This window comes from Pseudoalteromonas sp. NZS11 (assembly GCF_015864765.1).
In the GTDB taxonomy this organism is placed as follows: Bacteria; Pseudomonadota; Gammaproteobacteria; order Enterobacterales; family Alteromonadaceae; genus Pseudoalteromonas; species Pseudoalteromonas arctica.
The window spans coordinates 1-461,373 of record NZ_JADYWP010000001.1 but is presented as its reverse complement, the minus strand read 5'-3'; the positions used below and the strand labels follow the sequence as shown (position 1 = coordinate 461,373).

Genomic DNA, 461,373 nt, shown 5'->3' with positions numbered 1-461,373 from the left:
TTAGGTAAAATAATAACTACCATGAGCGAAGCCACTCGCCTTGAACAAAGTATTCAAAGCAACGAACCCGAGCCATTTGATTTACAAAAAGTAATAAATGGTTGCATGCAAGGCTATCAGCTTACTTACCCAAACCAGTTATTTACGCTTGATGTATGCCAAAACAAATTACCTATGCAAGGTGCACCGGAGTTTATAGCTCAGCTGCTTGATAAACTTATTAATAACGCGCTGGAGTTTAGTGAAGCCAATACGGCTATTAATGTAGGCCTTAAGCAGAGCGAAAATAAAGCAATATTAACAGTGAGTAATACAGGCCCCGCGTTACCCGAAGGATTAACTGAGCATATTTTTGACTCTATGGTGTCGGTACGTAGCCAGCAAATGCAGCAACAGCCACATTTGGGGTTAGGTCTTTATATTGTAAGGCTGGTGTGCGACTACCATAAAGGCAGTGTAACAGCGCAAAATAACGAGCAAGGTGATGGTGTCGTATTTACTGTAACGCTGCCGTTAGTTACTGGCTAAGGCTGTATTTTTACCATTATATTTATAGCTACAGTCTTATATGCAAATAGTAAGTACACAATAAATTAAATTCAGCTGTATATTTTCAGTTAAAAATAGTTACTTTAATTTACCTTAACTCCATATAAATTAACAAATAAACACCTCTTATCCCTCAAAACCTGCCGGTTACAATTTAGTACAACTTCAAATGTAACTATTCACTTTTAATTCAGTCGAATGACCATACCCTACATCATATTAAAGTATTAAATTGAAGGAATACTCATGAAACCATCACTAGAGCGTGAAGAACTAGACTTTATTTTTGACTTATACAGGCCATCTAAAAAACCGGAGTCTGAAAATGTAAAACCTAAAAGTACAAACTACAAAGAGCTAAGAAAGCACGACGCGACTAAAAACCAAGGCGTATCGCACTACTTAGTCTAATTTTATTGCGCTTGGGATTTCTCATGTTTTAAAAATGCTTTAATGCAGTTTATTTCTGCAAGTTTTACTTCTTCGCCTATTTCAGGGCCTTTTTTGCCATTTTTAAGTGCATTTTGCACTACCAGTTTCTTATCCATTTTTTGCAGTTCAGTATGAATTGCTCGCAGCTTAGCTGCTTGCGGGTATGGCTTATCTACCAGTGTTTCACCACGCCCTTGTGCATCGCATTGGCATGCTTGGGTAAACGCTATAAAACGTTCTGGGTGTACCAACGCATTTAAGTTAGTCACTATTAGCTTGTGAATAGTTTGCGGCCTTAATTGATCAACCGTGTGGCAAAGGGTATGATTATCACTGGTGAGTACACCAACATCGCGAAAACGATTAGGCACTTTTAAGCGCTCACAAAACGCCTCAATAACTGCAACACCTTCGCGTTCGTGGCCACGTAAATTTCCGTACTTTTTAAAACTAAGCGCTTTTCCAAAATCATGGGTTAGTGCAGCAAAACGTGCTTCCAAGTTAAAATTTAAATCGGCAGCACGCCTAAGTACCAGCATAGTATGTACAAATACATCCCCTTCAGGATGATGGTTTGCTGGTTGCGGTACATTAACCATGCGCTCAAGCTCTGGAAAAACACCTAAGCCTTGCAGTGCTTCAAAATAAAGCTCAGGGTACTTTTCATCCAGTGCTTTTTCGGTTTCAAGCCACACGCGCTCTGGTACTAAATGATTTAGCTCACCTTTATTTTTAAGCTCGCGCATTAGTGCATACGTACTTGGGTGAATACGCCAATCACTGCCATAGCGCGCTAAAAAACGGGCAATACGCAGTACTCGAACAGGGTCTTCTACAAATGCCTCAGTGGTGTGGCGCAGTGTTTTATTTTGTAAGTCAGTTTGGCCATTAAACGGGTCAATAATATTACCGTGTTCATCAAGCGCCATTGAATTTATGGTTAAATCACGCCTTGCTAAATCTTCTTCTAGCGTTACAGTTGGGCTGGCATCAACCACAAAGCCTGTATAGCCCTTGCCGCTTTTACGCTCTGTGCGCCCGAGTGCATATTCTTCTTTTGTTTTTGGGTGTAAGTAAACCGGAAAATCGCTACCTATTGGTACAAAACCTAGCGACTGCATTGTGTCTGGCGTTTCGCCAATTACTACATAATCGTTATCTTTTGATTTTATATTTAGCAGCTTGTCGCGAACTGCCCCACCAACGAGGTAAACTTGTTTTAAGTTACTTTTCACTTTATTCCCATAAACATTAATAAAATTGTTTGATGTTAATCATAACATTAATTAAAAAATTCTGCGGTGTTTGCCAAGCTCAAGTAAGCTCATTACAATGGCGCATTATTTTCAGCTATAGCCTCACAATTAATGAGAAACCATTCATCAAAAAAAGAACTTATGTTACTACCCATTTTATTAGTGGTTATTTTAATGTGTGTGGCGGGTCACTTTTTACTACAAGCAAATTTTCAAGACAGTGATGTGGTTGAATACATGTTAGCAGCACTGCCGTTTGCTATGTTTGGATTGGTTATTGTGGCGTTTAAAATGGCGGCTAAAAGCGAAAAGGATGAACAAAACGAGCAGGACTCTTAACCCTGCTTTTTGGCTGATTTAAAGTACGTGGTAGCCAAACCAGTCTGGCTTTATCGGCTGCGATATACCGCTGGGCGTGAGTTTAATGCTTAGCTGGCTATCGAGTAAATCAATGGCAAAGCAATCGTCTACGTCATGTAAATCATCTTTATGAATATAGCTAAGGCCTGCAAGTAAATCGTTTTTAGCACGCTCTTTAGCTTCATGGCTACTACTTGCAACATACAACGCAAAGTCGTGTTGCTCAGCCATAGAATCACTTCTGTAAGCGCCTAAATTTACAAAATAGAGTTGTTTATTTTGCTCCACATAGCTATCGACTACTTCTACTTTAAAGCCATCAATATGATTAATTGCCATGTAACTATCCACGTGAACACTACTTCTGTCGCCTACCCACTGGCTTTTTAACTTTGAGTAGGTTTGCTCTATATTCTCCCCAACTACAAAACGAATATCATGCATTTCAATGTGGCAACCTCGAATCCGGCCACCTAAATAAACCATAAATAACTGCATGCTTTTCCTTAACCTAAATTATCAACATCAATATTATGCTTTTTAATCAACTTATAAAAATCTGAGCGGTTACGTTTAGCAAGCTTAGCGCCTTCGGCTACGTTACCACCTGCCATTTTTAAAGTGTTAATTACATAGTCGCGCTCAAACTCTTTTTTAGCGTCGTTTAGTGATAATGGTTCTACATTTGTTTCGTTACTATTTAGCGCTGCTAACACTAAGTGCTCTGAAATAACATCGCTTGGCGTTAATGCTACAACCTGCTCTACTACGTTTTGTAGTTGGCGGATATTACCTGGCCAGTCGTAACGCACAAGCGCATGCATAGCATCGCTTGCAAAGTGTTTTTCAGTTTGCTTCATGCGCTTAGCAATGCTTGCACTAAAATGCTGTGCTAATAAGCTTATATCTTCGCGACGCTCACACAGTGGCGGTAATTTTAAATTAACTACGTTTAAGCGATAGTATAAATCTTCTCTAAATTGCTGGCTTAAAATAGCCTCAGGAAGATTTTTATGTGTAGCCGACACTATGCGTACATCAATTGCTATTTCTTCTTGAAAACCCACCGGGCGAATTGTTTTTTCTTGTAATACGCGCAGTAACTTAACTTGTAGGTTAAGTGGCATGTCGCCTATTTCATCTAAAAATAACGTGCCGCCCTCAGCTTGTTGAAACAACCCTTGGTGATCTTTAATTGCGCCTGTAAAAGAGCCTTTTTTATGACCAAATAATTCGGACTCTAAAAGCTCACCCGGTACAGCCCCGCAGTTAATGGCAACAAAAGGTCCGTTACTTACATGGCTATGTTGATGAATCGCCTGTGCGAGTAGCTCTTTACCTGTACCACTAGCCCCCGAAATCAATACATTTACTTGTGTTGGCCCAAGTAGTTTTACTTGCTCGAGCAAGTGAAGCATTGTGCCGCTACGCGTAACTATATTACTTTTTGGTGCGGCTTCATCAGCGTTAACACCGTGAATTTCTATCGCTTTAGCAAGGCTGTCAAATAGCTCATCTTTATCTACAGGTTTAGTTATAAATGCAAAAATGCCCTGCTTAGTTGCCTCTACTGCATCAGGAATTGAACCGTGTGCTGTCATCATAATGACAGGTAATGCAGGATAGCGGCTTTGCAACTGACGATGCAGTGCCATGCCATCCATTTCATCCATACGCAAGTCGGTTATTACGGCGTCAAACACTTGGCCTTTAAGTATTTGTAGTGCGGTTAAGCCGCTTTCACAGGTCGTTACTTCGTATCCTTTTGATTCGATACGAATAGCGAGCAGTTTTAATAAGCTAGCGTCGTCGTCAACGAGTAATACTTTTGCACCTTGCACTTTAGTTGCTGCCATAGTTACTGCTCCTTAGTTTCTTCTCGTAGTAAAAGCTGCTGCTCAATTGTTGCTAACGATGAGAGGGTTTCTTGCATTTTATTATTAAGTGCTTGCTGCTCTTTTTTAGCATTTATTTGCATAGTCACTTGCTGCTTTTGAAGCCATAAATATTGCTTTATATCATCTGGCCAAAAGTAAGCAAGATCGAGTTTTAGCAACTTAGTCATTACCGTATTTGGATCATCATTTATGTTTAAGCACATAAATTTAAAAAAACGTTTAAGGTCGTTTTCACCTGTAAAAATATCTTTTTTTGGCACCAATTTAAATCCGCCACACTGATTAGCGTGCCATGCAATAACTTGCTCTGCAGGCGGATAGCTAGGTTCTATTTTTGGTCTGGGTTTTGGACTAGGTTTACTGTTTTTGTCGTTCGTTATTTTGGTATCGACCACAGGTGCAGGTGTAATTGACACACGCTCTTCTTGCCCATTATTAATTTCACAACCTGATATAACCATGCTGCTACTGAGCACACATAAAATAGCGATTAAACGCAAGCGCATGTTAATTAACTCCTAGATTTTTTGTTATGGGAATTTTAATTGAAAACCGGCAACCATGCGGCTCGTTATGCTCAACAGTAAGTGTACCTCTTAGCTGTTCAACAGATTCTTTCACAATAGTTAAGCCAAGCCCACTGCCTTGCAGCGTAACATTTTTACTGTGTTTACCTTGATAAAATGCGCTGAAAATTTGAGTTTTTTCTTGCTCTTTAATACCGCACCCTTTATCAAGTACAGCAATGCAAAGTTGGTTTTGCTCAAGCGCTAAATTAATAGTAACGCTTTGCTTATCTTGTGAAAATTTTAAGCCATTTGAAATAAGCTGAATTAAAATCATCTCAATAAGCTCACTAGGTAATGCAAGCTGTTTATTAGGTAAGTTATTTTGCCATTGCAGAGCTTGCTGACGCGCACTTAAGCGATGTTCAAAATGGCTATTAATTTTATTAATAAGATAGCTAAACTCAACTTCGCTTAGGCTGTCTTTACTGGTGCGAATCGCATTATAACTCAGCAGGCTGTCAATCATTGTACGAAGGCGCACCATAGATTGGCTAATAAGCTCAAGCACTGCTTTTTGCTCAGCAGTAATTGGGCCTACTATTTCATCAGTTAGTAAATCAGTGCCTTCGACCATTGAAGCAAGCGGCGTTTTTAGCTCATGGGTAACATGGCGTAAAAAGGTATCTTTTTGCTGCTCAAGCATATGAAGTTGCTCTTGCACCCATTGGAGTTTTTCTCCTAGCTCAACTAGCTCAGCGGAGCCTTTCACAGATATTTTTTGCTGCCAATGTCCCTGCCCTAGCTTATCAATAACCGTAGTTAACCCTTTTAGTCGCCCACTTATACGCCATAAAAAACCACCACCAACAATTAAAGTAAGCGGAATGAGTGCCACCAGCCAGTTTATAAATGAAGTTTGTAGGCTTGTAAGCTCATTTTGGTTATTGGTAATTTGCGCTTCGTTTTTATCACGTAACCATAAAGTAAGCTCAGCAACTAAATCGCTCACTGGCACAAATAGCTCCGCTTGCTGTTGTTTTTGCTCAACAAGCTCTACATGCGCTGTTTGTAAGGTGACATATAAGCGTTGCCATTGGTGGGTGTAATCTTTATCCGTGTTTACAAATTTAAGTTCATCAATACTTTGCAGGGATGATTGCCATTTATCGACAATGAGCTTATCTAACGATTCGCTTTTTAATACCCAGTTTTGCCTAGTGGCGCGCTCAAGGCTGTTGAGTTCTTGTTTTAGAGTATTAAACGATTTGGTAACTTGGTAGTTGTTACTCACGATACTTTGAGTCACTGCTAATTGCTTGTTAAGCGCATTTAAAAATACAATCACCACTATAGAAAGCGGGAGTAACGAAAGCAGCATACTCATTGCAAATTGCCCAATTAAATTAGGCCGCCAGTTAAGCATTGCATGGTATTTTTTAGCTATGGTTGCTGGCATTTCGTTTAGTCCTTTTAAGTTAAGCGTTCTATTATTAAGTGCTTACCTTATACACTAGCTGAACCAGCAATTATATTTAATACGATTAACAGCCAGCGCTACAAAAACAATGTGTCGCCAAATAGAGACAACGTAAACCATTGATTTTTAAACCCTACCTTTAATCTCACTACATAGTGTTGCAAAAGGCACACAAAAATTACAATAAACCCCGTAAAAACTTCTCACCCCCTTTAAGTTGAAAATATAAATACTTGAAAATTAACAATAATTATTTTTGGCATCATTTTTGTAGTAGGAGTAATAACTTTAATCAATAAGGAAATAATTATGAACAAACGCATTTTAGTAATTTCATCATTACTGGCTTTAGGCTTTTTAGGCGCTAACGCACACGCAATGGACGTTCACGCGACTTTTAACGAGCTTGATAAAGACAGTAACGGCACATTAAGTGAAGCCGAAGCAGGTGAAGATGCCGTTCTACACGAAAATTTTTTACAAATTGATACTAATCAAGATGGGCAATTGTCGCTAGATGAATTCAAAAAATTTATTCAATAAACTCATTTAATAAGGAACGTGATTATGAAACAACTTATAGCCGCTTTTTCATTAATGTTTTTAGCAATTAGTGCCACCGTAATTGCATCGCCAACAAACGTGCGCTTTGCCCATTTAGATAAAGATATGGATGGACAAATATCAATTGTAGAAGCAAAGGAAGACAAAGAAGTAATGAGACAATTTGCCGACTTAGATGAAGACGGTGATGAAAAAGTCTCAAAAAAAGAATTTGAAAGCTTTAAGCCTTAATGAGTAATTACTGATTAAGCTTTACTTAAGCTTGTTACAAGTAAACTGAATTTAAAAGCATTTGCCATAATCCCTGAGGGAGTGTGTAAAAGGATTTAATGTTGGGAGTTAAATTACGGCAAGTGCTTTTTTCCTTTTTACTTTATTTTAGCCACGAACTTTTAATACATCTTTTGGAAGGAAGACCATGAAGATACTTTCCCTTGTTATAAGCATTTTAATGCTATTAAGTTTTGATGCCGCGGCACTTGATGTAAAGCAACGCTTTGATCACCTAGATAGCGACAAAAGTGGCTATTTAACACACGACGAACTTGATCCCCAACCACAACTTTTAAACACCTTTGTAAAATGGGACAAAAACCAAGATAACCAAATTTCGCTAGTCGAATTTAAAAGTTATCTAACTAACAACCTTTACTAAGTGATTTGTATGAAAAGTATTAGCTATATAACGCTGCTGGCGTTTAGTATTTTTAGCACATTTAGTTTTGCCGCAAGTAATGACATTGCAAAGCAATTTAAAAAGCTAGATAGGAATAAAGACGGTTTTTTATCACGTTCAGAAACCGCTATAGACCCGGCTTTATGGTCACGGTTTTCAAGCTACGATAGTGACAAAGACGGTAAATTAGCATTAAATGAATATGGCTTATATGCAAGTAAGTAGTTTTATAGCTAGGTAAAAAACACCTAGCTTATTATATTTATATCTATTAATTACGTTCAGGCTTTATTTTTAGAACAATGCGCCAAATACTCTGCATCAGTAGGTTTTGGGCTCACCATAAAATCCATTTTGAGATAAGTTAGAACAGGTTGATTACTCGTATTTTCAGTTGTCGCTTTCCAGCGCCATAAACCCACAGCAGCTGCCGCATTATTATCAAACACGCCCTCTGGGTAAGACGAGATAACCTTATACCCTTGTGCTTTACCTTGTGAATTAATTAACGTAGCAAGCTCAACACAACCTGAAATACTTTTCTTCGCAGCTTCTATCGGATATCGCGGCTCTACTCTTTTAATAACATCCCAGTATTCACCTGCCTTACTTCGCAGTTCAGGACTCGATAAATCAATAAAACTCAGCATTTCATCGCTTACTTGTTTATCAGACGTTGAGCTACAGGCTGTTAGCATCATGCTCAAGGGGAGTAATAAATAGAGGGCTTTCATAGCGTTTCCTTATGCTTTATTGATTATTTTACATACTAAATAATCACATCAATTACCTATTTTGTAAACAGTTAATATAGAGAAAAGCCTTAAAATGAGGTCTATCAATTCATTGGTATTATAAAATCAAGTTTGTTAATGTAAGTAAATTAACAATAAAAATTAAGTAACTATGCCACTCAAAAAAATAATCAAACCACTCATACTAGCCAGCCTTTGCGCTAGTTCTAGTTACACTCTCGCACAAACAAAAGTAATTTATAACGCCAATGGTTATACCCCTTTATACAAAGGTGAAGTACAGCAGTTTTCTACCCTCGTTATTAAAAATGGCAAGGTAGTTAAGCTCGGTAGCGAAACACTTAAAGATAGCTACCCAGATGCCAAGCTAATTGACGCGCACGGTAATACCTTATTACCTGGCTTAATTGATGCTCATGGGCACGTTATTGGCCTTGGCGACAATTTATCGCAACTTGACGTACGCGGCGCAACATCGGTTGATGAAGTAACAAATAAACTAAAAGTATTTGCCGATAACAAACAAGGTTGGATTATTGGGCGAGGTTGGAACCAAGAGCTTTGGGCTGATACACGCTTTCCTACGGCTAAAGATTTAGACAAAGTAGTGAGCGATCGACCTGTGGTTCTTTCGAGGGTTGATAGTCACGCCATTTGGGTTAATTCAAAAGCGCTCGAACTTGCTGGGATTAATGCCCAAACAAAAGCCCCTGAAGGCGGTGAAATAATTAAAGACGAATTTGGCAATCCTACAGGTATTTTTGTAGATAAAGCAGAATCGCTAATTACCCAGCATATGCCAGCCCCTTCAAAGCAAGATATAAGTGACTCACTAGATGCAGCAGGTAAGCATTTATTAAGTTTAGGCATTACCTCTACTCACGATGCAGGTATTGATAAAGCCACATGGGAGGTTTACAAAGAGCGCGGCGACCTTGGTAATTTACCGCTACGTATTGTGGCAATGTTAAGTGGTGCAAGCCCTGATTTAGGCGCAATGTTAAAGGCAGGCCGATACCACGACAAAAATGACTTTATGGAAATTCGCAGTGTTAAAGTTTACGCCGATGGCGCACTTGGCTCTCGCGGAGCTGCTCTGATTGAAGAATACGCAGACAGACCTGGTCACCATGGTTTAATGCTTGAAACACAAGAAAAACTCGAAGCACTCTTTACACAAAGCTTTAAAAGCGGCTTTAGCGCAAATACCCACGCAATTGGCGATAAAGCAAATAAAGTAGTACTTGATGCTTATCAAAATGTGTTTAAAAAAACGGGCGGTATATTACTACGTAACCGAATAGAGCACGCACAAATTGTAACGCCTGAGGATATCCCTCGCTTTAAAGCGTTAAAAATAATCCCTTCAATGCAGCCAGTACATGCCACATCTGATATGCATATGGCAGAGCAACGCTTAACTGAAAAACAATTAAGCGGTGCCTATGCTTGGCAAACATTTTTAAAGCAAGGATCGGTTGTTGCAGCAGGCTCTGATTACCCGGTAGAGCTTGCAAATCCATTTGATGGTTTGTATTCAGCCATTACACGCATGGATCATAACAAACTACCTGAAAACGGCTGGCGCGCAAGTGAAGTACTAAGCCGCGAAGATGCATTACGTGCATTTACTCTCGGTGGCGCTTATTCAGCTCATCAAGAATTTAAGGTGGGTAGTTTAGAAAAAGGTAAATGGGCCGACTTTATTTTACTTGATAAAGACTACTTTAAAGTACCTGTTGACGAGATATACAAAACAAACGTACTGCAAACATGGGTAGCAGGAATAAAACGGTACGAAAAAACCAAAACAGAAAATACTATCGATAAATAAATAAAAAGGGTTAACGCAAGTTAACCCTTTTTATTTGTGTAATAAAACATGTTTAGCTAAACATGTTTTTCACATCTTTTAGCATATCGTTGTATTCATCACTTGTGAATAATTGCATAGACGGTATTACACCTTTATCTATGTACGTTTGCAGCGCTGCTGACTTATCAGAAACCTGTAATGTTCCCTCTAAAATAGCGCCTACTCGAATAAAGTCTACGTAACTAACTTTATCAGGTTTGTAACTTGGATCTGCCCAGCTTAGAGCTACATCAACAAACTCTTTAGGAAATTCCCACGCTTGCATAATCGACGAGCCAATTTTCCCACTCAGCTTTTGAATTGCGTGCGCTAAAAAGCTTGGGTTGGCAAACACTTCAGGGTGGCGCTCAGCTTCTGTTAAAATTGGTAATACACCAATATTATAAACAAGCGCAGCTAATGTAATTGAATCACGATTTAATGAAGTGTGTTTATTGTTTTTTAAGTAAAACTCCATGAGTGTTATTGAATGGCTAGCAACGGTTAATGTTTTTTGCCAAGCCTTGCCCATGTAGCCTTTAATTAGCTCATTGTTTGATACAAATAATTGCTCCATAGCCATAGCCGTTGCAATATTTTTAATTTGGCGCAACCCAATGCGAGTCACTGCTTGTTGTAAATTAGATACTTTTACAGAACGTCCCATAATCGCACTATTAGCTACTTTTATCATACGAGCTGAAAGCGCTGGGTCTTGTGAGATTACATCTGACATTTGCATTAAATTCACATCAGGGTTATCTGCAGCTTGGCGAACCTTAATCGCTACTTCAGGTAGCGTTGGTAAAACCAACGTATCGTTATTTATTCTATCGACTAGAATCGTTAATAAAGCGTTTTCTGTAGACATAAAGCTGCCGTCCTTTTGTGTTCAGCCTGTAAAGTAACTGCAAACTCAGGCAGTTAATTTTCGTATTAGTAATATAATTAGTATTGTCTAACTTACCGATAAAGTTAAGAAAATTATAGAAGTTTATTTTTATTTATAATGCTTTATCGCTCATGCTTGCCTTACAACGCCAAATACTTGCTATTTACTATTTAGTTTTGCTTTAATGCACTCACAATAAGGAAGCGTTTGTACATACTTAATATTTTAACTAAAGCAGTACAAATTATTAAACTTACTTTTTAACAGGCAATATAATGATCTTAAATAAAATTAGCCAAGCAATTATGCTCTCTGGTGTTGTTTTTCTTAGCGCATGTTCTGAACAAGCGCCGTCTTCTACCGACAACACAGCCACAGAGCTTGCTCAAAAAAGCAGTGCACAATCAGGCCCTGAGCTTATTAATGCAAATAACCAACGTTTAGATATTTACACCGACTTTAGCTTACAAAGTGATTTATCGCACTTAAGCGATAACCAACGAGCAATGGTTGCAAAGCTTATTGATGCTTCAAAAATAATGGACGAGTTATTTTGGAAACAATCTTTTGGCGAAAATAAAGACGCTTTTTTAGCAAAACTAAACGACGACAAAGTACGTAAATTTGCCGATATTAACTACGGTCCATGGGATCGTTTAAATGGCGATGAAGCGTTTTTATCCAGCTATAAAGAAAAACCTCTTGGCGCACAGTTTTACCCTGCCGATATAACCAAAGAAGAGTTAAACAATGCAGATGTTGAGGACAAAACAGGCCTTTACTCTGTAATTAAGCGTGATGAGCAAGGTAAGCTTTACAGCGTGCCATATTCAAAAGAATACGCTAATGAGCTTGCAAAAGCCGCTGACCTTTTACGTCAAGCTAGTAAACTTGCTGACGATAAAGAGTTTGCTAACTATCTAAACTTGCGTGCTGATGCCCTACAAAAAGATGACTTCCAAGTATCTGACTTTGCTTGGATGGATATGAAAAACAACCCAGTAGATGTGGTTATTGGTCCAATTGAGACTTATGAAGATCAATTATTTGGTTACCGCGCAGCTTATGAATCTTACGTACTTATTAAAGATTTAAAATGGAGCGAACGCTTAGCTAAGTTTGCCGCATTTTTACCTGAGCTTCAAAAAGGCTTACCCGTTGATGCTAAGTACAAACAAGAAGTACCAGGCTCTGACGCCGACCTAAATGCATATGATGTTGTTTACTACGCTGGGCATTCAAACGCGGGGAGTAAAACAATTGCAATTAACTTACCAAACGATGAGCAAGTACAGCTAGAAAAAGGAACTCGTCGCCTGCAACTTAAAAATGCGATGCGTGCTAAATTTGATAAAATTTTAGTACCAATTTCAAAGCAGTTAATTGTACCTGAGCAGCGTAAACACATTACTTTTGATGCATTTTTTGCCAATACGATGTTCCATGAAGTCGCTCACGGTTTAGGTATTAAAAATACAATCACAGGTAAAGGTACTGTTCGTCAATCATTACAAGAACACGCAAGTGCGCTTGAAGAAGGTAAAGCCGACATTTTAGGCCTGTACATGATTGAGCAATTACTTAAAAAGGGCGAAATTACAGAAGGAACTATTGAAGATTATTACACGACCTTCATGGCGGGTATATTCCGCTCAGTTCGTTTTGGAGCATCAAGTGCGCATGGTAAAGCAAATATGATTCGCTTTAACTTTTTTGCTCAAGAAGGCGCTTTTTCTAAAAATGAAGAAGGCCTGTACCGCGTTAATATGGAAAAAATGAGCATTGCAATGGCCAAGCTTTCTCGCTTAATTTTAACCTTACAAGGTGATGGCGATTACGAAAAAGTAGATCAACTAATTGCAACGCATGGAGATATAAAAGAAGAACTTGCTGAAGACTTAGAAAAACTAAGTAAAGCAAATATCCCTGTAGATGTAACGTTTAAACAGGGTAAAGAAGTACTAGGGCTTAAGTAGTTTTAGTTAAACTTAGCTAAACCCTAAAAAAGCGTTGCAGCTTAAAACTGCAGCGCTTTTTTTAACGCTGCAATTTGTACATCTGTATACGGCACAGCTGGATACTTACCCCAAATTGGCGCAGGCCAAGCAGCATCAGTAGTAAAGCGTGCAATATGGTGAATATGTAATTGCGGCACCATATTACCCAAAGCCGCTATATTTAACTTATCAGGGCTAAACACATCCATTAATAATTTACTTAGCTTGGCTGACTCTTTTAAATACACAATTTGATCATCCTCAGATAAATCAATTATCTCTTTTAAGTTAGCCTGCCTAGGCACTAATACAAACCACGGATATTGGCTGTCGTTCAATAAAAGTACTTTACATAGTGGCCAATCGGCAAGCTCTATACAGTCACGTTTAAGTTCTGGCGCTAGTTTAAATTCAGGGTTAGTCATTGTTATTTCCTACTTTGTCTTTAATAATCGCCACTTTATAGCATTTAGTTGCAGTTGCACACGCTTGGCTTTACCATCAAAGCAATATTTATAATAAGCTAAGGCAACCTTGTGCTAAAAAAAATAAAACACCTCTCACTAGCCCTTCCATTAATGGTTGGCGCTATTAGTGTTCAAGCAAAACCTTTATCGTTGGAGCGTATTTTTGACGATCCGAGCCTTTCAGGTAAATCACCTGTACAACTTAAATTTTCGCCTGACGGCAGCCGTGTAACTTATTTACAAGGCAAAAGCGATGACTACAACCGCTACGATTTATGGGAATACAATCTAAAAGATAACACCAACCGTGTGCTAGTTGATTCGGCAAAGTTATTTTCAGGCCCAGAAAACCTATCTGATGAAGAAAAAGCACGCCGCGAACGCCAACGTATTTTTGGTAAAGGCATATTAGAATACAAATGGTCTAAAGACGGTAAAGCACTTTTATTCCCACTTAACGGCGACCTTTACTATTACGATTTAGCCTCTGCTAAAAGTAAAAAACTAACCGACACTGAAACATTTGAAACCGATGCACGCTTTTCACCTAAAGGTAACTACGTATCGTTTATTCGAGAGCAAAACCTATTCGCTTTAGAGCTTGAATCAGGTAAAGAGATTCAGCTTAGTAAAGATGGCGGCGGCGTAATTAAAAACGGCATGGCCGAATTTGTAGCTCAAGAAGAAATGAGCCGCATGACGGGTTACTGGTGGTCAGGTGATGAAACTAAAATTGCCTATACCCGCGTTGACGAAACCCCAGTAAAAGAAGCTATCCGTAACGAAATTTACGCTGATGAAGTTAAATTATTTAACCAGCGCTACCCGTTTACAGGTACCGATAACGTAAAAATTCAACTCGGTGTGGTTAAGCTAAATGACCAAAAAGTAGATTGGATTGATTTAGGTAAAGATGAAGACATTTATATCGCGCGTGCTAAGTGGCTAAAAGACGGCAATACACTGTCTTACCAATGGCAAAATCGCTCGCAACATAAATTAGAGCTTCGTTTTTATAACAGCGAAACTAAAGTCCAAAAAGTAGCATTAACCGAAAACAGCGAAACGTGGATTAACTTACATTTTGATCTTGAGTTTTTAAAAGACAAAAAACATTTTGTATGGGCATCTGAGCGCGACGGTTTTAAACACTTATATCTGTATCGCACAAACGGTCAACTTGTTCGTCAAATCACCTCTGGTGATTGGGCTGTTGATAGCTTAAAAGGTATTGATGAGAAAAAAGGCATTGTTTACTTTGCCGGTCGAAAAGATACACCGCTTGAAAGCCATTTATACAGCGCGCCTTTATTTAAAAAAGGCGATGCCAAACGAATCACCGAAAAAGGTCAGTACCATAATGTTGTGCTAGCAAAAGACAGCAAAACCTTTATCGATAATAGCTCGTCTGATAATAAACCAAACTCAGCAGCGCTTCGTAAAATAAACGGCGAATTTATTACATGGCTTGAAGAAAATAAGCTAGATAGTAGCCACCCGCTTACTCCTTATTTAAGCGACTTAACAAAACCAGAATACGGCACAATTAAAGCCGATGATGGCCAAGTTATGCATTACCGTTTATTTAAGCCTAGCAACATTACTGATGGCAAAAAGCACCCTGTTATTGTTAACGTATACGGCGGCCCGCATGCTCAACGAGTGACGAATAGCTGGCGCAGTAAAAACTTGTACTTTCAGTACATGGCGCAACAAGGTTACGTAATTTTTCAACTAGATAACCGTGGTTCGTACAACCGTGGTAAAAAGTTTGAAGATGCTATTTATAAAAACCTAGGCGTGGTTGAAGTTGCCGATCAAATTAAAGGCGTAGAGTTTTTACGTACACTTGATTACGTAGACCCACAACGCATCGGTGTTTATGGCCACAGCTACGGCGGCTACATGGCACTTATGACTATGTTTAAAGCAGGCGATTACTTTCAAGCCGGCGTATCGGGTGCTCCTGTAACCGATTGGGCTCTATACGATACGCATTACACAGAGCGTTATTTAGGTCACCCTGATACGAATGCTAAAGGGTATGAAGACAGCGCAGTATTTCCATATGCTGATGGCTTAAAAGGCCCATTAATGATTTACCATGGAATGGCTGACGACAACGTGCTGTTTACTCATTCAACTAAATTGTTTAAACAACTGCAAGATAACGAAAAACAGTTTGAAATGATGACCTACCCAGGCTCTAAGCACAGCCTACGTGGTAAACAAGTGCAAACACACTTACATCAAACAATTACAAACTTCTTTAATCGCCATTTTGATGTTAAATAAGCAAGTAAAGTAATAACAGACTAAAGGCTGATTGATAAATCAGCTTTTTTTTTGCATTAATGGGCGTTAAGCCTAGATTAAACTCTTTTTTTAGCTACGCTTATTCTATGCGCTAAAGCGCACACTTTTTGAGGATAAATGTATGCCTAGTCTACGTAGTTTTAGTATATCCCAGCGTTTTTCATTGTTAATAGCCATAGTTGTATTTGGACTAATAATACTTAGTATATCGAGCCTGACTCATCAATATAGTTCGCTAAAAAACGAGCAGTACCTTAAAACACAAAATGTAGTAGAAACTGCGTACAGTATAATCGAGCACTTTTATGATCTTGAGCAAAATAATACTCTCACTCAACAACAAGCTCAATCGCAAGCACTTAATGCAATAAGAGCTCTGCGCTACGACAAAACCAATTACTTTTGGATTAACAATTACCAGCCAAAAATGGTTATGCATCCTATAAAACCTGCGCTTGAAGGAAAAGATTTAACCAATAATAAAGACCCTGACGGCAAAGCATTGTTTGTTGATATGGTTAATATAGTTAAACGCTCTGGCGAGGGATTTATTCCTTATAAATGGCCAAAACCAGGTAAAGAAAAACCGGTTGAAAAAATCGCATTTGTTAAAGGTTTTAATCAATGGCAATGGATTATTGGCTCAGGTGTTTATCTTGATTCAATTGACGAAGCATTTAGCGAGCAACGTAATCTAATAGTCGTCAGTGCAACAATTATGATTATTGCTGTTATTTTACTTAGTTACTTTATAGGCAAGAGCATTTTAATACCAACTCGTTTAGCAGCCGATATGATGAAAGATATTTCACAAGGTGAAGGCGATTTAACTCGTACATTAAATGAATCCGGTAACGATGAAATATCTGAACTATCACACTCATTTAATTTATTTGTTTTAAAAATGCGAGAGTCTCTTGTTCATGTATCACAAAGTGCAAACGATGTAAGCGAGCATGCGCATACAGTTGATGATTCAAGTAGAACAAGCCACTCGTTTATTGAGCTTCAAAACGACAGCTCAACCCAAGTTGCAGCTGCCATGGAGCAAATGACTCACCAAATACATGATGTAAGCCGTAACGCCGAAGCCGCAGAGCAAGCAGCTAAGGATGCAGCACAAAACGCATCAACGGGTAAAAATGTGGTTGCGCAAACAATTACAGCAATAGAAACACTCTCAAGCAACATAGAAACAGTCAGCCGTGTAACAGAAGATTTAGCCAACGAGAGCCATAATATAGGCTCTGTACTTGATGTAATAAGAAGCATATCGGAGCAAACAAACTTACTGGCATTAAACGCTGCCATTGAGGCTGCTCGCGCAGGAGAGCATGGCCGAGGATTTGCTGTTGTTGCAGATGAAGTAAGAACACTAGCCAGTCGTACAGGGCAAAGTACCGACGAAATTCAAACCATGATCACTAAACTTCAAGAAGGTGCAAAAGCAGCAGTAGAAGCTGTTAAATCAAGCCAAGCACTTTCAGTTTCTACCGTAGATCAGGCGTCATCGGCCAATACTTCACTTAATGAAATAGAACGACTTGTTTCAATTATTACCGAAATGAACAGCCAGATAGCACGCGCCACAGAGCAACAAACTCAAGCTGCCGACGAGGTTAATTTGCGTATTAATGAGCTATCTCAATCAACTGAGCAATCATTAAATAATACTAAACAGCTTACCGATGCCAGTGATAATCTTAAACAAAGTAGCCTAGAGCTTTCGAGCGTAGTTAATCGTTTTAAATTAGATTAATAGCCCATACCGTTATCATAAAATGCAAAAGCCCTGAATTAACAGGGCTTTTTTATTGCATGTAGGTTTTTAGCTTACAAACAGTAACGTGCAAACAAGCTCGTTACTGATGCAGCCGTTGGCTTGCCATGCTGCCAATCACCGCCTTCAACACCGCTTCCAGCAATGTCCATATGCACATAAGGCAAAGGTTGTGCAGAGTCGTTACCGTGCTTATCAAGCCCACCAACAATAGCCATAAACGCCATAGGGAACTGATGCCCACGCGCAGTAACAGCAGATGCTGCGTTATTACTCGAGAGTACATCGTCAGCTAGCGTGCGTGGTTTAATAAAGTCGTAATCTTCACGGCGAGAACGCGATACTTCTGCGCCATCGGCCCACAAATCTCCAAGGTCAGCTATTTGACGTGAAACACCAGCGCTACGAGCTGGACCATTTTCAACATACGCACCGTAAGGACCCATTGCACGTGCCGCGTGACCCGTTAATGTAGCTACAGTAAATAACGTTGGGTTTATTTCGCCTTTAGCTAAATCTTTCATTTCGCTAAGCAGGTCGCCCATTGCTAAGCGCCCTTCTGCATCGGTATTACCAATACGTACACGGATACCTTCGCGGCTAGTAATAATTTCATCTGGCACAAAACAATCCGAGCCAATAGAGTTACGAACAACGGCTAAGTACGATACCACTTTAACGTCTTTAGGCTGATAATCCGCAACGGCTTTCATAAAGCCCGCAACAGAAGCAGCGCCGCCTTTATCACGGCTCATGCCTGCCATATGGCCACCTACTTTTAAATCTGCACCGCCTGTATCGTATACAAGACCCTTACCTACAAACATAAGTGTGCGAGTAATTTCGCCCTCTGGTACATATTCAAGCTTAACAACACGTGGGTGATGGCGCTCAACTGCATACGATGCACGAGCAACAGTGCTTAGCATTGGATAGTTTTTATCAATAGCTGCAATATCATCAATTACGTCAACTGCAATGCTTGAGCCTTTAAATAAATCAACGCAGTAATCAGCAAAACGTGGTGGAGCCATACGCTCAGGTTCAGTGCCACATAAGTCACGCGCGGCATATTGGCCTGCAGCAATCGCATTAACAGCTTTAATTGTTTGCTCGCTTGCGCCAACTAAACCAATTTGAGTAATAGGTTCAATACTTTCACCGTGATATTCACGCGCTTCTAATGGCTGCCATAAGGCTTGGCAAGCGCCTAAATAAGCAACTTCTAAAGCATGCTGATAACGGCTATCGCCATTTAAATTTGGTAAAAATAATACAGGATTAACACTACCCGACGCTTTTGCTTCGTTAATCGCTAATTTAGCAGCATCAAAATAACGGCGTACATCGTCGTAATCTCTATTTAACGGACCCGTTGGCGCAAGTACAACGCGTTTGTTTTCAATCACTAATAAAGTAACTTGTTTACCAATACGAGAATCAACTTTTGCTTGGTCTAAAATAGCATTACGTAATGAGTTATTTGGTAATAGAGAAAAGTCATCACTAATAATAATAAGCGCATCATGAGATGTGCATTCAAGGCTTGCACTAACCGCTTGAGGGTATGCCATAAATAAAGTCCTGTTAGAAAACATAAGCCCCTATTATCGTCGATTTAAATATTGAAGACCAGCAAGGTGCGATGAGCTAATTATACAAGTTGCCAATAAATGGCAACTTGGGGTTACAGGCTTTACAGCTTAATCGAGAATACTAAGTTGAAAGTTTTGTTCTGGCTCGCTTTTAATGCCAACGCCTATGCCAAGTAATCTTACAGGTTGTTGTAGCCCTCGTTGATAAGCCTTAGTAAGGAGTTGAATAAATATTTCTGTGTTTAGCTCGTGGTATGCCTGATCGGCTGAGGTTACTACAAAATTTGCAAACTTCACTTTAACACTCAGCTTATTAATACGGTTTTGTAATTGCTGTTTATTAAGTCTTAAAACTAATTCGTCTAACAATTTTGGCAGCTCATCTAAGCACTCTTGCAAACTTGTTTTATTGTATTCGTAGGTATGCTCAACACTCAGCGACTTTCTGATGCGATCTGTTGATACTTTACCAACATATTCACCTGCACATTTTTGATAAAGCGACACACCAAAATTACCCACATGTTGCTGCATCCAGTTAACGCCTTTTTCACGTACATCCTTGCCGGTATATAAGCCTTTTAAATTTAGCTTTTCGAGCGTTACTTTACCCACCCCCGGAATTTTCCCCAGCGGTAATTGCGCTAAAAAGTCATCGACCTCATGAGGCAAAACGACAAATTGACCATTCGGTTTTTTTTCGTCGCTGGCTATTTTGGCAATAAATTTAATCGGTGCAATACCTGCTGATGCAGTGAGCCCTGTGGCATTGTAAATATCGGCTCTTATTTGCTGTGCAATAAGTGTGGCACTGCCTTTACAAGCAGTGCTGTCTGTTACATCTAGGTAGGCTTCGTCTAAAGAAAGAGGCTCAACTAAGTCTGTGTAGCGGCTAAATACTTCACGTATTTGATTTGAAGCTTCTTTGTATACAGCCATGCGCCCAGGGACAATAACTAAATCGGGGCATAATTGTTTAGCATGATAGTTCGACATAGCCGATCGTACGCCATATTCTCTAGCTATGTAGTTAGCGGTTGAGAGCACGCCTCGTCGGCTATTGCCTCCAATAGCAAGCGGTACACATGCAAGTTTTGGATTATCTCGCATTTCTACTGCTGCATAAAAGCAATCCATGTCTATGTGAATAAACTTCTTCATCACCACAACAATAACTGGTTATTTATACAGTCATTATTATAGAATCAAATGTGATAAGCAAGCCTAGGGCCTGTTTATCTTTCGAGGTTAAATTTGCAGCAGACTGTTTGGTATTTAGGCAAGGCAGAGCCTATGTAGTGTGGTTATTCCCCATAAATAGGCGATAACGTAGCACAAATGCCAAACATACGCTGCCCGAAGGGTTCTGCCTAGGGGCAATTTACTCTTTGTTGCTCGGTTTTTACTTATTCTTACATGGATGTAAGTCAGTAGAATAACGCAGGAGCAGTTATCGAGCCCACTAGGTCACAAACCTCGCGCCGCGATTAAATAGCCCCTAGATTGAACAAATTTTAATCCTGAAAGGTCAACAGGCCCTAGTTAGCGATTAAAAAAAGCGCTTATTACCTTCTTGCTCTTTATAACCGCGCAACCAAAACATAACCTCGAAAAAAAACCCCGCTAACATTAAAATAATAGCGCCTGATTCGTTACCCATTGCGTAACAGGTAAAAGAGGCTATAAAAACCAAACAAGCTAAGGACCAATTAATTATATTCTGCATATTTTTACCTTTGTGTGTTTTTGTGTTTGTCTGTGTAATTTAACTGTAGACCTAAAATTAAACAGGTACAATCATCTTATAAAAAAACATGCTATTAATTACCTTGAGCTCACAACTCCATATTGATAATCTAAATACTTTAAAATTAAGGGCCAATAAATAATGCAAACGTTTAAAGATCAGCACCCTATCCATACCGACATCACCGTAGCGTGGGCTGATATGGATGCACTACAACACGTAAATAATGTAGTGTATTTACGTTACTTTGAAATAGCCCGAATCGACTTCTTAAATAAAATAAATCTGTTCGATACAATAAGCCCTAATGGCGTGGGCCCGGTAATAAGCGAAAATAACATTCGTTATAAACGCCCAGTTACATTCCCAGATACGCTTACAGTCGGTGTTACTATTTCTGATATAAAAACAGACCGATTTGTTATGAATTACACCGTATTTAGTCACGCACAAAACGCTATAACAACAACAGGCACTTCAAAAGTGGTTATGTTTGATTTTGAAACAGGCCAAAAAGCCCTCATTGCAGAGCCTCTTTTATCGGCGTTAGTTAGCTACTCTCAAGACGAGCAATAAGGAATTCTCATGCAATACAGCCCACTTGGCAGCAGTGGTATTAACGTTTCAAGAGTATGTTTAGGCAGTATGACTTGGGGTAAACAAAATACTCAAAGCGATGCTGATGAACAAATAGCCTACGCGTTAGAGCAAGGCGTAAACTTTATTGATACAGCCGAAATGTATGCAGTACCGCCCTCTCCAGAGACCTATGGTAAAACTGAGGAAATTATTGGCAATTGGCTATCGCGTAATCAGCAAAAGCGCAGCGATGTGGTACTTGCTACAAAAATTGCAGGCAATGGATTATCGTGGGTACGTGATGGTGGCAATATTACGCGCCAAACAGTAATAGAAGCCGTAGACGATTCACTTAAGCGCCTTAAAACCGACTACATTGATTTATATCAGCTGCATTGGCCAAACCGCTCTACCCCGCACTTTGGCAGACAATGGCCCGGCACTCTTAAATTTTCCGACGTAAATACACAAGAGCAGCAAGCTAGTATGCTTGATATTCTAGAGGGCCTTAATGAATGTGTTAAAGCAGGTAAAATTAAGCACTGCGGTTTATCAGACGATACGCCATGGGGTATAAGCCAGTTTTTAAGCTTGGCCAAAGAGCATAACTTACCGCGCATGGTATCTATTCAAAATGAGTTTAGCTTAGCGCACGCTAAAGACTGGCCGTATTTAATAGAACAATGTGTACACGAAGATATTGCCTACTTACCGTGGTCGCCCTTAGCAGCCGGTTTATTAACGGGTAAATACCTAAACGGTGCTCGCCCAGAAGGCTCTCGTTGGACCTTCATGCAGCGCAACGGTATTTTTAGAGATACACCAAATGCAGAGCAAGCCACTAAGCAGTATGTTGAGCTGGCTCATGCAAACAATATTACTCCAGCACAACTAGCACTCGCATGGTGTAACCAAGTAGATGGCGTAACCTCTTCAATTATTGGTGCAACAAGCATAGCCCAATTGAAAGAAGATATTGATGCATTTAACATCACGTTAAGCGACGAAATTCTTAGTGAGATTAACACTATATTTAAAAACTATCCTATGCCTTATTAAGCATGTACCAGTTAAAAGCAGCCTTGAACAAGGCTGCTTTTAACTAAAATATTTGACCCTACTACAACCAACACTATACTTTAATTAAGTTTTCTTAATTCAACGAACACTTATCAATGCTGAGAAACGGATACTATGCATTTTGCCTATTAATTGTATTTAACGCGCATGCCGTTGAGAAAAAAGTACAGCCTCTAGAAGAAATTGTTTGGCTGCAAAGTTACACGCCCCCTTTTCATATAGCTAAAAGCGAAAGTGCACCACAAGGCGGTATTTGCGACAACCTAACCGAGCAACTCATTAGAACCATAACAGATGTAAAACATACCCGCTTAATTGTCCCTCAGCAGCGTATAAATAAATATTTAAGTGAAGGAAAAAACGTATGCTTCCCGTGTGTTATTTATAAAAAACATAATAACCAACTACTTAACTACTCAAATCCAACAACGGTATATCCCCCATTTTCAATTATCACGACTAAAGAGCTAAAGCCCAAATTAGAAGAAAAGCACGGCTCGCCCATTCACCTTATTAATTTATTAACCGACCCGCAATACGTATACGGGCAAGCTGCTGCACGTAAATTTACAACTAAAATTAATACAATTATTGAAAATACAAAACGAGATAAAGAGTCATCGTTAAGTTGGAGTAGCGAAAATGAAAGTCAGGCTGTTATAGCACGCTTGAGTCATGGCTTTTTAGACTACTCAATTGATTACCCGTTTATGGCCGATTACTTTAATAAACAAGGGGAGTATACGAATATAGAAAGTGTACCAATAGAAGAAAATGACATTCAATTTATACGAGGAGCAATAGGTTGTGCGGCTAACGCACCTAATAATTTTGCACAGCAAGCGCTTAAAAAAATTAACCGCGCGCTAAAAAATAATGTACTACAATCGCCTGAGTATCAACAAAGTCAGCATAATTGGCTTAAAACTACCTTTGCCGACTTTGATAAACACTACCAACAGCAAGTTATTAATTTTTACTTACTTGCCACTGATGCTCAAGCAAGCACTGTTCATTAGCATAAAGCGCAACAGCAAAAATACTTTTAGCTGTTACCTCACCTACGCCCGACGGTGTGCCTGTCATTACTACGTCACCATCTTCTAAGCTCATAAATTCACTAATTTCTTGTAAAATTGAGTCCGGGTTATGCAGCATAAAATGAGTATCGCCTTGCTGAACTACTTTATTATTAATTTTAAGTTCAAAGCTAAAGTGCTTCATTACATCAGTTAGCGCTACAAAATCAGTTAAAATTACAGAGCCGTCGAACGCTTTAGCGCGCTCCCATGGAAGTCCTTTATTTTTTAATTTACTTTGCACAGTACGCTTAGTTAAATCAAGGCCGAGTCCAACCCCTACAAATTTTTTATTTTTAACTACAAAACATAGCTCGGTTTCATAATGCAGTGTATCGCCGTTATGAGCCGCAAATAACGTATTTGTAATCGCGCTATTTGGTTTGTTAAATAAAACCATTTGATCTGGTGTTTCGTTGTTTAGCTCTGCAATATGTGCGGTATAGTTTCGACCAACACAGACTACTTTTGATGGTGTTAATTCTTCAGATACTAACTTTATTGAATACATATAAATAATGTCTCAGTTATTAGCTAATAAGCGTTTCAAGTAAGCTCAAATTAATAGGTTTAAGTAAAACTCGATCAATATTTAAATCTTTTATTTCTTTAGGATCTGGCTCTGCCCCACTTACAATTACTAAACGTAATTCAGGGTATCGTTCGTTAATCTGCTTGCCTAAGTCTATACCACGTCCGTCGGGTAAATGCATGTCTAACAATACCTTATTAAATTGCTGGTCGTGATTAAGTATTTGCAAACATTGTGCGCAGCTAGACGCAATGACGGTTTCAACGCCTAGACTTTCTAAAAGTAGCTGCGTAATTTGCGCTGCATCGTGATCGTCCTCAACAAGTAAAAAGCGCTGCTTTTTCTCGGTTAAGCCATTGCTACAATTTATATCTTTAGCTTGCGGTGCATGCTCTGGCGCTACCAAATAATCTTGCAAACTTTGGTATAAAGCCGCGCTATCAACAGGTTTTGGTATTACATCGTTAAAGCCTAGTGCAGCAAGCTCCTCATGTATGCCTTTCATAGTAGCGGCAGTGAGCGCGATTATTGGGCCTTTGTAACCCATTTTTCTAAGCTCTATGGTAGCTTCCTTGCCGCCCATTACAGGCATATGAATATCAATAAAAATAATATCGTAAGGCGCTTTATACGCATCTGCAATACGCACTTTTTCAAGCGCTTGTTGGCCATGTTCGGCATAATCGACGCGCGCACCACAAGTACTGATCATATGACCAACTAGCATGCGTAAATCACGTAAATCATCAACTACTAATACTCGCCCATGCACTTTGCATGGAGCCGATTTACTTTGTAGTTGCGGCGCACTACTAAAATTAAGTACCTGTCGTTCTACTTCGCTAATATCACCTGGGTAAACCGAAATAGTAAACGTAGAGCCTTTGCCAATTTCAGAATGCAAACTAATATCACCGTGCATACGTGCTAACAATTCAGCACATATTGCCAAGCCTAAGCCTGCGCCACCTACAGAGCGTGATTCTACATCAGCTATTTGTTCAAATGGCTTAAATATCAGTTCTTGTTTTTCAGGGGCAATGCCCATGCCTGAGTCTTTAATGCTAAAAAACAGCATTTCGGTATCATCAACCCATTGCGTCCACGCATTAACAACAATTTCGCCTTTATCGGTAAATTTAACTGCATTGTTTATTAGGTTTATTAAAATTTGGCGAACTCTTGTTGCATCCAGTCGTGCAACCAAAGGCAATGGCTGATGAGATTCAAAGCGCAGCGTAAGGCCCTTATCAAGCACCGATACGCGCATTAGCGTGTATACATCGGCAAGCATGCTATCAAGGTTAACTTCGCTTAGGGTCAGCTCCAGTTTATCGGCGGCTATTTTAGATAAGTCGAGCACATCGTTTAACAGGCTCAATAAATGTTTACCGTTTCGATAAATAACACCTAGTTCATTTTCTGCTTGCTGACTGAAGTCGCTCTGCATTAACAGTTCGGTGTAACCTAAAATAGACGATAGAGGAGTACGTAATTCGTGGCTTAAATGAGCTAAAAAGCGGTCTTTTGAGCGATTTTCGGCTTCGGCTTTTAAACGCTCTACTCGCTCACCTTCAACATCTTTACGAGCAAGTGCATAGCGAATAGCGCGCGCAAAGCGGCTCGAACTCATTTCTGTTTTTATTAAATAATCTACTGCACCGGCATCAAGCGCCGCCGAGTCTAACTCGTCGTTTGACTGCCCGGTAAGCATAATAATTGGGCCGCTAAAGCCATTAGCAATGGCTTCTTTTAGTACATCTAAACCATTAGATGCACCCAAGCGGTAATCAAGCAGGCAAATGTCGTGCTCATTTTTGCTAAGCGTTGCAATTGCCTGCTCTGGGGAACTTATCCATTGAATGTTAAACGTGTGTGAATCCAATTGGTCCAGATAGTCGCAGGTGAGTATGTAATCATCTTCATCATCTTCTACAAGCAGCAACTGAGTCACTTTATCTAACATACAATCTCCATTAATCGTTAAATGTTGTCGGTAGCTCTACAAACTCTACCCAGTATTTTCCTAGCGTTTTCATCAAATCAACTAAACCATCAAACGTCACAGGCTTTGTAATATAAGATGCAGCACCTAAGTTATACCCTTTAACCATGTCTTCTTCTTGCTTAGACGTAGTTAAAATAACAACCGGAATTCCCTTTAAGTTAGGGTTCCCTTTTATAGCTTCAAGCGCTTCACGACCATCCATTCTTGGCATGTTTAAATCAAGTAATATCAATCCTGGTCGTGGCGACACTGTTTTGTCTTCAAACTTACCTTTACGTTCTAAATATTCAAGTAACTCAACGCCATCTTCAACAAAATGAAGCTCGTTAAGTACACGGCTTTCGGCAAGGGCATCTTGTGTTAACAAACGATCATCTTCATCATCGTCTGCCATTAAAATAGTAATAGGTTTTACTTTTGAATAGGGCATTTAAGCCTCTCCTTGCAATGTGAAAAGCGCAGCTTCCACAGGTAGTTTTATAATGAAGGTTGCACCTTCACCGTCTTTACTTTTTGCTGTAATTGTTCCGCCGTGGCGCTCCACAATACGCCTACATACAGAAAGGCCAATACCTGTGCCTTTATATTGTGAGCGACCGTGCAAACGTTGAAACGGTACAAATATTTTATCGGCATAGTCCTGTGAAAAACCAATACCGTTATCTTCTATAGTAATAACTTGAAAGCTCAAATTGGTATTATGATCCTCACTAAAAATATCTTTATCTTGATAACTAATTTTTATATGTGGACTTACACCTGGGCGCCTAAATTTAACAGCGTTCGACAACAAGTTTAAAAACAGCTGCTGCATTTGGCTTTTATCAGCCTGAATAACCGGTAAGTCTTCTACATCAATTTGTGCATCTGACTCTTTTATCGCAATTTCTAAATCACTTAATATATCGGTTACTACTTCGTTTAAATTTGTATCATCGAAGTCTTTACCGCGTGTTGTAATACGCGAGAACTCTAATAGGTCATTAATTAAGTTAGACATGCGTTGCGCTGCATTTTTCATGCGGCCAATGTAATCAATCCCTTTTTCACCCAGCTCATCTTTAAACATTGTTTCTAGGCGGTCACTAAAGGCTTGAATTTTTCTAAGCGGTTCTTGTAAATCATGGCTCGCTACAAAAGCAAATTCTTCAAGCTCTCGGTTACTTCGGCTCAGTTCGTCAGAATACAACGTTAATTCTTGCGTACGCTCAGACACTTTAGTTGCTAAAGTCTCGTTTTGTTTCTCAAGCTCAAAATGATACTTAGCTGCATTTCTTAAATTAAGACGTGTCATTACAAACATACCAATAATAAGTAATAAGCTTGTGATTGCTGTAATAGCAAACGTGATTTTAGCTTCATTCTTAATTTGCGCTAACTTTGAAAAATGGCTCACTTTAAAGAGTAATTCACGGTCTTGAATTTCATTAACATACTCTCTAATTTGCTTATAAAGCTCCCGACCTTTATGTGTATTTAACACATAAATTGCACGTCGCTCTTTGTCATCTAAAGCAAGATTAACCGTTTGTTTTAGCTCTTTAATTTTGCTATCAACTAGTACTAACAACTGAGCAATACGCTCAGCTTGGCCGTCAATCTCAGAGTGTAGTGACTTAACATGATCTGTTTGCGCTTCAATTTGTCCAATAGCATCGTAATAAGGCGTTAAATAATCAGTCTCTTCTGTTAATAAATAACCGCGCTGACCCGACTCAGCCTGAACTACTGATAAATGCAGTTGCTCAATTGCTGTTGTCAGCATATTAGTATTGTCTAAACTCTTTTGGGTTTGCGTTAAACCTTGAATCGTATTCAATGCTAAAACTGCGTTACCTACAATAATACTTAACACAACAACTATAAAAGCTGCCCAAGTAACATTCGCTTTACCTTGCTGTTTTTGCTTGCTCATTTAGCTTCCCGAATTAGAGTTTGTACAACACTTACTATTTATTGAGAGTCAGTTATTTTTTGTAAACTTTCACTACACTGTTGGCAATTGTTAATAATTTTATCAAGTGCATCTAGCGCTTTTTCTTTTGGCATATCGTTTTCAAGTACCAACTTAATAAGCTCTGCATTCATCGATATACGATTAAGCGGCGCTCTTGCATCGTGTACTAATTTGTTTAGTTGCTCTGTTTGGTTATCGGATGTCATGCCCTTCCTCAAATCTATTTATATTCGCCAATACCGCCATATGCATTAAGGCGGTTATAAAGTGTTTTGGTGCTAATACCCAGCATTTGTGCAGCAAGCGTTTTATTACCTTGCACCTTATCAAGCGTTGCATGAATAAGTTCTTTTTCAACTTCTTCAATGGTTTGTCCTGCTGATACTGGCTTTTCGGCCGCTTGGTTATTAACGCGCGAAAAAGGCGACTCTAAGCTATCAGGTAGAGTAATGTCGCTGGTTTGCGGATCGCTCATAATAAATGCACGGTGTATAGCGTGGCGAAGCTCTCGCACATTACCGGGCCATTCATAGCTTTGCAGTTCTTTGAGCTGCGTTGGCGTCCAACTAAATGGGGTACCGTTTTCATCATTAAGTTGATCTAAAAATGCTTTAGCTAATAAAGGAATATCTTCTTTTCTATCGCGAAGTGGCGGTATATCAATAGGAAAAACAGCCAACCTAAAGTAAATATCTTCACGAATAATATTATTTTGCGCTAAATCAGTAAGCGAGCGGTTAGTGGCTGAAATAACACGACAATTGGTTGGTATTTCTCTGTTACCACCTACGCGTGTTACTTTTTTAGTTTCAAGCACTCGCAGTAAATTTGGCTGCATATCAATTGGCATTTCGGTTACTTCATCTAAAAACAAAGTACCGTTATTTGATTGCTCAAACACACCTTCTTTACGTGCTATTGCGCCTGTAAATGCGCCTTTTTCGTGGCCAAATAACTCACTACCAATTAACTCTTTTGAAAGTGCGCCACAGTTGCTAGCAACTAATGGGCCTTCGCACTGGCTTGCGTTATGAATAGCTTGAGCCACTACTTCTTTACCTGCACCACTTTCACCCATAAGCATCACGTTAGCGTTTGTTTTAGCTACGCGTTCAATCATGTTGTATAGTTTTTGCATTGGCTCAGACTCACCAATTAACCCACCAAAGTGACGTGTAATACCGCTCGACTTGGCTTTTTTAACTGTTTTTTTAGGGCCATTTAAAACGAGTTCTAAATCTTCGCGTTGTAATGGTTTTAATAAATGCCCTACATTTGGCTCACACATTTCAGCTAAAATGCCTTTAACTGAAGGATGACCCGATATAAGTGTAATTTTTGGGGATTGCCCAATCGTTTTTAAATGATCAAGTAAGTGCAAACCGCTACCATCAGGTAACATAAAATCAAGTAGCACATGGTCAAAGGTATTATTTTCAAACCATTGATGTGCTTCTTTTAAACTGGTGGCGGTACTTATATTGTGGCCGAGGAATTCGACTATGTGGCAAACAACGTCACTAAATTCAACGTCATCGTCTACTAAAAGTATGTCTAACATGATAAATCCCTATGCTTTTTTTCTTATTCTACGCATCCTAAATATTAATTTAAAGGCACGCCTAGAATCTAATTACTTAAATAGCTAATTAATCCAATGCTATTTATTTTAACAACCTTATATTTACGTATGCTTAAAAAAATCGATCATAAAATATAAAAATAATTAAAATCGTTTCTATTTATAGAATGGTAGCAACTGTTATTATCAAAAACCTAAAAAAGGAGACGAAATGCAGCAATTAAAAACCTTAATTCATTCAGGTATTAATATTGACCACGGTAGTCAGTTTACGCGCTTAACAGCTCGCGCCATTGTTATTAAAAATAATAAAATACTTTTAATGTATACAAGCCGCTATGAAGATTACAGCTTACCTGGTGGTGGAGTAGATGAAGGCGAAAGTATTGAACAAGGCTTAATTCGCGAACTAAGCGAAGAAACCGGTGCACAACAAATAAGTGTAGTTAAGGCCTTTGGACTCTATGAAGAGTATCGCCCTTGGTATAAAGAAGACTTTGATATTATTCATATCAAATCGTATTGCTTTGTATGTAATATTGCCGACGAGTTTGGCAAAGCACAGTTAGAGCATTATGAGCAGCAAAATGGCATGACTGCTAAATGGGTTGATATTAACGATGCAATTGCTCATAACGAGCGCACACTTGCTAACAGTGAAAAACAAGGACTCTCCATTTTACGAGAAACCTACCTATTAAAGCGCATTGCTAAAGAACTTCTATAAGTTGAATAAGCATGAGCAGTCAATCTTGTAAATTTTGCATCAATCAGAACTTTTTACTGCTTTGGGTAATATATTCATAGTAGTAAAAAGTTATTAGCAGAATAGAAAACCAAAAATAGACATTACATTTCAATAGCTTGAATTAATTAGTGCTGTTTTTTTGATATTGGCTTTCGTTTTGCACTATCACCATTACATAATTTGTAAGGAGATAGAAATGAGTAACACAGTTAAAACGATTAATCCGGCAACTGAGCAAACCATTGAAACCTACACGCTACTTTCTCAAAAAGAAGCAGAACAGGTAATCGAAAAATCTCACGAAACATATTTAAAATGGCGCTTAACGTCGTTCACTGAACGTGCGAGATATCTTAATAAGTTAGCCTCACTTTTCGAAGAGCAAAAAGAATCTATCGCAAAACTCATGACCGAAGAAATGGGTAAAGTATACGAGCAAGGCTTTCAAGAAGTTGAACTATGTGCAGGAATTTGTCGTTACACAGCCGAACAAGGCCCACAAGTACTTGCTGACGAAGAACGTGATATGGACGGCGGCCGTGCAATTATCAGCTACCAACCAACAGGTGTACTGTTAGGTATTCAACCGTGGAACTTCCCGCTTTATCAGGTAATTCGCTACAGTGCTGCCAACATAATGGCGGGTAACACAACCGTATTAAAGCATGCTGGTAACGTATTTGGCATGGCTGAAAAAATTGAAGAGCTATTTAAACAAGCTGGTTTCCCAGAGTACTGTTTCAGCAACTTACTCATCGACGGTAAAACCGCCAGCTCACTCATTGCGCACAAAGCAATTAGCGGCGTAACCTTTACGGGTAGCGATGCCACAGGTAAAAAAGTAGCTGAAGAAGCGGGTAAACACGCTAAAAAGACAGTGTTAGAGCTTGGTAGTAATGACGCTTACTTAGTACTCGATGACGCAGATTTAGAGCTTGCAGTTAAAACCTGTGTAACAGGTCGCATGATCAATAACGGCGAAACGTGTGTTTCAGCTAAACGTTATGTTGTTGTTGAGTCACTTTACGATGACTTTAAAGCACAAATTAAAGAGCAGTTTGAAGCCATGAAAATGGGCGACCCAATGGCAGATGACACAGACTTAGGTCCAATGGCCCGTGAAGATTTACGCGACGGTATTCACGACCAAGTAATGGAATCAGTTAAAGCAGGTGCAAACATAGTAACGGGTGGCGAAATACCATCGCAAACGGGCTATTACTACCCACCTACTCTACTAGATAACCTATCACCTGGTATGCCGGCCTACGACGACGAATTATTTGGCCCTGTCGCTTCGCTTATTAAAGCCAAAGATAACGACGATGCTATGCGCATCGCCAACGATTCTCGCTACGGTTTAGGCGGTGGTATTTTCTCAAAAGACGAGAAAAAAGCCATTGAGCTTGCTAAAAAGTACTTCGACACCGGCATGATCAACATTAACGGCTACGGTTTAGCACAACCTAACTTACCATTTGGTGGTGTTAAAGGCAGTGGCTACGGCAGAGAACACGGCGGTTTTGGTATGCGCGAATTTGTTAATGTTAAAAGCATTATGATCGCCAGCTAATTTAGCTTTAAATACTAATACATTAGAAAACCTAAAAGTGGGTAACCGCTTTTAGGTTTTTTTAACTTTAAAATTAGATTATAGAAGAGCTTAGTCTCTACTAATTTCAAACCACAAAGCAACTACACAGTAATAACTGTAAATGAGCAGTTTGCTTTTTAATCATTATCAACATAAAAGAATAATATAATAAATTCAGAGGCACTAATTGCAGCTAGCTGCATTATCAGCAAAAACATAATACCTATTCCAGCTTGAGGGTCAGGTTCAATGCCAAAAATGAGAACTGGCGCTAAAATAATAGCAAATAATGCAGCTATGATTCTAATAAGAAAAAGCCGTTTATTTCGGTAGTTATTAGCATTCGCTAAAAAAAATAGAAGCAAATAAGGCAACAGCATAAACGCAAAGCCAATCTCAGTTGGCATCCAGTACTTAATAGCAACTGCAACTAAAGACATAACAGCAAGCGCCTTAACTGGGTAGTACATTTTTTTATAATTCACATGCTTTCCTTTGCACGCAGTGCTTTATTAGCACCAAATAAAATATCGCCGAACAATATAAAAACTTTAACTATGCAATGCAATCTATTTCACTAAACTTAACCTGACAGGCAACAATGAGTGATAAGCGGTCATTGAGATGGTAGTCACTAATTTAGTAAGAATAAGAGGAAACTTTCCTCTTTTTTACATGTTCATATAGGCTACAGAAAGTATAATATTTATATCTGGCAATAGTTTACACTATTTGCTATTAATATAAGTACATAAAAAAAAGGACGTTTTCGCGCTAAAATAGGAAAAGTGTCCTCTGATAAAAGTGTTATACATTTAGAAGGAGGTGTAGTGATCCGTGCTCTTAAAATTTTAATTTTTGGACTATTTAGTGGACCAATTCTAGCCGAATTAATCGGTTTCATATCCCCTTTTGTCATGTTACGAAATGAAGAATTAGGTTATCAATTCCAAGATTCAGCTTATTACATCGGAGCATTTTCAAGTGTGTTTTTTTCAGTAGCATTGCTGTTCGCAGCTTTTAACACGTCAAAGATTTCCTATAAAATTGGGAGCTCTGTTATAGCTTTACTTTACATAATTTCCTCGTGTTATGTTTTTCTCGACAGTGAGAGCCGAATGGAAACGATAATCTATAACTTAAATTATTTGTGTAGTGTGACTAGTTTAACTTTAGGGGCCTTTATCGCCTTACACTGTTTTAAAAACACAACTCACTCTGTATATAAACATGCATAACAACTCAATAAATTCGCTCACTACGTGCCTGCGCCCGTTATTGAAAAGTTATACGCTAGGAGTTTAAATGGAACTTAACCAGGTTACTTTACCAGTAAAAGATATGGATGTTGCTGTTAACTTTTATCTAAAACTCGGCTTCACTCAAATTGTCGATACGCCCCATTACACAAGGTTTTCTTGCCCAGATGGGAATTCTACTTTTTCCTTATCACTCGAATCCAGTGAATTTGAAAACAGTTCTGTGATTTACTTCGAGCATGAAAAACTTGATGAACTGTGTGCTGAGTTGACCAAAGAAGGTTTTCAGTTTGAACAACAGCCGACAGAGCAACGGTACTTGTGGAAAGAAGCAATACTTAAAGATCCGTCTGGTAATAAAATCAAACTTTACTGGGCAGGTGAAAACCGCTTAAATCCTCCTTGGAAAGTTGAGAAACGCGTATAACAAGTGACTAAGGTTATGAGCATCCGCTCTTGGCACTTTCTAGTCACTCGACAACATAAACGTGGTAGTCGTGTTGTTGCTAGCCAATTCATTATTTTTTCGGATGGCGTGGCTTCGCCACTTATCCGACCTACACTGCCTAATAGCTATAACTTTTTCTCAAACCTCGGCACTTTTCGCTTATCTGCTTTACTCATTGCGAGCTCTTGGATTTCTTCTTGCTTATGCGCTGCCGATTTAGTTTCTAATGACTGCTGATTAGCATTTTCGTAAGAAAGCTCAGTAAGGAGTGCAAAGTGATCAGAGCCATACTTAGCTAAGCGCTTAATACGCTTTACTTTAAATCCTTCGCTGTGAAATAAGTGATCGAGCGGCCAACGCATAAAAAAGTAGCCTGCATGAAAGGTGTTATAAAAACCACGGCCTTTTCGAGGGTCTAAAAAGCCACTTATTTGCATAAATAAACGGGTGCTGCGCGACCATGCAACATCGTTTAAATCTCCGGCAACTATGGTAGGTCGTGTAGGGTTTTTAAGTGCTTTAGCCACCATTATTAGCTCTGAGTCGCGCGGACGTGATGAGTCTTCTTCGGTCGGGCTTGGTGGTGCGGGGTGAATAAAGTGCCCTTGCATTTGCAGGCCTTCATCGTTTTCAAACAAAATATGAATTGAGGGAATATCTTCTTCTATAAGCTCACATATTTGTGCATCGAGTATTTTAAACTTGCTGTATAAGTGCATGCCATAACGATTGTCTTTAGGGCATTCTATGTAATACGGGTAATTTTTTTTAATGACTGATAATTTATTTTCCCACCAGCTATCGCTCTCAAGCGTAATAAGTAGGTCGGGTTGATGCTCATCAACAAGGCTAATTAACTGCTCACTTTTATGGTTCGACATAAGTACATTTGCCGACATAATTCGTATGCTATGGTCGATGTGCTTAGGTGCGCTTTGCACTTCTTTTTTAGCAAGCCACGTATACGGGTAAATCCATTTACCTTGTAAAATCATTATAAGTAATGAGGTTAAGGCTATAAACACGTAACCTATTTCGCTACTTTGCCATAATAAAAACAACGAAGTAACGGCTACAAAACTGGCAATATAAAATACCTGTAAGCGCACAAAATCGCAGCTACGCACTAAGTAATGCTGGCTGTACGACATAGGTAATAAGGTAACCAGTAAAAAAAAGCCAATAATTATAGCCAGCGCAATGAGCATTTTAATATCCTTATAACGTTAATTTAGCGACTTAAAATTGAAAGTATTTCTCGGGTATCGTGCACCATATGAATAACTGTACGGTCTATTTCAATACTCACTGTACCATTATCTCTAGAGCGTTCAATTACTCTACCTCGTTTGTATAAATCGCGCTCTAAAAAGTCGCCTCGGTGATAGCTTCTACTTAGCCCAGGTGGCGTCCAACCTGCGCGAATTAACTGCTTAGCCTCTTTTTTAGAAAGGTAGTCATTGTCATTATGCTTATGTGAATGATGCTTTTTATGGCCGTGTTTATGACCATGTTTATCTTTATGCGGTTTTGCGTCTGCGCTTATTGAACATAAAGCCAATGCTATTAGTGTTGTGTATGTTAGTGCTCTCATAAATAATCTCTAGCGTAATTAATAGCTAAAGGTTAACAAACACGGCTGAACATCATATGAAACAACTTACACTTATTTAACGCTGTTTATATTGTGTTTTACAGTGGCTTCGCATAATAGCGGGATCGCGTAATTTTAAATGTTTTGTTTTACGACCAGCGTGGCGCTTACGCCACACTTTAAAACTGCCTTTTGAAACATTGTCTCGCATAAAAACCACCAGCTGCGGATACTTTAATCCGTATAGCTGCTCTATAGCCTCGTAGGGGGTTCTATCTTCCCACGCCATTTCGATAATGCGTGACTGCTGCTCTGCGTTAAACATGGTATATCTCACAAAATTTAACTTATACGCTAGGTAAAAATACTTAGATCAATGCAATTAAGCTCAGTAACTGTATAATTGGCGTTCAAGTTATGTACTTTAAAAGATATCGAATTTATATTTATGCGCGCAATATTTCTGTTTTTAGCTTTAACTTTTCCTTCGTTATTACTTGCAGCGCCAAGTAAAACCCTGCGGTGCGTAACAACCCACTACCCGCCTTTTACTATATTTGATGAGAAAAGCGATACGTTCACGGGTTTAGATATTGAATATTTAACGTTTATTGAGCGTAATTTAAATCTTAAAATTGATGTTGTGCACTTGCCATGGGCGCGCGTTAAAAAAGAAATGGCGCTGGGTTATTACGACTGCTATTTCTCTTTGGCCAATACAGAGGAACGTGCAAAGTATTTAGATTTTACAAGCGTGCCCTTGCACACTACTAAGTATGGCTTATTTACTTTAAACAAAGATAAGCTACTCACAAACCATTTATCAAATACCCCAATAGCGATGCTGCGCGGCGTTGCTTTGCCTGAGGTTATTGCTAAAAAGTATAACCTTGATGAGAATAATCTACTTCGTTCACTTTCAACTAAAGACACTTTTGAGCTACTAGAAAAAAAACGTGTTGAATACGCAATAACTAACTATCAAGCGGGTTTGTGGTACTCAAAAGAATATAAAAATATATACGCTAGGCAGTTCAATGAGTTTACGCTTCCTACTTACATTGCTTTTAAGCGTGGCGTAATTGATACAAAATTAGTTGATGAGCAAATAAAACGTTTTAAAGCACAAACTCAATAATTAACACTGCACACGTTAAGAGATAACCAATGTTTACAAAACTACCAAAGTGGGTTGAATATGGCGCGTTTACGCTCGCATTTATAGCGGGCGTAGTAAACGCTGTAGGCTTATTAGGATTTGAGCACCAGGCTATTTCGCATGTATCTGGCTCTGTTACTTTACTTGGTATTAAAGTAATAACTAACCCCAGCACTGCCTTATTGCTACTTTCAATAATTATTAGCTTTATGTTGGGTTCGGCACTGTCGGGATTTTTACTCTCTGGTGGCTCATTAAAACTTGGTCGTCATTACGACACTTTGCTTTTTATTGAAGGATTGCTACTACTTGCGAGTGCTTATTTACTCAAAAACACATTCGTTTACGGCATTGTTTTAACGTCTGCTGCGTGTGGGTTACAAAATGCGCTAGCCACTAATTACAGTGGTGCTGTTATTCGTACGACACATTTAACCGGTATTTTTACTGACCTTGGTTTAATGCTAGGTAAAGCGCTTAAAGGTGAGCAATTTGATACCCGTAAAGGCGTTATGTTTTTACTCATTATTGCAGGCTTTTTACTAGGCGGTATAACCGGCTTCGTTTTATTTAAGCATTACTTAGTGCTGGCTTTGGTGTTTCCTGCTGTGGCTTGTTTTGTTTTATCAATTACGTATCGGGTTTATAGGTTACGTACGCTTTAACGCAACAAGTTTAAATGCATATTAAAACCGCATATTATAGAGGCAATGCAATATAGATTACTTTCAAGGAATGTATGAAACCTTATTTTTTGCCGCTGATATTACCCTTTAGCCACGCTGCGTTTGCCGATAATCAAAACAACGATGCAATAGAAACCATAACAACTACGGCATCACGTATTGAAGCGCTATCCACCCCACTGCCTTTATCAATAAGCACACTAACGCAAGCGCAGCTAAATAGCATAGCGCCTACCCATATTGAAGAAGCTCTGCAACGTGTAGCGGGTGCTAATATTCAACGCGGAAATGGCCAAGAGTATTTACCCGCGCTTCGCTCACAAGTGCTTTCGGGCGCAGGCGCTTGTGGTGGCATATTGACTTTGGAGGATGGCATACCACTTAGAGCCGCTGGGTTTTGTAATATAAACGAGCTATTTGAGGCGCACAGCGAAATGGCGCAGCGCATTGAAGTGCTAAAAGGCCCTGGCTCTGCACTTTATGGCTCAAATGCTGTGCATGGTGTTATTAATGTAATAACGCCCGACACCACACAAGGCGGTGGCTTAGTTGGTTTAGATTATGGCTCGTACGGTTATACTCGCTACAAATTACGTGCAGGACAAGATTACGGCAACAGCGGCATAGGCATTAACGCAAGTGTTACCGACGATAGCGGTTACCGCGACGACGAAAGCGTAGAGCAACAAAAAGTAAATATTCGCCATCGCTATTCAAATAATAATTTATTACTTACCTCAGGCCTTACTTATACAAATCTTGATCAGCAAACTGCGGGATTTATTACGGGCTTTGAAAGCTATAAAAACGAAGACCTCTCGCAAAAAAACTTTGACCCAGACGCATTTAGAAAAGCACGTGCATTTAGAGCATGGAGCAATGCAACATGGCAATTAAATAACGATGATGTGCTCTCTACTACGTTATATTTTCGCGACCAAAGCATGGACTTTTTTAAGCACTTTTTACCCGGCACACCGCTTGAAAAAAACAGCCAAACCGGCTTTGGTGTGCAATCGCTTTATCAACATAATTTACAACGTAATGTAAAAGTAAACCTAGGGCTTGATGGCGAATACACGCAAGCCGACTTTACTCAAAGCCAAAACGAGCCCACTCAAGGTTCTGCATTTTTAGTTGCTACAGTACCCCAAGGTAAGCATTACGATTACGATGTAAACGCCACGCTTTATGCCCCTTTTGCATCACTTGATTGGCAATTAAATAAGTGGTTACTTACCGCAGGTGTGCGCTACGAGCATATGCAGTACGACTACACCAATAATATGCTAGCAGGTAGAACAAAAGACGATGGCACAGAATGCGGCTTTGGTGGCTGCCGATACAGCCGCCCTGAAAGTGGAAAAAATAGTTTTAGTAATCTATCGCCAAAGCTTGGGGTTAGTTATCAGTACAATACAAATAACATGCTTTATGCAAACTTTTCTCGCGGTTACAGAGCGCCACAAGCGGCTGAGCTATACCAATTACAACGCGAGCAAACTACTGCAAATTTAAGCGCCGAAATAGCGAATAACGCAGAGCTGGGTATTAAAGGGATTTACGAAAAACTACGTTATGGCGTGTCGGTTTACGCTATGAGTAAACACAATACGATTTACCGCGATAGTGACTTTTTTACGGTAAATAATGGCAGCTCTCGCCATCGTGGTATTGAGCTTGAACTTGACTACCAGCTAACGCAGTCGCTTGCGCTTAACTTTGCAGGCACTCACGCAAAGCATACTTACACTAACAACCAAATACTTAACGGTTTAAATATAAACGGCAACGACATAGATACCGCGCCGCGTAATATTGCTAATCTCGATTTAACATGGCAGGCATTAAACAACGCGCAATTTGCTTTGCAGTGGCATCGCGTTGGTAACTACTACACCGACCCAGAAAACTTAAATAAATACCAAGGGCATGATGTTTTAAGCCTGCGCGCTCAGTGGCAAGTTACTAATAACCTTGAAGTGCTTGCCCGCATTATTAATTTAACTAATGAGGCTTATGCGGAGCGGGCCGATTACACCAGTTTTACCGGCGACAGGTACTTTCCTGGCAAACCACGTAACGCGATGCTTTCGGCAACTTACACGTGGTAATGCTTATTTAAGGGCTAAACTTATTTAAGAGCTAAGCTAATTTAACTGATTTAAGTCGCTCATGTATTTCATGGGCGACTTTTTCATCACCTTTTTAAACATAGTAATAAACGCACTAACCGACTCATACCCTAATAACTCCGACACCTGCTGCACACTTTGCTTATCAGAAAGCGCTTTTAAGGCTGTAATTATATGCAATTGCGTACGCCATTTTCCAAATGTCATACCGGTTTCTTTTTTTATTAACCGCGCTAATGTGCGCTCAGTTAATGCAAACTGCTTAGCCCATTGTGGTAGTGTTTTTCGGTTATTTGGCATATTTATAAGCTGATCGCTCATGGTTTGAATTACCTCATTTTTAGATAATACAAAATCCAGTGGTTGTACGGGCATTTCAATAAGTTGATCAAATAACACCTGCGCTAAACGTGCTGTTTTACTATTTAAAGTATAGTGCTGATTATGCCCAGCCAACTCACACATTAGCTCTTTAACCAGCGGCGTAATAGCTAACGTACAGGTATTTAGCGGCATACCGTTTTTACTACTATCAATAAATAAATGACAAAGCTGCGCGTTATCAGACGCCCTATTACTATGCACCTTTTGTGCTGGGATCCAAATTGCACTGTGCGTAGGCACCATCCACATTTTGGCTGACACTTCACACGTTACATAACCATGCAGCGCTAAAATTAATTGCCCTTTAGGATGGGTATGTAGTGGTATTTCGTGACTTGCATGGGCGTGCTCTATTTTGGCTATTATGGGCTGCGCCATAGTTTCAAAATTTTTAATGTCGTCCCAACCAATTGCATCAAACATAGTTTTGTCTGTTTTTAGTTATTTAATGTCATTATCTCTAAATTATAGTTTTTGCTAAGCCTTTATACTAGCGCCCATTAAGTATTAGCTTTAATGGTCTTTCCTTTTGTTAAATAACACACCTAAATCACGCTTTGCTGGCATATTACTTGTGCTTGGCATATTACTTATTGCCGCAAATTTACGTGCAACATTTACAGGTATTGCACCTGTGCTTGAACAAATTATTAATCACTTTGGGCTTAGCGCATCGCAAGCTGGGTTTTTAACAACATTGCCACTCATTGCCTTTGCGGTTGTATCGCCAATGGCCGCAACTCTTGCTAAAAAGCAGGGGCTAGAGCGCACCTTGTTTGTGGCTTTGTTATTTATACTTGCAGGGGTTGCAGCGCGGGTAATAAATACCTCAGCCATGCTTTTTGTAGGCACCGCTATTATTGGTGTAGGTATTGCCATCGCAAACGTATTATTACCAAGTTTAATTAAGCGCGACTTTCCTGCAAAGGTTGCGTTAATGACCTCAGCCTACGTGCTTACTATGGGCGTGGTATCGGGTGGGTTTTCCACTTTGGTATTTCCGCTTAGTCAGTTAAACGGATTAGGATGGCAACTTGCGCTGGGCTCATCAGCTCTTATTACTCTGGCGAGTATTATTGTATGGATGTCACAATTAAGTAAGCACACAAAACCCGCGAGTATTGCTCAACACGCTGACACGTCAAAAAGTGTATGGCGCTATTTACTAGCATGGCAAATTACCCTACTGCTGGGTTTAAACTCATTCTTAAATTATATAATTATCACGTGGTTACCTAGCATATTAATCGAAACAGGCCAAAGTGCCACGCAAGCAGGTGCTTATCATGGTGCTTTTCAAATAGCGACTGCATTACCGGGTTTAATATTAATTCCGTTACTTGCCAAATTAAAAGATCAAAGCGCGCTTAGCTTTATTTTGGCCATGCTGAGTGCACTCAGTGCATTGGGGCTGCTTTACATGCCTAACTATGCCTTTGTGTGGACCTTAATGCTGGGTTTTTGCTCTGGTGCATGTTTTATACTGGGGTTGTCGTTTATTAGTTTACGAACTGACGATTCGCAACAAGCAGCGTCGCTTTCAGGTATGTCGCAAAGCGTAGGTTATTTACTCGCGGCTATTGGTCCTATGCTAGCTGGTGCATTACACACGACTACGGGAAGTTGGAGTGCGCCATTATGGCTGTGCGCTATTGCCGGAGTACTGTGTGCATTATGTGGTTTAGGCAGTGGTAAAAACACCACTTTAGCTAAATCAGTTAACTAGTTGCTGTAACCACGAAAATAAACCAGACGAAGTTTTGTTGCTCGTGTGTTTTTGCTCATAGCGTTTATTAGTTGCTTCGCGCTGTTCACGGCGCTCTTGCGCTAAATTAGCTTTTGCAGCAAAACGCAAGCGCTGCTCTTGAGTAAGCTCATCATTAAAACTAATGGCTGTTTTTTTAACTGCTCGGCTGCTTTTGGGTGAACTACACATAATATTTCCTCTGTTATGTAACTACTCAAATAGACAGCCTTTTTGTATAAAAAATTTCAAAAGCAGTATTACTTTTTAGAAGTAATACTGCTGAGTATCAACTAAACAGCACCAATACATTCAACTTCTACCAAAGAATCAAGGGCTAACGCCTTAACTGCAAAAGCACTACGTGCAGGATACGGCGCACTAAAATACTGGGTGTAAATGGCATTAAATGCTTTAAAGTCGTTAATATTGGTAAGCATAACGGTGCACTTTACAATATTGCTCATACTGTAGTTATGTTGCTCTAAAGTGCGTTTAATATTTTCAAGTGTTTGTTTAGTTTCACCTTCAAAACCGCCTTTAGCCAACTTACCTGTTACAGGGTTAATCCCTATTTGCCCCGACATATAAAGCGTATTACCGGCTTTTACTATTTGCGAAAATGGTAAGTTAGGATTAGCTTTGCCTACATTTAAAAAGTCGATATTACTCGAAGCTGCAAATGCACTGCCGGTAATTAATGTGCTTGCTAAAAAAGCGGTTTTTATCAGTGAGTTCATCATCTGGCTTACCTTATTTTTGTGGTGTGGTTTCAAATGAAGGCACTTGATGTAATTCGTTAAGCCAATTAAGCGTCGATTTAGACCAAATTTGTGCTGTTGGCGTAAATTGATCACGCTGATCAACCGCACCAATACGCAAACCATATACACGGTCAGCTTTAGCTTCGTTAGTTGCATAAAGTGTTGTACCACATGTGCCACAAAAACCTTGCGCACGCTTGTTACCGCTTTGCGCTGTTTTAACAAACTCTTTTGGCTCACCTTGGGTAAACACGACCGAGTTTGGCTCTGCAATTATAACGGCTCTAAATGGGCCGCTCGACATGCGTTGGCAATCGCTACAATGGCAAACAAGTGCATTGTTATTTTGAGACTTTGCTTGGTATTTAATTTCACCACAGTAACAGCTTCCAGTAATTTCCATTATTTAAATCCTTAATGCTTATGAAGATTGAATCGAGATATAAGACCGGCAATATCGATTCATTATTTTTAAAATATAAAAAATTGCTCGCCGGTTTGTTTGTATGTTCGGTTAGATTTTTAATTCTTTAGAGTGATTTTTTCAAAGTTGAGCAAGTGCTACAAACATGATCCGATGTTTTAAATAAAACAGCAATACCACGTTAAGCTAATAGCGTAACGTGGTGCGTCTAAATTATTTTTATACCAATTCGCTTAATTAAGTTGTCTATTTTGAGGTAAGAAAACCGTGTCGATAACAAGGCAAAAATTTCGTTATTTAGTTGTTCTATATGAGAAATTTTTAACGAAGTTAACGTGCGGTTTAATCCCTCAAATTGATTATGTATTATTGCGAGTTGGTATTAATGCGCGTTTAAATAATCAACGGCTAATAGACTAAGCGCCTTAGTACCTACTTTAAACGATGATTCGTCGGCATAAAAATAAGGGGAGTGATTACTAGCCACTGTATTTAAATCTTGCTCACTGGGTGTACCGCCTAAAAATACAAATACACTCGGCACTTCTAATGCGTAAAACGAAAAGTCTTCTGCGCCGGTTATTTTCCCCATTTCAACTACGTTATCATTACCCGCTGCTTTTTTAAGACTAGGTAACATTTGCGCGGTTAGCTCTGGGTTATTAATCGTTACCGGATAACCTTCGTGAATGTGTACCTCTGCAGTAGCACCTGACGATTTAGCAATGTGCGTGGCTGTGGTTTTTATTTTTTCAAATATTTGTGCACGATTATCCATATCAAAGTTACGAATTGTACCCACCATTTCTACTTCTTCAGGAATAATATTATTGCGTACGCCTCCCGCTATTTTTCCAAACGAGACAATAGCGGGCTCTTTGGTAATGTTAATTTGGCGACTAACAATATGATTAACGCCAGTTACTATTTGCGCGGCAGCAGCAATAGGGTCAACCCCAGTCCACGGTGCAGAGCCGTGTGCCTGCTTGCCATGTACAATTATTTCAAATCGGTCTGCACTGGCCATTGCAGGGCCACTTCTATAACCAATTTTACCGCTGTGCAAACTAGATGTTATATGTAACCCAAAAGCAGCTTCTGGTTTGTATTGTTTAAATATGCCTTCTTTAAGCATTAGCTCAGCGCCACCCTCTTCCCCCTCTGGTGCGCCTTCTTCTGCAGGCTGAAATACAAACATAATATTACCGTGTAGCTCATCTTTCATGTTTGCAAGCACTTGTGCAGCGCCCATAAGCATGGCCACGTGCGTGTCGTGCCCACAAGCATGCATTATGCCTACATCTACACCACGGTAATTAGTGGTTTTAGTTGACTTAAAATCAACATCGGCTTTTTCAGTAACTGGCAGCGCGTCCATATCTGCACGTAGCATTACTGTTGGACCAGGCTTTGCGCCTTTTAATAACCCCACAACGCCTGTATAAGCAATCCCCGTTTGTACCTCCATACCCAGCGACTTTAAGTGCTTAGCTACGATACCTGCTGTGCGGGTTTCGCGATTACCAAGCTCAGGGTTTTGATGAAAATCACGTCGCCAATCAATAACCTGTTGCTCTATCTTTTTAACTTGCTGATCAATGTTTGCATTGGCATTGAGCGCACTAAGGGCAGCAAAGCCCAGCGCTATTGAAATTAGTGATTTTTTCATCCTGTTTGTCCTTATTATATTTATTGGTTTTATAATATTGATGAGCACGAGCCCTTATGTATTATTGAGAACATAATTAGTTCGCTCTATAACCACTATTACTGAAGGCTCTACAATAATCAATCCCATTTAAGCTAGATGCCCAACTATAGGGGGCCACTTCACTTTTCACTGGTTTTATCTATTTTTAGTTTGAAGATTTAGCGCTAATTAAGCCTACCATTTTTGTTTTTATTGATTTAAAAATGGCATTGAATAGTCAACCAACGCACGTAAAGTGAGTTTTAATAAGCGCGGTGGTGGATAGAAGAAGTTAACGAGTAATAGGCTTGGTACATAATTGCTATTCAAACTATAAAATAAGAATAGCAATGTAGAACCTCCCCTTATGTTGGGGGTAATTATTTAAATGCGTTAGCATTTTTTATGCTGTCAAAATCGTTAAAGCGCACGTTGTGTTGCGCCATTACTTTAAGTATTTTTTCACTTAGCATTTGGCGTAAATAAAACGGCTGATTTGGCACAAAATGGTGGATAGTATGCGTTTTACCAAAGTTAAAGCAAAACAAGTTAAACGGCACAAATAAACGACTCGTTAGTACATGAGTTTGTTCAAGCATATTATTAACGCCGCCATAGTAATGCATGCTTGAGGTAACAAAATTAAGCGAGCTTGAGCGAATAATATTAGGCACAATGAGCACAACCATTAAAAATTCAAACACATTCATTGTACTTAACAACCAGCTAGGTGAATTTAGCGAAAGTGGTATAAATAAATCAACGATATGAAATAAAATAACGCTATATAAAACAGCAAAATACGCAGTAGTTACCGGAAATCCCGCATTAAAAACACTCGAAAAACTAAAGCCATTAATTTCTTTTCTAAAACGTTTAGTAGAAATAACTAACCCTAATAACCCATCTACAATAACTAGCGCACGTAAAAATGGATTTTTAATACCGTTACCCACCAAGCGTTCTTCTAGGTCTTGTTGTGTGCCTGAGGTTTTGTGATGGTGTAAATGCATTTTACGTCGGTACCATGGGCTAATAGTATTTGGCCGCATTAACCATACTGTTAGCATCATAAAATTATGCATGAACGGCTGATTACTAAAGTATTGTTTATGTATGAGGTCGTGCTCTAACTCATGGGAAATAGACGCTGCAATAGCCGCAAGTACTATACATACCCAAGCAGGTATGATGGCTAAATAATATAAAACACCAACACCAATTAATGCGCTAAGCGATAGCAATAAAATAATTAACCCTAAGGTATTTTGATGTGCAAGTAATGGGTACTTTTGACGAAGTGATGCTTCCTCTGCCTTAATTGCTTTCACAATCGATTGAATGTTCTGTTTGGCACTTAATTGAGTCATATATAATGTCTTAAAAACCTTGTTGTACAAATAATACCTGAATTAAGCGCAACATCGGGATAAAGCAGGAATATTTATTGTAGTACGATTAACTATTACCAATAGTTCAATTGCTTATTTATTCAATCGCATAACAAGTTTAATAGCACTCATAACCCAAAATATTCGCTTTATATATCAGCCCAAAAAGACTTAAAAAATTTACCTGTGGAGTATCCTTGCTATAAACGATTAATTATCAACCAGTTGTTTATGTAAATAAAAGAAAAGGCTTGCCGCCCCCTCTTTTGTTTGTATAATGCGGATACAGAATAAGAGGTATATAAGTATCCTTTTTATTTTAAGTGGTTTTTCTTTATCTTTTTATGCTTAAAAGATTAAAGAAAAATTATGCCAGCGTGATGAAATTGGTAGACATGGGGGATTCAAAATCCCCTTCCGAAAGGAGTGCCGGTTCGAGTCCGGCCGCTGGTACCACTTTTTGAACCTCAGCTAATTATTGGCTGAGGTTTTTTTATGCCTAAAATTTAACTAGTAATTTATACCAATTCGCTTAATTAAGTGAGCTATTTTGAGGTAAGAAAACGGTTTCGATAACAAGATAAAACCTAGATGAGTTGAAGCAAAAGCTACAAACCTTTCATTAAAGCCGTCAACGTAATTAGGAAGGTACATAAATCTAATAAGCACGCTAGTTATGCGTCTTGCTCTTGATTTGTTATATCCCCAATTCGACTACTTAACTCTTCGTCACTAACATCTTCTTTGTGTGTACCAATGATCCATATATGACCAAATGGGTCTTGTAGTGTGCCGGTCCTATCACCATAAAACTGGTCATGTAAGGGTCTTATTAGTGTTGCACCTAGATCAATTGCTTTTTTAAATACGGTATCAACATCTTCAACATAAAGCATAAGGCTTAGCGCAGTACCACCGAGTTCTTTTGGGCTTTTTAAATGCTCTTCAGAACCATTATCTGAAAGCATAATATGCGAATCACCAATTATTATTTCTGCATGGGCTATTCCACCATCAGGTAAAGGCATTTGCATTACGTGCTCAGCACTAAATGCATCACAATAAAAATCTATCGCTTTTTGTGCATCGTTCATAATTAAATAAGGTGTAACTGAATGAAACCCTTTTGGTATTGCTGAGACTGCCATAATACTCTCCTTTACTTACACGGTGATTTTTAATATTTAATTAACTAAATATGTGTTTAATTGCCCCCTAAATTTAAGCTTAGCTCATACAAAAAATTGCGTTACTTTTCGAGGTTTAAACGCTTATGCCAAGCAGCAATACTTTCATCAGGGTACTCTTCAAATTGCTTGTCACCTTCATTAATGGGCGCATTTACCCAATTTGCTTTACTACCAAGCATTAAATGAGTGCGCTCTGGTGGTATGGGTAACTCACTATCTATTGCACCTGCAAAGGGGTGAATTTGCTCAGGCCAACGTACATCGTATAACCACAAGTTAGCGCTACAATGCTTACAAAAATGACGCTCTGCGGGGCTGATTTTATCGCCTATTTTTGCATGATAAATAGTTATGTGTTCACGCCCTGTGACTTCAAGCGTGTTGTATTGCGCATTCAAGTTAATAACAAACCCACCGCTCCCTGCGGTTTTACGACAAATAGAGCAGTAACATAAATTGTAAGGATAAGGGTGTTTTGAGTTGACCGTAAATACCACTTTGCCACAGTGACAAGCGCCATTAAGCTTCATAATAAATCCAATTTTATTGCTGGCTTGAATTAATACCTTAGCTAGGTGAGCTTAAAAAAACCACAACAATTCATGCTGTGGTTTTTTTAATTATTGGCTTACTATCGTTTCCAATATCTTAAATTACGCAATATATTTATAAATTTATCGGCTGAATGTGCCTCTAAATCTATCCAACCATCATCTACTTTTCCATCAAGGCCTGCCGCTTTAAATAAAGGCTTAGCCTCATTTGTGTAGCCTATGTATTTCATATGTGCGTACGCATCACTTACAAAGTCTTTAGCTTCTGCTATGGCAGCTAGTTTTTCGGCTCCCTCTTCAGTGGTGAGTACAAGTACCGCATCATATAAAACCGATGGACCACCATTAATAACCTGGTCTGCTTTAAAGTGCTTACCTTTACTGCATTTAGCACCGCCGACTTGTGGGGCAATAATTTCAAAGTTTGCGCCTTCACTTTCAAGTGAATTAGTAACCGATTCAAAAATTTCTGCATCAAACCCGTCACTCACTAAAATTCCTAATTTGCGTCCTTTAAATGTATTTGGCGCATTTTTTAAAATACTTAACGCATCAGACACAGGTAAGTCTTTACGTGTTGGCATAGCAGCTTCTGCTGGATCTGGCATTTCTTGCAAGCCAAGTCCTTCGGCCACTTTATTTGCAAGGGTTTCGTCAATATTTAACAAGTGCGATACCAACCGTTCTCGTATTGGTAAATGTTCAACTTTAGAAAGCTCAAACACGTACGCAGATTGAATATGCGCCTGCTCTACCTCTGTTTGACTTAAATAAAATTGACGAGCTTGACTGTAATGATCGCTGAATGTTTCTGAGCGATAACGCAGTTTATCACCACCACTTACTTCAGGCTCGCTTGAGCTCTTAAAGCCATGTACTGGGCATTCGCGCGGGTTGTTTTCGTCGCCGCTCCATGAGTTTGGCTCGTAATTAACACGCCCTTTTGGATTGTGCATTGCCATGTGGCCATCTTGCTGAAAATGACGCATTGGGCATTTAGGCGCATTCACCGGAATATGCGTAAAGTTAGGACCACCTAAACGCTTAGTTTGAGTATCTAAGTATGAAAAGTTACGACCTTGCAGTAGCGGGTCGGGAGTAAAATCGAGCCCTGGTACAATGTTTTGAGTACAAAATGCAACTTGCTCTGTTTCTGCAAAAAAGTTGTCGACAACACGGTCAAGCACCATACGGCCAACAATTTGTACTGGTACTTGTTCCTCTGGTATAAGCTTGGTGGCATCAAAAATATCAAATTCAAATTCATCAGCAAACTGCTGATCAAACACTTGCACACCTAACTCCCATTCAGGGAAGTCGCCGTTACCAATTGATTCCCACATGTCTCTGCGATGAAAATCAGGATCGGCGCCGTTAAGCTTAAGTGCTTCGTTCCATACTACCGATTGCATACCGCCTTTTGGTTTCCAATGAAATTTAACGAATTTTTCATCGCCTTTGGCATTAATAAATTTAAAGGTATGAACGCCAAAACCTTCCATAAAGCGTAAAGAGCGCGGAATAGCTCTATCAGACATTGCCCACATAACCATATGCATTGACTCAGGCGACAAGCTTACAAAATCCCAAAAGTTATCGTGCGCGGTTTGCGCTTGCGGAAAACCTCGGTCAGGCTCTGCTTTAGCTGAATGAACTAAGTCTGGAAACTTCATTGCATCCTGAATAAAAAATACCGGTATATTGTTACCCACTAAATCCCAGTTTCCCTCTTGGGTATAAAACTTAACCGCAAAACCGCGTACATCACGGGCTAAATCTGGCGATCCTTTATTACCTGCAACCGTAGAGAAACGAGTAAACACTGGCGTTTTTTCACCTTTTCGCTGAAAAATATCTGCACAGGTTAAATCTTCAAGCGTGTCGTAAGTTTCAAAATATCCGTGTGCACCATAGCCTCTAGCGTGCACTACACGCTCAGGAATGCGCTCGTGATCAAAGTGAAAGATCTTCTCGCGCATTATGTGATCTTCTAATAATCCTGGGCCACGCTTTCCAGCACGTAATGAATTTTGATCGTCACTTACAGGGCAGCCCTGCGCGGTGGTCATGGTAGGGTGTTCATCCGACGCTTTTTGATGCAATTCACCGCCATGCCCTTTATTACCTGCGTATTTAAATGATTCAGCCATGTTTAGTCCTTCATACAGTTTGATTTAATGGGTCAATAGTTTTTATGAGCTTAAAAGCTAAAAGCGACTATGCAAATGCAAAATAAAGACCAGCCATCCAACCTAGTAAAAAAGGGCTGTACAGATAACAATGTAGTATTTGAAGTGGTTTATAAAAGAAAAGGTTACACAGGTATGTAACTTTTTCACACAAAAAAAGAGCACTTAAAAGTGCTCTTAGGTTTATGCATTTTTAAATTTAATTAATCTTTATTCTCGTTAACTAAAATAACTTTACGATGTGGGAAAGGTATTTCAATGTTGTTTTCATCAAGTGCTTTTTTAATTAACTCTGGCACCGTGTAAAGAATATCGAAGTAATGCTCGCCCTTACAAAAAGGTCTTACTAAAAAGTCTACTGAGCTGTTGTTAAGAGTTTCTACTTCAACAAAAGGAGCTGGATCTTTTAGTATGTGTGGGTGCGCTGCAAGTACGGCATCTATAACTTTACGTACAGCCGTTGTATCTTCACCGTAAGCAACACCAAAATGCATATCCACACCACGAATTGGATGATGTGAATGGTTTATAATTTGCGCGCCCCAAATTTGACTATTTGGAATAATAACCTGTTGGTTATCGAACGTTTGTAAAATAGTAGTAAACATATCTACTTCTGTTACTTTACCAAAACGCCCTGCTGCCTCAATAAAGTCATTCACTTTATAAGGTCTGAAAACAAGCAACATAACGCCCGCTGCAAGGTTCGACATTGCACCTTGTAACGCCAAGCCTATAGCAAGCCCCGCAGCACCTAGCAAAGCAATAATAGAGGCTGTTTGTACACCAAAGCGATTTAACACAGCAATAATAACGAACGCTAATATGATGTAGCGAGCCATGCTGCCTAAAAAGCGAAAAAGCGTGTCATCAAGATGAGTGTATTTATGACACAAGCCAATAATTAAATTGCGTACTTTGCCTGCCAGCCATAAGCCCGCAAGTAAAATTGCAATCGCCAGTAATATGTTGGTTGCCCACGTAATTGCAGCGGGTAAATATTGATTAATATCAATGTTGTTTATTATGTCTTCCATTGTTTTTCCTGTTTTAAAAACTTTTAACTGACTTCAATCCATACTAAGCGCAATAGTTTAACAAAAAATTAACTAAAGTACGACTATAGGAGTAATTTAAAACATAAAGAAAGAGCGTTCCCTTAAAACATGTCATCGCTCACGTAAATCTTTCAACACATAATTTTGCTTTACCCCTTGGTTTATAGCTTAAATAATTAAACTTTAACTAGTTCATAAATAAAGTTAATGCCCAATATAAATCTCAGTTAACTCTTTTAATTTTCTAATTATTGCTGGCACTCATCTATAAATTTACCGATAATCTCACCTAAGCGCGCATATATTGGCGAGACAACACAATTGGATGAAATTAAAACAAAGGATTATTATGAAAAAGTACTCAATTTTACTTACAGCGGCAGCACTTATTGTACTTGCTGGTTGTTCAACATCTGTTGCAGTAAGAGACTTTGAACAAAACCCTATTCCGCAAACATCAACAATTACCAACAGTGAAGCTGACGTAGAAAAAGGTATTCTAAAAGCATGTATTCAGCTTGGGTGGAAGTGTACGCCTATGAGTGAAGGTAAAATAAAAGGTGTACTGGATATTCGCACACACCAATTAACAATCGATATTGCGTATGACAAAACGGCATACTCAATCAACTATAAAGACTCAATTAACTTAAACTACAACGGCAAAAAAATTCACCGTCAGTATGTTAATTGGGTAACAAACCTTATACGCCATATAGACGCTGAAATGATTTAGCAGCGCGTTAATCTGCTTTAAACATTATAAAAAGCACTAAATATGAATAATAAAAATGGAGAAGCTACCTATAGCTTCTCCATTTTTTAGTTGAGTTTTAAACAGTAATAATTACGTCAAAAATATTACTAACGTTCAACTAGCTAAAAGGCAAAAAAGCACCAAACCTAACACTATTAGTAAAAGTACTCTCCCGTATTTTCACTCTATGATGAATGAGTGATTTTTTACTTATCCCCCTTCGTAAAAACATATTTTATATCTTGCTATAACGCAGCTTCGCTCATATAGTCAGCAAATTATCACACCTTTATTTTGAACACCTTTGTTTATGAAATCTTCTGCTCCTGCTAGTGATTTTGGTACCTTATTAGGTTACGCACCTGGTAATGTTGCTGTGTATTCATCTGATTATGATACGGCTGACGAAAGTATTTATCCTAATCGTAGCGCCTTTCGTAGTTACCTTGATGGCATTTACATGGGCTATAAATGGCAATGCGTTGAGTTTGCACGTCGATGGATGTATCTCAACCATAGTTATATTTTTGATGATATTGCTATGGCTTACGATATTTTTGAGCTGCGTTCTGTGCGCGATGTAAATAGTCAAAACAGACTGCCACTAAACGCGTTTAAAAACGGTGCTAAACATCATCCTCAGGTAGGTAGCTTACTTATTTGGGAAGAAGGCGGCGAGTTTGAAGAAACAGGCCATGTTGCTGTCGTTGTTGAAGTATATGAAGATAAAATACGCCTTGCTGAGCAAAATGTAGGACACCAAATATGGCCAAAAGATCAAAGCTGGTGTCGTGAACTAAAAGCAAAAGTAACTAAAGATGGCGACTATTGGATTGAGTGCTCTTACAGCGACGCCACTATTTTAGGCTGGATGACACAAACTGATGAAACAGAATATGCTGAGCCAACGTCAGAGCTAAACACCGACTTATTTATTATAGAAGCCCATAAAGCAGTAGATACAGGCCAAGCAAACAAGTCATGGTTAAATATTGCGAATGACGATGAAGCTGCCTACGTAGAAATGATGCAAGGCCATAAACTTACATCAGTAGCTGAGGATCAACATAATTACTTTGCGATATCTCAAACGGCGCAGCAAAGCATTGAGCATGCTACAAATGAGCTACATGGCTTATTTATGCATGCAACCGACTATGTACTGCAGCACCCTGAGTTATTAAAAAAGTTCAATTTACCCGATGTTGTGCTTAATAAAATTCGCCAATCGTGGGATAACCGCTTAAACCAATTAATTACCAGTCGGTTTGACTTTGCTCTAACCACAGCAGGTTTAAAAGTTTACGAATACAATTGCGATTCGGCATCGTGTTATATGGAAAGCGGTAAGGTTCAGGGTAAATGGGCAAAACACTTTGGTGTTAAAACAGGTGTAGATGCAGGCCAAAATTTATTTAAAGATCTCGTAAAAGCATGGCGTAAAAGTGAAGTAAAAGGTCTTGTTCATATTCTGCAAGATGATGAACCAGAAGAGCATTACCACGCATTATTTATGAAAGAAGCCATTGAAGCCGCGGGCTTTGAGTGTAAGTTAGTAATTGGCTTAAGCACACTTCGCTGGAATGAATCAGGCAACATAGTAGATGAAGACGGCTCACAGCTGAGCTATGTGTGGAAAACCTGGTCGTGGGAAACCGCACTTGATCAAATTCGTGAAGAATGTGAAGCCGACCAATCATTAGGTGATAACTTTGAACCACAATTCAAAATTGGTGAAACGCCACGCTTAGTCGATGTATTACTGCGTAAAAATGTCATGGTGTTTGAACCGCTGTGGACATTAATTCCTAGTAACAAAGCTATTTTGCCAATACTGTGGAGCTTATTCCCTAATCATAAATATTTACTTAATACCGCGTTTGATCTTAACGACGAGTTATTACAAACCGGATATGTAGTTAAACCAATAGTAGGTCGATGTGGCGCTAATATTCAACTTGTTGATGAACAGCAGCAAGTTATAGAAAAAACAATGGGGCACTTTGCAGAGCAAGACCAAATATACCAACAACTATTTGCACTGCCTAAAGTAGATGACTATTTTGTACAAATATGTAGTTTTACAGCCGCCGGAAAATACTCTGGTGGTGGCGTACGTGTTGATAAAAGCATGATCATAAACGGCCATAGCGATTGTATGGCACTGCGTATTAAATAAATAATACTAAGCCCGCAATTTTGCTGCGGGCTTAAGTTTGTGTAGACCCCCTTCCCTCTTTTAAGTTTTATAGCTATCTCAAGCGAGTTACTCCTGATAGAGTAAATTTATTAAACACCACAAACTAAGGTATTTCATGGCGAATCAATTTAATGTACTTGGCACACGTTTAAAACTATGTTGCGGTAATGGTGGCTACACACGTGAAGGATTTTGTTATGTACCAGAATCAGATCTTGGCAATCACAGTGTGTGTGCAATTATGACTGACGAGTTTTTACAATTTTCAAAATCACAAGGTAACGACTTAATAAGCCCAAACCCTCTTTACGATTTTGAAGGTTTAAAAGCCGGTGATAAATGGTGCTTGTGTGCAGTAAGATGGCTTCATGCTATTTCAGCAAACGTTGCGCCACCAGTGGTACTTGAAGCCACAAATAAAAAATCATTAGAAATAGTGCCGCTCGATGTTTTAAAAGCGCACGAATATATAGCCAAAGTTTAAATACACTTAAGCGTTATTAAATTAAAGTCTGCAGATTTTACAAATGTATGCAGGCTTTTCAAAAATTCAATCACCCCTCCAGCCTCTAAAATCTTAAATAAAAACATAACCTCATGTTTTTAAATCACTTTTAAAAACAATCAACTTACGGCATAACAGTTGCTTCATTAAGTTTAAGTCATGCTCATAACGCAACATATTATATGAGCAACACATTACTTAATGTAGGAGAAATTATGAGTAACAATAACGAATCAAACAAAACAACTAAATTTACCGCGCCAGGTATGAGTGACGAATCAGCTCAAAAAACAATAGCTACGCTAGATAACCGCATGGTTGCATTGATAGATTTACAGCTTACTTTAAAGCATATTCACTGGAACGTAGTGGGACCTAACTTTATTGGCGTACACGAAATGATAGACCCACAAGTAGACATTGTGCGCGAAATGACAGATACAATTGCAGAGCGAATTGCGACTCTTGGTGGAGTGCCCGTTGGTACGCCTAAATCAATTGTAGATCGTCGTACATGGAACGAATACTCAGTAGGTAAAGGGTTAGTAACCGAGCATTTAGCCGCACTTGATAAAGTATACAACGGCGTTAATGGCGATCACCGTAAAGCAATTGAGACTCTTTCTGAATTGGATCCGGTGTCTGAAGATATGATCACCAGCCAACTAGCTGACCTAGAGCAATTTCAGTGGTTTATTAGAGCCCATTTAGAATCATCTACAGGCGAGTTAAAAAGCTAATATATTTAATCTAAGAAAGCCCAGCATTAATATGCTGGGCTTTTTTTTGCGCAAAAATCACTCTATTTATAATCATATATAGATATGTATCAGTAAGCTCTAATACAAATTCATATAAAAACAATAGAAAATTGGTATTACCAAAACAAATAACCAAAATAAAATTGAATGATTTTATACTCCTTACTATTTCGCAAATTTATAAGCCATAGCCAACCTTTAATGAACATCTCATTATTTTAACATCACTTAAAAAACAAACTAAATACGTATAAAAGTACGGCATAAAATTTAAAAACAGCACTAAAAAGTGTATTTAATAGTACAAATAATATAAAAAAACGCCTTTGGTAAACATACTTCAATAAAATTCACTCAAAATATAAAAAATAAAAATACACCATAAGCCATTAAATTTATTAAATATAAGCAAAATAAAAGAACACTTTGTAATACACCTTGTGAATTTTTGGTAAACAAAGGTTGTAATAAAAGCTGAATTGGACTAATTTCAACCATACCACCTGTATGACACGCTACAGGGAAACAGCAGTTAAATTGGTTAACCAAACCAAGTAACAACACACACAATGACGTAAGTCGTACCCAAACGGGAGAGATACATGAAACTCAATCAAATTACTTCAACATTAATTAATAAACATAAAAGAAGTAGCTCTACAACAATCAGTGCAGCAGCCCTTTTATTAATGGCTTCTTCTACTATTGCAGCGCAAGAGGCTCCGGCAGCTTCAGAAACGGCAGCTGCAGATATTGAAGTTATTGAAGTAAAAGGCATGCTAGGTAGTATGAAAGCCGCCGCTATGCTTAAGCGTACTGACGGACGTATTGTAGATGCGATTGTTGCTGAAGACATTGGTAAGTTACCTGATAATAATATTGCAGAAGCACTGCAACGTATTACTGGTGTATCTATTAATACCGATTTTGGTGTGGGTGACAGTGTTTCGATTCGTGGCTTACCTCAAAACCGTGTTGAATTAAACGGTCGCTCTACTATTGGCGACTCTCGTGACGGTATTAGCTTACAAGATTACCCATCAAGTTTCTTAAAAACAGTAGAAGTAGTTAAGTCTCCTACTGCCGATATGATTGAAGGTGCATTAGGCGGAACAGTTAGCTTAAAAACAGTTCGCCCATTAGAGTTAGATAAACTAACTGGTGCAGTTTCATTAGATGGTGAATATGCAGATAAAACAGAAAAAGTAGCACCTATTTTTAGTGGTTCACTTGGTAACAACTGGGACTTTGACGAAATGGGTACCTTTGGTGCCATTGCTATGTTTTCGTATCAAGATCGTGAAATTCGTCAAGATGAAACGTCTAGCCGTGTTAAACCTCAAGACATTGATATTAATGGCCAAGAAGGTAATACACCAAGTGGCAACGCTATCGTACGAGACGAGCACAGTGTTGAACAATATGTAGAACAACGTAAACGTACTGCTGTAAATTTATCACTTCAGTGGGCACCGCAATCTGGTAATGGCATGGTGTATCTTGATTTAAGTGGCACTAAACGCTCTGGTGAGCAAAGTGGTAACTCTATATTAGGTGTTGCGGGTTCGTTATCAACAGATGCAAATACAACTCAAGATGCTAACGGCGTAAATAATTACACGCTAACAAACGAATTTGGTATCCCTAAAACATACAGTGACTTTCGTGAAACTGACTCGTTTTCAAATGCACTTGGTGCAGAGTGGAACCTTACTGACAGTATAAAAATCTCTGGTGAAATTGCAGTAGCATCATCAGAAAGCGTAAGACCTGATTCTGAATTTACACTTCGCCCAATCGAAAAATCAACATTTGAAGCAAGTGGCGGAACTCAGCTAACAAATCATTTATATGATGGTGCATTTTCTCAAGACGGTAATAAATTACCAAGCATCATTCATTCAGATCCAAATGCATTTACTGACCCACAAAACTTAGCACTCCGTACGTTTAAAAGTGAAGATAGAAGAACAGATAATGACGAAACAGCTATTCGTTTTGATGTTGAAATGTTTGAGCCACTCAGCAGCTTGAGCTGGGTGTCTAAAGTAAAAGCAGGTGTACGTGTTACTAACCGTGATTACGAATACGAGCAATACAAAGTAGAAATTAAAGACATTTACAAAAATGCATTTAACGACTCAGATGGTTCATTAGCTACTTTATGGGTTGATGACTACAACGCTGCTTTTTCAAATAGCTTCACAACAGTTAGCCACGACAACTCTTTTGACCAATTAGGTCATTCGGGGCAAAACGACCTACTAACGTTTTTAAGCTACAACGGTTTATCTAACCCAGCAAATACTTATGCTCAACTTCAGCAGTTACTTGCAGGCACAAACCTAGCGTCAACAGGCAGTCTTTCAGATAACCAAGAGTTCCAAGAAAGCGCATACCGTAACGTAGTTGAAGATACAGCTGCCGTATATATATCAGCGTACTTAGACTTTGATAACATTACTGCGATTGTGGGTGGTCGTTATGTGACTACAGATTTAGAATCAAGCGTATTTCTTAATGGCGAAAAAGTAACTGGCGACAATGACTACAGCGACTTTTTACCAAGCTTAAACGTTACGTATAACTACTCAGACGAAACATTATTCCGCTTTGCTGCTGCAAAAGTTATGCGCCGCGCTGACTTTAGCGAGCTAAGCCCTGCATTTGACGTTAATAACGACATTACAGGTGCAACGCAAGGCTCTATTGATTTAGAACCATACCGTGCAACGCAATACGACTTATCTGTAGAGCATTACTTTGATGAAGGTAACGTACTATCTTTCGCAGTATTTTATAAAGATGTTGAGTCTTTCTTAAGTAACGAAAGTAGCTGTGTAGCAGCATCAAGCACTTCAACAGGTCAAAACGTAACTCAGTGGAACCAAGTATGTCAGCTTGACGTTGCAGGTGTATCTCAAGACAACCTAGTTTACTCAGATGCGACTGACTACCCTGTAGATATAGATGGCTTTAACCATGTTGCAGGCTTGCGTGACGCAGGACTAACGGGTATTGATACAGTTAAAAATGTAAACGGTGAAAACGGCTCAGTACAAGGTTTTGAAGTTGGTTACCAACAGTTCTTCACAAGCTTACCTGGTGCATTTTCTGGCTTAGGTGTTAATGCAAACTACACGTATGCAGACAGCGAACAACCAAACGGCAACCCATTATTAGATATTTCTAAAAATACGTACAACTTACAAGTATTTTGGGAATACGAAGGGTTCTCTACTCGTATCGCTTATAACTACCGTGACAGTTTCTTAGATACAGAAAACGAGAAACGCGTAGAAAATATTAACTCAGACGGCAGCATTTCAGCAGAAGGCACTGTTTACGGTAATAACTACCGTGACGACAGAGGCCAGTTAGATTTCTCTGCAAGCTGGGATATTAACGAAAACGTGACCTTAGTAGGTAATGCGACCAACTTAACGGGTGAGCCTTCAATCTACCTATCTGAACTAGGTGGTGCTTGGAAGTACACTGAAGCGGATCGCCGTTACAGCTTTGGTATTCGCGCTAAATTTTAATTTTCCCTAAAAACTAAAGCCTGCTTTTATGCAGGCTTTTTTACGTCTATAAAAAAGTAGCTTTATATTACGTAAAAAACACACCCACCTAGCTATACTTATTTGAACATTAAATTTACTATCAAAGCGTTACTACTATTAACAGGAAAAGTTGAAGTGCTGTCGCGTTTATATAATTTTATGCCGGGTTTAGATACATTGCTGCACTACGAGCGACAATGGTTTGCTGATGATGTAAGAGCGGCGCTATCGGTAGCTGCGGTAGCTTTACCTGTTGCCATTGCTTACGCACAACTAACCGGTGTTAACGCCGCCGTCGGTTTATATTCTTGCATACTGCCAATGATGCTATATGCGCTTTTTGGCACTTCTAAGCAATTAATAGTCGGCCCTGATGCCGCCACCTGCGCCGTTATTGCAGCAGTAGTAACACCTCTTGCTGCAGGTGACAGCTTTAAGCATTGGCAACTTGTTGTCACAATGACCGCTATGACCGGCTTTTGGTGCTTTATAGCCAGTAAATTTAAGTTAGGTGTATTAGCCGACTTTTTATCTAAACCTATTTTAATGGGCTTACTAAACGGCGTGGCTATCACTATTATTGTGGGTCAATTTTCTAAAGTATTCGGTTTTACCTTTGACGAACGCTACCTACTTGAACGCCTAGGAGGTGTACCCACATACCTAGCGCAAACACATGTTCCCACCTTACTAATGGCTTTGTTTACACTGGCGGTTTACTTTGTCATGAAGCGCATAAGACCCACGTGGCCTGCATCTATGTTTGCCATTGCATTTGGTGCGCTTTTGGTATGGATTTTTGATTTAAAACAACTTGATATAAAAACCATTGGTACCGTAACTGGCGGGCTTCCCGTTTTTAATACCCCTGTTTTTGATTTAGGGATTATTCGTGAGCTAGTGGTACCCGCACTTAACTTAGCCATCGTGAGTTTTGTTAGTATGATGCTAACTGCGCGCAGCTTTGCCGCTAAAAATGGCTACGACATAGACGCCGATAAAGAATTTAGAGCGCTAGGTATTGCCAATATAGCGTCAGCTCTTTCGCAAGGTTTTGCAGTCAGTGGCGCCGACTCACGCACCGCTGTTAACGATGCAACGGGTGGTAAAACGCAGTTAGTATCAATAATAGCAGCGGCCATTATTGCGGTCATAGCCGTATTTTTAACAGCGCCACTTGAATTTATTCCAAGCGCAGCGCTAGGTGTTGTACTTATTATTGCCTCTGTTCATTTACTCGATTTAAAAGCTGTTTGGCAACTAAAACGAAAAGACAAACAGGCATTTTATCTCGCCTCAGCCACCTTACTTGCGGTGTTATTTATTGGCGTTATACCAGGGATCACACTTGCTGTATTACTGGGGTTATTTCAGTTTATTCGCACTGTAATGCGCCCAACCGACAATATACTCGGCGTAGATGTTAACGGTGTAGTAAGAAGTTTAGACGCCACAGATAAAGCAAAAGCAGTGCAAGGCGTGTTTATCTATCGCTTTAATTCACCTTTAACTTACTTTAATGCCAGCTACTTTAAACGCAGATTACTTGAGCAATACGCAAGGCAAAAAGACGACACCCACTGTGTAATAATTGACGCTGTGCCCTGCTTTACTCACTTAGATTTAAGCGTAATGGCAATGCTTGCCGATCTAGATGTTATATTTAAAAAGCGCGATATAAGGCTTGAACTTGCAGGTAGAAAACGCCAACTACTTTCGTGGTTTGAAATTGCAGGAATGAAGTCGGGAAAAGAAGGTATATATATTCACTCAGACCTATATATCGCCCTAAAAAGAAATAGCGTAAGCCAGCACACAGAGGAAGTTAATTTATTCGTGGCAGATGAAAATAAAGAGGTGCTAACACAGCCATGAAATACTAAACAGCAGATCAGCTAGCTGATCTGCTGTTTAGTATTAAGTACTTTTTATACTTTAGGGTAATTTGAAGGGAAAAACGCTTTTTTAGCGTCTTCATCAAACTCTTTTTTAAAGGCTACATCAGTACCAATTACGCGTGCACGTGCAACCGCTGGGCGGCTATCAATGCTTTCAAACCAACGCTTAAGATTTGGATACGGTGCTAAGCCCTCTTCACCTAATACAACCGGTGCTTTATCAATCCAGCCCCATGCAGATACATCAGCAATGGTATACGTATCACCCACAATAAAGTCACGACCTTCAAGGTGAGTATCAAGTACTTCGTAATGCCGCTGCGCTTCACGTAAATAGCGATTAACCGCGTAATCAAGCCCTTCTGGCGCCATGTGTCTAAAGTGTACACTTTGCCCTGAATACGGACCTAAACCAGATGCGATAAACATTAACCATGACAGCATTTCAGCGCGGTCATCGCCCTTGCCTTCTAGCTTTCCATATTTTTCAGAAAGGTACATTAAAATAGCATTCGAATCGAACACACGAGTTTCACCATCAACAATTGCTGGCGCCTTAGCGTTTGGATTAATTGCTTTAAATTCAGGTGTATGTTGCTCACCTTTTAAAGTATCAAGAGGAACAAGTTCAAACGGTAAGCCTGTTTCTTCTAAAAAGAGTGCAACCTTCATTGGGTTAGGAGTATGGTGAAAATAAAATTTAATCATGTAAAGTTCCTCAATAATTGAGACATGATTAAAGCACAACTTGAGCGGGTGTTCAAATTAAGTTTTAACTAAGTAAAATATACAGTTAAAACGTGATTTAATTGTAAGCATTTCGTGATACTTCATTAGTGAATATCACTTATGCCAAGGAAAATATCAGCCTTTTCGAGCCATCACATGCTTTTAGAAATTTATAATTCACAAGGTTGCAGAATTTGCCCACCAGCAGAGCTGCTGAGTTTCAAAATTTACAGATGATGTAAAACTATAGACTGGTTTAATCCCTATTAATTCCGATGTTAATTACTGAGAGTGTTCAGTATGGAAAGATCCTTTTTACTTTCGCTGGTTTTATAAAAAACACTTCAAAAAAATAATAAGAGAGTAACAAAATACAGAATCTATTTATTAGCCTGATTTAAATGTTAAAGTTGTCATTATCACTAAATTACTCTTATAGTGAATCTATATAAATATTGAGCAATACTATGATAAAAGCACAAATACCAGTAGACGAAGAATCTAGATTAAAAGCCCTGTATGAGTATGAAATATTAGATACTGAAGCCGAAAAAGTATTTGATGATTTAACTCAACTTGCTTCTGATATTTGTGAAGCCCCCATATCACTTATAAGCTTAGTTGATCCACAAAGGCAGTGGTTTAAATCAAAGTATGGTATCGATGTAGACTCCACCGAAAGAGATATCGCATTTTGCTCTCATACAATACTGCAAGACCAAGTATTTGAAATACAAAACGCTCTACTTGATGAACGTTTTTATGATAACCCTCTAGTAACCAGCGATCCAAACATTCGGTTTTATGCGGGCACACCGCTAGTTACACCTAGTGGCAGCACAATTGGTACATTATGTGTTATCAGCGACCAGCCAAAAAAGCTAACTCAAACACAAATTAACGCACTGAAAATACTTGGCAAAGAAGTTATCGCACAACTTGAGCTCAGGTTAAACAACAGAAAGCTGGCCACTGCATTAAAACAACAACAAATACATAATAAAAATCTTGAAGAACTAAAAAAAGAAGCTGATACAGCTAACACTCTAAAAGGTCGATTTTTAGCAAATATGTCACACGAGCTAAGAACTCCGCTGCACGGCATTTTAAATTTAGCTGAGTTTGGACTGGCAGAGACTTCAAATATAGAAAAAGATAACGCCTTAAAAAGTATTTTAAGCTCCGCGAATATACTATCAAATATTGTAAATGACATTTTAGACTTTTCAAAAATTGAAGCGGGTAAATTAAATATTGAGAATATTAACTTTAACCTGAGCGAAGTCATTAACAATGTAATTAATCCACTAATGAAACAAGCCACAGATAAAGGAATAAAATTTATTCCATCTATAGATAAAAATATCGCTACAACCTTAAAAGGCGATCCTGTCAGAATTTCACAAATTTTAAATAACTTATGCTCAAATGCGATTAAATTTACACAACAAGGCCAGGTAGAGTTTAAAGTCACTGTAAAAGAGAACTCCTTAAACACGCAAAATATTGTATTTGAAATAATCGATACAGGTATTGGTATTAGTAAAGCTGCACAGCAAAATTTATTTAAAGAGTTTCATCAGGCTGATTCGTCTACATCTAGAAAGTACGGGGGCACGGGCCTTGGCCTCTCCATTTGCACCAAGCTAAGTGATTTAATGAATGGCAAAATCAACTTCACGAGTAAAGAAGATAAAGGTTCTGTATTTACTTACCAACAAAGCTTTGAAACATCAGAACTCGATGAATTATTAAAACCAAATAAAGAAATAACCGATTTACAAGGGTGTACTATTTTGGTTGCCGAAGACAATAAAGTAAATCAAGTTGTCGTAAGTAAAATGCTACAAGCCCATAATGCGAAAGTAATATTTACCGAAAATGGCAAAGAATGCGTTGATTACTTTTTTGCCAACCATGTTGATTTGATTTTTATGGACATTCAAATGCCAGTGATGGATGGAGTGCAAGCCACTAAAATAATTAGAGCGCAACAAACAGGTAAAACAACGCCAATTATTGCCATGACAGCCAACACCATGAAACAAGATATTGAACACTATTTAGATATTGGTATGGATGGCTATTTAACGAAGCCATTTAATAAAGAGCATTTAAATAGCTTGCTCAATGTCTATAATCCAAAAAACTCAAATCTCAAAAATTTAGCAGTTAAAGTTAGTAACCCAAACATTACGAGTGAACGTAAGCTAAAACAGATATGCAATGAGCTAAAAAAGTTAATTCCAAATGCCGACAGAGTCAGTCTCTGGTTATTTAATCACGACTATACTGCCATTAATAGCTTAATTTGCCTTGATGAAAAAAATGAAATAGTAAGTAATGCAGTTTTAAAAGCTGAAGACTTTCCTGCATACTTTGACTATATTTTAGATCATAAAGTATTAGACGCATCAGATGCGAGAAACCACGAAATCACTAAAAACTTCACCAAAGTTTATTTTGAACCATCAAACATTTACTCCTTGCTTGATTACATCTACTTTATTGATAACAAGCCACTAGGTGTTATTTGTTGTGAAAGTGTTGGCTCAAAAATTTCATGGAGCCATGCAGATAAACTGTCACTAATTAAAGTAGCTGATGTAACAACCTTGTTTTTATCCAAGCGGCTGAAATCATAGTAGCTACTTAATATATATAAAATGGGAGGAGTGCCTAATTACTTAAACTATTTAACTAAGCGGCATATGCCACCAAGGTTATGCGCGTTTATTGATTTAACAAAAAGTTTGAATGTATATGGGTAACTAAAGCGAAGCGTTGAGTTTACTTTTTAGCTGTGCAATATTAACTGGCTATAAACTAAAAATAATACTTATAAATTAAAGTAAATAACCGCTTAAATGAAGCACAGGGATCGCTAAGCCTATCTACAGGTTTGGTATAAAAACTAAAAAGGATGAATATGATTAAGCCATTTTACGCTAGCTGTTTGTTAGCCCTCTCGCTATTAACACCCTGCCTTGTAAAAGCAAATCCGACAGCCTCGCAATATCAGGAAATTCTTAACGATAACCTTACTGAAAACGAGCCTGGGGTATCGGTAATTATAAGTAAAAATGGCAAAGTACTTTTTAAAGGAACGCGCGGGCTTGCCAACCTTGAGCATAACATTCCACTTAATGAGCAAAGCGTTTTGCGTTTAGGTTCTATTTCAAAACAATTTACTGCAGCTGCAATTATGATGTTGCAAGAGCAAGGTAAGCTAGCGGTTACCGATGATATTCATAAGTATGTTGCAAGCTTTCCAACAGAGGGCAACCTCGTCACAATCGAAAACTTATTAACCCACACCTCAGGCATCGCCAACTACACAGATGACGACGATCTCTTTGATAAAGAAATACAAGTCCCCACCAGCGTTGACGATGCACTAGCGCGATTTGCCAAACACCCAATGGTGTTTAAACCCGGCGAAGCGATGGCTTATTCAAATACCGGTTATTCACTGCTTGGTAAAATAATTGAAGTAGCAAGTGGCCAGTCTTACAAAGACTTTATTGAACAACACATATTTAAAAAGCTAAAAATGAACCAGAGTAGTTATGAAGGGCAAGAACTTGTTACCCATCGCGCATCTGGCTATGAGCAAACAGAGCAAGGATTTATCAACACCAGCTACATTAATATGGATTGGCCATATGCCGCAGGTGCGCTTATATCTACTCCAACCGACTTAAACATTTGGTTTAGTGCGTTATCGTCTGGCAAGCTTATTAGTAAAGCAGGTTATGAGAAGATGGTAAGCCCTTTTAAACTCAACGACGGCAGCTTTTCATCCTATGGTTACGGATTAATTATTAAGCCCTTGAATGAATACACCGTAATTAAACACACTGGCGGAATAAATGGCTTTTTAGCACATGCACGCTATATTCCAGAGCAAAAGCTATATGTTGCAGTACTGGCTAATTCAAACCACATAAACCCTATTTTTATCAACGAAAAATTCACAGCCAGAGCACTAGGTATTGCACTACCCGAGTTTAAAAAAGCAGAGGTAACAGAGCAGCAATTAGCGCCCGTATTGGGTGATTACCGTATTGATGAAAACACCTTACGCAGCCTAATTTTTGAAAATGACGTTTTGTATTCAAAGCGCACTGGTGGCGATAAAACAAAACTTATTACCATGTCTAAAAATAGCTTTTACTACCCTAATTCAAACAATTACTTAGTAATAGAAAAAAACAGCCAAGGCCAATTAGTAATGAAGTATTTTAGTGGATTATCAACAACGCCTACTGAGGCGATTAAGATTTAGCTTTATAAGCCTCCCAAAAAACAATGCCCGCAGCTTTCTCTACTTATAAGCTCGGGTATTTTTATTTTGAATCCTCGTTAACGCAACAATAAATTATAAAATTAGTATGTGATGTGTAAAAGGTAATAAATATGTTACTTTTTATATGCTAATTTTATACTTAACCTCTTTAAAATAATTTACAAACCGAAAATAAGGAATAAGCATGCTTTTTCACCCTCACGGTAAATCCTATATTTTCGCCCCTTTGCTCATTATTTTGCTATCTGCCTGTACTTCAAACCCAGCTTTAATGCCTACACCCAATTTATATGTAAGTACGCCTTATTCAGAAGCCCAAGTACCTAAAAACCTACATACTACAAGTATGGAATTACTCTATGTTACAGACCGAGCAGTTTCTGAAAAAGAGGGGGTTATGTATAACGCAAGTCGCTCGCCATCAATTGCGTACGGTGTAGCAAAAATAAATTTTGGCGATAAATCTTTGCAGTGGAGTGAGCTATTAAAGCAAAGTAGCCTTAAAAATCGCTCCGGAAATTTGACTTACGTAATGGAAAAAGCGGATGAATTAGGTCGCTTCCCTTTATCGCCTTATAAATTTAGACGCGTAAAAAACAAACTCCAAATTGACGAAGATATTTTAGAACGCAAAATTTTTCACGAAACCCAATTAAACAAAAATATTAATCAGCGTTTAAAAAACAGTAATAATAAAGATGTTATTTTGTTTGTGCATGGCTTTAATAATACCTTTAACGAATCGGTATTTACTCTTGCTGGTATTTGGCATTTTTTAAACCGACAAGGCGTACCTATTGTTTACTCTTGGCCTGCTGCCGCCACAGGATTAACCGGCTATTTTGAAGATAAAGAGTCTGGTCAATTTACTATTTTTCATTTAAAAGAAACCTTACGACTACTTTTTAAAAATCCTGAAATAGAAAATATTCATATTATTGCGCATAGCCGTGGCACAGATGTAGTAACCACAACACTTAGAGAACTTATAATTGAAAACAGAGCCAGTGGCGGAAATCCCCGAGAAGACCTGCGTATTGAAAACTTAATTTTAGCTGCTCCCGATCTTGATTTTGGTATTATTAAGCAAAGGCTAATGGCTGAGCAATTTGGGCCTGCATTTGGAAAAATTACCATTTACACCTCTCAAGAAGATAGCGCATTGGGTATTTCACAGTGGCTAACAAACAGCTTGAGCTTTGGTCGGTTAAACACCAAAGATGTAAACATAAACGAGCAAGACATATTCACTTCTGTAGGTAACGTAAGCCTAATTAAAGTACCTAAATCTGGCAGCCTAATAGGCCATGACTACTTTCATAGTGATCCGGCGGTCAGCTCAGATCTTATTAATTTGATATTACATAAAGCATCGCCAGGCTCTAAAAAACGACCTTTGCAAAAGCTCGAAAACAACTTTTGGTCGCTCGATTCAAATTACTTAATTAAAAGCGAATAGTAGTTAGCACACAAAAAATAAAGTTTACTGCTGACTCAATAACCACTCCTTTGGCGCTTGCCCTGTTTTTTTTCTAAATACACGGGCGAGTGCAGAGCCATTTTCGTACCCAACCTGATTAGCTACTAAATCCATATTTTGATTTTTTAAAATAAGCTTTTTAGCAACCGACAAACGCCAATCAGCCAAATAGTCAGCCGGTGTTTGCTCAATTACTCGCTTAAAGGTATCGGCAAATTTAGAACGCGACATAGCACATTCCTCAGCCATAGCGCTAAGTGACCAGCTTTGCTCTGGGGTTTGGTGTATTTTTATTAATACCTTAGCCAACTGAGGATGGGCAAGCCCTGCCATCATCCCGGTTTTAATTGTGCCCTCTTTCAATACCTTGCGCAAAACACTAATTAAAAATACATCGCATAAGCGATCTATAATTAAATGCTTACCGCTGGCGTCTTTAAATGCCTCATCAAAAATCCAAAAAGCGCTCTGCGCTAATAATCCATCACCCGTTAATTCGTAATTTAAGCAAAAAGGCAGCGCCTGCAATAAAGGGCTATGCCCGCCGCTTTGATAGCTAATTTGTGCACACACTAAATCAGCACCGTCACCCTTATCCGAAAATAAACAGTGCCCTGTAGAGTGAGGAAAAAAAATAACCGAAGGCGTAGATAAAACTACTTCAAAACCACTATTACTGCGCACTTTTAACGTACCTGAGCGTAATAAATGTAAATGCCCAACACCTTGATCGTCACTAAAGTCACTCGTACCGCACATATTCCCACTAAAAAACACATTGGCATTAAGTGAAAAGTGACTCAGTACACTCGAAAGTACGTCCATAAGCGCCTCTTTGGATTATTGGTATGAAAATATAGACTAATAGACGCATATTAACCAAGTAATAACGATAAAGTACAGTTGAGTTTTAAACAAACAAACCTATTCAATTTTTCTTTGGAGATACACATGAAATTTTCGACACTCACTAAATCAGCTTTTTTTGCAGCATCTGTACTTGCCAGTTCACTAAGCTTTGCAGCAGACATAGACGCAAATGCCGACGTTAACGACATTGCAATTAGTGGTTACGATACCGTTGCTTACTTTACCCAAAACAAGGCGGTAACAGGCAGTTCTGAATATACTGCAACGCATAAAAATGCCATTTATAAGTTCAGCTCAGCTAAGCACCGCGACTTATTTAGAGCGAATCCAGAAAAGTACGCACCACAATTTGGTGGCTTTTGTGCGTTTGGTGTATCAATGGAGAAAAAGTTTGACGTAGATCCAGAGGCTTTCAAAATTGTTGAAAACAAACTTTATTTAAATCTTGATAAATCGGTTCAAAAACAATGGCTAAAAGACGTACCTGGCTTTATTACTTCAGCCGATTCAAACTGGTTTGACATAAAAGACAAAACAGCTAAAGAGCTTTAATAAATAGGGCTTAGCTCAAATATAATATTATGAGGTTGTTTTAGCTTACACCAGCAACCTCAAATTTAATGCGTTTAAGAATTAGTAAAAGAGAGTTTTATGTTGAAATCGTTGTTAGTTATTATAAGTGTTACCTTTTTATCGTTCAGTGCGCTTGCAGATAAAATCTCTGACAAAGTAGCAATAAAAGCCGCAGTAGATGATTACTTTCAAGGTCAAGGGGAGGCAAGTAAAGAACGTTTATTTCGCGCATTTGCAGCAGAGCACGCAACAATGGTGGGTGTAGTAAAAAACGACAACGGTAAAAAAGTTATTAAGTCGTATAAAGATATGACCAGTGTGCTTAACCAATGGGCATCAAATAAAAACCCAGCGGGTGGAAACCTCGATGGTGAAATTATTAGTATGAACACAGTTGACGATCGTTTAGCTGTTGTTTTATTTCGCTCTACTAACCGCTTTTACGATGCACTAACATTAGCTAAACTAGATAATGAATGGAAAATAGTCGCTAAAGCTTACATTTTGCAATAACTGTTAAGCCAGTAATCGCTGTTATAAATTTTAGTTTATTTATTTGACCATTAACGTGGCTCAAATATTACTTTGACTTATTTAACATCGCTTTTAAATCAGCAAATGGAGAATGGGTTGCAGCCTCAACTTTGCGATCTGTAGTCGACCCGCCATACATAATATGCTCGTGGTATTTATTGTGCTCATTATCGTGGCAATAAATACACAATAACTCCCAGTTACTGCCGTCTTCAGGATTATTACTGTGATTATGATCAACATGGTGCACCGTTAACTCACGTAAATTTGAGTATTCAAACTCACGAGCACAACGCCCGCATACCCAAGGGTATAATCTTAAGGCTTTTATTCTATAACCTTCCTCTTGCTTAACATAAGCCTGAGGTACATCGTTATTCTTACTCATAATATTCCTGGTAAATTCACTATTTCGGTGATCAATACTAAAAAAACTTAATTACTGACAAATCACCAAAAGAAGTATCTATATGCCGGCCTGTTTGCTCCCATGCACGTAGTACAACCATAAGTTTTTTATTGTCTGAAGTCCAAGACATTCCACCGCCGTATGCTTCAACTTTTTCACCGCCAGAATCTTTTAACCCCAGCCCAGGGTCTGTATTTCGAATATTTCCCTTACCTACTTTGTATTCAGCAAATACGTGAACATTATGCGGTAACGAAAATGATAAAAGCGAGCCAATACTCGCCCCATACGAATTAGAAATTAACTTAGTGACCTGTGGTGAAGATGAATTTAAAAAATCAGCTTGAAACACAATATTATCTTTATTCTCAAGAGATACATGCTTGAAAGACCAAGCACCAACAACACTTAACGACAAATCAAATTTGCTGCTTAGCTTTGGCCTATTAAGAAAAAAATGCTCAAACAAAGACTCTTTATTATTGAAGGTATAGAAGTTGTGTTGGCCAGATAGCTCAAACTTGGTTGAACGTGTATTTTGCGAGAAAATTTGATCCGTTTGATTGCCGCTTAAATTGCTAGCCGTGCTTTGCAGCCCTTCAAGCGTTTGATAGTTAAATGTGATTTTAGAATTTTTAAATTTTCTATAAGAAAGCAGTATATCTTGTGTTTTTGTTTCAACATCATCTTCGAAAATATCGGCTGAATAACCAATTTCAATGTCGTTAATATCAAAAAACACACCCACACGTTGATTGTTTATGGGCTCTAACGAAAACAGTGTTTTTTGATTACTCCCAGCCAAATCGTCGTATATTAACGCGTGACTAGTGTTAGGGTTTGAAATAGTGGTTCGTACCGACTTTAAGTCAAAGTCGAAAGCCAATACAGCACCAGATTGAAATGCCGCTAAAACAGCAAAGCTCACAATAACCAAGTAATTGCGATTCATTAAAAACACTCAAAAATTAATTTGTATTAGAGTAGCGTTTTTTTCACCTTAAATTATCACAAAAGGTTAACAATTGATGAAAACTTTAAATAATGCGCTTTATGTCATTTTTTGGGGTGCTTTCAAGGTCAAACTCACTTACATGCTTAATTAGCTCCGGGAAGAACGCTAAAAACACGGCTTCTAATTCATCGTAATTCCGTGCTATGTCATCAGCCGCGCCCGCAAAAGTGTTAGTAAAGCGAATACGCTTGGCAATATTATCAAGTGCTAGCCCTATTCCATCTATGGTTTCGTATTCTTTAAACCAATCGTTTTTAGTTATACTTGTTACAACATGCTGCATGCGCGGCGGCATAACAGGTATGCGATTATTCAAAAGCTGATAGCTGGTGTACTTAAAATCACTTAAAGGTTGCTTGCTAAATCGCTGCCAATGCACAATTAAAAAATGATCAAACACCACATCAATAGCCACACCAGCAAAACGTTTACGCTCAGGTGAAAAGTACTGTTTAGCGTGTTTAACTGCGCGGTGGGAGTCGGTAAATTTATCGACTAAATAGTGGTTATCGAGCCCGTTTTTAACCGTATTTGGTAAGTACTCTACATGCCTTTTACCACCAAAGTCGCCCAATAAGTTCCCAAAGTGAGAATCGGCTGTGGGCTGCGCTAAATAAAGATGAGCTAAATAATTCAAAGTGTTCTCGGGCTTGGCTAATACAAACAAATAATAACGTAAATTTAAACTAAACTCACATTCGTGTTTAAAGCAGTACTTATGGTTTTGCTTACCAATTTTACTCAAACATACTGCAAAGTATTGTATAAACAGCGCAAATATAAAACGAGTATATAAAAAGCCGCTATATCAGCTATGGCGGCTTTTTAATGCTTTAGCCTTGTTGTTAGTTTGATCAAAACTAGTTACTCGACTTAACCCAATTTCCATTGTCATTTTTACTGTAGCTATTTTTAACCGCAGACCAAGCAACTTTATGCGCTGTGGTTTCGCGGTCGTCGTCGTTTTTTCTATCGCTTGGGTCCTCGTAGGTTTCCCATGCACTATTAAACGCCTCTTGATATATGTCTTGAGCATGTTTAGGTAAGTTACTTTTTACCGACTCAGGTAATTCATCACGGTTTTTATATGGCATAACTTTCTCCTTATATTTACTCAATTACGCCACAAGCAACACGGCTACCACCGCCACCTAATGGCTTTGGCTCATCTGCATAGTTATCACTTCCTTCGTGGATCATCACTGCATGTTGTTTAAGTTTTTCAAGCGTGAGCCTTGGCGCTAAAACAGGCGATTTAGCTTGGCCACTTTCATTTACATACAACGCCGGTAAATCGCCTAAATGGCCGTTAGCCCAAGGAGCATCATGATGCTCGCTAGCTTTTGGATCGAAATGCCCACCAGCGGCACCACCTGGCACTACCTTATCGCCTTTTTTCTTGGGTTCACAACTAGCAAATTGATGAACATGAAAGCCGTGTTGCCCCGGCGTTAAACCTTTTAAGTTTGGTGAAAAAACAACGCCATGATCATTTTCTGTTAGTGTAATAGTGCCTAGTAATTGCCCCTGGCCCGACTTAGTAACTTGGTGCATTTCAACGTTTACATTAGCCAGTGCACTATTTTGTAGTAACACGCTGGTAAATAATATTGCAAAAGCAGGTTTTAAAACGCGGTTTAAACTTCTTTTAGTTTTTGAATCAAACTGCAAACAATTCATCATCATCTCCTGGTTTAGTATCAAATTAATAAAACAATATCGCTAAATTAAGCGACTATTAAATAAGTAGTTTCAATGTCTATACCAGTCCTATGTTCAAACATACATTTATGTATTTTTTAGTCGCAATTTATTGATTAAAATAACTTTAACTAAATAGCCATTTAATTAATGAGCTAACTTTTACTCAAAGATTAAGTAAAAACCGAGGCATATTTACAAAGCTCGTGAGAAAAGATTACCAACGTCCCTACCAAAAAAGACAATCCAAGTGAAAAAGACGATATTAAAGAGGCCCTTATTACTTAGGCGGTAGTCTCGAGTGTTGGTTGAATGGCCGTACGTTATAAAATAAAGAAGCGCCAATCTAAATAAGTCTTTTACAGAGACTCTTCACGCATTATATTTATAAGGGGTATTTATTAATCAAAGCATGTTTTAAAAAAATCCGCTTATATATGGGTCCCCTTAATGACAAAAAATTAAGTTATTCAGTTGTTTTATATCAGAGTTTTTAACGCAGTTAGCGTCAGATTTAATCCTTAAAATTAATTAAGTATTATTGCTCAGCACTAAAAAGCGAGCACAAAAAAAGGTGAAACCAAGTTTCACCTTTTTAATTAATTAGCTAGCGTTACGCTGTAGATACGTTACTTGCGCCTGCATTGTTAAGTATTTCTTCAATAGCGTTTTTGTTGTCACTATCGTACTTAATACCAATTAATATAGAGCCTTTTTCAATGGCATCTTCATAATACTTAATTTCGTGCTCGGGGATAAACGCACCAATTGCGGCACCTAAAGTACCACCTACTGCAGCGCCTGCACCACCAGCAGCAAATGCAGCGACTAATGGTCCGGCAACTAATAAGCCTGTACCACCTGTTGCTACAGTCCCTACGGCAGTGAAACCACCAATAATTGCAGCAAGAATACCACCCGAAGCCGCGCCAATAAGGCCGCCTTCAGAAGCTTTAGTACCTTCGTCTACAGCAAAATCTTCCTTTGCATATGAGTCGTTGGCTACAATACTAATATCAGCTTCATTAATACCTAAAGCTTCTAATCTATAAATTGCGAGTGTTGCTTGTGATGCACTTTCGAATAACCCAGTAATAACGGTACTCATAATAACTCCTTTATTTATTTAAGAAAATACACTTACTACCAAGCAAAACTCAAACCAAGTAAATTATCATTTAAAATCAATAATATAAAACAAAACCCCGTGCTAACACTCTTATTATTAGAGTAAAAATTGCCAAATTTTGTAAAAAACTCCTACCCACATAAACAAACTTACTAACAAGCGATATGCAGTTTTAATATAAATATATTTACAAAAGAAAAATTTATTACTCAGACCATGTAATTTCAGCTAATTGATTGGTCGCTGTTTGGTGAATAATCAGCCCATTATTCCCCATGCGCATATGCCTAATTAAGCCTGAGTAAACTCCTTCTTTACTCGGAATTTGCCAGCTCTGCATGGTTTCGGTATTAAGGTCGAACCTTACTAAGGTTTCAGGACGCTTGGCTGACTCGTTAAACCAAATGGCTTTATCGGCATATTCAATTGCATACGGGTGGCTGTTTTCACCACTGGGATTATCCCACTGAGTGATCTTCTTGGTTTTTGGGTTATAGCGGCCAAGTTTACCCATGCCAGAGTTCACATAAAAAACCATATCATCAGGCGTAATGGCAAGTCGCCTGGCATGCGTTTTAGCGCCAGGGAGTTTAATTTCGCTAAGCTCCATGGAGTTCTTATCAACTTTAATCAAACAGTTACTACCATTACACGAAACCCATGGCGTGCCGTTTGAATCAAGCTTAATACCATATGGCCGTGAGCCTTTAGTGGGTAAAGTAGCGAGTTTAATATCGCCAGTTGTAGGGTCTAGCTTGCCAATCATATTACTGTGCTGGAGGGTAAACCAAAATATACCGGCTTTATCAAATACACCGGTATGCGGGTCGCGGGCGTTTTTATCGGGCATTTTATACACTTTAAATTTTTCGGTTTTTAAATCTAAATATCCAACCGTGCCATTTTTATTACCTAAAAACCAAGGAGTTTGATTTTTATCAAGCGAAACACTGTGCGCATAGGTACCACTTGGCAGTGTGTACTCTTTCATATCGCCGGTTTTAGGGTCTAACCTGCCTAAAATATTACCCCACTGGCCAACCCACCAAATGAGACCGTTTTTACCTTGTACCGGATCGCGAGCGCGCTGCCCAAGCGTAGGCACTTGCCAGTACTTAAAGCTAAGCTTTAAATCGCCAGTAACAACCTTAGATTCGCGCTTGGTATTAACAGGATAATGATCAGCTAAGTAAGCGCTTATATCTTTACTAAGCGCAGTACCCTCGCCCGTATCAACCATATAGCTTATTAATGTTTGCCAGTCCTGCTGGCTATAACCCGCGCTGCGCTCAAGGTTAGTTAAACTATGGCAACTAGCACAAAGCTGCTCAACTAGCGGCCCTTGCTCGTTACTAAGCACAGTTACCGGTGCAGCCAAAGTGCCCGACACTGCCATTACCGCAACGTATTTATTAAATAAAAATCGATTTTTACTCATAACGCCCTCCCTTGTTTTTTAATATTAAAGCATAGGGCGGAGGTGTTTACTATATGTACAGACAAGCCGACTAGAAGGTAAGTTAATTTGCTGAGTAAATGCCTCAAAAATAGACCTAAGCACAGTGGCACAGGCTTTACGTTAGTTACTTAGCTGATGCTTAAATGTGATTTAAACGATTAAATTACACAAAGAGAATAATAGCCGCTTAAAAAACCTGATTTAAAGTCTTCAGAGTCTATCGGTATGTAAATTGCTGGTACTACTGTTCTTACTTAAAGAGTTACATATTGATAACTCACGCTACAACTAAATAATCGAGGGTAATATGAGTAATAAACAGCTAATTACGACGATAGGTATAGGTCTGGCCGCTGCATCAGCAGGTATGTTAACAAGGAAAACTTTACAAAAATCATGGGAAAAGGTTACCAACGAACCAGCCCCAAAAGATAGACCAAGCGAAGAAACAGATCTCAAAGAGGCCGTTACATGGGCAGTAGTCTCAGGTATTGGTGCGGGTGTTGCAAGAATGGCCGTACGTTATGTACTAGACAAGCGCCGGTCAAAATAAACAGACCCAATTGATACCTCTTATAAGTATTAAGCGCGTACTGCGATGAGGTTCTAAAAGCGGCTTGCGACAACCACTCCCTAGTTGTTGCAAGCAACTTGGCAAAACCCTAGGGCGCCTTCCGACATCCCCTCCAGATTTTAAGCTGATACACTCTATTAAACATTAACTCCCTTTCAAAGTTGTTGCCTGCCTACAAGCTTGCGTATAATGGCCGCATTCCGGCTGCATTTTTTAGCCGCTAACTTGGATTTTATTAATGAAAAAACTCTCTGCAGTGCAAATAAAACAGCAAGCACTTGTGCTTAATACAGCTGAAAAATTAGAAGAACAAGGCCGCGCTGAGCTCCCAGGTATGCTGCAATGCTGGTTTGATGTGGAATATCACTTATTTCCAAGTTCACTACTGCTGTGCTTTCAGTTTGAAAACGAGCAAGCTTTAGCAGCCGCAGAGCCAGATTTATTAAAGTGGCAAAAACGCTTAAGTGGCGCAATGCTTAAAAAAGGCGTTATTTTAAAAGATATGCGTAAACATTTAGTGTTTACCTTAAAAGGGCCTGACGAATAAAGCGAAGGTGTTCAAAGGTTACTTCGGGCTAACGCCCACTTGGCTAGCACTATATAGAAAACCGTTGTATTGCTACAACGGTTTTTAATTTTCATTAGAACCGAAAGTAGAATCCATAGAGGTCAAATTAATCTTGGATTTTTTATCAGCAGGTGATAGAAATTGATCATTAAGAAGTACGAATGCACTTCAATACTAAAACGAAGGCTTGTTTGCTCTATGCAATAAAAAATGCTTAAAATCGTCATCACTAAAAAAAGTGTTTTCACGCCCTCTTCTACGATTCACACATGATAAAACGCATTCTCATACTCTATTCGCAGCGGTCTAAACATATTAATTAACTCAATGAGCAATAAACTATAAACTTAGAGCATTGATATAAAGTTAAAATTAGACTCTTTTGTTTTATTTACAGCTAACTAAACATAGCTGGCTAATCAACAAGCTCCCGTATACCTTTATTATAGTAGCCACCGTTTTGTTTTCGATACTCATTAGGAATGTCACCCACAATACTTTTAAACACACGATTAAAAGTCGCAAGAGAAGAAAAGCCACTCTCAAGTGCTATGCTTAAAATACTCCACTCTTTGGTCTGATCGTTTATTAATAACTTTTTTGCATACTTAACGCGGTATTGGTTAATAAATAAATTAAAGTTAGCTGCTTTATAGTGATAGCGGATTGCTCGGCTAACTTTGTACTCAGGCACCATTAGCGCTTGTGCAAAATCTGAAATTTTGAGGCTGGCTTTTAAGTAAAGCTGCTGCTCATTGATAAGCTTTGTAATGCCAACTATCAATTCAGACTCTACATCTTGATTGCAGTTTTCATTTAGATTAAATGTGTCATTGTTAATAGTGCCAATATCATCTTTTTGCTTAAGCGCTTGGTTATTTATTACTTTTGCTTGAAGCAGCATAACTCCCTGCATTGCAAATACGATTAAAAGTGCAGATGAAGTTATGATAATGGGGTTATACAGCTCAATTTCAGCCGCACTAAAGATAAACTTAGGAAAAATACTTGCATTAAACACAGCTAAAACCCAAGCGCTCCCAAAGATGACTGATTGCATTTTTTGTGACTGTGTTTTTTTACTATAACCTCTAAACGCCTCCCAAAAAGAAAGCGCAAGGATACTTGATGAAAGCAATATGGTGACCTCATTCACCCCTTGCTTTAAGCGCCACATTATATCACTGGTAGGTAAAGGCTGAGGATCAAGGCTCACTAAGTAGTGCCATGTTTGATTAAACATGATCAAGCCGGCAATGGTTGCAGCAAAAGCCACATGCCTGCGGGAAATTGGCGAATGCTCACGAAATAACGTCCTTGCAATCAGCCATGAAACATTACATGTTGCGCAAGTGAACAACCCGATTAGATATTGATACGCGCCAATACTTTGCGCACTGAGCTTTTGTGCTGCCACCATACAAAGGGAGCCACAAAATATCACAAATAAATAATGAACCAGCTGCTTATCTTTTTTCAGCGCATTTAAAAACATTAACCCCATACAAACAAAAAGAAGAAGATAATAAGGGGAATAATTTTGCATAATAGCGTGCTCTTAAAATGACGTTTTAACCAACAACGTGGCCTGAATTACATGGTACAAATTAACATGCATGTTGGCAAAAAAACTTTGTTAGTGAATGTGTCTATACCGCCCTAGCTAATTACAAAAAATTATCAATATATCGTTGCTCAAATTCCGAATTTGAGAAGCAATCACCATGAAAGTCTTTATATTTGGGCTACTGAAAAGATTTTCTGGAAAAGTACATGTTAATGCAAATAATAAAAAAAACGCCCAATGAGCTACTTGAGATGAGTAAAAAAATGTGGTTCACATGCCTGTTGATGGCACAAATCTGCTTTGTTATTTACCTCTCCTTGGGATACGGGCTTACGGGGGTCACTACGGGAATATCTGGCTGGAGTCGTCTAAATAGCACCGCCTATGTTGCCAGCGATCCCACCGGTAATTCAATGTACGCTCTGCATGTGTTACTCGCCATCGTGATGATAATTGGCGGTAGCTTACAGCTAATACCCGCAATAAGAGCAAAGTATACTAAGTTTCACCGCTATAATGGCCGCGTGTTCGTAATGTTAGCCTGTACCATCTCTTTAGCAGGTATGTACCTTATGATAGCCAGAGGAACCGTTGGCAACACCTTGATGCATGCGTTGACTATGTTTGGTGGTTGCGTGGTTATTTTAGCGAGTATATTAGCCGTACAAGCGGCCAGAAAGCGGAATATCACTAAACATAAAATTTGGGCTATACGTTTATACCTTGCAGCAAACGGCGTTTTATTTTTTAGGCTGATGATTTTTGCCTGGTTTTTAATATTCGGCTCACTAGGAATTGATACTGTAACGTTTACAGGTCCAACCGTGTTAACTATTAGCGTATGTTCTTATATTATGCCGCTGCTTACAGCTGAGTTAGTAAGGTATGCAGTTATAACGTCTAATAGAGTAATAATAATCGCCACCGCTGCTTCAATGATGTTGATATCCATTGTATTTCTAGTCGGCTTATTTGGTGTAGTGTTTGCAAGTTGGTACCCAGCGATAGTTGGCTAACATACTCAATAATCATTGAAGAAGAAGAGAGAACGATATAGGTGGACAAATACAGTGTAAAAAAACAGTTAAAAAACGTCATCACTTAAAAAGTGTATTTTTTATTCTATTCATAGCGGTCTAGACATAGTAATTAACTCAATGAGCAATAAACTATAAATCTAGACCCTTAATATATTAAGCCAAATTTGCCTCCCCTTGGTTTTTAACAAACAACAAAAGCAAATATCAGTCGATTCAACGTTAATTGGTTGCCCTAAGTTAGCAATAGTAGGATAGTAAATTACACATAAAACAATAGCTTTATCTTAGGAGTATTATGATCAAAGTATTATTAGCGACCAGCTTAATTGCCTCTTCATTCGCTGCTTTAAGTAATCCTTTAACTGTTGAAGAACAGCGTATCAACAAAGCCCAATCAGCAATGCCAAGTGTTTTAAATGCATTTACCCCACAAGTATCAAGTTTTGAGCAACAATTTAAAGAGTTAAACGACTTTAAAAGTGCAAAAATTTTAGTACAAAGCTTTAGCTTTGAACTATGGGAAAACGCAAAACAACGCATAGCAAAAACCAGTAACTACGACGACCGAGAGCTCTACTGGGCACGCCTGCTTTCAAGCAAAGTAATACGCACAACTTCACCTAAATTTTCAATTACGCAGGCTCAACTAAATACTTTATTAACCATACTTGAAGAAGGCAGCAGAGGACGTACCGACCTTGCTTTTTCATCAGGCAGCACTAAAAAAATATTACTAACGGGCTTTGACCCATTTTTACTCGATAGAAACATAAACCAAAGTAACCCCTCAGGTGTTGCAGCGTTATTACTCGACGGCCAAGTTATTAATTACAACGGTATCAGCGCAGAAATAAACACCGTTATGGTGCCTGTACGCTACGAAGACTTCGATCAAGGCATAATAGAATCGCTACTTGCCCCCTACTACGCACTTAATAATGTAGACATGGTAGTAACGGTAAGTATGGGCAGAACAGAATTTGATTTAGAGCACTTTCCGGGTAAACGCCGCAGTGTAACCGCCCCCGATAATGCCAATATTGTGTATGGCGGCACGCAAACAAGCCCAGTGATACCAAAGCTTAATGGCCGACCACTCCCGGGCAACGAGTTTGTAAAATTTAGCTTGCCAGTAAATTACATGCAACAAGCTAAAGGCCCTTATAAGGTTATCGACAATCATGAAGTCACCACGCTTGAAAAAACCTATAAAGCGGGTTCGTACGGCGAGCTTAAAAATAGTATTGCGGTTAATGGCGGCGGCGGTGGTTACCTATCTAACGAAATATCGTACCGGAGTATTCGCCTGCGCGATGCGCTTAATTCAAGTATACCTACAGGACATATTCATACCCCACGTATACAACAATTCGAACCTGAAACAGAAGCTAAAATAGTAAAACAAATAAAGGCAATTATAGAGCAAAGCTTAGTCGCGCTATAGTTTATAACAACTAGTTTAAGCGCATAATAAAGGGCAATAATATTGCCCTTTATTTTCTCTCGCCCTCTCCCACGGTTAATCACATGGTAAACGCATTATTAAACTCTATTCGCAGTGCTCTAGACAGAGTAATTAACTCAACGAGCAACAAACTAAAAACCTAGGCACTTGATGTGTAGTCAAAATTTAGTGCCTTTGGTTCCACTAGAAAGTCGACTTTCTGCACAAATATTACGGGGCTTTGGGGAACTGCATGAAGGCTAAATCCTTTTATCATGCTATAGAAATAATTAACCCCTCGCAGGGCGCTGAGCTTACGGGTAGCGGGAGGGGTGTTGTTAAGCGTAACTATAGAGCTTAAAAGTATAATTTCAAGATATTTATAGTTTGACTGATATTGGCGCTAAACGATGACTGAGATTTAAGCTACGTTGTATATTGATATCAATCGATGTAATTACTAGGTACGTAGTCATATTTAAATTGAGTCTAAATAATAAGAACTATTCTTAATAAACAAGTGTTTAAAATTCAAAGAACTTACATTTTTCTTTATTATTTTCCTGAAACTGATAATCTTATTTGATAAATATTTATAAATAAAAATAATAGGTTGGATAATTGAATAATCGACTAAAAGAATATTACTCAAGACTAGATAATAAACTTTCTATCAGTGAGCATAAAGGTCGAATTCACTTTAATGTAAAAGAAAAGTTATGTATATATGGAAAAGAGCAGAGAGATTACACTCTCAACTTAATGCGCAACCTAAGCGGTTGGGCAATCAAAGAAAATAAGCCCGTCCATCTAAATTTAAAAGATTGTTCTGATATAACAGCATCGGCTCTAGTTTTGTTATTTGGAGAAGTTACTCGAATTAAAATCCACTTTGAAAATGATATGATGGTTACTGTTGCGTTACCTTCAGATGCTTATTTATTGGATATACTAAACCAAATAGGCTGGACTAAAGCGATTAATTTAGATTATAGAAACCTTATATCACTTTTTGAGAATGATGATACATTCCAAACGCTCAGCGACCCAAATAAAGCAATGATATCAATAGCCTGCCGACTTAAGAATTGCGGCGTAGTACTAAACTCACCAGAAGCAAAAGTATTCTCTAAAGGTGTTAATGAAGCGATGTTAAATGTCATTCATCATGCTTATAATAATGAAGAAAAACCTTTAGAAGGAATTGGCAGAAGATGGTGGCAGGCCTGTTACGTTACCGAAAGTGGATCTATGGTTTTTATTATCTGTGATTTTGGGCAAGGAATTTTAAGCTCTTTACCGAAAGACAATTTATCTGAAAGGTATGAAGATCACCTTGCAAGAGCTATGGCGATAGGAGTAACGTCTACAGATGATAAAGATCGAGGTAAAGGTTCTGGTGATATAGTACAGGCAGCAGAAATAAGGAAAGATTCAACTTTATTTGTTGCGAGTAATAACGGTATATATGGTAGGATTGCTGATAGTAAGATTGAAAAAGACGAATCAATAATTCCTATGTTAGGTACCGTAGTAGAGTGGGAAATAAGCTATGAGTGAGGGTATTATGGAATACAAAATAAACTTAGCGAAAGACTTCTCAGAGTTTCCATTTGGTCGCTATAAAGATACTGACGGTGAGTTTACTGGTGAAGCATTTAGAGAAGATCACCTTAGACCAATCTTAATTAAGATTAAGAGTGAGGATACCCTTTTAATTGATTTAGCTGACGTAGCTATAGGAATAGGCTCCTCTTTTTTAAATGAAAGCTTTGCCGGCGCAGTCAAAAAAGGTTACATAGACAAAGAGAGTTTCTTAAAAATATTAAAAATAAAATGTGATGATGATCTATATGAAAAAGAAATAAAAGAGTACATTATAGATGCGACCATGAACAAAAATGCAAGAAGCTAATAGTTCTATTGATATTGCGGCCCTTTTATTTAGTGGAATTATTTCTTTTTCTATAGCTGCATACGGGTGGTACCTATTAAATAAAAGGGCAAATAAAACAGCACTAAGAAGTGAAACTTTTACTCTTATATCAAGCGTAAGAGATATACTTACGGATATTGAAGAACTAGCTGAAAATCAGTTGGAAAATTATACTGGCGTAGATCCAAGTAAAAAAAGTCTAGTTTACTCTCAAATTTTAGAATCAAAATTTTTAGCAAAATTTCAATTATTACAATCTAGATTAGAGTATTTAGAGTCAAAGCTGGTTAAAGTCCCTGACAGTTTCAAAATATCTTTGAGGCAGGCAATGACTCTAGAAAAAATAGACAGCCCTATGAAATTTAGCAGAGTCTTATCTAAATCCCAAGAATTGCAGCAAGAAATACATCACGCTTTCGATTGTAGTTACAATGAGAAGCCTGGATTATTCGTTAAAAATGAGGCTAGGTTGTTATTTTTAAGTTTCGCTCTCCTGCTAATTCCTATGGTACCTATGATTGTAAAGTTACTAGAAATATATGGATAGGAGCTAAAATAGTCAAATATTGACTTCATATATCAAGCCTTCTCAAATTTGTAATTTGCTCTGTTCAGCTGTAACTATTAACTTATTTAGCCTACATACTACTTGAGATTATGCTGAATAATGCTTTACTTTAAAAATATATAAACTCAGACCTTGCACTTTTTCTACCCTGATTTTAATAAATAACTCAGCTTGTCTGACCAAGCCAACTCATCTGTAAGCCGTAAATCTATAGATTCTGATTAGCGAGGAAAGCCTTAAAAGGAAGTTCATGGGACAGGTCTTATTTCTTGCCAAGACCAAGTACGAACCTCAAGTTTAATCGCCTTCCCCGTCATTACGCCCTGAAAATAAGCAATTGATGAGTGATGTCGCGCATGGATGCGCGATAAGGCGAAACTAGGCCATGGATGGCCTATCTTCGCCGTTTACGTTCACATCAATTAATTATTTGAAGGATTAAGCGTGATGCTCGGGTGGCGCTGAGAGTGTCCAGAGAGGGACCAGCGGCAGCCCCTCTTTGGCTGCCGTCGCCAGCGCGACAAAACCTTGAATAAGGTTTCTAATATTTAAAAAGCGCGAAAGGCATTCACATTATCGGTGACGATAACCTCAGACACCTATTCAAATACTTATTCGGGCTGCCGCCCGCGCGTCAGCAAGCTAAACGCCTACAATAAATAACACATACTCTCGGCTTTTAAGCGAGTAAGTATATTTGCGATTTGTTGGGTTTCGTTGCACTCTACCCAACCTATGCAATTTGTGTTGTAAGGCGAAAATTAAGTGCTTTCATCACTTTAAAAATCGTTTCCCAACGTGGCTTGGTTTTACCATTAACTGCTTTATATAAGCTTTCACGATTTAAGCCCGTTGCTTTAGCAATATCACTCACGCCATGTTTTTTAACTAATAAGCCAAGTGCTTCAATAAAGGTATTTGGATCATCATCAGCTAAACACTCTTCTAAAAATGTATTAATTTCTTGCTGTGTTTCCATATAGTCAAACGGGTTAAAATCTGATGTTTGTAGCGCCATAATAATTACTCCAATTCACTTAAAAGGGCTTTTGCTTTGGTAATGTCTTTACCTTGTGTGCCTTTGTGTCCACCATTGAGTAGTAAAATAACTTCACCGCCTCTAGTTATGTAATAAACACGATAGCCTTTCCCTACGAAAATTCGCATTTCAGATACGCCACCACCAACAGATTCACTATCGCCAAAGTTACCGTTTATGGCGCGTGTAATATGTTTAGCTATAGCCATAAAAGCTTGACGATCTTTGAGCTTTTTAAGCCATTTATCGAACTCGTCGGTTTTCTTAATACGATATTTCATAAAACAATTGTAGCCCAAAGGCTACATGCGTGCAATTTTATTTAAGGGATACCGAATTTTGATTTAACAATCAACGCGTCAGCAAGCTAAACGCCTACAACTAATGACACATACTATTAGCTTTTAAGCGAGTAAGTATATTTGTGATTCGTTGGGTTTCGTTTCACTCTTCCCAACCTACGTTCATATGATTAATGGCGAATCACCACACACAAAAAAGCCGTTGCATTGCTGCAACGGCTTTTTTAATTTTGATAAATTCCCAAACTATAATGGGACTTACTTACCATGGAATTTTTTCAAAAATTAATCGCGATAAGTCTCTACCGCTGGGCATGAACATACTAAGTTACGGTCGCCGTATACGTCATCAATACGTGTAACGGTTGGCCAGAACTTGTTTTTAGCCACTGCAGGCACTGGGAATGCAGCGTAAAAACGGTCGTATGCGCGGTCCCATTCGTTACCTAACACGTCGCCTTGTGTATGCGGTGCAAACACTAGCGGGTTGTTTTCGATTGACCATTCGCCAGAGATTACTTTTTCAATTTCGCCTTTAATTGACACCATTGCTTCGATAAAGCGGTCAATCTCACCTTTTGATTCAGACTCAGTTGGCTCAATCATTAATGTGCCAGCAACTGGGAACGACATAGTTGGTGAATGGAAGCCGTAATCTTGCAAGCGCTTAGCTACGTCCATTTCAGTAATGCCTGATAGCTCTTTAAGCGGGCGTAAGTCAACAATACATTCGTGAGCAACACGGTTGTTACGACCACGGTATAAAATTGGGAAGTGTTTGCTTAGCTCATGCGTTAAGTAGTTAGCATTAACAATTGCCATTTCTGTGGCTTGTTTTAAGCCCTCGCTGCCCATCATGGTGATGTAAGCCCATGAAATAGGTAAAATAGCGGCTGAGCCGTAAGGCGCTGCCGATACTGCACCATTACCGATGTTAGTACCTGGTACGTTAATTACGCTGTGGTTTGGCATAAACGGCGCAAGGTGCGATTTAACACCAATTGGGCCAACACCTGGACCACCGCCACCATGTGGAATACAAAACGTTTTATGCAAGTTTAAGTGCGATACGTCTGAGCCAATAAAGCCTGGGCTTGTTACGCCAACTTGCGCGTTCATGTTTGCGCCGTCCATGTAAACTTGGCCGCCGTGCTCATGAATAATGTCACAAATTTCGCGAATCGTTTCTTCGTATACGCCGTGCGTAGATGGGTATGTGATCATGATACACGATAAGCTTTCAGACACTTCTTCAGCTTTCGCTTTTAAATCGGCCATGTCTACGTTACCGTTTTTGTCGCAGTTAACTACCACAATTTTCATGCTCGCCATTTGCGCTGATGCAGGGTTAGTACCGTGCGCAGAGCTTGGGATTAAACATACATTGCGGTGTGCATCCCCGCGTGACTCGTGATATTTACGAATCGCGATTAAGCCTGCATATTCACCTTGTGCACCAGAGTTTGGCTGAAGTGATACTGCATCGTAACCGGTAATGTTTACTAGCCAGTCGTGTAACTCGCCAATCATTATTTGGTAACCCTCTGCTTGATCCAGCGGGCAGAATGGGTGAAGGTTTGCAAACTCAGGCCACGTAATTGGGATCATCTCAGCAGTCGCGTTTAGTTTCATGGTACATGAGCCTAACGAGATCATTGAGTGATTAAGCGATAAGTCTTTGCTTTCTAGTCGCTTGATGTAGCGAAGCATGTCTGTTTCGCTGTGGTAGCTGTTAAAGTTTGGATGCGTTAGTACTTCGTCATCACGTACTAAACTTGCAGGAATTGACTCGCTGCCATTTGCTTCAACGTCGGCTGCAATAGCGTCAACACTTAGGCCATGGCCTTCGCCTAAAATAATATCGAATAACTCAGCGATATCTGCACGTGTTGTTGTTTCTGATACCGAAATTGAATACTCGCCTTCGTGGTTTGTTGCAAAGTTTACGCCTTTTGCAATTGCACGTGCTATTACGTCGTCTTTACTGTCATCTGCAATTGTTAGCGTATCAAACCAAGTGCTGTGCTTAAGTGCGATGCCTTTAGCTTTTAGGCCACTTGCTAAAATATCAGCAAAGCGATGTATACGCTGCGCGATAGTTTTTAAGCCTTGTGGGCCGTGGTACACCGCGTAAAACGCTGCCATGTTGGCAAGTAATACTTGCGCTGTACAAATGTTTGAGTTGGCTTTATCGCGGCGAATGTGTTGTTCGCGCGTTTGCATTGCCATACGTAGTGCGTCGTTACCTAAACGGTCTTTAGATACACCAATAATACGACCTGGTAATGAACGTTTGTATGCGTCACGTGTTGCAAAAAATGCAGCATGTGGGCCGCCGTAACCCATAGGTACGCCAAAACGCTGAGCTGAACCAAGAACTACGTCTGCGCCTAATTTACCCGGTGCCTTTAATAGTAATAAACTCATTATGTCGGCAGCAACACAGGCAATGGCCTTTTTGCTTTGTACGCCAGCAATTAGGTCAGTTATATCTACCACTTCGCCTGATGTAGTTGGGTATTGGAACAATGCGCCAAAAATGTCGTGATTTACGGCATCTTCTGCTTTACCTACAATTATTTCAAAACCAAACTGCTCGGCACGCGTTGTTACTACGTCGATTGTTTGTGTGTGTACGTCGTCGGCAATAAAAAAGGCATTGGCTTTTTTAGCTTTTGATACGCGTTTTGCAAGGCCCATAGCCTCTGCAGCGGCTGTTGATTCGTCAAGTAGTGATGCACTTGCTAAATCAAGACCAGTTAAATCTAGGGTCATAGTTTGGAAGTTTAATAATGATTCTAAACGCCCTTGAGCAATCTCTGGCTGATACGGTGTGTACGCTGTATACCAACCTGGATTTTCTAGTACGTTACGTAAAATTACGTGCGGTACGTTAGTTGGGTGGTAGCCTTGGCCAATGTACGATTTGAAAACTTTATTTTTGCTGGCTACTGATTTTAGGTAGCTTAGTGTTTCAACTTCAGTACGGCTTTCGCCAACTGTTAGCGGTTGTTCTAGACGAATGCTAGCCGGTACAGTTTGGTCAATGAGCTCTTGCACACTCGATACTTCTAAAGCACTTAGCATATCGCTTACTTGTGCTGGGCTTGGCCCAATATGGCGGCGAATAAAATCTTGCTTTTGCTCTAGTTCTTCAAGAGATTTGGCGTTTGACATGAATCCAGATTCCTATGATCCTAAATGCTAATGGGTAACTAGCATTAATTAAAATATTTGACGATTTAACAGCCCACTCAGTATGGGGTTGTGCGCTGTAAAATCATAAAAGCCCCATTTTTATACATTAAACGGGGCTTTTAGTTATCTTCAAAAAATGATTATTCTTCGTCGATAGTGTGCGAGTAACCTTCAGCGTCTAATAAGTTGTCTAGCTCAGACTCGTCAGATGCTTTAATACGGAATAACCAACCGTCGCCGTAAGCGTCGTTGTTTACTGTTTCAGGTGAGTCTTCAAGCTCTTCGTTAATAGCAACAATTTCGCCACTGATAGGTGCGTAAATGTCTGATGCTGCTTTAACTGACTCTGCTACTGCACAGTCTTCGCCAGCGTCTACTTCGTCGCCAACTTCTGGTAATTCAACAAATACCATGTCGCCAAGAAGTTCTTGTGCATGCTCAGAAATACCAACAGTAAATGTACCGTCGCCCTCGTTACGAACCCACTCGTGTGAAGGTGCGTATTTTAACTCGCTAGGAATGTTGCTCATTTTATTTGTCCTTTGGTTTATATTGGGAGGATACCAATCACAATAATTATTGTGATTGGTATAACCAAATTATTTAAATTATTGATTTACCGTTACGTACAAAGCTAGGCTTTACTACTTTAACGTTTACTAATTTTTTACGCATTTCTACTTGAGCTGTATCCCCTGTTGAACGTGGTACACGTGCAAGGGCTACACTAAAACCAAGTGTTGGTGAAAAAGTACCTGATGTAATAATACCTATCCCACCGTCAACAATTACTTTAGAACCGCTTCGCAAAACGCCTTTTTCTTCAAACACTAAGCCAACTAGTTTGTCAGTGCTTTTTTCTGCGCGTTGCTTAACAAGTACGTCACGACCAATAAAGTCGCGATCCTCTGGTTCCCATGCAATGGTCCATGCCATGTTAGCTGCAAGTGGTGATACGCTTTCGTCCATATCTAGGCCGTAAAGGTTCATACCTGCTTCTAAACGTAGCGTGTCGCGTGCACCTAAACCAGCAGGCTTAACACCTGCGTCTAGCAGTTGTTGCCATAAATCGGCTGCTTGGTCGTTCGGTACTACTATTTCGTAACCGTCTTCGCCAGTATAACCCGTTGTGGCAATAAATAAATCACCTACTTGAACACCAAAAAACGGCTTCATACCTTCAACAGCTGCTTGTTGCTCAGCATTTAAAAGAGTGGCTGTTTTTGCTTTAGCGTTAGGGCCTTGTACTGCAATCATTGCAAACTCAGGGCGCTCTGTAACCGTTACGTCAAAGTCGCTCGATACGTTAGCTAAATGCGCTAGGTCTTTTTCGCGCGTTGCTGAGTTAACAACTAGGCGGTAAAAGGTTTCGCTAAAGAAATAAATAATTAAGTCGTCTATTACACCGCCTTGCTCGTTAAGCATGCCTGTGTAAAGCGCTTTACCTGGTACGGTTAATTTTGCAACGTCGTTAGCTACTAGCTTACGTAAAAATGCTTGTGCTTGAGGCCCTTCAATATCAACAATAGTCATGTGTGATACGTCAAACATACCTGCGTCGGTACGCACGCTATTGTGTTCTTCTATTTGTGAGCCGTAGTTGATTGGCATTTCCCAGCCATGAAAATCAACCATTTTAGCGCCCGCTTCTAGGTGCTTAGCATGTAGTACAGTTTTAGAAGTCATAACATTCCTTCACGTTTAAATTAACCCTGTTTAGGGCGTGGCTTAAATAGACTTTAATTGCTTAATCGCAATTAAAAACAGGTAAACATTGTTATGTTCACCTGTTGTTTGTATTCGTTATGCGGCTTCACTATGCATAAGTGCAAAACCTTGCGCTTGCATGTAGCTTTGCCATTTTTGTAATTCTTGTTGTTTAGCGACTAATACAAAGTGTTGTTCGTCGTTTTTATCAATGGCGGTAATAAATACATCACCACTTTGCGCACCGTAGCATAGTTGCGCATTTGATAAGCGCAAACCTGGTGTTAATTTAAAAGCATTAACTAGAGTATCAAACGCATTGTCGCCACTTAAAATAAAGCTTGCTAGGTCGGTGCGTACTACATAATCAATATCAAAACGTAGTTGTTGCTCGTTTATAAGTGCTTGTAGTTGAAGGCTTGCGTTGTGTGGCAGTACGAATCTAAAGGCGGTTTCGCTAAAGTAATAAACAGCAAAGCTGTAGTCAGAATTATAGTCGCCATCAAGCGTGCCTTTTAAGCCTAAACCGCTGGCGTTAAGCATTGTTAAATCAAGGCCTAAAATGGTACTTAAAAATACACTGGTTTCGGTGCCGCTAAAATCCATTACAACGTGATTGTTGTTAGTTTGCAAAGCGTTAGTAACCGCACTACTTGCGTTGCTGTGGCGGGCAAACATTATTGGGTTAAAAGTCATAACAAATACCTGTGTATTTTCGATTATAAAAGTATATTGCCCACGCCTACCAACAACAAATTGTAATTTTTTATCAATTGATAAATAATACTTATATATATAGCTATATAAATTGTAATTTTAAATATGAAAAACATATCAACCGATGCTTTACGTACTTTTGTAATGGTAGTTGAAATAGGTGGTTTTGCTAAAGCCGGCGATTTACTTGGCCTGTCGCAACCAGCTGTTAGTTTGCAAATAAAGCGCCTAGAAGACGTGCTTGGCTATAAACTATTTAAAAAACAAGGACAGCGCCAAGTATTAAACCAGTACGGCGAGCTATTATTGCCTATGGCAAAACAAATGATGCAACACAACGATGCTATTTTGCAGCAGTTCACATCAGAAAATATCGCGGGTAAAGTGCGCTTGGGTATTCCGAGCGAGTTTGCAGCGCGTATTTTACCCTCAATTATTGGCGACTTTGTGGCGCTCTACCCTGAGGTATCGTTAGAGGTTAAATCGCGTTTAAGTAAACATTTACTTTCGGCCTCAAGGCAAGATCAGTTCGATTTAGTACTTGCGCTCAATGAGCGACTTAACTCTGATAAGTTTCCTATTTTTATGCAAGACGAACTGGTGTGGGTGGGCGACCTGTCACTTGCGCAAAACGACGTGGTTACGCTAGTTACCGCACCAGAGGGGTGTATTTATCGTCGCCGTGCAATTGATGCATTAAAAAGTGCGGGCATAAAATACCGAATTGTATATAGCAACGCCGATTTAACCGGCCTTATTGCTGCATTAAAAGAAGGCTTAGGTATTACCGTACTTGCTAAAAGCACAGTACCGAGTGAGCTTAACTATCAAGTTCAAACCAAACATTTACCCACTCTTGGTAATATTGGTATTAGTTTAATTAAAAGTTCGGGTGAATCTGATCATGCAGTAGATAAACTCGCGGAGTTTATAGCGCTACGTTTAGGTTATAGCTAATCAAAACTTTATAACGAGTAAAGCAATTACAAACTAATACAAAAGAAATAATTTAGTTAACAAAGTTGCATAAGTAGGTGCTTTTAGTTCTATTAAACTGAATAATTAAATACTTAATAACATTGATTCGTATTCGTTAACGTGTTCAAATTACGCCAATTAAGATAATTGACATGATTAGGAACACAATGAACCCTAAGTTTTTAGTATCTACCCTTGCAACTGCGGTTGCTTTGTCTTTTAGTGCTACTGCAATAGCAAAAGACACCAGCAATAAAGAACAACGCTTTGAACAAATTACCGTTATTGGCTCAGAACAAGCAATTAACGATATTCCTGGTTCGGCTACGTTTATTTCTGATGAAGAACTTCAAAAATTCAAATTTACTGATATTTCTCGCGTTTTAGCGTCTGTTCCGGGCGTTTACGTGCAAGAAGAAGACGGCTACGGCCTTCGTCCTAATATTGGTATGCGCGGCACAGGTACTGGTCGTAACGATAAAATATCAGTAATGGAAGACGGTGTATTAGTTGCACCAGCACCATATTCAGCACCTTCTGCTTACTACTTCCCTACTACGGGTCGTATGGAGTCTATTGAAGTATTAAAAGGCGCGGCATCAGTTAAGTATGGCCCGCGTACTACGGGCGGTGTTTTAAACTTACTTTCGCGCAGCTTACCTACTGAGCCAAATAGCTCAAAGGGTATGGTAGATGCTGCCCTTGGTGGTGATGGTTACTACAAAGGTCACGCTTACTTCGGTAAAGAAAAAAACAACACAGCAGGCTTAATTGAAGTATTTACTTACGGCGCAGACGGCTTTAAAGAGCTGCCAGTAGGTAATGATAACACCGGCTTTGAAAAAACAGATTTACTATTAAAGTTTGGCCATACGTTTGGTCAAAACGATGCGCATAATCTTGAGCTAAAAATTAAGTACTCTGACGAAACATCAGACGAAACATACATGGGCTTGACTGACGAAGACTATCAAGAAAGTCCTTACCGTCGTTATGCTGCATCGCAAAACGATGAAATGAATACTCGCCATAACGCATACCAACTTAACTACGCGTACCGTTTTGGTGATGGCTATGAATTTTTAGCTACGGCTTACTTAAACGATTTTCATCGTAACTGGTATAAAGCCAGCAAAGTAAGCGAAAGCTACCTTGAGCAATACAGTGAATTTGAAGCAAACCCGACAAGCGAAGGTATTGAAGGTATTGGTATTAAAGCTAATAACCGCGATTACCAAGCTAAAGGTATTCAGTCTGAATTACATATTCCTGCAGGCGATCACTATGTGACTGTTGGCGTACGTTACCACGAAGACGAAATGGATCGTTTTCAATGGGAAGACACATATACACTTAATCAAGACCTAAGCTTAACGCTTACAGAGCAAGGCGTTCCGGGCTCTGACAGCAACCGTGTAGATAGCGCAGAAGCAAGTACATTGTTTATTCAAGACGAGTGGACAATTGATGCATTAGTAGTAAGTGCAGGCCTTCGCTATGAAGACATTACTATTACGCGTGAAGAGTGGTCTAAATCAGATCCAACACGCAGCAACGGTTTAACTAAAGATGTGTCGAACGACACTGAAATTTTAGTGCCGTCACTAGGTGCTACTTACACGCTTAACGAAAACGTAACGCTACTTGCGGGCATTCAAAAAGGTTATGCACCAGCAGCACCTGGTAATGCTGACCAAGAAGAAGAAGAAAGTGTAAACATTGAGTTTGGCTCTCGCTTTAATATGGATGGCTTTAGCGGTGAAGTAATTGCGTTTTACTCAGACTACAGCAACATGCACGGTAACTGTACTGCAGCGGTTGGTTGTAGCGACGACAACATTGGCGACCAATACAACTACGGTGAAGTAGAAGTAGCGGGCTTTGAATTTAGTGCAGCACGTACGTTTGCAACTGATACAGCTATGTTCCCAGTTAAATTAACGTATACCTACACAGACTCTGAGTTTAAAAACGATTTTGATTCAGAAATTTGGGGCACGGTAGAAAAAGGTGATGCAATGCCTTACGTACCAGAAAACCAAGTAGCGTTATCGTTAGGTGCTGAGTTTTCTGCGTTTGTAGTTAACAGCCAAATACGTTACGTATCTGATGCGCATGCTAACTTAACGCAGTCGGGCTTAAACGCAATTGATAGCCGCGTAGTATGGGATTTAGCTGCTAAATACTTAATCGATGAGAATCAAAAAGTATACCTAAGCGTTGATAACTTGTTTGATAAAACATACGTTGCTAACCGTTCAAACGGTGGCATTCAACCAGGTAAGCCGCGTACAGTACAGATGGGCTACACTTATAGCTTTTAAGCTTAAAGCTGGTTAAACGGTTCACTAACAGCGTTAATAATTTTTTATGTAAGAACACTACACATCTAAATGATTGCCTTGTTATTAAACCGTTTACCTGCGCTTTGTATAGGATAAATGGTTCACTAACAGCGTTAATAATTTTTTATGTAAAAGCACTACACATCTAAATTATTGCCTTGTTATTAAACCATTTACCTGCGCTTTGTATAGGATAAATGGTTCACTAACAGCGTTAATAATTTTTTATGTAAGAACACTACACATCTAAATTATTGCCTTGTTATTAAACCGTTTACCTGCGCTTTGTATAGGAGAAATGGTTCACTAGCTGCGTTAAAAATAACTCATATAAGAACAACTATATTTCGTTATTTTTGCCTTGCTATAGGGTTATTTTCCTATCGCTATGATAGAGCATCAATTCAGTACAATTGGTGCAAAGTTAAAAGCGTAAGTTACAGATACAAAAAAGCCGAGATTGAATTTCAATCTCGGCTTTTTAATACATAAAACTTATCGTTTTATATATTAGTTATTTGCGTTACGTTGGCGTAATACTTCAAACAAACAAATACCGGTGGCTACCGATACGTTTAAGCTTGAAACAGTACCCGCCATTGGGATTTTAACGAGCATATCGCAATGCTCACGCGTTAAGCGTCGCATGCCCTCGCCTTCTGCGCCCATAACAATAGCCATTGGGCCTGTTAAGCTTGCATCAAATACGTGGTTATCAGTTTCACCAGCAGTACCTACAACCCATACGCCTGCATCTTTAATTTCGCGAAGCGTACGTGCAAGGTTAGTCACTTGAATAAGCGGTACTGTTTCGGCTGCGCCACAAGCAACTTTACGTGCTGTGCCGTTAAGCTTGGCAGAGCGATCTTTAGGTACAATTATAGCGTGAACACCTGCAGCGTCTGCACTACGTAGACATGCGCCTAAGTTATGCGGATCGGTAATACCATCAAGTACAAGTAAAAACGGTGTGTCTTCACGAGCGATTATTGCATCAAGATCTTTTTCGTTAAACGTTGGCGCTGCTTTTACGTTGGCAATAATACCTTGATGCTGCTCACCCTTTGATTTGCTATCAAGGGCTTTACGCTGCATAAACTGTACTGAAATACCAAACTTACGTGCTTCATCAATAATCGGAGTTGAGCGTTTGTCGTCACGACCTTTAAGGGCGTAAATTTCTACAAAGCGCTCTGGCTCGCTTTCTAAAATTGCTTCAACAGAGTGAAAGCCAAAAATTAATTCATTACTCACGTATTATCTGCTCCTGGGCTAGTACTTTTACGGGCATTTTTGCCAGCTCTTTTAGGCTTTTTAACTGCCTTCTTCTTCGGCTTTTTCTTTACGGCAGTGTCTGCTGCTTTTTTATCTGCGGGTTTAGTTGCAGACTTATTTGCAGGCTTGCCTTTATCTTTATTTGCTGGCTTTTTTTTACCTTTTGGTTTGTCATCACTGTGCGACTTTTTACCCGGTACTTTGCCTGCTTTTAATTGCGAACGCACACTTGCTGGCGCATGCTCAGATTTACCTGAACCTTTTTTTGGCGCACGACGACGTGAGTATCTGTCTTGTGCAACATCGCCTTTAAGCGTTAAGTTGATACGGCGATCGTCTAAACTAACCGACGCAACTTTTACTGTTACTTTATCGCCAAGGCGATAAACTTTGTGAGAGTGCTCACCTATTAGGGTGTGTTTTGCTGCATCATGCGCAAAAAACTCGTCGCCTAAATTAGTAACGTGAACAAGCCCATCAATTTGTAAATCGTCTAAACGAATAAACAAACCAAAGTTAGTGACCGATGAAATAACACCGTTAAATTCAGTGCCTACATGATCTTGCATAAACTCACATTTAAGCCAATCGGCTACTTCGCGAGTTGCATCGTCAGCGCGGCGCTCTGTGGTAGAACACTGCTCACCTAGTTGATCAACTTCGTCGTCGGTATAAGCGTATTCGCCAGACGTTTGCTGACCTTGTGCTTTTATAACTGCTTTAATAGCACGATGTACTACTAAATCTGGGTAACGACGTATTGGCGATGTAAAGTGCGCGTAAGCCGATAACGCTAAACCAAAGTGACCAATGTTATCTGGCTGATATACAGCTTGTTTCATTGAACGCAGTAGCATAGTTTGAATAAGTTCGGCTTCTGGGCGGTCACCTAGTCGCGCTAATACTTGAGTTATTTCTTTTGGCGTTGGCTCGTCGCTTAATGTGCTTTGAATACCTAACTCGCCTAAAAACTTAGTAAAGTTACCTAGCTTTTCGCTGTCTGGTTCGTCATGCACACGATAAAGAGCGCTTGCTTCGTGCTTTTCAAGAATTTTAGCCGCCGATACGTTGGCTAAAATCATACATTCTTCAATTAGTTTGTGCGCATCGTTACGAATAACAGGCACTATTGATTCTATTTTACGCTGAGCGTTAAATACAAAACGTGTTTCTAGGGTTTCAAACTCAATGGCACCACGGTCTTGGCGTGCTGCTTTAAGTGCCATATACATTTGCTGTAAGTCAGTTAAATGTGGCACTACGGCTGAGTATTCTTCGCGTAGTTTTTCGTCGTTTTGTAAAATGGCATTTACTTTGGTGTAAGTTAAACGTGCATGCGAGTTCATTATCGCTTCGTAAAACTTATAGCCCGAAAGTTTACCCGAGCTCGATACGGTCATTTCGGCAACCATACATAAGCGATCTACTTTTGGATTAAGCGAACATAATCCGTTAGAAAGCACTTTTGGTAGCATCGGAATTACTTGCTCAGGAAAATACACTGAGTTACCACGCAAAATTGCTTCTTTGTTAAGCGGCGTGTTCATTCCTACGTAATGCGATACATCGGCAATGGCAACCCATAAGCGCCAGCCACCCGATTTTTTAGGTTCACAGTATACGGCGTCATCAAAGTCGCGAGCGTCTTCGCCATCAATAGTTACAAGTGGTAAGTCACGTAAATCTACGCGGCCTTGTTTGTCAGCGTCTTCAACAAACTCACCTAGGTGAGCAACTTGTGCTTCAACTTCTTCTGGCCATACATGTGGAATATCGTGATTGCGCAGTGCGACTTCGATTTCCATACCTGGGGCTAAATGCTCACCAAGTACATCAATAATTTTACCTACCGCGTTCATGTTACGGCTTGGATTTTGAGTAATTTTAACCTGCACCATTTGGTTATGGCGGGCACCGTTTTCGTTGCCTGGTAAAATCATTATATCTTGCGTTATGCGCGGGTCTTCAGCTACCACAACGGCAACACCATGCTCTACAAAGTAACGGCCAACAATTGGCGCGCGCTCGTTAGTAAGCACTTTTATAATACGTGCATCGCATTTTGAGCCAGAGCCACGTTTAGTGCCTTTAGCTAGTACAATGTCGCCATGTAACACCATATTCATTTGGTGCTTAGCAATAAACCAATCTTTACTCTCGCCTTCAACTTCTAAAAAGCCAAAACCGTCTCTGTGGCCTATTACTTTGCCTTTGGTTAAACCGGCTTCGTCAATTAGGGCATAGCATTTAAATTTATTAAAATACAGCTGTCCGTCACGCTCCATAGCGCGAAGGCGGCGTTTAAATGCTATTTGGCGTTCGTCATCGTTTACTGCTAGTTCTTCACATAATTGCGCGTAGTTAGCAGGTTTTGAACGCTCTTGAAGGTGAGTAAGTATAAACTCACGACTAGGGACTGGGTTTTCGTACTTTTCTTGTTCTCGACTGAGATTTGGATCTTGGTTTGACATTCACTATCTTGTTAGTTGGTTATGTAGGTATTTTAACCCATATAGTTATAATGAGACAGGTAAAAGCGATTAAACTTTTAAGAAAGCACTTTTACCTTGCTGTTTATCTTGCTGTATAGTTTAAAAATCTAGCGCAATGGGGCTTAACGACCCCTTAACTGCAAAGTGTTTTCATCTAGTAGCAATACTAAGACTTATACTATTTTTTTTGTAGATTTTTCCAGAGCAGTTTGCTTATATTATCAATAAAGCTTGGGTCTTCTTCTTTCATTGTAAGCAAAATTTGCTTATTCATTTGTGATTTATTTTGAGCGTAAATCCAGCGGTTTTTATTAAACTGCTGGGCAAACTCAAGTACACCTGCTTGTAGTTCATCGTTATTTGCAAACACAGCTTCAACCACTTTATTGTCTAGCAACTGCTGTGCACCAACACGCTCTCCTGACATAGCTAAACGATTAAAGAATGTTTGCGAAATAGCTTTATTAATTATAGGAAACATCGACGGTACAAACGGCACCATTACATCCACTTCAGGAAAACAAAAGAAGCCTTTATCTGACTTCATAAATCTAAAATCGCACGCACACGCAAGCACCGAACCATTGCCATAGGTATGCCCGTTTAACGCAGCAATAATAGGCATAGGAAAAGTAACTATGCGCTTAAACAAGTCACTTATTTGAATCATAAAGTCAGAAATAGCTGCTGGTAAAATACTTGGATTGGACATCCATTGAAGGTCGATGCCCAATGACCAGTTTTTGTCACTCGCAGACGTTAAAATAACTGACTTAATGTTTTGATCTGCTTCAATATGGTCAAGATGTAAATTAAACTCAGCCAAAAATGCTGGGTTGTGACGGTTTTCAGCGGTATTCATAGTGAGTATTGCAGTACTATTTTTAGTTATTAGTTCTATTAAATTTGCCATTAAACCCTCTTTTAACGCTTTTTAAGCTAATTTTAAGCTAATTTTAAGCTAATTTTAAGCTAATTTTAAGCGCTGTTCGTTACTTTTATAAGTAATACTTTGCTTATAATTTATAAACCCACTATTTAAAGCCATCCTTTTTGTTTAGCTATACGTGCAGCATCTATACGGTTAGTGGCGTTTAACTTAGCAATAGCGTCTGATAAATAATTACGTGTAGTACCTTCGCTTATAAATAACTGCTTGGCTATGTCGCTTGTTTTAAGGCCGTCGCTTGCAAGTTTAAGCGCTTTTCGCTCTTTATCGGTAAGCGGGTCGGAGTCGTCTAGTGCATTAATAGCAAGCTCTGGGTCAATTACTTTTTGCCCCTGCATTACTTTTTTAAGCGCATTTATTAGCTCTTCACTGGGTGCTTCTTTTAAAATAAAACCTTTAACACCTGCCGTAAGCGCTCGCCTAATATAACCCGCACGAGAAAATGTGGTCATAATAACCATTTTTATAGCGGGGAACTTAGCGGCTATTTTTTCACTCAGCTCTATACCATTCATGGTTGGCATTTCTATATCGGTTAAAATTATATCGGGATGTAAATCACTATCAAGCGCCTCAATTGCATTAAGTGCATCTTGCCCATTACTTGCTTGCCCAATAATCTCAATATTAAAATCGAGTCCTAACAATGCTGCTACTGCGTCGCGCACAAGCGCTTGATCTTCCACTAAATACACTCTGATCATTGTAAATCCTTAGCTGAAATTGGTAGCATTACATTTAAAGTAAAAATATCGCCACAGGTAAATGTTGCACTGCCATTGAGTTGCTCTGCTCGCTCTTTAATACCATTTAGGCCATTGCCCGAATTTAATGTGGAGCACGGTGCACGATCAATAACGGTGATGAGTAGTTGCAGCGCTGTTTGTTCTATATTTATTTCGCAATTTTTTGTGCTGCTATGGCGTAGCAAGTTGGTAACGGCTTCTTTAATTATAAGGCCGGCGATGCCCTCTACTTTAGCGGGTAGAGTATTTAAAACCACATTAAATGAAACGTTAAAGTCTTGTTCTATTAATCTTTGTTTTAACTGTGCTACTTGGCTAACAAGGTTAAGCTGTTTTAAATCACTAACGGCGCTTCTTACATCACTAAGTAACTGCCTTGCCAGATCGGCCACTTGTGCAATTTCGTTATTTGCTTGAGCGTAACGCTCACCTTGGTTTAATTTATTTGCAAGCTCAGCTTTTAAAGCAATTGATGACAGTGAATGGCCTAAAATATCATGCAAGTCGCGGGCTATCCGTTCACGCTCAGCAATTGCTGCTAATTGCTCTAATTGGTTAGCGCTTTCTTGCTCACGTTTTTTGTACAGGCTCTCTCTTTTAGCTGCAATACCGTAACTAAATAAGGCTGCACATAAAATCAAAGCAACGGCTAAAAAGTATTGAACCTTCCCTATATCACCAATATATGCGCTTAATAAAACCGTAGATATAATCGCGAGTGCAGCATAAATTCTTTGATGGTAACTGTATGCATAGCCTGCTACGTAGGCTGCAAAGCCAAATAAAGTAGGAGTACCTGTGGTGTAAAAAGTGGCGCAAAAACAAATTAATAGCATGGCTACAAACAACTTGGTCACCCCTGCACTTTTGCAGTTTATTGCTTTTACATATAAAAGAATAAAAGCAACATAAAAGGCTAAAGACATCGTTATTTGGTTAGCAGTAAAGCTCGCAAAATTAATTATTAGTGGGAGTAAATAAAAGCCTGTAAAAATTAAATGCCCATATTTCCAAAAACCTTTATCACTTTGTTGAGAAAAGGAGTTAAGCGAGCTCATACTAATACCTCAGGCATATTATTTTTACTTATAGGACTATTTTTATTAATAAATATAAATAACATAAAAATGCATGCCAGCATAAAGCAATCTGCGTACGTAATCGTAAAACTTAACGCCTCTAGCACTTCATTAATAGTTAAGCTGATTAAAATTAAAGAATTCATAATTATCCCCTGTTGAGTAAGGTAACTATGCCAGCGTACAAAAATAATAAGAGTGTGAAGTGTCATCAACTTTTATGACATTTGTCATGCGATAAAAAAATTCATCTTAAGAATTTTTAAGCAATGTTAATATGTTCAAAAAGTACAACAAGGAAACTAAATGCAATCTCAGCAGCAAAGTTTAATTTATTTGCACATAGCGGTATTACTTTTTGGCGGAACCGCTCTATTTGCCAAGCTTCTTGGTTTAAATGCTTTAGATATTACCGTTTACAGAACAGCAATTGCAGGAATGGCTATTTTAGCCATGCTGTATTTTCAAAAAAAACAAATTAAACTAAACAAGCCTAAAGACTACCTTATTGCATTATTTTTAGGTGTTGCGGTGGGTATTCACTGGGTTACCTATTTTGCTGGTATGCAAATGGCCGGTATAACTATTGGAATGCTGGCATTTTTTAGCTATCCCGTAATGACGGTGTTTTTAGAACCCTTATTTAATAAAAGCAGGCCAAAAGCAAAAGATATAATAAGTGCAGCGGTGGTTGTTTTAGGTATTTACTTATTAGTACCAAGTGCAAACTTAGGCGACGATGTAACCTTAGGTGTAATAACAGGTGTTATATCGGCATTGTTTTTTTCAATCAGAAACATTACCCATAAGCGCTACTTTAGCCAATATGGTGGCCCGCAAACTATGTTTTATCAAACCTTAGTGGCAAGCATTATGCTGTGCGCATTTATAGAAGTGCCGGTATATGAGGTTAGTAATCACGACCTAATTTTAATTGCCATAGCAGGTGTTATTTTTACGGCTACACCTCATTCATTATTTGCAGCAAGTTTAAAGCATTTATCAGCGGCAACTGCGGGGTTAATTTCTTGCTTACAACCACTTTATGGCACCATACTGGCTATAGTAATTATTCATGAACGTCCTACTGTTATGACGTTAGTTGGTGGAGCACTTATTGTTAGTGCCGCTTGTTTTGAAACGTGGTCAATCACTAAAAAGGCTCGACAATGAAAGTATTTGCACACCGTGGTGCCAGTGGGGATTTTCCTGAAAACACCAAAAGCGCTATTTTAGAAGCGTTAAAAGTAGGTGTTGATGGTATTGAAGTAGATATTCAAAGTTCCATCGATGATTACATGTTAATACACGACTCATGGCTCGATAGAACCACCAGCGGTAAAGGTAGGGTGAGTAACTTTACGGCACATGAACTCTCTAAACTTGATGCTGGAAATGGTGAAAAAATTCCCACTCTTCAGCAGTTGTTTGATTGGAATAATAATAAATCTTTATTAAATATTGAGCTTAAACATACGTTTGAACTAGAAAGGTTTGTGTCTCAACTAGAACAAAACATTGAAGTTAACAAAATATCGAAAGCGAATATTTTAGTATCATCGTTTGATCATCATCAACTACAGTGGCTTAAAAGCAAGCTACCATGGCTTAAAATAGGCGCCCTTACTTCTTCTATTCCAATTAACTATGCAAAGTTTGCAAGTGATTTAAATGCTTATAGCGTACATGCAGATAAAACCTTTATAAATAAGGCTTTTGCCGATGATGCAAAAAAAAGAGGCTTAAAGATTTATGCTTATACGGTCGATAGAGAACAAGATATAGCGCTAATGCTTGAGTATGGCATAGACGGAATTTTTACAAATTACCCAGCGCGAACCAAAGCTTACTTGTTATCGTTACAAAAAAGCTAACTTACACCTCCCTAACTAAAATAAGAATCGTAGGGCTTAAGCATAATGAGTAGTTTTATGAAAATTTATAACTATATAGAGCAAACATTCTTTTTTACGTTAACGCGTAAAATAATCGGTAATTTAAGTTTTGTATTATTATTCCAAGCAATTACGTTATTTTGGCTGCATCAGAGTTTAAGCGAACAACAGCAAAGTACAGGGCTATTTTGGCTGCTTACGCTTGTTATTATATCTGGTTTTATTTTTACTCTTTTTTATATGCGTTTTTTAATTGTTCGCCCTGTTACCGCTATGCGCGATACTTTGATAAAAATAAACCAACAAGATGCAAATTTAGCAGCAAAACTTCCTCACTTTTCGTATGACGAATTTAAAGATTTAAGTACACAATATAATATATTTACTGCCCATTTAAGTGAGTTACTCAGCACAACATATAACAGTGCTCAAGCTAGTGCACACAGTAATATACAAGTCACTGAATCGATGAAAAATACTGAGCAATCAAGTGAGCAACAAATACAGTTAAGCCACAGTATTATTAATGCCAGTATGCAAATAACCCAAAGCTTACAAAACATAGTAAATAATACAGATAGCGTGCATAACGTTAATAATGAACACCTTAACTTTGTAAAACTATCTGCATCAGAGCTCGCTGCTTTAGTAAAGCAGGTTAAACTTATTACTAATATGCTAGGTAGCTTTTCAAATACAATTGCGGGACTGAAAGAGAACAGTGAAAACATTCGTAGTATTTTAAAAATGGTTGAAGAGTTTTCTGATCAAACTAATTTGTTAGCCCTTAACGCCGCAATAGAAGCAGCTAGAGCGGGTGAAGCTGGCAGAGGGTTTGCCGTAGTTGCAGACGAAGTACGCACACTTTCAATAAAGGTAAGTGGCGCAACTAGGCAAATAAGCGACTTTATTACTCAAATGAATGAGCTAGTAAATGAAACAAATAAAGAGTCAGAGCAATTAATGACTCACTCCAATAATGCACAAAGCTCAATTAGTGCAACCTGTGAGGGTTTTACAAAAATGCTTAGTGAGTTTGAGCACAACCAACAGCAACTCCAACAAATAGCCAGTGCTGTACATATGCTTGAGGGCACTCAAACTAATACTCACCAATCGGTAGAGCAAATAGTAGCTTTAGGTGAGCAAGCTAAACAGCAAATAGATACGGCATTAGCCGATAGCGAGCAATCTCAACAGTTAAGCTTACAGACCCAACAACAGTTAAAGCGCTTCGTGCGCTAAGAAGCGTTTTCGGGCTCAGAGAAATATGGTAAATTACGCAGCTATTAATTTAAGTGTGTGAAGTGTGTGAGCAACCCTACCCCAGACTATGAAAAATTAGCCCTACAAATAAAAACCTGGGGGCAAGAGCTTGGTTTTAGCGAAGTAGGTATTACTGATATTGACCTATCTAAGCACGAAGCCCAATTGCAACGCTGGCTTGATGCTGGCTACCACGGCTCGATGGATTATATGGCTGCTCACGGTATGAAACGCGCTCGCCCTGCTGAATTAGTACCTGGTACACAGCGTGTTATATCCGTAAAAATGAATTATCTCCCTCCCGATGCTGGCTTTGCAAAAACCTTAAAAAATAAAGAAAAAGCATACATAAGTCGTTATGCACTGGGTCGTGATTACCATAAATTAATGCGTAATCGTTTAAAAAAACTTGGCCAAAAAATAGAGCAAGAAATTGGCGAATATGGCTTTAGGCCCTTTGTAGATTCAGCCCCGGTACTTGAGCGTCAACTTGCCGAAAAAGCCGGTTTAGGGTGGCGTGGTAAGCATTCGTTATTAATTAATCAAGAAGCAGGATCGTGGTTTTTTTTAGGCGAGCTATTTATTGATTTACCCCTACCAATAGATGCAGAGAATACGTTTGAAGGCTGCGGTAAATGTGTTGCTTGTATTACTCTTTGCCCAACAGGTGCAATTGTAGAGCCTTACGTCGTTGATGCACGTAAATGCATATCGTACTTAACGATAGAACACCAAGGACCCATACCCGAACAATACCGAACTTTATTAGGCAACCGTATATATGGTTGTGATGATTGCCAGTTGGTATGCCCTTGGAATCGTTATGGACAAATAACGGATGAAAATGACTTTCATCCTCGTACTCAATTAAAAAATAAAGATTTACTTGAGCTATTTGCTTGGGATGAGCCTACATTTTTAAAAAATACCGAAGGCAGCCCTATTCGCCGCATAGGTCACGAACGTTGGTTACGTAATATAGCGGTCGGTTTAGGTAATGCAGAGTTTAGCCCGGCTATTATTCATGCCTTACAAGATAAAAGCCAAATATGCAGCGAGCTTGTTTTAGAACATATTGAATGGGCGCTTGCTCAACAAAACGATAAACAACGATTACAAATTCGTAAAACGGCTAGGTTAATCAGAATCGTAGAAAAAGGCTTACCCAGAGATGCATAATGCAGTTGGAGTAAGCCTTAAAGTAACATTATTTGATTAAGTATATTTAGCTCTTTAAAAGCAATGACAGGTCTTGCTCAATTTCAGCAAAAGCTGCTTTTACCTGTTTAACAGACTCCTCTCTGGCCACTGAGTTTTGGATAGTTTCATCTACTTTTTTATAAATAAACACTTCCTGATCTTCATCTAATCCCATTGATGGGATACGTTCTTCGAGCTCTTCTTGTAACTGTTTAAACACTTTTTCGTTGTTTTGACGGTTGTCATTCAATAAGCTAATTAAGCCATGAAACTTACTGTGAACTGTACTTGCTACGGCATTAAGTTTTGCTTGTTGTGATTCAAGCATTTTCTTAGTCATGATGGCGCGTAGCTGCTGCTCGGTAACACTGACAATAAAACATACGTGGTCGCGTATACGCCCGTGCTTATCTGGATCGTGATCAGGCATATTTAAAATAAGTAAGCTAATCAATTCATAGTTAACTAAAATTCGATGCGAAAATTCATGTAAACGCCCTTTGTTTTTAAGCATTTCAAATAGCTCCACCACAATAGGTGAACACACGCCACTTAATGCAAAGTGACTAATTTCATCGTTCTCTCTAAACTCAACATTACTTTGCAAATCAAAAGATTGTAGGCAATCTATAAGCGCTTTACCTAGCTCTTGAGGGTCATTAATAAAGCCTATGTTTTCAACGTAGTTAACTATCTGCCCCATTTCACTGCTGTTAGCCATGGCATTAAATGCAGTTGATGTAGCATCTTCAACTTGCTTTTCAAGGCTTTGTTTTTCAACAAGTACTTGGTTTAAATTTTTAAGCTTTGACTTAAGTTCATCATGGCCAAAGGGTTTTACAATATAGTCTTCTGCACCAACCGAGTAGCCTTCCATGCGCTCTTCAACTGTGCCACGAGCAGACACAAACATAACAATAATGTGTGCTGTATTTGGGTTTGCTTTAAGTGCCTTACATACTTCATAGCCGTTCATTTGCGGCATACTTACGTCGAGCAATATAACCTGAGGCATATAGCCTTCAACCATGTTTAAACACTCAGGACCACTTGTTGCTACTTGTAATTCAAAATCAAGCTCCTCTAAAATTTCCTCAATAATTTCAAGGTTAAAGGGTTCGTCATCAACGGCAAGTATTTTAGTTAAGGCCATAATTTATCATCCATTCAAATTCTCAAAAAAGTTACTTGGTATGCTAACTAGCAATTAATTACTGTGTTGTATTAATTGATCTTCAGCCAAATGATCATCTAGATTTATTTCTAATGGCACCTGTATAGATATAGTTGCACCACCATTTTCGTTGTTACGTGCAGTGATCTCACCTTGATGTAAAGACACAAACTCTCTACACAATGCAAGGCCCAATCCGGTACCACCGGCACCGCTATTTGTTTTGCTGCTTTGTACAAACTTAGTAAAAATATGTTCCAGCTCATCTTCTGGTATACCGACCCCATTATCGGTAACCTCTATAGTAGCAAGCTTATTATCTGACTCTAAATTTACCCGTATTTTACTTTTGGGTTCGCTAAATTTAAGTGCATTACCTAATACGTTTCGAAGTAACTGATTTATTTGCTCTTCATCACATTGCGCAATTACAGGTAATGGCTGCGCGGTAAATACAACCTCAATTTCTTTTTCCATTGCCGTACCAGATACATCATCAATACTTGTTTTTATAATGTTCGCTAAATTATATGGACGAGGATTAAATGGAAACTTACCCACATCTAGCTTAGATAGGTCGAGTAAATTATTTAGTAACGACAGTAAACGCTCACCACTACTCTCTATTCGCGATAGGTATTTAATGAGTTTCTCTTTTGCAAAATCTCCAGTTTCTAGTTTGCTTAAACCAAAACGTGAAAAGCTTAAAATAGAGTGCATAGGTGTTCGAAGTTCATGCGACATGTTTGCTAAAAACTCTGATTTACTTAAGTTTGCAGCCTCAGCGACGTTTTTAGCGTGCTCGAGTTGTGAAGTACGCGCTCTTACTTGCTCTTCAAGGAGATCTTTTGCTTCAAGTAGTAAATCTTCTTTTTGCTTGAGGTGAGTTACATTTTTAAATATTACGGCAAGTGCTATTTCACCATGGTGATCTATCTCATTAAAAGATCCCACTAACGGTATATAGCCCCCTGCAGTTTTAGATAAACGTAAGTCGCAGCTAAATTGGCGATTACTATTTAATGTCGAAATTTTATTTTTAATACCTAACGTTGAATCATCATCTAAAAAGCTAAATACTGATTTACCTTCTAGTTCGTTAAACGGTAAGTTAAATAGTTTTAAACAAGCATCATTAGCTTCTATCACTCTACCGCATTTCTCAAACAACATAATTGCATCAGGCGTATGCTTATAAATAACCTGAAGTAGGCTGTCTTTTTCAATCAGGGCATCAACCGTATCTTGTAGCCTTTCGACAAGTTCTGCGTTATGGCGTTTTAATAACTCTGTTTGCCACAGTTTATGTATTGATTGTAATAATGAGCTGTCGTTCAATGGCTTAATAAGTACGTCTTCTACACCTTGACGAATAGCTTCAATCATTGAAACTTGATCGGGACGTGAGGTAAATAATAAGCAACGGCAATGTGGTTGCATTATTTTTAAGTTTGAAAAAATTTCTAAACCGGTTCCGTCATCTAAAACAAAATCACTTATTAGTATATCGATTTGCTTTTCTTTCGTAATTTCTAAAGCTTCTGCAGAGGTGGTTGCTGTATGGGTCTCGATATGAGCACCGATCAAGCTGTTTTTCATTTTTTCGAGACGATCAGGAACATGATCGACGAGTAAAATAGCGGGTAATTGCAAAATATGATTGGAGCCTAATTCTAGTAAGCTCTCTAAAAGAGAAGTAATTTCTTTATTAGAAAAAAACGGGTAGATCACGGTTGCGTCAGGCGCAACATGATTTAGCTCACTAAACGCAGTTAGTTGCTCACCACTTTGTGCTTTTGGAGCAAGCAGCATAAAACGCTCTTGCGCTACTTGGCTAACAAGCGGTTTTATAGAATCAACAGGCACACCATGGGCAACAACAACTAAGTCGTAGTCGCCTATATTGGTATACATGTCTAGCATGCTGAAATGAATTAATTCGACTTCACATCCTATTAATTCTAAAAGCACTTTCACACGCATTGCGATGACACTGCTACTATCAACAATTAATATTTTTCGAATCATCAAGCTACACTTCAAATTAATAAACTTAATATGTTAATAGCGTAGACTATTTTTATTTAATTGGCATAAACCCTTCGTCTTACTTTGTAAAAAAATATTACAACATTATGAAAAATAATTTATTCCAGATGTTTTCCAAAAATAGTAAGGCTATACGCCTTATCATCCATTATGGCAACGCTTGGCAACTCACCCCATATTGCAAAATCAAAATGCTTAAACAATTTAACACTCGGTAAGTTATGACTAAAAATAAAGCCGAGTAATACTTTAATATTTAATTGCTTAGCTTGTGTTTGAGCAAATATCATTAGCTTTTTACCAAGCCCTTTACCTTGCGCTTTACTGGTAATGTAAATGCTCATTTCTACTGTGCCGTCGTAAGCTGGGCGCCCATAAAACGATTTATAACTTACCCAAGCAAGTACTTGGTTATTTTCGCAGTAAACGTAAATAGGCCTTTTATCGTTGTGGCTATTAAACCAGTCACGCTTTTCGTCAACGCTCACTTCTTGCGTATCTGCAGTTACCATTCGCCCTGCAATAGTTTCGTTGTAAATGGCTACAATTTCATTAAGATCATTAATAGTTGCTAAACGGATTGTCATAGGTCATTAGAGGGTTGATCAATTTGTTCCATATTAGCGTATGATTATCCAATCAAACAATCGTAAAGTTTAGGTAATGTAATGCTTAAAATAATTATAATAGGTTTAACGGCTTTACTTATTAATGCTCCCCTTCAAGCTCAAACACCATCAATCATAAATAAAACCTCTACACAGGACTGCCAAGATTTTACCAATGTAGATATACGAAAGCTTCGCTCAAAAGAATCTATTAACTTGTGCCAATTTAAAAATAAACCTTTGTTAATAGTAAACACGGCAAGTAATTGTGGTTTTACATATCAATTTAAAGGCCTTGAAGCGCTATATCAACAATACAAAGAGCAAGGTTTAGTCGTATTAGGGTTCCCCTCTGATGACTTTTTTCAAGAAGAAGACAATGAAAAAGAAACAGCGAAAGTATGCTTTGTAAATTATGGTGTAACTTTTCCCATGTTTGCCACCAGCAAAGTTCGTGGTAGCGAAGCAAATCCAATTTTTAAATATTTGAATGAGCAAACTAGCTCTCCAAATTGGAACTTTTATAAATACTTAGTGTCTGCTGATCGTAAAACAGTTTTACGGTTTAACAGCAAAGTGGCACCTAATTCAGAGCAAATGATTACTGCAATTGAAACTGCGTTTTCTGATAAATAAGTTTATACTGGTACAATTAGTTGAAACTAACTAGAATGACATTTCAATTCGGTTAAAAAAACACCACACTATACTCGGGAGATTTTATGACAGTAGCAAGCGCACGACATATACTTGTAGACAGTGAAGCACAATGCTTAGACTTAAAAACAAAAATTGAGCAAGGCGAAGACTTTGCTGAACTAGCAAAAGCACATTCTAATTGTCCTTCAGGTCAGGATGGCGGTGCTCTTGGTGAGTTTGGCCCTGGGATGATGGTTCCAGAGTTTGATAAAGTTGTGTTTTCTGCGCCAATTAATCAAGTACAAGGCCCTGTGCAAACTCAATTTGGTTATCATTTACTTGAAGTTACTAGCCGTTCAGAATAAATTTAACTGTACTGTAAGTAACATTTGATAAAAGCCGCTTATGCGGCTTTTTTATGGAGTAATTATGCAATTAATTGGTTCTGTACCTTCACCTTACGTGCGCCGCATTAGAATTTGGGCACAACAAAACAGCTGCAAACTAGAGCTTGTAAGTCTCGATATATTTTCTGAGCAAGATCGCCCTACTATGGCTAGTAAAAATCCAGCTCGAAAAATCCCAATCCTGGTAGATGGCGACTTAACACTTAGTGACTCTAATTCTATATTGCGTTATTTACTTGAAAAAACAGGTCAGCCAAAACTAACGTGGCCTCAAGAGCACTTACTTACGACTATAAATGCTTGTAACGATTCGTTAGTAGAAATGGTGTTATGTAAACGTTCTGGATTTGACACCAAAAGCGATAAATTATTTTTTAATCTGCAAAACGAACGTATTGAACAAACATTAAGCTTTTTAAATACCCATTTAAGCGATGAAGAATTTAAAAGCTGTGAATACCTCAACATCAGTTTATACTGCCTGCTTGATTGGATTTGCTTTCGCGAATTAGCTGACTTTAGTCAGCATTCAGCGCTTGTTGCTTTTCATAAGCAATATGACGAGCGCCAAGCAGCAATAGACACCAATCCTCGTCACTAATTTAAAAGGGTAAACACATGAGCGATATCGAAATTGAATCACAACTAGTTAACTTCGTAGAAAAAGTACGTGTTAGCGAAGTAATTTGGGCACTTGGTGCAGAAGATAATGGCTTTGTAGTGTGCGATTCTAACCAATTTGACGAAACTGACGTACTACTGCTTTGGGAAAGTGAAGCAGCAGCTAAAGCACAGTGTAAAGAAGAGTGGAAAGATTACAGCCCAGTAGAAATCAACCTTGATGAATTTTTAGATGCATGGGTTGAAGACTTAAATGAAGATAACGCACTTGTTGGTATCAATTGGAATGACGACCAAGTATGTGCAGAAATTGAACCTACAGGTTTAGCTCGCGCATTGAGTGAATAATACTTTATACGCTTTACTCTAAAAGCGGATAAAACCCGACTAGCATCTACTGCTAGTTGGGTATAAAATAAAACACATCATTATTTTCAAGGTATTACGTTGAAAACCCATCTTGGTCGCCGGCCCTTTTCAGCCATGGAACTGCACACTCTTTATAATGGATATATATACGGTGATTTTAAAGTTGCACGAGAGCAACCAAAACACTGGCATTTTTGGCTCCCTTTAATTGCATATTATAGTGGTGCTTATAGCGATGAGATTGGTTATTTAACGCTTGACGATCTGTCCCTTGAAAAAAACGTCTTATGCTTTAATTTTCATACCCACGGTAAAATAAAACCTCGCTTAGTTCCTGTACATCAAGCACTTATAAATGCTGGATTTAATGAATATATAACGTTCATCAAATCGCAAAACCAACACCGATTAATGTTCGACTTACCCGCTAAAACTGGCAGGTACAGTGAAAAAGTCCGCATTTGGTTTTCAGGCGAAGGTGAGCGAGCCGGTTATCTGCAAAAATGTGATATACCAAACGTAGATCAACTCGGTATGAAAACAGCAATAAGCAGTCTTCGTCTTAACTTTGAGCAACAAGTGCGTATATACGCCCTACAAGCTAACTCTAAAGACGCTTTTAATTACTTGATGGGTTTTAACGAGTATCCACACGATGTGTTTAGCGATACCCACTTATTAAATACCGTTGTCCAACAAATACGTATTATTAACTCACACCTGCATTGGCAGCGTTTTATAACACGCGAAAGCCACTGACAAACTTTGTTACTATTTCCCCTTAAAGTCACCGTTATAATCAATTACTCTATTTAAAAAAACTGTTAGGATATCTAACCCCCTAATTATATGAGCATAAAAAAGCCTATTTAGGGTAGTTTCTAACAACAACAATCTAGGGATCACTATGTTTCTTAAAAGCCTCTTAACAGTGAGCGTTGCTTTAGCAATGGGTGCTGCAAACGCTAACGAATTCGTTATTGAAAAACTCGCAAAACCAAGTTCACAACAGGTGTCGTTAACACTCGACCCGAGCCAAGATACATTCACAGGGATGACTGAGATTGCCCTAGAAGTACTAAAACCAACAAAATACATTGAGTTAAATGGCGTAGCTTACGCTGTTAAAATGGCGCAACTGCTTGGTGATGAAAACTGTGATTTAAACAATGAAATGCTTAAAACAGGTAAAGTAAAATTTAGCTGTGATGAGCAAATTCAACCAGGTAAATACACACTTAAAGTTGATTTTTCAGCGCCATATAACCGTCAAAGTGTTGGTTTATACAAAACATTAGACCAAGGCACTCCTTACTTATTTACTCAATTTGAAATGAGTGATGCACGCCGTGCATTTCCTGTTTTTGACGAGCCAAGTTACAAAATTCCATTTCAGTTAACGATTACTGCGCCTACATCACAAAAAGTATATTCAAATACGCCAGAGTTAAAAACAACAGTTAATGGCGATATGACCACACACTTTTTTGATAAAACACCGCCAATCCCTTCATACCTAGTAGCGATGGCTGTTGGCCCGTTTGAAGAATTAGAAATTAAAGGCATGCCAATTCCTGGTCGTGTAATTACCCCTCAAGGTAAAATTCACTTAGCCCAATACGCAAAAGAAAATATGCCAAAAGTACTGGGCGCACTTGAAGCGTATTTTGGTATCCCTTACGTTTACAAAAAATTAGACTCAGTAGCGGTACCAGAGTTTCCATTTGGCGCAATGGAAAACTCAGGCTTAGTGACCTACAGAGAAGATATTTTATTGGTTGATTTAGCTGCCGCAACACGCAGTAAAAAACAACGTAATGTATCAATTATTGCTCACGAACTTGCTCACCAATGGTATGGTAACTTAGTAACCATGAAATGGTGGAACGACTTATGGTTAAACGAAGCGTTTGCTAGCTGGATGGCTGCAAAAATTACTAAGCAGCTTAACCCTGAGTTTGAATCGCATCTAGACTTGCCACAAAACAACGTGATGGCACTTGATGCACGTTTAAGCACTAAGCCTATTCGTAAGCCAATTAAAACCGAAGCCGACATTATGGACGGTTTAGGTCTAGCTTACAGTAAAGGCAGCTCAGTACTTGCTATGGTTGAAAACTGGATTGGCGAAGATGCATTCCAAAAAGGTATTCAAAGCTACTTAAAAGAGTTTTCATATAAAAATGCTGAAGCGGCCGACTTATGGGAAGCACTTGGTAAAGCATCAAATAAAGACGTAGCGAGTGTTTTAAAATCGTTTATTGAACAGTCTTCTTTCCCACTAGTTAAAGTAACTCAACAAGGTAGCAAAGTAACTATTTCACAAAGCCGCTTTGTAAATGCAGGCGTTGATGCGCCAGAGCAGTTATGGAATGTACCGGTTGCAATTAAATATGGTGCTGGCGATAAAGTAAAAACAGCAAATGTATTACTTAATAAACAAAGCCAAACGCTAGACTTAGACTTTGAGCCAGAATGGATTTATCCTGACCAAGGTGCACTAGGCTACTACCGCTGGGTAATGGATGACGCACAATTTAGCGCACTTGTTAAAAAGGCGCCAAGCGTACTGAGTGACCGTGAGCGCTTAGCGTTGTTATCGGCTACTGATGCACTACTTGACGCTGGTGTTATATCTGCTGCTAAGTTAATGCAAACACTTGAAGTGTTCGTAAGCGATAGCCACCCTCGCGTAGCAAATACCGCACTAGGTTATTTAGTATCGCAACAACGTACCTTTAAAGACGATAGCAATAAAGACCTATGGCCTGAATTTATTCGTAATGCAGTAACGCCTGCAGCTAAAAAATATGGTTTAGAAGCTAAAGCGGGAGAAGACGGAGCTATTGCACAACTTCGTGCGGCCGTTGTATCACGCTTAGGTTTTGATGGTGAAGATCAAAACGTAATCAGTAAAGCGAAAGAACAAACACAAGTTTATTTAAATGATCCACAAAAAGTAGACCCTTACTTAGCCGGTACGTACTTAACTCTTGCTGCTTTTCATGGTGACAAAGCGCTGCTTGATCAATTCATGACAACGTTTAAAACAACGAAAGATCCACAAGTACGCACTAACATGCTTGCTGCAATGGGCTTTTTTGGTAAACCTGAATTACAAAAAGCGGTATTAGCTTATAGCTTAACGGATGAAGTAACTGCCTCTGACATGCGTACTATTTTGTCAGGTCAAAGTTATACAGATGAGCGCCAAGCGTTATTTATTGACTGGGTTTACAGTAACTACGATAAAGTAACAGCAAGCTTACCGCCTTTCTTTATTCCTAACTTACCGTACTTTACAACGGCGAGTTGTAATGCAGAAAGCTTAGCTAAAACAAAGACCTTTTTTAACGAAAAAGTAGCTGATGTAGCCGGTTACGCTCGTACATTAAGTAAGCTTGAAGAAAGCACAAACGATTGTATCGCGCTTAAAACACGTGAACTAGAATCGGTTAATAGCTTCTTAAAAAGTAAGTAACCCTTAGGTTTATTAAGCTATAAAAACACAAAAGCCGCTGAATATAAATTCAGCGGCTTTTTACGTTTATGTTTTACTAGTTACCAATAATCATCGTTAGCTTGACTATAAAGTCTTTTGCTGCTTGCTCAGAGTTTATTTTAAATGCCACACCGTAGTGAATAGGCTGAGCACTTTTAAAAATACGTGTAGGAAAGCGTGTCATCTCGCTGCTATGAAAGTAGCCTTGCGCACGAGTTACGCCATCAATATCACTAAAGTCATCGCTAAACACCTCAAATGCTGGGCGAATTACTATTTTACCCTTGCCGCTTTCGCTGTGGGTATAAAATGCTTCTTTAGAGTTTACTAACATGTACTCTGCAATATTTTTAATCTTAAAATTACTTCTACACTGTAATTTAATGAGCTGTTCTGTCAGCTCGTCTGCACTATAAGCCACGTGTAATCCCTATTAGTTAATTTGCGTATTAGATTAACGCATACACACAATAAAATCTGAATTTATTTGTCTGCTTTACTGCGTTATATCACATACAAAAGCGAGTTTTTCATTGTTGTAACTCATTCTTGTTATATTTGTTTCGCAGTAGGTGCTTAAATTAAGCCATTGCGATACTTCATTACTTCCATCAAGTTTACGCTGATAAACGCGGTTTTTAATAGCATAAGCGATAGTTGCATCATCTTTCAAAATAAAATCTTGAACTTGAGCAGGTAACCTTAGTAGGTCTTCAACTTGTTTATCTTGTGGATTAAAACTCGCTAAAATATGTTGCTCGTTTTTAGTGTAACTAAATAAAAATGCAGCCGTAGAGTTGTTATAAATAAGCGTTCGGCCAATATTACTGGCAGCTATTTTCCCCTTCGCTTGTGCAACAGAAGTATATTGAAGAGTATGAGGCTTTCCTAAAATAAACATCACTAAATCATTTTGAACACCCCATGCATGGTACCCAACAGGTTCAATCCAATCAAAAATACGACTTGGCGCATCTTCGCTTTTGAGTGGGTATTGCCACAGTTTTTGCTTACCATCTGCCTCTACAACAATCGCTGATACTGCATCACCACTTGGCATAACCGTTGGTGAATATTCGCTTACGGGAGAGTTACTGATATTAATAACTTTTTTTGATGTTAAATCGTAATAAGCAATATCGGTTTGGCTTTGCTCACCTGCAATCACCTCATGAGTAAAGTATAAACCTGTACTTGTTAAGTGCGGTTGGTTGTTATAACTGTTTTTATCACTCACTATACTAACTTGCACCCCATAAGGCGTATTTAAATCAGCAAGTAATACTTGGCTTTTTGGCATGCTAGCCTGCGCCATAATTGGGCTAATCGCTGCTATAGAAAATATCCCAAGTAATGGTTTAATAAGTTTCATGCTTTCTCTCGTTTTAATTTTAAGCACCTCATGATAACGTTATTTGCTGATGACGTCACTTGAGCTAAGTCAGTCAACTCTTAAGATACCCAAACGGCTTAAAATAATGTTAAGTTTAGTCTGGTTATAAAACCTGGTCCTAAAAAAGAGAATTAACATGTCAGCTAAAAATCCTATTATTGCGATTACGGGTTCGTCTGGTGCGGGTACAACCACCACAACCAATGCAATTAAACATATTTTCCGTAGCCTTAATATTGAAGCGGCTTTTATCGAAGGAGATAGCTTTCATCGTTACACTCGCCCTGAAATGGATAAAAAAGTACGTGAAGCACAACAAGAAAATAAACACATTAGTTACTTTGGCCGAGAAGCAAATGACTTTGGTGCTTTAGAAGCGTTGTTTGAAAACTATAGTGAAACAGGCCAAGGTAAGTTACGCCGATACTTACACACCTTTGATGAAGCCGTCCCATACAATCAATTACCGGGTACATTTACTCCTTGGCAAGACCTTGATAGCAATACTGATATTTTGTTTTATGAAGGGTTACACGGTGGTGTAGTTGATCAAGATGTAGACGTGGCAAAGCATGTCGATTTATTAATAGGCATGGTTCCAATTATTAACCTTGAGTGGATTCAAAAATTAATACGCGATACATCCGAACGAGGCCATTCTCGCGAAGCGGTTATGGGCTCTATTGTGCGCAGTATGGATGACTATATAAATCATATTACCCCGCAGTTTTCTCGTACCCATATTAATTTTCAGCGGGTGCCTACTGTTGATACCTCAAATCCATTTAGCGCCAAAGATATTCCATCACTCGATGAAAGCTTTGTAGTTATTCGCTTTAGGGGTATTGATGATGTTGATTTTCCTTATTATTTACGCATGATCGAAGGCAGTTTTATGTCTCGTATTAATACGCTTGTAGTACCAGGCGGCAAAATGGGCTTGGCTATGGAGCTTGTGCTTACCCCATTAATTAAAGATATTATTTTGAAAAAGCGTGCACTGGAAAACCTAGCACCACTCGATTTACCTATTTGATTACCGACTCTTTTTTGTTAAAGCTAACTCACGTACACTGCTGATTTTGCTCAAGGTGAGATCAGCATGTCACAACAATTAAAAATTATTGTCGGTTCTAAAAATCCTGTAAAAATAAATGCCGCTAAACATATTTTTACTATGTATTTTCCAGAATGTATCATTGACTGTGAAGGTGTGAATGCTCCCTCAGGCGTGGCCGATCAGCCTATTGGCGAAGACGAAACACGTATTGGCGCGCAAAACCGTGTTAATTATTGCAAAAAGCACCACCAAGCTCACTATTACGTTGCAATGGAAGGCGGTGCAGAGCAATTTAGCTATGGTGCAGCAACCTTTGCTTTCGTTGTTATTGATAATGCCTTAGATCAAGTTGTAGGGCGTAGCAGCAACCTTCCTCTACCCCAAGTACTTTATAATGCATTACTTAAAGGTGAAGAACTTGGCGATGTAATGGACAAAGCATTTAATACCACCAACGTTAAACAAAAAGGTGGCGCTATTGGTCTACTTACCAACAATCATGCCACGCGCGAAAGTACCTATACACAAGCACTCACTTTAGCTATGGCACCTTTTTTACACCCTGAGCTATACGGCCAAACAAATTAATTTAGGAAGTTTAATGAAGTACAACTATGTATTGTTTGATGCAGACGAAACCTTATTTAGGTTTGATATTTTAGCGGGCATGACTCGCATGTTTAAAGCTTACAACGTAGATTTTAGCCAAGACGATTATATTCATTATCAAAAAACCAATAAGCAGCTGTGGGTTGATTATCAAAATGGCACTATTAGCGCAGATTACTTACAAGTAACACGCTTTAATGAGTGGGCTTCAAAACTTAATGTGCCAGCAAAAGAGCTAAACGATGCTTTTTTAGATTCTATGGCGCAAATTTGCGAGCCATTACCTGGTGCTATTGAGCTTTTAAATAAACTTAAGCCAAATGCTAGATTAGGTATTATTACTAACGGATTTGCCCGCTTACAAACCGTACGCCTTGAGCATACTGGCTTAAAAGATATGTTTGAATGGTTAGTTATATCTGAACTTGTAGGTATAGCAAAACCGAATAAAGCGATTTTCGAGCACACATTTGAGCTAATGGGTAACCCAGATAAAAGCGAGATACTTATGGTGGGTGATACTGCTGCAAGTGACATACTTGGCGGCAACAATGCAGGTATTGATACTTGCTGGTTACAGCACCCTGGTGAGCAATTAGCCGACGGAATAAAGCCAACCTATACCGTAGCTAGTTTAAATCAGTTACAAGCTCTTTTGGAGTTATAATAAAGTATAGAGCTATTAAATTTCACGCAAAAAAATGACGCTAATTAGCGTCATTTTTTATAACTGTTTTTCGAGCTGCTCTTTTACTGCTTTTAGGCTGGAGCTAACTCAAGACCGGGTGCAGGCATCGTCACAGGCGTTTCAAATGTTGCCCACTCCCATGCTGACTCTGTAGCCATAATTTTACGAAGTAATTTATTATTTAAATCATGACCCGATTTAAATGCAGTTACTTTACCTAAAAGGTTATGGCCTGTCATAAACATGTCACCAACACAGTCTAATATCTTGTGCTTAACAAACTCGTCGCTATAACGTAAACCGTTAGGATTTAAAACTTTGAACTCATCAAGTACCACAGCACTATCCATGCTACCACCTAGCGCTAGGTTGTTTGCATGCATGTATTCAATATCTTTCATAAATCCAAAAGTACGCGCACGGCTAATTTCTTCAATAAAGCTTTGCGTTGTTATATCCAACCCAATACGTTGGCGACTTTCATTGATAGCTGGGTGGTTAAATGCAATCTCAAAGTCGATATGAAAACCATCATATGGTTCAACTTCAGCCCACTTATCACCTTCTTCAATGCGTACTTTTTCTTTAATACGGATAAAGCGTTTAGCAACGTTTTGCTCTTCAATTCCGCCTTTTTGTAACAGATATATGAATGGTAATGCACTACCATCCATAATCGGCACTTCTGAGCTATCTAATTCTACAATTAGATTATCAATTCCCATTGCAGCAACGGCTGCAATAAGATGCTCAGTAGTCGATAAGCGAACACCATCTTTGTTAATTAAACAGGTACACAACTGCGTATCACCAACGGCTTCAGGTGTTGTTTCAAAATCAACAACCGGATCAAGGTCGACACGACGAAATACAATCCCAGTATTTGCGCTCGCAGGTCGGAGAGTTATTGTGACCTTCTCACCTTTATGAAGTCCAATTCCTATGGCTTTGACTACTTCTGCAATCGTACGCTGTTTAATCATAGGTATGCTCACTTTTAAATCAGTTACAGTTATATGGCGGATTTTAACATAAATCCTTTTGCCTTTCAATATTTGTACATATTTCAAACAAAAGTATTATCAAATGTTAATCAGCCTGCTTACGTAAAAAAGCGGGGATATCAAAATAATCACCACCTTCTGATTTATCCGCTTTTTTACTGTTTTGTGCTGAAGAGCTTGATGCACTGCTTGAACTAGTTGTAGGCGCTTTTTCTTTGCTTTGCGTTTGCGCTTTAGCAGTGTTTTCTTCAGTGTTTGTATCTTGGCTTGCAAAGCTTGGTACGTACATACTGCTCGTTTGGTTTGATGTGCTTGCAACATCAGAACCTGATGCTTTTTTAAAGCCGTTATCAACAATACCAAACTGTGGACGACGATCGCCGCCTAACCCAGTTGCAACAACCGTTACACGTAGCTCATCAGTCATTTCAGGGTCGATTACCGCACCAACAACAACCGTTGCGTTTTCTGACGCAAGTGCTTTAACGTGATTACCAACAATTTCAAATTCTTCAATCGCAATGTCCATACCTGCGGTGATATTAACTAAGATACCTTTAGCACCTGTTAAATCAACGTCTTCTAGTAGTGGGCTTGAGATAGCCGCTTCTGCTGCTTCTTGTGCACGATCAGGGCCTGACGCAGACGCCGTTCCCATCATTGCAGTACCCATTGCAGACATTACAGTTCTAACATCGGCGAAATCCACGTTAATTAAACCAGAACGTGTAATTAGCTCTGCTATACCTTGTACCGCACCAAATAATACGTCATTAGCTTTAGCGAAGGCATCTAGAAGTGTAGTCCCTTTTCCCAAAACTTTAAGCAATTTATTGTTCGGAATTGTAATAAGTGAATCTACAATTTCTGACAATTCGTTAATGCCTTGTTCAGCGGCTGCTGCACGTTTTTTACCTTCAAAATCAAAAGGACGTGTTACAACTGCAACGGTTAAAATACCGAGTTCTTTAGCAATTTTAGCAACTACCGGTGCTGCACCAGTACCTGTACCGCCGCCCATACCGGCTGCAATAAATACCATATCGGCGCCTTCAAGGCTGGCACGAATTGTATCTGCATCTTCTTCAGCCGACTTACGGCCTACTTCAGGGTTTGCGCCCGCACCCAACCCAGAGGTTATTTGCGTGCCTAGCTGAACTGTAATATCGGCAGCAGAGTTACGTAATGCTTGCGCATCCGTATTAGCGGCTATAAAACGCACGCCTTCTATTTGTTGTTTAACCATGTGCTCAACAGCGTTACCGCCACCACCGCCCACGCCGATTACTTTTATTACAGCTTCTTCGCTGTGTTGTTCCATTATATCAAACATGTTTACTCTCCGACTTGAGTCTTAAAACTCGCCTTGGAACCATTTAGTAATGCGGTTCCACCAATTATTGTTATCCTCTGCTTTCGACTTTTGTGCATTCATCGATTGCATGGTACGCCCGTATTGTAACAAACCAACAGCGGTTGCGTACGAAGGATCATCTACATAGTCTGTCAAACCAACCATCCCGATTGGCTTGCCTATTCTTACTGGCATTTGGAAGATGTCTTCTGCCACTTCCATCGCGCCAGTCATTTTAGCAGTTCCGCCTGTAATAACGAGACCTGCCGCAATTTGGTCTTCTAAGCCTGAACGACGAATTTCTTCCATCGCAAGCTCAAATAATTCTCTAAAACGAGGCTCTACCACCTCAGATAATGTATGGCGCGACATTAACCTTGCTGGTCGTCCGCCTACACTTGGTACTTCAATTGTGTCTTCGCTACTTGCCATTTGGCTACTAGCACATGCGTATTGTACTTTGAGTGACTCGGCATGTGATATAGGTGTGCGAAATATTTTTGCAATATCACCAGTAACTTGGTTACCCGCCACTGGAATAACCGCAGAGTGACGAAGTGCGCCATTAATATAAATGGTGATATCCATAGTGCCGCCACCAATATCAAGTACTGCAACACCTAGCTCTTTTTCGTCATCTGTTAGTACAGAATAACATGACGCTAATGCAGTAAAGATAAGTTGATCGACTTCAAGACCACAGCGCTCTACGCATTTCTCGATATTTTTTGCCATATCGTTTGAGCACGTAATAATGTGTGCACGCGCTTCCATACGAACACCACTCATACCAAGTGGGTTTTTAATGCCCTCTTGCATGTCGATACTGTATTCTTGCGGCAATGCATGCAGCATTTTACGTTCTGCCGAAATAGGCACAGAACGCGCAATATGAATTACATTTTCAATGTCTTCGTCAGTGACTTCGGTATTATTAATTGCCACCACGCCACTTTCATTTTGACACTGTATATGTTTGCCAGAAATACCCAAATACACAGAGCTAATACGACAATCAGCCATTAACTCGGCTTCGTCTATTGCTCGGCGAATAGACTCAGACACTAAGTTTAAATCGTTAACGCCGCCTTTATCCATACCATGAGATACTTGGCTGCCCACACCAACAATGCTGAGCTTGTTATCTGCGGTGATTTCACCTACCGTGGCAACCACTTTCGAGGTGCCAACGTCTAACCCTATTACTAGGTTTCTTTCTGCTGACTTAGTCATGCCTTACTCTTATTTTGTAATTGTTCTTCTTGCACTGGCTTAAAGCTGACTGCAAGGCCGGTATCATACCGTAAATCTATTGTATCTACTTGTGCATCTGCACGTTGTTCCATTCGTGGATAAACGTCTATAAAACGTTGTACACGCTTGGCTTTATCTTTACGTCCTAAATTTAAACGTATTCCGTTATCTAACCATAGTTGCCACGAAAAGCGCTCCGACAATGCCAAACTTGTTAACGTTAAGCCGTTAACTTTTAGCATTTCATCAAATTGCTTAAAAGCAATCCACGCTTCTTCTTCGCTGCCTTCTGGGCCGTATAACTGCGGTAAGTCATCATCTAACTTATCGCTGCTGGCTTGAAATGCCTGACCACTTTGGTTGAGCAATAAGTCGCTATTCCAATGTGCTACTACTTCATGTTCAACAACATATACTTGTATAGTATCAGGCCATTGTTTACGCACCGAAGCGGTAGCAACCCAGGGTAAGTCTTGAACTAGCTGCTGCACATGCTTAACATCAAGTTCAAAAAAACTACTTAAATCGGCTTTTTTAATCGCTTTTATAATTGCCGTTTCATCTGTGTATTTAGGCTGCCCTTGCACTGTAAGGTGCTTAATTTGAGCATCTTTGTTTTCAACTAACCAATCCGATACACCTGTCGTAATTTGCACTAAGCCAATTACAACTATCAGAAAAAAGCTCACACCAAAAATCAAAGACCAATTAAGTTTCAGTTTGATTTCCTGAGCTTTTTCTAAAAGGGGATGCATATTAAAGCGTTTGCTCTAAAATGCGAACAACTAATTGTTCAAAAGTTGCCCCATTCGCTTTTGCTGCCATTGGCACTAACGACTTTTCAGTCATGCCAGGTACTGTATTTACTTCAAGCAGGTAAAAGTTACCTTGCTCGTCTTGCATCGCATCAACACGGCCCCAACCACTTGCGCCCACTAAATCAAATGCATCTAGCGATATAGCTTGTAAGTACTTAGTATCTTGCTCTGATAAATCTGCAGGGCAATGATACTGCGTTGTATTTGATTGATACTTAGCTTGGTAATCGTAAAAACCATTTGGCGTAGTCATTTCGATGACTGGTTGTACTTCATCGCCAAGCACTGTAACTGTGAATTCACGTCCCGTGATCCACTGCTCTACAAGCACTTGATTATCAAACTTAAATGCATTAGCTAGTGCGTCTTCAAGTTCTTGTGCTGTACTTGCTTGCGCCATACCTATGCTTGAGCCTTCGTGCGATGGCTTAACCATTACCTTTTTAAACTCACCCATAATAGCTGCAGCATCAAAGCCTTTTTTAGCGTCAACTACGGTATAAGGTGCAGTGCTTAAACCCGCTGATTTAAATAAGTGCTTACAACGTACTTTATCCATAGCAAGTGCTGAACCCAGTACATTACTGCCCGTGTAAGGCAGGTTCATAAATTCAAGCGCACCTTGTACAGTTCCGTCTTCGCCACCACGACCATGCAAAGCAATAAAAACGCGCTCTACATTTAATTCTTTTAACTCCCACAAAGAACGACTTTGCGGGTCAAATGCAATTGCATCAATGCCACTATTTTGCAGCGCATTTAAAACAGCCTGACCCGATCGTAAAGACACTTCACGTTCTGCTGAGTTACCACCTAGCAGTACCGCTACTTTACCAAATTGTGTGTTTACCTGAGTCATACTTCACCTTGCTTAAGTTTTTCTATCGACATACCCGTCGCAGCTAATGTTTTAACTAACTGACCTATATTACCAGCGCCTTGGGTTAATACTAAATCATTATTTTGTAAATTTGCGGCCAAAACACCAGCAAGCTCTGCGTTTGTTGCTACATGCAGCGGCTCTTTGCCACGTTGACGAAGGCTACGACATAAGCTTTTGCTATCTGCGCCTACAATAGGGTCTTCACCAGCGCTATACACATCAAGTAATAATAACTGATCAACATCAGCGAGTACTTTTACAAAGTCTTCGTATAAGTCGCGTGTACGAGAAAACCTATGTGGCTGATATACCATTACCAAACGCTTATCAGGCCAACCTTCACGTACGGCTGCAATTGTTGCTGCAACTTCTGAAGGGTGATGCCCGTAATCGTCAACTAACATCACATTGCCACGCTCGTTTTCAAATTCACCATAGTGTTGAAAACGACGACCAATACCTTCAAACTTCTGCAGCGCTTCTAAAATTGCATGATTCGCAATGTTTTGATCTTTTGCCACAGCAATCGCAGCGGTTGCATTAAGTGCGTTGTGTCTACCTGGCATATTCAACGTGGCAGTTAAACACTCACCTTGCTTGTTAGTTACTGTAAATGTGCATGTATTAGCTGATTGACTAAAGTCGCTCATGCGGTAATCAGCATCCTTCGATTCACCATACGTGATAACTGGGCGACCAAAACGCGGGATAAGTTCAGCAGCAACTTCAGAATCAATACATACAACAGCTAAACCATAAAACGGCAAGTTATGGATGAAATCTACGTACGTGTCTTTCATTTTTTCAAGACTGCCGCCATAAGTATCCATGTGATCTTCTTCAATATTTGTGATCACCGATACCATTGGCTGTAAGTGTAAAAACGACGCGTCGCTTTCATCAGCTTCTGCAATTAAAAAATCACTTTTGCCTACTTTTGCGTTACTACCTGCGCTATTTAACAAGCCACCAATAATAAAGGTTGGATCAAGCCCTGCTTGTCCATAAATACTCGCAATTAAGCTTGTTGTCGTTGTTTTACCATGCGTACCCGCAATTGCTATGCCGTGACGAAAACGCATTAATTCAGCCAACATTTCTGCGCGGCGAACAACCGGAACTCTTGCGGCTTTGGCTGCAATAATTTCAGGGTTTGTTTCATCAATCGCACTTGAAACAACGACTACATTGGCATCTTTTACGTTATTTTCATGATGGCCAATAAATACTTCTGCACCGGCTTTAATTAAACGATCTGTCATAGCGCTGTGGGCAATGTCAGAACCTGTAATACGGTAGCCTTCAAAAGCGAGTACTTCAGCAATACCGCCCATACCTGCTCCACCAATACCAATAAAGTGGATGGTTTCTATTCGGCGCATTGCGGGGCGTGTGTGTTTTTCTTGTACTGACGTTTCTTTCACTTATTTTCTCTTATTTGTTACTTGCTCACAGTGCGTTGCTACGCTTGCTGTGGCATCTAAAATGGCTTGTTTTTTTGCATTTGTAGCCATTTCAGTAATTAATGAAGGTTGGGCTAAATATGGGCTTAATAGTTCAACAATTGATTGTTTATTAAACTGCCCTTGTGGCATTAATAATGCGCCATTAGCCATCACTAAATATTGTGCGTTCGCTGTTTGATGGTCATCCACAGCATGTGGAAACGGAACAAAAACGGCCATTTTACCTGCCGCTGCAATTTCGCTAACAGTTAACGCACCAGCACGGCAAACAACAATGTCGGCCCAGCTATACGCTGCGTCCATATCATCAATAAATTCAGCTATTTTTGCATTACTGCCTGTAAAAGCATGCATTTTATAAGCGGCTTCTACGGTAGTTAAATGACCCTTACCTGTTTGATGCCATACACTTATTGGAGCTGTATTATTTAGTACTTTAAATGCTTCTGGTAATGTTTGATTAAGCACTTGCGCGCCAAGCGAGCCGCCCACTACTAAAATATTAATAGGGCTTGATACATCGCGTTTGGCTATATTCATAACGCTTTGGCGAACTGGGTTACCTACTAGCTCGGCTTGACCCTGTGCAAAAGCACTTGGAAATGCAGCTAATACTCGTGTAGCCACCTTAGCTAGCAGTTTATTGCTCATACCCGCTACAGCGTTTTGCTCGTGAATAACCAGCGGGATACCTAAACTTTTTGCGGCAATTCCTGTTGGCCCCGTAACATAACCGCCCATTGCAAGTACTACATCAGGACGCTGTTCTTTCAATACCTTACGCGCCTGCAATACTGCATTAATTACCATGAATGGGGCTTTAATAAGACGCTTTAATCCGTTACCACGAACACCTTTAACGTTAATAAAGTCAATATCTATATTGTGCTTAGGTACAACGCTCGCTTCCATTCGATCTGGTGTGCCGATCCAGCTAACTTGCCAGCCCTGCTGTTTTAAATAATCGGCTACTGCAATACCGGGAAAAATGTGTCCGCCAGTTCCACCAGCCACTACTACTAATTTTTTACTCATCGCTTACCTCCGCGTGAGGTGGCTTGTTTGGTTGCCATTTTGGTTTCAAAATCTACGCGTAATAAAATACCCGTGGCAATCGTCATAATTAATAAGCTTGAGCCGCCATAAGAAATAAACGGCAGGGTTAAACCCTTCGTCGGTAAAATACCCGCACTCGCACCTACATTCACCATGGTTTGAAATGCAAACCAAATACCAATGGCAAATGAAAAGTAGCCTTCATATTCCTTGCCGCACTTAAGCGCTTGTTGGCCTATTAATAAGGCTCTAAATACTAAAGTAGCTAATACCGTTAAAATACTTACAACGCCTATTAAGCCAAGTTCTTCACCTATAACGGCAAAAATAAAATCGTTATGTGCTTCAGGTAAATATTGTAGCTTTTGTACACTGTTACCTAAGCCTTGGCCAAACCAACCACCCTGGCTATATGCCATTAGCGATTGCACCAACTGATAACCCTTGCCAAAAGGATCATCCCAAGGGTCTAAAAAGCCAACAACACGTGCCATACGATATGGTTCAACAATAATAAGTAATACAACCAGACCAACGCCCGTTAAAATAAGTACAAAAAACTGCCATAACTTAGCACCAGCTAAAAACAATAAACCAACCGTTGTTACAAACATAACAACCACTGTACCTAAATCTGGCTGCAGCAGAATAAGCAGTGCATACACTGCAAATACAGCAATTGGCTTTGCAAAGCCTTTAATATTTTCTTGTACTTCTTCGCGTTTTCTTACCAAATAACCCGCAATATAACTAAAAAAGTACAACTTAGCGGCCTCAGCCACCTGAAAACCAACAGGTCCAATAGGTATCCATCGTTTAGCGCCGTTTACTTCACGCCCAATAATCAATACCGCTATTAATAGCACCATACCTAGTATTAATAGATAAGGGTTTGATCGTTTCCACCACTCCATTGGCACACAAACACTTATCCAAAAAAGCACAAAAGCCATTGCCAAAAACATGCTGTGGCGAATGGTAATATGGTACGGGTCATCAAATAACCGCTCTGCGGTGGGCATTGATGCGCTGGTCACCATGATAAAACCAACACCAATGAGCATTATTACGCAGTACAATAGCGGTACATCGTATAACTGCGCCGAAGGCTTAGGTGTTAATGCGTCTCTTATATCGGCAAAAGCAATCATAACGCCTCTGCCATTACACACTGAACAAAGTCATCACCGCGTTGCATATAGTTGTTATACATATCAATGCTGGCACATGCGGGTGCTAATAAAACAATATTGCCTGTACTACTAAGTACTTTGGCCAAAGTAACGGCTTCTTCCATATTGTTAGTTAAATAACTCTTATTGGTAATCGCAGCTAAGTCACATGCATCTTTACCAAAACAAATTAATGCTTTTACATGCTGTTCTATGTAAGGTTTAAGCGCATTTAAATCAGCGCCTTTGGCATCGCCACCAGCAATAACAATCAGATTTTCACCGTCACTAGCTAAACTATCTATTGCAGCTATAGTTGCTCCAACATTGGTAGCCTTTGAATCGTTAAAATACTTTACATCGTTAAGCTCAGCTACAAATTGGCAGCGATGAGCCAACCCATTAAATTGACCGAATGCATTTTTATATTGCTCTTTACTTACTTCAAACGGACTTAAGAGCGCCATTACTGCAAGCGTATTAAAATAATTGTGCTTACCCACTACCGCAAGCGTATCAACAGGTAAAAAGGCATCGCCTTTAACCATAAAGTGAGTTTCGCCATTGTGCTGGGCTAAATGGTAATCACCTTGTTGAGCACCAAAGCTAATTAAAGGGGTTGTACCGCGCTCAACTGGATGTGTTTGACTATCGTCTGCATTGACAACAATAAGCTCTGCAAAATTATAAATACTTAGCTTTGAGTCTATATAAGCTTGGTAACTGTCGTAGCGGTCAAGGTGATCTTCTGACACATTTAATACCGTTGCACTTACTGGTTTTAAACTCGTTGTGGTATCTAACTGAAAACTCGATAACTCAAGTACATACACATCAAAATCATCATTGAGTAAATCAAGTACCGCTGTGCCAATATTCCCACCCAAAGCAACTTTATAGCCGGCTTCTTTTAACACTTCATAAGCGAACGTAACCACGGTTGACTTACCGTTAGAGCCCGTCACTGCAACGACTGGTTTTGTATTAATGCGTGCAAATAACTCAACGTCACCAATCACTTCAACACCTGCGTTAATTGCATCTGCAACAGCTGGTATTTTTAAGCTAAGCCCGGGACTTATAATAATCATATCGCTTGAACAAAGCTCTACGTCATCCAAATTACCGAAGTGGGTATCTAGAGTTGCCGCGTGCTCTTTTAACCAATCAATCCCCGGCGGGGTTACTCGGCTATCAACGACCTTTGGTGTTAGGCCATGAGATAATAGAAAACGCACAATGCCCAGACCGGTTACACCGAGTCCGAGCACTGTTATTTGTTTGTTTTTTATCTCGTTTAAATACTGCATTTATCGAATCTTTAAAGTAGCTAAGCCAGCAAGCACTAGCACAACAGAAATAATCCAAAAGCGCACAATAACGCGAGGCTCTGGCCAACCTTTTAATTCATAATGATGATGAATCGGCGCCATTCTAAAAATGCGTTGTCCGCGTAATTTATACGACCCCACTTGTAATATTACCGATAGCGCTTCCATTACAAATACACCGCCCATAATAATAAGCAGTAACTCTTGGCGTACTAAAACAGCAATAATACCTAATGCGCCACCAAGTGCTAATGAGCCAACATCGCCCATAAATACTTGTGCTGGGTAAGTGTTAAACCATAAAAAGCCAAGCCCTGCGCCCACAATGGCAGTACATACAACCACAAGCTCACTCGCCAGCGGTAAATGTGGAATATGTAAGTAAGCCGAAAAGTTAATATTACCTGTTAAGTAAGCAATAATTGCCAGTGCTGAAGCCACTAAAATAATTGGCACAATCGCCAAGCCATCTAAACCATCGGTCAGGTTTACCGCGTTTGATGTACCTACTATGGCAAAATACGTAAGCACGATATAAAACAAACCTAATTGCGGTAACACGTCTTTAAAAAATGGAACAACAAGTGATGTTTCAGATGCTTGTGCACTGGTAAAGTACAAAGCAGTAGCTACAACTAATGCAATGACCGACTGCCAAAAGTACTTCCACTTAGCAATTAAACCTTTTGGATCTTTACGGATAACTTTACGGTAATCATCAACAAAGCCAACAATACCTAAAGAGCCAATTACAAACAGTGTTGCCCATACGTATTTATTTGATAAATCGGCCCAAAGTAGCGTGCTGGTAAAAATAGCCGCTAAAATAAGTAAGCCACCCATAGTCGGTGTACCCGACTTAGACAAATGCGATTGCGGACCGTCGTCTCGAACTGTTTGGCCTATTTGCATACGTTGCAAACCACGAATTAACTTAGGTCCTAAATAAAGAGACATAATTAGCGCAGTTAAAATACCTAAAATGGCACGTAGCGTTAAATACGAAAAAACATGAAAACCACTAAAATACTGTGTTAAATACTCTGCCAGCCAAACTAACATTATGATACTCCATTGATGGCTTGTTGCTGGCCATTAACTAAATCGGTTACTAATAATTCCATGCGAGAACTGCGCGATCCTTTCACTACTATTGTTGTTTTAGTATTCACTTTATTAATACTTTCTTGAATTTTTTGCTGCATCTGTTCGCGGCTCGAAAAGTGGCGATTAGGTAGTTCAAACACATCACTTGCGTATTTACTTAATACACCTAATGTAAATAACTCATCAATCCCTTGCTCAAGTGCATACTCGCCAACTTCTTGATGGTACTTACGTGCATCTTCACCAAGCTCACCCATGTCTCCGAGTGCTAAAATGCGGTGACCTTGCATATCACTTAACAAGTCAATCGCAGCCTTTACCGACTTAACATTGGCATTATAGGTATCATCAACCACGGTAAGTAAATCAGACACTTCAATTAAATTAACGCGCCCTTTTACATCACCCATTGTGGCAAGTGCATTGGCTATTTCTTCAAGAGTTACATCAAACTCGCTAGTTAATGCGGCTGCAATAAGCGCGTTCCCAATGTTATGTTTACCAGGCAATGCTAAAGTAACAGGTACTTGCTTGTTTTTAGTGCAAAGCGTAAAGCTTGCACGCGCATTGGCATCAAGCGTGATGTTCTCTGCCCAAATATCTAGTTTTTCAGTTGTAGAAAAACGTTTAACATTACGCCCTTCAAGCTTATCTAACCAATATTGGCTAAATTCACTATCGCAGTTAACAATCGCAACGCCATCATCTTTAAGGCCATCAAAAATCTCACCTTTAGCTTTTGCGACGCCCATTAAACTACCAAAACCTTCTAAGTGGGCCGCTGCAACATTACATACAACGGCTACATCTGGTTTTGTCATTGCAGTGGTGTAAGCAATTTCACCTAAGTGATTTGCACCTAGTTCAATTACTGCAAAGCGGTGCTGTGGCTCTAAGCGCAGTAACGTAAGTGGTACGCCAATATCATTATTAAAATTACCTTTAGTAGCTAATACATCACCATGGACCGACAAAATAGCGGCGCACATTTCTTTTACGGTGGTTTTGCCTACACTTCCTGTAATTGCAATTGTTTTAGGCGCCACTTGCGCCATAACAGCGGTGCCAATTGCACCTAGTGCAATACGTGTATCGCTTACTATAAATTGTGGAATATCTACATCAACTTTGTGCTGAACAATAACGCCAATAGCTCCTTTTTGTTTAGCCTCAGCTATAAATTTATGCCCATCAAAATTTGGCCCTTTCAGTGCTAAAAACACTTCGCCATCGCACACTGTACGAGTATCAGTATTTATATTAAGCACGTGTTGATTATCACCTTGATAATCGGTTGTTAGCACATTAGCTAACCAATCAAAATCCATTGGGATCATTGTGTTATCCCTCTTACTGCTTTTTTTAGTTGTTCTTGTACATATCGGCGATCGCAAAAGTCGATTCGCTTATCGCCTATAATTTGATAATCTTCGTGGCCTTTACCTGCAATCAAAATAACCTCATCAGCTGTAGCGTTTTCTATAGCAAAACGAATTGCAGTTGCTCTATCGGCCTCTAAATGTGCATTTTGAGGATGGGTTAAACCGCCAGCTACATCTGCAATAATGTCATCAGGGTTTTCTGAGCGAGGGTTATCACTGGTAATAATAACTTTATTAGCGTTTTGCTCTGCAGCTTGCGCCATCAATGCACGCTTTCCTTTGTCTCTGTCACCACCGCAACCAAATACACAACTTACACCACCTGGCACATGCAGCTGCAATGCTTGTAATGCAAGTGCAAGTGCATCGGGTGTATGTGCGTAATCAACAACACACGTCGGCATGCCTGCTTGGCTAAATGCTTGCATTCGCCCTGCTACTGGCTGTAACTGTGCACAACCTGAAACTAATTGCTCAAGCGGATAACCAAGCCCTAGTAATGTAGCGATCGCGGCCGTTAAGTTATATAAATTAAATTCGCCAAACAAAGGCGATTTAATTGAAATATCACCCCAACTAGTCGATAACTGCGCCGAAATACCTTCACTTGAATATTTAACATTAGAAAAATAAACGTACTGAGCATTCTTAGGAGCTAAGTTTTTGCGGCCATAACAAATTAAGTTATTAAAATCATACTTTTCAAGCCATTGCTCAGCTTGAAAGTCATCTTGATTAAGCACTACAACTTGCGGTTCAAAATCACGGAAAAGCATTAGTTTCGCATCACCGTAACTTGCCATATCACCATGGTAATCTAAGTGATCGCGCGAAAGATTAGTAAACACAGCCGCTTTAAACGCGCATTTAGCAACACGCTGCTGCACTAATCCATGAGATGACACTTCCATGGCTACCAGCTTTTTATGCTGCGAATTTAAATCGCTCAAAATATGCTGTAAATCAACCGTTGAAGGTGTGGTATTAATCAGTGGAATTAAGTTATCAGGATGGCCATAACCTAAAGTGCCTATAATAGCCGACTCAGTACTGCAAAATTGTGCTAAGTGGGCAATCATTGCTGTGGTAGTCGATTTACCGTTTGTACCTGTCACACCAATTAAATCAAGAGCCTGACTTGGCTGGCTATAAAAGCGACTTGCTAATTCTGGAAGCTTTTTATCAAGCTCCGAAACTAAATATAGCGGCTCAAAACTTGTTTCAAATTCACATAATCTGTCAGCAATAATAGCTGTTGCGCCATTTTCAATTGCTTTATTAATAAATTGACCGCCATCAAGTGCATGGCCTTTAATAGCAACAAATACATCACCTGGCGTTACTTCACGGCTATCAAGGCGTAAATGTTTTACCAGTTGCGAGGGCGCATCTATTTCGATGTATTTTAAAATATCCTTTAAATCACGCATCGTTATCTTTACCTTGTACGTACGCAACCTCTTCCTTGTCAGGCGCTACGTTTAATATTCTTAATGCGTTAGAGATGATTTCTGCAAATGCAGGGCCAGCGGTGGCACCTCCATAGTACACATCACCACCTGGTTCATTAATCATAACTACCACGGCTAAACGAGGATTACTTGCCGGTGCTACACCTGCAAAGTAACCTACATATTCATCACCATAACCACCTGCTACGGCTTTTTTAGATGTACCTGTTTTACCAGCAGCACGATACCCATCAACTTTTATGTTGCGAGCAGTACCGTCTTTTTCAAATACACTTTCCATCATGTGGACTACGGCTTCTACGTCTTTTTGTTTAAAAATACGTTCGCCTTCAGGTATATTATCTTGCTTTAAAATAGTCAGAGGTCGGTTAACTCCACCAGCGCCTAACATGGTATAAAAGCGCGCCATTTGCGCAGTACTTACCGAAATTGCATAACCAAATGATAAAGTGGCAATTTCAAAGTCAGACCAACGACGATTTGGATAAAACAAACCGCTGCTTTCACCGACCATGCCTGTTCCAGTGTCACTGCCAAACCCTACTTTTTGGTATAAGCCAACAAGGTAATCTTTAGGCACTAACTGAGTAACCTTCGCAACTCCCATGTTTGAGGAGTACTTTAGTATTTCGCGCAGTGTTAGTTCGCCGTGATTACGAGTATCTCTAACTAAACTACCACCTAAACGCATCCAACCTGGGTAGGTATCAATCGTGTCATCTGCCTGAATGGCGCCGTAGTCTAGCCCAGCCAAAATGGCTAGAGGCTTAACAGTTGAGCCTGGTTCAAACAAATCTGTAATTGCGCGGTTACGACGTTTATGAGGTGCAGCATCGCTTAAGTTATTTGGATTAAATGAAGGGCTATTTACCATTGCCAGTACTTCACCGGTTTTAACATCAACTACCATAGCTGAGCCCGATGTGGCTTTATAAGTCAGTACAGCTGATTTTACGGCCTTGTACGCAATGGCTTGAATTCGTTGATCAATACTTAGTTCTATACTTTCTGGCTCTACACGTTCACGTTCGTCAAGTACTTCTACCTCACGCCCTTGTGCGTCTTTACGAATGGTACGGCGGCCTTCCTCGCCCGTTAAAGCGTTTTCGTATAGCTTTTCAATGCCTTCAATGCCTTTGCCATCGATATTGGTAAAACCAATTACATGCGCGGTAACTTCACCTGCAGGGTAGTAGCGTTTAGATTCATCTAGTAAATGGATACCAGGGAGGCGTAAATCACCAATATAATTTGCTACAGCAGGAGTAACTTGGCGCTTTAAATACACAAAGCGACGCGAAGGATCGTTTAAAAGTCGAGAATTAATCTTTTTAGGATCAATACGCAGCACATCTGCAAGCTCGCGCCAGCGTAAATCGTTTTTATAATAAAGTGCAGTACGCTTATCAAGCTCAACAGTGTTTTCAGTTAAAGATAAGTGATCTTCGCCGCTTTTACGGGCTTGTTTGATTACTTTAGATACAAGCGATTTATGTAATGCTTTAGGATCAGCATATACGCTTACCACAGGCACACTTACCGCTAATTCTTTACCATTGCGGTCAAAAATCATTCCGCGTTGCACATGCAGTTTTTCAACACGCACCGTGCGTTTATCACTTTCTGAACGTGCTTTATCGGGTTCTATCACTTGTAAATAAGCAGCGCGAGATACGAGTGTTACAAACACCATAAACACAACTGTACACACCAGCATAAAGCGCCATGTGATTAAATTAGTGACTGGTTTTTTGCCTCTATTTCTCATTGTACTATTATTACCTGCTCATCTTGACTCGTAGGTCGTTTCATTTTTAATTGTGATATAGCAACTTCTTCAATGCGTGCATGTTGCGAATAAAATTCTTCTTCAACAAGTAAGTAGCGCCACTCTAAATCGAGTTCATCACGTTCTTGTAATAATTGATCTTGCTTTATAAGTTGCCCACGAGCTAAATGTGTTGTTTGCACAACAGCTAAACTAGAAGCGAATATCACAACCAACAAGGCCGAGGTTAGCTTGTTAGCACCTAGGCCTTTTAATATTTCAAAGAATAAATTGGGTTGACGATAGCTCGCTTTTTTACTCATCCCAACCTCTGTGCAATCCTAAGTACAGAACTACGAGAACGTGGATTACGTTCTACTTCAACAGTACTTGGCTTAATAGCCTTACCCACTGCTTTTAACGTCAGGTTTTTATTTATTTGTGCATCAGTTAAAGGCAGACCTCTGGGTAACACTTCTCCCCTACTCTGTTTTCTAATAAACTGTTTTACAATACGATCCTCTAGTGAGTGAAACGAAATCACCACTAAACGTCCGCCTGGCTTTAGCACTTTAACTGCAGACTGTAGCGCTGTTTGAATCTCTTCAAGCTCGCTATTGATATAAATACGAATCGCCTGAAAAGTACGTGTTGCAGGGTGCTTAAACTTATCTTTTACAGGTACTGCTTCATCAACAAGGTCAGCAAGTTGCTTGGTTGTTGTGATTGGCGTGTGCTCACGAACTTCGAGTACTTTGTGTGCAATGCGTTTACCAAACTTTTCTTCGCCCAGTTTTTTAATTACGTGGGTAATATCATCTAACTCGGCTTCTGCTAACCACTGTGCAGCACTGCGACCTGTTGTTGGGTCCATACGCATATCAAGTGGCCCATCTTTCATAAAACTAAAACCACGCGCAGCGTCATCCAGTTGTGGCGACGAGACACCAATGTCTAATAAAATGCCATCCACTTTACCAATTAGATCGTTCTGCTCTGCTACTTCGTATAAATTTGAAAAACGAGTATGTGCAATCGCAAAACGTGGATCATCAGCAAATTTTTCGGCTGATTGTATCGCTTGTGGATCTTGGTCAATTGCTTGCAGGCGACCTTCATCACCTAGGCGTGCTAAAATTTGTCCAGAGTGGCCGCCACGTCCAAACGTACCATCCATGTATATACCGTCTGGCTTAATTGCGAGGGCATCGATGGTTTCGTCCATTAATACGGATACGTGTTCAAATTGCGCTGTCATTAGCTATTATTTGCCTTTTTTTGTGCTGTTAGAGTGTAAAATTATCTAAATCTTGGTTAGGTTCAAAATCGCCAAGCCTTTCAAGCTCAGTATCTTGCTGCATTTGCTCGTGCCAACGCGCCTCATCCCAAATTTCAAATTTATTCATCAAACCAACTAGCATGATTTTTTTGCCAAGTGATGCATGAGCCCTCAGTGACGGCGCAAGCAAAATTCGACCATTTTTATCAAGTTGATATTCTGTAGCATTCCCGAGCAACATACGCTGCATTCGACGGGCTCGTGGGTTCATATTGGAGATTTTAGCTAAACGGCTTTCTATTTCTAGCCACTCAGCCAGCGGATACAACCATAAACACGGCTCATTTAATGCGACGGTACAAATAACCGTTCCCTGATCTTCAGACAATAGAGATTCTCGGTACTTAGTCGGTACCGCAAAACGCCCCTTATCATCCAAACTCAGTGAGCTCGCGCCACGAAACATAAAAAACCTACTTTAAAATTGTTTTATTCAACTTTTGTTTATTTTTATCCAGTGTGATCCACTAAAAACCACTTTTTACCACAGTGCTCCAGTTTAGGGCTTGACAAGCCATTTTGTCAAGTAAGCTGACCAGCTTTAGTAAGTCCCAAAGCTAGAAAAAATAAGGGCTCAAGCGAAGCGTTTGAATTACGTGGGAAAAAGTGGGATTGTGATGAAAAAAATATCTATTCTGTTTTTTATAACTTTCTGTTTACACGCTTTGCTTACTGAATAACCAATGAATATTTACAACTTTTTAAGCATTTTTACTCCCTTTGTAAAATTTACCTAACCGTGTAGTAATAGTTACTGTTTGCTTTAAATTACCAAATACAAAAAGTTATATACAAACAACAAAAACCAATAAACTCAACAACTTAAAATAAATAACAGTTTTGGTTTAATCATTGCATCATCTAAATCACTATTTAAATTTTTAACTTATTAAGGATTGATTATGGCTACTGCAACAAATACGAAACCAAACACAACTTCAGATGTTAAGCCTGACGTTAAACTAACAAATACTGAATCACCTCTTACAGAGAAAGCAACATCAGCGGCGCACGATGCTGTAGATGCACTTTCTAGCAAAGCAGCAACAGCTGAAAGCAGTGTGCGTAAAGGAGCTTCTAGCTCAGCAGATGCATTAAGCGAAAAACAACTTATTGCACGTGAAAAATTAAGTGAATGTACAGCTAAAACCCGTGCATTTGCTTCTGAAAATCCATTAGCAACCGCGGGTATTGCTTTTGCTGCGGGTATGCTGATTACATCACTATTTCGTCGTAAGTAATCAGTGATGAATAACCCACAAACAAGCGCAGCCAAGGATGGTGAAGCGCAAAACCAAACTACTGAGCAGCAGAGCCAAAAGGACGATTGGCAAGATCATATTGCAAAGCTTTTAGAGTACTCTAAGCAGCTCAAGGACGATTACCAAACTCAAGGAAAGATCACCCATCAGCTTGCTAAAGCTGAATGGCGGTTATCGCTTAGATCGCTTGCATTGATCACTATATTTTTAGGCTGTTTTGCCAGTGGTTTGGTTTTGTTGTGGGCAGGATTTCTAGGTGCTGTTGGATACGGTGTATACGATGTTTTTGGGTCAGTATGGCTGAGTATTGCAACAGCTGCTTTGCTGCAAGTTGCTTGTTTAGCATGGCTTTGGAAAAATACGGTTTACCTAAGCAATAAAATTGGCTTTAGTAAAACGCTCAAAAGCTTAAAACAACTGTTTAACTTATAAGGAAATTATCATGTTAGTTAACTACTTAATCAAAGCACCTAATGAAAACGTTGATGCTCTTAGTAAGCAAATGGACACGCGCAGTGAGTTAAAACGCCAACATCATGCAGCGTTTCAATATAGACTTAAGCGTTTTGCCGCAACTAAAGTGGGACTAACAAGTGCCTTTTTAGCCGGTGCAGCTGTACAAGCGGGGAAAGGCGAAACCAGCTTGGTAAGAAAATACGGCTGGCTTGTTAGGCTGTTTGCTTAAACGCTAAACATTTCTACCGTGATCAGATAAGTAATCAATACTTGGACCACTTGGCACAACTTGTGTTGGGTTGATCATTGTATGGCTAAAATAGTAATGACGTTTAATATGATAAAAATCAACTGTCTTCGCTACTCCCTTAACCTGATATAGCTCTCTGAGGTATCCGCTCAGTGCAGGATAGCTTTCAATTGTGCGTAAATTACATTTAAAGTGACCAACGTACACACTATCAAACCGAATGAGAGTGGTGAATAATCGCCAATCTGCCTCTGTGAGGTTATCCCCTGTTAAATAACGCTGCTTGCTCAGTATCCCCTCTACTGTATCGAGTGCTTTAAATACATCATTAAATGCCTCTTCATACGCATCCTGAGTTGTAGCAAAGCCCGTACGATAAACACCATTATTTATACTTGGATAAATCAACGCGTTTAATTCATCAATTTTTGGTTGCAGTGCCTCAGGATAGTAATCATCTTTATTACCTGTTAATTCATTAAATGCACTATTGAACATACGTATAATATCGGCAGACTCATTACTGACAATTTTATTTAACTTTTTATCCCACAATACAGGTACGGTGACTCGCCCGGAATACTTAGGATTATTTTTTGTATACACTTGATGTAAGTAGTTACTATTAAATAAAGCATCACCAGTACTGTGGTTTTGCGTATCAAAAGCCCAACCACTATCAAGCATATCAGGGCTAACAACCGACACCGTAATTAAATCTTGTAACCCTTTTAACGCTCTAAATATAAGCGTTCGATGCGCCCAAGGACACGCAAGTGACACATATAAATGATACCTGTTCGCTTGTGCTTTAAAACCGGCCTCGCCCGTTATTCCAGCGCTACCATCAACAGTTACCCAGTGACGTAACTGCGCAGTTTCGCGTTCAAACTTACCGTTACTTGAATCGGTGTCGTACCATTTATCTTGCCATTGACCGTTAACTAATAATCCCATAAAACTCTCCTAAAAATACCGTTATATTTTGCCAAACTCACCGTTTTGATAATCACGCACTGCTTGCTGTATTTCTGCTTGCGTCGTCATTACAAACGGCCCCATATGAGCAATCGGTTGAATAAGTGGATCGCCTACTAAAACCAAAACACCAGCGCCGTGCTCAGAGCTAATATTAATATCACTGCCTGGTTCTAAAATAAGTAACTTGCCCGCTGGTATTGTTTGATTGTCGCTCATTATTAGTGAGCCGCTATGGATATAAAGCATTACTTTTTGTTGGCTAATAGGTTCTAAATTCATGCTTTTACCAGCAGGTAATGTAATATCAGCAAGCGCCGCATTAGCCGCTAAACTTTGCAGAGAGCTTGTAAGCGTTTCACTTTCGAACTGCCACGATCCCGCAAGTGCTTTTAACGTCACACCTTGCGTATTTGTAAAACTCGGAGCTGGGTTTTTAGTAGTATCTTGATAACGTGAATCACGCATTTTTTCTGCGCTTGGCATGTTGATCCAAATTTGAAAGCCATGCAGTCCATCTACAGCATCCGCGAGTGGCATTTCACTGTGCATGACGCCGCGCCCTGTACTCATCCATTGCACATCACCTGCTTTAATTGCTTCTCTGTTACCCATTTGGTCACGATGTTCAAAGCCACCTTTTAGAATATAAGTAAACGTTTCAATACCTCGGTGCGGATGCTCAGGAAAGCCTCCCATATAATCTTTTTTGTCGTCTGACTTAAGTTCATCAATCATTAAAAATGGATCTAAATATTTACCATCAAACCCTGGTATGCGGCTAATGCTTACGCCGTCGCCATCTTGAGTTGCATAAGCTGTAAGTATTTTTGATATTTTCATTTTTTAATTCACTCTAAAGAATAAGTTTATGAGGCTATTAAATCATTCATTAAACAAAACAACTATGTCTTTAAATCGACCTTAACATTCCAAAAAATAGAACTATAATGATTCATTGGTTACATTTTCAACCTTATAATTACTATGGTTATTTGGAGTGAATTTGGCTACAATTGTTATTGCAAAATACAAAACTAAGGAATGGTTATTTTTACTTATTCTCTCAAACATCAGCTTTATCGTTTACTTATATTGCTAAGTATTCCGGGCACCGCTGTAATTATTTTTACACTGCTGCTTGAACGCGATCACTCTATTGAGCAAAGCGAAAAAAAAGTAGAAAATATTGCTAAGCAATTAATTTTACAGCAAAAGCACTTAGTTGATGATATTGACCGTTTAGCGCGTTATTTGGCTAAAGAGGAAAGTAAGAAAGAAAATCTAGCAACGACCTGCCCTAATTATTTTAATCAATTTAGATCTATTTACGCACATGTTGCCAATATCGGGATTATAGATCCAAATGGCATTGTTATATGTACAACAAGCGGGTTAGCCAAAACAATTAATATTGCCGATCGGGCGTATTTCCAAAACGCCTTAAAAAGTAACCAATTGTCGGTAGGTTATTTTCAGCACGACCGAAGTCTGCAAAAAAACACTCTTAATTTTGCGTTACCTATTATTAATAAAAAAAATGTAATTCAGGGCGTTGTAGTTATCGTTGTTGCGCTTGACTGGTGGAACAATGCTTTTAATGACATTGAACTTCCGCCAGGCTCTATTGCTGCAATTGCTGATTCTAACGGAAAAATTTTAGCGCGTTATCCACCTACAACGGCCGCGCTTGGCGATAATATTGCACAGACTTTATTAGCAACTGATTCTTCGATTGATAATGAGGCATCAACAAAAATAAAGTCTATTGAAGGTGAAGCCCGAATGCTTCATCACTCTGTTATTTACAGCGATCCGAGTAATAACAGCTTAAATATACATATCGCACTTCCTGTCACACATGCTTTAGAGCAAATAAATAATAATTTTTTTATAGCGATTGGTGTGTTTATTTTATCGCTGCTGATACTGTCTTTAATTGCACGTAAACTACTTAAAACCAGCATTATTGACCCAATTAATAATCTAACAAATGCAACAAACGTATTGGCTAAGGGCGAAATGCCGTCACAAAAAATACAACCCAATAATCCAGAGCTAAATACTCTCTATCAGCGTTTTAAATCAATGGCGCAAACTCGGTTAACAGCTGAGGCTAATTTAAAAAACAAGCATGATGAGCTTACTAGCTTGCTTAATACTCTGCCCGATAGTTACGTTAGAATTAACATCCATGGCGATATTCTCAACATAACAGGACAGTTTAAGCCTCAAGTAAATCCTAACAGCACTGTAGTACCTCATTTATCATCAATTCTTTCACACAGCAATGTTCAGCTTTTGTTATCGCAGTTATCTAAACTTGATGTTTCGAGCAATTTAGAATTCACACTCGAAAAATCAGATCCTAAACGCAGCTTTGAAGCAAGTATTAGCGCAATGCAAAGTAAAAATGAATACGTTGTTGTGCTACGAGATATAACACAACGAAAAGTAAATGAAGAAGCACTCCACCTTGCCTCACTAGTGTATAACAACAGTAGTGAAGGCATGGCAATCACCGATCCAACGGGCATTATATTTGATGTAAATCCTGCGTTTTGTAAAACGACTTTATATAGTAAAGAAGAAGTTATTGGCCGGTCCTCTTCAATTCTTTCATCAGGAAAACATGATAAGAATTTTTACAATAAAATGTGGTCTGAATTACAGCAAACAGGCCGCTGGCAAGGCGAGGTTATTAACCGTAAAAAGAACGGGCAGCTTTACTCTGAGTGGCTCACTATCGATACTATTTATGACACAAACAACGCACCTATTCGTCGTATCGCGATATTCACAGACCTCACAGAAAAAAAACAAGCTGATGAAACCATTTGGCGACAAGCTCATTTTGATCACCTAACTGACTTACCAAATCGTTTAGAGTTAAAGGAGCGATTAAATCAACGATTTTCAAATGTTGTTACTCCAGATAATCAATTGGTTGTCATGCTTTTAGATATTGATCACTTTAAAGATATTAATGACACATTAGGCCATCACTATGGCGATAACTTATTAAAACTCGTATCTCAGCGTATAGTCCAGTCGGCAAAAAACGCTGAGTTTGTGGCACGAATTGGGGGAGATGAGTTTGTTATTGTATTTAGTCTCATTAAAAGTACCCGCCATATTAATCAAATTGCGAGTAATATTTTACTTAGTCTATCGTCAGCTTTGCATCTTGAAAACGAAGAGTTATTTATTAGTGCAAGCATAGGCATTGCTTGCGCTCCTAATGATGGTGAAAATACTGAACAGCTTTTAAAGGCAGCCGATCAGGCTATGTATAAAGCAAAAAGTAATGGTCGTAACTGTTTTGAGTTTTTCTCTGCTGACATGCGCGAATATGCACACGCGCGCATGGTGCTATTAAAAGACTTACGAAGTGCCATAGAACTTGAACAGTTTGAGTTATTTTATCAGCCCATAGTTGCTTTAAATGATTTACATATTCATAAAGCTGAAGGGCTTATTCGTTGGCAACATCCCGAAAAAGGCCTAATTAGCCCTATCGCATTTATCCCACTTGCTGAAGAAACCAGGCAAATAAATGCAATTGGTCAATTTGTATTTGCCCAAGCTTTGCAAACACTTAACGATATAAAAACACTAACCGATGATACTTTTCAAATAAGTGTAAACGTATCGCCAGTGCAATTATCCACGCCAGAGAGTGGCATAGATGAATGGTACGATATGCTAAAAGCAGCAAAACTGCCTGCTTCGTCAATTGTCGCAGAAATAACTGAAGGCTTAATGGTTAACCCTGAAGCACTTACGCAAAGACGCCTAAAAGAAATAGTAAAATCAGGAATGCAGCTTGCTCTTGATGATTTTGGTACCGGGTATTCGTCGCTCGCTTACTTACAAGAAATGGACACCGACTATTTAAAAATAGATAAACGTTTTGTTGATAATATTCAAATAGGCAGCCAAGAACTTGCATTGTGTGAAGCCATCATTGTTATGGCGCATCAGTTGGGCTTAAAAGTAATCGCCGAAGGAATTGAAACTAAATTACAAATGCAGCTACTACTTGAAGCAGGATGCGATTACGGTCAAGGTTATTTATTTTCAAGACCTTTAAATAAAAGCAGTTTTATGGCACTTCTAGCTGATAAAAAAGTAGCTTTGTTAAAATAAATAGACAAAAAATCACTGTTACGCAATAAATAATGCGTCTGCGCGGTCAAGTTAAGCAATCAGATATAAAGTAGTAACAGGATTTAAAAATGGCAAAAGCAACATTAGAGCAATGGCGAATGTTTAAAGCGGTTGTGGATCATGGCGGGTTTGCAGGCGCAAGCGCAGCTGTACATAAAAGTCAGTCAACCGTACACCATGCTGTGCAAAAACTTGAAGCCGCCTTGCAAATTAAGTTGCTTGAAGTAAAAGGCCGTAAAGCATTTTTAACCGATAGCGGTAAGCTGATTTTACGCAGAGCCGAGTTTTTAATTGAGGAAGCGACTAAAATAGAATCGGTAGCAAGTACACTAAGCGAAGGCGTGGAAAGCACATTAAAAATAGCTGTTGATGAGGTTTTTCCACACGCTATTTTATATCAAGCACTTGCTAAAACGAGTGAGCTTTACCCTCTTTTAAAAATTGATTTAGTAGAAAGCGTGCTAACAGGTGCAAACGAATTATTACATAACTCAGTGGTTGATTTAGCTATTTCGTCAATTCCTATCTATGGAATTAGTTGCAGTACGTTATGCGATATAGAGTTTATAGCGGTTGCGCATAAAGACCATGTATTACACCAACATACTGAACAACTCAACTTTCGTGATTTAAAGCTACATAGACAAATAGTAGTTCGCGATTCAGCAACCCACACCAGTCACAATGAAGGCTGGCTAGGTGCAGATATGCGCTGGACAGTAAGCCACTTACGTAACTCTATTGATATGGTTAGTCAAAATTTAGGTTACGCTTGGCTGCCAAAAACACAAATTGCACACTTAATTGAAGATCAAACCCTCATTGCACTTAATTTAGACCAAGGTACAACCCGCACTCTTAATTTATATTTAATGTGCAACGACAACGATAGGCTTGGTCCTGCAGCACAAGAGTTTAAAGAGCAAATTACTGCACTTACTAATTTAGCTAATTAATAGCTATTCATTTTTTACATCGAGGTGATCTGCTACATAGGCGCCTCGCTGCCCACGCTCTTTAGCCGGCCCTACAGTGCTATCTTTACCTGTTTGCTGCTCAGTAGCTGCATTAATTACAGCACCTAATGTGATTATATAAGCGCTGATATACAACCACATCAGCATGATCACTACACCACCTAGTGAGCCATACGTTTCATTGTAACTAGAAAAACGCGACACATAAAATGAAAAACCTATAGATGCTAAAATCCAAAGCACGGTAGCAATAGACGACCCCATTGTGATCCAACGCCATTTAGCAGGTTTACGATGTGGGGCATAACGATATAAAAGTACCAATGCAAAATTAAAGGTAAAAGCCAATAATGGCCAAGAAATGAGTTTAATTAATAAATCTATACTTTCTTTTAGTCCCACTAAATTAAGTACAATAGGTAAAATACCAATAATTAATAGCGCAAAAATTGCGACTACAATCGCTCCTACCGAAAATAAAAAGCGCACTAGTTGAGCCTGAAAAAATGAGCGTTTTTCATACTCACGATAACTAATATTACATGCAGTAATAAGTGCTTGGCTGCCCTTTGAGCTACTCCAAATAGTAAGTATGAGCGTACCAATTGCACTTAAGCTCAAGCTTGCACTTGATGTTTTAGCTAGGCTAGAAACCTGAGACAAAATCAGTTCGCTGGTGCTTGGTGGAAGCAAAGTAACTATTTTACTTAAGTGCTCACTAATATCTGTTGGGGATGAAAAGTACGCATACACCGATACCATCGCCGCAATGGCTGGAAAAATAGCAAGTAACGCATAAAATGCCACACCGGCTGCCACTATAGATAAGTTATCTTCACTCATTTGCTTAAAAATACGTTTAACAATATCCCACCAACCTATAAAAGGGATATGTGCAGGCTGCTCTGCTTGCTGTCCTCGTTTAGCTTCTTTCATTCTAAACCTCAATATTTGTATTACGTTACTACAGCAAAATATTTGCCAAGTTATAAGCGTTTGGTACCAAACTTGCTAATATTTATCTATATATGACTCTAACACGGAAGATAAGCCATGCTCGGTACCCTAAAAAGCAGTGTAGCGCTAAATAATACAACACCAATAACTGAAGTGATCAAAGTTGATACACTTTCGTGGAACTTCTTTTATGAGCAAGGCGTGCAATTACTTCACGTAACAGCGCAAATATTACCCACTATTTTACTCGGTATAATGCTTTTAGTACTCAGTTACTTAATTTCAGGACCACTTTCTAGATTACTAATCAAACCCATTGACTATATGACTGACAGCAAGCTTGTTCACCTAGTTATAAGGCGCAGCATAAGCACCCTAATAATTTTATTTGGGGTATATTTATTTTTACGTTTAGCAGGGCTTACTCAGTTTGCTGTTGCTATTATGAGTGGGACTGGGTTAATAGGTTTAATACTCGGCTTTGCTTTTAGAGACATAGCAGAGAACTTTATTGCCAGTTTATTACTGAGCGTACAAAGACCTTTTAAAATTGACGATGTAATTGAAGTGGATGGCCGATTAGGTATTGTTAAAAAAGTAACAGCAAGAGCAACCACACTTGTTGATTACGATGGCAATCATATTCAAATACCCAATGCGACTGTATATAAAAATACCATTAAAAACCTAACTGCCAATCCAAAAATGCGCGGAAAAGTAGAAATTGGTATTGGCTACGATAACGATATACGCAGCGCACAAACCCTCGCCCTCGATATTGCCAATCAACAAAATGCGGTACTTAGCGACCCACCCGCGCAGGTTTTAATAAAAAACTTAGGCTCATCTACTATTAACTTCGTTTTGTATTTTTGGGTTAATAGCGAGCAGCACAGCCCATTAAAAGTAGCCTCCCAGCTTATGCGCGAATTAGTCAATGAGTTCACAAAACAAAACATCAGCATGCCTGATGACGCACGAGAGAGAATTATACTCACCGACCCTAATGAAAATGCTTCTAGCTTAGAGGAAAAACAACCATCGCAAATACAAAGCGAAAAAAGTGAAACTGTTGAGCAAACTAAAACGCTTGATGATGTAAGTAGTGATACCGACGAAATACGTGAACAAGCAGAGCAATCTCGCGATCCAGAACAAGGGAAAAATATTATTTAATAATACTTAAATTTTATTAACTAAAATTTAAACACAAAAAAGCCCGCAGTGTTAACTGCGGGCTTTTTATTGAATGAGTGAGTCAGCCGTATAAGCCGGGTTTTGTCCTTTCCGAAGAAAGTGATAATCATTCGTCTAGGCCATAAATCGCTCTATGGCTCAAGCAACCTACCCGGTTCCAACGTGGGCCACGCCATAAGGAACCCTATTTGGTCTTGCTCCGAGTGGAGTTTACCTTGCAACCGACTATTACTAGCGGCCCGGTGCGCTCTTACCGCACCCTTTCACCCTTACCAATCGAGATTGGCGGTCTCCTCTCTGCTGCACTTGTCGTGGGCTCACGCCCCCCAGCCGTTAGCTGGCACTCTGCCCTATGGAGCCCGGACTTTCCTCCCCCTGATCATTTTCGTCACAGGCAGCGATCATCTTGGCTGACTCGGCGCGCAGTATACATGAGGCTAATACCAAGCGCAGTAAAATTTACTCTTTTTCTTCAATAATTGTTTTGTATAAAGCGTTTTTCTTCATACCAAAGTATTCAGCAACCACACCACAGGCCTTTTTCATTGGCATTTCACTCTCAAGAAGTGCCAGCATTTTGCGCGCTTCAGGCGGAACATCGTCTATTTGCTTTGGTTTGCCCGGAAGCATAAGCACTATTTCGCCGCGCTGCTTGGTAGGATCATCAGTTAAAAACTGTTTAAGCTCACTTACACTACCATTAAAAAATGTTTCAAAGGTTTTGGTTAGCTCTTTAGCAAACACAACTTGCTGCTCATCACCAAGGGCTAGTGCTAAATCATCAAGGCTTGCCATAATACGGTGCGTACTTTCGTACATTATGCTGGTAATGCCTGAGTTAACAGCTTCGGTAAAAAAGTCTTGGCGAGCTTTGCTTTTAGCTGGCGTAAAACCAATAAACTGAAAACGGTCGGTTGGTAAACCTGAACAACACACGGCTGTAATTGCAGCACATGCACCTGGAACAGGTGTAACATGGGCGCCTTGTTCGCGGCATAGATTTACAACAGCGTAGCCTGGGTCACTAATTAGCGGTGTACCAGCATCAGATACTAAAGCAATATTTAAACCTTGATTAAGTTGATCAATAATTTGTTGTGCTTTTTGCTTTTCGTTGTGGTCGTGTAATGCAAACGTTTTTGCCTTAATACCAAAGTGGCTAAGTAGCTTGCCGGTATGGCGAGTGTCTTCAGCAGCTATTAAGTCAACTTGCGATAATGTCGCAATGGCACGGTGACTTAAGTCGTCATAATTGCCAATTGGGGTGGCAACAATGTAAAGAGTGCCAATTTTCTGTGAATTCTCCTCATTTAACATTGAGGTCTCCTGCGTCAGTCAGTAATATAAGCAAATCGCGTTAACGTATTGGGAAATCATTGTGCGACTTAAACTAGTTAGTCTATTAATTATATTGTCAGGGTTATCGGCGTGTAGCACAACCGAAAAACCAACTAAAAACAGCGATAACGTAAGTAACCGCACTAATGCACTGCAAAATCAGGCAACCAGTGCGCAATCTATCTATCAATTGGCGCAAAACCGCCAAGGTGCCGATAAAATACAGTTATTGTATAGCGCCCGTGATGCAGCAATTAGTGAGCAAAACTGGCCTTTATTAGAGATAATTGGGAATGAGCTTGAATTAACCGCAAGTGTTGATCAAATCCAGAACCGTCTTTATATTGCATTTGCACAAAAACAACAGAATAAAAATGATCAAGCTTTGGTTATTTTACAGTCGCTAGACGGACAACTGACTCAACCTGAGCATTTTGCTTGGCATCAGTTTTTAACGGCCAGCATTTACGCATCGCAAAATTTTCCTAAAAAAGCTGCACCCTACTTTTTTAGAGCCTCTGAAACAGCAACAAAAAATAATATAGAAATCCCTCAACTTAATCAAAATTTGTGGGATAACTTAAAACAACTCTCTTCTTATGCACTTGAACGTTTTAACCGTGGTTCGGTCATTCAGCAAGGGTGGGCTAACCTAGCGTTATATCATCAAGTATATGCAAGTAGTGGCGTAGAGTTAGATCAAGCGATCAACAATTGGCGCAGACGCTATATTGGGCATCCGGCTTTTACTGTATTACCTGAACAAGATGAAATGCTTACTGAACTTGCTCCTATCAATATAGAGCGCTTAGTTGTGCTGTTTCCACAATCGGGCCCTAACGAACGTTTAGGTGATGCCCTTAAAGCTGGCGTATTAGCTGCACTTGATACGCAAAATATCAACGACACTATTTTTATTGATGAAAACCTAAGTACAGAAGAAATTGCAGCGCAACTTGAAGAAATAAAGCCTGACTTTGTAATTGGTCCTCTACTTAAAGCAAATATTGATAAACTTGCCAATGCACAAACTCTTATTGATACTCCGGTACTGCATTTAAACACCTTTGATGGTGAGCGAATTTCGCTTCAGCATTATTACTTTGCACTAAACCCTGAGCACGAAGTACAACAAGCCTTAGAACACTTTTTAACTAAGGGCTATCAAAAACCTATGTTACTTGCACCAAATAACGCAAATGGCCAACGCTTGGTTGATTACTTTAACTTACAGTGGCAACGCTATAGCGAAACCAAGCCGCAAATAGGTTTTTATAACGATAAAAAAGATATGCCTAATACAATTACCAGCTTGTTAGAAGTTGATAAATCAAAAGAGCGCATAAAAACGATTAAAGCACTATTTAAACAGGAAGTAGAAAACGAAACCCGTTCGCGTAGTGATATAGACGTTATTTATATTTTGGGTGATGCAATAGAAACACGCTTAATTAAACCCTACCTCGATGTAAACGTAAGTACATTTGCAGATCGTATTCCACTTTATGCCAGCTCTAAAAGTCATAGTAAACAAATTGACAGTACTGACAAAGGCGACTTAGACGGCCTATACTTCACTGAATTGCCGTGGATGCTCGATTCGCAAATTAAACAACATAACTTACGCCAGCAGTATGATTCGTTATGGCCAGAGCAAGTAGATATTAGCCAACGCTTATTTGCAATGGCGTACGATGCTGTATCAATATTACATGACATCAGGCAGTTAAGCGTAATGCCAGGCAATCAATATAGTGGTTTAAGCGGTAAGTTATCTGTTAATACCAGCGGCCATATAGAACGCACGCTCGACTGGGCTCAATATACAAACCGTCGCATTAAGCCTGTGCAATTAGAAACACAACGCCCTGTACCATTGTTTATGCAATCAGCGGGTGACATACAAACTATCAATTAAACTTAATTAAGGGGGCGGCATGTCGTGGTTTAAAGAGCTGTGGCACAATAGTCGCGAAAAAGGCCAGTATTATGAGCTTGAAGCGCAAAAATACTTAGTTACTCAAGGGCTAACACCCATAGAACGTAATTATTACTGCCCCTTTGGTGAGCTTGATGTCATTATGAAAGAAGGCGATACCCTTGTATTCGTTGAGGTTAAGTTTCGCAAAAATAATGCTCGTGGCGGTGCCAACTATGCGCTTAGTCCACAAAAACAAGCTCGATTAAAACGTAGTATTTATCATTACTTAGCAGCTAAAAATTTAACTAACCAAGCTCTAAGAATTGATTATGTAGCCATTACAGGAGAAGCATCTCCTAATATTAATTGGCTTAAAAATGTATTTTAAACGCAAATACAAAGATAAATTATTGGTAGGCTATGCAAGACACAATTAAAGAAATTTTTACAGAAAGCATTCAAGTTCAAATCGCTGCTGGTGAAGTACTACCTAGTGCGCTTGAGTCAGCTGCATTTACTATTGCACAAAGTCTGATCAACGGAAATAAACTCATTTGCTGCGGTACTGCAAATTGCCACATGCTCGCTCAGCATATGGCGGGTGTATTGGTTAATCATTATGAAACCGAACGTCCCTGCTTACCTGCAATTGCTCTATCGCAAGAAAACGTTAATCTTGGGCAAAGTACTCAAGTAGACGATCACGATACATTTGCTCGCCAAGTCCGCGCTTTTGCCCAGCAAGGTGATTTATTGCTCGTACTGGCTATAAACGGTAACGAAAAACATGTTATTTCTGCCGTTGAAGCTGCACTAACTAAAGATATGAAGGTCATAGTTATGGTTGGTGATGATGGTGGCGAGTTGGTAGGCCTACTTGGACCTAACGATGTTGAAATTAGATCGCCATCTAAACGCCCTAGCCGCATTATCGAATCTCATTTAGTTAACTTACATTGTTTAAGCGAACTTGTTGATTTAACGCTTTTTCCTCAGGATGAAAATTATGTTTAAACGCTCTCTTATTGTTTTAGGTACTGTTGTATTACTGCAAGGCTGCGCAGCCGCTGTTGTTGCAGGTACAGCCAGTGCAGTAACTGCAGCGAACGACCGCCGTACTATTGGCTCTCAAATTGACGATAACAATATTGAAATAAAAGCCAGTATTGCACTTAGCGAAGTAGAACGTCTTGAAAAGTTTGCCAATATAAGCGCTGTAAGCGTTAACGGTATTGTTTTACTTGTTGGCCAAGTATCTAACGAAGAAATGAGAAACGAAGCGCAGCGCACCATTGAGGGCGTTTCAGGTATTCGTAAAATACATAACCAAATTCGTATTGGCTCAAATACTGGCATCACTACACAAACTCACGACTCTTGGCTAACTTCTAAAGTAAAAGCCCAGCTACTAACAGCAAAAGACATTAGCAGTAATAACATTAAAGTAGTGACAGAAAATGCTGAAGTTTTTTTAATGGGCTTAGTATCTGACTCTGAGTCAACTCAAGCTGTAAATATTGCCCGCAATGTTTCTGGCGTAGAGCGTGTAATTAAAGTATTTGAATACTTGTAAACACAAAATACAGACATAAAAAAACCGCTTATTCAGCGGTTTTTTTTGGCATTTACTTATTATTTAATAACGCGTAAATGAGAGCCTTTTTTCTTCTCAGGCTTTTCTGGTGGTGTTTCATCAATAAACTCAGCTGATGAATCAACACTTTCAAGCTCTGGCACAAAATCGTCTTCGTCCTCTAAAAACTCATCTGCGGTAAAGACTGTTCCTTCGCCATTTTCACGCGCGTATATTGCAAGCACAGCACCTAGAGGTACATACACTTGCATTGGCTGACCACCAAAGCGCGCACTGAAGCTAAGTTGGGTTAAGTCTAACGAAAACTGTGTGACCGCTGATGGACTTATGTTTAAAACAATTTGTCCGTCTTGAACAAATTGTGTTGGCACTTGTACATTTGCAAATCCAGCGTCTACCACTAAATGCGGTGTACACTCGTTATCGACTATCCAATCAAAAAAAGCACGTAATAAATAAGGACGATTAGGCGTCATTATAAACGGATCTCACGCTCAGCTTCAGTTAAAGAGGCTTGGAATGACTCACGTTCAAATAAACGGATCATGTACTCTTTAAGCTCTTTAGAACCTGCACCATTAAGCTCAATACCAAACTCTGGTAAACGCCATAATAGTGGAGCTAAATAACAGTCTACTAAGCTAAACTCTTCACTCATAAAGTAAGGTGCTTCGCTAAAAATAGGTGCTACAGCAAGCAATGCTTCTGTTAGCTCTTTACGAGCTTGAGCAGCGTCTGACGTGTTGTTACTGATTTTGTCAGCTAGGCTGTACCAATCAGTATCAATACGATGCATCATTAAGCGGCTACGACCACGCATTACCGGGTAAACAGGCATTAGTGGAGGATGAGGAAAACGTTCATCAAGGTATTCCATGATGATGTTTGCCTGGTATAAACCAAGCTCACGGTCAATCAGTGTTGGCACTGTACCGTAAGGGTTAATTTCGTGAAGTGCTTCTGGCAAGTTATCTTTTTCAGCCAAATGAATATCTACACTTACACCTTTTTCCGCAAGTACAATACGTACTTGGTGGCTATACATACAGTTAGCACCAGAAAAAAGGGTCATTACAGGGCGCTTATTGGCAGCTACGGCCATGCCTATACCTCCATTAAATAACTAAAACAGCAAAAGGGGCTTAAGCCCCTATTGCAAAATTACCTTTAAAAATGTTCAACCTAATGAACATCTCTCCAGTATTCTTTCTTAAGCATAAATGCCAAGATAAACAGGATAATTAAAAATCCTATTACCTTAATACCTAGCGCTTCCGATTCAAGACGTGAAGGTTCACCCACGTACTCAAGGAAGTTTGTTAAATCACGAGCCGCTTGGTCGTATTCATCTATGCTTAATTCGCCCGTACCATCTGTTTCAGTAGCAATAACTTTAGTCACAGTGTGACCATGCTCTTGTACTTCTTTAGTGATAGGTGTTGGTAAACCTTGTAGTTCTTGAAGAACGTGAGGCATACCTACCGATGGAAAAACAATGTTGTTAACCCCAAACGGACGAGATTCATCTTTATAAAACGATTTTAAGTACGTGTAAATATAATCTGGTGATTTTACACGAGCAATTAGAGTTAAATCCGGCGGAGCCGCACCAAACCATTTTGCTGCATCGTCTTTTGTAATCGCGTTAGTAATATGACTACCTACTTTAGAGCCGTCAAAAATCAACTGCTCTAAACCAACCTCTGTTGGGATACCGATATCACGAAAAGTACGTTCATAACGTTGATACTGCATTTGGTGACAACCAAGACAGTAGTTCATGAACAACTTTGCACCGCGTTGTAAAGATGGTTGATCAGTAAGGTCGTTGTTCGCTTCCATTAAAGGAACCGATGGACCCGCTGCCATAACCATGTTCGGCAACAAGTTTACTGATAAAGCAAATAAACCAATAATAAGCTTCTTCATCATTTCGTTAACCTCTCTGGCAATGGCTTAGTTTTTTCGTTCTTACTGTATACAAACAACAGTACGAAGAACATAAAGTAAGTCACAGTACAGATTTGAGAAATAATCGTTTTCATATCAGTTTGTGGAGTTGCACCCACCCAACCTAGAAGAACGAAAGTTACAACAAAACCTGCAATGTTCCATTTATGGAAACCACAACGGTAACGAACCGATTTAACTCTACCACGGTCTACCCAAGGTAGTAACGCAAGTACCACAATCGATGCACCCATCGCCGCAACACCGATTAACTTATCAGGGATTGCACGTAAGATTGCATAGAATGGCGTAAAGTACCAAACCGGGAAAATATGCTCAGGTGTTTTAAGTGGGTTAGCTGCCTCGAAGTTTGGACCTTCTAAAAAGAAGCCATTCATCGCTGGCATAAAGAAAACAACCCAACAGAACAATATTAAGAAACCAACCACACCCACAATATCTTTAACTGTGTAGTAAGGGTGGAACGGTATCGCATCAACAATATCTTTCTTGTCAGTGTAATACTCATGAAATTTAAATTTAGGCTTATCTTCTTCAGCTACTGAGCCTTTCTTACGTTTAATCTCAATACCTTCAGGGTTATTTGAACCCACTTCGTGTAGAGCAACAATGTGTAAGAAAACTAAGATTACAATAACCAGTGGTAGTGCAATTACATGTAATGCAAAGAAGCGGTTAAGCGTTGCACCTGATATTACATAGTCACCACGGATCCAAAGTGTTAAGTCATCACCAATAACCGGAATAGCCCCGAATAAGGAGATGATTACCTGTGCACCCCAGAACGACATTTGCCCCCATGGTAATAAATACCCCATGAATGCTTCAGCCATTAGCGCTAAGAAAATAAACATACCAAATAACCACAGTAACTCACGTGGTTTTTGATAAGAACCGTAGATCATGCCACGGAACATATGCATATATACAACGATGAAAAACGCTGATGCACCGGTTGAGTGCAAGTAACGTAATAACCAGCCATATTCTACATCACGCATGATGTATTCTACTGAAGCGAATGCGCCTTCAGAAGACGGAACAAAGTTCATCGTTAACCAAATACCTGTTAGGATTTGGTTTACTAGTACCAACATGGCTAATGAGCCAAAAAAGTACCAGAAGTTAAAGTTTTTAGGTGCTGGATACTGTGCAATATGCATGTTCCAAACACGTGTCATTGGGATACGGTCGTCTATCCAACCAATAATCTTACCAAACATTAGGCTGCCCCTTTTTCTTCGCCCACTAAAATAGTGGTCTCATCAAGAAAAGTATAAGGTGGTATCTCTAAGTTTAATGGAGCAGGTACCGATTGAAATACACGGCCAGCCATATCAAATTTAGAACCATGACATGGGCAATAGAAGCCATCATCGGTTCCTTCAACTTTCTCACTAAAGTTACCTTGGAAAAAGCCAGGTGAACACCCTAAATGCGTACAAATACCTACAGCCAGAAAGATTTCTGGACGTAATGAACGGTAATCATTTGTTGATGATTCTAATTGTTGTGGCTCTTGCGAATGCGGATCACGAAGTTGACCTTCATGTTCTTTCATTTGCTCAAGCATTTTTGGGGTCCGTGATACAACCCATACAGGTTTACCACGCCACTCGACACGTATTAATTGTCCCGGTTCAAGTTTGCTGATATCTACTTCTACAGGCGCACCCGCAGATTTAGCTCGCTCACTTGGATTCCAAGACGCAATAAAAGGAACAGCAGCCCCAGCCGCACCAACACCACCTACAACAGAGGTAGCTATGGTTAAAAAGCGACGTCGGCCATTGTCTACAGGCGCATTGCTCATCCACTTATCTCCACTATGATTCTCAACACTTGCTATATTGAGAACATCAGTTACAGCAGGTTAATTATTCGAATTTTTAAAATAGAAGCGATCATAATTAAAACCCTTGATTAAAACAAGGTTATTCAAAGCCCTATGCTCGAATAAAACTAACTTGATCAAAATTTGATTAAGTAGGTTCGAGAATAAAGCCGAACGACTATAATAACGCTTCTGTAAAAACAATATACTGACCAAGATCAACACCACTAAGAGGAAACAGTAAAAACTGTACATAGTGCGGTTAAACTCACTCATTTTACTTCAATGCCAATTGTAGCAAAAAATTCCACCAATTAACTGATGGATTTAAACTAATTACGATAATTATTTAACTTTTTTGCAGCTATCTGAGTGTTTTTTAACTTTCGTTTGATTAATACGCAGTTATTAATCAATTTGATCATCATTAATTGCTGCAATCACCCAGTATCACCGTCGATATAAATAACTTTATATTAAGTTGCAAATGTAAACATTTTGATTTGAAAACAAAAAACCCAGCATAAGCTGGGTTTTTGAATTCTTGATAACGTATAGATTAACGTTTTGAGAACTGTGGACGCTTACGCGCTTTCTTAAGACCCACTTTCTTACGTTCAACTTTACGTGCATCACGTGTAACAAAACCTGCTTTACGAAGTTGTGAACGTAATGATTCGTCAAACTCCATAAGTGCACGAGTGATACCATGACGGATAGCACCAGCTTGACCAGTTGTACCACCACCAGAAACGGTGATGTAAAGGTCAAATTTTTCAGTCATATCAACTAGCTCAAGAGCTTGATGAACAACCATGCGTGCTGTTTCGCGACCAAAATACTCTTCTAGAGAGCGTTTGTTGATTACGATGTTACCAGTGCCTGGGCGTAAGAATACGCGAGCACTTGAACTTTTACGACGACCTGTACCGTAGTATTGATTTGCCATGATGGTGCTCCTTAAATGTCTAGAACCTGAGGCTGTTGTGCAGCATGGTTGTGCTCAGTACCTGTGTAAACTTTAAGTTTACGGTACATAGCGCGGCCTAAAGGACCACGTGGCAACATGCCCTTAACAGCCTTCTCGATGATCATTTCAGGCTTTGCAGCTTGAAGTTTATCAAAAGTAGTAGACTTAAGACCACCTGGAAAACCAGAGTGTGAATAGTACACTTTGTTTTTGAATTTGTTACCAGTTACAGTAACTTTTTCAGCGTTGATAACGATGATATAATCACCAGTATCTACGTGCGGTGTATATTCAACTTTATGCTTACCGCGTAGGCGGTGAGCGATTTCAGTAGCGATGCGACCTAAAGTTTTACCTTCAGCGTCAACTACGTACCAGTCACGTTTTACTGTTTCTGGTTTAGCAACAAACGTTTTCATTTATAAAAATCCAATGTTTTTCAATTAAAACCACAAGTAGTTAATATTAACTACTGCTCTAAGTTTGCTATAACCCCTTCGAGTTTTAGACTTTTGCGCCGCTCACAAGTGGCTAGACTATATGAGGGCATAGAACGCAACGTGGCAGACGCGGGAGTATACCAGCACTTAAAACACATTGCTACTCGCCGGTTGTTTTTTCCACAAGAAATTTTAGAAATAAGAAGTACTATATATGCACCTCTTACTTTTAATGGCTAACCTATTACACTTTTACCTACTAATTTAAACCAAATGCTCTCTAGCTAAATACTCTAGAGACTGCATTTCTTGCAAACGGCTTATACAGCGCTTAAATTCAAAGTTTAAATTACCTTGGGTATAAAGTTCGGTAATAGGTTTTTCAGCCGATATAATTAAAGTTACATGGCGCTCGTAAAATTCATCCACTAAAGCAATAAAGCGTCTAGCGGCATCATCATTAGTTTGCCCAAGCTGTTTTACGTTAGAAATAATCACCGTATTATATAAGCGACTAATCTCCATGTAATCAACCTGACTACGCGCTGTTTCGCATAATTCACTAAACTCAAACATCACCACGCATTTAGCTACTTTTCGCGTTTTGATTAAACGACCTTCTATCTCTATCGGCTCATCTAATTGTCCAGGCTCTGACGATAGCTTATCGAAGTATTCAAATAAGTTTTTATCCGCTTCTTTATCTAACGGACTATGAAAAATTTCGGCTTGCTCTAAAGTGCGTAACCGGTAATCAATACCTGAGTCTACATTAACTATTTCTGTATTGAGCTTAACCAGTTCTATAGCAGGGACAAAGCGGGCACGCTGCAAGCCATTTCTGTAAAGCTCATCAGGCACTATATTAGATGTAGCAACAAGTACTATACCCCGTGCAAATAGCGCTTCCATTAAGCCACCTAGCAACATAGCATCGGTAATGTCTTGAACAAAAAACTCATCAAAACAAATTATGTCTGTTTCAGCTTTGAAAGTGTCAGCTATTTTTTCTAATGGATTAGCCGTATTGTTTAGTTTTTTAAGCTCATTATGCACTCGGTGCATAAATCGATGAAAGTGCACGCGCATTTTACGTGTGCCCGGTAGTGATTCGTAAAAAGTGTCAACTAAATAAGTTTTACCACGCCCTACTCCACCCCAAAAGTACAAACCTTTTATAGGCGCAGGTTCATTTTTACTAAATAACTTAGCAAAAAAACCTTTTTGTTTTGGCTTTGCCTGAGTTAGGTCATCGTATAGACGTTGTAAATGGCGCACAGCATTTTCTTGTGCTGCGTCGTGTACAAAGTCATCTCGCTTTAAGTCTTGTTGGTATGTTTGCCAAGGAGTCATATCTATTTACAGTTAAAACACAGTTTAATTTGCAAAGCATATTAACACGCATCATAACTCGGGGTATATTACACTTAGTATGATTTATAATTGAATCGGCATTCGTTAGTTATTTTCCCAAAGGGGTAGTTTTTATGGGCACAGTTATGTGGGTAGGTTTAATTGTTATTGCTGCTGTTGTAGCATTTTTTATTGGCGCATTTGTTACTAAAAAACAATTCAAACAAGATGAATTAAAAGAGCAGGCAGAGCAAGCTGAAAATGCGTTAGAGCAGTATCGTCAAGATGTAGCTGATCATTTAGCGAATACTGGCAAGCTCGTAAATAAAATGAAAGAAAACTATGATCAACTGCTTAGTCACGTTGAAGAAACAAACCAACTTCTTCTAGAAGATAGAAATAAAGCACCAGCAGAACCTTATTTTTCTAAAGAAACAACAGAACAACTACAAGCGTCTTTAAAAGAACGTCGTTCAGATCGTTCTTCAGCCGCAGCGCAACCAGCTGATTATGTATCGGGTGAATCTGGTTTATTTGCTGGTCAAAATAAAGTTTCAGAACATTCTAAAGTATCTTGATGAACTTTTTTTAGACCCCATAGTCTTTAGATATAACAGCTTTGTTGTTTTATCTTAATAAACCAAAAAGGGCTGCTTTTAAAGTAGCCCTTTTTGTTTTTGCTTTATCTTAAGTGGAGTTACCCCTGACTATGAAAATGAAATTATCACTTATCAGCGCAGCTATTTTATCTACAAGCTTATTAATGAGCCCTGTAGCGTCTTATGCAAAAATGCCAATTGCAGTAAATGGTCAACAACTACCCACTCTTGCCCCCATGCTAGAGAAAATATCTCCTGGTGTTGTAAGTATCCAAGTTTCAGGCTCTAAAGAAGTACGCCGCCGCGCAGATCCTCTCGAATATTTTTTTGGACAGCAACAGCCTCGCAGTCAAAAACGCCAATTTAGTGGATTAGGTTCTGGGGTCATTATTGATGCTGATGAGGGCTATGTAGTGACTAATAACCACGTAATCCAAGACGCCGAAAAAATGGTAGTTACTCTCGAAGATGGCCGTGAATTTGAAGCAACTAAAATTGGTACTGACACAGAATCAGACATCGCTCTTTTACAAATAGACGCTGATGACTTAACCGAAATCAAACTCGCTAACTCAGATAATTTACGAGTGGGCGACTTTGCGGTTGCTATTGGTAACCCATTTGGCCTTAGCCACACAGTTACATCAGGTATTGTTAGTGCCCTTGGTCGAAGTGGTTTAAACATTGAGGGCTACGAAGATTTCATTCAAACCGACGCAGCTATTAACCAGGGTAATTCTGGCGGTGCCTTAGTTAACCTCAATGGTGAGTTGATTGGTATTAATACCGCTATTTTAGGTGCTTCTGGCGGCAACGTGGGTATTGGTTTTGCGATTCCATCTAATATGATGAAAAATCTAGTCGATCAAATTATTGAACATGGTGAAGTACGTCGAGGCTCGTTAGGCATTTCTGGTCGTCCACTTGATGCTGGACTTGCAAAAGCACAGCAACTTGATGTCAAACAAGGTGCTTATGTAATGCAAGTAATGGACGACACTGCCGCCAGTAAGGCTGGAATTGAAGCTGGTGACGTTATTGTTAGCATAAACGGTGGCGACATTAGCGGCTTCCATGAACTACGCAGCAAAATTGCTACGCTAGGTGAAGGCCGTGAGATAAAACTAGGCATTTACCGCGATGGTAAAATTAAAACAGTGAAAGTAACTCTTGATGGTGCATCAGGTGTTACAGCGACCGGTGAAGAGCTGCATCCTGCATTCCAAGGCGCGACACTTGAAAATGTACAAAAAAACAGTAATAAAGGTGTTGAGGTTACTTCTGTAGATCCTCGCTCACCGTCTGCCCGTGTTGGCCTTGAAGAAGGCGATATTATTATGCAAGTGAATCGTCAACGAGTTGAAACGATTCGCGACATGAATAAAATCATCGACAGTACAAAAGGTAATATAGTACTTGGCGTGCAACGTGGTCGTGAGTCTATATTTATTTTAATTCAGTAATAAATAGCACTATTAATGTAATAAAAATAACAGTGGCACTTGCCGCTGTTATTTTTTTTATGTCATCATAAAGAGATTGCTCACTTACATAATAAGAAAATCGTGCTGAAACTAATAAAATTTATTCTTCCCCCTTTATTTGCAGGCCTAAGTATTGCTTTTTTAGTGGTTTTTTTCAGCCCTAATATGCGAGCGGCCTTACTGCCAAATGTTCCCCTACCAAGCGCAATGAGTTCGAGTCACTTGAGTTTTTCTGATGCAGTTAAACGAGCAGCGCCTTCTGTGGTTACTATTTTTTCAGAAAGTATTTCCAAAGAACCTCGTTATAAAAGAAAAAACACGGTACAAGAGCTAGGCTCTGGCGTCATCATGTCGCAAGACGGTTATATTCTTACCAACTACCATGTTGTTAATAATGCAGATCAAATTATGGTTATTCTAACCGATGGCAGACGCTTTTTTGATGTACAGCTAATTGGTTTTGATACTATTACTGATCTAGCCTTACTTAAAATAAACGCAGATCACCTCCCGGTAATTCCTGTAAATGATAGCTATGTATCCAGTGTAGGCGATGTTGTACTTGCCATAGGTAACCCGCTTAATTTAGGCCAAACAATCACGCAAGGCATTATTAGCGCAACGGGTAAGCAAAAAATTACAGACAGTCCGTACAATAACTTATTGCAAATGGATGCGGCTATTAATGTGGGCAACTCTGGCGGCGCATTAGTTAACTCCAATGGTGATTTAGTCGGCATTACTTCTGCGCAGTTTAAAACGCGTGAGAACTTGAATATTCAAGGAATATTCTTTGCGGTTCCTTACTCACTTGCTAAAAAAGTAATGGGTAAGCTCATTCGTCATGGTCGCGTTGTGCGCGGCTATTTAGGCTTTGAAGGCACAGCAGTAGATAGTACCGGCAAGGAAGTAAACGACAGCCTAACCCCAGTTACTGGCATGCGTATTACTAATTTAGACCCTTTGGGACCAGCATGGCAAGCGGGTATTGAAGAGCAAGATATTGTTATTAAAATTGCAGGGCTTTCGGTAGCAAATCCACAAAAAGTGCTGGAAAAAATAGGTAATACAGAACCAGGTAAAGAAATAGAATTTGAGCTTTACCGGAATGGTAAAATAGAAAAAATCATGGTGGTGGTAGCTGAGCTTGAAACAAAGCTTTAATAAAAAATAATACCAACTTTCATAAATCGTCAATAAAAAGGTCGGATAGCAATTTGCGTATCCGACCTTTTTAAAATAGCTTAGCTAGTTAAATATCTACTTAACTACTTCGACGTTTAATATTTGCACCCAACGCACTTAGCTTATCTTCAATGCGCTGATAGCCTCTATCAACGTGATAAATACGGTCAACAACCGTTTCACCCTGTGCCACTATACCCGTTAAGATTAAGCTAGCTGAAGCGCGTAGGTCGGTTGCCATCACTTGCGCGCCCGTTAGGCTCTCAGTCTCACCACAAATTGCGGTATGCCCTTCTAAACGAATATTAGCGCCCATACGCTGCAACTCAGGTACATGCATAAAACGGTTTTCAAAAATCGTTTCTGTAATAGTCGCACTACCATTCGCTACTACATTTAATGCTGTAAACTGAGCTTGCATATCCGTAGGGAAACCTGGGTGTGGAGCTGTTTTAATATTTACGGCTCTCAGTTCTCGGCCGCGCATATCAAGATAAATACTGTCGTTATGTACTTCTAAGTGTGCATTTGTTGCACGTAGCTTTTCAATCACAGGCTCAAGAGAATGAAAGTCAGTGTTTTTACAAAGTACTTCACCGCCTGCCATTGCTGCAGCGACTAAAAATGTACCTGTTTCTATTCTATCGGGTAAAATGCTGTGCTCACATCCTGCTAAACGCTCAACGCCTTCAACTTCAATGCGGCTAGTGCCTGCACCCGTAATTTTAGCGCCCATAGCAATTAAGCAGTTAGCTAAATCAATTATTTCGGGCTCACGTGCAGCATTATCAAGTATGGTTTTACCATCAGCGAGGGCAGCTGCCATCAATAGGTTTTCGGTAGCGCCTACGCTTACCATTTCCATAAAGATTTCAGCGCCTTTTAAGCGACCGTTTACCTTGGCATTAATATAACCATTTTCAACGTTTATTTGTGCGCCCATGCGCTCCAAACCCTGAATATGAATATCAACAGGGCGAGCACCAATAGCACACCCACCAGGTAAAGACACTTGAGCTTCACCAAAACGTGCAACTAAAGGGCCTAATGCAAGTACAGAGGCACGCATTTGCTTAACTAAGTCGTATGGCGCTAATGTTTTATTAACCGTTGCGCCGTCAATCACTAGCGTATCGCCGTGCCAATTAACATCAGCGCCTAGAGTTTTTAATAAGGCTTCTGTGGTCACTATATCGCGAAGGCGCGGTACATTAGTAAATGTACTTTTTCCATCAGCTAATAATGAAGCAAACAAAATAGGAAGTGCGGCATTTTTAGCGCCAGAAATAGTCACTTCACCAGCAAGTGAAGTACCACCTTGAATTACAAATTGATCCATTAAGAGGCCCTATTTATTGCGGTAAAATAAATTTTTGTTCACGCTTCCACTCTACAGGAGTAAATGCACGAATAGATACTGCGTGAATTGTGCCATCTGAAATTGTATTCATTAATGGGCCATAAACTAGCTGCTGCTTTTTAACTCGGCTTAAACCGTCAAAGCATTCACCTACTGCAACAACTTCATAATGACTACCATTGGCTTTTACATGTACTTCAGCTAATTGAAGTTCTTCGCGTAATAATGTTTCGACTTGGCTAGTTTCCATAACTCTCACTCAAATAGGGTTGTAACCTGACCCAATTGCATTAAATTTTGCAATTGCTCAGGTAGGTTTTGCAATTCAAGGCGAATGCCTTGCTGCTTTAATTCTGCAAAAGAGTGAATTAACCAAGCTAAGCCCGCTGTGTCAACCCTAGATACACCACTTAGGTCGAAATAGATGATTTTATGCTTGGTTAATAGCTTGTTGTTCAGAAGCTGTTCATCGCCAATTGAATTTCGAGTAAGCTCACCGTTTACTCGAAAATGTTGTCCATCAACTTGGCTTATTGCCAATTTAGTCATTCGAGTTACTGCCTCTAAACTGAACTGGTAGCTGACTCTTTTGCTCTAAAAGGTTACTTACATTATCAATACCTTGCTGACGCAAAATACCTTGTAGCTCACTTTGTTTTGCGTCTAGTAAACTAATACCTTCAGCAATCATATCGTACGCGCGCCATTCACCGTCACGGTCTTCGCGTACTTTAAAATCGATTCTGATATCAGGTTTACCATCTTCAATAATTTTAGTTTTAACGACAACGACATCTTTGCCTTTAAATGCTTGTTCTGCACCAAACTCAACTTTTTGGTTTGTATATTGAGTGAATACACCTGCATAAGTAGCAACTAAATACTCTCTAAAAACACCAATAAAGCGTTGAATTTCTTTAATTGCTTTGGCTTTTTCAGCTTCGTCGGTAATTGCACGTACTTTAGATACTTCACTACCTAGTACGCGAAGTGCTGCATATTTGTAGTCGATATAAGGCATTAATTCTTCTTCAACGATTACGCGAAGATGCTCTTGATTTTTAACAATTAATGGCTGATCTTTTTTAATACGTGCAAATGTATTATCGGCAACTTGGCGTACCATTTTATTTGGATCAACCAATTTAACATCTGCTGCACTTACGCTTTGAGTTAGCGTCATTGTGCCAATTGCTACAATAGCTAAAAACTTTTTCAACATAATAATTACTCACTACCTTGGTTGAATAAAAACTGCCCGATTAATTCTTCAAGTACAATGGCAGACTTAGTATCAGTAATTGAATCGCCATCACCTAGTGCTTTACTTTCCACACCAAACAAATCGTCAATTGCTTCATCTTGCTTGTTCTCAGTCACTGTTTCGCCTAAACAACGTTGCTTAGCCGAATCTGGAGAAATTACAGGGTGAATACCTAAGTACTGCTCGCCTAAAATACCCGAGGTTAAAATAGAGATTGAACTCGTGTCTGAAAAACGACATAAGTACTGTGCATCAATAGTCATATTAACGACTGGTAAAAATTCTTGTGGGTGAACATAAATTGATTCAACACGACCAATTACAACACCACCTACTTTTACCGGTGCACGCGCTTTTAACGAGCCAATGTTTTCAAACTTGGCATTAAGCGTATATGTTTCGCCAGAGCCACTAATACCTGAATTGGCAACTTTAAGTGCGAGCATCGCAAAAGCTAAAATGCCAAGCGCTACAAAAAAACCAACTAAAATTTCTAATTTCCGTGAATTCATTATCTATACCCTATTAGCTGGTAAACATTACCGCTGTCAAAATAAAGTCAAAACCTAAAACTGCTAATGACGAATGAACAACCGTTTCGGTGGTTGCTTTGCTGATCCCTTCTGAGGTCGGCACACAGTCATATCCTTTATAAAGCGCAATCCAGGTCACCACTATGGCAAATACAAAACTCTTAATAATACCGTTTAGTATGTCTTGCTGAAACGACACTTGTGATTGCATGATTGACCAAAAACTACCTGTATCAACCCCCAGCCAATCTACACCCACTAAATGAGCGCCTATGATTGCTACGGCTGAAAATATCAATGCAAGCAATGGCATGCTTATAAAACCCGCCCAAAAGCGCGGTGCAATAATACGTTTTAGCGGATCGATTGCCATCATTTCAAGTGATGAAAGTTGCTCTGTTGCTTTCATTAAGCCAATTTCAGCAGTCAATGCGCTACCTGCGCGTCCTGCAAACAGTAATGCAGTAACAACCGGGCCCAGTTCTCGCAATAAACTCAGTGCCACTAACGGCCCTAAACTATCCTCAGCGCCATAACCAACTAATACGGTGTAACCTTGTAGAGCCAACACCATGCCGATAAACAAACCCGACACCATAATAATCAGTAACGATTGCGAACCCACCATATAAAGTTGGCGAACAAGTAACGGTGTGCCTTTTTTAAAATTAGGAACATGCGCAAGCGCACTAAACAGCATATAAGCCGAACGGCCAAGAGCCGCAAAACGTCCTAGCGTTTTATGCCCTAGCTTTTGAAATAAATCCAACATTATGCTTTTTCTCCAAGCAGTTCATCTGCATAAGCTTGAGCCGGAAAATGAAATGGTACTGGACCATCCGACAAGCCTTTTAAAAACTGTTGAACTAAAGGAGATTCATGATTGCGCATTTCATCAGGAGTACCACAACCAATTACACCTTGATCGGCGATAATTATAACGTGATCGGCAATACTCATTACTTCTGTCACATCGTGTGTCACAATTAAAGACGATAAACTCAATACTTCGTTAAGCGACTTAATTAGCTTAACCAATACGCCCATCGAAATAGGGTCTTGTCCTGCAAATGGTTCATCGTACATGATTAGCTCTGGATCAAGTGCTATAGCGCGCGCAAGTGCAGCACGTCTTGCCATACCGCCCGATAACTCAGAGGGCATTAAATCTTTAGCGCCACGTAGCCCAACCGCTTGCAATTTCATTAATACAACTAATCGAATAAGGTCTTCACTTAGCTTTGTGTGCTCTCTTATAGGAAACGCAATATTGTCAAATACCGACATATCAGTAAACAGCGCACCACTTTGAAAAAGCATGCTCATTTTAGTACGTGCTTCGTATAACTCTTTACGAGACATTTTAGGAATGCTGCCACCTTCAAATAAAATATCACCTGAATCTGGTTTAAGCTGACCACCAATTAAACGCAACATAGTGGTTTTGCCAATTCCGCTTGGCCCCATGATCGCAGTAATTTTACCTTTAGGAACGCTAAAACTCATATTTTTATATATAGTTCTATTGCCTCTCGAAAAGCTAACATCCTTGACTTCTACTATTGATTGCGACAAGTCGCTCTCCATAAAAATGTTCACTAGTGCACCTATTTTAAAGCTTTTTTGTCAAAGATGGAAAAAACAATTCGTAAGATTTTGTAATACATCCATGAAAAGGATTATAAGACTCGCTTAAAACAGCTTAACCCCGGCTTAAATTTTTAAATTAGCACTTCAAAAGCAGTACCATCATATAGTTGACCTTACTCTTTTATTTATACTTTCATCTTGGCTTTTGTTACTATTCGCGCCATCTGTATTTTGTATAACTGGCTTAACACAATGGTTACCTCGTTTGTTATTTTAATTCTTGGTTTTGCAGCTCTTGTTTGGAGTGCAGACAGGTTTGTTTATGGCGCTGCGGCTCTTGCTAAAAACTTTGGTGTACCTACACTTATTGTTGGTTTAACCGTGGTAGCTATGGGCTCTTCAGCACCTGAAATGATGGTTTCAGCCTCTGCCGCTCTAGCTAACAAAACCGACACAGCGGTTGGCAATGCTGTTGGCTCTAATATTACAAACATTTTACTTGTGTTAGGTATCACTGCTCTATTTCGCCCTCTTTCAGTTTCATCAAGTACATTAAAACGTGAAATGCCATTAGTGATGCTCGTATCTTTAGCTACTTGGTATGTGTTCTCAGATAACTACTTTTCATTTAATGAAGGTGTTGCACTTTTGGTTGGCTTTATCGTATTCATCGGTGGGTTAATTATTGTATCTATGCGTGCAAAAAACCAAGATGACCCATTTGTCTCAGAAGCCTGCGAGGATGTACCAAACGATGTACCTACGAAAAAAGCGGTATTTTGGTTAGTTGTCGGCATGATACTCCTACCTGTTAGCTCTCATTTTTTAATAGGTTCGGCTGTCGATATTGCTAAATACTTCGGCTTAAGCGACTTAGTCATTGGCTTAACAATTATTGCCATCGGTACTAGTTTGCCTGAACTTGCCGCTTCGGTTGCAGGTGTACTTAAAAATGAAGATGATTTAGCACTAGGTAATATTGTTGGCTCAAACATATTTAATATTCTAGCGGTATTACCACTTGCCGGTATTATTAACCCTTCAGCCATTGACCCATCATTAGTAAGCCGAGACGTATTAATTATGATTGGTGCAACACTTGCTCTTATTATTATGTCATTGAACTTTAGAGGCACCCAACGTATCAATAGAGTAGAAGGCGGCTTATTGCTAATAGCGTTTTTGGGTTACCAAGGGTATATTTTTAGTCAAGTAGGATAAATGATGGCAACGCTAAATTTTATTGAACAAGGCCTTCGCGTTTTAGATGTTGAACGCCAAGCACTTGGTGATATTGCACAATATGTAGATGAAAATTTTCATAACGCGTGCCAATTAATGTACGACTGCGAAGGCCGTATTATTGTCATTGGTATGGGTAAATCAGGTCATATTGGCAATAAAATAGCGGCAACCCTTGCAAGCACTGGCAGTCCAGCATTTTTTGTTCACCCTGGTGAAGCAAGTCATGGTGATTTAGGTATGATCACTAAAAATGACGTGGTTATGCTTATTTCTAATTCAGGGGAGACCAGCGAAGTTTTAAATATCATTCCGGTTTTAAAACGACTTGGTGCCAAAATGATATCGATGACTGGCAATACGCAATCAACCATGGCGACCCTTGCTAATGTACATGTGTGTATTAAAGTAGAAAAAGAAGCCTGTTCATTGGGTCTAGCTCCTACATCAAGTACCACTGCAACGCTTGCGATGGGCGATGCCATGGCAGTTGCATTATTAGAAGCTCGCGGGTTTACAGCTGATGACTTCGCGCTATCTCACCCAGGTGGTAGTTTAGGCAAGCGCTTATTACTTACTTTAAAAGATGTTATGCACAGCGGCGCAAATACACCTATTATTAGCGTTTCACAAACAGTTAAAGACGCCCTCATTGAAATGTCAGCTAAAGGTTTAGGTATGACAGCCATTGTTGATGAAAATCAGCAGCTCGTGGGATTATTTACCGATGGCGATTTACGTCGTATTTTAGAGCAAAGAATTGATATTCATACAACACAAATAGATGTTGTTATGACTAAGTCATGTACTACGGCTACACAAGATATTTTAGCCGCTGAAGCGCTTAATATTATGGAACACAAACGTATAAATGGCTTAATCGTCGTCAATGAGAAAAACCAACCTATTGGCGCATTAAACATGCAAGACCTATTAAAAGCAGGAGTGTTATAAATGCAATTTGAAGAACTCTATCAACCGCTGAGCGATGATGCAAAAGCACGCGCTAAAAAAGTAAAGCTACTTATATGCGATATTGATGGTGTATTTTCTGATGGCCGTATTTATCTTGGTAATCAAGGTGAAGAGCTAAAAGCATTTAATACAAAAGATGGTTTTGGCATTAAAGCGCTTATAAACAGTGGCTTTGAAGTGGCTGTAATTACTGGTCGTCATTCACAAATAGTGCAACAACGTATGAGCAGCTTAACCGTACAGCATATTTATCAAGGCCAAGAAAATAAGCTCATTGCCTATCAAGAATTAAAAGACAAACTCAACCTTAGCGATGAACAAATTGCTTATATCGGTGATGATGGTCCTGACATGCCCGTTATGGAATTAGTCGGCTTTACTGTTGCAGTAAATGATGCCCATCCACTTATTAAACGTTTATCACACTATGTAACGCAAATGCCTGGCGGCTTTGGTGCAGTAAGAGAGCTCACCGACTTACTTATGCTTGAAAATGGTAAAGCATTGACTACACAAGGCACTAGTTCATGAATGCAGCGCGCATAATATTAAGCGTTTTATTCATTAGCTGTATGGTTTGGCTTTGGTACCCTTATTTTACACAAACAAATATTGTGCCTCAGACTGAGCCTGAAGTTATTGCCAAGCCTGATTACATAGCCATTGAACTCAAACAAACAGCCTATGACGAACAAGGTAAAATTAGCCACAAAGTAACTGCGGCTAAAATGGAGCTATATCAACAATTAGGTTTTACGTTTTTTGAAAAACCTATTTTTACTTTATATAACGAAAAGCAAACGTGGCAAATAAATGCAGACGAAGCAACATTATACGAAGACAAACAATTAATTTTAGAAGGCAATGTGGTTGCCAAAAACTTAACCGATAACGCCATGATAGACAAAATCAATGCTGATAATATTCAGGTAGATATAAAACTATTAACAATGCGTTCGGAGCAACCCGTTATCATCACCGGACCCAATTTAAAAATCACTGGTAAAGGCCTAGAAGCCGACTTAAAAACCGAAGTGATAAAACTAATTAACCATACGCGAACCATATATTATGACCAATAAAATATTAAAATCACTTATTATTCCTACACTTATACTAGCGTTTAATAGTAGTGCTGCAGAGCAAAACACGCAACCGACTGCAAATCAAATTTCAATAAGCGCCGATAAGCAAGAAGGTCAATTAAAAGCTAATGTCGGGATTTTTGAGAAAAACGTTGAAATTATTCATGGTAACCGCCGTATCACAGCCGACCGCTTAGAAGTACATAAACGCGATGAACTTGGTGATAATAAACAATTATTAATTGCTACAGGTAGCCCTGCGCACTTTGAAGAAAAGCAATCAGATGGCACGACTATGAGCGCCAGTGCTGACGAAGTACGTTATGATGTATCTAAGCGTTTTTTAACGCTTGTTGGTAATGCACAAGTATCGCAAGCGGGACAAAAAATAAATGCTAAAAGCATTACCTACGATATAGAGCAGCAGCTAATCAGTGCCGAAAAAGATGAAAACTCAACTGACCGCGTTCACACAATTTTAGTACCAATCGAGACTAAAAAAAGTAAAAAAAGCGACAAAGGTCAACCATGAGCACATTAAAAGCAGAGCTATTAGCAAAGAGCTATAAAGGCCGTGAAGTTGTAAAAAACGTCGGTCTTGAAGTCAAAGCTGGCAGTATTGTTGGCTTACTTGGCCCTAACGGCGCAGGTAAAACTACCACGTTTTATATGATAGTAGGACTTGTACCTAGCGACAAAGGTAAAATATCGATAGACGATAACGATATTACTCTTTTACCTATGCATAGTCGTGCTAGATTAGGCATTGGCTACTTACCGCAAGAGTCTTCAATATTCAGAAAGCTGACTGTTTATCAAAACTTAATGGCCATTTTAGAAACGCGCAAAGAGTTAAATAAACAAGCTAGAGAAGACACTCTCGATAAATTATTAGATGAATTTAGCATACAACACATTCGTGATAGCCAAGGTATGGCATTGTCGGGTGGCGAACGTCGTCGTGTTGAAATAGCACGTGCGCTGGCAGCAGATCCTAAATTTATATTACTGGATGAACCATTTGCAGGTGTTGACCCGATTTCGGTATTAGATATAAAGAAAATAATAGAACATCTTAAAAATCGTGGGATTGGTGTATTAATTACCGATCATAACGTAAGAGAAACCCTTGATGTTTGTGAAAAAGCCTACATTGTTTCTCATGGGGAGCTGATTGCATCAGGTACTCCAGAACACGTATTAAATGATAAAACAGTACGCGATGTTTACTTAGGCGAGCAATTTAGGCTGTAACATTTACGCCATGTCTTTAAGCATCTGCTAGTATTAATTATAACAACATAAAAGGATTGTTAGAGATACATGAGGCAATCACTACAGCTGCGCATGGGCCAGCAACTTACAATGACTCCACAGTTGCAACAAGCTATTCGTTTGTTGCAACTCAGTACATTGGATCTCCAGCAAGAAATACAAGAAGCTCTCGACAGCAACCCGCTATTAGAGGTTGAAGAAGCAGACTATTCCGAAGACGCTGCAGGTAAAAACGAGCAAAAAGCAGATACAGATGACATAACTGTTAGCGCATCTGCCGATGATGCTCCAAGCGAATATGAACAAGATAGTGGTGAAGCACTTGCAAAAGACACGCTAAGTGACGACATGGCTATGGATGTTAGTTGGGATGAGTACATGAGTGCCGCCCCAGCAGCATCATCGGGTCCGATGCCTGAAGACGAATCAATATACCAAGGTGCCTCTACTGAAACGCTCCATGAGTATTTAATGTGGCAGTTACAACTAACGCCATTTAGCCCTACAGACGAAGCTATTGCTATTGCTATTGTAGAAGCCGTCGATGATTCAGGTATTTTAACACTAAGCTGCGAAGAGATTTTAGAAAGCTTTAATCAAGAAAACGAAGATGATAACGAAGTCGAACTTGATGAAATTGAAGCTGTATTAAAACGCATCCAACTGTTTGATCCTGTTGGTATTGCTGCACGTAGTTTACAAGAGTGTTTGTGTATTCAGCTTAACCAGTTTGATAAAGAAACACCTTACATTAATGAAACAAAAATGATTTTAACCGAGCATATTGATTTATTAGCTGCTCGTGACTATCGTACATTAATGAAGAAAACTAAGCTCAAAGAAGAAGAGCTTAAAGAAGTAATGACATTAATACATACTCTTAGCCCTAAACCTGCAGATACTATTGTAAGAGAAGAATCTGAGTATGTTATTCCTGATGTGTCAGTTAAAAAAATTAAAGGCCGCTGGGTTGTTGAGTTAAACCCAGATAGCATGCCTAAAATTCGTGTTAATAGCCAATACGCGGCAATGTCTCGCACTGTAAAATCCAGTGGTGACAGCCAGTTTATTCGCTCGCATTTACAAGAAGCTAAATGGTTTATTAAAAGCTTAGAAAGTAGAAACGACACGCTATTAAAAGTAACAAATTGTATTGTTAAGCAACAACAAGGCTTTTTTGAACACGGTCCTGAAGCCATGAAACCAATGGTTTTAAATGATGTTGCTGAAATGGTAGAAATGCACGAATCAACAATTTCGCGCGTAACAACCCAAAAGTATATGCACACACCCCGTGGTATATTTGAGCTTAAATATTTTTTCTCAAGCCATGTAAGCACCGAAAACGGTGGTGAATGTTCATCTACAGCAATCCGTGCGCTTATCCGAAAATTAATCGCAGCAGAAAACTCAGCAAAACCATTGAGTGATAGCAAAATAGCGGATATATTGGCTGAGCAAGGAATTAAAGTAGCGAGACGTACAATCGCAAAATACCGCGAATCTCTGGCTATTCCACCGTCAAATCAACGTAAAAGTTTGATTTAAGACGCAAAAAAAGAGGGTAATGCTTATGCAACTAAACTTAACTGGTCGTCACGTAGAATTAACCGATTCACTAAGAGACTATATTAATACCAAATTTGCGAAGCTAGAAAGACACTCTGATCATATTAATAATGTTCATGTCATTCTCGATGTAGAAAAATTAAATCAAAAAGCAGAAGCCACCATACACGTAAGCGGTGCTGAATTATTTGCCTCTACAGAACATCAAGATATGTATGCCGCCATTGACTCGTTGATCGACAAGCTCGATCGACAAGTAATTAAACACAAAGAGAAGCTTGCTCGACACTAATATGATGAAATTAAGCTCACTTATATGCCAGGACTGCAGCAAAGCTGCGGTCCTTTTTAATAGCAAAAAAAGAATTTTAGAGTTCATTAGCGAACTTGCTCACGACAAACTTCCGTATTTACCGCAACAAGATATTCTTAATGCTTTAATGAGCAGAGAAAAATTGGGTAGTACAGGTATAGGGCGTGGCATTGCCATTCCTCATGGAAGAATGAGCGGTGCAGAAGAGCCTTTGGCTTTAGTACTCGTTAGCGAAACTCCAATAAATTTTGATGCAATCGATAATCGCCCTGTTGATATTTTCGTCGCACTCATCGTACCAGATGGCGATAACCAGCAGCACTTAAAGACTCTAGCAACCATTGCTGATAAACTAAACAACAAAGATTTTTGTAAACAGTTACGCAGTGCAAAATCAGATGCTGAGCTTTACCAAGTTATTGTCAATCAATCATAGTTTTATAAAGGGTGTTAAATGGAGTTAATTATCATAAGCGGCCGTTCTGGTTCTGGAAAGTCGGTTGCTTTACGCGTTGTAGAAGATTTAGGTTATTATTGCGTAGATAATATTCCAGTTAACTTGCTTCCTTCATTAGTTCGCAGTGTGTCTGATAGCTATGATAAAATTGCTGTTAGCATTGATGTGCGTAACATCCCTAAACAACAAGATGAATTTAACGATATTCTTGAATACTTGCCTGGCTTTGCAAAACCTACGTTATTTTATTTAGATAGCGACGATCAAACATTGATCAAACGTTTTTCTGAAACTCGTAGATTACACCCACTATCAATTGACTCGTTGCCTCTTGATTTAGCCATCAAAAAAGAAAAAGAATTACTTGATGTATTAATCACCCGCGCCGACTTTATGATAGATACAACTGATTTAAGCGTTCATCAACTTGCTGAATCTATTCGTGAAAAGATTTTAGGTAAAAAAGATAAGCAACTGATTGTCACGTTTGAATCGTTTGGTTTTAAATACGGTATACCAAAAGAAGCAGATTACGTATTTGATGCACGCTTTTTACCCAATCCACATTGGGAACCTGAATTAAAACCTTTAAATGGGTTAGATCAACCTGTTAAAGATTATTTGGCCAATCACAGCATAGTGCAAAAATTCACATGGCAAATTCAAACATTTGTACAAACATGGTTACCGCACTTAGAGCGAAATAACCGCAGTTATTTAACCATTGCCATTGGGTGTACAGGCGGACAACATCGCTCTGTATATTTAGCGCAAACTATCGGTGAAAGTTTTGCAATGACACATCCCAATGTGAAAATTCGCCATCGCGAACAAGAAAAATAATATAGCTGAATAATCACCTGTTCAGCTTAGGTAGAGTAAGTTATGCATTGTGAAGACACTTTTTTAATAAAAAACAAATTAGGATTGCACGCTAGAGCAGCCACCGTGCTTGCCCAATTGGCAGTGCAGTTTGATGCGACAATTACATTATTTCAAGATGACAAAGAAGCTGCAGGCGATAGCGTACTTGCATTAATGTTACTTGAAAGTAGCCAAGGCAAAGAAGTAAAAGTTGTATGTAAAGGCCCCGATTCTGAGCAAGCTTTACATGCTGTTGGAGAATTAATAGCACAACGTTTTAATGAACAAGAATAAACAGTTATAAAAATAATGCTCGCATTACTAATGCCCCAACTAAAACAGATATATAAAATAAATACGGTTAGTGACGCCAGTTAACTCACCTCTCCCCATAAAGTAATATAAAAATTTATAAAGGACGCCAATGCCTGAAGCTTTTGAACAAGATTACCCACTACAGCAACTAAAACAGGTGACTAAGTCACTCAATAGTGGTCAATTTGTTCAAGTTAGGCGCATGCTCGCAAAAACAGCTCCTTGTGATACCGCATTATTATTAGAATCATCACCACATAAAATTCGCCGACTCCTTTGGCAGTTGGTTGATCCTGATGTGCAAGGTGATGTTCTTGAAGAACTATCAGAAGATGTTCGTTTAGGCATTATTGCCCAAATGGAACCTAAGCACATTGCAGCCGCAACCGAAGATATGGGCCACGATGATTTAGGTGAAGTATTACGTAGTCTGCCAGACACCGTTTATAAAGACGTTGTTAGCGCGATGGACATTCAAGACCGTGAACGTGCAACACAAGCACTTTCGTATCAAGAGCGTTCTGCTGGCGCGCTAATGAACACCGATACGGTGACCATTCGCCCTGACGTTACGCTTGATGTTGTACTTAGGTATATTAGGCTACGTGGCGAGTTACCTGAAGGTACCGATGACTTGTACGTTGTTGATAAGCATAACTGCTTTATAGGCGCTTTATCGCTGAGTACATTATTAACTAACCCGCCAGAAAAAATTGTTCGCGATTTAATGGATGAAGATTGTGAATCCATTCCAATCTCTATGGATGAAAGTGAAGTCGCGCAATTATTTGAACGTCATAATTGGATATCGGCCCCCGTAGTTGATGATAACGATCAGCTCCTTGGTCGTGTCACTATCGATGACATCGTTGACGTAATCCGCGAAGATGCTGAGCATAGTTTATTGGGCTTAGCCGGCCTTGATGATGAAGAAGATACCTTTGCGCCAGTACTAAAAAGCTCTAAAAAACGCTCAGTTTGGTTAGGTGTCAACTTACTAACTGCACTTGCAGCTGCTTTTGTAGCTAGCTTTTTTGAAGGCACTTTAGATGTTTTACCTATTTTAGCTGTACTTAACGGTATTGTCCCTTCTATGGGCGGTGTTGCAGGTAGCCAATCATTAACGCTTGTTATTCGTGGTATTGCGGTAGGTCATATAAATCAAACAAACCAACGTTTCTTGATGATGAAAGAGCTTGCTATTGGCGCGTTAAACGGGGTTTTATGGTCGTTGTTAATAGCAGGTGTTATTGCCCTATGGCAGTGGGACTTTATGCTTGGTGGCGTACTCGCCTTCGCTATGTTTATGAACTTAGTGGTGGCAGGTGTTGCTGGTGCGAGTATCCCTATTATTCTTAAAAGAATGAATATAGACCCAGCACTTGCAGGGAGTGTAGTGCTAACCACGGTGACAGATATTGTGGGTATATTCGCCTTTTTAGGTACTGCTACTTGGTTGCTGGTTTAAATTAGAAACTTTTGCAAATAACTAAAGTAAAAAACACTTAGGGTAAAGCTGCAGCTATGACAACGGATACCAAAAATAAAAAAGACACACCTAAAAAAACGCCAAAACAAAAAGGGCTATCAATATTAAAAAGTGTATTGATATATGGCTCTATATTTTTCGTAATTTATAACGCTGTTAATTGGTGGAGGCAACCGGTCATGCCTGCAAATCCTCAATTACAATTAATAGACTATAAAGGGCAAAACATTGATTTATCAGCAATGAGCCAAGATAAACCAACGCTTGTGTACTTTTGGGGAACTTGGTGCCCTATTTGTAGTATTACCTCCCCTGCCATAAACGAACTCGCAAACGAGAATAACTACCCTGTCGTGAGCATCGCAATAAAATCAGGTTCGGATCAAAAACTACATGATTATCTAAATGATCACGGCTACAATTTTGCCACTGTCAACGATCAACACGGTGAGATATTTGCCGACTGGCAAGGACAAGTCACGCCATCCTATATAATCTTAAAAGATAATAAAATGAAGCAAGGGCTAACAGGTATTCAACCGTTATGGTCACTTAAATTACGTTTATGGTTATCATCAACGTTTTAAAAAACCAACTAGAAGTATATTGGCTCTAAATACGCCAATCTTAAGGGGAGTTTCTGAAAGTTCGCTCTTTATTACCTACAATAATATAGCTAATAAAGAGCAAGGTTTACTTAATTTACGTACTAACGAGGCTTAAAAATCCTTAGCGTAATTAAACTAATTACGCTAGATATTAGTAGATTAGATTACTAACGTGTACTTTGACGATTACCGCCTACTTTTGGTTTAGTGTTTGCTTTTTTAAATTGGCTAAAACCGGTATGTCGCGTTAGTGCCGGACGTCCGCCTTTACTGCGACCTTTACCTGCTTTTTCATCACGCCCTTCTTCAGGCACTAAACAGTTAGGCCCTTTACCAATTAAATTAGCTTTACCCATTTTACGCAGTGCTTCGCGTATCATCGGCCAACCTGCTGCATCATGGTAGCGTAAAATTGCTTTATGTAATCTACGTTGGCGAGCACCTTTAGGTACTGGAACAACTTCTGTATTGTTTTTTATATTACGTAAAGAGTTCATCTCTGTATGGTAAATAGTCGTTGCATTAGCCATCGGTGACGGGTAAAAATTTTGTACCTGATCAAGCTTAAAGTCGTTTGATTTAAGCCATAAAGCCATGTTTACCATGTCTTCGTCTTTTGTACCTGGATGAGCTGATATAAAGTAAGGAATTAAATACTGCTTTTTACCTGCTTCTTTAGAGTACTTATCAAATAATTCTTTAAATTGATCATACGCGCCCATACCTGGTTTCATCATTTTTGATAATGGACCATCTTCTGTATGCTCCGGCGCTATTTTTAAGTAGCCGCCCACATGATGCGTTACTAATTCTTTAACGTAACGAGGGTCGCGTACAGCTAGGTCATAACGTACACCAGAAGCAATCAAAACCTTTTTAATACCCTTAACTTCACGTGCTTTTTTATATAAGTCTATTGTTGGCGTATGGTCGGTATCCATGTGCTTACAAATCTCAGGGTACACACATGATAAGCGTCTGCAGGTACTTTCTGCTTTTTTACTAGTACAACGCAGTTTATACATATTTGCCGTTGGGCCACCTAAATCAGAAATCACACCAGTAAAGCCAGGTACTTTATCTCTAATCTGTTCAATTTCTTCAATAATAGATTCTTGCGAACGGCTTTGAATAATACGCCCTTCATGCTCCGTAATTGAGCAAAACGAACAACCACCAAAACAACCGCGCATAATATTTACCGATGTTTTTATCATGTCGTAAGCAGGAATTTTAGAGTCGCCGTAACTTGGGTGAGGAATTCGCTGATACGGTAAACCAAACACAGCGTCCATTTCATGTGTTTCTAATGGGTATGCAGGCGGGTTTACCCAAATAGAGCGTTCGCCGTGTCGCTGAAACAGCGCTCTTGCACAACCAGGGTTTGTTTCTTGATGTAAAATACGCGAAGCGTGGGCGTATAGAGGTTTGTTAACACTTACTTGCTCATAAGCAGGTAACTTAACGTAAGTTTTTTCCCACGGTTTAGGTCGCGCAGGCTGAACCATGATTGGTTTTGCAGCTTCCGCCTTTAAATCAATACCCGCTTGTTTAAATTCAGATTTGCTACATCCAACATCATCAGCGCCGTATGGATTTGGAATGGGATCAATTTTACCAATTTTATCTATAGCGGTAGAGTCACTACCACGCCAACCTGGTAAAGGTTCTTTTCTAATAACAGCCGTGCCGCGAATATCTTGAATAGTATCCATTGTTTCGCCTGCGGCAATACGATGCGCAACTTCAACTAACGGACGCTCTGCGTTACCGTAAATTAAAATATCAGCTTTAGCATCAAACAAAATACTACGACGTACTTTTTCTTGCCAATAGTCGTAATGAGCAATACGACGAAGACTCGCTTCAATACCACCAATAACAATTGGTATTCCTTTGTATGCTTCACGACATTTTTGCGAGTAAATCATTACGGCGCGATCGGGACGTTTACCACCTACGTTATCTGGCGTGTAAGCATCATCGTGGCGCATACGCTTTTCAGCTGTATAGCGATTGATCATCGAATCCATGTTGCCAGCTGTTACACCAAAAAATAAATTCGGTCTGCCTAGCTCCATAAATGCATCTTTAGAGTCCCACGCGGGCTGGGCAATAATACCCACTCTAAAGCCTTGCGCTTCAAGTACACGGCCAATTACCGCCATACCAAAGCTAGGATGATCAACATACGCGTCACCACTAATTATTATTATGTCGCAGCTATCCCAGCCAAGTGCATCCATTTCTTCACGTGTAGTTGGTAAAAATGGCGCGGTGCCATAACATTCAGCCCAATATTTAGGGTATGAAAATAAGGCGCGCTTAGCTTTGAGTGTGCTCATAATTGTGGCCGTAGAATAACAAAAGGCGCGAATTATACCCTACTAAATTGTTTATATATACAAAGTAGTCAAAGCATATCGCACCTTAAATTCTAAATCGTTCATTAGCTTAAATAATAAATTAATCTTTTTTAGCGTTTATTTATAAATTCTATTAATTCATTCTCAGGCATGGGTTTAGCATACATAAACCCTTGTACCTCATCACACCCTAAATTCTTTAAGAACTGGGCTTGCGCTTGTGTTTCGACCCCTTCAGCAATCGTTTTTAAACCCAACTTAGCGCCAAGTGATATAACTAAAGCAGCAATAGCACCTGTATCATCGTTTGGTAAACCCTTTATAAATGCGCGGTCTATCTTTAATCTATCCAGTGGTAAACTTTGAATATAGCTCAGCGACGAAAAACCAGTGCCAAAGTCATCAATAGCAACTTCCAATCCTAGTTCTTTAAGCTCTCTTAGAGTATTAATAACAGTTTCTAGCTCATCCATTACTACGCTCTCGGTAACTTCTAATTCTATGTTCTTGGGCTTAACACCATATTTTAACAATGTATTTTTAACAGTTTGTGCATAACCTTTTACTTTAAACTGCGGAACAGACACATTAACCGCAATACAAATTTCTGTACCCATATTTTCTAGGCGCTTTTGCTGTTGGCAAGCTTGCTCTAATACCCACTGCCCTATATCGACAATTAAGCCAGCATCCTCTGCAAGTGGTACAAATACAGCTGGTGATATATACACGCCATCACCTGTCGGCCAGCGTAATAATGCTTCACACCCAATTAGCGATAAATCATCTAGTGCAAGTTGGGGTTGATACCATACCTCTAACTTATTCCGAGCAAAGTCATGACGTAGCTGCCTAATAATACCTAAACGCCAAGCCATTTTATCTTGCATATCAATACTGTAATAAACGCCTTCTTTATGCTTTGCTTTTTTAGCTTGATTAAGTGCGATATAAGCAACTTTCAGTGTATCAATACCACTACTTTGAAAGTCTTGTTGTTGGCATAAGCCGACTCTAAAGTCGATAGGCAGTAAATGTTCTTCTGCGTAAAATGGAATACCTAGTTGCTCATTCAATTTTTTTAAGTCAAATTCGTCTTGGCGAATAATAAACCCAAAAACATCAGCGCCAATACGTGAAAGTAATTTAGCTGATTGGTAATTTTCTTTTAGCCTTTGAACAATACCAATTAATACTTTATTACCGACCTCTTGCCCTAAGCCATTATTAATATCTGCAAAGTTAACTACATCAAGTAATACAAATACATAATCATTCACGTGGGGCTTTTGATAATGCACTACCCGTTCAATAAAGTTAGTACGATTTGAAATACCAGTAAGCACATCTTTATAAGCTGCATCTCTTAACTTTACAAATAGCCTTATGTTATCAAGTGCTACACTTACATTAGTTAAGAAAATTTCAGCAAATTGAAGCTGTGCTTGTAAGGGAGTGTGTTCGCACTCTATATATAAAGCCGCTTTTCGATGTTTGCTTTTCAATATAAATGTTGAACTTGAATCTATATGTTGGTGCTTTGACAAAGCAAAACATGACTCAACTTGTTCAAATACTCTGCTATCAACATTAATTAATTTTTCACCAAAATAGCCTTCGTAATGCCCACAACCACCTAATACTTGAATAAAGTCATCGCCATCCAACTTGCTACAAACAAGCCCTCTAGGTGCGCACTTTAAAATAACACTCATATGCTTGATGACTTCTTTGCATAATTGCTTAATATCAGTAAGTCCTAAAATAGACTTTGATGCTGAAACAATCGTGTTCATCGCATCACTTTGATATTCAAGCTGGCATACCTGCTCGTATGAGCGAATAGCCGTTATAAGCGAAGTTAATAACTTAGAGCGAGTAAGCTCTGTTTTCGTTTTATAATCATTTATGTCGTATTCTCGTATTACTTTTTCTTCTGGTGTATTGCCTGCTTGCCCTGTTCTTAAAATAATTCTTACATGTTGATTATTTAATTCGTCACGCACTCTTTTTACAACCTGCAAACCGGCATCGTCAGTTTCCATAACAACATCTAAAAAAATAACCGAAATATTTTTATTTTTAGCTAACACTTCTATTGCTTCTGCACCCGAATAAGCATCGTGAAATCGCAAACCAGCCCCTAAAAACTCAACTCCAGACAAAGCTAATTTTGTTACAGAATGAATCTCAGGTTCGTCATCAACAATTAAAATATCCCAAAACTTAGTCTGCTCAACAACAGCATCGTCTTCAAAATCTTGTTCAAAAAATAAAAAATCGTTTTGATCTGACGACATTCGCTCTCCTAAGTAGCAATCTATAAATTATTTTTGGTTTATAATCTAATTCATACTATAGTCGATTAATAAAAAGTTGTTGTATTTCAACTTGAAAAACTAATAAAAGGTGTGCTTATTAAACCATTAAAAATATTAATCAAATGCGTGCTGTTATTACTATTGGTATTGGCACTGGTAGGGCTAATACTGCCCCAAAGTTATAGTGTAAATAAAACAATCGAAATTAATGCCAATCTTAAAGTAATAAAGCCGCTTATCACCGACTTTAGCCAATGGCAAAAATGGTCTCCATGGGAAAAAGTAGACCCCAGCATACGTTTTACTTTGGGCGAACCCAGTTCTGGCCTAGGAGCTCATCAGTCTTGGAAAGGAAAATGGGGGTATGGTGAAATGATCATAACTTCGGTAAGCCAAAATAAAGTCAGCTTCAACATACTTTTAAATGCTGAACATATTATCAGAGGCACTTTTAACCTTAGCGAGCAAAACGGTATAGTTACGTTAATATGTAATATTAAAGGTCAAACAACGGCTCCTTTAATATCTGGTTACACTGCAATTTTAAGCGAGTACGTACTCAGTAATACAGTTTCACTGGGGTTAAATAACCTTCAAACTGTTGCACAGCTTAGTGATCCACAAAGGATAATGCACAGTCATGACAGTCAAAACAGCACAGGCGAGAATTAATCTAGCCAACATCATTGAATCCTTACTTGGTTACCCTATAACAAAAGTAGGAAGTAACGGTGTACTACCTACTAACGAGCAGAGTTACGATATTAAGGGCCAAATTAAGCCGCTTTATCATATCAATAGTGAAAACTCTGTTTTAGCTCGCGCTCAAAAACGCCAAGATTTATTACTTATTAAACAACAACAAAATATAGAATCAATTTTAGCAATGGCTATGGGATTTTGCCCTGATGTAGCAAGTAGTAAACAGCCCGATGTTGACTGGGTAGAACACTTTATAGCTCTGTGTGAAGATACTTCTAATTCGTCAATGCAAATTTTATGGGCAAAAATTTTAACGGGAGAAACCCTTAATCCTGGTACGTTTTCAATTAAAAGCCTACAAACTTTAAAACATATGACACAGCGAGAAGCAGACTCTTTGCAAAAATGTGTGTCGCTCTCAGGCTATAACGAAAAAGACGACAGCCACTTTATATTACTCGGCTTTTACAAAAAACCGTCCTTGTTTGATTTGCTACGAAAAGGCAATAAAGTATCTCTAAATTTAGGAAAAACGGGTATTAGCTTTCCTGATATTTTAACGCTCATGGATCTTAATTTACTGTATAGAAAAGAAATTGAATCTGCAGTGCTTAAAGCGGGGCAAGAGCTTACCCTTTCATTTTTATCGCAAAAAGTAACGTTAAAGGCAAAGAGTAGTGATTTGGTATTAAGCTATTACAAATTTACGCAAACAGGTGATGAGCTTTCTAAACTCATTAATTTCCCTGTCAATAAGGTCTATAAGCAGTTGATTAATAATGCGCTAGAGGGAGAGTTTGATTTAGCGTGGCACGCAATAAAATAAAATGCCACGCTTTGTTTAATTAGAAAATACTAATTAAAAATGAACCTGAATACCCGCAAATGGGCCAGATGCATCAATATCAGTAGTAATATCATCTACATCATCAAGTTCTAATACCATAGAGCGGTAACCGGCTTTAACAGCAACATCTACTGCTAGGTTATCAATAAGTTCCCACGCTACGCCTACTTGGTAATCTTGTACTTTGCTATCGTCAATAGCCAAAAAGCTACCTTCAAAAAATACACTTAAACCAGTAAATGGTAAGCCAGCTTCGGCACGGCCGTATGCAAGAGGAACAAAACCGGAGAAGTCTTTGGTTTCGGTAAAGTTAGTACCACCATTTTGGGTAGTGCCACTTACAACAATATCACCGTCAAACTGTTTAGCATTTAAACCTAGATCTATTGAAATTAAGTCATTATCAAAAATTTCATAATAAAAAATATAATCAATATGCGTTAAATCACTTACCGTATTTACAGTAGAACCAACAACATAATCAGAACCATTGAAGCTAAATGTATCTGTAAGCAGCGCTGAACCATTTAGCTCAAGCTCTGTATACTTTAATTTAATATTTGGAACTAGTGGCACTGGGTGCTCAAGCGCCGCGTAGTAACTTACAAAAGTCTCATCTTCAAAATCAAAATCTTGAGATGCATTATTTTTGTAAGAAAATTGGCCATCGTTATCTGACTTCCATCCATCAACACCTACATATAAACCTAATAGGGTGTCAGCTTGCGCCGCTGGTGCTAAACATGCCATTGAAAGGGCTGCTGCTAAACAATACTTTTTCATTTTTTATCCTTGAGCTAGTAGTTCGCTAAGTTCGATTAAAGCCGCATTGGCTCTAGAAATATAATTTGCCATAACTAAAGAGTGGTTAGCAACATAGCCAAAACCATTCCCGTTTAAAATAAGTGGGCTCCATACTGTTTCTTGAGTTGCCTCAAGTTCACGTATGATTTGTTGTAAACTTACACGTGCATTTTTCTTTTCAAGTACATCATTAAAGTCATACTCTATCGCTTGTAAAAAGTGTAGTAACGCCCAAGTAGCACCGCGCGACTCGTAAAACACGTCGTCAATTTCTAACCACGGCGTTCTTACTTGTTGCTGCAGTGGAGCAAGAGTTGCTTGTTTATTAGATGAATTACCTGCTAAATCGGTATTCACTTTTTCTTGGCCTACACTGGCGCTTAAACGCTGACTTAAACTACCTAAACGTTTTTCAGCTTCTTTAAGCCAACTACGTAAGTTATCTGCTCGTGCGTAAAATTGGCTATCGCGCTCATGCTCGTTAGCAATTTGGCCTCGATATACCATTAAGTAGTCAATACCTTTTTGGTACTCACCTTCAGCACTTGGCCATGCCCATGCTTCAGAGCTTATATTAAACTGTGGCTGCGCCTTTTTAAGTGCTTCATGTTCAGTAGACTGTGATTGTGAACGACTAAAATCTTTTCGCATAGAAAGCGATAAATCACGTACCATTTCTAGCGCACCATATTCCCACGCTGGCATATCATCCATAATAATACTTGGCGGTATTACATCATTTGATAAGTAGCCACCCGGTTTATCGAGTAAGGTATTGGCTACTGTAATCAATGTAGAAGTAGTTACATAACCCGTTACTATTTTTTCATTACGAAGCTGTGCTTGCTCTTTCGCGTTTGCAACAACGTCAAAACGTGAAGGTTCAGTGCTCCAATAAACAGCAATTGCGTAAAAAATGATAAGCAGTAAAACAACTATTCCTGCTATTTTTCCTTTATGTTGCGACATGTGTACTCCTAATGGTGAGCGTGTTGAGTAGAAGGTTTCGACTGTTTAGCTTGCGCTTCAAGCGACACGACTTGAGCATTAGTAAATAAGCGATTACCGTCACTAAAATATAGCGTGAGTTTACGTTCTTGCCCTACTTTTAATGGCTCTTGTGGTTCAAATACCATTAAATGATAACCGCCAGGTTGAAAACTGACACTTTCATGCGCTTTAATTTCAACCGATTTAACTTGTTGCATTTTCATCATGCCGTCTACATGTGAGTGCTCGTGTATTTCAACACGGCCCAAGCCATCAAGCGTTGCCTTAGTTAAAGTTGCTGCTGTTCCGCCGTGATTAGTAAGCGTTAAGTAACCTACAGTTGAAGTACTGCCAGGTAAAAACTCTCTAACTTGCGCGTTAGCTACTTCGAGTACAGCCACATCAGAAGCATGTTCGTGTCCTGAGTGCGCCGCCAACGATGACGAAAAAAAACTAAATAGTAATGCAGAAGCCATCGAAAAACATAGTTTCGTCATCATTCTTATCCTTATGAAAACTTTAAATTACAGGCTAAATTTAACATAGTTAACCTATAATAGTCAGTCAAATTAAGGATTAAGAGGCTACTTTTTTGTTATCGGCAACAAGCCAACACAACACTGCAACAAATAGTAACGGCCATGCAATCATTATAGATCCAAATAAAAGCGCTAAAACAGTCCCTGCTAACGCCACTACACCCGCACCTACTAATCCCATAGTAATTAAAGCCACTACCGCAACTACAGTAACAATTGCGGCCAAAGCGCCTACAAGCTCTAGCCCTGCCCAGCTAATATCAGCAATCCATAACGGCAACTGCCAAGAGTCGACATGCACAAACGCTATTAAATCAGTAAACAGTAATAAATAGATAATTACACATACTGCCAAAGCTTTCATAGTAATTCTCCCTATACCAACCGGCTTATATACGGGGTCTATTTAACGATAAGAAAATTGCGCTACAACTAGGAAAAATTTTTATATCTAGTTGTTATACATATAAATTTTAATAACGTTATAGAGTGACTTAATTCGTTAAATTGTTCAAATATTTATGCCTGTTGGTATTAATACTCTTTATTTTCAAGGCAGCAATGCGCAATAAAATAACCAAGAGCAACTGCAAACGGAAAGCTTAAAAATAATAAAATAGTTACTAAGCGCGTTGCCCACACCGGAAAATCTAATCGATGCGCCAAACCACTACATACACCTGATATTTTTTTATTTAACGTATCTTTATACCAACCACGTTGGCGATTAAAGCTATTCATAATCTTCTCCTTAAGCAGTCTGTTTTAAATCAGTTTTTAAACTTGTTTTCAACTGAGCTAGCTCAGCATCTATTTTTTCATTTTTAACTAAGGCTTCAATTTGTGCAGCAGTCGTATTTGCAGAGTCGGTTAACTCATACGCTTCTATTTGCGCTTCAATACTTTCTACACGTTGCTCAACTTGCTCAAACCGAGATAATGCATTAGCTACTTTGTCGCTTTGTAACGTTGTACTTATCTTTTTTCTTGCAGCTGCTACATCATGGCGTTTAACTAATTGTGCTTGCTTCGTTTTAGCTTCTAATATTTTTTGCTGCAGGCGCCCACAATCAACTTTAATTTTTGCGATAGACTCTTGCAAAGTTTCTAACTGAGTTTGCTTATTTTCAATGCTTTCACTAACACGTTGCTTTTCAAGTAAAGCAGATTTAGCAAGGTTATCACTGCCTTTTTCAACCGCATGTTCAGCCTTGACTTGCCAAGCTGCTAATTCTGTTTTTTTAGTATCAATTTGACGATTAATTATTTTTTCTTCACACAATAAAGCAGCAGCTGTACTACGACACTCATTCAACGCATCTTGCATGTCGGTAAGCATTAGGTTTAAAAGTTTTTCAGGGTCTTCTGCTTTATCAAGCATAGCCACAATGTTTGATTGAATAACTTCATTTACGCGGTTAAATATTCCCATGGTATTCTCCTGTTGATTTTTAATTAATTTCAACAAGGAGATTCCAAGAGTTGTGCCAAGTTCATCAAAACAAAAATAAAACATTTAAAATCATAGTGATAAACAACAAGCATTCTAGTTTTTAGTGACTTCCAGCTGAACAACATAGAGTGTAATTGGCCAATAAATTATGATTTTGACTAATTTTTAGGATCAAAAAAACCACTCGAAAGTGGCTTAAGTTTAGAATTTTAAAAGCTTAGCTTTATTCTGGTACAAAGCTTAATGCTTTATCCATTACCGATAAATCAGCTTGCTTACCATGACCACTTTCAGAGAGGTGGCGTCTAAAACCGCGTGCACCAGGCTGCCCCTGAAAAATACCGAGCATGTGACGTGCAATATGCCAAAAATTAGCACCCAAACGCATTTCTTCTTCAATGTAGCTGTACATTGAGCGCACTACGTCGTGGCGTGATTGTGTGTTTGCAGCATCACCATAAATTTTCTCATCAACGTCATTGAGCATAAATGGGTTACTGTAAGCTTCACGCCCAATCATTACACCATCGATATGTTGTAGATGTTCTAGGCTCTGCTCAATTGTTTTAACGCCGCCATTTAGGCTTAAGTCTAGCTGCGGATAATCTTTTTTAAGTTGATAAACACGTGGGTAATCAAGCGGTGGGACTTCACGATTTTCTTTCGGGCTTAAACCATTGAGCCATGCTTTACGAGCATGAATAATAAAATCATCACACCCTACTTTATGAGACGCTTCAATAAGCGCACATAAAAACTCATACGAATCTTGCTCATCAATACCAATACGCGTTTTAACAGTTACAGGAATACTTACTTCGTTTTTCATTGCTGCAACACAGTCCGCAACTAATTGAGGCTCAGCCATTAAGCATGCGCCAAATCGACCATTTTGAACTCTGTCTGACGGGCAACCTACATTTAAATTTATTTCGTCATAACCACGCTCACCTGCGAGCTTTGCACATTGCGCAAGCGCTTTAGGATCAGAGCCACCAAGTTGCAGTGCAACTGGGCCTTCGTGTTTATTAAAATGTAAGTAGTCGCCTCGACCAAATAAAATAGCCCCTGTGGTTATCATTTCAGTATAAAGCACAGTATGTTTAGTCATTTTGCGATGAAAAGTACGACAATGGCGATCAGTCCAATCGAGCATTGGTGCCACAGAAAAGCGTCTATCCAAAGTACATTTATTCAAAGCAAACCTCAGGGTATTAAAGTTATTAAGCACAGCTTAAAAGGCGCTGCATTTTACACAAAAGCCTGGCAGGCATCAATGTTAAGAGAATACCTGCAAGCCAAAATAATGGGCTATGCCATTTAAAATATTGGTAACCGCAACCGAGCTTAAAATAAGCCCCATAATTCTACTTATTATACTTGCACCACTATCACCAATTAATTTATGTACATGCGTTGCAAGCAGTAACAAAACCAGTACAACCGCTAATACAGCAAGCATCATTGAAGACGTTAGTAACTGCTCAACCCATGTATATTCTTCGTTGCGAGTCATTAATACGGCGCCTAACATAGCGCCAGGGCTCGCAATAGATGGAATCGCTAACGGAAAAATAGCGGTTTCAGTACTATCGCGTACACTTTTAATTTCGGCTTCAGGTTTACTTTCACCAAATATCATTGAAAGCGCAAAAATAAGTAATATGATTCCGCCGGCTATTTGAAAAGCCGAAAGTGGGATTTCAATTGCGTTAAGTAATTGCTCACCTGCGAGAACAAAAAATAAGAGCACTAATGCAGATACACCTACCGCTTTAAATATAACTTTACGTTTAAATTTCTCATCATCACCACGTGTGACTGCAATAAATACAGGGACAGTGCCAATGGGGTCAATAACCGCAAAAAAGAAAATAAATATAGCCAATAGTTCGTGCATTACTGGGTTTCCTAGGTAAAAAGCGCTTAATAAAAACGCTGCAACTACAACACAGTATGTTAGTATACCACGGTAGCATAAGGATAAGAGTAATGATGAATATAGAATCACTCGTAAGTAAAGCAAAACAAGTTTGTGACAACCGTGGTGCGCGTTTTACGCCTATCCGCGAGAAAGTATTTCGTCTATTAGCCAGTGCACAAGGTGGTGTTGGTGCATACGATTTGCTTGAGCAATTAAAAGTAACTGAAACAGGTGCTAAACCTGCAACTATTTATCGTGCATTAGACTTTTTAGCTGAACTAGGTTTTATTCATAAAATTGAAAGCACAAATGCATTTATGCTGTGCCATCATTTTGATCATATTCATCCTGTACAGTTATTAATTTGCGATACCTGTGGATTTGTTAAAGAGTTGCACTCAACCGTTATCTCTCATGAGTTAAATAATTTAGCCGCTGAAGGTGGCTTCGTTGTTTCTGGACAAACAATAGAAGCACATGGCAAATGTGAGTCTTGTAGAGCATCATAATCCCCCAAAATTATCCTTAGTGGCTATACTAATACTATATAGCCATTTATTAGCCCCAATTTAAGAGTACCCACTATGAATGTAGAGTTCATCAATCCGTTTTTATCATCTTTAATTAATGTTTTGAGCACTATGGCTCAAACTCAATTAAAACCGGGTAAACCTCGCATTAAAACTGATGAGATTGCCTGTGGTGATGTATCAGGTTTGATTGGTATGGTTGGCCCGCAAACGCGAGGATCATTTTCAATTACGTTTGATGAAGGGCTAGCATTAACCATTATGGAACGTATGCTTGGCGAAAGGCCAGATACTATAGATGAAGAAGTAACTGACATGGTTGGCGAGATAACCAACATGGTAACCGGCGGTGCTAAAAACTTACTAGGCGAAAAAGGCTTCGACTTTGATATGGCAACGCCTATTGTGGTGTCGGGTAAGGGTCATACAATTACTCATAAAAGCCAAGGTAAAAAGATTATCATGCCATTTAGCTGTGACGCTGGTAATGCAAACATTGAAGTTAGCTTCGATAAACTATGAGTTGGCAGCAAAAGCAAATTACATTAAAACCTCGCCCGCGAGGTTTTCATATAATTGATGACGAAATATTGTCTCAACTTCCTGAACTGGCAAATTACAAAATAGGCTTGTTACATTTATTTATTCAGCATACCTCAGCAAGTCTTACCATAAACGAGAATGCAGACCCCACTGTTCGTATGGACATGGAAAGCCATTTCAATAAATTTGTTCCTGAACGTCAACCTTATTATCGTCACGATTATGAAGGTGATGACGACATGCCCGCACATATTAAAACCAGTACGTTAGGCTGTGAGTTAAGTATTCCTATTTCAAATGGTTATTTAGCGTTAGGTACATGGCAAGGTGTTTACTTGGGGGAGCATCGTGACTCTGGTGGCTCAAGGCGAATTATAACGACTATTCAAGGGGAGCTGTTTTAACACAAGCTTCAGGTTTCAAAGTATTAGCTCTTCTGTACCTCACTCATACCTCATAACTTCAAAGTACGACACCTTTCTTGTAGGCACGAAGCGATAGCTTCTAACAACCAAAACTTCAATGCAGAATATTACACATAGAATAAAGTAGATGAGAGATATTTTAAATTATGATTTTTAATACAGAAAATTTTGAAAGGATATAAAATGATTGGAGCGGTACACGAGGCTCGAACTCGTGACCTCGACCTTGGCAAGGTCGCGCTCTACCAACTGAGCTAGTACCGCATTTTAATTATGGATATAAAACGACCACAATAAAAACAACTCAAACACACTAACCCCGCGTGGGTTATCGTCTTGAGCGGGGCAGGATTCTACAATAATCCGATGTGTTTGCAAGTGTTTTTTACAAATTAAAGAAATTTTCTCTATAGACTTTTAATTCCATAATCGAATCTTTAATATCATCCAGAGCAAGGTGTGAGCCTTTTTTGTTCACTTTTGCAAGAACTTCTGGTTTCCAGCGACGTGCTAATTCTTTAATAGTACTTACGTCAAGATTTCGGTAATGGAAAAAATCTTCAAGCTCGCGCATATATTTATTCATAAAGCGGCGATCTTGCCCAATTGAATTACCACACATTGGTGATACACCCGCAGGCACCCACTGTTTTAAAAAATCTAAAGTTTGTGCAACGGCATACTCTTCATCGAAAGTACTTGCTTTACAGCGCGCTGTTAAACCTGACTTTCCATGCTGAGTAGTACACCACTCGTCCATAACATTTAGTAATTCATCACTTTGATGAATAGCGATAGTTGGCCCTTCGGCTAATATATTCAAGTCTGCGTCAGTGACAACCGTCGCAATTTCGAGTATTTTATCGGTCTCTGGTTCGAGCCCTGTCATTTCAAGATCGAGCCAAATTAAATTTGATTTATTAATAGTCATAATTACCTAAGCGGTGCTTTCCTTTAGATCCAACGCATTTCGATATATCATATTAGCATCAACCGTCGAGCTAAAGCTTTTTTTAGGAAAAGCGACATTTAACTAAGGTTATAGGCCTCCAGTGGCAAAACAAAAAAAATTAAGTAAAGGCCAATCGCGTCAGATCAAGGCCAATCACCAAAAGCGCATTAATAGCGCAGACTCAAGACCGGCTAAAAAAGGGGCGCAAGAATGGCAAACCGATAACTTAGGTCAGGTCGAGAGCGCAATTGTGATCAGTCGTTTTGGCCAACACGCCGATGTCGAAACTGAAAATGGCGATGTACTTCGCTGTAATATACGCCGTACTGTGTCTAATTTAGTATGTGGTGATGAAGTATTATTTCGCCGTGCCAAAGTAAGTGAAGGTGATTTAGCCGGTGTAATTGAAGCCACGCAAGAGCGTCGCTCGCAACTTACCCGCCCTGATTTTTACGACGGTGTTAAAGTTATTGCAGCCAACATTGACCAAATACTCATGGTATCGGCGGTATTACCCGAATTTACACCCAGTATTATCGACCGTTATTTAATAGCCTGTGAAGATATGGGCATTGAGCCAATTTTAGTGCTCAATAAAACCGATTTAATTGACGAAGCAGGCCTTAACGAAATACAAAAAGTTCTCGATATCTATCGTAAACTTGATTACCAAGTACTCCTTGTTAGTAATATATCAGGCGATGGTATCGATAAATTAAAAGAAGTACTTGTTGATAAAAATAATATTTTTGTTGGCCAAAGTGGTGTGGGTAAATCAACCCTCGTTAATACTGTATTGCCTAACGCTGAAATATTAACTAAAGAAGTATCTGAAAACAGCGGCTTAGGCCAGCACACAACAACTGTTTCACGCCTTCACCATTTACCAAGTGGCGGTAACCTAATCGACTCGCCAGGTATTCGTGAGTTTGGTTTGTGGCATTTAGATGTTGAGCGTGTAACGTGGTGTTTTAAAGAATTTAGAGAATTTATAGGCGGATGCCGCTTTAGAGACTGTAAACATTTAAACGACCCGGGTTGCATCGTTAAAGAAGCAGTAGCCGATGGAAGAATTTCTCAATTGCGCTTTGACAGCTACCACCGAATTTTAGAAACAATGGCCGATGGCCGTGCAGGCGCCCGTGCGCCTCGCGTATAATTTAGGAAAAATACTGTGAGTTTAGACAAATTTAAAATCGCAATGCAGTACGCAATGCCAAAACATTTTATTTCACGCGTAGTCGGCAAATTAGCTGCTGCAAAAGCGGGTGCTTTAACAACGACTTTAATTAAACTATTTATTAAGCAATATAAAGTAGATATGAGCGAAGCCCAATACCCAGATCCGGCTCATTATAAAAGCTTTAATGAATTTTTTACTCGCCCTTTAAAAGACGGCATGCGCCCAATGGTAGAAGATAGCAATATCATCATTCATCCAGTGGATGGCGCAATCAGCCAGCTAGGCGATATTGTTGACGGACAGCTAATACAAGCTAAAGGTCACGATTACAGCTTACAAGCGCTACTAGGCGGCTCACAAGATGACACAACACCATTTTTAGGCGGTAAGTTTGCCACTATTTATTTAGCGCCTAAAGATTACCACCGTATTCATATGCCAGTTGATGGCACACTAAGCAAAATGATTTACGTGCCAGGTGATTTATTTTCAGTAAACCCACTTACAGCTCAAAACGTGCCTAACTTGTTTGCACGTAACGAACGTGTAGTAGCAATTTTTGAAACTGAGATTGGTCCGCTTGCTATGGTACTTGTTGGTGCAACAATTGTAGCCAGTATAGAAACTATTTGGGCAGGTACTGTCACGCCACCAGCAGGTAGCGATGTATTTAGTTGGAAATACCCAACCACTGGCGATAACGCTATCACGCTTAAAAAGGGTGAAGAGATGGGTCGCTTTAAATTAGGCTCTACTGTGGTACTAGCATGGGGAGCTGATAAAGCTGAAATACTGGATGACCAACTACCAGAAGTGGTTACTCGCTTAGGTACTGCGTTTGCAAAAATTAACGATTAAAATAAATCGTTAATTAGAAATAAAAAAACCGCGTTTATTTAAACGCGGTTTTTTTATTTTTGTAGGCGTAAAGCCTGCTTACGCGTAAAGCGCCGCTTTTAATATTTATAACTGATACTTTACTTACTTATTGGCTTCTCTAAAGCGCAGCGCCCTCTAAACCTCTTTGTGAATAAATCACTTAAAATCTTATTGCACTAAGAGAAGCAAAAGAGATGTAAATGAGAAGACATCTGGCATAGAAATTACGAGCTTTGCTCGTCACGCCAGCAAGCTGTGCATCTACAAGTTTGGTGTAAGAATTTTGATGTACTGTAGGCGTGAAGCTTGCTCACGCGAAAAGCGCAGCTTTTAATTCTTTAACGCCACATGTAATAACAGGCACAAGCCCCTCAAAAACCTATTTACCACACTCTTTACACTCTGAATCTTTAATCACTTTAAAGTGCTGCTGCTTTAAAGTAAGCGCATCAAACGTTATAAATACACATCCCTCTGCATGCCCCATTAATAAGTTGAGCGTAAGTTGCGCCTGCATAGAGCCTATTACACCAAGTAGCGGGCTAATCACTCCTGCGTTACTGCAATTGATAACTGGTGTAGCTTCGCTTTGTGGAAAAACACAGCCATAACATGGGCTATCACTTTGCCTAAAATCAAAGCCCATTAACTGCCCTTTGGTTGCCAATGCAGCACCAGAAATTAACGGTGTTTTATTAGCAATACAATAACGATTAACGCAATAGCGAGTGCTAAAGTTATCAGAGCAATCAAGTACGATGTCAGCACCTTTTAGCATGTTAACTGCATTATTCTCATCTAACTTTTGGCAATGCGTTACTATGTCTATTTGATTATTCAGACTCGCTAATACTTTACCCGCTGCAGCGACCTTGTTTTGCCCTAAGTGGTTTATTTTATAAAGCACTTGGCGCTGTAAGTTTGAAAGCTCAACTTCGTCATCGTCAATTAAAATAAGCGTTCCAATGCCCGCCGCAGCTAAATACAAAAGTGCTGGGCTACCTAAACCACCAGCCCCCACTACTGCAACCGTTGAGGATTTAAGTGCTAACTGCCCTTCAAGCCCAACTTCTTCAAGCAACAAATGGCGGCTATAACGAAGGGTTTCTTTTTCGCTTAGCTCATTCACGTTTACCAGCCTTGTTAGTATTGCCCTTGTTAATATTAATTTGCACTGCTTATGGCTACTTGCAGAGCACTTATAGCCTCTACGTAATTATCAGCCTCGGTAATCGCACGCACTACGGCAACACTGCCTACGCCGGTTTCCGCTACCTGCTTTGCACGGCTTAAATCAATACCGCCTATTGCCACTGTTGGATAGCTTTGCATAAGCGGTACAAATTTGATCAGCTTTTCAAGACCTTGTATCTGCCCTGTCATATCTTTTGTTGTGGTTGGGTAAATAGCACCAAATGCCATGTAACTAGGGCGATAATTATGCGCACGCAGCATTTCATAAAAGCCATGAGTAGAAAGCCCAAGCCTTAGCCCAGCGTCTTTAATAGCGGCTAAATTAGCAATGTCTAAATCCTCTTGCCCTAAATGCACACCATACGCACCATGTTTAATAGCTAGCTGCCAGTAATCGTTTATAAATACCTGTGCGTTGTATTGCTTGCCCAGCTCAACAGCTTGCTTAATGAGCTCACCAAGCTCGTCTTGCGTTTTATTTTTAACGCGTAACTGCGCTGTTTTAATGCCTTGTTGTAGACACTTTTCTAACCAATCGGTGCTATCAACAACCGCATATAAGCCCAGCGATTTACTTTCACAAGGTGCAAAATCAGCAGCCATATTAAAATCAAGCGGCACATCAAAATCTAGTTCATCGCCCAGCCAGCTACCTGGCTCAATTACTTGTGGGTAGTCAGCTAAATTAGTGGGAAACGAGGTCTGAGCAACCGGTCCAATCCCCTCGCCGTATCGAACAGACTGTTTTAGCCCTTGGTTTATATATGCCTTAGCTAAAATAAAGGCATCTTTTAATGGGTAGTCTTTAGCTAAACATGCAGCAATTACCGAAGCCATGCTACACCCGGTGCCGTGGTTATGCGGTGTTTGTATTTTTTGATTGCCTAACCAGTATTCTTCACCATTTTGCGTATTACTATCAATACAATAATCAATGCAGTAGCCACTTGGGTAATCCCAATGTCCGCCTTTAATAACAACGGCTTTTGCGCCCCAGCTTAACAGCTTATTAGCCGCTTCTTTTATTGCAGCCGGGCCAATTAAATACACACCGGTTAATAACTGTGTTTCGTGTGTATTTGGAGTTATTACATCCACCAGCGGCAGTAAACATTCTTTTATTGCGCTTACCGTGTCTTCTTCTGTTAGTAAGTCACCGCTTGAGGCAATAGCGACAGGGTCATATACAATAACGGGAGGCACAGGCCATTTAGCTTTATAATGACTTATATGTTCGCTGATCAACTGAATTTGCTGCACATTGGCTAACATGCCAATTTTTATCACTTTGGCTTTCATGTCTTTTTCAAGCGCTAGTAACTGCGATTCAATAATATCGGTAGACACTGCATTAATAGCCTCTACGCCTAAACTATTTTGTGCAGTAAGCGCCGTAATTGCCGTGCAGCCATGTACACCAAAACTTTGCATTGCTTTTATATCAGCTTGAATACCGGCACCGCCGCCAGAATCAGAACCGGCAATTGTCCATACTACGTTATTCATATTCTTTCCTTCACTGCTGATGCCAAAATGGCATACCCATTGTTGGGGTTGATGGGGATGCAACGTCTTTTTCCGGCATCGCTTTTGCTTTGTATGCAAAGCGCCCCGCTTCTACTGCGGCTTTAAATGCGCGGCTCATAGTAATTGGGCAACCCGCCCCTGCAATGGCTGAATTTAATAATACCGCATCATACCCCATTTCGAGTGCTTGGCAGGCATGCGATGGCAAACCTAAACCGGCATCTACTATTAATGTGGTATCGGGTAAGCGCTCTCGAATAGTTTTTAAATTATAGCTATTTAACAATCCCTTACCGGTGCCTATTGGTGCCCCCCATGGCATAAGCACCTCACACCCTAGCTCATTTAAACGCTGGCAAAGTACTAAGTCATCGGTGCAATAAGGCAATACTTTAAAGCCATCATCAATCAATATTTTTGTGGCTTCAAGTAACGCAAAAGGGTCTGGTTGTAAATTGTAATCATCGCCAATCAGTTCTAACTTTATCCAATCGGTAGAAAATACCTCTCGGCACATTTTTGCAAGCGTTATCGCTTCTTTAACACTGTGGCACCCTGCGGTATTAGGGAGTATTTTCAAACCGGTATTTTTTATTAACTGCCAAAAATCATCACCCGCTGCTGCACTTTGTTGGCGCCTAAGCGATACGGTTACAATTTCAGCCCCAGAGGCGACTATTGATTGGGTCATAATATCGGGCGACGGATAAAGTGCAGAGCCTATTAATAAACGACTCTTTATTTGCTCTCCATAAATAGTTAAACAGTCTTTAGTTTGCATGAGCTTTATCCGCCTTGAATGGGTGACAGCAACTCAACACTGTCGCCTTCATTAAGTACATAGTTACTGTGCCGACTTTGTGGAATAAATTCGCCATTAACAGCCACAGCAAAAGGCGCGACTGCACCAAAACTTTGAAGTACCTCAACGAGTGCTTTGCTATTAACATTAAGTGGCTCACCATTAATTGTAATGTTCATTTTTTCTCACTCTATTCGTGAAACTGCTTGCGCCACTAATGCCGGCGCCAACATATAACCATGTCGATACAAGCCGTTAATACTAATTACATTACCAACTTGTGATACTTCTGGGCGGTTATCGCTAAATGCAGGACGTAATCCGGTTTGAATATTAAGTAGTCGTGCTTCGGCAAACCCGCTGTGTACGGTATAAGCCGCTGAAAGTAACTCAAGAGTTGAGCGCACTGTTGCGGCGCCATTGTCTTGTGACTCAATTTCAGTCGCACCAATTACATATTCACTGTTAGGTTTAGGCGCTATATAAATTGGATAACGCGGGTGCATTAAACGCACTGGCCTGATTAAACTTACCTCTGGTGCGTATAACCTTGCTACTTCGCCGCGCACACCCCTGAGCGGTTTATCATCTTGGGTATTTTTAGCGCCAAGCCCACGGCAATCAATAATATAATCGAATGGTCGATTATTTATTTTATTGTCGCTAATGGTTACGCGCTGATTAAATACAAATTTTACTTTGCGTTTGTTGAGCTGTGCAAAGCTGGCTTTATAAAATGCTTGGTTATCAATTTGCCCCTCGCAGGGTAAAAATAAGCCTTGATTAAAGCGCCCTGCAAGTTCAGGTTCAAGCATTGTAATTTGTTGAGCATTTATATGCTCGGCAGTGTGATCAGCTAGCGGTTTTATACGCTGTGCAAAGCTTTGTAAATCGCCTTTGTCCTGCTGATGCGCAATGACCAAAGTGCCTTGCTGCTGAAAAAAAACCTCACTTTCAAGTTCTGCAATAATGCTGGGCCAGCGCTTCATTGAATCAAGACCCATTAAAGCTAAATCAGCCTCGCACAATACCGACTCTGCAAGCGGGGCAAGCATTGCTGCTGCCACTTTACCTGCGCTATTTGGGGTTTGCTCATCGTCTGCTTCAAACACAGTTACATGATGCAACTTACTTAGCGTAAGCGCAGCTAACCTGCCCGCTAAACCAAACCCAACCACCGCAATGTTATAAGACATGAAAACCTCCAAAGCAGTTATTAGTAGGTGCGAATTCACTCGCACTTCTTCAACTTTTAAAGAAGCGAGGTATAAGACCTCACCTACGTCTGCATCTAACTTTTAGCGATAATTACTTTATACCGCTTTATGGTAAATCTCTGAGCCTGTTTGCTTAAACTGGTCAGATTTAGCTTTCATTTCGGCTTCTACATCAACCATTTTTATTTCAATAGCGTCGCCTGCGTTATTAGGATCAATACCGCGTGTTTCTAAATCTTTAGCGTAATCGCGTACTTCTTGGCTAATTTTCATAGAGCAAAATTTAGGACCACACATAGAGCAAAAGTGAGCCACTTTGCCTGATTCTTGCGGCAGGGTTTCGTCGTGATACTCGCGAGCTCGGTCTGGATCTAAACCAATATTAAATTGGTCATGCCATCTAAACTCAAAACGTGCTTTTGATAAGGCGTTATCGCGCTCTTGCGCGCCTGGGTGCCCTTTTGCTAAATCAGCGGCATGCGCTGCAATTTTGTAGGTAATTAAGCCTTCTTTAACATCTTCTTTATTTGGCAGACCTAAATGCTCTTTAGGTGTTACATAGCAAAGCATTGCACAGCCGTACCATGCTATTTGAGCCGCCCCAATACCCGAGGTAATATGGTCGTACCCTGGTGCAATATCGGTCGTTAACGGGCCTAAAGTATAAAATGGCGCTTCGTCGCAGTGCTTTAATTGCTCATCCATATTGGCTTTAATCATGTGCATTGGCACATGTCCTGGACCTTCAATAAATACCTGCACGTCGTGCTTCCACGCAATTTTAGTCAGTTCACCTAATGTGCGCAGCTCACTAAACTGTGCTTCATCGTTGGCATCAGCAATCGAACCAGGTCGAAGTCCATCACCGAGTGAAAAACACACATCGTATTGTTTTAAAATTTCGCAAATATCTTCAAAGTGCGTGTATAAAAAGTTTTCTTTATGATGCGCTAAACACCACTTAGCCATAATTGAGCCACCACGCGACACAATACCGGTTACACGTTTAGCCGTCATTGGTACATAGCGAAGTAATACACCGGCATGAATAGTAAAGTAATCAACACCCTGCTCGGCTTGTTCAATAAGCGTATCGCGGAAAATCTCCCACGTTAAATCCTCAGCCACACCATTTACTTTTTCAAGCGCTTGATAAATCGGTACTGTGCCAATAGGTACAGGCGAGTTACGTACAACCCATTCACGCGTTTCGTGAATGTAACGTCCCGTTGATAAGTCCATCACGGTGTCTGCGCCCCAGCGGGTAGACCACACCATTTTTTCTACTTCTTCTTCAATAGATGAGCTTACTGATGAGTTACCAATGTTGGCGTTAACTTTTACTAAAAAGTTACGGCCTACAATCATAGGTTCTGTTTCTGGATGGTTTATATTATTTGGTAAAATAGCGCGACCACGGGCTATTTCATCGCGTACAAATTCTGGGGTAATAAATTCAGGAATACTCGCGCCAAACGACTCGCCTTTATGCTGCGCGGCAAGTAATTCTTTACGAATTTCTGCACGTCCCATATTTTCGCGAACGGCTACGTATTCCATTTCAGGAGTAATAATCCCTTGGCGTGCGTAGTGCATTTGCGTTACGTTTTTGCCCGCGATACCACGGCGAATTTTTGGAAGGTGATCAAAGCGAATATGATCCAGCCCTTCATCCGCCATACGTTGCTGCGAAAATTGCGACGTTACTGATTCTAAAACTTCGGTGTCGCCACGGCTTTCAATCCATTGTTCACGAAATTTTGGTAAGCCTTTGCGCACGTCTAGTTCAAAATTAGGATCGGTATACGGGCCCGACGTATCGTAAACACGTAGCGGATCGTTTGACTCATAAACAGGGTTTTCATCTGTGCCACCAATAAACGTATCACTTAACGTAATTTCACGCATACCAACACGCACACCAGGTTGAGTACCTTCAACGTATACTTTATGAGAATTTGGAAACGGTTGACCCGTTAAGTTATAAATATATTCAGACGCGGCAGCACGAGTTTCTCGGCGTGACGCTTTATTTGTAGTATTTGACATGACTTGCCTCATTGCTTAAGGGTTGTCTTGTCAGATATTCCGAGGAATAGAGAAAGATCGTAAAGTAGCGTACATGCTACTTTGCAGCCTAAAATAAACAAAATCACTTTATTGTGCGCATAAAAAAAGACGCACAAGCGTCCCATTTTAGGCAGCTTGTTCCCTACGCAGGTATTAACCTGATCAGGTTCACGGATCCCGCTTTCGCGATCTCAGCCAAAAACTAATTACTTAGCTTTGGCACTCCGACAAGTATTGATATATAAATTCTGTTCGTTAATTTGAAGGTGTTATCCATCAAATCTGCGCTGAGTGTACGTCAGTTAAAAACTGCCCGCAAGGGGCTGTTTTTCAAAAACTTAAAATTATTTAGGGATAAACACAAATGTTTGCTCGCCTTGCATGACTAATTGCTGGCCTTGCATTTTAAGCTCGGCACCTTGCTTTAAGGCTTGTAATAACTGCTGCTCAAACTCATCAAGGTCTTCGCCGCACGACTTGCGCGTCATTCCTAATTTACTTACGGTAAGGTTACTTTCTTCAAGCGAGCCTTCACCAAAAAATTTGTTACAGCCAGCAAAACCGTTTACTTGCAGTGCTTCAATAAAGCTCATTGATGCATTAAACGAAGGTGGAATTGCTAAACCATCAACACGTGATAATTGCCATTGGGTGTATTTAAGCTGCTCACTGGTAACCGTCCCTGTTGATGCGCAACCAACACATAAACCGACTATAAGCATCGGTATTGCTGCTAATTTCATGCTACTACTAACTAATTGTCTAATTAATGTAATTGTAACAATATTTATGCCCTTTATCCGTTAAAAATGCATGTTTTAAATGTAAATTTTTGTTCTATGATAGTTCAAAATTTATGCGATTAAGTACTAAGTTGTAGTTTTAAATGCGTTATCTATTTGCTCAGGTAAAAACGGTCTACCTTTTTCATTAACAGACGTTCCTATAACCAGTGCATTGAGCATTACTTTTTCATCGCTTTTACGTATAACCGTTTGCTTAAACGCAAATTTTAAACGACTAATACGCTGCGGCTCCACAGCCACATAAAATTCATCACCTGGTAATAGTGAATGTTTATAGTCCATTTCGCTGCGCATCACGACTAGGTTAATTTTATCTTTCGCTAATTGAGCAAAATCAATACCGTGTGCGTACAAAAATTCATGGCGAGCATGCTCTAAATAATTAAAATAAACACTGTTATTTACGATACCTTGTAAGTCACATTCGTAATCACGTACTTTGAAGTCAACTTTAAAGGTCATATTAGTAATCCTGATTATTTAACGTATAATTGCCGCGTTTATAGCACATGTGTTTAAATAATTGCTACCATACGAGTCCCTAAAATGGAGTTAAGTAACCCAATGAACTTACGTTTGTCTTTAATTACTGCCGCACTTTTACCGCTGCTTGGTGCACCAATTGCAGCTAACGCTGATGATAGCGACCTAGAAAGAATTGTTGTAACCGGCGATTTTCAGCGCGAAAGCATTCAAACTTTAAGCGCGAGTGCGAGCTTATTCAGCGAAGATGAAATTAATCAACGTGGTGCAAGTTACTTAGACGAAATGTTAGGCAGTACCGCCAATGTAAATTTTGCATCTGGTGCGTCGCGCGGTCGTTATATTCAAATTCGTGGCGTGGGACTTCGTTCACAATTTGTAGATCCTATTAATCCATCTGTAGGCTTAGTAATTGATGGTATTAACTATTCTGGCCTTGGTGGCAGCTCATTATTATTTGATATAGACCAAGTAGAAATTTACCGTGGTCCACAAGGTACACGCTTTGGCGCAGACGGTATGGCCGGTATGATCCAAATGGGTTCAGCTAAAGCCACGAGCGATCCAAGTTTAAAATTACAAGTAGGTGCTGGCACATACAACACCCGCGAAGCAGGCATTGCAGCAAGCACAGGCTTAACAGATGACACTAGCGCACGCGTTAGCTACTTTCGCAGAAAGTCAGACGGTTACGTAGATAACTTGTACTTAAATGACGAAACACAAAATCAAGACGAACAAGTAGCCCGCTTTAAAATAAACAGTCAGCTTACAAAGCATTTAAATACTGAATTAAACCTTCACTATATTGACATAAACAATGGTTACGATGCGTTTACGCTTGATAACAGCCGCAATAGTGTTGCCGATGAACCAGGCCAAGATAATCAAGAAAGCTACGCTATAGGTGTCAAGAATACTTACACGGGTTTTGACGCTTTTGATGTAAATCTAAACCTGTCGGCTATTGATACCGAATTACTTTACAGCTTTGACGAAGACTGGGTATGTAACGATACAAGTGAGCCAAAGTTATGTGCTGCTGGCTTACATCCAGATGGATACAGCTCAACTGATTTATACAGCCGCGATCGCGACGATCAGTCTGTAGATTTACAGTTTAATTCTAAAACGGGTAACTGGGTTGCGGGTATTTATTACCAAAACCGTGACGTTGATTTAGAGCGCCAATACACATGGTTAGCAAGCCCGTTTTCTTCAACTTACGAAACGAGTAACGTTGCAGTATATGGTCAAGTAGCGACTCCAATTGGCCCTAAAACAACATTAATTACAGGTTTACGTGTAGAGCAATACCAAGGCGACTACACCGATAGCAATGGCTTTATACAAGACACCGACGACGTAATGGTTGGCGGTAAAATAGCACTTGAATATCAAGTGATTGATCGCACTATGATCTACACCAGCATTACGCGTGGCTACAAAGCTGGCGGTATTAACTCAGAAGCGCTTGCTAAAGCCAAAGATGAAGGCTTAAACCTAAGCGCTGATTTTTTCCAGCAACACACCAGTTTCGACCCTGAATATTTATGGAGTGGCGAATTTGGTGTTAAAGGCTCATCGCTTGATGACAAATTTACGCTTCGCTTAGCTGCATTTTACATGCACCGCGACGATATTCAGTTAAAAGCATGGCAAGTAGAAGGTCAGCAATTTACCGGTTATGTTGATAACGCAAGTTCTGGTAGCAACTACGGATTAGAAGTTGAAGGTAGTTACCAACTAACTGATAATCTATTTTTAACGGGTAGTGCTGGTTACTTAAACACTGAAATAGATGACTTTGTAACGCAGTCTGGCTTAAACCAAGACGGTCGTGAGCAAGCTCAGTCACCTAAATACCAGTATGCGTTTACTGCTCGCTATAACTTTACAAGTGAGCTTTACGGTATGATTGGTGTTGAAGGTAAGGACGACTACTACTTCTCAGATAGTCATAACTCACAGGCACCAAGCAGCAACTTAGTTAACTTAAGCTTTGGCTACGAAGCTGACATGTGGGCAGTTCGCGCATGGGCTCGTAACGTGTTTGACGAAACAGTCCCTACACGTGGCTTTGAGTTTGGTAACGATCCACAAGATGGTTACGCAACGCATACCTACACACAATTAGGTGAGCCTCGCGTAGCAGGTGTTACGTTTACGCTTAATCTGTAAAGCACAGCCGTTGGCTTTCAAATGAAAGCTACAGCAAGCAAATAAAAACACCGCGTTTAATTTAAACGCGGTGTTTTTATTTGTAGGTGAGGTTTTATACCTCGCTTTTTATAAAGTTAAATTACATGAGCGCGAAATAAATTCGCACCTACAGGCTAAGCATTACGCTCTTTGCACATCAAACGCTATTACGTCTTTAATTTTTTCTTTATTTGTTGCGAGCATTACAAGCCTATCAATCCCCAAAGCCACCCCTGCGCACTGTGGTAATCCATGCTCCAGCGCTTTAATTAAACGCGTATCCATTGGCACTTGGTTTAAACCGTTTTCAGCGCGATATGCGTTATCTTCATTAAAACGTTTAGCTTGCTCGCTGGCATTTGTGAGTTCGTTAAAGCCGTTAGCCAATTCCATATTTTTGTAATAAAGCTCAAAGCGCCCTGCTACGCGTGCATCATGTTCACAAATTTGTGCAAGTGCCGCTTGAGAAGCTGGAAAATGATAAACAAAACACGGTTTTTCTTGTCCTATTGTTGGCTCCACTTTCATACAAAATAATAATTGCAGTAAGGTATCTTTATGCGTTTCATTTTGGGCTATATCAGCAAACCCCTGCTTACACGCTAGTTGCTTTAATTGCTCTATGCTTGCTGTTAACGGATCAAGGCCGAGTGCTTGTTCAAACGCTTGCTGATAGGTAAGTCTAGTTGCAGGCTCGACACCTAAAACAAGTTGCATTAGCTCATCCATTTCATCCATAAGTGCAAATTCATCAAAGCCTGGGCGATACCATTCCAGCATAGTAAATTCAGGATTATGATGGCTACCCGCTTCTTCATTTCTAAATGCCTTACAAAGCTGAAAAATAGCGCCTGAGCCTGCTGCTAACAAGCGTTTCATAGCAAACTCTGGAGATGTTTGTAAAAATAGAGGAAGCCCACCAGCATGCCCTGGACCTACAAATTTGGTATTAAAACTAGCTAAGTGCACATCGGTTACACTAGCAGCACTTAAGCTTGGCGTTTCTACTTCTAAAACATCACGTACATAAAAAAATTCACGGATGCTACGTAATATCGATGCGCGTTGTTTTAGTGTTTCAATGCTTGCGCTTGGGGCCCAAAGATCTGCTGACATATTTTCTCCAAAAAAAATCCCAGCGTAAGCTGGGATTTTATAAACAATGTTAAAGCTTACTTAACACGGCTTACGTATTCACCGTTACGAGTGTCTACTTTAATTACTTCGCCAATTTGTACGAATAATGGAACTCGTACCACAGCGCCTGTGCTAAGCGTTGCTGGTTTACCACCAGTACCCGCTGTATCGCCTTTAAGGCCTGGATCTGTTTCAGTGATCTCAAGCTCAACAAAGTTAGGTGGTGTAACAGCAATAGGGCTGCCGTTCCATAATGTAATTGTGCATAAATCATTTTCAACTAACCATTTTACTGAATCGCCTAGTGCTTTTTCGTCAGCAGCAATTTGCTCAAATGTTTCGTTGTTCATGAAATGCCAAAATTCGCCGTCTGTGTATAGATACGCTAAATCAGTATCCATTACATCAGCACCTTCAACTGATTCACCCGATTTAAAGGTTTTTTCAAGCACCTTACCAGAGATAAGTTTACGGATACGAACACGGTTAAACGCCTGACCTTTACCAGGTTTTACCATTTCATTTTCTAAGATACTGCAAGGCTCGCCGTCCATCATAATTTTTAGGCCGCCCTTGAACTCGTTGGTGCTATAATTCGCCATCGTTTCCTCTATTTATATTTTTTCGAGTAATCTACATGCCAATGATACAAAGAAATGAAGCAAATTTGCATAAAAACTGGCAAAAAGAATTAGCAAATGTAGTTACCTGCCCAAAAACCTTGCTTGAAATGGTCGGTTTATCGAGCCAAGTCCATGAAAACGACCTAAAAGCCCGTAGTTTATTTCCGGTACGCGTGCCTATCCCTTTTATAAAAAAAATACGCAAAGGCGATCCAAACGATCCTCTTTTGCTACAAGTTATGCCACGCCATCAAGAATTTTTGACTAAATCGGGTTTTAATAAAGATCCCCTACTTGAGCAAGATAACGACCAACCAGGCCTTTTACATAAGTATAAATCACGTGTTTTGGTGATGTTTAAAACCGGCTGTGCTGTCAATTGTCGTTACTGCTTTAGAAGGCATTTTCCGTATCAAGAAAACCAACTCAATAAAAAAAGTCTGCTAGAAACACTGAGCTATATAAAATCAGATAGCAATATAAACGAAGTGATTTTAAGTGGTGGCGATCCACTGATGGCCAAAGACGATGCAATAAGCTGGTTTTTGGATGAGCTTGAGCAATTACCACAAATAAAACGAATGCGAATTCATAGCCGCTTGCCAGTAGTTATACCGGCGCGAGTTACCGATGAGTTATGTGAGAGATTAGCAAAATCGTCATTAAAAATTATTTTTATTAATCACATAAACCACGCAAACGAAATAGACGCTGATTTTAAAGCTGCTATGCAAAAGCTTAAACAAGCAAACGTAACGCTTCTAAACCAAGCTGTAATTTTAAAAGATGTGAACGATACGGTTGATGCGCAAATAAATTTAAGCGAAGCGTTATTTGACGCAGACGTATTGCCGTATTATTTGTATTTGCTAGATAAAGTTGAAGGGGCGAGCCACTTTGATATTAATGAAGCGCAAGCAATTGAAATAATGGCAGAGCTATTAAAAGCTCTGCCTGGATTTTTAGTGCCTAAATTAGTAAGAGAAATCGGTGGTCAAAAAAGCAAAACACCTATCGATCTTAAGCTAATTTAAACGTATATATTTACGTTGTTACCCAATGATGCAGTTACCGATTTAGCCGGTGTTTGCGCACTTGACGATTGTGCAGCACCTTCAATAAGTGCAAGAGCCGCCGCGCCATCTGCTAATTGCTGCTTTTTAGATAAAGCAGCGCTGTAAAGCTCACTGCCTTGGCCTGAGCCAGAAACAGCGGGTAAACTTGTGCCTGATATATTCATATAACAAACCTGACTTTTAAATGTAATCCAAGTATTATGTCGGCAATGCAGTGCAAAGCTTTAGGAAAACCATGGATTCTATTATTGAACAACTCAATGCCAACTTAAAAATTGTTTACCGTCAGGCACTTGATGCTGACAAAAAACTCGACGAGCTTCAACAGCAAGGTCACGGTAAGTTTAAAGCCTTATTTACTGCCGATTCTGGCTTTAGCTTTGAAGCTAAACGTTTTAAGCCTTACGTACTCGACGTAGCCGCTGATGTTGAAAGCTTATCTAACGATGGTTTTGAAGAAGAAAAACTGAAAACAACCGTTATTAAGTTACAACAAATACTCACGTTGTTAGCTACTTTTAAGTAAAGCTTAAAAATAAAAATGCCGCTATTTAGCGGCATTTTTATTTTCAGTTAATCTAAACTTGGTAATATTTGTTCACCAAACCACTCTGTTAATAAGCGTTTTTCGTAATAAAATGATTCGTCGCGGCCCATTTTAATTTTATCCATAAAGCCCATATCTTTAAGCTCCACATCAGTATCTTTACTTAGCACTGTACCGTCGTTATCGGTTAACGAATAATTTAACTTAATGCGTGGAAAGTAAATTGGTTTTACTACACGAATTTCGTCCATACCGCCATAACGCACATCACCTGCTAAATCTAAATCTGTAAACTCTACGTTTAATTTATAGTCTTTTGGCAATTGCTCGGCTAGTTTAGCCATATGCTTTTCGAAGCTTGCTGCCACACTTTTGTGATATGAGCTCTTTGTTTGGTTTGACGCTCGCACATCACGATAATCATTAAAGTCATGCCATTTAACAACAGACTCACCAGCATGGGCAAGCGCAGGTAATGCGATACACATTGTTGTTGCTATTTTTTTAACTAAATTCATATCTTTCTCCAAAGAGGTAGACCAATCACAAAAGTGTAGATTGGAGTAAACCTAGCATTAGCTATTACTAGGCTCATTTTAGCACTTGTTTATTAACTATAACTTAATCTTACGTATAAAGTGTTACTTGTACTGAGTAAAATGTAATCAAAAGTACTTAATTTACCGTTATTAAAAAAAGATGTTATTTAAACTATAGAAATTACAGATAAAGCATGTAAATCACCTCTATTTATGGTGAAATTAACTCAATTGATAAAAGGTACCCACGGAGCTTTCATGACTATTTTAGTAACCGGTGGCGCTGGCTATATTGGCTCGCACACTGTTTTAGAACTTTTACAGCAAGGTAACGATGTTGTTGTTATTGATAATTTAAGTAACTCATCACAAGAATCACTTGCGCGCGTAAAGAATATTACAGGCAAAGAGGCCACTTTTTACCAAGGCGATATTCTCGATAAACCCTTTTTAGATTCTGTATTTGCAAAACATACGGTTGATAGTGTTATACATTTTGCGGGCTTAAAATCAGTAGGCGAGTCGGTAGCAAAGCCCATTGAGTACTATCAAAACAATGTACAAGGTACGCTTACGCTTGTTGATGCAATGCGCGACGCAGGTGTATTTAAATTAGTATTTAGCTCGTCAGCAACGGTATACGGCGACCCTGCAAGCTTACCAATTAAAGAAGACTTCCCTGTAGGCGGTACTACTAACCCATACGGCACATCTAAGCTGATGGTTGAGATGATGCTACAAGATATCGCTAAATCAGATGAGCGCTTTGCGTTTGCTATTTTGCGTTACTTTAACCCAGTAGGTGCACATGAGTCGGGCTTAATTGGTGAAGACCCTAATGGTATTCCAAATAACCTTTTACCGTTTATCGCACAAGTAGCGGTAGGTAAATTAAAGCAGCTCGCTGTATTTGGTGATGACTACGACACAGTTGATGGCACAGGTGTACGCGACTATATACACGTTGTAGATTTAGCTATTGGTCACTTAAAAGCCCTTGATAAAATTGCCAGCAGTACGGGTGCATTAGTTTATAACCTAGGTACTGGTAACGGGTATTCTGTACTACAAATGGTTAATGCATTTATCAAAGCAAGCGATCAGGCTGTGCCATATCAGGTTTCACCTCGCCGCCCTGGTGATATTGCAGCGTGTTATGCCGCACCAGAAAAAGCACTTAATGAACTTGGCTGGGAAGCAGTACGCGGTATAGACGAAATGATGCAAGATACGTGGCGTTGGCAGTCAAATAACCCAAATGGTTATAAAGGTTAATTAAAACAAGCTTCGCCCTTAAAATAAGTGCGCGGTATCGAGCCGCGCATACCGAGTATCTTAAACACCGAATTCAATTTGTGGCTGCGTCGTAGGAGTCGAGCTTGCTCACGCGAAAAGCGCAGCTTTTAATATTCAAACTGATTGTTACCTACTTTTGGCTCTCTAAAGCGCAGCGCCCTCTTAACCTCTTTGTGAATAAATCACTTAAAATCTTATTTCACAAAGAGAAGTAAAAGAGGAGTAAATGAGAAAAGACCAAAGCATATAAATTACGAGCTTCGCTCGTCACGCTAGCAAGCTGGGCGTCTACAAGTAATTTAACCACAGCGTTAAATTTTGGCTGTAGGCGTGAAGCTTGCTCACGCGAAAAGCGCAGTTTTTAATTATTTAAAACTGATTGTTACCTACTTTTGACTTTTCTAAAGCGCAGCGACCTCTTAACCTCTTTGTGAATAAATCACTTAAAATCTTATTTCACAAAGAGAAGTAAAAGAGGAGTAAATGAGAAGAGACCAAAGCATATAAATTACGAGCTTCGCTCGTCACGCCAGCGAGCTGGCTGTCTACAAGTAATTTAACCACAGCGTTAAATTTTGACTGTAGGCGTTTAGCTTGCTCACGCGAAAAGCGCAGCTTTTAATTACTTATATCTAACATCTAATATCTAATATCTAACAACAAATATTTGTTATGTCTGCGCCCACTGTCTTAGCAAGTTATGATAAACCCCCGTCAACTGAATAATCTCTGGGCTATCTTCTACTTTGCTGCGCAAACTTTGAATCGACATATCTAAATCAAATAACAAACCACGTTTTTCGTCGCTGTTTACCATGCTCTGCAGCCAAAAAAATGAGGCTAATCTGCGCCCACTCGTTACTGGCATTACACGATGTAAACTCGTTGAAGGGTACAACACCATACTGCCTGCTGGCAGCTTTACGCTATGTGAGCCATAAGTGTCTTCAATAACAAGTTCACCGCCCTCATAGTCTTCGGGGTCATTAATAAATAACGTCATTGATACATCTGTACGGATTTTTACTGGCGTACCCGTAACTTGTCTAATCGCGTTATCTACATGCACACCAAACGATTGTCCACCTTGATAACAATTAAAAAGCGGAGGAAAAATTTTTGCGGGGAGCGCTGCCGACATAAACAAATTACTACGAGCAAGTGCTGCCATAATAATGTCGCCAAGCTCTTGGCATTCAGGGCTATTTTCAGGTAGCTGTAAGTTATTTTTTGCTTTGGTTGATTGATGCCCTGCGGTAATACTACCATCGGCCCACTGGGCTTTAAGCAAAACCTCATGACAATAAGCCACTTCTTCTTTCGTTAGTAGCTCTGGAATTTTAACTAGCATGTGCGCCCTCTCACATTTTCATCAAATAATTAAGGGCAGAGTTAACTCTGCCCTTTTATGCCGTACTTATTTTACTCTTAGAAAGAGTAGCTCGCTGTTAAGCTAAACTTACGACCATCACCTGGTACAAAGTGTCCACCACCTAACTGGTCAACGTAATCTTTATCACCTAAGTTTTCACCATTAAACTGTAGGCTCAAATCTTTTGATATGTCATACGCAACCATCAGGTCAAAAATAGTATAACCTGGCGCACGAGAGCGTGTTGACGTAGTCCCGTTGTAACGCTCACCTACATATTGCGCACCTAAACCAAACGATAATTTATCCGACATATCATATGTAGTCCAAACACTTGCGCTATTTTTAGGTGTACGTGCAAGCTCGTTACCAATTTGAGTTGCGTCGTCGCCTAATGCTTTAGTTACTTCGCTATCTTGGTAAGTGTATGAAGCAATTACAGTCCACTCTTTAGTAATTAAGCCTGTTGCTGAAAGCTCTAAACCTTGTACGCGCTGTTCACCACCGAGTATTTCATCACTTGAGCTATCTGCAAATGGGTCATCAGTACGGGCATTGGTTTTTTCAGTACGGAAAAGTGCAGCATTAGTTTGCAGGCGACCATCCATTAGGCTCCATTTAGTTCCTAATTCATAACTGCGGCTTTCTTCTGCGTCTAAATCAGCTGCATTTGAACGCGTAGATACCGTTAGCCCTTCAGCCGATGGGTTAAATGAATTACCTGCGCCTAAATATACACTGCCATTTTCTGTAGGTTTATAAACTACAGCTGCATTCCAGCTAAATAAATCGTCACTTGTAGAAATTAAAGCGCTTGGGTCATTGTAATCGTTATGGTAATCCGTAGTGAAGCTATCAAAGCGAATTCCGCCCGTAACTTCCCATTGCTTGTTAAGCGTTACTGTATCAAATGCATAAATAGCTTGGTTTTTAGCTTTAGCTTCAATGCTTGTACCGTCACGGCCGTACACACCCGTAAATGCAATTGTTGCGTCAGGGTTGTATAAGTCGTTACGTATTTCATCTTCAATTAGGTTGTCTGGAGTTGTAGCGACTAATGCGTGACGTGTAAACGTTTCGTTTGCAAGTTCAACACCCACTACAACATCATGAGTAAAGCCAGCAAACTCATAGTTACCAATTAAATCAACTTGAAGTGCAGCAAGTGAATTTTCTGTATCACGTGTTTTTTCATCTGCAAAGGTAATGTCAGTATCTGTTGTAACCGAGAAATAACGCGGTGCAGTTGTTACTGATTCACGCTTAACTTTACCTAAACGACCTTGCACACGTAATGTAGTATTTTGAGAAAAATCATACTCATAACGAGCTGTTGTTGAGTAGGCTTCAATATCTTCGTAATCACGATAAATATTACCGTAAAAGTTATCAAAGTCGACAGGAGATGGTGAGCGCGCACTATCTGCAAGTTCAGCTACTGGCGTATCACTGTAAACCCAAGGAATACCGTAATCTGGTAAATTATCTTGGCGTTGATACTCTAGGTTTAAATCAAAACGGCTGTTTGTACCAAGCCCTGTTGCAAATGCAAACGCAACAGCATTTGTTTCGTTTTCAATATGGTCACGACCTGCAACATCACCTTTATCAGTAAGAAGGTTTATACGTAGTGCGCTTGTATCGTTTACTTGAATGTTAGTATCAAAACGACCACGGTAATCGCTTTCTGTGCCTAAACGTAGCGAAACGTCGTTAAAGTTGTCTAACTTCGCCTTTTTACTTTCTAAATTAACACTACCACCTGTTGCGCCACGACCAGAAACAGCTGAACCTGGGCCTTTTGCAACTTCAACGGCTTCAATGTTGTAAATATCGCGTGTGTAACCTGCAACATCACGAATACCATCTACAAAAATATCATTTGTAGCACTAAAACCACGAATCGACATGCTGTCGCCAGTAGGTGAACCACCCTCACCTGCTGCTAAAGAAATACCTGAAACATTACGCAAAGCATCACGTAAGCTATCTACGTTTCTATCTTTCATTACCGCTTGGTTAATTACCGTTACAGTTTTAGCTGTATCAAGTAGCGGTTGAGTGTATTTATGCGACGTTGATTTTTCAACAACATAGCTAGACTCAGTTTTAGTTTCTGCTTTAGTTACCGATAGTTCTTGGACATCCTGTGCACTTGCCCAAGTTGAAAGCGTTGCCGTAACAACCGCTGCAATTGGCTTTATGTAGGCATTCCCTTTATTCGATGGCTTACTCATGGTTACTCCGTAGTTTTTATTAAGCACTTAACTATTGTTAATTTAAGGTACATATTTAATTTCGGCGAAATCCTACCACTCAAACAACGCAATGTAAACGATAACTGTTATCAATTGCATTGTTATGTGAATTCCTATATTGTATACACACTCAAAAATTAACAGTAATTACGTCCCTGTAATTGCTTGTCGTAACTTTCAGGATTGTTGTTAAGTAATGCGAAGCTTAATTAAACCAATTAGCGTAGTTATCGCGCTTTGTAGCACCATGGCAGTAAAAGCCGACACTGTTAGTGAGCTAGAACAACTCGTTAATAAATGGCTACAAATAGAAAATCAAAACACAGAATTAAATACTCATTGGCTTGAACAAAAAAGCAGTATGGAGCAAACCTTAACGCTTCTAAATGCTGAGCAGCAGCAACTTAGCGAGCTTAATCAGCGTAGAAAAAAAAGCACCAGTGAGCTTGCCCAAAAACGCGAACAACTTGTAACTCAGCAATCAGAACTTGAAAATGATCAACAGCAATTAAATGATCAACTAGCACGTATTTCTCAGCAATTACTTTCATTACAAGTGCAACTCCCCCCGCCACTTTTAAGTAGTTGGAAAAACACTGGTGATTTAAGCGACTCACAGCTCAGTACAACTGACAAATTACAAACAGCGCTAAAAATGCTGACTCTACTTAATGATTTTCAACAACGTATTTCAATTCACGAAATGGCTATTAAGCATCCTGACGGGCAAGAAGTGTGGGTAAAGCAGCTTTATTTAGGTGCAGCACAAGCATGGTTTGTAAGCGAAGATTTAAGTTACGTAGGTATTGGTTTTCCAAGTGACTTAGGTTGGCAGTGGGAATTTGACCCAAGCATTAATGCAGAACAAGTTGCACTGGGTATTGCTGTACAGCAAAAAAAGCGCGCTGCTGATTGGGTAACACTCCCAATATTAAGTTATGTAAATAAAAACCAGCAAGGGGCTAAATAATGGCTACTAACAGCATAATTGCAGCATTTAGCGTCACAGTGTTACTTTTTAGTGCAAATATTTCTTTTGCAGCTAGCAGTGATGATGCTAAACAAAGTATTTTAAGTGATATTAAAACAGCGCAACGTACTCTAAATAAAACTCAAAATAGTATTTCAAAAGAGCAAGCTACCCTTGCAAAGCAAATATTTACTAAACAGCAATCGCTCAGTAAATTGCGCGCGCAAGCAGCGATTAATCGCCGCCTAGCTGACGAAAACACATTAAGCCTCGATCAGTTACAAACCCGATTAGACACTTGGCAACAGCAGCAGCAATATCAATTAAACTTACTTAGCCGTTTTGTGCGCCAAAATACCAGCAATAGTGCTAGCAGTAACGAGTCGACTAATAATCAAAACGAGTTATTAAACCGCGTTATATCGCAAATTAATAATCAAGAACAGGCACTTTATCCACAGTTTAAAAAGCAATCGGTTGTGCTAAGTAATGGCGAATTAAGCCAAGCTAATACCCTTCAAGTCGGGCCTGTTGCATGGTTTAGTACGCAAACACCTAAACTTATGGGTTTATTAAATTTGGATGATGAATCTAATGCATTAAAAGTAGCGTTAGTACAATCTACAAGTGACGACAACCCACTCGATAATACTTTAAAGCAAAACGGTGTAGGCTCAACATTACTTACTTTTGATCCTAGTTTAACGCACTTAGTGACTAGCCAAGCCCAACAAGAAAGTCCGCTTGAACACCTAGAAAAAGGCGGTTTATGGGCTATCCCTATTATTTTATTTGCCTGCTTTGCACTTACCATTGCGCTATTAAAAGCCGCACAGCTACTACGTTTAAGTAAAATTAAAATGCACTCTCAAATGCAATTACAGCAATTTTTTAAAGCTGAAAATAGCAGTGAATTTGCAGGCATGCAGCAGCAGTTATTTAACTTAACGCTGCAAAGCGAAAAAGGCCAAGTACGAGACGATCAATTATTTAATCAGTTAATTCATGATAAGCATAAACTCGATAACTTTATTGGCGCTATTGCCGTTACGGCTGCAGTAGCCCCATTACTCGGGTTATTAGGCACTGTTAGCGGCATGATCGAAACATTTAAAATGATGACCTTGTTTGGCTCAGGTGACCCAGAAGTTGTATCGGGCGGTATCGCACAAGCACTTATAACAACCGAATTGGGTTTAGTCGTTGCCATCCCTGCATTGGTATTAAATGCATTGCTATCACGTAAAGCAAAAGCGTACTACAGCCAGCTCGAAGGCTTTGCATTACAGCTAAGTCAACTAGAAAAAGGAGAAACCAATGTTTGAAAAAATCGTTAGTAACCCTATTTGCTGGTGTATTCTTTTACTCGCTTTATTTGTATACCAGCTGATTTTTCATGACTTACTGCACCTTAAACAATACCAAGCGCAGCGCAAAGGCTACTGGCAAGAGGTAAGCTCTATTTTAACTGCCGCTCTTCCGCTACTTGGTTTATTAGGTACCATTGTTGGTTTACTTGATACATTTAAAGTAATGGCGCTGGGCCATAACGAGTTAATGAGTGACGCCATTGGTGATGCATTACTAACAACTCAATTGGGCCTTGTGTGCGCTATTCCTGCGTGGTTAATGCAAGCTTACTTAGCGTATTCGCAGCGTAATCCTAAATTACATACGTTAAGTAAGCAGTTAGGGTAACACTATGCAATCACGTTTAAAGCACAAGCTAGAGCAAGAAGCGGGGCAACATATCGATATGTCGCCGCTACTTGATGTAGTATTTATATTGCTAATATTTTTTATTGTTACAACCGTATTTGTACGCGAAAGCGGTGTTGAGGTTGATAAACCACAAGCCGTATCGGCCAGTCGACTTGAGCAGCAAGTTATATTTTTAGCAATAACCGACAACCAACAAGTATTTTTTGATGGCAGCCAAATTGGTGTTGCTGGTGTACGTAGTAGTGTCGAGCAAATGTTAAAACAGCAACAACGCCCTGTGGTTATTCAAGCTGATAAAACAGTACCTACAGAGTTACTTGTTCAAGTAATTGACGAAGCAAAGCTGGCAGGTGCGGCGAAAGTTAACTTAGCTACGAAGCAATAATATGCACACGATTAACACGCTTCAAAAAACAAAAAATAATCGCCATCCACTTTTTGCATTTGGCCTTAGCCTCATTGTACTTAGTGCTGCATTACTACTTTTATGGCTTGGACAACTTGCCGAACACCATATACAAGACAAAGTGGTTGTACGTGAGATTGCCATGGTGGCACTGCCACCTCCCCCTCCTCCATCTATATCGCAACAGCAAACAAGTGAGCCAATGCAAAGCTTAGCGGTAGAAGGTGCAGGCGCGTCTATTCAAGCCGTAAAAATTAAGATCAACAGCAATTTAAGTATTGTAAAACCCGATACACCTAGCGTAAAAGTAAGCGCGCCACAATGGCAATCAATGAGTGTAAATTGGGATGCATTTAGCTTAAATCAACTCGATGGTCTCCCAACTTTGCTTACTCCCGTCAAGGCCGTTTTACCAAAAAGCTTAACCCGCCGAGGTGTTGATGTATTTACTGTAAAACTCGATGTATTTATTGATGAAAGTGGCAAGGTAAGTTTAATTGAGGTAGTACAAAATCCTTACCCTGAACTAAAACCAGCTATCGACAAAATTATTAAACAAAGCCGCTTTAGTGCACCTAAAAAAGAAGGTGAAACCGTACGCGCTCGCTTTATTTGGCCAATCGAATTTAAACCTTAAGCCTATTAAAATGAAAAACATGAATATATTTAAAACGCTAAAACCATTAACTTCCGCACTGTTGACGACTGTAATGTGTTCATTACCTTTAGTAAGTGCAAGTAGCGTACATGCAAGCGCTGCCAGTGATACTAATGCGCCACTAAAAGTAACGTTATCGCCTAGCGATCCAACATGGCAGTTGGCTATAAATAATAAATTACTAGGCCCTACAGAGGTCCTTATTGAGCCGACCGAGCGCGGTTTTGCTCGCCAAGTGCAACCACTGTTACAAGCAGGTAATTACAGTGAAGTCGCTGCGCTATTTAAAGGCCGTGATATAAGCCAAGATAGCACTGCTTTAAACTTGTTACGTGCACAAGTTTTGCTTTCAACAAAAGACTTTAATAACGCTGAACAAGCTTACTTAGCGTGTTTAAAAGCTTCACCTGATTTAGTAAAAGCACACCAAGGTTTGAGCCTTTTATACATGCAACAAGCAAAGTATGACAAAGCACAAACACACTTAGTACGCACTATTGAACTTGGTCAGGCTGATGCACAAAGTTATGCGCAACTTGCTTATATACACGTGCAGCACAGCCAACCTTGGAGCGCAGTAGCGGCGTACCGCCAAGCGCTTATGCTAGCGCCAGAAACAAGCCAATATCAACAAGGGCTATTGTTTGCGTTAATTGAATCGGGTGATTTAAGCCAGGCAAGTGCATTACTAAAAGAATTACTTAATAAAAGCCCTGCTAAAGCTGAACTTTGGCTGCAACGTGCACAAATAGCGTTACAACTTGATCAAAAAAAGCAAGCGCTTGCTGCTATTGAAGTGGCCTTAAAACTCAACCCTAAAGATACCAGCAACCAGCTTTTAGCAGCTCAGTTGCACTTAAGTGAAGGTAGCAGTGAGCGCGCTGTTAGTTTATTAAAGCAAGGTTTAAAACACGCCACTAAAGAGCAGCAAGTTGAGGTTATTAATACCACGATGCAAACTTTAGGCTGGCTTGTGTCTCAACAAAAATGGGATTTAGCTAAAGATCTAATAGGCAGCGCAAAAAGATTAACTAAGCAACTACCCCGTGATGAACAAGCCCAGTTTTCTGTATACAGCGCACAAATTGCTATGCAACAAGGTAATACTAAACGTGCTCTTAAAAGCTTAAATAACGCACTTAAAATAAACCCGAATTTAGGTGATGCCCTACTTAGTTTAGCGAGTATATATCGCAGTAAAAGCCAACTTACCCAAGCAAAACTTATGTACGTTCGTGCACAAGCCCTACCTGATTACCAACTATCGGCGTGGCTTGGATTATCGCAAATAGCGATTGATTCTAAAGACTACCCGAGCGCGCTAAAGCATCTTAGAAAAGCATTACAAGCTAACCCACAACGCCAAGACTTAATTACTAATATTCGCGCCCTTGAGAATATAGTGCGCCAAGAGGGGTAAGTTTAACACCGTGGTTAAACTTTCTTGTAGACACACAGATTGCTGGCGTGATGGCAAAGCTCATAATTTCTATGCTTTAATGTCTTCTCATTTACTCCTCTTTGTGCAATAAGATCTTAAGTGATTTACTCACAAAGAGGTTTAGAGGGCGCTGCGCTTTAGAGAAGTAATAATACATAATTACTATTGTTTTATGTCTTCTCATTTACTCCTCTTTTACTTCTCTTTGTGCAATAAGATTTTAAGTTATTTATTCACAATGAAGCTAAAAGGGAGCTAAAAGGGAGCTGCGCTTTAGAGAAGTAAAAATACATAATTACTATTGTTTTAATGTCTTCTCATTTACTCCTCTTTTGCTTCTCTTTGTGCAATAAGATCTTAAGTGATTTATTCACAAAGAGGTTTAGAGGGCGCTTCGCTTTAGAGAAGTAAAAATACATAATTTCTATGTTTTAATGTCTTCTCATTTACTCCTCTTTTGCTTCTCTTTGTGCAGTAGGGTTTTAAGTGATTTATTCGCAAGGATTTTAAGAGGCATTGCATTTTAATAAGGCAATGAATAGCTATCAGCGCTTCTCACGTGAGCAAGCTCGTTTACAATATATATAAAGCGTTACCAATTTTGCATTTCGACTATGCGTGATTGTGTGCGTGCATATTCAAAGCTCAACTTTTTACCTTTATATAAATGTTCAATGTCGGTTTGCGCATTTATTACCAGCAATTTATGGCAATCGTAAAACTCATCTACTAAGGCAATAAAGCGCCGTGCTTCGTCGTCAAAGGTATGCTCATCAAGTGTTTGTTTTTCGCGTTGGTAGCTATCTTCTATACCATGAACTATAACTTTACCCGTTGCTTTAACACCCATTTGCGGCACGTTCGATACATATAACACATCAAATTGCGTTGCTAAAAACATATAGTCGTTAGCACTGCGTGGGCCTGAACATAGCGCCATAAAATCAATCATCAAGGCATTATCCGCTCTTAATAAATAAGGTAAATTGCGCCCATGCACACTAACTGTATTGCTGCATGTTACAGCCGGGTACGAAGCTAAAAACTTACTTTCAAAATCGTGATTTGATAAATTAATAAAATAGTGACGACTGTTTTTACCATATCTAAAACGGTGATCGTCCTCCCCCGCCACGTTAATTATATGGCAATGACTATTAATTAAATCGATAGTAGGTAAAAATCGCACCCGTTGCAGGCCGTTGTAATAAAGCTGCTCTGGCTTTGCGTTCGATGTGGCCACCAGCACGACACCTTGTTCAAACAACGCATTGAACAATCTCGCCATAATCATAGCATCGCCAATGTCGCTCACAAAAAACTCGTCAAAACACAATACACGAATACTTTTAGCCCACTGTTTTGCAATTAGAATGAGTGGATTTTTTTGACCTTGTAGCTGCGAAAGTTGGGCATGCACTTGTGCTATAAAATGATGAAAATGCAGTCGCTGCTTTTGTTCAATAGGTAGGTTTTTATAAAATAAATCCATTAACATGGATTTACCACGCCCTACGGGTCCGTATAAATAAACACCTTTTATTAAAGTCGCTTTTTGCCACCATGATGTGTGAGCTTGAAGTTGCTCGCTTAGCGTATTTAAAGCTTCCACTGCATTTTGCTGCGCAGCATCAAAACACAGTTCACCCGTGTCTATTTTTGCTTGGTAAAGGCTTAAAATTTGTGTGCTGTGCACTGTCATGGTATTTCACTATCGGCTATAATCGCGCCCATTGTAGCCGACTAAAAATGTGAACCAAAATGAAATTCCCTTGCCGCTTAGATAAATTTATTAGCCACTTAGCTGAAATACCGCGTACCCAAGCTCGCGCGAGTATTAAGCGAAAAGAAGTAAGCGTTAATGGCGAAGTAATCACATCACATAATTTTCAGCTAGCCCAGCAAGATGAAGTACAGTACCAAGATACACCTTTGGTATTTTTAGGTAAGCGCTATTACATGCTAAATAAACCTGTTGGCTATGTATGTGCTAACAGTGACGAGCTACATAAAACCGTTTTTGACTTACTTGATGAGCCAAATATGAGCGACTTTCACGTAGCAGGTCGCCTTGATATAGATACCACAGGGTTAGTTATTATTACTAATGATGGCGATTGGTCACATAAAATTACGTCACCTAAAAGCAATAAATTTAAAACCTACCTCGTCGAAACCCAAGAGCCTATTACCGATGAAGCACTTGAGCAATTACGAACAGGTGTCATGCTGCATAACGAAAAAGAGTTAACCCGCCCCGCTATAGCTGAGAGACTAGCTAATTACGGACTGCGTTTATCAATAAGTGAAGGTAAGTATCATCAAGTTAAGCGTATGCTTTACGCGGTAGACAACAAAGTAGTTGAGCTACATCGCGAGCAGATTGCGGGAATTACCCTAGATGAAAACTTGGCTAGCGGTGAATATCGACTATTAACAACGCAAGAAATTAAGTTATAAAAGTGCTTTAAAGGAGCTAAAGCTTGGATTATTAGTTAAAACAATATAGCCAAACTTTTACTTGAGCCTGTTGGCCTGCTCTACTAAAATAGCGACCTTCAAAATTACTAAGGTCGGCCGTGTTAGTTAATTACAATCCCCCTATGAATCCGTATTTAACGATACTTTTTCAGGATGACGACTTACTGATAGTTAATAAACCAAGTGAGTTATTAACTGTCCCAGGTAAAGATCCTAAACATGCCGACAGCTTAATTAATCGTGTTAATCGTGTTTTTCCAACAGCAAGAATAGTGCACCGCTTAGATATGGCGACTTCTGGCATACTGTGCCTTGCCATGAATAAAGCAGCGCACAGACATTTAAGTATGCAGTTTCAAGAGCGCGAAACAGCTAAACGTTACATAGCACGTGTATACGGACACCTTGAGGCTGAAACAGGATCAGTAGATTTACCCCTTATTTGTGATTGGCCTAATCGCCCTAAACAAATGGTTGATCACGACAGAGGTAAACCTTCGCTTACGCATTTTAAAATACTTGAGCGTGAAGAAAATGCAACCCGTGTAGAGCTAACTCCCATCACTGGTCGCTCGCATCAACTACGTGTGCATATGTTAAGCCTTGGTCATCCTATTTTAGGTGATAGACTTTACGCCCACAAAGAGGCACTTGCTGCCGCTCCTCGCTTACAATTACATGCACAAATGCTGCAATTAAAGCACCCTGTAACTGAGCAAGTACTTACTTTTGAAGCCGAATTAGAGTTTTAACAGGTTAAAATTCACTAGCTAATTCGCTCTATACATTAAACTTTTAGATAACCTTGCCGATACCTAACTAATTGTCATTAGTTAGGTGCGTTATGCTATTTCTACGGTTTTTAAAAGGGGCTTTTTATATACAGCTCAGCTGTGCCCTACTTTTAGCTAACCCCATCAGCGCAGCTGAACATATTGCTCCACCTAGCCTATCAAGTATTGAAAATAGCGACATTGAGCGACTACTTCCAAGCGATGAAATAAAGCCTATATTGGCGGGTGAAACAGAATTTTTAAGCCTTTACAGCGAGTATATGAGTAGTAATTTTAGAGGTATCGTAATACTTATACCCGATTGGCACTCTTCACCTACCAATAATTCAGGTATGAGCTACTTACGTAAAGAGCTTAATTATTTAGGCTACAGCACCTACGCAATGACAGTACCCAACATTGATTGGCAAGCAAGTAAAATGGCCGAAGCAACGCCTAATGAAGCAGATACAACGCCTAGTAAAGCCGAGGAACCTGCATCACCCGACACCACAACAAACGCACAACCGCAGCCTGCAAAAATAAAAGAAGCACCTCATTACGTAAATGCAATTGAAAAAGTAACTGACGACATACTTGATAACTATAAAATAAATCTCATTTCTCGCTTTAATGCGCTGTATCAAACCGCTATGGAAGATTCGAGTAATATAGTGGTTATAGCACAAGGCACGAGTGCGGGTGTGTTGTTGGAGTACTATGCAGATTTCCCGGACGAGAGAGTTGAGGCATTTATCAGTTTAAGTAGTTACTTACCTAATACCAAGCGTAACGAAAGCTTGAGCCAAACAGCATCACTTGTTACACCCGCCTTACTTGATATTTACTATGCAAATGACAGCACAGACATTTTAATGAGCCTTAAAAATCGTCAGCGCTGGGTTGACCGAAATGCAAAATTTGATTACCGCCAACGCCAGTTGTTTGGCCTGCGCGATCAACCCGATCAACACGCACGCCTAACAAAAGAAATAGACGGCTTTTTACGCCGACTTTTTTAAATACTCATAAGCAGCTTGAATATCTTGGCTCTTTTTAACAGCCAGTTCCATCATGTGTTTTGGTAGGCCTTGCGACACTAACTTATCAGGGTGGTGTTGCGACATAAGTTTACGGTACGCTACTTTTATATCACGCTGCGTTGCATCGCTACTTAAGCCTAATAACGCCAATGCTTGCGCACGGTTCATATTATTATTTGGCGGTACATGGTGGCCAGAACCTTCACGGTAACTACTACTTTGACCTTGGTTTTGTTGCTGCTGATTAAAGCGCTGTTGTTGCTCTCTAAAGTTAAACTCTGCTTGGTAGCGCTTTAATACAAATGCAAAGTGTGTTTTAGAAATGCCTAGCTGTTTACTTACTTCTGCTAATAATTGCTTTTCTTGTTCGGCTAATATCCCGTCAGAAAACGCCATTTGAATTTGTATTTCTAAAAATAACTGTATTAGATCGTTTCGTTTAGCAAAGCGTTCTTTAAAATCGTGTACTGTTTCTTTAAGTGAAAAGTCGCTCTCTTTACCTGACTGAAATGCATGCTGTGCTTCGCGGCGTTCTTCGCCTTTTAAGCCCATTTCATCCATAAACAAGTTAGCCGCTTTTATATGTACTTCGCTGACTCGACCGTTCGACTTGGCAATGTGTCCCATGACAGCAAAGCAGCTTGAAAAGAATAAAGCTTGGCGCTCGTGAACATCGTCACCACTAAATAAGCTAGAAAAGCCGCCTGCTTTATCAAAGTTATTTTTTAAGCTTTTATCAAATAAATGACCTAGGTATAAACCTAAAATGGCACCAAATATTTTGCCAAACATAAAGCCAAAACAAAAACCGAGAATTTTTCCCCACATCTATAATACTGCCTTCTTAAAAATTGAGTTATTACGCCTCAAGGCGCGTGTTTAATTGGTTTAAACGCTCTGGTGTACCAATGTCATCCCACTGCCCTATATAGAGCTCAGTAGAGACTAAATGTTCATTTAGCTTTTCACGTAAAATAGGCCCTAAAGGGCGAATACCTTGCGTTAATCCTTTAAAAAAATCAGCCTGATACCGCCCAATCCCCGAAAATGTATATTTTTGACTCTCGGCCGATAAATGGCTCAATGCAAAGTCGCCATCTGGATTGTGTGGCGGGTTTTCTATAAGCACTATGTGCGCCTCACCGGGTTGTAAATGAAGCTGCATTAGCGCACTTACATCGTAGTCGGTGTATACATCGCCATTTACTACAATGAACGATTCACCCAACAACGGTAACGCTTCAATAATACCGCCAGCCGTTTCAAGACCACCTTCAACTTCTTGGCTGTAAAGTATATTTACACCAAATTGGTTGCCATCTTTAAAGTAGTCTTTTATTTTATCACCTTGCCACGCAAGGTTTATTACAATATTGGTAATGCCGGCAGCTTTAAGATTATTTATATGGTGCTCAATAAGTGGTTTTTCTGCCACTTTTAACATTGGCTTTGGCATATTTTGCGTAAGCGGCATCATACGCTGTCCGCGCCCTGCAGCTAAAATCATCGCTTTCATGAGCGCTCCTTTGCCAACTTTTCAGTCACTTTTGGCACTATGGTATTTTTTGTCCACTCACTCAATGCTTTAAGCTCTGGGTAATTTGCTGCTACTTCAATAATGTAATCAAGTGTCGGTAAAATATTATCTAAATAACCTGTTTTACCATCGCGTAAATACAATCGACAAAATATACCCGCAGCCTTTAAGTGGCGCTGTAATCCGGTTAAATCAAACCAATATTTAAACTCATCAAATGAAGTGTTAGCCAGTAAATTTTGAGCCGTAAATTCTTGATAAGCAAAATCAAGCAAGCTTGTTAACTCTTGTTGAGGCAGTTTAAAATAGCAATCGCGCAGTAGCGATACTAAATCGTAGCAAAGCGGCCCGCGTACAGCATCTTGATAATCTATAATTGCCCACTGGCCGTTACTGTTCATAATATTACGGCTATGGTAATCGCGATGAACGGTAACAGTGGGTTGCTCAAGCATGGCCTTTATTAATAGCTCTGAACTTGTTTGCCACATTACGTTTTGCTCTGCGCTTAGTGGCTCATTAATAAAGTCATTCACTAACCACTGGCTAAATATATCAAGTTCTAGTGTTATAAAATCTTCGTTATACGCTTGCATAGCAGGAGCTGCGGGCGTTTTAGCCCATTGAGCACTTAAACTAATTAGTGCTTGATAGTGCTCGGTGCGGTTTGCATCGTCAAGCATGTCAGCTAGGTGCGTACTCCCTAAATCACTCAGAACAAAAAAGCCTTGTTTCTCATCACTTGCAATAATAGTGGGAAGTAAAAAACCTTGTTCAACAAACACCTGATTTAGCGAGATGTAAGGTTCGTTATTCACTTTTTTTGGATCTGAGTCCATCACTATTAAATGCTTATTATCGTGATTTAAACGGTAATAACGGCGAAAGCTAGCATCACCCGTGATCGCGTTTAAAGTATGCGACTTGGCATTAAGCTGTGTGTTTATAAATTGTTGTAAATTCTCAAAGCGTGTCATTTTATAAGATATCTATTTTTCACTAAGTTAATTAGGTCAATTACTGTAATTGCCATTATTTTCCTTTATTATGTGTATATTATATTAAACACACAGTATTAAGGTCGATAAATGAGCAAAACCTGGGGCATATTGATGCTAAGCGTAGTTAGCGCACCATCGCTTGCCGAAACTGAACTGGCACACAACCTTTGTGGCATTTCAATGCAAACCAGAGCTTGGCAACCACTTGAAGGCCTTAACCTTGGTGAAGTTGATATTCAAGCTGATGATGTTGAGCTACTTGGCACTCAAAGCGCTGAATTTACCGGCAATGTTGATATTAACACCCTTAAGATGAGTTTGTCCGCACAAACTGCGTTGATAGACAAACAGCGTGGTTTATTAAATGCAACGGGGCCAATTACTTATCAAGATTACGTAAGTAAAGTAAACAGCACCGGATTAAATGCCGATTTAAATAATTCAGAAGTCAGTTTGTTAGGCGCCGACTACAGCCTAACCGAACAACAAGGTAAAGGCGGCGCTGAAAAGCTCACTGTTAATCAGTCTGGCCTATTACTCATGAATGCAAGCTTTACTACTTGCCCAAGTGACACCCCAGTATGGGAAATTGAAGCTGACGAAATAAACCTTTCACGCGAAGAAGGCTGGGGCGAAACATATAACGCCGTATTACGTATTCTCGATACACCGGTTTTATATTTACCTTATTTTACATTTCCGCTGGATGAGCGCCGTAAATCGGGGTTACTTACCCCGACTATTTCAAGCTCTGACAAATACGGTCTTGAAACAATTACGCCGTATTATTTAAATATTGCACCTAATTTTGATGCCACTATTACGCCTCGTTATATGTCTAACAAAGGGCTGCAATTACAAACCGAATTTAGATACCTAACAGAGCAACATGAAGGCTTAGTAGGGATTGAGTATTTAGATAGTGATGATTCTGAGCCAGACTTGAATGAACGCTACATGTTTCATTGGCAACAGCAAAGCTACCTAGGTGAAAACTGGCGTGCAAACGTTGATGTAACCAATGTAAGCGATGATAACTACATCACCGATTTAAGCTCAAATTACGCAAGTAAAACCGATACTCAGTTATATCGTACTGGTTCACTTACTCATTTGGGTGATACATGGCGCACCGATATTAAAGTACAAAACTTTGAAGTACTGGGCGATCACTTAGAGTCATACACTGCTATACCGCAAGTTAATTTTACGCAAACTGCCCCTTGGCGTTTTGATAATTTTGACTTTAGTGTGTCGGGCGAGATTAGCCATTTTACTAATGATTCATCAGAAGTGGCCATAGACAACGCAACACGTGTACACGTAGAGCCAAAAGCACGCTACAACTACGCAACGCATGCGTGGTCATTTTTATCTGAAGTGAGCTTGTTACAAACTAATTATAAGCAAAGCGGAAACTTAACAGGCACGCAATACAGCGATACCGTATCGCGTACTATTCCTAAAGTACGTTTGTATTCTCAGCTTAATTTTGAGCGCGACGCATCTTACTTTTTTGAAGATGCTATACAAACACTAGAGCCGCAAATTCAATATTTATATACACCTAATAAAGACCAGTCAGACATTGGCTTGTTTGATACAACCAAGCTACAAGACGATTATTATGGTTTATTTAGAGACGTGCGCTTTTCGGGTGTTGACCGCATAGCAGCAGCGAATCAGTTTACTTTAGGTGCTACAACGCGCCTATTTGATAAAAAACAAGAAGAAGTATTTAATTTTAGTGCCGGCCAAATATTTTATTTAAGTGATGACGCCAAGCCAACAGAGCAAGGCTTAAACTCAGACACTAATTATAATGCACTATTTGCAGCTCAAACCATGTTACATTGGCACCGCCGTTGGTACCTCGCTGGAGGTATTCAATACGATACAGATGGCAAGCAAATGGTACAGTCAAATGTAACACTTGATTATAAAGGTGATAATAATCAGCTAGTACAATTGAACCATCGCTATGCAAATGATGTCTCAGGAAATACAATCGAGCAAGCAGGTGTATTTACAAGTATTCCTATTAGCGACGAATGGCAATTTATTGCAAGCTATCATCGAGATCTTGAAAACAACAGAAGTATCGAAGTATTGAGCGGATTACAGTATGAATCATGCTGTTGGGCTATCCAAATTACTGGCCATCGCCAAATTGAAACAGATTTAAATCAATCAATAGGCCAAGAACAAGCAACTTTTGATTCAGGTATTAGTTTGAATTTTGTATTAAAAGGACTTGGCAGTAAAAGCCGTTATGATGCACAAAAATTATTACAACAAGGTATTTTTGGCTATCGTAGACCGTATTTTCTTAGTAACTAGTATCACAACAGTACTATCAGCAAGAGTAGTAAAAAGAATATGAATTTAAAAAAATTATTAACATCAGCAGTTTTAAGTGCCAGCCTTTGTCAAAGTGCAATGGCCGCACCAGTAGAAATAGATAAAGTTATTGGCGTTGTAAACCAAGGCGTAATTTTAAAAAGCGAAGTAGACACCATTATTAATCGTGTTAAAAAGCAAGCCGAAGAACAAAACCAGCAATTACCAAAAGATGAAACTCTTCGTGTACAAGCTGTTGAGCGTTTAGTAAATCAAGCCCTTATGATACAAATGGCTGAACGTATGGGGTTACAAATCTCAGACAGCCAACTTGATCAAACTCTTGCAAGCATGGCACAAGAGCAAGGCGGTACAATTGCCGATTTACGCCGTACTATTGAAGGTTCGGGCGAAAGCTTTCAAGCTTACCGTGAAGAAATTCGTAAAGAAATAACAACGCAGCAAGTAACACGTGCAAGCGTCGATCGCCGTATTTATATTAGCGAACAAGAAGTTGATAACCTTTTAAAAATTATGGAAACCCAAGGTCAAAGTGCTGAAGAGTACGACATTGGTCATATTTTAATAGATATCCCTAACGATGCGAACGCTGACGAAATTGCTGGCGCAAAAACACGCGCAGATAAAGTTATTGAGCTATTAAACGATGGCCAAGAATTTAAGCGTATTGCTATTTCATCATCAAGCGGCTCTAAAGCACTTGAAGGTGGACAGCTTGGTTACATGGGTATTAACGAAATGCCATCGCTTTTTGCTGAAGCAGTAAAAAGCCAAAAGAAAGGCGCTATTGTTGGCCCTCTTCGCTCTGGTGCTGGTTTTCATATCATTAAAGTACAAGATGTTCGTGGCCTACAAGTTGTAGAAACAACAGAAGTGCGCTCACGCCATATACTTATTAAACCTTCAATTATTTTAAGTGAAGAAAAAGCACGCTCTATGCTTGCTGGCTTTGCAAAAGACTTACGCGCAGGAACTGCTGACTTTGGAAAGTTAGCTAAAGAGTACTCAGAAGATCCAGGCTCTGCACTTAAAGGTGGCGAGTACGATTGGACAGATCCAACTACCTACGTACCTGCGTTTAAAGATACATTGCTTTCTCTTAAGCAAGACGAAATAAGCGAACCGTTTAGAACACAGTTTGGTTGGCATATTGTGCAGTTACTTGGTAAACGTGTAGCTGATAAAACTGAGCTAGCTAAACGTAACCGTGCTCACGGTATGTTGTTTAACCGTAAATTTAAGGAAGAAAGTTTTAACTGGCAGCAAGAAATGCGCGAGCAAGCTCACGTTGAAATTTTCCCTATAGACCAATAAATATGACCTTAAGAATTGCTATTACGCCGGGTGAACCCGCCGGTATTGGCCCAGATTTGCTACTCACGCTTGCTCAGCAAGCGTGGGATGTTCAACTTATAGCGATTGCCGATGGCAAACTATTAAAAGAGCGTGCAAAACATTTAGGCTTAACAATAAACTTAATTAAATTTGATGATAATGCCCCCGCCATCGCAGCACCTGCTGGCAGCTTGTATATTCATCAGGTTGATTTAGGGGTTGATGTAGAACTTGGCGTACTAAACGACGGTAACGGACAATACGTGTTAGATACCTTGCGCATAGCAAGTGAAAAAAACATGGATGGCACCTTCGATGCAGTTGTTACAGGCCCGGTTCACAAAGGCATAATTAACAAAGCAGGTATTTCGTTTAGTGGGCACACTGAGTACTTTGCGCAGCAATCAAATACTGCTGATGTAGTTATGATGCTTGCAACAGAGGGCTTACGCGTTGCACTTGTAACCACGCATATTCCACTAGCGTATGTATCGCGTGCAATTACACCTGAGCGTTTAACTAAAGTAGCGGGTATTTTAAATCACGACTTACAAACTAAGTTTGGTATAGAAAAACCACGTATTTTAGTGTGTGGCTTAAATCCGCATGCCGGTGAAGATGGTCATTTAGGTCGTGAAGAAATAGAAACAATCACGCCAACGCTTGAGATACTTAGAAGCGAAGGTATGAATTTAATTGGCCCACTACCGGCCGATACCTTATTTCAAGATAAATACCTATCTGAAGCAGATGCAGTGCTTGCTATGTATCACGATCAGGGATTACCTGTGCTAAAATACAAAGGATTTGGTAAATCGGTAAATATTACCCTTGGCTTACCATTTATCCGCACATCAGTTGACCACGGTACTGCACTCGATTTAGCAGGGACTGGTACAGCTGACGTTGGCAGTTTTGAATTAGCGATCCGCGAAGCAATTAAGCTCGCCCAAGAAAAAGCACAAAATCAATGACCGATAAAGTACATTTAGGACACCGCGCTCGTAAGCGTTTTGGGCAAAACTTTTTATTTGATGAATCTATTATCGATAAAATAGTCTCTGCGATCGATCCTAAACCAGAAGACAACCTAGTAGAAATTGGCCCTGGCCTTGGCGCAATCACTGAGCCAGTAGCCGAATTAAGCGGCCATTTAACGGTTGTTGAATTAGATAAAGATTTAGCGCAACGATTAATTGAACACCCATTTTTGGGTCCTAAATTAACCGTTAACCAAGGCGATGCAATGACGTTTGACTTTGCAAGCTTGGTTCGCGATGACAAAAAATTAAAAGTGTTTGGTAATCTACCTTACAATATTTCGACACCGTTATTGTTTCATCTTTTTGAATTTTCAGATCATATTGAGCACATGCACTTTATGCTTCAAAAAGAAGTAGTAAAACGCATGGTAGCAGGCCCAGGTAGTAAAACATTTGGCCGTTTAAGCGTAATGACTCAATACTACTGTAACGCAATGCCGGTTGTTGAAGTACCACCTGAATGCTTTAAACCAGCGCCAAAAGTTGACTCTGCGGTTATACGTTTAATACCTAAAAAGCCAGAGCAACGTACAGCAAAAAGCGTTAAAATATTAAACACTGTGTGTTTAGAAGCCTTTAATCAACGCCGTAAAACACTGCGTAACAGTTTAGGTAATTTACTAACTGCAGAAGAGCTTACTAGCATTGGCATTGATATAACGCTGCGTGCTGAGCGCTTATCTTTACAACAATTTATTGATATAGCTAACTGGATTTATGACAACAAGCAGTAATATTGGATCGCCTGTAAAGGTGTCTGTAGAAACATTTTACGTAGAAGGTCAATCTCAACCTGAGCTTGAAAAATACGTATTTGCTTACTCAGTAACGATTAAAAACCATAGTTTATGTAGTGCAAAATTACTGAGCCGCTATTGGTTAATTACCGATGCAAATGGCAAAGAAGTAGTAGTAGAAGGTGAAGGCGTTGTTGGCGAAATGCCAGACATTGGCCCAGGCGAAAGCTATAAATACACCAGCGGTGCAATTTTAGATACACCTGTAGGCACAATGCAAGGCCATTACACGTTACGCAACGAGTTTGGCTCTGAGTTTCAGGCGCCTATTAATGTGTTTCGTTTGGCTTGTCCTAACATTTTGCATTAAGTAGTAACCACTGATGGCAGATTATGCGATAGGTGATTTACAAGGGTGTTTTAGTGAATTTAACACCCTTTTGCAACGGGTTGATTTTAACCCAAGCAAAGATCACCTTTATTTAGTTGGCGACATAGTTGCCCGCGGGCCAGAATCCCTAGCCTGCTTAGACTATATTTACCAACATCAAAATAGCATGACCATCACTTTAGGCAATCACGACCTTCACATGGTTGCCTGCTACTTTCTTAACAAACCTACCAACCCAAAAGATAAACTAAACCCAATATTTGAAAGCCCAAAATTAGCGCATTACATCGCTTTTTTACAAACCCAACCATTGGCCTTAGAGCTTATAAAACATAACTGCTTTATATCTCATGCCGGATTAAACCCCGACTGGTCTATTGACTATGCTCTAAAGCACGCGCAATTTGCACAAAGCTGTTATCAATCAAACAATGCTAAAGCATTTTTTGAACACATGTATCAGCCTCACCCTATTGAGTGGTCAAGCAATCTTGATGACTTTGAAAAATTTAGATACATAGTTAACTACTTTACCCGTATGCGCTTTTTAACAAGTGATAACAAACTCGAGCTTAATGCAAAGGGTGCAATAACCGATAGTCAAACACTAACCCCTTGGTTTAACCATCCTAATATAGCTAAAACTAAACACGATATTATTTTTGGCCACTGGGCCGCGCTTGAAGGTAGAACAGGTAATCCACGGGTTCACGCCTTAGATACAGGCTGTGTATGGGGTAACACCATGACCCTAATGGAGCTAAGTACTAAAAAAGTAATTGTCGAAAAATCCCACCTTTCGTCTAAATAAACTGAAAAAAAACAATACATCTGTTAGATTTATCAATTAATAGTTAAAATTAGTTAAAGTAATTGATTTTAATTACTTAACTTATTGGTACAAACGCCGATAAGTCTTAATTGAAGTACTTTTGAGTGGAAATCTTATGAACCTGACAGTAAGCCAACGTATTTGGGGTGGTTTTATATTTATCACACTATTATTATTAATAATTGGTGGTAACTCCTTAATAAAAATTGCAAATATTGACCGTTCTACTCAAAAAGTGAACCAACTATCACTTCCAGCGCTAAATAAAAGCTCAGAACTACAAGCCGAATTTATTTTAATGAGTAAAGCCGCTCAAGCGAGTTTTTACACTACTTCTGCAAATGAACTAGCCCCCATTAAAAAACAAGTTCTTGAGCAAAAGCAATTATTCAACACTCTTCATCGCGAACTTCAAGACGTAGTAAAAAATGATGCAACGCTTAATCAAAGTAGCCAAAATGTAGAAAAAACCTACTTAAGCTTTTTAAGCACAGTTGAAAGCTTGTTAGAAGATAAAAGCAAACAGCTAGCATTAAACAAAGCATTAAAAGCACAATTAGAAAATATAGAGCTAAGTGCAGAAGATGCCAATTCTGTTGTACTCGATATTATTGACATTGATGGCTTTGAGCAAAACCACTCTCGTGCTTATCAAGCTGCAAACAATTTAGAAAATAACTTTATGTCAGTGGTAAGTAATAGCACTGATATGCTAACCGTTAAAACGCTTAATACTCTCGATATTGTTAAAAACGAGCAAACCTATTACCTAGAAGAAGTAACGCGTACCATTGCCTTAATTAAACCGGCTATTGAGCAAACTCACAGCGATTTATACTCAAGCTTAAAAGAAAATGTTGATACTTTAGAAAATAATATAAAAGGTAGTAGTGGTTTAGCTGCAAACAAAAAACGATTAATTGACTCTATTACACTAACAGAATCTGAGCTTGCCCAGTCAGAGCAAGCCACCAAAATGGCACTTAACCAAATTGATGAGTTAGTTAATCAAGCAAGTGACGTTGCCTTTAAATTACAGCAAGGCGTACGCAGCGACGTAGACTCAGCAAACTTATGGACGTGGGTTGGTATGATTATAGCCACTCTTTTAGCTGTAGCGATTGCTATTATTACTGTTAGCCGTATTACTAAACCACTTGCTGAAGTTAACCGAATTTTAGATATTGTTGCCAGTGGCGACATGACACAACGTTTAGACGACAGCGCTAAAGACGAATTTGGCGAACTATCTAAAAGTTGTAACACCTTAATTGATAACTTACGCAGCTTAATTAAAGGTATTATTTCACGCTCGACTCAGCTTGCAGCAGCATCAGAGCAAACATCTGCAATTACAGCCGAATCAAGCCAAGCAATTCGTAACCAACAAGCACAAGTTGAACAAGCCGCCACTGCAACAACCGAAATGAGCAGTACATCGCAAACGGTTAGCAACAGCGCTCAACAAGCACTTAGCGAAATTAAAAATGCTGATAAAGAAGCTGAGCGCGTTAAAGGTATTTCGAATAACAATAAAGCCACGATTGAGCAATTAGCACGTGAAGTAGACGACGCCTCACAAGTAATTAATAAACTACACCAAGATAGCGCATCAATTGGCAGCATTTTAGATGTAATACGCGGAATAGCGGATCAAACTAACCTACTTGCACTAAATGCCGCAATTGAAGCGGCACGTGCTGGTGAATATGGCCGAGGCTTTGCTGTTGTAGCAGACGAAGTACGCTCTCTAGCAAGTAAAACTCAAGAGTCGACCCAAGAGATACAATCAATGATTGAGTCTCTTCAAACAGGCGCAGAAGCTGCCGTAACAGCAATGAGTAAAGGTAAGCAACGTGCGGTATCGTGTGTTGAGCAAACCGACCTAGCAAGTAGCGCACTTGATTCAATTACATTTGCGGTTTCGCAAGCTCACGACGTAAGTGAAGAAATTTCGACCGCCGCACTTGAGCAACAACAAGTAGCACAAGAAATTAGCGAACGCCTTGAGTCGATTGTAGCCATCGCAGAGCAAACAGCCGAAGGCGCAAACCAAACCAACATTTCAAGTTCAGAAGTAGCAAAACTTGCCGAAGAGCTTCGCTTGTCGGTAGACGAATTTAAAGTTTAGGTTTACTAAAACGATTAAAAAACCCCGATGGTACTATGTACCATCGGGGTTTTTATTTATCAGGACTTTAAAAGTGAGATGTAAAACCTCACCAGAAGGCGCCGTTCTTACTCACGTAAAAAACGCAGTTTTTAATATTTATATTACCTACTTTTGGCTTATCTAAAGCGCAGCGCCCTCTTAACCTTTTTGTGAATAAATTACTTAAAACCTTATTGCACAAAGAGAAGCAAAAGAGGAGTAAATGAGAAGACATTAAAACAATAGTAATTATGTATTTTTACTTCTCTAAAGCGCAGCGCCCTCTTAGCCTCTTTGTGAATAAATCACTTAAAATCTTATTGCACAAAGAGAAGCAAAAGAGGAGTAAATGAGAAAACATAAAACAATAGTAATTATGTATTTTTACTTCTCTAAAGCGCAGCGCCCTCTTAGCCTCTTTGTGAATAAATTACTTAAAACCTTATTGCACAAAGAGAAGCAAAAGAGGAGTAAATGAGAAGAGACTAAAGCACAGAAATTACGAGCTTTGCTCGCCTACAAGTAAATTTAACCACGGCGTCAAACTTTACCGGTAGGCGTAAAGCTTGCTCACGCGAAAAGCGCAGCTTTTAATATTTATACTTAATAGACTACCTACTTTTGGCTTCTCTAAAGCGCAGCGCCCTCTTAACCTCTTTGTGAATAAATTACTTAAAACCTTATTGCACAAAGAGAAGCAAAAGAGGAGTAAATGAGAAGAGACTAAAGCACAGAAATTACAAGCTTTGCTCGCCTACAAGTAAATTTACCCACGGCGTCAAACTTTACCGGTAACCGCCGAGCTTGCTCACGCGAAAAGCGAAGCTTTTAATATTTATACTTAATAGCTTACCTACTTTTGCCTACACTAAAGCGTAGCGCCCTCTTGACCTCTTTGTGAATAAATAACTTATAAATCTATTTTTTGTAGGTATAACTTATTAAATGCGTTCCCGCCTGCTTTATAGCAAAACACTACATGCAAAAACGCGCTCGAATTTAACGCAGCGTCTATCACCTGCGAATGATAGCTTACTCCTATATATCCCCACTAATATATCGCTTTTTTCTTCCTTACTTAGGCGTTTATTGCTAACCTCGCGTTAACGTTTTTACTTAAACAAATTTTTGCTAACGGAATAATTATGCTCAAAAAAATATCACTGTTTATCGGGATGGCAGTCAGTGCAAATGCTGTTGCTAAAGGTGGCGTATCACCTTATTTACCTTTAAATCAAGCCCCAGAACTTGAGCACCAAGTACAACGACTTTTAGCCGTAAGTAAAAACACACATATTATGAGCAAGCCTTATAAAGCTCACGATATTTATAGAGTGCTGCAAACGGTTAGGCATACTTACCCAGAACTATATCAAACACTTTCGTACCAACTTAGCCCTTATATTCAAAGTGATGCGGGTACATTTGCAAAAGTAACACTTGCTGCTGGTACAAAAGATAAAACACTGCCTAACCAACGCGGCCAAACCACTAAAACCAACTTAATTGTTGAGGGTGGCGCTTACGCTAACTTCGGGCGTTACTTTGGTGTAAGTGTTGCAGGTATTGCCAACGAAGACGAAATATTACCTACACAAAGTTTTTTTTATCTTGGTAATAAATACGCGCAGTTAGATGTAGGTTATCGTGAGCATTGGTACTCACCTTTTAACGACAGTGCCATGCTATTAAGCACACAAGCTAAAACAACGCCTTCTATAACGCTTAGTAATGTAGAGCCAATAACCAGCTTTAATATTCGTTACGATATGTTTATTAGTAAAATGACAGAGCAAAGCGGAATTTTAAAAGAAGGTAAGCAAACAGGTGTGGCAAGAGTTTATGAACCAGGTAAGCCATATTTATTTGGCTTACATACTAGTTTTGCAGCAACCGATAATTTAACAATAGGCTTAAGCCGCTTAATGCAGCTTGGTGGCGGTCCGCGAAGCGTTACTTTAAAAGACTTTACAGAAGGTTTTTTTAGCCCTGGAAGTAAAGATAACGTAGGAAGAGAAGATGCTGATGAGTTTGGTGAGAACTTTGAGCTTGGCGATCAATTAGGCTCAATTACTTTTGCCTATAACAATAGTATTTATGCGCTACCGTTCGAGTTTTATGGTGAAGTTGCACTTGAAGATACATTAGGTGGCTCTCGCAATAATGCATATAGCTTTGGTGTTTACTTACCGTTTATTGCTAACAACCACAGCTTACGGTTTGAACACAGTAATTGGCAAAAACTTTGGTATGCCAATGGTATTTATTTAGATGGCAACCGTAATTCAGGTAATGTAATTGGCCACTGGGCAGGTGATGAACACGACTACACCGACTACACTCCGGCTAAATCGATGAGCGTAAACTGGCATTGGCAATTAAGTAAAATAGAAAACTTAAATACCACTATTCGTATGCTTAAAAATAAAAACGAAGGCTATAAAACAAGTTACGAACTGCAAACAGCGTACACACGCAAGTTGAGTAAACCAATAATGGGTGCTAAAAGTTGGGGAGCTGAGCTATATCAAGGAAAGGATGTATACGGGGAAACATTTGCTAGGTTAGGTGTATTTGCTAATTTTTAATACCCTGTAGGTGGGAATTTACTTCGCGCTCATCAAATTTAACTTTATCAAAAGCGAGGTATAAAACCTCACCTACAATATATACTCTGTAGGTGCGAATTTACTTCGCGCTCATGTAATTTAACGTTACCAAAGCGAGGTTAAAACCTCACCTACAACATATGCACACCCTGTAGGTGCGAATTTACTTCGCGCTCATCTAACTTAACTTTATTAAAAGCCAATAAAAAAACACTGCCTCAAATTGAAAACAGTGTTTTTAAATGACTTACAAATTGTAACCTTTATTTATAAAAGTCTTTATACCACTTAATAAGCTCACTTACGCCTTGCTTAACACCAACCTGCGCTTTATAGCCTGTTGCATTAAATAAGTCTGTAGTATCAGCATAAGTTTTATAAACATCGCCGGCTTGCATTTCACGGAAGTTCTTTTTAGCTTCAGTGCCTAGTTCAGCTTCAATAGCTTCAATAAACTTCATTAGGTTTATTGGGCTACCGTGACCAATATTATAAACTGCATACGGAGCAGAACTAGAAGCAGGCGAACCTGTTTCAACTCTCCAGTCTGGGTTTGCAATAGGTATAACATCAGCGGCACGAACAACACCTTCGACTATGTCATCTATGTAAGTAAAGTCACGCCACATATCGCCATTGTTGTTTATATCAATAGTGTCGCCGGCAAGTATTTTTTTAGTAAAAATATATGGTGCCATATCTGGGCGACCCCATGGGCCATAAACAGTAAAAAAGCGTAAGCCTGTTGTAGGTAAGCTATATAAATGAGAATAGCTATGCGCCATTAGCTCATTCGCTTTTTTAGTTGCTGCATAAAACGACACTGGGTGATCAACACTGTCGGTTGTTTCAAACGGGGTTTTTTCGTTTAAACCATATACAGAGCTAGATGAAGCATAAACCAAGTGTTTTACTTTATTATTACGACACCCTTCAAGCACGTTTAAGTGCCCTACTAAATTAGAGTCTGCATAAGCATCAGGGTTTTCTATTGAATACCTAACTCCAGCTTGCGCTGCTAAATGTATTACTTTATCAAACTGCTGTGTTTTAAATAACTCGCTCATTGCTGGGCGTTCACTTATATCAAGCTTAATAAATGTAAACGCTTCATGGCTTTCAAACTGCGCTAAACGAGCTAGTTTTAAATTTACATCGTAATAGTCATTAAGGTTATCAATGCCGACTACTACATGGCCAGCCGCTAACAATTTTTGGCATGTTGCCGCGCCAATAAAACCAGCAGCACCCGTTACTAAATATTTCATAATTTCCTAATCTTTAAGCTGATAAAGTTGAAAGTTGAAAGTTGAAAGTTGAAAGTTGAAAGTTGAAAGTTGAAGACTAAAAGCCTAATCCCAAGTTTCAATAGTTTTCATTAAGGCCGATATCATTTTTGATAACTGCCTAGACTCTTCTATCCAAGCCCGTACTTTTACCTCAATGCCTTTAACTTTTAAAGCTATGCTTATTTGCTAACGCGCCAGCAAGCAAGGCGCCTACAACAATAACATCGTAATTATACGGCTGAGTCGTAGGCGTAAAGTTTGCGCACGCACGAAAAAAGCCTAAACGCGCCAGCAAGCAAGGCGTCTACAACAATAACATCGCAATTATACGGCTGAGTCGTAGGCGTGAAGCTTGCTCACGCACGAAAAAAAGCCTAAACGCGCCAGCAAGCAAGGCGCCTACAACAATAACATCGCAATTATACGGCTGAGTCGTAGGCGTGAAGCTTGCTCACGCACGAAAAAAGCCTAAACGCGCCAGCAAGCAAGGCGCCTACAACAATAACATCGCAATTATACGGCTGAGTCGTAGGCGTGAAGCTTGCTCACGCACAAAAAACACTAATTTCAACTATAAGTCTTTAACCTTTAGTCTTTAGTCTTTAACTTTTGTTTGTTAATCGCTACCAAACAAATCACGAGTATAAACTTTATCAGCAATATCGCTAAGCTCTTCAACCATGCGGTTAGACACAACAACGTCAGATATTTGCTTAAACTCGTTTAAGTCTTTAATTACACGTGAGTGATAAAACTCATTTTCTTCAAGTACTGGTTCGTAAACTACAACCTCAATACCTTTGGCTTTAATACGCTTCATAATGCCTTGGATGGCAGAGGCTCTAAAGTTATCAGACCCAGTTTTCATTACTAAACGATACACACCAACTACTTTAGGGCTGCGTTTAATTATTGAGTCTGCAATAAAGTCTTTACGCGTAGTATTAGCATCCACAATTGCACCAATAATATTGTTTGGTACATTTGCATAGTTTGCACGCAGCTGCTTTGTATCTTTTGGCAAACAGTAACCACCGTAACCAAACGATGGATTGTTGTAATGATCACCAATGCGAGGGTCTAAACTAACGCCCTGTATAATTTGCTTACTGTTTAAGCCATGTGCTTCAGCGTAGCTATCAAGCTCATTAAAATAAGCGACGCGCATTGCTAAGTAAGTATTTGAGAATAACTTAATAGCTTCGGCTTCAGTTGAGTCGGTAAACAATACTTCAATATCTTCTTTTATAGCGCCTTGCTTAAGTAAGTTAGCAAACACACTTGCACGCTCACTTTGCTCACCAACTACAATACGCGATGGGTATAAGTTATCGTGTAGCGCTTTACCTTCACGTAAAAACTCTGGCGAAAATATTAAGTTACTAATGCCGAGCTTTTCTTTTATACCTTGCGTAAAGCCAACGGGTACCGTCGATTTAATGACCATAGCTGCATTTGGGTTATGCGCTATCGCATCTTTAATTACAGCCTCTACAGAGTTTGTATTAAAGTAATTGTTTTCAACATCGTAATCAGTTGGTGTAGCAATAATTACAAAGTCTGCATTTTTATAGGCTGCTACTTTGTCGGTAGTTGCTGTAAAATTTAAGTCACTACGTGTTAAAAACTCACTAATTTCGGTATCAACAATCGGTGATTTCTTATCATTCAACAGTGCAATTTTCTGTTCGTCTATATCTAATGCAACCACTTCATTGTGTTGTGCTAGCAACATAGCGTTAGAAAGGCCTACATAGCCTGTACCTACTACGGCAATTTTCATATTAATCCTTTAAGATTAGTTAATAAGTAATAAAATGATTCTATCAGAGTTATAAATTAGGCTCTAGCTAAAAGGCTCTAGCTAAAATGTAACATCGAATGATACTACTCAACGGTCTCAGAGCTTTACCTAAGCTGCGCTTTTAAAGTGCATTAACTTTTTAATTTATTTGTGAGTAAATCACCTAAGATTTTTTGCTTAATTGTAAAATAAAAGTGGATGAATATCCTGATGAGCGCGTTCTTTGTAGGTGCGAATTCACTTCGCGCTTAGCTAACTTTATCAAAAACGAGGTATGAAACCTCGCCTACAATATATTCACCCTGTCCAAATTTACATCGCGCCCAAGTAATTTTACTTACTCGCTGAATATTGTTTTTCTGGTAGGTCTAACTTACGTCTGAAAAAGTTTATAATTTTACAGTAGTTAATCAGTACAACTAAATAAGCTGCAAAAATAACTATAAAACTATAAAACATTAAAAATTCTGGTATTACAAAAATCTCACCAATTATACCTATACTTGCAAATAAAGATGCAATTGAACATATTAAAATAAGTGTTTGTGTAGGCGAGCAACCTAAGCGTTGGCATATATGGTGTAAATGTTCACGGTCTGGCTTAAACGGAGATTTACCTTGTTTAACACGGCGTATCATAATTGCAGCCATATCCATTAATGGTAATGCAATTAACCACAATGCAGTTACTGGGCGTATCATAGGGTTCCCTGGAGTTTGGCTTGCGCCAATTAATAGCCAAATAACAGTAAAGCCAATCATCATACTTCCTGCATCACCCATAAATACTTTACGCTCACGACCTATAAGGCCCAGGTTCATAACAATATAAGGGATCATACATACAACCAATAACAAGCATAAATAACTTAAGCTTTGCTCATTAGCCATACTCAATAAAATACCAATCGCACCAAATGTAACTACCGAAAGGCCACCTAAAAGACCATCTATGCCATCAACCATATTAAAAGCATTAATACAGCCTATAACGGCTAATACGGTAATTAGCCCACCTACATAGCCATAGCCCAAGCTAATGTCACCAAACCCTAATATATCGCCAAGTGAAACCAACTCTGCTTGGGCAAAATAAATCATTGCTATAGATATAAGAGTTTGTATCAGCATGCGTATTTTTACGCTCAAGTCATACCTGTCATCTAATGCCCCAACAATGGTCAAGCCGGCAATGCAACACATAAACAAATTAGCGTGGTTAATCATACCAGGGTGTGAATATATGTATTGCACTATAGTAATACATATAGCGACTCCTCCAACTAAAGGTATATTACCTGTATGTACTTTACGGCCAGAAGGTTTATCAACTAAACCAACTTGTCGCGCCACTTTACGCATAAAAAACAACACCGCAAAAGCGATAAAAAAAGTAAATAGTAAATCAATGACCATTAAAGCCTCTATAATTTAGAGTCTGCTAATATAATTAAATTCAATTAACAAACCAAATAAGTACTAGTAAATATGAATTGGTATAAGTAAAAATCACCTAGCATTTTTATAAGCATACGCCATAATTTTTAGCGGCATAAGGTGGAATAAGAGTCTAGAAATAATTAGCAATGAGTTTTTTAAATTCACTCTTTTTAACTTGAACATGTATTTTATTCTAATAGAGAACTCGCTTAAGCCTTTGTTGAAACCATTACGCCGAGATATCGTACTTTCATTTAATCTGTAATCTAATAAAACTTCGTTAATATTGTAAAACTGATATCCTTGAACCAATAAAATAAACCAAAGAGCCATATCCTCTGTTAGCGCGGTATCAACAGGGTATCTTATACCACCTTTAAAAACTTCAACTCTGAACATAACCGTTGGATGTATAAGGGGACATCTTGTAACACTAAAATCGATGAGTTCATTATGCTCTTGCGGTAAATGTTTTGCTTCTAAAGCAAATGAAGCCCCGAATTCACGACACGAAGTTCCACAAACAGATATTTCAGGCTTACTTTCTAAAAGAGATACTTGTTTATCTACTCTAGAAAGATATGAAATATCATCAGAGTCCATTCTAGCAATATACTTAATTAGCTTATCTTCAAGTACTTGAGTTATTAAATCGTTTAATGTGCATGCTAGTCCTCGGTTTTTATCAAAAAATGTTATTTTTAACTTTTCGTTATTACAATCAATTGATAAAATAAATTCCCTTAAATCATCAGGTATAGGTCCGTCAATACCTAAAAATAAACATATATTTTTATATGATTGAAAAATAATACTATCTATCGCCTCTTTTACTAAGAGGGTGTTATCATTTTTATAGACTGTCATTAAAACAGCAACCTTCGGGGTATTCATTACTTATTTTCCTCTAAGGACATTAGAGCCCTTCGCTTTAATAATAAAACACAACAGCAATAAACGCCTAAAGATAGAAAAAAGAATTCTATTGATGAGGTTAAATTCATTGCAAACCCAGATAAAAAAAAGCAAGCACAAAATACTAAACTAAATAACTGGGTGCTAAAAATCTTCTTGGATGCACCTAGTGCATATAAACCATAATGATATATTTGTGAAATATTGAACAATAAAAACACTCCCCCCGCTAAAACAAATATATGCAGATCAGTGGCACTAACTTTATCGGGGAAAACAATCATACTCGCATAAAATGAAGGAACAAAAAGTAACGCGCAAAAGAAACTAATACCCCCCCCTGTTCTTAAAAAACCAGTAAAAACAGCCCTAAAATTCCCTTTAGAACTTTTAATTAAAATAGGGGCTTTAAAAACAAAAAACACAGAATCTAGCAGGCTATTTACAGCAAAAAATATACTCATTAATAAAACATAAGTAGCAGCAGTTTTTATCTCTAACAATCCTCCAGCTAAGGAGCGATCAAATGTAAATATCGCTTTAGAACACAACGCAGATAAAACTAAGGGATATGAAAACTTAATGGCCTTTTTAACCCAAACATAATCCATACAATACAATCGGTATACAACATAAAATATATTAAAGCGGAAAGTTGAGATTAATATTGCAGTTAAATTAGATACAAACCAAAGAAGCAGCACCTGATGAATACCTAAGTCACTTGATAGGTAGTTAAAGGTGAAAACAGCCGCAAGAAACACGACTGACTTGATAAAATATAAAAATGCAGAAAAAATAGGTCGACTTTTAAAAACCCACATCCTGTAACACTCATTAAAATAATGTTCTGTAATTAATACACCGCCAAGTAAAAACAAACTCTCGCCAATAAAAAAAGGCACGATCTCATTAAACAAAGCGATTATAGAAATAAGTAAAAAAACAAAAAAATAAACAAAAAAATAAAAGCTATATTGCTTAGACACAATTTTCAATAACGAATATTTATTACTAGAAAGGGCTACCTCACGATTAGCATAATTATATATATCTAAACCAACAATATATTGCAAATAAGCTATGGTAACAGTAATAATACCATAACTTATAAATTCTTCTGGGGATAAAACATTTGCAAAATAGAATAAGATGAAAAGTTTCGAAGATAAAGCTGTCATTCTTAATGACATTGAAAATAATTTTAATAGCATAGTTATAATCGACTAATTAAACAGGCTAACTCTCGTGCAGAATAAGCAATATAATAATCATCCTCATGAGACGCATTATACTTTTCCAAAAGCCTCTTAATTATTTCATCCGTATTTTCATTATCACCAGCAAGATATATAAACTTCTTTTTATTTTCAGCACAAACATAAGCCAATGTACTATCGTGCATGACAGGCCATAAAACCTCTAGTGGCGACAAACCTTTACAAGTTAAAATATTATCTAATGAGATTTCATAGTCAAAACGATCTCTTGGGTGCATTTGCAACAATGCATTAACGTTCCCAAGTTGCTTTATGCAATCAATAATTTTGTATGATATATGTTCATTAACCGTTGTAAAAAAACAAACAGAATCGGTATAATTTTCTGAAGGCTTTTTAATTAAAGGAACCGGCCCTACAATAAGAGTCCCACAAAAACCAACATTTATAATTTTTCTCTTCCAAAAATCCCCCCAACATAATAAAGGTGATTTAAAAAATTCTTTCGGTATCTTCGCATAGTCAGGATGCAAATCATGTATTACACCATGCTGAATTTCAATACTATTAGAACGAAGCTGTACCCTTTCTATTTTTGGAACAACGCAATTGCTAAAATAAACAACCTTTCCTTTAAGAAAAAATGATAATATTTTATTAAAATAAAAATCACCAACAGCTGCTTTGATACTGCCATTATGCACATTTAAATCTAAACCATTTAAATTTAACTGCCTTTGTAAATCTTTAAAAGAACGATAAAATAAAACGCAAGATAAAAGTCTAAAGAGGTACCTAAAAGCCTCGATTATAAATACATTCCCAGGTACACCATGCCCATCCTCCCTCAAGAATATTACTGTTTTCTTACTTACAAAAGGCTCAGAATTCAAAAGTGATAATAAATCATTTCTAGCCGCTAAAAAAATTACAACCTCAGCTTTAGAAAACCGGAGAAGCAAAAGCCTAAAAAAATAAGTTATATCATTCCAACTTAATTTAAATTGTGCTTTATATTGAGATGTTGGTAATCTATTGTGATTAAACCTGAAATAAGACCATACAGATGTACCTTTAATATTAATCCCCCAGTAATCAGGAAGAAATTGCTTTTGCATACAAACTCACCATTTTCTTATTGGAAAAACTACTTTTAAATAATGATAAACTTCTAGAAGCAAAAGTTTCCCTTACTTGTATGTTGCTTAACTCTGTAATAACAACGCATAACTCATTAATTAATGAGTCATCATCAAATGTCGATAGTAGTACTCCGTTGTCGTTAGCAGCGGTTAAATGACATCCACCCACGTCAGTTACAACAGGTACACAACCAGAACGTAAACCTTCTATTAAAGCTACAGGCAGCCCCTCTTCTGTACTAATACTTAAAATCAGATCTCCATATTTATAATTATTATAGGGTGCATCGGTGTTTCCGTGCAGAATAATTACTTGCTCTAAGTTAAGCTCTAAAATCCGTCTTTTTAACTTATTGTAGTCAGGGCCATGACCAAAGATATTCAATTTAACACTATTTTCTGAAATAAAATTGACGGGTAACTTTGCTATCGCTTCAACTAGTAAATACTGCCTTTTACGCGAGCATAAAGAGCCGGTAATATGCAGGTTTAAATTATCAATATTGCTCTGCTTGGGCGCTAACTCTGGTATACCATTAAGTATTAATTGTGTTTCGACCCCATACTTGTTTTGTAATTGAATACGGTTTTCTTCTGATAATACAACTACAGACTTAACCTTTGAGAGAGCGAACAAAAAGTCAGACTCTATATTTTTCAGGAAGTTAGTTTTTCTCATTTTAGGAAAAACATCTACCATAAAGCTAATTGGATCATTACTTCCATGTATAACAAAGATAATTTTATCCATTGAGTATCCTTGCTTTAGCAAGGTTATTAAACTCCAGATATCATGCACTATTAAATTTTTATCACCAGTACCCTGGCTAATAAATGACTTAACAAGCTTATCAGCCCGAGCTAAATGAAAAAGCTTGAAGTAGATTACAGCCATAAATGATGATTTATCCGCCTGTCTCCATAACCACATTCTTACTGACGACAGCACCAATATACATTTACTTTTTAAATTATATCCCAGAGAGGGGCTGTTGCTTTTTGGACCAACAGGCTTACTTGTGAATTGTTGATCCAAAGAATAAATAGAATGAGTCATTGCAAAACTAGACCATTGCCCTTTATCTAAAGATTTAACAACCGATGAAACACCTGTAGAGGCATTGATATATCCAGTATAAAAACTAATTACTTCAGCCATTTTTACCCCATTTATAACTGATTAATAACAAATATAATGTTGCTACGCTTATCAAAATAACCAGTATATTTATATAGTGAGGAAAGTACTCACCTCTTGCTGACCACAACATATGCTTTGCTAAGAAAAAACCAAGTAAAGCATAGATATAACTATAATTTTTTTTTGTATCTATTAATTTTGCTAAATACCCCAAAGCCATAGTACCTATAGAAATACCAAATAGTCCAAACTGGTAAAGCTGTGCGTAAATAGAAGAACCATAGCTTTTTCCTTCACTTAAGCATGACGCACAACTCAGGTAAGTAACTCTGGAGCCAATATTTGCTACCTCTTTATCTACAAAGCCTTGAACAGAGCTTCTAAGTGGATTTAAGGTATCTAGTAGGGGAGGAAGGTTAGATCCATAAACAAAAGTAGGATTATCGATAGCAATTTTAAGACCAATTATAGTGCCAAATTGGCCAATAAAATAATCAAAAACTGAAAACGAAAATATATCAAAGCTTTCACCTTCTCTATAAAACAGCATAGCAGCCATCAGATAAACAGATATAAGTGCAAAAACTGCTAAATAAAATATAAGTTTTATTCTTTTTAGCATATTTTCATTTAAAACCATTTTTGAATCTAAGTTTATTAAAAATAGAACTTGGATTATTCCTGTAAGAATCCATACTCTTTGACCAGCTAAGCCATGAATTATAGCCTCAGCTATAATAAGCCATAAAATGACATTTTTTGTTTTTAGGGACTCTGAGAGAAGGTATGCAATAGGTGCTAATATTATAAATACGTAAGCAAAAATAGCTTCTACTATAGAGGAAGAAAAGCCTTTACTATATATGGCTTCAAACCCATGTTCAGAAACAAATTGGAGTAACTCGTACCTTCGATAGATCAAAACTAAAAATGATAACAGTAAGATTGGAAGAACAATATTCATATATCGTGTTTTTCTTATGTGACTTTCTCCACTAACTGGTGAAGGTAACATATACCCAAAAAGAAAAGAGGTAATAGCAATACCTATGAGTAAACCAATTGTCTTTATGTGCGAGACACTTAATATCTCTGGACTAAACTTATAGCTGACCCACTCACCTTCAAATAAAAAAGATATATATATTAAGGGTATGAAAAAAACAAAAAAGTTCCCAATTAAAAATAGAGACTTTAGAGAGATAACATTCTGATATTTAACAAATGATAGATAAATAATAAAGATACCTAGAGCTAGATAGAAAAAGCCTAAGTACCTTACATTTAATTCAAAAACAATCTGAGTTACAGCAAGTAAAACTGTGATTATAAAAGCAACATAAAAATCCACTAAGGAGTTTTTGTCAATTAAAGCTTTCATCAGACCTCTTATCTAAAAAGTTCATCGATAATAGGAGTACCTTTAAAAACAGCTTTTTTAGCCTGCTTACCTATTACGTCATGTAGATACTTAGGCGCTAGTCCATAACCTGGTCTTATACTTCTTACATTATCATGTGTAAACATCTCACCTTCAGCAATATCTTTTACTACATACAGTGAGCGCCTAAATATCATATTCCCCTTTTCACTTTCTTTACGTTCATAATTGACTTTACCCGTGGCTGCCCATGCAATTTTACTGTCATGACACAATTGCTTTAATTCAGGCTCTTCTAGTGAAAAACTATCATCTGGTCCGCCACCATCTCTATTAAGCGTAACGTGCTTTTCTATTAAACATGCACCCAATGCGACTGAAGTAACCGCTGTTGTATTATCTATTGTATGGTCTGATAACCCTGTTAATACATCAAAACGTTCAGCCATATCCGGTATTGTTGCGAGGTTATAATCTTCTGACGGGGCTGGGTAGCCACTTACACAATGCAAAACAACAAGCTCTTTACACCCTGCATTTCTTGCTGTTTCGACTGCTTCACGAATTTCTTCTTCGTTAGCCATACCTGTCGATATAATCATTGGCTTACCTGTTTTAGCAACGTACTCTATTAATGGTAAGTCAATGGCTTCAAATGATGCTATTTTATAGGCAGGCGCCCCAAGCTCTTCTAATAAATCAACGGCAGTTGAATCAAAAGGGGAGCTAAAAATAGTGATACCTAGCTCTTTTGCCTTTGCAAACAATGGCTTGTGCCATTCCCATGGCATATGTGCCTCTGTGTACAAATCATACAGAGTTCTGCCATCCCATAGTCCACCATTAATTTTAAAATCGGGTTTATCTGAGTCTATTGTTAACGTATCTTGTGTGTAGGTTTGTAATTTAATTGCATCTGCACCACATCGCTTTGCCATTTCTAATATTTCAAATGCGCGATTTATATCGCCGTTATGGTTAGCTGATAACTCAGCAATAATATAGGGAGGAAAGTCTGGTCCAATTTTTCTATCTTCAATTGTAATAAATTTATTCATTTTAGTACTTCTCTACTTTAATTTTATATTTGCAACCATTTATATAGAAATAAGCAGGAAAACGTTCAGGATCGCATACCCTAAGCTGATTAAACTGCTCTTTTAATGATTGATTAATGTTCAGTTCACTATCTTCTGGCGTCCGCTTTCGCAGATAGTTAGATGCGATCTCATCTTGCGCTTGAGGCTTCACACTATTTATATTCTCACACGCCCAAGATAGTAAAAGTAATTCAGCATCAAACAGCTTTTTATTTATTTCATCATAAAGCTCTGTGCCATCTAACTGAATATCAATTTTTTTCCATATTCGACCTGTATCTACTTTATCTTCAGCTTCTAAAAGTGAAAGTACTATTTTACTTTCACCATTAATAACAGCCCAGATATGTGGACTCCAGCCTCGGTTTTTAGGTAAGTCACTCGCATGTAATACAAGGGTATGATCAAATAGTTCTCTATGGCGTGTTTTTACGATTTCTGTGCAAGAAACTAAGAATAGAATGTCGCCGCGTGCACTAACTTCATTTATTGATGTAAACAAATCAATGGTATATTTTTTACTGTTTACTTCTTTCCACATTTCTAAACATTTAAAAACTGGGTGATTTTTATCAGAACAAATGAGTGTAACTCTTAACATATCCCCATAACCTCTTCTATTTTATTCACTGCTCGTTCACACCCTCTACCATCGCACAATGCAAAGCTATTATTGCTATAAGTTTGCCAATCTGTAATAAGCCGATTCAATGCTAACGGTAATTCGCTATCTATGTCGTTCAAGTTTATTAATATAGCCGCATGCGCTTTTTCAAGCTCCGTTGCAATCATATTTTGGTTCTGTGCAATCGGCACTAAAATTGATGGTATACCTAAGCAAGCCCTTTCCCAAGAAGTTGAACCAGGCGCACCAATGGCAATACTAAATTTGCTCATCAACTCTGCCATGTCATCTACAAATTCAATATGCTTAACCCACGATGCATGAATTGCCGCAAACTCTTTTACTTGGCTGTAATTTGGTGAACGCTGACTTAGTAAAACAGTAGTGGGTATTTTTTTTGTTTCTTTTGAAAGTGCTTTTAATACTTTTAAGGAGGAGTTAGGCATATCTATTCCACCCATGGTGATTAAAATCTCATGCTCTTGCGGGATTTGTTTTTTCAAATACTTACGTATTTCAGAAAAGCCAGGCTTTAATAAGGCGTAGTCCGTTCCGCTTAATACTGTACATGGATGTGTACTTTTATATTCACTAGGCTGCCTGTTAAGTGTTTGATCAAGTAAAATGGTTGCACTATGATCCCTTACTAAATCATCAATCACCATTAGCGCACAATCTAATTTACTTTTAACCTGCTCATGCCAAAACTTATTAATACCGTAATGATCTACAATAACTAAATCGGCACTTCCAACTTTACTGATAAAATCCTGACTATCTTGGTGCTCACTTACTTGTAGCCATGCTGAGTAATCAGCAGTATTAGTTGGTGTTCGCCAAGTTTTTGGTTTAACTAAATCAATTAGTTTGAATCCCTTATTATGAATAAAAGCATTGAGGTTTGACACCTGCTCACGAGTAGCAAATATAACATTATGGCCCGCAAGCTTAAGCGCTTGCGCCAATACTAAGCAGCGCATAACATGCCCACTACCAATATGCTGTGAGGCATCAACTCTTACAACGACTTTCACGATAGTGCCTTATATAGTGCTTCGGCTAACTCCCAATCCTCTTGGGTATCAATATCTTGTACACGTTTACGCGGCAGTAAAATAGCTTTTGATTGTGGTGAAAAAAAAGCTTTTCGTTGTAAAAAAGCAGTTTTAGTACCCCAATAAAACTGTCCGGCATCATGATATGCTTCTTCTAGGTCTTGCGAACGAGTATTTAAATGTTCTGGCTGAAACATTTCAACACATTGTGCACCATTAAGCTTTAAGGCTCTTTGAATTGGAAAAGGAAAACTTGTTGCACTGAAGGCGTAATCTATATTATTCGATGTCAGCTCTACAAATCCGCGCTGGATAAACTCAGGTATTAAAAAAGGAGCGGTTGCATATATACAACATACATTTTCAACGCCCCATTCCTGTAACTCGGTATACTCAACAGCATGCTTTATTACATCAAGCGTGGTTGCATAATCATCCGCAATATTAGCAGGGCGCATAAATGGTACTTCTGCCCCATATTGTATTGCAGTATCAGCTATTTCAGCATCATCTGTAGAGACAATTACTTTATCAAAACAATTACTTTTTAAAGCTGCTTCAATGGAATAAGCAATCATTGGCTTACCGTGAAACTCTTTAATATTTTTTCGAGGTATGCGTTTACTTCCACCACGTGCAGGGATGATTGCTATATTCATGATTAGGCTTCTAATATTAGTGTTAGTTTACTGATAACTTCATCTTGCTGCTCATGGGTCATACCATGAAACATCGGCAATGAAATAGCATTACTGTAATAACTCTCTGCATTTGGAAAGTCACCTTTTTTAAAGCCCATTTTTTGGTAATAAGGCTGTAAGTGAACAGGAATATAATGCAGGTTAACACCAATACCGTTTTCTCTTAGCTCGTCAAACACTTCTTTATGCGTTTTGCTAATTTCATTTAGGTTTAAACGAATAACATATAAATGTAAGCCAGAATAAGTTTTAGGTAACTGATAAGGCAGTACAATCGGTAAACTGGCTAGTTTTTCATAATAACGCATAGCTAATTCATGACGTGCAGAAACAAACTCACTTAAGCGACTCATTTGCGACACACCCAGTGCAGCTTGCAGCTCTGTCATGCGGTAGTTAAAACCTAAATCCACTTGCTCATAATACCAACCACCATGGGATACATTTTCCATTAATGCTTCGTCACGTGTTATTCCATGGCTACGGTAAAGTGCCATTTTGTCTGCAAGTGCTTTGCTATTAGTTAATGCCGCACCACCTTCTGCAGTGGTAACAATTTTAACAGGGTGAAAGCTAAACACGGTAATATCACTGTATTCACATGAGCCAATTGGTTGTTCTAAGTAACGCCCGCCTATTGCATGTGAAGCATCTTCAATGACTTTAAAGCCATATTCTACTGATAACGCATGGATTGCTTTCATGTCACATGGCTGACCACACAAATGCACTGCAACTAAAACTTTAGGCAAAGCGCCTTCTTTTTTAGCATGGATCAGCTTTTCTTTTAATGCTTTAGGGCAAAGGTTATAAGTTGCGGGGTCTATATCAACAAAATCTACTGATGCGCCACAATACAAACCACAATTAGCTGAGGCTACAAACGTGATAGGTGTTGTCCATAATGTATCACCTGCCCCTAGCCCAAGCGCCAAACAAGCAACATGCAAAGCTGACGTTGCACTATTAACGGCAAGTGCGTGATCCGCACCTGTCGCTTTCATAAGTGCATTTTCAAAAGCGGGGACTTGTGGCCCCTGCGTCAAAAAATCCGACTTTAGAACATTAACCACTGCATCAATATCTGCTTGAGTTATATCTTGCTTTCCATACGGTATCATTTTGTTAGCCTTGCACTTCAAATGATGGATCTACATGGTCAATAATAAGTTTACGCAAACCCTCTACTGTTTCCCATTCAGTATTTGTTCCTGAGTTGTATTTAAAACCGAACGGTACTTTTTCAGCTTTATGGTGAGCAAGGTATTCTTCCTCGCTGTATGTATACGATACAGATGGTAAAATTGCGTAGTAAGGACCCAAATCAATCGTATTTAAAGAGTCAGTATCTGTAATCATTTCTTCATGTAGTTTTTCACCTGGGCGAATACCTACATCACGCGTTTCGCATTCAGGTGCTACGGCTTCTGCGATGTCTAAAATTTTGTATGACGGGATTTTAGGGATAAATATCTCACCACCTAAATGGTTGCCTAAGGCAAACATAACTAAATTAACGCCATCCTGAAGCGATATATTAAAACGCGTCATTTCATTGTGTGTGATTGGTAAAACACCTTCTTTTCGTTTTTCTAAAAAGAAAGGAATAACAGAGCCGCGAGAGCCCATTACATTACCATAACGAACAACGCTAAATTTAATATCTTTAGAGCCGCGAATATTGTTAGCAGCAGCAAATAATTTATCTGATGCTAATTTAGTTGCACCGTATAAGTTAATTGGTGCACATGCTTTGTCTGTCGATAGAGCAACAACATCTTTTACACCACATGCTAATGCAGCATGAATAACATTTTCAGCACCATCTATGTTTGTACGAATACATTCTGTTGGATTGTATTCAGCGGTATCAACCTGCTTAATAGCTGCTGCGTGAATAATTACATCAACACCTTCACAGGCTTGCGTTAAACGTTCTTTGTCGCGAACATCACCAATAAAAAAACGTAATTGCGGGTAATCGTATGCTGGGTATTTTTGTTTTATTACAGATTGCTTTAATTCGTCACGCGAATAGATGATTATTTTTTTTACATCTGGGTAGCGCGCTAAAATAGTTTCTATAAATTTCTTACCGAATGATCCAGTGCCACCCGTGATTAAAACTGTTTTATTGTTTAACATATTATTTCCATAAAAATTTAAATTAATCTAAGTATATTGGATTTACTTGTCCGATTTATACTCATAATTGTAATAGCCGTAATACCCATACGCATTACTCGCTTTTTTAACAACACCGTTAAATACCACGCCTTTTACATCTATACCATTTTGCTCAAAACGGTTACGTGTGAGTTCTATTTCACGTACATGGTTTTGGCCAAAACGTGCCACTAGCAAAGTAGTGCCTGTATGCGTACTTACTATTGCGGGGTCAGTTACTGCAAGTATTGGAGGGGTATCGATAATTATAATGTCGTAAGCTGCACTTACTTCTTCAACTAATTTGCTAAAGTTGCTATGCATTAATAGTTCTGAAGGGTTTGGCGGTATTTGCCCACGCGTAATAACACTTAAGCCTTCAACCTTGGTTGGTTTAGTAACTTGCTCTAGGTTTAAACGGCCAGATAAGTAATCACTTAAGCCATCGTCCCATTTTAAACCAAACTGGGTTTGTAAGTAGCCTTTACGCATATCGGCATCAATAATAAGTACTTTTTTACCGCTTTGCGCAAGTACTGAGGCTAAGTTAACCGATATAAACGATTTACCCACACTTGGGCTTGGGCCCGATATAGCAATAATATTATTTTTAGCTTCCATCATCGCAAAGTGCAGGCTCGTACGTAAGCTACGTAGCGCCTCAATTGCTAGGTCGGCTGGGTTGTCGAGCGCTAATATACTTTTAGGCTTGTTCGTTTTATTTTTGCGGGCTCTCTCGGCAAAGCCACTTAGTTTATCTTGATAATCTGAGTGCGGTACACTTGCGTATACAGGTAAGCCTAGTGCTTCAATTTCAGCTGGGTCTTCAACGCCTTTGTGCATTACCTTTTGTATAAGCACAATTGCCACAGCTAACATACCGCCGAGCAATGTTGCCATTGCCACTATTAATGCTTTTTTAGGTTTAACTGGCTTGCTGGTATTTACCTCGGCGTAGTCAATAATACGTACGTTACCTACGGTGCCTGCGCGCACTATATCTAGCTCTTGTGTTTTGCTAAGCAGTAACGTGTAAATTTGGTTACTTACTTCAACATCGCGCTTTAAGCGTAGTAGCTCTTGTTGAGTTTCTGGCAGGTTACCTACCTCACCAACAAGCTCTTGCTTTTGGCTTTCAACCGCTTCTATTTGTTCCAATATACCTTGATATGAAGGGTGATCTTTTTTAAACTTACGGCCAATGTCTAAGCGTTTTAGGTTTAGCTCTTGTAACTTAGTTTCAAGTTTAACAACTTGTTCAAGCACGCCTTGGGTCTCAAGGGTTATATTTATTGATTGGCGTTTAATTTGATAGTCGTTAAAGCGTTGCTCTGCGTACTCAAGCTGTTTTTTAATTTCAGGTAATTGTACTTCTAAAAACTCAAGCGACTTTTGCGCCTCTGCGCTGTTGCGCTCAACATTGCGACGTACATAAATAGCTGCTACTTTATCAAGCACTTTTTCAGCGTAGTTAGGTTTAGTACTCTGTAAGCTTAAGTTAATTATGCCTGAGTCTTTACCTTTTTCGCTTGCACCAATTGCAGTTTGCAGGTCTAAAATAGTATTTAAGCGATCTTTACGGGTAATTGTAAACTCTGTACCAGGGCGTGCATTTAAAGTACGTATGGTTAAGTTAAATTTACCATTTGTAAGTTCTTCGCCCACTTTACCCGATAATATTTGCTCGCCGTCACCATTTAAAAGTGCAAGGCTATTATTAGCTTGCGCAACTAGAGTAAATGTTTTATTAACAGCAGTACGTGGTACGTCAAACCTAAATACATTAATGCTCTCGCCACCCCATGCGAAGCTACTAGCACCAAAGCTTGGCTCAGCTAAGTCGCCATCTTCCATTGGGCTAAAAGTACGATAAGCTCGGCTACCTATAAAGGGGAATAGTTTAGGCTCTGCTATTACATCAAGCTTTAAAGTGTCTACAGCCTCGCCTATTATACTACGCGACTTTAATAGCTCTATTTCGGTTATTGCAGCCGATGTACTTTCGAACATGCCTGCCATATCATCAAAACCAGGGACTGATGCGCCGCCGTCTTCAACTTGTATCATGGCTGTTGCTTGGTAAACAGGGGTACTTAATACTGCATAAATAACACCTACAAACATAAACAGTGCGGTTACCGCTACTATAAAATATTTGCGATCGAGCAATGCGCCTAATAACGCCATTAAATCAATTTCTTGCGTTGGTTGTGTGTTATTAGTGTTTTTATTATTAGCGTTACTAGCGCTGTTATTCGGCTGGGTATTCATTAAATTAGCCATTCCTTATAAATACTTTTGCCAAGCGCTACACGCGCTGTCGATTAATGTATAAACGTGCTCAAAAGCCTCTTGGCTTTGGCGGTATGGGTCTGGTATTTCGGCGTTATTAATCCACTTACCGAGTAAAAACGTTTTACCTCGCGCCTCTGGATAGCGAGCATGTACGTCGTTCAAATGGCGTTCTTCCATTACGAGTATTACGCTGTTTTGCGCTACTAAACTTGATGTAAGCTGCTGGCCTTGGTGATCATCCATATTAACGCCATGTACGAGCGCTATTTGTTTTGCTTTTGCATCTGCTGGCTTGCCTTCAAGTGCTGTTAAACCAGCAGACGATACTTTAATATTTTTACCTTCAAGCTTTTGCTTTAAAACATACTCACCTGTTGGGCTGCGGCAAATGTTACCTGCACATACAACTAAAACTGAATCAAACATTTTCAAAAACCCTTAGTTTGATGAAATATCGTCTAGGCTATCAACCGATGCTACCGACGGTAATAATAAGCTTATTACACGGTTCCAACGGGCAAGTGGTGCCGATGTTACATATACAATGTCGCGCGGTTGTAGTTCAAACTGCTCAGCTAATACCATTGCCGCTATATTTTTAGCGTGTAATTGGTATACGTTTGCAATAACACCGGTTTGCTCTAGGTCACTTTTACGCAGTACAAATACGCCGTTAGCGTCTGCTGTTGCTTCGTTTAAGCCGCCCGAGTCGCTTAGCGCTTCGGCCAAGTTTAAACCATAACGGTTAAGCGTTACTGAACCTGCTTTTTTAACATCGCCTAATACAAATATTTTTTGTGCATCGTTACGATTTACATGCACTATGTCGCCATGTTGCAATAAACGATTTTGCGAAATGTCACCATGGGCATAAAAATCATCAAGTTTAATAACTTCTGTTTTGTCGCCACGGGTAAATGTTACTGTGCGCCAATCGGCTGCATCAGTTAAGCCGCCGGCTTGGTTTAGCGCATCAATAAGGGTAAGTGGAATTTCGGTTACTGGGTATACACCAGGTTGCTTTACTTCACCGGTAACGTAGGTTTTTTGGCTTCTAAAGCCAACTACTTTTACGTCTACTTGAGGGTCTTCTATCACTCGGCTTAGGCGTTTTACAAGCTCGTTACGTACTTGGCTTATTGTTTTACCTGCTGCGGGTATATTTGGTGCGTAGGCGTAAGTAATGGTGCCGTCTCGTTGCACTCTAAAACCGTCAAACTCTGCGGTACGTTGTACTGCTGCCGGTATTGTTAGCTCTGGGTGATCCCATACGCCTATGGTTAGTACGTCGCCAACACCTAGTTTGTATTCGTAGTTACTTACGTTTAAACCATCGGTGCTTGAAATTGGTTTAGCTGCTATACGCGCTTGGTTTTGTTTATTTATTAGTAGCGAGTCGATTATTTGAATGTTTACTTTTTCGAGATCTTGTTCGAGGTTTTGTGTTTGCTCGCCTGAGTCTATACCTTCAAAGTGGCTGCCTGGTACTATTGTACAGCCGGTCATGCTTAGTATTGCGAGTATTGATGCGAGTGATTTACAGCTTAACGCCATTGTAGAATCCCAAAATTATTTAAATATTGCACTTACTCACCAACCTTGGTGAGCACTTGTATTTTAGCCGACTAATTAAAGCATGTGCACTATTGTGAAGCAATAGTCTTTGCTTTGTAAAAGCTTTGTTACTAAGTTTTTAATTAGCACTGAAATTATATCAGTATTTTCATAAGGTCTTTATGAATAAATTTAATTGATAGCCGTTTTCAGTAAAACACTTAACGCATTAATCACCAATCGTACAAAGAGGAGTAAATGAGAAGCCATTTAAACAAGTACTTTATGGCTGCTTACTTCTCTAAAGCTCAGTGCCCTCGACATCTTCAGATTAACCACTTAAAGCTTTATTGCACAAAGAGAAGCGAATGAGGAGTAAATGAGAAGCCATTTAAACAAGTACTTTATGGCTGTTTACTTCTCTAAAGCGCAGCGCCCTCTTGGCCTCTTTGTGAATAGACCTTATTACGAGCTTTGCTCGTCACGCCAGCAAGCTGCGCGTCTACAAGTGAATTAACCACGGTGTTAAACTTTGCCGCTGGGCTTTCACACGAATAGCACTCTTAGCTTATTTTTGAATAAACTCATTGATAATTGCACAAAGAGAAGCGAATGAGGAGTAAATGAGAAGCCACTTAAACAAGTGCTTATGGCTGTTTACTTCTCTAAAGCGCAGCGCCCTCTTAACCTCTTTGTGAATAAATCACTTAAAGCCTTATTGCACAAAGAGAAGCGAATGAGGAGTAAATGAGAAGCCATTTAAACAAGTGCTTTATGGCTGCTTACTTCTCTAAAGCGCAGCGCCCTCGACCTATTCAGATTAACCACTTAAAGCTTTATTGCACAAAGAGAAGCGAATGAGGAGTAAATGAGAAGCCATTTAAACAAGTGCTTTAGGCTGTTTACTTCTCTAAAGCGCAGCGCCCTCGACCTATTCAGATTAACCACTTAAAGCTTTATTGCACAAAGAGAAGCGAATGAGGAGTAAATGAGAAGACATTTAAACAAGTACTTTAGGCTGCTTACTTCTTTAAAGCGCAGTGTGCTCTTAACCCTTTTGTGAATAAACCCTATTACGAGCTTTGCTCGTCACGCCAGCAAGCTGCGCGTCTACAAGTGAACTTAACCGCGTAGCTTTAAGTGCTTTAGGCACGCTTCCGCCCTTAGGTTACAGTTCCTAGTTACTGATATAAAACTATTTTTTCGCGGCATAAAGCCGCTGCTACGTTTTAATTCACGCAGTGTAAAACCGCTGCTACGTTTTAATTCACGCGGTGTAAAACCGCTGCTACGTTTTAATTCACGTGGTATAAAGCCGCTGCTACGTTTTTAGTTATTATTGCTTAATATCTTTATTATCTACACTTACTTCAATTTTTTGATTAAGTAAGTTAATTAGTAAAATACTGCGCAAGTCGCCGTCTGGCTCTTTGTATATTGCTTGTATATTACTGAATGAATCGTTGTTAACACTTACTACATCACCTGTTTTTGGTATTTGTGATTCAGTAGTGTGTGAACGTTCATTTTTTAGCTGGTCAATTATGTGCTTAGAAACCAACTGATAATTTGCTCCATAAGAAACAAAACCGCCTATTCCACGGGTGTTTTTTACAGCAGAAAAGTTACCATTTTTTGATTCAAGGCATACAAATAAATAATTAGGGAATAAAGCAGTGTGTTTGACGGTCCGACGACCTTTAACCAACCTTTCGGTAGTTAATTTGGGGTAAAACGCTTCAATCCCTTGATTTTGCAAGTTAGTTTTCGCTCGCTCTTCTTGCTTAGGTTTGCATACGACTAAATACCAACATTCCATAGTAGCCCTTAATACATAACTAAATTGCAAAAAATACAATTCCAAACTAAACAACGGCGGCATTATAGCCAACATAGAGTGCCTATGTAAATACGCCTTAGTGGTTAATAGCCACTCACTTTGATAAATATTGTTATTGAGTTTAAAGGGAGTAAAGGCCTTAACGCTAGTTTAGTACCTATAAAGCTATGTTTAGATTGGGCTAAACAAAAGTTTAGCCGCGAAAATTTATTAAAAACTTTAATTAATATTTTTTTAATAAATATACAAGTAAGAGCGCGAAGTAAATTCACACCTACCGGTTGGTACATGTTTGTAGGTGAGGTTTTATACCTCGCTTGTTGTTAGTAGTTAAAATATGAGCGCGAAGTAAATTCGTCCCTACCGGTTAGTACATGTTTGTAGGTGAGGTTTTATACCTCGCTTGTTGTTAGGAGTTAAAGTATGAGCGCGAAGTAAATTCGCACCTACAGGTTGGTACATATTTGTAGGTGAGGTTTTATACCTCGCTTGTTGTTAGGAGTTAAAACATGAGCGCGAAGTAAATTCGCACCTACAGGTTGGCGCATGTTGTAGGTAAGGTAATTAATTTAGCTCAAGCGTTAGAACCTTGAATAATTATGGCTTTACTTCTACCTTAAAATTCAATGTAACAAATTGATGACAAGGAAGCACAATGCAAATACTTCACCACGGAGCGGTTAATGGCGTTACTGGTTCGTGCCACGAGTTGGTAGTTAACAAGCAAACAAGTGTGCTTATTGATTGCGGGTTATTTCAAGGCGAAGACTCTAAAGCCGACCTTTCAATTGAGTTTAATATTACCCATGTTACTGCGCTTATTGTTACCCATTGCCATATTGACCATGTTGGTAGAATTCCTTACTTATTAGCAGCGGGTTTTAAGGGCCCTATTTTTACAAGTATTGCATCAGCCAGTTTATTACCTTTGGTAATTGAAGATGCTTTAAAAGTAGGTGTAACCCGCGACCCTAAAATTATAGCTGCCTGCTTAAGCTTATTAAATAAGCGCATAGTAGCTGTTGATTATAAAACGTGGTTTGAACTACCTTGCAAAGGGCTCAATAAAGCTAAGGCGAGATTTCAGCGTGCTGGGCATATATTGGGCTCTGCCTACGTTGAAATTGATATTACAAATAGTGATAACAACAAACATCGCGTTGTATTTTCAGGAGACTTAGGTGCGCCATACACCCCGTTACTCCCTTCGCCTAAAGCGCCTTATAAAGCCGACACCCTAGTTATTGAATCAACCTACGGTGATAAAAATCACCAAGGCCGTAAAGAGCGTACAAAAACGCTAAAAAGCATTATTGAACGCGCCGTAGCCGACAACGGCGTTGTTTTAGTACCGGCTTTTAGTATTGGCCGCACACAAGAGCTGCTATATGAGCTTGAGCAACTCATACATAGCTCATCTAAAAAGTCTAAGTGGCGAGACATTCACGTAATACTCGACTCCCCTATGGCAGCCAATTTTACTGAGCAATACAAAAAGTTTAAGCACCTATGGGATAGCGAAGCCAAACGCAAAGTTGCAAACGGTAGGCACCCGCTCGATTTTAAAAACCTAACTACGGTTGATTCACACAAAGAGCACATGGCTGTTATTAACTATTTAAGTTCGCGGCAAACACCAGCCATAATATTAGCAGCAAGCGGTATGTGCACTGGTGGCCGAATAGTTAATTATCTTGAGCGATTTTTAAATGACAAAACCACTGATGTATTGTTTGTAGGTTACCAAGGTAATAAAACGTTAGGTCGCGAAATTCAAAAATATGGCCCACGTAATGGGTATGTTTTTATAAATGATGCTCGCATAACTATAAACGCAAAAGTACATACAATTAATGGTTATAGTGCCCATGCCGATCAAAACGGATTAATTAAGTTTGTAACGGGTATGCATAAAAAGCCAAGCCTGATAAAAATTGTGCATGGCGATGATGATGCAAAAAACGCGTTAGCCGCAAAGTACAAAGAGGTTTTAGGTAATGATGTTGAAGTTGAGATAGGTAGATCGTAGGCGTGAAGCTTGCTCGCGCAATTTGATAAATACATAAAAGCTGCGCTTTTAGTGCGCCAGCAAGCAAGGCGCCTACATGATCACCATACACCGAGGATAAAAATCCACGTAGGCGTGAAGCTTGCTCACGCAATTTGATAAATACATAAAAGCTGCGCTTTTAGTGCGCCAGCAAGCAAGGCGCCTACATGGTCACTACACCGAGGGTAAAAACCCACGTAGGCGTGAAGCTTGCTCACGCAATTTAATACATACGTAAAAGCTGCGCTTTTAGTGCGCCAGCAAGCAAGGCGCCTACATGGTTACATACATCGAGGGTAAAAATCCTCGTAGGCGTGAAGCTTGCTCACGCTGTTTGATAAATACGTAAAAGCTGCGCTTTTAGTGCGCCAGCAAGCAAGGCGCCTACATGGTCACATACACCGAAGGTAAAAATTCACGTAGGCGTGAAGCTTGCTCACGCAAATTAATAAATACGTAAAACGGTACTTTAAAAGCGCCAGCAAGCAAGGCGCATACATGCTCACCATACACCAAGGATAAAAATACACGTAGGCGTGAAGCTTGCTCACGCAATTTAATTTATTCAAATGGAAATTAATTATATGGCTAACACACATAAACGTTTAAAAGGACGCTGCACTTCGGTAAACGCTTATTACTCTATTACAATTTGTTGTGATTTTCGTAAGCCATTATTTGCTAACTTTTTATGTGCTCGGCTAATTGCGAGTGAACTCATTAAATTTTCAAGAAACAATTCACTTAATACTATCTGCTACGTAATCATGCCTGATCATATACATTGGATTTTACAGTTAAATAGTAGCCTTGACCTCTCAAACCTAGTTAGGAATTTTAAAAACATTACAACTTATAGACTTAATAAACATAGCGGTACACACGGAAAGATATGGCAATCAAATTACTATGACCACAAAATAAGAAATGATGAAGATTTAATAGGTCAAGCGAGGTATATAGTGGCAAACCCTTTACGTGCGGGCTTAGTGGACAACATAAGGAAATACCCATATTGGGATTGTGTTTACTTGTAAAAACGGTGGCTTTAAAGCGCCAGCAAGCAAGGCGCCTACATGGTCACATACACCAAGGGTAAAAATCCACACAGGCGTGAAGCTTGCTCACGCAAATTAATAAATACGTAAAAGCTGCGCTTTTAGTGCGCCAGCAAGCAAGGCGCCTACATGGCCACATACGCCGAGGGTAAAAATCCACGTAGGCGTGAAGCTTGCTCACGCTATTTGATAAATACGTAAAAGCTGCGCTTTTAGTGCGCCAGCAAGCAAGGCGCCTACATGATCACATACACCGAGGATAATAATCCACGTAGGCGTGAAGCTTGCTCACGCAAATTAATAAATGCGTAAAAGCGGTGATTTTAGTGCGCCAGCAAGCAAGGCGCCTACATGGTTACATACACCGAGGATAATAATCCACGTAGGCGTGAAGCTTGCTCACGCAAATTAATAAATGCGTAAAAGCGGTGATTTTAGTGCGCCAGCAAGCAAGGCGCCTACATGATCACATACACCGAGGATAATAATCCACGTAGGCGTGAAGCTTGCTCACGCAAATTAATAAATGCGTAAAAGCGGTGATTTTAGTGCGCCAGCAAGCAAGGCGCCTACATGATCACATACACCGAGGGTAAAAATTCACGTAGGCGTGAAGCTTGCTCACGCAATTTGATAAACATGTAAAAGCTGCGCTTTTAGTGCGCCAGCAAGCAAGGCGCCTACATGGTCACTACACCGAAGGGGAAAATACACGTAGGCGTGAAGCTTGCTCACGCAAATTAATAAATGCGTAAAAGCGGTGATTTTAGTGCGCCAGCAAGCAAGGCGCCTACATGGACGCATACACCAAGGATAAAATCCACGTAGGCGTGAAGCTTGCTCACGCAATTTAATAAATACGTAAAAGCTGCGCTTTTAGTGCGCCAGCAAGCAAGGCGCCTACATGATCACATACACCGAGGGTAAAAATTCACGTAGGCGTGAAGCTTGCTCACGCAATTTGATAAATACATAAAAGCTGCGCTTTTAAAGCGCCAGCAAGCAAGGCGCCTACATGGTCACATACACCGAGGATAAAAATCCACGAAGGCGTGAAGCTGGCTCACGCTATTTGATAAATACGTAAAAGCTGCGCTTTTAGTGCACCAGCAAGCAAGGCGCCTGCATGGTCACATACACCAAGGGTAAAAATACACGTAGGTACGTCATTCCCTACAAAAAGCAAACTATTGCAATCTATTCGCTTTAGGAGCCACTTACGTTTGGTAAAATTGTAACGTTAGTCTGCTTATTAAATTTTTGCTTCCAATTCAAATCACAAATGCCATCAGTGGGTGAAAAAGCGGTAGGTGCTGTTAAAAATAACCTACGTATTTCTTGATGATCAGACTCGTCACAAGCAATTTTAAGTTTATCTAAAAATGGATCGAGCTCAGACCAAGGCATTTTAACTTCTTGTGCACTTAGGATTCTTGGGTGGTCTGTTCCAATAACGTTATCTCCGATGAGTAGCTCTTCAAAGAGTTTTTCACCTGGGCGTAATCCTGTGCACTTAATTTCTATATCGCCATTTGGGCGTTTTGCATGTTTAACTTCAAGCCCTGATAGGTGAACCATTTTAGTCGCTAAATCTTTAATTTTAACAGGCTCTCCCATATCAAGTACAAACACGTCACTACCCACTCCCATTGCACCCGCTTGAATAACCAACTGGGCAGCTTCTGGTATTGTCATAAAGTAACGCGTTATATCTTGATGAGTAAGTGTTATTGGGCCGCCTGCTTTAATTTGTTTTCTGAACAGAGGCACAACAGAACCAGACGATCCTAAAACATTACCGAATCTGACCATAGTAAAGCGTGTTGTGTCTTGGATTTCAGATAGCCCTTGCAGTACTAATTCAGCCATGCGCTTAGTTGTGCCCATTATATTTGTTGGGCGTACTGCTTTGTCAGTGGAAACCAATACAAACGTTTCTACATTTGTATAAATTGCAGCGGTTGCTACATTGTAGGTGCCATAAACATTGTTACGCACGCCTTCAACTACATTATGCTCAACTAAAGGTACATGTTTATATGCGGCAGCATGATAGACAGTTTGAATATTGAAGGTAGAAAATGTAGATTCAACAAGTTTTTTATTTTGAATTGAACCTAATATTGGTAGTACTTCTATATTTAAATTATTGGTATCACAGTACTCCGACAACTCTTTTTCTATAGCATATAAAGCAAACTCAGACAGCTCAAATAACACTATTTTAGTCGGGCTGTTCTTAATTATTTGTCTACAAAGTTCTGAACCTATAGAGCCGCCAGCGCCGGTTACCATTACAGCTTTGTTGGCTATATTTGCCGACATTAAATCTTGTCGTGGTTGGACTGAATCGCGGCCCAACAGATCTTCTATTTCAACATCTTTGATTTCATCAAGATTCGTTGTCCCTGCAACAATATCGGCCATGCCAGGAACTGTCATAACTTGTAGTTTAAACTTTTCTATTGCGTTAAGGACTTCTTTTCGACGACTTCGAGATGTACTTGGTAGTGCCAACAATATTTTATTTGCACATTTTTGCTTTGCAATTTCAGCAATTTGCGACGGTGCATGCACGCAAATACCTTGGATTAACGATAAATGCTTTTTAGGGTCGTCGTCTATAAAAGCGACGGGTGAATATTCTGGCCCATTTGCTAAGGCAGTGGCTAATTGACGACCAGCAGAACCTGCCCCATATATAATTACACCTTCTTTACGGCGCATAGTTATTTGACCAACTACAGCTCGTACCGTTAGCCTTGCACCACCAACAAATAAAATACAAAAGCTGGCATAAATAAACGGTACTGTTCTTGGTACTGGCGCACTTAGAAAGAAGGATAAAATAGTTAAATAAACAGTTGAAAGTAAAACACCGGCAATAATTGCCCACATCGCTTGTGTGTTCATATAACGCAATACAGCTCTATAAAGCCCAAGTTTTACAAAGCTAAATAAACTTAGCGGCAATACGGCTGATAATAAAATCCAAGTATGTGTGTTTTTTAAAACTGCTGTGCTGTCTAGCCTTAGTAAAAAAGCAAGCCAAAAAGCCACTATTATAAATACGCTATCGATGAGGAGAGAAATAATTCTTTTTTGAGGACGAGGCAAATTAACTAAAAATTTTAAAGGCACAATACATTTCCCTGAAGCTAGCAGTGATACTACTATTCTATTGATTACAATTTTACTACAAGATGAACAACCATTGCACTTAATAGTTAAAGACTATATGTAAATATTTATATAGTCTTTATGTATTTGGTTGTTTTTTGTAAGTAAACGTTATCGTTAGGTATATGTTTTTATTTTAAAGAAGCTAAAACAAGCACTTCGTTGATTATTTGAGCTGTTTTACCTATTTCGCTTTCAGTCAAAGTTGGATGCACTAAAAACATAATTGACGTTTCTCCTAACTGTACGGCATTAGGTAAGCGTTTTTTAGGTCTCCATGGGGTATCGTCAAATGCTTTTTCAAGATAAACCTCTGAACAACTGCCTTGAAAACACGGTACACCACGTTCCACAATTTCGTTTACTATACGATCTCGATTCCAATCATTAGCCAAATATTCGGGATTTATAAACATGTAATGTTTATATTGAGCATGTTCGATGTGTTTTGGTACGTTAACTAATCTTACGCAATCAAAGCTATCTGCGGCATTATCGAGCAATGCACCATAAGCTTGACGTTTTGCGGTCCATTTAGCCATACGCTTTAGCTGAATACGCCCTATAGCAGCTTGCATTTCGGTCATACGCCAATTTGTGCCAAAACTTTCATGCAGCCATCTAAAACCTGGTGGGTGCTCTCTATTATAAATAGCATCAAAGCTTTTCCCGTGGTCTTTATAGCTCCACATGGCTGTCCATAGCTCTTTTGAGTTAGTTGTTACCATTCCGCCTTCGCCACCAGTAGTCATTACTTTATCTTGGCAAAAACTCCATGCACCAATGTGACCAATACTTCCAACAGAACGACCTTTATATTTAGCACCATGGGCTTGTGCACAGTCTTCAATTACATAAAATCCATGTTCTTTACTGAGCGCCATTATTTCATCCATTTCAGCTGGCATACCCGCTAAATGAACAACAATAACTGCTTTAGTTTTTGGCGTTAATACTGCTTTTATAGATTCGGCGGTTATAGCTTGGCTATTTAGATCAACATCCGCAAATACAGGGGCCGCACCAGATGTAACAATACTTGAAGCAGATGCTAAAAAAGTACGCGGAGTAGTTATTACTTCATCACCAGCGCCTATATTTAATGCTTTTAAAGCAAGATCAAGTGCTAATGTGCCATTACCTAGCGCTATGGCATATTCACTATCAGCCCAGCTTGCAAATTCTTTTTCAAATTCACGGCCTTCAGTGCCGGTCCAATAATTTACTTTGTTAGATAAAATAACACGGCTAACTGCATCGGCTTCTTCTTGTGTAAAGCTAGGCCATGGGGAAAATGGGGTATTTAACATGCAATTCCTATAAAATTTAAAAAAGGCTTAACTATTATCTGAAACTTTAGTGCAAGGAGAGCCATAAGCAATTACACCAGATGGTATATCTTTGACAACTAAACTACCTGCACCAATTAATGTATTGTCGCCAATATTAATAAGTTGTTTTACTTTACTTCCAATACCTACCCAGCTACTTCGTCCGACGCAAACTCCGCCAGCTAATGCTGTACCTGGACAAATATGCGTAAAGTCATCTATTTTGCAATCATGCTCAATTATAGCTGAAGTATTAATTATACATCCACGGCCTATTACTGCAAAAGCGTTAATAACAGCATTAGCAGCTATGACAGACCCTAAATCTATTTGAGCATATTTACTTATAACCGCACTTGGGTGTATTAGGATGGGAAGTGTATAGCCATTTTTGGCTAGCGTTTTTATTTTTACTTCTCGAGTATTATTGTGACCTATAGCAACAGCAACATTTATGTTGGTGCTAGGTACATTAAGTAAATCTGAAAATGTACCTATAACAGGCCAATGCTCTATATTTTTTTTATTAGGATAGGCATCGTCATAAAAGCTAACACTAAAACCTAGTTGCTCAGCAATATCAGCTATTATTTTACCGTGGCCGCTAGCCCCTAAAATAGCCAACGTTTTTACAGCTGGCTTAGTCATTGTTAGAGCCTTTAAAAGGCTCAATAGTTACGTGCCCATCAGCACTGATGCCCTCTCTTATAAAAACTTTTTTTACTGTTAACAGTAATATTTTCATATCGAGTAAAAAGCTTTGATTTTCTACATACCATACATCCAGCTTAAACTTTTCATCCCAGCCAATCGCATTACGCCCGTTAACTTGTGCCCAACCTGTTATACCAGGTCTTACATTATGGCGTTTAGCTTGTTCTGAGTTATACAGCGGTAAATATTGTACTAATAGTGGCCGAGGCCCAACTAAGCTCATATCGCCTTTAAGAACATTAAACAAACCAGGTAGCTCGTCTAAACTAGTTGAGCGTAAAAAAGCGCCAAACTTAGTCATTCTTTCGTTATCTGGGAGCAAGTTACCGTGCTTATCTTTGGCATCGAGCATGCTTCTAAACTTCATCATTTTAAATACTTTTCCGTGTAAACCAGGGCGGTTTTGCGTAAATAAAATAGGTGAACCTAATTTAGTACGGATTAATATCGCTACAATAACAATAATGGGTAACAACATAGCAAAGGCACTCAGTGCCACTATAAAATCAAATAAACGTTTCATGGTTTAACCAACTGTAAATAAAAGTTTTCTAGCTTTTTTAGATAAGTATTTCTTTCGAATCTTTCTACAATTCTTGTTCTTGCATTACAAGACATCAAACTAAGTGAAGATGCCGTGGCATTAGTAGCATTTTGCATTGCTTTAGCTAAACTATCTTCATTTTTAGGTTTCACTAACCACCCATTAAAATTAGGAGTTATTATCTCATTACAACCATTAATATCTGTTGCTATAACAGGTAATGACATAGCACCGGCTTGTAAAACAACATTAGGAAACCCTTCTCGATAACTCGAAAGAACCACTACATCGCTGGCTATTAATGCTGGACGTATATCTGGCTGAAACCCTAACATATGAATTCTTGGATGGTTTTCAATTATAGTCATAATATCAGGCTGTATAGGTGCTGTATGATCAATATCACCAACCAGTAGTAAGTGATTTTTTTCTGTTTGCAATATAAAAGCATTAACTAGCTCTTTTATTCCTTTATCTATATTTAAGCGCCCTACAAATGTAAAAATAAAATGCTCAGTGGGAATAGATAATTCACTTTTTAGGTTAGTACTAATACCATCGTTATTTTTGTTAAAATACCCAACATCAATGCCTGCTATGTTGCCATTACCAATTAAGTTTAGCTGTTTGGATGTAATTTTATAACTTAATAGATCGCGTTTAACACCTTCTCCCTCTGGTACTATATGAGTAGCTGATTTACAAATAAGTCTATCTATAAAAATTAATAAGCTTTTTTTAAAACCCGTTTGAGTAGGGAAAATAAGACCCGTAAACGTATGTATTTTAATTGGTACAAAACATAGTCTTGCAGCTAGCATGGCGATCAATCCAGCTTTTGGGGTATACGAATGCACTATATCTGGTTTGTGAATTAGAAATAATTTGATCATAAAAAATAGTGAAATAATATCTCTAAATACATTTATACCTCGGCTCATTAGCACTGGATATACTGAAACACCTTCATTTTTAGCTACTCGCTCTAAAGCCGGTGCAGGAGAGCTTACAATAGATACATCAAATGTATTATTTAAAAATTTAGGCTGATTTTTTAAAATAGTGTCTAGAGTTTCAGGTACAGTCGTGACTATAAATAATGTCTTTTTGTTCATAAGGCTTAAGAGTTCCAGATCTCATTATATTTACTTACCATGGTTTCTATCTTGAAGTTATTTTCTATTCGCTCTCGCGCTTTAAGCTGCCTTGCTTCCCATGCATCTTTTGAATGGGCTTTCATATTTATAGCTTCAACTATTTTACTTGCTAAATCTTGAGAATTTTGCGGTTTAGCCACCCATCCAGTATCACCAACAATATGTGCAGCATCACCTACATCTGTGGTAACGCATGGAGTACCACACGCCATAGCCTCATTTAATACATTCGGGAACGCTTCACTCGAACTTGACAGAAGGTGTATATCAAGCCCATTCATTACTTTTGGTATATCACTTCTTTTTCCTGCCAAAATAACATTATCGAGTACGTTATTTTGTTGTACCCATCCCATTAGTTGCTGGTTACTGTCACACATATCTAGACCAACTAATAAACATGAAAAATTAATTTTCTGCTGCTTTACTAAACCTAAAGCTTTTATTAAATTTTCGTGATCTTTAAACGGATGGAAACGACTTACCATGCCTATAAAAACAGTGTTACTTGAAATACTAAACTCTTTTTTAATTTGTTCTTTAGCATTATTATCGGCTTTAAAATCGTTAAGGTCATAACCATTATAAACCACGTTAAGTTTTGCTTCACAATAGCCAATCCCTTTATTAGCTTCTGCAGCTTTATCAGCACAACAAATAATTTTTTTAGGAATGATGTAACTTAAATAGCCACATAATTTCGCAACCAGTATGGTGGACTTTTTAGCAGCACCTGGTGTTAAATTAGACTGATGCAATCCCCATGTTATATTTTTTATACCCGCACAACGAGCCACTAGGCCACCAAGAAGGTCTGCATGATACATCCATGTTTGTACTGCATCAGGCTTAATGCTTTTAATCAGTTTATATAGCTTTAATAGGCCGCTGAATGTAAAGCGTCCTAATGGCATATCCAATGAATACGCAGTAACACCTTGTTGCTGCAATAACGGACCATATTTAGATAAGCCCATTAATGAAATAACTGTATGGCTATTTTTTGAATCGGTTGTGCATAAGCGATATAAAACAGCTTCAGCACCACCGTCAGCTAACCCTGTAATAATGTGCACAACCTTCATGTATCTGTCCTATTTGTTTTTTTATATAACCAACTATCATAATGCATATAAGCCAGCATCATCCATATACCAGGTATATAATAATGATCCATGCCTATATATTGAAAAAATAAAGAAAAGAAAGCTATAAAGTAAACAGGTTTAATCAATGCAGCCTTTATATGGTAGAAGTAAAATAATAAGAAAAATAAAACCCCAAGTAAGCCCGCCTCTATGTATAGCTGCATATAGAGATTAAATAGTCCCGTCTCAGAATAGTTATAATAAAAAGTAGGCCCCAAGCCAATCAAAGGACTATTACCCACATATTTTATACTCTCTAGCAACGCTGTTAGCCTCACACTATCCGACGATCCAGAACCTGATAGCATATTAAATAATTTAGAAAACAATGGGAATTTTGTTAATAAACCAAATAAAGAAGCAGGAATAATAATCAGTAACAATAAATTTATTTTGTAAATGGCACGTCGGTTAATACAAGATTTATAGAGATTATACACTAAAACTGCTGCAGCAATACCAAAAGCAGCTGAAGTAGAAAAAGTCCAAAATAAAATATACACCACGAGTAATCTAGCCCTTAAACCAATATCCCAAATAAATACAGAACAAGAAACCACAAAAAGAGCTAAGTGACTTGGCTCATTAAATAATGATCGCATACGAGGAAATAGCCCACCATAAACCCCAACGTTTCCTCCATGGTTTAAAAAATTTTCATATTCACTAAAGCCATAAATAAAAAACATTAGTATCTCTACAGTACCAACAAGTGCAATTACAGCCAAACCAAAGTATATAATCTTTTGTATGCAAGCTTTTCCTAAAAAATTTAAGGCTAAATAAAAACAAAAGTAATAAAAAAAGAAAGTTATCATATAGAAAATAATATGATTAAACCCTCTTCCATCCAAATTAGTAAAGTTATATATATAAGAAGTCATATAAATAATAAGAAAAACAGCAAAAGCTAAAAATGGGTAAATCGATATGGTTAACCTTCGCTCTGTTCTCCTTAAAATAATAAAGTATAAAAACAAAAATATAGAGCCAAAGAAGAATGACCATGTAATTCCAGGTACCGGAAACTGAGGAACATCATAAAAAGGGATTGAACTGATAAAAAGCACAGCAGCAAAACTAACCAATGATTTTTTTTTCATTTATGCAACCAAAATAAAATTGTGTGAAATTTATTATCAGATAAAAAACGAACTTAAATTTCAAGCCATTTTTTTATAATACAGTTAGTTGAATAAACTTTTGAGGTTATGTGGACATCATAAGGTTTCATTTCAACTTGCAATAATAAATCAATTTTTTCAATCAATGATGTACTACTCATATAATCTGCTATGAAGCCGTTGCAGCCACTTTTAATTATCTCACTAGGGCCACTCTTACAATTTACAGCAACAACAGGAGTACCTAGTGTGATGGATTCAATTAAAACATTCGGAAAGCCTTCGTAAAGAGATGTTAAAATAGTTGCCTTTGCATATAAATAATAAGGTATCACATTGCCTTGAAAACCTTCAAAGTCGATCCTTTCAGAAACATTCAAACTGATAGCTAGACTCTTAAGTGAGGGTTCTAAACTCCCTTGACCAATTATTTTAAGACGTAAACCCGGGTATTTATAAGCAACTCCAGCAAAAGCTTCAATAGCATAATGAAATGCTTTTTGCTTTTCTAAACGACCGACGCAAAGTAAATAATTTTGCTTTTCTACTTTAGTAAAATCAACATTTCGAGCATAGTTCTCAATCGTTTTGTTTACAGGATTATATATAACACTCGTTTTATTCTTTAATTCTGGAAATACTGATAATAAATCAGTTCTCATGCCTTCACACTGATTAACAATATGGTCAGATTTCTTATAAATTCTCATTAATAAAAAAGAAAAAACAGAAGTTCGAAAGCTTTTTTCAACATTTTTTGAATTTTCAGAAAGTGAGTTTATATTCCTACTTATAATTTTTACATTAACTCTCATAAAAAGCTTAATAAGTAACAATATAAGACTAAGTTCATAATTAAAAACAACTACTTTAGTTGGTTTATGTGTTTTTAAATAATTATATATAGGTAAAGTAGAACTGCGAGCATTTGGTAAATCTAATACAACTAAGTTGACTTTTTTACTTAATCGAGCGAGATAAGCAGCATCTTTCAATGTAAGTATTACAAGTGTTACATCACAACCTGCTTCAGCTAAACCACTTGCGACAGTAACACACACACCCTCAGCACCACCACCTGCGAGTGATGATATAAAGAAAGTAATTTTTTTATTTTTCATTCAAGTATTTACTCTTATTCTTCCACATTGACAGTAAATATAATCGATATATTAATACACAAGAAAACTCAGAGTACTTCCCTTTACTGTCAACAGTTTTCCTCAGCCTATGGATTATTTTTTCTACTTCATCACGCTCCCACAAAGAGCAATCGTAAATTTCTTTCGTAACTAAGTCCCAGTTATTCAATACAATAGAGATTGTATCGTATGACCACCCCATTTTTCCAATTTCATCGGAGTCGAGGTTCATTCGCTCTTTTAAAATATCTCTTAAAATCATTTTGTTTTTAAAGGTTTTTCTATCAAACAGATGATTTTCAGTTACTTTTGAAAAATATTTAGCAACACGTTTCGTTGCAAAAGGAAGGACTATATTTGCGTTTAAATAAGTAGAAAAATTAAACAACTTCCTCATCATTTTTTCGCTAATTACACGCGTAGAGTAAATATCAGATTTAAAATAAAATAAATCCCATTTCCTTCTTTTTTTAGATTCTGCGCTCCAGTACGGATAAACAGAAATACCCTCTGGATATATTTTATTACTATCTTTCAAAGAAAATCCAGATGAGCCAAACCACTCAGAAGGTGTTCGTAGTGGAACATTTAAATGACTTTCAGATTCAATAAAATTTCTTAAAAAAGAAAACTTAGATGTAAACTGCAAAATATTAATAAATAACCCATCTTTTGGCGATGGAGGACTTATCATATGACTATCATTACCATCTCCAAAGATAATATTTGCGTTCACTAACTCTGGAATTTGCATGCTATACAATGGATAAGCTAAGCAAAGATTATCTACACATGGGAACGGAGATTCTTTAAAGTATTTTTTAATAAATACTAAGTGCTCTTCTTTTAGTTCATCTATTTCGTGTAATACTTGATGCGAAAATCCTAGCTGCTTTGCTATTTTCTCACTAATGATACTCTCGTCTAAATTCCCTTTAGAGCGATGAGTCACAAGCGTTATATTGTCTTTTATACCAGCTTCAGATAAGGCTAAAACAATACTATTACTATCTTTCCCTGCACTATGGAATAAGTATGTTTTTTTATTGGGATCAATTCTTTTAACTGTTTCTTCGACCAATAAGTTTAATATATCTTCATGCTTAGGTTCAGATATTGCCTCTTTACCCTCCCTTTTATCACTCATAAATGGGAAGTTATGCTCAAATTTCATTACAATTTCATTGTTGTTGGTTTGTACTTTTACAGAGTCGCCAATACCAAGAATAAATATGTTTTCATAGGCCGTTAAAGGTGGAGGAACAACTCCACTTTGCAATAAAAAAGAAAGCCCTTCATTCGATACTTTTAATGGCTTCTCAACTCTTTCATCATTAAGTAGCTGAGTAATTAATTCAGAATATAAAAGTACTTTTTTATCTTTAGATAGATATATATAGAGAGGGAATTCACCTGCCAAATCAGAATCTAACTTTATAGCAGGTTCATTAAGAGTATATTTTTTTATCATTTAGTTAGCTCTTTTATAATCGATAATACATTGATTTAGTTTGGTTTAAAGTCTTCAAATTGAGTTAACTTAGGATGCCTTTTATTAAAACGCATACTAACTCTGTCTAATATTCTTGAAAATTCATAAATCCAGCGGTTATATTTTAATTTTTTAGCCGGCATAGTTATATATTTCAATTCATCCATTGATTTTTGACAAGACTCATTAGTAAAACTATCAATGCACTCTAAATGACTAGATATTAGGGTTTTTCTTTGCTGAGTATTCATATTGATATAATCTTCAATAATTGTCTCAACCGATATCATTTCTAAATCCAATCCCTTTAGGTTGTATTCATATTGGTTAACATCGCTAAAATAACCATATGTTTCAGCTTCTATAACATTTTCAACGCCTACAATACTTGGCAAACCTAATGCTGCAGCTTGGATTATAGCAGTACCACTACCTATGAATAAATTATAATTACTCACTGTTTCATCAAACTTTAGATAGTCTAATGTCCCTTTTAAATGAATAGATTCACTCAATCCAGCCTTATTTATTTCATCAGCTATTTGTGCTTTTAAAGGGCCATCACCATAAATGTCAAATTGAACATTAAACCCTTTCGTTTTTAAATTTTTTAAGACCTTAATCATATAAAAATTATATGTTTTAAAATCAACTAGTCGCCCTATTGCTACGATTTTTATTGGTAGGTTTACTTCACCTGAAACTTTAATATCTTTTTTATCGATAACACCTAGTCTAAAAGTATTTGCATCAGTCAATTTTTTACGCTTATGTTTTATATATAATTGGCGATTGCCTTCCGAGAAAAAAAGTAGCGATTTTTCGGGTAAAAAATCAAATATAAATTTGCGATTAACTTTTTCATGCCAAGCAACATTATCACCGCCCCACAAAAACTTTATGTAATGATAAAAACCAACCGTAACAATTATATTTTTATTTAGCATATTTGATAAGCGATATCCCACTAGTGCATGCATTCCATCGCTTGCATGTATCTGATCGACATTTTCTAAAATGCGCTCTAATGCTCTTTTTTTAACGGGCACGAGTAGAGGTAATCTGCGTGTGAATTTTCCTAAATTTAAAAATATATCATCAGGAAATAGTACGTTTGCATACTTTTTCATTTCGTTTAATAATTCAGGGTTACTTTCGTGTGGTAATGACAAAAGAAGAATGGTTGTATGCAACCCTAACCTGTGACGCTCTTTAGCCATTCGCATAAAAAACGTTTCAATACCACCTACTGGTAAAGCACCATAAATAAATAACATTCAAACCCTTTTCATTAGATAGTTTTTTAAATAAAAATATGTTTCTGCTAATCTTTTAGAAAATAGAACGCAGCTCAAAATTAGTAGGAAAACCCAAATCCACATTAGCGCCGGTTCATTTGCTTTTGTAATGACCATAATGCATGTAGCAGCGACATAACCAATCATCAATACATAAATTTTAACTCTTGGTATGGCCTTCCATATATGGGCACTAGATTCTGTCTTTACTGTAAAAAAAATAAAAAATGCAAAGATTGAAGCTAATGCAGCTCCAGAAGCCCCATAATGAGGTATTAGTAGATAATTTAGAATTGCATTAACTGCAAATGCTATAAAAGACGCTAACATAGAAAAGTTAGTTCTGCGGGTTATACCAATCCCTACTCCTGTCACCTCGCTTAATAAGTAAAATAAAGGCATAGCTACGCACGCTACTATTAAATATTCTATAGCGGAGTATTCCTGAGGTAAAAATATAGGAATAATGAAAGATAATAAACCAAATAAAGACCAAATCAGCACAACAAATAACACCATATTTTCTATAACACACTCGATTTTACTTTTCTCAGAGCCCTCTTTGACCCAACGATAAAGAAGGGGGTGCCATATGCTAGAAAAAATAGATGTAACAACCGATACAACTCCAGCAAGAGCTGCTGCCAATGAATAAATACCGAGTTCTTCGAAGCCTGACAAACTTCTAAGGAAGAACCTATCCATTGTACTCACCCCCCAGTAAGCAATGCCCCCAGCGACCAGCGGTAAGCTAAATGTTAGCATTCCCTTTAATAATACGGTGTCAATTCGCTTCGTAAAAGCTGCAATCCAAGATTTTCGGGTTAGCCAAGCAAATATAATTAATGAAAACGATATCGCTAACGTATTCATCAACATAAGCGTATAAAATTCAGCTTTTAAGCCAAAAAGCATTATTAAGCTTATTAATATAAGTAAAAATAACTTAGGAGCAATCTGCGTTATAGAAAATGCTAAACCACGTTCTTGCATACGAATTACGTGTGCTAAGAAGTTAATAAAAAAACTAGCTAACAATCCCACAAATAACAAAACCGTTAACGAATTTGAATTTATCCCGAATAATAATTTAGAAATAGAGTAAGGCTGTAATAAGGCTATCAATGCAACAATAGTAATTAAGACTAAACCGGGAAGAATACTTAATTTTAATAAAGCTTCCTTATCAGTCTTTTCATGATATTCACGAACATAAGCTTGATGCATTGATAAACTAAATAAGGATACAGCTAACCCTAAAACCACTTGCAGCATAGTCAAACGGCCGACATCTTCAACTGTAAAAAACCAAGCGACAAACGGCAGGGTTATAAACCCAAGAAGTGCTGCACCAATTGGGCCTAAAGCAAATTGTAAAATTATTTTAGCTTTCAAGGAAGAAATCCAAAGACGCTTTTATTACCTTGTCTTGATTTTCTGTAGTCATTCCATAATACAGCGGCAAACGTACTAGCCTTGAACTCTCTTGCGTTGTATAAATATCTTTGCCTGAAAACTCGCCAAACTGTTTTCCTGCAGGGCTTGAGTGCAGTGGGATATAATGAAAAGGTGTCGTAACATCCTGCGTTTTCATATAACTAATAAATTCATTTCGCTCTTCATTTGAGCTCAATTTTATATAAAACATATGCGCGTTATGCGTTAATGAATCCGGAATATGAGGTAGCTGTTCAGCCTTTAGTTTTAGGCTCAGTTTATTGTAATAACGTTCCCATATTGATAAACGGAAATTATTTATCGTGTCTGCTGCTTCAAGTTGAGCATATAAATATGCAGCTTGTAACTCGCTTGGTAAAAAGCTCGAGCCTATGTCTTGCCATGTGTATTTATCGACAATACCATGTAGGAATTGGCTACGGTTTGTTCCTTTCTCACGTATAATCTCAGCTCGTTCAACTAGCTTAGGGTCATTAATTAAAATAGCCCCACCTTCACCACCCGATGAGTAGTTTTTAGTTTCATGAAAGCTATAACAACCTATATGACCAAGAGTTCCTAGTGCTTTACCTTTATAGGTAGACATTACGCCTTGTGCTGCATCTTCTACTACCCACAAGTCATGTTTTTCTGCGATAGCGAGTATTGTATCCATTTCACAAGCTACACCTGCGTAATGTACTGGCACTATTGCTTTTGTTTTAGCCGTAATAGCAGCTTCAATGAGTGTTTCATCAATATTCATTGTGTCCGGACGAGCGTCAACAAATATAATTTTTGCACCACGTAATACAAACGCATTCGCTGTAGATACAAATGTGTATGAGGGCATTATAACTTCATCACCAGGCTGAATATCAATCAGAATAGCGGCTAGCTCTAACGATGCTGTACATGAGGGAGTTAGTAATGCTTTTGTTGTGTTGAAGCTGTCTTCAAACCATTTTTCGCATTTTTTAGAGAAGTAACCATCGCCGCATAACTTGTCTGATGCAATCGCTTGCTCGATATACGCTAATTCTGTACCTACTTTAGGAGGAATATTAAAAGGAACCATTGCTATCTCTTAAAAATTCAATTTCTAGTTCAAGTAAATTTTTCTTTCTTTCTTTTACACGCTTTGCTGGATTTCCAACGTAAATCCCCCAAGGCTCAGTAGTTTTGTTAACTAGAGACATGGCACCTACAGAGCAGCCCTCTGTAAGCTTTACTCCTGGAAAAACAATTGATCCAGCACCGACAATTACATGCTTAGCTAAATGCACATGTTTTTTCGTCTCTTTTTTATATTTAGTCGGTATTGTAGGGTTTGTTAAAGTTCGACCAGAGTAATCATCCGACTGACTGAATACTTGTACTTGATAAGCTAAACCTGAAAAGTCATCCATTTGAATACCTTTCTCACCGCCAGCAACTAGACAAAATGGTGCTATATGGACATATTGACCTATTTTTACGTTACCTGAAATAACACAAAAATCATCAATTCGGCTGTTATTACCAATCTCAATTTGATCTGGATTATATATTGCAGCTTTGTCGCTAATTTTGACATTCTTACCAAGCGCTTTAAAGCCAACACTTTGTAATTCAATATCTGTTAAATATGCCATTTTATAATTACCCTATGAATAAGCCGCCATTTACAGGAATATTCGCACCTGTAATGTATGAGCAACAATCACTCGCAAGAAATGAAGCTACATTAGCAATTTCTTTTGGCTCAGCCAGTCGTCCTAGTGGAATGTTGTCTTTTATGCCTTGCAATATATCAACTCTAATATTCTTCATCATTTCGGTGTTTGTATAACCCGGAGATATTGTATTAACTAAAATATTACTTCTAGCGCCTTCTTGCGCTAATGCCATTGTAAATCCATGGACACCAGCCTTCGAAGATGAATAATTTACTTGACCTGCCTGACCCTTTTGACCATTAACAGATGAAATGTTAATTATTTTTCCACCGCCGTTCTCTTTCATTATTTTATATATTGGTTGTGTAATATAAAATAATGAATTTAGATTAGTATCGATTACACTTTTCCAACTTTCCAATGACATTTTATGAAAAAAACTATCACTTGTAATACCCGCATTATTTACAAGTAAATGAACTGAACCTTCAAGCTCACTAATTTTAGCAATCATCTCTTCAACAGCTAATAAACTTGTGACGTCGCACTTAAATAAGCGACAATCATTTGATAGAGAATTTACCCAAGAATCATTTGCTTCTTGATTATCAGCCCTTGATATACCAACAATAAAAAAACCATCCTGACTTAGCTTCTGGGATATAGCTAAGCCAATACCTCTTGTAGCACCAGTTACTACGGCTATTTTTTTCATAACTAACTCACTTTATAATTTCAGCTGGCAATACTTTTTAAATACTGCCCGTAACTATTTTTTTCTAGTGGCTTAGCTAGTCTTAAAACTTCTTGCTTTGTTAACCAGCCATAATTTAATGCAATTTCTTCTAAGCAAGCTATTTTATACCCTTGTCGCTTTTCAATAGTCTCTACAAATTGAGCCGCTTCAAGTAAGCTTTCATGCGTGCCAGTATCAAGCCAAGCAAAGCCGCGACCAAGTATTTCAACATTAAGCTTATTTTGCTTTAAATAAATTTCATTTAAGCACGTTATCTCTAGCTCACCTCTATGCGAGGGCTTAACTTGTTTTGCTATTTCTACAACAGAATTATCGTAAAAATATAAACCGGTTACTGCTAAATCAGACTTTGGTTTAGCTGGCTTTTCTTCAATGGAAATAGCCTTTTGGTTCTCATCAAATTCAACAACACCAAAACGTTCCGGATCTTTTACTTGATAGCCAAATACAGTCGCCCCTAGTCCGTTCTTAGCATTCTCAACCGCATGCTTTAACTTAGGTGAAAACCCTTGCCCATAAAAAATATTATCGCCTAGCAATAAACAAACGTCGTCAGAGCCAATAAACTCTTCACCTAAAATAAACGCTTGAGCCAAGCCATCTGGGCTTGGTTGTATCGTGTAACTAAGCTCAACGCCAAAGCGTGAACCATCACCTAATAATCGTTTAAATGATTCTTGATCTTCAGGTGTAGTAATAATTAAGATTTCACGTATTCCCGCTAACATCAACACAGAAAGCGGGTAGTAAATCATTGGCTTATCATAAATTGGGAGTAACTGCTTGGATACACCCATAGTAATAGGATAAAGGCGTGTACCGGAGCCTCCGGCAAGGATAATTCCTTTCATGCTAATTTCCTTTAGCTGTCATATTTATTTCGCCCAGTCGCTCACGCTGATATGAACCATCTTGTACGTTTTGACACCACGTTTGATTATCTAAATACCACTGAATCGTTTTACGTAGACCTGTTTCAAAGGTTTCGACCGGTGTCCAGTTTAGCTCTGCACTCATTTTTGATGAATCAATAGCATAACGTCTATCGTGACCAGGGCGATCTGCCACGTACGTTATCTGTTCTGAGTACGGGGAGTCCTTAGGCACTAAAGTATCTAGAATACTGCAAATACTTTTAACAACTTCAATGTTTTGCTTTTCGTTATGGCCACCAATATTATATGTTTCACCAATTTTACCTTCAGTTACTACCTTATATAAAGCTCGAGCATGATCCTCAACGAATAACCAATCTCTAATCTGATCACCTTTTCCATAAATCGGTAGTTTTTTACCTTCAAGGGCATTAAGTATTACTAATGGTATTAATTTTTCAGGGAAATGATATGGCCCATAGTTATTTGAGCAATTGGTTACAACTGTAGGAAAGCCATACGTACGTAGCCATGCACGAACTAAGTGATCACTAGATGCCTTACTTGCTGAATAAGGACTGCTTGGTGCATAAGATGTTTGTTCAGTAAACAGAGGTAGCGCTTTACCCAACGCATTACCCGCTTGCTCATCTGGGTGAGGTAAATCACCATACACTTCATCAGTAGATATATGATGAAACCTAAAAGCTAGCTTTGCGCTATCTTCGAGTGAATTCCAGTACTCGCGAGCAGCTTCTAATAAAGTGTAAGTTCCTACAATATTGGTTTGGATGAATTCAGCGGGGCCTGTAATTGAGCGATCAACATGGCTCTCTGCAGCTAAATGCATTACAGCATCTGGCTTGTGCTTGGCAAACACACGGTCTAGGGCTACACGGTCACAAATATCAACTTGCTCAAATGCATAACGCTCATTACTATCAACTGATCTTAGTGACTCTAAATTACCTGCATAAGTCAGCTTATCGAGATTGATAACCAAATCTTGAGTATTATCTATTATATGTCGGATAACGGCAGAGCCAATAAACCCTGCACCACCTGTTATTAGTATTTTCATTATTATATTTCCAGCATCACCTAAAATAAACTATGTACAAATTATATTTACTTCATTGAACTAATATACTTGTTATTGAATTTTATTTTCTTTCTGCCCTAGGAAAGCTCTAGATAAAACAAACATCATACTCAAGATACCACCTAAAAAAATAGCTATGACACAAATTAGTGCACGCTTAGGGCCATTCTTTTCTTCTGGTACTAATGCTGGATCAATAGTTTTGAATATATACTCATCACGGACGTTAGCAAACATAATGGTCTTTGTTTGCTCTTCAATTAATTTATATAATACGATACGTATATCAGCTATCTTTATTTGATTTAACTGTTTAGTTAAAAATTCGGTGCTTTTATTAGCCTCAATAACGTCTCGCTGCTTCATACTTTTATTTATATCATGTATTAACCAGGTGACCCATTGCTGCGCGACTACAGGGGATTGATGCTCAACGGCTAGAGTTATCATGCCCGTTTCTGAATCAACATCTACTGAGATGAGCTTACTTAATACTTTATAAGCCTCTTGCATTGAAGGCTCTGATTTTTTAGGTGCTTTTACGGCTCGCAGCCAATTTTTATTTTGTGGGTTATAAATCTCGGTGTTGTAGCTTAAAGTGTTTGTAACTAAATTCCATGATTTAACAGCCATCAGATCAGGCAAAATATTATGCTTTTGAATAAACTCGCTGGTAAATTTTCGTGACTTTAGGACTTCAAGCGCCATTTGAGTTTTATCAACACCTCCACCTGCCCCTAAACTAACACCGGCTAAACTTGCCAAGCCTCCAAACTGACCCGCCAATGCCCCTAAGCCACCTTGTTGCTCTTGCTCTGCAGGAGCAAGCAATGCTTCAGATTTATAAATATTAGGCTGATTCATGGCGTAAAAAACTGACGATACAGCAAATAACGCAGTGATCGCGATAATAAACCATTTACCTTGCCAAATTGCTGAAAATAATTCTCGTAGGTCAATTTCGTCATCAGCGACTATTTTCTTATTGATTTGTTTTGGGCTATTTAAATTATTTTCCATGTAAATCTCATGCTCATTCTACGCGGCATAAAGCCCCGCCTTCTTAAATACATGCGAGGCATAAAACCCCGCCTAATTGTAAATATTTGCTTAAATACATGCGCGGCATTAAGCCGCTCATGATTATTAAATGCCGCTTATTGCTGCGAATGCCACACCTAATTGATACAGTATTTGTGTTGCTGTGCTCCAAAGAGTTAGCTTATCCATATGGCCAGCGTCCATTGGTATAACTATTGTATCGCCTGGTTCTAACTGCTCAGAACTATTAGAGGCAAACCACCCTCCCGTATTCGGTATTTTTACCGAGCCATTGGCTTTTATAATGTAAATACGGTCCTCGTCAGCGCGCTCTTTTAAACCACCGCTTAAGTTAATGTATTCGTCAACGCTTACACCTTGCCTATACAAATGCGAGGTAGAGTAGTTAACTTCGCCTATTACACTAATCGAATCGCGTTTACTTGGCACATAAAGTGTGTCGCCATTTTGCAGTACTAAATTTTGTTGATTATTGACTATTTGTGGAAGGTCGATAACCAAGCGCCCTAAAGCCTCAACGCTTGCTAAATCATTAAGTAACTTATCCATTTCTTCATATGAGAGTGAATTACTACTCACTGAACTTTCAAAGCTTTTTGAAGCTATATCACGGCGAAGCTCTGTAGATAAACGTGCTAACTGCCTTTCCTCTTGTTCTTTAATCGACGTACGGGTAAATACAGCTGCTTTTTGCTCTGCAAATTTTGAAAAGCCACCCGCACGTTCTAGCAATTCAGTAAGCGTTTCTCCTCGGCGTATGGTGTAAGTGCCCGGAAATTTAAGCTCGCCTTTTAATTCTACTTTTACATTTTCTTGCCAATTTGGAATAGCGAATACGTTTATGCTGTCTTTACTTTGTAATGTAATATTACTTTGAAGGTCGCCTTTCATGGCGCTTTCAAGATCAAATCGTAAATGTTCGATCTTAGAACCATCACTCGCTACTATTCGCGTAATTTCAGCTTGTTTTATGTATGCAGACTCCAGCAAGCCACCTGCTGCTGTTATTAAATCACTTACCTCACCGCCAATCATTAGTGGATAAATACCAGGGAAAGTAACGTTTCCGCTAATCTCAACTAATTGCATTGCTTGCTGCACTGATGCTTGCTGCTTAAATTTAGCAATAATTGGCGCTAATAAATTATGGCGGCTAAATAACGCGTAATCTTCAGGTTTGAGTTCTTGGCCTTCTTCTTCTTTTGCTTTGCGCTTAGAAATTTCAGCAATAGTGAGTATTTTATTGTCTTCAAGAACAAGTTCTTCGTCTTCTTGATTAACGCCAATGTATTTTTCGAACTCTTTTTGTTCAAACTTATGCCATTGCTCTGCTTTTTGTTGCTGTTCTTGTTGCTCTTGACTAAGGGCCATATTTGCTAGAGTTGATTGCTCTAATTCTTTTTCTTCAAAACGGCTAAATACAACTATCTTGTCATTAGCTTGAAGTTGTAAGTTATTCTCAGGGTTTTTAATAATCGCTTGAGCAACGTCGAATTGGTGTGCTTCTATATCGCCGTTTATATTTATTTCGCGGATTACGAGTCCGTAGCTTAAATCGGCTTGCGGTAGTAAGTCACCACGTACTGATTTAAGTACATCTGAAATGCGCTTGCCTTGGTGCCACTGATAATTACCTGGGCGCGCTACTGCACCAATTAAGCTAACTGAATTTTGATATTGCGAGCTAACTGAATTAAAGCGAATACGGTCGCCATCTTGTGGAATATAGTTAATTTGCGATTTTGAAAAATCTACCGAGAGTACTTCTTTACGATCGAAGTTAAAGCGCTCTACAATTGCGCTTTTGGCATATGCATTTGGTTTAAGGCCTCCGGCCATTGCTAATAACTGCTTAGCAGATTCACCTTTTTTAAGTTCAAATATAGCTGGTCGCTTTACTGCCCCTTCAACTCTTACTTGAGCGCCAACTGATGGAATAAATACAGCATCGCCCGGCTTTAATACGATATCGTTACTGCTATCGCCATTAATAAGTAAGTCGTAAAGGTCAAAGTTTGCAACGACCTTGCCTGCGCGTTTAACTTGAATATTACGAAGAGAGGCAATGTCAGACACACCACCACTTACAAATAATGCGTGCGAAACAGTTGTTAATGAAGAAACACTGTAGCTACCCGGCTTGTAAGCCTCACCTAGCACTAAAATACGCATGCTACGAAGTTGACCAAGCGATACAAAAGCTTTTACGCCAATAACTTCTTGCTCTACTTTTACTTTTATTAGCTCTTTAATTTCAGCAAAGGTTAAACCTGCAACTTCTACAGGGCTCAGGTCAGGAATACTAATACGCCCTTCACGATCAACTATGACTTCAAAACTTTCGCTTTCTTTTCCGTAAAAGTTAATTTTTAACTGATCACCAGGGCCTACAATGTATGTATCGGGTACTGCGGCATTTTCGCTTGGCATAAATGTAGTGGGTTCACCTGCAAACAATTCATAACCATATGGTTTTAATTCGTCTGCTTTTGGTTTGAAGCGCTCTTCATCTGTTAGCTTTTCTTTTTCTGGCTCTGCGCGCTCACCAATACTGTTTTGTTGCTCTGTATTATTTTGATTATTAGATTGGTTTGTACCGGTGATTGTTGAAACATCAACACCATACTGTTTTGCTAGGGCTTCTTGCTGAGCTTTTGGCAGCTTTTTAAATTGCTCAATTTGAGATGCTGTTGGCGTAAAAGCCAAAGTACTAAAACTACAAAGTAGAATAAAAGCACTAATAAATTGTGTAAAAACTTTCACGAGTAGGTATATCCCTAGGTCTACAACCAAAATTGGTGGCCATAATACATTAATTTTGAGCAAATAAAAAAGGGACTTTCGTCCCTTTTGTCACTTTAGTGTCATTAACTTAGTTACATTGGTTAAAAACTGTAAACCAACGTGAATGACGTTTCAGTATCTGTACTTTCTTTATCATCAGCAACGTCTGAGTTGTTGGTAACATTAAAAGCTACTTTCATTTGTAGCGAGCCGTTTATTTTTGCAAGCAATGCAGTTTCTGAACGAGTTTTAGTGTTTGTATCACCGTACTCCACAGCAACTAATTGGGTAAAACGGGCACTTTCAGAAATTTGCCAGTTGTAATCTAACTTACCTAAGGCAATTACTTCGCCTTCAAACTCGCCAGCAAGAGAGTTACCGTTATCATCTATTTCAGTGCTGTCATCTGGGTATTCAAAATATTTATAACCAGGACCAACTTCGGCGCTTAACCACATTGTCTTTTCGTTTAATAAACGTAGACCGTAACCAGCAGAAATTACCGACTCACTTCTATATGCTCCAAAATAATCTGAAACGTGTGAACCATAAATGAATAAATGAGAATGATCTTCATTTAATTTGTAATTGCCTTGAGCAGAAATTGAGTACTTTTCGTTAGTGCGCTGCTTATTTTTGTCGCCATCAGCATCTTCAACTTCATCTTCTTTGTAGATGCCGTCTAGCTTGTATTCGTTGTTCCAGTTTTCAAGGTTGTGTTGTACCTTGATACCACCTTTTAGTGTGGTTGTTTCGGTATTACCACTAGTGATAATAGCACCAAGTTCACTGGTAACTTCCCACGTTTTTTGATCTGCGTCTGCAGCGAATGCATTTGTTGCAGCAGAAGCTGCAACTAAAACTGATAAAAGCTTTAATTTCATTAAAAAATAACCTTTGTATAAATGTATATCTATTTTATTAAAGCATTACTTGTTAGAGCAAGCTAAACAGCTAAGTAATAATGTAAAAAATTTCATGCAGCAAATACTGCATGAAATTTTATTTCTAATAGCCGCTTTATCACTACAACAATTAAAGATAACTTTAATTAAATAACTATTTAAAATTAATCTTGCTTGTGTAAATGAACATCCATTTGTGGAAATGGGATTGCAATATTTGCATCATCTAATGCAATTTTAATATTTTCCATTAATGACCAGTAAGTAGGCCAGTAATCAGCAGCGTTAACCCAAGGGCGAACAACAAAGTTTACGCTAGAATCACCTAGCTCAGATACAGCTACTGTATAAGCTGGGTCTTTAAGTATGCGTGTTTCTGCATCTAATACAGATTTTAATACTTCTTTTGCTTGACGTAAATCAGCATCGTAACTAACACCAATAACTAAATCGATACGGCGAGTAGACTCACGCGAGAAGTTAGTAATAGCGCCTGACATTATTTGAGAGTTTGGTACGATGATTACTTTATTATCTGGAGTACGAAGTTCAGTTGAAAATATTTCGATTTTCTTAACAGTACCCATTTTATTACCGGCTTCAACAAAGTCACCAGACTTGAATGGGCGAAGTAAAATAATAAGTACGCCTGATGCGAAGTTAGATAATGAACCTTGTAATGCTAAGCCAACAGCTAAGCCTGCAGCACCTAAAATAGCAATGAACGAAGTTGTTTCAATACCAATTTGCGAAAGTGCCATTAAAATAGTAACAGCAAATACAAGTGTGTACACAATGCTTGAAACAAACGACCCTACAGCTTTATCTACTTTCTTTTTAGCAAAACCTTTTTCAGTTAAGTTAGAACAAAACTTAGCGATACGACTACCAAGTAAAAAGATAACAAGCGCAACAACAGCTTGTATACCGTAGTGTAAGATTAGGCCTGAGTTATCGTTAAGCCAATTAAGTACTGAATCCATATTTACTCCAAATGTTTTTTATTAAGCGTTTTCCGAGCATTATTATACATTAATTTACAATTTATTCTCATAGAATAATGAATTAATACTATTAAATTCGCCTGTATTCGATTTTTCGCGAAGGTTATGCGACAAATATGTTACCTAATCCCCGTAAATACTAGCTGTCCAACACTGATTAAATTTGTTTATTTAAATTATTTTAATTTATTTCACATTTAGACTTCACAACATTTATTATTTTATGTATTATGCGCGCCACACCAAACAAGGTGTGTGTAGTGGCGGTTGTAGCTCAGTTGGTAGAGCCCCGGATTGTGATTCCGGTTGTCGCGGGTTCAAGCCCCGTCAATCGCCCCACTTTTTCTCCTAGTAATACCCTTATTTATATTTTAATAATTCCCCTAAATTATCTTTTTATATCCTATACAGCATACCTAATCTTCGTTATCCAAAATTAATTAATATATTAAGCTAAATTAGTTTATCAGCAACCTCTCCCTTTTTAATTAGTTTAACTTGAAGATTTATTAAGCAAGTATTTAGCCTGCAATTAAATAACATTTATTTAACTAATGTGATTACATTGGCTGTACTTAAGTACAAAAAGTGCTAGATTTCTAGTACTAATACCAACCTGCATAAATATTTGAGCAACTTAACAAATTAAATTGCACTAAAACGTTGTTAAAAATTTTTTATTTATAACAACAAGATACAAAAATTTTCGCCTAGTTTTAGCGTGATTTTCTTAACGTTAAATAGACCTCACATATAAGCAGATTGGTATAACATCACTTTATTACAAAACATCAAACTTCCTATGGGATATAAAATTAAGCATGATTAAACAGCTTTTAAGAAATTTACTATGTAGTTATTTGGCCTTAATAAGTTTTAGCTCATTGGCTCAAAGCAATGATGAATATGATAATCTATTGATTGAACTGCAAAAATTAGTTTCTGAAAAAAAATATACTCAGGCTTATCAAATAAGTAATAGTGAATACCAGTACCTAGGTGAACCCGTATACGATTTTTTACTAGGGATCTCTGCCCTTAAAACAGGACATCCGGCGCCAGCTGTATTTGCCTTTGAACGTGTGGTTGAAAACAACCCTAGATGGTATGAAGCTCGCTTGTACTTAGTTCGTGCTTATTTAACCGTTAATAATTTACCTGCTGCCGATACCCAAGCTTTAATACTGATTAACTCACCTAATACACCTAATAACATAAAGTCTTCAGCACAGTCGTTACTTGATGCAACCACACTTAAAAAACAAGAAGCTAGGCGTTCTTATAAGCAAAATATTGAGCTTGCCCTTGGCGTTGATGGCAACGTAAATGCGGGTACGGCAGAAGATACAATTATAATTCCTAACCTTGGTGAATTTTTATTATCGCCAGAAAGTAAAAGTACGCAAGACAACTATGCGCGACTAAATTATAGAGGAAAGTACTCTCACCCTATAGATCAAAAAAGTTTAATCACTTTGAGTGTTAATACTGGGTGGTACAAGTTTGCAGAACTCAGCCAATACGATCGTATAAACGCGCACATTAATGCTGCTTATCAATATAAACAAAATGACATAAGTTGGTTTGCACAAGTATCGACGACTCCATTACTGCTTGATGGCGATCTTTATCGTACTGAATCAGCTTTAACAGCAGGTGCTAATTATAAGTTGAATAAACAAGTTAATTTATTTAGCTCTGCGACTGCTGGTGTTTTGAATAATAGGTTTGATGAAAAGCTCGATAATTCGTTTTATGCATTAAATGCAGGAGCTAGCTATGCAACTAAGCAATGGTTTCAAAGTTTAAGCGTTAACGCCAAAAACGAAAAAGCCGATATTACTCAAGGCGAATTTAATAGCCGAAATATTACTAGCTTGTACTACCAAGTGAACACTCAGTTGGCTCAACATTGGCAGTTGTTATCTCTTGCTGGATACCAATGGATTAATTATAAAGATGATCACCCTTTATTTTTACAAGAACGTGCCGATAACCTTCTTATGTTCTCAACTTCTGTTCGCTACTTAGTTAATCGCGATTTAGCCATACAGTTGGCTGCCAACTATCAAGATAAATCCAGTAATATTTCTTTATTCGAATATGACCGTTTAGATATCAATTTAAGCGCTTCTTACTCATTTTAATTTAAGGTATTTATGAAACATTTACTCCCTGTAATTACCACTTTACTTTGTGTAAGTTTTTATACACAAGCAAATGATCCTGCTGGTAAAACTATTTTAGCGCGAGGCTCTGTACTAGCGGTTGATGGAAGCTCTGAACAACAACGGCAGTTGCAGCGCAGAGATACCGTTTTTGGTGTAGATCGCATTACGACCGGAGAGAAAAGCAAAGCGCAATTTTCAATGTCGGATGGTGGTTTAATCGCTTTAAAAGAAAATTCAGAACTAAATATTGCTAACTACGAATTTGATGATAATACCCAACAAGGTTCTGCTTCTATTGAGTTACTTAAAGGTGGTTTACGCTCTATTTCGGGTGTGATTAAAAAAAATGGCGGCTCTTATAATGTAAAAACCCCCGTTGGCTCTATTGGTATACGGGGAACACATTTTGAAGTTCAGCTCGTTGAAGGCAATGTGTTTTTAGCTGTATGGGATGGCGCAATAGATTTAACTTTAGAAAATAATAGCGTGGTTTCTTTGGGTGATAACGAGGCATTTTCGTTTGCACAAATTACAGCCTCTGGTGAAGTATTAAAAACGACGCGTGCGGCACGTGTGTTTGATCAAAATATAGTAACGATCGACCCTAAAGATGACAACGAAGAAGAGACTGAACAAGCATCTGTAACTGAAGTTGAAGTAAATGCTTTTGAAGCAGATACAGATACTATGGATATATATTCTGAACAACAATTTCAAACAGTTAGCAGCGCATCTTTAGTCGATCAAATAGCTCAGCGCCAAGGTGTATTTAACTATGAAGCATCAAGCTTTAATGTAAATTCGAGTGTGGGTGCTGTTACTGACTTTGCTATGACTATGGCTGTTGATTTTGATAATGGCACGGTACCTGATGGCGAAATTAGTTTTAATGACGCGGGCGGAAATTGGTATGCGGCTTACAGCGGTTTAATAAATTTAAGCGAACTTGACTTAGCCGTTACATTTGCATCCCATGGCAACAATAAAGCCGAGGGCGATGTTGATGCAATATTTTTGAATGACTTAGACAATATTACTGGCAACTTTAATCTTAACGAAATAAATAATCCTGATGTAAATGCTAGCGGTTCTTTTAAATTAGAACCATAAACACATTGGATACAAAGCTTTTATTATGGAGTATTTAAAATGACAGCAAAAAATATATTTTTGCTTGGTTCTATGGTGTTTTTGTTAAGTGCCTGTGGAGGCTCAGAAGAAAGCCCTGCTCAAGAGACAATACAATCACCTACGGCTGAAGTAGTACCGCCAACGGTGACTAGCTATATAAATTTAGCTGGTGTTATAGCGAGCAATCAAACCAAAAATACAAAAGCTTTAGGTGCTGTCACTTCAAGTAGAGGTGTTGTTGGATCAAGCATAGCTAATACACGCGCTAATATTGTTTTTTCACAAACAAACGAAACTGTGCAAGGCAACGTTTCTTTTTTACTTGAAGCTTCGGATACTGATGGTATTGCTGAAGTTAATTTAGTACTCCCTAGTGTCAATAAAAGCATACCACTGTGTTCTTCTGATTGTGGTTTTGACTACGAAAAATCAATTATAGGCCTCAGCCCTGCATTTTATGGCGTAACTCCAGGAGAGATACGCCTAGAAATATGGATAACTGACACTTTAAATAATCAAGTCCTTGCTGATGCAATTACTTTTAACTGGCAACCATATCAAATTGAAGGTGTTACAGCTCAGCGAGACGAAGATAATATTAATCTTTCGTGGCAAGCTAACCCCGAACTTAATCGTTATAACGTTTATATTGCAACTCAAGCTGGAGTTTCATCTACTAATATTAATGAATTAGAAAACGGGCAACAATTTTTAAGTATTCAAGATACTGCATTAAGCATTACCGAGTCACTTACAGATAAAAGTTATCAAGTACTTATTACCGGTATTGATGGCAGTGGTGAAAGTGGCTTTGCTAATATAATAAACATAGCACCAGTGGGTGGAGAGCTTGCATTTGCACCAGAAGCTAATACCGATCAATTTCAGATAAATGAAGATCAAACCCTGCAAGGCAACGTTCTAACAAATGATACGAATCAATACAGTGGCGATTTACGTGTAAATGCAGATGCATTAATTCTACCGCAGCATGGCACCATTAATATAAATGAAAATGGGGATTTTACTTATATCCCTATTGCAAACTTTAATGGTGAAGATGCCTTTAGCTATCAAGTTGCTAACGAGCTAGGTATGACAGATACCGCAGTTGTAGAGATAACCATTTTAGCTGTTAACGACGCCCCTATTGCGCTTGATAATACTTATAACATTACAAACAATGGAACCTTAGTTGTCCTATCGCCTGGCTTACTTATTAACGATAGCGATATTGATTTAGATAACTTAACTGTTGATACAACGCCTGTTAGCGAACCGACAAGAGGACAATTAACCCTTTTTGATAATGGTAGCTTTGAATACCAAGGCGAGCAGAACATGCAAGGCCAAGACAGCTTTCAGTATAGAGTTATTGATGCACAAGGTGCTCAGGCTATTGCAAATGTAACTATTGTAAGCTCAAACACTAACGTAGCCCCTGTAACAAAAAATGATAGCTATAGTTTAAGCGAAGATGAAACACTTGTGGTTACAGCAACCAATGGTGTGCTTAGTAACGATACTGACCCAAATAATGACAGTTTTTCAGTTGATGAAACATTTATTGTGGCACCAACACATGGCCAACTATTATTAGCAATTGATGGCAGCTTTAGTTATGTGCCGGATGCTAATTTTAATGGTGTTGATCAATTTCGATATCAAGCTATAGACTCATTAGGTGCAACCTCTACAGCCACAGTAACTTTAATAATAAACAGCGAACCCGATAGCCCTGTCGCACAAAATGATGCCTATCAATTTAGTAAAAATAAACTATTTGAAGTAACAGTACAAAATGGCTTATTAATTAACGATTTTAATATTGAGGCTGGCGATTTATCAGTTAACACCACGGCAATCAATGCAACTCAAAATGGCGAGCTTACATTAAAAGTTGATGGCTCATTTACCTACCAACCAGACTTAGGTTTTATTGGTGTAGATAGCTTTACCTATTCAATTTCAAATGAGCAAGGCTTAACTGCAACAGCTCAAGTAACCTTAAGTGAAAGCGGCGTTAATACTTTTCCAGAAGCCAATAACGATCAATTTACGTTAGACGAAGACAGCTCTGCATCTTTATTAGACGTGCTAGCTAACGACACTGATGCAGATGGCGATACGATTAGTATTTCGAACATAGAAAATATTGCTGGAGAAGCGACTATTGTCGCCGGAAAAATACAGTTTACTCCACCAGCAAACTTTTCAGGTGAGATAGTACTAACTTACACCATTACGGATGGTTATAGCACTGGTAATGAAGGCATAAACGACAGAACAGCAAGTGTGACGATTACCGTTACACCCGTTAATGATGCCCCTACTGCAAATGCTGATTCAGCAACGATGAACGAAGATGCTCCTGCGTTATTAGTTAACGTACTAGCTAACGACTCCGACATTGATGGCGATACTCTTACAATAACAGCTGCTACTGCAGATATAGGTTCTGCATCTGTTGTTGATAATAAAATCCAATACACGCCTGCTGCTAATACAAATGGAACAGCAATTATTAACTACACAATAAGTGATGGGAACGGCGGTACTGCAACTACAAACTTATCAATAATTATTACTCCCGTAAACGATACTCCTATTGCAAACGCAGACTCAGCGACAGTAGATGAAGATGCAGCGCCAATACTAATAAACGTATTGGCAAATGACTCTGACGTGGATGGTGATAGCCTCACTATCAGTGCTGCCTCGGCAAATACTGGTTCAGTCGCAGTGGTTGGCAACCAAATTCAATATACACCGGCAGCCGACGACAACGGCGTAGCAACAGTTACTTATACTGTAAGCGATAGCAGCGGTGGTGCCAGTACAACAACGTTAACTATCACTATTACCTCCGTAAACGATGATCCAATAGCAAACGCCGATTCGGCTACCATGGCTGAAGATGCAGCGCCAATGCTGATAAACGTATTGGCCAATGACTCTGATGTAGATGGCGATAGCCTCACTATCAGTGCTGCCTCGGCAGATACTGGTTCGGTCTCAGTGGTTGGCAATCAAATTCAATATACACCGGCGGCCGACAGCAATGGCTTAGCAATAGTTACTTATACCGTTAGTGATAATAATGGCGGAACAGATAATACCACGGTCACTATTACTATAACTGCAGTGAACGATACACCTGTTGCCAATAACGATACTGCTACTATGGCTGAAGATGCAGCGCCAATACTGATAAACGTATTAGCCAATGACTCAGATGAAGACGGCGACAGCCTGGTGATAAGTGCAGCATCAGCTGATATTGGCTCAGCCTCAGTAGTTGGCAATCAAATTCAATACACACCTGCAGCTGATAGCAATGGCTTAGCAACAGTTACTTATACCGTTAGTGATAATAATAGTGGAACAAATACTGCCACGGTCGCTATTACGATAACTGCCGTGAATGATGTACCTGTTGCCAATAACGATACCGCTACTATGGCTGAAAATGCAGCGCCAATACTGATAAACGTATTAGAAAATGACTCAGATGTAGATGGCGACAGCCTGGCGATCAGTGCAGCATCAGCCGATATTGGCTCAGTCTCAGTAGTTGGTAATCAAATTCAATACACACCGGCAGCCGATAGCAACGGCTTAGCAACAGTTACTTATACTGTTAGTGATAATAATGGTGGAACGAATACTGCCACGCTCGCTATTACGATAACTGCCGTGAATGATGCACCTGTTGCCAATAATGATACCGCAACCATGGCTGAAGATGCAGCACCAATACTGATAAACGTATTAGCAAATGATACTGACTCTGATGGAGACAGCTTGGTGATCTCTTCAGCCTCAGCTGATATTGGCTCGGTCTCAGTAGTTGGCAATCAAATTCAATATACGCCTGAAGCCAATACCAATGGACTTGCCACGGTAACTTATACGATTAGTGATAATAATGGCGGAACCAATACAGCCACAGTGGCCATTACCGTAACTGGTGTTAACGATGCACCTGTAGCATTGGTTCAAAGTTTTAGTATTAGTGAAAATGCTACAGATGGCGACATCATAGGGACTGTTAGCGCGTCAGATATTGAGAACCAGACCTTAACTTATAGTTTAACTGGCGGTGACACTGCTTCATTTGAAATTAATAGTAGCTCTGGTGTTTTATCAACCGTAGGTGAAAGCCCATTTGATTTTGAAACAACTAATCAATATATCTTAAATGTCACTATAACTGATGATGGCACACCTAATGAAAGTTCAAACGTTAACATAACCGTTAATATTACTGATGAAGTTGAACTCCTTATTCCAACTGAAGATGTGACATTTGGCCGCCCAATTACAGGTGAGCTTGATCTTTCAAACATTTTTTCTGGTGGTGAGTTTAAAGACAGTATTGAGCTTAATGGCAAACTATATTTTGTTGGTTTTACCAACAATGCTGATAAAGACCTTCTTATTGTCTCTTACTCAAACAATGGTGATATGAATACTACCTTTAATAACACCGGCACTAAAATACTCGATTTAGATCAAGACGAAGAAGCCACCGCTATTATTTCTGACGGTACAGATCTTTTCATTGCCTATTCTAGTTTTGATGGCACCCATAATGAAGCTTGTATACTTAAAATGGATCTCGCTGGAACGTTAAGCACTGGTTCGGATGATGATGATGATGATGATGACGACGACGGTGAAAGTGGCGCAGGTGTTCAGTGTACAACGCTTAATAGTACTACCGTTATTAATGACCTTGAAATTGATGGCGATAAATTACTGGCTGTGGGCAAACACTTTGATGGCACTCAAAACGATAGTTTATGGATACATTATAAAAAATCAGATCTAGATTTTGAGAACTCTACTCCAGCTATTGTCGATGTTAGCGGCGCTAATCGAGATGATGAAGGCTTTGCAATTAAGAACTTTGATGATTCCGATTACTTAGTGGTTGGGAGTGTTACCAATGCAGAGGGAACAAAAGACTCTTTACTTCGTTATTTAAAATCTGATGGCGATAATGACAATAACTTTAATGGTGGCGCAGCACTAACAATTGATATATCTGATAATGATAAAGACGACGAACTTTTTGCTGTAGGTGGAGTTGTTGATTCTGAATTTACTGCCTTTGCAGGTGGATATGTAACAAGAACCAGCGGTGAAAAAGAAGCGGTAGTATTAGCTATTAATAAAGATGGGGAGCTAATCACCACCTTTGGCAATGCTGGTATTGCAATTTATGATATTGATAATGATAGTGGAAATGGTGATGGCGGCGCTAAAATTTCCGGTATTAAACACGAGCCTATTAACAATGATATTAGTTTTTCGGGGACGACTGGCGTATCAGCCTCAGAAAAATTATTTTCAGCACGGATTAATAATCAAGGTACTTTAGATGGCGCCTATGGCACCTCCGGCATTAATATAATTAATGGTATAAGTGGTAAGCAATTTGCCAATACTTTAGCTATCGACTCTAATGACACTATTTGGGTAGCAGGTGTTAACGATGACTCAAATACAAAACCGTTTATTGCAGCAATTGACGATAAAGCCACATTATTTAGTAACTTTGAAACCAATGGTTACTTTACCTTTACTAATTCAGTAGATGCAACTAACGATGAATCAATGCACGTTTTACAGCTTAGTAATGGCCCTGATGCTGGTAAATATATTCTTGCATCAACTGCTAAATCGGGCTCAACTACTAAGTTAGTATTAACACGCTTTACGAATGAGGGTGATATCGATACTAGCTTTAGCGAAAGTGGCCATAAAGAAATTGCCATAGATTTAAGTAACTCACGCATCGCTTTAACCGAGCAAGGCGACGGTAAATTAGTTATTACAGGATCTAAAAATAGTGAAAATGGTGAAGCGGGTTTTGTAGCTAAAGTTGATCAGTCTGGTAATTTAGACACATCATTTGCAACAGACGGGGTATACACAACCTCTGTCAGTGGCGCAGAATTGGTAAACCTGACAGGTATTGCACTTGATAATAGCGGTAACATTATTACTGTTGGGTCAATCGTAATAAGCGGCACTCCTAGCCCAATCGTTATAATGTTGACACCAGAAGGTACCCTTGAGCCTAACTTTGGCACTGGCGGAAGTATCATAGGCTCAGCTTTTGAGTACTATAACCGTGTACATACCGACAATGCAGATATTTTCATTGGTGGTAAGGCAGTATTAAGTGGCACTTCAAAGCTAATTGCATTGAAGCTAAGCTCAAACGGTACCGAGGTCTTTAAGTATGTAGGTGAAGAAACCACAGATACCGACAACAAATTAGTACAAATTTTAGCTGACACAACGGGTAAGTTATATTTGATAGCAAACCTTATTGATTCGCCAAATAAAGCCAATGTTATTAGGTTGCTCGTTACGGGTGCGCTTGATACTAACTTTGCCGTAAATGGTGTCGGTGAATATACTTTGGCGTCAAGCGGTAACACTGAGCTAAGTGGTGCAGCGCTCGATAGTAGCAATCAACTTATTTTAGCCGGCATGGCTAACAATAAAGGAATGTTAGCGCGTATTTTAACTAACGGTACTTTAGATAATACGTTTGGAGCCAGTGGTGCCGGATTTTATGAAGCAAGCCAATGTACCAGTACACATGTATTTACTTCAATCATCTTACAAAATGACACCCAAGTTGTTGTAAGTAGCACCTGTAATGACACTAACTCTAACAATGTTAGTATTTCTAAATTCAATTTTTTAGAAGATGGAGCTTAGCCTTAAATTATGAAAGTTGAATTTTTTGGTGTTAGAGGCTCAATGGCTTCAGCAGGAAGTAATACACACATTTTTGGAGGAAATACCTCATGTGTGTACATCGAACAAAATAATGGCAAAGATCTTATTTTAGACTCTGGTACCGGTATTGTAGAACTCGGTACACGTTTACTAGAAACACAAAGTCCTATCAATATTTTGCTAACGCATAACCATTGGGACCATATTCAAGGGTTTCCTTTTTTTAAACCTATTTACCAACCCAACCGCGATATAACTATTACTGTGGGTAACGTTGATGATAAAAAAAGCCAAGATGCCATATTAAAGCAAATGAGTGGTTCGTACTTTCCGGTGTGTTATCAAGATTTACCTGCCAGCATTACGCTTAATACTGATTTATCGTCTCAAAAGCAATTTACACTTAATGGTTTTTTGGTTTCGACTGCTCCACTAAATCACCCTGGTGGTGGTACTGCTTATTGTATTAAAGCAGATGAAAAAAAGGTGGCTTACGTTACCGACAATGAGCTAAATCCGCCAGAAAAAGCAAACACAAGTATTAGCGAATGGGTCAATTTTATTGAAGGCGCTGATTTACTAATTCATGATGCTCAATTTATAGATGCAGACTTGCCTCTTAAACATGGTTGGGGGCATAGCACCATAGATCAGGTTGCTGAGCTTGCGATAAAAGCGAGTATTAAAAATGTGGTTATTATTAGCCACGATCCATCAAGAACCGATGAACAGTTATTAGCTATAGAAAAATATTTACACACGCAGTACGCTCAACAGGTAAAAATAGAGTGCGGCCGAGAAGGACGAGTTTTTGATTTTTAGTCTATCAAGGAGCGTTACTCATTAGTTCCTTAAAACCAATTACTTCAAAGCACTTTTTCATTGGCGCTGTTATTACATTATTAATTGCATCAATAGAGCTATTTTCAACTGGGTCGCTCGCAAAGTTAGTGAACCGCGTAGAAGGTATAATATACGACTCTCGGTTGTTACTAACACTTTCAGAGACGCCTAGGCGTATTGATGAAACCGTTGTAATAATTGATATCGACGAAAGGAGCATGCAAGAACAAGGACGCTTTCCTTGGAGTCGCTCAAAATTAGCTGACCTTGTTACAAAGCTTACTGATGCAGGTGTTATTGTTATTGCATTCGATATATTTTTTTCTGAACAGGAAGAAAACCCTGTTACAAAAATTATGTCTGAAATTCCTGATTTATCAAAAAAGTACACCATCCCCTTTGCTGAAATTACTAAACAAGTCGATGCAGACACAAAACTAGCAAGCGCATTATCTAAAAATGATACTGTTCTTGGTTTTTTATTAATTGATGAACAACTCACTAATCAAAACCTGCCAGCTAAAAGCAGTGTTGTGTGGGCAAATGCGGATCATACTAATTCACAGATAAACCAGTTTCCTGGTGCTATTGTAAATATTCCTCAGTTACAAAATGCGACAACGGGTACCGGTTTTATTAATGCACATAGCGATGAAGATGGTTTTATACGTAAAGCAGCTCTTGTAAATCGAGTTGGCAATAAGCTCTACCCTTCTTTAGCACTTGAAGTTGCTCGACTTTATACCCTTGCTGAAAACATAGAAACTCGTTCCAATATATTAGATGGTATAACGTTATTCGAAGGCATAAAGTTTCAAGATAAGTGGATTCAAACTGATGAATATGGGCAAATATTAATTCCTTACAAAGGGCGTGCACATAGCTTCCCTTATTATTCGGCTACCGATATTTTGACCAAAAAAATTGGTTTAGAGGAATTAGAAGGCACTGTAGCCTTTATTGGCACATCGGCAATTGGACTCGCTGATTTAAGATCAACACCTGTTGGTTTACAGTATCCCGGTGTTGAGGTACATGCCAATATATTTGAAGGGTTAATGCACCCAGAGCTACTTCCCTCTAAACCTAATTGGTCACTGGGAGCAAGCTTACTCATCATTGCATTAACGGGTAGCGTACTGTCGTTTTTTAGCCACGGTAAGAGCGCACGTTTTATTATTATTTTGTCTCTTACAGTCACAAGTGTCGTTATATTTTTAAACGTTTATTTATGGTCAGTGCAAAAAATTAGTTTACCTTTATTAATGCCTCTTTTACTTATCATTATATTAGCGGGTTATTACATCATTGTTGGTTCTATCGCTGAAATGAAGCATAGCCGAAAAATAAAATCTATGTTTGACCAATATATGCCTCCTGAGCGTATAAACCAGATGATACTACAGGGTAAAAGTTTATCTCAAAAAAGTGAGCGAAAAAATATGACGGTGTTGTTTGCCGACATTCGTAGTTTCACTTCAGTATCAGAAAGTATGTCGCCCCATCAGTTAAGTGAATATTTAAACGAATATCTTACGGCTATTACCAAAATCATATTTGATCATAACGGAACTATTGATAAGTACGTAGGCGATATGGTGATGGCATTTTGGAATGCTCCACTAAAAGATGAAAACCACGCTCGCCATGGTGTTGAAGCCGCTATGGGTATGATAAACGGGTTAACGCAAATAAATCAGTTATTTGCAGAAAACAATCAGCCTGCAATAAAAATTGGTATCGGTTTAAGTACTGGCGATATGAATGTAGGTGATATGGGTTCGGTTTACCGTAAAGCCTATACAGTTCTTGGTGATACTGTTAATTTAGGTGCTAGAGTAGAAAGCTTGACCAAATTTTATGGCGTAGCTATTCTTGTTACAGAAGAAACGATGAAGGAATGCCCTCATATTTCATTTCGTTTAATAGATAAAGTGCAAGTTGTCGGAAAAATAACGGCTGTACTGTTGTTTGAGCCTATAAACTTTACAGATAAGCTCGATGAAGAACAGTTAAATGAAGTTAAAAAATCACAGCAGGCCATGACGCTTTTTTATAGTAAAAACTGGCCACAAGCGCTTAGCTTATTTAAAGAACTACACAGCACGACCGTATTTAGCTCTGACGTTTATACCATTTTTATCGAACGTATTAAGGGCACTGATTTGCAAACACTCGCTAAGGATTGGAATGGTGCCTTCAAACATACTAAAAAGTAGTAAACATATGCGACAGCACATTATAGATAAAACAAATCTTCAGCATTTTATCGATATTAGTATTAGGCTAACAACAGAAAAAAACTCGTCTAAGTTACTTGATGAAATACTGCAAGTTGTGATGTCGATAGCAAATTCTGATGCTGGCAGCATTTACTCTATTACCCCAAACAAACAACTCAAGTTTGAAACGGTAATAAATAAGTCATTAAATCTTTATTTAGGTGGCACTTTAGGGAGCCCTGTAGATTTTCCTAATATAGATCTTTTTATTGATGGCAAACCAAACGAAACCGCTATTGTTGCCCACTCTGCAAATTCTGGCGAAGTGATTAACATTCCTGACGTGTATGATGCCCTGCCCTTTGATATGAGCGCAGCTCGCAAAATGGACGCACGCACGGGTTATCGTTCTGAGTCCATGCTAACAATTCCTTTAAAAGATCATGAAGATGACATTATTGGTGTAATCCAGCTTATAAATGTAAAAGATGCGCAAAATAAAAACATTCCTTTTAGTGAAGAGCTTGTCACTCTAATTCGATCTTTTGCCTCTTTAGGCGCTATTTCACTAACTAACTCGACACTAATTAAGGGAATGGAAGATCTTTTTTCGACCTTTGCTGAAACAATTGCGATGGCAATAGATGAAAAATCTCCTCATACCGGTGGCCATTGTAAACGAGTGCCAGCACTCACGTTAATGCTAGCTGATGCCGTACATGATATAAATAAAGGCCCTTTGGCTTCATTTTCGATGAGTGAGGCCGACCGGCATGAACTTGATATAGCAGGCTGGTTACATGACTGTGGGAAAATCGCGACTCCCGATCACATTATGGAAAAGTCGACAAAACTAGAAACTATTTTTGATCGAATAAAATATGTAGATGCTAAATTTGAAATAATTAGCCGAGATTTAAAAATAGCGTATCAGCAAAAAATCATCTGTGCGATGAAGCTGCAAAAACCTATCGAGGTTCAACAATTTGAACGCCTACTTGATACCGAGCTTAAACAGTTGGCATTAGACCGTGCATTATTACAGCGTGTGAATGTAGGGGGCGAGTTTTTAGGTGATGCAGAATTTGAGCACATTGAACGCATTGCAAACAAATACCAACTCGTTATAAATGATATTAATACACCATTGCTCTCAGCTGATGAAGTTGAAAACTTAACAATACGAAGAGGCACGTTAACCGAAGCCGAACGTGAAGTAATGAAACGTCATATGGATGTAACTAAAAATATTTTAGATGCCCTGCCGTTCCCTAAACACTTAAGCAATGTGACTGAATATGCTTTAGGTCATCATGAAAAACTTGACGGTACTGGTTACCCAAGAGGTTTAACCAAAGAGCAAATGTCGGTGCCTGCAAGGTTAATGGCTATTACGGATATTTTTGAAGCGCTATCTGCAGTAGACAGGCCCTACAAAAAAGCAAAACCGGTCAGTGAGTGTTTATTTATTTTAGGGTCAATGGTTGCTAAAAACCATCTTGATGCTGACATTTTTGCTATTTTTATTGAGTCGCAAGTCTATAAAAATTATATCAATGAATATGCTAACCCAGAGCAGCTAGATGAGGTAGATTTTGATAACTTACCCGGTTACACACCTATAAGTTAGCACCTATAAAGCCATGCCTTTATTCAAAATACGCTTATTACAGCCTATACCTATCCAAACAAAAAAATGCCACCTTACGGTGGCATTTACACACGGGGTTATTTCTACTTATAGAAATCCTTTTACTTTTTATTTGTTTTTTTATGTTGTTTTATTAACAAAAAATATGTTCCCAAAGGTAGCATTTAGCGCTTTGGGTAGCAACAGTAAAAGGTAAAGTTCATATATCTGCCATATTAACGTCATAAAAAAGCGCGAAGTAAATTCGCGCTCGTATACTTAACTGCCGTTATATTTTAATACACACGTATTTTTCTTCTAGGTACTCATCCAGCCCTTGATGCCCACCTTCTCGGCCCAAACCAGATTGTTTAACGCCACCGAAAGGCGCTACTGGGTTTGATATAACACCTTCATTTACACCTACCATACCAAATTCAAGCCCTTCACTAATTCGGTAAATTTGCTTAATATTTTGGCTATAAAAATAGGCTGCTAGACCAAATGGTACATCGTTAGCAAGTGCAAGCACTTCACTTTCTTCATCAAAAGGAATAACCGTTAATACTGGACCAAATACTTCTTCGTGGTAAATATCCATGTCAGTAGTTACGTTGTTTACTATTAATGGGTTTTGAAAGCTGCCACCTAAGTCACTATTATCGCCAATCAACGTAGCACCTTTATCGAGTGCGTCTTGTACTAACTGTTGTACTTTCTCTTTGGCTTTAGGGTAAATAAGCGGACCAATATCAACATCGTCTTCAAAACCATTTGCCACTTTTAATGCTGCAACCTTAGGCGTGATTTTTGACAGTACTTTGTCGAGAATATTACGCTGTATAAAGATACGGTTTGCAGCAACACATGCCTGCCCACTATTTCTAAATTTAGCCGCCATTAGCCCTTCTACAGCTTCATCTAAATCTGCATTATCAAAAATGATAAAAGGCGCATTGCCGCCAAGCTCCATCGAGGTGCGTTTAATTGTGTCTGCACATTGAGATAGCAACTGCTTACCTACACCGGTAGAGCCGGTAAATGTAAACTTACGCACGATTTCTGAGTCAGTCAGCATTTTACCTACTGTTTTGGCATCTTGTGAAACCAGTACATTAAATGCACCTTTAACAAAACCAGCTTGATCGGCCAAATAAGCAAGTGCGATAGCACATAGTGGCGTATGTTCAGAAGGTTTAAGTATAAAGCTACAGCCCGCAGCGTAAGCTGGAGCTACTTTACGAGTAACCATAGCAACAGGGAAGTTCCATGGCGTAATACCAGCAACAACACCTACAGGCTGCTTAAAGCTAGTTAAACGATGCGAGTTATCTGTTGGCGGAATTACATCTCCGTAACTACGTTTGGCTTCTTCTGCAAACCATTTGATAAAACCTGCACCGTAGTTAATTTCGCCAAGGGATTCTTTGAGCGGCTTGCCTTGCTCTTTGGTCATTAACTCTGCAAGTGTTTGTTTGTGTTTTATAACTAGCTCATACCAGCGCATTAACGTTTCGCTTCGCTCGGTCGCATTCGTAGTTTTTAACTTAACAAAAGCCCCTTGAGCTGCAGTTATTGCGCTATTTACACCCTGCTCGTCAATATCGCTTACATCAACAATACTTTTTTCGGTCGCGGGATCGTTAACGCTAAAGCGCGTATCAGTTTTATAAAACTCGCCGTTAATAAATGAGTCAGAAAAAATAAGATTACTCAAAATACACCTCCGAAATAGATTTTAGGGATTGGGTTGAACTCGTAGCAGCGGGTTTACCCCGCGTTTATATAATCTGAAAAATACGTGATCATTTTGATGTTCAAGTTTGAGATTAGAAAAATTTAACTTAAAACGTTTGAGATTTAAAACGCGACATAAAGTCGCTGCTACGTGTTTATAAATGCTTTCTTGAAACAAAAAAGCCGCTGTATCAAACAGCGGCTTTTAATATATACATCGTTAAAAACTAGTGCTCTTCATTAACGATATTGAGATTGTACTTAGGTATTTCAACCACTAAGTCTTCATCTCTTATAATTGCTTGGCAACCAAGGCGTGACTCAGGCTCTAAGCCCCATGCTTTATCTAGCATGTCATCTTCTAGCTCATCACTCTCTTGTAGTGAATCAAATCCTTCACGAATCACTAAATGACACGTAGTACATGCACACGACTTTTCGCAGGCATGTGCAATGCTAATGCCATTTTTAAGTGCAGCGTCGAGTACCGTTTGGCCTGTAGGAGCTTCAATTGCAGCGCCGTCAGGACATAATTCAGGATGTGGAAGAAAAACAATTTGTGGCATTCTAATCTCTCTTAAATGTTGTCTACTGACTGCCCTGTAAGGGCCTTTTTAATTGATGCATCCATTCTACGCGATGCAAAGTCGCTACTCGCATTATCGACTTTTTCGATAGCTGCTTTTATTTCGCCAGGCTCTTGTGCATTTTCGCGCACTTTTACCAGTTCTGCAATTTCAGCGCGTAAGTTAGCAAGTTGCATATCGTCAAGTAATGCAGCATCGGCTGCAAGTGATGCATTAAGCGCTTCTATTACACGCAGAGCTTCTACTTGTTGCTCTTTAAGCATACGTGCTTGCATGTCGCCTTTAGCGTTGCTCATTGACTCTTTTAGCATGTCAGCTACTTGGTCGTCAGATAAACCAAACGAAGGCTTAACCTGAATCTCAGCTTGTACACCTGTTGATTTTTCCATAGCTGAAACACTTAATAGGCCATCAGCATCAACTTTAAAGGTTACACGAATATGCGCAGCGCCTGCCGCCATTGGTGGAATACCTTTTAAGCTAAACTTAGCAAGCGAACGACAATCATCAACAAGCTCACGCTCGCCTTGCAGCACATGTAATGACATAGCTGTTTGGCCGTCTTTAAACGTTGTAAATTCTTGCGCGCGTGCTACCGGAATCGTCGTATTGCGCGGAATGATTTTTTCAACCAAACCACCCATAGTTTCAAGACCTAACGATAACGGTAATACATCAAGCAATAACATGTCAGAATCGGGCTTATTGCCAATTAACACGTCAGCTTGAAGCGCAGCACCTAAAGCGACAACACGATCTGGGTCGATTGAAGTTAGCGGCTCTTTATCAAAAAAGCTTTGTACTTGGCTACGTACCAGTGGCATACGGGTTGAACCGCCTACCATAATAACTTGCAGTACTTCGTCGTTTTCTATGCCAGCATCTTTTACAGCACGACGACACGAACGCAGTGTTTTTTTAACGAGAGGCATAGCCATTTCGTCAAACGTTTCGCGTGTTACTTCTACTGTGTATTTTTGATCGTCAAACTCAAGACCCACGTTTACTTTAGCGTATTGGCTTAATGCTTCTTTACAGGCTTTTGCTTTATTGATGAATAAACGTAAAACTGAAGGTGACAACGCTGACACACCAGTTTGCTGCTTAAAGTAATCAACAAGTAGTGAGTCAAAGTCATCGCCGCCGAGGCTTGAGTCGCCGCCAGTTGCCATTACTTCAAACACACCTTGGTGTAATCTAAGTACTGATATATCAAATGTACCACCGCCTAAATCATAAACAGCAATAATACCTTCTTGACCTGAATCTAAACCATAAGCAACCGCTGCTGCTGTTGGCTCATTTAATAAACGTAGTACGTTAATACCAGCAAGTTCTGCGGCATCTTTAGTACTTTGGCGCTGTGCGTCATCAAAGTACGCTGGTACTGTGATTACAGCCCCTAAAATTTCTTGGTTGCCAAAACTTTGCTCAGCTCGTGCTTTTAATGCAGCTAAAATATGGCTTGATGCTTTAATTGGACTGATTTTACCTGCCGCAGTTTCTATTGCTAACGCACCATTGTGCTCACAGAACTCATACGGTAGTTGCCCATAACTTTTCTCTATTTCAGCCTGAGTTTTACCTAAAAAACGCTTAACCGAAATAAGTGTATTAGCAGGGTCTTGCGTTGCTGCTTGTGCAGCCTCTGCGCCAACAGTAATACCGCCTGCTTGATAACGAACAACCGACGGTAACATAGCCGCGCCAAGATCATCAGTTAACGTGCGGGCTTCGCCACTTTGTACTGTTGCAACTAATGAGTTAGTTGTACCAAGATCAATACCAATAGCTAGTTTATGTTCGTGTGGTGCCGCGCTCTGCCCCGGCTCAGCAATTTGCAATAATGCCATAATGCTCTTTAAACTCGTGTTGCTCGCTTTGCAGCAAGTAATTAATCGTCAAATAAACTGTCTTCAATACGCTCTAGTTCGTCACGTAACTTATAAACAAACTTCAGTTTACGAATATTATCTGCGGCAAGTTGATATTGCTGCTCATCGTTACTTGCTAGTTGCTCGGCAAGCTGTGCACTGTACTGCGTGTTTAGTTGCTTAATTTGTTTTTCAAAATTTGCAATGGCGGTATCAGGATCGCGCGACGATGTTAGCTCTTCAAGCTCTTCGCGAAGTTCCATTTGCTGCATTAAAAACATTGGATCTTGCAAGGTTTGCTGCTCTGCACGAATATCAACGCCTAGCTCGCTCAGCATATATTCAGCACGTTTTACTGGGTGCTTTAATGTTTGTAGCGCATCGTTAATTTCGGCGGCGCTTTGCACTGCCATTAACTTATCGCGGCTGCTCGCATTCGCGTGGCGATCTGGATGTACAGTACGCTGTAATTCCAAGTAGTGCTTGTTAACCGTTGCTAAATCAATATTGTAATCAACGGGGACTGCAAATAATTCAAAGTAACGCATAACTTCAACCAATAATATTCAGAAATAACAAAGCCCTACATTAACTGGCAGGGCTTATTTATACTACAAAGATATTTTAAGCTTAAACGGTAAAGCTTTCGCCACAACCACACTCATCTGCTTGATTAGGGTTTCTAAATTTAAACCCTTCATTTAAGCCTTCTTTAGTGTAGTCGAGCTCTGTGCCATCGATGTAAACTAAGCTTTTAGCGTCAACAATTAATGTTACACCTTTAGCCGCAAAAGTTTCATCGTCTTCGTTTAAATCGTCAACAAACTCAAGTACATAAGCAAGACCTGAACAGCCCGTCGTTTTAATGCCAACGCGCAGGCCTAAACCTTTACCGCGGTTTGCTAAAAATGATTGTACGCGGTTTGCTGCCGCATCTGTCAATGTCACTGCCATGAGTTTCTCTTCTTACTTCGCTTGTTTGCTTTTGTAGTCTGCAATTGCTGCTTGAATTGCGTCTTCGGCTAAAATTGAACAGTGAATTTTCACTGGTGGTAATTCAAGCTCTGCACTGATATCAGTGTTTTTAATTGTCGCTGCTTCGTCTAGCGTTTTGCCTTTAACCCACTCTGTTACAAGTGAAGATGAAGCAATTGCGCTACCACAACCGTAGGTTTTGAATTTTGCATCTTCAATAACGCCTTCGGCAGATACTTTAATTTGCAATTTCATTACGTCACCACATGCTGGTGCGCCTACCATACCCGTTGCCACTGACGGATCATTCTTATCTAGAGTACCTACGTTACGTGGGTTTTCTACGTGGTCGATTACTTTATCACTATAAGCCATTATTCTATCCTCATTACCTGCTAGGGTATGTGCTCACACTATTAGTGGTGAGCCCATTCAACTGAATCTAAATCAATACCTTCTTGATGCATCTCCCAAAGTGGAGACATCTCACGTAGGCGACCGATAGAGTTTTTCATTAATTCGACGGTGTAATCAATCTCTTCTTCGGTAGTAAAGCGACCAATACTAAAACGAATTGAGCTATGTGCTAATTCGTCGTTACGGCCAAGTGCACGTAATACATAAGAAGGCTCTAAGCTTGCAGATGTACAGGCTGAACCTGACGATACTGCAATGTCTTTTACTGCCATAAGTAACGACTCACCTTCAACAAAGTTAAAGCTGATGTTTACAATGCCAGGTACTGATTGGTCTTGCGTGCCGTTAAAGTATACTTCGTCCATATCAGCCATAATGCCGTCGATTAAACGATTACGTAAGGCGCTGATGTGTGCGTGATCTTTTTCGAAATCTTGCTTAGCAATTTTAAACGCAGTACCCATACCCACTAATTGGTGAGTAGCTAGTGTACCAGAGCGCATACCGCGTTCATGTCCGCCACCATGCATTTGCGCTTCAAGGCGAGCACGTGGTTTACGACGAACGTAAAGTGCGCCAACACCTTTAGGGCCATACACTTTATGTGCAGAGAACGACATAAAATCAACTTTAAGCTGTTGCACGTCGATTAATACTTTACCCGCGCTTTGCGCTGCATCTACGTGGAACATAATTTTACGTTCGCGACACATTTCGCCAATAGTCGCGATATCTTGAATTACACCTAGCTCGTTATTAACGTGCATGATGCTTACAAGTACTGTGTCGTCACGCATTGTGTCGGCAAGTTTTTGTAAATCAAGTAGGCCGTTTTCTTCAACGTCCATGTAAGTTACTTCAAAACCTTGGCGCTCAAGCTCACGACATGTGTCGATTACTGCTTTATGCTCAGTTTTAGCGGTAATAACGTGCTTACCTTTTTTCTTGTAAAACTGTGCTGCACCTTTAATAGCAAGGTTATTTGATTCTGTTGCACCCGATGTGAAAACAATTTCACGTGGGTCTGCATTAATTAAATCAGCAATATCTGTACGTGCTTGGTCAACAGCTTCTTCTGCTTGCCAACCAAAACGGTGTGAGCGTGACGCAGGATTACCAAACTTACCGTCCATTGTCAGGCATTGCATCATTTCTTTAGCAACACGTTCGTCAACAGGCGTGGTCGCTGCGTAATCTAAATAAATCGGTAACTTCATTTCTCTCTCCGCTGCAGGTCAACCTTAAAGTTGACAGCTTACTTGAATGTTTTCCAACTGCTTAATTGCATTATTAATACTGTTATCTTGGCGCGATGCTATTTCTTTCACATCTGATTTTTCCACCAATTCAGCAAGGGTAATATTATTCAAAAATTCTTCTATGCGTGCGCTTAGGTCTGACCACAAATTATGTGTTAAACAACGCATACCACTCTGACAGCCGGTATCGGCACCTTGGCAACGTGTTGCATCGACCGATTCGTCTACGGCGCTAATAATATCGCCAACAGAGATAACGCTCGCTTCACGCCCTAGTAAATAACCACCACCAGGTCCACGAACAGAACTTACTAGGCCATTTTTACGTAAACGAGCAAATAATTGTTCAAGGTAAGACAAAGAAATTTCTTGTCTTTGTGAAATATCAGCAAGGGCTACAGGACCTACACCTGTGTGTAGTGCAACATCCAGCATAGCTGTAACGGCATATCTGCCTTTTGATGTTAACTTCATAACGCCCCCTGCACAAAAGAGTGCAAATTTTAATTACCAGAGTAAATTAGTCAAGTATTATCACTTGATAAAAATTTGATTTAGAAACTCTTACTTTTAAATTGTAGAGTTAACAAATTTTCAATACTTGACCTCTTTGGTCAAGTATTACAGCCATTGTAATTACCTGAGTAATTTAGTCAAGTATTAGCGCGTTAATTAGTCTAGGTCTTTTATAACTAATAGCTATACCTAAGTTACTTAGGGATAGCCTTATTAATTGAGGTGAGAATACCGCGTAAAATATTCATTTCAGCATCTTCAGGGTGAGCTCGGTTAAACAAACGGCGTAATTTAGTCATAACTAAACCAGGGTGTTGCTTGATGATAAAACCTGTTTTAAACAACGTGTCTTCAAGGTGATCATAAAACAGCTCAGTTTGCTTTGAGCTTGGGTAAACTGCATCGTCTTCTTCAACCTTTTTAGGTTGTTGATTTAAAAATGCCATGCGAGTTTCGTAGCTAAGTGTTTGTACGGCCATAGCTAAATTAAGCGAGCTGTACTCTGGATTAGCAGGAATACATACATGGTAATTACAAAGCTGTAATTCTTCATTAGTTAAACCACTGTTTTCACGACCAAATACTAGCGCTACAGGACCATTTACGGCTTCAGCAACGAGCTTTTCACCACATTCACGTGGTTCAACCATTGGCCACGAAAGCGTACGAGAACGCGCACTTGTGCCAATCGTTAATGTACAGTCAGCGATAGCTTCTTCAACGGTACCTACAATAACTGCATTGCCTAAAACATCAGTTGCGCCTGCAGCTAATGCACTTGCTTGGCTGTCTATTTCGCAAGCAGGATCAACTAAATAAAGTTTTGATAAACCCATGGTTTTCATGGCGCGAGCCGCCGAACCAATATTGCCCGAATGTGACGTGTTAACTAAAACAATGCGAATATCATCTAAGATCATTACTGTGCTACTTTGCTATGCCAAAAAATTGCGCAAATTCTAACATGAAAATGTAATAAGATCCTAGATTCAAAAGGCTAGATCCTATGATCAAACCCAATATAACGATTCTTACATGGGTAAATTCTAGGGATATAACGTCGATTTGTTTTGATGCTTAAACCATTGCCGCCTTTACATAGACATCAAAACGGTTCTTTTTGGTTTTGATCTGCATACTTGGGGTTTTTTCGTTTAAGAATGGAGCGTAATCGGGGCGTTTTACAACAACACGCTTACTGGCAAGTGGGTAGGCAAAATCAAGTAGGTCGTCAGCGTCGTTGTCTGCACCCACAAGCTCTTGGAATACGCGCATTTCTTTTTTAACTAATGCTGATTTTTCGCGATGCGGGAACATGGGATCTAGATAAACAACATCAGGCATGCTTTCGCATTGAGAGAGCAAAGTATGGCTTGAGCCAAATATTAGGCTCATGTTTTCTTTCATCCACAAACCAATTTCAATATCGCTATAGGCTCGCTTTAAACCATCGTATAAAAGTGCAGCTACAACCGGGTGACGTTCATGTAATATAACTTTGCACCCTAGCGAGGCAAGTACAAAACCATCTCGCCCTAAACCAGCGGTAGCATCAAGTACAACAGGCGTTGCGCCTTTATTTAAACCCACCGCTTTGGCAATTGCTTGCCCTTTACCACCGCCAAACTTACGCCTATGGGCGGCAGCACCGGTTACAAAATCAACGTTAATTGCACCTAGTTTAGGCTCGTCGGTTTTAAATAGACTTAACCCTTTATCATCGTAATGTAAGCTAAAGCCACTGCAATTTTGCGCCCATTGGGCTAAACCAAAGCGTGTTTCTAATTCATTTAAATAAGGGCGTAACTCTTTAAAAGCACACTGAATAACCACAATAAACTCCGACGATAAAATACGCCTGTAGTATATCAACCGCTTTACTTTAAAGCACTAAAATAGCTCTATATCACTATGATGATTCGTATTGACCTTTGCGGCTTCCGCTTTAGTACGTAAATTAGATATAAGTTCATTGCGGCTTTCGGCAACTTGTTTAAGCTGATATTTGATAAAGGCTAAATCACTATTAGCCGATACAAATAACTGCATTGTTTGATCCAATTGAGATATATATAAAGTGAGATCCGCAGGATTTGCTTGTGTTTGTTGTAGCTTAATAGCGCAGTCAAGTTCATGTAGCTGCTCTATAAACTCTTTAGTACTTTTGTTTTGCTCTACATTTTGAGTAGTTAACTGCTTAACAATATCTTGAAGGGCTGTACTTATTTGAGCTGCCTGCTCATAACTGCTTTCGCTTCTTTCCATGGTAACAACCTTCTCGTTGGTTACTTCTAATATATGCGGGAACAGATCTTTGTAGCGCCCATACAAAGCATCGTTATCAACTGGCATATTTTTTATCAAAAGGGACACTTTGGGATAATTAATGATAGTGCTGCTACCAATATCAACAAATCGTTGAGCATTTCGATGTTGCTCAAGCAGCTCTTGTTCTAACGGGCAAACACCACTTTGCTGGCTGTAAAAAATACCTTTTCCTTGATACCAAAACACAACCACAACATCTAAATTTAAAGGAGCAAAAAAGGTAAAAAAGTATTCACTCAACGATTGAAAATTATTAGCGTGATAACTTTGTCCAACGTAGCGCATTATACGCCCCATATCACCCGACTCTGTCATTGCTATTTCTGCTGTTTTATTCGCTTTTGCTATATCCAATTTAAGTTTTGCGCATTTTTGCCTATATTCGTAAAGTACCTTTATTCGCGCTATTAACTCTTCTGCATTAAAAGGTTTTGTAATGTAATCGGATGCGCCGACGCTATAACCTTTTACCCGATCGCTTAGCTCTATTTTAGATGAGAGAAACATAACGGGAATATCTTGAGTATTTTGACTTTGCTTTATTGTTTTACATACGTCATAACCTGACATACCTGGCATTTCAATATCGAGTAAAATAATATCTGGGTTGTATTTATTGGTTAGCCTTAATCCTTCATCGCCATCTTTTGCATGAATTATTTTACAAAACCCTGCTAAAGACTCTTCAATTATATGATGAACATACTTGTCGTCATCAATTGCCAATACCAACTTTGCCATGCCTTAGTCCATTTTATTAGGTGTGCTAAAAGCATAGTACGGTAGGATGAAATTACTAAAAATTATTAGATAATAATTTTAAAATAATAAAAAAGCGCCATTAAGGCGCTTTAATTTGGTTTGTGTTAAATATTAATTTTTAAACAGCAATACCGCTATGGCGTAGTAACGCGTCGACATTTGGCTCACGACCACGGAACTTTTTAAATAATTCCATTGGCTCTTCACTGCCGCCTTTTTCTAAAATATTTTGCATGAAGGCTTGCCCTGTTTCAGCGTTAAAAATACCTTCTTCTTCAAATTTAGAAAATGCATCAGCAGAAAGTACTTCAGCCCATTTATACGAGTAGTAACCTGCACTATAACCACCGGCAAAAATATGGCTAAAACCATTTTGAAAACGGTTAAACTCAGGCGGTTTAACGATTGATGTGCGGCTACGCACATCGTTTAGTACTGCTTGAATTTGGCATTGCTCACCCGCTTTGTAATCGTTATGGATTTTAAAATCGAATAACGAAAACTCAATTTGACGTAGCATTTGTACGCCTGAGTTATAGTTTTTAGCAGCAAGTAACTTATCAAGTAACTCTTTAGGTAACGGCTCACCCGTTTCATAATGACCTGAAATAAAGCTCAGGGCCTCTTCGTCATAACACCAGTTTTCTAAAAACTGACTAGGAAGCTCTACCGCATCCCACGCTACACCATTAATGCCAGCCACTGGCGCGGCATCAACCTGTGTAAGCATGTGGTGAATACCATGACCAAACTCATGAAATAAAGTAGTTACTTCGTCATGAGTAAACAGCGCAGGTTTATCGCCAACCGCCTTATTAAAGTTACACACTAAATAAGCCACTGGAGTTTGTAGTTCGCCGTTAGCACGTACTTTACGACCCATACAGTCGTCCATCCACGCGCCGCCACGTTTGTGGTCACGTGCATATAAATCGAGATAAAAACGTCCGCGTAGAGTATTGCTACTATCTACAATTTCAAAAAAGCGTACATCTTTGTGATAAGTATCAAAGTCAGTAACTTCTTTTACGCTAATACCAAATAGGCGATTAACGGTTTCGAATAAGCCGCTAAGCACTTTATTTGCTGGGAAGTAAGGACGTAGTACTTCGTCTGAAATTGCATACTTTTCTTGCTTAAGCTTTTCGCTGTAGTAACCAAAATCCCATGCTTCTAATTCAGAAATACCGTGTTTTTGCTCAGCATACGCTTTTAGCTCGGCCACTTCTTGCTCTGCTTGTGGTTTTGATTTAGCTGCTAGGTCTTCTAAAAATGAGAATACTTGTTCTGGTGTTTCGGCCATTTTAGTTGCCAGTGACTTTTCAGCGTAGCTGTTAAACCCTAGTAACTGTGCAAGTTCATGGCGAAGCGCAAGCTCCTCGCTCATAATATCAGAGTTATCAAACTCACCGGCGTTAGGGCCTTGATCTGATGCGCGCGTAGAAAACGCAGTGTAGGTTTCTCTGCGTAATTCGCGGTTATCTGCGTAAGCCATTATTGGTAAGTATGATGGAAAATCGAGTGTAAATAACCAACCCTCTAATTCTTTACTTTTTGCTGTATCAGCTGCAAGTGCTAAAGCAGATTCTGGCAAGCCTGCTAAGTCACTCTCATCAGTAATATGTTTGTGCCAAGCAAGTGTGGCATCCATTACGTTGTTACCAAATTTTGAGGCAAGCTCTGATAAACGCGCGCTAATTTCGCCGTAGCGTGTTTGCTGCTCTGCCGCCAGAGCAATACCCGATAATTTAAAATCACGCAGCGCATTAGTAATTGTTTTTTGCTGTGCTGTCGTCAGCGTTTTAAATTCGTCGCTGTTATAAAGCGTATTATACGCGTTGTATAAACCTTGGTGCTGACCCACAAATGTTGAATATTCAGATATTAACGGTAAGCACTGCTCGTAAGCTTCGCGTAATTCGTCGTTATTCATTACTGAATTTAAATGCGATACAGGGGAGAACATGCGCGATAATTTATCGTCGGCTTCTTCAAGGGGTAATACTAAGTCATCCCACGTGTACGAGCCTTTAGCTAACACGTCATCAATGGCTTTACGACAAAGCTCGATACCGTCTTTTAGTGCTGGTACTACGTACTCAGGCTTTATTTTTGAAAATGGTGGTAAGCCTTCAAGGCCAATTAATGGGTTGCTCATAAATACTCTCTTTGCGTTAATGCATTACATTTTAAATTGGGTCTAAAAGTAAAAAAACAACTCAACTGCTTTTAAGTTGTGTAATTTTAATAGGGTTGCTCCAGAGCAAAACACAAATAACCTATTAGTGAATCAGCCACTTTATAACGCTCTAACACCGTATCAACTAGGTTATTACTGCATATTTGCTTTTGAGTAAGTGGGCTAATGGCTATAAAGTCTTTTCGTTTGAGCTCATCTATTAAGGGGTGCTCTTTTTCAAAACCTCTTGGTGGGCGTTTTAGCGATTCTCCTGACATTTCAAATATAGATTTAAATTGCTCATCATAAATTGCTTTTTTATAGCTATTTGGGTTTTCATCTATGCAGGTTCTAATTGCGTTAAGCGCCTTTGATTCTGGTCGCCAAATACCAGCACCTACAAAACATTCGTCATTTGCTAAGTGGAAGTAAAAACCCGGGGCGTGTACGTCTTTTCCCATAAAATGGCGAAATTGAATTCCTACATTAATTTTATATGGGGTTTTATCTTTGCTAAAACGCGCGTCTTTATGGATTCTCATTAAACTACCGCCCACTTTTTTATCTGATGCGACAAAATGGCTAGAAACTTCAGCAAGTGGTGTTTGCATTTGCCTAATGAAATCTAAAGCGGGCTCTCTTACGTATTCCTCATACTGTGATTTATGGTCGTTAAACCAGTCTCTATTATTGTTTTGATCAAGCTGGGCAAGAAATTCGAATGTTTTTTTACTAAACATAGGTCACCTAAACACTCTTTATTTTTAAAACTTAATGTTATGCTAATGCGCATAAAACTCAACGCCTAAGGACATAAAATGACACAACACTTTGATTATATTGCAATCGGTGGTGGCAGTGGTGGTATTGCCTCTGCAAATAGAGCGGCAATGCGTGGCGCTAAAGTAGCACTTATAGAAGCAAAACACATGGGCGGCACGTGTGTAAACGTAGGCTGCGTACCTAAAAAAGTAATGTGGCACGGTGCTCAGGTTGCCGAAGCAATTAATTTATATGCCCCAGATTACGGCTTTAATGTTGAAGTTAAAGGCTTTGATTGGAGCAAGTTAGTAGAAAGCCGCGAAGCCTACATAGGCCGAATTCATAAAGGTTACGACAGTGGCCTTGCTAGCAATGGCGTTACTGTAATTAAAGGCTTTGCTAAATTTGTAGATAATAAAACAGTTGAAGTAAACGGCGAGCACTACACAGCCGATCATATATTAATTGCAGTAGGCGGCCGCCCAAGCATTCCGCACATTGAAGGTGCTGAACACGGTATTGATTCAAATGGCTTTTTTGAATTAAAAGAGCAACCTAAACGCGTTGCAGTAATAGGCGCAGGCTACATAGCCGTTGAGCTTGCTGGTGTATTACATGGTTTAGGTACTGAGACACATTTATTTGTACGTAAGCATGCACCACTTCGTAGTTTTGACCCATATATTGTAGATACGCTTGTTGAAGTAATGGCTGCCGAAGGCCCTACTCTTCATACAGAATCTGTACCAAATAAATTGGTAAAAGAAGATGATGGCTCTGTAACACTGCATTTAGATAACGGCAAAACTCATAACGTTGATCAAGTTATTTGGGCCATTGGCCGCGAGCCAACAACCAATGCTATTAACGTTGCAGCAGCGGGCGTAGAAGTAAACAGCAGTGGTTTTGTAAAAGTTGATGAGTATCAAAATACCACAGCTAAAAATGTATACGCGGTTGGCGATATAATCGAAAATGGTATTGAACTTACACCGGTAGCAGTAAAAGCAGGCCGTACTTTATCTGAGCGTTTATTTAATAAAGAACTACCAGATGATTTAAAAATGGATTACAGCCTAGTTCCTACTGTTGTATTTAGTCATCCACCGATTGGTACTATTGGTTTAACTGAGCAAGAAGCTATTTCTCAGTACGGCGAAGAAAACGTTAAAATTTACCAATCTGGTTTTACGGCTATGTACACAGCGGTAACTAAACATCGCCAGCCTTGTAAAATGAAACTTGTATGTGCCGGCCCAGACGAAAAAGTAGTTGGCCTACATGGTATTGGTTTTGCGATTGATGAAATGATTCAAGGTTTTGCCGTTGCCATGAAAATGGGCGCAACTAAAGCTGATTTTGATGCCGTTGTTGCGATTCACCCGACAGGCTCGGAAGAATTTGTAACGATGCGCTAGGCGCTAAACTCTAAGTTCTCAATTATAAAAAGCCCTTACTAAGTAAATAGTAAGGGCTTTTTAATGCTTGTTATATTTTGCACAACAAACCACTTAAAACGTCACATTAAAAACATCCATTCAACATTAAATGAATATCTAAGCTATTATTTTAACAGTAAAAATATTAGACCGATAAAAATATTAAAAGTTTAAATTTTGTTTTGGCTTTAAGGCATTTTTACAATTAGAATCTCGCGCATTTATAGTTTCTCTTGGTTTTTTATGTTTTTACTACGGTCATTTATTTACTTACTGTGTCTAGCGGGTGTTGCTCATTTAATTCAACTTGAAGGCTTTGAATTAAAACAGTATGCACTTTACAGTGAAGAAACTCTTACTGAACATATGCAAGATGTTTTAACTTTTTTAAGCTGTATTTTGTTTTTCTATGCTTCGCGAATTAACTTTCAACTCAAAATACCGGCAGTATTACTTGCTGCGTTATCGGCAATGATGTTTGTAAGAGAGTTTGATACCTACCTCGACTTATACTTTTTTGATGGCGCTTGGCAAAGTATCGTCTATTCAATTTTAGCTGGCGTGTTTGTTTATTTAATAACAAACAGAGGAAGTATTTTTAACTCTTTAAAAGCCTATAGCCTCACTCCTAGTTATGGAATTTGCTTATCAGGCATGGTTACTTTACTCGCATTTTCGCGAATGATGGGCAAAGGCGCATTTTGGCATTCAGTAATGGGCGATGACTACGTACGTGCAGTAAAAAACATTGTTGAAGAGGGTATAGAAACGCTTGGCTATACTCTAATCTTTATTTCAGCCATTGAGCTTGTACTCATATGCCGAAAAAGAATGGCTAAAAATCACAGACATTGCACTGATGAAGTAACTCAATAGCGTTTCTCCATTTTTATTGGTTACTTTTTTTGCACTAAATTTGCTAATTGGTTTAATAAATCAATATACTGAGCCTGTTTTTATCAACTCGCGTTTAATTGGATATTATGACTAAAGATATATTGCTGCATCCGTTTCTTCTTTCAATTGTAATGATCACAATTGCATTTGTACTAAAAGTACTTGTTGATAAGCTGGCTAAAAATCGCGCAGAAAAAAAAGAAAAAGATATTCGTTACATCGCACACAATATTAAGCATTTTATTAATTTTGTAATGATGATATCGCTGCTATTTGTGTGGTCTACCGAAATTCAAAACTTTGCACTTTCTATTGCTGCTTTTGCTGTAGCGATTGTGCTTGCAACGCGTGAGTTTATTCAGTGTGTAATAGGCTTTTTTTACCTCGTAACAACCCGCCCGTTTAGAGTCGGTGATTGGATACAAGTTGGTGATTACTTTGGTGAAGTAGCTGAAACGGATTGGATAAAAACAACCATGCATGAAATTGATATACATACTTATCAATTTTCGAGAAAGACCATATACATACCAAATAATAAGCTGATTACCAGCTCTATTAAAAACTTAAACTTTGTAAAACGCTTTGTTACACATCATTTTATTATTGTCCGAAGAGAGAGCTTTAATCCGTACCCTATTCACGACACATTAACTGAGCAAGCTAAGCTGTATTGCGAAGAGTTTCAAGAAGTAGCAAGCCGTTATAATTCGATGATTGAGCGCAAACTTGATGCAAAAATATCTGGCCCGGAGCCAGTAATTCACTTTGGTACAACTGATTTAGGTGAATTTAAAGCAAGCTTTACCTTGTTTTGTCCTACAGAAAAAGCGCTTGAAATAGAGCACAAATTAACAGAGTGCTTTTTTGCATTATGGTATAAAGAGGCTGAAAAAAATAAAGAGGATGAAGGAGAAGCATAAACCTCGCCTACACAAAGTAAAAATACAAATCGTAGGTGCGAATTTATTTCGCGCTCTATTTCTAAGTCTGTATTTAAAAAGCGAGGTGTAAAACCTCACCTACCCAAAGTAAGAATGCAAATCGTAGGTGCGAATTTATTTCGCGCTCTATTACGTGAGCGTATATTTAAAAAGCGAGGTGTAAAACCTCACCTACAATAAACATCAAGCATATAGCGAATTTACTTCGCGCATAGAGCCCAGCTTAAACGTAAAAAGCGAAGTGTAAAACCTCACCTACAATAAACATCAAGCACGTAGGTGCGAATTCACTTCGCGCTTGAGTAATACTTAAGCTGTACCACCGACTGTTAACTGATCAATTTTAAGGCTTGGTTGGCCTACGCCTACCGGTACGCTTTGACCATCTTTACCACAAACACCAACACCTTTATCAAGCGCTAAGTCGTTACCAACCATAGATATTTGCTGCATTACTTCTGGGCCATTACCAATAAGCGTTGCGCCTTTAATTGGTTGGGTAATTTTACCATTTTCGATTAAATACGCTTCTGATGCGCTAAATACAAACTTACCTGAGGTTATATCAACTTGTCCGCCGCCAAAGTTAGGCGCGAATACCCCTTTTTTAACTGAGCTGATAATATCGGCTTGGCTGTGCTCACCACCTAACATGTAGGTGTTAGTCATGCGAGGCATTGGTAAATGCGCATAAGACTCACGACGTGCGTTACCAGTAGGATTTACACCCATTAAACGCGCGTTTAGCTTATCTTGCATATAGCCTTTTAAAATACCGTTTTCGATGAGTACGTTGTAAGCGGCTGGTGTGCCTTCATCATCCACATTAAGTGACCCACGGCGATCGGCCATGGTGCCATCATCAACAACAGTACACAGCTCAGATGCTACTTTTTGGCCCACTTTACCACTAAACGCAGACGCGCCTTTGCGGTTAAAGTCGCCTTCAAGTCCATGCCCTACTGCTTCGTGTAAAAGCACGCCAGGCCAACCATTACCAAGTACAACTTCCATCGTGCCTGCAGGTGCATCAATAGCTTCAAGATTTACTTTAGCTTGGCGTACAGCTTCTTCAGCAAATTCCATCCAACGTGGTTTACCATCAACAAGTTCTTTAAAGTAACCATAATCTAAACGTGCACCACCACCTGCGCCACCGCGTTCACGGCGACCATTTTTTTCAAGCAGCACTGAGCAGTTTAAACGAATAAGCGGGCGAATATCGGTGGCAAACGTACCGTCACTTGCTGCGATTAATACTTCTTCGTAAACCGCCGACATTGAACTAATTACTTGCTCTGCATCGGGTGCTAGTTCACGAATATAGTTTTCAAGTTCGCGTAATAAACTCACCTTGTCGGTATCGCTCATACTCGAAATTGGCTGATGCGGTGCAAACTGCTCTTTAGCTTTAACATCACTAAATACTTTAATCGCTCTATCTTCGCCAGCATCTGCGATGCTACGAGCCGCTGTAGCCGCTTTATTAAGTGCTTCAAGATTTATTGCATCAGAGTAAGAAAAACCTGTTTTTTCGCCGCTTACAGCACGTACACCAACTCCACGTTCAACGTTATAAGAGCCTTCTTTAACTAAGCCATCTTCAAGCACCCATGATTCGTGGTGGCTAGATTGAAAATATAAATCGGCGTAATCCACTTTATGCTGATGTATGTAAGCGAGCGTTTTTTCGAGCTCTTCTCTATTTAGCTGGCTGTCGTGTAGTAAATGCTGTTCAACCGAATTCATAATAAATGCTCTCTAAATCGTTGATGAGAATGCACGGGCATATCTCGTCTAATTTTTTGTAACTGGTCTAAATCTGCGTTGCAGCTTATAAAACCGGTGCCTGTTGGCAATTCACTCAGGATACTTCCCCAAGGTGAAATAATAATACTGTGGCCATATGTTTGTCGGCCATTTTCATGTGTACCGTACTGAGCTGCTGCAACTACATAACATTGTGTTTCTATTGCGCGAGCTGCTAATAATGGCTGCCAATGCGCTTGTCCTGTGACGACTGTAAATGCACTGGGTACTAAAATAATATCGGCGCCTTGGCGTACTAGTTCGTTGAATAAGCCACTAAAGCGCAGATCATAACATACTGTTAAGCCTATTTTACCAAAGGGAGAATCAACAACAACCACATCGCTACCTGCTTGGGTAAAATCTGACTCTCGATAGCTACCTGTTTGATCATCTACGTTTACATCAAATAAATGTATTTTGTTATACGTTGCAACCAGCTCGCCTTGATTATTATATAAGTGCGATGCTGCATAATATTTATGTTCGTTAAATGGCTCAGGCATTGTCCCTGCATTTAACCAAATATTATGGTGTTGGCACAATTCACTAAGTTGTAGTTTGTATCGCTCAACTTGCTTAGCAACACGTAACGTGTCGTTGCCGCTTTTACTAAACACTAAAAAAGCCTCAGGCAAACAAACAAGTAATGGCCTCGTTGTTGGGAGGGTTTTAAGTGCGCGCTTTAAGCTTGCTATGTTGTCATCAGGGTTTAGCCCTGAACACATTTGTAGGGCAACTATTGTGGGTGTGCTTATGCTTGCTGTTTTGTTCATTGCGTTACTGTTACTTGAGCATCTTTAAGTTTTAAATCGACTGATGCTTGTGGCTGATTTTGCGCAGCTTGAGGAAGCGTAACTTCACGACTTTTTCTGTCGAGTTCTTGAACAATAGGATCGTTCATTTTACCCGTTACTTTAAAGTTGATCTCTGAGATGACGCGCGCAGAATGAATAACTTTATCAATTGCTAAGGCAGCAAGCCCTGTTACTGGGTTTACCATCCATGCAACTATAACCGGAATACTCGAGGTTACCTGCGGCGCTACAGCAAGATCATAATCTATATCAAGCGTGTTTAAATTTGCATAACCTTTAATGGTTAAATCGGCGGGTACGCCGTCCATTTTGGTATCTTTAGTGTAAGCAATACCGTTTTCTAACTGCATAGTGCCTTGCATGCTGTTATAAAAAAAGCCCTTTGAAAATACATCTCTAAAATCAAGTTTCAGCTTGCGTACTAATGAATCAAGGCTCAGTAACGAAAATACGCGTGCCCCGCCATCGCTAACTTCAGTTAAGTGACCTTCTCCTAAATCCCAAGCTATCTCGCCACTTAAACTTTTCACATCAAAATCATAAGGTGCTGCTTGCCAAGTAAGATCATAATTTAGATCGGCTTTTGAATCTTTAATCGCGGAGGTTATATCAAACTCACCAAACAGTGCGCCTATGTCATCACTTTTAAGCTCGCCACTTAGCGTTGTTAATCCATTTTGCCACTGCCCTTTAGTGCGCAGTACATGATCGCCTTTATCGACTACAAGTTCTGATATTGATAAACGCTCTCCATCACCTAATAATGACGCACTCACTTTATCAAGTTGGTAGCGGTCAATTTTGCAATCACTACATTCAAACTCAATAGCAGGTATTTTAGTAAGCCAGCTCAAGTCTTTCTCAGGAAGTACATCTGTTATTTCAAGTGCTTGCTCATTGTGCGGTGCAAAATTAAGCCTTAAGTAATCGGCATTAATTCGTATGGGCTGGCTAGGCTGTGATGTAGGAATAAAAACCCCAGCTCTAAGTTCTTTAGCATTTAGCTTTAGGTATAAATCGTCTTTTGATGGTGCTAAACGCATTTCAAAATCATTAAAAATGATGTTACTCGCATCAAGTAAACCTATATTTGCGACCACCTCATTAAGCGGTGGCATAATCCCTTTTGATTCTTGATCTGGGTTTGCTTTACCCGCTTTAATTATTTGATCAATCAGATCAAACCAAGGCACTAATTCACTCTGTTCTAGATTTATATTTACGCTTAAATCTTTTTGGTTTAATCCTAAATCTTGTTTTCCGAGCACAAAATGGACATTGCTAAACTGTGATTTACCATTTTCTAAAATAGCATTAAAGTAAAACTGTTGATTAGCGTTTGCTGTAATGAGATTAGAAATGTCATCACCTTGTACTATTGCATCAAGCGCCCACACTTGTTCACTATTTTTATTATAAGGTGCAGGTAGATTACTTGTTAAACCAAGTAGTTCTGAGTTTACCTGTGCACGGTAATTAAAACCTTGTTCTTCAAAATTAAGTACTAAGCCAATATCAACATCACTTTGCCCGCTTAAATAATTTTTTAATATACCTTGTCCACTATCTATTAGTGTATCGGCGTCAATTTTGGCGTTTATATCTATGTTTGCTTGGTAATTTTTTGCATCACTTTTACTGCTGTAATTAATAGTTAGCGGCATGCCCAACCATTTCGCAGTCGCATTTTTAAGTGTGATATTGTCGTTTTTAAAATTAAGTTCGCCAGTTAAGTTTTTAAACTCAATACCTGGTGTTGCTATAAATACTGGCAAGTCATTTAAATTAACCTTGCCGCTAACACTGGCTCCACCTTTAAATTTTGAGCCTACTAAAAGCTCAATACTGGCATCGGCTTCGCCTTTGCCCTGCACAACTTTAAAAATTTCAGCAAGAGGTTTGGCAATAGGTGTCGCTGCAAAAAAATCATGTAACTTTTCCATTTGTGCTTTTTTATCAATTTGCACAATAAGTTCATCAGCATGCATTAAATCTGCAATGCTTACCTGTACACTATTACCAATATCTAAATTAACCAACTTACCTTGCTGGCTATATATGTCCATACGCTCATTATCAAAATGTAGCTGTACATCGGCATTGGTGACCAAAGGCCAATCAGGATCAAACTCATAGGTTGCGTTGTCTATTTTCGCTAATACACCAAACTGGCCACTACCATCGGTGAATGGAAAACCAGATAAAGGACCTGCAAATAAGACTTGTGCTTTAGATACTTCTCCGCCTTTAATTGCCCCATTTAAATAGCTAACGAGCTCAGGGCTCATTGCTTTTAATGGGAAGTAATGACCTGCAATTTTGGCATCTGGGGCGAAGGCTTCAGCGTAAAGATCTAATCGAGGATCATCTGTTAGACTAATTTGTAATTCTGCAGCAACAGTAACTTCATCATTATCAAACCATATATTGTCACTACTTATATGCCATCCATCATCTCGCTTAGCTAAATCTAGCTCTACATTTAGCTGATTATAATTTATGTCGTTACTAAAGCTTTCACCTGTAACTAATGTGCCATTTTCACCAAATAAATTTATTCGACCACTACTTTGATTAAGTAAACCATTTACTCTAAGTCCTTGTGCTGCAGGTACCGACCTTAATTCTTGCCAGCCAATATTGTCAGCCTCAAACCATAATTGCCATTGCTGTGCATTAGAGAAATTTAAATAAGCTTGATCTATTTGCCCACTAGGTTGGCGCTCTAAAAATGGTTCAAGTGCATTAAAATTACTTAGCCCTGCTAGGTTACTCAGTAATTCAAAATCAACTTGATGGAGCCACACTTCATTTTTTGGCCCTAGTTGAGCTTCAAACTCTAAACTTGGCCATGCTTTATCGTTACTATTAAATGTTAAACCTGTGCTTTTTAAGTGCCAGCTATTTTGATCTGGGTATAAGTGAAAGCCACCTTCACTCAAACTAACTTGTTGGCTTTGCTCTTCTCGCTGCCAACGCACAAAGCTTGGTAGCCACTGCATTTTTATATCGCTTACAAAACCTTTATCTAGTTTTAGCCACGCTTGTAAATTAATATCGCTATGCAGTTGTTGCTTTTGCGTATTTATATATTGCGCTAACCAGTTAGATACATCGACTTTGTTAGCCTGCACATAAATGTCGCCCGCAACTTGCTCTAGGGTATCGCCAGTAAGTGCTATGCGCGCATCAAAATCACCGACCGAAATACCCGGCAATGCTAAGCTCCCACTACCAAGATGCTGCTCATCTTCATTTTGCCAAACAATATTTTTGAGGAGTAACTTACGCTCTTTACCGTCTTCTAGAACAAAGTTAATACTGGAATTTTCTATTGCAAAATGACCCGTTTTACCCAAAAACAGTTCTTCAATTAGCTCTTTTTGCTCAAAAGAGACTTCGTCGTTGTCACCGGTTTTAAATAAGTTGGTAATATTTACACTGGTATGAAAACCATTAATAACAAAATAATTAGATCTAAGTTGCAGCGCTTTTAAGCTTTCCCATAAGTTTAGCTCTAAGCTGGTTTTAGCAATGGTGAGTGATATTGGTGCAGTTTCGTTATCTTTAAACGATAAATTCTCTAATACTAATGCAGGACCACTGCCCTGCCAACTTGCTGATATTTCACCTATAGATAAGCTTATTTCAAACTTTTCGTGTAAATAGCTTTCTATATTCCCTTTGTATTCGTTTGCATACGGGAGGGTATATTTTAAAATTGAAACAATAACGGCCAGTAATACCAAAATTATGGCGCAAGTCTGCCATAACTTTCTAAAACAAAAAAAACAGACCGCTTTTGCTTTCATTACATCATTACCACATCAAACTGTTCTTGGCTGTATAAGCTCTCTGTTTGAATATTGACTTGCTTACCAATAAATAGTTCAAGCTCGGCAAGGTTATGGTACTCATCGTTTAGTAAGGCTTCGCTCACAGCAGGCGCTGCGTACACCATAAACTTATCGGCAGCGTATGCTCGGTTAACACGCACTATTTCACGTAGTATTTCGTAGCAAACCGTTTCAACTGTTTTTTGTGAACCACGACCAGAACACGCAGGACATACATCACATAAAATATGCTCTAAGCTTTCGCGTGTACGTTTACGCGTCATTTCAACAAGCCCAAGTGCTGAAAGCCCATTGATATTTGTTTTAGTGCGATCTTTTGCAAGTGCTGATTCAAGTGAATGTAATACTCGGCGCTTATGATCCTCACTTACCATATCGATAAAGTCGATAATGATAATACCGCCTAAATTACGCAGCCTAAGCTGGCGAGCAATTGCAGAGGTTGCTTCTACGTTGGTATTAAAAATTGTTTCTTCTAAATTACGATGTCCCACAAATGCACCAGTATTAACATCAACAGTCGTCATTGCTTCTGTTTGGTCAATAATTATATAACCACCAGATTTTAGTGTGACTTTACGATGTAGTGCTTTTTGAATTTCGTTTTCAACGTCAAACAAATCAAATATAGGTCGCTCACCTGGATAGTATTCGAGTACTTGAGACAGTTGTGGAACAAATTCTTCAGTAAATAACTTTAGCTCTTCATGAGTAAGTTTAGAGTCAACGCGAATGCGTTCCATATCTTCGCCTACATAGTCACGTAGGGTTCTAAAGGCAAGCGTTAAATCTTCGTGAAGGATGCTGGCCTTACTGGTTTTTTTGCGACGAGCTGTAATTTTTTCCCACAGTTTTCTTAAAAAACCGGCATCGTGTCGTAATTCTGCTTCGCTAGCGCCTTCGGCTGCTGTACGTACAATAAAGCTGCCATTTTCATCGCCATATTCTGCGACTATTTTTTTAAGGCGTGAGCGCTCTTCTTCAGTTTCAATACGCTGACTAACCCCTACATGGGTCGCATCTGGCATAAACACTAAATAGCGAGAAGGAATAGTTATATCAGTGGTGAGTCTTGCACCTTTAGTGCCTAGCGGATCTTTTACCACTTGCACCATAATGTATTGGCCTTGACGAACTAACTCTCTAATATCTTGTACTTTTTTTATTGGTACGTCGTCTACGCCTTCAACAATAGAGGCACTATTTACAATATCGGATGCATGCAAAAATGCCGCTTTTTCAAGGCCGATATCAACAAAAGCAGCCTGCATACCCGGAAGTACACGGCTTATTTTTCCTAGGTAAATATTGCCTACAATACCTAGATTACCAATTCGCTCTAGCTGTATTTCTTGCAGTACACCGTTTTCTATTAGGGCAACACGGCTTTCGCTCGGTGTGACATTGATCAGTAATTCTGTACTCATGTTACCTTCTTAAGAATGTTTTTAATAATTGTTCGGTTTCATATAAAGGTAAGCCTACAACAGAAAAATAGCTACCCGCAATGTGAGTTACAAAGCGACCACCTAAACCTTGGATACCGTAGCCACCGGCTTTATCTTGTGGCTCATTAGAATCCCAGTAGGTATTTATTTCTTCATCAGTTAAAGTTTTAAAGGTGACATCTGTGCTTACAACACAGCTAAGCACATCATTTTGCGTCGCAAATGCTACTGCGGTAAGTACTTGATGTGTGTTACCTGATAAACGTTTTAATGTGTGTATAAAATCGTTTTTATCACGAGGTTTACCCAGTGATTCATTATCGATAACAACCACGGTATCACTACCAAGTACAGGGCGATCAGTATATCCAAGCTCTACACCGCTTTGGGCTTTCAAGCGAGCTAAACGCTCAACAAGTGCTCTAGGTTGCTCGTTTGGAAGTGGGCTTTCATCTGCATCAACACTAAATTGTGTAAATTCGACACCTAATTGGCTTAATAACTCTTTACGACGGGGAGAGGCTGATGCCAAATATACTGCGGTAGTCATTACCTGATCCTAAAATGTCTGCGATATTTACGAAGTAGTAAAAACACCCAAAACCAACTAACCATTCCGGTTGCTACTGGCCATAAATACTGTGGATTAAAGTAAACCCCTAACAAAAAGTGATTTAGCCAAAACTGCATTAAATGATACAGCGTTAAAAACAAACCAATTAATAAGCTTTGTTGCCAAAGCGAAAAGTTACGAATTTTTTGAAAGTTGCTCGCGGTTACAAATATACATATTGAAAATGTAAGCGAGTTCACACCTAGCGGTGAGCCAGATGCTAAATCTATTAATAAACCAACAACCCAAGCAGTACCAATATTTAAACGATGCGGTACTGCCAACGACCAATACATAAGTACAAGTAAAACCCAGTCAGGTCTAAATGGTTCAAACGAAAAAGGGAGCGGCATTAATGCCATTATTAACGCAAAAAAGATGCTTAGCGCAATTAACAATGAATAACGGTTAATCATCGCTGATTTGCTCCTGTTGATTACGCCATAAAATAACCAGCAAACGAATCCGATCTAATTGCGCAATAGGTTCTGCAAAAACTTGTGCAAACGGGCGGCCTTCATCACGATTTATTTCGGTTACTACAGCCACCGGGTATCCCTCTGGGAATGTGCCACCTAATCCTGATGTAACAAGTACATCGCCAATTCGCACATCTAAGCTGTGCGGAACGTGAGAGAGCTTAACGACGTTAATTTTACCTATGCCCTCAACAACCGTTCGTACATCGTTACGCAGTATACGCACAGGTGTGGCATGCGTAGTGTCGGTCATGAGTAATACGCGTGACGTAGTTGACCCTACTTTAGTTAATTGCCCTACTACACCCATCTCATCAATTACGGCTTGGCTTTCACTAAGTCCATCGGTGGTACCACGATTTATAACAACTTGATGGCTATACGGATTTGAATGCACAGAAAGTACTTGAGCAATAATTTTACGATTTGATTGTTTTGCAGATGAGCCTAATAAGGCGCGTAGTTTTTGATTTTCTCTGGCTAGAAATTGATACTGCTGAAGTTGCTCGCTTTGTAGCATTTGCTTTTTTTTCAGCGCTTCGTTTTCAGTAAGAAGTTGCTCTCGCGTATGCAGGCTTTTAGCACTTAAGCTAAATAATTCGTAGGGTAAATTAGCAACATAAATTAGTGGGCTAACTAAGGTATTGAGGCTGGTACGAACAACGGTACCACCTTGCGTATATCTGTCTCCAACAATGAGTGCGATACTCAAAAGCACTGCGACAAAAAGTCGCAGTTGCAAAGAGACTGTGCGTCCAAACATTAATTTCATTAGTCGTAACTAAAAACGTCACCACCATGAACATCGATCATTTCAAGTGCTTTACCACCACCACGTGCAACACATGTAAGTGGATCATCAGCAACAACAACCGGAATACCCGTTTCTTCCATTAATAAACGGTCTAAATCTTTTAACAATGCGCCACCGCCAGTAAGTACCATACCGTGCGCAGAAATATCTGATGCCAGCTCTGGTGGTGATTGCTCAAGCGCAACCATTACTGCACTCACAATACCCATTAATGGCTCTTGTAGAGCTTCTAGGATTTCGTGTGAGTTAAGTGTGAATGAACGCGGAACACCTTCAGCAAGGTTACGACCGCGCACTTCAATTTCGATTGGCTCATCAGTTTTAAACGCAGAACCAATTTGATGCTTAATATTTTCAGCTGTCGCTTCACCAATTAAGCTACCAAAGTTACGGCGTACATAATTAATGATAGCTTCGTCAAACTTATCACCACCAATACGAACAGATGATGAGTAAACAACGCCGTTAAGTGAAATAATAGCAACTTCAGTTGTACCACCACCAATATCAACAACCATAGAACCGGTTGCTTCTGATACTGGTAAGCCTGCGCCAATAGCTGCTGCCATTGGTTCTTCAATTAAGTAAACTTCACGAGCACCTGCACCCATTGCAGATTCACGTATTGCACGTTTTTCTACTTGAGTAGCACCACACGGTACACAAATTAGTACACGCGGACTTGGACGCATAAAGTTATTGTTATGCACTTGTTTAATGAAGTGTTGTAACATTTTTTCTGTTACAAAAAAGTCAGCAATAACACCGTCTTTCATTGGACGAATCGCTTTTATATTACCCGGTGTACGACCTAACATAAGCTTTGCTTCTGTACCTACAGATGCAACACTTTTAGGTCCACCAGCACGCTCTTGGCGGATAGCAACAACAGAAGGTTCATTTAATACAATGCCTTCGTCTTTTACATAAATTAGGGTATTGGCTGTACCCAAGTCGATCGATAGATCGTTAGAAAAAATACCACGGAGTTTTTTAAACATGAGGCTGGATGACCTTTGAAATACGTTCTTATATTAGCTGCCTCACTTTAACATGCTCAACTATATGAGCAATATAAAGCGCAGCGCCTTTGTGAATTTGTGAAAAAAGGAAGCAAAGCTTCCTTAATTGAGTTTTATCGTTCGCGAACTAAGCGAAAACCAATGTAGTTAGATCTAAAATCAGGCGCTAAAATTAAACGCGTAGATGCACGAGCAAGGCTTGGTGCAAAGTTCCACGCTCCGCCTCTTACTGCTACATCAGACTCACCTGATTCTTTATCGGTCCATTCCCATACATTGCCTACGGTATCGTATAATCCAAATGCATTTGGAGAAAAAGAACCTACTGGTGATGCACGTCTGTTTGACCATTCACTACCACACCAACCACAGTTAGCTAGGTTTTTACCAATTTCGTTACCCCAAGGGTATTCTGTTTCAGTTCCTGCGCGTGCTGCGTATTCCCACTCAACTTCGTTAGGTAAACGAAATTGCTGTCCTGTTTGACCAGATAACCACTCAGCGTAAGCTTTTGCATCGTTATAAGTTAAACATACAGCAGGAAAGTCACTGCCTTGCTCAAAACCAGGATTACGCCAATTTAAATTTGCTTCCCATACTGGTTCGCCATTTAAATAATACGCACACCCTTTATTTTTTTCCGCTTGAGTTTTATAACCTGTATTTGCTACAAACTTTTCGTAGGCCCCCACGGTTACTTCTTTACTTTGCATAGCGAAAGAATTTGCTATTACTTTTTCAATTACTGGACGTTCATTAGCTAAACCATTGCCGTTAATATCGCCCATTTTAAATTTGCCTGCAGGAATAACGACAACTGGCGTTTCAACGTTTGCATTTAATACATTAACGTTTTCACTAACCTGGCGTGTTGTTACTTCTGGTTGCTCTCGAGTATAGGTCGGTGCAGCAATCGACTTAGGCTTTTTTACTAAATTTGCATTAATTGTTTGCGCTTTATTCAAATCAACACGTGCTTGATAAGGTTTATAACCAAGTTTACGTATTTCAATGTTATGAATGCCCGGCGGTAAACGTGTAATCAAGCGTGTTGAGCCAAAGCTTACACCATCGATAAACACTTCATCGTCGTATACGTTTGATCGTAATGTTAGCTCTACCGATTGATCCTTCTTCTTATTAAGGATAGAAGGGTAATCTTTTTTCACCAATGCAGGTTTAACTGAATAATCACGTACTGGCTGCTCATTTAAACGAGAAACCGACACTGTGTTGCTATTATCCGCGCTATTACTGAATGTTAACTGACTATCAGTAAATGTATTGTTATACGCTGGTTGATAAGCAGCCGTAAGTGGCGTGCCGTACTCAGAACAATAGCGGTTATCTATGCTTAATAAGCTACATAAACGGCTGCTATTAACTTCACCGCGCATAGTTACGCTTAAGTTAACGTTGTAATTACCTTGGCCGCTAAATGCACTGTTAACTACATGGCTACTTAATATTTGTACTTGAGCGCCCGCCAAATTACGTTTTGGCTCAACAATGCGCTCTTCTGTTAGATTTGCAAAAATTTGATCAACAAAGCGTTTAGTTGCTTTTTGTAGACCCATTTGCTGACCGCGTTGCTCACATGCTGCTAGCGTTTCTGTTCGCTTACAGTTAATAGTGTGGTTAACCTCAAGCGTACCTTCACGTGTAAACTCGTTACGTAAACGCTCTACGCGGGCTGTAGTTAACTGCTCTTTTAAACTTTCTAATGTATTTAAAAGCGTATGCTTAGCAACACGAATTTGTTCTATATCTTTACGGTGGGATGCAATTGCCGCCAACTGCATAGAAATGTCATCTTTATTTTGCTTATGATCAATCACCGCTTTTTGATAGCGTGATTGAGCCGCACTAATATTAATAGTGGGATCGTCAATTAAACGACGGTACATTTCGTTCATCGCATCGAGCGCTTGGTTTTTTTCTTTATCTAGCTCTGTAGAACGAGAACGAAGTAGCTCTAATTGATTTTGTAACTGACTTTCTTCTTTAAGATGTTTTTCAAGTATTCTTGTCGAGTTATCGTATTCTGTCTGTTTAACACTAATCTCTGAGTCAATTCCAGTCACTGTAGCTGTGTCTTGTGCAAATGCACTACTAGCTAACAAACTAGCTGAAATTAACAGAGATAAAGGAGTAATTCGCATATATTCCAGTCCCAAAAAGCGGCAATTATTTGGTCGTTATTATTTTTTATAATTAAAGCCTTATGCTATGTACTTGCAGCACAAAACACAAGCTTTGTTCAATTATTATATTAGTTTACAACTATTCGCGTGTTTCACGCCAGTAAATAACCCGATCATTTCCTCTAAAGCGTCCAAATTGTAAAATAGTACGAGGATCAAGCTGTGTTCCATCGCCCTGCCAATCCCACTTTAACCAATCATAAGTATTATATTCTAAGGTAAATTCACCCAAACCATTTGGCTGTGCATAAATACCGTTATCTGCCGGATACACTCCCGCTTCTAGCTGGCCAGATACACCAGTCCCATATTTATAGGTTAATTGTGGGCTGCTAGGTGATATTTGAGTGATTTGGGTATGATCAAATACACTACAATTATCTTCAGTGTTATTTACAAATCCACTGCCGTTGTAATACTGAGCCTGCATAGGAATAAGTAAAGGGTCGAGATCGGAGCCTGCGTTATTGCCAAGGACTAAACGTCCAAACCTAAACTCTATCGGTAATGCATTTAGTCGTACGCTATTACAACCACCCGAGCATGCTGTTTGTGTATTAGGTTTATCATTTGCATCAATGAGTGTTGCTCCTTCTATGTTAGAAAGCGTTGCCATTAAGCTCACCATAGCGAACGGTCCGTCTGCTTGCCCTACACCTAATCTTTTAAGTGTCGTGTTGAGTTGGCTCATTTGCCATTGACCATCGCTTGTATCTCCCCAGTTGTTATTTCCTAGGTTTACTAAGCGGCTAGTAAAATTAGTTGCAGGTACATAGTTACCTACTTCATTATTTTCGGCATTAACGTCTACACTTGATTTATCAAAGCCCGCTTTATAATTAGCCATTAGCTCACCATTTTGATTTTGTGCTTGTACTGTAAAGCCAAGTTCAAAAGGTTGATCAAGGTAAGTTAAATTACTGCCGTATTGCGTGCATTGCGCGGCAGCTTGAACCCCCACTACCTGAAACTGCGAAGGTGCAAAACGACCAACGTTATATAGCTCACCTTTTACATCTCCCGCACCAAAATAATCGGCATCTTGAAGGCCTGCTGTTAAATCAATGATGCCAACTTGGTCGTAATTATATTGCGATATAGATTCGCTTAAATCACCGGTATCACTAAAAGGGGATCCGTTAATTGCCTCAAGCGTACCTTGCACACCAGGTGTAGGTGCTTTAAGCGCTGGCTCTACAAGCGGTTGCTCTGTAATAAAATGCTTAGCTATGTTGTTATTTGTAATATTGCTGTAGTTGTCTGGGAAACCATCGTTGTTAGTGTCTTGCCCTGTTTGCCACTGCACCGCATTCATTTTTAAATCGAATGCTTCGCCCGTTAATCTAAATAAGCTCCCATTGGCATCTGCTGCATAACCATCACTTGCTACCTCCATGGCTAATCCAAATGGTTTTACGACATATTCATTTGAACTACCCGTTAAATTTACTGATAAATTAGTTAGTGGGTCTAAAATTAAATTGGTATTTACATTTAAACTCAACTTTCCTGCATCGGGGTAATTTATAACAATCGGGGCTTTAGACTCACTATCAAAGTTAAGTATGAATGATTTAGAGGCTTGCTCTACCGCAAAGGTATTATTGTTATTACTAAGTGAAACCGTATCGGAGCAACTTGCACCAGTACTGCATGTATACGATAAATCTAAGCTTACATCGCCACCAGCGGGAAATGCAGCTTCGCATACACCCGTAGTGGTATTTGTTTTTACCGCTTGAATAGATAGCGCTTTTGCATTAAATCCAGTATTTGAAGGCTTTGCTGATAACTGAGTAGGAATTGTAGTATTTCCATCTGTATCATTATTAAAAATAAATCCAGCATCAGAAAACGTAACTTTACAGCCACTCAAACCAACATTATTACCACCGATATAACAACGAAGAGGTGCAGAAGGATCAGCAGTGTTATATCCAAATGTAACACTGCCTGTGGTGCGTTTAGCAAATTCGACAACCGCTGATCCTGTAAAATTAATATTCTCCCCCGTAACCCAACTTTGCTGACCACTATTATCTGGAGAAAGGTTTAAACTAGACGGCTCAGCAAATAATAAGTCGCAGGCATCATTAGCGCAGGCTGTTAGTGTCATTTCTTTAGCTTCACACGTTAGACCTTTGTTATCGCTTATTGTTAAACGATAATGATCCAGTGTTTCTGGTGTATAAATACCACAAAAACCAGGGATACTTTCGGGTACTGGTAGAGCGTCAAACGTTGAGCTCCCTTCGGTAATAATTTGAGTAGCCGATGTAATTGATCCCTGATACGTTACATTTTGAGCGATTCTTACCTCACCAGTTGCAACAATATAGCCCGCAATATTTGCATCGGCTGCAATAGCAACCGCACCATCGACATAAATAGCCAAGTACGCGCCAGTTTCTACTACTATATTTGTTTTACCTATATTCAAAAATGAAGTTGATAGAAGTGAGGTTGTGTCTTTTAAAAAAATACGTGTAGGCGCTGTTACTCTGTACTCTGTTTCCAGCATACTTAACTGCAACTCATCGTAATAATAGTCGCCAGCTAAAGAAGTAGGTACGGGCCCTGTTGAGCTACCATCATTTGTAACCGTTGGCACCTGCGCCGCTTGATTCGGTTCTAAAGAGTTATAACCACCAGCAACACACGCCTGACCATTACACAAAGGAGGGCTCGTCAGCGCTGTAGAAATTAAACTTGTGGTGGTGACAAACTGCGCATTACCATCGGTTATTTCTACTCCCTGCACCAGCTGCACTTCACCATTGTTATAAGTAGAAATAGCGCCCGGGAATAACGTATCACAATCTAAAATATCACCATTAAATACAAAGGTACTAGTCATGGCGAGTATTGATGCTTCCTCGTTTACGTGACGGCGCTCGTTATCGCCATCACGATCTTCGTCAACTACAAGTCCTAACCTGTCAGTTCGCAGGTTACAGCTGCGTAGCCACCCGCCATCATCTTCTTGGCGTGAGTTTTTACTTGCAACCACCAAAGGGGCCACACTAAAATTATTAGTAAAACTAAAGTAATTACAGCCATCGCTCCAGCCGTCAATTTCAAAGCCTGTGAAAAAAGTTTCCCACGATACCTCAACGCCATTATCGTCAGAAAATGTGCGGTTACTTCCTGGCTCTACGGCCATATAAGCAACAGTTTCGGTTTTTATAAGCCCAAGTGCTGTTTCAGATGCTTCTAAAGCAATATTAACGCCGCTGGCAGATAGAGAATTACTTTCTACTGCAACTGTTAAAAACGGAATTAATGCCTCAGAAGGTGGATTGCTGTCTATGCTATTGAGTGTTTGTAACGAATGGAAAAAGTTTGGCCTTTGAGTAAACGGTTCAGCAAATGTTAAAGACTTATAGCCTTTAGGTGTCAGTGGAGCAAAGCCAGACTTAGAGCCATACTGTAATTCGAGCAATAGATCAGTATTACTTACTTCCATAATTGTGCCGTCTGGAAATTGATGCACACCATACTCAACAGCTAAATAGTGCGCCCCCATACTAATATGTCCACCATCCTCTCCTGAAGGTTCAAGCGGTAAGGCCTCAAAGCTAGTTGTGGTTATATTACGTATTCTTATTATTGCAGGGTTTCCGCCTTGGTTTGTTGAGAGCATAAAAACAGCAGGAGGCGTTATATATTGCTGTTGAAAATTAACTTTTGTCCAAACAGGCGATGTATATGTATCTTGCAGTTCTATGTAACGCCCTTCGATTTTTGGAGGCACTGCATTTGCGTAATTACAAAGTAACACGCAGCTAAAAAATATAGTGACCAATACATTTTTCATCATGGTAAGGTTTTAGCCTCCACACTGAGCGTTCTTTGTGTTTGCCAATAATCTTTTCTGCAGCTACTCCCTGCAGGGCAATCAATTGCGGCGCACGTTGCACTGCTTTGTAAGTAATATATATTCACAAGCCCGTTTGTTGTACTGCTATCTGGTAGGTCTATATATTCATTGCAACTTACCACTACTTTACAGTTAGCTAAATATGCAGTTTGGAAGGTTAAATCAGTAGTAACTGATGTACAGCTTTTAACTGAGCTACTTATTGGAAATAGTTGTGTTAAGCCACTTTCTAATCCACTTTGCGCCGCCATAAAAGCGCGAGCCCCATAATACTCAATGGTATTTTGTTGAGATGCACCAGAAAGCACTTTAACTAATGCTAATCCTAGTGCTAATAAAGCAACAATAATTACCAAAGAAACAATTATTAAGTTCCCTTTTTGCTTGCTGGGTAAGGCTTTTCCGTGAGGATTTTTTTTAAGGTACATTAGGAATATGTACCTCATGGTTAAAGTTCATTACTTCAGTATCGTTAAATTGCATTTGCGCATTCACATTAAGCACAGCGTTTCTTTGTAGGGAGAGCGCATCAAGAGTAAAAAATAAATCGCTCGCTAAATTATTGGCAATGTAAATACCTAATAAATCACGTTTAACACCACTGCTTATTTGTAAGCTCACGGCATCTAATTGATTAACAGTAAAACCGTAATTGGTATATCTATATAAATACTGCCCTTCAACGCAAAAACTTACAGGTTGAGAGAGTAAATAAAGGCGTTTACTCGGCGACTCTTGGGCAAATGCTTTACTAAATTGCCACTCATCAATTTCGCTCGCTGAACTATTAAATGCTGATACTTGCAAGCGCTTATTATTGTTTTCATCGTATATATCAGCACTGCTTAATGGGTAAATAGTTGCCCAATCTCCAGCTTGCGGCTGCGTTAAGTTATTAAGTTCAAAATCAACAGCGCTAACATTAAAAGGCGCTACGGTAGGTAGGTAATTTGTATAGTGAGTGGCCGATAAAAACGGCGTAAATTCTAAACACTGCTGAGCACTACAGGCCCCGCTAGTATTATTATCGCAAGAAAGCCTTAATGAATTTGGCGTAGCGTGGCGAAGCTCTTTACTAAGTCGCGTTATTAAAAAGCGGGCCTGAGCTACTGCTTCTTGGCGCTCAACCCCTTGTGAGTAAATACTGACCCCAGCACCAATAAATGAAAATGCACTTACGGCTAAAATACCAATAATAACCATGACAAGTAATAGTTCTATAAGGGTAAATGCATTTTGGTATTTAGCTCTTTGCATTAGTAATTCCCTTTATATGCACTAAATCCGTAAACTTCGCCTAAGGGTGATGTTACTTCAATAGTAATACGCTTAAAGGTTGTGCCATCGTTGATGGTCAATTCGTTAAAGTCGCTATCGTACTCAACAGTAACAACTAAGTTAAAGTCACTGTATTGGCTTAACACCTCACCTAAGCTATTTGTAATAGGTTGGTTAGAAAGTGCAATGTAGTCATCTACATCGTTATAACTGGTTCGGGTTTCTAGGCCAGCCCCTAAGTTATCGACGCCTAAATCACCCTCTGCGGTACAAGGCTCTGCACCTAAGGTTGTTTCGCCGCAACGTCTAAAAGGTGCGCTTCTATCGCTGTGCTCATCAAACGATTTACTTTGAATTTCGTTCATTAATGATTGACCAAATTCAGAGGCTCTTAAAGCAATAATTGGCTCTGCACTTTTTTTGGCTTGTGGGGCAATGAGCGCGGTAATAATGCTTAATGCAATAGCAAACATCACTATGCCAATAATAAGCTCAATTAAAGTAAAACCTTTTACTTTAAGGGCACGCATAGATAAGCCCTTCACCACTTATGCATACGCCAGCTAATCCAACATCTATTCGACACTGCGAAGTACAGGTTTGATTTGATTTACCTAAAGGATCAAAACTAATTTGGGTAAATATATTCGCGTTACTATCTAAAGCGCTAAATGTTATATCACTTCTTTGCGTGTTTATTTGTACCACTAAATGATCGGTGTTGTTTGCATCGGCTCCACCGGTACATGTATCAGGTGTGGGGGGAGCAATAAGTGTGGAGGTTATATAAAGAGTATGGCAACTTGTTGTCGCTGTATTTTGCATTGCACGTAACTGCACTGTTCTAAGTGCATTTAAAGTACGGTCTCGATACGAATAGGCGTCTTCTGTTGAGCTGCCCAGAAATTTGGGAACTGCCGTTACCGACAGTATTCCCAATATCACTAGAGTAATAATTAACTCAATGAGTGTGAAGCCACGCAATCGTCGTTTACTACTGCTTATCATTTATGTAGTTAACATCCTTCGATTTCAAGTGTAATTACTGGAGGAGTTACAACTACAGGGCCTGTAGTGGCAGTAGCCTCTTTATAATCAATACGGCAATCATCTGTTTTTACATAACTGTTAGGATAAATAATTAAAGTACCATCTGCTGCTGAATCATCTAAATTAAAATCAGCAGAATCATCCGTTGCAAAGCTAACATCTAAAAATGCCTCAAAGGCAGCTTGTGTAGCTGCTGGGTAACCATAAACTGTATCAACTGCATCACCTGTATCTACTGTAACTTCTGCCGTTGCCTTTTTGTGATCACTAGCAATAATAGATTTGCCATTCACAATATTCATACCGCTGCGAATAGAGCCTTGTAAGCCTTCAAGTGTTGAAGCATTTGCATCACCTTGCAAGTTTAAAAAACGAGGTGCGGCGGTAACTGCTAAAATGCCTAAAATAACAATTACGATGATCAATTCAACAAGTGTAAAGCCTGCTTGTTTATTCATTGGTAAACTTTTTAACGATTGCGTTTTCATAAGTAAGCCTCTTTTTAATTACTTAATTTTTAAATATTTTTACTTTGCCTGTTTTAGCAAAGTATGAAAAACCTGTTAAACCTGATATTTCACCCGTATTGGTAGGTATACTTTTAATATCAATGGTATGAGTTAAATAATAGACGCATTGCGTACTTTCTGCATTGTACCTAACTAAAAAACTTACACTTTTTATTATCGATATTTCACTACTTGAGGTACTACTTGGTGCATCTTGTAAAATTACATTTAATACTTGGCGGCATTTATGAGCATTTATAGACTCTGCGCGAGTATCTTTTTTTTCTGTTCCATCACCCGTTGGTGTACCTAGCGATCCATCAACAGCAACTATCACTCCTCCATAATTAACGAATGTTATATGTGACTTACTATTTGGTCTCCCTTCTAACTCCCATTGACCTCTAACCATGCCAACAGCCGATGAAAAACTACCCGCAATAGCATCTACGCTTGCATTATGCGCTTGATTTTTAATACCTATATATTGAGGTATAGCAAAACTCAAAATTACTGCCAGTAAAATAACAACAATAACTAACTCAAATAATGAGAAACCTTTTGAGTAAGCTATGGTTGTGTTCACCTTAATTCCCTTTAATTGCCGACATCATGTTCCACATCGGCATAAAAATACCCAATGCTAAAATCAGCACCATAATGGCAACAAACACAGTTAAAATAGGTTCTATTTTGGCGGTTAAACTACGTAGGTCGTAATCAACTTCACGCTCATAATAATCAGCTGCTTCTTGAAGTAACTCATCAACCCGACCTGTTTCTTCACCTACGGCGACCATCTGTAATACAAGCTGAGAAAACAGCTCAGAACTTTTTGAGGCTCTAAGTAAGCTATCGCCTTTTTCTATATCTTGGCGCATAGTAATAATCGCTTTTTCCATATAGCTATTATCTACGGCATGCGCTGTTAGCGATAACCCCGTGGTCATAGGTACGCCAGAGCGCAATACCATAGCTAGACTTTGGCTGTAGCGCGCAAGCAATGTGCGTTTTAAAATATCGCCAATAAATGGAATTTTTAATTTATATTGATCCCACTTGAAGCGCCCGGCATCTGTATTTAAATAACGCTTCCACGCAAATACCGCTCCAATACCCATTACCAACAATAACCACCAGTAATTAACAAAAAAGCTGCTAGTACCAATTAATATTTGAGTCATTAACGGCAATTCGGCATCGAATTTGGCAAACATGCTCGCAAAGGTAGGAATTACAAAAATATTTAAAATAACCATAGCTGCTACAAGAGCCAAAATAACAAAAGTAGGGTAGCGCATAGCTGCTTTTATTCGTTTGCGGGTTTCCTGTTCTTTTTCAAAGTAAATAGCGAGTTGATAAAATGCATCTTCTAATCGGCCAGAACCTTCACCAACCATTACCATTGACACGGTTAGGCGGCTAAACACCTCGTTATGAATTGCCATTGCACTGGATAAGTCGCGGCCTTGCTCAAGTTGCCTGGTAACTTCCATCAATACATTTTTAAATTCTTTATTTTGTGTTGTATCTGCCAATCCAATCATTGCTCGTATAATTGGAATACCCGCTTTTAGTAGCGAATACATTTGTCTAGAAAACATAATCATGTCGTCTAGCGTTATTTTTTCGACAAATAAATTATCAAAAATTTTAATATTATTTTTTGTTTCAACTACAGAAATTGATATTGGTATAAATTGACGCTTCATTAAACTATCAGCTACGCCAGCTTGGTTACTCGCTTCTAATTGGCCTTTTACCAAAACACCTTTGCTGTCTTTCGCTTTATAGCTATATAGTTGCATCAATATCCCCTACTATTTCTGGGATATATTCAGCCACTTTAAATACTTCATCTAAAGAGGTAATACCTTTCTTAGCGTAATTTAATGCCATAGCCGAGAGTGGTGAAAAGTTAGCACTATTTTTAGCAGCCTTTGCAAAGCCTTGTGTATCGTTAGCGCGCAATGCATCCATCATTGCATCATCCATTTCGAGCAACTCAAAAATACCTACACGTCCTTTATAACCAGTGTGATTACATGCTGTGCAACCTTGCCCTTTAGAAAATTGAGCATCTGTAATCTCTTCGCCTAAATATTTTAACCAACTTATTTCTTGGCGATCTGGCAAGTACGGTACTCTACAGTCATTACATACTCGCCTTACTAATCGCTGAGCAATAATCGCTCGCAGTGAACTTGCCACTAAGTAAGCTGGTGCACCCATGTCGATTAAGCGCATAGCGCTGGTAATTGCATCATTGGTATGTAACGTTGATAGTACTAGGTGGCCTGTTAAAGCGGCCCTTAATCCAATATCTACGGTTTCTTGGTCACGCATTTCGCCAACCATTATGATGTCAGGATCTTGCCTTAGAGCGGTCCGTAAAATACTGGCAAAACTTAGCCCTATTTTATTATTTATTTGTACCTGGTTAATACGGCCAATACGATACTCAACGGGATCCTCTACTGTAATAATTTTACTTTCTTGTTGGTTTAACTCACTTAATGCACCATAAAGTGTGGTAGTTTTACCCGAGCCTGTTGGCCCAGTAACTAAAACCATGCCATGTGGACGTTTTATAATGCTGCGCACACGTTTTAATATGTGTGCCGGCATGCCTGTTTCATCTAACGATAATAATCCTGCAGATTGATCAAGCAAACGCATTACAACTGATTCACCATGCTGAACCGGCATGGTAGATAGGCGCACATCAATACTATGGCTGCGCACTTTTATATTAAACCGGCCATCTTGAGGGAGGCGTTTTTCAGATATATCTAATCCCGACATAAGCTTTAAACGTAGCACTAGTGCCGATGCTATTTTTACTTGGTTAAGAGTGTGCTCTTGTAATATGCCATCTACACGTTGACGAATGCGAAGCAAACCTTCATCTGGCTCAATGTGAATATCAGATGCGCGAACTTGCACAGCGTCCTCAAATATTGATTGCAGTAACTTTACAACGGTTGCATCAGATGTCTCATCACCTAAAGAGTTTAAATCAAACTCTTCTACGTCTTGATATTCTTCATGGAGTTGTGCTGCAAAGTTGGTAATTTCATCTGTACGACGATATACGTTGTCAAATGCAGCCATGATTTGGCTTTCTTGTACAACAGCTAAATCTATTCGTTTAGGAGCAAGCATAGTCGCAAGTTGATCAAGGCCCCTTAAATCAGCAGGATCGCTCATCCCAACCAAAACAGAGTCACCATTATCTTCGATTACTAGTGCTCTGTAACGACGCGCATATACCTCAGATAAAAGCTTAGATACATCGTGTGATATTTTTCGCTGTGATATATCTAAAAAAGGTACCTGTAATTGCTGCGCTAAAAAGCGTAATAATTGTGGCTCACTAATAAACTCAAGTGTAATAAGTGTCGAACCTAATTTACGGCCCGTTGCAGCTTGAACATTTAATGCTTCACTTAGTTGCGCTTCGGTGATCATGTGTTCGTGAACAAGTAAATCGCCTAAGCGCATTTTTAAACTAGGTCTCATACGACCTCCTTTAGTGCAACTAAACGCTGTAATGCATGCTGGGTCATAGCGGTATTTAACCCACCTAAATCTAGAGCTACTTTATAAAGCTGTTTAGCATCGAGGTACTCTCCCAGTGCATCTTTTGAGGTTGCAAGTGCAAGCCACCACTTGGCTTGGCTAGGCTGGAGCTGTGTAAGATGTTTAAAGCTTTCAAGTGCTTTATGGTGCTTACTCGCACTTTGCGCAGCAGTACCTTGCAGCACCCAAAAATCAAGATTCGCCTGGGATTCAAATTCATCACTTAAAAGTAGTAATACCCCTTCATACTGTTGTTGCATAATGAGTATTTTGCTTAGCATTACACGCCATTCAAGTACGTCAGGGTTTTGGCGAATACCCGCTTGCAAAACCTGTTGCGCAGAATTTATATCTTGCTGTTTAAAGTAAGTTGCAGCCAGTAAGTTTCGGGCCTCAACATGTAAAGGCGATTGCGCTAAAATAATGTTTAAATCACTAATTGCTTCGTTGTATAAGCCAAACTGTATTGCCTGTTTAGCTGCTGCTAATTGCTCGACTAATAAAGCCTGTGGTGACTTAGTTTCTGCTGCACTTTTGATCATAGTATTTTGTGGCTTAGTTTTAGTCATTGAAGTAGTTTTTGGCTTGCTGACAATAACTTTGCTAGCCACTAACATATTATCTTTAGCTAGTGCAGGGCTTTGTTTAACCTCGGCAATTACAATTGGCTCAGCCGTTGGTTGAGAAACCAGTAATGCTGCTTCACTCAATTCAGATTCAGCTAAATCATTCACTTCTGGTTTTATTTGCTCAACTTGCACAGCCTTCTTCACAACTTCTTGCTCAACTAAAGGCTCTACAGTGCTTTTTTCATCTTGAGAATCAGATAAATTAGAGCTTAAAACCGCGACCATTTTTTGAGGTGGTAACACAGACTTAGGTTGAGTTTCTTTTTTGTCGGCGGTCGGTAAATACAGGTATGCTAAAAAAATGACACTTAGCATAATAAGTAAAATTACGGCTTTAAATACAATGTTTTTTACATCATATATTGGCTTTACGCTTATACCTTCTTGAATATTCACTTGTTTAGCTTCACGTTGCTCAATATTTTTTAGCATATTATTTATAATGCTCATAACCACTGCCTCCATACCCATATGGCAGCAATAGCTAAAACACTAAACATTAACGCGCTGTAGCTCCAATATTGACCGGTTCGATATTTTGCGCAGTCTTCGGTATCTTTTATGGCAAGCTGAATATGGCGATTTGTTATTGTATTTAACCCTTCACCGTAAGCTTGTAATAGTGCTTTGTGGCATAAAATATTAACTAACCGAGGAATTCCACGGCTTGCTCTGGCAATCTTAAGCCCCATACTATTATTAAATAAAGGAGGCCTATTAAATCCTGCAACTTGTAAGCGATGATTAATATAATAAACAACCTCAGCGCCAGTCATCGCCCTTAATTTATACGAAAAACTGATACGTTGGCGTAACTGCCTTACTTTATTGTTTGCCAGTTTTTCATCAAGTTCAGGTTGCCCAAATAACACTACTTGAATCAATTTTTCGCTTTCTGTTTCTAAGTTTGTAAATAGTCTCAGCGCCTCTAGAGTCTCCCAACTCAAGCATTGCGCCTCATCTATCAAAAGCACTACGCGTTCATTATCTTCTTGTAAGTCGAGTAAGTGATGATTTATAAGCTGTCCTAGTGCTTGTTGGTCCAACGCCTTATCTACGTCCATACCCAGTTCAATTGCAATCGCCCATCTAAGCTCTTCAGGACTTAAATAAGAGTTAGGTAAATAAGCCACAATGTAATCTGGCTCAAGTTGGTTTAATAGCTTTCTACAAAGCAACGTTTTACCTGTCCCAACTTCACCGGTGACTTTAATAAACCCTTCACCCATCTCAATGGCTGTTGTTAGCACTTGCATCGCTTCGTGGTGCGGTTCAAGTGCACAAAAAAATTGTGTGTTAGGGGTTAGCGTGAAAGGCATTTCACTTAAATTAAAAAAGCTTAAATACATAGTTAGTTTTCATACCATGTTTTTAAAAGCTGACGGCTTTCACCTTGTTGTTTTTTCCAAGTATCGGGCATAACAACGGTTGGTTTGATTAAAATAATTAGTTCTTTTTTCTCTTGGCGTTTACGAATACTTTTGAATAAGTTGCCAAATATGGGGATATCACCCAGCACGGGTGTTTTTGATTCTTCATCCTGTGTTGACGTTTGCATCAAACCACCAATAACCACTATTTCGCCACTTTGAGCGCGAATAACGGTATCTGACTCTCGAATGTTGCTTTGCGCTAGAGGTAACTCAAAACGTTGATCGTCTAAAGTAATTACTTTTAGCTGCTCTTCTGTTTCAGTTACTGAAGGGTGAACATGCAAAATAACTGAGCCGTACTTGTCAATTTGCGGCGTTACATCAAGCGCAATACCAGAAAAGAACGGTGTTAAATCAATCTCAGGCGAGGTAGTTGTAGCAGTACCAGTTACCGTCGTACTTGATACATTAGTAACAAAGTATTCGTCTTGCCCTACTTTTATAACTGCTTTTTGGTTGTTTGTAGCCGTAACGCGAGGGTTAGATAACATTTGCACATCACCTTGGGTTTCTAGCAAATTAATAACCCCGTTAAAGTCACCCTTTTGAATTGTCAGCGATGACGCTCCGCCAATGGCAGCCGAAATACTATTACTAATTGTAGAACCCGCTGTTGTAGCAAACGAAATACCGCCTTCTAAACCACTGGCTATGCGCTCCCAGTTGACCCCTTGTTGGTACTCATCTTTTAAGGTTACTTCTATTATTTTTGCTTCTAGAATAACTTGGCGTTGCAGGTTTTCTTGGCTTTGACGTAAAAACTCTTTTAGCTGACTAATTTCGCTTGGTAATGCATTTACGGTTACCAAACTAGCTTGTGGGCTTGCAACAACATAGCGCCCATCGCTTGCGCCAATTAAAGACTTAAGGGCAACTTCTAATTCCTTCCAAAAATCGTTTTTATTAATTGTTTGGATTCGAGAACCATTCAAATCTAAGCTTTGATTATCGCCGCCAAATTCACTATTTTGCTGGTTACTATTACCTGAACTTGAACCACTCGAACCACTGCCACTTTGTGCAAATTGACTCACCCCACCAGCAACAACACTCACTGTAGACTGACCATGGCGTTGCATCATTAAATAATTTACAGGTATTGTTTCTGTGCGCATTTTGGCTGGTAGTACTTGTACAATTCGTCCTTCATTAACAATATCTAAAGGATACATACGCTTAATAACATTAATGACTTCATTAAACGTAACGCTTTTAAGATTTAAATTAATTGTGCCATTTACCTCAGGATGCACAGCAACACTAAAAGGGGTATCGTCTGTTAAGCCTGAAAAAAAAGCGCCTATTTCGACATCATTTGCTGCGACATCAAAACGCTTTATAGATAAATCATCACTTATAGTTTGCTCATTATTTATAGATGACAATAAGCTTTGTGTAAGTTCGCTTGGCATTTGTAAAGGCACAATTACTTTAGGCTCTGTAGGTCTTTCAGATAACTCTTGCTCTATATGATTTTTAACCTCTTTACCTGGTTTAAAGCTATGGCACGCAGTTAAAAATGTAGGTAACAATAGAAGAACAAGCCACGGATGAGATAAATTATTTTTTAATTTCATAGTCATATAATTCTAATTTTATTTGTTTATCATCATTTGCTAACACAACCTGTTTTGAGTTAATGCTTAGCACCCGAAAATCATCTACAGCATCACCAACTCGATAAATATGGCCTGAAATAATGGCCTTAAATGCTGTACTGTTTTTAATAATAGATTGCAATTTAAGTCCTGTACTTTGCTTAACTGGACTATTGTTACTCACGAACATATTTGGCTGAGTCGGATCGCGAAGTTGCGCAAGCGCACTCGGTGCTAAAGCGAACAAAAGTAATAAAAAATATAAATTATAATGCGATAAATTTTTCATTAGCGCTCACTGTAGCAATTTGTAAAGTTAATTCAGCTTGAGGGTACTCTAGTACCTGATAACTAAACTCTTGTATTAATAACTTATCTTGATTATTTTTTAATGCGGCTAAATATTTTTGTAAGCTAAAGTAGCTACCTTGCAAAGTAACTACCATCTGATGCTCAAAAAATAATGTTTGCGTATCATGTTCACCTAGTTTTTCTACATCGATAGCCCGTGCTGGTTTGACATTAAAGCTACTCACTTTTACGTCGCTACTATCTACGAGCAAATCTTTTAAAACGGCAGGTACATTTTTAGCAGCTACAAAGCCTTGGCTAAAACTATTAAGTTGATTATTTATTTCGGCTAATTCATCTCTGGTTTGTGCAATTTGACCGCGTAAAACCTTAGTGTAGTCGTAGTTTAGTGCTTGGTTTAACATGGAGAGTTGCGCATTTATCTGCTGTAACTCTTGCAGCGTTGTATTGTGCTTTGAACGTATGTTGGCAGCTTCATCTTGCTGTGGAAAAATAACGAACCAGAGACCGAGGTAAATCACTATAAACAAACCAACAAATAAGGTGGAATACTTCTCACGTTTTTGCAGCGATGCAAACTGAGCTTGGTATTTGACCCATAATGGCCAACCTTTATTTTTATTATTCTGGCTACTTGTTGTTTGGCTCATGGTTTATCGCCCTCATCACTAAGGTCTGTCGCTACATTAAATTCACTCACACCTGCTTGCGTAGATAACTCTAAAACTGAAAACTCTTTATCAATAAAAAATGGCGACTGTTTTAAATTATCAAACCAAATTGGTAAGAATTTTGATTGCGATGTTTGACCTTGAAGCGTCACACTCTGCCCTACAAACTTAATGTGGGTCAGCCAAATCTTAGGTTCATGATACTTCGCTAAATCGTGCATTACCTGTGCGTAATCGGTTGCAGACTGATCTGAACTTTGTTCTAAATAGCTAAATATTTGCTGCTTGTGCAAAACCTCTTGCTGAAGTGTTTTTAGCTCATTAATAAAGAGTGTTTTATTTTGCTTCTCTGCTAACTGCTGTTTTACAACTTCTAACTGAGCTTTTCCTTGTTTGAGGTATTGCCTATTTTGTTCTAAATCAAGCTCACTAGAATATGTTTTATAACTGTAAAAAGCCCACGTGATTGCAATAATTAATAGCGCACCTAACCACAACGTAATCATTCCAGACAAAGGAACTGGGTCTCGCCGTACGCGTAAGGTTTTTTGATAAAAGTTAATCCGGGTTTTCATAGCACAGACTCAGGATCTGTTAATTGATAGGCTGCCCCAAGCGCATAATAAAAATTTGGCTCTAATTGCTGCGCTAATTCTAAGTTAGGCTCAAAATCTACAACTTTTACTTGTAAAAACTCTGCAAGCCCGGCTCTAAGAGTTAATGAAGATAAATCATCGCACTGTAACTGAATACTGCGAATTGGTGGTTGCTTGAGCTGGCTTTCAAAAAAGTCCATAGAACGCTGAATTTCTAATCCTAATGCTTCTACCAATTCTTGATTTTGATCCTTATCTGAAATACCTAAAAAACCATTTAATCGCCTAGCTAATACTAATTGCCCATCACGAATAATTAAGATTCGAGGTTCATGATTAGCATGTTGCACAATCAGCATATGCGCCTCTTTGTGTGAGCCAAACAAGGTAACTAAAACCATTTCTTCAGAGGTCATTGCACGCAAAACAGGTTTAGTTTGTTCAAAACTGTCTATAAACGGAAGTAGTTGCAGCTTATTCGTAATAAACACATTCATTTTGCTGCTTTGCATCGGTAATGTTATTGGATAATCGATAAAATCAGCCACAATATTTTCAGGCGCTATATCAACTAAATCTTTTGTAGTCCAAGGGAGTGACTGAATAATTTCTTCATCACTAAGGTTTGGTTTATCCATTTGCACTATTTGATAAAAGTAGTGCGGTATGACTAAATTAACTGCACAAATATCAGTAGAAACCTCATTTGTACAAGCAACAATTGCAGCGGTATAATCGGTTTGCTCAGACACATTTACACTGTGAGAACTGTGAACCATCCATTGGTCGCGTTGTTTTTTTAAACATACTGCGTTAACAGTATCTGCGTAAGTTGCAACACCAATAGCTGTATTTGGATCTAAACTACGATTTAACCATGAAAACAGCTTTTCTTTCATATAGCTACTATTGTTAATTATGTATGAAATAAGTGTCGTACATTTTAACTACTTTGCCAAATTGAAAACCAACAAAATGCATGAAACATTCAAAATAGATGAAAATAACTATATTCAACAAATAGATAGCTCGTTTCTAAAAAAGAGAAATATTTATTTAGGTATAAAACGTGATGATTTGCTCCATCCGCTAATAAGTGGCAATAAATGGCGTAAATTAAAATATAATTTAGCGTACATGCAAAAGATAAATAAAACAGAACTCCTGACTTTTGGTGGTGCGTTTTCAAACCATATTCACGCCTGTGCAGCTGCCGGAAAAGAATTTAATATAAAAACTCGCGCGATTATTCGCGGACCTGAACTGGATAACAACAACCCAACAATCCAATTTGCAAAACATTGTGGTATGAACCTACATGTAGTTAATCGTATAGAGTATCGAAAACGCCACGACACCGATTACCTTAATGCACTGCAAGAGCGCTTTCCAAATGCTTATATTATTCCTGAAGGTGGTACAAACGAGCACGCCTTATTAGGATGTAAAGAGTTAGTACAAAGCTTACCTGAGCATAACTACTTAGTGTGCCCCACTGGCAGTGGCGGCACGCTTGCTGGATTAATCGAAGGTAGCGCTCCGACAACAAAGGTAATAGGCATTGCGGTATTAAAACAAGCTGATTATTTAAATGAAGAAATTAAAAAGCTGAGCACTAAAGCCAATAATCAAACTAACTGGCAGTTACTCACCGAGTTTCATGGTGGTGGCTATGGTAAGTTTTCACCTGAGTTATGGCAGTTTTGCCAAGATATGAGTCGCACACATAATCTACCGCTTGAGCCTATTTATAGCGGAAAAATGATGTATGCATTGTGGCAACTTATTGAGCAAGATTATTTCCTATCTGGGAGTAAAATTATTGCGGTTCATACTGGCGGGCTTCAGGGCTTGAATGGACTTAAATATAGAGGGTTAATTTAATTAAATACCGCTTGCGTAAACTCTTGAAGTGGCTCTGAAAAGTAAAACCCTTGAGCTCCCACCACTCCCAATTTGGCAAGCGTAAACAACTCTTTTTGAGTCTCTACACCAACGGCATACACAGGTAAATTTAAGAGGTTAGCGGCTTCGACTATCTTTTTTATTTGCCTTTGATTTTGAGTTTTTTCATTTAATAAATGAATTAGTTCGTATGATAATTTAAGCCCGCATACTTGGTTATAATCAGCTAATACCGCTATTTTCTCACTACTTTTTACATTATCAATCACAACTTGTGAACGGCTTTTTTTAATTATATTTAGTGCATTAGTTATCGATTCTCTATGAGTAAAAAACTCAGCCTCACTTATTTCAAATTGTAATTTAGCACTTAATTTAAGCTCTGCTATTTGACTAGGTAACCATTCCCAAAATACATTATTAAACCAATTTTTAGGGTGTAGATTTACACTAACTGTTAAGGCCGAAGATTCACTCAGCATTAGCTTTTTAACTTGTGTTATTACTGCTTTATCTAATATTAAAGCGTCTTGATTACTATAAACCTGATTAATAAAATAACGAGCAGCTAGTAAACCAAGTTGGCTATGCCTAACCCTAATAAGAGCTTCATGTTCTAAAATTTCCCCGCTAGAGAGCTCAAATAAAGGCTGGAAGAATAATATAAATTTATTCTTTTTAATATTTTCGATAACTTGCTTACTAGAAAGTGGTTTTTCTTGACAGTAATTTAACGCTAAGCGGTGAGAATGCTGCACTAAGCTGTTTTGCGATAGCATAAGTGCTGATTTTGCTAACTGATAAACCGCAATTTTATCTGCGCCTAATCGATAGTCGCACGCACCTATTTTAATGTTTTTATGAGTCATACTTTTTTGATAATTTTGGCATAGTAAAAACACGCTCTGATGGAGCTTTTCAACGTAGCTGTCTAACTCGGGAGTAGGTATATGTGGCAAGGTGACGGCTAAGTAACTGGAATTTAGTATTTTTACCGACACATCTTTAAATTCAGTCAATTTTCTAGTGATTAACACTTTAAAAATAGCTTCTTTATCGGTTTTCTTATCAAAGTCACATTCAATGAGTAAAAATAAGCTATGTGATGCTGTATTACCCCCATACAAAGAACTTAATTCGCATTTTTTTACTTGTTTAATTAATCGTATTTTATTTTGTTTTTGTTTAATAATTTTAGTAGGTTGTATCATTGTATTTTTAGGCGTAATTTTGCGGCTTACATTCAATAACCCCCACCAGCGATAAGACCAGCTAGCTGCGCCTAATATGATCAAGTTTAGCAATATAAATAAGTAACTTTGTGTTACCCAAGCAGGATAATGATAGAGGCTCAAACTTAATGTTTTATAAGAAAAAACTTCGCGCTCTATATTTACTAAATGCCTAAAATGCTCTGCAGGCTTTGGCACTTCCAACACAAAACCTTCACTTTTAGCTAATGCGGCCAACACTTCATTGTTTATAGAAGGAGATAAATTCAGCTCGTAAACTTGTTTAACGAACTGCTGGCCAGAAGCATGAACTTTTTGATGTAATGCATCATTTAAAATAAAATTAAAACTAATAAGTATCATCAAAAATAAGACAAAAGAGATACCTGTGAAGTACTTTAAAAGCCAGAGTTTACTCTTTTGCATAGCCTGCCACTCGTTAAATTATTAACTAAAGTGTTGTTCAATATCTATAGAAGTACAAGGTCATAAAGCAAGTTTAAACATTTATTACTACATTCAATAAAAAGCCTCGGATAAACGAGACATAATAGTTTAAATTAGTTAGGTATTAGATAAAAGCCTACATGGGGGCTGTTTAAAAGTCTGTGTCATTTCAGCATTATTAAATAGATGGACTGATAATTAATTTAATTGCTCATACATAATTTTACTTCGCACTAATTGAGCGAGTGTTTTAGCACCTAATTTTTCCATTACATGAGAGCGATGAACTTCAACTGTGCGTTCACTAATACTAAGATCGCACGCGATTACTTTATTCATTGCCCCATCAGTCACTCGTTCAAACACTTCACGTTCTCGACTCGACAACGATTCAACATTAATCTTATTTTTATGCTTATCGAGTGATTTTTCATGTTGTTTTTCATCAAGTACCAATGCCTCATTAATACGGTCAATCAAGTGCTGTTCATTAAATGGTTTTCTAATAAAATCAATTGCTCCTAAACGCATCGCTTCTACAGCCATCGGGATATCACCATGCCCGGTAATAAATATTATTGGTAATGAGCAATTTAAATCTTTAAGTTTTTGTTGTAGCTCTAAACCACTCATTTTAGGCATACGTATATCCAATACTAAGCAACCAGCCATGGTTTCATTATATACATCCAAAAACGCAGCGCCTGAACTAAAGCTCTGAGCGTTAATATCAATAGAGTCTAGTAGTATTTCAAGCCCTTCACGAATACCTTCATCGTCATCAATTATAAAAACGCTTTGCTTATCGCTCATAAACGACTCCTCTATTATGTGTTGGCAAAGTAAACATAAAAATAGCTCCTGTTGGCTTATTGTCATAAAAGTGAATATGCCCACCATGTTCTTCAACAATGCTTTTAGATATAGATAGACCGATGCCTGTGCCATTTTCTTTGGTTGATGAAAAGGGTTTAAATAACTTCTCTCTCATTTCTTCAGGTAACCCTGCACCGGTATCAGCCACTGATATCTCAACATATTTATCTTCATTCAATTTTATTTCGAGCTCTATTTTTGAATCATTTTTATAAGCATTTAACTGCATAGCTTCCATACCATTGCGTAATAAATTAAGAATAACCTGCTCTATTTGCACCCGATCAACAAACACATCAATTTGTTCATCACATGTAATTATTCTGACAGTAATATTGCGAAGTCGCGCTTCTGATTCTGCTAGGTTTGTTACTTCTTTTATTAAAAATATACAATCAATGACTTCTTTTGATCGTTGCCCTTTTTTGGTCATTAACTGCATACGCTCAATAACGGCTCCCGCTCGACGAGAGTGTAAACTTAGTTTTTCAAATATTAAGGGGAGTTTGTCAAACCTCCCTTTCTCACAAAAGTTTTTTGCCGTCTGAGAGAAAAGAGAAATAGCCGTCAGAGGTTGATTTATTTCATGTGCAATTCCTGCTGCCATTTCACCCAATGCATTGACCCTTTCGGTATGCGCTAATTGTTCAGTATGAAGCCGAGCTTGGTCTTCTGACGCACGTTGCTTGGTAATATCTCGAATCAAACCTACAAACATTGTACTTTCATGATTCTGTATTTCACTTACAGATAAGTGAATTGGAAATGTTGTGCCATCTTTATGCTTAGCTACAAGCTCACGACCCACACCAATAATATGCGTCTGCTTCGTTTTTAAATATTGAGCTAAATGCTGGTCATGGTGCTTGCTAAATGATGTAGGCATTAATATTGTTACGTTTTTATCTTTTACTTCATCTGAGGTATAACCAAACATAGCTTGCGCAGCAAAATTAAAACTTTGTATAAGCCCGTATTGATCAATGGTAATAACGGCTTCAACAACTGAATTTACTACCGCATCAGAGAAAGCATAACTACTAATTAGGTCAGCTTCAGCCTGCTTAATAGAGGTAATATCATTAATAAATCCTTCAATAATAACTTCACCATTAAAAATAGAACTAACCGGTCCTCCTTTTTCCCACACCAATTTGATCCCACTATTTTTGGTATTAATTCTATATTCAAGTTCAAAGGAGCATTTTTCTTTGACAGCTTCTGTAAGTGACGCCTGTACTCGCTCATAATCATCTGAATGTATTATTTCCCTCCACAGCATTCTATTTTTTTTAAACTCAGCTCGAGAATAACCAGTTAAACTTTCGCACCCATCACTAACCAGTATCATAGGCCAGCTCATAGTATTAAAAGACTGATATGCCATGCCGGGAAGGTTTTTTAATAAATATTCAATCTTATATCGCCCGTCTTTTATTTTACTGCGTGCAAATAAATAAGTATAAGCAGCCAACACAATTAAAAAAGCAATAAAAATACCAAGTGAAATTAAAATTCTCATGATTTTATAGTGAGCAATATACAAAAACTCATCACTAGGCGATATGCTTATCTCCCACTTATGACCTTGTAAATCATAGGATGCTTTTTTATCCCAAATGCTTGTAACAGGAAATGAATTTGCTTGATCTGAATATACTTTTTGCCCATCAATAAACAGCGTAAAATGATATTCCTTAAGTAAAAAAGCAGGCACAACTGTTTTAATATAAGGTTCAAAAATCAACGCACTTGCAATAAAACCTTCTAGTTTTTGACTCCTTACATTCGTGTTAAAAACAGGAATATATATTCCAAGCCCCTCTCCACCATGAATAGATTGCAAAGGTGTTGTGACGACTGCTTGTTCTGTATTTTGTGCTTTTATTGCGGCTAACAATGCAGGCGGATTTAATGCCAAATCAAAATCAATGGCTATTTCATTACCTTGCTTTGGTATTATTTTTCGCACATGTAATGATCTATCAATCCAACCTATGGCTTGATAGCCATGTTGCGAATCGTACAATGTTTTACTGATTACTTCCCAATCACCTTGTGGCATATCGCTTGATATAGAAGACAACTTAGATAACTCTGACAGTGATGTTATTCGCCCTTCCAAATCATCTTTAAGCAGTGTTTTAATACCTTGGGCAGTATTTTGCGTTACTCGTTCAATATGGATTCGCTCTTGGGAATCTATATGAAATACTATAAAAATCATTAAACACGTAACCAGTATTCCTACTATTATTGCGTACAATAAAATAGCTAATTGGGACGAGGAAAATACTTTCGATTTTTTATCACTGTAATTCATGATGAATTTAAACTAGCGCCTCGTTGATTAATAACTAGTGCGTTTACCCACTACGCACTGCATTATTTTATAATCCTTTATCACTCCCATCCGCGTCAAGAACTAACTGGGTGATTAAAAATAAATAAAATCAAATAATTACACTTTCAAGATGTGGATTCCCACATGTATTTACGTAGCATCACGAATAGCCTCACTTTAGTACTTGTTTTACCATAATTATACACGCAGCTTCTAAGCGTTATTCATTTTAAAATAAGTGTCTTATTTAATTTAACTGAGGATATTATCATGAGCTATGCAACAACAAATCCATATACAGGTGAGGCTGTAAAAACCTTTCCTGATGCTACTGATGCTGAAATTACTCAAGCGATAGAAGATGCCGATTCTGCATTTCAATCATGGAAAAAAACACCTTTCTCTTCTCGCGCTAAAATAATGCAAAAAGCAGCTGATTTATTACGTAAAGATGTAGTTAGTTACGCCAACTTATTAACTCTAGAAATGGGTAAAATAACATCAGAAGCAAAGGCTGAAGTTGAATTATCTGCAGCCATTTTAGAGTACTACGCAAATAATGCTGAGAAACTGCTCGCATCAGAAAAATTACCCGTTGCAGATCCAGCTGAAGGCGAGGCAATTATTATCCATGAACCACTTGGTGTATTGCTTGCCATTGAGCCATGGAATTTTCCGTATTATCAAGTTGCTCGTATTATTGCGCCGCAATTGTCAGCGGGTAACACTATGCTACTAAAGCATGCGGGCATTGTTCCACAATGTGCAGCCGCATTTGAAGCACTTATGCTCGAAGCTGGTCTGCCTAAAGGCGCTTTTAAAAACCTATACGCCGCACATTCCCAAACAGAAATGATCATTTCTCATCCATTGGTTCGTGGTGTTGCACTTACCGGTTCTGAAAGCGCTGGTGCAATCGTGGCTTCTACCGCAGGTAAAGCACTTAAAAAGTCTACATTAGAACTTGGTGGTGCAGATGCATTTGTTGTACTTGCTGACGCTGAAATGGAAAAAACGGTTAATTGGGCTGTATTTGGTCGTCATTGGAACGGTGGACAAGTATGCGTATCATCTAAGCGAATGATCATCGAAGATGAAGTTTATGATGAGTTTGTTGAACTTTATACTGCTGGTGTTGCTAAGTTGCAAGCAGGCGATCCACTAGATCCAACTACAACTTTGGCACCATTGTCATCACAAGGTGCAGCTGATGAACTAAAAGTTAAAATTAACGAAGCGATCAAGCTTGGTGCAACTGCCACTGAAGTGGGCCCTAAAGTACCTAGTCAAGGCGCCTTTGTACAACCCACTATTTTAACGAATATTAGCGAAGATAATCCGGCTCGCAACTGGGAATTCTTTGGTCCTGTGTCTATGTTATTTCGTGCAAAAAATGAAGATGACGCAATTAGAATTGCGAACGACTCTCCATTTGGCTTAGGTGGCTCTGTATTTACGTCAAACCCTGATCATGGCTTAGAAGTTGCTAAAAAAATATCTACCGGCATGGTGTTTGTAAACCATCCAACGATGGTAAAAGCCGACTTACCATTTGGTGGTGTTCGCCGTTCTGGTTATGGTCGTGAACTAATTGGCTTGGGTATTAAAGAGTTTGTTAACCACAAACTAATCGACGTTGTTGACATTGATGCGCCATTTTAAATAGCGCAGTTTAATAAAAACCCCTTAAATATTAATAGGAACGATTATGAATAACAAAATGAAAGCAGCCGTTGTTGAGCAATTTGGCAAACCTTTAGTTCTACGCGATTTAGATATTCCATCACCTAATGCAGGGAAAATATTAGTTAAAACAGAAGCCTGCGGTGTATGCCACACAGATTTACATGCAGCAAACGGTGATTGGCCATTAAAACCAACTCCACCATTTACTCCTGGCCATGAAGGCATTGGGCTAGTTACCAAAATTGGCGAAGGTGTTACAAGCGTAAAAGTAGGCGATAGGGTCGGTGTTCCGTGGCTATATTCAGCTTGTGGACACTGTGAATTTTGCTTAAGTGCTTATGAACCAGTATGTCCTGATGCTGAGTTTGGTGGCTACACTAAAGATGGTGGTTTTGCCGAGTATATTATTGCCGATCCTAATTACGTTGCACTTATTCCTGATGGCTTATCAGCAGTACAAGCGGCCCCTATAATTTGTGCTGGTATTACAACTTACAAAGGTATTAAAGAAACCGATGCTAAACCAGGTGAGTGGGTAGCAATTTCAGGTTGTGGTGGACTTGGTCATTTAGCGATTCAATATGCCAAGGCGATGGGTCTTAAAGTGTGTGCGATAGATATTGATGACGGTAAGCTTGAACACGCAACCTTACTTGGCGCCGATGCAGTCGTAAATGCTAAAACAGATAATGCAGCAGACACCGTAAAAGAAATAACGCAAGGTGGCCCCCATGGCGTACTGATTACGGCTCCTTCCCTACCAGCATTTGAGCAAGGGGTTAATATGACCCGAAAACACGGTACATGTGTTTTAGTTGGCTTACCGCCTGGTGAGTTTCCGACGCCATTATTTGATGTAGTAGCAAATTGCATCACTATTAAAGGATCATTTGTTGGGAACCGCAAAGATATGGCCGAAGCGCTCGCTTTTGCGGCACAAGGCAAAGTTAAGGCGGATATTGAATTACAGCCTTTAAGCGCTATTAATGAAATATTTGAAAGACTCGAACATGGCAAAGTACCATCTCGTGTAGTTATTGATTTTACACTTTAAACAGTAATAAATACGGTGGATTCATGTTAGTAAATAACATATTTCATCGTATCGCTAATTCCATAACGCCTAGATACATATTAATTCCTCTTCATGGCATTTAAATCGAGGTTCGACAATGAAAGTTGGTGTTCCAAAAGAAATCCACACTGGCGAGCGACGAGTCGCGACGACCCCTGATGTAGTAAGTAAATTAACAAAGCTTGGTTTTGATGTTGTCATTGAAACTGGTGCAGGAATGGCGGCTAATTACGCCGATGATGCGTATGGTGAAGCTGGTTGTAAAATAGTTAACTCAGCACAAGATGTATGGGCACAGTCTGATATTGTACTAAAAGTACAAGCACCTGAAGGTGATGAAAATACATTACTAAAAAGCGGACAAACATTAATCTGTTTTTTATGGCCGGCACAAAACCCAGAGATGCTAAAAGATTTAACTCAGCGTGGTATCACCGCCATTGCAATAGATAGCATTCCTCGTATTTCTCGGGCACAAAAAATGGATGCCCGCAGCTCAATGGCCAACATATCAGGCTATCGTGCAATTGTAGAAGCAGCTCAACATTTTGGCCGGTTTTTTACCGGACAAATTACAGCAGCAGGAAGAGTTGCTCCCGCCAAGGTACTTGTAATTGGTGCCGGTGTTGCTGGTTTAGCCGCTATTGGGGCTGCAAAAAGTATGGGCGCAATTGTTCGCTCATTTGATACGCGTGCTGAAGTAAAAGAGCAAATTGAAAGCATGGACGCTGAGTTTTTAATGCTCGACTTTAAAAATGAAGACGGCTCAGGCGAAGGCGGTTACGCTAAAGTAATGAGCGATGAATTTATCGAAGCCGAAATGGCATTGTTTGCAGCGCAAGCTAAAGACGTTGATATAATTGTTACTACTGCACTCATACCCGGAAAACCAGCGCCTAAATTGATCACCAGCGAGATGGTTGCATCAATGAAGAGCGGCAGCGTAATAGTCGATCTTGCAGCCGAACAAGGTGGAAACTGTGAATTAACAGTTCCGGGTAAGGTTGCCGTATGCCATGGTGTATCGATTATTGGTTACACCGATTTACCAAGTCGCCTTGCTGCACAATCGAGCCAATTATACAGTAATAACTTATACAACCTGTTAGCCGAAATGACCCCAGAAAAAGACGGCAAACTCTTTGTTGATATGACAAACGATGTTGTTTTAGGTGCAACTATATGTACTGAAGGAAAAACTACTTGGCCGCCACCAGCGCCAACACTATCTGTAGCTCCTAAAAAGGTAGCCGCGACACCTATTTCTACCCCCACTATTGTTGAGAAAAAGAAATCGGTATTTGGACCTATTATTGGCGCTGCTATCGGTGCATTAGCATTGCTTGGGCTTGGTGGTGTTGCACCCGCTGATTTTATGTCTCATTTTACCGTTTTTGTCTTAGCCTGCTTTGTAGGTTATATGGTTATTTGGAGTGTATCGCCTGCACTACATACGCCTTTAATGAGTGTAACCAATGCCATTTCAAGCATTATTGTTATCGGTGCTTTAATTCAAATAAGCTCAACAGACGACACCATTAAATGGTTAGCTGTTTTTACCGTGTTAATTGCGAGTATTAATATTGTTGGCGGCTTTGCTGTAACACATCGCATGCTCAAAATGTTCCGTAAGTGAGGTTGTCATGATTAGTACTGGTATTGTAACCGTGGCGTACATTGCTGCGATGGTTCTTTTTATTTTGGCTTTAAACGGCCTATCCAATCAAGAAACTGCCCGTAAAGGTAATTGGTATGGTATTTCAGGCATGGTTATTGCGCTTTTTGCGACTGTTTTAGGTGTTGTTACCAATAACTATATTGAGTTGATGATTGCATTATTAGTGGGTGGCAGTATTGGCTTACTTGTAGCAAAACGAGTGCAAATGACTGAAATTCCAGAGCTGATTGCTATTTTGCACAGTCTAGTCGGACTCGCGGCTATAATGGTTGGGTATGCTAACTTTGCGGATGCTTCTAGTCATTTTTCAGGAATTGATTTGACCATTCACGATATTGAAACCTATATAGGTGTTTTAATTGGTGCTATTACATTTTCAGGTTCAATTACCGCTTTTGGTAAATTATCTGGTCGAATAGGCAGTAAACCTTTAACACTACCAGGGCGACACATATTTAACCTTGTTTTATTAGTTGCTGTAGCGTGGCTTGGGCAGCAATTCGTTGTGCAGTCTGCTGTTGGTAACGGCATGTTCCCACTGGTTATTATGATAGCGCTTGCTTTAATTTTTGGTATTCATATGGTGATGGCAATTGGCGGTGCCGATATGCCGGTTGTTATATCTATGCTTAATAGTTATTCAGGCTGGGCCGCTGCCGCAACAGGCTTTATGCTAAATAACGATTTACTCATTGTAATTGGTGCATTAGTTGGTTCAAGCGGCGCTATTTTGAGCTATATAATGTGCAAAGCTATGAACCGAAATTTTTTATCCGTCATTGCCGGTGGATTCGGTAGTAGCAATGTAAAAGCTTTACCTGCAGGGGATCAAGAACAAGGTGAAGTACTAACAATCAGTGCAATCGAAACAGCAGAGCTGCTCATGAGCGCAAAAGAAGTAATGATTATTCCTGGATACGGAATGGCCGTTGCAAAAGCGCAGCAAATAGTCTCTGAACTCACAAGTAAATTACGTGAAAAAGACATTAACGTGCGCTTTGCAATACACCCTGTTGCAGGACGAATGCCTGGACAAATGAATGTATTATTAGCTGAAGCTAAAGTTCCTTACGACATTGTTTTTGAAATGGATGAAGTAAACGACGATTTTCCACAAGTTGATGTTTCACTTGTTATTGGTGCGAACGATATTGTAAACCCGTCAGCACTTGACGAACCAAATAGCCCTATCGCCGGCATGCCAGTACTTCAATGCTGGCATGGTAAAGCGTCTATCGTTTTAAAGCGCAGTATGGCAACTGGTTATGCTGGGGTACAAAATCCATTGTTTTTTAAAGATAATACACAAATGCTCTTTGGAGATGCCAAAGACACGTTAGTCGAAGTTGTTGCTGCACTATAAAAATAACGTTGCAAAGCCGTGGAGGATTCCATGGCTTTGTTATTTTTGCATTACTTAGATTTTATATTTTTGAGATCCGCTTAATTGCCGTGATTATAACTAGTTAAACTACCTATTAAACCTTTGAGTCAAATTCTATTTTAAGTTATTCAAAACAGGCTCAAGCAACGGGAGATATTACGACAGGCATTTGATATATATAATTATTAAATCACTTTAATGGCTCAGCTATTTATTTAAACAGCGGATTATAGTTTCACGTAGATTTTGCGCTTTAATAGGCTTTGCAACATGGGCGTTCATGCCAATGGATAAGTATCGTGTAATATCATCTTTCATAACATTAGCTGTTAAAGCAATTATTGGAATATTTGCGATTGCTTTGTCACTATCGCTACGAATAATTTTACTCGCCTCAACCCCGTCCATAATAGGCATATGAATATCCATCAAAATAATATCGTACGATTGTGATTTCACGGCTTGAATACATTCTAATCCATTGTCAACCAAGTAAATTTGAGCATCAGCCTTCTCTAGTATGTTTGTAACAATTAGTCTGTTGATAGAGTTATCTTCCACAACCAATATTTTTATACCTGCCAGCGACGCTTCACTTACGGTGTTTACTATAGGTACTTCATTGAGAGGGCCTATTACTTTACTTTCAATCGCCTCATACAAAACACTCGTGTATACAGGTTTCTGCAAAATAGTTTTTATACTTACTTTTTTGGCTGCATTATTAAGTAAACTTTCGTCACTCATTATAAGCACAATCGTGTTGTTATAAAGTTGAGGGTTAATATTGAAAATGCGTATTAAAAAAGTTTCGCTACTCATTGATGGCATAGCCCAGTCGACAATAATAACTTTAAATTTCTCTTTATTGTGTTCAATAATATCAATAGCTTGTTTAGCAGATTGACAGGCCGTACATACCAGCCCCATAGCCGTTAGCTGATTTTCAATTACCTTAAGATCATCTTCATTATCATCTATAATTAATACCTCAAACGAATCAGCAAAAGTTAGGTCGGGAGTGTTATCAATCAACGCCTGGTTATTCAATTTCACCTTAATCGAAGCTATAAATTCACTACCTACACCTTGAGTGCTTTTTACCGTTATATCCCCACCCATCGATTGGCATAAACGCTTACTTATAGTTAAACCTAAACCTGTGCCGCCAAACTTCCTGGTTGTAGAGCTGTCAGCTTGAGTAAAAGATTCAAATAAATCAACAAGGCTTTGCTCGGCAATTCCAATACCGGAATCCTTAACAATGAAATACAAACAAGCGCTCTTAGGATCAGCTAACGATCTTTTTGATTCTATTAATACCGATACAAAGCCCTGTGTAGTAAATTTAATTGCGTTAGAGCATAAATTTAGCAGTACTTGGTTTATTCGAACTACATCACCTATTAAATCGAGTTTAACCTCTTTACCAATGACAATATCAAATGTGATCCCTTTGCTTTGAGCTAGCTCATCAAAAGTTGCTTTGATGTAGTCAACAACCGAATTTACAGAAAAAGGAAATTCCTCAAGGTTAATATTTCCAGACTCAATTTTTGAAAAGTCTAAAATATCGTTAATAACTACAAGGAGTTGATCTGAAGAATATTTAATTTTATTTAAATAATGCTCATATTCCCCAGGCAAACCTTTTTCGAGCAAAATATTGGTTAAGCCAATAATCCCACTCATAGGAGTTCTAATTTCATGACTCATATTTGCTAAAAATTCAGACTTAGCGGATGTCAGCTTTTCGGCCTCTTCTTTGGCTTGCAACAGTTCTTCAGTACGCTGATCAACGCGAGACTCTAATCTTTGCTTTTCTTCATCAAGCTCTTTTAAAAGTTGAATGCGCCGTTGATTTAAAAACAATACGAAAACTAAAAAGCTGCTAAGAATAAAAATAATCGCAGTAGCGCTGTAAATTAATGTTTTATTTTGCTCAAAATAGGTTGGCTCGTAATAAGATATGATCGACTTTTCTGGCAAGCTTTGTGGAGCTATATCGAACTTGTTTAATTGACGCCAGTCATAAGCGTAAACACTTAGCCCTTCACCACTGATTTCACTTAAGCTTTTATTTTCATTGTATAAAATTATCGAATCGGCAATACGTTCGCCTATTTTTTCACCCGACAACACATACCCACCAACAACACCTGAGCCTAATAGTACCTTCCAATAACTAAAAACGGGCGCTGAACTTGCTTTTGCTAATTGCTCTACGAGCTGATAAGGGCTAAGGGATTTATTATCGTAATGTCTGAAAATGGGTGTAAACAATATAATTGAATCATCTGGCGCATTTTTTACTTTAGTGAGTAGCTCTGGCATTGAAAGATCAAACCACTTCTCTACGTCTAAATACGAAAAGTCACGGTTAATAACCGAAAAGAGCCCTCGATAAAAGCTCATCCCAATATCGTTTTTTGTATCTAATATAACGATTAATTTTTTAGGCTTCATTAAATTAACAGCGCTTGCTGTTGCTTGCGCGTAATCTAATTTAGCTTGGATCACTGCTCCGTTAGTATTTTTAGGCAAACTAAATTGAGCGCCTGGTTCCAAATATATTCTTGGAGCATTTATAAAAAAGTCATCTAATTGCGATAAAAGTACTGTTGCAGAAGGAGACTGAGTAACAATGATATCGATGTGCTTATTTTTATATTTTTGTTTGAGGTAGTCCTTCATTAACTGTTTTTGATTTGCTTCATCGAATCGGTTTACATCCATATTTTCAACGAAGAGTTCATAACTAAAAGAACGTTCTATAAGTTTTTTACGCAGTCCAGAATCAACACTTTTGTGCCAAGGCATATCTTGGTTTGTTGAATTTATAAATAACACATGAGTAACATTTGAAGAAGGTTGAGCGTTTGAAATTGGACTCACAAATTGAAAAACAAGAAATAAAAATAAGATATTAGTTTTCATGTTTCTCATTGTGTAATCAAGGTAAAAGTCTTTTAATGGTAAGTGTTAACGATATATATATCAATTAAATAAAATGTAAATACCACCATAATTTAACATGTTTACTAATACTATTTCATTTTATTGCTTAATGACGATATTCATTGATAGTTCTGGGTTGCCCTCACTACACAACTCGTATAAAAAAACCCCGTATAAACGGGGCTTTTCTGTAATAAATCTTTACACTGTAAAGGTTGGAAAACTAAAACGGGATATCGTCGTCAAAATCAATGGTTGGTTCCATTGGGTTTGATGCGCCACCTTGCGGAGCACTTTGTGGTTTAGGAGCGAAACCACCTTGCTGTTGTGGTGCACTTTTTTGCTGTGGTGCATAACCACCTTGCGGCTGATATTGATTACTTTGCTGCTGTGGTGCTGGAGCCGGTTTTGGTTGTGCTGCTGGTGCGGCTTGTTGCTGCGGATTATAGCCACTTTGCTGTGCGGCTTGGCCTTGGTTATTTTGACCGTAACCACCGCTTTGTTGACCACCTTGCGGCTGATTACCTTGGTAACCACCACCTTGTTGTCCACCTTGCGGCTGATTACCTTGGTAACCACCACTTTGCTGATCGCCACCACGTGCGCCTAACATTTGCATTTGACCAGTAAAGCCATCTACAACTATTTCTGTAGTGTATTTTTCTTGGCCTTGTTGATCGGTCCACTTACGTGTTTGAAGTTTACCTTCAACATAAATTTGTGAACCTTTACGACAATATTCACCAACAATTTCAGCTAATTTGCCAAAGAACACAACACGATGCCATTCAGTTTTATCAACCATTTGGCCAGTGTTTTTATCTTTATAGCTATCCGAAGTTGCTAAGGTAATATTTGCTACACCATTGCCGTTAGGCATATAACGAACTTCAGGATCTTGCCCTAAATTACCAACCAAAATTACTTTGTTCACACCGCGTGCCATGGAACCATCTCCTATAAATGTTAGATTAAACCAGCTACTTTACGTGCTTGGTCTAGGTCAAATTCTTTATCATTAATCTTTAAATAGCTGCGACTTTCATCGCGAACCACAGTTGCTTCTATTACGCCTGGTAAAGCAACTAACTGAGAAGCAAGTGTTTGAGCATGCTCTTCAGAATCTAATTTGGTCATTAAACTAATAACTTTACTTTTGGGTGGGACTTGCATTTTCCACGCAATAATAAGCCATATTAACCCAACAAGTGCCGCTGCCGCAAACACAGCTTGCGTCGTTGTAGTTTGCGCTACATAACCACCTAACATACCGCCTAAAAAGGCGCCTAAAAACTGACTAGATGAGTAGCCACCCATTGCTGAACCTTTTTGGCTTGCAGGTGCTATTCGCGATACAAGCGCAGGCATAGTGGCTTCTAAAAAGTTAAACGCCACAAAATAAAGCAGCATACACACAGCAATGCCTACTACACTATTAACCCATACCGACATTGCTAGCATACTAATAGTTAACAAGGCTACTGAGCCAATAAATGCTTGTTTTTCTTTCTCTTTTTTAATGGCCACAATCATTATTGGTACCATTAATAAAAATGCTAAAAATAGCACTGGAATATATAAATACCAGTGATGGTCGGCAACTAAGCCATCTTTAATTAATTGACTCGGCAGTACGACAAATATTGTGGTTAGCGTTAAGTGTAATAGCAATACACCTGCATTTAATCGTGCTAACTGAGGGTGCTTAATTAGTTTTTTAATGTCGCTAAAGCTTGCTAATGTATCGCCTTTGGGCGCTTTATTTACCGCATTTGGCACTAGCATAGTCACTATAAATATACCAAAAACAGCTAAAATAGCAGTCAACCAAAATACACCCGCAATACCCCACGAAGCTGCAACAATTGGCCCAAGTAGCATAGCAAAGGCAAAGCTCATTCCTATGCTCATACCAATAACGGCCATTACCTTTGGTCGTTGCTCATCGCGGCTTAAATCTGAAGCAAACGCGAGTAGTGCACTGGCTATTGCGCCCATACCTTGTAGAGCGCGGCCTACGGTAACCATTTGAATAGAGTCAGCTAATGCAGCAACTACAGAGCCAATAGCAAATACGACTAAGCCACCAACAATAACCTTTTTACGACCAATTTTATCGGATAATCGACCCATAGGTATTTGCAATACGGCTTGCGTTAAACCATACGCACCAATGGCAAAACCAATCCAAATAGGCGAAAAACCTTCAAGCGATTGTCCATAAATAGCCAATACAGGCATCAGCATAAACAAGCCGAGCATTCTAAATGCAAACACACTCGCCAGCGATACTGCGGCGCGTTTTTCTCGTGAATTAAGTGAAGATGCGGTCATTATCTGCGTGATCTTACTCTATGAAAAATTGAGGTTGGGATTCTACCATAAGCTTGGCAATAATTAATCGCCTATAAGTAAGGATTTTTCATTGATCAAGGATTAATATTGCTTCGTATTATGCGATACTGAGTAAATAATTTTGGTAATAAACGAGATAGCATGGAAAACATTGAAGTCCGAGGCGCCCGTACGCATAATTTAAAAGACATCAGCCTAACCATCCCACGTGATAAATTAATAGTTATTACTGGTCTATCTGGTTCGGGGAAGTCATCACTTGCATTTGATACACTTTATGCAGAAGGACAACGCCGGTATGTTGAATCACTTTCTGCGTATGCAAGACAATTTTTATCGCTTATGGAAAAGCCTGATGTAGATCACATCGAAGGCCTCTCTCCTGCCATTTCTATTGAGCAAAAATCAACGTCTCATAACCCACGATCAACTGTGGGTACTATTACCGAAATTTACGATTATTTACGACTTATGTTTGCCCGCGTTGGCGAACCACGATGCCCTACACATGATTTACCACTTGCTGCGCAAACCGTTAGTCAAATGGTAGATACTGTTTTGGCACTGCCTGAGGGCAGTAAATTAATGCTGCTTGCGCCAATAGTAAAAGAGCGTAAAGGTGAGCATGTTAAGTTATTAGAGCAGCTATCAAGCCAAGGTTATATTCGCGCCCGTATAGACGGTGAAGTATGTGACTTGTCTGATCCACCAACACTTGAGCTTCATAAAAAACATACAATAGAAGTTGTTGTAGACAGATTTAAAGTAAAAGATGGCTTACAACAACGCTTAGCAGAATCGTTTGAAACCGCGCTTGAAATGTCTAATGGCGTTGCACATGTAGCATACATGGATGATAGCAGCGCTGAAGAAATTCTATTCTCAGCAAACTTTGCCTGCCCTACTTGTGGCTATGCAATGACTGAGCTTGAACCGCGTTTGTTTTCGTTTAATAACCCTGCTGGTGCGTGCCAAACCTGTGATGGTTTAGGTATACGTCAATATTTTGATCCTAATCGCGTAGTGCATAACCCAGAGTTAAGCCTTGCTGGCGGTGCAATTAAAGGCTGGGATAAACGCAGCTTTTATTACTATCAAATGCTACAAGCTGTTGCTGAGCATTATAGTTTTGATTTAGATGTGCCTTATCAAGATTTAGACAGCGACTCGAAAAAAATTATTTTAGATGGCTCTGGTAGCACTAAAATTGCGTTTAATTACCGTAACGACCGTGGCGATTTAATTACGCGTAATCATGAGTTTGAAGGCGTTTTAAATAACATGAATCGCCGCTACCGCGAGACCGAGTCAAACTCAGTACGCGAAGAGCTTGCTAAATACCAAACAAGCCAAGCATGTCCTAGCTGTAATGGCTCGCGTTTACGCGAAGAATCTCGAAATGTATTTATTGGAAAAACCAACTTACCTGCAATCACGTGTATGAGTATTGGTGAAGCTATGGAGTTTTTTGAAGGGTTAACGCTAACCGGACAAAAAGGCCAAATAGCTGAAAAAATACTAAAAGAAATTCGCGACCGTTTATCGTTTTTAATTAACGTTGGCCTAAATTACTTATCACTTGAGCGCAGCGCCGACACACTATCAGGTGGTGAAGCTCAGCGTATTCGCTTAGCAAGCCAAATTGGTGCAGGCCTTGTAGGTGTAATGTACGTCCTAGATGAGCCATCAATTGGGCTACATCAGCGCGATAACGACCGCTTACTACAAACACTGGTCCATTTACGCGACTTAGGTAACACCGTTATTGTGGTAGAGCACGATGAAGATGCTATTCGTGCCGCTGACCATATTATTGATATTGGTCCAGGCGCGGGAGTTCATGGTGGGCATATTATTGCTCAAGGAACACGCGACGATATTTTAGCAAGCAAAGAGTCTGTTACGGGCCAGTTTTTATCAGGCGTACGTAGAATAGAAATACCAAAAGAACGTCACCCAACAAACGACAAATGGCTAGAGCTATTTGGCGCAACAGGTAATAATCTTAAAAATGTGGATTTAAAAATCCCATTTGGTTTAATGACCTGTGTGACAGGTGTATCGGGCTCGGGTAAATCAACGTTAATAAACGACACTTTGTTTAAACTTGCTCATACAGAGCTAAATGGCGCAACAACTGCCGAAGCGGCACCCTATAAATCAATTAGTGGTTTAGATCATTTTGATAAAGTGATCGATATTGACCAAAGCCCGATTGGTCGTACTCCGCGCTCAAACCCGGCAACCTACACAGGTATATTTACCGGCATTCGTGAGTTATTTGCAGGTACACAAGAAGCGCGCTCACGTGGCTACAAAGTAGGTCGCTTTAGCTTTAACGTTAAAGGCGGACGCTGTGAAGCTTGCCAAGGTGACGGCTTAATTAAAGTTGAAATGCACTTTTTGCCTGATGTGTATGTACCGTGTGATGTATGTAAGAGCAAACGCTATAACCGCGAAACACTCGAAGTACAATACAAAGGTAAAAACATACACCAAGTGCTTGAGATGACTGTTGAAGACGCTCATGATTACTTTGATAAAATACCGGCTATTGCCCGTAAACTTAAAACGCTGATGGACGTTGGTTTATCGTATGTTCGTTTAGGACAAGCCGCTACTACTCTTTCAGGTGGTGAGGCGCAACGTGTAAAACTAGCGCGCGAGCTATCAAAGCGCGATACAGGTAAAACGCTCTACATATTAGATGAGCCAACAACAGGCTTACACTTTGCTGATATTGAACAGCTGCTTGTTGTATTGCACAGACTTCGCGATCACGGCAATACAATTGTTGTTATTGAGCACAACCTCGATGTAATTAAAACAGCAGATTGGGTTATCGATTTAGGACCTGAAGGCGGTGCTGGCGGTGGTGAAATACTCATTGCAGGCACACCAGAAGAAGTAGCCGAATGTGAGCGTTCACATACAGGGCATTACTTAAAACCTCTATTAAATAAATAGAGGTTTTAAGTTGTGGCAAATCAATCGGCATTAAAGTTATTTAACCGTCGAGATTACACTTAATTAAAAATGGCGAGAAGACTCACTTCTCGCTATTTTTTTACTCTAACTTTTCATTTATCAACATAATACCAATCCGCAATAATACTTAATCATTTTGCGGGGCTAAATGTGTCGCTACCTGTGTTAAAAAATTCTCATTTAGACAAAATCGAAAATGCTATTAAAGAAAAAAAACACACCGCTGCAAATTTAACTTCGAAAGATAAACAGGCCCTAGTCGTTCCAACTTATCTGTATTATTTGCATGTCTTTATATTTTGATGCTGTAAAGAAAATCTGATTGTTATCACTAATAAAAAATGCGATAGGTTTAAAATCCACGTGCACATCTTTTACTGTTTTATCTTCTAAATTAAGCCTTGCAACTCTTGAAATTGCATCAGAGTAGTAAAGGTAATTACCATTAATGGCAAAAAGTTGTGCTTGTCGCGCGTCTTTAGGCAATTCCCAACTCTGTTTATTTGATAATTTAATTAACTGATTATTAGTAATTGCATAATTAGTACCGTCAGCGCCTGAAATTAATTTGTTGGCTTTAACATCCTCTAATATAGTTGTGTCTCGCGTTAATAAATTAAACTGAGCAAATAGATTTTCTGAACCATGTCGCTCTAAATAAATTATACTTTCATTATCTTTAGACCATACATAGCTTAGTATTTTTCGCCCTTCAAACTCAGCTATGGTATAGAGCTTGTTCGACATAACGTCAAAAAATGCAATATCACTATTAACTCTTAATAAAACACGATCTTGCTTACTCGATACTCTTAGTCCGCCAATAGCAAAGGTAGATTTACCTTCATAAATAAAGTTACTAAGTTGCTTTGTAAGTCCATTTTGAGATAACCACAACTGACTGCTACCAGAGCGCTCCGATACAAAAATATGCGCTGGCCCTTTCTCATTAATGACTTCTGCAATGATGTAGTCGTCTTCATCACTTTTGTAGAGTGCTTCATACTCAGGAACATCGCTAAAAAGATTAGTCGCTTTAATTAACGAAAATGCTTGTGTTTTATTTGCTGAGTAAAAAAGGCTATTAGCAGATTGAACTGCAATATAATAAGGTGAAATTGCTGGGGTAACCGTTAGTGTGCGTTTAATAATATTATTTTCATCAAACACAATGGTTGAAAGTTCAGAGCCTTCAAAAACAATCACGCCTTTATCGTCTGCAAGCCAGTCAAACGCGAAGCTAATTATGCTTTTCTTTGCTTTAAATAACCGCTTGGTTTCATGGGTCTCAAAGTTGTAGCTAAATACAGAAAAAGGCTTACCCTTTTGACTAAGTACATATGCTATTTTACTACCGGAATGAGATAAACGAGGCATGATTACGCCATACATGACGCCTGGTGGTGGGATCACTATGAATTCTTTTTTAAGTTCTAAATCATATTTATATAAACCTGAACCCTCATGCTCATTTTTATATTCGGTGTAATAAATATGCTCACCACTTTCGTCTACTTGCGCATAACCTGTGTATCTAAGGTCACACTTTTTAATTAAGGTAGCCTCTCCTATAACAGGAAACTGGCTTAAATCAACGAGAACCATTTCACACTTTTGCTGCTTTAAGTTGGTCGCTTGTAACAACACAGAGTGCTGATTTAACTGCCACGATAAAATGGATACTTGAAAGCCAGGATAAGTAATTTCAACTTCCCTTTGATCAGATAGTCGCTTTACAAATGCATGCATTACGTCATTTTCAGGTTCAACATTTGTATAAGCTAAATATTGTTTATCTGAGGACATCTCAGGGTGAACCTCACTGCCTATATTCCACGTGCTTGCTACCTTATTAACCGTGATCTGTTTAATCTTTTCGCTAGAAGGTGCATTAATAAAAAACAACCCAAACCATACTAAAAAGCACAGGCAAATAATGACGAATAAAGAATAAATCAAAAACTTTTTACTATTCGTTCTTTGAACTGGTTGCAAAATAGTTGCAGTAGCTATCTCTTCATTTTTGGCGGAAATACCCGGTGAATCAGGCAAAATGTTTGCAGGCTCTTTAGAAACGTTTGCTTGCGTTAAACGCTCAGGCATTACTGTTAGGCTATATCCTTTACGGTAATGTGTTTTTAAAAGCGGCGCTTTTTCAATTGGGTGGGCAAGTTGCTTTCTTAACTCTGATATTGCACGGTTAATCGCATTATCGTCAACAAAGCTTTGTTGCCACACACTCTCAATAAGCTCTTGGCGGGAAACGATTTGTTGAGGCTTATCTATAAAGTGGAGTAATAACTTTACTAAAAGTGGATCTAATTCCCTTTCTAAATGGTTTGAAGTAATCACACAGCGATTACTAATAAATTGCCAAGGTCCGATTTGATAATTCATAGTCTTTACGTATTTTTATTTTTATAAACCGTATCACATCTACACTTTATTTTATAGAAAAAGCATTTTAAACCTTATATTAGCATTATAAGGTTTAAAGCTAACATACTAAATTTAAACAATTATTTAGCTTTAAAACCTTATCTATTAATTGCTCATAACTAGATAAGCGACTCTTAATAAATTCAGCGATATTCTTTAAACCGTCATCAACAAGCAGCTTAGTAAAAAATCATTTGTGATTCTAAATTGGCTGCAGCAAAAAATACAAAAGGTTTAATTATGAACAGCACAATGAAAAAAGTACTACCGGCTTTACTACTAGCAACTGCTTTTAATACTACTTCAGTTATTGCAGCTGACACTAAACAAAACACCGTTCAAAATAATTTTGAGAAATGCATGATTGGTGAAAGCATAAAGGCAATTAGCCCTGTTAATCAAAAACTACAAAAAACAAACAAAATAGACGCTTCTGAGTCTTTAAAAAGTAATGTTGATAAGCAAACGTTACTTTCTTCAATAGATGAAAAAATATCAGCTGAGCTTGACTCTTCAATGAGCAAAATAAACTCGCAAATTGATAAAAATCTTTCAAAGGTAACATCGTCAATCACTACATATTTCAACAATGTGTTATCGAACTAAAAACAATAAAATTAAAAGTTATATTAAGGAATTATCATGAAAAAATTCACAAAAAAATTAGTATCTGCCAGCGTATTACTTAGTTGCAGCCTTTTAGCAAATACAGCACAGGCTCAAAGCTCTGTATGGCAAGTAAGTAATGGCAATGACTCACTATTTATTGGCGGTACAGTTCACATACTACCTAAAGCTGAAATGCCACTACCCGCTGAGTTTAACCATGCTTATGAACAAGCAGATACAATTATTTTAGAAGCACCGTTACCTGACCCAGCCGACACCAATGCACAAATGCAAATGTTAGGTGCGCTATCGTATACAAATAACGAAACGTTAAGTCAAAAGCTAGAACCCGAGATTAAGGCTTTACTTGAAAATAAGCTTAGCGAGTTTGGCGCTAACCTAGCTAAGTTAGATGGTTTTCGCCCTGCTATGGTTAGTATTGTCTTAATGTCGATGGAGCTTCAAAAGCAAAATTTAATGGGTGAAGGGGTTGATGCTTACTTTACTAAAAAAGCGACTGAAGATAACAAAACAAAAAATTACTTAGAAACAATCGAATTTCAGTTAGAGCTTTTTAAAACAATGGGTCAAGGCAACGAGAACGATTTCATTAAACGTAACTTAGCCGAGCTTCACAACTATGGCGATATGTTTAAAGAACTTTTAGCTGCCTGGCGCAAAGGTGATACAGACACACTGAATAAAGTAGCACTTGAAGATATGCAGCAAAATGATCCGAATAGTTATAAACAAATCATTACAGATAGAAATAATGATTGGTTACCAAAAGTAGAAGCCATGTTTAACAACGACAAAAATGAGTTTGTACTTGTTGGAGTTGGCCACCTTGCAGGACAAGATAGTTTACTTACCTTACTTGAAAACAAAGGCTACAGCGTTTCTTTAGTCAGTGTTGATAGCACGGCAGATATAACAGTAAGAGGCGCTGAATAATGGATAAAACAGATAAACTAGCGATATCGCTACTGTTTCTATTTGGGTCTATCATGTTGATATGTGCTATATAAAAAATGCCGCTAACAAGCGGCATTTTTTTATTTTAATAAACTTACCCGCGAGGAATAAAACCAAGCGCATCGTATACCGATTTCAATGTTTTCTCAGCACGTACACTTGCTTTTTCAGCACCTGATTTCATTATGCTATTAAGTAGGTTTTGATCTTCTCTGATCTCTTTAAAGCGAGCTTGAATTGGCTCAATCATGTTTACAACTGCATCTGCTGTATCTTTCTTTAAATGGCCATACATTTTATCTTCATACTCAGGAACTAGGTCTTCTATTGAGCGCTTAGTTGCAACACTCAATAAAGTAAGCAAGTTTGATACGCCAGGCTTTTCTGTGCGATCAAAATAAATACGTGCTTGTTCATCTGAATCTGTTACTGCTTTTTTAAGCTTTTTCACAATTTGTTTAGGCTCATCTAATAACATGATGTAGCCATTTGGGTTTTCGTCAGACTTAGACATCTTTTTAAGTGGGTCTTGCAAGCTCATTACGCGTGCACCAAACTCAGGAATATACGGCTCTGGTAATTTAAATACGTCGCCGTATAAATTATTAAAGCGTGTGGCTATATCGCGAGTCAGCTCTAAGTGTTGCTTTTGATCTTCACCGACGGGTACTTGATCAGCTTGGTATAATAAAATATCCGCAGCTTGCAATACCGGATATGAAAATAAGCCCACGTTTACGTTATTTGCATGCTTAGATGACTTGTCTTTAAACTGAGTCATTCGATTAAGCTCACCCATTTGCGCGTAACAATTTAATACCCACGCTAACTGTGCGTGTTCAGGTACTTGTGATTGTACAAATAACGCAGATTTTTCAGGATCAATGCCACATGCCGCGTAAAGAGCAATACCATCCAACACTCGAGAGCGCAGTAATTCAGGCTCTTGGCGAACCGTAATAGCGTGTAAGTCTACTAACATAAAGAAACTTTCGTGGTCTTCCTGTAACTTTAGCCACTGGTTAATAGCGCCAACATAGTTGCCTATTGTCATACCACCGGTTGGCTGAATGCCGCTTAAAACTACTGGTTTACTCATGATTTTCCTTTATTTTGCTTAATTAATAATATTTAACGCTGCGTTAGAACAGGTATTATATCTAAGAAGTGATCGCATAGGTACTGTGGATTATAATCCTTAAGATTTTCACCTTGGTTATAGCCATAACTAAGTGCAATTACGTCTATATTAGCGGCTTTAGCTGCAAGTATATCGCTTTTAGAATCACCTATCATTATTGCTTTATTAGGCTCTGCATTTAGTTTTTTGCAGGCAAATAGCAATGGCTCTGGCGATGGTTTTTTTGCCATATCGTCACCGCATACAATCACATCAAAATGACTCGTTAGTGCCAGTTTATCAAGTAGTTTTTCTGTAAATATTCGAGACTTATTAGTGATTAGTGCTTTAGACATACCACGAAGTGCTGCAAGCCCGGTTTCTACATGTTGGTACAAAACACTATACTCACCAACTTGTTGTTCATAGTGCTTATAAAACTGTAATATTGCTTTACTACTAAGTGACTCATCTAGATGTTCACTCACTTGCATATCGCCACTCAAAGCGCGTTTAACGAGGACTTCAACACCATTACCGACCCAGCTTTCAACCAAGCGTTGACTAACAATAGGGAAAGCAAGACTGCTCAAGGTTAAATTAATAGCAATATACAAGTCGTAAACGCTATCAACCAAAGTACCATCTAAATCAAATAAGGCGACGTCGTACTTCATTATTTTACACTTCCAAGCTGTTTACGCATTTGGTCAATCACAACTTTGTAATCTGGTTGATTAAAAATAGCTGAGCCTGCAACAAACATATCAGCACCCGCTTGTGCTGCTGCAGCAATATTATCGACTTTAATACCCCCATCAACCTCTAAGCGAATATCTCGGCCTGACTCAATAATACGCTGTTTTGCTTGGCGTAATTTTTCAAGCGTATGAGGTATAAAGCTTTGCCCGCCAAAACCTGGGTTAACCGACATAAGTAAAATGGTATCGAGCTTATCAATAACATGGTCCAAATAACTTAGGCTTGTTGCTGGGTTAAAGACTAAGCCTGCTTTACAGCCGTGATCTTTTATTAACTGTATTGTACGATCGACGTGCTCACTGGCTTCTGGATGAAAAGTAATAATTGATGCGCCAGCCTCTGCAAACAATGGAATAAGACTATCTACAGGCTTAACCATTAAATGTACGTCGATAGGTGCTGTAATGCCGTAATCTCTTAGTGCTTTACACACCATAGGACCAATTGTGAGATTAGGTACATAGTGATTATCCATTACATCAAAGTGAACCACGTCAGCGCCCGCTTCGAGTACTTTATCAACATCTTCGCCTAGTTTTGCAAAATCAGCAGACAAAATAGAAGGGGCTATTAAATATTTTTGCTCTGGGTTAAACATGATTAACTCCATCAATAAATAGTGTATTTCGTTAATGTAACTTAATTGAAGATGTTACCCAAGTAATATGGCGTAATAGCCCCTATTTCAGGTAACTTTAAGTTTGATTTTTAATCAATATTTGCTATGATTAAAAAAGTAACAAATTATTGGATTTCATCATGCGTGCTTTTAAAACTGGGATATTAATTGCGTCGGCATTACTGCTTATCGGGGCGTTTAGCTTTGGTTCAAGCTCTGAGCAAGAATTAAGCTCAGTGGGTAATTGTCATAATACACAAGTGGTAAGTGCTCAAAACACATTAACTACAATCACGTGTGTTAAAGCTGAAGAAGAGTCATCGTGGTTTTCGTGGTTAACTGGCGATAGCCGTAGTGCTCAGTTTCATTACCTCGATTTACTAGAGCTACTTACTAGCTCTGATGATTCTAAAAATACTCCATCTTTAAAACCTTTATTTTAAATAATGCCGCAATTTTTTAGTGCGTTGCAAAGTGTGCTAGCAGCATTTTTTGGTGTTCAATCTGAAAATAAACGCCAAGTCGATTTTAAACAACACTCTCCTGTCTCTATCATCCTAATTGCGGTTGTACTATTTATTGCTTTTGTTATCGCAATTTACGCTGTGGTTGCTTGGGTGCTAAATACATAGCCATCAACTCGTCAACTTTATTTCTAGAGCCACCTTTGGGGCTAATAGTGCGCTTTACTTGAATTTGGTCAAGTGATGCTTGGCTATAAATTTTTCGAGTCCATACGGTATCGTGATTAGAGATAAGCACTGGTGTATCATTTTCAAAGGCAGCCTTCTCAGCCAGATTAGCCAAATTAGCCTGATCATCTAAATTAAACCCCCCTTTAGCGTAAGACGTAAAAGAAGCGGTTTTACTTAATGGTACATAAGGTGGGTCGCAATAAATAACTGCATTGTTAGGCACTAACTTAAAAACGTCATCGTAATCTAAACAGGTAAAGGTTGCTTTTTGTGCTTTTTCAGCAAAAAAATACATTTCTTTTTCAGGAAAGTAAGGCTTTTTATATTTACCAAAAGGCACATTAAAAATACCTTTTAAATTATACCTACAGAGTCCGTTGTAACCATGGCGGTTCATGTATAAAAACAATATTGAACGTTCATATACATCACGACTTTGATTAAACTGCACACGATATTCGTAATAAGCATCTGCGTGATTATTCAAATCTACAAATAACTTTTTAGCGTCACTAATCAGCTCATCTGGAGAGCTTTTTAGCTCTTTGTATAAGTTAATTAAGTCTGCATTTATATCGTTGAGAATATAGTGTTTAAAGTCACTATTTAAAAACACAGAGCCTGCACCAACAAAAGGTTCAACCAACGTATCAGCATGCTTGCTAGCTTGGTTTAATCGCGCATTAATATTTTCAACTAGGCTGTATTTTCCGCCGGCCCATTTAAGGAAGGCTCTACTCTTTTGCTGCATTGGCTCTTTACTTCAATCTGGTGTTGCGCGATTTTACACTAAAGCAGTGTGTTTTACTGATCAACGAGTGCTATTTCTTGCTTTATTTTACTAATTTTTTTATAGAAAGGTTTATTTTTTCTAACCTCAGCAGATAATGTATCCATTGCTGATTTTGCTTCGTTTATACTTTCAAAACTGCCAAATGTAACAACCCACCATATTTTATTATTTCGCTTTGTTTGGTAAGTATGAGTTTGCTGCTGTAGATTGAATTGAGCAATAAAATTATCGCTAACTTCCTGCTGAGTTACGGCTAATAATTGAATAACACTATTTGTATCTATTTGCTGCATGTACCATATATTATCTTGGCTACTCTGGGTTTGCTCTACTGTATTTACTTTTAGAGCTTCAGATTTAACGTCACTTGATACACTGCTTTTGTTATTAGTACTATCATCAACATCATTGTCTAATACGCTAACTGTGTTGCCAGGTTCGGTAAGGCTTTGCATTATGGCAGGCACATCATTAATGTGTACACGCTCTGGCTTAATATCTGGCTCAACAACTTTGGGGTCATTTAAGTTAATTATTGAGTCATTTTTCTTTATAGCCGGCTCACTTACTTGCTCTATAGATATTGCTGTATTTACTACTTGTGTTTCTTCTTGTTGATAATACTGTTGCCACCACTGTGTCATATCCGACTTATAAAGCAGACCAATAATTAAAAGCATAATCAGCAACATCAAAATCAATAAGTGTAATCGCCAAGACACTTTGTCTTTAACAATAATATCGGCTATGTGCTCACTAGGTTGCCAAGCAAGCAATAAGCTTGGATTACCGTGAGCCTCAGCTAAAAAAGTACTAAATACAGGGTCTTCATCATAGGGTAAGTCTGTAAAGTACCACTGCAATAACATCTTGCTTTCTCGAAGCGTTAGCGGCTCCAGATAAATTTCAACAGCGTTATTTAAAGCCAGTTTAGACTGTGAAGCTATTATAATATATAGCGTATTTGGGCTGTTTTTAGAAAGTAACTCAAGCTCAATTAACATCTCATCAGATAATTGCCTACCGCCATCAAGTACCCATAAACATGGCCCGCATGGTTGCTGCTGCAGTAATTGGTAATAGTTTTCAGGTAAACTTAAGTTATGATCAATCAGGGGAGAGTTAAAGCTTTGCTCTAATAACTCACTCATTAGCTGAGCATCAGTCATTTGTGCACTTACTTGCACGAAGGCTTTATTAAAGTCGTTGTATTTATCTGTAATGAAGGTTTCGAGCATGTAACTTTTACCTAGCCCAGAAGTGCCAAGTAAAACAATTAAATTTTGCCCGTACTCAAATTGCAGTGCGATTCTATCCACCAAAGCCGCACGGCTTGGTAAAATTTGTGACTGCATTTACTGCTCGATTAAGTCTCTAACTTGATCATCAGATACATTATCAACTAATGCACACTGGCCAAATTGGGTAGGTAGAATAAAGCGGATAGTGCCTTTTTTATTCTTTTTGTCTTTACGCATATGCGTTAAAAACTGCTCGTTAGTCATTTGCTTTGGAATTTCCGTTGGTAAATTATATAGCTCAAGCAGCTTAATAATTCGATCAACTTCATCTGCGCTTAAATCTTGGCGTGTCTTGGCAAGTTTAGCTGCTAATACCATTCCTGTTGCAACAGCTTCGCCGTGTAACCAAACGCCATAACCCATCTGTGCCTCAATTGCATGGGCAAATGTATGGCCTAAGTTTAACAAAGCCCGTAAGCCATGTTCTTTTTCATCTTGAGCAACTATAAGCGCTTTTATTTCACAACATCTAAAAATGATATGCTGTAAGCATGCTTCATCTAGTTGCTGTAAATTAGTCACATTTCGCTCTAAATAGGCAAATAATTCGGTATCGTAAATCAGACCATACTTAATTACCTCAGCCATACCTGCTGCAAACTCTCGTGCAGGTAGAGTGTGTAATGTTTGCGTATCAATAAAAACCGCTTGAGGCTGATAAAATGCCCCTATCATATTTTTACCTAACGGATGATTTACTGCCGTTTTTCCACCTACCGATGAATCAACCTGTGAAAGCACTGTCGTTGGTATTTGAATAAACGGTACGCCGCGCTGATAACAAGCCGCTACAAAACCAGTTAGGTCACCTACAACACCGCCACCTAACGCAATTAAACACGTATCTCGGCCACAGTTATTTTGTAGTAAAAATGCTGATATTTTTTCAAACCATTCCAGTGATTTATATTGCTCACCGTCAGGAATAATAAAAGATAGCGGATTTAGATCAGCTAATGAATCAAGTAACCTTTGCAAATATAAAGGCGCTATTGTGTCATTAGTAATGATGATAGGCCGACAATCACCAATGTGGTGAACCAGGCGGCCATTATCTTGAAGTGCAGATTGCCCAATATAAATAGGATAACTTCGCTCGTCCAAATTAACAGTTAATTTAAGCATGCTTGGCTATTCCTTTATTATTGGTTTTTAAAAATCTAATTTCTCGATGATTTGGTTAGCAACAACTTTAGCGCTTTGCTCATCGGTACGTACAACAAAATCAGCAACTTCTTTGTATAGTGGCTCGCGTTCTTCTGCTAAGCGCTCTAGTACGTTACGAGGTGCTTCTTCAGTTTGCAGTAATGGGCGACGCTTGTCGCGTTGCGTGCGTGCAACTTGCTTCTCTATAGGTGTCTCTAGGTATACAACGATACCTCGAGCCGAAAGCTTGTTTCGAACTTCTTTGCTCATTACTGAACCACCACCGGTAGCAAGTACAATACCTTGCATCTCGGTTAAATCGCCAATAACAGACTCTTCTCGAAGTCTAAAGCCTTCTTCACCTTCAAGATCGAATACCCATGCAATATCTGCACCTGTGCGGCGTTCGATTTCTTGATCAGAATCAACAAATTCAAGGTGTAATTGGTCAGCGATGTGACGACCAATCGTGCTTTTGCCAGCCCCCATGGGGCCAACTAGAAATATATTACGTTTCTCAGCCATATCTTTTAGTACAAACAAACTCTAAAATTTGAAATAAAACCCCGCCTAACGACCTGGCCCCAAAATTAAGGAGGGGATTATCTCAGTAATTGCGGGGGTATTTCAAGTCAATTAGCATAAAAAGCCATATAACGAGCAATTAATCTAAATAATCACCCGTTGGTTAACATAAAACCACTGTATTTTAATCAATTTGTATTTTTGGTGTCACAAAAATAAGTAATTCACGCTTTTCATTAAACTCACTTGTGGTTTTAAATAGTCTTCCTACGTAAGGAATGTCACCTAAAATTGGCACTTTACTCGTAGTATTAATGATCTGCTGCTGGAAAATACCACCGAGTACTACGGTTTGTCCATTCTCAACTAACACTTGAGTTTGAATCTCTTGGGTATCAATAGACACTGCTTCACCTGTTCCCGTTTGTACAGTATCACCACGAGTATCTTGAGTAATAATTAAGTCTAGAATTACTTTATTATCAGGTGTGATATGAGGTGTCACTTCTAAGCTTAGTACCGCTTTTTTAAAGCTTACAGTAGTAGCACCACTTGAAGCTGACTCAGTGTAAGGGATTTCAGTACCTTGCTCTATTCGCGCTTTTTGCTGATTAGCCGCTATGATACGCGGGCTAGCAATAATTTCGCCTTTATTCTCTTCTTCAAGAGCACTTAGTTCTAAATCAATCAGCGTACCGTTAGCCAGCTTTGCTATGTGTAAGCCAATGCTAGCCGCAGGATTAGAAATTGGTAAATTTACATTTAATCGATCTGAAATACTTGGCGCATTTGAAGTTGATGTCGCATTATAAATACCTTCAGCGCCTTCAAGGGAGCCAGAAATACCAACACTACTGCCTTGATCACTAAAGCCCCAGCGTACGCCTAAGTCTTCAGTAACGTTATCGCGCACAGTTACCATTCGAGATTCGATTACAACCTGCTGTACCGGAATATCGAGTGTTTCTATCATCCGGCGAATGTTTTCTATACTCTTTACAGTATCTTTTACCAATAAAGTATTTGTACGCTGATCAACCGATACACTACCGCGGGCAGTTATAATACTGTTCCTATCTGTTTTTAATAAGTCAGCAAAATTTTCGGCTTTAGCATAGTTTAATCGAATGTATTCACTATAGAGTGGTTCTAAGTCTTCAACTTGCTGTTTAGCTTTTAAATCTTTAGCTTCACGTGCCGCAAGCTCCTCTGCAGGCGCTACCATTAAAATAGAGCCATCCATGCGTTTGTCTAGCCCTTTAATACGCAGTACTACGTCAAGCGCTTGATCCCACGGTACGCCATCTAAGCGCAGTGTTATATTACCTGTCACTGAATCACTGGTTACTAAGTTAAAATCGTTATAACCCGCAATAATTTGTAGTGCTGCTCGCACAGAGATATCTTGAAAATTTAAGGTCATAGGGCGACCTTGATACTCAACGCCACCATCTAAATAGGCGTTTTGCGTTTCATCTTTTTCTACCGTCAGCGTTAAAATATTATCTATTTGCTGGTACGTAAATGTAAACTGAGCGTTTGGCTCAATAACGACACGACTTAACCCGTCTTCTTTAAAAGTCTCGATATTACTTACAACAGTACCAAAATCTAATACATCTAATTCATAAAGTAGGTCATCTAAAATATCGGTGTGATGAAAGTCAGCGTAAATTTTACCGCCACTTTCATGGACTTCAATTGCAGCTTGAGTGTCTTGTAAAAATACGAGTACTTTCGCTTCGCCCTTTTCACCACGTCTAAAATCAATTGATTGGATACGGTTGATGTAATTTCCACTTACGTCACCTGAGTCCATCGCTACATCTTCATTTTCAGATTCTGTAAGAGGATTATCAGACACGCGTATTGATACTAAGTTGTTATGAACTTCAGTTTCATAAATTTTTAATCTATCTAAGTTTACCGTTACCTTTAAACCACTGTTAGTTAAAACATTAGTAACACTGCTAATTCCAGCTTGATTAACTTCAACATCATTTAAACCAACCTCTAACTCTGCGGTATCAAAAAACATTTCGATTCGGGCTGGGCTATTAAACACCTGAACTTTTGGCTCAAGCGTTAACTCTTCATCAAAAACAAGCTGTAACTCAGTTTCGCCTTTAAGTAATGGATTATAACGAACATCATAAAGTAACGGCCCTGCAACGGCTGAATTTACAGTGACTAAAGCAACAGCAGCCAGTAATGTTCGTGAAATACGATGAAGCCAAAGTACATCCTTATGCATGCTATTTTTACCTTTTTTATTATTAATTTGCGCCATCTGTTGCCGCCTCTAACATTTCTAATTTAGTCAAGCGCTCTTTCCAACAGCCAGACCCATCAGGGATTAATTCCACTAACTCTATATAGTCGTTACTTACTGTTTTTACTTTGCCATCATAACTACCAAGGTAATTCCCTACCGTTACACGATGCAAAGTAGCGTCAGCTGCTGTTATTAATGCCCATATTTGTCCACTAGAACCAATTGTGCCTTTCATTGCTAAGTTATCTAGCGGGTATTTTTCTAACGGTTCGCGGCGACGCTCTTGATCTGGGTGCAAACAGTTTTTTACTTGCGTTAATTTATTTTGGATTATCTCAGGCTGAGGCGCTACAAACGGGCTACGTAGCTGACCAGCACTGTACTCAAATATTTCAAACTTTGTCAGCTCAGGAATTGATTCAACCTTTGGTGTTGTGCTTGCTTTTACCTGATCAATAAATTCTTTTTGCTCAGACGTATCATCATTACAACCACTCAAAACAAACACCATTACTACAGGTACTACGCGAAGGAGCTTCATTTTTTAACCCCTTCTTCATAACGATATGTTTTTGCAACAACACCAAATGTTAACTGTTTATCGCCCGATGATAAAATAGAAAAGTCATGTAAGCTTACAATTCGTGGTAACTGAGCTACTTTACCCACAAACTCACCAAATTCATGGTAGGTTCCTATCACTTCTATTTTAATCGGTAATTCAGTATAAAATTCTTTCTCTACTTCTGGTAACCAACCTATTTTTAAAAAAGTCAGACCACTTGTTGTGCCAACATACGACAAATCATCAAGTAAACCAGGGGTTTCGTTAGAGGTAGGTAAACGCTTTAATAATTGTGAAAACTTATCTTCCATTTCAATCATTTGTTGACGGTAGATCTCAAGCTTACTCGCGACTGCGTATTTAGTACGATAAGTTGTGCGTAACTCGACCTCTTTCGCAACTGCACTGTGGTAACTATCAATTTCATCAGAAACTAATAGGCTATAACTAAAAAACAATACAAGTCCGGCAACAAACGTACAACAAATTGCTTTAACTGCAATAGGCCAATCGCCAATGTTATCGAGCTCTATTTCATTCCAATCAATTTCACTCAGTGCTTTAAAATCAAGGTTCATCGCTAACCTCACCAATTTTATCAAATGGTTTTACATAAAATTCCATATTAAAATCACTAAGTAAACGCGAAGATTGATCGCCTGCAACAATGCCTTGCATTGAAGGATTCTCTAGTAAATATGAGCTTTGTACTTGGCGCAGCATTGTTGATAAACGGTTATTAGATTCACTGCGTCCCAATACATGTATTTGGCTGCCTCTGCGCTCGAGTTTTGTTAAGTAAACCCCACCCGGCACTATTTTGGCAACTTCATCCATTATTTGCGTACCCAAATTACGGCTGCTTTGTAATTCTTCAATGAGTCTCATACGCTGTTGTAAGTTTTCTTTTCTTTTATCTAAACTTCTAATTTCACTTATTTTTTTATCTAGCATGCTAATTTCTGAGCTTAAATAGTTATTCTTTAAGTTTTGACCGTCTTTTAATGCACTATAAAAAGAGCTTAATAAGTACATACTCGCAAAACAAAGTATAACGACACCAATAAGTATAGTTACAAATTTCTTTTTCGATTCTTCGCGCTGCGATTCACGCCAAGGAAGTAGATTTATATGTGGCATGTTGAAAAGCTCCTTAATGCCAACCCTGTCGCAATTGCAAACTGCGTTTTGTGACGCTGCATTACATTACGATCTACTTTTGGAGAAATTTCCATATTTTCAAAAGGCTCAGCAACGACAGAGTGAATACCTAGTTCTTCAATGAGTAATCGGTCAATACCTTTAATCATCGATGTACCACCCGTTAATACAATATAGTCGATTTGCTCTTTGCCACTGGTTGTTAAAAACATTTGCACCGCGCGTCGCACTTGTTGAAGTAACGAAGTTTGAAAAGGGGCTAATACTTCAAAGGTGTAGTTTGGCGGTAAATCACCTGATGTTTTACCAATTTCAGCTTCATCAAATCCTTTATTATAATAAGCAACGATACTATTTGTATATTGGTCGCCACCAAAAACTTGGTCACGTGTATAAATTGTTTCCCCTGCTTGAACAACGCTCACGAGCATTAAAACCGCACCAATATCAACCACAGCCACACATTTATTAAATGCGTCGCTAGGTAATTGTTGGTAATACACATCCATTGCACGACTTAATGCATAGCTTTCTACATCAACTATTTTAGCTTCTAAATTTGCAGCTTCTAAAGCGCCAACACGCGCTTCTACACTCTCAGTACGAGCAGCTGAAAGCAAAACATTCATTTTACTAGGATCGGCCTCATTCGTCGAAAGCTTCTCAAAGTCGAGGCTCACTTCATCAAGAGGATATGGAATTAAACTATCGGCTTCAATTTCAATTTGCGACTCAAGTTCAGCATCAGTTAACGATACATCCATGAAGATCACTTTTGTAATGACTGTTTGGCCAGAAACAGCCACTGCTGCAGATTTTAACGACTTTGGTAATTTTTTTCTTAATTTTGTAATTACGTTACCAATCGCTTCAATATCTTGAATTGTGCGCTCACTCATAGCGCCTTTTGGCATCGGCTCAATTGCAAGTGCTTCGAGTCGAAATCCAGTTTCAATTTCACGTAAAAGCACAGCCTTAATAGAGTGCGATCCAATATCAATTCCTACCATCATTTGGGACGGTTTTTGAAATAGTTGACTTAGCATGTTTCAACTTGGCCTTTGTTTTAATAATAAACAAGTTATAATTTTTATATGAAAAAATATTATTCATTTTTTAATCAATATATACTAGCAGTCAAAACTCGCAATTGGGAGTCCATTTAGGGAAATATAAGTGATTTTATTAAAACGAACTTTACAATTTTTTATCATTTGTGTGTTAATTGGTCTGATTACTTTGATCAGTCTTTATTACTACGTTAAACCTGATATCCCCAGTGTGCAAGTTTTAAAAGACGTGCAATTACAAACTCCTATGCAAGTATTCACTAAAGATGGGCTTTTAATCAATCAATTTGGTGAAAAACGTCGTATTCCAGTGACTATTGATGAAATTCCTCAAACACTCATTAATGCATTTTTAGCGACAGAAGATAATCGATTTTACGATCATATAGGCATAGACCCTATTGGTATAGTACGTTCGGCTGTTGTTCTTATATCTACTGGCGAGAAAAAACAAGGTGCAAGTACTATTACTATGCAGCTTGCTCGTAATTTCTTTTTAACACGCGAAAAAGCGTATATCCGTAAAGTTAAAGAAATATTTATAGCGCTTCATATTGAAGGAGTGTTAACAAAAGACGAAATTTTAGAGCTTTATCTTAATAAAATAGAATTAGGTAATCGTGCTTTCGGTATTGGTGCAGCAGCGCAAGTTTATTACGGTAAAGAGCTAAAAGATTTAACACTTGCACAAATGGCGATGATTGCAGGTTTACCTAAAGCACCTTCAGCTTTAAACCCAATTCGTAACCCAACGCGTGCAAAAGCGCGCCGAAATGTAGTTTTAGGCCGTTTACTGACCGAAGACTATATAACACAAGAGCAATATAACGAAGCAACTAGCCAACCTATTACAGCTTATTTTCACGGTGCAGAAATAAACTTATACGCACCGTATATCTCTGAAATGGTGCGCGCTGAAATGGTTTCGCGCTATGGGGTAGATAAAGCCTACAACTCTGGTTTTAAAATTTTTACCTCAGTAGAGTCAAAGGTTCAAAAAGCAGCGCAAAACGCACTTGTAAATAACTTACACAGTTACGATATGCGTCATGGTTTTAGAGGTCCAACTGATGTTTTATGGAATCCTGAAACACAACCAGCTTTAACTGAGCAACAAATACTCAATAAATTACAGAGCGTAAATGAGTTAGGCACTTTAAAAGTTGCAGCAGTACTCAGTGTTAATAATAAAACAGCTACAGTACTACTTAAAAACGGTGAGCAAACAACTCTCAGTTGGGATAGTTTAAAATGGGCGCGTAAGTATATTACTCGCTACCGCCAAAGCTTTGCTCCAAAAGCAGCTACTGATATTTTAACGCCAGGTATGCAAATATGGGTACGTCAAAACGAAGATAACAGCTACTTATTAAGCCAAATACCAGAAGCATCAAGCGCTATTGTATCCCTCGATCCACAAGACGGTAGAATAAAAGCTATTGTAGGGGGTTACAGCTTTGAGCAAAGTCAATACAACCGAGCGATACAAGCTAAGCGTCAAGTGGGTTCTAATATAAAACCTTTTATATATTCAGCAGCACTTGAAAAAGGTTACACGCTTGCGTCTATATTAAATGATGCACCTATAAACCAATGGGATAAGAGCCAAGGCGTAGCATGGCGCCCTAAAAACAGCCCTGCTGTTTACAACGGTCCTATTCGAATTCGCCGTGCTTTAGCACAGTCTAAAAACGTTATTTCGGTGCGCTTACTACGTGGTGTTGGATTGCAACGTACAGCTGATCACTTACTAAAATTTGGTTTTAAAGACGCTGACATTAATCGTAGTGAATCATTAGCACTTGGTAGTGCTTCTATTACCCCGCTTGAACTTGCAAGAGGCATGAGCACATTTGCCAATGGCGGTCATTTAATTGAACCTTACTTTATCTCAGAAATTCAAGACGCTTACGGCAATGTATTGTTTAAAGCAAACCCTGCTCTTGCCTGTGACGAAGAGCCTTCGCCAACACATAATGCACTCTCAATGCATAATAGTGATGATGAAATGGAGCAAACGAAAAAATGTGCGCCGAGAATTATTTCTAAGCAAAATGCATTTTTAATTGCTGATGCTATGAATAGTGCAATTTGGGGGGGTGGTAGCTGGGCTCATAAAACAGGTTGGAGTGGAACCGGTTGGCGAGCACAAGCGCTAGATCGTCGCGATATTTCAGGTAAAACAGGCACAACTAATGACTCAGTAGATACCTGGTTTAGCGGTTTTAATAGTAATGTGATGACCTCAGTTTGGGTTGGCTTTGATAACCCGGGCAACGCTCTTGGTCGCTCTACATATAACAACAACCTAGATAGCAGCCAAATATCAGGTGCGGAATCTGGCGCTAAAACCGCGCAGCCAGCATGGGTTGAATTTATGAAAGCGGCACTTGAAGGCAAGCCTGAAGCCCCAATTGAGCCGCCTGAGGGACTTGTTTCTATTCGTATTGATTTAGCTACTGGTTTATTAAGCCATAAAAATGACTACACGAGTCGATTTGAATATTTTGAAAAAGGTACTGCACCTACAAAGTATGTGCTATCTCAGCCTAACGATATATTTGAAGAAGACACTAAAACAGAAGAAGAGCTATTTTAATAATATGTATGTAATACAAAAACGGCAGCTTATTTAAGCTGCCGTTTTTGTTTAAACCAAAGGTTTATTTTAAGTTTTGAACAAGCCAATATAAATCAGAGTGCACACCCGCAGCGGTCACTTCTCTACCCGCTCCTGGCCCCTGAATTACTAATGCGTTATCGCTATACCATTTGCTATTAATTACAAAAATATTATCGCCAGGTGTAAGGTTTGCTAACGCATCGCCATTAGGCACATACGCTATTCCCACTTTAGCAATTACTTCACCTTGTGTGATTTCTAACAAGCCCGTATATCTAAGTACTAAATTTTTAGACTTTGCTGTCACTGCATGCTCTTCGATGAACGCGTCTAGCTGTGCTTTTTTATTTAAAAAGTCATTCCAACTTCCCAGCGCAAGTTCATCTGGCATCAATGCCGATAAGCTAATATCGTCAAGTTCAAGCTCAACACCTAGCTCTCGAGCTAAAATAAGTAGCTTACGCTGCATATCTCGCCCAGATAAATCTTCGCGAGGGTCTGGCTCTGTGAATCCCATTTTCTGAGCTTCCAGTAGCAACTCAGAAAATGGCCTTGTTCCATCATATTTACTGCATAACCACGAAAGCGTGCCTGAGAAAACACCTTCTATACGTGTTATTTTATCGCCACTATTTTGCAAATCAGCCAAAGCAAAGTTAATAGGTAAACCAGCGCCAACACTGGTGTTATATCGCCAATGTAAATTACGTTCTTTAATATTACTACGAAGTGCTTTATACCAAGTAGTAGGTGCTGTTCCAGCGTATTTATTAGCACTAATTAAATGACAGTTTCTATCTACAAAGTCTGGATATAACAAGCTAAATTGTTCACTTGCGGTAATATCAATTACAATTTTATGCTCGTAATCGAGCTCATTTATAGCATTCAGTAAATCTGCAGATTGATAGCTATTTGCCTCATGCTGCCATTGAGTTTTCCATTGCTGTGTATTAATACCACTTGCATTAAACAGCATTTTTTTAGAGCGAATTAGACCGACTAATTTAATACTAAAGTCATCCGATAAACGCTCAAATTGTGCCGATAACTGTTTAATGAAAACGTCGCCAACGTTACCAAGCCCCGCAACTATAATTGCGATTTCTTGGCCTTTATTAATTAGCTTATCGTGTAAGTCACTTTGTATATCACTATCTATAAATTGATCGGTAAGCAATAAAGCATAGCCAGTATCTTGATGGACAAAACGAGGTTTTATGCTGTGGAGTTTTAATAAATCTAATGCTTGTAAGCTTAATGTATTAACGTCTTGCTCAGGCGCTACAATTGCACAACCGTTTAAATTTGACTCGCTAATATTTGCCCTACCCGCAAAATAATTAATAACCAGATAAGTTTGTGCTGCAGGTACTACTAAATACACTTCACCATTATGGTTAAAGTGATGAAGGCTATGCTGAATAAGCTGACTAACGCTTGAGACCTCACCTTCACTTAATCCTTCAACCATTAATAGGTCAACATTTTGCAACGTGGTTATAAAACGTTTTTTCTTCGCTGAACCTTCTTTTACTATATCTGTTGGACTTGCTTGTACGTCAAAACTACTGCGAACAGCTAACTTAATATCTGTGTTTTTAAGTGGCGATAGTGTTTTTGCATGTAATACAGGGTTACCCAAACGAGCTAATAAATTAGCCTGCCCGCGACAAATTTTGCCGTATTTAATCGCTTTTTGTACCTTTCGAGGATCAGTGCTATACACTCCCTGTGTATCAGTCCAAATACATACTTGCTTAGCATTGCAATAATTTGCAAGTAGTGTTGCACTGTAGTCACTGCCATTTCGGCCAAGCGTTACTGTCTCGCCTTTGATATCTGCGGCAATAAACCCAGTAACAACATTTATTTTATTAGGCAAAATTAACTGCCCACATTGCTGCGCATTTTGCGCATGCATTAATTCGCCATCATTTAAGGTAAAAAGAGTACGTGCATCTTGAGCGCATGCCTCAATATTTAGCTGCTGTAAATAAGTAGCGAGTAAACGTGCTGACCACAGTTCGCCATGTGCAAGTAATGCAGCCTCTTTTAGCTGCTCAGCTTGAGCAAGTTCTGCAATATAGCTAAGTTCGATACTTAGTGTCTTAAGTGCACTTCGTTTTAAATCAGCTTCTAATAACTGCTCTATTAAATCACTTTGATGGTTATTTAACTGCAGTAAAATATCAGCTACTGCTTGAGTATCTTGTTTTTGATAGCTTTGCCAAAGTAATACTAGCGTATCGGTTGTCTTACCCGCAGCCGATACCACCACACAATCACCCGGTTGAGTATGTGTAATTATTATTTTTGCTACGCTTTGGTATCGCTCACTTGAGCTTAAGCTTGAACCACCAAATTTATGTACACAATTGACCATATTAATCACCAAAGCGCCGGACGGGCTGCACTTAATTTAACGTTACCACCAGAAGTGCCTGCTCCTTTGCCTACACGGCCAACATTTTTATTTTGCCCTGGTTTTACAAGTTCAAACACTCGCTCAAAATCAGCGACTAAATCGCGTATATCTTCAATACCTACCGAAATACGAATAAGCGTATCGCCCACGCCCGCTTCTAAACGTGCTGTTGCCTCCATACCTGCGTGCGTCATAGTTGCAGGGTGACAAATTAAGCTCTCTACGCCACCTAGTGACTCAGCTAAACTAAACGTTTTAAGACTAGTCAAAAATGCCGCAGCGTCATTTATATCGCCTTTAATATCAAAACTAACCATGCCACCAAAACCAAGTTGCTGTGCTTTAGCCAGTTCATGTTGAGGGTGTGACTCAAGACCTGGGTAGTAAACCTGGCTTACATATTCAGAGCTTTCAAGATACTTAGCTATTGCCAGTGCATTTTCTTGATGCTGCCTTAGGCGCACATTTAAAGTACGTAAACCACGAAGCGTTAAATAGCTATCAAAAGGCGCACCCGAAATACCAATGTTATTAGCCCACCAAGCAAGCTCATCGCCTAACTCTTGTGTTGCGGCAATAACAGCGCCGCCTACTACATCTGAGTGTCCGTTAATGTATTTAGTGGTTGAATGCACCACAATATCTACACCAAACTTAAGAGGATTTTGTAAAGCAGGTGACAAAAACGTGTTATCTGCAGCCACCAATGCACCGCATTGCTTTGCAACATCGGTCACCGCTTTAATATCTGTTAAACGAAGTACTGGGTTACTTGGGGTTTCTATCCAAATAAGCTTAGGTTTAATTACTAAAATTTGTTGAAGGCTTTCTTCTTTTGTTAAATCTAATATTTCGAGCTTTAGTAGTCCGCGTTTTTGTAAAGATGTAAATAAACGATAGCTGCCACCATAACAATCATGTGGAATTACTAACGTATCGTCACTATTAAGTAGCTGAGTAGCTAAATGCACGGCAGCCATGCCTGTAGCTGTAATTATGCCACGAGCGCCACCTTCAAGCTTAGCAAGCGTCTCAGCTAAAATATCACGATTAGGATTACCGCTACGACCATAATCATACTCACGCTTAGTATCAAAGTCGGCAAACGAATAAGTAGTCGATAAATAAATTGGCGGTACCACCGCACCATGATGTTTATCAGCATCAACGCCGTTACGTACAGCAATGGTCGCTTTGTTTTTTTCGCTCATATTCGTCACCTGATTAATTTGGATGTGTAGACGTCTAAAAGAGTAAGTTATCCGTTTTGATAAGTCAAAGTATTTTAAAGCTCTAGATGGCTAAAAGTAGAAGGGGCCTCTGCGAATAACACATTTTAGCTCACAAAAGTGTGCTTATCTTTACACCTACAATAGGCTTATTAAGATAGATCGGTATCTATTATTTGACTATCTTTTTTAAATCGATAGAATTTCACGCATATTTACACGCTTTTTATACCGTGTGAGAAATTAATAATCTGAGGCAACGATACATCTTATGGCTAAATGGAATGGTGAGTATATTCACCCATACGCAGAACACGGTAAAAAATCAGAGCAAGTTAAAAAGATCACCGTTTCGATCCCGCTAAATGTATTAAAGGTATTAACTGACGAACGTACACGTCGTCAAATCAATAACCTTCGCCATGCTACAAATAGTGAATTGCTATGTGAGGCATTTTTGCATGCTTTTACTGGCCAACCTTTACCAAATGACGATGACTTACGTAAAGATAACGCCGAAAAAGTGCCAGAAGAAGTTAAAAAAATAATGCAAGAAATGGGTCTAGAAGTACCCGTTTTAAACGAAGAATAAATATTACATAGACAAAAAAACCTCAGTAATTACTGAGGTTTTTTTATGTCTAAATTTTATTGCATAGCTCTACTGTATAGATTTACTGCATATAGTTTTCAGGTAGCTCAATTTGTGCAACACCTGACTCAATAGCAGCAAGTGCAACAGCTCTTGCTATACGCGGCAGTAAACGTGGATCCATTGGTTTTGGAATAATATACTGCGCACCAAATTCTAGTTTATCTACACCAGCGGCTTTTAAAACTTCTGCAGGTACTGGCTCTTTGGCAATACTTCGAATAGCATCTACTGCAGCAATTTTCATTTCATCGTTAATAGCGCTTGCACGTACATCAAGCGCACCACGGAAAATAAACGGGAAACATAAAACATTATTAACTTGGTTAGGGTAATCAGAGCGCCCTGTTGCCATGATTAAATCGTTGCGTGCGCCGTGCGCAAGTGCAGGATCAATCTCAGGATCTGGGTTTGAACATGCAAACACAACTGGTTTTGCAGCCATTAGCTTTAAATCTTCAGCCGCTAATAAGTTAGGACCAGAAACACCCACAAATACATCCGCATCTGCAATTACATCTTGCAATGTACGCTTATCGGTATTGTTAGCAAAAAGCTGTTTATATTCATTTAAGTCATCGCGGCGGGTATGAATAACACCTTTGCGGTCAAGCATATAAATGTGTTCACGCAGTGCACCACATTTAATTAACAGCTCCATACACGCAACAGCGGCAGCGCCTGCACCTAAACATACAATAATTGCATCTTCAATTGACTTACCTTGTACTTCTAGCGCATTTAACATACCAGCAGCCGTTACAATGGCAGTACCGTGTTGATCGTCATGAAAAACAGGAATGCTACAACGCTCTATTAATGCTTTTTCAATTTCAAAACACTCTGGTGCTTTAATATCTTCAAGGTTAATACCACCGAATGTGTCGGCAATGTTGGCAACCGTATTAATAAAGTCTTCTGTTGTTTTGTGCTTAACTTCAATATCGATAGAATCAAGCCCTGCAAAACGTTTAAACAATAACGCTTTACCTTCCATTACAGGCTTAGACGCTAAAGGACCTAAATTACCAAGGCCTAGAATTGCAGTACCATTAGTAATAACCGCAACCATGTTACCTTTACCAGTATATTTATAAGCATTTGCAGGATCTGCAGCTATTTCACGTACAGGTTCGGCAACACCTGGGCTATACGCAAGTGCAAGATCATGAGCCGTTTCAGCTGGTTTTGTAAGCTCAATGCTAATTTTACCTGGTACGGGATGTGAGTGGTAATGTAGTGCTTGTTCACGAAAGTCAGACATAACGCGATTGTATCCTGCAATTTAAGTTAAAGTGAGAGATGGAGTCTTGGGGTACGATACCCTTATTATTTTTAAATTCCAAGCAATATCAGGTCTATCCTGTTATATGCTATATCCTATAATTTTAAGAGGTTTTTCAGTAACTTTGCAGGATTATATCAACATTTAATAAATAAAAATTCACCTAAAAAGTAAGTTTTAAGGTGCTTTTATGCCTATCAAAATCTTATAAAATGTATACTTAAAGTATCAGCATAAACTTAGAATAACAGCCTACTACCCTACTTTAAAAACAGATAAGCCCACGTTAGCTACTTTTATCAACCTAGTTAAAAATTGTACTATTTAAAATATAGAGAATATCTATCGATTTGTCTGTAAAGGATTATGCATACTCAGAATAAGAATAGGAAATAGTTATGCAAAAGGAGGGGATCGTTAAAATCAACGAAATAATACCAATCTGCTTATATATGGGGTCTATTTAACGTTAAGAAAATTACGCTAGAACTAGGCTAAAATTTTTGTATCTAGTTGTTCTAAATAAAAATTTTTTAACGACGTTATAGTGCAATTTAATTCGTTAAATTGCTCAAAGATTTATGCAGGTTGGTATAAGATAATAAATAACAAATTTTAGGCACAAAAAAAGCACCCTAAGGTGCTTTTTTTAACTAAACAGCAATAATTACTTCTTGCTGGCAAGTGCACCGAAGCGCTTGTTGAAGCGATCAACACGTCCGCCAGTGTCTAAAACTTTTTGCTTACCAGTGTAAAACGGGTGACACGCAGAACATACGTCTAAGTGAATGTCTTTACAAAGAGTTGAGCTAGTTTCGAATTTATTTCCACATGAACATGTTGCAGAAATTACTTCGTACTTAGGGTGAATACCTTCTTTCATAGGAACCTCTAGTTAAGGCCGCATCGCTCTCCAAACCCGGAGTTTGGCACCATACGTCGTTAAAACAAATTTGTTGGTGGCGGATTTTATCCAACAACCTCCCCCCACACAAGTATTTATTTATATTTTTGCCAAAAAAGTGAACAATCTCTGTCTCAAGCGCTATTGCTAGTAGGTTTTTAGCGTTATTTTTAGTACATTACAGCATTAATTTTACGGGTTGAGTTGTTATGAGTTTTGTTGAAGTTGCTATTAAAGTCCCGCTTCCACGCACCTTTGATTATAAAATAGAAGAACAGCTCAGTGGCTTATCAACTCCTTTACTACCTGGCATGCGGGTTTTGGTACCTTTTGGTAATCAAAAAAAAGTAGCGGTTGTTTTGGGTATTAAAAGCAGTACCGACGTCCCTTTAAATAAAATTAAAAATATTATAGAGGTAATAGACGACGCCCCTATTTTAAGTGCCCAGCATTTAGAACTCCTTAGCTTTACTGCCCGCTATTATTGCTACCCATTAGGCGAAACTATTCATATAGCGCTACCTGGTGCACTTCGCCAAGGTGAATCGCCTGATAAAACCAGTATTAATATGGTTGCCCTGACAGAAAAAGGTGCAAAAGTACCGTCGTTAAAAGCTAAAACACAGCTCAACCTATTAAAGCAGTTATCGCAATCAGGTAAGTCATCATTAACTGAGTTAAAAGCACTGGGCTTTAGTAAAAAAACAATAGATAGCTTAATAGATAAAGAACTCATAACACAAACTATTGAGCACGATAACCAATGGCAAAGTGTTGCTCCAACCGTCGGTAGTAAACCAGTACTAAATAAAGAACAAGCGGTTGCTTGCACAGCTATAAATCAAAGTACTGGCTTTAGCAGCTTCTTATTAGAAGGCGTAACGGGCAGCGGTAAAACCGAAGTGTATTTACAGTGCCTAGAAGAAGTACTCAAACGTGGCGAGCAAGCCCTCGTACTCGTGCCCGAAATCGGCCTAACACCACAAACCGTAAACCGTTTTCGCCGCCGCTTTCCTGATACACCCATTATGCTTTGGCACTCAGCACTTACCGACAACGAACGTTTACAAACATGGCGTTTTTGCGAAAAAGGCAGTTGCGCGATAGTTATTGGCACGCGTTCGAGTATTTTTCTACCATTTTTAAAACTCGGTATGATTGTTGTTGATGAAGAACACGACTCGTCATTTAAACAACAAGATACCCTTCGTTACCATGCTCGTGATTTAGCCGCTTACAGAGCTTTTCAGCATAAAATTCCGCTTATATTAGGCAGCGCCACACCCGCGCTTGAAACACTTCACAAAGCAATTAATAACAAATACCAGCTATTAAGTTTAACGGAGCGTGCGCAAACAGCGACTGACAATCAGTTTAAGTTACTCGATATGAAAGGTCAGCCCGACCAAGCAGGTATTGCACATGCAAGCCTTGCTACTATGCGTCAGCACTTAAATCGCGGTAAACAGGTTATGGTATTTTTAAATCGCCGAGGTTTCTCACCAACCCTTATTTGCCATGAGTGCGGTTGGTTGAGCGAGTGTAAACGATGCAGTACCAGCGCTACATTTCATAAAGCGATTGGGCAAATGATCTGTCATCACTGTGGCGACCAGTACCCTGTCCCTCACCAATGCCCTGACTGTGGAAGTACGCAAATATTTCCTAACGGTAAAGGCACAGAGCAAATTGAAGAGTTTTTATCGACCGAGTTCCCTGATACACCCGTTACTCGTATAGACCGCGATTCAACTCGCCGAAAAGGTAGCCTTGAAAAAGCACTTGATGAAATAAACCTAGGGGGCGCACGCATTTTAGTGGGCACACAAATGCTTGCCAAAGGCCATCACTTTGCAGATGTGAGCCTTGTTATAATTTTAGATGTAGATAGCGGCTTATACTCATGCGACTTCAGAGCGACAGAGCATTTAGCGCAATTAGTCACCCAAGTAGCGGGGCGTGCTGGACGTTCAGGAGAACCTGGTCAAGTGTTATTACAAACACACTTTCCAGAACACCCTCTTTTGCAAGACTTAGTTAATAATGGTTACCAAGACTTTGCCCGCTTTGCTCTTAGTGAGCGCGATGATGCTGACTTACCGCCCATTACAAATATGGCCATTGTGCGTGCACAAGGACATAGTATTAAACTAGTCGTCGATTTTTTGACGGATTTGGTTCCTGTGAATGGGGTATCTGGTATACAATTGCTCGGTCCGATCCCTGCCCCACTTGAAAGAGTCGCAGGCATGTATCGTTTTCAATTGCATATTCAAGCGCAAGATCGTCGCATATTACATCAGTACCTTGCGCAAATGGTTGATTATTTAAGTACCAGTAAACTTGCACAAAAAGTACGCTGGAGCTTAGACGTAGACCCTATAGACATGATTTAGGTTAAGGCCAAAATAACACCATGGCACAGCACGATTATATTAATAAAAAGCCTGCAGGCAGAAACAGTAAAAAAAACGCACCCGCTAAAAAACCATTTCCTATTCTTTTAGCCGTTATAGCCATCTTACTTGTAGGTGGTTTTGCCTACACACTATGGTTTATAAAAAGTAATGCCGATCCAAAACTTGTCGAAAAACAAGCTAACCCAACTGCACCCGCAAAAGTAGAAGTTGTTATTCCACGTACACCGGAATTTATTAAAGAAATTAGAAACCACGAGATTCAAGTTGAAGTAAAAGAACTTGAGCAAAAAGGTCCTTATGTTATGCAATGCGGTTCGTTCAGAACTCATGCACAAGCTGAATCATTAAAAGCTAAAATCGCATTTGCAGGGCTCATTTCTGAGATAAAACAGGCTGAAGGCAGCAATGGTACTTGGTATAAAGTACGTTTAGGCCCTTACAAAACCAAACGCCAAGCCGAAAGCGATAAAAACAAACTTAAACGTGTAAAAATAGTCGGCTGCGGAATTTGGGGCTGGACTTGAAAATAAACCATTCACCCATATAACCTCATCATAATCGTTTTTTACGAGTTGCCTCTGCAGCTCGATGATGAGGAATAACATGACTACTATCGTAAGTGTTCGCCGCGGCGACAAAGTTGTAATTGGCGGCGATGGCCAAGTTTCACTTGGTAACACCGTAATGAAGGGTAACGCCCGCAAAGTTCGACGTCTTTATAATGGCAAAGTAATCGCTGGTTTTGCCGGCGGTACTGCTGATGCCTTCACTCTTTTCGAACGTTTTGAAAGCAAATTAGAAATGCACCAAGGTAACCTAACTAAAGCCGCAGTAGAAATGGCTAAAGATTGGCGAAGCGACCGTGCCCTTCGAAAACTCGAAGCGCTGCTCGCTGTAGCAGACGAAACAGCCTCTTTAATTATTACCGGTAATGGCGATGTAGTTCAGCCAGAAAACGATTTAATTGCGATTGGTAGTGGTGGTAACTTTGCGCAATCAGCTGCAACCGCCCTTTTAGAAAATACAGATTTAAGCGCTCGTGAAATAGTAGAGAAAAGCTTAACTATTGCAGGCAACATCTGCGTATTTACTAATAACTTCCAAACAATCGAAGAATTATAATAGGAACTATTATGTCTGATATGACCCCAAGAGAAATTGTTCACGAGCTAGATCAGCACATTATAGGTCAGGCTAAAGCTAAAAAAGCAGTCGCTATTGCGCTTCGTAATCGCTGGCGCCGTATGCAATTAAATGAAGATTTACGCAGTGAAGTAACACCAAAAAATATACTAATGATTGGCCCAACAGGTGTAGGTAAAACAGAAATTGCCCGCCGTTTAGCAAAACTTGCTAACGCACCATTCATTAAAGTAGAAGCGACTAAATTTACTGAAGTTGGTTATGTTGGTAAAGAAGTAGATACGATCATACGTGACCTCGTTGATGTTTCAATTAAAATGACTCGCGAACAGCAAACTAAAAAGTTTAAACATCGCGCCGAAGAAGCAGCAGAAGAGCGTATTTTAGATGCACTTTTACCACCTGTTAAAGATCAATATGGCGAAAGCCAACGCGACGATACTTCATCTACTCGCCAAACATTTCGTAAAAAATTACGTGAAGGCCAATTAGATGATAAAGAGATCGAGATTGAATTAGCGCAAGCTCAATCAAACGTAGAAATTATGGCGCCTCCTGGTATGGAAGATATGACCAACCAGTTACAAAGCATGTTTCAAAACATGGGCGGCGATAAACGCACTAAACGTAAGTTAAAAATTAAAGAAGCCTTCAAACTATTAACGGAAGAAGAAGCCGCTAAATTAGTAAACCCTGAAGAGCTAAAAGAACAAGCTATTTTTGCAGTAGAGCAAAACGGTATTGTGTTTATTGATGAAATAGACAAAATTTGTAAACGTGGTGATTCTTCAGGCCCTGATGTGAGCCGAGAAGGTGTTCAGCGCGACTTACTACCGTTAATTGAAGGCTCAACAGTAAACACTAAACACGGTATGGTTAAAACTGATCATATGTTGTTTATTGCCTCAGGTGCATTCCAAATGTCTAAACCATCAGACATGATACCTGAGCTACAAGGTCGCTTACCGATTCGAGTAGAACTTGAGCCACTAACTGCAGATGACTTTAAACGTATCCTGACAGAGCCGCATGCATCGCTTACTGAGCAACAACGAGAGCTCCTTAAAACTGAGCAAGTAACGATTGAGTTTAGTGATGATGCTATTGAGCGTATTGCTAAGGCAGCGTGGCAAGTTAACGAAAAAACCGAAAACATCGGTGCTCGTCGCTTGCATACTGTGATGGAAAGATTGATGGAAGAAATTTCATACGATGCTTCTGAAAAAGCAGGTTCATCACTTATCATTGACGCCGCTTACGTTGAAAAACATCTAGGCGCACTTGTTGAAGATGAAGACTTAAGCCGCTTCATTCTATAAAACGAATATAAACGTTATACTAAAAGCCTCCAGATTGGGGGCTTTTTAATGGGATATATAAAATGAAACACGTTACAAAAGTGCATTACCACAGCGTGAGTAAAAATTTAGATGTTTATTTTGACGACGATAGCCAAGCAGTCTTTAGCTGTGAATTTTTACGCGTTCACTCTCCCTCTGCTGAAGTGCAAGGCCATGGCTCTGGTCCAATGAAGCTAGTACTTAATAAACAATCTGTAGGTATAAAAAACATAGTACCTGTTGGGCATTATGCACTGCGTTTAGATTTCGATGATGGTCACAATAGCGGACTGTTCAGTTGGAGTTACTTTGAAAAACTACAAGCGCAGCAACAAACGTTGAGCGATGAATATTCGGCACGCGTAGCCGAGCACGAACAAAACAAAAACAGTGTACCAATAAAGTTTATTCCTTAAACCTTATTGGTAACTTTAGGTGGGTATTTTTAGATTGTTAACCAAAACCCTGGTTAAGATATTTACTATCCAGGGTTCAGGTTAGTTACACTTTAAACTTATCAATAGCGCTAAATAACACTCTAGCTTGCTCAGATACTTCTTCGCTAGTTTGGGCGTTTTTAGCAGCATGTTCAGTTGCATCTTGCGCAATGTCGCGAATTCTCACTACATTTTTATTAACCTCTGATGCCACTTGGCTTTGCTCGTCAATAGCAACCGCTATTTGAGAGCTCATTTCCATTATTGTTTGTACATCTTCAGTAATTGCGCCTAATAACTCACCTGCTTTAATTGCTTGCGAGGCACTTTCATCGCCTTGAGAACGACATTTGTGCATAATACTTACCACTTCTTGAGTACGCTGCTGTAAGGTACTTATAATACCTTCAATCTCACTCGTAGACTCTTGAGTACGCTTCGCTAATGAACGAACCTCATCTGCAACAACAGCAAAACCACGACCATACTCACCAGCACGTGCCGCTTCTATTGCCGCATTAAGAGCGAGTAAATTTGTTTGATCTGCAATCCCCCGAATTACATCAAGCACTGAACCAATTGTTTCGCCATCTTTTTCAAGTTGCGATACTACATTTGATGCATTCCCTAACGAATCAGATAGGGCCCTAATGTGCTTAACGGTAGAGTCAACTTCACTGCGCCCTTGTTGAGCACTTAAGTTTGTTGACTCTGCTTTTTTAGCAGCCGCTTCAGTATTATGTGAAATATCCTGAATCGTCGCCTGCATTTCGGTGGCTGCAGTTGCAACCATGTCGGCTTCATGTAATTGCTCTTGCATACCGGAGCTTGTTGCTGCGGTACTTTCTGATAAATGCTCTGTTGCTATGTTAAGCGTATTTAAAGCACCATTAACTTCGTTTATTAAGTTTTTAAAATCGCCTATTAAACTATTAAAGTCGACCGTCATGGTGGTAATTTCGTCTTTACCTGTTTGCTCTATCATCACGCTTAAATCATTATTACGACGAATATCGTTAATGGTGTGATAAACCCGCTCTATAGGCACAATAATCGAGCGGCTCGTGAAATAAACCAACATTAAAACAATAATGCCAGCAATCACAAAAATAAGAATGGCTAAAAATTGTGCCTGTTCAACGCTTTTATCTACCAGTTGCTTAGTGCTTAATAGTATCTGCGCAACGATTGCATCACTTTGTTCAACACTTTTACGCATTTTTCCAAGTGCACCTGAATTTAAATCTAAGCCCAATTCAACCTGCGCCTGGACCAATGCTTGAAATTGCGTTTGGTAGGAATTTAAAAAGCCATTTAATTGAGCTGTGTACCCCGTATCAAATTGAGCCTGAGCGATTTGCTGCTTTAAAGTATCAACCCCTTCATCAAATCGAGTTAAATACTTAAGATCAAAACGTAGCATAAAATCTTTTTCAGCCCGTCTTAATTGTAATATAGAAGATAAGAGTTTGTAATTATCTTGCTCTTTGAGCAAGCTTTCGACCTCGTGTACTGCACTTCTTAGTTCGCCATACAGCCCATCTTTTGGGTGTAACCCTATGCGTTTTTGTAGCACAACAACACTCATAAAATCATTGTTATAAGCACTTACCAAATTATCGAGATTACTTATTTTTTGGGTTTCGATGCCCTGCTCTTGCATAATTACATTCAACTTAGCAATTTTACTTTTAAGCTGATTATAATCTTGTTCAAATAAGTCTAATGCTTCTTCTTGTTTATAAAAAAGAAAGTTTTTTTCATGTTTACGCAGTTCTAATTCATGGATATTAAGCTCTTCAGCAAGCTGAATTGTTTTATTTAAGCTTAACGTTGTTCTCGCTTCATAAATTATTACGCATAAAAGGACCACCATTGCTAAACCAACAACGACTGCGTTTAACTGTAAACGTCGTTTGATTGTTAAGTTTTGTAAAAAATTCATCGCTAACGCCTTTTTTAAATATGCATTTGTATTATAGCTGATAGCTCAGAAGCGACTCATTAATTTAACTTTTTATTATTGGTTATTCTAAGCTACTTAATTGTGATGGCTATAAAGCGACACTATCCCACAAACCTTTGTGTAACGATTGTGTATTATTCCACTGTTGTTTAACCAACCAATCAATTAAAGGCGCTGGGTCGCTAGGGTAATTTATTTGCTTATTTTGCGGGGCGCTATTCCAGTCGTCAAGGGCTTGCGGGTTTAAATAGTTCATAACATGCGCCATGCCCATGGCAAACAAAGTTTGTGCATTTGCGGTTTGCTCAAACTGCCCATCTAAAGGCTTTAATAGTAACTTCTTACCTAACTTAAGTGCTTCACTGGCAAGCTCAAACCCCGCATTACCAATAACGCCACTCGTGTTTGCTAAGTCATTTAAAAAACCAGAACGTGAGGGGAGTCGCAAATGTATATGTCCAAAAGACTGATTGCAGGCATTTGGGTGATAACAATAAAATTCTTTTTCGGGAAAGTCTTTTAAGTAATCAACAACGCTATCTAAGTTTTCAAACGGTAAATATACCAATACCTTATTTAGTACCGCAACAGGATTCTCATGATTATGATGAGCAATAAAAGGCGGGATTATATTATTTGCAAATGGCTTCCAGTGTACGCCTAAGTAGGTAGATGCTGGTGCATAATGCTTGATGAGCGATTTTCTAAGTACACCACGACCAAATATAGGTACGTTTTCTGACAAAAATGCGGCTTGGTGACTAATACCGATAACGGGTATATCGGCCCGTTTTGCAGCCCATGCTGTGACTGGCTCAAAGTCATTAAGTACAAAATCGTACTGTTTTATATCAAGCGATTTTATATCACTCACCAGCTTACAAACTCGCATGTTTTTAAGTGTTTTTAAATTTTTGACTTGCCCATTTTCAGTACTAAACGATAAGCCCCGATACGCTTTATAACTTGAGAATTCGTGCATATCAAAGTAATCTTTATTTGCTCGCCCTGAAAACACATAATCAACATCAATACCAAGTTTATTAAAGCAACTTGCCATAACCCTAGCCCGCGTTATATGACCATTACCGGTACCCTGCACTCCATACAATATTTTCATACAGGTACCACAAGCGCTAATGCGAATAAGCCACAAACACTACCAATAATCGCACCTATAATAATATCAGCAGGAAAATGTACGCCTAATACAACACGAGAAATAGCCACACCAGCAGCCCAACTAAGTAGTAGCCATATATATTCAGGGAAAAAGTGACTTAGTATAATCGCAACTAAGAACGCTGCAGCGCTGTGACCCGAGGGCAAACTAAATTTATCACTTGGTACTATGTAAGCATTTGTTACTAAGCAGTCGCATGGACGGATGCGGGCAAATCTATTTTTGGCCAGTAAATAAATGGGCCTTTCTATAGCAAAACCAACTAATATTGTTACAGGTAATAATTGTTGCTGCTCATTATTACTAAGCCACCACACCGCTAAACACACAAGTATGTAAAGCCCACCATCACCGCTTTTAGATAAGCCAAACGCAATTGTTTTAAACCACTTCGGTGAGTTGCAATTAAATAGAGTTAAAAATAATTGCTCATCTAGCAGAGCTGCCCTTTTAAACATATTATTGTTATCCATCACTTCCCCCTCATTGCATAATATATGAACACCGATTTAGCTTATGTGTTGTAAATAACAATTGAGTGACGCTTTTAAGACACTATTATTGCGATTAATGATTTAGCGCTTGTTTTGTCTAAATTTACTGCGATTAAGTCGTTGTTATTGCTTATAAGGAGGGTATACTGAGGTATAAATTAATGTACCTTTTGAGGATAAAATAATGGATTACAGCACTTCTGATTTATGTGACCACTTTGCTGATGTGGTTGACGTGCTAGAGCCAATGTTCATCAACTTTGGTGGTCGACACAGCTTTGGTGGCCGCATTAAAACGGTTAAATGTTTTGAAAATAATGAACTGATCCGCGAATTACTTTCTCAAGACGGTACAGACTTAGTGCTTCTTATTGACGGTGGTGGCTCAACTCGCCGTGCACTTATTGATATTGAATTGGCCGAACTTGCACTTGAAAACAACTGGAATGGTATTGTTGTTTACGGCGCAGTACGCCACGTTGATGAGCTTGAAGAACTTGATTTAGGCATTCAAGCAATTGCTTCCATTCCTGTTGCAGCTGACAGTGAAGGTGCTGGCGAGGATGCTATAGGCGTTAACTTTGCCGGTGTATCATTTTTTGATGATGACTTTATTTATGCTGATAGTACTGGCATTGTTTTATCTGCAGAAGAATTAGAATTGGAAGTTGTAGAAGTATAACGTGACCTCCCATTTAAAAGTATATGATGAAAGCGCGGTTAGAGCACTTTGCTCTAGCCGCGTAAATGAAAAAAAAGCATGGCAATCAATGGCCTTGCTAGACACTCAAGTAAACCTGCAACAAGCACTTATTGACGCAGCTCAATTTGGCATTCGCTACGTACTTCTTGGTATTTGCGAAGATATTGGCCCAAAAGCAAATTTAGGAAATGGCGGTGCAAACGAAGCATGGTCTGCTTTTTTAAAACGTTTTTTAAACCAACCTCATAATCAATTTATTGCCACTCAAAAAGTACTTTTATTGGGTGAAGTAAATACTGATGATTTAATGGCGCAAAGCAACCAACTTAATAATCAGCAAGCCCAGCAGTTAACTCAATTACGAGATTTATGCCAACAACTTGATGAACGCGTAGAGTCAGTATTAAGCCTTATTTTTAAAGCAGGGCTTGAGCCAATCGTAATTGGCGGAGGTCACAATAATTGCTTAGGTATTATTCGCGCGCTAAGTAAGTCAAAAAACACGCCTGTTAATGCTATCAATTTTGACCCTCATGCCGATTTTAGAGAATGTGAAGGTCGTCATAGTGGTAATGGTTTTCGCTACGCGTATAACGAGCAACATTTAAGTAATTACCATGTTATTGGCTTACATGAATTAAAAAATAATCAAGCAATTATAGATGCAATGAGTGAAGCTAACTTTAAGTTTGATAGCTATCAATCTATACAAGTTAAGCGAAAAATCACACTAACGCAGGCAATTGAAAATGCACTAAGTAATTTTAATGATTTACCACTGGGTGTTGAAGTTGATTTAGATAGTATTACTTATATGCCAGTTAGTGCGTATACATATTGCGGATTTAGCGTGAGTGACACTGAGCACTTTGTGCATTTAGCTGCAAGCCATCGCTACTCTAAGTACTTACACTTATGTGAAGCAGCGCCTAGCCAGCATCCTAACGGGTTAGATGCCGGTGCTGCCCATGTAGGGCAAGTGATTAGTGCACTTGTAAATAGCTACCTACAAGCCAAAGAAAACACTTAACGTTGTTGAACCGATCGCCACTCTTTTAGCCAGCTCATTAAACCGATACTACTTAGCGGATGACCAAAGTAATAACCTTGTGCAGCATAACCTTTTAAGCTTTTTACAAACTTAAGTTGTTCAAGTGTTTCTACTCCTTCAAAAATTACTTTTGTTTTTTGTTGGCTATGCATATCAACCATTCCACCAACTAAACTGCGTATATTGTTTTGATTACTAAAGTCAGCGGTAAGTGAAGGTGAAACCTTAATATACTCAACCGCTAAACTTGGTAACTTAGAAAGTAGTACTGGGTTATCACCAAGTCCATCCACACATACTTTTAAGCCTATGTTATTAAGCCTTGCGATCATGCCTCGACCTTTGTCATCTAAACCAGCAAAAATATGTAAAGGGCATTCAACAATCAAGTCTCCCGCCTCTAAGTGATGCTCATTTATAACAACATCAACAAATTCAACAAACTCTTCATTTAGCATTTCAGGGCCAAATACGTTAATGCTAAGCGGTATAGAAATACCTTCTACTCTAAGCGCCATTGCAAGCTCAGCGGCTCTCTCCATTACAAATTTAGCAAGCGGGTAACCAAGCCCTGCTATTCTTATGTCGTCAATAAAACGATTAGCAGATAAAATTCCTTGCTTAGGATGCTGCCAACGCAGTAGTAATTCTAAAAACTCAATTTGACCGTTTTCGTTGCAAATTATAGGTTGAAAATAGAGTTCTAATTCGCTCGAAAAATCAATATTTGCTAATTCTTTTAGTCGCGCTTGTTGCTCTCGCAGTTCAATCATCATTTGTTGATGATAAGGCACAACCTTGCGATTTGGGTGGCTATCGAGTGCTAGGTATGCGTACGATATTAAATTATCAAAGTTATTGTCTTGCTCATTACAATCAACATAACTCGCCCTCGCTTTTACCTCTACAGTGCAGTTAGCGACATTAAATGGCTTAAGCGTTGCACCCAGTATTTGTTCAATAACCAACTCATGCAAATGTTTTTGATTCGCAAAACTACAAATAAATGCAAAGTTAAGGCCCCCTAAGTGGGCTAGCTTTTCTTGCCCAACTAAAGTCACTATTTCGTCACTTGAAAGCAGTTCTTTTATTCGATTAGCCGATTGTGCTAACAGTATATCGCCAAAGTCACGTCCAATGTGCTGGTTAACTTGCTCAAATCCTTCAAGACGAATAACGATTAACGCTGCACTTACTTGCTTATTGTCGCACCATGCATAGTAACCTTGACGTAACTGTTTTCTATCTGCAAAAACCGAAAGCGGAGACTCTTCAATAAATGCATCACCTGTAGGTTCTGGCTCTATCACGACTTCTATTTCAGCGCTTTCATCATTTAAAAAGCCAACAATAGCTAATAATAATATTGCTAACACAACCCAAAATAACGGAACTTCCAATAATAAATGAGCTGAAAATAGAACAACAAATAAAAGACCAGCCATTGAGCTGGTAATAATCATGCTCCAATTATTTCGCTCGAAGGCTTGCCATAAATGAAAACAAAATCCAAAGGCAAGTAAAATGGCAAGCCAAGCTGCGCCCGTACTCAAAATAGCCAAACCAACAGCTGCTGTGCATAAATAGCTAAATTTAATACTGGCATTTTTAACGGCAAATAAAGTGGCAATCATCGCCATCAATAGTGCACCACTAAAAAATATTGGAAAATTACTGTCGGTTAGTATGTTCAAATTAACGGCATCCGTATTCGCTAAAAAAGTTTAAACCAAGTTATATGTGGGTAAAAATAATACAAACTAATTAATTCTACCCAAAATCCATAAATTTAGCAGTTTATTTACGCCAAATTGGTAACTTAATTGTGATGGATGACTTATTTGCCAATGCGCAATATCAGCTCTTGCGCCAACCTTTAAAATACCACGCTCGTCTAACCCTAGTGCTTTAGCTGCATTTCGAGTAACACCAGCTAATGCTTGCTCAGGTGTTAATCTAAACAATGTGCATGCCATGTTCATCATCAAGTGCACTGAGCACAGCGGTGAAGTACCTGGGTTAAAATCACTCGCAATAGCTATCGGTACTTTATATTGATTAAGTAATTCAATAGGTGGGAATTTAGTTTCTCTTAAAAAATAAAATGCACCTGGCAATAACACCGCGACCGTCCCAGCGTCTGCCATGGCTTTTACACCCTCTTCATCGAGATGCTCAATATGATCCGCCGAAAGGCCATTAAACTGCGCCACCAGCTTAGCACCCTGTTGATTAGATAACTGCTCAGCATGGCATTTTACTGGGAGGTTATGCTTTTTAGCCGCCTGGAAAACACGTTTGGTTTGCGAATGACTAAAGCCTACATTTTCACAAAATACATCGACTGCATCAGCAAGATTATTAGCCACTACCTGATCAAGCATGTCAGTACATACCAAATCAATATATTCATCAGCACGGCCTTTGTATTCAGGCGGTAGAGCATGCGCCCCTAAAAAAGTAGTTTTAATATCAATAGGATGATGCTCACCTAATAAACGAGCTACTTCTAATATTTTTATCTCGTTTTCAGTATCTAGCCCATAGCCCGACTTTATTTCAACGGTGGTTACACCTTCTTTTAATAACGTATTTAAGCGATCTTTTGCATCAACAAACAATTGCTCACGGTCGGCTGCTCTTGTGGCTTTAACCGTACTTGCTATGCCACCGCCTTGTGCTGCGATTTGCTCATAACTTACACCCTGCAAGCGCTGCTCAAACTCTTGCGATCTTGAACCTGCAAACACTAAATGTGTATGACAATCTATTAAGCCCGGCGTTAACCACTGCCCTTTTATACTCAATGTCGGCGTTGCAAACACATCAAAACTGGGCAACGTTGATTGCTCTCCAATCCACGCAATTTCACCATTTTTAATAGCTATAGCAGCATTTTCGATTGCGCCATAAGGGGCATTTATATTGCTATCCATAGTGGCAATATTGGCATCAGTTAAAAGTAAGTCGATTTCTTCTAACTCATAATTTTTTGTTGTGCTTTGCATTTTACAGCCCTTTTTACGCCCAGAGTGATGAAAATATAGTCTAACAACCCACCTTGTATATACAAGGTAATTGTGTCATCTTATTTATATAGTTTATTTTTAATGTAACCATAAATTTAATGACGACACCTAAATTTGCGCAAATAAAACAATTCATTGTTGATAAAATTCGCAGCGGTACGTGGCAAGAAAACCAACGTGTTCCCTCTGAAAACGAACTAAGTAGTCAATTTAGTGTCAGCAGAATGACAGCCCGCCGAGCACTAAGCGAATTAACCGAGGCAGGTATTTTAACCCGCAGCCAAGGGCTTGGTACATTTGTAGCCACATTTAAATCGCAGTCATCGTTACTCGAAATAAAAAACATTGCTGATGAAGTAAAAGAGCGTAACGGCAACTACACCTGTAGTGTACTCATACTTGAATCAATAAATGCAGTCGCACCTATTGCCATTGCGCTTGGTGTTGAGATTGACAGTGTTGTATATCGAAGTGTACTCGTGCATAACGAAAACGACAGCCCCTTGCAGCTAGAAGAGCGTTTTGTAAACCCTGCACTTGCGGCTGGTTACTTACAACAAGACTTTAGCACGCTTACACCTCATGAATATCTATCTAGTGTTGCACCACTTACCCAAGCGAGGCATACCGTAGAGGCTATTATGCCAAACAGCGAAATGTGCCAATGGTTAAACTTATATAATGAAGAGCCATGCTTACAAGTGATCCGACGCACCTGGTCTGTTAAAGGCATTGTGAGCTTTGCGCGCCTTGTATCACCAGGCAGTAAATATCGCTTAGGTGGTCACTTAACATTTAAAAAATAACAAACAATAGCGCTTACTGCGCTTTTTTTATAACAAATCACCTTGTATATACAACAGGAGCAAAACATGAACAACCGACTCGACACAAGTCGCGTAATACGTGCACCTCATGGCGATAAAATAAGTGCTAAAAGCTGGCAAACTGAAGCTGCTAAGCGCATGCTAATGAATAATTTAGACCCTGAAGTTGCAGAACATCCTCATGCACTTGTTGTATATGGTGGTATTGGCCGAGCAGCTCGTGATTGGCCAAGTTATGACAAAATTATAGAGACCCTCGATAGACTCGAAAGCGACGAAACTCTGCTTGTACAATCAGGAAAACCCGTTGGTGTATTTAAAACCCACAGTAATGCCCCTCGTGTACTTATTGCCAACTCAAACCTTGTTCCACACTGGGCAAATTGGGAGCACTTTAACGAGCTCGATAAAAAAGGCTTGATGATGTACGGACAAATGACAGCGGGTTCTTGGATTTATATTGGCTCGCAAGGCATTGTACAAGGCACTTACGAGACCTTTATAGCCATGGCAAAGCAACATTTTTCAGGCAGTGCTAAAGGCAAGTGGGTATTAACGGGTGGCCTTGGAGGTATGGGCGGTGCGCAACCACTTGCCGCTACAATGGCAGGGTTTAGTGCGCTAGTTGTTGAATGTGATGAAAGCCGTATCGATTTTCGTATAAAAACAGGCTACGTTGATGTAAAAGCAACGAACCTTGAACACGCACTGCAATTAATAACCGACGCGTGCATAAAAGGTGAAGCCCTATCAGTTGGCCTACTTGGTAACGCTGCCGATGTATTTAGTACACTGGTTAAAACAGGTATTACACCTGATGTAGTCACAGATCAAACATCAGCTCACGATCCATTAAATGGTTATTTACCACAAAACTGGACAATGGAGCACGCAGCAAAAATGCGTGAGCAAGATCCAAAAGCGGTAGTAAAAGCGGCTAAACAATCAATGGCAGTCCAAGTTAGAGCCATGCTGGCGCTGCAAAAAGCGGGTGCCGCCACCACTGATTACGGAAATAATATTCGTCAAATGGCGTTTGATGAAGGTGTTACCAACGCGTTTGATTTTCCTGGATTTGTACCCGCCTATATTCGCCCTTTATTTTGTGAAGGTATTGGACCATTTAGATGGGTAGCATTATCGGGCGATCCTGAAGATATTTATAAAACCGACGCTAAAGTAAAAGAGCTTATTCCTGATGATGCACATTTGCATAACTGGCTTGATATGGCGCGGGAACGCATTCAATTTCAAGGGCTACCTGCACGTATTTGCTGGGTTGGGCTAAAAGATAGAGCGCGCCTTGCACTGGCCTTTAATGAAATGGTTAAAAATGGCGAACTTAAAGCCCCTATCGTTATTGGTCGTGACCACCTCGACTCTGGCTCAGTTGCCAGCCCTAACCGCGAAACAGAAAGCATGAAAGATGGCTCAGATGCGGTATCGGACTGGCCATTACTCAATGCACTCCTTAACACGGCAAGTGGTGCTACTTGGGTGTCTCTTCATCATGGTGGCGGTGTAGGTATGGGCTTTAGCCAACACTCAGGTGTGGTTATTGTTGCCGATGGTACAAATGAAGCTAAAGAGCGTATTGCTCGCGTACTTTGGAACGACCCTGCAACGGGTGTAATGCGCCATGCTGATGCTGGATACGACATAGCAAAGAACTGCGCCAAAGAACAAAATTTAGACCTACCTATGCTAAACGAGGAATGATCATGTTCGAACTTACTCTCACACCAGGCTCACTTAATTTAAACACACTGAGAAAAATTAATAATTCACCGGTAAAGTTAAACCTTGCAAAGCATGCTGAATCGCAAATAGCAGCAAGCGCGCAAACCGTTCAAAACGTTATTAATGAGCACCGCACTGTATACGGGATTAACACCGGGTTTGGGTTATTAGCTAATACCAAAATAGCCGACGACGAACTTGAATTATTACAGCGCTCCATTGTGCTTTCACACGCTGCGGGCATTGGCGAATACATGGATGACAGCACAGTAAGGTTAATGATCACCTTAAAAGTAAACTCGCTTTCGCGCGGCTACTCGGGTATTCGCCTGCAAGTAATCCAATTTTTTATGCAGCTGCTTAGTAGCGAAGTATATCCGTGCGTGCCTAAAAAGGGCTCTGTGGGGGCATCGGGGGATTTAGCCCCTCTTGCGCATATGTGCCTACCTTTATTAGCTGAAGGTCAAATGCGACATAAAGGAAAAATAATTAGTGCAGCACAAGGGTTAAAAATAGCGGGGCTTGAACCTCTTACCCTTGCAGCTAAAGAAGGCTTAGCATTATTAAATGGCACACAAGCGTCGACTGCGTTTGCACTACAAGGCCTATTTAGAAGCGAGAACTTATATGCACAAAGCTGCGTTATCGGCTCGATAAGCATAGAAGCTGCAATGGGTAGTCGCGCGCCATTTGATGCACGTATTCATGATATTCGTGGTCAGCGCGGACAAATAGACACCGCTCAAGTATTTAGAGAGCTACTCGATACGCACTCTCAAATTAGTGATTCCCACGTAAATTGTGAAAAAGTACAAGATCCATACTGCCTTCGCTGCCAACCTCAAGTGCTAGGTGCTTGCCTAACTCAGATACGCCAAGCCGCAGAAGTATTGTTATGCGAGTCAAACGGTGTAACCGATAATCCGCTAGTTTTTGCCGATGTAGGCGACATAATATCGGGAGGTAACTTTCATGCAGAGCCAGTTGCAATGGCCGCCGATAACTTAGCTATCGCAATTGCCGAAATTGGTGCTTTAGCAGAAAGGCGAATTGCATTACTTATCGATTCAAACCTATCCAAATTACCGCCATTTTTAGTTGAAAACGGCGGGGTAAATTCAGGTTTTATGATTGCTCAAGTTACCGCTGCAGCGCTTGCGTCAGAAAATAAATCATTAGCGCATCCGGCTTCGGTCGATAGCTTGCCTACATCAGCAAATCAAGAAGATCATGTCTCTATGGCAACCTTTGCAGCAAGGCGCTTAGATGAAATGGCTAATAATACCCAAGGTGTTTTGGCAATAGAATGGTTAGCATCGGTTCAAGGGCTAGAATTTAGAAAGCCGCTTGAACCATCAAATAAAGTGCAAAGCGCTAAAGCATTATTACGCGAGCATGTGAGTTATTATGATAAAGACCGCTACTTTGCTCCCGATATCGAAGCTGCTAATACATTACTAAGTGAAGGTAAGCTATGCGACTTCATAGAGAGTAGTCCCCTGCCTTCAGCATATTAAATACCATATTGGTAAGTAAAGCCTAGCGCTTCAATAGCTGAGCCAATAACTTTGCGCTCAGCTTTATCATCACTGGTAAAGCGTGGTAACTCGCCACCATGTTCTGCACACTTCACTGCGTAGTATTCAGCTTTTGTTGGGTGCGCAGGATTAACAACATTATAAATATTTTGCCCTACTTGCCAGTGCTCTATCACCGCAAAAATAGCATTAATTACATCTTGTTGATGCACCATATTTACTACTTGCTCACTTGATGTATTGAGCTCTTTGCCTGCCACAAAACGACCCGGTTCTCTATTAGGCCCTAGTAATCCAGCTAAACGCAGCACTTTCCCGTCTTGCTCAAGTACTTGCTCTTCTGCCTCATAGAGCTTTATTTGGCGCTCGTTTGTGCATGAAATATCGCAACTTTCGCTATATACACCAGGCTCTTGCTCGTATACCCCGGTTGACGAGCATAATAAAAAGCCCTTTGCGTTTAACTCCTTTGAGAGCTTAAGCGCTGCGGTGAGTGTTTCAGGATAGTTACTTTCACTGTCCCTGCTACGTGGTGGAATAGCACATACCCAATAAGCATTTTGTAAATCAACTTGATGTCTTAATTGCCCATCTTCAAGTGTAAACTGACGCTCAAAATCAAACTCGTGTATATCTGTTCTATGCGTTCCTTGTACTTGCCAATCAGCTTTTTGCGCACTTACGCATAAAGCCTGTCCTAACCAACCTGCACCTAATACTACTAATTTATTACTTTTATTTGTCATTTTTGTATAAGCCTTTATTTTAAACGCATAATTAGTTCTTTCTATCTAACTTTATAGAGATTTTAAGTAAGATATGATTAGATATAATTTCATAAATAATAAAAATATGCGCACTCATGCTAAATAATTTATCACTACGGAAGAAAATATTATTATTGATTGGTGGAACAATTACCGTTTTACTAATTATCGCCTCAACATTCTTTGTTAAACACATTGCCAACCTCTCTAGAGAAAACATAGAAAACGAAGCGCAAAGTTATCTACAGACCGAGCAACTTTCAATGCAAAGTTACTTTGCAATGTACGGTAAAATGGTATCAACCTTTGTTAATAACCCACATTTAATCAATTTTTTTGAAAATTGGGATACTCGCGATCAAGCACTCGAAAGCGCGCCAGGTTACAACGAAGTAAACCAAGACTTTGTGCGTTTAAGCTCAAACGACGAAAACATTTTATCGGCCTTTTTTGCCTCAGCAACCACCGGTGAATACTTTAAAGAAAATGAACGTACAAGTCACTACAACGGCCAGCCTTATTACGCCTACAAGCGTGGTTGGTGGCAAGAAGCCATGCAAGTTAACAAACTTTATGTAGGTCCAATCTCTGTTGATTTAACCACAGGCGTAGCATCTGCAGTAGTACAACAACCTGTTTATAACGCACAGCGTAAACTCATTGGTATGGGCGGTGTTGATTTACAACTAAACAAAATTAACGACATGGTCGAAAATATTCGCTTTAACGGCCAAGGTTATGGATTTTTACTCGATGGAAATCAAAAAGTAGTTCACTTTTCAAAAGCCACTGGACACAAACTTTCAATTACAGATGAAGGTGCAAACGGTAAAGAAGGACTCGATGCGCTTGAGCAACAATTTACAGATACAGCAGGCTTTAAAGAATTAAATACACAAATGCGAAATAACCTTAAAGGCAGCCAAATGGTTACTTTTAAAGGTGAGCAGTTTTATGTGGTTTACCATCGCTTACAGCTAGAGCAGCCTCATATAGATTGGTATGTAGGTCTACTTATTCCTACTAGCATGATTGAAGAGCCCGTAAATGCCGCAGTAACCGCAACAACAACTGCAGTAGTTATTATCTTAATTATTATATTAGCCATGATTTTATGGGCTACCCATATGATTTCAAAACCCATCACAACACTTACGCACATTATGCGTGATATAGCATCGGGCGAAGGCGACCTTACTCAAAAAATTGATATTAATAGCCAAGATGAAGTGGGACAGCTGGCCAATCATATGAACACTTTTATTGATAAATTACGCGCCATGATGCTAGAAACCGCAGCGCAAGCAGAACAGCTAAGTAATGCAGCAGCTCAGCTAAGACATGTTTCTGAGCAAACTAATTCTGAAATTCAGCAAGAGAAGCAGCAAGTTGATAGCGTCAGCGCCGCGGTAACTGAAATGGCGACTACTGTGCTTGAAATATCACGTAATGCACAACATACAAATAACGCAGCTGAAGAAGTTCAGGCAATTACAGCGGAAGGTGCAAGCCGTTCTACACAGGCGCAAAAAGTAATGACTGAACTTGCGCTACATATTGGTGAAGCATCTAAAGTGGTAGCAGGCCTTGAGCAAGAAAGTAATAATATTGGCGCATTAGTCGATGTAATTAATTCAATTGCCGATCAAACCAACTTACTTGCACTTAATGCGGCTATAGAGGCAGCTCGTGCCGGTGAACACGGTCGAGGCTTTGCCGTTGTTGCTGATGAAGTACGCTCACTAGCAAGTCGCACACAAGAATCAACAGACGATATTCGTAATATGATTTCGCGCTTGCAGCAAATAGCTCAACAGGCCTCAGTGATGATGCAACAAGGACAAGATCAAACCGAGGGCTCAGTACTGCAAACTAAAGAAGTACTTAGCTCACTTCACAATATTGCGCAGTCGGTCACTAAAGTACAAGACCAAAGTCATCAAATAGCCACGTCAACTGAGGAGCAAACAGTCGTTGCTGAAGATATTAATACGAGCCTTTCGGCAATTAATAACTTAGTGAACAGTACCGCTGACCATGCGCACACCCTCGCTGACGAAGCTCGTGACTTAAGTGATTTAGCTGCAGCACTTAACAAAACGGTTAACCAATTTAAATTATAAAACACTCATTTAATAGCTGTGTTTAAGCGTCAAACTTAAGCGCAGCTATAACCCTTGTTTTTAATTTATTTAGCACCATATCTTTACAGTTCGCTACTATTTTTACTGTAATTGAGTAATACAAAGTTATTTTTACGAACCAGATCAAATTTTTCGATTTTATACACAGATCTTTTTATTGAGATAGTTTGTTGTTTGGCAGAGTCTGGTATAGTAGCGCACGTAATAAACAGTGCTTTTTGAGCGGTTTAATACAATATTGCTAATTAATATGTTCTAAGTGTTATTTAAAAGCACATATTAATTACCAATTGTTAAAAATGGGTTAGCCGATACTCGGCTGACAAAGAATACATTGTAACGGTTTTATCATGATATCTAATTTATTTACCAAGCTTTTTGGTAGTCGCAATGACCGCACTATTAAAAACTTAAGAAAGACGGTCGCGCTAATCAATGCGCTAGAAACGCAACTTGAAGCGCTTTCTGATGAAGATTTAAGAGCTAAAACAGCTGAGTTTAGAGAACGTTACGATAACGGACAAGGCCTTGACGATATCCTACCTGAAGCTTTTGCTGTGGTACGTGAAGCGTCAAAGCGTGTAAATGGCATGCGTCATTTCGACGTGCAGTTATTAGGTGGTATGGTTTTACATCAAGGTCGCATTGCAGAAATGCGTACCGGTGAAGGTAAAACACTAACAGCGACCCTACCAGCTTATTTAAACGGCTTAACAGGCAAAGGTGTTCACGTAATTACTGTGAATGACTACCTTGCTAAACGTGATGCTGAAACCAACCGTGCGTTATTTGAATTTTTAGGCCTTACTGTAGGCTGTAACGTACCGGGTATGATGCCACAGCAGAAGAAGCTAGCTTATACTGCTGACATTACGTACGGTACAAATAACGAATTTGGTTTTGACTACCTTCGCGATAATATGGCTTTTAGCATTGATGAACGTGTTCAGCGTCCATTATTTTATGCCGTAGTCGATGAAGTGGATTCAATCTTAATTGATGAAGCGCGTACTCCGCTTATTATTTCAGGCCCAGCTGAGGACAGCTCTGAGCTATACACTGAAATAAATACCATCGTTCCTTTACTTGAACTTCAAGAAAAAGAAGACGAAGAAGGTGTTGAAGGCGACGGCGATTACACTATTGATGAAAAGTCTAAGCAAGTTCATTTAACAGAACGTGGTCAAATTAAAGTAGAAGAGCTACTTACTGAACGCGGCTTAATTGAAGAAGGCGATTCGCTTTACTCAGCAGCAAGCATTACGCTACTAAGTCACGTTTATGCCGCCCTTCGTGCCCACAAGCTATACCAAAAAGATGTTGATTACGTAGTAAAAGAAAACGAAGTAATCATTATCGATGAGCATACTGGTCGTTCAATGGAAGGTCGTCGTTGGTCAGAAGGTTTACACCAAGCTGTTGAAGCTAAAGAAGGTGTAAATATTCAGAACGAAAACCAAACACTTGCATCTATTACGTTCCAAAACTACTTCCGTTTATACGAAACATTAGCAGGTATGACAGGTACTGCCGATACTGAAGCTTTTGAGTTTCAATCTATCTACGGCCTAGACACTGTTGTTATGCCAACTAATAAGCCAATGGTTCGTGATGATCGCGCCGACTTAGTTTACCTAACACAAGAAGAAAAATACGAAGCAATTTTAATTGACATTAAAGACTGTCAAGACCGCGGACAACCGGTACTTGTAGGTACTATTTCAATTGAAAGCTCTGAGTATTTATCGCAGTTTTTACGCAAAGAAAAAATTAAGCACAACGTACTTAATGCCAAATTTCATGCGCAAGAAGCAGATATCGTTTCAGATGCTGGCCTACCAGGTACAGTAACAATTGCAACCAACATGGCCGGTCGTGGTACCGATATCGTGTTAGGTGGTAACTGGAACAGTGAAGTTGAAAAACTTGAGAGCCCAACTGCTGAGCAAATTGCTGAAATTAAAGCAGCTTGGAAAATTCGCCATGATGCGGTAATTGATGCTGGCGGTTTACATATCATTGGTACTGAACGTCACGAATCTCGTCGTATAGATAACCAATTACGTGGTCGTTCTGGTCGTCAAGGTGACGCCGGTTCTAGTCGCTTCTACCTATCGATGGACGATGCACTAATGCGTATCTTCGCTGGTGAACGCATGACTAACATGATGCGTAAACTAGGTATGCAACGCGGTGAAGCAATTGAACATCCATGGGTAAACCGTGCGATTGAAAATGCACAGCGTAAAGTAGAAGCACGTAACTTTGATGTTCGTAAGCAATTGCTTGAGTACGATGATGTAGCAAACGATCAACGTCGCGTTGTTTACTCTCAACGTAATGAGCTACTTGAAGAAGGCGATATTTCAGAGACTATCACAGCAATTCGTGGTGATGTTCTTGCTAGTGTAATTGATCAATACATTGCACCACAAAGCCTTGCTGAAATGTGGGATATTCCTGGCCTTGAAGAGCGTTTAAAACAAGACTTCTTACTTGAGTTGCCAATCACTCAGTGGTTAGCAGATGACAATAAACTATACGAAGAAAAACTTCGTGAGCGTATTGAGCAGGCGGTTGAGCAGTCGTACAAGCAAAAAGAAGAGCAAGTTGGCGACTCTGTTTTACGTCAATTCGAAAAAGCGATTATGCTACAAAGTCTTGATCAGCATTGGAAAGATCACCTTGCTGCTATGGATCACTTACGTCAAGGTATTCATTTACGTGGTTACGCGCAAAAGAATCCTAAGCAAGAGTATAAGCGTGAGTCGTTTGAGCTGTTTTCTGAAATGCTTGAAAACTTGAAAGTAGATGTTGTAAGCATCCTAAGTAAAGTACAAGTACGCGCAGAAGAAGATGTTGAAAAAGTAGAAGAGCAACACCGTAAAAGTGAAAATGCTCCTCGCGAATACCAACATGAAGAAGCTGAGCAAGTAGGTGGCGAAGCGCCAGCACCAGAAACAGCTACTGTAATGGCTCGTACAGAACCAAAAGTAGGTCGTAATGACCCTTGTCCTTGTAAATCAGGTCAAAAATTCAAACAATGTTGCGGTAAATTAAAATAGCCCAGTATTGTTATTAGCTTATTAAAAAGCGGCGCTAGCGTCGCTTTTTTTTATGGAGTTTTAAAGTAATGACTATAGAAATTGTACATGTAGCTGTTGGTGTTATTAAGAAAAATAACGCTATATTCATTTGTAAACGCGCAGATGAACAACATCAAGGCGGTTTATGGGAATTTCCTGGTGGCAAAGTAGAAGCAGGTGAAAGTGTTTTTGTTGCACTTAAACGCGAGCTTACTGAAGAAGTTGGATTAACGATTCACAGCTCTAGCCAACTTATGGTGATTGAGCATGACTACGGCGATAAATGCGTTAAATTAGATGTACACGTAGTAAGTAACTTTAGCGGTGAAGCACATGGCGCTGAAGGGCAACCTAGTGAATGGGTAGCAATTAGTGAATTAGAAAATTATGATTTTCCTGAAGCTAATGCTGAAATTATCGAGAAAATAGTAGCCCGATACGCATAACAAACTAGGTACAAGTGAGCACAATGAACATCTCAATACAAAATAAGTTAAGCGGACAATTAGCATTAAATCCTGAGTTAACTCAAGTTAGTGTGATTGGTAGCGGCCATATAAATAGTACATGGCTACTTACGTGTATTGATAAACAGTTTATTGTGCAAAAACTTAATACTGAGGTATTTAAATACCCTGCTCAGTTAGTAAGTAATGCAAAGCTAATTGAGCAGCATTTAAATACCAAACAACTACAAAGCAACTACCCCCTTGAAACAGTTAAACATATAGCCATACAAAACAACGAACACTTAATAGAAATTGATAGCGCGCATTATCGCGTCCTTAGCTATATTAGTGACAGTTACAGCGAAGACGTTGTTAAAAATGCGCAACAGAGCGAGCAAGCGGCTTACGCCTTTGGCGTGTTTGCTCATGCATTACAAGATTTTGATACACAACAACTACATACTGTAATTCCTGATTTTCATAACTTAGCGATGCGCTTTGAGCAATTAAATACCGCAATCACAAATAACTCTGTAAATAGAGTAAAGCACTGCGCTGACGAAATAGAATATTGCTTATCGCAGCAACATTTAATCACCGAGCTTAATAGTATAGCTAAGCAGATACCACTTAGAGTGTGTCATAACGATACAAAAATAAATAATATGCTGTTTTGTAGTGCAACTCACAAAGCAAAAGCAGTGATTGATTTAGATACCTGCATGGCGGGATTTAGGCTTTATGATTTTGGCGACATGGTACGCACTTTCTGCTCCCCCGAAGCCGAGGATTCAACAAACTTACACAACGTTATTATTCGAAAAGATATATTTTCAGCCATTGTTAAAGGCTATGTGACGCCATTAAAAAGTAGCATGAGTACAAAAGAACAAGAAAGCCTGCTGTTAGGCGCTAAAATAATGCCGCTCATGTTAAGTGTGCGCTTTTTAACTGATTACTTAAATAACGATGTGTACTTTAAAGTGGCTCATGCAGAGCATAATTTAGAGCGAGCACAAAACCAACTCGCGCTTTATAAAAACATACTCAGTAACGAAAAATGGATGCACCAATGCTTAATGAGCTAAAGCTTATTTAACCTGAACTCTGGTTAAGAGATTTATTAACGTATTGAATCATGGTGATATTTAAATTTATTTTCTCTAGCCAGAGATTTTTAGTGAAAACAAGGCGAATTTACGCGTCAATAGCTGGCCTATTGCAAGTAAATTCAACGCAGTTAGCGCTGAAAATAGCTGCTTGAGATAGTTTTATTATCCATAGTTCAGGTTATTTACAAATTCAAGATACAAAAAAACCAGTAAGCTAAAAACTTACTGGTTTTTTGTTAACTTTAAATCAGTCTATTTAGTAAATTACCAAATTTTTACGCGATCTTCTGGTTTGATATACATTTTATCACCTTCTTTTACGTCAAACGCTTCGTAAAACTCAGGCATATTCGACAAGATACCGATTACACGGTAGTGACTTGGTGAATGAGGGTCTGTTAATAAACGATTACGTAACTCTTCATCGCGATAGTTACGACGCCAAATTTGTGACCAACCCATAAAGAAGCGTTGATCGCCTGTGTAACCATCAATCACTGGTGATTTTTTATCACCTAAAGACAGCATATACGCTTTATGCGCAACCGTTAAGCCACCTAAGTCACCAATGTTTTCGCCAAGCGTTAGCTCGCCATTAACACTTGCATCTTCAAACGGTTTATATTCGTTATACTGTGCAACTAGAGCCGCTGTACGCTCTTCAAATTGCTTAAGGTCAGTCTCACTCCACCAGTTACGTAAGTTGCCATCACCGTCGTATTTAGCACCTTGGTCGTCAAAACCATGACCAAGCTCATGCCCAATTACTGCACCAATTGCGCCGTAGTTTACAGCATCATCCGCTTCTAAATTAAAGAATGGCGGTTGTAAAATAGCTGCTGGAAATACAATTTCGTTGTTTACTGGATTGTAATACGCATTTACTGTTTGCGGAGTCATGTGCCACTCAGAGCGATCAACTGGTTTACCCAATTTAGCAATCATGTCTGCGTACGCCCATTCGCTATAACGAATGTAATTGCCTACTAGCTCATCTGAGTTAATATCTAGCTCAGAGTAATCTTTCCACGTGTCTGGGTAACCAATTTTAGGCGTAAATTTGTCTAGTTTTTCTTTCGCTGCAAGCTTTGTTTCAGGGCTCATCCACTCAAGATTTTCAATAGCAACGCCATAACCTTTAATTACGTTATCAACTAGCTCTTCCATGCGTGCTTTAGCTTCTGGCGGGAAGTTATCTTTAACGTATACCTTACCTAAAATTTCACCAAGTACACTGTTAGATGCATCAACCGCTTGTTTCCAAAGAGGTGCTTGTTCTTCTACGCCACGAAGTGTTGTGCTGTAAAAGTCAAAGTTAAGGTTAACTAAATCTTCACTAAGTAGTTCTGCATAACCACTTACAAAATGAAATTTTAAGTAGTTTTTCCACGTCGCTAAATCAGTGTCTTTGTAAATAGTAGCAAGTGCTTCTAAGTAGCTTGGTTGACGTACAATAATGTCACTTGCACTCACGCCTGCATCTTTAAAGAATGCAGCTAAATCAAGGTCACCCATCAACTTGCTTGCATCTGCTACTGTCATCTTATTATAAGATTTAGTTGCATCACGGCTTTGCACACGGCTCCACTGAGCATCAGCTAGTGTTTTTTCAAATGCAAGTACGCTCTTAGCTGCTTCTGCCGCATCCTTAACGCCTGACTTTGCTAAAACATCAGTGATGTATTGCTCGTAAGAAGCGCGAATTTTAGTGAATTTTTCGTCATCTTTTAAGTAATAGTCACGATCTGGTAAACCAAGACCCGACTGAGATAAATACAATGCATACTCACTTGAGTTTTTAGCATCGTTATTTACAAACCAACCAAACGGTAAAGTACCGCCTTGTTTTTGAATTTTAGCCATTAAACCCACTAAATCAGCTTTAGATTTAACGCTATCAATTGTATCTAATGACGGTTGTAATGGCGTAATACCTAGCTCATTACGCGCATCTTTATTCATATAGCTTTTATAAAATGCACCAATTTTGTACTCATCACTGCCTTTTTTAGCGGCTTTGTTTGCGGCTGCACTTTCAAGGGCTATTTTCATCGCTTTTTGCGACTCATCATATAACTGCGAAAAAGAACCGTAGTTAGATTTATCACCTGGTATTTCAGTTTTAGCTAACCACTGACCATTTACATGGTAGTAAAAATCGTCTTGTGCGCGTACTGAACTATCCATATTAGCTAATTCAATACCAAGCTCTAGTGGTTTTTCAGCGGGTGCTGTTACTACTGGAGTGTCGGTTACTTTTGTTTCTTGTTGTTTTTCACCACAACCTACCAAGCCAAGCGCAAGTGCGATACTTGCAGCAGCCATTGTTACTTTATTCATAATTATTCCGTTTGTTAGTTAGAATTGAATCATACCAATCTGCTTATATATGGGGTCTATTTAACGTTAAGAAAATTACGCTAGAACCAGGCAAAAGTTTTTGTATCTAGTTGCTCTAAATAAAAAATTTTTAACGACGTTATAGTGCAATTTAATTCGTTAAATTGATCAAAGACTTATGCAGGTTGGTATCACATACCAACTCCATTAAATTCTTGAATATAGCAGGAGTAAAAATAGCACTGCCTACACGCTTTTACTTAATGGAATGGGTATCAAAGAGCTTTCGATCAATATAAAGCCCACGCAGTATCATAAACCTCATTAAGCCAACAATAAAATGGAATATGTAACAAAGTATTTTGAATGCGGTGAGCTGCCAAATTAGCCCCACCAATAACAAGATGGTGGGTAGTTAAGACTTACTTTTATTTTTTCCGTGAAGCGCTAAACGCTCTAGTTTTTCTTTTAAAGAAGGGGGTGCAGAAGATGCTATCGCGTTTAAGTAATCAGCTGTTTGCTCACTCATTTTACGTGAGTTGGTAACTGCAGGACTGCCCGACTTATTCGCTGTACTTAATCTCTGAGTTGCTTGAGGATTTGCAGTTATTTTTATTTGCCCGAGCTCTGCCATTCCGGCAGCTCTAAAATGTGAAAGCATATCCATTTTTAAATAATTAAGCCTAAGCGCGATAGGTGCAGATACCGCCTCTATCATTAGCGTACCGTCTCGGTAATTGCTGACTCGGCATTTATCACCCAACTTAGGGCCTAAAAAATCTTTTAATAGGGTTTGCTGTGTATCAAGTGCTTGGCTTTTACCTGCATAAGCCGATAAACGATTATTTAACCCCGCCATAATATCGGTTAGCGGTTTTGGTGCATATCTATCTTTAGCCATTTTACACCTCGTAAAAGCTCACTTAGACCCAGAGATAATACTCTAGGTCTAAGTATACACTGCGTATTAATACTACGCGCCGGCTATTTGCATTTGCTCTATTAATACTGAGCCTGTTTGAATACCACCACGGCGTTCGATGTCACCACCAATAGCAGATATGCCTTTAAACATATCTTTTAAATTACCAGCAATGGTAATTTCGCTTACAGGATATTGGATTTCACCATTTTCAACCCAAAAACCAGCAGCACCACGAGAGTAATCACCCGTTACGGTATTTACGCCCTGCCCCATTAGCTCTGTAACTAATAAGCCGGTGCCCATCGTTTTTAATAGTGCAGTTAAATCGTTATGAGTTTGCTCAACAAGCCAGTTATGTATACCGCCAGCATGCCCTGTTGGGGTCATATTCATTTTACGCGCGGCATAACTTGCTAATAAATAAGTTTGTAGCTCGCCGCCTTGAATAATTTCCCTATCGAATGTTTTAACACCTTCGCTATCAAACGGTGACGACGCCAACCCTTTTAAAATATGTGGGCGCTCGGCAATATTCACACAATTACTAAATACTTGTGTGCCTAAGCTATCAAGTAAAAAACTTGATTTACGATAAAGCGCACCACCACCAATTGCCGACACTAAGTGACCAAACAATGAATTTGCAATATCGGCTCTAAAAATAACAGGCACTTTTATTGTGCCTAACTTTTGGCTATTTAATTTAGCCAATGTTTCAGCTGCTGCTTCAAGCCCAACTGCCGCTGCGTCATTTAAACCCGCTTGGTCGCGTGCAACAGTATAAGCAGAGTCGCGTTGCATCTGCTCGCCATCTTGACCTATTACCATAGTGCTAATGCTATGACGAGTGCGTGGAAAGCCCGTTATCAAACCATGGCTGTTGCCATAAACACGTAATCCTTGGTGAGATGAAAAACTCGCACCATCAGAGTTAACAATACGCTCATCTGCATTTAGTGCAGCTTGCTCAGCAGCATGACAAAGCTCAATACCTTCTTCAGGGCTTACATCCCAAGGATGGTATAAATCTAAATCTTTAGGATTGAATTCAAGCAATTCTTTATCAGCAACGCCGTTAAATGGGTCATCCGATGTAAATTTGGCTATATCAATCGCTTTTTCGACTACCATGCGCAATGTTTTTGGATTTAAATCAGCGGTTGACGCCGAACCTTTATTATTACCAACGTATACACTAATGCCTAAGCCGCCGTCCTGGTTAAACTCAATGGTTTCTACTTCACCCATTCGTGTACTAACCGATAAACCAGACGTGCTAGACATGGCAGCTTCTGCAGCTGTAGCGCCTAATTTTTTAGCATGTTCGAGTACTTCTGCTACCCCATCTTTAACTTGCGATATTTGAGAATAAATTGGATCGTTTTGTTGGCTTTTCATAAATTAAGTCCTGAGCCTTAGAGGCATAATGCACGCATTTCTTATATTTAAATGCTAACACACTCAATGCATCACATCAGCTAATATTCCTAAGTATCATATTCATGTATAATGGCAAAAGTTATTTTTATTTAAGAGCACCCCATGGCAAAGAAAAAAGGCAAGCCTGCTGAAATTGAAGAAGAAATTGAATATGTATCAAGAACGGAACTTAAGCGTGAAGCGCAAGAGTTTCATCAGTTAGGTACTGAAATTGCCAAAATGGGTAAAAAACAGCGCGAACGCCTGCCATTAAATGACGATTTAAAAGCGGCAATGGTTGTTGCTGATAAAATAAGTAATAAAAGTGACGCGTACCGCCGTCACTTAAACTACATCGCTAAAACGTTGCGTACTGTAGAAAACATTGACGCTATTAGAGCGATTATCGATGTAATGCTTAATAAAAATAACCAAGCTGAAGTATTGGTCAAAAAAATTGAGCAATTACGTTCAGACCTAATTGAACAAGGTGATGACCTTATCAATGAGACTATTGAACAGTTTCCGTCTCTTGATCGTCAGCAAATGCGTCAATTGGTTCGTAATGCGGCGAAAGAAGCGAAAGCTGAAAAGCCGGGTAAAGGTTATAAAGAGTTATTTCAATATCTCAAAGATGCCCATACTGTTACGTATTAATTAGACCGCATTAATTGATATTTTATTAAAAAAGGTGCTTCGGCACCTTTTTTGTTATAGATCAAACCGCCTCACTGCGTACTTTTTTATAATCACCCCCTAAATAAATACTTAGGTGCGCGTGATGATTAAACTTCCACAATGGGATCAAACCCTAATAAACAAATATAATGTGTCTGGCCCCCGTTATACCTCGTATCCCACAGCTCTATCACTGCGTGATGGGTATCAACAACAAGACCTACTAAGCGCTGTAGAATCATCAACGAGTCGTTCACTCTCTTTATATATTCATATTCCGTTTTGTAGTCAGCTTTGCTACTACTGTGGCTGTAATAAAATAATTACCCGCCATCAATCTAAGGCCGATACGTATCTCGACTTTTTAGCAAAAGAAATTACTGCCCAAGCTCATTTATTTAAAAACTACACGGTTGAGCAATTACATTTAGGTGGCGGTACTCCCACCTTTTTAACCGCAAAACAAATGACTCGTCTAATTAAGCTTTTAGAGCAGCACTTTAATTTTACAAGCACAACAGAGCGCGGCATTGAAATAGACCCTCGCTCACTTGCCGATAATATGCTTGTTGATTTAAGAATGCTTGGCTTTAACCGTGTCTCATTTGGGATTCAAGACTTTAACGACGACGTGCAACTTGCTGTTAATCGCCCGCAAAATGCAGATACGGTTAAGCAATTAATTACACAAGCTCGCGAGCTGGGATTTCAATCTATTAATGCAGATATGATTTACGGGCTTCCTCTGCAAACGCCAGAGAGCTTTAAGCAAACTATAGAGCAACTTATTAAGTTAAGCCCTGACCGAGTATCGGTGTTTAACTACGCGCATTTACCAGAGCGCTTTGCCGCACAGCGTAAGATTAAAGATGCAGATTTACCCAGTGCACATAATAAACTCACTATGTTTAAAAACACGCTGGAGCAGATGACGCAAGCAGGCTATCAATTTATTGGTATGGACCACTTTGCAAAAAACGATAACGAACTAGCTATTGCGCAAAATGAAGGCAAGTTACATCGTAATTTTCAAGGTTATACAACCCATGGAAATTGTGATTTATTAGGCTTAGGCGTGTCATCAATTTCACAAATTGGCACTGCCATTTTACAAAATCAAAAAGAATTAAAACATTATTACCACAGCGTAGAAACACAAAACGGCTGTGCTCTTAATAAAGGTATGCACTTAACGCATGATGATGTAATTCGTGCTGATGCAATTAAGCAGCTCATTTGCCAGTTTGAATTAGATATACAAGACTTTAGCGAAAAGCATGCGCTTATATTTAATGACTACTTTGAGGATGCGTTAATTGCGCTTACGCCACTTATAAAAGATGAACTAGTCACTATAAATGATAATAAAATTAGCGTAACGCCACGCGGCAACTTATTCATTCGTATTATTTGCATGTGCTTTGACGCTCATTTACAAAAACAAATAAATGCGACGCGTTTTTCACGAGTGATTTAACTGATACTAATTTAATGCAATTTGTATGAAAATTTTTACGCATAAAAAAAGCAGACCAAGGTCTGCTTTTTTTGAGTACTCGAAAAACTAAAGCTAGTTAAAAACTACTTTATCGCTGCCAGGAGCGGCTTTAAACTCGATGATAATTTTAGCGCAATCGGCTTTAACTTCATCTTTAAGTGTTTCTTCAGCTTGCCAGCGAGCTTTATCTAGCTTAAAAATTTCTTTTTTAGCATATTTTTTACGTGCATCGTGTGTCGGCATTTCTTTAACTACCTGGTACATTTTATAAATGCCAGGATATTGTGTCGTTAAATCACGCTCGCTCTCAAAGCCATATTGAGACATAAGTACCCAAATACGTAAACAGCCTTCAGAAAACTCACACTGCTCTTCATTCATTGCACGCGCAATTAAATGAATACTATCGGCTAGTTTGGCATTTCGCTTTAAACGCGACTTCTCAAGCTTTTGCTTTTGTTCAGCCTGCGTTTTAGCAATTAACTTTTTTTGCGCATTTAACTTATACAGCAACTGACCCGCATAAAATGCCAGACCAACTATTATAGCAGCGCCTAAAAGTAAGGCTAAAATTACCGCGGTACTCATTATTTATCCTTACTATTTGTCGTCTTCATCTAACCATTCGTTGGCTAAATCGTCAGATAAGTATTGATCGAAATCAGAATTGCCTTTGCTTTCAATATCATCTTCAAGGTCATCTTCAAATTCGTCTTCATCCTCGTCTTCAATACCAAGAATTTCACATAACGCCTGATGGCGAGCAATACGGCTATTAAAGTACTTAGCATCTTTACCAGTTAGCATTTCACCTTCTTCATGACGCTCTACTAGTTTAAGTAAACGCTCGTCATTCTCAAGTGCTTCTAGCTCTTGTTCAGGTGTAAATTCAGGCTCGATTACCTTTTTCAGCTCAATAGTTGGCTTTAAGTTGCGTTTCATTTCAACTTTAGGCTCAGGCGCAGTTGCAATTAATGGTACCGGCTTTTTACTGCCTACACGCTTATCTTTCGGCGCGTGACCAGCATTATGGCTTTCGCTATCTAGTAAATCTGGCGCGTTACGAGAACCTGGCTTAGCACCTTTGGTTTTTTTAACTCGCTGCTCTTTTAATGCGCGCATTTCTTTAAGCTTATCTTGGCTTAAACGAACAGGTCCGTTTGCTGGGCTTTTGCGTGACTTTTTAGTTCTACTCATATCTTGATCATCTCACTTAAGAGGTTTTGAGCGAAGCGCAAATTAATGGGCATCGCAGTGCTGGCCTAGCCAGAAGAATTCAGTTTGCGCTTAGAGGTTGGGTCTCTCATTTAAAAGCGCCTTAGCTAATTAATCGCCAATTTAAAACGGTGGGTATTGTAACAGGACAAATAAAAAGGCGGTAGAGAAAACATCTCTACCGCCTGCTAATCTGAGCGCCATTATCTGGACACTTCTCCCTTCGACTTTTTTTAGTCTTTATTATTTTTATTATTATCAGTCCGTATTGTTATTATTTTTACGTTCCTTGTTACATTCCATTTTGTTTTTATTATTAAACTTCCATGAGTTTTTTATTATTTTCGGTCATCCTGACACTTTTTTATTATTTCCTTTAGTAGCACTAATCTTATGCTATGTAGTCATGCCGCGTTACTTTCCTTGATAGTTATTTCCGTTTTGTTATTGTTGTTTTGCGACAGTGGTTAATTTACTCGTTAATGATTTTGTTACAACTGGTTTATATAACTTTTATTATATTTATTACATTGAGATATAAAAATAAACATAAATTACAATAAGTTAATCAATAATCAAAAATAAAAAGAAGACTTTTCTTACAACCAGACATGGTCAATGTCTTACATTAAAACGGACGATATCGTTAATTTTTGACACAAAAAAAGCAGCCTAGGCTGCTTTTTTTAACACATTGTAGTTTATTTATTATTAACTGCTAAATAAATACGACTTTAGTGTAAGCCACCTAAATACTGAGAAAGTACTTCGATGTCTTTATCTGTTAATTTTTTTGCAATATCGCCCATCATGCCATTTAAGTCATTATGACGAGTACCATCACGGAACTTTTCAAGTTGAGCCTTGATATATCCTGGATGCTGAAAAGAAATTTTTGGAAACTTAGCAAGTGACGAGCCATTACCACGTGGGCCATGACATGCTGCACATGATGGAATTCCACGTTCTGCATCGCCTGCTTTAAAAAGCATCTCGCCAACTTCAACAACATCTTTAGGTGTAGCACCTTCAGACATGTTCATTGAAGAAAAATAAGCAGCTAGATCTTTCATGTCTTGCTCGCTAAGTGGCATAGCCATAGCGCTCATTACTGGATCCATACGCCCTTCTTTGCCGCCTGATGTCATACCTAATTTTAAATCCTGAAGTTGCTTAAGGATATAATCTGGATGTTGACCTGCAATTTTAGGGTAAATATTAACCGGCGCATTACCGTCTGGGCCGTGACAAGCCGCACACGTTGCTGATTTTTCTTTACCTGCGTTTACATCGCCATCAAATGCTGTTGCGTTGCTTGCTGACAACGCACCAAGCAATATTGTTAAAGATAGTGCTATTTTTTTCATGGTGAATTCTCTGTTTCCGACCCTGTATCATCTACAATCGTGATGCTGTAATACATATATTCTACACGATAATAAATTCTCTGGCACGTTTTCTACACATATTAAGCTTATAATTTACAGGGTTTTGACTTAGATTAAGCTTTAACATGTTTTAAATGTACCATAGGTGCTGTTTTTAGGTGGTTAAATACGCTTTTTAATACATCCTTTATAGTATAAAATACGCGCCCTGAGTGAATTTGGTTTACTCAACGTTATTTATTTAAGTTTTAGGAGAGCCTGTGCTCAAATCTCGTATCAAATATAATACTGCGTCTTTCGTAACAAGCGCTCCCGACATTACTAAATTACCTGCTGATACGGGAATTGAAGTTGCGTTTGCCGGTCGTTCCAACGCAGGTAAGTCGAGTGCATTAAATGCATTAACCGATCAGAAGCTAGCACGTACAAGTAAAACACCTGGACGTACTCAGCTAATCAATACATTCGATTTAGCTGATGTTGACGATATGCGCCTTATCGATTTACCAGGCTATGGTTTTGCTAAAGTACCAATCGAAATGAAAAAGAAATGGCAAAAATCGCTAGGCGAATACCTACAAAAGCGTCAAAGCTTAAAAGGTATTGTTATTTTAATGGATATTCGTCATCCATTAAAAGATTTAGACCGCGATTTAATTAATTGGGCTATTGGTAGTGAAATTCCAGTATTGGCACTATTAACTAAAGCCGATAAATTAAAGCAAGGCCCTCGTAAATCACAAGTACTGCAAGTTCGTCGTGAATTAAGCACGCTTGATGGGGATATTACAGTTCATGCATTTTCATCATTAAAAGGCACGGGTTTACCAGAAGTAGCTAAAAAACTAGATGAATGGTTTTTAGGTCCTATTATTGCTGTACCACCTACCGATGAAACAATCACAGACGAAACTAACCCAGAGGCTTAAACGCTGGCGTTACGATAAATAAAACTGCTTTCCTGCAGATTTAATAAAATAGCCGAGCTTATCAGACTCGGCTTTTTCAGCCCACTGATAAAATACGCTTCGCGCAACACGCGCACTACAGCCATAAGGTAGCTTTAGATAAGGCACTTTTGACCCTTTATAATCCTTTATAACTAAAGGCTGCTGAGCGCTCACCAACCACTGCCTAGCTAAATTATCAATACAACACAACACCTGCCCTTGCACTGTATTTTCAAAACGCCAATCAACAATAATAAACGGCGCATCATCAACCGTTATTGTTATTTTTTCGACAGGTGTTTTTAAATAAAATTGCTCACCTTCTTTACATAGAACAGAAGCAAACAGCTTCACCATGGCTGGGCGTGTTATTTCGCTGCCATCGTAAAACCATTTCCCCTCATGATTAATGACAATTGGCAGTTCACCACAATGATTAGGCTGCCAACTATCAAAAGGCTTGCTTGGCTCGCTTAATTGCTTGCTAAGCTCACTTAAAGAAATCACTGTTTTTTAAGTGTAATTGCAAATGTAACAGGCACTGCTGTTGCAATTGAAGGTAAGCCCGCTAGCTCTTGCAGCTTTTTAACGCCTTCAGTTACACCAAAATCATCACTATTAATAATAATAGGTGTTAATGATGATACCGTTAAATCACCACTTTGCGTGCTGTTAACGAGTACATCAATTGCCAATGCCTTTTTATTACCGTGAAAATCAAGCTCAGCTTTAATACCCTTCAGTACATATTGGCCAGGCTTTTTAATATTGCTCAGTTCTTTAGTTAAATTTGCAGTTAAAACAGCATTTGGAAATTTAGCCGCTTCGAATAAAAATGTCGTTAAACGCTCATTACGAATAGGAATTAGAGTTTCAGCTGATGTTAAATCAACATTAACGCTAAACTCGCCTTTATCAGAAAGCATACCTTCAAGGTTAGTAAAATGGTGAGCTTCAGCAATCGAATCTTTTTTAATTGAAACAAAGCTTAGTTGGCTTTTATCATTCACTAGCTGCCAATTCGCCTGAGCAACATTAGAAATAACTAAACTTGATAAAGAAAAACCTGCAATAGCTAATGCTTTAAACATAACGCACTCCTTAGTAATAAAATGAAAAGAATAAAAATAATATCACTTCGATGGTATCACCTGCGATGTACCCAAACCACCTCGAAATGACGAATGAATAATACAATTGGTATAGCGCAATAAAGAGTTAATTAGATAGGATTTTCAGGCGTAAAACAAAAAACGGCCCACCAAACAAGTTGGTAGGCCGGTATAGCAAACTGGGGAGAAGCTATCAATTTGTTGCACCCTTTCAGATGCATCATCAACAGGATGTCCTACAGGATAGGACAGGCGGGACTTTAACAAAAGCACGCATTAAAATACAATCATATTCCTGTAAAACAGCTCGAATTGACGAACATATAACTATTTAATACAAATAGTTGCTTAAATTAACCTTATTTTAACTAAAGCTTGCATATACCTGATTGAATCGCTGTTATTCGCCATTTTTATTAAACATAAAAAAAGCGCCAAAAGGCGCTTTAATTAAAATGCTCAAATTGCATTAATGAGCTTGTTCCCAGTTGTCACCTTCATCAGCTTCAACTATAAGTGGTACATCTAGCGCAGCAGCTTGCGACATCAGTTCACAGATGTGTTTTGTGTACTGTGGTGCGCAGTCTGTTTTGATTTCAAATACTAATTCATCGTGCACTTGCATGAGCAGCTTAATTGTATTTGGCGCTTGTTCGTGTACCCAGCGGTTAACGCTCAGCATTGCCTTTTTAATAATATCGGCGGCAGTACCTTGCATTGGTGCGTTTATAGCAGCACGTTCGGCTCCTTTTCTGCGCGCCCCATTACGTGCGTTTATTTCTGGTAAATGTAGGCGACGACCAAATATTGTTTCAACGTAGCCATTTTCAGCTGCTTTTTCGCGTGTTGTTTCCATGTACTCTAATACACCTGGAAAACGCTCAAAGTATTTATCTATGTAATGCTGCGCTTCGTGGCGTGGCACATCTAGTTGACGTGCTAAACCAAATGCCGACATACCGTAAATTAAGCCAAAGTTTACTGCTTTCGCCTTACGGCGCATATCGGTAGTTACATCATCAAGCTCTACACCAAATACTTCAGCGGCAGTTGCACTATGTACATCTAAGCCGTTAGCAAATGCATTTAATAGACCTTTGTCTTGTGAAAGATGCGCCATAATACGCAGCTCAATTTGACTATAATCGGCAGCGACAATTTTATAACCATCTGCGGCTATAAACGCTTCACGAATACGACGTCCTTCTTCTGAACGAATAGGAATATTTTGTAAATTAGGATCAGTTGAACTCAAGCGCCCCGTAGCTGTAATTGCCTGATGATAAGACGTATGTACACGCTGGGTTTTCTCATTCACCATTAATGGTAATTTATCGGTGTAAGTTGATTTAAGCTTTGATAAACCACGATGCTCTATAATTACTTTAGGTAGCGGATAATCATGAGCAAGTTCTTGCAGTACTTCTTCTGCGGTAGAAGGTGCACCTTTAGGCGTTTTTTTAATAATAGGCAGCCCAAGCTTTTCAAACAACAGTACTTGTAGCTGTTTTGGTGAACTTAAGTTAAATGGTTCGCCTGCTATTTCAAACGCTTCTTTTTCAAGCTCAATTAAACGCTCGCCTAAACGTTGGCTGTGCGCTCCAAGCATATTGCTATCTATCGCAACACCAGTGCGTTCAATATCAGAAATCACACTAATAAGTGGCATTTCTATATCTTCAAATACCGATTTTAGCTTTTCATCAGCTGCTATTTTTGGCCAAAGCACTTCGTGTAAACGCAAAGTAATATCGGCATCTTCAGCGGCGTAAGGTGCTGCTTTTTCAAGTTCAATTTGGTTAAAGGTAAGTTGCTTTTTACCTTTGCCAGCAATATCTTCAAAGCTAATATTTTTATGACCTAGGTATTTAAGTGCTAGCGAGTCCATATCGTGACGCGTGCCTACACTATTAAATACATACGACTCAAGCATAGTGTCAAACTTAATACCATTTAGCGCAAAGCCTGCATTCGCTAATACACTTTTGTCATATTTAAGGTTTTGCCCTACTTTAGCTTTGTTTTCATCTGCCAAAATTGGACCTAGCTTTTGCATTACAAATTCAAGGCTTAATTGCTCAGGCGCACCTGGGTAGTCATGCGCTACCGGTAAATACACAGCTTCACCCGCTTTTACGGCAAAGCTCATACCCACCAATTGCGCTTTCATGTAATCAAGGCTGGTTGTTTCAGTATCAAATGCAAATAACTCAGCACTATTTAATTGATTTATCAGCGTATCAAATTGCGCCTCAGTTAAAATAGTTTCGTAATGAGCATCTTCTACTTTTGGTAATTCAGTGGCTTGGGTAGGTACAGCTAAATGTGTTTCAGCATCTTTAGGATTATCAAGTAATTCAGCTAACCAACGACGGAATTCGCACTCACCATATAATGCAATTAATTCGTCTTTGTTAGGCTCTTGAAGTTTGAATGTATCAAGATCAGATTCAACTTCAACATCACACTTAATTGTCGCAAGTTCGTAGCTTAAAGGCAGATGATCAAGAGCAATTGCTAACTTTTCGCCTATTTTACCTTTAATCTCACTGGCGTGATCCATTACACCTTGAAGAGAACCATATTTTTCTAACCATTTAACTGCAGTTTTAGGACCACAACCTTCAACACCCGGAATATTATCGACCTTATCACCCATTAATGCTAAGTAATCAATAATAAGTTCAGGGCCTACACCAAACTTTTCAACCACGGTAACGGGATCTGAAATACTGTCAGTCATCGTGTTTATTAGCGTAACGTGTTCATTAACAAGCTGTGCCATGTCTTTATCGCCAGTAGAGACGAGTACATGTCGTTTTTGCTCTGACGCTATACGTGCAAATGTACCAATAACATCATCAGCTTCAACGCCTTCAATACTAATTAGCGGAAAGCCCATCGCTTTAATAATACTGTGTATTGGTGCTATTTGAGTGCGTAAGTCATCCGGCATAGGCGGACGATTTGCCTTATACTCGCTATACATATCGTTACGGAACGTTTTACCTTTAGCATCAAATATAACCACCATATGTGAGGGATCGTATTGTCTGATCAAGCTTTTAAGCATGTTGATCACGCCATAAATAGCGCCCGTAGCTTCACCTTTAGAATTAGTTAAATGCGGCGGAGAATGATAAGCACGAAATAAATATGACGAGCCATCAACTAAAATAAGTGGGTTTTCGGGGATCTGAGCCATGGTGAATTTGGATCCTAAATGCAAAAAATTAAGGTAATTATAAGCATGCCATAAGGTAGTAAATAAAACGACAGTGAATTACTGCTTATCGTGTTATTAAAACTATAGCAAGCTGTGGATAAGTGTGTAGATAACAGCCACGAGCTATTCTTCCAAAGCATTATAAAATGCCTAGAAAATACTTTAACTGTATGTTTTAATTTAAAAAAGATAATACGAGGTTCTTTTTTTATTATTTTAAACCAATGTGGAAAAAGGTTTTCTAACGACTGCTTGTGTTGTTATTCACTTTGATTATTCGCGTCCATTTAAATAACCGGAGGAGTATTCTAGCACAATGGATCGAAGATCATAGCGATCCTTTATAATTTTTTTAAAGGCAAAGTGATCGCAAATGGCATAAACCGCAATACAACTTGCATAGAGAATGATTTTTGTACTAAAAATTTATTTTCGCGAGAAATTTTGAGCATGTTAGACTTCATCCGATCGACTTATAAAAAAGACTTTAGGGGCACAAAAGCATGAAAAACGTAGCGGTAATATTAGCAGGGTCTGGTGTGTACGATGGTAGTGAAATTAATGAAGCAATTTTAACTTTATTACATATAGCCAAAAATGGCGCAACGTATCAGTGTTTTGCACCGGATATTGAACAACTTCATACCATTAACCATTTAACGGGCGAAGTAATGCCTGATAAGCGTAATGTATTAACAGAAGCGGCTCGTATTGCACGGGGTGACATTAAATCGCTGCTTGAACTAGACGCAACTCAGTTTGACGCATTAATTGTACCTGGCGGTTTTGGCGCTGCAAAAAACTTATGTGACTTTGCAATTAAAGGCGCAAAAGCAAATATTAATGAAGACGTACTTAATGCTTGTAAATCATTTGCAAAAGAAAATAAGCCTGCTGGTTATATGTGTATTGCACCCGCTTTGATCCCATTTATTTACGATAACGCTGTACTTACGATTGGTAACGATGCAGAGACAGCACAAGCGCTAAGCACATTAGGCGCTAAACATATAAATTGTGCAGTAGATGATGTTGTTATTGATCAGCCAAATAAGCTAGTTACAACCCCAGCTTATATGCTTGCGCAATCAATTATTGAAGCCGATGCAGGGATCGAAAAACTAGTTAGTAGCGTATTATCAATAAATTGATCTTAGGATCTAAAAGTTAATTGTATGACTGTTTGCGCTTATTAAATTGCTTAACAAAAAACAGTAAATAATTAAATTTTATTGCGTTAACGCAAAAAGTAGTCAGTTTTATTAATAAAAACGCCTCTTAGCATTTTATAAATTGGCTCAGAGAGTTATAATCGGTTTAATTTCCGTCATCTTTAATCGTGATTGATCACGTTCAAATCGAAGTGAGCAAGGCAAAATGAAAAAATTAACAGCTGCAGCATTATTAATGCTAGCAACCACTGCATACGCACAGCCATATGATAACTCTATGACTGAAGATGCAATTAAAGCACGTCTCGCGCCGGTTGGTGCTGTATACCTTGAAGGCGATAAAGCTGCTGTAGCAGCGGCGCCTACAGGCCCTCGTTCTGGTGAGCAAGTGTATCAAGGTGCATGTTTTGCATGTCACGGTACTGGTGCACTAGGCGCGCCTAAATCGCCTGACGATTGGGCTCCACGTATAGCTAAAGGTAAAGACACTTTACTTGAGCATGCACTAAATGGCTTTAATGCGATGCCTCCAAAAGGCACCTGTATGGATTGTTCTGATGATGAGATAAGCGCTGCCATCGACTTCATGACATCTAAGTAAATACAGCTGAAATACACAAAAAAGGTTTACTTCGGTAAGCCTTTTTTAATACCTAAAATAGTGTTTCTAGCCAGTATGATAGTACGAATATCAACTTGACGATAAGCGCTAAAAGTGAAAGTATAAGGCTAATAACTATACAATAAAAATAGCCGGTTAGATCATTGGAAGATAAACTCTCAGTATCGAGTAAATTGGCGTATCAAAATAAACGTCTAAAAACATTACTCAATAAATACAAACAATCACATCACTTACAAAATGCGCTGATACAATTATCAGAGCAAGCAAGTACTGTTGCCGAGCTAACCCTACTTTATCCCGCTATCCACGACATTTTACAAAAATATGTGCCGAGTAAAAGTTTTTATGTGGTGCTATTAAATCAATATAGTCAATCGCTAGAACTTTCTTACTTTTCAGATGAAAAAGATGGTATTGCCGTCGCCCTTAACCAATCAAATAGCTTTGATGAAGGCGCCACTGGCTATGTATTTAAACAGGGTAAAACCACATGTTTTACCAAGCAGCAAATGCAAAATGCCGCAGCAGAAGGTTTATTTAAAGCATTAGGCACTCCAGCAGAGCATTGGGTAGGTGTACCGGTTTACCAAGAACATAATATTATCGGTGTATTAGCAGCGCAAAGTTACGATACAAAACAAGGTTATAGTTCACAACAAATACAATTACTCGAGTTTATGTCGCTTTATTTAGCAACTGCAATAGAGCGTGTAAAAAAACGAGAGCTCCTTGAATCGGAAGTAAAGATTCGCACCCGAGCACTCACTCAAAGTAACGATGCATTGAACCTTGAAATAGAGCAACGTAAACGCGCACTTCAACGTCAACAAATTCTGTTTAAAATATCTGAAATAGCAACGCAAGCTAAAAACCTTGATGATGCTTACTTTAAGATACATGAAATAATAAAAACAATTACCTACGCAGAGAACTTATATATTGCACTTTACGATAAAGAGTCTGGCTGGATAAGCTTCCCTTATTGTGTAGATGAATTTAAAGAAAACACACAACCAAGACGCTTTGCTAAAGGTTATAGTGAACTGGTAATAAGCACTGAAGAAACGCAACTTATACACCCGTGTAGAGCAAAAGAATTAATAGAAAGCGGTGTAGTACAAAGAGCTAAGCCTGTACAAAAAGAGCAAATGGCCACTAGTTGGTTAGGCGCTCCACTTAAAACAGCTCAAGGTGTTATCGGCCTTATTGTTTGCCAAGCTTACGATAACAAACATATTTTCAGCCGGGATGATTGCGAGTTAATTACCTTTGTATCTCATCAAATTGCAGCGGTTTTACAAACAAAGCTCACCAATCAAGCGATTGCAAAAAGCCATCAAGAACTCGAATTTAGAGTAAACGAAAAAACCAAAGAACTGCGTCAAACAAATCTGCACTTACAAATGCAAATAGATGAGCGTAAAAAAATAGAGCAGCAGCTTTATCACGACGCACATCACGACTCTCTTACTAGCTTACCTAATCGCAGCCTCTTTTTAACTCAGCTTGAAAAAACACTACAACATTATCAGCGCTTTCCTGAACATAATTTTGCTGTTTTATTTATTGATTTAGATAAGTTTAAAGACATTAACGACCAACTTGGTCACCATGCTGGCGATCAGTTTTTAATTAACGTTAGTGAGTTATTTGCCCAGTGTATACGCGAACATGATTTACTAGCACGCTTAGGTGGCGATGAGTTTGTTATTTTATTAACGCACTTAACTGAGCCTCAACAAGCAGAAGATGTTGCTAATCGTATTATCGATTTAATGAAAAAGCCTTTTTTCCTTAAAGGCGAATCACTTCAAAGTGGTGCTAGTATAGGAATAACCTACTCAAAGAAAAGCTATACGCATACGGATGAAATTATTCGTGATGCCGATGCTGCAATGTATCACGCTAAAAACTCCGGAAAAAACCGCTACGAGCTATTTCATCCGCTATTAACGCAATCAATACCTGCGCAGGCACTAAAAGCACAACATCACCTTGATATATTACCTATGAGTTTTAGAAGCTCAGAAATAATTACTCTTGATGAGCAACATCAGTCTGAATCTTTATTTGAAGCATTTGGTGAACACCCAATACTTGGCTTTACTAGCTTTGATATTTTGAAAAAGTTTGCATCAGATAAAGAACAGCACCTCGAGATAGAGTTACAGTTATTACAACGCGCTTATGCACAAGCAATTACCGCAAATGTAACTATGGCGCTGGTTCCTTGCTCTGGTTTACTACTCGAGGAGCACGAATTTGTTTTATTTACAGATACGCTAAATAAACAACAAGGACATAGCCAGCTCTGTTTGCTATTTGATGAGCAAGAAATTCGTCACGCAAGCGCAACACAAATAGAAAACCTCAAAAAGCTATCACAACTTGGTTATTCAATTGGTTTAAACAATTTCGCTAAAGATCGATGCGAACTTAATTTACTAACCGATATTAATTTTGACTATCTGCTACTTAGCTCGACCTTTAGTAAACGTGTTTTACAACAAGAAAGTTACGATTTTCAGCTACAGGGCGTGCTTGCAATTACAAAGCTCAAAGCAATGAAAGTCATTGCTAAAGGCCCATCAATACTTAATTTTAGAGCTTTACTAGACAAGCACGGTTTGGCATTTTTTGTGGGAAAACAACACGCTCTAGTGTGTTCTGAGTTACCTGAAATACAAGCAACCCAGTCTTTATAAAATTAGCCTGAGGTATTACTCAGGCTTTTTAAACATTGCACGAAGGTTAGCGACTCTTGCTTGGCCTTTTTCCATTCGCTCTGCTTGCGTATTTGGCGCCTTTTTATTTTCAAACGCGAGATCGTCCTGCGGTAACTCTTGTACAAATCGGCTTAACTCAGTTTGTGAGGTTTCACCAAATTGACGACGTATTTTTGCATAAGTAAGTGTTAACTCCTGCTGTGCACGAGTAATACCAACATAAGCTAAGCGGCGTTCTTCATCTACGTTATCTTCATCAATACTTACCTGATGCGGAAGTAAACCCTCTTCCATACCCACCATAAATACGTACGGGTACTCTAAGCCCTTTGATGCATGTAGTGTTGATAAGTGCACTGCATCGGTTTCATCTTCTTCTTCGTTACGCTCAAGCATATCGCGAAGGGTTAGCTTGCTAACAACCTCGGCTAATGTCATTGGTTCGTTGTCGGCATCACCGGTCAACATATCTGTTATCCAACGATACAGCTCTGATACGTTTTTCATACGCATTTCAGCCGCTTTTGCACTCGGTGAGGACTCGTACAAATATGCCTCGTAATTAATATTACGCACTAAGTCTTTAACAGCTTCGAGCGTATCACCGCGTACTGCGTTATCAGATAGCTCAACAACCCAGCGTGCAAATCCAGCAAGCGCATTAAAACCACGCCCTTTTAGTCTGTAGCCTAAATCGTTATCAAAACAGGTAGCAAATAAGCTCGCGTGTTTTTCGTTAGCAAGCGTACCAAGCTTTTCAAGTGTAACCGTGCCTATTTCGCGTCGCGGTGTATTTACGATACGTAAAAATGCATTGTCATCATCTTGATTAACTAGCAAACGTAAATACGCCATAATATCTTTAATTTCTGAGCGAGCGAAAAACGACATACCGCCACTAATTTTATAAGGGATACGGTTACTCATTAAAGATTTTTCAAAGCCACGTGCTTGATGATTACCACGATATAAAATCGCGTAATCTTTATAGCTGGTACGCTTCATAAACTTATGTGAAATTATTTCAGCAACCACACGCTCAGATTCATGCTCTTCATCGCGGCACCCTATTACTTTAATCGGCTCACCATAACCTAGTTCACTAAATAACTTTTTCTCTATGTCATGTGGGTTATTCGCAATTAAAATGTTAGCCGCTTTTAGTATTCGCCCTGCACTTCGATAGTTTTGCTCAAGTTTTATAAGTCTAAGCCCTGGGTAGTCTTTACCTAATAACACTAAGTTTTGCGGGCGAGCACCACGCCATGAGTAAATTGATTGATCGTCATCACCTACAACAGTAAAACGGGCACGCTCGCCTACTAGCAATTTAACAAGTTGATATTGGCTTGTATTGGTATCTTGATACTCATCCACCAGCAAGTATTTAAAGCGTTGCTGCCAGCGCTCACGAGATGTGGCGTTATTAGTAAGTAACAAAGTAGGGATCATAATTAAATCATCAAAATCCAGTGCGTTATAAGCACGTAGCTGATTTTGGTAGCGAGCATACAGCTGTGCAAACAATGCCTTTTGCGCATCACGCGCTTCGCGTATTGCTTGCTCTGGCAGTACTAATTCGTTTTTCCAACTACCAATTTCCATTTTAAGTAGTTTGAGTAAGTCCTTGTCTTTTTTTAGCTCATCTTCGGTGAGTTCACTAAGAAGCTGATTGGTATCTTGATCATCAAATAACGAAAAGCCGGGTTTAAACCCTAATGTGCTTAACTCTTTTTTTATTATTTCTAAACCGAGTGTATGAAACGTCGATACCCACAAACCTTTGGCGTCTTGTTTACCAAGTGTTTGCAGTACTCGTTCACGCATTTCTTTGGCTGCTTTATTGGTAAAAGTAACAGCGGCTATATTTCGCGCTTTGTACTCACATTTTTTCACTAAATAAGCGATTTTATTCGTAATAACACGGGTTTTACCAGAGCCTGCGCCTGCGAGTACTAAGCATGGACCACTAATATATTTTACGGCTTCATCTTGTTTAGGATTGAGTTTCATAACGACCAAAGAAATTTAAAAGACGCGCAATTTTAACGTAACCATTACTGCGAGCATAGCAATTGCCTTAATTAATTAAGGTAAAGATGATCATGTGTTAAATACCGTGGGTATAAGGTAATATTAGTTATTATTATTTTAGGCCGCATCGAAGGGACAAATATGATCAACCCAGCAAAACTTGAAGAAATTGCTAAGCAAATTACTAGCAATATGCCACAAGGTGTAAAAAACCTAGCAGAGACACTCGAAGGTAAAACAAAGCAAGTTTTACAAAACAAGCTTGCTGAGATGGATTTTGTGAGCCGTGAAGAATTTGATGTGCAAAGCCAAGTACTTATTCGTACTCGCGAAAAGTTAACTGAGCTTGAAGCTAAAGTTGCATTACTTGAGCAACAACTTAGCACTAAAACTGACGCTGAATAATTATACCAATTGCATTAAATTAGTGATCTATTATAGCGATAAGAAAATAGCTCAATAACAAGGCTAAAATTATGATACATAGTTGTTCTATATAAATAATTTTTAACGTAGTTAGTGAGTTATTTAATACGCTAGAATGATCATTTTTTTAATAAAATTGGTATTAATTTAATGTACAAAAAAGGCAGCTTAGGCTGCCTTTTGCGTTTTACTAAGTTTATTCAAATAGCTCATCTAGCACATAATAAAATAACTTAGCCTGTTGCTCTAAACTCACACTCAGCATTTTTTGCGCAACTTGCTCGCCAGTTATTGGTTTGTAACGCTTTAAAAACGGCAGTCGTGTAATAACAGGAAAAATAATACTGCCTATCTTTTCTGCCACTCTAAATTGCTCACGATCACCTAATAATAAAGACGGTTGTAAAATACTTATTTTACCAAAAGGGAGTGCTTTAATATGTTGCTCAAGCTCACCCTTCATTTTCAAATAAGCACTATTACTGTGCGTGTTCGCCCCGCTTGATGACACTAAGCAGTAATGCGTAACACCATTACATGCCGCTAACTGCGCCGCTATAAACTGATAATCAAAATCTACTTTACGCTGAGCTTGTGTAGAGCCCGCCCGTTTACGGGTTGTGCCCAAACACGAAAACAATACGTCACCTTTAAAAAGCTCAACGTATTGAGTTAATTTTTCAAAATCAATAACGTGATTAACTAGCTTTGCGTGTGTAATAGGCAAAGCCCGACGACTTAACGTAACCACTTTGGTATAACGATCGCTCTTAAGTAGCTTATGTAGCAACTCATTACCGACCAAACCTGTAGCACCTATTAATATCGCCGTTTTAGTCATAAATTTATTTATTTTCGCCCACTTTATTAAGTACGTGCTGCACTGCTTTTTTGTAGCTTTGCGTTTCTTCACTCGCGCACGTTACTACAGATTCTAAATCATGAAGATGGCCGTTTTCTAAACCATAAACCCAACCATGAACGCTTAGCTCTTGGCCGCGCTCCCACGCATCTTGCACAATGTTAGTACGGCATACATTACGCACTTGCTCAATTACATTTAGCTCAATAAGGCGGCTTAAACGTTCGCTTTCTGGCATTGCATCAAGTTGTTCAAGATGCTTTTCTTTTACATCCCCTACATGGCGTAGCCAATTATCAATAAAGCCAAATTTTGCATTGTTTAAAACGGCTTGTACGCCACCACAGCCATAGTGACCTACTACCATGATATGTTTTACTTTTAAAACCTCTACAGCGTACTGCATAACCGACAAACAGTTATGGTCAGTGTGTACAACTACGTTTGCAACGTTACGATGCACAAATAATTCGCCTGGTAATAAATCAACTATTTGATTAGCAGGTACACGAGAGTCTGAACAACCAATCCATAAATACTCTGGATTTTGTTGCATAGATAAAATTTTAAAAAACTCAGGATCAGCTTCGCTTGTACGTGCAGCCCAACGTTTATTGTTATCGAATAAATTTTTTAACTTTCTCATTGCATCTCTTATTAAGTCGAGGACGGAAATTTAATGGATATTAGCAAGAATCAAAATATTACGAGGCGTTAACTGCTTTTCACAAAACGTTTTAACGCTTACTTGATAGCCTTGCTGTTGCAAATATAAAGCACGATCGAGCACAAGCCAAACTTCAATTGCTCTTCTGAACACATGTCGAACCAGTTCAACTCGGTCAGTTATTTTTTTTCGAGCAACACCAATATCTAAATATTTATTATAATCAGTATCTTGAGGTAGGTTTATTGCCTTTTTATCTGCAGCCCATGCACAAAATGATTTAAACGAATCTGAGAATATAGCTTTGTTAACCGAAGGGACGCTTACATAATATTGCTCGCCAGTAATCGATTTTCTAAGTGCGTCAAAACCAAGTCGCCATTCTAGTTCTGTTTTACGTACTTTTTCCAGACGAGAAGGCGCTGTAACGGTTTCTTGTAATGCGAGCTTTAAATCGCGATGCGTTAAGTTAAGCTCGCTTTTATTTGCAACCTCACTCATTACACGGTACTCATTAGCCGTAAATAAATGATAGCAACAAGGTGAAAAGCTAATTTGCTGTACTTTCGCTAAACTTGCTTGGCGCATAAATGCTTGGTGCAAACCACCACATGCGTGTAGCGCTACGGCATGCATATCAGCATTAAAAAATTGAGTGATATCCTCTTTTAATACATCTGCTTGGCTAAAGTGCATTGCCAAGCCTTGTTGCTGTGCACTTTTTTGTCCTTGCTCGCATAAGCTTTGTTGCAGTTCAATACTATGCACATCACTTGCGCCATTAAAAGCAAGCATTCGCCCTAAGTGTCCTTTACCCGCACACCACTCTAAAACTGGTTGCTTAGTATTAGGTAGTGCAGATACAAAATCTTGTAACTGATCAAACTTACGACCTTTAATGCCGTTACTTATCCAAAACGGATAATCAGATCGAGAGTGTGCAGAGCTAGGTAACTCACATAACTTAGCAAGTTCATCAAGTTGGTTTATGTGTTGGCTAAAAAATTGGTATAGCTGATTTTGATCGTTATCAAGAACGGTTACCTGATCATCAGTTAGTTCGTTAAGTATGCCTTGCAGCTCTGGCCAAGGAATAGTGTCAAAATCAAATGCGGTGCACTGCCAATACTGACGATGGCGCATTAAAAGTGAATCAAGTGCAAAAAATTGCTCGGCTAAAGTCATAACAGCTTAAAAAATAAAAAGACAATTAATTATATCAGCTCAGTGAGCTCTCATTAAGCAGTTATTTTTGGCTAAAAATCAGCCGTAAATACAAAGGTATTGAAATAATACTCACCAGAATCGCTGCTATGAGCATCCATGATAATTGCATCTTTTCAGGCTCTTGGTATTTATAAATAAAGTGAGATTTCACTTCGTCAAATTCGTTTTGCTGTATGCCATATAAGTCAGCAATTAAACGCCACTTTGCTATCGACATATGCCCTAAACTGGTAGTGGGTGGGGTTATATAACTTTTTAGTACTTCAGCCTCAAAGGCGAGCTGATGAAAGCTCTTACTCGGTGCATAGTTTTGCTGGGTGACTGCAATGGCTTCATCCATATTCATCATTGCATAGCGCCAACCTTTTAGGCTCGCTTGGTAGAATTTTTCGACCGTTTGTGGATTTTGCTTAAGCATGTTTTCGCTGGTAAATAAAATGTCGCTATATACATCCATACCATAACGCTGTGGGCAAACAAGCCGATGAGCTACGCCTTGTTGAGTCATATAATAAGGCTCTGTAGTAACATAAACTTGCATAGCATCTAGCTTGTTTTCAATCCAAGCCTGGTTAAAATTTTCGCCATTGTAAACTTTGAGTTTATCTACATCAACGCCACTGCGTTTAAGCATAATAAGTAGCTCGGTGCCATCATTTTTGCTCACCGCAGTGATACGTTTATTAACAAAGTCACGTGGATGAAAAATATCAGACGTGTCTTTAACCATCCAACAGTAAGGTGAAAATTGTAATAAGGCAGCCATAGCAACAAGAGGTTGGCCATTAATACGTTGCTGTAAAATACCAGAATGCCCTACACCAAATTGTGCTTCACCACTGGCCACAGGACCAAAGGTATCAGGTTTCATTGGATTAGCTTGTTTAATAGTTACATCAAGGCCCGCTTCATTATAAAAGCCTTTTTGCTTAGCCATATAGTAGCCAGCAAACTGAAACTGATGTGTCCATTTTAGCTGTAATGTGACTGATTCTTGCGCCGCGATATGGCTGCAAAAAAAGCACAATCCAATGATTAATCCTTTAAATAGCAAATAGGTGTCCTCAAAAAGTATGACGATTACCTGTAACTATATGTAAAACGTGTAATAAAGCAAGCACCCTAGTTAGGTGCCTGCCTTTAAAGATAGGTTATACTGAGGCGAGTTTTTCGGCTTTTTCTGCTTGCGGTTTTGATGTTAAAAATTGGGTAAAACACGGATTTTGTGTTTCATCTTGTACACTGTAACCTAAGCGATTCAAATGCTCGTTAAACATCCCATACTGACTCGGCTCAATAGCAAAACCTGCCAGTACATTCCCCATCGAACCACCGTGATTACGATAATGAAATAAGGTAATGTTCCAATTGCTGCCTAAAGTATCTAAAAAGCGTGCAAGCGCACCCGGATACTCAGGAAATTCAAAACGCAATAAACGTTCATGTAATTGCTCTGGTGCTTTTCCGCCAACCATATAACGCACATGTAATTTAGCGAGTTCGTTATCCGACAGATCGCAAAATTGATAATCGTTATTTGTTAAGTCTTGCTTTAACTCATTAAGCTCTTGCTCGCCTTGGCGCAGGGCAATACCCACAAATATTTGTGCTTCACCAGGTCCTGCATAACGGTAGTTAAATTCAGTAATAGCACGGCCACCTAAAGAAGCACAAAACTGTTTAAAACTGCCTTTTTCTTCTTTAATAGTAACCGCTAATAGCGCTTCGTTTTTTTCACCCAGCGCAGTGCGCTCTGCTACATAACGCAGGCGATCAAAGTTTAAATTAGCACCCGAAAGCACAGCCGCTAAGTGCAACCCTTTTAACCCCGACTGCTGACTCCACTTTTTAAGCCCAGCCGTTGCAAGTGCACCTGATGGCTCTGCTATTGCACGCGTAGATACAAAAATATCCTGCATGGCTGCACATATTTCATCGCTGGTAACGGTTACAACTTCATCGCAAAACTTTTGTGCTAAACGAAATGTTTCAGTGCCAATAATTTTAACCGCTACGCCATCGGCAAAACTACCAACGCGATCAAGCTCTACTGGCTTACCTGCTTCAAGTGCTGCTTGTAAACACGCACTTTCGTCGGCTTCTACGCCAATTACTTTTATATCTGGACGCAGCGATTTAATATAAACCGCCATACCAGCAAGTAAACCACCGCCGCCAACAGGAATAAACACAGCATCAAGTTCATTTAATTGCTGCATTAACTCGCGTGCTACAGTGCCTTGACCAACAATGACATCCGGATCATCAAATGGTGGGACAAATATACCATTGCGTTGCTCTGTAAGCTCAAGCGCATATGCTTTTGCTGCATCAAAATGATGGCCATGTAATACAACTTCACCGCCAAGTGCACGCACTGCGCTGACTTTTATTTCAGGCGTTGTTACTGGCATTACAATAGTCGCTTGATGCCCTAAGTGAGATGCACTTAATGCAACCCCTTGAGCATGATTACCCGCAGAAGCAGTGATAACCACTGAGCCTTTAGGTAATTTATTTAATTTGTTATACGCACCGCGTAACTTAAATGAATACACGGGCTGTTGGTCTTCACGCTTTAACCAAACATGGTTACCTAGCTTTTTACTGAGTTCAGCCATTTCGCTGACCTCAGTAACTTTAGCCAAAGGCTCCATGTTTGCTTGAATAATAGCGCGAAAATAATCGAGCTCTTGAGAGACCATAATTAACTAAGCGCCTCCAATTTAGCTAAGTCGCGCACTGCGCCTTTATCGGCACTTGTTGCAAGTAATGCATATGCTTTTAAAGCAGACGATACATAACGCTCACGATCAACTGGTTTGTAAGCCATTTTTCCGCGTGCTAATTGCTTTTGTTTACGTGCCTCAAGTTCTTCATCGCTTAGCGCTAATGTGATTTCACGTGTTGCGATATCAATAATGATTTTGTCGCCATTTTCAACATAAGCGATTGCACCACCACTCGCCGCCTCTGGCGATACATGGCCAATTGATAAACCCGAAGTACCACCCGAAAAGCGACCATCAGTAATAAGTGCGCATTTTTCAGCTAAGCCTTTCGATTTTAAGTAGCTTGTTGGGTATAGCATTTCTTGCATACCCGGGCCGCCTCTAGGCCCTTCATAACGAATAACAACAACATCGCCGGCTTTTACTTCGTTATTTAAAATCCCTTCTACTGAATCATCTTGTGATTCGTATACAATGGCGGTGCCTTCAAAATGTAGCATTTCATCAACTACGCCAGCACTTTTTACAACACAACCATCAACCGCTAGATTACCCGAAAGCACAGCTAAACCACCGTCTTGGCGAAAAGCATGTTCAACGCTTCGAATACACCCATTCACGCGGTCATTATCGCCTTCATCCCAACGACACTCTTGGCTCATTGCTTTGGTAGTTCGAATGCCCGCAGGACCCGCACGGTAAAATTTGCGCGCTACTTCGTTAGTTGGGTCAGTTGCATCCCATTTTTTAACAAGCTCAGCCATTGTTGACCCAGCTACATGATTAACCGACATATCAACTAAGCCCGCTTTACCAAGCTCGCGTACAACAGCCATCATGCCACCAGCACGGTGGACATCTTCAATATGGTACTCTGGTGTTGCTGGTGCAACTTTACATAAAAACGGTGTTTTACGAGAAAGCGCATCAATATGCGACATATCAAAATCAACGCCAGCTTCTTGCGCTGCAGCAAGCAAATGTAATACGGTATTTGACGAGCCGCCCATTGCAATATCAACAACCATTGCATTCATAAAGGCTGTTTTATTGGCAATTGCGCGTGGCAATACATCTTGATTATCTTTTTGATAATACTCACGACATAAATCAACAATACGAGCCCCTGCTTCAACATACAGTTGTTTACGGTCTTTATGAGTGGCAAGCGTGGTACCGTTACCCGGAAGTGCTAAGCCTATTGCCTCTAACAAACAGTTCATTGAGTTTGCAGTAAACATGCCTGAACACGAACCACATGTAGGACACGCAGAGCGCTCTACTTGCTCTGAATCTGCATCACTTACCGATTCATCTGCGCCTTTAACCATGGCATCAACTAAATCAAGTTTAATGTCGATGTTAGCAAGTTTAGTTTTACCCGCCTCCATTGGACCGCCCGATACAAATATTACCGGGATATTTAAACGTAGCGCTGCAAGCATCATCCCTGGAGTGATTTTGTCGCAGTTTGAAATACAGATCATCGCATCGGCGCAATGACCATTTACCATGTATTCAACCGAGTCAGCAATTAAATCGCGTGAAGGCAGCGAATAAAGCATACCGCCGTGTCCCATCGCAATACCATCATCAATCGCAATGGTATTAAATTCTTTTGGAACGCCACCGGCTTGGGTTATTGTCTCACCCATAAGCTCACTAAGCTGATTAAGGTGTACATGCCCTGGTACAAATTGTGTAAACGAGTTAACTACGGCAATAATCGGTTTACCAAAATCAGAGTCTGTCATACCTGTTGCGCGCCATAATGCTCTTGCGCCTGCACGTTTACGTCCTTCAGTTGTTGTTGCACTTCTTAATTTAGCCATAGTTACCTCAGTTTTTGCCGCAATATAAGCGGGCATTCCTCATTCTAAAATTGGTGAATAACCGAGTGACTCAGTTACTCGTAAATTATTTTTTAATTCGTAATTACACAGCTTGTTGGTGCTGTAAATTTTGTAAAGTGACTTCTTTTACATCCACCAGCTTGTTTAGCTGGCTGGTTAATAGGTGAATAGGTTTATCACTATCTACCGTCATGGCTACGTTGTATAAGCCATCATCCATATTGAGCTGAAAATGCGTTAGGTTAAAACCACGATGACGCACCACTCGTAAAAAGCGTTCTACCGCTATACTTTGGCTTTTTAATGCAATAGTTAGGCTGTGTTTCATTTTGCTTTCTCCGTCATCATTTCGTCGTTAGCAGCCCCAGGTGGTACAAGTGGCCAAACATTTTCTTTATCATCAATACAAGCATGTACTATGTACGGGCCTTTGCTGTTAACTAATGCTGTAATAGCATCATCAACTTGGTTAGCGTGGGTAATTGTTTGCCCTGGAATACCAAATACAGCAGCTAGTTGCACAAAGTCTGGGTTATCCGAAAGGTTAGTTTCAGAGTAACGTCCTTCAAAAAACAGTTCCTGCCATTGGCGAACCATACCCAAGCGCTGGTTATCTAAAATTAATATTTTTACAGGTAAATTATTACGGCGAATCGTGGCCAATTCTTGAATATTCATCATTATTGAGCCATCGCCCGATACAGTGATAACAAAGTCATCAGGGCGTGCTACTTGTGCGCCAATAGCAGCCGGTAAACCAAAGCCCATTGTGCCGGCGCCACCACTACTTAAATGATTACTCGGGTGAGTAAACTTCATGTGTTGTGCTACCCACATTTGGTGCTGACCTACATCGCAACACACAACGCCAGTTTTTGGCATGCGTTGGCTCAGTTGGTTTAATAAGTACGGTGCGTAAACCTTCTCACCTGGGTAATCGTAACGCCACGCGTGCTTGATATTCATTTCTTTATTTGTGTCACACCACGCTTTAGGTGTTACAAAGCACTCAAGTGCAGGTAACGACGTTTTTAAATCAGCAATTAATGAAGCTTTAGCAGGTTTTCGCTTACCTACTTCAGCGGCATCAATATCTAAATGAATTACTTTAGCTTTAGCTGCAAATTTAGCTAAGTTACCCGTTACGCGGTCATCAAAGCGCGCACCTATACACACAAGTACATCACATTCTTGCACGGCAATATTAGCGGCTTGACCACCATGCATACCTAGCATACCTAAGTAATGCTCGTAGTCAGGTAACACACTGCCTAATGCTTTTAGTGTTGATACAGCCGGCATCTGAGTTTTATTTAAAAACTGCATTAACTCGTCTTGCGCATCAGCGGCTTGTACACCACCGCCTACGTACGCTACAGGCTGTTTAGCCTCACTCAACAATTGATTAGCAATAGCAACTTGCTTTAAATCTAACTCAGGTAAGTATTCATCAGCTGCAAGCCAAGGCTTAAAAGGTACTTGCGCCATTTGAATATCTTTTGGGATATCGACAAGTACAGGACCTGGTCGGCCGCTTTGCGCTAAATGAATAGCTTCTTGTAATATCTCTGCTAAGTCTTCCGCTCGTTCTACCATGTAGCTGTGCTTAGTACACGAAAGCGACATACCTAGTACATCTATTTCTTGAAACGCATCTGAACCAATAGCTGCAGTAGGCACTTGGCCGGTGATCGCCAATAATGGTACTGAGTCCATCATCGCATCAGCAAGGGCAGTTATTAAGTTAGTTGCACCTGGGCCCGATGTTGCAAAACACACACCTAATTTACGCGTGCTGCGAGCATAACCAACAGCTGCAAACCCTGCACCTTGCTCATGACGAGTAAGGTAGTGTTTGACTGGCGCGCCATACAGCGCATCGTAAATTGGCATAATAGCTCCGCCTGGGTAGCCAAATACTTCATTTACGCCGTGTTTGGCCAATAAGTCGATTGTTAGTTCTGCGCCTGTCATTAATAAACCCTCATTCCTCAGTGACAACCCAATTACATTTTTACGCTAAAAACTTTGCCCTTAAAACTAAAAAGCCCTCCGAACGGTTAAGTGCGGAGGGCTTTTTTAATGCTTAAGTTTTTAAAGCACTACGAAGCCCTCGCGGGAATAATCACCACGATAATAATCAGGACTAGGTTAAGTGCGTTTGTAAGCATGTAATTAATACCAAATTTTGTTCAATTATCGCGAAGGTTATTCCTTCGCTCTCTTTTTATATTAGTACCGCGCTAGGCCCTTTAAGTCAACACCAAAGTTAATCTAACAAAAAGACTAAAAGGCAATTTATCAGGTTTTAAAATTCATTATATAAGCTGGTAGTGGTTTTTTTATGCTCTAATTTTATTCTCAGAAATTCACTATTCTTATATCCCTTATTTAAGGTTTGATTAATTTTTAAGAATATTTTTATAAATAAAATTATTTATCACCTTCAGGTAATGCGTAGGTTCCCTTAAGCGAATCTTAAGTGTTGTTGCATAGCATGGCGTTGTTATTTTAAACGAGCCTAAACATGAACGTAATTAGTCAAACACCAGCACAAAAAAAGCCAAATCGTAGTAAACGGTTTTACATTCACTGTAGTGCAAATGCCTTTGTAGTGATGATTGCCTGTTATTACTGTTTAGTTATAAACATTCCTTTTATTCAAGGTTCGTTTAGCGCCATAACCTCTCTTGCATCTTTTTCATGGCTATTTTTACTTTCAGTGCCACTGCTTTTGTTATGCCTTTTAATTATTTTCTTTTCGATAGTGTCGGTTAGATGGTTATTAAAACCAGTTAACTATCTTTTACTGATAATTTCTAGCGCCGTGCTTTACGGCTCATTAAATTACGGTGTCGTGTTTGACTATTCAATGATTCAAAACACGTTCGAAACGGATTCAAGCGAAGCGCTGAGCTATTTAAACCCGCAGCTCATAGCCTTTTTACTGTTGTTTTGTGCGCTACCTGTTTTTATATTAAGCAAAGTAAAAATACACTTTACTCGCCCTCATCAAGAAGCGATTAGCCGCATAAAACTTATTATTGCCTGCTTAACGCTAATTGCTTTAGTGGTCGCTAACTTTTACGCCGATTACGCAGCCACTGGTCGCAACAACCGCATTTTGAAAAAAGAAATTATTCCGTTTCAATATCTCTCTAGCGGTTATAAATACATGCGCGATCAGCTGCTGTATACCAATATGGAATTTAAAAATATAGATGCAACACCCACTCTTATTGCGCCTAACACCACCAGCGTAACCGTTATGGTTGTTGGCGAAACCGCACGAGCAGAAAACTTTGCTTATCAAGGTTATAAGCATAACACCAATCCTTATACACAAAAGTATAATGTGACGTATTTTAATAATGTGGCGTCTTGTGGCACCGCTACTGCAGTGTCTGTGCCGTGTATGTTTTCACTGCAAACACAAGATAACTTTGATCGATTAGCAGCCGACAACCAACAAAACCTGATTGATTTAGCACAACAAGCTGGCAGCGACGTACTGTGGGTTGATAACAACAGCGGCTGTAAAAACGTATGCACCCGTGTTGTTAATATTGATATACCAACCACCCCATCAGCGCTTTGCGATGGAAAATATTGTTTTGATGAAGTGCTTATTGCTCCACTTAAGCGCAAACTCGCTAATTTAAGCCAAGCTAACACCATTATTGTCCTACACACGATGGGCTCACATGGACCAACCTACTTTAAACGCTACCCAGATAAGTTTAAGCAATTTACGCCCTCGTGCGATAGAAGCGACATTCAAAACTGCTCACTCGATGAATTAGTTAATACCTACGACAACACAATTGCGTACAGCGACTTTGTTAACGCTCAAGTAATTGAGCAATTAAAAGCACTGCCAAACAACATAGATAAACAGTTTTTATATGTCTCTGACCATGGTGAATCACTTGGCGAAGGCGGTGCTTATTTGCATGGTTTTCCGTATAGCTTTGCACCTAGCACACAAACGCATGTCCCCCTTTATATGTGGGCTGATGAGCATAACCAGCGCATTACCAATACCTGTTTAGCTAATTTAGACACCACTGCTGCGCGCTCACACAATAATATTTTTCACACCCTTTTAAATTTAATTGGCATTAAAAGCAAAACGTATCAGGCATCGCTCGATTTACTTGCTAGCTGCCAAACAACACCAAGCGAAATAAAACTATGAGTAATAAAAACGTTATAAAACGCCAAGGCTTAATGCGCCTTATTTTTACTTTAAGCCATTCTTTTAACGGCTTAAAATGGATGAGTCGATTTGAAGCGGCGTTTCAACAAGAGCTAGCACTGTTTTCATTATTGGGTGTGTTTGTATGGCTACAAGAAATTGCACTAAGGGATAAATTACTGCTTATAGCCAGCCTGCTTTTTGTATTGTTTGCTGAGCTGGTAAATACGGCAGTTGAGGTTGTAGTAGATAGAATTGGCAGTGAATACCATGAGCTTTCAGGGCTCGCTAAAGATATTGCCTCTGCCAGTGTGTTTATAGCTATGCTAATTGCCGCTCTTATTTGGTGGGCTGTGTTATGGGCATAAAGCTAACTTTTATACCTAAAATACAAAATGCACTTGGCCCTGTATGGATTTTTGTTGTATTTGCTGTTTTGGCACTTAGCTTGTTAACACTTGCTCGCTTTGGTTTAAGTGTATGGCAAGGGGAGCGTGTATTTGGATCGCATGCGTGGTTATCTATATTTATAGGTGGTTTAAGAGTTGATATAGCCACTCTAAGCTACATTATTATGCCCGCATTACTACTTACCTTACTGATGCAAAGCGTAGGTTGGCAAAATAAAGTACGCGGCCTAATTAAAATTTACTTAGTGGGGATGTCTGCTTTACTCGTTTTTTTTGAAGTGATTACGCCTACGTTTATAAACGAGTACGACTTGCGCCCTAACCGCTTATTTATAGAATATTTAATTTACCCTAAAGAAGTCTCAAAAATGATTTTTTCAGGCTATAAGTTAGAAGTATTTATTGCTGTTATAGCACTTGTTTTAAGCTGTAAATTTGCAAGTAAAGTATTTAGCAATCAATGGCAAAGTACGTCATCACTAACAGGCTTAAACCAATCAATTTTAGCGCTTGTTTTAGTATGCTTAACTATTTTGGGCGCGCGTAACTCATTAGGGCACAGACCACTTAACCCCGCCATGGTCTCGTTCTCTACTGATCACTTACTTAACGACTTAACCCTTAACTCACTTTATAGCGTCGCATTTGCAGTTAAGCAACTCTCTAACGAACAATCAAGCCAAGACTATTATGGCAAAATGCCTACCGATGAATTGCTTAGTATTGTGCGTAGTAACATGCAAAACACGCAAGGCACATTTAGTGATGTAACCGCCCCTACAAAAACGTTTCATGAAGCAAGTAATATAGGTAAACCAAAAAATCTAGTCATTATTTTACAAGAAAGTTTAGGTGCTCGTTATGTAGGCACGCTTGGCGGTTTACCGCTTACACCTAATATAGACGCCCTTTATAAACAAGGCTGGGGGTTTGATAATTTATACGCAACGGGTACGCGTTCAGTGCGTGGAATTGAGGCAATAATTACAGGGTTTACACCAACGCCTTCGCGTGCGGTTGTTAAGCTTGATAAATCACAGCGTGACTTTTTTACCATTGCTGATTTTTTAGCAAAGCAAAATTACAACACGCAGTTTATTTATGGTGGCGAAAGCCATTTTGATAACATGCGAAGCTTCTTTTTAGGCAATGGTTTTAAAAGTATCGTAGATACAAATAACTTTAAAAAAATAGATTTTAATGGCTCGTGGGGCGCATCAGACGAAGACTTGTACGACCAAGCCGACATAGAACTTACTAAGCTTAAAAATCAAAACAAACCCTTTTTTAGCCTTATATTCTCAAGCTCTAATCATAGTCCGTATGACTTTCCTGACGATAAAATAACGCTGTACGATAAACAAAAACAAACCCGTAATAATGCTGCCAAGTATGCCGATTACGCACTAGGCACGTTTATCGAAAAAGCTAAAAAATCGAGCTACTGGGATGATACCGTATTTATAGTTATTGCCGATCACGACTCGCGCGTATCGGGTTCGAATTTAGTACCGGTTGATCACTTTAAAATTCCGGCCGTTATTTTTGGTAAAGGTATTACCCATAAACGAGATAGCCAACTAGCCAGTCAGCTCGATATTCCTGTTACTCTACTGTCTTTAATTGGCGCAAGTGGTAAGCACCCTATGATAGGCCATGATTTATCAAAGCCAATTAGCGACAACAAACAACGCGCAATGATGCAATACGACAAAAATTTTGCCTACATGTACGATAATAAAGTGGTGGTGTTACAACCACAAAAACCAGCAACCACCTATACGTATAGCAATAACCAGCTTGTACCATGTGAAAACGATGAGCAACTAGTTAAAAAAGCCCTAGCCCACGCGAACTTAGGTAATCTAGCTTATACAAATGGTTGGTATCATTAACCAAGTGACTTGATAATAAAGCCTTGTTAAAGTAACAAGGCTATTTTTATAAACCGAGTAAACATGAAAATCCTCGTTATTGAAGACTCTGAAGCACTAAGACGCAGCTTGCAAGTTGGCCTTAGCAACCTTGGTTTTACCGTAGATGAAACTGGTGATGGCTCAGAAGGGTTGAGTATGGCACTGAGTGGAAACTACGACCTCCTCGTACTTGATTTAATGCTACCGAGCGTTGATGGCATGAGTATTTTACAAGCACTGCGCAGCAGTAATAGCCAAAGCCGTGTGCTAATTTTATCTGCACGAAGTGAGCCTCAAGATAAAATTAGCGGCCTTATGAAAGGCGCTGACGATTATTTAACTAAGCCATTTTCGTTTGAAGAACTCCATGCTCGTGTCCTTGCATTACTTCGTCGTGGTTCACTGCAAAACCAACAAAATACCCTTACCGTAGGTAATTGCGTATTAGATCTCTCGCTTAAAACTCTTCATTACGAGCAACATGCCATTGAGCTCACGCGTAATGAATACAAAATAATAGAATGCTTATTTAACGCCCCAGAGCGAGTATTAGGACTCGAGCTTATAAGTGAAGCGGTGGTAGGTCAGTTTGATATGCTCTCTAAAAATGCGCTTGAAGCACACATCTCAACCATACGTAAAAAAGTAAGGCAGTTTGATGGCGAGCTCCCGATAAAAAACAAACGTGGATTTGGTTATGTCGCAACAACAAAATAAAAGTCACTCAATAAGACGTAAACTCGTTAATAATATTAGCGCCGTGATCTCGGTTATTTTATTCACCATATTTTTAACCGTTGATTTAAGTGTTGATACTTGGGTGGAAGATCAGTTCAATCAGTCTTTAACTAATAAAGCTAACTACTTAAAAACCTTAGTTGAAGATGACAACAACGTGGTTGAATTTGATTTTGCTGGCGAGTTTATGTCAGAGTATGAAGCTGCCGATGCCACGGAGTTTTACCAATTATGGCATGGCCGTGATGTGTTTGAACGCTCGGACTCATTAGCGCTTTATGAAAATGCTAACCTACCTTTTTTAGAAATGCCGATAAACGAATCTAAAATTATAGATTACGAGCTTCCTAATGGGCGTGATGGCCGCGCACTTATAAGTCACTTTGTAGCCCAAAAAGACGATAGAAACCCCACTCACTCTGCTGTTTTTAATACCATGACTCTTGCAATTGCAGCGCCCACCTCCGAACTTAATAAAGTACTGATTATTATTGATGTGGTCTTTATTTTAACCTGTGTACTTGGTGTGTTTGGTGTGCGCTATTTAGTGACACGTATTGTAAATAAAGGTCTGCACCCGCTACACAACTTAAACGACCAAATTAAGTTACTCGATATTACCGGTGTTGCGCAAACAATAGAAAGCGACTTTAAAGTAGAAGAAATAGAACCTATACGTAACGAGCTAAATAAGTTTATTACCGTTAATCAGCAACTCTATAGTAATGAAAAACGCCTAACAAGCGACATTGCACACGAGCTTAAAACCCCAATAGCTGAACTAATAAGCCTTTCAGAAGTGGCTATTCGCTACCCTGACGATAAACGTATTAGCGACACCTATACCAGTGATGTGCTTAATATTTCACAGCGTATGAAAACGATTGTTAGCAACCTATTACTGTTGCAGCGCTCAAGTAGCAGTGCAATGCAATTAAATGCACAAAATATCATTCTAAATAACTTAGTAAATCAAATTATTGATGAGCTGACCTTTAAGCACCCAAGTATTAAAGCGCGTTTAAATAACGAAATAAGTGACGAGATTACACTTAATGCTGACGAATTTAGTTTAAATACCATTTTATGTAACTTAATCGATAACGCACTATTTTATGGACTCCCTGAGGCACCAATTAAATTAACTGCCGTAAATAACAGCACAAACATGACCATCTCTGTTAGTAACAAAGTAAATAAACCACTAAGTAGTGAACAGCTCACTGCTATTTTTGACCCGCTCTATCAGCTAGATTCATCTAGAACTAATAACCAGCGCCATGGTTTAGGATTATCAATTGTACAGAGCTTATGTAACTTAAATGGCTTTACTATCACGGCCAGTAATACCGAAAGCAATACGTTAACGTTTATATTAACGTTACCTCTGAAGTAAATTTAGGTTAGTATTTACACTACTAACCTTCGAGATTTTAAGGACAAACCATGAATGCTCTTACCCGTATTAGCCACTTTTTTATTGTGGCATTACTTATAACATTTAGCCTTAACAGCTATGCAGCTCCCGCCTTATATAAAATAGAAAAAAATGGCGTCAGCTCTTACTTATTTGGCACTGTACACGTTGGTGATGCCAGCATGAAAGGCTTACCTAAAAATGTAACCAATGCAATTAGCGCAAGCAAAGAAGTCATTGTTGAAGTTGATATAAGCAAACTTACACCACTTGAAATGCAACAGCGCTCAATGCCATTTATGATGCTTAGTGACGGTAAAACATTACAAACTGAGCTTTCAAAGCAAAATTATACCAAGCTAAAAAATTACTTTGCTAAAAAGTCGATTGATATTGCTATGTTTAATGGCTTAAAGCCTTGGGCTGTTATGGTGACTATGATGCAAATTGAATTTCAAAATGCAGGATATTCAGATAAAACCGGCATAGACAAGCAAGTACTTGCTTACGCTAAAGAACATAAAATAAAAATTGGTGAGCTTGAAACTCTAGAGCAACAACTGCAAATGTTTGATGGCATGGCGCTATTAAGCAATGAAATGATTGAAGAAACCTTTGAGCAACTCAGCGATATTAATACTTACTTTATCAAATTAGTTAATGCCTGGAAAAACGGGGATATGGATACACTAACCGATTACTACAACATGAGTTTTGATGACAGTAATTATGGTGAAATTAGCGAGCAAGTAATGCTAACTAACCGCAATAATAATTGGGTTAAACAACTCACACCGCGTTTAGCAAACGAGCAACTATTTATTGCCGTAGGCGCTCTGCATTTACCTGAAAAACACGGGTTACTTAAACAGCTACGAGATAAAGGCTTTAGCGTTACTCGTCTTTAAAATAAAAATGGGTTGAGTGAATTTTCGCTCAACCTTTCTCTGAGCTTTTAATTAAAGTCTTCCATTTTTAAGTAATTCTCTATTCCTTTAATTTTGTCTGCCGCATGATGATTTACATAAATCACAGTACTTGTATTAGCAGCACAAATTTTCTCTATTAGTAGCAGTACACGTTGCCTGTTTGCTTCATCTAATCCTAAGCAAGGTTCATCTAAAATAAGTAACGTTGGATGCTTTACCATAGCTCGTACAATTAAAAGCATACGTTGATCGCCGTACGATAGCTGGGTGAATGAGGTATTTTTTTTATCACTTAAACCAATAAATGCCAGCCACTGTTGAGCAATATTAATTTGTGCGTCGCTCGGTTTTTGATATAAACCTATGCTGTCGTAAAAACCTGAAATAACAGTATTTAAAGCCGATATACTTACGCGGTAATCCATATGTAGCGCGTTAGATATAAAACCAATATGCTGTTTTATATCCCAAATACTCTCCCCGGTTCCGCGTTTAAAACCGAACACTTCAATGTCATTGTTATAACACTGTGGGTTATCACCTGTTATTAAATTTAATAGGCATGTTTTACCTGAACCGTTCGCTCCAGTAAGCTGCCAATGCTGATGCTTTTTTATAGTCCAATTGAGATTTTTGAATATGCTTACATCACTGTAACTAACTTTAGCATTACTCAATTTAACTAAGGTATTACCGGTGAATGCCTTTTGCTCTTGCTCGGCGTCAGGAGATGGCACATCCAATGAAGTATGCTCTAAATGAAGTAGTTTTAGTAAGTCACTTAATTGCTCACTACTTGGCTTTGCTAAAGTATGTAACAAGCAGCCTTGGTTTACATAACCATAGTGAGTAATGAATGAAGGGATTTCGTCTAGGCGGTTTAGTACAAAAACAAAAGTAATCGTGTGGCTAAGCTCTATGAGTATTTTATTAAGCTGCTGGCAAGATTGTACGTCGAGTCCATCAAATGGCTCGTCAAGCACGACTAACTCACTATGGGAGCTGAGTGCTTTAATAAGTAGGAGTTTACGAGTTTCACCCGTTGAAAGATCTCTAAAATGCCTATTTAGTAATGAGCTAAATTTAAATAATTTTATTAGCTGCGCTAATAACTCACCATTATTACTATGCTCTGCAAATATAAGGTCTTTAACGAGGGTGTGCTTTTCATGCTCTAATTCTTGGGCCAGTAACTGTTTATGCGAATCTGAAGACACGAGCATAAGCTTATTAATACTACTTATACGCTTACCACTTTCGCACTTAGCTTCACCAACTAACGCAGCTGTCAGTGCAGATTTACCGGCTCCATTAGTACCTAGAAGCAGCCAATGTTCTCCTAGATTCACTTGCCAATCTAGGTTGCATATGTCGTAACGACTTTTGCCTTGCCCTTGTAAGTAACCATTAAATTGCTCAAGCGTAATTAACTGCACTAACTTTTCCTAATAAACCTTAAAACAGCAAGTTAACGCATATTAAAAGAGCTTAGCAAGCTTGTTATCTGCAAAATTAATTTATTTCACTAGGGCGTATTGATCTTTGTGGATTGAAATTTGTTCAATCTAGGGGCGATTAAATCGCGGCGCGAGGTTTGTAACCTAGTGAGCTCGATAACTGCTCCTGCGTTATTCTAATGGCTTACATCCATGTAAGAATAAGTCAAAACCGAGTAAAGCTTCCGCGTCCTGCTCACGCCCCTTACCTACATCCATGTAGGCAACAAAGAGTTAATCGTCCCTAGAAAGAACCCAATGGGCAGCGCATGTTTGGTATTTATGCTGCGTTATCGCCTATTTATGGGGAATAACCACACTACATAGGCTCTGCCTTGCCTAAAAACCAAGCATACTGCTGCAAATTCAACTACCAAAGATCAACACGCCCTAGCAACGCTAATACTATTTAATGCGTCTTTAATTGCTTGCTGGCTTATTGGCTTATGAATATGAAGGTTAGCACCGTTCTTATAAGCTCGCTCTATATCATTTTGTGAAGTATTTGCTGTTATAACAATAATTGGCATTATTTTATTAAGATCAGAGCGTATTTTTTTAATCGCCTCAAACCCATCCATTACTGGCATATTTAAGTCCATAAAAACAATATCGTATTGATTTCCACTCACCATATCGCACGCGACTTTGCCGTTTTCAGCGCAATCATAGCTTAAACCTAATAAGCTAAGTATGCGGGTCAGTAATATAGTATTTAATGGATTATCTTCAACGACTAAACACTTTAGTTTGTCATTTATTTTACGAGGGTTTGGGAGAGCTTTACTGGCAATTATTGGTAAGTGCAAAGATACCAGCGCTCCATTAGCTTCATTATTTTTGAAGGTAATTTCACCGTGCAACGCCTTTACAACATACTGAACCCGAGTGAGACCTGTTCTTAATCCTTGAAAATGGTTTGTTTGTTTAAATGAGTCAAATTCAAGATCAGTAATCTCTTTCGAAAAACCACAACCAGTATCACTTACAGTTACACAAAGTTCATCATTAAAAAGCTTTGCAGAGACAGTAATTTCACCTTCTGTCGTAAACTTAATAGCGTTACTGATTAATTCTGTAAGCGTATGCTGCAAACGTTGATGATCCAATTTACATACACAATTTAATGATTCATCTAAACAACTAACTAGTTTCAGGCCTTTTTGCTGACAAGCATGCTCGTAAGCCATTAGTACTTTATTACACGACTCTAGAAGGTTTTCATTTTTAAATTGCGGTACCCACTTACCTGTACTTAAAGCTTGCAAGTCCTGCAGTTCATCTAATATAGCTATTAACCTAAGTGCGCAGTAATTAGCTTGGGTTTTAACGCTTTGCTGCGTATCAGAAACCTTTAACTCCTCAATAGACGTAATAAGACCCTGTAAAGGAGTTCTAAATTCGTGACTGGCTCTGGCAATAAAATGCTCTTTATTTTGACTCACTTGTTGAGCGAACTCTTTTTGTTTTTGGTATTTAGACAATGCGTTACCTATTTCTTTTTCCATTGGCATAAATACAAATCTTAACTCTACAAGTAGTAAAAACATCGCCATAAGCCAAAATAATAATTCAAGGTTAGATACCCAGTTCAATTTTTGGACAGCTTGCTCTTCAAATAAATTCACTGCATGATCTAGTTGCTTTAATAGCTCTTCAACCTCAGTTACATAGAATATACGCTTATCTACTTGGCCTTGTTGATAAAGCAAATTTTCCGCTTGCTGGATATATGTTGCAACTTGGGAATCTAGTTTATGAGGAGCTAACGTATATAGCTTAATAAGCTTAGGTGTAAGGTACTGATACTCTCCATTAGCATTTTTTGAAAGTAAGTAATTATGAGTTTTTTTGAATGATACGACTGATGCTTTTAACGCTTTAGTATGCTCAGAAATATTTGTTGCCGATAATAATAACTCATTACTATGCCAAGCTATTTTTTGAGAAAGCATTCTCTGCTTACCAGCCATATTTATTATTTTTGCGTCATATTTTTGCACCGAAAAATAATACTGCATAAGTGATGCTGATGTGCTTATTAATAGTGCTATTGCTATTAATGCCCATCGGTAACGAGTACGGATATTCGCGACAACTTTAAACATACTAAGCCCTGTTTTTGTTTTAAGTGTAGCTCAATTTTTTAGAACTAATAAGCAGCTTAAATAATGATTATTAAATAAAAAAGCCCAACTAAAAAGTTGGGCTAATAAAATAAAACTATTTAACTATCTATTTTCTAAACGGTTATAGTCGAACATTCCATATTCTATCCCACGATATTTTTTAGCTGTATCGTGCAATATATCGCTGTATTGCCAAAACTGTGGATGAGTACGTCGTATACCAAACTTAGATTTCAATGCACCATAATCAGCTTCTATTTGCATCATAGGCAATTGCTCGGCAAAAGCATTTACTTGCTGCTCGTTATTTAAATACCAAATAGCTGCTGGATAATCTCCGATAAACCCAGGAACAATAGTCGCGGTATCTTCATCATAAGCACGTTGGCCATCTTCGTTTAATAAACTAGATATATTGTAGTGCGCATTATGATGAATAATAGTGTAGCCCTTATGGCTATTATCTTCTTGCTTTACAAGTATAAAAGAAAGCTGAGGTAATAAGTTAACCGCTTTTGCTGGCATTTCACTTATTACATTTAACGGCTTTGCCACTTCAGTGTAGTTGTATTTTTCACTTAAAACTGGCGCTAAGGCTTCTTTCATCAAGGTATATAGTTCATGCTGTGGATCATCAGTTTCATAGTTAATACCACTGGGCTGGCTAAATTCTCGGTTACTTTTAAAGAACTTAGATAAGTCAGGTGGTGAATTACGGTACCACTGCTTTTTGATTTGATTACGCTTGTGCTCAGGTAATAGAGCTAAAAAGTTTTGCTCTCCCTCTAAACGTAAAAAATCCATATATAAACGTGTAACCAATTGATGGCCTATATTTCCGTATACATCAAAGCCTGCCACAAGCAAATAATGAATACGTTCAAATAACGCATAATCAAGTATCCACGTGGTTTTAGGCTCTTGACCAATAAAACCTTTAACAACAGTTGCGCTATCAAAGTGGCGGAAAATAGTCAGTGCAGCATTTTTATTATGCCCATCACCTTTCCAAAGCAAGTCAGTTGTAAGATGCTCGCCACCTTTAAACATTTCGTTAGCAAGCTCAACTTTTGCCTGTAAATATTTTTTCTCACGAACTGAATATTTAACCCAGCTAGAAATGGGTAAGGCATTACTTTCCTCAGCGGCAGGAAGTTCTAATGCCTCTTCATGTTGCATTAGCATTTCCCCTACAGCAGGAGTCGCTACTTTATTAGGATCAGCAAAAGCCACCCAAAAATGATCGTTTATAACATTTAAAGCAATCTGACCACGACAAACAGGCCCTTTTATAAAGCCCATAATAATTAACTCTGCCTCATCAAGCATAAATTGATACTTAGAATTAATTGGAATAACTTCGAAAGTTTTAAAAGGGTTAGATGCTGCCTTAGCCTCATAACTAGGCATTTTCGTAACAGTATAATCTGGCGCAATAAACTGCTCATATAAACGCAGTAATTTAGTTTCATTAAGCTCAAGAGGTAAATGTGTCTTAGAAAGTATGGTTGTACGCTCTTGCATAAAACGATAATAAACACGGCTAACTTTAGGGTCATCGTATGGGCGGCGCGTGTTAATTAACTTTATTTCCTCACCAGGAGGCGTACTTGAGCGAACTAGTTTGAAAAAGCTTTGTGGGTTTTCTGAAGTAAAATAAATATGTGCTAAAAACCAATGTTCATAAATATAACGTGCTGATAACTGATACTTTAAGTTATCTTGATTTAAAAATGCTTCCCAGCCCTTTATTTTATTCTGATCATACTTACTTGGTGGCTCAATATGTGACATTTTACCGCCATTTTTAAGCCAGTTCTGTAAATGATTAAACTCTTCGCGCGAAACCCCAGGTAAACCATAAGGCATACCGCCATGAGGTTGCTCGTCAGCTAATCGGTCAAACTCCCCCATTGTTGCACAGGTTTGCGAACGCCCTAATGAAAAATCAAATTCATCATCTAGCACTTCATTAGTTGGTAATTCATAGCTTTGCTTTAACACTAAACTATTAAATAAAACACTTCCCGCTAAGTTTGCTTCTTCACTTTGTACGCGCTCATTTAGCACTGGCGTAAAGTTTTTTTCTCGCCATTGCTGTGTATTGGTTGCATCAAACAATAAACGGCTTGGGGTCGTTGCCAATAAACGAGTTCCATCGTAAACGAGCTCTTTACTCAAACCTCGATCAATACCTTCAGGGGATGAGAGCTTAAGCTGGCAAGGTGCGTCGTAACAACCATGGCAAACGACGCAGCGGGTATCGAGTACTGGTTTTACGTTTTGTAAAAAATCAGCTCCAGCAAGGGTAGAATGTGGAACGATACGCTCTTGCGCTTGTTCAGGGCCAAATAAATCATCGTAATGTGCATTACCTAAGTAAGCACAACCACTAAGGATAATTAATACAAATGTACTTATTATTATTTTTTTCATTCGTCCTCGTCACCTAAATCGAAGGTGGGCATCATATCCATTTGAGGAGAAACGAATGTTTTCTGACCTTCAGTATTCAAAACAATACTTAAAAGAGGCCCATGCGTTAATGTTATCTGCGCATCATGCTCTTGCTCTAATATACTTAAATACAGAGAATCAGTTATAAGCAACTCATAACCGCTAACGGTAATAGCTACACTGCTATCTTCACTTGGATTTTGGCAAATTTGAGCAAGTAACTCATCATCAAGTCCAATTGATATTTCAAAATCAGGCTGCTCTAAATCTCTATCACTTAATGATTCATCTAATAGAAATAAAGGAAGGGTTAAATTGCTATCTTGTTCAAATTCCATTGCGTTCTCTGCACTTTCTGACGATTTAATTGGCGAGTATTATAACAAACTAGCGAGTAAATTAACGCTAAAGCTAATGTAACTGTTTAAACGTCATCTATAACAGATTCGATCACCGAAAATACAGCACCTTGAGGGTCGCATATAACACTAAAACGACCAACATCGGGGATATCTGTTGCAGGAACACATACTTGTCCACCTAAGCTAGCGGCTTTATTTACTGCTGTATCGCAGCTCTCTACTGCAAAATAAATCATCCAATGAGCAGAAATATCTTCAGGCCAGTCGCTTGTCATCTCAAGCATACCGGCAATTGGCTGTCCACCGACTAAAAATAAAGTGTAATCCATACCGTCCATTGGCTTTATTTCACTTTCCCAGCCTAGTAAAGCACAGTAAAAACCTCTACTTACTTTACTATTTCTGGTTGCTAACTCATGCCAATAAGGCGTGTTTAATTCACCTAAGTGCTTACAACCTTTATGCTCATTTCCTTGCCATAGTGCGACAGTGGCACCTACAGGATCTTTTAGCATCAACATTCGTCCTGCATTCATAACATCATGAGGACCGGCAATAACTTCAGCACCTAGTTCTTTAGCTTTTAGCGCACAATCATCAACATTATCGACGGCAATGTAAGCCAACCAATGACTTGGGATCCCTTCACTAATTTGCTCTTTAGGCATTTCATACATAGCGGCTATATCACCACCTTGCTTTTGTAGCATAGTGTAATATATGTCCTCCCCAATAGGTTGATCGTCATACCCCCAATCAAATAATGATGTATAAAACGTCTTACCTTCTTTCCAATTGTGTGTACAAAGTTCTGACCAACAAAAAATGCCATGTGGATGATTATCAATTTCACTCATTATTAAACCCTTATTATTCTATTTTTATCTAAACGAGCTCTGTCACATTTTATAAACTACATAATTGAACAGATCATAAATTGAGATTAGAGCAATAACAAAGCGGAGTCGATAAAAGAAGGGCAAAAATTCGTTATTCAGTTGTTTCATATATGAGGTTTTTAACGCAGTTAGCGTCAGATTTAATCCCTCAAATTGATTAAATATTATTGCTGATCGATATAAATGATTTACTAAGAAGTCCTTCGCTCTAGAGGAATCCCTGAATCACTTTTTTGCAGACGTAAAAAAGCCCGAATCATTAGATTCAGACGCTCTACAATATAAAGTCGGTACGCTACGCAGTATATCAGCGTCGGGAGTCGCTATGCTCGCCCGCCCTGCGTGCTAGGTGTTGATGTGAGTGTATATTTATTGCGCGCATTTCACTTTTCTGCAGACGTAAAAAAGCCCGAATCGTTAGATTCGGGCTTTCTACAATTTGAAGCCTGGTGATGTCGTAGTGCCCACAGCGGTGGAGAGCCACATAGCAAATGCTACACTATCATCGGTCGAAGCTTTGGTTTCACTACTGAGTTCGGCATGAGCTTTTGGCTATTTACTAAATCCCAGATAGCAAAAAATCCGTCACATTGCTGTAACGGGTTTCTACAATTTGAAGCCTGGTAATGTCCTACTTTCACANAAGCCTGGTAATGTCCTACTTTCACATAGCAAATGCTACACTATCATCGGCGCTGTTTCGTTTCACTACTGAGTTCGGCATGGAGTCAGGTGGGTCCAAAACGCTATTGTCACCAAGCAAATTAGGTGCAAAGAATCAATGACAAGCACGTAGTGCTACCATTTTCTTTGCGCAAGGTGCCTCAACTTTAACGCTACGCGCTAAGAGTCACCTCTTGAATTTGGAAAATATCTGATAATATTTTTTAAGTCTTTCTTAAGTAATATCTACTTTAGTTATATTAACTTCTTCGCGTGTTTCACTATCACATAAAACGCGTTTGGCGTTGTATGGTTAAGCCTCACGGGTAATTAGTACAAGTTAGCTTAATGGCTCACACCACTTCCACATCTTGCCTATCAACGTTGTAGTCTTC

Annotated in this window: 410 protein-coding genes, 3 tRNA genes, 2 rRNA genes, 1 other RNA gene and 1 riboswitch (1 of these 417 only partly in view); of the genes, 163 read left to right on the top strand and 253 right to left on the bottom strand. The window is 39.0% G+C overall.

Annotated features, from left to right (window positions below):
* Positions 1–528 carry the 3' end of a proteobacterial dedicated sortase system histidine kinase gene (gene pdsS, locus I6E82_RS02080; protein WP_197116585.1) on the top strand. 1,611 nt of this gene lie to the left of the window's left edge, so 528 of the gene's 2,139 nt are visible here — the last part of the coding sequence; its start codon lies beyond the left edge, outside the window; the stop codon is at positions 526–528.
* 267 nt (positions 529–795) lie between these two features.
* Positions 796–960, top strand: coding sequence for a hypothetical protein (locus tag I6E82_RS02075; RefSeq protein ID WP_007581574.1), 165 nt, complete (start codon positions 796–798; stop codon positions 958–960).
* Between the two features lie 2 nt (positions 961–962).
* Here I6E82_RS02075 and I6E82_RS02070 read toward each other — a convergent pair whose 3' ends face one another.
* On the bottom strand, positions 963–2,216 hold the full coding sequence (locus I6E82_RS02070; RefSeq protein ID WP_197116583.1) for a multifunctional CCA addition/repair protein: 1,254 nt from the start codon (positions 2,214–2,216) through the stop codon (positions 963–965).
* A 132-nt stretch (positions 2,217–2,348) separates the two neighbouring features.
* Here I6E82_RS02070 and I6E82_RS02065 point away from each other — a divergent pair, with 132 nt between their 5' ends.
* Entirely contained in the window at positions 2,349–2,576 is a 228-nt protein-coding gene (locus I6E82_RS02065) for a hypothetical protein (RefSeq protein WP_197116581.1), read from the top strand.
* A gap of 18 nt (positions 2,577–2,594) precedes the next feature.
* Here the strand turns inward: I6E82_RS02065 and I6E82_RS02060 are convergent, their stop codons facing one another.
* Genes I6E82_RS02060 through I6E82_RS02045 form a run of 4 tightly spaced genes read right to left on the bottom strand, consistent with a single transcriptional unit; the run spans position 2,595 to position 6,460 of the window.
* Positions 2,595–3,095, bottom strand: a complete 501-nt coding sequence (locus tag I6E82_RS02060; RefSeq protein ID WP_197116579.1) for a DUF1543 domain-containing protein — start codon at positions 3,093–3,095, stop codon at positions 2,595–2,597.
* Between the two features lie 8 nt (positions 3,096–3,103).
* The gene (locus I6E82_RS02055; protein WP_197116577.1) at positions 3,104–4,453 is read right to left on the bottom strand and encodes a sigma 54-interacting transcriptional regulator; all 1,350 of its coding nucleotides are present in this window, start codon (positions 4,451–4,453) and stop codon (positions 3,104–3,106) included.
* A 2-nt stretch (positions 4,454–4,455) separates the two neighbouring features.
* Positions 4,456–5,001 (bottom strand): hypothetical protein, encoded by a 546-nt coding sequence (locus tag I6E82_RS02050; RefSeq protein WP_024607489.1) that lies wholly within the window; start codon positions 4,999–5,001, stop codon positions 4,456–4,458.
* A gap of 1 nt (position 5,002) precedes the next feature.
* Positions 5,003–6,460 carry a sensor histidine kinase gene (locus I6E82_RS02045; RefSeq protein ID WP_010553149.1) on the bottom strand — a complete coding sequence of 486 codons (1,458 nt, stop codon included), beginning with the start codon at positions 6,458–6,460 and terminating at the stop codon, positions 5,003–5,005.
* 330 nt (positions 6,461–6,790) lie between these two features.
* Between I6E82_RS02045 and I6E82_RS02040 the strand changes: the two genes are divergently transcribed.
* From I6E82_RS02040 to I6E82_RS02025, 4 genes are all read left to right on the top strand, one after another.
* Positions 6,791–7,024, top strand: a complete 234-nt coding sequence (locus I6E82_RS02040; RefSeq protein WP_007581561.1) for a cag pathogenicity island protein Cag25 — start codon at positions 6,791–6,793, stop codon at positions 7,022–7,024.
* Between the two features lie 24 nt (positions 7,025–7,048).
* A complete protein-coding gene (locus I6E82_RS02035; protein WP_007581559.1) occupies positions 7,049–7,276 on the top strand; it encodes a hypothetical protein in 228 nt (75 codons plus the stop codon).
* Between the two features lie 187 nt (positions 7,277–7,463).
* Entirely contained in the window at positions 7,464–7,700 is a 237-nt protein-coding gene (locus I6E82_RS02030) for a hypothetical protein (protein WP_007581558.1), read from the top strand.
* Between the two features lie 9 nt (positions 7,701–7,709).
* Entirely contained in the window at positions 7,710–7,946 is a 237-nt protein-coding gene (locus I6E82_RS02025) for a calcium-binding protein (RefSeq protein WP_024598659.1), read from the top strand.
* Positions 7,947–8,002: 56 nt separating this feature from the next.
* Here I6E82_RS02025 and I6E82_RS02020 read toward each other — a convergent pair whose 3' ends face one another.
* On the bottom strand, positions 8,003–8,455 hold the full coding sequence (locus I6E82_RS02020) for an energy transducer TonB (RefSeq protein WP_101217524.1): 453 nt from the start codon (positions 8,453–8,455) through the stop codon (positions 8,003–8,005).
* Between the two features lie 172 nt (positions 8,456–8,627).
* Here I6E82_RS02020 and I6E82_RS02015 point away from each other — a divergent pair, with 172 nt between their 5' ends.
* Entirely contained in the window at positions 8,628–10,310 is a 1,683-nt protein-coding gene (locus I6E82_RS02015; RefSeq protein ID WP_197116576.1) for an amidohydrolase, read from the top strand.
* Between the two features lie 52 nt (positions 10,311–10,362).
* On the opposite strand, the gene I6E82_RS02010 is transcribed toward I6E82_RS02015, so the two are convergent.
* Positions 10,363–11,202, bottom strand: coding sequence for an HDOD domain-containing protein (locus I6E82_RS02010; RefSeq protein WP_024590070.1), 840 nt, complete (start codon positions 11,200–11,202; stop codon positions 10,363–10,365).
* A gap of 296 nt (positions 11,203–11,498) precedes the next feature.
* Here I6E82_RS02010 and I6E82_RS02005 point away from each other — a divergent pair, with 296 nt between their 5' ends.
* Positions 11,499–13,199 (top strand): dipeptidyl-peptidase 3 family protein, encoded by a 1,701-nt coding sequence (locus I6E82_RS02005; protein ID WP_024590071.1) that lies wholly within the window; start codon positions 11,499–11,501, stop codon positions 13,197–13,199.
* 41 nt (positions 13,200–13,240) lie between these two features.
* Here I6E82_RS02005 and I6E82_RS02000 read toward each other — a convergent pair whose 3' ends face one another.
* Complete coding sequence (locus I6E82_RS02000) at positions 13,241–13,645, bottom strand: HIT domain-containing protein (protein ID WP_197116575.1); 405 nt, start codon at positions 13,643–13,645, stop codon at positions 13,241–13,243.
* Positions 13,646–13,756: 111 nt separating this feature from the next.
* Between I6E82_RS02000 and I6E82_RS01995 the strand changes: the two genes are divergently transcribed.
* Positions 13,757–15,982, top strand: coding sequence for a S9 family peptidase (locus tag I6E82_RS01995; RefSeq protein ID WP_197116574.1), 2,226 nt, complete (start codon positions 13,757–13,759; stop codon positions 15,980–15,982).
* Between the two features lie 142 nt (positions 15,983–16,124).
* Entirely contained in the window at positions 16,125–17,762 is a 1,638-nt protein-coding gene (locus I6E82_RS01990) for a methyl-accepting chemotaxis protein (protein WP_197116573.1), read from the top strand.
* A gap of 74 nt (positions 17,763–17,836) precedes the next feature.
* On the opposite strand, the gene I6E82_RS01985 is transcribed toward I6E82_RS01990, so the two are convergent.
* Positions 17,837–19,357 (bottom strand): M17 family metallopeptidase, encoded by a 1,521-nt coding sequence (locus I6E82_RS01985; RefSeq protein ID WP_197116572.1) that lies wholly within the window; start codon positions 19,355–19,357, stop codon positions 17,837–17,839.
* 129 nt (positions 19,358–19,486) lie between these two features.
* Positions 19,487–20,539, bottom strand: a complete 1,053-nt coding sequence (gene dinB / locus I6E82_RS01980; RefSeq protein WP_024590076.1) for a DNA polymerase IV — start codon at positions 20,537–20,539, stop codon at positions 19,487–19,489.
* Between the two features lie 727 nt (positions 20,540–21,266).
* On the opposite strand from dinB, the gene I6E82_RS01975 reads away from it, so the two are divergent.
* The 3 genes from I6E82_RS01975 to I6E82_RS01965 all read left to right on the top strand — a co-directional run bounded on the left by I6E82_RS01975 (position 21,267) and on the right by I6E82_RS01965 (position 23,803).
* Complete coding sequence (locus I6E82_RS01975) at positions 21,267–21,701, top strand: acyl-CoA thioesterase (RefSeq protein ID WP_010553137.1); 435 nt, start codon at positions 21,267–21,269, stop codon at positions 21,699–21,701.
* 9 nt (positions 21,702–21,710) lie between these two features.
* Complete coding sequence (locus I6E82_RS01970; protein WP_197116571.1) at positions 21,711–22,763, top strand: aldo/keto reductase; 1,053 nt, start codon at positions 21,711–21,713, stop codon at positions 22,761–22,763.
* Positions 22,764–22,879: 116 nt separating this feature from the next.
* Positions 22,880–23,803: an ABC transporter substrate-binding protein gene (locus tag I6E82_RS01965; protein WP_197116570.1), complete on the top strand. Its 924-nt coding sequence runs from the start codon at positions 22,880–22,882 to the stop codon at positions 23,801–23,803.
* Here the strand turns inward: I6E82_RS01965 and I6E82_RS01960 are convergent.
* The 6 genes from I6E82_RS01960 to I6E82_RS01935 are packed head-to-tail and all read right to left on the bottom strand — an operon-like array spanning position 23,754 to position 29,921.
* The gene (locus tag I6E82_RS01960; RefSeq protein WP_197116568.1) at positions 23,754–24,374 is read right to left on the bottom strand and encodes a fumarylacetoacetate hydrolase family protein; all 621 of its coding nucleotides are present in this window, start codon (positions 24,372–24,374) and stop codon (positions 23,754–23,756) included. The genes I6E82_RS01965 and I6E82_RS01960 overlap by 50 nt on opposite strands.
* A 19-nt stretch (positions 24,375–24,393) precedes the next feature.
* The gene (locus tag I6E82_RS01955; protein WP_197116566.1) at positions 24,394–26,361 is read right to left on the bottom strand and encodes a hybrid sensor histidine kinase/response regulator; all 1,968 of its coding nucleotides are present in this window, start codon (positions 26,359–26,361) and stop codon (positions 24,394–24,396) included.
* Positions 26,362–26,371: 10 nt separating this feature from the next.
* Positions 26,372–26,833, bottom strand: a complete 462-nt coding sequence (locus I6E82_RS01950; protein ID WP_002958089.1) for a response regulator — start codon at positions 26,831–26,833, stop codon at positions 26,372–26,374.
* Positions 26,834–28,318 carry a sensor histidine kinase gene (locus tag I6E82_RS01945; RefSeq protein ID WP_197116564.1) on the bottom strand — a complete coding sequence of 495 codons (1,485 nt, stop codon included), beginning with the start codon at positions 28,316–28,318 and terminating at the stop codon, positions 26,834–26,836.
* Positions 28,319–28,356: 38 nt separating this feature from the next.
* A complete protein-coding gene (locus tag I6E82_RS01940) occupies positions 28,357–28,566 on the bottom strand; it encodes a histidine kinase dimerization/phospho-acceptor domain-containing protein (RefSeq protein WP_007581523.1) in 210 nt (69 codons plus the stop codon).
* A 14-nt stretch (positions 28,567–28,580) separates the two neighbouring features.
* Positions 28,581–29,921: a sigma-54-dependent transcriptional regulator gene (locus tag I6E82_RS01935; protein ID WP_024593308.1), complete on the bottom strand. Its 1,341-nt coding sequence runs from the start codon at positions 29,919–29,921 to the stop codon at positions 28,581–28,583.
* A 232-nt stretch (positions 29,922–30,153) separates the two neighbouring features.
* Between I6E82_RS01935 and I6E82_RS01930 the strand changes: the two genes are divergently transcribed.
* Positions 30,154–30,669: an NUDIX hydrolase gene (locus I6E82_RS01930; protein WP_197116562.1), complete on the top strand. Its 516-nt coding sequence runs from the start codon at positions 30,154–30,156 to the stop codon at positions 30,667–30,669.
* A 217-nt stretch (positions 30,670–30,886) separates the two neighbouring features.
* The gene (locus tag I6E82_RS01925; protein WP_024590269.1) at positions 30,887–32,263 is read left to right on the top strand and encodes an NAD-dependent succinate-semialdehyde dehydrogenase; all 1,377 of its coding nucleotides are present in this window, start codon (positions 30,887–30,889) and stop codon (positions 32,261–32,263) included.
* 158 nt (positions 32,264–32,421) lie between these two features.
* Here the strand turns inward: I6E82_RS01925 and I6E82_RS01920 are convergent, their stop codons facing one another.
* On the bottom strand, positions 32,422–32,769 hold the full coding sequence (locus tag I6E82_RS01920; RefSeq protein ID WP_197116560.1) for a hypothetical protein: 348 nt from the start codon (positions 32,767–32,769) through the stop codon (positions 32,422–32,424).
* Positions 32,770–33,589: 820 nt separating this feature from the next.
* Here I6E82_RS01920 and I6E82_RS01915 point away from each other — a divergent pair.
* Positions 33,590–33,970, top strand: coding sequence for a VOC family protein (locus I6E82_RS01915; RefSeq protein WP_197116558.1), 381 nt, complete (start codon positions 33,590–33,592; stop codon positions 33,968–33,970).
* Between the two features lie 146 nt (positions 33,971–34,116).
* On the opposite strand, the gene I6E82_RS01910 is transcribed toward I6E82_RS01915, so the two are convergent.
* The 3 genes from I6E82_RS01910 to I6E82_RS01900 form a co-directional block, all read right to left on the bottom strand.
* Complete coding sequence (locus I6E82_RS01910) at positions 34,117–35,199, bottom strand: endonuclease/exonuclease/phosphatase family protein (RefSeq protein WP_197116556.1); 1,083 nt, start codon at positions 35,197–35,199, stop codon at positions 34,117–34,119.
* Positions 35,200–35,222: 23 nt separating this feature from the next.
* Positions 35,223–35,585, bottom strand: a complete 363-nt coding sequence (locus tag I6E82_RS01905; protein ID WP_024608978.1) for a hypothetical protein — start codon at positions 35,583–35,585, stop codon at positions 35,223–35,225.
* 76 nt (positions 35,586–35,661) lie between these two features.
* The gene (locus tag I6E82_RS01900) at positions 35,662–35,910 is read right to left on the bottom strand and encodes a TIGR03643 family protein (protein ID WP_007581511.1); all 249 of its coding nucleotides are present in this window, start codon (positions 35,908–35,910) and stop codon (positions 35,662–35,664) included.
* Positions 35,911–36,033: 123 nt separating this feature from the next.
* Between I6E82_RS01900 and I6E82_RS01895 the strand changes: the two genes are divergently transcribed.
* The 3 genes from I6E82_RS01895 (at position 36,034) to I6E82_RS01885 (ending at position 39,544) form a co-directional block, all read left to right on the top strand.
* The gene (locus I6E82_RS01895; RefSeq protein WP_101217480.1) at positions 36,034–36,723 is read left to right on the top strand and encodes a substrate-binding periplasmic protein; all 690 of its coding nucleotides are present in this window, start codon (positions 36,034–36,036) and stop codon (positions 36,721–36,723) included.
* Positions 36,724–36,752: 29 nt separating this feature from the next.
* Positions 36,753–37,409, top strand: coding sequence for a YoaK family protein (locus tag I6E82_RS01890; RefSeq protein WP_197116554.1), 657 nt, complete (start codon positions 36,753–36,755; stop codon positions 37,407–37,409).
* Positions 37,410–37,483: 74 nt separating this feature from the next.
* Complete coding sequence (locus I6E82_RS01885; RefSeq protein ID WP_197116553.1) at positions 37,484–39,544, top strand: TonB-dependent receptor; 2,061 nt, start codon at positions 37,484–37,486, stop codon at positions 39,542–39,544.
* A gap of 36 nt (positions 39,545–39,580) precedes the next feature.
* Here the strand turns inward: I6E82_RS01885 and I6E82_RS01880 are convergent, their stop codons facing one another.
* Entirely contained in the window at positions 39,581–40,372 is a 792-nt protein-coding gene (locus I6E82_RS01880) for an AraC family transcriptional regulator (RefSeq protein WP_007581507.1), read from the bottom strand.
* Between the two features lie 106 nt (positions 40,373–40,478).
* Between I6E82_RS01880 and I6E82_RS01875 the strand changes: the two genes are divergently transcribed.
* Positions 40,479–41,675, top strand: coding sequence for an MFS transporter (locus tag I6E82_RS01875; protein WP_197116552.1), 1,197 nt, complete (start codon positions 40,479–40,481; stop codon positions 41,673–41,675).
* Here I6E82_RS01875 and I6E82_RS01870 read toward each other — a convergent pair.
* The 5 genes from I6E82_RS01870 to I6E82_RS01850 form a co-directional block, all read right to left on the bottom strand.
* Complete coding sequence (locus I6E82_RS01870; RefSeq protein ID WP_165740953.1) at positions 41,664–41,885, bottom strand: hypothetical protein; 222 nt, start codon at positions 41,883–41,885, stop codon at positions 41,664–41,666. The genes I6E82_RS01875 and I6E82_RS01870 overlap by 12 nt on opposite strands.
* 101 nt (positions 41,886–41,986) lie before the next feature.
* Entirely contained in the window at positions 41,987–42,436 is a 450-nt protein-coding gene (locus I6E82_RS01865; RefSeq protein ID WP_231616846.1) for a RidA family protein, read from the bottom strand.
* 10 nt (positions 42,437–42,446) lie between these two features.
* Positions 42,447–42,860 carry a GFA family protein gene (locus I6E82_RS01860; protein WP_010553118.1) on the bottom strand — a complete coding sequence of 138 codons (414 nt, stop codon included), beginning with the start codon at positions 42,858–42,860 and terminating at the stop codon, positions 42,447–42,449.
* 403 nt (positions 42,861–43,263) lie between these two features.
* Positions 43,264–44,550 carry an amidohydrolase gene (locus tag I6E82_RS01855; RefSeq protein ID WP_197116551.1) on the bottom strand — a complete coding sequence of 429 codons (1,287 nt, stop codon included), beginning with the start codon at positions 44,548–44,550 and terminating at the stop codon, positions 43,264–43,266.
* A 401-nt stretch (positions 44,551–44,951) separates the two neighbouring features.
* On the bottom strand, positions 44,952–45,941 hold the full coding sequence (locus I6E82_RS01850; RefSeq protein ID WP_197116550.1) for a fatty acid desaturase: 990 nt from the start codon (positions 45,939–45,941) through the stop codon (positions 44,952–44,954).
* A gap of 392 nt (positions 45,942–46,333) precedes the next feature.
* Here I6E82_RS01850 and I6E82_RS01845 point away from each other — a divergent pair.
* A tRNA-Leu gene (locus I6E82_RS01845) sits at positions 46,334–46,418 on the top strand.
* 218 nt (positions 46,419–46,636) lie between these two features.
* Here the strand turns inward: I6E82_RS01845 and I6E82_RS01840 are convergent.
* From I6E82_RS01840 to I6E82_RS01825, 4 genes are all read right to left on the bottom strand, one after another.
* Positions 46,637–47,110, bottom strand: coding sequence for a VOC family protein (locus I6E82_RS01840; RefSeq protein ID WP_197116549.1), 474 nt, complete (start codon positions 47,108–47,110; stop codon positions 46,637–46,639).
* A 101-nt stretch (positions 47,111–47,211) separates the two neighbouring features.
* The gene (locus I6E82_RS01835) at positions 47,212–47,682 is read right to left on the bottom strand and encodes a GFA family protein (protein WP_197116548.1); all 471 of its coding nucleotides are present in this window, start codon (positions 47,680–47,682) and stop codon (positions 47,212–47,214) included.
* 101 nt (positions 47,683–47,783) lie between these two features.
* On the bottom strand, positions 47,784–49,856 hold the full coding sequence (locus I6E82_RS01830; RefSeq protein ID WP_197116547.1) for a catalase: 2,073 nt from the start codon (positions 49,854–49,856) through the stop codon (positions 47,784–47,786).
* A gap of 242 nt (positions 49,857–50,098) precedes the next feature.
* Positions 50,099–50,932, bottom strand: a complete 834-nt coding sequence (locus I6E82_RS01825; RefSeq protein WP_165721105.1) for a mechanosensitive ion channel family protein — start codon at positions 50,930–50,932, stop codon at positions 50,099–50,101.
* Between the two features lie 370 nt (positions 50,933–51,302).
* On the opposite strand from I6E82_RS01825, the gene I6E82_RS01820 reads away from it, so the two are divergent.
* The 6 genes from I6E82_RS01820 (at position 51,303) to I6E82_RS01795 (ending at position 60,614) form a co-directional block, all read left to right on the top strand.
* On the top strand, positions 51,303–51,689 hold the full coding sequence (locus I6E82_RS01820; RefSeq protein WP_024598848.1) for a hypothetical protein: 387 nt from the start codon (positions 51,303–51,305) through the stop codon (positions 51,687–51,689).
* Between the two features lie 331 nt (positions 51,690–52,020).
* Positions 52,021–53,889, top strand: coding sequence for a bifunctional glutathionylspermidine amidase/synthase (gene gss / locus I6E82_RS01815; protein WP_197116546.1), 1,869 nt, complete (start codon positions 52,021–52,023; stop codon positions 53,887–53,889).
* Between the two features lie 136 nt (positions 53,890–54,025).
* Positions 54,026–54,394 (top strand): DUF2237 family protein, encoded by a 369-nt coding sequence (locus I6E82_RS01810; protein ID WP_007581464.1) that lies wholly within the window; start codon positions 54,026–54,028, stop codon positions 54,392–54,394.
* Between the two features lie 236 nt (positions 54,395–54,630).
* Positions 54,631–55,155: a DNA starvation/stationary phase protection protein Dps gene (gene dps, locus I6E82_RS01805; RefSeq protein WP_010553097.1), complete on the top strand. Its 525-nt coding sequence runs from the start codon at positions 54,631–54,633 to the stop codon at positions 55,153–55,155.
* 623 nt (positions 55,156–55,778) lie between these two features.
* Positions 55,779–58,718, top strand: a complete 2,940-nt coding sequence (locus tag I6E82_RS01800) for a TonB-dependent receptor (protein ID WP_169059817.1) — start codon at positions 55,779–55,781, stop codon at positions 58,716–58,718.
* Positions 58,719–58,874: 156 nt separating this feature from the next.
* Complete coding sequence (locus I6E82_RS01795; protein WP_165734680.1) at positions 58,875–60,614, top strand: SulP family inorganic anion transporter; 1,740 nt, start codon at positions 58,875–58,877, stop codon at positions 60,612–60,614.
* A gap of 53 nt (positions 60,615–60,667) precedes the next feature.
* Here I6E82_RS01795 and I6E82_RS01790 read toward each other — a convergent pair whose 3' ends face one another.
* Positions 60,668–61,345: a glutathione S-transferase family protein gene (locus I6E82_RS01790; RefSeq protein WP_007581448.1), complete on the bottom strand. Its 678-nt coding sequence runs from the start codon at positions 61,343–61,345 to the stop codon at positions 60,668–60,670.
* 488 nt (positions 61,346–61,833) lie between these two features.
* On the opposite strand from I6E82_RS01790, the gene I6E82_RS01785 reads away from it, so the two are divergent.
* The 3 genes from I6E82_RS01785 (at position 61,834) to I6E82_RS01775 (ending at position 67,134) form a co-directional block, all read left to right on the top strand.
* Positions 61,834–64,011, top strand: a complete 2,178-nt coding sequence (locus tag I6E82_RS01785) for a GAF domain-containing hybrid sensor histidine kinase/response regulator (protein WP_165721109.1) — start codon at positions 61,834–61,836, stop codon at positions 64,009–64,011.
* 284 nt (positions 64,012–64,295) lie between these two features.
* Entirely contained in the window at positions 64,296–65,654 is a 1,359-nt protein-coding gene (locus tag I6E82_RS01780; RefSeq protein WP_024590246.1) for a serine hydrolase domain-containing protein, read from the top strand.
* A 205-nt stretch (positions 65,655–65,859) separates the two neighbouring features.
* Entirely contained in the window at positions 65,860–67,134 is a 1,275-nt protein-coding gene (locus tag I6E82_RS01775; protein WP_197116544.1) for an alpha/beta hydrolase, read from the top strand.
* 24 nt (positions 67,135–67,158) lie between these two features.
* Here the strand turns inward: I6E82_RS01775 and I6E82_RS01770 are convergent, their stop codons facing one another.
* Positions 67,159–67,980 (bottom strand): AraC family transcriptional regulator, encoded by an 822-nt coding sequence (locus tag I6E82_RS01770; RefSeq protein WP_197116542.1) that lies wholly within the window; start codon positions 67,978–67,980, stop codon positions 67,159–67,161.
* 126 nt (positions 67,981–68,106) lie between these two features.
* On the opposite strand from I6E82_RS01770, the gene I6E82_RS01765 reads away from it, so the two are divergent.
* Both I6E82_RS01765 and I6E82_RS01760 read left to right on the top strand, forming a co-directional pair.
* Positions 68,107–68,577, top strand: coding sequence for a YHS domain-containing (seleno)protein (locus I6E82_RS01765; protein ID WP_008165251.1), 471 nt, complete (start codon positions 68,107–68,109; stop codon positions 68,575–68,577).
* A 99-nt stretch (positions 68,578–68,676) separates the two neighbouring features.
* On the top strand, positions 68,677–69,111 hold the full coding sequence (locus I6E82_RS01760) for a nuclear transport factor 2 family protein (protein WP_197116540.1): 435 nt from the start codon (positions 68,677–68,679) through the stop codon (positions 69,109–69,111).
* A gap of 67 nt (positions 69,112–69,178) precedes the next feature.
* On the opposite strand, the gene I6E82_RS01755 is transcribed toward I6E82_RS01760, so the two are convergent.
* The 7 genes from I6E82_RS01755 to I6E82_RS01725 all read right to left on the bottom strand — a co-directional run bounded on the left by I6E82_RS01755 (position 69,179) and on the right by I6E82_RS01725 (position 74,824).
* Positions 69,179–69,520, bottom strand: coding sequence for a YajD family HNH nuclease (locus I6E82_RS01755; protein ID WP_007581433.1), 342 nt, complete (start codon positions 69,518–69,520; stop codon positions 69,179–69,181).
* A gap of 37 nt (positions 69,521–69,557) precedes the next feature.
* Positions 69,558–70,493: a hypothetical protein gene (locus I6E82_RS01750; RefSeq protein ID WP_197116538.1), complete on the bottom strand. Its 936-nt coding sequence runs from the start codon at positions 70,491–70,493 to the stop codon at positions 69,558–69,560.
* An 85-nt stretch (positions 70,494–70,578) separates the two neighbouring features.
* Complete coding sequence (locus I6E82_RS01745) at positions 70,579–71,193, bottom strand: acyl carrier protein phosphodiesterase (RefSeq protein ID WP_197116782.1); 615 nt, start codon at positions 71,191–71,193, stop codon at positions 70,579–70,581.
* Between the two features lie 223 nt (positions 71,194–71,416).
* On the bottom strand, positions 71,417–71,650 hold the full coding sequence (locus tag I6E82_RS01740) for a ChaB family protein (protein ID WP_197116536.1): 234 nt from the start codon (positions 71,648–71,650) through the stop codon (positions 71,417–71,419).
* Between the two features lie 16 nt (positions 71,651–71,666).
* Positions 71,667–72,236: a superoxide dismutase family protein gene (sodC, locus tag I6E82_RS01735; RefSeq protein WP_197112357.1), complete on the bottom strand. Its 570-nt coding sequence runs from the start codon at positions 72,234–72,236 to the stop codon at positions 71,667–71,669.
* Between the two features lie 634 nt (positions 72,237–72,870).
* Positions 72,871–73,365 carry a hypothetical protein gene (locus I6E82_RS01730; RefSeq protein WP_024590238.1) on the bottom strand — a complete coding sequence of 165 codons (495 nt, stop codon included), beginning with the start codon at positions 73,363–73,365 and terminating at the stop codon, positions 72,871–72,873.
* A 226-nt stretch (positions 73,366–73,591) separates the two neighbouring features.
* The gene (locus I6E82_RS01725) at positions 73,592–74,824 is read right to left on the bottom strand and encodes a Vgb family protein (RefSeq protein WP_197116534.1); all 1,233 of its coding nucleotides are present in this window, start codon (positions 74,822–74,824) and stop codon (positions 73,592–73,594) included.
* Between the two features lie 328 nt (positions 74,825–75,152).
* Between I6E82_RS01725 and I6E82_RS01720 the strand changes: the two genes are divergently transcribed.
* On the top strand, positions 75,153–75,398 hold the full coding sequence (locus I6E82_RS01720) for a DUF4235 domain-containing protein (protein ID WP_002958040.1): 246 nt from the start codon (positions 75,153–75,155) through the stop codon (positions 75,396–75,398).
* A 259-nt stretch (positions 75,399–75,657) separates the two neighbouring features.
* Positions 75,658–75,966, top strand: coding sequence for a hypothetical protein (locus I6E82_RS01715; protein WP_165734607.1), 309 nt, complete (start codon positions 75,658–75,660; stop codon positions 75,964–75,966).
* Positions 75,967–76,402: 436 nt separating this feature from the next.
* Here the strand turns inward: I6E82_RS01715 and I6E82_RS01710 are convergent, their stop codons facing one another.
* Positions 76,403–77,407, bottom strand: a complete 1,005-nt coding sequence (locus tag I6E82_RS01710) for a helix-turn-helix domain-containing protein (RefSeq protein WP_231616845.1) — start codon at positions 77,405–77,407, stop codon at positions 76,403–76,405.
* Positions 77,408–77,838: 431 nt separating this feature from the next.
* Between I6E82_RS01710 and I6E82_RS01705 the strand changes: the two genes are divergently transcribed.
* The 5 genes from I6E82_RS01705 (at position 77,839) to I6E82_RS01685 (ending at position 82,521) form a co-directional block, all read left to right on the top strand.
* Positions 77,839–78,570 (top strand): DUF2306 domain-containing protein, encoded by a 732-nt coding sequence (locus I6E82_RS01705; protein ID WP_231616844.1) that lies wholly within the window; start codon positions 77,839–77,841, stop codon positions 78,568–78,570.
* 319 nt (positions 78,571–78,889) lie between these two features.
* Entirely contained in the window at positions 78,890–80,038 is a 1,149-nt protein-coding gene (locus I6E82_RS01700; RefSeq protein WP_197116530.1) for a hypothetical protein, read from the top strand.
* A gap of 621 nt (positions 80,039–80,659) precedes the next feature.
* On the top strand, positions 80,660–81,598 hold the full coding sequence (locus I6E82_RS01695; RefSeq protein ID WP_197116528.1) for a hypothetical protein: 939 nt from the start codon (positions 80,660–80,662) through the stop codon (positions 81,596–81,598).
* Positions 81,591–81,953 carry an STAS-like domain-containing protein gene (locus I6E82_RS01690; protein ID WP_197116526.1) on the top strand — a complete coding sequence of 121 codons (363 nt, stop codon included), beginning with the start codon at positions 81,591–81,593 and terminating at the stop codon, positions 81,951–81,953. The genes I6E82_RS01695 and I6E82_RS01690 overlap by 8 nt, the downstream gene beginning before the upstream one ends.
* Entirely contained in the window at positions 81,940–82,521 is a 582-nt protein-coding gene (locus tag I6E82_RS01685; RefSeq protein ID WP_197116525.1) for a hypothetical protein, read from the top strand. The genes I6E82_RS01690 and I6E82_RS01685 overlap by 14 nt, the downstream gene beginning before the upstream one ends.
* A gap of 754 nt (positions 82,522–83,275) precedes the next feature.
* On the opposite strand, the gene I6E82_RS01680 is transcribed toward I6E82_RS01685, so the two are convergent.
* The 6 genes from I6E82_RS01680 to I6E82_RS01655 all read right to left on the bottom strand — a co-directional run bounded on the left by I6E82_RS01680 (position 83,276) and on the right by I6E82_RS01655 (position 89,484).
* Entirely contained in the window at positions 83,276–83,560 is a 285-nt protein-coding gene (locus I6E82_RS01680) for an addiction module antidote protein (protein ID WP_024596316.1), read from the bottom strand.
* Between the two features lie 5 nt (positions 83,561–83,565).
* Positions 83,566–83,862, bottom strand: a complete 297-nt coding sequence (locus tag I6E82_RS01675) for a type II toxin-antitoxin system RelE/ParE family toxin (RefSeq protein WP_197116523.1) — start codon at positions 83,860–83,862, stop codon at positions 83,566–83,568.
* 306 nt (positions 83,863–84,168) lie between these two features.
* Positions 84,169–87,060: an aminomethyl-transferring glycine dehydrogenase gene (gene gcvP / locus I6E82_RS01670; RefSeq protein ID WP_197116521.1), complete on the bottom strand. Its 2,892-nt coding sequence runs from the start codon at positions 87,058–87,060 to the stop codon at positions 84,169–84,171.
* 161 nt (positions 87,061–87,221) lie between these two features.
* Positions 87,222–87,611 carry a glycine cleavage system protein GcvH gene (gcvH, locus tag I6E82_RS01665; RefSeq protein ID WP_002958029.1) on the bottom strand — a complete coding sequence of 130 codons (390 nt, stop codon included), beginning with the start codon at positions 87,609–87,611 and terminating at the stop codon, positions 87,222–87,224.
* A gap of 73 nt (positions 87,612–87,684) precedes the next feature.
* The gene (gene gcvT / locus I6E82_RS01660) at positions 87,685–88,767 is read right to left on the bottom strand and encodes a glycine cleavage system aminomethyltransferase GcvT (RefSeq protein WP_121955113.1); all 1,083 of its coding nucleotides are present in this window, start codon (positions 88,765–88,767) and stop codon (positions 87,685–87,687) included.
* Positions 88,768–88,884: 117 nt separating this feature from the next.
* Positions 88,885–89,484 carry a hypothetical protein gene (locus I6E82_RS01655; RefSeq protein ID WP_197116519.1) on the bottom strand — a complete coding sequence of 200 codons (600 nt, stop codon included), beginning with the start codon at positions 89,482–89,484 and terminating at the stop codon, positions 88,885–88,887.
* A gap of 126 nt (positions 89,485–89,610) precedes the next feature.
* Here I6E82_RS01655 and I6E82_RS01650 point away from each other — a divergent pair, with 126 nt between their 5' ends.
* Positions 89,611–90,462: a LysR family transcriptional regulator gene (locus tag I6E82_RS01650; protein WP_197116517.1), complete on the top strand. Its 852-nt coding sequence runs from the start codon at positions 89,611–89,613 to the stop codon at positions 90,460–90,462.
* A gap of 188 nt (positions 90,463–90,650) precedes the next feature.
* A complete protein-coding gene (locus I6E82_RS01645; RefSeq protein ID WP_197116515.1) occupies positions 90,651–92,807 on the top strand; it encodes a TonB-dependent receptor family protein in 2,157 nt (718 codons plus the stop codon).
* A gap of 531 nt (positions 92,808–93,338) precedes the next feature.
* Here the strand turns inward: I6E82_RS01645 and rlmB are convergent.
* From rlmB to I6E82_RS01620, 5 genes are all read right to left on the bottom strand, one after another.
* Entirely contained in the window at positions 93,339–94,082 is a 744-nt protein-coding gene (gene rlmB / locus I6E82_RS01640; protein WP_007378377.1) for a 23S rRNA (guanosine(2251)-2'-O)-methyltransferase RlmB, read from the bottom strand.
* A complete protein-coding gene (gene rnr / locus I6E82_RS01635; RefSeq protein WP_197116513.1) occupies positions 94,079–96,574 on the bottom strand; it encodes a ribonuclease R in 2,496 nt (831 codons plus the stop codon). The genes rlmB and rnr overlap by 4 nt, the downstream gene beginning before the upstream one ends.
* Before the next feature lie 199 nt (positions 96,575–96,773).
* A complete protein-coding gene (locus I6E82_RS01630; protein WP_197116511.1) occupies positions 96,774–97,508 on the bottom strand; it encodes an enoyl-CoA hydratase/isomerase family protein in 735 nt (244 codons plus the stop codon).
* 125 nt (positions 97,509–97,633) lie between these two features.
* A complete protein-coding gene (locus I6E82_RS01625) occupies positions 97,634–98,248 on the bottom strand; it encodes a response regulator transcription factor (protein ID WP_165721124.1) in 615 nt (204 codons plus the stop codon).
* Positions 98,245–99,348, bottom strand: coding sequence for a sensor histidine kinase (locus tag I6E82_RS01620; RefSeq protein ID WP_165721125.1), 1,104 nt, complete (start codon positions 99,346–99,348; stop codon positions 98,245–98,247). Before I6E82_RS01620 ends, I6E82_RS01625 begins: the two co-directional genes overlap by 4 nt.
* Positions 99,349–99,675: 327 nt before the next feature.
* Between I6E82_RS01620 and I6E82_RS01615 the strand changes: the two genes are divergently transcribed.
* The 4 genes from I6E82_RS01615 to queG all read left to right on the top strand — a co-directional run bounded on the left by I6E82_RS01615 (position 99,676) and on the right by queG (position 103,709).
* Positions 99,676–100,542 (top strand): DMT family transporter, encoded by an 867-nt coding sequence (locus I6E82_RS01615; protein WP_197116509.1) that lies wholly within the window; start codon positions 99,676–99,678, stop codon positions 100,540–100,542.
* Positions 100,539–101,243: a glycerophosphodiester phosphodiesterase gene (locus I6E82_RS01610; protein ID WP_197116508.1), complete on the top strand. Its 705-nt coding sequence runs from the start codon at positions 100,539–100,541 to the stop codon at positions 101,241–101,243. Before I6E82_RS01615 ends, I6E82_RS01610 begins: the two co-directional genes overlap by 4 nt.
* A gap of 45 nt (positions 101,244–101,288) precedes the next feature.
* Positions 101,289–102,509: a methyl-accepting chemotaxis protein gene (locus I6E82_RS01605; protein WP_007579924.1), complete on the top strand. Its 1,221-nt coding sequence runs from the start codon at positions 101,289–101,291 to the stop codon at positions 102,507–102,509.
* A gap of 66 nt (positions 102,510–102,575) precedes the next feature.
* Complete coding sequence (queG, locus tag I6E82_RS01600) at positions 102,576–103,709, top strand: tRNA epoxyqueuosine(34) reductase QueG (protein ID WP_007579922.1); 1,134 nt, start codon at positions 102,576–102,578, stop codon at positions 103,707–103,709.
* A 46-nt stretch (positions 103,710–103,755) separates the two neighbouring features.
* On the opposite strand, the gene I6E82_RS01595 is transcribed toward queG, so the two are convergent.
* The 3 genes from I6E82_RS01595 to I6E82_RS01585 all read right to left on the bottom strand — a co-directional run bounded on the left by I6E82_RS01595 (position 103,756) and on the right by I6E82_RS01585 (position 107,540).
* Positions 103,756–104,883, bottom strand: a complete 1,128-nt coding sequence (locus tag I6E82_RS01595; RefSeq protein WP_197116506.1) for a response regulator — start codon at positions 104,881–104,883, stop codon at positions 103,756–103,758.
* A 54-nt stretch (positions 104,884–104,937) separates the two neighbouring features.
* On the bottom strand, positions 104,938–106,932 hold the full coding sequence (locus I6E82_RS01590; protein ID WP_197116504.1) for a hybrid sensor histidine kinase/response regulator: 1,995 nt from the start codon (positions 106,930–106,932) through the stop codon (positions 104,938–104,940).
* Positions 106,933–107,051: 119 nt separating this feature from the next.
* On the bottom strand, positions 107,052–107,540 hold the full coding sequence (locus tag I6E82_RS01585) for a GNAT family N-acetyltransferase (protein WP_007579917.1): 489 nt from the start codon (positions 107,538–107,540) through the stop codon (positions 107,052–107,054).
* 81 nt (positions 107,541–107,621) lie between these two features.
* Between I6E82_RS01585 and I6E82_RS01580 the strand changes: the two genes are divergently transcribed.
* The 6 genes from I6E82_RS01580 (at position 107,622) to I6E82_RS01555 (ending at position 113,078) form a co-directional block, all read left to right on the top strand.
* A complete protein-coding gene (locus tag I6E82_RS01580; RefSeq protein ID WP_024590220.1) occupies positions 107,622–108,197 on the top strand; it encodes a glutathione peroxidase in 576 nt (191 codons plus the stop codon).
* A gap of 86 nt (positions 108,198–108,283) precedes the next feature.
* Positions 108,284–108,565: a peptidylprolyl isomerase gene (locus I6E82_RS01575; protein ID WP_002958009.1), complete on the top strand. Its 282-nt coding sequence runs from the start codon at positions 108,284–108,286 to the stop codon at positions 108,563–108,565.
* A 64-nt stretch (positions 108,566–108,629) separates the two neighbouring features.
* Complete coding sequence (locus tag I6E82_RS01570; RefSeq protein ID WP_007579913.1) at positions 108,630–109,208, top strand: glutathione S-transferase family protein; 579 nt, start codon at positions 108,630–108,632, stop codon at positions 109,206–109,208.
* A 17-nt stretch (positions 109,209–109,225) separates the two neighbouring features.
* On the top strand, positions 109,226–109,576 hold the full coding sequence (locus tag I6E82_RS01565) for a DUF2750 domain-containing protein (protein ID WP_007579911.1): 351 nt from the start codon (positions 109,226–109,228) through the stop codon (positions 109,574–109,576).
* Between the two features lie 99 nt (positions 109,577–109,675).
* The gene (locus I6E82_RS01560; protein WP_024590219.1) at positions 109,676–110,356 is read left to right on the top strand and encodes a hypothetical protein; all 681 of its coding nucleotides are present in this window, start codon (positions 109,676–109,678) and stop codon (positions 110,354–110,356) included.
* 148 nt (positions 110,357–110,504) lie between these two features.
* Complete coding sequence (locus tag I6E82_RS01555; RefSeq protein ID WP_197116502.1) at positions 110,505–113,078, top strand: M1 family metallopeptidase; 2,574 nt, start codon at positions 110,505–110,507, stop codon at positions 113,076–113,078.
* 76 nt (positions 113,079–113,154) lie between these two features.
* Here I6E82_RS01555 and I6E82_RS01550 read toward each other — a convergent pair whose 3' ends face one another.
* Together I6E82_RS01550 and I6E82_RS01545 are read right to left on the bottom strand one after the other, a co-directional pair.
* Complete coding sequence (locus tag I6E82_RS01550) at positions 113,155–113,520, bottom strand: hypothetical protein (RefSeq protein ID WP_197116500.1); 366 nt, start codon at positions 113,518–113,520, stop codon at positions 113,155–113,157.
* Between the two features lie 75 nt (positions 113,521–113,595).
* On the bottom strand, positions 113,596–114,471 hold the full coding sequence (locus I6E82_RS01545; RefSeq protein ID WP_197116498.1) for a hypothetical protein: 876 nt from the start codon (positions 114,469–114,471) through the stop codon (positions 113,596–113,598).
* 157 nt (positions 114,472–114,628) lie between these two features.
* On the opposite strand from I6E82_RS01545, the gene I6E82_RS01540 reads away from it, so the two are divergent.
* From I6E82_RS01540 to yjjG, 3 genes are all read left to right on the top strand, one after another.
* Positions 114,629–115,528, top strand: coding sequence for a phosphoribulokinase (locus tag I6E82_RS01540; RefSeq protein WP_007579904.1), 900 nt, complete (start codon positions 114,629–114,631; stop codon positions 115,526–115,528).
* Between the two features lie 66 nt (positions 115,529–115,594).
* A complete protein-coding gene (yjjX, locus tag I6E82_RS01535; RefSeq protein WP_197116497.1) occupies positions 115,595–116,140 on the top strand; it encodes an inosine/xanthosine triphosphatase in 546 nt (181 codons plus the stop codon).
* A 13-nt stretch (positions 116,141–116,153) separates the two neighbouring features.
* A complete protein-coding gene (gene yjjG / locus I6E82_RS01530; protein WP_010554302.1) occupies positions 116,154–116,828 on the top strand; it encodes a pyrimidine 5'-nucleotidase in 675 nt (224 codons plus the stop codon).
* Positions 116,829–116,920: 92 nt separating this feature from the next.
* On the opposite strand, the gene lpxC is transcribed toward yjjG, so the two are convergent.
* The 16 genes from lpxC to mraZ form a co-directional block, all read right to left on the bottom strand.
* Entirely contained in the window at positions 116,921–117,832 is a 912-nt protein-coding gene (gene lpxC, locus I6E82_RS01525) for a UDP-3-O-acyl-N-acetylglucosamine deacetylase (protein WP_007582940.1), read from the bottom strand.
* A gap of 106 nt (positions 117,833–117,938) precedes the next feature.
* Positions 117,939–119,186 (bottom strand): cell division protein FtsZ, encoded by a 1,248-nt coding sequence (gene ftsZ / locus I6E82_RS01520; RefSeq protein WP_007582938.1) that lies wholly within the window; start codon positions 119,184–119,186, stop codon positions 117,939–117,941.
* Positions 119,187–119,207: 21 nt separating this feature from the next.
* On the bottom strand, positions 119,208–120,440 hold the full coding sequence (gene ftsA, locus I6E82_RS01515; protein WP_007582937.1) for a cell division protein FtsA: 1,233 nt from the start codon (positions 120,438–120,440) through the stop codon (positions 119,208–119,210).
* Positions 120,437–121,216 carry a cell division protein FtsQ/DivIB gene (locus I6E82_RS01510; RefSeq protein ID WP_007582934.1) on the bottom strand — a complete coding sequence of 260 codons (780 nt, stop codon included), beginning with the start codon at positions 121,214–121,216 and terminating at the stop codon, positions 120,437–120,439. Before I6E82_RS01510 ends, ftsA begins: the two co-directional genes overlap by 4 nt.
* A 1-nt stretch (position 121,217) precedes the next feature.
* The gene (locus I6E82_RS01505; RefSeq protein ID WP_024592944.1) at positions 121,218–122,138 is read right to left on the bottom strand and encodes a D-alanine--D-alanine ligase; all 921 of its coding nucleotides are present in this window, start codon (positions 122,136–122,138) and stop codon (positions 121,218–121,220) included.
* On the bottom strand, positions 122,135–123,586 hold the full coding sequence (murC, locus tag I6E82_RS01500; protein WP_002957994.1) for a UDP-N-acetylmuramate--L-alanine ligase: 1,452 nt from the start codon (positions 123,584–123,586) through the stop codon (positions 122,135–122,137). Before murC ends, I6E82_RS01505 begins: the two co-directional genes overlap by 4 nt.
* The gene (gene murG / locus I6E82_RS01495; protein WP_010554297.1) at positions 123,587–124,663 is read right to left on the bottom strand and encodes an undecaprenyldiphospho-muramoylpentapeptide beta-N-acetylglucosaminyltransferase; all 1,077 of its coding nucleotides are present in this window, start codon (positions 124,661–124,663) and stop codon (positions 123,587–123,589) included.
* Positions 124,660–125,835 carry a cell division protein FtsW gene (gene ftsW, locus I6E82_RS01490; protein WP_007582927.1) on the bottom strand — a complete coding sequence of 392 codons (1,176 nt, stop codon included), beginning with the start codon at positions 125,833–125,835 and terminating at the stop codon, positions 124,660–124,662. Before ftsW ends, murG begins: the two co-directional genes overlap by 4 nt.
* A complete protein-coding gene (gene murD, locus I6E82_RS01485; protein WP_197116496.1) occupies positions 125,832–127,166 on the bottom strand; it encodes a UDP-N-acetylmuramoyl-L-alanine--D-glutamate ligase in 1,335 nt (444 codons plus the stop codon). Before murD ends, ftsW begins: the two co-directional genes overlap by 4 nt.
* Positions 127,167–128,249: a phospho-N-acetylmuramoyl-pentapeptide-transferase gene (gene mraY, locus I6E82_RS01480; RefSeq protein ID WP_007582922.1), complete on the bottom strand. Its 1,083-nt coding sequence runs from the start codon at positions 128,247–128,249 to the stop codon at positions 127,167–127,169.
* A complete protein-coding gene (locus I6E82_RS01475) occupies positions 128,249–129,631 on the bottom strand; it encodes a UDP-N-acetylmuramoyl-tripeptide--D-alanyl-D-alanine ligase (protein WP_197116495.1) in 1,383 nt (460 codons plus the stop codon). Before I6E82_RS01475 ends, mraY begins: the two co-directional genes overlap by 1 nt.
* A complete protein-coding gene (murE, locus tag I6E82_RS01470; protein WP_197116494.1) occupies positions 129,628–131,106 on the bottom strand; it encodes a UDP-N-acetylmuramoyl-L-alanyl-D-glutamate--2,6-diaminopimelate ligase in 1,479 nt (492 codons plus the stop codon). Before murE ends, I6E82_RS01475 begins: the two co-directional genes overlap by 4 nt.
* On the bottom strand, positions 131,099–132,916 hold the full coding sequence (locus I6E82_RS01465; RefSeq protein ID WP_010554293.1) for a peptidoglycan glycosyltransferase FtsI: 1,818 nt from the start codon (positions 132,914–132,916) through the stop codon (positions 131,099–131,101). The genes murE and I6E82_RS01465 overlap by 8 nt, the downstream gene beginning before the upstream one ends.
* Entirely contained in the window at positions 132,913–133,239 is a 327-nt protein-coding gene (ftsL, locus tag I6E82_RS01460) for a cell division protein FtsL (protein ID WP_007582915.1), read from the bottom strand. The genes I6E82_RS01465 and ftsL overlap by 4 nt, the downstream gene beginning before the upstream one ends.
* Positions 133,236–134,174 (bottom strand): 16S rRNA (cytosine(1402)-N(4))-methyltransferase RsmH, encoded by a 939-nt coding sequence (gene rsmH / locus I6E82_RS01455; protein ID WP_008167099.1) that lies wholly within the window; start codon positions 134,172–134,174, stop codon positions 133,236–133,238. The genes ftsL and rsmH overlap by 4 nt, the downstream gene beginning before the upstream one ends.
* Positions 134,175–134,202: 28 nt before the next feature.
* On the bottom strand, positions 134,203–134,661 hold the full coding sequence (gene mraZ / locus I6E82_RS01450) for a division/cell wall cluster transcriptional repressor MraZ (protein ID WP_007582904.1): 459 nt from the start codon (positions 134,659–134,661) through the stop codon (positions 134,203–134,205).
* Between the two features lie 496 nt (positions 134,662–135,157).
* Between mraZ and I6E82_RS01445 the strand changes: the two genes are divergently transcribed.
* From I6E82_RS01445 to I6E82_RS01435, 3 genes are read left to right on the top strand one after another with little or no spacing between them, the layout of a single operon-like run.
* A complete protein-coding gene (locus I6E82_RS01445) occupies positions 135,158–135,496 on the top strand; it encodes a hypothetical protein (protein WP_007582901.1) in 339 nt (112 codons plus the stop codon).
* Positions 135,497–135,502: 6 nt separating this feature from the next.
* Entirely contained in the window at positions 135,503–135,949 is a 447-nt protein-coding gene (locus I6E82_RS01440; RefSeq protein ID WP_007582900.1) for a hypothetical protein, read from the top strand.
* A 10-nt stretch (positions 135,950–135,959) separates the two neighbouring features.
* The gene (locus I6E82_RS01435; protein WP_007582895.1) at positions 135,960–136,202 is read left to right on the top strand and encodes a hypothetical protein; all 243 of its coding nucleotides are present in this window, start codon (positions 135,960–135,962) and stop codon (positions 136,200–136,202) included.
* A gap of 3 nt (positions 136,203–136,205) precedes the next feature.
* On the opposite strand, the gene I6E82_RS01430 is transcribed toward I6E82_RS01435, so the two are convergent.
* Together I6E82_RS01430 and I6E82_RS01425 are read right to left on the bottom strand one after the other, a co-directional pair.
* Positions 136,206–137,180, bottom strand: a complete 975-nt coding sequence (locus I6E82_RS01430; protein ID WP_197116493.1) for a glutathione S-transferase family protein — start codon at positions 137,178–137,180, stop codon at positions 136,206–136,208.
* Positions 137,181–137,201: 21 nt separating this feature from the next.
* A complete protein-coding gene (locus I6E82_RS01425; RefSeq protein WP_197116492.1) occupies positions 137,202–138,044 on the bottom strand; it encodes a pirin family protein in 843 nt (280 codons plus the stop codon).
* Between the two features lie 201 nt (positions 138,045–138,245).
* Between I6E82_RS01425 and I6E82_RS01420 the strand changes: the two genes are divergently transcribed.
* Positions 138,246–141,350, top strand: coding sequence for a bifunctional diguanylate cyclase/phosphodiesterase (locus tag I6E82_RS01420; RefSeq protein WP_197116491.1), 3,105 nt, complete (start codon positions 138,246–138,248; stop codon positions 141,348–141,350).
* 89 nt (positions 141,351–141,439) lie between these two features.
* Positions 141,440–142,327 carry a LysR family transcriptional regulator gene (locus tag I6E82_RS01415; protein WP_010554286.1) on the top strand — a complete coding sequence of 296 codons (888 nt, stop codon included), beginning with the start codon at positions 141,440–141,442 and terminating at the stop codon, positions 142,325–142,327.
* 3 nt (positions 142,328–142,330) lie between these two features.
* Here I6E82_RS01415 and I6E82_RS01410 read toward each other — a convergent pair whose 3' ends face one another.
* Positions 142,331–143,284 (bottom strand): YihY/virulence factor BrkB family protein, encoded by a 954-nt coding sequence (locus tag I6E82_RS01410; RefSeq protein WP_007582878.1) that lies wholly within the window; start codon positions 143,282–143,284, stop codon positions 142,331–142,333.
* Positions 143,285–143,401: 117 nt separating this feature from the next.
* Here I6E82_RS01410 and I6E82_RS01405 point away from each other — a divergent pair, with 117 nt between their 5' ends.
* Complete coding sequence (locus I6E82_RS01405; protein WP_197101302.1) at positions 143,402–144,481, top strand: mechanosensitive ion channel family protein; 1,080 nt, start codon at positions 143,402–143,404, stop codon at positions 144,479–144,481.
* A 75-nt stretch (positions 144,482–144,556) separates the two neighbouring features.
* On the opposite strand, the gene rnpB is transcribed toward I6E82_RS01405, so the two are convergent.
* Together rnpB and rsmI are read right to left on the bottom strand one after the other, a co-directional pair.
* Positions 144,557–144,919: RNase P RNA component class A (gene rnpB / locus I6E82_RS01400), an RNA gene on the bottom strand.
* 42 nt (positions 144,920–144,961) lie between these two features.
* Positions 144,962–145,819 (bottom strand): 16S rRNA (cytidine(1402)-2'-O)-methyltransferase, encoded by an 858-nt coding sequence (gene rsmI / locus I6E82_RS01395; RefSeq protein WP_010554279.1) that lies wholly within the window; start codon positions 145,817–145,819, stop codon positions 144,962–144,964.
* Between the two features lie 61 nt (positions 145,820–145,880).
* Here rsmI and I6E82_RS01390 point away from each other — a divergent pair, with 61 nt between their 5' ends.
* From I6E82_RS01390 to dolP, 4 genes are read left to right on the top strand one after another with little or no spacing between them, the layout of a single operon-like run.
* Positions 145,881–147,758 (top strand): penicillin-binding protein activator, encoded by a 1,878-nt coding sequence (locus I6E82_RS01390; RefSeq protein WP_007582872.1) that lies wholly within the window; start codon positions 145,881–145,883, stop codon positions 147,756–147,758.
* Between the two features lie 19 nt (positions 147,759–147,777).
* Positions 147,778–148,149, top strand: coding sequence for a YraN family protein (locus tag I6E82_RS01385; protein WP_010554278.1), 372 nt, complete (start codon positions 147,778–147,780; stop codon positions 148,147–148,149).
* 32 nt (positions 148,150–148,181) lie between these two features.
* Positions 148,182–148,775 (top strand): SIS domain-containing protein, encoded by a 594-nt coding sequence (locus I6E82_RS01380; RefSeq protein WP_002957968.1) that lies wholly within the window; start codon positions 148,182–148,184, stop codon positions 148,773–148,775.
* Positions 148,768–149,334, top strand: a complete 567-nt coding sequence (gene dolP, locus I6E82_RS01375) for a division/outer membrane stress-associated lipid-binding lipoprotein (protein ID WP_007582867.1) — start codon at positions 148,768–148,770, stop codon at positions 149,332–149,334. The genes I6E82_RS01380 and dolP overlap by 8 nt, the downstream gene beginning before the upstream one ends.
* A 59-nt stretch (positions 149,335–149,393) precedes the next feature.
* Here the strand turns inward: dolP and I6E82_RS01370 are convergent, their stop codons facing one another.
* From I6E82_RS01370 to zapE (I6E82_RS01335), 8 genes are all read right to left on the bottom strand, one after another.
* Positions 149,394–149,831 carry a ClpXP protease specificity-enhancing factor gene (locus I6E82_RS01370; RefSeq protein ID WP_007580339.1) on the bottom strand — a complete coding sequence of 146 codons (438 nt, stop codon included), beginning with the start codon at positions 149,829–149,831 and terminating at the stop codon, positions 149,394–149,396.
* Positions 149,831–150,457, bottom strand: a complete 627-nt coding sequence (sspA, locus tag I6E82_RS01365) for a stringent starvation protein SspA (protein ID WP_002957965.1) — start codon at positions 150,455–150,457, stop codon at positions 149,831–149,833. Before sspA ends, I6E82_RS01370 begins: the two co-directional genes overlap by 1 nt.
* Positions 150,458–150,537: 80 nt before the next feature.
* Positions 150,538–151,287, bottom strand: a complete 750-nt coding sequence (locus tag I6E82_RS01360; protein ID WP_007580337.1) for a cytochrome c1 — start codon at positions 151,285–151,287, stop codon at positions 150,538–150,540.
* Complete coding sequence (locus I6E82_RS01355) at positions 151,284–152,549, bottom strand: cytochrome b (RefSeq protein WP_007580335.1); 1,266 nt, start codon at positions 152,547–152,549, stop codon at positions 151,284–151,286. Before I6E82_RS01355 ends, I6E82_RS01360 begins: the two co-directional genes overlap by 4 nt.
* The gene (gene petA / locus I6E82_RS01350; RefSeq protein WP_007580333.1) at positions 152,549–153,139 is read right to left on the bottom strand and encodes a ubiquinol-cytochrome c reductase iron-sulfur subunit; all 591 of its coding nucleotides are present in this window, start codon (positions 153,137–153,139) and stop codon (positions 152,549–152,551) included. Before petA ends, I6E82_RS01355 begins: the two co-directional genes overlap by 1 nt.
* A 580-nt stretch (positions 153,140–153,719) precedes the next feature.
* Complete coding sequence (rpsI, locus tag I6E82_RS01345) at positions 153,720–154,112, bottom strand: 30S ribosomal protein S9 (RefSeq protein ID WP_024590200.1); 393 nt, start codon at positions 154,110–154,112, stop codon at positions 153,720–153,722.
* Between the two features lie 8 nt (positions 154,113–154,120).
* Entirely contained in the window at positions 154,121–154,549 is a 429-nt protein-coding gene (gene rplM / locus I6E82_RS01340) for a 50S ribosomal protein L13 (RefSeq protein WP_007378318.1), read from the bottom strand.
* Between the two features lie 285 nt (positions 154,550–154,834).
* Positions 154,835–155,923 carry a cell division protein ZapE gene (gene zapE / locus I6E82_RS01335; protein WP_197112303.1) on the bottom strand — a complete coding sequence of 363 codons (1,089 nt, stop codon included), beginning with the start codon at positions 155,921–155,923 and terminating at the stop codon, positions 154,835–154,837.
* Between the two features lie 134 nt (positions 155,924–156,057).
* Between zapE (I6E82_RS01335) and I6E82_RS01330 the strand changes: the two genes are divergently transcribed.
* From I6E82_RS01330 to I6E82_RS01320, 3 genes are all read left to right on the top strand, one after another.
* Positions 156,058–156,501 carry a YhcB family protein gene (locus I6E82_RS01330; protein ID WP_007580324.1) on the top strand — a complete coding sequence of 148 codons (444 nt, stop codon included), beginning with the start codon at positions 156,058–156,060 and terminating at the stop codon, positions 156,499–156,501.
* 131 nt (positions 156,502–156,632) lie between these two features.
* Positions 156,633–157,985 (top strand): Do family serine endopeptidase, encoded by a 1,353-nt coding sequence (locus tag I6E82_RS01325; RefSeq protein ID WP_010554276.1) that lies wholly within the window; start codon positions 156,633–156,635, stop codon positions 157,983–157,985.
* Between the two features lie 102 nt (positions 157,986–158,087).
* Complete coding sequence (locus I6E82_RS01320) at positions 158,088–159,170, top strand: trypsin-like peptidase domain-containing protein (RefSeq protein ID WP_197116490.1); 1,083 nt, start codon at positions 158,088–158,090, stop codon at positions 159,168–159,170.
* 100 nt (positions 159,171–159,270) lie between these two features.
* Here the strand turns inward: I6E82_RS01320 and murA are convergent, their stop codons facing one another.
* The 7 genes from murA to I6E82_RS01285 are packed head-to-tail and all read right to left on the bottom strand — an operon-like array spanning position 159,271 to position 163,935.
* Positions 159,271–160,530 carry a UDP-N-acetylglucosamine 1-carboxyvinyltransferase gene (gene murA, locus I6E82_RS01315; RefSeq protein ID WP_007580318.1) on the bottom strand — a complete coding sequence of 420 codons (1,260 nt, stop codon included), beginning with the start codon at positions 160,528–160,530 and terminating at the stop codon, positions 159,271–159,273.
* A 13-nt stretch (positions 160,531–160,543) separates the two neighbouring features.
* Positions 160,544–160,801, bottom strand: a complete 258-nt coding sequence (locus I6E82_RS01310; protein WP_002957953.1) for a BolA family protein — start codon at positions 160,799–160,801, stop codon at positions 160,544–160,546.
* A 5-nt stretch (positions 160,802–160,806) separates the two neighbouring features.
* The gene (locus I6E82_RS01305) at positions 160,807–161,100 is read right to left on the bottom strand and encodes an STAS domain-containing protein (RefSeq protein ID WP_010554274.1); all 294 of its coding nucleotides are present in this window, start codon (positions 161,098–161,100) and stop codon (positions 160,807–160,809) included.
* The gene (locus tag I6E82_RS01300) at positions 161,093–161,773 is read right to left on the bottom strand and encodes an MlaC/ttg2D family ABC transporter substrate-binding protein (RefSeq protein ID WP_101163629.1); all 681 of its coding nucleotides are present in this window, start codon (positions 161,771–161,773) and stop codon (positions 161,093–161,095) included. Before I6E82_RS01300 ends, I6E82_RS01305 begins: the two co-directional genes overlap by 8 nt.
* A gap of 5 nt (positions 161,774–161,778) precedes the next feature.
* Entirely contained in the window at positions 161,779–162,327 is a 549-nt protein-coding gene (gene mlaD, locus I6E82_RS01295) for an outer membrane lipid asymmetry maintenance protein MlaD (protein WP_002957950.1), read from the bottom strand.
* A gap of 13 nt (positions 162,328–162,340) precedes the next feature.
* Positions 162,341–163,120 (bottom strand): lipid asymmetry maintenance ABC transporter permease subunit MlaE, encoded by a 780-nt coding sequence (gene mlaE, locus I6E82_RS01290; protein ID WP_002957949.1) that lies wholly within the window; start codon positions 163,118–163,120, stop codon positions 162,341–162,343.
* On the bottom strand, positions 163,120–163,935 hold the full coding sequence (locus tag I6E82_RS01285; RefSeq protein ID WP_076916424.1) for an ATP-binding cassette domain-containing protein: 816 nt from the start codon (positions 163,933–163,935) through the stop codon (positions 163,120–163,122). Before I6E82_RS01285 ends, mlaE begins: the two co-directional genes overlap by 1 nt.
* Before the next feature lie 255 nt (positions 163,936–164,190).
* Between I6E82_RS01285 and I6E82_RS01280 the strand changes: the two genes are divergently transcribed.
* From I6E82_RS01280 to I6E82_RS01220, 13 genes are all read left to right on the top strand, one after another.
* Positions 164,191–165,159: a calcium/sodium antiporter gene (locus I6E82_RS01280; RefSeq protein WP_197116488.1), complete on the top strand. Its 969-nt coding sequence runs from the start codon at positions 164,191–164,193 to the stop codon at positions 165,157–165,159.
* A gap of 3 nt (positions 165,160–165,162) precedes the next feature.
* Positions 165,163–166,134, top strand: coding sequence for a KpsF/GutQ family sugar-phosphate isomerase (locus I6E82_RS01275; protein ID WP_197116486.1), 972 nt, complete (start codon positions 165,163–165,165; stop codon positions 166,132–166,134).
* Positions 166,135–166,686 (top strand): 3-deoxy-manno-octulosonate-8-phosphatase KdsC, encoded by a 552-nt coding sequence (kdsC, locus tag I6E82_RS01270; RefSeq protein WP_197116484.1) that lies wholly within the window; start codon positions 166,135–166,137, stop codon positions 166,684–166,686.
* Positions 166,683–167,237: an LPS export ABC transporter periplasmic protein LptC gene (gene lptC / locus I6E82_RS01265; protein ID WP_007580308.1), complete on the top strand. Its 555-nt coding sequence runs from the start codon at positions 166,683–166,685 to the stop codon at positions 167,235–167,237. The genes kdsC and lptC overlap by 4 nt, the downstream gene beginning before the upstream one ends.
* On the top strand, positions 167,227–167,772 hold the full coding sequence (lptA, locus tag I6E82_RS01260; protein ID WP_007580307.1) for a lipopolysaccharide transport periplasmic protein LptA: 546 nt from the start codon (positions 167,227–167,229) through the stop codon (positions 167,770–167,772). Before lptC ends, lptA begins: the two co-directional genes overlap by 11 nt.
* Positions 167,769–168,494, top strand: a complete 726-nt coding sequence (lptB, locus tag I6E82_RS01255) for an LPS export ABC transporter ATP-binding protein (RefSeq protein ID WP_007580304.1) — start codon at positions 167,769–167,771, stop codon at positions 168,492–168,494. Before lptA ends, lptB begins: the two co-directional genes overlap by 4 nt.
* Before the next feature lie 69 nt (positions 168,495–168,563).
* On the top strand, positions 168,564–170,063 hold the full coding sequence (locus tag I6E82_RS01250; RefSeq protein WP_007580303.1) for an RNA polymerase factor sigma-54: 1,500 nt from the start codon (positions 168,564–168,566) through the stop codon (positions 170,061–170,063).
* Positions 170,064–170,088: 25 nt separating this feature from the next.
* Positions 170,089–170,376 (top strand): ribosome hibernation promoting factor, encoded by a 288-nt coding sequence (hpf, locus tag I6E82_RS01245; RefSeq protein ID WP_007580301.1) that lies wholly within the window; start codon positions 170,089–170,091, stop codon positions 170,374–170,376.
* A gap of 4 nt (positions 170,377–170,380) precedes the next feature.
* Positions 170,381–170,833, top strand: a complete 453-nt coding sequence (gene ptsN / locus I6E82_RS01240; RefSeq protein ID WP_024594001.1) for a PTS IIA-like nitrogen regulatory protein PtsN — start codon at positions 170,381–170,383, stop codon at positions 170,831–170,833.
* A gap of 18 nt (positions 170,834–170,851) precedes the next feature.
* Positions 170,852–171,697, top strand: coding sequence for an RNase adapter RapZ (rapZ, locus tag I6E82_RS01235; RefSeq protein WP_010554269.1), 846 nt, complete (start codon positions 170,852–170,854; stop codon positions 171,695–171,697).
* A gap of 42 nt (positions 171,698–171,739) precedes the next feature.
* Positions 171,740–172,012: an HPr family phosphocarrier protein gene (locus I6E82_RS01230; RefSeq protein WP_002957937.1), complete on the top strand. Its 273-nt coding sequence runs from the start codon at positions 171,740–171,742 to the stop codon at positions 172,010–172,012.
* A gap of 130 nt (positions 172,013–172,142) precedes the next feature.
* A complete protein-coding gene (gene mgtE, locus I6E82_RS01225) occupies positions 172,143–173,501 on the top strand; it encodes a magnesium transporter (RefSeq protein ID WP_010554268.1) in 1,359 nt (452 codons plus the stop codon).
* 56 nt (positions 173,502–173,557) lie between these two features.
* Entirely contained in the window at positions 173,558–174,109 is a 552-nt protein-coding gene (locus tag I6E82_RS01220) for a protein disulfide oxidoreductase (protein WP_197116482.1), read from the top strand.
* A gap of 188 nt (positions 174,110–174,297) precedes the next feature.
* Here the strand turns inward: I6E82_RS01220 and I6E82_RS01215 are convergent, their stop codons facing one another.
* Together I6E82_RS01215 and I6E82_RS01210 are read right to left on the bottom strand one after the other, a co-directional pair.
* Positions 174,298–176,475, bottom strand: coding sequence for a YgiQ family radical SAM protein (locus I6E82_RS01215; RefSeq protein WP_197116480.1), 2,178 nt, complete (start codon positions 176,473–176,475; stop codon positions 174,298–174,300).
* Between the two features lie 131 nt (positions 176,476–176,606).
* Positions 176,607–178,796 (bottom strand): bifunctional diguanylate cyclase/phosphodiesterase, encoded by a 2,190-nt coding sequence (locus tag I6E82_RS01210; protein WP_076923721.1) that lies wholly within the window; start codon positions 178,794–178,796, stop codon positions 176,607–176,609.
* A gap of 111 nt (positions 178,797–178,907) precedes the next feature.
* Between I6E82_RS01210 and I6E82_RS01205 the strand changes: the two genes are divergently transcribed.
* Both I6E82_RS01205 and I6E82_RS01200 read left to right on the top strand, forming a co-directional pair.
* Positions 178,908–179,489, top strand: a complete 582-nt coding sequence (locus tag I6E82_RS01205) for an SRPBCC family protein (protein WP_007580289.1) — start codon at positions 178,908–178,910, stop codon at positions 179,487–179,489.
* Entirely contained in the window at positions 179,458–180,345 is an 888-nt protein-coding gene (locus I6E82_RS01200; RefSeq protein WP_076923722.1) for a TIGR03899 family protein, read from the top strand. Before I6E82_RS01205 ends, I6E82_RS01200 begins: the two co-directional genes overlap by 32 nt.
* Before the next feature lie 33 nt (positions 180,346–180,378).
* Here I6E82_RS01200 and I6E82_RS01195 read toward each other — a convergent pair whose 3' ends face one another.
* The 8 genes from I6E82_RS01195 to I6E82_RS01160 form a co-directional block, all read right to left on the bottom strand.
* Positions 180,379–181,149: a TIGR04219 family outer membrane beta-barrel protein gene (locus I6E82_RS01195; RefSeq protein ID WP_076923723.1), complete on the bottom strand. Its 771-nt coding sequence runs from the start codon at positions 181,147–181,149 to the stop codon at positions 180,379–180,381.
* A 3-nt stretch (positions 181,150–181,152) separates the two neighbouring features.
* Positions 181,153–182,139, bottom strand: a complete 987-nt coding sequence (locus tag I6E82_RS01190) for a DUF2333 family protein (RefSeq protein WP_002957928.1) — start codon at positions 182,137–182,139, stop codon at positions 181,153–181,155.
* An 8-nt stretch (positions 182,140–182,147) separates the two neighbouring features.
* The gene (locus tag I6E82_RS01185; protein ID WP_024599245.1) at positions 182,148–182,657 is read right to left on the bottom strand and encodes a copper chaperone PCu(A)C; all 510 of its coding nucleotides are present in this window, start codon (positions 182,655–182,657) and stop codon (positions 182,148–182,150) included.
* A 79-nt stretch (positions 182,658–182,736) separates the two neighbouring features.
* Positions 182,737–183,063 carry a hypothetical protein gene (locus I6E82_RS01180; protein WP_024599244.1) on the bottom strand — a complete coding sequence of 109 codons (327 nt, stop codon included), beginning with the start codon at positions 183,061–183,063 and terminating at the stop codon, positions 182,737–182,739.
* A gap of 170 nt (positions 183,064–183,233) precedes the next feature.
* Positions 183,234–183,440, bottom strand: a complete 207-nt coding sequence (locus I6E82_RS01175; protein ID WP_024599243.1) for a PspC domain-containing protein — start codon at positions 183,438–183,440, stop codon at positions 183,234–183,236.
* Between the two features lie 10 nt (positions 183,441–183,450).
* On the bottom strand, positions 183,451–184,131 hold the full coding sequence (locus I6E82_RS01170) for a PspA/IM30 family protein (RefSeq protein WP_197116478.1): 681 nt from the start codon (positions 184,129–184,131) through the stop codon (positions 183,451–183,453).
* A gap of 244 nt (positions 184,132–184,375) precedes the next feature.
* A complete protein-coding gene (gene dusA / locus I6E82_RS01165; protein WP_024594008.1) occupies positions 184,376–185,308 on the bottom strand; it encodes a tRNA dihydrouridine(20/20a) synthase DusA in 933 nt (310 codons plus the stop codon).
* A 123-nt stretch (positions 185,309–185,431) separates the two neighbouring features.
* Positions 185,432–186,052, bottom strand: a complete 621-nt coding sequence (locus I6E82_RS01160; protein ID WP_024589771.1) for a MarC family protein — start codon at positions 186,050–186,052, stop codon at positions 185,432–185,434.
* 95 nt (positions 186,053–186,147) lie between these two features.
* Between I6E82_RS01160 and I6E82_RS01155 the strand changes: the two genes are divergently transcribed.
* The 3 genes from I6E82_RS01155 (at position 186,148) to I6E82_RS01145 (ending at position 187,553) form a co-directional block, all read left to right on the top strand.
* Positions 186,148–186,585, top strand: a complete 438-nt coding sequence (locus tag I6E82_RS01155) for a transcriptional repressor (RefSeq protein WP_024599240.1) — start codon at positions 186,148–186,150, stop codon at positions 186,583–186,585.
* A 75-nt stretch (positions 186,586–186,660) separates the two neighbouring features.
* Positions 186,661–187,128 carry a chemotaxis protein CheX gene (locus I6E82_RS01150; RefSeq protein WP_007580265.1) on the top strand — a complete coding sequence of 156 codons (468 nt, stop codon included), beginning with the start codon at positions 186,661–186,663 and terminating at the stop codon, positions 187,126–187,128.
* Positions 187,125–187,553, top strand: a complete 429-nt coding sequence (locus tag I6E82_RS01145) for a secondary thiamine-phosphate synthase enzyme YjbQ (RefSeq protein ID WP_197116476.1) — start codon at positions 187,125–187,127, stop codon at positions 187,551–187,553. The genes I6E82_RS01150 and I6E82_RS01145 overlap by 4 nt, the downstream gene beginning before the upstream one ends.
* Before the next feature lie 209 nt (positions 187,554–187,762).
* On the opposite strand, the gene I6E82_RS01140 is transcribed toward I6E82_RS01145, so the two are convergent.
* Together I6E82_RS01140 and orn are read right to left on the bottom strand one after the other, a co-directional pair.
* Positions 187,763–187,838: transfer RNA gene (locus I6E82_RS01140), tRNA-Gly, on the bottom strand.
* 121 nt (positions 187,839–187,959) lie between these two features.
* The gene (gene orn / locus I6E82_RS01135; protein WP_197116474.1) at positions 187,960–188,505 is read right to left on the bottom strand and encodes an oligoribonuclease; all 546 of its coding nucleotides are present in this window, start codon (positions 188,503–188,505) and stop codon (positions 187,960–187,962) included.
* Between the two features lie 121 nt (positions 188,506–188,626).
* Here orn and rsgA point away from each other — a divergent pair, with 121 nt between their 5' ends.
* Entirely contained in the window at positions 188,627–189,685 is a 1,059-nt protein-coding gene (gene rsgA, locus I6E82_RS01130) for a small ribosomal subunit biogenesis GTPase RsgA (RefSeq protein WP_010554253.1), read from the top strand.
* A gap of 15 nt (positions 189,686–189,700) precedes the next feature.
* Positions 189,701–190,567, top strand: a complete 867-nt coding sequence (gene asd, locus I6E82_RS01125) for an archaetidylserine decarboxylase (protein WP_024608018.1) — start codon at positions 189,701–189,703, stop codon at positions 190,565–190,567.
* Positions 190,568–190,967: 400 nt separating this feature from the next.
* Here the strand turns inward: asd and I6E82_RS01120 are convergent, their stop codons facing one another.
* The 8 genes from I6E82_RS01120 to I6E82_RS01085 all read right to left on the bottom strand — a co-directional run bounded on the left by I6E82_RS01120 (position 190,968) and on the right by I6E82_RS01085 (position 198,666).
* Positions 190,968–191,717 (bottom strand): HesA/MoeB/ThiF family protein, encoded by a 750-nt coding sequence (locus I6E82_RS01120; protein ID WP_197116472.1) that lies wholly within the window; start codon positions 191,715–191,717, stop codon positions 190,968–190,970.
* Positions 191,718–191,752: 35 nt separating this feature from the next.
* On the bottom strand, positions 191,753–193,288 hold the full coding sequence (gene thiE, locus I6E82_RS01115; RefSeq protein WP_197116470.1) for a thiamine phosphate synthase: 1,536 nt from the start codon (positions 193,286–193,288) through the stop codon (positions 191,753–191,755).
* A gap of 10 nt (positions 193,289–193,298) precedes the next feature.
* Complete coding sequence (locus I6E82_RS01110) at positions 193,299–194,090, bottom strand: thiazole synthase (protein WP_197116468.1); 792 nt, start codon at positions 194,088–194,090, stop codon at positions 193,299–193,301.
* A gap of 5 nt (positions 194,091–194,095) precedes the next feature.
* Entirely contained in the window at positions 194,096–194,290 is a 195-nt protein-coding gene (thiS, locus tag I6E82_RS01105) for a sulfur carrier protein ThiS (protein WP_165721151.1), read from the bottom strand.
* A 6-nt stretch (positions 194,291–194,296) separates the two neighbouring features.
* Positions 194,297–195,307 carry an FAD-dependent oxidoreductase gene (locus I6E82_RS01100; RefSeq protein WP_197116466.1) on the bottom strand — a complete coding sequence of 337 codons (1,011 nt, stop codon included), beginning with the start codon at positions 195,305–195,307 and terminating at the stop codon, positions 194,297–194,299.
* Between the two features lie 117 nt (positions 195,308–195,424).
* Entirely contained in the window at positions 195,425–197,377 is a 1,953-nt protein-coding gene (gene thiC / locus I6E82_RS01095; RefSeq protein WP_231616843.1) for a phosphomethylpyrimidine synthase ThiC, read from the bottom strand.
* A 143-nt stretch (positions 197,378–197,520) separates the two neighbouring features.
* Positions 197,521–197,635, bottom strand: a riboswitch (TPP riboswitch).
* Positions 197,636–197,742: 107 nt separating this feature from the next.
* The gene (locus tag I6E82_RS01090) at positions 197,743–198,141 is read right to left on the bottom strand and encodes an META domain-containing protein (RefSeq protein ID WP_306344991.1); all 399 of its coding nucleotides are present in this window, start codon (positions 198,139–198,141) and stop codon (positions 197,743–197,745) included.
* Positions 198,142–198,267: 126 nt separating this feature from the next.
* Positions 198,268–198,666 carry an acyl-CoA thioesterase gene (locus I6E82_RS01085; protein WP_197116464.1) on the bottom strand — a complete coding sequence of 133 codons (399 nt, stop codon included), beginning with the start codon at positions 198,664–198,666 and terminating at the stop codon, positions 198,268–198,270.
* Positions 198,667–198,750: 84 nt separating this feature from the next.
* Between I6E82_RS01085 and I6E82_RS01080 the strand changes: the two genes are divergently transcribed.
* Positions 198,751–200,868, top strand: a complete 2,118-nt coding sequence (locus tag I6E82_RS01080) for a TonB-dependent receptor (RefSeq protein WP_180961370.1) — start codon at positions 198,751–198,753, stop codon at positions 200,866–200,868.
* Between the two features lie 162 nt (positions 200,869–201,030).
* On the opposite strand, the gene epmA is transcribed toward I6E82_RS01080, so the two are convergent.
* Both epmA and efp read right to left on the bottom strand, forming a co-directional pair.
* Positions 201,031–202,005, bottom strand: a complete 975-nt coding sequence (epmA, locus tag I6E82_RS01075; protein ID WP_197116462.1) for an elongation factor P--(R)-beta-lysine ligase — start codon at positions 202,003–202,005, stop codon at positions 201,031–201,033.
* A 56-nt stretch (positions 202,006–202,061) separates the two neighbouring features.
* Positions 202,062–202,628 carry an elongation factor P gene (gene efp / locus I6E82_RS01070; RefSeq protein ID WP_010555265.1) on the bottom strand — a complete coding sequence of 189 codons (567 nt, stop codon included), beginning with the start codon at positions 202,626–202,628 and terminating at the stop codon, positions 202,062–202,064.
* Between the two features lie 41 nt (positions 202,629–202,669).
* Here efp and epmB point away from each other — a divergent pair, with 41 nt between their 5' ends.
* Positions 202,670–203,683, top strand: coding sequence for an EF-P beta-lysylation protein EpmB (gene epmB, locus I6E82_RS01065; protein WP_197116776.1), 1,014 nt, complete (start codon positions 202,670–202,672; stop codon positions 203,681–203,683).
* On the opposite strand, the gene I6E82_RS01060 is transcribed toward epmB, so the two are convergent.
* Positions 203,680–203,889, bottom strand: coding sequence for a hypothetical protein (locus I6E82_RS01060; RefSeq protein WP_002960797.1), 210 nt, complete (start codon positions 203,887–203,889; stop codon positions 203,680–203,682). The two genes, epmB and I6E82_RS01060, sit on opposite strands and share 4 nt — an antisense overlap.
* A gap of 71 nt (positions 203,890–203,960) precedes the next feature.
* Between I6E82_RS01060 and I6E82_RS01055 the strand changes: the two genes are divergently transcribed.
* Positions 203,961–204,251 (top strand): hypothetical protein, encoded by a 291-nt coding sequence (locus I6E82_RS01055; protein WP_007585044.1) that lies wholly within the window; start codon positions 203,961–203,963, stop codon positions 204,249–204,251.
* A 47-nt stretch (positions 204,252–204,298) separates the two neighbouring features.
* On the opposite strand, the gene I6E82_RS01050 is transcribed toward I6E82_RS01055, so the two are convergent.
* Entirely contained in the window at positions 204,299–204,790 is a 492-nt protein-coding gene (locus I6E82_RS01050) for a DUF3016 domain-containing protein (RefSeq protein WP_010555263.1), read from the bottom strand.
* Positions 204,791–205,069: 279 nt separating this feature from the next.
* On the opposite strand from I6E82_RS01050, the gene galE reads away from it, so the two are divergent.
* A complete protein-coding gene (galE, locus tag I6E82_RS01045; RefSeq protein WP_024589785.1) occupies positions 205,070–206,086 on the top strand; it encodes a UDP-glucose 4-epimerase GalE in 1,017 nt (338 codons plus the stop codon).
* A gap of 691 nt (positions 206,087–206,777) precedes the next feature.
* Here the strand turns inward: galE and I6E82_RS01040 are convergent.
* Together I6E82_RS01040 and I6E82_RS01035 are read right to left on the bottom strand one after the other, a co-directional pair.
* Positions 206,778–207,458, bottom strand: coding sequence for a Fe2+-dependent dioxygenase (locus I6E82_RS01040; protein WP_197116460.1), 681 nt, complete (start codon positions 207,456–207,458; stop codon positions 206,778–206,780).
* A gap of 77 nt (positions 207,459–207,535) precedes the next feature.
* Positions 207,536–209,716 (bottom strand): TonB-dependent receptor, encoded by a 2,181-nt coding sequence (locus I6E82_RS01035; RefSeq protein WP_197116458.1) that lies wholly within the window; start codon positions 209,714–209,716, stop codon positions 207,536–207,538.
* A 217-nt stretch (positions 209,717–209,933) separates the two neighbouring features.
* On the opposite strand from I6E82_RS01035, the gene I6E82_RS01030 reads away from it, so the two are divergent.
* The 6 genes from I6E82_RS01030 to I6E82_RS01005 are packed head-to-tail and all read left to right on the top strand — an operon-like array spanning position 209,934 to position 214,913.
* Positions 209,934–210,707 (top strand): DUF3450 family protein, encoded by a 774-nt coding sequence (locus I6E82_RS01030; RefSeq protein WP_197116456.1) that lies wholly within the window; start codon positions 209,934–209,936, stop codon positions 210,705–210,707.
* The gene (locus I6E82_RS01025) at positions 210,707–212,032 is read left to right on the top strand and encodes a MotA/TolQ/ExbB proton channel family protein (RefSeq protein WP_197116454.1); all 1,326 of its coding nucleotides are present in this window, start codon (positions 210,707–210,709) and stop codon (positions 212,030–212,032) included. The genes I6E82_RS01030 and I6E82_RS01025 overlap by 1 nt, the downstream gene beginning before the upstream one ends.
* Entirely contained in the window at positions 212,025–212,405 is a 381-nt protein-coding gene (locus tag I6E82_RS01020; protein WP_002960812.1) for a MotA/TolQ/ExbB proton channel family protein, read from the top strand. Before I6E82_RS01025 ends, I6E82_RS01020 begins: the two co-directional genes overlap by 8 nt.
* A gap of 4 nt (positions 212,406–212,409) precedes the next feature.
* The gene (locus I6E82_RS01015) at positions 212,410–212,814 is read left to right on the top strand and encodes an ExbD/TolR family protein (RefSeq protein WP_024589789.1); all 405 of its coding nucleotides are present in this window, start codon (positions 212,410–212,412) and stop codon (positions 212,812–212,814) included.
* Position 212,815: 1 nt separating this feature from the next.
* A complete protein-coding gene (locus tag I6E82_RS01010) occupies positions 212,816–213,472 on the top strand; it encodes an energy transducer TonB (protein WP_197116452.1) in 657 nt (218 codons plus the stop codon).
* Between the two features lie 19 nt (positions 213,473–213,491).
* Positions 213,492–214,913: a tetratricopeptide repeat protein gene (locus I6E82_RS01005; RefSeq protein ID WP_197116450.1), complete on the top strand. Its 1,422-nt coding sequence runs from the start codon at positions 213,492–213,494 to the stop codon at positions 214,911–214,913.
* A gap of 613 nt (positions 214,914–215,526) precedes the next feature.
* On the opposite strand, the gene zapE (I6E82_RS01000) is transcribed toward I6E82_RS01005, so the two are convergent.
* Entirely contained in the window at positions 215,527–216,636 is a 1,110-nt protein-coding gene (gene zapE / locus I6E82_RS01000; RefSeq protein WP_197116448.1) for a cell division protein ZapE, read from the bottom strand.
* A gap of 59 nt (positions 216,637–216,695) precedes the next feature.
* Between zapE (I6E82_RS01000) and rsuA the strand changes: the two genes are divergently transcribed.
* The 3 genes from rsuA (at position 216,696) to I6E82_RS00985 (ending at position 219,210) form a co-directional block, all read left to right on the top strand.
* A complete protein-coding gene (rsuA, locus tag I6E82_RS00995; protein WP_197116446.1) occupies positions 216,696–217,394 on the top strand; it encodes a 16S rRNA pseudouridine(516) synthase RsuA in 699 nt (232 codons plus the stop codon).
* A 119-nt stretch (positions 217,395–217,513) separates the two neighbouring features.
* A complete protein-coding gene (rluA, locus tag I6E82_RS00990; protein ID WP_197116444.1) occupies positions 217,514–218,167 on the top strand; it encodes a bifunctional tRNA pseudouridine(32) synthase/23S rRNA pseudouridine(746) synthase RluA in 654 nt (217 codons plus the stop codon).
* A gap of 92 nt (positions 218,168–218,259) precedes the next feature.
* Positions 218,260–219,210 (top strand): DUF3530 family protein, encoded by a 951-nt coding sequence (locus I6E82_RS00985; protein WP_197116442.1) that lies wholly within the window; start codon positions 218,260–218,262, stop codon positions 219,208–219,210.
* Here the strand turns inward: I6E82_RS00985 and djlA are convergent.
* From djlA to I6E82_RS00970, 3 genes are read right to left on the bottom strand one after another with little or no spacing between them, the layout of a single operon-like run.
* Complete coding sequence (gene djlA, locus I6E82_RS00980) at positions 219,193–220,059, bottom strand: co-chaperone DjlA (protein ID WP_197116440.1); 867 nt, start codon at positions 220,057–220,059, stop codon at positions 219,193–219,195. The two genes, I6E82_RS00985 and djlA, sit on opposite strands and share 18 nt — an antisense overlap.
* A gap of 31 nt (positions 220,060–220,090) precedes the next feature.
* Complete coding sequence (gene murU / locus I6E82_RS00975) at positions 220,091–220,747, bottom strand: N-acetylmuramate alpha-1-phosphate uridylyltransferase MurU (RefSeq protein WP_197116438.1); 657 nt, start codon at positions 220,745–220,747, stop codon at positions 220,091–220,093.
* Positions 220,744–221,745 carry an aminoglycoside phosphotransferase family protein gene (locus I6E82_RS00970; protein ID WP_197116436.1) on the bottom strand — a complete coding sequence of 334 codons (1,002 nt, stop codon included), beginning with the start codon at positions 221,743–221,745 and terminating at the stop codon, positions 220,744–220,746. The genes murU and I6E82_RS00970 overlap by 4 nt, the downstream gene beginning before the upstream one ends.
* A gap of 111 nt (positions 221,746–221,856) precedes the next feature.
* Here I6E82_RS00970 and lptD point away from each other — a divergent pair, with 111 nt between their 5' ends.
* The 8 genes from lptD (at position 221,857) to I6E82_RS00930 (ending at position 233,208) form a co-directional block, all read left to right on the top strand.
* The gene (gene lptD / locus I6E82_RS00965; protein WP_101163646.1) at positions 221,857–224,109 is read left to right on the top strand and encodes an LPS assembly protein LptD; all 2,253 of its coding nucleotides are present in this window, start codon (positions 221,857–221,859) and stop codon (positions 224,107–224,109) included.
* Positions 224,110–224,148: 39 nt separating this feature from the next.
* Positions 224,149–225,444 carry a peptidylprolyl isomerase SurA gene (gene surA / locus I6E82_RS00960; RefSeq protein ID WP_197116434.1) on the top strand — a complete coding sequence of 432 codons (1,296 nt, stop codon included), beginning with the start codon at positions 224,149–224,151 and terminating at the stop codon, positions 225,442–225,444.
* 2 nt (positions 225,445–225,446) lie between these two features.
* Positions 225,447–226,439 carry a 4-hydroxythreonine-4-phosphate dehydrogenase PdxA gene (gene pdxA, locus I6E82_RS00955; protein WP_007585088.1) on the top strand — a complete coding sequence of 331 codons (993 nt, stop codon included), beginning with the start codon at positions 225,447–225,449 and terminating at the stop codon, positions 226,437–226,439.
* The gene (rsmA, locus tag I6E82_RS00950) at positions 226,436–227,242 is read left to right on the top strand and encodes a 16S rRNA (adenine(1518)-N(6)/adenine(1519)-N(6))-dimethyltransferase RsmA (protein ID WP_007585090.1); all 807 of its coding nucleotides are present in this window, start codon (positions 226,436–226,438) and stop codon (positions 227,240–227,242) included. The genes pdxA and rsmA overlap by 4 nt, the downstream gene beginning before the upstream one ends.
* A complete protein-coding gene (gene apaG, locus I6E82_RS00945) occupies positions 227,226–227,615 on the top strand; it encodes a Co2+/Mg2+ efflux protein ApaG (protein WP_007585091.1) in 390 nt (129 codons plus the stop codon). The genes rsmA and apaG overlap by 17 nt, the downstream gene beginning before the upstream one ends.
* Before the next feature lie 13 nt (positions 227,616–227,628).
* Positions 227,629–228,447, top strand: coding sequence for a symmetrical bis(5'-nucleosyl)-tetraphosphatase (locus I6E82_RS00940; protein WP_197116432.1), 819 nt, complete (start codon positions 227,629–227,631; stop codon positions 228,445–228,447).
* Positions 228,448–228,583: 136 nt separating this feature from the next.
* Positions 228,584–230,599, top strand: a complete 2,016-nt coding sequence (locus tag I6E82_RS00935) for a methyl-accepting chemotaxis protein (protein ID WP_197116430.1) — start codon at positions 228,584–228,586, stop codon at positions 230,597–230,599.
* Between the two features lie 1,166 nt (positions 230,600–231,765).
* Positions 231,766–233,208: a capsule assembly Wzi family protein gene (locus tag I6E82_RS00930; protein WP_197116428.1), complete on the top strand. Its 1,443-nt coding sequence runs from the start codon at positions 231,766–231,768 to the stop codon at positions 233,206–233,208.
* A gap of 284 nt (positions 233,209–233,492) precedes the next feature.
* On the opposite strand, the gene I6E82_RS00925 is transcribed toward I6E82_RS00930, so the two are convergent.
* The 17 genes from I6E82_RS00925 to I6E82_RS00845 all read right to left on the bottom strand — a co-directional run bounded on the left by I6E82_RS00925 (position 233,493) and on the right by I6E82_RS00845 (position 253,057).
* Positions 233,493–234,497, bottom strand: coding sequence for an NAD-dependent epimerase (locus I6E82_RS00925; protein WP_197116426.1), 1,005 nt, complete (start codon positions 234,495–234,497; stop codon positions 233,493–233,495).
* 637 nt (positions 234,498–235,134) lie between these two features.
* Positions 235,135–236,301, bottom strand: coding sequence for a nucleotide sugar dehydrogenase (locus tag I6E82_RS00920; RefSeq protein ID WP_197116424.1), 1,167 nt, complete (start codon positions 236,299–236,301; stop codon positions 235,135–235,137).
* A 354-nt stretch (positions 236,302–236,655) separates the two neighbouring features.
* Positions 236,656–237,738, bottom strand: coding sequence for a UDP-N-acetylglucosamine--undecaprenyl-phosphate N-acetylglucosaminephosphotransferase (gene wecA, locus I6E82_RS00915; protein ID WP_197116422.1), 1,083 nt, complete (start codon positions 237,736–237,738; stop codon positions 236,656–236,658).
* A gap of 93 nt (positions 237,739–237,831) precedes the next feature.
* Positions 237,832–238,656: a glycosyltransferase gene (locus I6E82_RS00910; protein ID WP_197116420.1), complete on the bottom strand. Its 825-nt coding sequence runs from the start codon at positions 238,654–238,656 to the stop codon at positions 237,832–237,834.
* Entirely contained in the window at positions 238,656–239,858 is a 1,203-nt protein-coding gene (locus tag I6E82_RS00905) for an oligosaccharide flippase family protein (protein WP_197116418.1), read from the bottom strand. The genes I6E82_RS00910 and I6E82_RS00905 overlap by 1 nt, the downstream gene beginning before the upstream one ends.
* Positions 239,859–239,893: 35 nt before the next feature.
* Positions 239,894–241,015 (bottom strand): hypothetical protein, encoded by a 1,122-nt coding sequence (locus tag I6E82_RS00900; protein WP_197116416.1) that lies wholly within the window; start codon positions 241,013–241,015, stop codon positions 239,894–239,896.
* Positions 240,993–242,198, bottom strand: coding sequence for a glycosyltransferase (locus tag I6E82_RS00895; protein ID WP_197116414.1), 1,206 nt, complete (start codon positions 242,196–242,198; stop codon positions 240,993–240,995). The genes I6E82_RS00900 and I6E82_RS00895 overlap by 23 nt, the downstream gene beginning before the upstream one ends.
* Positions 242,191–243,561 (bottom strand): O-antigen polysaccharide polymerase Wzy, encoded by a 1,371-nt coding sequence (wzy, locus tag I6E82_RS00890; protein ID WP_197116412.1) that lies wholly within the window; start codon positions 243,559–243,561, stop codon positions 242,191–242,193. Before wzy ends, I6E82_RS00895 begins: the two co-directional genes overlap by 8 nt.
* 8 nt (positions 243,562–243,569) lie before the next feature.
* Positions 243,570–244,619, bottom strand: a complete 1,050-nt coding sequence (gene pseI, locus I6E82_RS00885) for a pseudaminic acid synthase (RefSeq protein WP_197116410.1) — start codon at positions 244,617–244,619, stop codon at positions 243,570–243,572.
* A gap of 1 nt (position 244,620) precedes the next feature.
* Positions 244,621–245,262, bottom strand: a complete 642-nt coding sequence (locus tag I6E82_RS00880) for a formyltransferase family protein (RefSeq protein ID WP_197116408.1) — start codon at positions 245,260–245,262, stop codon at positions 244,621–244,623.
* Positions 245,256–246,320, bottom strand: a complete 1,065-nt coding sequence (gene pseG / locus I6E82_RS00875) for a UDP-2,4-diacetamido-2,4,6-trideoxy-beta-L-altropyranose hydrolase (protein WP_197116406.1) — start codon at positions 246,318–246,320, stop codon at positions 245,256–245,258. The genes I6E82_RS00880 and pseG overlap by 7 nt, the downstream gene beginning before the upstream one ends.
* Positions 246,317–247,000, bottom strand: coding sequence for a pseudaminic acid cytidylyltransferase (gene pseF / locus I6E82_RS00870; RefSeq protein ID WP_197116404.1), 684 nt, complete (start codon positions 246,998–247,000; stop codon positions 246,317–246,319). The genes pseG and pseF overlap by 4 nt, the downstream gene beginning before the upstream one ends.
* Before the next feature lie 2 nt (positions 247,001–247,002).
* Positions 247,003–248,163: a UDP-4-amino-4,6-dideoxy-N-acetyl-beta-L-altrosamine transaminase gene (gene pseC, locus I6E82_RS00865; RefSeq protein WP_197116402.1), complete on the bottom strand. Its 1,161-nt coding sequence runs from the start codon at positions 248,161–248,163 to the stop codon at positions 247,003–247,005.
* Between the two features lie 4 nt (positions 248,164–248,167).
* Positions 248,168–249,187, bottom strand: a complete 1,020-nt coding sequence (gene pseB / locus I6E82_RS00860; RefSeq protein WP_197116400.1) for a UDP-N-acetylglucosamine 4,6-dehydratase (inverting) — start codon at positions 249,185–249,187, stop codon at positions 248,168–248,170.
* 42 nt (positions 249,188–249,229) lie between these two features.
* The gene (locus I6E82_RS00855) at positions 249,230–251,479 is read right to left on the bottom strand and encodes a polysaccharide biosynthesis tyrosine autokinase (protein ID WP_197116398.1); all 2,250 of its coding nucleotides are present in this window, start codon (positions 251,477–251,479) and stop codon (positions 249,230–249,232) included.
* A 15-nt stretch (positions 251,480–251,494) separates the two neighbouring features.
* Entirely contained in the window at positions 251,495–251,929 is a 435-nt protein-coding gene (locus I6E82_RS00850) for a low molecular weight protein-tyrosine-phosphatase (protein WP_197116396.1), read from the bottom strand.
* Between the two features lie 12 nt (positions 251,930–251,941).
* Positions 251,942–253,057 (bottom strand): polysaccharide export protein, encoded by a 1,116-nt coding sequence (locus tag I6E82_RS00845; RefSeq protein WP_197098287.1) that lies wholly within the window; start codon positions 253,055–253,057, stop codon positions 251,942–251,944.
* Positions 253,058–253,436: 379 nt separating this feature from the next.
* Here I6E82_RS00845 and I6E82_RS00840 point away from each other — a divergent pair, with 379 nt between their 5' ends.
* Positions 253,437–253,574: a hypothetical protein gene (locus I6E82_RS00840; protein ID WP_197116394.1), complete on the top strand. Its 138-nt coding sequence runs from the start codon at positions 253,437–253,439 to the stop codon at positions 253,572–253,574.
* A gap of 819 nt (positions 253,575–254,393) precedes the next feature.
* Here the strand turns inward: I6E82_RS00840 and rfaH are convergent.
* The gene (rfaH, locus tag I6E82_RS00835) at positions 254,394–254,876 is read right to left on the bottom strand and encodes a transcription/translation regulatory transformer protein RfaH (protein ID WP_024592160.1); all 483 of its coding nucleotides are present in this window, start codon (positions 254,874–254,876) and stop codon (positions 254,394–254,396) included.
* Positions 254,877–255,552: 676 nt separating this feature from the next.
* Here rfaH and I6E82_RS00830 point away from each other — a divergent pair.
* On the top strand, positions 255,553–256,926 hold the full coding sequence (locus I6E82_RS00830; RefSeq protein ID WP_197116392.1) for an MBL fold metallo-hydrolase RNA specificity domain-containing protein: 1,374 nt from the start codon (positions 255,553–255,555) through the stop codon (positions 256,924–256,926).
* A 121-nt stretch (positions 256,927–257,047) separates the two neighbouring features.
* On the top strand, positions 257,048–257,185 hold the full coding sequence (locus tag I6E82_RS00825) for a hypothetical protein (protein WP_197116390.1): 138 nt from the start codon (positions 257,048–257,050) through the stop codon (positions 257,183–257,185).
* Positions 257,186–257,331: 146 nt separating this feature from the next.
* On the opposite strand, the gene I6E82_RS00820 is transcribed toward I6E82_RS00825, so the two are convergent.
* The gene (locus I6E82_RS00820) at positions 257,332–257,502 is read right to left on the bottom strand and encodes a hypothetical protein (RefSeq protein ID WP_197116389.1); all 171 of its coding nucleotides are present in this window, start codon (positions 257,500–257,502) and stop codon (positions 257,332–257,334) included.
* A gap of 14 nt (positions 257,503–257,516) precedes the next feature.
* Here I6E82_RS00820 and I6E82_RS00815 point away from each other — a divergent pair, with 14 nt between their 5' ends.
* Both I6E82_RS00815 and I6E82_RS00810 read left to right on the top strand, forming a co-directional pair.
* A complete protein-coding gene (locus I6E82_RS00815; RefSeq protein WP_331459152.1) occupies positions 257,517–257,984 on the top strand; it encodes an REP-associated tyrosine transposase in 468 nt (155 codons plus the stop codon).
* Between the two features lie 638 nt (positions 257,985–258,622).
* Complete coding sequence (locus I6E82_RS00810; RefSeq protein ID WP_197116387.1) at positions 258,623–258,760, top strand: hypothetical protein; 138 nt, start codon at positions 258,623–258,625, stop codon at positions 258,758–258,760.
* Positions 258,761–259,211: 451 nt separating this feature from the next.
* Here the strand turns inward: I6E82_RS00810 and I6E82_RS00805 are convergent, their stop codons facing one another.
* The 20 genes from I6E82_RS00805 to I6E82_RS00710 form a co-directional block, all read right to left on the bottom strand.
* Positions 259,212–261,146 (bottom strand): polysaccharide biosynthesis protein, encoded by a 1,935-nt coding sequence (locus tag I6E82_RS00805; RefSeq protein ID WP_197116385.1) that lies wholly within the window; start codon positions 261,144–261,146, stop codon positions 259,212–259,214.
* A gap of 170 nt (positions 261,147–261,316) precedes the next feature.
* Complete coding sequence (locus I6E82_RS00800; RefSeq protein WP_197116383.1) at positions 261,317–262,495, bottom strand: DegT/DnrJ/EryC1/StrS family aminotransferase; 1,179 nt, start codon at positions 262,493–262,495, stop codon at positions 261,317–261,319.
* A gap of 27 nt (positions 262,496–262,522) precedes the next feature.
* Positions 262,523–263,164 (bottom strand): acetyltransferase, encoded by a 642-nt coding sequence (locus I6E82_RS00795; protein WP_197116381.1) that lies wholly within the window; start codon positions 263,162–263,164, stop codon positions 262,523–262,525.
* Positions 263,157–263,753, bottom strand: coding sequence for a sugar transferase (locus tag I6E82_RS00790; RefSeq protein WP_024593736.1), 597 nt, complete (start codon positions 263,751–263,753; stop codon positions 263,157–263,159). The genes I6E82_RS00795 and I6E82_RS00790 overlap by 8 nt, the downstream gene beginning before the upstream one ends.
* Positions 263,750–264,889, bottom strand: a complete 1,140-nt coding sequence (locus I6E82_RS00785) for a glycosyltransferase family 4 protein (RefSeq protein ID WP_197116379.1) — start codon at positions 264,887–264,889, stop codon at positions 263,750–263,752. Before I6E82_RS00785 ends, I6E82_RS00790 begins: the two co-directional genes overlap by 4 nt.
* Positions 264,890–264,894: 5 nt before the next feature.
* Positions 264,895–266,016 (bottom strand): glycosyltransferase family 4 protein, encoded by a 1,122-nt coding sequence (locus tag I6E82_RS00780; protein WP_197116377.1) that lies wholly within the window; start codon positions 266,014–266,016, stop codon positions 264,895–264,897.
* Complete coding sequence (locus tag I6E82_RS00775) at positions 266,013–267,182, bottom strand: O-antigen ligase family protein (RefSeq protein ID WP_197116375.1); 1,170 nt, start codon at positions 267,180–267,182, stop codon at positions 266,013–266,015. Before I6E82_RS00775 ends, I6E82_RS00780 begins: the two co-directional genes overlap by 4 nt.
* A 53-nt stretch (positions 267,183–267,235) precedes the next feature.
* Entirely contained in the window at positions 267,236–268,324 is a 1,089-nt protein-coding gene (locus I6E82_RS00770; RefSeq protein WP_197116374.1) for a glycosyltransferase, read from the bottom strand.
* The gene (locus tag I6E82_RS00765) at positions 268,314–269,816 is read right to left on the bottom strand and encodes a hypothetical protein (RefSeq protein WP_197112017.1); all 1,503 of its coding nucleotides are present in this window, start codon (positions 269,814–269,816) and stop codon (positions 268,314–268,316) included. The genes I6E82_RS00770 and I6E82_RS00765 overlap by 11 nt, the downstream gene beginning before the upstream one ends.
* Positions 269,817–269,851: 35 nt before the next feature.
* Positions 269,852–271,114: a glycosyltransferase family 4 protein gene (locus I6E82_RS00760; protein WP_197112015.1), complete on the bottom strand. Its 1,263-nt coding sequence runs from the start codon at positions 271,112–271,114 to the stop codon at positions 269,852–269,854.
* The gene (locus I6E82_RS00755) at positions 271,115–272,530 is read right to left on the bottom strand and encodes a lipopolysaccharide biosynthesis protein (RefSeq protein ID WP_197112013.1); all 1,416 of its coding nucleotides are present in this window, start codon (positions 272,528–272,530) and stop codon (positions 271,115–271,117) included. It lies immediately after the preceding gene.
* Positions 272,520–273,650, bottom strand: coding sequence for a dTDP-4-amino-4,6-dideoxygalactose transaminase (gene rffA, locus I6E82_RS00750; protein WP_197116372.1), 1,131 nt, complete (start codon positions 273,648–273,650; stop codon positions 272,520–272,522). The genes I6E82_RS00755 and rffA overlap by 11 nt, the downstream gene beginning before the upstream one ends.
* On the bottom strand, positions 273,637–274,206 hold the full coding sequence (locus tag I6E82_RS00745; RefSeq protein ID WP_010555584.1) for an acyltransferase: 570 nt from the start codon (positions 274,204–274,206) through the stop codon (positions 273,637–273,639). Before I6E82_RS00745 ends, rffA begins: the two co-directional genes overlap by 14 nt.
* Positions 274,207–274,213: 7 nt before the next feature.
* Positions 274,214–274,945, bottom strand: coding sequence for an acetoacetyl-CoA reductase (phbB, locus tag I6E82_RS00740; protein ID WP_010555583.1), 732 nt, complete (start codon positions 274,943–274,945; stop codon positions 274,214–274,216).
* 20 nt (positions 274,946–274,965) lie between these two features.
* A complete protein-coding gene (gene rfbA, locus I6E82_RS00735; RefSeq protein ID WP_182716440.1) occupies positions 274,966–275,838 on the bottom strand; it encodes a glucose-1-phosphate thymidylyltransferase RfbA in 873 nt (290 codons plus the stop codon).
* 1 nt (position 275,839) lies between these two features.
* Entirely contained in the window at positions 275,840–276,943 is a 1,104-nt protein-coding gene (gene rfbB / locus I6E82_RS00730; RefSeq protein WP_197116370.1) for a dTDP-glucose 4,6-dehydratase, read from the bottom strand.
* A gap of 72 nt (positions 276,944–277,015) precedes the next feature.
* Complete coding sequence (locus I6E82_RS00725; RefSeq protein WP_197116368.1) at positions 277,016–277,984, bottom strand: Wzz/FepE/Etk N-terminal domain-containing protein; 969 nt, start codon at positions 277,982–277,984, stop codon at positions 277,016–277,018.
* A gap of 126 nt (positions 277,985–278,110) precedes the next feature.
* Positions 278,111–280,789 (bottom strand): SLBB domain-containing protein, encoded by a 2,679-nt coding sequence (locus tag I6E82_RS00720; RefSeq protein ID WP_197116366.1) that lies wholly within the window; start codon positions 280,787–280,789, stop codon positions 278,111–278,113.
* Positions 280,790–280,911: 122 nt separating this feature from the next.
* The gene (locus tag I6E82_RS00715) at positions 280,912–281,694 is read right to left on the bottom strand and encodes a DUF481 domain-containing protein (protein WP_024597834.1); all 783 of its coding nucleotides are present in this window, start codon (positions 281,692–281,694) and stop codon (positions 280,912–280,914) included.
* A 185-nt stretch (positions 281,695–281,879) separates the two neighbouring features.
* Positions 281,880–282,698: a mechanosensitive ion channel family protein gene (locus I6E82_RS00710; protein ID WP_007582322.1), complete on the bottom strand. Its 819-nt coding sequence runs from the start codon at positions 282,696–282,698 to the stop codon at positions 281,880–281,882.
* A gap of 284 nt (positions 282,699–282,982) precedes the next feature.
* Here I6E82_RS00710 and I6E82_RS00705 point away from each other — a divergent pair.
* The 7 genes from I6E82_RS00705 (at position 282,983) to I6E82_RS00675 (ending at position 297,478) form a co-directional block, all read left to right on the top strand.
* A tRNA-His gene (locus I6E82_RS00705) sits at positions 282,983–283,058 on the top strand.
* A gap of 482 nt (positions 283,059–283,540) precedes the next feature.
* Positions 283,541–284,866, top strand: a complete 1,326-nt coding sequence (locus I6E82_RS00700) for a surface lipoprotein assembly modifier (protein ID WP_197116364.1) — start codon at positions 283,541–283,543, stop codon at positions 284,864–284,866.
* A 12-nt stretch (positions 284,867–284,878) separates the two neighbouring features.
* Positions 284,879–286,000: a FecR family protein gene (locus I6E82_RS00695; RefSeq protein ID WP_007582324.1), complete on the top strand. Its 1,122-nt coding sequence runs from the start codon at positions 284,879–284,881 to the stop codon at positions 285,998–286,000.
* 39 nt (positions 286,001–286,039) lie between these two features.
* Entirely contained in the window at positions 286,040–292,762 is a 6,723-nt protein-coding gene (locus I6E82_RS00690) for an Ig-like domain-containing protein (protein ID WP_197116362.1), read from the top strand.
* Positions 292,763–292,771: 9 nt separating this feature from the next.
* The gene (locus tag I6E82_RS00685; RefSeq protein ID WP_197102579.1) at positions 292,772–293,605 is read left to right on the top strand and encodes an MBL fold metallo-hydrolase; all 834 of its coding nucleotides are present in this window, start codon (positions 292,772–292,774) and stop codon (positions 293,603–293,605) included.
* A gap of 128 nt (positions 293,606–293,733) precedes the next feature.
* Positions 293,734–295,845, top strand: coding sequence for a CHASE2 domain-containing protein (locus I6E82_RS19925; RefSeq protein WP_331459151.1), 2,112 nt, complete (start codon positions 293,734–293,736; stop codon positions 295,843–295,845).
* Positions 295,817–297,478, top strand: a complete 1,662-nt coding sequence (locus tag I6E82_RS00675) for an HD domain-containing phosphohydrolase (RefSeq protein ID WP_101217990.1) — start codon at positions 295,817–295,819, stop codon at positions 297,476–297,478. Before I6E82_RS19925 ends, I6E82_RS00675 begins: the two co-directional genes overlap by 29 nt.
* Positions 297,479–297,767: 289 nt before the next feature.
* Here I6E82_RS00675 and I6E82_RS00670 read toward each other — a convergent pair whose 3' ends face one another.
* The 13 genes from I6E82_RS00670 to I6E82_RS00610 form a co-directional block, all read right to left on the bottom strand.
* Positions 297,768–299,195 (bottom strand): NAD-dependent succinate-semialdehyde dehydrogenase, encoded by a 1,428-nt coding sequence (locus I6E82_RS00670; RefSeq protein ID WP_101217989.1) that lies wholly within the window; start codon positions 299,193–299,195, stop codon positions 297,768–297,770.
* A 247-nt stretch (positions 299,196–299,442) separates the two neighbouring features.
* Positions 299,443–299,781 carry an ISC system 2Fe-2S type ferredoxin gene (fdx, locus tag I6E82_RS00665; RefSeq protein WP_007586379.1) on the bottom strand — a complete coding sequence of 113 codons (339 nt, stop codon included), beginning with the start codon at positions 299,779–299,781 and terminating at the stop codon, positions 299,443–299,445.
* An 11-nt stretch (positions 299,782–299,792) separates the two neighbouring features.
* Positions 299,793–301,655 carry a Fe-S protein assembly chaperone HscA gene (gene hscA / locus I6E82_RS00660; RefSeq protein ID WP_197116360.1) on the bottom strand — a complete coding sequence of 621 codons (1,863 nt, stop codon included), beginning with the start codon at positions 301,653–301,655 and terminating at the stop codon, positions 299,793–299,795.
* A 41-nt stretch (positions 301,656–301,696) separates the two neighbouring features.
* Positions 301,697–302,224: a co-chaperone HscB gene (gene hscB, locus I6E82_RS00655; RefSeq protein ID WP_007586374.1), complete on the bottom strand. Its 528-nt coding sequence runs from the start codon at positions 302,222–302,224 to the stop codon at positions 301,697–301,699.
* An 82-nt stretch (positions 302,225–302,306) separates the two neighbouring features.
* Positions 302,307–302,630, bottom strand: coding sequence for an iron-sulfur cluster assembly protein IscA (gene iscA, locus I6E82_RS00650; protein ID WP_007377674.1), 324 nt, complete (start codon positions 302,628–302,630; stop codon positions 302,307–302,309).
* A gap of 12 nt (positions 302,631–302,642) precedes the next feature.
* Complete coding sequence (iscU, locus tag I6E82_RS00645) at positions 302,643–303,026, bottom strand: Fe-S cluster assembly scaffold IscU (RefSeq protein ID WP_007377675.1); 384 nt, start codon at positions 303,024–303,026, stop codon at positions 302,643–302,645.
* Between the two features lie 41 nt (positions 303,027–303,067).
* Positions 303,068–304,285 (bottom strand): IscS subfamily cysteine desulfurase, encoded by a 1,218-nt coding sequence (locus I6E82_RS00640; RefSeq protein WP_002958425.1) that lies wholly within the window; start codon positions 304,283–304,285, stop codon positions 303,068–303,070.
* Positions 304,286–304,309: 24 nt separating this feature from the next.
* Positions 304,310–304,801, bottom strand: coding sequence for a Fe-S cluster assembly transcriptional regulator IscR (gene iscR, locus I6E82_RS00635; protein WP_007586371.1), 492 nt, complete (start codon positions 304,799–304,801; stop codon positions 304,310–304,312).
* 236 nt (positions 304,802–305,037) lie between these two features.
* Positions 305,038–305,763, bottom strand: a complete 726-nt coding sequence (gene trmJ, locus I6E82_RS00630; protein WP_024589846.1) for a tRNA (cytosine(32)/uridine(32)-2'-O)-methyltransferase TrmJ — start codon at positions 305,761–305,763, stop codon at positions 305,038–305,040.
* Between the two features lie 157 nt (positions 305,764–305,920).
* On the bottom strand, positions 305,921–306,676 hold the full coding sequence (locus I6E82_RS00625) for a class I SAM-dependent methyltransferase (protein ID WP_010554084.1): 756 nt from the start codon (positions 306,674–306,676) through the stop codon (positions 305,921–305,923).
* Positions 306,677–306,733: 57 nt separating this feature from the next.
* Positions 306,734–307,912 carry a response regulator transcription factor gene (locus I6E82_RS00620; RefSeq protein WP_165735298.1) on the bottom strand — a complete coding sequence of 393 codons (1,179 nt, stop codon included), beginning with the start codon at positions 307,910–307,912 and terminating at the stop codon, positions 306,734–306,736.
* A 139-nt stretch (positions 307,913–308,051) separates the two neighbouring features.
* Positions 308,052–310,091, bottom strand: a complete 2,040-nt coding sequence (gene prlC / locus I6E82_RS00615) for an oligopeptidase A (RefSeq protein WP_197116358.1) — start codon at positions 310,089–310,091, stop codon at positions 308,052–308,054.
* An 86-nt stretch (positions 310,092–310,177) separates the two neighbouring features.
* On the bottom strand, positions 310,178–310,852 hold the full coding sequence (locus I6E82_RS00610; protein ID WP_197116356.1) for a DUF2461 domain-containing protein: 675 nt from the start codon (positions 310,850–310,852) through the stop codon (positions 310,178–310,180).
* A gap of 78 nt (positions 310,853–310,930) precedes the next feature.
* Between I6E82_RS00610 and gorA the strand changes: the two genes are divergently transcribed.
* The 3 genes from gorA (at position 310,931) to I6E82_RS00595 (ending at position 314,133) form a co-directional block, all read left to right on the top strand.
* Complete coding sequence (gene gorA, locus I6E82_RS00605) at positions 310,931–312,292, top strand: glutathione-disulfide reductase (RefSeq protein WP_197116355.1); 1,362 nt, start codon at positions 310,931–310,933, stop codon at positions 312,290–312,292.
* Between the two features lie 264 nt (positions 312,293–312,556).
* Positions 312,557–313,189 carry a hypothetical protein gene (locus I6E82_RS00600; protein WP_197116353.1) on the top strand — a complete coding sequence of 211 codons (633 nt, stop codon included), beginning with the start codon at positions 312,557–312,559 and terminating at the stop codon, positions 313,187–313,189.
* Between the two features lie 107 nt (positions 313,190–313,296).
* Positions 313,297–314,133, top strand: a complete 837-nt coding sequence (locus I6E82_RS00595; protein ID WP_024594472.1) for a mechanosensitive ion channel family protein — start codon at positions 313,297–313,299, stop codon at positions 314,131–314,133.
* 330 nt (positions 314,134–314,463) lie between these two features.
* Here the strand turns inward: I6E82_RS00595 and tldD are convergent, their stop codons facing one another.
* The 25 genes from tldD to I6E82_RS00470 all read right to left on the bottom strand — a co-directional run bounded on the left by tldD (position 314,464) and on the right by I6E82_RS00470 (position 343,655).
* Positions 314,464–315,903, bottom strand: coding sequence for a metalloprotease TldD (gene tldD, locus I6E82_RS00590; protein ID WP_024589854.1), 1,440 nt, complete (start codon positions 315,901–315,903; stop codon positions 314,464–314,466).
* Positions 315,900–316,739 (bottom strand): carbon-nitrogen hydrolase family protein, encoded by an 840-nt coding sequence (locus I6E82_RS00585; protein WP_197116352.1) that lies wholly within the window; start codon positions 316,737–316,739, stop codon positions 315,900–315,902. Before I6E82_RS00585 ends, tldD begins: the two co-directional genes overlap by 4 nt.
* Positions 316,736–320,593, bottom strand: a complete 3,858-nt coding sequence (locus tag I6E82_RS00580) for a YhdP family protein (protein WP_197116350.1) — start codon at positions 320,591–320,593, stop codon at positions 316,736–316,738. The genes I6E82_RS00585 and I6E82_RS00580 overlap by 4 nt, the downstream gene beginning before the upstream one ends.
* Positions 320,593–322,065: a ribonuclease G gene (rng, locus tag I6E82_RS00575; RefSeq protein ID WP_007586345.1), complete on the bottom strand. Its 1,473-nt coding sequence runs from the start codon at positions 322,063–322,065 to the stop codon at positions 320,593–320,595. Before rng ends, I6E82_RS00580 begins: the two co-directional genes overlap by 1 nt.
* Before the next feature lies 1 nt (position 322,066).
* On the bottom strand, positions 322,067–322,636 hold the full coding sequence (locus I6E82_RS00570; RefSeq protein ID WP_007586343.1) for a Maf family protein: 570 nt from the start codon (positions 322,634–322,636) through the stop codon (positions 322,067–322,069).
* Complete coding sequence (gene mreD, locus I6E82_RS00565) at positions 322,636–323,115, bottom strand: rod shape-determining protein MreD (RefSeq protein ID WP_007586341.1); 480 nt, start codon at positions 323,113–323,115, stop codon at positions 322,636–322,638. The genes I6E82_RS00570 and mreD overlap by 1 nt, the downstream gene beginning before the upstream one ends.
* The gene (mreC, locus tag I6E82_RS00560) at positions 323,108–323,950 is read right to left on the bottom strand and encodes a rod shape-determining protein MreC (RefSeq protein WP_193371825.1); all 843 of its coding nucleotides are present in this window, start codon (positions 323,948–323,950) and stop codon (positions 323,108–323,110) included. The genes mreD and mreC overlap by 8 nt, the downstream gene beginning before the upstream one ends.
* A complete protein-coding gene (locus tag I6E82_RS00555; protein ID WP_007586338.1) occupies positions 323,950–324,993 on the bottom strand; it encodes a rod shape-determining protein in 1,044 nt (347 codons plus the stop codon). Before I6E82_RS00555 ends, mreC begins: the two co-directional genes overlap by 1 nt.
* A gap of 134 nt (positions 324,994–325,127) precedes the next feature.
* Entirely contained in the window at positions 325,128–327,176 is a 2,049-nt protein-coding gene (locus I6E82_RS00550; RefSeq protein WP_165735290.1) for an SUMF1/EgtB/PvdO family nonheme iron enzyme, read from the bottom strand.
* A gap of 121 nt (positions 327,177–327,297) precedes the next feature.
* Positions 327,298–331,038, bottom strand: coding sequence for an H-type lectin domain-containing protein (locus tag I6E82_RS00545; protein ID WP_197116348.1), 3,741 nt, complete (start codon positions 331,036–331,038; stop codon positions 327,298–327,300).
* Positions 331,035–331,526, bottom strand: a complete 492-nt coding sequence (locus tag I6E82_RS00540) for an agglutinin biogenesis protein MshP (RefSeq protein WP_197116346.1) — start codon at positions 331,524–331,526, stop codon at positions 331,035–331,037. The genes I6E82_RS00545 and I6E82_RS00540 overlap by 4 nt, the downstream gene beginning before the upstream one ends.
* Complete coding sequence (locus I6E82_RS00535; RefSeq protein ID WP_197116344.1) at positions 331,516–332,355, bottom strand: PulJ/GspJ family protein; 840 nt, start codon at positions 332,353–332,355, stop codon at positions 331,516–331,518. The genes I6E82_RS00540 and I6E82_RS00535 overlap by 11 nt, the downstream gene beginning before the upstream one ends.
* The gene (locus I6E82_RS00530; RefSeq protein ID WP_197116343.1) at positions 332,355–332,906 is read right to left on the bottom strand and encodes a type II secretion system protein; all 552 of its coding nucleotides are present in this window, start codon (positions 332,904–332,906) and stop codon (positions 332,355–332,357) included. Before I6E82_RS00530 ends, I6E82_RS00535 begins: the two co-directional genes overlap by 1 nt.
* Positions 332,893–333,384, bottom strand: a complete 492-nt coding sequence (locus I6E82_RS00525) for a type II secretion system protein (protein ID WP_197116341.1) — start codon at positions 333,382–333,384, stop codon at positions 332,893–332,895. Before I6E82_RS00525 ends, I6E82_RS00530 begins: the two co-directional genes overlap by 14 nt.
* 8 nt (positions 333,385–333,392) lie before the next feature.
* Positions 333,393–333,914, bottom strand: coding sequence for a prepilin-type N-terminal cleavage/methylation domain-containing protein (locus I6E82_RS00520; RefSeq protein WP_197116339.1), 522 nt, complete (start codon positions 333,912–333,914; stop codon positions 333,393–333,395).
* 22 nt (positions 333,915–333,936) lie between these two features.
* Entirely contained in the window at positions 333,937–334,521 is a 585-nt protein-coding gene (locus tag I6E82_RS00515; protein WP_197111972.1) for a pilus assembly FimT family protein, read from the bottom strand.
* 1 nt (position 334,522) lies between these two features.
* On the bottom strand, positions 334,523–335,743 hold the full coding sequence (locus I6E82_RS00510; RefSeq protein ID WP_197116337.1) for a type II secretion system F family protein: 1,221 nt from the start codon (positions 335,741–335,743) through the stop codon (positions 334,523–334,525).
* Positions 335,730–337,457 carry a GspE/PulE family protein gene (locus tag I6E82_RS00505; RefSeq protein ID WP_024594461.1) on the bottom strand — a complete coding sequence of 576 codons (1,728 nt, stop codon included), beginning with the start codon at positions 337,455–337,457 and terminating at the stop codon, positions 335,730–335,732. The genes I6E82_RS00510 and I6E82_RS00505 overlap by 14 nt, the downstream gene beginning before the upstream one ends.
* Positions 337,454–338,596: a tetratricopeptide repeat protein gene (locus I6E82_RS00500; protein ID WP_197116335.1), complete on the bottom strand. Its 1,143-nt coding sequence runs from the start codon at positions 338,594–338,596 to the stop codon at positions 337,454–337,456. The genes I6E82_RS00505 and I6E82_RS00500 overlap by 4 nt, the downstream gene beginning before the upstream one ends.
* Positions 338,593–339,495, bottom strand: coding sequence for an ExeA family protein (locus I6E82_RS00495; RefSeq protein ID WP_007586321.1), 903 nt, complete (start codon positions 339,493–339,495; stop codon positions 338,593–338,595). The genes I6E82_RS00500 and I6E82_RS00495 overlap by 4 nt, the downstream gene beginning before the upstream one ends.
* Positions 339,496–339,497: 2 nt before the next feature.
* Positions 339,498–341,156 carry a pilus (MSHA type) biogenesis protein MshL gene (mshL, locus tag I6E82_RS00490; RefSeq protein ID WP_197116772.1) on the bottom strand — a complete coding sequence of 553 codons (1,659 nt, stop codon included), beginning with the start codon at positions 341,154–341,156 and terminating at the stop codon, positions 339,498–339,500.
* Positions 341,140–341,466, bottom strand: a complete 327-nt coding sequence (locus tag I6E82_RS00485; protein WP_197116333.1) for an agglutinin biogenesis protein MshK — start codon at positions 341,464–341,466, stop codon at positions 341,140–341,142. Before I6E82_RS00485 ends, mshL begins: the two co-directional genes overlap by 17 nt.
* Positions 341,444–342,139, bottom strand: a complete 696-nt coding sequence (locus tag I6E82_RS00480) for an agglutinin biogenesis protein MshJ (RefSeq protein ID WP_197116331.1) — start codon at positions 342,137–342,139, stop codon at positions 341,444–341,446. The genes I6E82_RS00485 and I6E82_RS00480 overlap by 23 nt, the downstream gene beginning before the upstream one ends.
* Positions 342,136–342,735, bottom strand: coding sequence for a PilN domain-containing protein (locus I6E82_RS00475; RefSeq protein WP_231616841.1), 600 nt, complete (start codon positions 342,733–342,735; stop codon positions 342,136–342,138). The genes I6E82_RS00480 and I6E82_RS00475 overlap by 4 nt, the downstream gene beginning before the upstream one ends.
* A complete protein-coding gene (locus I6E82_RS00470; protein ID WP_197116329.1) occupies positions 342,732–343,655 on the bottom strand; it encodes an MSHA biogenesis protein MshI in 924 nt (307 codons plus the stop codon). Before I6E82_RS00470 ends, I6E82_RS00475 begins: the two co-directional genes overlap by 4 nt.
* Before the next feature lie 76 nt (positions 343,656–343,731).
* Between I6E82_RS00470 and I6E82_RS00465 the strand changes: the two genes are divergently transcribed.
* Entirely contained in the window at positions 343,732–344,640 is a 909-nt protein-coding gene (locus tag I6E82_RS00465) for a 1-aminocyclopropane-1-carboxylate deaminase/D-cysteine desulfhydrase (protein WP_197116327.1), read from the top strand.
* On the opposite strand, the gene I6E82_RS00460 is transcribed toward I6E82_RS00465, so the two are convergent.
* From I6E82_RS00460 to I6E82_RS00450, 3 genes are all read right to left on the bottom strand, one after another.
* Positions 344,637–346,256: an EAL domain-containing protein gene (locus I6E82_RS00460; protein ID WP_197116325.1), complete on the bottom strand. Its 1,620-nt coding sequence runs from the start codon at positions 346,254–346,256 to the stop codon at positions 344,637–344,639. The two genes, I6E82_RS00465 and I6E82_RS00460, sit on opposite strands and share 4 nt — an antisense overlap.
* A 282-nt stretch (positions 346,257–346,538) precedes the next feature.
* Positions 346,539–347,153 (bottom strand): response regulator transcription factor, encoded by a 615-nt coding sequence (locus I6E82_RS00455; protein ID WP_197116323.1) that lies wholly within the window; start codon positions 347,151–347,153, stop codon positions 346,539–346,541.
* A complete protein-coding gene (locus tag I6E82_RS00450) occupies positions 347,143–349,443 on the bottom strand; it encodes a PAS domain S-box protein (protein WP_231616840.1) in 2,301 nt (766 codons plus the stop codon). Before I6E82_RS00450 ends, I6E82_RS00455 begins: the two co-directional genes overlap by 11 nt.
* Positions 349,444–349,830: 387 nt before the next feature.
* Here I6E82_RS00450 and I6E82_RS00445 point away from each other — a divergent pair, with 387 nt between their 5' ends.
* The 4 genes from I6E82_RS00445 to pntB all read left to right on the top strand — a co-directional run bounded on the left by I6E82_RS00445 (position 349,831) and on the right by pntB (position 355,362).
* Complete coding sequence (locus I6E82_RS00445; RefSeq protein WP_197116319.1) at positions 349,831–351,222, top strand: NAD-dependent succinate-semialdehyde dehydrogenase; 1,392 nt, start codon at positions 349,831–349,833, stop codon at positions 351,220–351,222.
* A gap of 58 nt (positions 351,223–351,280) precedes the next feature.
* The gene (adhP, locus tag I6E82_RS00440; protein WP_197116770.1) at positions 351,281–352,300 is read left to right on the top strand and encodes an alcohol dehydrogenase AdhP; all 1,020 of its coding nucleotides are present in this window, start codon (positions 351,281–351,283) and stop codon (positions 352,298–352,300) included.
* A 118-nt stretch (positions 352,301–352,418) separates the two neighbouring features.
* Complete coding sequence (locus I6E82_RS00435; RefSeq protein WP_197116317.1) at positions 352,419–353,957, top strand: Re/Si-specific NAD(P)(+) transhydrogenase subunit alpha; 1,539 nt, start codon at positions 352,419–352,421, stop codon at positions 353,955–353,957.
* A gap of 10 nt (positions 353,958–353,967) precedes the next feature.
* Positions 353,968–355,362 (top strand): Re/Si-specific NAD(P)(+) transhydrogenase subunit beta, encoded by a 1,395-nt coding sequence (gene pntB, locus I6E82_RS00430; RefSeq protein WP_197116768.1) that lies wholly within the window; start codon positions 353,968–353,970, stop codon positions 355,360–355,362.
* 228 nt (positions 355,363–355,590) lie between these two features.
* Here the strand turns inward: pntB and I6E82_RS00425 are convergent, their stop codons facing one another.
* The 3 genes from I6E82_RS00425 to I6E82_RS00415 form a co-directional block, all read right to left on the bottom strand.
* Positions 355,591–358,320 carry a response regulator gene (locus I6E82_RS00425; protein ID WP_197116315.1) on the bottom strand — a complete coding sequence of 910 codons (2,730 nt, stop codon included), beginning with the start codon at positions 358,318–358,320 and terminating at the stop codon, positions 355,591–355,593.
* A 244-nt stretch (positions 358,321–358,564) separates the two neighbouring features.
* A complete protein-coding gene (gene ssb / locus I6E82_RS00420; protein ID WP_007586300.1) occupies positions 358,565–359,287 on the bottom strand; it encodes a single-stranded DNA-binding protein in 723 nt (240 codons plus the stop codon).
* Positions 359,288–359,307: 20 nt separating this feature from the next.
* Positions 359,308–360,675: an MFS transporter gene (locus I6E82_RS00415; protein ID WP_010553785.1), complete on the bottom strand. Its 1,368-nt coding sequence runs from the start codon at positions 360,673–360,675 to the stop codon at positions 359,308–359,310.
* A gap of 162 nt (positions 360,676–360,837) precedes the next feature.
* Between I6E82_RS00415 and uvrA the strand changes: the two genes are divergently transcribed.
* Positions 360,838–363,663 (top strand): excinuclease ABC subunit UvrA, encoded by a 2,826-nt coding sequence (uvrA, locus tag I6E82_RS00410; RefSeq protein ID WP_024589880.1) that lies wholly within the window; start codon positions 360,838–360,840, stop codon positions 363,661–363,663.
* Positions 363,664–363,939: 276 nt separating this feature from the next.
* On the opposite strand, the gene I6E82_RS00405 is transcribed toward uvrA, so the two are convergent.
* On the bottom strand, positions 363,940–366,081 hold the full coding sequence (locus tag I6E82_RS00405) for a transcriptional regulator (RefSeq protein WP_197116313.1): 2,142 nt from the start codon (positions 366,079–366,081) through the stop codon (positions 363,940–363,942).
* Positions 366,082–366,363: 282 nt separating this feature from the next.
* Between I6E82_RS00405 and I6E82_RS00400 the strand changes: the two genes are divergently transcribed.
* Positions 366,364–366,729 (top strand): hypothetical protein, encoded by a 366-nt coding sequence (locus tag I6E82_RS00400; RefSeq protein WP_165721222.1) that lies wholly within the window; start codon positions 366,364–366,366, stop codon positions 366,727–366,729.
* A gap of 36 nt (positions 366,730–366,765) precedes the next feature.
* On the top strand, positions 366,766–367,686 hold the full coding sequence (locus tag I6E82_RS00395; protein ID WP_165721223.1) for a TraB/GumN family protein: 921 nt from the start codon (positions 366,766–366,768) through the stop codon (positions 367,684–367,686).
* A gap of 115 nt (positions 367,687–367,801) precedes the next feature.
* On the opposite strand, the gene trpS is transcribed toward I6E82_RS00395, so the two are convergent.
* From trpS to rpe, 3 genes are read right to left on the bottom strand one after another with little or no spacing between them, the layout of a single operon-like run.
* A complete protein-coding gene (gene trpS, locus I6E82_RS00390; RefSeq protein ID WP_024589884.1) occupies positions 367,802–368,806 on the bottom strand; it encodes a tryptophan--tRNA ligase in 1,005 nt (334 codons plus the stop codon).
* 32 nt (positions 368,807–368,838) lie between these two features.
* Positions 368,839–369,504: a phosphoglycolate phosphatase gene (locus I6E82_RS00385; RefSeq protein WP_197116311.1), complete on the bottom strand. Its 666-nt coding sequence runs from the start codon at positions 369,502–369,504 to the stop codon at positions 368,839–368,841.
* Entirely contained in the window at positions 369,504–370,187 is a 684-nt protein-coding gene (gene rpe, locus I6E82_RS00380; protein ID WP_165721225.1) for a ribulose-phosphate 3-epimerase, read from the bottom strand. Before rpe ends, I6E82_RS00385 begins: the two co-directional genes overlap by 1 nt.
* A 161-nt stretch (positions 370,188–370,348) precedes the next feature.
* On the opposite strand from rpe, the gene I6E82_RS00375 reads away from it, so the two are divergent.
* Positions 370,349–370,651 carry a hypothetical protein gene (locus I6E82_RS00375; protein WP_165721226.1) on the top strand — a complete coding sequence of 101 codons (303 nt, stop codon included), beginning with the start codon at positions 370,349–370,351 and terminating at the stop codon, positions 370,649–370,651.
* Between the two features lie 3 nt (positions 370,652–370,654).
* Positions 370,655–370,840 (top strand): DUF2970 domain-containing protein, encoded by a 186-nt coding sequence (locus tag I6E82_RS00370; protein ID WP_197116309.1) that lies wholly within the window; start codon positions 370,655–370,657, stop codon positions 370,838–370,840.
* Here the strand turns inward: I6E82_RS00370 and I6E82_RS00365 are convergent.
* The 9 genes from I6E82_RS00365 to I6E82_RS00325 form a co-directional block, all read right to left on the bottom strand.
* The gene (locus I6E82_RS00365) at positions 370,797–371,654 is read right to left on the bottom strand and encodes a Dam family site-specific DNA-(adenine-N6)-methyltransferase (RefSeq protein ID WP_007586285.1); all 858 of its coding nucleotides are present in this window, start codon (positions 371,652–371,654) and stop codon (positions 370,797–370,799) included. The two genes, I6E82_RS00370 and I6E82_RS00365, sit on opposite strands and share 44 nt — an antisense overlap.
* A 53-nt stretch (positions 371,655–371,707) precedes the next feature.
* Positions 371,708–373,051 (bottom strand): AAA family ATPase, encoded by a 1,344-nt coding sequence (locus I6E82_RS00360; protein WP_197116307.1) that lies wholly within the window; start codon positions 373,049–373,051, stop codon positions 371,708–371,710.
* A complete protein-coding gene (gene aroB, locus I6E82_RS00355) occupies positions 373,052–374,122 on the bottom strand; it encodes a 3-dehydroquinate synthase (RefSeq protein ID WP_197116305.1) in 1,071 nt (356 codons plus the stop codon).
* Between the two features lie 27 nt (positions 374,123–374,149).
* Positions 374,150–374,668 carry a shikimate kinase AroK gene (aroK, locus tag I6E82_RS00350; protein WP_004589350.1) on the bottom strand — a complete coding sequence of 173 codons (519 nt, stop codon included), beginning with the start codon at positions 374,666–374,668 and terminating at the stop codon, positions 374,150–374,152.
* A 184-nt stretch (positions 374,669–374,852) separates the two neighbouring features.
* Positions 374,853–376,958 (bottom strand): type IV pilus secretin PilQ, encoded by a 2,106-nt coding sequence (locus tag I6E82_RS00345; protein ID WP_101217493.1) that lies wholly within the window; start codon positions 376,956–376,958, stop codon positions 374,853–374,855.
* Positions 376,945–377,484, bottom strand: coding sequence for a pilus assembly protein PilP (locus I6E82_RS00340; protein ID WP_007586272.1), 540 nt, complete (start codon positions 377,482–377,484; stop codon positions 376,945–376,947). The genes I6E82_RS00345 and I6E82_RS00340 overlap by 14 nt, the downstream gene beginning before the upstream one ends.
* A complete protein-coding gene (locus I6E82_RS00335; protein WP_197116303.1) occupies positions 377,481–378,086 on the bottom strand; it encodes a type 4a pilus biogenesis protein PilO in 606 nt (201 codons plus the stop codon). The genes I6E82_RS00340 and I6E82_RS00335 overlap by 4 nt, the downstream gene beginning before the upstream one ends.
* The gene (locus I6E82_RS00330; RefSeq protein WP_007586268.1) at positions 378,076–378,648 is read right to left on the bottom strand and encodes a PilN domain-containing protein; all 573 of its coding nucleotides are present in this window, start codon (positions 378,646–378,648) and stop codon (positions 378,076–378,078) included. The genes I6E82_RS00335 and I6E82_RS00330 overlap by 11 nt, the downstream gene beginning before the upstream one ends.
* Entirely contained in the window at positions 378,636–379,715 is a 1,080-nt protein-coding gene (locus I6E82_RS00325; RefSeq protein WP_024589891.1) for a pilus assembly protein PilM, read from the bottom strand. The genes I6E82_RS00330 and I6E82_RS00325 overlap by 13 nt, the downstream gene beginning before the upstream one ends.
* 130 nt (positions 379,716–379,845) lie before the next feature.
* On the opposite strand from I6E82_RS00325, the gene I6E82_RS00320 reads away from it, so the two are divergent.
* On the top strand, positions 379,846–382,338 hold the full coding sequence (locus I6E82_RS00320; protein WP_197116301.1) for a penicillin-binding protein 1A: 2,493 nt from the start codon (positions 379,846–379,848) through the stop codon (positions 382,336–382,338).
* A gap of 64 nt (positions 382,339–382,402) precedes the next feature.
* Here the strand turns inward: I6E82_RS00320 and metL are convergent, their stop codons facing one another.
* The gene (gene metL, locus I6E82_RS00315) at positions 382,403–384,748 is read right to left on the bottom strand and encodes a bifunctional aspartate kinase/homoserine dehydrogenase II (RefSeq protein ID WP_197116299.1); all 2,346 of its coding nucleotides are present in this window, start codon (positions 384,746–384,748) and stop codon (positions 382,403–382,405) included.
* 5 nt (positions 384,749–384,753) lie between these two features.
* Entirely contained in the window at positions 384,754–386,001 is a 1,248-nt protein-coding gene (gene metB, locus I6E82_RS00310; RefSeq protein ID WP_197116297.1) for a cystathionine gamma-synthase, read from the bottom strand.
* Between the two features lie 289 nt (positions 386,002–386,290).
* Between metB and metJ the strand changes: the two genes are divergently transcribed.
* Positions 386,291–386,611, top strand: a complete 321-nt coding sequence (gene metJ, locus I6E82_RS00305) for a met regulon transcriptional regulator MetJ (RefSeq protein WP_007586263.1) — start codon at positions 386,291–386,293, stop codon at positions 386,609–386,611.
* Between the two features lie 82 nt (positions 386,612–386,693).
* On the opposite strand, the gene I6E82_RS00300 is transcribed toward metJ, so the two are convergent.
* Complete coding sequence (locus I6E82_RS00300) at positions 386,694–387,935, bottom strand: malic enzyme-like NAD(P)-binding protein (protein WP_007582028.1); 1,242 nt, start codon at positions 387,933–387,935, stop codon at positions 386,694–386,696.
* Between the two features lie 688 nt (positions 387,936–388,623).
* Complete coding sequence (gene rpmE / locus I6E82_RS00295) at positions 388,624–388,839, bottom strand: 50S ribosomal protein L31 (RefSeq protein WP_007582029.1); 216 nt, start codon at positions 388,837–388,839, stop codon at positions 388,624–388,626.
* A gap of 230 nt (positions 388,840–389,069) precedes the next feature.
* Here rpmE and priA point away from each other — a divergent pair, with 230 nt between their 5' ends.
* The 5 genes from priA (at position 389,070) to I6E82_RS00270 (ending at position 394,179) form a co-directional block, all read left to right on the top strand.
* On the top strand, positions 389,070–391,256 hold the full coding sequence (gene priA, locus I6E82_RS00290; RefSeq protein WP_024594431.1) for a primosomal protein N': 2,187 nt from the start codon (positions 389,070–389,072) through the stop codon (positions 391,254–391,256).
* Between the two features lie 20 nt (positions 391,257–391,276).
* Positions 391,277–391,804: an SPOR domain-containing protein gene (locus I6E82_RS00285; protein ID WP_007582031.1), complete on the top strand. Its 528-nt coding sequence runs from the start codon at positions 391,277–391,279 to the stop codon at positions 391,802–391,804.
* A 79-nt stretch (positions 391,805–391,883) separates the two neighbouring features.
* Positions 391,884–392,402 carry an ATP-dependent protease subunit HslV gene (gene hslV / locus I6E82_RS00280; protein ID WP_002958366.1) on the top strand — a complete coding sequence of 173 codons (519 nt, stop codon included), beginning with the start codon at positions 391,884–391,886 and terminating at the stop codon, positions 392,400–392,402.
* Between the two features lie 11 nt (positions 392,403–392,413).
* Complete coding sequence (gene hslU, locus I6E82_RS00275) at positions 392,414–393,742, top strand: HslU--HslV peptidase ATPase subunit (protein WP_197116295.1); 1,329 nt, start codon at positions 392,414–392,416, stop codon at positions 393,740–393,742.
* A gap of 62 nt (positions 393,743–393,804) precedes the next feature.
* Positions 393,805–394,179, top strand: coding sequence for a gamma-butyrobetaine hydroxylase-like domain-containing protein (locus I6E82_RS00270; protein WP_010553804.1), 375 nt, complete (start codon positions 393,805–393,807; stop codon positions 394,177–394,179).
* An 85-nt stretch (positions 394,180–394,264) separates the two neighbouring features.
* Here I6E82_RS00270 and I6E82_RS00265 read toward each other — a convergent pair whose 3' ends face one another.
* The 3 genes from I6E82_RS00265 to I6E82_RS00255 form a co-directional block, all read right to left on the bottom strand.
* Positions 394,265–396,145 carry a methyl-accepting chemotaxis protein gene (locus I6E82_RS00265; RefSeq protein ID WP_197116293.1) on the bottom strand — a complete coding sequence of 627 codons (1,881 nt, stop codon included), beginning with the start codon at positions 396,143–396,145 and terminating at the stop codon, positions 394,265–394,267.
* Positions 396,146–396,254: 109 nt separating this feature from the next.
* On the bottom strand, positions 396,255–397,286 hold the full coding sequence (locus tag I6E82_RS00260) for an MJ1255/VC2487 family glycosyltransferase (RefSeq protein WP_197116292.1): 1,032 nt from the start codon (positions 397,284–397,286) through the stop codon (positions 396,255–396,257).
* On the bottom strand, positions 397,283–397,822 hold the full coding sequence (locus tag I6E82_RS00255; protein ID WP_024605288.1) for a phosphatase PAP2 family protein: 540 nt from the start codon (positions 397,820–397,822) through the stop codon (positions 397,283–397,285). The genes I6E82_RS00260 and I6E82_RS00255 overlap by 4 nt, the downstream gene beginning before the upstream one ends.
* Before the next feature lie 205 nt (positions 397,823–398,027).
* On the opposite strand from I6E82_RS00255, the gene rraA reads away from it, so the two are divergent.
* Together rraA and I6E82_RS00245 are read left to right on the top strand one after the other, a co-directional pair.
* On the top strand, positions 398,028–398,525 hold the full coding sequence (gene rraA, locus I6E82_RS00250; protein ID WP_002959955.1) for a ribonuclease E activity regulator RraA: 498 nt from the start codon (positions 398,028–398,030) through the stop codon (positions 398,523–398,525).
* A gap of 1 nt (position 398,526) precedes the next feature.
* Positions 398,527–399,576: a formimidoylglutamase gene (locus I6E82_RS00245; protein WP_101217275.1), complete on the top strand. Its 1,050-nt coding sequence runs from the start codon at positions 398,527–398,529 to the stop codon at positions 399,574–399,576.
* Here the strand turns inward: I6E82_RS00245 and I6E82_RS00240 are convergent.
* Positions 399,573–401,237, bottom strand: coding sequence for a bifunctional diguanylate cyclase/phosphodiesterase (locus I6E82_RS00240; protein WP_024589898.1), 1,665 nt, complete (start codon positions 401,235–401,237; stop codon positions 399,573–399,575). The genes I6E82_RS00245 and I6E82_RS00240 overlap by 4 nt on opposite strands.
* Positions 401,238–401,357: 120 nt before the next feature.
* On the bottom strand, positions 401,358–402,605 hold the full coding sequence (gene hutI / locus I6E82_RS00235; protein WP_197111952.1) for an imidazolonepropionase: 1,248 nt from the start codon (positions 402,603–402,605) through the stop codon (positions 401,358–401,360).
* Positions 402,606–402,724: 119 nt separating this feature from the next.
* Here hutI and hutC point away from each other — a divergent pair, with 119 nt between their 5' ends.
* The 3 genes from hutC to hutH all read left to right on the top strand — a co-directional run bounded on the left by hutC (position 402,725) and on the right by hutH (position 406,710).
* Positions 402,725–403,432, top strand: coding sequence for a histidine utilization repressor (hutC, locus tag I6E82_RS00230; RefSeq protein WP_197116291.1), 708 nt, complete (start codon positions 402,725–402,727; stop codon positions 403,430–403,432).
* A gap of 66 nt (positions 403,433–403,498) precedes the next feature.
* On the top strand, positions 403,499–405,172 hold the full coding sequence (hutU, locus tag I6E82_RS00225; RefSeq protein ID WP_007582046.1) for a urocanate hydratase: 1,674 nt from the start codon (positions 403,499–403,501) through the stop codon (positions 405,170–405,172).
* A gap of 2 nt (positions 405,173–405,174) precedes the next feature.
* Positions 405,175–406,710, top strand: coding sequence for a histidine ammonia-lyase (gene hutH, locus I6E82_RS00220; RefSeq protein ID WP_197116290.1), 1,536 nt, complete (start codon positions 405,175–405,177; stop codon positions 406,708–406,710).
* Here the strand turns inward: hutH and I6E82_RS00215 are convergent.
* Positions 406,707–407,477, bottom strand: coding sequence for an NADP-binding protein (locus I6E82_RS00215; RefSeq protein ID WP_197116289.1), 771 nt, complete (start codon positions 407,475–407,477; stop codon positions 406,707–406,709). The genes hutH and I6E82_RS00215 overlap by 4 nt on opposite strands.
* A gap of 116 nt (positions 407,478–407,593) precedes the next feature.
* Between I6E82_RS00215 and I6E82_RS00210 the strand changes: the two genes are divergently transcribed.
* From I6E82_RS00210 to I6E82_RS00195, 4 genes are all read left to right on the top strand, one after another.
* The gene (locus tag I6E82_RS00210; RefSeq protein WP_121954125.1) at positions 407,594–409,621 is read left to right on the top strand and encodes a methyl-accepting chemotaxis protein; all 2,028 of its coding nucleotides are present in this window, start codon (positions 407,594–407,596) and stop codon (positions 409,619–409,621) included.
* Positions 409,622–409,992: 371 nt separating this feature from the next.
* Complete coding sequence (gene secA, locus I6E82_RS00205) at positions 409,993–412,707, top strand: preprotein translocase subunit SecA (protein ID WP_197116288.1); 2,715 nt, start codon at positions 409,993–409,995, stop codon at positions 412,705–412,707.
* 68 nt (positions 412,708–412,775) lie between these two features.
* Positions 412,776–413,174 (top strand): 8-oxo-dGTP diphosphatase MutT, encoded by a 399-nt coding sequence (gene mutT / locus I6E82_RS00200; RefSeq protein ID WP_010553815.1) that lies wholly within the window; start codon positions 412,776–412,778, stop codon positions 413,172–413,174.
* Positions 413,175–413,197: 23 nt separating this feature from the next.
* Positions 413,198–414,265: a phosphotransferase enzyme family protein gene (locus I6E82_RS00195; protein ID WP_197116287.1), complete on the top strand. Its 1,068-nt coding sequence runs from the start codon at positions 413,198–413,200 to the stop codon at positions 414,263–414,265.
* A gap of 288 nt (positions 414,266–414,553) precedes the next feature.
* Here I6E82_RS00195 and I6E82_RS00190 read toward each other — a convergent pair whose 3' ends face one another.
* The 3 genes from I6E82_RS00190 to pmbA form a co-directional block, all read right to left on the bottom strand.
* A complete protein-coding gene (locus tag I6E82_RS00190) occupies positions 414,554–416,629 on the bottom strand; it encodes a M13 family metallopeptidase (RefSeq protein ID WP_165721238.1) in 2,076 nt (691 codons plus the stop codon).
* A 415-nt stretch (positions 416,630–417,044) separates the two neighbouring features.
* Positions 417,045–417,530, bottom strand: a complete 486-nt coding sequence (locus I6E82_RS00185; RefSeq protein ID WP_024589904.1) for a DUF721 domain-containing protein — start codon at positions 417,528–417,530, stop codon at positions 417,045–417,047.
* Positions 417,531–417,602: 72 nt separating this feature from the next.
* Positions 417,603–418,952 (bottom strand): metalloprotease PmbA, encoded by a 1,350-nt coding sequence (gene pmbA, locus I6E82_RS00180; RefSeq protein ID WP_197116286.1) that lies wholly within the window; start codon positions 418,950–418,952, stop codon positions 417,603–417,605.
* Positions 418,953–419,096: 144 nt separating this feature from the next.
* On the opposite strand from pmbA, the gene yjgA reads away from it, so the two are divergent.
* Both yjgA and hemN read left to right on the top strand, forming a co-directional pair.
* Positions 419,097–419,630 carry a ribosome biogenesis factor YjgA gene (yjgA, locus tag I6E82_RS00175; RefSeq protein ID WP_007582068.1) on the top strand — a complete coding sequence of 178 codons (534 nt, stop codon included), beginning with the start codon at positions 419,097–419,099 and terminating at the stop codon, positions 419,628–419,630.
* Positions 419,631–419,754: 124 nt separating this feature from the next.
* Positions 419,755–421,128, top strand: coding sequence for an oxygen-independent coproporphyrinogen III oxidase (hemN, locus tag I6E82_RS00170; RefSeq protein WP_197116285.1), 1,374 nt, complete (start codon positions 419,755–419,757; stop codon positions 421,126–421,128).
* 93 nt (positions 421,129–421,221) lie between these two features.
* Here the strand turns inward: hemN and I6E82_RS00165 are convergent, their stop codons facing one another.
* The 3 genes from I6E82_RS00165 to I6E82_RS00155 all read right to left on the bottom strand — a co-directional run bounded on the left by I6E82_RS00165 (position 421,222) and on the right by I6E82_RS00155 (position 423,731).
* Positions 421,222–421,737 (bottom strand): DUF2489 domain-containing protein, encoded by a 516-nt coding sequence (locus I6E82_RS00165; RefSeq protein ID WP_010553820.1) that lies wholly within the window; start codon positions 421,735–421,737, stop codon positions 421,222–421,224.
* 12 nt (positions 421,738–421,749) lie between these two features.
* The gene (yihI, locus tag I6E82_RS00160) at positions 421,750–422,346 is read right to left on the bottom strand and encodes a Der GTPase-activating protein YihI (RefSeq protein ID WP_007582074.1); all 597 of its coding nucleotides are present in this window, start codon (positions 422,344–422,346) and stop codon (positions 421,750–421,752) included.
* A gap of 752 nt (positions 422,347–423,098) precedes the next feature.
* Positions 423,099–423,731: a c-type cytochrome gene (locus I6E82_RS00155; RefSeq protein WP_024589909.1), complete on the bottom strand. Its 633-nt coding sequence runs from the start codon at positions 423,729–423,731 to the stop codon at positions 423,099–423,101.
* Between the two features lie 281 nt (positions 423,732–424,012).
* Here I6E82_RS00155 and yihA point away from each other — a divergent pair, with 281 nt between their 5' ends.
* Positions 424,013–424,681: a ribosome biogenesis GTP-binding protein YihA/YsxC gene (gene yihA, locus I6E82_RS00150; RefSeq protein ID WP_024596954.1), complete on the top strand. Its 669-nt coding sequence runs from the start codon at positions 424,013–424,015 to the stop codon at positions 424,679–424,681.
* Positions 424,682–424,690: 9 nt separating this feature from the next.
* Here the strand turns inward: yihA and I6E82_RS00145 are convergent, their stop codons facing one another.
* The 3 genes from I6E82_RS00145 to polA form a co-directional block, all read right to left on the bottom strand.
* Entirely contained in the window at positions 424,691–425,209 is a 519-nt protein-coding gene (locus tag I6E82_RS00145) for a DUF1285 domain-containing protein (RefSeq protein WP_007377273.1), read from the bottom strand.
* A complete protein-coding gene (locus I6E82_RS00140) occupies positions 425,206–425,793 on the bottom strand; it encodes a YceI family protein (RefSeq protein ID WP_197116284.1) in 588 nt (195 codons plus the stop codon). The genes I6E82_RS00145 and I6E82_RS00140 overlap by 4 nt, the downstream gene beginning before the upstream one ends.
* A 490-nt stretch (positions 425,794–426,283) precedes the next feature.
* Positions 426,284–429,019 (bottom strand): DNA polymerase I, encoded by a 2,736-nt coding sequence (gene polA, locus I6E82_RS00135; protein WP_197116283.1) that lies wholly within the window; start codon positions 429,017–429,019, stop codon positions 426,284–426,286.
* A 524-nt stretch (positions 429,020–429,543) separates the two neighbouring features.
* Here polA and elbB point away from each other — a divergent pair.
* The 3 genes from elbB to I6E82_RS00120 all read left to right on the top strand — a co-directional run bounded on the left by elbB (position 429,544) and on the right by I6E82_RS00120 (position 433,542).
* Positions 429,544–430,191, top strand: coding sequence for an isoprenoid biosynthesis glyoxalase ElbB (elbB, locus tag I6E82_RS00130; protein ID WP_165721243.1), 648 nt, complete (start codon positions 429,544–429,546; stop codon positions 430,189–430,191).
* 226 nt (positions 430,192–430,417) lie between these two features.
* Entirely contained in the window at positions 430,418–430,813 is a 396-nt protein-coding gene (locus tag I6E82_RS00125; RefSeq protein WP_007582093.1) for a c-type cytochrome, read from the top strand.
* Between the two features lie 164 nt (positions 430,814–430,977).
* On the top strand, positions 430,978–433,542 hold the full coding sequence (locus I6E82_RS00120) for a sensor domain-containing diguanylate cyclase (RefSeq protein WP_007582095.1): 2,565 nt from the start codon (positions 430,978–430,980) through the stop codon (positions 433,540–433,542).
* Positions 433,543–433,557: 15 nt separating this feature from the next.
* On the opposite strand, the gene rep is transcribed toward I6E82_RS00120, so the two are convergent.
* Positions 433,558–435,576 (bottom strand): DNA helicase Rep, encoded by a 2,019-nt coding sequence (gene rep, locus I6E82_RS00115; protein WP_024605304.1) that lies wholly within the window; start codon positions 435,574–435,576, stop codon positions 433,558–433,560.
* A 162-nt stretch (positions 435,577–435,738) separates the two neighbouring features.
* Between rep and ubiK the strand changes: the two genes are divergently transcribed.
* Positions 435,739–436,002, top strand: a complete 264-nt coding sequence (gene ubiK, locus I6E82_RS00110; protein ID WP_007582099.1) for a ubiquinone biosynthesis accessory factor UbiK — start codon at positions 435,739–435,741, stop codon at positions 436,000–436,002.
* 217 nt (positions 436,003–436,219) lie between these two features.
* Here the strand turns inward: ubiK and I6E82_RS00105 are convergent, their stop codons facing one another.
* The 8 genes from I6E82_RS00105 to ilvG all read right to left on the bottom strand — a co-directional run bounded on the left by I6E82_RS00105 (position 436,220) and on the right by ilvG (position 445,338).
* Positions 436,220–436,864, bottom strand: coding sequence for an NAD(P)H-binding protein (locus tag I6E82_RS00105; protein WP_165735253.1), 645 nt, complete (start codon positions 436,862–436,864; stop codon positions 436,220–436,222).
* 4 nt (positions 436,865–436,868) lie between these two features.
* The gene (can, locus tag I6E82_RS00100; protein WP_007582103.1) at positions 436,869–437,531 is read right to left on the bottom strand and encodes a carbonate dehydratase; all 663 of its coding nucleotides are present in this window, start codon (positions 437,529–437,531) and stop codon (positions 436,869–436,871) included.
* 30 nt (positions 437,532–437,561) lie between these two features.
* Positions 437,562–438,737 (bottom strand): methyltransferase, encoded by a 1,176-nt coding sequence (locus tag I6E82_RS00095; RefSeq protein ID WP_165735252.1) that lies wholly within the window; start codon positions 438,735–438,737, stop codon positions 437,562–437,564.
* Positions 438,738–438,798: 61 nt separating this feature from the next.
* Positions 438,799–439,833, bottom strand: coding sequence for an ABC transporter substrate-binding protein (locus I6E82_RS00090; RefSeq protein ID WP_024591429.1), 1,035 nt, complete (start codon positions 439,831–439,833; stop codon positions 438,799–438,801).
* A 97-nt stretch (positions 439,834–439,930) separates the two neighbouring features.
* Positions 439,931–441,484 carry a threonine ammonia-lyase, biosynthetic gene (gene ilvA, locus I6E82_RS00085; RefSeq protein WP_165735251.1) on the bottom strand — a complete coding sequence of 518 codons (1,554 nt, stop codon included), beginning with the start codon at positions 441,482–441,484 and terminating at the stop codon, positions 439,931–439,933.
* 2 nt (positions 441,485–441,486) lie between these two features.
* Positions 441,487–443,343: a dihydroxy-acid dehydratase gene (ilvD, locus tag I6E82_RS00080; protein ID WP_010553830.1), complete on the bottom strand. Its 1,857-nt coding sequence runs from the start codon at positions 443,341–443,343 to the stop codon at positions 441,487–441,489.
* Between the two features lie 103 nt (positions 443,344–443,446).
* Positions 443,447–443,692 carry an acetolactate synthase 2 small subunit gene (gene ilvM / locus I6E82_RS00075; RefSeq protein ID WP_010553831.1) on the bottom strand — a complete coding sequence of 82 codons (246 nt, stop codon included), beginning with the start codon at positions 443,690–443,692 and terminating at the stop codon, positions 443,447–443,449.
* On the bottom strand, positions 443,689–445,338 hold the full coding sequence (gene ilvG / locus I6E82_RS00070) for an acetolactate synthase 2 catalytic subunit (protein ID WP_007582116.1): 1,650 nt from the start codon (positions 445,336–445,338) through the stop codon (positions 443,689–443,691). Before ilvG ends, ilvM begins: the two co-directional genes overlap by 4 nt.
* Before the next feature lie 553 nt (positions 445,339–445,891).
* Between ilvG and I6E82_RS00065 the strand changes: the two genes are divergently transcribed.
* The 6 genes from I6E82_RS00065 (at position 445,892) to I6E82_RS00040 (ending at position 452,951) form a co-directional block, all read left to right on the top strand.
* On the top strand, positions 445,892–447,562 hold the full coding sequence (locus I6E82_RS00065) for a phosphoethanolamine transferase (RefSeq protein WP_197102462.1): 1,671 nt from the start codon (positions 445,892–445,894) through the stop codon (positions 447,560–447,562).
* A complete protein-coding gene (locus I6E82_RS00060) occupies positions 447,559–447,930 on the top strand; it encodes a diacylglycerol kinase (protein WP_197102460.1) in 372 nt (123 codons plus the stop codon). Before I6E82_RS00065 ends, I6E82_RS00060 begins: the two co-directional genes overlap by 4 nt.
* Positions 447,921–449,867: an LTA synthase family protein gene (locus I6E82_RS00055; RefSeq protein ID WP_197102458.1), complete on the top strand. Its 1,947-nt coding sequence runs from the start codon at positions 447,921–447,923 to the stop codon at positions 449,865–449,867. The genes I6E82_RS00060 and I6E82_RS00055 overlap by 10 nt, the downstream gene beginning before the upstream one ends.
* A 63-nt stretch (positions 449,868–449,930) precedes the next feature.
* Positions 449,931–450,605 carry a response regulator transcription factor gene (locus I6E82_RS00050; RefSeq protein ID WP_197102457.1) on the top strand — a complete coding sequence of 225 codons (675 nt, stop codon included), beginning with the start codon at positions 449,931–449,933 and terminating at the stop codon, positions 450,603–450,605.
* Positions 450,586–452,022 (top strand): sensor histidine kinase, encoded by a 1,437-nt coding sequence (locus I6E82_RS00045; protein ID WP_197102456.1) that lies wholly within the window; start codon positions 450,586–450,588, stop codon positions 452,020–452,022. The genes I6E82_RS00050 and I6E82_RS00045 overlap by 20 nt, the downstream gene beginning before the upstream one ends.
* 50 nt (positions 452,023–452,072) lie before the next feature.
* Positions 452,073–452,951, top strand: coding sequence for a TraB/GumN family protein (locus tag I6E82_RS00040; protein WP_197102455.1), 879 nt, complete (start codon positions 452,073–452,075; stop codon positions 452,949–452,951).
* A gap of 47 nt (positions 452,952–452,998) precedes the next feature.
* Here I6E82_RS00040 and I6E82_RS00035 read toward each other — a convergent pair whose 3' ends face one another.
* The 7 genes from I6E82_RS00035 to I6E82_RS00005 form a co-directional block, all read right to left on the bottom strand.
* Positions 452,999–454,408: an ATP-binding cassette domain-containing protein gene (locus I6E82_RS00035; RefSeq protein ID WP_197116282.1), complete on the bottom strand. Its 1,410-nt coding sequence runs from the start codon at positions 454,406–454,408 to the stop codon at positions 452,999–453,001.
* Positions 454,409–454,848: 440 nt separating this feature from the next.
* The gene (locus tag I6E82_RS00030) at positions 454,849–456,576 is read right to left on the bottom strand and encodes a response regulator (RefSeq protein WP_197102448.1); all 1,728 of its coding nucleotides are present in this window, start codon (positions 456,574–456,576) and stop codon (positions 454,849–454,851) included.
* Positions 456,577–456,699: 123 nt separating this feature from the next.
* A complete protein-coding gene (locus I6E82_RS00025) occupies positions 456,700–459,033 on the bottom strand; it encodes a fatty acid cis/trans isomerase (RefSeq protein WP_197102446.1) in 2,334 nt (777 codons plus the stop codon).
* Positions 459,030–459,392, bottom strand: a complete 363-nt coding sequence (locus I6E82_RS00020) for a hypothetical protein (RefSeq protein ID WP_024591417.1) — start codon at positions 459,390–459,392, stop codon at positions 459,030–459,032. Before I6E82_RS00020 ends, I6E82_RS00025 begins: the two co-directional genes overlap by 4 nt.
* 86 nt (positions 459,393–459,478) lie before the next feature.
* Positions 459,479–460,273 (bottom strand): VOC family protein, encoded by a 795-nt coding sequence (locus tag I6E82_RS00015; RefSeq protein ID WP_197102444.1) that lies wholly within the window; start codon positions 460,271–460,273, stop codon positions 459,479–459,481.
* 687 nt (positions 460,274–460,960) lie between these two features.
* A 5S ribosomal RNA gene (gene rrf, locus I6E82_RS00010) occupies positions 460,961–461,075 on the bottom strand.
* Positions 461,076–461,287: 212 nt separating this feature from the next.
* Positions 461,288–461,373, bottom strand: a 23S ribosomal RNA gene (locus I6E82_RS00005); the annotation flags it as partial.

What these genes read in the sequence shown, in the direction of transcription:
- I6E82_RS02075 (WP_007581574.1), top strand. Translation starts at nt 796, where the DNA reads ATGAAACCATCACTAGAGCGTGAAGAACTAGACTTTATTTTTGACTTA.
- I6E82_RS02065 (WP_197116581.1), top strand. Translation starts at nt 2,349, where the DNA reads ATGAGAAACCATTCATCAAAAAAAGAACTTATGTTACTACCCATTTTA.
- I6E82_RS02060 (WP_197116579.1), bottom strand. Translation starts at nt 3,095, where the DNA reads ATGCAGTTATTTATGGTTTATTTAGGTGGCCGGATTCGAGGTTGCCAC.
- I6E82_RS02055 (WP_197116577.1), bottom strand. Translation starts at nt 4,453, where the DNA reads ATGGCAGCAACTAAAGTGCAAGGTGCAAAAGTATTACTCGTTGACGAC.
- I6E82_RS02050 (WP_024607489.1), bottom strand. Translation starts at nt 5,001, where the DNA reads ATGCGCTTGCGTTTAATCGCTATTTTATGTGTGCTCAGTAGCAGCATG.
- I6E82_RS02045 (WP_010553149.1), bottom strand. Translation starts at nt 6,460, where the DNA reads ATGCCAGCAACCATAGCTAAAAAATACCATGCAATGCTTAACTGGCGG.
- I6E82_RS02040 (WP_007581561.1), top strand. Translation starts at nt 6,791, where the DNA reads ATGAACAAACGCATTTTAGTAATTTCATCATTACTGGCTTTAGGCTTT.
- I6E82_RS02035 (WP_007581559.1), top strand. Translation starts at nt 7,049, where the DNA reads ATGAAACAACTTATAGCCGCTTTTTCATTAATGTTTTTAGCAATTAGT.
- I6E82_RS02030 (WP_007581558.1), top strand. Translation starts at nt 7,464, where the DNA reads ATGAAGATACTTTCCCTTGTTATAAGCATTTTAATGCTATTAAGTTTT.
- I6E82_RS02025 (WP_024598659.1), top strand. Translation starts at nt 7,710, where the DNA reads ATGAAAAGTATTAGCTATATAACGCTGCTGGCGTTTAGTATTTTTAGC.
- I6E82_RS02020 (WP_101217524.1), bottom strand. Translation starts at nt 8,455, where the DNA reads ATGAAAGCCCTCTATTTATTACTCCCCTTGAGCATGATGCTAACAGCC.
- I6E82_RS02015 (WP_197116576.1), top strand. Translation starts at nt 8,628, where the DNA reads ATGCCACTCAAAAAAATAATCAAACCACTCATACTAGCCAGCCTTTGC.
- I6E82_RS02010 (WP_024590070.1), bottom strand. Translation starts at nt 11,202, where the DNA reads ATGTCTACAGAAAACGCTTTATTAACGATTCTAGTCGATAGAATAAAT.
- I6E82_RS02005 (WP_024590071.1), top strand. Translation starts at nt 11,499, where the DNA reads ATGATCTTAAATAAAATTAGCCAAGCAATTATGCTCTCTGGTGTTGTT.
- I6E82_RS02000 (WP_197116575.1), bottom strand. Translation starts at nt 13,645, where the DNA reads ATGACTAACCCTGAATTTAAACTAGCGCCAGAACTTAAACGTGACTGT.
- I6E82_RS01990 (WP_197116573.1), top strand. Translation starts at nt 16,125, where the DNA reads ATGCCTAGTCTACGTAGTTTTAGTATATCCCAGCGTTTTTCATTGTTA.
- I6E82_RS01985 (WP_197116572.1), bottom strand. Translation starts at nt 19,357, where the DNA reads ATGGCATACCCTCAAGCGGTTAGTGCAAGCCTTGAATGCACATCTCAT.
- dinB (WP_024590076.1), bottom strand. Translation starts at nt 20,539, where the DNA reads ATGAAGAAGTTTATTCACATAGACATGGATTGCTTTTATGCAGCAGTA.
- I6E82_RS01975 (WP_010553137.1), top strand. Translation starts at nt 21,267, where the DNA reads ATGCAAACGTTTAAAGATCAGCACCCTATCCATACCGACATCACCGTA.
- I6E82_RS01970 (WP_197116571.1), top strand. Translation starts at nt 21,711, where the DNA reads ATGCAATACAGCCCACTTGGCAGCAGTGGTATTAACGTTTCAAGAGTA.
- I6E82_RS01965 (WP_197116570.1), top strand. Translation starts at nt 22,880, where the DNA reads ATGCTGAGAAACGGATACTATGCATTTTGCCTATTAATTGTATTTAAC.
- I6E82_RS01960 (WP_197116568.1), bottom strand. Translation starts at nt 24,374, where the DNA reads ATGTATTCAATAAAGTTAGTATCTGAAGAATTAACACCATCAAAAGTA.
- I6E82_RS01955 (WP_197116566.1), bottom strand. Translation starts at nt 26,361, where the DNA reads ATGTTAGATAAAGTGACTCAGTTGCTGCTTGTAGAAGATGATGAAGAT.
- I6E82_RS01950 (WP_002958089.1), bottom strand. Translation starts at nt 26,833, where the DNA reads ATGCCCTATTCAAAAGTAAAACCTATTACTATTTTAATGGCAGACGAT.
- I6E82_RS01945 (WP_197116564.1), bottom strand. Translation starts at nt 28,318, where the DNA reads ATGAGCAAGCAAAAACAGCAAGGTAAAGCGAATGTTACTTGGGCAGCT.
- I6E82_RS01940 (WP_007581523.1), bottom strand. Translation starts at nt 28,566, where the DNA reads ATGACATCCGATAACCAAACAGAGCAACTAAACAAATTAGTACACGAT.
- I6E82_RS01935 (WP_024593308.1), bottom strand. Translation starts at nt 29,921, where the DNA reads ATGTTAGACATACTTTTAGTAGACGATGACGTTGAATTTAGTGACGTT.
- I6E82_RS01930 (WP_197116562.1), top strand. Translation starts at nt 30,154, where the DNA reads ATGCAGCAATTAAAAACCTTAATTCATTCAGGTATTAATATTGACCAC.
- I6E82_RS01925 (WP_024590269.1), top strand. Translation starts at nt 30,887, where the DNA reads ATGAGTAACACAGTTAAAACGATTAATCCGGCAACTGAGCAAACCATT.
- I6E82_RS01915 (WP_197116558.1), top strand. Translation starts at nt 33,590, where the DNA reads ATGGAACTTAACCAGGTTACTTTACCAGTAAAAGATATGGATGTTGCT.
- I6E82_RS01910 (WP_197116556.1), bottom strand. Translation starts at nt 35,199, where the DNA reads ATGCTCATTGCGCTGGCTATAATTATTGGCTTTTTTTTACTGGTTACC.
- I6E82_RS01905 (WP_024608978.1), bottom strand. Translation starts at nt 35,585, where the DNA reads ATGAGAGCACTAACATACACAACACTAATAGCATTGGCTTTATGTTCA.
- I6E82_RS01900 (WP_007581511.1), bottom strand. Translation starts at nt 35,910, where the DNA reads ATGTTTAACGCAGAGCAGCAGTCACGCATTATCGAAATGGCGTGGGAA.
- I6E82_RS01895 (WP_101217480.1), top strand. Translation starts at nt 36,034, where the DNA reads ATGCGCGCAATATTTCTGTTTTTAGCTTTAACTTTTCCTTCGTTATTA.
- I6E82_RS01890 (WP_197116554.1), top strand. Translation starts at nt 36,753, where the DNA reads ATGTTTACAAAACTACCAAAGTGGGTTGAATATGGCGCGTTTACGCTC.
- I6E82_RS01885 (WP_197116553.1), top strand. Translation starts at nt 37,484, where the DNA reads ATGAAACCTTATTTTTTGCCGCTGATATTACCCTTTAGCCACGCTGCG.
- I6E82_RS01880 (WP_007581507.1), bottom strand. Translation starts at nt 40,372, where the DNA reads ATGTTTGATGCAATTGGTTGGGACGACATTAAAAATTTTGAAACTATG.
- I6E82_RS01870 (WP_165740953.1), bottom strand. Translation starts at nt 41,885, where the DNA reads ATGTGTAGTTCACCCAAAAGCAGCCGAGCAGTTAAAAAAACAGCCATT.
- I6E82_RS01865 (WP_231616846.1), bottom strand. Translation starts at nt 42,436, where the DNA reads ATGATGAACTCACTGATAAAAACCGCTTTTTTAGCAAGCACATTAATT.
- I6E82_RS01860 (WP_010553118.1), bottom strand. Translation starts at nt 42,860, where the DNA reads ATGGAAATTACTGGAAGCTGTTACTGTGGTGAAATTAAATACCAAGCA.
- I6E82_RS01855 (WP_197116551.1), bottom strand. Translation starts at nt 44,550, where the DNA reads ATGAAAAAATCACTAATTTCAATAGCGCTGGGCTTTGCTGCCCTTAGT.
- I6E82_RS01850 (WP_197116550.1), bottom strand. Translation starts at nt 45,941, where the DNA reads ATGACTCAATTAAGTGCCAAACAGAACATTCAATCGATTGTGAAAGCA.
- I6E82_RS01840 (WP_197116549.1), bottom strand. Translation starts at nt 47,110, where the DNA reads ATGGCAGTCTCAGCAATACCAAAAGGGTTTCATTCAGTTACACCTTAT.
- I6E82_RS01835 (WP_197116548.1), bottom strand. Translation starts at nt 47,682, where the DNA reads ATGAAGCTTAATGGCGCTTGTCACTGTGGCAAAGTGGTATTTACGGTC.
- I6E82_RS01830 (WP_197116547.1), bottom strand. Translation starts at nt 49,856, where the DNA reads ATGGCTGAATCATTTAAATACGCAGGTAATAAAGGGCATGGCGGTGAA.
- I6E82_RS01825 (WP_165721105.1), bottom strand. Translation starts at nt 50,932, where the DNA reads ATGGAAGACATAATAAACAACATTGATATTAATCAATATTTACCCGCT.
- I6E82_RS01820 (WP_024598848.1), top strand. Translation starts at nt 51,303, where the DNA reads ATGAAAAAGTACTCAATTTTACTTACAGCGGCAGCACTTATTGTACTT.
- gss (WP_197116546.1), top strand. Translation starts at nt 52,021, where the DNA reads ATGAAATCTTCTGCTCCTGCTAGTGATTTTGGTACCTTATTAGGTTAC.
- I6E82_RS01810 (WP_007581464.1), top strand. Translation starts at nt 54,026, where the DNA reads ATGGCGAATCAATTTAATGTACTTGGCACACGTTTAAAACTATGTTGC.
- dps (WP_010553097.1), top strand. Translation starts at nt 54,631, where the DNA reads ATGAGTAACAATAACGAATCAAACAAAACAACTAAATTTACCGCGCCA.
- I6E82_RS01800 (WP_169059817.1), top strand. Translation starts at nt 55,779, where the DNA reads ATGAAACTCAATCAAATTACTTCAACATTAATTAATAAACATAAAAGA.
- I6E82_RS01790 (WP_007581448.1), bottom strand. Translation starts at nt 61,345, where the DNA reads ATGATTAAATTTTATTTTCACCATACTCCTAACCCAATGAAGGTTGCA.
- I6E82_RS01785 (WP_165721109.1), top strand. Translation starts at nt 61,834, where the DNA reads ATGATAAAAGCACAAATACCAGTAGACGAAGAATCTAGATTAAAAGCC.
- I6E82_RS01780 (WP_024590246.1), top strand. Translation starts at nt 64,296, where the DNA reads ATGATTAAGCCATTTTACGCTAGCTGTTTGTTAGCCCTCTCGCTATTA.
- I6E82_RS01775 (WP_197116544.1), top strand. Translation starts at nt 65,860, where the DNA reads ATGCTTTTTCACCCTCACGGTAAATCCTATATTTTCGCCCCTTTGCTC.
- I6E82_RS01770 (WP_197116542.1), bottom strand. Translation starts at nt 67,980, where the DNA reads ATGGACGTACTTTCGAGTGTACTGAGTCACTTTTCACTTAATGCCAAT.
- I6E82_RS01765 (WP_008165251.1), top strand. Translation starts at nt 68,107, where the DNA reads ATGAAATTTTCGACACTCACTAAATCAGCTTTTTTTGCAGCATCTGTA.
- I6E82_RS01760 (WP_197116540.1), top strand. Translation starts at nt 68,677, where the DNA reads ATGTTGAAATCGTTGTTAGTTATTATAAGTGTTACCTTTTTATCGTTC.
- I6E82_RS01755 (WP_007581433.1), bottom strand. Translation starts at nt 69,520, where the DNA reads ATGAGTAAGAATAACGATGTACCTCAGGCTTATGTTAAGCAAGAGGAA.
- I6E82_RS01750 (WP_197116538.1), bottom strand. Translation starts at nt 70,493, where the DNA reads ATGAATCGCAATTACTTGGTTATTGTGAGCTTTGCTGTTTTAGCGGCA.
- I6E82_RS01740 (WP_197116536.1), bottom strand. Translation starts at nt 71,650, where the DNA reads ATGCCATATAAAAACCGTGATGAATTACCTGAGTCGGTAAAAAGTAAC.
- sodC (WP_197112357.1), bottom strand. Translation starts at nt 72,236, where the DNA reads ATGAATTGTTTGCAGTTTGATTCAAAAACTAAAAGAAGTTTAAACCGC.
- I6E82_RS01730 (WP_024590238.1), bottom strand. Translation starts at nt 73,365, where the DNA reads ATGAGTACCGTTATTACTGGGTTATTCGAAAGTGCATCACAAGCAACA.
- I6E82_RS01725 (WP_197116534.1), bottom strand. Translation starts at nt 74,824, where the DNA reads ATGAGTAAAAATCGATTTTTATTTAATAAATACGTTGCGGTAATGGCA.
- I6E82_RS01720 (WP_002958040.1), top strand. Translation starts at nt 75,153, where the DNA reads ATGAGTAATAAACAGCTAATTACGACGATAGGTATAGGTCTGGCCGCT.
- I6E82_RS01715 (WP_165734607.1), top strand. Translation starts at nt 75,658, where the DNA reads ATGAAAAAACTCTCTGCAGTGCAAATAAAACAGCAAGCACTTGTGCTT.
- I6E82_RS01710 (WP_231616845.1), bottom strand. Translation starts at nt 77,407, where the DNA reads ATGGTGGCAGCACAAAAGCTCAGTGCGCAAAGTATTGGCGCGTATCAA.
- I6E82_RS01705 (WP_231616844.1), top strand. Translation starts at nt 77,839, where the DNA reads ATGGCACAAATCTGCTTTGTTATTTACCTCTCCTTGGGATACGGGCTT.
- I6E82_RS01700 (WP_197116530.1), top strand. Translation starts at nt 78,890, where the DNA reads ATGATCAAAGTATTATTAGCGACCAGCTTAATTGCCTCTTCATTCGCT.
- I6E82_RS01690 (WP_197116526.1), top strand. Translation starts at nt 81,591, where the DNA reads ATGAGTGAGGGTATTATGGAATACAAAATAAACTTAGCGAAAGACTTC.
- I6E82_RS01685 (WP_197116525.1), top strand. Translation starts at nt 81,940, where the DNA reads ATGCAAGAAGCTAATAGTTCTATTGATATTGCGGCCCTTTTATTTAGT.
- I6E82_RS01680 (WP_024596316.1), bottom strand. Translation starts at nt 83,560, where the DNA reads ATGGCGCTACAAACATCAGATTTTAACCCGTTTGACTATATGGAAACA.
- I6E82_RS01675 (WP_197116523.1), bottom strand. Translation starts at nt 83,862, where the DNA reads ATGAAATATCGTATTAAGAAAACCGACGAGTTCGATAAATGGCTTAAA.
- gcvP (WP_197116521.1), bottom strand. Translation starts at nt 87,060, where the DNA reads ATGTCAAACGCCAAATCTCTTGAAGAACTAGAGCAAAAGCAAGATTTT.
- gcvH (WP_002958029.1), bottom strand. Translation starts at nt 87,611, where the DNA reads ATGAGCAACATTCCTAGCGAGTTAAAATACGCACCTTCACACGAGTGG.
- gcvT (WP_121955113.1), bottom strand. Translation starts at nt 88,767, where the DNA reads ATGACTTCTAAAACTGTACTACATGCTAAGCACCTAGAAGCGGGCGCT.
- I6E82_RS01655 (WP_197116519.1), bottom strand. Translation starts at nt 89,484, where the DNA reads ATGACTTTTAACCCAATAATGTTTGCCCGCCACAGCAACGCAAGTAGT.
- I6E82_RS01650 (WP_197116517.1), top strand. Translation starts at nt 89,611, where the DNA reads ATGAAAAACATATCAACCGATGCTTTACGTACTTTTGTAATGGTAGTT.
- I6E82_RS01645 (WP_197116515.1), top strand. Translation starts at nt 90,651, where the DNA reads ATGAACCCTAAGTTTTTAGTATCTACCCTTGCAACTGCGGTTGCTTTG.
- rnr (WP_197116513.1), bottom strand. Translation starts at nt 96,574, where the DNA reads ATGTCAAACCAAGATCCAAATCTCAGTCGAGAACAAGAAAAGTACGAA.
- I6E82_RS01630 (WP_197116511.1), bottom strand. Translation starts at nt 97,508, where the DNA reads ATGGCAAATTTAATAGAACTAATAACTAAAAATAGTACTGCAATACTC.
- I6E82_RS01625 (WP_165721124.1), bottom strand. Translation starts at nt 98,248, where the DNA reads ATGATCAGAGTGTATTTAGTGGAAGATCAAGCGCTTGTGCGCGACGCA.
- I6E82_RS01620 (WP_165721125.1), bottom strand. Translation starts at nt 99,348, where the DNA reads ATGAGCTCGCTTAACTCCTTTTCTCAACAAAGTGATAAAGGTTTTTGG.
- I6E82_RS01615 (WP_197116509.1), top strand. Translation starts at nt 99,676, where the DNA reads ATGCAATCTCAGCAGCAAAGTTTAATTTATTTGCACATAGCGGTATTA.
- I6E82_RS01610 (WP_197116508.1), top strand. Translation starts at nt 100,539, where the DNA reads ATGAAAGTATTTGCACACCGTGGTGCCAGTGGGGATTTTCCTGAAAAC.
- I6E82_RS01605 (WP_007579924.1), top strand. Translation starts at nt 101,289, where the DNA reads ATGAGTAGTTTTATGAAAATTTATAACTATATAGAGCAAACATTCTTT.
- I6E82_RS01595 (WP_197116506.1), bottom strand. Translation starts at nt 104,883, where the DNA reads ATGGCCTTAACTAAAATACTTGCCGTTGATGACGAACCCTTTAACCTT.
- I6E82_RS01590 (WP_197116504.1), bottom strand. Translation starts at nt 106,932, where the DNA reads ATGATTCGAAAAATATTAATTGTTGATAGTAGCAGTGTCATCGCAATG.
- I6E82_RS01585 (WP_007579917.1), bottom strand. Translation starts at nt 107,540, where the DNA reads ATGACAATCCGTTTAGCAACTATTAATGATCTTAATGAAATTGTAGCC.
- I6E82_RS01580 (WP_024590220.1), top strand. Translation starts at nt 107,622, where the DNA reads ATGCTTAAAATAATTATAATAGGTTTAACGGCTTTACTTATTAATGCT.
- I6E82_RS01575 (WP_002958009.1), top strand. Translation starts at nt 108,284, where the DNA reads ATGACAGTAGCAAGCGCACGACATATACTTGTAGACAGTGAAGCACAA.
- I6E82_RS01570 (WP_007579913.1), top strand. Translation starts at nt 108,630, where the DNA reads ATGCAATTAATTGGTTCTGTACCTTCACCTTACGTGCGCCGCATTAGA.
- I6E82_RS01565 (WP_007579911.1), top strand. Translation starts at nt 109,226, where the DNA reads ATGAGCGATATCGAAATTGAATCACAACTAGTTAACTTCGTAGAAAAA.
- I6E82_RS01555 (WP_197116502.1), top strand. Translation starts at nt 110,505, where the DNA reads ATGTTTCTTAAAAGCCTCTTAACAGTGAGCGTTGCTTTAGCAATGGGT.
- I6E82_RS01545 (WP_197116498.1), bottom strand. Translation starts at nt 114,471, where the DNA reads ATGAAACTTATTAAACCATTACTTGGGATATTTTCTATAGCAGCGATT.
- I6E82_RS01540 (WP_007579904.1), top strand. Translation starts at nt 114,629, where the DNA reads ATGTCAGCTAAAAATCCTATTATTGCGATTACGGGTTCGTCTGGTGCG.
- yjjX (WP_197116497.1), top strand. Translation starts at nt 115,595, where the DNA reads ATGTCACAACAATTAAAAATTATTGTCGGTTCTAAAAATCCTGTAAAA.
- yjjG (WP_010554302.1), top strand. Translation starts at nt 116,154, where the DNA reads ATGAAGTACAACTATGTATTGTTTGATGCAGACGAAACCTTATTTAGG.
- lpxC (WP_007582940.1), bottom strand. Translation starts at nt 117,832, where the DNA reads ATGATTAAACAGCGTACGATTGCAGAAGTAGTCAAAGCCATAGGAATT.
- ftsZ (WP_007582938.1), bottom strand. Translation starts at nt 119,186, where the DNA reads ATGTTTGATATAATGGAACAACACAGCGAAGAAGCTGTAATAAAAGTA.
- ftsA (WP_007582937.1), bottom strand. Translation starts at nt 120,440, where the DNA reads ATGACTAAGTCAGCAGAAAGAAACCTAGTAATAGGGTTAGACGTTGGC.
- I6E82_RS01510 (WP_007582934.1), bottom strand. Translation starts at nt 121,216, where the DNA reads ATGCATCCCCTTTTAGAAAAAGCTCAGGAAATCAAACTGAAACTTAAT.
- I6E82_RS01505 (WP_024592944.1), bottom strand. Translation starts at nt 122,138, where the DNA reads ATGACTCAGGTAAACACACAATTTGGTAAAGTAGCGGTACTGCTAGGT.
- murG (WP_010554297.1), bottom strand. Translation starts at nt 124,663, where the DNA reads ATGAGTAAAAAATTAGTAGTAGTGGCTGGTGGAACTGGCGGACACATT.
- ftsW (WP_007582927.1), bottom strand. Translation starts at nt 125,835, where the DNA reads ATGATTGCTTTTGCCGATATAAGAGACGCATTAACACCTAAGCCTTCG.
- murD (WP_197116496.1), bottom strand. Translation starts at nt 127,166, where the DNA reads ATGCAGTATTTAAACGAGATAAAAAACAAACAAATAACAGTGCTCGGA.
- mraY (WP_007582922.1), bottom strand. Translation starts at nt 128,249, where the DNA reads ATGTTAGTTTGGCTGGCAGAGTATTTAACACAGTATTTTAGTGGTTTT.
- I6E82_RS01475 (WP_197116495.1), bottom strand. Translation starts at nt 129,631, where the DNA reads ATGATCCCAATGGATTTTGATTGGTTAGCTAATGTGCTAACAACCGAT.
- murE (WP_197116494.1), bottom strand. Translation starts at nt 131,106, where the DNA reads ATGCGTGATTTAAAGGATATTTTAAAATACATCGAAATAGATGCGCCC.
- I6E82_RS01465 (WP_010554293.1), bottom strand. Translation starts at nt 132,916, where the DNA reads ATGAGAAATAGAGGCAAAAAACCAGTCACTAATTTAATCACATGGCGC.
- ftsL (WP_007582915.1), bottom strand. Translation starts at nt 133,239, where the DNA reads ATGAGTAAAAAAGCGAGCTATCGTCAACCCAATTTATTCTTTGAAATA.
- rsmH (WP_008167099.1), bottom strand. Translation starts at nt 134,174, where the DNA reads ATGACAGCGCAATTTGAACACGTATCCGTATTAATGGACGAAACCATC.
- mraZ (WP_007582904.1), bottom strand. Translation starts at nt 134,661, where the DNA reads ATGTTTCGTGGCGCGAGCTCACTGAGTTTGGATGATAAGGGGCGTTTT.
- I6E82_RS01445 (WP_007582901.1), top strand. Translation starts at nt 135,158, where the DNA reads ATGGCTACTGCAACAAATACGAAACCAAACACAACTTCAGATGTTAAG.
- I6E82_RS01440 (WP_007582900.1), top strand. Translation starts at nt 135,503, where the DNA reads ATGAATAACCCACAAACAAGCGCAGCCAAGGATGGTGAAGCGCAAAAC.
- I6E82_RS01435 (WP_007582895.1), top strand. Translation starts at nt 135,960, where the DNA reads ATGTTAGTTAACTACTTAATCAAAGCACCTAATGAAAACGTTGATGCT.
- I6E82_RS01430 (WP_197116493.1), bottom strand. Translation starts at nt 137,180, where the DNA reads ATGGGATTATTAGTTAACGGTCAATGGCAAGATAAATGGTACGACACC.
- I6E82_RS01425 (WP_197116492.1), bottom strand. Translation starts at nt 138,044, where the DNA reads ATGAAAATATCAAAAATACTTACAGCTTATGCAACTCAAGATGGCGAC.
- I6E82_RS01420 (WP_197116491.1), top strand. Translation starts at nt 138,246, where the DNA reads ATGGTTATTTTTACTTATTCTCTCAAACATCAGCTTTATCGTTTACTT.
- I6E82_RS01415 (WP_010554286.1), top strand. Translation starts at nt 141,440, where the DNA reads ATGGCAAAAGCAACATTAGAGCAATGGCGAATGTTTAAAGCGGTTGTG.
- I6E82_RS01410 (WP_007582878.1), bottom strand. Translation starts at nt 143,284, where the DNA reads ATGAAAGAAGCTAAACGAGGACAGCAAGCAGAGCAGCCTGCACATATC.
- I6E82_RS01405 (WP_197101302.1), top strand. Translation starts at nt 143,402, where the DNA reads ATGCTCGGTACCCTAAAAAGCAGTGTAGCGCTAAATAATACAACACCA.
- rsmI (WP_010554279.1), bottom strand. Translation starts at nt 145,819, where the DNA reads ATGTTAAATGAGGAGAATTCACAGAAAATTGGCACTCTTTACATTGTT.
- I6E82_RS01385 (WP_010554278.1), top strand. Translation starts at nt 147,778, where the DNA reads ATGTCGTGGTTTAAAGAGCTGTGGCACAATAGTCGCGAAAAAGGCCAG.
- I6E82_RS01380 (WP_002957968.1), top strand. Translation starts at nt 148,182, where the DNA reads ATGCAAGACACAATTAAAGAAATTTTTACAGAAAGCATTCAAGTTCAA.
- dolP (WP_007582867.1), top strand. Translation starts at nt 148,768, where the DNA reads ATGTTTAAACGCTCTCTTATTGTTTTAGGTACTGTTGTATTACTGCAA.
- I6E82_RS01370 (WP_007580339.1), bottom strand. Translation starts at nt 149,831, where the DNA reads ATGACGCCTAATCGTCCTTATTTATTACGTGCTTTTTTTGATTGGATA.
- sspA (WP_002957965.1), bottom strand. Translation starts at nt 150,457, where the DNA reads ATGGCCGTAGCTGCCAATAAGCGCCCTGTAATGACCCTTTTTTCTGGT.
- I6E82_RS01360 (WP_007580337.1), bottom strand. Translation starts at nt 151,287, where the DNA reads ATGATGAAGAAGCTTATTATTGGTTTATTTGCTTTATCAGTAAACTTG.
- I6E82_RS01355 (WP_007580335.1), bottom strand. Translation starts at nt 152,549, where the DNA reads ATGTTTGGTAAGATTATTGGTTGGATAGACGACCGTATCCCAATGACA.
- petA (WP_007580333.1), bottom strand. Translation starts at nt 153,139, where the DNA reads ATGAGCAATGCGCCTGTAGACAATGGCCGACGTCGCTTTTTAACCATA.
- rplM (WP_007378318.1), bottom strand. Translation starts at nt 154,549, where the DNA reads ATGAAAACGTTTGTTGCTAAACCAGAAACAGTAAAACGTGACTGGTAC.
- zapE (WP_197112303.1), bottom strand. Translation starts at nt 155,923, where the DNA reads ATGACTCCTTGGCAAACATACCAACAAGACTTAAAGCGAGATGACTTT.
- I6E82_RS01330 (WP_007580324.1), top strand. Translation starts at nt 156,058, where the DNA reads ATGGGCACAGTTATGTGGGTAGGTTTAATTGTTATTGCTGCTGTTGTA.
- I6E82_RS01325 (WP_010554276.1), top strand. Translation starts at nt 156,633, where the DNA reads ATGAAAATGAAATTATCACTTATCAGCGCAGCTATTTTATCTACAAGC.
- murA (WP_007580318.1), bottom strand. Translation starts at nt 160,530, where the DNA reads ATGGATCAATTTGTAATTCAAGGTGGTACTTCACTTGCTGGTGAAGTG.
- I6E82_RS01310 (WP_002957953.1), bottom strand. Translation starts at nt 160,801, where the DNA reads ATGGAAACTAGCCAAGTCGAAACATTATTACGCGAAGAACTTCAATTA.
- I6E82_RS01305 (WP_010554274.1), bottom strand. Translation starts at nt 161,100, where the DNA reads ATGACTAAATTGGCAATAAGCCAAGTTGATGGACAACATTTTCGAGTA.
- I6E82_RS01300 (WP_101163629.1), bottom strand. Translation starts at nt 161,773, where the DNA reads ATGTTGAAAAAGTTTTTAGCTATTGTAGCAATTGGCACAATGACGCTA.
- mlaD (WP_002957950.1), bottom strand. Translation starts at nt 162,327, where the DNA reads ATGAATTCACGGAAATTAGAAATTTTAGTTGGTTTTTTTGTAGCGCTT.
- mlaE (WP_002957949.1), bottom strand. Translation starts at nt 163,120, where the DNA reads ATGTTGGATTTATTTCAAAAGCTAGGGCATAAAACGCTAGGACGTTTT.
- I6E82_RS01285 (WP_076916424.1), bottom strand. Translation starts at nt 163,935, where the DNA reads ATGGAGAGCGACTTGTCGCAATCAATAGTAGAAGTCAAGGATGTTAGC.
- I6E82_RS01280 (WP_197116488.1), top strand. Translation starts at nt 164,191, where the DNA reads ATGGTTACCTCGTTTGTTATTTTAATTCTTGGTTTTGCAGCTCTTGTT.
- I6E82_RS01275 (WP_197116486.1), top strand. Translation starts at nt 165,163, where the DNA reads ATGGCAACGCTAAATTTTATTGAACAAGGCCTTCGCGTTTTAGATGTT.
- kdsC (WP_197116484.1), top strand. Translation starts at nt 166,135, where the DNA reads ATGCAATTTGAAGAACTCTATCAACCGCTGAGCGATGATGCAAAAGCA.
- lptC (WP_007580308.1), top strand. Translation starts at nt 166,683, where the DNA reads ATGAATGCAGCGCGCATAATATTAAGCGTTTTATTCATTAGCTGTATG.
- lptA (WP_007580307.1), top strand. Translation starts at nt 167,227, where the DNA reads ATGACCAATAAAATATTAAAATCACTTATTATTCCTACACTTATACTA.
- lptB (WP_007580304.1), top strand. Translation starts at nt 167,769, where the DNA reads ATGAGCACATTAAAAGCAGAGCTATTAGCAAAGAGCTATAAAGGCCGT.
- I6E82_RS01250 (WP_007580303.1), top strand. Translation starts at nt 168,564, where the DNA reads ATGAGGCAATCACTACAGCTGCGCATGGGCCAGCAACTTACAATGACT.
- hpf (WP_007580301.1), top strand. Translation starts at nt 170,089, where the DNA reads ATGCAACTAAACTTAACTGGTCGTCACGTAGAATTAACCGATTCACTA.
- ptsN (WP_024594001.1), top strand. Translation starts at nt 170,381, where the DNA reads ATGAAATTAAGCTCACTTATATGCCAGGACTGCAGCAAAGCTGCGGTC.
- rapZ (WP_010554269.1), top strand. Translation starts at nt 170,852, where the DNA reads ATGGAGTTAATTATCATAAGCGGCCGTTCTGGTTCTGGAAAGTCGGTT.
- I6E82_RS01230 (WP_002957937.1), top strand. Translation starts at nt 171,740, where the DNA reads ATGCATTGTGAAGACACTTTTTTAATAAAAAACAAATTAGGATTGCAC.
- mgtE (WP_010554268.1), top strand. Translation starts at nt 172,143, where the DNA reads ATGCCTGAAGCTTTTGAACAAGATTACCCACTACAGCAACTAAAACAG.
- I6E82_RS01220 (WP_197116482.1), top strand. Translation starts at nt 173,558, where the DNA reads ATGACAACGGATACCAAAAATAAAAAAGACACACCTAAAAAAACGCCA.
- I6E82_RS01215 (WP_197116480.1), bottom strand. Translation starts at nt 176,475, where the DNA reads ATGAGCACACTCAAAGCTAAGCGCGCCTTATTTTCATACCCTAAATAT.
- I6E82_RS01210 (WP_076923721.1), bottom strand. Translation starts at nt 178,796, where the DNA reads ATGTCGTCAGATCAAAACGATTTTTTATTTTTTGAACAAGATTTTGAA.
- I6E82_RS01200 (WP_076923722.1), top strand. Translation starts at nt 179,458, where the DNA reads ATGACAGTCAAAACAGCACAGGCGAGAATTAATCTAGCCAACATCATT.
- I6E82_RS01195 (WP_076923723.1), bottom strand. Translation starts at nt 181,149, where the DNA reads ATGAAAAAGTATTGTTTAGCAGCAGCCCTTTCAATGGCATGTTTAGCA.
- I6E82_RS01190 (WP_002957928.1), bottom strand. Translation starts at nt 182,139, where the DNA reads ATGTCGCAACATAAAGGAAAAATAGCAGGAATAGTTGTTTTACTGCTT.
- I6E82_RS01185 (WP_024599245.1), bottom strand. Translation starts at nt 182,657, where the DNA reads ATGACGAAACTATGTTTTTCGATGGCTTCTGCATTACTATTTAGTTTT.
- I6E82_RS01180 (WP_024599244.1), bottom strand. Translation starts at nt 183,063, where the DNA reads ATGAAAGCTTTGGCAGTATGTGTAATTATCTATTTATTACTGTTTACT.
- I6E82_RS01175 (WP_024599243.1), bottom strand. Translation starts at nt 183,440, where the DNA reads ATGAATAGCTTTAATCGCCAACGTGGTTGGTATAAAGATACGTTAAAT.
- I6E82_RS01170 (WP_197116478.1), bottom strand. Translation starts at nt 184,131, where the DNA reads ATGGGAATATTTAACCGCGTAAATGAAGTTATTCAATCAAACATTGTG.
- dusA (WP_024594008.1), bottom strand. Translation starts at nt 185,308, where the DNA reads ATGCTCGATTGGACTGATCGCCATTGTCGTACTTTTCATCGCAAAATG.
- I6E82_RS01160 (WP_024589771.1), bottom strand. Translation starts at nt 186,052, where the DNA reads ATGCACGAACTATTGGCTATATTTATTTTCTTTTTTGCGGTTATTGAC.
- I6E82_RS01155 (WP_024599240.1), top strand. Translation starts at nt 186,148, where the DNA reads ATGAATATAGAATCACTCGTAAGTAAAGCAAAACAAGTTTGTGACAAC.
- I6E82_RS01150 (WP_007580265.1), top strand. Translation starts at nt 186,661, where the DNA reads ATGAATGTAGAGTTCATCAATCCGTTTTTATCATCTTTAATTAATGTT.
- I6E82_RS01145 (WP_197116476.1), top strand. Translation starts at nt 187,125, where the DNA reads ATGAGTTGGCAGCAAAAGCAAATTACATTAAAACCTCGCCCGCGAGGT.
- orn (WP_197116474.1), bottom strand. Translation starts at nt 188,505, where the DNA reads ATGACTATTAATAAATCAAATTTAATTTGGCTCGATCTTGAAATGACA.
- thiE (WP_197116470.1), bottom strand. Translation starts at nt 193,288, where the DNA reads ATGAATAACGTAGTATGGACAATTGCCGGTTCTGATTCTGGCGGCGGT.
- I6E82_RS01110 (WP_197116468.1), bottom strand. Translation starts at nt 194,090, where the DNA reads ATGCAAACTAAAGACTGTTTAACTATTTATGGAGAGCAAATAAAGAGT.
- thiS (WP_165721151.1), bottom strand. Translation starts at nt 194,290, where the DNA reads ATGAACATTACAATTAATGGTGAGCCACTTAATGTTAATAGCAAAGCA.
- I6E82_RS01100 (WP_197116466.1), bottom strand. Translation starts at nt 195,307, where the DNA reads ATGTCTTATAACATTGCGGTGGTTGGGTTTGGTTTAGCGGGCAGGTTA.
- thiC (WP_231616843.1), bottom strand. Translation starts at nt 197,377, where the DNA reads ATGTCAAATACTACAAATAAAGCGTCACGCCGAGAAACTCGTGCTGCC.
- I6E82_RS01090 (WP_306344991.1), bottom strand. Translation starts at nt 198,141, where the DNA reads ATGAAATTAGCAGCAATACCGATGCTTATAGTCGGTTTATGTGTTGGT.
- I6E82_RS01085 (WP_197116464.1), bottom strand. Translation starts at nt 198,666, where the DNA reads ATGACCTTTAAAGTTGACTTCAAAGTACGTGATTACGAATGTGACTTA.
- I6E82_RS01080 (WP_180961370.1), top strand. Translation starts at nt 198,751, where the DNA reads ATGGAGTTAAGTAACCCAATGAACTTACGTTTGTCTTTAATTACTGCC.
- epmA (WP_197116462.1), bottom strand. Translation starts at nt 202,005, where the DNA reads ATGTCAGCAGATCTTTGGGCCCCAAGCGCAAGCATTGAAACACTAAAA.
- efp (WP_010555265.1), bottom strand. Translation starts at nt 202,628, where the DNA reads ATGGCGAATTATAGCACCAACGAGTTCAAGGGCGGCCTAAAAATTATG.
- epmB (WP_197116776.1), top strand. Translation starts at nt 202,670, where the DNA reads ATGATACAAAGAAATGAAGCAAATTTGCATAAAAACTGGCAAAAAGAA.
- I6E82_RS01060 (WP_002960797.1), bottom strand. Translation starts at nt 203,889, where the DNA reads ATGAATATATCAGGCACAAGTTTACCCGCTGTTTCTGGCTCAGGCCAA.
- I6E82_RS01055 (WP_007585044.1), top strand. Translation starts at nt 203,961, where the DNA reads ATGGATTCTATTATTGAACAACTCAATGCCAACTTAAAAATTGTTTAC.
- I6E82_RS01050 (WP_010555263.1), bottom strand. Translation starts at nt 204,790, where the DNA reads ATGAATTTAGTTAAAAAAATAGCAACAACAATGTGTATCGCATTACCT.
- galE (WP_024589785.1), top strand. Translation starts at nt 205,070, where the DNA reads ATGACTATTTTAGTAACCGGTGGCGCTGGCTATATTGGCTCGCACACT.
- I6E82_RS01040 (WP_197116460.1), bottom strand. Translation starts at nt 207,458, where the DNA reads ATGCTAGTTAAAATTCCAGAGCTACTAACGAAAGAAGAAGTGGCTTAT.
- I6E82_RS01035 (WP_197116458.1), bottom strand. Translation starts at nt 209,716, where the DNA reads ATGAGTAAGCCATCGAATAAAGGGAATGCCTACATAAAGCCAATTGCA.
- I6E82_RS01030 (WP_197116456.1), top strand. Translation starts at nt 209,934, where the DNA reads ATGCGAAGCTTAATTAAACCAATTAGCGTAGTTATCGCGCTTTGTAGC.
- I6E82_RS01025 (WP_197116454.1), top strand. Translation starts at nt 210,707, where the DNA reads ATGGCTACTAACAGCATAATTGCAGCATTTAGCGTCACAGTGTTACTT.
- I6E82_RS01020 (WP_002960812.1), top strand. Translation starts at nt 212,025, where the DNA reads ATGTTTGAAAAAATCGTTAGTAACCCTATTTGCTGGTGTATTCTTTTA.
- I6E82_RS01015 (WP_024589789.1), top strand. Translation starts at nt 212,410, where the DNA reads ATGCAATCACGTTTAAAGCACAAGCTAGAGCAAGAAGCGGGGCAACAT.
- I6E82_RS01010 (WP_197116452.1), top strand. Translation starts at nt 212,816, where the DNA reads ATGCACACGATTAACACGCTTCAAAAAACAAAAAATAATCGCCATCCA.
- I6E82_RS01005 (WP_197116450.1), top strand. Translation starts at nt 213,492, where the DNA reads ATGAATATATTTAAAACGCTAAAACCATTAACTTCCGCACTGTTGACG.
- zapE (WP_197116448.1), bottom strand. Translation starts at nt 216,636, where the DNA reads ATGACAGTGCACAGCACACAAATTTTAAGCCTTTACCAAGCAAAAATA.
- rsuA (WP_197116446.1), top strand. Translation starts at nt 216,696, where the DNA reads ATGAAATTCCCTTGCCGCTTAGATAAATTTATTAGCCACTTAGCTGAA.
- I6E82_RS00985 (WP_197116442.1), top strand. Translation starts at nt 218,260, where the DNA reads ATGCTATTTCTACGGTTTTTAAAAGGGGCTTTTTATATACAGCTCAGC.
- djlA (WP_197116440.1), bottom strand. Translation starts at nt 220,059, where the DNA reads ATGTGGGGAAAAATTCTCGGTTTTTGTTTTGGCTTTATGTTTGGCAAA.
- murU (WP_197116438.1), bottom strand. Translation starts at nt 220,747, where the DNA reads ATGAAAGCGATGATTTTAGCTGCAGGGCGCGGACAGCGTATGATGCCG.
- I6E82_RS00970 (WP_197116436.1), bottom strand. Translation starts at nt 221,745, where the DNA reads ATGACACGCTTTGAGAATTTACAACAATTTATAAACACACAGCTTAAT.
- lptD (WP_101163646.1), top strand. Translation starts at nt 221,857, where the DNA reads ATGAGCAAAACCTGGGGCATATTGATGCTAAGCGTAGTTAGCGCACCA.
- surA (WP_197116434.1), top strand. Translation starts at nt 224,149, where the DNA reads ATGAATTTAAAAAAATTATTAACATCAGCAGTTTTAAGTGCCAGCCTT.
- pdxA (WP_007585088.1), top strand. Translation starts at nt 225,447, where the DNA reads ATGACCTTAAGAATTGCTATTACGCCGGGTGAACCCGCCGGTATTGGC.
- rsmA (WP_007585090.1), top strand. Translation starts at nt 226,436, where the DNA reads ATGACCGATAAAGTACATTTAGGACACCGCGCTCGTAAGCGTTTTGGG.
- apaG (WP_007585091.1), top strand. Translation starts at nt 227,226, where the DNA reads ATGACAACAAGCAGTAATATTGGATCGCCTGTAAAGGTGTCTGTAGAA.
- I6E82_RS00940 (WP_197116432.1), top strand. Translation starts at nt 227,629, where the DNA reads ATGGCAGATTATGCGATAGGTGATTTACAAGGGTGTTTTAGTGAATTT.
- I6E82_RS00935 (WP_197116430.1), top strand. Translation starts at nt 228,584, where the DNA reads ATGAACCTGACAGTAAGCCAACGTATTTGGGGTGGTTTTATATTTATC.
- I6E82_RS00930 (WP_197116428.1), top strand. Translation starts at nt 231,766, where the DNA reads ATGCTCAAAAAAATATCACTGTTTATCGGGATGGCAGTCAGTGCAAAT.
- I6E82_RS00925 (WP_197116426.1), bottom strand. Translation starts at nt 234,497, where the DNA reads ATGAAATATTTAGTAACGGGTGCTGCTGGTTTTATTGGCGCGGCAACA.
- I6E82_RS00920 (WP_197116424.1), bottom strand. Translation starts at nt 236,301, where the DNA reads ATGAAAATTGCCGTAGTAGGTACAGGCTATGTAGGCCTTTCTAACGCT.
- wecA (WP_197116422.1), bottom strand. Translation starts at nt 237,738, where the DNA reads ATGGTCATTGATTTACTATTTACTTTTTTTATCGCTTTTGCGGTGTTG.
- I6E82_RS00910 (WP_197116420.1), bottom strand. Translation starts at nt 238,656, where the DNA reads ATGAATACCCCGAAGGTTGCTGTTTTAATGACAGTCTATAAAAATGAT.
- I6E82_RS00905 (WP_197116418.1), bottom strand. Translation starts at nt 239,858, where the DNA reads ATGACAGCTTTATCTTCGAAACTTTTCATCTTATTCTATTTTGCAAAT.
- I6E82_RS00900 (WP_197116416.1), bottom strand. Translation starts at nt 241,015, where the DNA reads ATGCAAAAGCAATTTCTTCCTGATTACTGGGGGATTAATATTAAAGGT.
- I6E82_RS00895 (WP_197116414.1), bottom strand. Translation starts at nt 242,198, where the DNA reads ATGGCTGAAGTAATTAGTTTTTATACTGGATATATCAATGCCTCTACA.
- wzy (WP_197116412.1), bottom strand. Translation starts at nt 243,561, where the DNA reads ATGAAAGCTTTAATTGACAAAAACTCCTTAGTGGATTTTTATGTTGCT.
- pseI (WP_197116410.1), bottom strand. Translation starts at nt 244,619, where the DNA reads ATGAATAAATTTATTACAATTGAAGATAGAAAAATTGGACCAGACTTT.
- I6E82_RS00880 (WP_197116408.1), bottom strand. Translation starts at nt 245,262, where the DNA reads ATGTTAAGAGTTACACTCATTTGTTCTGATAAAAATCACCCAGTTTTT.
- pseF (WP_197116404.1), bottom strand. Translation starts at nt 247,000, where the DNA reads ATGAATATAGCAATCATCCCTGCACGTGGTGGAAGTAAACGCATACCT.
- pseC (WP_197116402.1), bottom strand. Translation starts at nt 248,163, where the DNA reads ATGATACCGTATGGAAAGCAAGATATAACTCAAGCAGATATTGATGCA.
- pseB (WP_197116400.1), bottom strand. Translation starts at nt 249,187, where the DNA reads ATGTTAAACAATAAAACAGTTTTAATCACGGGTGGCACTGGATCATTC.
- I6E82_RS00855 (WP_197116398.1), bottom strand. Translation starts at nt 251,479, where the DNA reads ATGAATACCCAGCCGAATAACAGCGCTAGTAACGCTAATAATAAAAAC.
- I6E82_RS00850 (WP_197116396.1), bottom strand. Translation starts at nt 251,929, where the DNA reads ATGTTTGATTCAGTTTTAGTTGTATGTGCAGGTAACATTTGCCGCAGC.
- I6E82_RS00845 (WP_197098287.1), bottom strand. Translation starts at nt 253,057, where the DNA reads ATGGCGTTAAGCTGTAAATCACTCGCATCAATACTCGCAATACTAAGC.
- I6E82_RS00840 (WP_197116394.1), top strand. Translation starts at nt 253,437, where the DNA reads ATGAGAAGCCATTTAAACAAGTACTTTATGGCTGTTTACTTCTCTAAA.
- rfaH (WP_024592160.1), bottom strand. Translation starts at nt 254,876, where the DNA reads ATGGAATGTTGGTATTTAGTCGTATGCAAACCTAAGCAAGAAGAGCGA.
- I6E82_RS00830 (WP_197116392.1), top strand. Translation starts at nt 255,553, where the DNA reads ATGCAAATACTTCACCACGGAGCGGTTAATGGCGTTACTGGTTCGTGC.
- I6E82_RS00815 (WP_331459152.1), top strand. Translation starts at nt 257,517, where the DNA reads ATGGAAATTAATTATATGGCTAACACACATAAACGTTTAAAAGGACGC.
- I6E82_RS00800 (WP_197116383.1), bottom strand. Translation starts at nt 262,495, where the DNA reads ATGTTAAATACCCCATTTTCCCCATGGCCTAGCTTTACACAAGAAGAA.
- I6E82_RS00795 (WP_197116381.1), bottom strand. Translation starts at nt 263,164, where the DNA reads ATGACTAAGCCAGCTGTAAAAACGTTGGCTATTTTAGGGGCTAGCGGC.
- I6E82_RS00790 (WP_024593736.1), bottom strand. Translation starts at nt 263,753, where the DNA reads ATGAAACGTTTATTTGATTTTATAGTGGCACTGAGTGCCTTTGCTATG.
- I6E82_RS00785 (WP_197116379.1), bottom strand. Translation starts at nt 264,889, where the DNA reads ATGAACAAAAAGACATTATTTATAGTCACGACTGTACCTGAAACTCTA.
- I6E82_RS00780 (WP_197116377.1), bottom strand. Translation starts at nt 266,016, where the DNA reads ATGAAGGTTGTGCACATTATTACAGGGTTAGCTGACGGTGGTGCTGAA.
- I6E82_RS00775 (WP_197116375.1), bottom strand. Translation starts at nt 267,182, where the DNA reads ATGAAAAAAAAATCATTGGTTAGTTTTGCTGCTGTGCTTTTTATCAGT.
- I6E82_RS00770 (WP_197116374.1), bottom strand. Translation starts at nt 268,324, where the DNA reads ATGAAAAATAAAAAAATTACTTTCTTTATATCATCACTCGCAGGTGGT.
- I6E82_RS00765 (WP_197112017.1), bottom strand. Translation starts at nt 269,816, where the DNA reads ATGATAAAAAAATATACTCTTAATGAACCTGCTATAAAGTTAGATTCT.
- I6E82_RS00760 (WP_197112015.1), bottom strand. Translation starts at nt 271,114, where the DNA reads ATGTTATTTATTTATGGTGCTTTACCAGTAGGTGGTATTGAAACGTTT.
- rffA (WP_197116372.1), bottom strand. Translation starts at nt 273,650, where the DNA reads ATGGTTCCTTTTAATATTCCTCCTAAAGTAGGTACAGAATTAGCGTAT.
- I6E82_RS00745 (WP_010555584.1), bottom strand. Translation starts at nt 274,206, where the DNA reads ATGGCATATTTAACAGATATTGAATTACAAAGTGTTGGCTTTAAAGCG.
- phbB (WP_010555583.1), bottom strand. Translation starts at nt 274,945, where the DNA reads ATGAAAAAAATAGCCGTAGTAACTGGTGCTACAAGAGGTATTGGCTTA.
- rfbA (WP_182716440.1), bottom strand. Translation starts at nt 275,838, where the DNA reads ATGAAAGGAATTATCCTTGCCGGAGGCTCCGGTACACGCCTTTATCCT.
- rfbB (WP_197116370.1), bottom strand. Translation starts at nt 276,943, where the DNA reads ATGAAAATACTAATAACAGGTGGTGCAGGGTTTATTGGCTCTGCCGTT.
- I6E82_RS00725 (WP_197116368.1), bottom strand. Translation starts at nt 277,984, where the DNA reads ATGGAAAATAATTTAAATAGCCCAAAACAAATCAATAAGAAAATAGTC.
- I6E82_RS00715 (WP_024597834.1), bottom strand. Translation starts at nt 281,694, where the DNA reads ATGAAATTAAAGCTTTTATCAGTTTTAGTTGCAGCTTCTGCTGCAACA.
- I6E82_RS00710 (WP_007582322.1), bottom strand. Translation starts at nt 282,698, where the DNA reads ATGGATTCAGTACTTAATTGGCTTAACGATAACTCAGGCCTAATCTTA.
- I6E82_RS00700 (WP_197116364.1), top strand. Translation starts at nt 283,541, where the DNA reads ATGATTAAACAGCTTTTAAGAAATTTACTATGTAGTTATTTGGCCTTA.
- I6E82_RS00695 (WP_007582324.1), top strand. Translation starts at nt 284,879, where the DNA reads ATGAAACATTTACTCCCTGTAATTACCACTTTACTTTGTGTAAGTTTT.
- I6E82_RS00690 (WP_197116362.1), top strand. Translation starts at nt 286,040, where the DNA reads ATGACAGCAAAAAATATATTTTTGCTTGGTTCTATGGTGTTTTTGTTA.
- I6E82_RS00685 (WP_197102579.1), top strand. Translation starts at nt 292,772, where the DNA reads ATGAAAGTTGAATTTTTTGGTGTTAGAGGCTCAATGGCTTCAGCAGGA.
- I6E82_RS00675 (WP_101217990.1), top strand. Translation starts at nt 295,817, where the DNA reads ATGGTGCCTTCAAACATACTAAAAAGTAGTAAACATATGCGACAGCAC.
- fdx (WP_007586379.1), bottom strand. Translation starts at nt 299,781, where the DNA reads ATGCCACAAATTGTTTTTCTTCCACATCCTGAATTATGTCCTGACGGC.
- hscA (WP_197116360.1), bottom strand. Translation starts at nt 301,655, where the DNA reads ATGGCATTATTGCAAATTGCTGAGCCGGGGCAGAGCGCGGCACCACAC.
- hscB (WP_007586374.1), bottom strand. Translation starts at nt 302,224, where the DNA reads ATGCGTTACTTTGAATTATTTGCAGTCCCCGTTGATTACAATATTGAT.
- iscA (WP_007377674.1), bottom strand. Translation starts at nt 302,630, where the DNA reads ATGGCAGTGACATTGACAGATGCGGCAGCAAACCGCGTACAATCATTT.
- iscU (WP_007377675.1), bottom strand. Translation starts at nt 303,026, where the DNA reads ATGGCTTATAGTGATAAAGTAATCGACCACGTAGAAAACCCACGTAAC.
- I6E82_RS00640 (WP_002958425.1), bottom strand. Translation starts at nt 304,285, where the DNA reads ATGAAGTTACCGATTTATTTAGATTACGCAGCGACCACGCCTGTTGAC.
- iscR (WP_007586371.1), bottom strand. Translation starts at nt 304,801, where the DNA reads ATGAAGTTAACATCAAAAGGCAGATATGCCGTTACAGCTATGCTGGAT.
- trmJ (WP_024589846.1), bottom strand. Translation starts at nt 305,763, where the DNA reads ATGATCTTAGATGATATTCGCATTGTTTTAGTTAACACGTCACATTCG.
- I6E82_RS00620 (WP_165735298.1), bottom strand. Translation starts at nt 307,912, where the DNA reads ATGGCAAAGTTGGTATTGGCAATTGATGACGACAAGTATGTTCATCAT.
- prlC (WP_197116358.1), bottom strand. Translation starts at nt 310,091, where the DNA reads ATGAGCAACCCATTAATTGGCCTTGAAGGCTTACCACCATTTTCAAAA.
- I6E82_RS00610 (WP_197116356.1), bottom strand. Translation starts at nt 310,852, where the DNA reads ATGTTTAGTAAAAAAACATTCGAATTTCTTGCCCAGCTTGATCAAAAC.
- gorA (WP_197116355.1), top strand. Translation starts at nt 310,931, where the DNA reads ATGACACAACACTTTGATTATATTGCAATCGGTGGTGGCAGTGGTGGT.
- I6E82_RS00600 (WP_197116353.1), top strand. Translation starts at nt 312,557, where the DNA reads ATGTTTTTACTACGGTCATTTATTTACTTACTGTGTCTAGCGGGTGTT.
- I6E82_RS00595 (WP_024594472.1), top strand. Translation starts at nt 313,297, where the DNA reads ATGACTAAAGATATATTGCTGCATCCGTTTCTTCTTTCAATTGTAATG.
- tldD (WP_024589854.1), bottom strand. Translation starts at nt 315,903, where the DNA reads ATGAATTCGGTTGAACAGCATTTACTACACGACAGCCAGCTAAATAGA.
- I6E82_RS00585 (WP_197116352.1), bottom strand. Translation starts at nt 316,739, where the DNA reads ATGAACAAAACAGCAAGCATAAGCACACCCACAATAGTTGCCCTACAA.
- I6E82_RS00580 (WP_197116350.1), bottom strand. Translation starts at nt 320,593, where the DNA reads ATGAAAGCAAAAGCGGTCTGTTTTTTTTGTTTTAGAAAGTTATGGCAG.
- rng (WP_007586345.1), bottom strand. Translation starts at nt 322,065, where the DNA reads ATGAGTACAGAATTACTGATCAATGTCACACCGAGCGAAAGCCGTGTT.
- I6E82_RS00570 (WP_007586343.1), bottom strand. Translation starts at nt 322,636, where the DNA reads ATGACTACCGCAGTATATTTGGCATCAGCCTCTCCCCGTCGTAAAGAG.
- mreD (WP_007586341.1), bottom strand. Translation starts at nt 323,115, where the DNA reads ATGATTAACCGTTATTCATTGTTAATTGCGCTAAGCATCTTTTTTGCG.
- mreC (WP_193371825.1), bottom strand. Translation starts at nt 323,950, where the DNA reads ATGAAATTAATGTTTGGACGCACAGTCTCTTTGCAACTGCGACTTTTT.
- I6E82_RS00555 (WP_007586338.1), bottom strand. Translation starts at nt 324,993, where the DNA reads ATGTTTAAAAAACTCCGTGGTATTTTTTCTAACGATCTATCGATCGAC.
- I6E82_RS00550 (WP_165735290.1), bottom strand. Translation starts at nt 327,176, where the DNA reads ATGCGAATTACTCCTTTATCTCTGTTAATTTCAGCTAGTTTGTTAGCT.
- I6E82_RS00545 (WP_197116348.1), bottom strand. Translation starts at nt 331,038, where the DNA reads ATGATGAAAAATGTATTGGTCACTATATTTTTTAGCTGCGTGTTACTT.
- I6E82_RS00540 (WP_197116346.1), bottom strand. Translation starts at nt 331,526, where the DNA reads ATGTACCTTAAAAAAAATCCTCACGGAAAAGCCTTACCCAGCAAGCAA.
- I6E82_RS00535 (WP_197116344.1), bottom strand. Translation starts at nt 332,355, where the DNA reads ATGCAAAGAGCTAAATACCAAAATGCATTTACCCTTATAGAACTATTA.
- I6E82_RS00530 (WP_197116343.1), bottom strand. Translation starts at nt 332,906, where the DNA reads ATGCGTGCCCTTAAAGTAAAAGGTTTTACTTTAATTGAGCTTATTATT.
- I6E82_RS00525 (WP_197116341.1), bottom strand. Translation starts at nt 333,384, where the DNA reads ATGATAAGCAGTAGTAAACGACGATTGCGTGGCTTCACACTCATTGAG.
- I6E82_RS00520 (WP_197116339.1), bottom strand. Translation starts at nt 333,914, where the DNA reads ATGAAAACGCAATCGTTAAAAAGTTTACCAATGAATAAACAAGCAGGC.
- I6E82_RS00510 (WP_197116337.1), bottom strand. Translation starts at nt 335,743, where the DNA reads ATGCAACTATATAGCTATAAAGCGAAAGACAGCAAAGGTGTTTTGGTA.
- I6E82_RS00505 (WP_024594461.1), bottom strand. Translation starts at nt 337,457, where the DNA reads ATGAGACCTAGTTTAAAAATGCGCTTAGGCGATTTACTTGTTCACGAA.
- I6E82_RS00500 (WP_197116335.1), bottom strand. Translation starts at nt 338,596, where the DNA reads ATGAGCATTATAAATAATATGCTAAAAAATATTGAGCAACGTGAAGCT.
- I6E82_RS00495 (WP_007586321.1), bottom strand. Translation starts at nt 339,495, where the DNA reads ATGTATTTAAGCTTTTTTAATTTAAGTGAAATGCCTTTCACGCTAACC.
- mshL (WP_197116772.1), bottom strand. Translation starts at nt 341,156, where the DNA reads ATGAAATTAAAAAATAATTTATCTCATCCGTGGCTTGTTCTTCTATTG.
- I6E82_RS00485 (WP_197116333.1), bottom strand. Translation starts at nt 341,466, where the DNA reads ATGAAAAATTTATCGCATTATAATTTATATTTTTTATTACTTTTGTTC.
- I6E82_RS00480 (WP_197116331.1), bottom strand. Translation starts at nt 342,139, where the DNA reads ATGAGCCAAACAACAAGTAGCCAGAATAATAAAAATAAAGGTTGGCCA.
- I6E82_RS00475 (WP_231616841.1), bottom strand. Translation starts at nt 342,735, where the DNA reads ATGAAAACCCGGATTAACTTTTATCAAAAAACCTTACGCGTACGGCGA.
- I6E82_RS00470 (WP_197116329.1), bottom strand. Translation starts at nt 343,655, where the DNA reads ATGAAAGAAAAGCTGTTTTCATGGTTAAATCGTAGTTTAGATCCAAAT.
- I6E82_RS00465 (WP_197116327.1), top strand. Translation starts at nt 343,732, where the DNA reads ATGCATGAAACATTCAAAATAGATGAAAATAACTATATTCAACAAATA.
- I6E82_RS00460 (WP_197116325.1), bottom strand. Translation starts at nt 346,256, where the DNA reads ATGATACTTATTAGTTTTAATTTTATTTTAAATGATGCATTACATCAA.
- I6E82_RS00455 (WP_197116323.1), bottom strand. Translation starts at nt 347,153, where the DNA reads ATGAGCGATAAGCAAAGCGTTTTTATAATTGATGACGATGAAGGTATT.
- I6E82_RS00450 (WP_231616840.1), bottom strand. Translation starts at nt 349,443, where the DNA reads ATGATTTTTATAGTATTTCATATAGATTCCCAAGAGCGAATCCATATT.
- I6E82_RS00445 (WP_197116319.1), top strand. Translation starts at nt 349,831, where the DNA reads ATGAGCTATGCAACAACAAATCCATATACAGGTGAGGCTGTAAAAACC.
- adhP (WP_197116770.1), top strand. Translation starts at nt 351,281, where the DNA reads ATGAAAGCAGCCGTTGTTGAGCAATTTGGCAAACCTTTAGTTCTACGC.
- I6E82_RS00435 (WP_197116317.1), top strand. Translation starts at nt 352,419, where the DNA reads ATGAAAGTTGGTGTTCCAAAAGAAATCCACACTGGCGAGCGACGAGTC.
- I6E82_RS00425 (WP_197116315.1), bottom strand. Translation starts at nt 358,320, where the DNA reads ATGAAAACTAATATCTTATTTTTATTTCTTGTTTTTCAATTTGTGAGT.
- ssb (WP_007586300.1), bottom strand. Translation starts at nt 359,287, where the DNA reads ATGGCACGCGGTGTGAACAAAGTAATTTTGGTTGGTAATTTAGGGCAA.
- I6E82_RS00415 (WP_010553785.1), bottom strand. Translation starts at nt 360,675, where the DNA reads ATGACCGCATCTTCACTTAATTCACGAGAAAAACGCGCCGCAGTATCG.
- uvrA (WP_024589880.1), top strand. Translation starts at nt 360,838, where the DNA reads ATGGAAAACATTGAAGTCCGAGGCGCCCGTACGCATAATTTAAAAGAC.
- I6E82_RS00405 (WP_197116313.1), bottom strand. Translation starts at nt 366,081, where the DNA reads ATGAATTATCAAATCGGACCTTGGCAATTTATTAGTAATCGCTGTGTG.
- I6E82_RS00400 (WP_165721222.1), top strand. Translation starts at nt 366,364, where the DNA reads ATGAACAGCACAATGAAAAAAGTACTACCGGCTTTACTACTAGCAACT.
- I6E82_RS00395 (WP_165721223.1), top strand. Translation starts at nt 366,766, where the DNA reads ATGAAAAAATTCACAAAAAAATTAGTATCTGCCAGCGTATTACTTAGT.
- trpS (WP_024589884.1), bottom strand. Translation starts at nt 368,806, where the DNA reads ATGAGTAAACCAGTAGTTTTAAGCGGCATTCAGCCAACCGGTGGTATG.
- I6E82_RS00385 (WP_197116311.1), bottom strand. Translation starts at nt 369,504, where the DNA reads ATGAAGTACGACGTCGCCTTATTTGATTTAGATGGTACTTTGGTTGAT.
- rpe (WP_165721225.1), bottom strand. Translation starts at nt 370,187, where the DNA reads ATGTTTAACCCAGAGCAAAAATATTTAATAGCCCCTTCTATTTTGTCT.
- I6E82_RS00375 (WP_165721226.1), top strand. Translation starts at nt 370,349, where the DNA reads ATGCGTGCTTTTAAAACTGGGATATTAATTGCGTCGGCATTACTGCTT.
- I6E82_RS00370 (WP_197116309.1), top strand. Translation starts at nt 370,655, where the DNA reads ATGCCGCAATTTTTTAGTGCGTTGCAAAGTGTGCTAGCAGCATTTTTT.
- I6E82_RS00365 (WP_007586285.1), bottom strand. Translation starts at nt 371,654, where the DNA reads ATGCAGCAAAAGAGTAGAGCCTTCCTTAAATGGGCCGGCGGAAAATAC.
- I6E82_RS00360 (WP_197116307.1), bottom strand. Translation starts at nt 373,051, where the DNA reads ATGCAGTCACAAATTTTACCAAGCCGTGCGGCTTTGGTGGATAGAATC.
- aroB (WP_197116305.1), bottom strand. Translation starts at nt 374,122, where the DNA reads ATGCTTAAATTAACTGTTAATTTGGACGAGCGAAGTTATCCTATTTAT.
- aroK (WP_004589350.1), bottom strand. Translation starts at nt 374,668, where the DNA reads ATGGCTGAGAAACGTAATATATTTCTAGTTGGCCCCATGGGGGCTGGC.
- I6E82_RS00345 (WP_101217493.1), bottom strand. Translation starts at nt 376,958, where the DNA reads ATGGCGCAAATTAATAATAAAAAAGGTAAAAATAGCATGCATAAGGAT.
- I6E82_RS00340 (WP_007586272.1), bottom strand. Translation starts at nt 377,484, where the DNA reads ATGAAGCTCCTTCGCGTAGTACCTGTAGTAATGGTGTTTGTTTTGAGT.
- I6E82_RS00335 (WP_197116303.1), bottom strand. Translation starts at nt 378,086, where the DNA reads ATGAACCTTGATTTTAAAGCACTGAGTGAAATTGATTGGAATGAAATA.
- I6E82_RS00330 (WP_007586268.1), bottom strand. Translation starts at nt 378,648, where the DNA reads ATGCCACATATAAATCTACTTCCTTGGCGTGAATCGCAGCGCGAAGAA.
- I6E82_RS00325 (WP_024589891.1), bottom strand. Translation starts at nt 379,715, where the DNA reads ATGCTAAGTCAACTATTTCAAAAACCGTCCCAAATGATGGTAGGAATT.
- metL (WP_197116299.1), bottom strand. Translation starts at nt 384,748, where the DNA reads ATGGTCAATTGTGTACATAAATTTGGTGGTTCAAGCTTAAGCTCAAGT.
- metB (WP_197116297.1), bottom strand. Translation starts at nt 386,001, where the DNA reads ATGAGCGAAAAAAACAAAGCGACCATTGCTGTACGTAACGGCGTTGAT.
- metJ (WP_007586263.1), top strand. Translation starts at nt 386,291, where the DNA reads ATGGCTAAATGGAATGGTGAGTATATTCACCCATACGCAGAACACGGT.
- I6E82_RS00300 (WP_007582028.1), bottom strand. Translation starts at nt 387,935, where the DNA reads ATGTCTGACTTTCGTGAACAAGCACTACATTACCACTCACATCCCGTA.
- rpmE (WP_007582029.1), bottom strand. Translation starts at nt 388,839, where the DNA reads ATGAAAGAAGGTATTCACCCTAAGTACGAAGTAATTTCTGCAACATGT.
- priA (WP_024594431.1), top strand. Translation starts at nt 389,070, where the DNA reads ATGAGTTTTGTTGAAGTTGCTATTAAAGTCCCGCTTCCACGCACCTTT.
- I6E82_RS00285 (WP_007582031.1), top strand. Translation starts at nt 391,277, where the DNA reads ATGGCACAGCACGATTATATTAATAAAAAGCCTGCAGGCAGAAACAGT.
- hslV (WP_002958366.1), top strand. Translation starts at nt 391,884, where the DNA reads ATGACTACTATCGTAAGTGTTCGCCGCGGCGACAAAGTTGTAATTGGC.
- hslU (WP_197116295.1), top strand. Translation starts at nt 392,414, where the DNA reads ATGTCTGATATGACCCCAAGAGAAATTGTTCACGAGCTAGATCAGCAC.
- I6E82_RS00270 (WP_010553804.1), top strand. Translation starts at nt 393,805, where the DNA reads ATGAAACACGTTACAAAAGTGCATTACCACAGCGTGAGTAAAAATTTA.
- I6E82_RS00265 (WP_197116293.1), bottom strand. Translation starts at nt 396,145, where the DNA reads ATGAATTTTTTACAAAACTTAACAATCAAACGACGTTTACAGTTAAAC.
- I6E82_RS00260 (WP_197116292.1), bottom strand. Translation starts at nt 397,286, where the DNA reads ATGAAAATATTGTATGGAGTGCAGGGTACCGGTAATGGTCATATAACG.
- I6E82_RS00255 (WP_024605288.1), bottom strand. Translation starts at nt 397,822, where the DNA reads ATGGATAACAATAATATGTTTAAAAGGGCAGCTCTGCTAGATGAGCAA.
- rraA (WP_002959955.1), top strand. Translation starts at nt 398,028, where the DNA reads ATGGATTACAGCACTTCTGATTTATGTGACCACTTTGCTGATGTGGTT.
- I6E82_RS00240 (WP_024589898.1), bottom strand. Translation starts at nt 401,237, where the DNA reads ATGGCGATGATTGCCACTTTATTTGCCGTTAAAAATGCCAGTATTAAA.
- hutI (WP_197111952.1), bottom strand. Translation starts at nt 402,605, where the DNA reads ATGCAAAGCACAACAAAAAATTATGAGTTAGAAGAAATCGACTTACTT.
- hutC (WP_197116291.1), top strand. Translation starts at nt 402,725, where the DNA reads ATGACGACACCTAAATTTGCGCAAATAAAACAATTCATTGTTGATAAA.
- hutU (WP_007582046.1), top strand. Translation starts at nt 403,499, where the DNA reads ATGAACAACCGACTCGACACAAGTCGCGTAATACGTGCACCTCATGGC.
- hutH (WP_197116290.1), top strand. Translation starts at nt 405,175, where the DNA reads ATGTTCGAACTTACTCTCACACCAGGCTCACTTAATTTAAACACACTG.
- I6E82_RS00215 (WP_197116289.1), bottom strand. Translation starts at nt 407,477, where the DNA reads ATGACAAATAAAAGTAATAAATTAGTAGTATTAGGTGCAGGTTGGTTA.
- I6E82_RS00210 (WP_121954125.1), top strand. Translation starts at nt 407,594, where the DNA reads ATGCTAAATAATTTATCACTACGGAAGAAAATATTATTATTGATTGGT.
- secA (WP_197116288.1), top strand. Translation starts at nt 409,993, where the DNA reads ATGATATCTAATTTATTTACCAAGCTTTTTGGTAGTCGCAATGACCGC.
- mutT (WP_010553815.1), top strand. Translation starts at nt 412,776, where the DNA reads ATGACTATAGAAATTGTACATGTAGCTGTTGGTGTTATTAAGAAAAAT.
- I6E82_RS00195 (WP_197116287.1), top strand. Translation starts at nt 413,198, where the DNA reads ATGAACATCTCAATACAAAATAAGTTAAGCGGACAATTAGCATTAAAT.
- I6E82_RS00190 (WP_165721238.1), bottom strand. Translation starts at nt 416,629, where the DNA reads ATGAATAAAGTAACAATGGCTGCTGCAAGTATCGCACTTGCGCTTGGC.
- I6E82_RS00185 (WP_024589904.1), bottom strand. Translation starts at nt 417,530, where the DNA reads ATGGCTAAAGATAGATATGCACCAAAACCGCTAACCGATATTATGGCG.
- pmbA (WP_197116286.1), bottom strand. Translation starts at nt 418,952, where the DNA reads ATGAAAAGCCAACAAAACGATCCAATTTATTCTCAAATATCGCAAGTT.
- yjgA (WP_007582068.1), top strand. Translation starts at nt 419,097, where the DNA reads ATGGCAAAGAAAAAAGGCAAGCCTGCTGAAATTGAAGAAGAAATTGAA.
- hemN (WP_197116285.1), top strand. Translation starts at nt 419,755, where the DNA reads ATGATTAAACTTCCACAATGGGATCAAACCCTAATAAACAAATATAAT.
- I6E82_RS00165 (WP_010553820.1), bottom strand. Translation starts at nt 421,737, where the DNA reads ATGAGTACCGCGGTAATTTTAGCCTTACTTTTAGGCGCTGCTATAATA.
- yihI (WP_007582074.1), bottom strand. Translation starts at nt 422,346, where the DNA reads ATGAGTAGAACTAAAAAGTCACGCAAAAGCCCAGCAAACGGACCTGTT.
- I6E82_RS00155 (WP_024589909.1), bottom strand. Translation starts at nt 423,731, where the DNA reads ATGAAAAAAATAGCACTATCTTTAACAATATTGCTTGGTGCGTTGTCA.
- I6E82_RS00140 (WP_197116284.1), bottom strand. Translation starts at nt 425,793, where the DNA reads ATGTTTAAAGCATTAGCTATTGCAGGTTTTTCTTTATCAAGTTTAGTT.
- polA (WP_197116283.1), bottom strand. Translation starts at nt 429,019, where the DNA reads ATGGCTCAGATCCCCGAAAACCCACTTATTTTAGTTGATGGCTCGTCA.
- elbB (WP_165721243.1), top strand. Translation starts at nt 429,544, where the DNA reads ATGAAAAACGTAGCGGTAATATTAGCAGGGTCTGGTGTGTACGATGGT.
- I6E82_RS00125 (WP_007582093.1), top strand. Translation starts at nt 430,418, where the DNA reads ATGAAAAAATTAACAGCTGCAGCATTATTAATGCTAGCAACCACTGCA.
- rep (WP_024605304.1), bottom strand. Translation starts at nt 435,576, where the DNA reads ATGAAACTCAATCCTAAACAAGATGAAGCCGTAAAATATATTAGTGGT.
- ubiK (WP_007582099.1), top strand. Translation starts at nt 435,739, where the DNA reads ATGATCAACCCAGCAAAACTTGAAGAAATTGCTAAGCAAATTACTAGC.
- I6E82_RS00105 (WP_165735253.1), bottom strand. Translation starts at nt 436,864, where the DNA reads ATGACTAAAACGGCGATATTAATAGGTGCTACAGGTTTGGTCGGTAAT.
- can (WP_007582103.1), bottom strand. Translation starts at nt 437,531, where the DNA reads ATGAGAAAGTTAAAAAATTTATTCGATAACAATAAACGTTGGGCTGCA.
- I6E82_RS00095 (WP_165735252.1), bottom strand. Translation starts at nt 438,737, where the DNA reads ATGACTTTAGCCGAGCAATTTTTTGCACTTGATTCACTTTTAATGCGC.
- ilvA (WP_165735251.1), bottom strand. Translation starts at nt 441,484, where the DNA reads ATGGTCTCTCAAGAGCTCGATTATTTTCGCGCTATTATTCAAGCAAAC.
- ilvD (WP_010553830.1), bottom strand. Translation starts at nt 443,343, where the DNA reads ATGGCTAAATTAAGAAGTGCAACAACAACTGAAGGACGTAAACGTGCA.
- ilvM (WP_010553831.1), bottom strand. Translation starts at nt 443,692, where the DNA reads ATGAAACACAGCCTAACTATTGCATTAAAAAGCCAAAGTATAGCGGTA.
- ilvG (WP_007582116.1), bottom strand. Translation starts at nt 445,338, where the DNA reads ATGACAGGCGCAGAACTAACAATCGACTTATTGGCCAAACACGGCGTA.
- I6E82_RS00065 (WP_197102462.1), top strand. Translation starts at nt 445,892, where the DNA reads ATGAACGTAATTAGTCAAACACCAGCACAAAAAAAGCCAAATCGTAGT.
- I6E82_RS00060 (WP_197102460.1), top strand. Translation starts at nt 447,559, where the DNA reads ATGAGTAATAAAAACGTTATAAAACGCCAAGGCTTAATGCGCCTTATT.
- I6E82_RS00055 (WP_197102458.1), top strand. Translation starts at nt 447,921, where the DNA reads ATGGGCATAAAGCTAACTTTTATACCTAAAATACAAAATGCACTTGGC.
- I6E82_RS00050 (WP_197102457.1), top strand. Translation starts at nt 449,931, where the DNA reads ATGAAAATCCTCGTTATTGAAGACTCTGAAGCACTAAGACGCAGCTTG.
- I6E82_RS00045 (WP_197102456.1), top strand. Translation starts at nt 450,586, where the DNA reads ATGTCGCAACAACAAAATAAAAGTCACTCAATAAGACGTAAACTCGTT.
- I6E82_RS00040 (WP_197102455.1), top strand. Translation starts at nt 452,073, where the DNA reads ATGAATGCTCTTACCCGTATTAGCCACTTTTTTATTGTGGCATTACTT.
- I6E82_RS00030 (WP_197102448.1), bottom strand. Translation starts at nt 456,576, where the DNA reads ATGTTTAAAGTTGTCGCGAATATCCGTACTCGTTACCGATGGGCATTA.
- I6E82_RS00025 (WP_197102446.1), bottom strand. Translation starts at nt 459,033, where the DNA reads ATGAAAAAAATAATAATAAGTACATTTGTATTAATTATCCTTAGTGGT.
- I6E82_RS00020 (WP_024591417.1), bottom strand. Translation starts at nt 459,392, where the DNA reads ATGGAATTTGAACAAGATAGCAATTTAACCCTTCCTTTATTTCTATTA.
- I6E82_RS00015 (WP_197102444.1), bottom strand. Translation starts at nt 460,273, where the DNA reads ATGAGTGAAATTGATAATCATCCACATGGCATTTTTTGTTGGTCAGAA.